The sequence below is a fragment of the Candidatus Phyllobacterium onerii genome, from assembly GCF_028331445.1.
Taxonomy (GTDB): domain Bacteria; phylum Pseudomonadota; class Alphaproteobacteria; order Rhizobiales; family Rhizobiaceae; genus Phyllobacterium; species Phyllobacterium onerii.
On the sequence record NZ_JAQMHX010000004.1, the window covers coordinates 1 to 457,810 of the forward strand.

Annotated in this window: 421 protein-coding genes, 3 tRNA genes, 3 pseudogenes and 1 riboswitch; of the genes and pseudogenes, 243 read left to right on the forward strand and 184 right to left on the reverse strand. The window is 56.8% G+C overall.

Features of this window, described 5'->3' with window-relative positions:
- Nucleotides 1-168: sugar phosphate nucleotidyltransferase (locus PHA01_RS10405; protein ID WP_271895911.1), on the reverse strand; the 168-nt coding region annotated here is incomplete at its 3' end.
- A gap of 228 nt (nt 169-396) precedes the next feature.
- Here PHA01_RS10405 and PHA01_RS10410 point away from each other — a divergent pair.
- A complete protein-coding gene (locus PHA01_RS10410) occupies nt 397-1,314 on the forward strand; it encodes a glycosyltransferase family 2 protein (protein ID WP_271895105.1) in 918 nt (305 codons plus the stop codon).
- Complete coding sequence (locus PHA01_RS10415; protein WP_271895108.1) at nt 1,307-2,116, forward strand: glycosyltransferase; 810 nt, start codon at nt 1,307-1,309, stop codon at nt 2,114-2,116. Before PHA01_RS10410 ends, PHA01_RS10415 begins: the two co-directional genes overlap by 8 nt.
- Nucleotides 2,117-2,118: 2 nt before the next feature.
- On the opposite strand, the gene PHA01_RS10420 is transcribed toward PHA01_RS10415, so the two are convergent.
- Both PHA01_RS10420 and PHA01_RS10425 read right to left on the reverse strand, forming a co-directional pair.
- Nucleotides 2,119-3,534: a phosphomannomutase gene (locus tag PHA01_RS10420; protein WP_271895111.1), complete on the reverse strand. Its 1,416-nt coding sequence runs from the start codon at nt 3,532-3,534 to the stop codon at nt 2,119-2,121.
- A 605-nt stretch (nt 3,535-4,139) separates the two neighbouring features.
- Nucleotides 4,140-5,087 (reverse strand): DUF2325 domain-containing protein, encoded by a 948-nt coding sequence (locus PHA01_RS10425; protein WP_271895114.1) that lies wholly within the window; start codon nt 5,085-5,087, stop codon nt 4,140-4,142.
- Nucleotides 5,088-5,560: 473 nt separating this feature from the next.
- On the opposite strand from PHA01_RS10425, the gene PHA01_RS10430 reads away from it, so the two are divergent.
- From PHA01_RS10430 to tsaA, 3 genes are read left to right on the forward strand one after another with little or no spacing between them, the layout of a single operon-like run.
- The gene (locus PHA01_RS10430) at nt 5,561-6,592 is read left to right on the forward strand and encodes an iron ABC transporter substrate-binding protein (protein WP_417020949.1); all 1,032 of its coding nucleotides are present in this window, start codon (nt 5,561-5,563) and stop codon (nt 6,590-6,592) included.
- A complete protein-coding gene (locus tag PHA01_RS10435; RefSeq protein WP_271895116.1) occupies nt 6,589-7,629 on the forward strand; it encodes a FecCD family ABC transporter permease in 1,041 nt (346 codons plus the stop codon). Before PHA01_RS10430 ends, PHA01_RS10435 begins: the two co-directional genes overlap by 4 nt.
- A gap of 30 nt (nt 7,630-7,659) precedes the next feature.
- On the forward strand, nt 7,660-8,184 hold the full coding sequence (gene tsaA, locus PHA01_RS10440) for a tRNA (N6-threonylcarbamoyladenosine(37)-N6)-methyltransferase TrmO (RefSeq protein WP_271895118.1): 525 nt from the start codon (nt 7,660-7,662) through the stop codon (nt 8,182-8,184).
- 11 nt (nt 8,185-8,195) lie between these two features.
- Here the strand turns inward: tsaA and PHA01_RS10445 are convergent, their stop codons facing one another.
- Nucleotides 8,196-8,402, reverse strand: a complete 207-nt coding sequence (locus tag PHA01_RS10445; protein ID WP_271895120.1) for a TOBE domain-containing protein — start codon at nt 8,400-8,402, stop codon at nt 8,196-8,198.
- Between the two features lie 151 nt (nt 8,403-8,553).
- On the opposite strand from PHA01_RS10445, the gene PHA01_RS10450 reads away from it, so the two are divergent.
- Genes PHA01_RS10450 through PHA01_RS10465 form a run of 4 tightly spaced genes read left to right on the forward strand, consistent with a single transcriptional unit; the run spans nt 8,554 to nt 12,200 of the window.
- A complete protein-coding gene (locus PHA01_RS10450; protein WP_271895122.1) occupies nt 8,554-9,618 on the forward strand; it encodes an ABC transporter substrate-binding protein in 1,065 nt (354 codons plus the stop codon).
- An 11-nt stretch (nt 9,619-9,629) separates the two neighbouring features.
- The gene (locus PHA01_RS10455; protein ID WP_417020956.1) at nt 9,630-10,658 is read left to right on the forward strand and encodes a FecCD family ABC transporter permease; all 1,029 of its coding nucleotides are present in this window, start codon (nt 9,630-9,632) and stop codon (nt 10,656-10,658) included.
- Nucleotides 10,651-11,448, forward strand: coding sequence for an ABC transporter ATP-binding protein (locus PHA01_RS10460; RefSeq protein ID WP_271895126.1), 798 nt, complete (start codon nt 10,651-10,653; stop codon nt 11,446-11,448). Before PHA01_RS10455 ends, PHA01_RS10460 begins: the two co-directional genes overlap by 8 nt.
- A 5-nt stretch (nt 11,449-11,453) precedes the next feature.
- Complete coding sequence (locus PHA01_RS10465) at nt 11,454-12,200, forward strand: molybdate ABC transporter substrate-binding protein (protein WP_271895128.1); 747 nt, start codon at nt 11,454-11,456, stop codon at nt 12,198-12,200.
- Nucleotides 12,201-12,561: 361 nt separating this feature from the next.
- Here PHA01_RS10465 and PHA01_RS10470 read toward each other — a convergent pair whose 3' ends face one another.
- Nucleotides 12,562-13,863 (reverse strand): PQQ-dependent sugar dehydrogenase, encoded by a 1,302-nt coding sequence (locus PHA01_RS10470; RefSeq protein ID WP_271895130.1) that lies wholly within the window; start codon nt 13,861-13,863, stop codon nt 12,562-12,564.
- A 481-nt stretch (nt 13,864-14,344) separates the two neighbouring features.
- Here PHA01_RS10470 and PHA01_RS10475 point away from each other — a divergent pair, with 481 nt between their 5' ends.
- The 3 genes from PHA01_RS10475 to PHA01_RS10480 are packed head-to-tail and all read left to right on the forward strand — an operon-like array spanning nt 14,345 to nt 15,571.
- Entirely contained in the window at nt 14,345-14,662 is a 318-nt protein-coding gene (locus PHA01_RS10475; RefSeq protein ID WP_271895132.1) for a hypothetical protein, read from the forward strand.
- Complete coding sequence (locus PHA01_RS29405; protein ID WP_417020957.1) at nt 14,622-14,996, forward strand: DUF3644 domain-containing protein; 375 nt, start codon at nt 14,622-14,624, stop codon at nt 14,994-14,996. Before PHA01_RS10475 ends, PHA01_RS29405 begins: the two co-directional genes overlap by 41 nt.
- Nucleotides 14,954-15,571 carry a hypothetical protein gene (locus PHA01_RS10480; RefSeq protein WP_271895135.1) on the forward strand — a complete coding sequence of 206 codons (618 nt, stop codon included), beginning with the start codon at nt 14,954-14,956 and terminating at the stop codon, nt 15,569-15,571. The genes PHA01_RS29405 and PHA01_RS10480 overlap by 43 nt, the downstream gene beginning before the upstream one ends.
- Nucleotides 15,572-16,915: 1,344 nt before the next feature.
- Here the strand turns inward: PHA01_RS10480 and PHA01_RS10485 are convergent.
- Nucleotides 16,916-16,989: transfer RNA gene (locus tag PHA01_RS10485), tRNA-Gln, on the reverse strand.
- Between the two features lie 96 nt (nt 16,990-17,085).
- Nucleotides 17,086-17,841, reverse strand: coding sequence for an NIPSNAP family protein (locus PHA01_RS10490; RefSeq protein ID WP_271895137.1), 756 nt, complete (start codon nt 17,839-17,841; stop codon nt 17,086-17,088).
- Between the two features lie 92 nt (nt 17,842-17,933).
- Here PHA01_RS10490 and PHA01_RS10495 point away from each other — a divergent pair, with 92 nt between their 5' ends.
- Together PHA01_RS10495 and PHA01_RS10500 are read left to right on the forward strand one after the other, a co-directional pair.
- Complete coding sequence (locus tag PHA01_RS10495; protein WP_271895139.1) at nt 17,934-18,542, forward strand: TetR/AcrR family transcriptional regulator; 609 nt, start codon at nt 17,934-17,936, stop codon at nt 18,540-18,542.
- Nucleotides 18,543-18,633: 91 nt separating this feature from the next.
- Complete coding sequence (locus PHA01_RS10500; protein WP_271895142.1) at nt 18,634-19,584, forward strand: DMT family transporter; 951 nt, start codon at nt 18,634-18,636, stop codon at nt 19,582-19,584.
- A 9-nt stretch (nt 19,585-19,593) separates the two neighbouring features.
- Here PHA01_RS10500 and PHA01_RS10505 read toward each other — a convergent pair whose 3' ends face one another.
- Genes PHA01_RS10505 through PHA01_RS10520 form a run of 4 tightly spaced genes read right to left on the reverse strand, consistent with a single transcriptional unit; the run spans nt 19,594 to nt 21,129 of the window.
- Nucleotides 19,594-20,067, reverse strand: coding sequence for an SRPBCC family protein (locus tag PHA01_RS10505; RefSeq protein ID WP_271895144.1), 474 nt, complete (start codon nt 20,065-20,067; stop codon nt 19,594-19,596).
- A gap of 4 nt (nt 20,068-20,071) precedes the next feature.
- On the reverse strand, nt 20,072-20,404 hold the full coding sequence (locus PHA01_RS10510; RefSeq protein WP_271895146.1) for an ArsR/SmtB family transcription factor: 333 nt from the start codon (nt 20,402-20,404) through the stop codon (nt 20,072-20,074).
- 49 nt (nt 20,405-20,453) lie between these two features.
- On the reverse strand, nt 20,454-20,648 hold the full coding sequence (locus PHA01_RS10515) for an eL24 family ribosomal protein (RefSeq protein ID WP_271895149.1): 195 nt from the start codon (nt 20,646-20,648) through the stop codon (nt 20,454-20,456).
- A 19-nt stretch (nt 20,649-20,667) separates the two neighbouring features.
- Nucleotides 20,668-21,129: an OsmC family protein gene (locus PHA01_RS10520; protein ID WP_271895151.1), complete on the reverse strand. Its 462-nt coding sequence runs from the start codon at nt 21,127-21,129 to the stop codon at nt 20,668-20,670.
- 100 nt (nt 21,130-21,229) lie between these two features.
- Here PHA01_RS10520 and PHA01_RS10525 point away from each other — a divergent pair, with 100 nt between their 5' ends.
- Nucleotides 21,230-22,012 (forward strand): SDR family oxidoreductase, encoded by a 783-nt coding sequence (locus PHA01_RS10525; protein ID WP_271895153.1) that lies wholly within the window; start codon nt 21,230-21,232, stop codon nt 22,010-22,012.
- Nucleotides 22,013-22,023: 11 nt separating this feature from the next.
- On the opposite strand, the gene PHA01_RS10530 is transcribed toward PHA01_RS10525, so the two are convergent.
- The 3 genes from PHA01_RS10530 to rutR all read right to left on the reverse strand — a co-directional run bounded on the left by PHA01_RS10530 (nt 22,024) and on the right by rutR (nt 26,148).
- Nucleotides 22,024-22,710, reverse strand: coding sequence for a response regulator (locus tag PHA01_RS10530; protein WP_224511238.1), 687 nt, complete (start codon nt 22,708-22,710; stop codon nt 22,024-22,026).
- Nucleotides 22,707-25,385: a sensor histidine kinase gene (locus tag PHA01_RS10535; protein WP_271895157.1), complete on the reverse strand. Its 2,679-nt coding sequence runs from the start codon at nt 25,383-25,385 to the stop codon at nt 22,707-22,709. Before PHA01_RS10535 ends, PHA01_RS10530 begins: the two co-directional genes overlap by 4 nt.
- A 109-nt stretch (nt 25,386-25,494) precedes the next feature.
- A complete protein-coding gene (gene rutR, locus PHA01_RS10540) occupies nt 25,495-26,148 on the reverse strand; it encodes an HTH-type transcriptional regulator RutR (protein ID WP_271895159.1) in 654 nt (217 codons plus the stop codon).
- 205 nt (nt 26,149-26,353) lie between these two features.
- On the opposite strand from rutR, the gene aptA reads away from it, so the two are divergent.
- Genes aptA through PHA01_RS10580 form a run of 8 tightly spaced genes read left to right on the forward strand, consistent with a single transcriptional unit; the run spans nt 26,354 to nt 34,756 of the window.
- Nucleotides 26,354-27,679 carry an omega-aminotransferase AptA gene (gene aptA, locus PHA01_RS10545; protein ID WP_271895162.1) on the forward strand — a complete coding sequence of 442 codons (1,326 nt, stop codon included), beginning with the start codon at nt 26,354-26,356 and terminating at the stop codon, nt 27,677-27,679.
- 11 nt (nt 27,680-27,690) lie between these two features.
- Nucleotides 27,691-28,938, forward strand: a complete 1,248-nt coding sequence (locus PHA01_RS10550) for a Zn-dependent hydrolase (RefSeq protein ID WP_271895164.1) — start codon at nt 27,691-27,693, stop codon at nt 28,936-28,938.
- A gap of 58 nt (nt 28,939-28,996) precedes the next feature.
- Nucleotides 28,997-30,451: a dihydropyrimidinase gene (gene hydA / locus PHA01_RS10555; RefSeq protein ID WP_271895166.1), complete on the forward strand. Its 1,455-nt coding sequence runs from the start codon at nt 28,997-28,999 to the stop codon at nt 30,449-30,451.
- A 4-nt stretch (nt 30,452-30,455) separates the two neighbouring features.
- Nucleotides 30,456-31,292: an ABC transporter ATP-binding protein gene (locus tag PHA01_RS10560; RefSeq protein WP_271895168.1), complete on the forward strand. Its 837-nt coding sequence runs from the start codon at nt 30,456-30,458 to the stop codon at nt 31,290-31,292.
- A 16-nt stretch (nt 31,293-31,308) separates the two neighbouring features.
- Entirely contained in the window at nt 31,309-31,770 is a 462-nt protein-coding gene (locus tag PHA01_RS10565) for a GNAT family N-acetyltransferase (protein ID WP_271895170.1), read from the forward strand.
- Nucleotides 31,767-32,642: an ABC transporter permease gene (locus tag PHA01_RS10570; protein WP_271895172.1), complete on the forward strand. Its 876-nt coding sequence runs from the start codon at nt 31,767-31,769 to the stop codon at nt 32,640-32,642. The genes PHA01_RS10565 and PHA01_RS10570 overlap by 4 nt, the downstream gene beginning before the upstream one ends.
- Nucleotides 32,639-33,739: an ABC transporter permease gene (locus PHA01_RS10575; protein ID WP_271895175.1), complete on the forward strand. Its 1,101-nt coding sequence runs from the start codon at nt 32,639-32,641 to the stop codon at nt 33,737-33,739. Before PHA01_RS10570 ends, PHA01_RS10575 begins: the two co-directional genes overlap by 4 nt.
- Nucleotides 33,740-33,766: 27 nt before the next feature.
- On the forward strand, nt 33,767-34,756 hold the full coding sequence (locus PHA01_RS10580) for an ABC transporter substrate-binding protein (RefSeq protein ID WP_271895178.1): 990 nt from the start codon (nt 33,767-33,769) through the stop codon (nt 34,754-34,756).
- A gap of 51 nt (nt 34,757-34,807) precedes the next feature.
- Here PHA01_RS10580 and ilvD read toward each other — a convergent pair whose 3' ends face one another.
- Both ilvD and PHA01_RS10590 read right to left on the reverse strand, forming a co-directional pair.
- Nucleotides 34,808-36,661 (reverse strand): dihydroxy-acid dehydratase, encoded by a 1,854-nt coding sequence (ilvD, locus tag PHA01_RS10585; RefSeq protein ID WP_271895181.1) that lies wholly within the window; start codon nt 36,659-36,661, stop codon nt 34,808-34,810.
- A 160-nt stretch (nt 36,662-36,821) separates the two neighbouring features.
- Complete coding sequence (locus PHA01_RS10590; RefSeq protein ID WP_262294655.1) at nt 36,822-37,058, reverse strand: Lrp/AsnC ligand binding domain-containing protein; 237 nt, start codon at nt 37,056-37,058, stop codon at nt 36,822-36,824.
- 339 nt (nt 37,059-37,397) lie between these two features.
- On the opposite strand from PHA01_RS10590, the gene PHA01_RS10595 reads away from it, so the two are divergent.
- Nucleotides 37,398-39,326, forward strand: a complete 1,929-nt coding sequence (locus PHA01_RS10595) for an autotransporter assembly complex protein TamA (protein ID WP_271895185.1) — start codon at nt 37,398-37,400, stop codon at nt 39,324-39,326.
- Nucleotides 39,323-43,945, forward strand: coding sequence for a translocation/assembly module TamB domain-containing protein (locus tag PHA01_RS10600; protein WP_271895187.1), 4,623 nt, complete (start codon nt 39,323-39,325; stop codon nt 43,943-43,945). The genes PHA01_RS10595 and PHA01_RS10600 overlap by 4 nt, the downstream gene beginning before the upstream one ends.
- 59 nt (nt 43,946-44,004) lie before the next feature.
- Here the strand turns inward: PHA01_RS10600 and PHA01_RS10605 are convergent, their stop codons facing one another.
- The 9 genes from PHA01_RS10605 to denD form a co-directional block, all read right to left on the reverse strand.
- Complete coding sequence (locus PHA01_RS10605) at nt 44,005-44,844, reverse strand: fumarylacetoacetate hydrolase family protein (protein WP_271895190.1); 840 nt, start codon at nt 44,842-44,844, stop codon at nt 44,005-44,007.
- 25 nt (nt 44,845-44,869) lie between these two features.
- A complete protein-coding gene (locus PHA01_RS10610; RefSeq protein ID WP_271895192.1) occupies nt 44,870-45,625 on the reverse strand; it encodes an SDR family NAD(P)-dependent oxidoreductase in 756 nt (251 codons plus the stop codon).
- Nucleotides 45,626-45,642: 17 nt separating this feature from the next.
- Nucleotides 45,643-47,445 carry an IlvD/Edd family dehydratase gene (locus PHA01_RS10615; protein WP_112529708.1) on the reverse strand — a complete coding sequence of 601 codons (1,803 nt, stop codon included), beginning with the start codon at nt 47,443-47,445 and terminating at the stop codon, nt 45,643-45,645.
- 23 nt (nt 47,446-47,468) lie between these two features.
- A complete protein-coding gene (locus PHA01_RS10620; RefSeq protein WP_271895195.1) occupies nt 47,469-48,368 on the reverse strand; it encodes a carbohydrate ABC transporter permease in 900 nt (299 codons plus the stop codon).
- A gap of 13 nt (nt 48,369-48,381) precedes the next feature.
- On the reverse strand, nt 48,382-49,233 hold the full coding sequence (locus tag PHA01_RS10625) for a carbohydrate ABC transporter permease (protein ID WP_417020958.1): 852 nt from the start codon (nt 49,231-49,233) through the stop codon (nt 48,382-48,384).
- 160 nt (nt 49,234-49,393) lie between these two features.
- On the reverse strand, nt 49,394-50,707 hold the full coding sequence (locus tag PHA01_RS10630; protein WP_271895200.1) for an ABC transporter substrate-binding protein: 1,314 nt from the start codon (nt 50,705-50,707) through the stop codon (nt 49,394-49,396).
- Nucleotides 50,708-50,833: 126 nt separating this feature from the next.
- A complete protein-coding gene (locus PHA01_RS10635; protein ID WP_271895202.1) occupies nt 50,834-51,898 on the reverse strand; it encodes an ABC transporter ATP-binding protein in 1,065 nt (354 codons plus the stop codon).
- A 61-nt stretch (nt 51,899-51,959) separates the two neighbouring features.
- Nucleotides 51,960-52,733: an SDR family oxidoreductase gene (locus tag PHA01_RS10640; RefSeq protein ID WP_271895204.1), complete on the reverse strand. Its 774-nt coding sequence runs from the start codon at nt 52,731-52,733 to the stop codon at nt 51,960-51,962.
- The gene (denD, locus tag PHA01_RS10645; RefSeq protein ID WP_271895206.1) at nt 52,730-53,719 is read right to left on the reverse strand and encodes a D-erythronate dehydrogenase; all 990 of its coding nucleotides are present in this window, start codon (nt 53,717-53,719) and stop codon (nt 52,730-52,732) included. The genes PHA01_RS10640 and denD overlap by 4 nt, the downstream gene beginning before the upstream one ends.
- 149 nt (nt 53,720-53,868) lie before the next feature.
- Here denD and PHA01_RS10650 point away from each other — a divergent pair, with 149 nt between their 5' ends.
- The 9 genes from PHA01_RS10650 (at nt 53,869) to PHA01_RS10690 (ending at nt 63,603) form a co-directional block, all read left to right on the forward strand.
- Nucleotides 53,869-54,894, forward strand: coding sequence for a LacI family DNA-binding transcriptional regulator (locus tag PHA01_RS10650; protein WP_271895208.1), 1,026 nt, complete (start codon nt 53,869-53,871; stop codon nt 54,892-54,894).
- 95 nt (nt 54,895-54,989) lie between these two features.
- Nucleotides 54,990-55,754 (forward strand): DeoR/GlpR family DNA-binding transcription regulator, encoded by a 765-nt coding sequence (locus PHA01_RS10655; protein WP_112529765.1) that lies wholly within the window; start codon nt 54,990-54,992, stop codon nt 55,752-55,754.
- 146 nt (nt 55,755-55,900) lie between these two features.
- A complete protein-coding gene (glpD, locus tag PHA01_RS10660; RefSeq protein ID WP_271895916.1) occupies nt 55,901-57,418 on the forward strand; it encodes a glycerol-3-phosphate dehydrogenase in 1,518 nt (505 codons plus the stop codon).
- Between the two features lie 52 nt (nt 57,419-57,470).
- Entirely contained in the window at nt 57,471-58,553 is a 1,083-nt protein-coding gene (locus tag PHA01_RS10665) for an ABC transporter ATP-binding protein (RefSeq protein WP_271895210.1), read from the forward strand.
- 8 nt (nt 58,554-58,561) lie between these two features.
- A complete protein-coding gene (locus tag PHA01_RS10670) occupies nt 58,562-59,629 on the forward strand; it encodes an ABC transporter ATP-binding protein (protein WP_271895212.1) in 1,068 nt (355 codons plus the stop codon).
- Nucleotides 59,630-59,631: 2 nt separating this feature from the next.
- Nucleotides 59,632-60,498: a carbohydrate ABC transporter permease gene (locus PHA01_RS10675; protein WP_271895214.1), complete on the forward strand. Its 867-nt coding sequence runs from the start codon at nt 59,632-59,634 to the stop codon at nt 60,496-60,498.
- 1 nt (nt 60,499) lies between these two features.
- Nucleotides 60,500-61,405 (forward strand): carbohydrate ABC transporter permease, encoded by a 906-nt coding sequence (locus PHA01_RS10680; protein ID WP_271895217.1) that lies wholly within the window; start codon nt 60,500-60,502, stop codon nt 61,403-61,405.
- Nucleotides 61,405-61,812: a DUF2160 domain-containing protein gene (locus PHA01_RS10685; RefSeq protein ID WP_271895220.1), complete on the forward strand. Its 408-nt coding sequence runs from the start codon at nt 61,405-61,407 to the stop codon at nt 61,810-61,812. Before PHA01_RS10680 ends, PHA01_RS10685 begins: the two co-directional genes overlap by 1 nt.
- Before the next feature lie 66 nt (nt 61,813-61,878).
- Nucleotides 61,879-63,603: an ABC transporter substrate-binding protein gene (locus tag PHA01_RS10690; protein WP_271895223.1), complete on the forward strand. Its 1,725-nt coding sequence runs from the start codon at nt 61,879-61,881 to the stop codon at nt 63,601-63,603.
- A 54-nt stretch (nt 63,604-63,657) separates the two neighbouring features.
- Here PHA01_RS10690 and PHA01_RS10695 read toward each other — a convergent pair whose 3' ends face one another.
- A complete protein-coding gene (locus PHA01_RS10695; RefSeq protein ID WP_271895226.1) occupies nt 63,658-64,824 on the reverse strand; it encodes a dihydrodipicolinate synthase family protein in 1,167 nt (388 codons plus the stop codon).
- A 174-nt stretch (nt 64,825-64,998) separates the two neighbouring features.
- Between PHA01_RS10695 and PHA01_RS10700 the strand changes: the two genes are divergently transcribed.
- The 12 genes from PHA01_RS10700 to PHA01_RS10755 all read left to right on the forward strand — a co-directional run bounded on the left by PHA01_RS10700 (nt 64,999) and on the right by PHA01_RS10755 (nt 79,291).
- Complete coding sequence (locus tag PHA01_RS10700; protein WP_271895229.1) at nt 64,999-66,036, forward strand: LacI family DNA-binding transcriptional regulator; 1,038 nt, start codon at nt 64,999-65,001, stop codon at nt 66,034-66,036.
- The gene (locus PHA01_RS10705; RefSeq protein WP_271895231.1) at nt 66,033-67,034 is read left to right on the forward strand and encodes a Gfo/Idh/MocA family protein; all 1,002 of its coding nucleotides are present in this window, start codon (nt 66,033-66,035) and stop codon (nt 67,032-67,034) included. Before PHA01_RS10700 ends, PHA01_RS10705 begins: the two co-directional genes overlap by 4 nt.
- Nucleotides 67,035-67,049: 15 nt before the next feature.
- Entirely contained in the window at nt 67,050-68,651 is a 1,602-nt protein-coding gene (locus PHA01_RS10710; RefSeq protein WP_271895232.1) for an acyl CoA:acetate/3-ketoacid CoA transferase, read from the forward strand.
- A complete protein-coding gene (locus PHA01_RS10715; RefSeq protein WP_271895233.1) occupies nt 68,644-69,423 on the forward strand; it encodes an enoyl-CoA hydratase/isomerase family protein in 780 nt (259 codons plus the stop codon). Before PHA01_RS10710 ends, PHA01_RS10715 begins: the two co-directional genes overlap by 8 nt.
- Nucleotides 69,423-70,931: an aldehyde dehydrogenase family protein gene (locus tag PHA01_RS10720; protein ID WP_271895234.1), complete on the forward strand. Its 1,509-nt coding sequence runs from the start codon at nt 69,423-69,425 to the stop codon at nt 70,929-70,931. Before PHA01_RS10715 ends, PHA01_RS10720 begins: the two co-directional genes overlap by 1 nt.
- 107 nt (nt 70,932-71,038) lie before the next feature.
- Complete coding sequence (locus PHA01_RS10725) at nt 71,039-72,286, forward strand: ABC transporter substrate-binding protein (protein WP_224515658.1); 1,248 nt, start codon at nt 71,039-71,041, stop codon at nt 72,284-72,286.
- Nucleotides 72,287-72,377: 91 nt separating this feature from the next.
- Complete coding sequence (locus tag PHA01_RS10730; RefSeq protein ID WP_271895235.1) at nt 72,378-73,256, forward strand: carbohydrate ABC transporter permease; 879 nt, start codon at nt 72,378-72,380, stop codon at nt 73,254-73,256.
- On the forward strand, nt 73,253-74,134 hold the full coding sequence (locus PHA01_RS10735; protein ID WP_271895236.1) for a carbohydrate ABC transporter permease: 882 nt from the start codon (nt 73,253-73,255) through the stop codon (nt 74,132-74,134). Before PHA01_RS10730 ends, PHA01_RS10735 begins: the two co-directional genes overlap by 4 nt.
- A gap of 4 nt (nt 74,135-74,138) precedes the next feature.
- Nucleotides 74,139-75,257: an ABC transporter ATP-binding protein gene (locus PHA01_RS10740; protein ID WP_271895237.1), complete on the forward strand. Its 1,119-nt coding sequence runs from the start codon at nt 74,139-74,141 to the stop codon at nt 75,255-75,257.
- A gap of 21 nt (nt 75,258-75,278) precedes the next feature.
- On the forward strand, nt 75,279-76,808 hold the full coding sequence (locus PHA01_RS10745) for a GMC oxidoreductase (RefSeq protein WP_271895238.1): 1,530 nt from the start codon (nt 75,279-75,281) through the stop codon (nt 76,806-76,808).
- A complete protein-coding gene (locus tag PHA01_RS10750) occupies nt 76,808-77,569 on the forward strand; it encodes a 3-ketoacyl-ACP reductase (protein WP_271895239.1) in 762 nt (253 codons plus the stop codon). Before PHA01_RS10745 ends, PHA01_RS10750 begins: the two co-directional genes overlap by 1 nt.
- A 66-nt stretch (nt 77,570-77,635) precedes the next feature.
- Nucleotides 77,636-79,291 carry a GMC family oxidoreductase gene (locus tag PHA01_RS10755; protein WP_271895240.1) on the forward strand — a complete coding sequence of 552 codons (1,656 nt, stop codon included), beginning with the start codon at nt 77,636-77,638 and terminating at the stop codon, nt 79,289-79,291.
- Between the two features lie 205 nt (nt 79,292-79,496).
- On the opposite strand, the gene PHA01_RS10760 is transcribed toward PHA01_RS10755, so the two are convergent.
- Nucleotides 79,497-79,751 (reverse strand): DUF982 domain-containing protein, encoded by a 255-nt coding sequence (locus PHA01_RS10760; RefSeq protein WP_271895241.1) that lies wholly within the window; start codon nt 79,749-79,751, stop codon nt 79,497-79,499.
- Between the two features lie 300 nt (nt 79,752-80,051).
- Between PHA01_RS10760 and PHA01_RS10765 the strand changes: the two genes are divergently transcribed.
- Nucleotides 80,052-81,041 carry a substrate-binding domain-containing protein gene (locus PHA01_RS10765; RefSeq protein WP_271895243.1) on the forward strand — a complete coding sequence of 330 codons (990 nt, stop codon included), beginning with the start codon at nt 80,052-80,054 and terminating at the stop codon, nt 81,039-81,041.
- A gap of 244 nt (nt 81,042-81,285) precedes the next feature.
- Entirely contained in the window at nt 81,286-82,254 is a 969-nt protein-coding gene (locus PHA01_RS10770; protein WP_271895245.1) for a LysR family transcriptional regulator, read from the forward strand.
- On the opposite strand, the gene PHA01_RS10775 is transcribed toward PHA01_RS10770, so the two are convergent.
- Nucleotides 82,227-83,438: an MFS transporter gene (locus PHA01_RS10775; protein WP_271895247.1), complete on the reverse strand. Its 1,212-nt coding sequence runs from the start codon at nt 83,436-83,438 to the stop codon at nt 82,227-82,229. The genes PHA01_RS10770 and PHA01_RS10775 overlap by 28 nt on opposite strands.
- 281 nt (nt 83,439-83,719) lie before the next feature.
- Nucleotides 83,720-84,322 (reverse strand): transglutaminase-like cysteine peptidase, encoded by a 603-nt coding sequence (locus PHA01_RS10780; protein ID WP_271895248.1) that lies wholly within the window; start codon nt 84,320-84,322, stop codon nt 83,720-83,722.
- Between the two features lie 711 nt (nt 84,323-85,033).
- On the opposite strand from PHA01_RS10780, the gene PHA01_RS10785 reads away from it, so the two are divergent.
- Nucleotides 85,034-85,723 (forward strand): hypothetical protein, encoded by a 690-nt coding sequence (locus PHA01_RS10785; RefSeq protein WP_271895250.1) that lies wholly within the window; start codon nt 85,034-85,036, stop codon nt 85,721-85,723.
- A gap of 418 nt (nt 85,724-86,141) precedes the next feature.
- Here PHA01_RS10785 and PHA01_RS10790 read toward each other — a convergent pair whose 3' ends face one another.
- Nucleotides 86,142-86,264 (reverse strand): hypothetical protein, encoded by a 123-nt coding sequence (locus tag PHA01_RS10790; RefSeq protein WP_271895251.1) that lies wholly within the window; start codon nt 86,262-86,264, stop codon nt 86,142-86,144.
- 238 nt (nt 86,265-86,502) lie between these two features.
- Here PHA01_RS10790 and PHA01_RS10795 point away from each other — a divergent pair, with 238 nt between their 5' ends.
- Together PHA01_RS10795 and PHA01_RS10800 are read left to right on the forward strand one after the other, a co-directional pair.
- Nucleotides 86,503-88,560, forward strand: a complete 2,058-nt coding sequence (locus PHA01_RS10795) for an ATP-dependent helicase (RefSeq protein WP_271895252.1) — start codon at nt 86,503-86,505, stop codon at nt 88,558-88,560.
- A 46-nt stretch (nt 88,561-88,606) separates the two neighbouring features.
- Nucleotides 88,607-89,038, forward strand: coding sequence for a DUF1810 domain-containing protein (locus PHA01_RS10800; RefSeq protein WP_271895254.1), 432 nt, complete (start codon nt 88,607-88,609; stop codon nt 89,036-89,038).
- 21 nt (nt 89,039-89,059) lie between these two features.
- Here the strand turns inward: PHA01_RS10800 and PHA01_RS10805 are convergent, their stop codons facing one another.
- Nucleotides 89,060-89,215: a hypothetical protein gene (locus tag PHA01_RS10805; protein WP_271895256.1), complete on the reverse strand. Its 156-nt coding sequence runs from the start codon at nt 89,213-89,215 to the stop codon at nt 89,060-89,062.
- Between the two features lie 219 nt (nt 89,216-89,434).
- Here PHA01_RS10805 and PHA01_RS10810 point away from each other — a divergent pair, with 219 nt between their 5' ends.
- The 3 genes from PHA01_RS10810 to PHA01_RS10820 are packed head-to-tail and all read left to right on the forward strand — an operon-like array spanning nt 89,435 to nt 92,536.
- Nucleotides 89,435-90,487, forward strand: coding sequence for a type III polyketide synthase (locus PHA01_RS10810; RefSeq protein WP_271895258.1), 1,053 nt, complete (start codon nt 89,435-89,437; stop codon nt 90,485-90,487).
- On the forward strand, nt 90,484-90,990 hold the full coding sequence (locus PHA01_RS10815) for an isoprenylcysteine carboxyl methyltransferase family protein (protein WP_271895259.1): 507 nt from the start codon (nt 90,484-90,486) through the stop codon (nt 90,988-90,990). Before PHA01_RS10810 ends, PHA01_RS10815 begins: the two co-directional genes overlap by 4 nt.
- Nucleotides 90,974-92,536, forward strand: coding sequence for a DHA2 family efflux MFS transporter permease subunit (locus PHA01_RS10820; RefSeq protein ID WP_271895260.1), 1,563 nt, complete (start codon nt 90,974-90,976; stop codon nt 92,534-92,536). The genes PHA01_RS10815 and PHA01_RS10820 overlap by 17 nt, the downstream gene beginning before the upstream one ends.
- A gap of 56 nt (nt 92,537-92,592) precedes the next feature.
- On the opposite strand, the gene PHA01_RS10825 is transcribed toward PHA01_RS10820, so the two are convergent.
- Genes PHA01_RS10825 through PHA01_RS10840 form a run of 4 tightly spaced genes read right to left on the reverse strand, consistent with a single transcriptional unit; the run spans nt 92,593 to nt 96,921 of the window.
- Nucleotides 92,593-93,420, reverse strand: coding sequence for an ABC transporter permease (locus PHA01_RS10825; protein WP_271895262.1), 828 nt, complete (start codon nt 93,418-93,420; stop codon nt 92,593-92,595).
- A 2-nt stretch (nt 93,421-93,422) separates the two neighbouring features.
- Nucleotides 93,423-94,697, reverse strand: coding sequence for an ABC transporter permease (locus tag PHA01_RS10830; RefSeq protein ID WP_271895265.1), 1,275 nt, complete (start codon nt 94,695-94,697; stop codon nt 93,423-93,425).
- Between the two features lie 2 nt (nt 94,698-94,699).
- A complete protein-coding gene (locus PHA01_RS10835) occupies nt 94,700-95,749 on the reverse strand; it encodes a polyamine ABC transporter substrate-binding protein (protein ID WP_271895267.1) in 1,050 nt (349 codons plus the stop codon).
- 35 nt (nt 95,750-95,784) lie between these two features.
- The gene (locus PHA01_RS10840) at nt 95,785-96,921 is read right to left on the reverse strand and encodes an ABC transporter ATP-binding protein (RefSeq protein ID WP_417020959.1); all 1,137 of its coding nucleotides are present in this window, start codon (nt 96,919-96,921) and stop codon (nt 95,785-95,787) included.
- 303 nt (nt 96,922-97,224) lie between these two features.
- Here PHA01_RS10840 and PHA01_RS10845 point away from each other — a divergent pair, with 303 nt between their 5' ends.
- From PHA01_RS10845 to PHA01_RS10860, 4 genes are all read left to right on the forward strand, one after another.
- Nucleotides 97,225-98,613 carry an aminotransferase-like domain-containing protein gene (locus PHA01_RS10845; protein WP_271895271.1) on the forward strand — a complete coding sequence of 463 codons (1,389 nt, stop codon included), beginning with the start codon at nt 97,225-97,227 and terminating at the stop codon, nt 98,611-98,613.
- A 9-nt stretch (nt 98,614-98,622) separates the two neighbouring features.
- Entirely contained in the window at nt 98,623-99,870 is a 1,248-nt protein-coding gene (locus PHA01_RS10850; protein WP_271895273.1) for an NAD(P)/FAD-dependent oxidoreductase, read from the forward strand.
- Between the two features lie 92 nt (nt 99,871-99,962).
- Nucleotides 99,963-100,796 (forward strand): alpha/beta fold hydrolase, encoded by an 834-nt coding sequence (locus PHA01_RS10855; protein WP_271895275.1) that lies wholly within the window; start codon nt 99,963-99,965, stop codon nt 100,794-100,796.
- A 265-nt stretch (nt 100,797-101,061) separates the two neighbouring features.
- Entirely contained in the window at nt 101,062-101,322 is a 261-nt protein-coding gene (locus PHA01_RS10860; RefSeq protein ID WP_271895277.1) for a hypothetical protein, read from the forward strand.
- A gap of 18 nt (nt 101,323-101,340) precedes the next feature.
- Here the strand turns inward: PHA01_RS10860 and PHA01_RS10865 are convergent, their stop codons facing one another.
- The 5 genes from PHA01_RS10865 to bcsN form a co-directional block, all read right to left on the reverse strand.
- Nucleotides 101,341-103,665, reverse strand: a complete 2,325-nt coding sequence (locus tag PHA01_RS10865) for a tetratricopeptide repeat protein (RefSeq protein ID WP_271895280.1) — start codon at nt 103,663-103,665, stop codon at nt 101,341-101,343.
- Nucleotides 103,662-104,714, reverse strand: a complete 1,053-nt coding sequence (locus PHA01_RS10870; RefSeq protein ID WP_271895282.1) for a glycosyl hydrolase family 8 — start codon at nt 104,712-104,714, stop codon at nt 103,662-103,664. Before PHA01_RS10870 ends, PHA01_RS10865 begins: the two co-directional genes overlap by 4 nt.
- Nucleotides 104,711-107,047 (reverse strand): cellulose biosynthesis cyclic di-GMP-binding regulatory protein BcsB, encoded by a 2,337-nt coding sequence (locus PHA01_RS10875; RefSeq protein WP_271895284.1) that lies wholly within the window; start codon nt 107,045-107,047, stop codon nt 104,711-104,713. The genes PHA01_RS10870 and PHA01_RS10875 overlap by 4 nt, the downstream gene beginning before the upstream one ends.
- Nucleotides 107,047-109,224: a UDP-forming cellulose synthase catalytic subunit gene (gene bcsA / locus PHA01_RS10880; protein ID WP_271895286.1), complete on the reverse strand. Its 2,178-nt coding sequence runs from the start codon at nt 109,222-109,224 to the stop codon at nt 107,047-107,049. Before bcsA ends, PHA01_RS10875 begins: the two co-directional genes overlap by 1 nt.
- A 124-nt stretch (nt 109,225-109,348) precedes the next feature.
- Nucleotides 109,349-110,338, reverse strand: coding sequence for a cellulose biosynthesis protein BcsN (gene bcsN / locus PHA01_RS10885; RefSeq protein WP_271895288.1), 990 nt, complete (start codon nt 110,336-110,338; stop codon nt 109,349-109,351).
- 445 nt (nt 110,339-110,783) lie between these two features.
- Between bcsN and PHA01_RS10890 the strand changes: the two genes are divergently transcribed.
- From PHA01_RS10890 to dhaK, 12 genes are all read left to right on the forward strand, one after another.
- Nucleotides 110,784-112,109 (forward strand): ABC transporter substrate-binding protein, encoded by a 1,326-nt coding sequence (locus PHA01_RS10890; RefSeq protein ID WP_271895290.1) that lies wholly within the window; start codon nt 110,784-110,786, stop codon nt 112,107-112,109.
- Nucleotides 112,110-112,183: 74 nt separating this feature from the next.
- Complete coding sequence (locus PHA01_RS10895) at nt 112,184-113,173, forward strand: carbohydrate ABC transporter permease (RefSeq protein WP_271895292.1); 990 nt, start codon at nt 112,184-112,186, stop codon at nt 113,171-113,173.
- Nucleotides 113,170-114,123 carry a carbohydrate ABC transporter permease gene (locus PHA01_RS10900; protein WP_271895294.1) on the forward strand — a complete coding sequence of 318 codons (954 nt, stop codon included), beginning with the start codon at nt 113,170-113,172 and terminating at the stop codon, nt 114,121-114,123. The genes PHA01_RS10895 and PHA01_RS10900 overlap by 4 nt, the downstream gene beginning before the upstream one ends.
- A complete protein-coding gene (locus PHA01_RS10905) occupies nt 114,120-114,326 on the forward strand; it encodes a hypothetical protein (RefSeq protein WP_262295009.1) in 207 nt (68 codons plus the stop codon). Before PHA01_RS10900 ends, PHA01_RS10905 begins: the two co-directional genes overlap by 4 nt.
- A gap of 3 nt (nt 114,327-114,329) precedes the next feature.
- Nucleotides 114,330-115,427, forward strand: a complete 1,098-nt coding sequence (locus tag PHA01_RS10910; protein WP_271895298.1) for an ABC transporter ATP-binding protein — start codon at nt 114,330-114,332, stop codon at nt 115,425-115,427.
- Nucleotides 115,420-116,427, forward strand: coding sequence for an ABC transporter ATP-binding protein (locus tag PHA01_RS10915; RefSeq protein WP_271895300.1), 1,008 nt, complete (start codon nt 115,420-115,422; stop codon nt 116,425-116,427). The genes PHA01_RS10910 and PHA01_RS10915 overlap by 8 nt, the downstream gene beginning before the upstream one ends.
- A gap of 65 nt (nt 116,428-116,492) precedes the next feature.
- Nucleotides 116,493-118,172: a dihydroxyacetone kinase subunit DhaK gene (locus PHA01_RS10920; protein WP_271895302.1), complete on the forward strand. Its 1,680-nt coding sequence runs from the start codon at nt 116,493-116,495 to the stop codon at nt 118,170-118,172.
- Nucleotides 118,129-118,776 carry a dihydroxyacetone kinase subunit DhaL gene (gene dhaL, locus PHA01_RS10925; protein ID WP_271895304.1) on the forward strand — a complete coding sequence of 216 codons (648 nt, stop codon included), beginning with the start codon at nt 118,129-118,131 and terminating at the stop codon, nt 118,774-118,776. The genes PHA01_RS10920 and dhaL overlap by 44 nt, the downstream gene beginning before the upstream one ends.
- Nucleotides 118,773-119,174 (forward strand): dihydroxyacetone kinase phosphoryl donor subunit DhaM, encoded by a 402-nt coding sequence (gene dhaM, locus PHA01_RS10930; RefSeq protein ID WP_271895306.1) that lies wholly within the window; start codon nt 118,773-118,775, stop codon nt 119,172-119,174. The genes dhaL and dhaM overlap by 4 nt, the downstream gene beginning before the upstream one ends.
- On the forward strand, nt 119,171-119,515 hold the full coding sequence (locus tag PHA01_RS10935; protein WP_271895308.1) for an HPr family phosphocarrier protein: 345 nt from the start codon (nt 119,171-119,173) through the stop codon (nt 119,513-119,515). The genes dhaM and PHA01_RS10935 overlap by 4 nt, the downstream gene beginning before the upstream one ends.
- Before the next feature lie 62 nt (nt 119,516-119,577).
- Complete coding sequence (locus PHA01_RS10940; protein ID WP_271895310.1) at nt 119,578-119,988, forward strand: hypothetical protein; 411 nt, start codon at nt 119,578-119,580, stop codon at nt 119,986-119,988.
- 90 nt (nt 119,989-120,078) lie between these two features.
- Complete coding sequence (dhaK, locus tag PHA01_RS10945; protein WP_271895312.1) at nt 120,079-121,083, forward strand: dihydroxyacetone kinase subunit DhaK; 1,005 nt, start codon at nt 120,079-120,081, stop codon at nt 121,081-121,083.
- Between the two features lie 179 nt (nt 121,084-121,262).
- Here the strand turns inward: dhaK and PHA01_RS10950 are convergent, their stop codons facing one another.
- The 3 genes and pseudogenes from PHA01_RS10950 to PHA01_RS10960 all read right to left on the reverse strand — a co-directional run.
- Entirely contained in the window at nt 121,263-122,132 is an 870-nt protein-coding gene (locus tag PHA01_RS10950; protein ID WP_271895314.1) for a polysaccharide deacetylase family protein, read from the reverse strand.
- A gap of 12 nt (nt 122,133-122,144) precedes the next feature.
- Nucleotides 122,145-123,541, reverse strand: a pseudogene (locus tag PHA01_RS29410) (MmgE/PrpD family protein).
- A 105-nt stretch (nt 123,542-123,646) separates the two neighbouring features.
- Nucleotides 123,647-123,844, reverse strand: a pseudogene (locus tag PHA01_RS10960) (ABC transporter substrate-binding protein); the annotation flags it as partial.
- Between the two features lie 274 nt (nt 123,845-124,118).
- On the opposite strand from PHA01_RS10960, the gene PHA01_RS10965 reads away from it, so the two are divergent.
- The 6 genes from PHA01_RS10965 to PHA01_RS10990 all read left to right on the forward strand — a co-directional run bounded on the left by PHA01_RS10965 (nt 124,119) and on the right by PHA01_RS10990 (nt 131,603).
- Nucleotides 124,119-125,900, forward strand: coding sequence for a B12-binding domain-containing radical SAM protein (locus PHA01_RS10965; protein ID WP_271895317.1), 1,782 nt, complete (start codon nt 124,119-124,121; stop codon nt 125,898-125,900).
- Between the two features lie 93 nt (nt 125,901-125,993).
- On the forward strand, nt 125,994-128,117 hold the full coding sequence (locus PHA01_RS10970) for a hypothetical protein (protein ID WP_271895319.1): 2,124 nt from the start codon (nt 125,994-125,996) through the stop codon (nt 128,115-128,117).
- Nucleotides 128,118-128,640: 523 nt separating this feature from the next.
- The gene (locus tag PHA01_RS10975) at nt 128,641-129,459 is read left to right on the forward strand and encodes a transporter substrate-binding domain-containing protein (RefSeq protein ID WP_271895321.1); all 819 of its coding nucleotides are present in this window, start codon (nt 128,641-128,643) and stop codon (nt 129,457-129,459) included.
- Nucleotides 129,460-129,518: 59 nt separating this feature from the next.
- Nucleotides 129,519-130,166 (forward strand): amino acid ABC transporter permease, encoded by a 648-nt coding sequence (locus tag PHA01_RS10980; RefSeq protein ID WP_271895324.1) that lies wholly within the window; start codon nt 129,519-129,521, stop codon nt 130,164-130,166.
- Nucleotides 130,166-130,828 (forward strand): amino acid ABC transporter permease, encoded by a 663-nt coding sequence (locus PHA01_RS10985; protein WP_271895327.1) that lies wholly within the window; start codon nt 130,166-130,168, stop codon nt 130,826-130,828. The genes PHA01_RS10980 and PHA01_RS10985 overlap by 1 nt, the downstream gene beginning before the upstream one ends.
- A 1-nt stretch (nt 130,829) precedes the next feature.
- On the forward strand, nt 130,830-131,603 hold the full coding sequence (locus PHA01_RS10990; protein WP_271895330.1) for an amino acid ABC transporter ATP-binding protein: 774 nt from the start codon (nt 130,830-130,832) through the stop codon (nt 131,601-131,603).
- A gap of 71 nt (nt 131,604-131,674) precedes the next feature.
- Here PHA01_RS10990 and PHA01_RS10995 read toward each other — a convergent pair whose 3' ends face one another.
- Nucleotides 131,675-132,292 carry a Type 1 glutamine amidotransferase-like domain-containing protein gene (locus tag PHA01_RS10995; protein ID WP_271895333.1) on the reverse strand — a complete coding sequence of 206 codons (618 nt, stop codon included), beginning with the start codon at nt 132,290-132,292 and terminating at the stop codon, nt 131,675-131,677.
- 286 nt (nt 132,293-132,578) lie between these two features.
- Here PHA01_RS10995 and PHA01_RS11000 point away from each other — a divergent pair, with 286 nt between their 5' ends.
- The 7 genes from PHA01_RS11000 to PHA01_RS11030 all read left to right on the forward strand — a co-directional run bounded on the left by PHA01_RS11000 (nt 132,579) and on the right by PHA01_RS11030 (nt 140,123).
- The gene (locus PHA01_RS11000) at nt 132,579-133,463 is read left to right on the forward strand and encodes an AraC family transcriptional regulator (protein ID WP_271895335.1); all 885 of its coding nucleotides are present in this window, start codon (nt 132,579-132,581) and stop codon (nt 133,461-133,463) included.
- 181 nt (nt 133,464-133,644) lie between these two features.
- Nucleotides 133,645-134,703 carry an ABC transporter substrate-binding protein gene (locus tag PHA01_RS11005; protein ID WP_271895337.1) on the forward strand — a complete coding sequence of 353 codons (1,059 nt, stop codon included), beginning with the start codon at nt 133,645-133,647 and terminating at the stop codon, nt 134,701-134,703.
- An 81-nt stretch (nt 134,704-134,784) separates the two neighbouring features.
- Nucleotides 134,785-135,606, forward strand: coding sequence for an ATP-binding cassette domain-containing protein (locus tag PHA01_RS11010; protein ID WP_271895339.1), 822 nt, complete (start codon nt 134,785-134,787; stop codon nt 135,604-135,606).
- On the forward strand, nt 135,603-136,862 hold the full coding sequence (locus PHA01_RS11015) for a sugar ABC transporter permease (protein WP_271895341.1): 1,260 nt from the start codon (nt 135,603-135,605) through the stop codon (nt 136,860-136,862). The genes PHA01_RS11010 and PHA01_RS11015 overlap by 4 nt, the downstream gene beginning before the upstream one ends.
- Before the next feature lie 28 nt (nt 136,863-136,890).
- A complete protein-coding gene (locus PHA01_RS11020; RefSeq protein ID WP_271895345.1) occupies nt 136,891-137,619 on the forward strand; it encodes an SDR family oxidoreductase in 729 nt (242 codons plus the stop codon).
- A gap of 2 nt (nt 137,620-137,621) precedes the next feature.
- On the forward strand, nt 137,622-139,262 hold the full coding sequence (locus PHA01_RS11025) for an FGGY-family carbohydrate kinase (protein WP_271895348.1): 1,641 nt from the start codon (nt 137,622-137,624) through the stop codon (nt 139,260-139,262).
- A gap of 75 nt (nt 139,263-139,337) precedes the next feature.
- A complete protein-coding gene (locus PHA01_RS11030; protein WP_271895351.1) occupies nt 139,338-140,123 on the forward strand; it encodes an SDR family NAD(P)-dependent oxidoreductase in 786 nt (261 codons plus the stop codon).
- Nucleotides 140,124-140,256: 133 nt separating this feature from the next.
- Here the strand turns inward: PHA01_RS11030 and PHA01_RS11035 are convergent, their stop codons facing one another.
- The gene (locus PHA01_RS11035) at nt 140,257-140,562 is read right to left on the reverse strand and encodes an I78 family peptidase inhibitor (protein WP_271895354.1); all 306 of its coding nucleotides are present in this window, start codon (nt 140,560-140,562) and stop codon (nt 140,257-140,259) included.
- A gap of 54 nt (nt 140,563-140,616) precedes the next feature.
- A tRNA-Ser gene (locus PHA01_RS11040) sits at nt 140,617-140,707 on the reverse strand.
- Between the two features lie 373 nt (nt 140,708-141,080).
- On the opposite strand from PHA01_RS11040, the gene PHA01_RS11045 reads away from it, so the two are divergent.
- From PHA01_RS11045 to PHA01_RS11055, 3 genes are all read left to right on the forward strand, one after another.
- Nucleotides 141,081-141,404, forward strand: coding sequence for a hypothetical protein (locus PHA01_RS11045; RefSeq protein WP_271895355.1), 324 nt, complete (start codon nt 141,081-141,083; stop codon nt 141,402-141,404).
- Between the two features lie 234 nt (nt 141,405-141,638).
- Nucleotides 141,639-142,634, forward strand: a complete 996-nt coding sequence (locus tag PHA01_RS11050) for a BMP family lipoprotein (RefSeq protein WP_271895357.1) — start codon at nt 141,639-141,641, stop codon at nt 142,632-142,634.
- A gap of 76 nt (nt 142,635-142,710) precedes the next feature.
- Nucleotides 142,711-143,355 (forward strand): LysE family translocator, encoded by a 645-nt coding sequence (locus PHA01_RS11055; RefSeq protein ID WP_271895359.1) that lies wholly within the window; start codon nt 142,711-142,713, stop codon nt 143,353-143,355.
- On the opposite strand, the gene PHA01_RS11060 is transcribed toward PHA01_RS11055, so the two are convergent.
- Entirely contained in the window at nt 143,356-143,568 is a 213-nt protein-coding gene (locus PHA01_RS11060) for a SlyX family protein (protein ID WP_271895363.1), read from the reverse strand.
- 120 nt (nt 143,569-143,688) lie between these two features.
- On the opposite strand from PHA01_RS11060, the gene PHA01_RS11065 reads away from it, so the two are divergent.
- Genes PHA01_RS11065 through deoA form a run of 7 tightly spaced genes read left to right on the forward strand, consistent with a single transcriptional unit; the run spans nt 143,689 to nt 150,400 of the window.
- Nucleotides 143,689-145,221, forward strand: coding sequence for an ABC transporter ATP-binding protein (locus PHA01_RS11065; RefSeq protein WP_271895365.1), 1,533 nt, complete (start codon nt 143,689-143,691; stop codon nt 145,219-145,221).
- Nucleotides 145,218-145,769, forward strand: coding sequence for a cysteine hydrolase family protein (locus PHA01_RS11070; protein WP_271895368.1), 552 nt, complete (start codon nt 145,218-145,220; stop codon nt 145,767-145,769). The genes PHA01_RS11065 and PHA01_RS11070 overlap by 4 nt, the downstream gene beginning before the upstream one ends.
- Nucleotides 145,766-146,911, forward strand: a complete 1,146-nt coding sequence (locus PHA01_RS11075; RefSeq protein WP_271895371.1) for an ABC transporter permease — start codon at nt 145,766-145,768, stop codon at nt 146,909-146,911. The genes PHA01_RS11070 and PHA01_RS11075 overlap by 4 nt, the downstream gene beginning before the upstream one ends.
- Nucleotides 146,911-147,882, forward strand: coding sequence for an ABC transporter permease (locus PHA01_RS11080; protein WP_271895373.1), 972 nt, complete (start codon nt 146,911-146,913; stop codon nt 147,880-147,882). The genes PHA01_RS11075 and PHA01_RS11080 overlap by 1 nt, the downstream gene beginning before the upstream one ends.
- Nucleotides 147,879-148,283, forward strand: coding sequence for a cytidine deaminase (locus PHA01_RS11085; protein WP_271895918.1), 405 nt, complete (start codon nt 147,879-147,881; stop codon nt 148,281-148,283). The genes PHA01_RS11080 and PHA01_RS11085 overlap by 4 nt, the downstream gene beginning before the upstream one ends.
- A complete protein-coding gene (locus PHA01_RS11090) occupies nt 148,280-149,080 on the forward strand; it encodes a purine-nucleoside phosphorylase (protein ID WP_271895375.1) in 801 nt (266 codons plus the stop codon). The genes PHA01_RS11085 and PHA01_RS11090 overlap by 4 nt, the downstream gene beginning before the upstream one ends.
- Before the next feature lie 6 nt (nt 149,081-149,086).
- Nucleotides 149,087-150,400, forward strand: a complete 1,314-nt coding sequence (gene deoA, locus PHA01_RS11095) for a thymidine phosphorylase (RefSeq protein ID WP_271895921.1) — start codon at nt 149,087-149,089, stop codon at nt 150,398-150,400.
- On the opposite strand, the gene upp is transcribed toward deoA, so the two are convergent.
- Entirely contained in the window at nt 150,401-151,027 is a 627-nt protein-coding gene (gene upp / locus PHA01_RS11100) for a uracil phosphoribosyltransferase (RefSeq protein ID WP_112525651.1), read from the reverse strand.
- A 178-nt stretch (nt 151,028-151,205) separates the two neighbouring features.
- Nucleotides 151,206-152,225 (reverse strand): adenosine deaminase, encoded by a 1,020-nt coding sequence (locus PHA01_RS11105; protein WP_271895378.1) that lies wholly within the window; start codon nt 152,223-152,225, stop codon nt 151,206-151,208.
- 115 nt (nt 152,226-152,340) lie between these two features.
- Here PHA01_RS11105 and ubiE point away from each other — a divergent pair, with 115 nt between their 5' ends.
- The 4 genes from ubiE to PHA01_RS11125 all read left to right on the forward strand — a co-directional run bounded on the left by ubiE (nt 152,341) and on the right by PHA01_RS11125 (nt 156,785).
- Nucleotides 152,341-153,117 carry a bifunctional demethylmenaquinone methyltransferase/2-methoxy-6-polyprenyl-1,4-benzoquinol methylase UbiE gene (gene ubiE / locus PHA01_RS11110; protein ID WP_271895380.1) on the forward strand — a complete coding sequence of 259 codons (777 nt, stop codon included), beginning with the start codon at nt 152,341-152,343 and terminating at the stop codon, nt 153,115-153,117.
- A 7-nt stretch (nt 153,118-153,124) separates the two neighbouring features.
- Nucleotides 153,125-154,702 (forward strand): 2-polyprenylphenol 6-hydroxylase, encoded by a 1,578-nt coding sequence (gene ubiB, locus PHA01_RS11115; RefSeq protein WP_271895382.1) that lies wholly within the window; start codon nt 153,125-153,127, stop codon nt 154,700-154,702.
- 68 nt (nt 154,703-154,770) lie between these two features.
- Nucleotides 154,771-156,237: a bifunctional phosphopantothenoylcysteine decarboxylase/phosphopantothenate--cysteine ligase CoaBC gene (coaBC, locus tag PHA01_RS11120; RefSeq protein ID WP_271895384.1), complete on the forward strand. Its 1,467-nt coding sequence runs from the start codon at nt 154,771-154,773 to the stop codon at nt 156,235-156,237.
- A gap of 23 nt (nt 156,238-156,260) precedes the next feature.
- Entirely contained in the window at nt 156,261-156,785 is a 525-nt protein-coding gene (locus PHA01_RS11125) for a GNAT family N-acetyltransferase (protein ID WP_271895386.1), read from the forward strand.
- A gap of 106 nt (nt 156,786-156,891) precedes the next feature.
- On the opposite strand, the gene PHA01_RS11130 is transcribed toward PHA01_RS11125, so the two are convergent.
- The 6 genes from PHA01_RS11130 to dut all read right to left on the reverse strand — a co-directional run bounded on the left by PHA01_RS11130 (nt 156,892) and on the right by dut (nt 160,934).
- On the reverse strand, nt 156,892-157,437 hold the full coding sequence (locus tag PHA01_RS11130) for an SRPBCC family protein (protein ID WP_271895388.1): 546 nt from the start codon (nt 157,435-157,437) through the stop codon (nt 156,892-156,894).
- Nucleotides 157,434-157,838 (reverse strand): ArsR/SmtB family transcription factor, encoded by a 405-nt coding sequence (locus PHA01_RS11135; protein ID WP_271895390.1) that lies wholly within the window; start codon nt 157,836-157,838, stop codon nt 157,434-157,436. The genes PHA01_RS11130 and PHA01_RS11135 overlap by 4 nt, the downstream gene beginning before the upstream one ends.
- Before the next feature lie 97 nt (nt 157,839-157,935).
- Nucleotides 157,936-158,940 (reverse strand): proline racemase family protein, encoded by a 1,005-nt coding sequence (locus tag PHA01_RS11140; RefSeq protein ID WP_271895392.1) that lies wholly within the window; start codon nt 158,938-158,940, stop codon nt 157,936-157,938.
- Complete coding sequence (locus tag PHA01_RS11145; RefSeq protein WP_271895394.1) at nt 158,940-159,596, reverse strand: HAD family hydrolase; 657 nt, start codon at nt 159,594-159,596, stop codon at nt 158,940-158,942. The genes PHA01_RS11140 and PHA01_RS11145 overlap by 1 nt, the downstream gene beginning before the upstream one ends.
- A gap of 4 nt (nt 159,597-159,600) precedes the next feature.
- Nucleotides 159,601-160,419, reverse strand: a complete 819-nt coding sequence (locus tag PHA01_RS11150; RefSeq protein ID WP_271895396.1) for an isocitrate lyase/PEP mutase family protein — start codon at nt 160,417-160,419, stop codon at nt 159,601-159,603.
- Between the two features lie 29 nt (nt 160,420-160,448).
- Entirely contained in the window at nt 160,449-160,934 is a 486-nt protein-coding gene (dut, locus tag PHA01_RS11155) for a dUTP diphosphatase (RefSeq protein ID WP_271895398.1), read from the reverse strand.
- A 214-nt stretch (nt 160,935-161,148) separates the two neighbouring features.
- Between dut and PHA01_RS11160 the strand changes: the two genes are divergently transcribed.
- Nucleotides 161,149-162,738 carry a peptide chain release factor 3 gene (locus PHA01_RS11160; RefSeq protein WP_224508075.1) on the forward strand — a complete coding sequence of 530 codons (1,590 nt, stop codon included), beginning with the start codon at nt 161,149-161,151 and terminating at the stop codon, nt 162,736-162,738.
- Between the two features lie 7 nt (nt 162,739-162,745).
- Here PHA01_RS11160 and PHA01_RS11165 read toward each other — a convergent pair whose 3' ends face one another.
- Nucleotides 162,746-164,440, reverse strand: a complete 1,695-nt coding sequence (locus tag PHA01_RS11165; RefSeq protein ID WP_271895923.1) for a long-chain fatty acid--CoA ligase — start codon at nt 164,438-164,440, stop codon at nt 162,746-162,748.
- A 709-nt stretch (nt 164,441-165,149) separates the two neighbouring features.
- Between PHA01_RS11165 and PHA01_RS11170 the strand changes: the two genes are divergently transcribed.
- The gene (locus PHA01_RS11170) at nt 165,150-166,784 is read left to right on the forward strand and encodes a Na+/H+ antiporter (RefSeq protein WP_271895400.1); all 1,635 of its coding nucleotides are present in this window, start codon (nt 165,150-165,152) and stop codon (nt 166,782-166,784) included.
- A 64-nt stretch (nt 166,785-166,848) separates the two neighbouring features.
- Here the strand turns inward: PHA01_RS11170 and PHA01_RS11175 are convergent, their stop codons facing one another.
- The 3 genes from PHA01_RS11175 to PHA01_RS11185 all read right to left on the reverse strand — a co-directional run bounded on the left by PHA01_RS11175 (nt 166,849) and on the right by PHA01_RS11185 (nt 170,196).
- A complete protein-coding gene (locus PHA01_RS11175) occupies nt 166,849-167,766 on the reverse strand; it encodes an MBL fold metallo-hydrolase (RefSeq protein ID WP_271895402.1) in 918 nt (305 codons plus the stop codon).
- A gap of 260 nt (nt 167,767-168,026) precedes the next feature.
- A complete protein-coding gene (locus tag PHA01_RS11180) occupies nt 168,027-169,640 on the reverse strand; it encodes a GMC family oxidoreductase (RefSeq protein ID WP_271895404.1) in 1,614 nt (537 codons plus the stop codon).
- Between the two features lie 112 nt (nt 169,641-169,752).
- On the reverse strand, nt 169,753-170,196 hold the full coding sequence (locus PHA01_RS11185) for a CoxG family protein (protein WP_271895406.1): 444 nt from the start codon (nt 170,194-170,196) through the stop codon (nt 169,753-169,755).
- A 197-nt stretch (nt 170,197-170,393) separates the two neighbouring features.
- Here PHA01_RS11185 and pgi point away from each other — a divergent pair, with 197 nt between their 5' ends.
- From pgi to PHA01_RS11210, 5 genes are all read left to right on the forward strand, one after another.
- Nucleotides 170,394-172,046 carry a glucose-6-phosphate isomerase gene (pgi, locus tag PHA01_RS11190; protein WP_271895408.1) on the forward strand — a complete coding sequence of 551 codons (1,653 nt, stop codon included), beginning with the start codon at nt 170,394-170,396 and terminating at the stop codon, nt 172,044-172,046.
- 34 nt (nt 172,047-172,080) lie between these two features.
- Nucleotides 172,081-173,133, forward strand: a complete 1,053-nt coding sequence (locus PHA01_RS11195; RefSeq protein WP_271895925.1) for a succinylglutamate desuccinylase/aspartoacylase family protein — start codon at nt 172,081-172,083, stop codon at nt 173,131-173,133.
- A complete protein-coding gene (locus tag PHA01_RS11200; RefSeq protein ID WP_271895410.1) occupies nt 173,133-173,864 on the forward strand; it encodes an HAD family hydrolase in 732 nt (243 codons plus the stop codon). Before PHA01_RS11195 ends, PHA01_RS11200 begins: the two co-directional genes overlap by 1 nt.
- A gap of 109 nt (nt 173,865-173,973) precedes the next feature.
- Nucleotides 173,974-174,963, forward strand: coding sequence for a threonine ammonia-lyase (locus PHA01_RS11205; RefSeq protein ID WP_271895412.1), 990 nt, complete (start codon nt 173,974-173,976; stop codon nt 174,961-174,963).
- Nucleotides 174,964-175,084: 121 nt separating this feature from the next.
- Nucleotides 175,085-177,082: a PhoX family protein gene (locus PHA01_RS11210; RefSeq protein WP_271895414.1), complete on the forward strand. Its 1,998-nt coding sequence runs from the start codon at nt 175,085-175,087 to the stop codon at nt 177,080-177,082.
- Nucleotides 177,083-177,444: 362 nt separating this feature from the next.
- Here the strand turns inward: PHA01_RS11210 and PHA01_RS11215 are convergent, their stop codons facing one another.
- From PHA01_RS11215 to PHA01_RS11230, 4 genes are all read right to left on the reverse strand, one after another.
- Nucleotides 177,445-177,624, reverse strand: coding sequence for a hypothetical protein (locus PHA01_RS11215; RefSeq protein WP_271895416.1), 180 nt, complete (start codon nt 177,622-177,624; stop codon nt 177,445-177,447).
- Between the two features lie 61 nt (nt 177,625-177,685).
- Entirely contained in the window at nt 177,686-178,570 is an 885-nt protein-coding gene (locus PHA01_RS11220) for a hypothetical protein (protein ID WP_271895418.1), read from the reverse strand.
- Between the two features lie 88 nt (nt 178,571-178,658).
- On the reverse strand, nt 178,659-179,798 hold the full coding sequence (locus PHA01_RS11225) for an alpha/beta hydrolase family protein (RefSeq protein WP_271895420.1): 1,140 nt from the start codon (nt 179,796-179,798) through the stop codon (nt 178,659-178,661).
- Nucleotides 179,799-179,983: 185 nt separating this feature from the next.
- Complete coding sequence (locus PHA01_RS11230) at nt 179,984-180,544, reverse strand: DUF2239 family protein (protein WP_271895927.1); 561 nt, start codon at nt 180,542-180,544, stop codon at nt 179,984-179,986.
- A gap of 144 nt (nt 180,545-180,688) precedes the next feature.
- Between PHA01_RS11230 and lepA the strand changes: the two genes are divergently transcribed.
- Both lepA and PHA01_RS11240 read left to right on the forward strand, forming a co-directional pair.
- The gene (gene lepA, locus PHA01_RS11235) at nt 180,689-182,497 is read left to right on the forward strand and encodes a translation elongation factor 4 (RefSeq protein WP_271895422.1); all 1,809 of its coding nucleotides are present in this window, start codon (nt 180,689-180,691) and stop codon (nt 182,495-182,497) included.
- 37 nt (nt 182,498-182,534) lie between these two features.
- On the forward strand, nt 182,535-182,723 hold the full coding sequence (locus tag PHA01_RS11240; RefSeq protein WP_271895424.1) for a hypothetical protein: 189 nt from the start codon (nt 182,535-182,537) through the stop codon (nt 182,721-182,723).
- 6 nt (nt 182,724-182,729) lie between these two features.
- Here the strand turns inward: PHA01_RS11240 and PHA01_RS11245 are convergent, their stop codons facing one another.
- The 3 genes from PHA01_RS11245 to PHA01_RS11255 form a co-directional block, all read right to left on the reverse strand.
- Nucleotides 182,730-182,918, reverse strand: a complete 189-nt coding sequence (locus tag PHA01_RS11245) for a hypothetical protein (protein WP_271895426.1) — start codon at nt 182,916-182,918, stop codon at nt 182,730-182,732.
- A gap of 74 nt (nt 182,919-182,992) precedes the next feature.
- Nucleotides 182,993-183,622: a phosphoribosyltransferase gene (locus tag PHA01_RS11250; RefSeq protein ID WP_271895428.1), complete on the reverse strand. Its 630-nt coding sequence runs from the start codon at nt 183,620-183,622 to the stop codon at nt 182,993-182,995.
- A gap of 4 nt (nt 183,623-183,626) precedes the next feature.
- Nucleotides 183,627-184,529, reverse strand: a complete 903-nt coding sequence (locus PHA01_RS11255) for a DNA-processing protein DprA (RefSeq protein ID WP_271895430.1) — start codon at nt 184,527-184,529, stop codon at nt 183,627-183,629.
- A gap of 285 nt (nt 184,530-184,814) precedes the next feature.
- Here PHA01_RS11255 and PHA01_RS11260 point away from each other — a divergent pair, with 285 nt between their 5' ends.
- On the forward strand, nt 184,815-184,973 hold the full coding sequence (locus PHA01_RS11260) for a YjiS-like domain-containing protein (protein WP_271895432.1): 159 nt from the start codon (nt 184,815-184,817) through the stop codon (nt 184,971-184,973).
- 175 nt (nt 184,974-185,148) lie between these two features.
- Here PHA01_RS11260 and PHA01_RS11265 read toward each other — a convergent pair whose 3' ends face one another.
- Nucleotides 185,149-185,625: a hypothetical protein gene (locus PHA01_RS11265; protein ID WP_271895434.1), complete on the reverse strand. Its 477-nt coding sequence runs from the start codon at nt 185,623-185,625 to the stop codon at nt 185,149-185,151.
- Between the two features lie 768 nt (nt 185,626-186,393).
- On the opposite strand from PHA01_RS11265, the gene PHA01_RS11270 reads away from it, so the two are divergent.
- The 11 genes from PHA01_RS11270 to PHA01_RS11320 all read left to right on the forward strand — a co-directional run bounded on the left by PHA01_RS11270 (nt 186,394) and on the right by PHA01_RS11320 (nt 197,043).
- Nucleotides 186,394-186,849 (forward strand): hypothetical protein, encoded by a 456-nt coding sequence (locus PHA01_RS11270; protein WP_271895436.1) that lies wholly within the window; start codon nt 186,394-186,396, stop codon nt 186,847-186,849.
- On the forward strand, nt 186,846-187,190 hold the full coding sequence (locus tag PHA01_RS11275; RefSeq protein WP_271895438.1) for an Rdx family protein: 345 nt from the start codon (nt 186,846-186,848) through the stop codon (nt 187,188-187,190). The genes PHA01_RS11270 and PHA01_RS11275 overlap by 4 nt, the downstream gene beginning before the upstream one ends.
- Nucleotides 187,187-188,140 carry a sugar-binding transcriptional regulator gene (locus PHA01_RS11280; protein ID WP_271895439.1) on the forward strand — a complete coding sequence of 318 codons (954 nt, stop codon included), beginning with the start codon at nt 187,187-187,189 and terminating at the stop codon, nt 188,138-188,140. The genes PHA01_RS11275 and PHA01_RS11280 overlap by 4 nt, the downstream gene beginning before the upstream one ends.
- A 111-nt stretch (nt 188,141-188,251) precedes the next feature.
- Entirely contained in the window at nt 188,252-189,562 is a 1,311-nt protein-coding gene (locus tag PHA01_RS11285; RefSeq protein ID WP_271895441.1) for an ABC transporter substrate-binding protein, read from the forward strand.
- Nucleotides 189,563-189,668: 106 nt separating this feature from the next.
- Nucleotides 189,669-190,541, forward strand: coding sequence for a carbohydrate ABC transporter permease (locus PHA01_RS11290; RefSeq protein WP_224508036.1), 873 nt, complete (start codon nt 189,669-189,671; stop codon nt 190,539-190,541).
- Between the two features lie 4 nt (nt 190,542-190,545).
- Complete coding sequence (locus tag PHA01_RS11295) at nt 190,546-191,376, forward strand: carbohydrate ABC transporter permease (protein WP_271895444.1); 831 nt, start codon at nt 190,546-190,548, stop codon at nt 191,374-191,376.
- A gap of 11 nt (nt 191,377-191,387) precedes the next feature.
- Complete coding sequence (locus PHA01_RS11300; protein ID WP_271895446.1) at nt 191,388-192,386, forward strand: ABC transporter ATP-binding protein; 999 nt, start codon at nt 191,388-191,390, stop codon at nt 192,384-192,386.
- A 78-nt stretch (nt 192,387-192,464) separates the two neighbouring features.
- A complete protein-coding gene (locus tag PHA01_RS11305) occupies nt 192,465-193,241 on the forward strand; it encodes an L-iditol 2-dehydrogenase (protein WP_271895448.1) in 777 nt (258 codons plus the stop codon).
- A gap of 57 nt (nt 193,242-193,298) precedes the next feature.
- Nucleotides 193,299-194,777, forward strand: coding sequence for a mannitol dehydrogenase family protein (locus PHA01_RS11310; RefSeq protein WP_271895450.1), 1,479 nt, complete (start codon nt 193,299-193,301; stop codon nt 194,775-194,777).
- A complete protein-coding gene (locus PHA01_RS11315; protein ID WP_271895452.1) occupies nt 194,774-195,460 on the forward strand; it encodes an HAD family hydrolase in 687 nt (228 codons plus the stop codon). Before PHA01_RS11310 ends, PHA01_RS11315 begins: the two co-directional genes overlap by 4 nt.
- Nucleotides 195,460-197,043: an FGGY-family carbohydrate kinase gene (locus PHA01_RS11320; RefSeq protein ID WP_271895454.1), complete on the forward strand. Its 1,584-nt coding sequence runs from the start codon at nt 195,460-195,462 to the stop codon at nt 197,041-197,043. Before PHA01_RS11315 ends, PHA01_RS11320 begins: the two co-directional genes overlap by 1 nt.
- A 66-nt stretch (nt 197,044-197,109) precedes the next feature.
- Here the strand turns inward: PHA01_RS11320 and polA are convergent, their stop codons facing one another.
- The gene (polA, locus tag PHA01_RS11325; protein ID WP_271895456.1) at nt 197,110-200,061 is read right to left on the reverse strand and encodes a DNA polymerase I; all 2,952 of its coding nucleotides are present in this window, start codon (nt 200,059-200,061) and stop codon (nt 197,110-197,112) included.
- A gap of 418 nt (nt 200,062-200,479) precedes the next feature.
- Here polA and PHA01_RS11330 point away from each other — a divergent pair, with 418 nt between their 5' ends.
- Nucleotides 200,480-201,880: a M20/M25/M40 family metallo-hydrolase gene (locus PHA01_RS11330; RefSeq protein ID WP_271895458.1), complete on the forward strand. Its 1,401-nt coding sequence runs from the start codon at nt 200,480-200,482 to the stop codon at nt 201,878-201,880.
- A 56-nt stretch (nt 201,881-201,936) separates the two neighbouring features.
- Entirely contained in the window at nt 201,937-202,554 is a 618-nt protein-coding gene (locus tag PHA01_RS11335) for a ribonuclease D (RefSeq protein ID WP_112525573.1), read from the forward strand.
- Here the strand turns inward: PHA01_RS11335 and PHA01_RS11340 are convergent, their stop codons facing one another.
- Complete coding sequence (locus PHA01_RS11340) at nt 202,555-203,670, reverse strand: acyltransferase family protein (protein ID WP_271895461.1); 1,116 nt, start codon at nt 203,668-203,670, stop codon at nt 202,555-202,557.
- A 557-nt stretch (nt 203,671-204,227) separates the two neighbouring features.
- On the reverse strand, nt 204,228-204,404 hold the full coding sequence (locus PHA01_RS11345) for a hypothetical protein (protein WP_271895463.1): 177 nt from the start codon (nt 204,402-204,404) through the stop codon (nt 204,228-204,230).
- A 176-nt stretch (nt 204,405-204,580) separates the two neighbouring features.
- Here PHA01_RS11345 and PHA01_RS11350 point away from each other — a divergent pair, with 176 nt between their 5' ends.
- Nucleotides 204,581-206,770 (forward strand): transglycosylase domain-containing protein, encoded by a 2,190-nt coding sequence (locus PHA01_RS11350; RefSeq protein WP_271895465.1) that lies wholly within the window; start codon nt 204,581-204,583, stop codon nt 206,768-206,770.
- Between the two features lie 199 nt (nt 206,771-206,969).
- Here the strand turns inward: PHA01_RS11350 and glpK are convergent, their stop codons facing one another.
- The gene (gene glpK / locus PHA01_RS11355; RefSeq protein WP_271895467.1) at nt 206,970-208,460 is read right to left on the reverse strand and encodes a glycerol kinase GlpK; all 1,491 of its coding nucleotides are present in this window, start codon (nt 208,458-208,460) and stop codon (nt 206,970-206,972) included.
- A gap of 341 nt (nt 208,461-208,801) precedes the next feature.
- On the opposite strand from glpK, the gene PHA01_RS11360 reads away from it, so the two are divergent.
- On the forward strand, nt 208,802-209,605 hold the full coding sequence (locus PHA01_RS11360; protein WP_183661034.1) for an SDR family NAD(P)-dependent oxidoreductase: 804 nt from the start codon (nt 208,802-208,804) through the stop codon (nt 209,603-209,605).
- 357 nt (nt 209,606-209,962) lie between these two features.
- On the opposite strand, the gene xylA is transcribed toward PHA01_RS11360, so the two are convergent.
- The 3 genes from xylA to PHA01_RS11375 are packed head-to-tail and all read right to left on the reverse strand — an operon-like array spanning nt 209,963 to nt 213,994.
- The gene (xylA, locus tag PHA01_RS11365) at nt 209,963-211,273 is read right to left on the reverse strand and encodes a xylose isomerase (RefSeq protein WP_271895470.1); all 1,311 of its coding nucleotides are present in this window, start codon (nt 211,271-211,273) and stop codon (nt 209,963-209,965) included.
- Complete coding sequence (xylB, locus tag PHA01_RS11370; protein WP_271895472.1) at nt 211,270-212,724, reverse strand: xylulokinase; 1,455 nt, start codon at nt 212,722-212,724, stop codon at nt 211,270-211,272. The genes xylA and xylB overlap by 4 nt, the downstream gene beginning before the upstream one ends.
- 22 nt (nt 212,725-212,746) lie before the next feature.
- Complete coding sequence (locus PHA01_RS11375) at nt 212,747-213,994, reverse strand: ROK family transcriptional regulator (protein WP_271895475.1); 1,248 nt, start codon at nt 213,992-213,994, stop codon at nt 212,747-212,749.
- Nucleotides 213,995-214,200: 206 nt separating this feature from the next.
- Here PHA01_RS11375 and xylF point away from each other — a divergent pair, with 206 nt between their 5' ends.
- The 3 genes from xylF to PHA01_RS11390 all read left to right on the forward strand — a co-directional run bounded on the left by xylF (nt 214,201) and on the right by PHA01_RS11390 (nt 217,429).
- Nucleotides 214,201-215,244: a D-xylose ABC transporter substrate-binding protein gene (gene xylF / locus PHA01_RS11380; protein WP_271895477.1), complete on the forward strand. Its 1,044-nt coding sequence runs from the start codon at nt 214,201-214,203 to the stop codon at nt 215,242-215,244.
- 84 nt (nt 215,245-215,328) lie between these two features.
- On the forward strand, nt 215,329-216,636 hold the full coding sequence (locus PHA01_RS11385; RefSeq protein ID WP_271895479.1) for a sugar ABC transporter permease: 1,308 nt from the start codon (nt 215,329-215,331) through the stop codon (nt 216,634-216,636).
- 13 nt (nt 216,637-216,649) lie between these two features.
- Nucleotides 216,650-217,429, forward strand: coding sequence for an ATP-binding cassette domain-containing protein (locus PHA01_RS11390; protein WP_114431504.1), 780 nt, complete (start codon nt 216,650-216,652; stop codon nt 217,427-217,429).
- 52 nt (nt 217,430-217,481) lie between these two features.
- Here PHA01_RS11390 and PHA01_RS11395 read toward each other — a convergent pair whose 3' ends face one another.
- From PHA01_RS11395 to sppA, 15 genes are all read right to left on the reverse strand, one after another.
- A complete protein-coding gene (locus PHA01_RS11395; protein ID WP_114431505.1) occupies nt 217,482-218,060 on the reverse strand; it encodes a NifU family protein in 579 nt (192 codons plus the stop codon).
- Nucleotides 218,061-218,160: 100 nt separating this feature from the next.
- Nucleotides 218,161-218,649, reverse strand: a complete 489-nt coding sequence (locus PHA01_RS11400; protein WP_209998402.1) for a universal stress protein — start codon at nt 218,647-218,649, stop codon at nt 218,161-218,163.
- 53 nt (nt 218,650-218,702) lie between these two features.
- Nucleotides 218,703-219,782, reverse strand: a complete 1,080-nt coding sequence (trpS, locus tag PHA01_RS11405) for a tryptophan--tRNA ligase (RefSeq protein WP_271895484.1) — start codon at nt 219,780-219,782, stop codon at nt 218,703-218,705.
- Nucleotides 219,783-219,890: 108 nt separating this feature from the next.
- Nucleotides 219,891-220,259: a VOC family protein gene (locus PHA01_RS11410; RefSeq protein WP_271895929.1), complete on the reverse strand. Its 369-nt coding sequence runs from the start codon at nt 220,257-220,259 to the stop codon at nt 219,891-219,893.
- 14 nt (nt 220,260-220,273) lie between these two features.
- Nucleotides 220,274-221,857 carry a murein biosynthesis integral membrane protein MurJ gene (gene murJ, locus PHA01_RS11415; protein WP_271895486.1) on the reverse strand — a complete coding sequence of 528 codons (1,584 nt, stop codon included), beginning with the start codon at nt 221,855-221,857 and terminating at the stop codon, nt 220,274-220,276.
- Between the two features lies 1 nt (nt 221,858).
- Nucleotides 221,859-224,672 (reverse strand): [protein-PII] uridylyltransferase, encoded by a 2,814-nt coding sequence (locus PHA01_RS11420; protein ID WP_271895489.1) that lies wholly within the window; start codon nt 224,670-224,672, stop codon nt 221,859-221,861.
- A gap of 92 nt (nt 224,673-224,764) precedes the next feature.
- A complete protein-coding gene (gene mutS / locus PHA01_RS11425) occupies nt 224,765-227,425 on the reverse strand; it encodes a DNA mismatch repair protein MutS (protein ID WP_271895931.1) in 2,661 nt (886 codons plus the stop codon).
- 184 nt (nt 227,426-227,609) lie between these two features.
- Entirely contained in the window at nt 227,610-228,500 is an 891-nt protein-coding gene (gene olsB, locus PHA01_RS11430) for a l-ornithine N(alpha)-acyltransferase (protein ID WP_417020960.1), read from the reverse strand.
- Nucleotides 228,501-228,608: 108 nt separating this feature from the next.
- Nucleotides 228,609-229,112 (reverse strand): signal peptidase II, encoded by a 504-nt coding sequence (gene lspA / locus PHA01_RS11435; RefSeq protein WP_271895491.1) that lies wholly within the window; start codon nt 229,110-229,112, stop codon nt 228,609-228,611.
- A gap of 12 nt (nt 229,113-229,124) precedes the next feature.
- Nucleotides 229,125-229,994 carry a TrmH family RNA methyltransferase gene (locus PHA01_RS11440; RefSeq protein WP_271895493.1) on the reverse strand — a complete coding sequence of 290 codons (870 nt, stop codon included), beginning with the start codon at nt 229,992-229,994 and terminating at the stop codon, nt 229,125-229,127.
- Nucleotides 229,994-231,097: an RsmD family RNA methyltransferase gene (locus PHA01_RS11445; protein ID WP_417020951.1), complete on the reverse strand. Its 1,104-nt coding sequence runs from the start codon at nt 231,095-231,097 to the stop codon at nt 229,994-229,996. Before PHA01_RS11445 ends, PHA01_RS11440 begins: the two co-directional genes overlap by 1 nt.
- 68 nt (nt 231,098-231,165) lie before the next feature.
- Nucleotides 231,166-232,140 carry a bifunctional Delta(1)-pyrroline-2-carboxylate/Delta(1)-piperideine-2-carboxylate reductase gene (gene lhpI / locus PHA01_RS11450; RefSeq protein WP_271895497.1) on the reverse strand — a complete coding sequence of 325 codons (975 nt, stop codon included), beginning with the start codon at nt 232,138-232,140 and terminating at the stop codon, nt 231,166-231,168.
- A 20-nt stretch (nt 232,141-232,160) separates the two neighbouring features.
- Nucleotides 232,161-232,493, reverse strand: coding sequence for a lipopolysaccharide assembly protein LapA domain-containing protein (locus PHA01_RS11455; protein WP_114431515.1), 333 nt, complete (start codon nt 232,491-232,493; stop codon nt 232,161-232,163).
- A 42-nt stretch (nt 232,494-232,535) separates the two neighbouring features.
- The gene (locus PHA01_RS11460) at nt 232,536-232,820 is read right to left on the reverse strand and encodes an integration host factor subunit beta (protein WP_106662485.1); all 285 of its coding nucleotides are present in this window, start codon (nt 232,818-232,820) and stop codon (nt 232,536-232,538) included.
- Nucleotides 232,821-232,911: 91 nt separating this feature from the next.
- Entirely contained in the window at nt 232,912-233,895 is a 984-nt protein-coding gene (gene sppA / locus PHA01_RS11465) for a signal peptide peptidase SppA (RefSeq protein WP_271895501.1), read from the reverse strand.
- Nucleotides 233,896-234,296: 401 nt separating this feature from the next.
- On the opposite strand from sppA, the gene lptC reads away from it, so the two are divergent.
- From lptC to ptsN, 6 genes and pseudogenes are all read left to right on the forward strand, one after another.
- Complete coding sequence (gene lptC / locus PHA01_RS11470; RefSeq protein ID WP_271895503.1) at nt 234,297-234,872, forward strand: LPS export ABC transporter periplasmic protein LptC; 576 nt, start codon at nt 234,297-234,299, stop codon at nt 234,870-234,872.
- A 55-nt stretch (nt 234,873-234,927) separates the two neighbouring features.
- On the forward strand, nt 234,928-235,560 hold the full coding sequence (locus tag PHA01_RS11475) for an LptA/OstA family protein (RefSeq protein ID WP_271895505.1): 633 nt from the start codon (nt 234,928-234,930) through the stop codon (nt 235,558-235,560).
- A gap of 106 nt (nt 235,561-235,666) precedes the next feature.
- Nucleotides 235,667-236,395: pseudogene (gene lptB, locus PHA01_RS11480) on the forward strand (LPS export ABC transporter ATP-binding protein); the annotation flags it as partial.
- A 168-nt stretch (nt 236,396-236,563) separates the two neighbouring features.
- Nucleotides 236,564-238,207: an RNA polymerase factor sigma-54 gene (gene rpoN / locus PHA01_RS11485; protein WP_271895508.1), complete on the forward strand. Its 1,644-nt coding sequence runs from the start codon at nt 236,564-236,566 to the stop codon at nt 238,205-238,207.
- A 215-nt stretch (nt 238,208-238,422) separates the two neighbouring features.
- Nucleotides 238,423-239,016 carry a ribosome hibernation-promoting factor, HPF/YfiA family gene (hpf, locus tag PHA01_RS11490; protein WP_112525521.1) on the forward strand — a complete coding sequence of 198 codons (594 nt, stop codon included), beginning with the start codon at nt 238,423-238,425 and terminating at the stop codon, nt 239,014-239,016.
- 80 nt (nt 239,017-239,096) lie between these two features.
- Complete coding sequence (ptsN, locus tag PHA01_RS11495) at nt 239,097-239,561, forward strand: PTS IIA-like nitrogen regulatory protein PtsN (RefSeq protein WP_112525519.1); 465 nt, start codon at nt 239,097-239,099, stop codon at nt 239,559-239,561.
- A gap of 33 nt (nt 239,562-239,594) precedes the next feature.
- On the opposite strand, the gene PHA01_RS11500 is transcribed toward ptsN, so the two are convergent.
- From PHA01_RS11500 to hutI, 19 genes are all read right to left on the reverse strand, one after another.
- Nucleotides 239,595-240,029: a transcriptional repressor gene (locus PHA01_RS11500; protein WP_112525751.1), complete on the reverse strand. Its 435-nt coding sequence runs from the start codon at nt 240,027-240,029 to the stop codon at nt 239,595-239,597.
- A 145-nt stretch (nt 240,030-240,174) separates the two neighbouring features.
- A complete protein-coding gene (locus PHA01_RS11505) occupies nt 240,175-248,766 on the reverse strand; it encodes a glycoside hydrolase family 94 protein (protein WP_271895512.1) in 8,592 nt (2,863 codons plus the stop codon).
- 331 nt (nt 248,767-249,097) lie between these two features.
- Nucleotides 249,098-250,135 carry a sulfate/molybdate ABC transporter ATP-binding protein gene (locus PHA01_RS11510; protein ID WP_271895514.1) on the reverse strand — a complete coding sequence of 346 codons (1,038 nt, stop codon included), beginning with the start codon at nt 250,133-250,135 and terminating at the stop codon, nt 249,098-249,100.
- 15 nt (nt 250,136-250,150) lie between these two features.
- Entirely contained in the window at nt 250,151-251,032 is an 882-nt protein-coding gene (cysW, locus tag PHA01_RS11515) for a sulfate ABC transporter permease subunit CysW (RefSeq protein ID WP_271895516.1), read from the reverse strand.
- Nucleotides 251,022-251,882 carry a sulfate ABC transporter permease subunit CysT gene (cysT, locus tag PHA01_RS11520; protein WP_271895518.1) on the reverse strand — a complete coding sequence of 287 codons (861 nt, stop codon included), beginning with the start codon at nt 251,880-251,882 and terminating at the stop codon, nt 251,022-251,024. The genes cysW and cysT overlap by 11 nt, the downstream gene beginning before the upstream one ends.
- A gap of 4 nt (nt 251,883-251,886) precedes the next feature.
- On the reverse strand, nt 251,887-252,915 hold the full coding sequence (locus PHA01_RS11525) for a sulfate ABC transporter substrate-binding protein (protein ID WP_271895520.1): 1,029 nt from the start codon (nt 252,913-252,915) through the stop codon (nt 251,887-251,889).
- A gap of 312 nt (nt 252,916-253,227) precedes the next feature.
- Nucleotides 253,228-253,404 carry a hypothetical protein gene (locus PHA01_RS11530; protein WP_271895522.1) on the reverse strand — a complete coding sequence of 59 codons (177 nt, stop codon included), beginning with the start codon at nt 253,402-253,404 and terminating at the stop codon, nt 253,228-253,230.
- A gap of 13 nt (nt 253,405-253,417) precedes the next feature.
- A complete protein-coding gene (locus tag PHA01_RS11535; RefSeq protein ID WP_271895524.1) occupies nt 253,418-253,924 on the reverse strand; it encodes a hypothetical protein in 507 nt (168 codons plus the stop codon).
- Complete coding sequence (locus tag PHA01_RS11540; RefSeq protein ID WP_271895526.1) at nt 253,905-254,084, reverse strand: hypothetical protein; 180 nt, start codon at nt 254,082-254,084, stop codon at nt 253,905-253,907. The genes PHA01_RS11535 and PHA01_RS11540 overlap by 20 nt, the downstream gene beginning before the upstream one ends.
- A 245-nt stretch (nt 254,085-254,329) precedes the next feature.
- On the reverse strand, nt 254,330-254,920 hold the full coding sequence (locus PHA01_RS11545; protein ID WP_271895528.1) for an SCO family protein: 591 nt from the start codon (nt 254,918-254,920) through the stop codon (nt 254,330-254,332).
- Nucleotides 254,920-255,444 (reverse strand): copper chaperone PCu(A)C, encoded by a 525-nt coding sequence (locus tag PHA01_RS11550; protein ID WP_271895530.1) that lies wholly within the window; start codon nt 255,442-255,444, stop codon nt 254,920-254,922. The genes PHA01_RS11545 and PHA01_RS11550 overlap by 1 nt, the downstream gene beginning before the upstream one ends.
- 22 nt (nt 255,445-255,466) lie before the next feature.
- Nucleotides 255,467-256,825, reverse strand: coding sequence for a PepSY-associated TM helix domain-containing protein (locus PHA01_RS11555; RefSeq protein WP_271895532.1), 1,359 nt, complete (start codon nt 256,823-256,825; stop codon nt 255,467-255,469).
- 83 nt (nt 256,826-256,908) lie between these two features.
- Complete coding sequence (locus PHA01_RS11560; protein ID WP_271895534.1) at nt 256,909-257,292, reverse strand: hypothetical protein; 384 nt, start codon at nt 257,290-257,292, stop codon at nt 256,909-256,911.
- Between the two features lie 224 nt (nt 257,293-257,516).
- Nucleotides 257,517-258,281: a histidine utilization repressor gene (gene hutC / locus PHA01_RS11565; RefSeq protein WP_417020952.1), complete on the reverse strand. Its 765-nt coding sequence runs from the start codon at nt 258,279-258,281 to the stop codon at nt 257,517-257,519.
- 9 nt (nt 258,282-258,290) lie between these two features.
- Nucleotides 258,291-258,872 carry a HutD/Ves family protein gene (locus tag PHA01_RS11570; RefSeq protein WP_271895536.1) on the reverse strand — a complete coding sequence of 194 codons (582 nt, stop codon included), beginning with the start codon at nt 258,870-258,872 and terminating at the stop codon, nt 258,291-258,293.
- Entirely contained in the window at nt 258,872-260,542 is a 1,671-nt protein-coding gene (gene hutU, locus PHA01_RS11575; RefSeq protein WP_271895538.1) for a urocanate hydratase, read from the reverse strand. The genes PHA01_RS11570 and hutU overlap by 1 nt, the downstream gene beginning before the upstream one ends.
- Before the next feature lie 271 nt (nt 260,543-260,813).
- Nucleotides 260,814-261,617, reverse strand: coding sequence for an N-formylglutamate deformylase (hutG, locus tag PHA01_RS11580; protein WP_271895540.1), 804 nt, complete (start codon nt 261,615-261,617; stop codon nt 260,814-260,816).
- A gap of 243 nt (nt 261,618-261,860) precedes the next feature.
- On the reverse strand, nt 261,861-263,420 hold the full coding sequence (gene hutH / locus PHA01_RS11585) for a histidine ammonia-lyase (protein WP_271895542.1): 1,560 nt from the start codon (nt 263,418-263,420) through the stop codon (nt 261,861-261,863).
- Nucleotides 263,421-264,614 carry an imidazolonepropionase gene (gene hutI / locus PHA01_RS11590; protein ID WP_271895544.1) on the reverse strand — a complete coding sequence of 398 codons (1,194 nt, stop codon included), beginning with the start codon at nt 264,612-264,614 and terminating at the stop codon, nt 263,421-263,423.
- An 85-nt stretch (nt 264,615-264,699) separates the two neighbouring features.
- On the opposite strand from hutI, the gene PHA01_RS11595 reads away from it, so the two are divergent.
- The 3 genes from PHA01_RS11595 (at nt 264,700) to PHA01_RS11605 (ending at nt 270,652) form a co-directional block, all read left to right on the forward strand.
- Nucleotides 264,700-266,082 carry a formimidoylglutamate deiminase gene (locus PHA01_RS11595; protein ID WP_271895546.1) on the forward strand — a complete coding sequence of 461 codons (1,383 nt, stop codon included), beginning with the start codon at nt 264,700-264,702 and terminating at the stop codon, nt 266,080-266,082.
- Between the two features lie 80 nt (nt 266,083-266,162).
- Nucleotides 266,163-267,395: an Mrp/NBP35 family ATP-binding protein gene (locus PHA01_RS11600; RefSeq protein WP_271895548.1), complete on the forward strand. Its 1,233-nt coding sequence runs from the start codon at nt 266,163-266,165 to the stop codon at nt 267,393-267,395.
- 293 nt (nt 267,396-267,688) lie between these two features.
- A complete protein-coding gene (locus PHA01_RS11605) occupies nt 267,689-270,652 on the forward strand; it encodes a GH92 family glycosyl hydrolase (RefSeq protein ID WP_271895550.1) in 2,964 nt (987 codons plus the stop codon).
- A gap of 50 nt (nt 270,653-270,702) precedes the next feature.
- Here the strand turns inward: PHA01_RS11605 and PHA01_RS11610 are convergent, their stop codons facing one another.
- Nucleotides 270,703-272,334 carry an alpha-D-glucose phosphate-specific phosphoglucomutase gene (locus tag PHA01_RS11610; protein ID WP_271895937.1) on the reverse strand — a complete coding sequence of 544 codons (1,632 nt, stop codon included), beginning with the start codon at nt 272,332-272,334 and terminating at the stop codon, nt 270,703-270,705.
- 151 nt (nt 272,335-272,485) lie between these two features.
- Between PHA01_RS11610 and PHA01_RS11615 the strand changes: the two genes are divergently transcribed.
- Both PHA01_RS11615 and PHA01_RS11620 read left to right on the forward strand, forming a co-directional pair.
- Nucleotides 272,486-272,743: a type II toxin-antitoxin system Phd/YefM family antitoxin gene (locus PHA01_RS11615; RefSeq protein ID WP_271895552.1), complete on the forward strand. Its 258-nt coding sequence runs from the start codon at nt 272,486-272,488 to the stop codon at nt 272,741-272,743.
- Nucleotides 272,743-273,156, forward strand: coding sequence for a type II toxin-antitoxin system VapC family toxin (locus PHA01_RS11620; RefSeq protein WP_271895554.1), 414 nt, complete (start codon nt 272,743-272,745; stop codon nt 273,154-273,156). Before PHA01_RS11615 ends, PHA01_RS11620 begins: the two co-directional genes overlap by 1 nt.
- A 46-nt stretch (nt 273,157-273,202) precedes the next feature.
- On the opposite strand, the gene PHA01_RS11625 is transcribed toward PHA01_RS11620, so the two are convergent.
- Nucleotides 273,203-273,820 (reverse strand): L,D-transpeptidase, encoded by a 618-nt coding sequence (locus PHA01_RS11625; protein ID WP_271895556.1) that lies wholly within the window; start codon nt 273,818-273,820, stop codon nt 273,203-273,205.
- A gap of 175 nt (nt 273,821-273,995) precedes the next feature.
- Between PHA01_RS11625 and PHA01_RS11630 the strand changes: the two genes are divergently transcribed.
- Nucleotides 273,996-274,490: an MmcB family DNA repair protein gene (locus tag PHA01_RS11630; RefSeq protein ID WP_271895558.1), complete on the forward strand. Its 495-nt coding sequence runs from the start codon at nt 273,996-273,998 to the stop codon at nt 274,488-274,490.
- Nucleotide 274,491: 1 nt separating this feature from the next.
- Here the strand turns inward: PHA01_RS11630 and PHA01_RS11635 are convergent, their stop codons facing one another.
- From PHA01_RS11635 to hrpB, 3 genes are all read right to left on the reverse strand, one after another.
- Nucleotides 274,492-275,055, reverse strand: a complete 564-nt coding sequence (locus PHA01_RS11635; RefSeq protein WP_112525471.1) for an ActR/PrrA/RegA family redox response regulator transcription factor — start codon at nt 275,053-275,055, stop codon at nt 274,492-274,494.
- 71 nt (nt 275,056-275,126) lie between these two features.
- A complete protein-coding gene (locus PHA01_RS11640; RefSeq protein WP_271895561.1) occupies nt 275,127-276,425 on the reverse strand; it encodes an ActS/PrrB/RegB family redox-sensitive histidine kinase in 1,299 nt (432 codons plus the stop codon).
- Nucleotides 276,426-276,622: 197 nt separating this feature from the next.
- Complete coding sequence (gene hrpB, locus PHA01_RS11645; RefSeq protein ID WP_271895939.1) at nt 276,623-279,124, reverse strand: ATP-dependent helicase HrpB; 2,502 nt, start codon at nt 279,122-279,124, stop codon at nt 276,623-276,625.
- A 214-nt stretch (nt 279,125-279,338) separates the two neighbouring features.
- On the opposite strand from hrpB, the gene PHA01_RS11650 reads away from it, so the two are divergent.
- The 6 genes from PHA01_RS11650 to fghA all read left to right on the forward strand — a co-directional run bounded on the left by PHA01_RS11650 (nt 279,339) and on the right by fghA (nt 284,818).
- Nucleotides 279,339-281,195, forward strand: a complete 1,857-nt coding sequence (locus tag PHA01_RS11650) for a S10 family serine carboxypeptidase-like protein (protein WP_271895563.1) — start codon at nt 279,339-279,341, stop codon at nt 281,193-281,195.
- An 11-nt stretch (nt 281,196-281,206) separates the two neighbouring features.
- A complete protein-coding gene (locus PHA01_RS11655) occupies nt 281,207-281,578 on the forward strand; it encodes a hypothetical protein (RefSeq protein WP_271895565.1) in 372 nt (123 codons plus the stop codon).
- A 154-nt stretch (nt 281,579-281,732) separates the two neighbouring features.
- Nucleotides 281,733-282,845 (forward strand): S-(hydroxymethyl)glutathione dehydrogenase/class III alcohol dehydrogenase, encoded by a 1,113-nt coding sequence (locus tag PHA01_RS11660; protein ID WP_271895567.1) that lies wholly within the window; start codon nt 281,733-281,735, stop codon nt 282,843-282,845.
- Entirely contained in the window at nt 282,845-283,315 is a 471-nt protein-coding gene (locus tag PHA01_RS11665) for a GNAT family N-acetyltransferase (protein ID WP_271895569.1), read from the forward strand. The genes PHA01_RS11660 and PHA01_RS11665 overlap by 1 nt, the downstream gene beginning before the upstream one ends.
- A 6-nt stretch (nt 283,316-283,321) precedes the next feature.
- On the forward strand, nt 283,322-283,972 hold the full coding sequence (locus PHA01_RS11670) for a DUF1345 domain-containing protein (RefSeq protein WP_271895571.1): 651 nt from the start codon (nt 283,322-283,324) through the stop codon (nt 283,970-283,972).
- 12 nt (nt 283,973-283,984) lie between these two features.
- The gene (gene fghA / locus PHA01_RS11675; RefSeq protein WP_271895573.1) at nt 283,985-284,818 is read left to right on the forward strand and encodes an S-formylglutathione hydrolase; all 834 of its coding nucleotides are present in this window, start codon (nt 283,985-283,987) and stop codon (nt 284,816-284,818) included.
- Nucleotides 284,819-284,874: 56 nt separating this feature from the next.
- On the opposite strand, the gene PHA01_RS11680 is transcribed toward fghA, so the two are convergent.
- The 6 genes from PHA01_RS11680 to PHA01_RS11705 all read right to left on the reverse strand — a co-directional run bounded on the left by PHA01_RS11680 (nt 284,875) and on the right by PHA01_RS11705 (nt 288,965).
- Nucleotides 284,875-285,318, reverse strand: a complete 444-nt coding sequence (locus PHA01_RS11680; RefSeq protein WP_271895575.1) for an SRPBCC family protein — start codon at nt 285,316-285,318, stop codon at nt 284,875-284,877.
- Nucleotides 285,315-285,638 (reverse strand): ArsR/SmtB family transcription factor, encoded by a 324-nt coding sequence (locus tag PHA01_RS11685; protein WP_271895577.1) that lies wholly within the window; start codon nt 285,636-285,638, stop codon nt 285,315-285,317. Before PHA01_RS11685 ends, PHA01_RS11680 begins: the two co-directional genes overlap by 4 nt.
- Nucleotides 285,639-285,710: 72 nt before the next feature.
- Entirely contained in the window at nt 285,711-286,472 is a 762-nt protein-coding gene (locus tag PHA01_RS11690; RefSeq protein WP_271895579.1) for an RES family NAD+ phosphorylase, read from the reverse strand.
- The gene (locus PHA01_RS11695) at nt 286,432-286,818 is read right to left on the reverse strand and encodes an MbcA/ParS/Xre antitoxin family protein (protein ID WP_271895581.1); all 387 of its coding nucleotides are present in this window, start codon (nt 286,816-286,818) and stop codon (nt 286,432-286,434) included. The genes PHA01_RS11690 and PHA01_RS11695 overlap by 41 nt, the downstream gene beginning before the upstream one ends.
- A gap of 253 nt (nt 286,819-287,071) precedes the next feature.
- Nucleotides 287,072-288,451, reverse strand: a complete 1,380-nt coding sequence (locus PHA01_RS11700) for a cytochrome P450 (protein ID WP_271895582.1) — start codon at nt 288,449-288,451, stop codon at nt 287,072-287,074.
- Between the two features lie 79 nt (nt 288,452-288,530).
- Nucleotides 288,531-288,965 (reverse strand): hypothetical protein, encoded by a 435-nt coding sequence (locus tag PHA01_RS11705; RefSeq protein WP_271895965.1) that lies wholly within the window; start codon nt 288,963-288,965, stop codon nt 288,531-288,533.
- 54 nt (nt 288,966-289,019) lie between these two features.
- Here PHA01_RS11705 and PHA01_RS11710 point away from each other — a divergent pair, with 54 nt between their 5' ends.
- The 3 genes from PHA01_RS11710 (at nt 289,020) to gyrB (ending at nt 293,768) form a co-directional block, all read left to right on the forward strand.
- Nucleotides 289,020-290,438, forward strand: a complete 1,419-nt coding sequence (locus PHA01_RS11710; protein WP_271895941.1) for a S10 family serine carboxypeptidase-like protein — start codon at nt 289,020-289,022, stop codon at nt 290,436-290,438.
- Nucleotides 290,435-290,866, forward strand: a complete 432-nt coding sequence (locus tag PHA01_RS11715) for a hypothetical protein (RefSeq protein WP_271895584.1) — start codon at nt 290,435-290,437, stop codon at nt 290,864-290,866. The genes PHA01_RS11710 and PHA01_RS11715 overlap by 4 nt, the downstream gene beginning before the upstream one ends.
- Nucleotides 290,867-291,326: 460 nt before the next feature.
- Nucleotides 291,327-293,768: a DNA topoisomerase (ATP-hydrolyzing) subunit B gene (gyrB, locus tag PHA01_RS11720; RefSeq protein WP_271895587.1), complete on the forward strand. Its 2,442-nt coding sequence runs from the start codon at nt 291,327-291,329 to the stop codon at nt 293,766-293,768.
- A gap of 20 nt (nt 293,769-293,788) precedes the next feature.
- Here the strand turns inward: gyrB and PHA01_RS11725 are convergent, their stop codons facing one another.
- On the reverse strand, nt 293,789-294,208 hold the full coding sequence (locus tag PHA01_RS11725; RefSeq protein WP_271895589.1) for a type II toxin-antitoxin system VapC family toxin: 420 nt from the start codon (nt 294,206-294,208) through the stop codon (nt 293,789-293,791).
- Nucleotides 294,205-294,444 (reverse strand): FitA-like ribbon-helix-helix domain-containing protein, encoded by a 240-nt coding sequence (locus PHA01_RS11730; RefSeq protein WP_271895591.1) that lies wholly within the window; start codon nt 294,442-294,444, stop codon nt 294,205-294,207. Before PHA01_RS11730 ends, PHA01_RS11725 begins: the two co-directional genes overlap by 4 nt.
- 295 nt (nt 294,445-294,739) lie before the next feature.
- Between PHA01_RS11730 and PHA01_RS11735 the strand changes: the two genes are divergently transcribed.
- The 11 genes from PHA01_RS11735 (at nt 294,740) to thiD (ending at nt 305,795) form a co-directional block, all read left to right on the forward strand.
- Nucleotides 294,740-295,795 carry a dipeptidase gene (locus tag PHA01_RS11735; RefSeq protein WP_271895593.1) on the forward strand — a complete coding sequence of 352 codons (1,056 nt, stop codon included), beginning with the start codon at nt 294,740-294,742 and terminating at the stop codon, nt 295,793-295,795.
- Between the two features lie 36 nt (nt 295,796-295,831).
- Nucleotides 295,832-297,442 carry an ABC transporter substrate-binding protein gene (locus PHA01_RS11740; protein ID WP_271895595.1) on the forward strand — a complete coding sequence of 537 codons (1,611 nt, stop codon included), beginning with the start codon at nt 295,832-295,834 and terminating at the stop codon, nt 297,440-297,442.
- Between the two features lie 31 nt (nt 297,443-297,473).
- A complete protein-coding gene (locus PHA01_RS11745) occupies nt 297,474-298,526 on the forward strand; it encodes an ABC transporter permease (protein WP_271895943.1) in 1,053 nt (350 codons plus the stop codon).
- Between the two features lie 132 nt (nt 298,527-298,658).
- A complete protein-coding gene (gene nikC, locus PHA01_RS11750) occupies nt 298,659-299,576 on the forward strand; it encodes a nickel transporter permease (RefSeq protein WP_271895597.1) in 918 nt (305 codons plus the stop codon).
- Nucleotides 299,573-300,406 carry an ABC transporter ATP-binding protein gene (locus PHA01_RS11755; protein WP_271895599.1) on the forward strand — a complete coding sequence of 278 codons (834 nt, stop codon included), beginning with the start codon at nt 299,573-299,575 and terminating at the stop codon, nt 300,404-300,406. The genes nikC and PHA01_RS11755 overlap by 4 nt, the downstream gene beginning before the upstream one ends.
- The gene (locus tag PHA01_RS11760; RefSeq protein ID WP_271895601.1) at nt 300,403-301,179 is read left to right on the forward strand and encodes an ABC transporter ATP-binding protein; all 777 of its coding nucleotides are present in this window, start codon (nt 300,403-300,405) and stop codon (nt 301,177-301,179) included. The genes PHA01_RS11755 and PHA01_RS11760 overlap by 4 nt, the downstream gene beginning before the upstream one ends.
- Before the next feature lie 144 nt (nt 301,180-301,323).
- Nucleotides 301,324-302,286, forward strand: coding sequence for a TadE/TadG family type IV pilus assembly protein (locus PHA01_RS11765; protein WP_271895602.1), 963 nt, complete (start codon nt 301,324-301,326; stop codon nt 302,284-302,286).
- 56 nt (nt 302,287-302,342) lie between these two features.
- Nucleotides 302,343-302,445: riboswitch (TPP riboswitch) on the forward strand.
- Nucleotides 302,446-302,563: 118 nt separating this feature from the next.
- The gene (locus PHA01_RS11770; protein WP_271895604.1) at nt 302,564-303,307 is read left to right on the forward strand and encodes an ABC transporter permease; all 744 of its coding nucleotides are present in this window, start codon (nt 302,564-302,566) and stop codon (nt 303,305-303,307) included.
- A gap of 65 nt (nt 303,308-303,372) precedes the next feature.
- On the forward strand, nt 303,373-304,299 hold the full coding sequence (locus PHA01_RS11775; protein ID WP_271895945.1) for an ABC transporter substrate-binding protein: 927 nt from the start codon (nt 303,373-303,375) through the stop codon (nt 304,297-304,299).
- 24 nt (nt 304,300-304,323) lie between these two features.
- The gene (thiE, locus tag PHA01_RS11780) at nt 304,324-304,983 is read left to right on the forward strand and encodes a thiamine phosphate synthase (protein WP_271895607.1); all 660 of its coding nucleotides are present in this window, start codon (nt 304,324-304,326) and stop codon (nt 304,981-304,983) included.
- Nucleotides 304,980-305,795, forward strand: coding sequence for a bifunctional hydroxymethylpyrimidine kinase/phosphomethylpyrimidine kinase (gene thiD, locus PHA01_RS11785; protein ID WP_271895609.1), 816 nt, complete (start codon nt 304,980-304,982; stop codon nt 305,793-305,795). The genes thiE and thiD overlap by 4 nt, the downstream gene beginning before the upstream one ends.
- Here thiD and PHA01_RS29415 read toward each other — a convergent pair.
- Entirely contained in the window at nt 305,737-306,519 is a 783-nt protein-coding gene (locus PHA01_RS29415; protein ID WP_417020953.1) for a transglycosylase SLT domain-containing protein, read from the reverse strand. The two genes, thiD and PHA01_RS29415, sit on opposite strands and share 59 nt — an antisense overlap.
- Nucleotides 306,520-306,729: 210 nt before the next feature.
- On the opposite strand from PHA01_RS29415, the gene PHA01_RS11795 reads away from it, so the two are divergent.
- The 10 genes from PHA01_RS11795 (at nt 306,730) to PHA01_RS11840 (ending at nt 314,531) form a co-directional block, all read left to right on the forward strand.
- Nucleotides 306,730-307,488, forward strand: coding sequence for a FadR/GntR family transcriptional regulator (locus PHA01_RS11795; RefSeq protein ID WP_271895611.1), 759 nt, complete (start codon nt 306,730-306,732; stop codon nt 307,486-307,488).
- Nucleotides 307,489-307,511: 23 nt separating this feature from the next.
- Entirely contained in the window at nt 307,512-308,489 is a 978-nt protein-coding gene (locus PHA01_RS11800; RefSeq protein ID WP_271895613.1) for a sialic acid TRAP transporter substrate-binding protein SiaP, read from the forward strand.
- Between the two features lie 68 nt (nt 308,490-308,557).
- Nucleotides 308,558-309,130 (forward strand): TRAP transporter small permease, encoded by a 573-nt coding sequence (locus PHA01_RS11805; RefSeq protein WP_271895615.1) that lies wholly within the window; start codon nt 308,558-308,560, stop codon nt 309,128-309,130.
- A 3-nt stretch (nt 309,131-309,133) separates the two neighbouring features.
- Nucleotides 309,134-310,540 carry a TRAP transporter large permease gene (locus PHA01_RS11810; protein ID WP_271895617.1) on the forward strand — a complete coding sequence of 469 codons (1,407 nt, stop codon included), beginning with the start codon at nt 309,134-309,136 and terminating at the stop codon, nt 310,538-310,540.
- Complete coding sequence (locus PHA01_RS11815; protein WP_271895619.1) at nt 310,537-311,583, forward strand: L-idonate 5-dehydrogenase; 1,047 nt, start codon at nt 310,537-310,539, stop codon at nt 311,581-311,583. The genes PHA01_RS11810 and PHA01_RS11815 overlap by 4 nt, the downstream gene beginning before the upstream one ends.
- A gap of 176 nt (nt 311,584-311,759) precedes the next feature.
- Nucleotides 311,760-312,620, forward strand: coding sequence for a D-alanyl-D-alanine carboxypeptidase family protein (locus PHA01_RS11820; RefSeq protein ID WP_271895621.1), 861 nt, complete (start codon nt 311,760-311,762; stop codon nt 312,618-312,620).
- A 173-nt stretch (nt 312,621-312,793) separates the two neighbouring features.
- The gene (locus tag PHA01_RS11825) at nt 312,794-313,060 is read left to right on the forward strand and encodes a hypothetical protein (protein ID WP_271895623.1); all 267 of its coding nucleotides are present in this window, start codon (nt 312,794-312,796) and stop codon (nt 313,058-313,060) included.
- Nucleotides 313,060-313,377: a hypothetical protein gene (locus PHA01_RS11830; protein ID WP_271895625.1), complete on the forward strand. Its 318-nt coding sequence runs from the start codon at nt 313,060-313,062 to the stop codon at nt 313,375-313,377. Before PHA01_RS11825 ends, PHA01_RS11830 begins: the two co-directional genes overlap by 1 nt.
- A gap of 1 nt (nt 313,378) precedes the next feature.
- Complete coding sequence (locus PHA01_RS11835; protein WP_271895627.1) at nt 313,379-313,960, forward strand: hypothetical protein; 582 nt, start codon at nt 313,379-313,381, stop codon at nt 313,958-313,960.
- A gap of 1 nt (nt 313,961) precedes the next feature.
- On the forward strand, nt 313,962-314,531 hold the full coding sequence (locus tag PHA01_RS11840) for a hypothetical protein (RefSeq protein WP_271895629.1): 570 nt from the start codon (nt 313,962-313,964) through the stop codon (nt 314,529-314,531).
- Here the strand turns inward: PHA01_RS11840 and PHA01_RS11845 are convergent.
- On the reverse strand, nt 314,521-315,783 hold the full coding sequence (locus PHA01_RS11845; protein ID WP_271895630.1) for a hypothetical protein: 1,263 nt from the start codon (nt 315,781-315,783) through the stop codon (nt 314,521-314,523). The genes PHA01_RS11840 and PHA01_RS11845 overlap by 11 nt on opposite strands.
- 75 nt (nt 315,784-315,858) lie before the next feature.
- The gene (locus PHA01_RS11850) at nt 315,859-317,043 is read right to left on the reverse strand and encodes an MFS transporter (RefSeq protein ID WP_271895632.1); all 1,185 of its coding nucleotides are present in this window, start codon (nt 317,041-317,043) and stop codon (nt 315,859-315,861) included.
- A 143-nt stretch (nt 317,044-317,186) separates the two neighbouring features.
- On the opposite strand from PHA01_RS11850, the gene PHA01_RS11855 reads away from it, so the two are divergent.
- The 3 genes from PHA01_RS11855 (at nt 317,187) to PHA01_RS11865 (ending at nt 319,777) form a co-directional block, all read left to right on the forward strand.
- Nucleotides 317,187-318,104, forward strand: coding sequence for a LysR substrate-binding domain-containing protein (locus tag PHA01_RS11855; protein ID WP_271895634.1), 918 nt, complete (start codon nt 317,187-317,189; stop codon nt 318,102-318,104).
- A gap of 84 nt (nt 318,105-318,188) precedes the next feature.
- Entirely contained in the window at nt 318,189-318,833 is a 645-nt protein-coding gene (locus PHA01_RS11860; RefSeq protein ID WP_271895636.1) for a GntR family transcriptional regulator, read from the forward strand.
- A 77-nt stretch (nt 318,834-318,910) separates the two neighbouring features.
- Nucleotides 318,911-319,777: a protein-L-isoaspartate O-methyltransferase family protein gene (locus tag PHA01_RS11865; protein ID WP_271895638.1), complete on the forward strand. Its 867-nt coding sequence runs from the start codon at nt 318,911-318,913 to the stop codon at nt 319,775-319,777.
- Nucleotides 319,778-319,834: 57 nt separating this feature from the next.
- Here PHA01_RS11865 and PHA01_RS11870 read toward each other — a convergent pair whose 3' ends face one another.
- The 7 genes from PHA01_RS11870 to PHA01_RS11900 all read right to left on the reverse strand — a co-directional run bounded on the left by PHA01_RS11870 (nt 319,835) and on the right by PHA01_RS11900 (nt 329,079).
- A complete protein-coding gene (locus PHA01_RS11870) occupies nt 319,835-322,039 on the reverse strand; it encodes a xanthine dehydrogenase family protein molybdopterin-binding subunit (RefSeq protein ID WP_271895640.1) in 2,205 nt (734 codons plus the stop codon).
- Nucleotides 322,040-322,042: 3 nt separating this feature from the next.
- Nucleotides 322,043-322,498, reverse strand: coding sequence for a (2Fe-2S)-binding protein (locus PHA01_RS11875; protein WP_271895642.1), 456 nt, complete (start codon nt 322,496-322,498; stop codon nt 322,043-322,045).
- A gap of 150 nt (nt 322,499-322,648) precedes the next feature.
- Nucleotides 322,649-324,199 (reverse strand): SpoVR family protein, encoded by a 1,551-nt coding sequence (locus PHA01_RS11880; protein WP_271895644.1) that lies wholly within the window; start codon nt 324,197-324,199, stop codon nt 322,649-322,651.
- A 13-nt stretch (nt 324,200-324,212) separates the two neighbouring features.
- Complete coding sequence (locus tag PHA01_RS11885; RefSeq protein WP_271895646.1) at nt 324,213-325,535, reverse strand: YeaH/YhbH family protein; 1,323 nt, start codon at nt 325,533-325,535, stop codon at nt 324,213-324,215.
- Nucleotides 325,536-325,559: 24 nt separating this feature from the next.
- Complete coding sequence (locus PHA01_RS11890; protein WP_271895647.1) at nt 325,560-327,509, reverse strand: PrkA family serine protein kinase; 1,950 nt, start codon at nt 327,507-327,509, stop codon at nt 325,560-325,562.
- Nucleotides 327,510-327,780: 271 nt separating this feature from the next.
- A complete protein-coding gene (locus PHA01_RS11895; protein WP_224507842.1) occupies nt 327,781-328,614 on the reverse strand; it encodes a DMT family transporter in 834 nt (277 codons plus the stop codon).
- Nucleotides 328,615-328,665: 51 nt separating this feature from the next.
- On the reverse strand, nt 328,666-329,079 hold the full coding sequence (locus tag PHA01_RS11900) for a VOC family protein (RefSeq protein ID WP_271895649.1): 414 nt from the start codon (nt 329,077-329,079) through the stop codon (nt 328,666-328,668).
- Nucleotides 329,080-329,253: 174 nt separating this feature from the next.
- Between PHA01_RS11900 and PHA01_RS11905 the strand changes: the two genes are divergently transcribed.
- Nucleotides 329,254-329,415, forward strand: a complete 162-nt coding sequence (locus tag PHA01_RS11905; protein ID WP_209998290.1) for a Thivi_2564 family membrane protein — start codon at nt 329,254-329,256, stop codon at nt 329,413-329,415.
- A gap of 38 nt (nt 329,416-329,453) precedes the next feature.
- Here the strand turns inward: PHA01_RS11905 and PHA01_RS11910 are convergent, their stop codons facing one another.
- The 4 genes from PHA01_RS11910 to PHA01_RS11925 form a co-directional block, all read right to left on the reverse strand.
- On the reverse strand, nt 329,454-330,335 hold the full coding sequence (locus PHA01_RS11910) for a LysR substrate-binding domain-containing protein (protein ID WP_271895652.1): 882 nt from the start codon (nt 330,333-330,335) through the stop codon (nt 329,454-329,456).
- A gap of 366 nt (nt 330,336-330,701) precedes the next feature.
- Complete coding sequence (locus PHA01_RS11915; RefSeq protein WP_112526856.1) at nt 330,702-330,890, reverse strand: hypothetical protein; 189 nt, start codon at nt 330,888-330,890, stop codon at nt 330,702-330,704.
- Nucleotides 330,891-330,932: 42 nt separating this feature from the next.
- The gene (locus PHA01_RS11920) at nt 330,933-331,334 is read right to left on the reverse strand and encodes a (R)-mandelonitrile lyase (protein ID WP_271895656.1); all 402 of its coding nucleotides are present in this window, start codon (nt 331,332-331,334) and stop codon (nt 330,933-330,935) included.
- Nucleotides 331,335-331,336: 2 nt separating this feature from the next.
- Nucleotides 331,337-331,705, reverse strand: a complete 369-nt coding sequence (locus PHA01_RS11925) for an ArsR/SmtB family transcription factor (protein ID WP_271895661.1) — start codon at nt 331,703-331,705, stop codon at nt 331,337-331,339.
- Between the two features lie 122 nt (nt 331,706-331,827).
- Here PHA01_RS11925 and PHA01_RS11930 point away from each other — a divergent pair, with 122 nt between their 5' ends.
- Nucleotides 331,828-333,000, forward strand: a complete 1,173-nt coding sequence (locus tag PHA01_RS11930) for an MFS transporter (RefSeq protein WP_271895664.1) — start codon at nt 331,828-331,830, stop codon at nt 332,998-333,000.
- Nucleotides 333,001-333,033: 33 nt separating this feature from the next.
- Here PHA01_RS11930 and PHA01_RS11935 read toward each other — a convergent pair whose 3' ends face one another.
- Together PHA01_RS11935 and PHA01_RS11940 are read right to left on the reverse strand one after the other, a co-directional pair.
- Complete coding sequence (locus PHA01_RS11935) at nt 333,034-333,486, reverse strand: pyridoxamine 5'-phosphate oxidase family protein (protein ID WP_271895666.1); 453 nt, start codon at nt 333,484-333,486, stop codon at nt 333,034-333,036.
- A gap of 46 nt (nt 333,487-333,532) precedes the next feature.
- Entirely contained in the window at nt 333,533-333,811 is a 279-nt protein-coding gene (locus PHA01_RS11940; RefSeq protein ID WP_271895668.1) for a hypothetical protein, read from the reverse strand.
- A 366-nt stretch (nt 333,812-334,177) separates the two neighbouring features.
- Between PHA01_RS11940 and PHA01_RS11945 the strand changes: the two genes are divergently transcribed.
- Nucleotides 334,178-334,444, forward strand: a complete 267-nt coding sequence (locus PHA01_RS11945; protein ID WP_271895948.1) for a DUF1488 family protein — start codon at nt 334,178-334,180, stop codon at nt 334,442-334,444.
- 190 nt (nt 334,445-334,634) lie between these two features.
- Here the strand turns inward: PHA01_RS11945 and PHA01_RS11950 are convergent, their stop codons facing one another.
- The gene (locus tag PHA01_RS11950; protein ID WP_271895670.1) at nt 334,635-335,666 is read right to left on the reverse strand and encodes a fatty acid desaturase; all 1,032 of its coding nucleotides are present in this window, start codon (nt 335,664-335,666) and stop codon (nt 334,635-334,637) included.
- A gap of 430 nt (nt 335,667-336,096) precedes the next feature.
- On the opposite strand from PHA01_RS11950, the gene PHA01_RS11955 reads away from it, so the two are divergent.
- Complete coding sequence (locus tag PHA01_RS11955) at nt 336,097-338,268, forward strand: CHASE2 domain-containing protein (protein ID WP_271895672.1); 2,172 nt, start codon at nt 336,097-336,099, stop codon at nt 338,266-338,268.
- Nucleotides 338,269-338,278: 10 nt separating this feature from the next.
- On the opposite strand, the gene PHA01_RS11960 is transcribed toward PHA01_RS11955, so the two are convergent.
- From PHA01_RS11960 to PHA01_RS11980, 5 genes are all read right to left on the reverse strand, one after another.
- On the reverse strand, nt 338,279-339,298 hold the full coding sequence (locus tag PHA01_RS11960) for a FecR family protein (protein ID WP_271895674.1): 1,020 nt from the start codon (nt 339,296-339,298) through the stop codon (nt 338,279-338,281).
- Nucleotides 339,299-339,529: 231 nt separating this feature from the next.
- Nucleotides 339,530-339,910, reverse strand: a complete 381-nt coding sequence (locus PHA01_RS11965; protein ID WP_271895676.1) for a DUF6632 domain-containing protein — start codon at nt 339,908-339,910, stop codon at nt 339,530-339,532.
- A gap of 224 nt (nt 339,911-340,134) precedes the next feature.
- A tRNA-Arg gene (locus tag PHA01_RS11970) sits at nt 340,135-340,211 on the reverse strand.
- 106 nt (nt 340,212-340,317) lie between these two features.
- Nucleotides 340,318-341,004 (reverse strand): GNAT family N-acetyltransferase, encoded by a 687-nt coding sequence (locus tag PHA01_RS11975; protein WP_271895678.1) that lies wholly within the window; start codon nt 341,002-341,004, stop codon nt 340,318-340,320.
- Nucleotides 341,001-341,495, reverse strand: a complete 495-nt coding sequence (locus PHA01_RS11980) for a MarR family winged helix-turn-helix transcriptional regulator (RefSeq protein WP_271895680.1) — start codon at nt 341,493-341,495, stop codon at nt 341,001-341,003. The genes PHA01_RS11975 and PHA01_RS11980 overlap by 4 nt, the downstream gene beginning before the upstream one ends.
- A gap of 332 nt (nt 341,496-341,827) precedes the next feature.
- On the opposite strand from PHA01_RS11980, the gene PHA01_RS11985 reads away from it, so the two are divergent.
- The 9 genes from PHA01_RS11985 to PHA01_RS12025 all read left to right on the forward strand — a co-directional run bounded on the left by PHA01_RS11985 (nt 341,828) and on the right by PHA01_RS12025 (nt 349,773).
- Nucleotides 341,828-342,328 carry a hypothetical protein gene (locus PHA01_RS11985; protein WP_271895682.1) on the forward strand — a complete coding sequence of 167 codons (501 nt, stop codon included), beginning with the start codon at nt 341,828-341,830 and terminating at the stop codon, nt 342,326-342,328.
- A 35-nt stretch (nt 342,329-342,363) separates the two neighbouring features.
- Nucleotides 342,364-343,221 (forward strand): tellurite resistance TerB family protein, encoded by an 858-nt coding sequence (locus PHA01_RS11990; RefSeq protein WP_271895684.1) that lies wholly within the window; start codon nt 342,364-342,366, stop codon nt 343,219-343,221.
- Nucleotides 343,222-343,363: 142 nt separating this feature from the next.
- Nucleotides 343,364-344,254 (forward strand): LysR family transcriptional regulator, encoded by an 891-nt coding sequence (locus tag PHA01_RS11995; RefSeq protein ID WP_271895686.1) that lies wholly within the window; start codon nt 343,364-343,366, stop codon nt 344,252-344,254.
- Between the two features lie 132 nt (nt 344,255-344,386).
- Nucleotides 344,387-345,190 (forward strand): carbon-nitrogen hydrolase family protein, encoded by an 804-nt coding sequence (locus PHA01_RS12000; protein ID WP_271895688.1) that lies wholly within the window; start codon nt 344,387-344,389, stop codon nt 345,188-345,190.
- Between the two features lie 11 nt (nt 345,191-345,201).
- Nucleotides 345,202-345,873 carry an RraA family protein gene (locus tag PHA01_RS12005; RefSeq protein WP_271895690.1) on the forward strand — a complete coding sequence of 224 codons (672 nt, stop codon included), beginning with the start codon at nt 345,202-345,204 and terminating at the stop codon, nt 345,871-345,873.
- A 35-nt stretch (nt 345,874-345,908) separates the two neighbouring features.
- Nucleotides 345,909-346,949: an ABC transporter substrate-binding protein gene (locus tag PHA01_RS12010; protein ID WP_271895692.1), complete on the forward strand. Its 1,041-nt coding sequence runs from the start codon at nt 345,909-345,911 to the stop codon at nt 346,947-346,949.
- Nucleotides 346,950-346,979: 30 nt separating this feature from the next.
- On the forward strand, nt 346,980-348,095 hold the full coding sequence (locus PHA01_RS12015) for an ABC transporter ATP-binding protein (RefSeq protein ID WP_271895694.1): 1,116 nt from the start codon (nt 346,980-346,982) through the stop codon (nt 348,093-348,095).
- Complete coding sequence (locus tag PHA01_RS12020) at nt 348,092-348,973, forward strand: ABC transporter permease (RefSeq protein WP_271895696.1); 882 nt, start codon at nt 348,092-348,094, stop codon at nt 348,971-348,973. The genes PHA01_RS12015 and PHA01_RS12020 overlap by 4 nt, the downstream gene beginning before the upstream one ends.
- A gap of 5 nt (nt 348,974-348,978) precedes the next feature.
- The gene (locus tag PHA01_RS12025) at nt 348,979-349,773 is read left to right on the forward strand and encodes an ABC transporter permease (RefSeq protein WP_271895698.1); all 795 of its coding nucleotides are present in this window, start codon (nt 348,979-348,981) and stop codon (nt 349,771-349,773) included.
- Nucleotides 349,774-349,781: 8 nt separating this feature from the next.
- Here PHA01_RS12025 and PHA01_RS12030 read toward each other — a convergent pair whose 3' ends face one another.
- Nucleotides 349,782-351,233, reverse strand: coding sequence for an MFS transporter (locus PHA01_RS12030; protein ID WP_271895700.1), 1,452 nt, complete (start codon nt 351,231-351,233; stop codon nt 349,782-349,784).
- Between the two features lie 139 nt (nt 351,234-351,372).
- Between PHA01_RS12030 and PHA01_RS12035 the strand changes: the two genes are divergently transcribed.
- Complete coding sequence (locus PHA01_RS12035; protein ID WP_271895702.1) at nt 351,373-352,305, forward strand: LysR family transcriptional regulator; 933 nt, start codon at nt 351,373-351,375, stop codon at nt 352,303-352,305.
- 128 nt (nt 352,306-352,433) lie between these two features.
- Nucleotides 352,434-353,111 (forward strand): superoxide dismutase, encoded by a 678-nt coding sequence (locus tag PHA01_RS12040; RefSeq protein WP_271895704.1) that lies wholly within the window; start codon nt 352,434-352,436, stop codon nt 353,109-353,111.
- 54 nt (nt 353,112-353,165) lie between these two features.
- Here the strand turns inward: PHA01_RS12040 and amaB are convergent, their stop codons facing one another.
- Nucleotides 353,166-354,677, reverse strand: a complete 1,512-nt coding sequence (amaB, locus tag PHA01_RS12045; protein ID WP_271895706.1) for an L-piperidine-6-carboxylate dehydrogenase — start codon at nt 354,675-354,677, stop codon at nt 353,166-353,168.
- Nucleotides 354,678-354,756: 79 nt separating this feature from the next.
- Entirely contained in the window at nt 354,757-356,163 is a 1,407-nt protein-coding gene (hglS, locus tag PHA01_RS12050) for a 2-oxoadipate dioxygenase/decarboxylase HglS (RefSeq protein WP_271895950.1), read from the reverse strand.
- A gap of 122 nt (nt 356,164-356,285) precedes the next feature.
- On the opposite strand from hglS, the gene PHA01_RS12055 reads away from it, so the two are divergent.
- The 3 genes from PHA01_RS12055 (at nt 356,286) to PHA01_RS12065 (ending at nt 359,966) form a co-directional block, all read left to right on the forward strand.
- Entirely contained in the window at nt 356,286-357,200 is a 915-nt protein-coding gene (locus PHA01_RS12055) for a LysR family transcriptional regulator (protein WP_271895708.1), read from the forward strand.
- 113 nt (nt 357,201-357,313) lie between these two features.
- On the forward strand, nt 357,314-358,597 hold the full coding sequence (locus PHA01_RS12060; RefSeq protein WP_271895710.1) for an NAD(P)/FAD-dependent oxidoreductase: 1,284 nt from the start codon (nt 357,314-357,316) through the stop codon (nt 358,595-358,597).
- Nucleotides 358,598-359,099: 502 nt separating this feature from the next.
- The gene (locus PHA01_RS12065; protein WP_417020954.1) at nt 359,100-359,966 is read left to right on the forward strand and encodes an endonuclease/exonuclease/phosphatase family protein; all 867 of its coding nucleotides are present in this window, start codon (nt 359,100-359,102) and stop codon (nt 359,964-359,966) included.
- Here the strand turns inward: PHA01_RS12065 and cls are convergent.
- Together cls and PHA01_RS12075 are read right to left on the reverse strand one after the other, a co-directional pair.
- Nucleotides 359,938-361,398, reverse strand: a complete 1,461-nt coding sequence (cls, locus tag PHA01_RS12070; RefSeq protein ID WP_271895714.1) for a cardiolipin synthase — start codon at nt 361,396-361,398, stop codon at nt 359,938-359,940. The two genes, PHA01_RS12065 and cls, sit on opposite strands and share 29 nt — an antisense overlap.
- 14 nt (nt 361,399-361,412) lie before the next feature.
- Entirely contained in the window at nt 361,413-362,912 is a 1,500-nt protein-coding gene (locus PHA01_RS12075) for a sensor histidine kinase (protein WP_271895716.1), read from the reverse strand.
- A 253-nt stretch (nt 362,913-363,165) separates the two neighbouring features.
- Between PHA01_RS12075 and rpmH the strand changes: the two genes are divergently transcribed.
- The 4 genes from rpmH to yihA all read left to right on the forward strand — a co-directional run bounded on the left by rpmH (nt 363,166) and on the right by yihA (nt 366,404).
- Nucleotides 363,166-363,300, forward strand: a complete 135-nt coding sequence (rpmH, locus tag PHA01_RS12080) for a 50S ribosomal protein L34 (RefSeq protein WP_040853797.1) — start codon at nt 363,166-363,168, stop codon at nt 363,298-363,300.
- Between the two features lie 47 nt (nt 363,301-363,347).
- Nucleotides 363,348-363,710 carry a ribonuclease P protein component gene (gene rnpA, locus PHA01_RS12085; protein ID WP_112526657.1) on the forward strand — a complete coding sequence of 121 codons (363 nt, stop codon included), beginning with the start codon at nt 363,348-363,350 and terminating at the stop codon, nt 363,708-363,710.
- A 33-nt stretch (nt 363,711-363,743) separates the two neighbouring features.
- A complete protein-coding gene (gene yidC, locus PHA01_RS12090) occupies nt 363,744-365,597 on the forward strand; it encodes a membrane protein insertase YidC (protein WP_271895723.1) in 1,854 nt (617 codons plus the stop codon).
- Nucleotides 365,598-365,771: 174 nt separating this feature from the next.
- Nucleotides 365,772-366,404: a ribosome biogenesis GTP-binding protein YihA/YsxC gene (gene yihA, locus PHA01_RS12095; protein ID WP_271895952.1), complete on the forward strand. Its 633-nt coding sequence runs from the start codon at nt 365,772-365,774 to the stop codon at nt 366,402-366,404.
- A gap of 78 nt (nt 366,405-366,482) precedes the next feature.
- Here yihA and PHA01_RS12100 read toward each other — a convergent pair whose 3' ends face one another.
- From PHA01_RS12100 to PHA01_RS12110, 3 genes are all read right to left on the reverse strand, one after another.
- Entirely contained in the window at nt 366,483-367,034 is a 552-nt protein-coding gene (locus tag PHA01_RS12100; protein WP_271895725.1) for a fasciclin domain-containing protein, read from the reverse strand.
- Nucleotides 367,035-367,129: 95 nt separating this feature from the next.
- Complete coding sequence (locus tag PHA01_RS12105) at nt 367,130-367,840, reverse strand: anti-sigma factor (protein ID WP_271895728.1); 711 nt, start codon at nt 367,838-367,840, stop codon at nt 367,130-367,132.
- Nucleotides 367,837-368,376 (reverse strand): sigma-70 family RNA polymerase sigma factor, encoded by a 540-nt coding sequence (locus tag PHA01_RS12110; RefSeq protein ID WP_271895731.1) that lies wholly within the window; start codon nt 368,374-368,376, stop codon nt 367,837-367,839. Before PHA01_RS12110 ends, PHA01_RS12105 begins: the two co-directional genes overlap by 4 nt.
- A 161-nt stretch (nt 368,377-368,537) precedes the next feature.
- Between PHA01_RS12110 and argB the strand changes: the two genes are divergently transcribed.
- On the forward strand, nt 368,538-369,440 hold the full coding sequence (argB, locus tag PHA01_RS12115; protein ID WP_112526645.1) for an acetylglutamate kinase: 903 nt from the start codon (nt 368,538-368,540) through the stop codon (nt 369,438-369,440).
- A gap of 14 nt (nt 369,441-369,454) precedes the next feature.
- Here argB and PHA01_RS12120 read toward each other — a convergent pair whose 3' ends face one another.
- The gene (locus PHA01_RS12120) at nt 369,455-369,937 is read right to left on the reverse strand and encodes an Lrp/AsnC family transcriptional regulator (protein ID WP_271895734.1); all 483 of its coding nucleotides are present in this window, start codon (nt 369,935-369,937) and stop codon (nt 369,455-369,457) included.
- A 117-nt stretch (nt 369,938-370,054) separates the two neighbouring features.
- On the opposite strand from PHA01_RS12120, the gene phhA reads away from it, so the two are divergent.
- Complete coding sequence (gene phhA / locus PHA01_RS12125; protein ID WP_271895736.1) at nt 370,055-370,888, forward strand: phenylalanine 4-monooxygenase; 834 nt, start codon at nt 370,055-370,057, stop codon at nt 370,886-370,888.
- Between the two features lie 34 nt (nt 370,889-370,922).
- Here phhA and PHA01_RS12130 read toward each other — a convergent pair whose 3' ends face one another.
- Nucleotides 370,923-371,678: a GGDEF domain-containing protein gene (locus PHA01_RS12130; RefSeq protein ID WP_271895739.1), complete on the reverse strand. Its 756-nt coding sequence runs from the start codon at nt 371,676-371,678 to the stop codon at nt 370,923-370,925.
- A gap of 171 nt (nt 371,679-371,849) precedes the next feature.
- Here PHA01_RS12130 and PHA01_RS12135 point away from each other — a divergent pair, with 171 nt between their 5' ends.
- Together PHA01_RS12135 and PHA01_RS12140 are read left to right on the forward strand one after the other, a co-directional pair.
- Entirely contained in the window at nt 371,850-372,575 is a 726-nt protein-coding gene (locus PHA01_RS12135; protein WP_271895742.1) for a pyrimidine 5'-nucleotidase, read from the forward strand.
- Nucleotides 372,572-373,438: a DUF817 domain-containing protein gene (locus PHA01_RS12140; RefSeq protein WP_271895744.1), complete on the forward strand. Its 867-nt coding sequence runs from the start codon at nt 372,572-372,574 to the stop codon at nt 373,436-373,438. Before PHA01_RS12135 ends, PHA01_RS12140 begins: the two co-directional genes overlap by 4 nt.
- Here the strand turns inward: PHA01_RS12140 and PHA01_RS12145 are convergent.
- Nucleotides 373,423-374,265: an LOG family protein gene (locus PHA01_RS12145; RefSeq protein WP_271895747.1), complete on the reverse strand. Its 843-nt coding sequence runs from the start codon at nt 374,263-374,265 to the stop codon at nt 373,423-373,425. The two genes, PHA01_RS12140 and PHA01_RS12145, sit on opposite strands and share 16 nt — an antisense overlap.
- A 157-nt stretch (nt 374,266-374,422) precedes the next feature.
- Between PHA01_RS12145 and dapD the strand changes: the two genes are divergently transcribed.
- Nucleotides 374,423-375,277 (forward strand): 2,3,4,5-tetrahydropyridine-2,6-dicarboxylate N-succinyltransferase, encoded by an 855-nt coding sequence (gene dapD, locus PHA01_RS12150; protein ID WP_271895749.1) that lies wholly within the window; start codon nt 374,423-374,425, stop codon nt 375,275-375,277.
- 44 nt (nt 375,278-375,321) lie between these two features.
- Here dapD and PHA01_RS12155 read toward each other — a convergent pair whose 3' ends face one another.
- Nucleotides 375,322-376,338 carry a 2-dehydropantoate 2-reductase gene (locus tag PHA01_RS12155; RefSeq protein ID WP_271895752.1) on the reverse strand — a complete coding sequence of 339 codons (1,017 nt, stop codon included), beginning with the start codon at nt 376,336-376,338 and terminating at the stop codon, nt 375,322-375,324.
- A gap of 100 nt (nt 376,339-376,438) precedes the next feature.
- Between PHA01_RS12155 and dapE the strand changes: the two genes are divergently transcribed.
- Together dapE and PHA01_RS12165 are read left to right on the forward strand one after the other, a co-directional pair.
- Nucleotides 376,439-377,626, forward strand: coding sequence for a succinyl-diaminopimelate desuccinylase (gene dapE / locus PHA01_RS12160; RefSeq protein WP_271895754.1), 1,188 nt, complete (start codon nt 376,439-376,441; stop codon nt 377,624-377,626).
- Complete coding sequence (locus PHA01_RS12165) at nt 377,623-378,249, forward strand: hypothetical protein (protein WP_271895757.1); 627 nt, start codon at nt 377,623-377,625, stop codon at nt 378,247-378,249. The genes dapE and PHA01_RS12165 overlap by 4 nt, the downstream gene beginning before the upstream one ends.
- Here PHA01_RS12165 and truA read toward each other — a convergent pair.
- From truA to def, 3 genes are all read right to left on the reverse strand, one after another.
- Nucleotides 378,201-378,986, reverse strand: coding sequence for a tRNA pseudouridine(38-40) synthase TruA (gene truA / locus PHA01_RS12170; RefSeq protein ID WP_271895759.1), 786 nt, complete (start codon nt 378,984-378,986; stop codon nt 378,201-378,203). The two genes, PHA01_RS12165 and truA, sit on opposite strands and share 49 nt — an antisense overlap.
- A gap of 282 nt (nt 378,987-379,268) precedes the next feature.
- Nucleotides 379,269-380,198 (reverse strand): methionyl-tRNA formyltransferase, encoded by a 930-nt coding sequence (fmt, locus tag PHA01_RS12175; protein WP_271895954.1) that lies wholly within the window; start codon nt 380,196-380,198, stop codon nt 379,269-379,271.
- 10 nt (nt 380,199-380,208) lie between these two features.
- Nucleotides 380,209-380,739 carry a peptide deformylase gene (def, locus tag PHA01_RS12180; RefSeq protein ID WP_271895761.1) on the reverse strand — a complete coding sequence of 177 codons (531 nt, stop codon included), beginning with the start codon at nt 380,737-380,739 and terminating at the stop codon, nt 380,209-380,211.
- A 113-nt stretch (nt 380,740-380,852) separates the two neighbouring features.
- Here def and PHA01_RS12185 point away from each other — a divergent pair, with 113 nt between their 5' ends.
- On the forward strand, nt 380,853-382,091 hold the full coding sequence (locus PHA01_RS12185) for a DNA recombination protein RmuC (RefSeq protein WP_271895763.1): 1,239 nt from the start codon (nt 380,853-380,855) through the stop codon (nt 382,089-382,091).
- Nucleotides 382,092-382,094: 3 nt separating this feature from the next.
- Here PHA01_RS12185 and PHA01_RS12190 read toward each other — a convergent pair whose 3' ends face one another.
- On the reverse strand, nt 382,095-383,057 hold the full coding sequence (locus PHA01_RS12190; protein ID WP_271895766.1) for a cation diffusion facilitator family transporter: 963 nt from the start codon (nt 383,055-383,057) through the stop codon (nt 382,095-382,097).
- Nucleotides 383,058-383,216: 159 nt separating this feature from the next.
- Here PHA01_RS12190 and PHA01_RS12195 point away from each other — a divergent pair, with 159 nt between their 5' ends.
- The 17 genes from PHA01_RS12195 to PHA01_RS12275 all read left to right on the forward strand — a co-directional run bounded on the left by PHA01_RS12195 (nt 383,217) and on the right by PHA01_RS12275 (nt 401,815).
- The gene (locus tag PHA01_RS12195; protein WP_271895769.1) at nt 383,217-385,232 is read left to right on the forward strand and encodes a hydantoinase/oxoprolinase family protein; all 2,016 of its coding nucleotides are present in this window, start codon (nt 383,217-383,219) and stop codon (nt 385,230-385,232) included.
- Nucleotides 385,233-385,336: 104 nt separating this feature from the next.
- Entirely contained in the window at nt 385,337-387,514 is a 2,178-nt protein-coding gene (locus PHA01_RS12200) for a malate synthase G (RefSeq protein WP_271895771.1), read from the forward strand.
- 9 nt (nt 387,515-387,523) lie between these two features.
- On the forward strand, nt 387,524-388,036 hold the full coding sequence (locus PHA01_RS12205; RefSeq protein WP_271895774.1) for a DUF3859 domain-containing protein: 513 nt from the start codon (nt 387,524-387,526) through the stop codon (nt 388,034-388,036).
- Nucleotides 388,037-388,134: 98 nt separating this feature from the next.
- On the forward strand, nt 388,135-388,824 hold the full coding sequence (gene tsaB / locus PHA01_RS12210) for a tRNA (adenosine(37)-N6)-threonylcarbamoyltransferase complex dimerization subunit type 1 TsaB (RefSeq protein ID WP_271895777.1): 690 nt from the start codon (nt 388,135-388,137) through the stop codon (nt 388,822-388,824).
- Entirely contained in the window at nt 388,821-389,324 is a 504-nt protein-coding gene (locus PHA01_RS12215; RefSeq protein WP_271895779.1) for a GNAT family N-acetyltransferase, read from the forward strand. Before tsaB ends, PHA01_RS12215 begins: the two co-directional genes overlap by 4 nt.
- Nucleotides 389,325-390,173, forward strand: coding sequence for a lyso-ornithine lipid O-acyltransferase (gene olsA, locus PHA01_RS12220; protein WP_271895781.1), 849 nt, complete (start codon nt 389,325-389,327; stop codon nt 390,171-390,173).
- Between the two features lie 10 nt (nt 390,174-390,183).
- On the forward strand, nt 390,184-391,623 hold the full coding sequence (gene miaB / locus PHA01_RS12225; RefSeq protein WP_417020955.1) for a tRNA (N6-isopentenyl adenosine(37)-C2)-methylthiotransferase MiaB: 1,440 nt from the start codon (nt 390,184-390,186) through the stop codon (nt 391,621-391,623).
- Nucleotides 391,624-391,652: 29 nt separating this feature from the next.
- Nucleotides 391,653-392,672: a PhoH family protein gene (locus PHA01_RS12230; RefSeq protein WP_262294371.1), complete on the forward strand. Its 1,020-nt coding sequence runs from the start codon at nt 391,653-391,655 to the stop codon at nt 392,670-392,672.
- 17 nt (nt 392,673-392,689) lie between these two features.
- A complete protein-coding gene (gene ybeY / locus PHA01_RS12235; RefSeq protein WP_271895787.1) occupies nt 392,690-393,187 on the forward strand; it encodes an rRNA maturation RNase YbeY in 498 nt (165 codons plus the stop codon).
- A 5-nt stretch (nt 393,188-393,192) separates the two neighbouring features.
- Nucleotides 393,193-394,293 (forward strand): hemolysin family protein, encoded by a 1,101-nt coding sequence (locus PHA01_RS12240; protein ID WP_271895789.1) that lies wholly within the window; start codon nt 393,193-393,195, stop codon nt 394,291-394,293.
- A gap of 64 nt (nt 394,294-394,357) precedes the next feature.
- Nucleotides 394,358-395,944 carry an apolipoprotein N-acyltransferase gene (lnt, locus tag PHA01_RS12245; protein WP_334312017.1) on the forward strand — a complete coding sequence of 529 codons (1,587 nt, stop codon included), beginning with the start codon at nt 394,358-394,360 and terminating at the stop codon, nt 395,942-395,944.
- A gap of 100 nt (nt 395,945-396,044) precedes the next feature.
- Nucleotides 396,045-396,458 (forward strand): helix-turn-helix domain-containing protein, encoded by a 414-nt coding sequence (locus PHA01_RS12250; protein WP_112526604.1) that lies wholly within the window; start codon nt 396,045-396,047, stop codon nt 396,456-396,458.
- Between the two features lie 181 nt (nt 396,459-396,639).
- Nucleotides 396,640-397,905, forward strand: a complete 1,266-nt coding sequence (metK, locus tag PHA01_RS12255; protein WP_224507753.1) for a methionine adenosyltransferase — start codon at nt 396,640-396,642, stop codon at nt 397,903-397,905.
- 17 nt (nt 397,906-397,922) lie between these two features.
- Nucleotides 397,923-398,621, forward strand: coding sequence for a tRNA (guanine(46)-N(7))-methyltransferase TrmB (gene trmB, locus PHA01_RS12260; protein ID WP_271895796.1), 699 nt, complete (start codon nt 397,923-397,925; stop codon nt 398,619-398,621).
- 237 nt (nt 398,622-398,858) lie between these two features.
- Nucleotides 398,859-399,809, forward strand: coding sequence for a Bug family tripartite tricarboxylate transporter substrate binding protein (locus PHA01_RS12265; RefSeq protein ID WP_271895799.1), 951 nt, complete (start codon nt 398,859-398,861; stop codon nt 399,807-399,809).
- Complete coding sequence (locus PHA01_RS12270) at nt 399,806-400,288, forward strand: tripartite tricarboxylate transporter TctB family protein (RefSeq protein WP_271895801.1); 483 nt, start codon at nt 399,806-399,808, stop codon at nt 400,286-400,288. The genes PHA01_RS12265 and PHA01_RS12270 overlap by 4 nt, the downstream gene beginning before the upstream one ends.
- 9 nt (nt 400,289-400,297) lie before the next feature.
- Nucleotides 400,298-401,815: a tripartite tricarboxylate transporter permease gene (locus PHA01_RS12275; RefSeq protein WP_224513198.1), complete on the forward strand. Its 1,518-nt coding sequence runs from the start codon at nt 400,298-400,300 to the stop codon at nt 401,813-401,815.
- A 28-nt stretch (nt 401,816-401,843) separates the two neighbouring features.
- On the opposite strand, the gene PHA01_RS12280 is transcribed toward PHA01_RS12275, so the two are convergent.
- Nucleotides 401,844-402,008: a hypothetical protein gene (locus PHA01_RS12280; protein ID WP_181872304.1), complete on the reverse strand. Its 165-nt coding sequence runs from the start codon at nt 402,006-402,008 to the stop codon at nt 401,844-401,846.
- 298 nt (nt 402,009-402,306) lie between these two features.
- Between PHA01_RS12280 and rimP the strand changes: the two genes are divergently transcribed.
- The 9 genes from rimP to PHA01_RS12325 all read left to right on the forward strand — a co-directional run bounded on the left by rimP (nt 402,307) and on the right by PHA01_RS12325 (nt 413,416).
- Nucleotides 402,307-402,945: a ribosome maturation factor RimP gene (rimP, locus tag PHA01_RS12285; protein WP_271895956.1), complete on the forward strand. Its 639-nt coding sequence runs from the start codon at nt 402,307-402,309 to the stop codon at nt 402,943-402,945.
- A gap of 65 nt (nt 402,946-403,010) precedes the next feature.
- A complete protein-coding gene (nusA, locus tag PHA01_RS12290; protein WP_262294362.1) occupies nt 403,011-404,612 on the forward strand; it encodes a transcription termination factor NusA in 1,602 nt (533 codons plus the stop codon).
- A 17-nt stretch (nt 404,613-404,629) separates the two neighbouring features.
- On the forward strand, nt 404,630-405,283 hold the full coding sequence (locus PHA01_RS12295) for an RNA-binding protein (protein ID WP_271895809.1): 654 nt from the start codon (nt 404,630-404,632) through the stop codon (nt 405,281-405,283).
- On the forward strand, nt 405,280-408,006 hold the full coding sequence (gene infB, locus PHA01_RS12300; protein WP_271895812.1) for a translation initiation factor IF-2: 2,727 nt from the start codon (nt 405,280-405,282) through the stop codon (nt 408,004-408,006). Before PHA01_RS12295 ends, infB begins: the two co-directional genes overlap by 4 nt.
- 97 nt (nt 408,007-408,103) lie before the next feature.
- On the forward strand, nt 408,104-408,565 hold the full coding sequence (rbfA, locus tag PHA01_RS12305) for a 30S ribosome-binding factor RbfA (RefSeq protein WP_271895815.1): 462 nt from the start codon (nt 408,104-408,106) through the stop codon (nt 408,563-408,565).
- A gap of 1 nt (nt 408,566) precedes the next feature.
- A complete protein-coding gene (gene truB / locus PHA01_RS12310) occupies nt 408,567-409,538 on the forward strand; it encodes a tRNA pseudouridine(55) synthase TruB (RefSeq protein WP_271895958.1) in 972 nt (323 codons plus the stop codon).
- A gap of 61 nt (nt 409,539-409,599) precedes the next feature.
- Nucleotides 409,600-409,959 (forward strand): 30S ribosomal protein S15, encoded by a 360-nt coding sequence (gene rpsO / locus PHA01_RS12315; protein ID WP_271895818.1) that lies wholly within the window; start codon nt 409,600-409,602, stop codon nt 409,957-409,959.
- Nucleotides 409,960-410,176: 217 nt separating this feature from the next.
- A complete protein-coding gene (gene pnp, locus PHA01_RS12320) occupies nt 410,177-412,318 on the forward strand; it encodes a polyribonucleotide nucleotidyltransferase (protein ID WP_271895820.1) in 2,142 nt (713 codons plus the stop codon).
- A gap of 81 nt (nt 412,319-412,399) precedes the next feature.
- Complete coding sequence (locus tag PHA01_RS12325; RefSeq protein WP_271895823.1) at nt 412,400-413,416, forward strand: class I SAM-dependent methyltransferase; 1,017 nt, start codon at nt 412,400-412,402, stop codon at nt 413,414-413,416.
- Nucleotides 413,417-413,565: 149 nt separating this feature from the next.
- On the opposite strand, the gene fabI is transcribed toward PHA01_RS12325, so the two are convergent.
- Genes fabI through fabA form a run of 3 tightly spaced genes read right to left on the reverse strand, consistent with a single transcriptional unit; the run spans nt 413,566 to nt 416,163 of the window.
- Nucleotides 413,566-414,381, reverse strand: coding sequence for an enoyl-ACP reductase FabI (gene fabI / locus PHA01_RS12330; RefSeq protein ID WP_271895826.1), 816 nt, complete (start codon nt 414,379-414,381; stop codon nt 413,566-413,568).
- Nucleotides 414,382-414,384: 3 nt separating this feature from the next.
- Nucleotides 414,385-415,611, reverse strand: coding sequence for a beta-ketoacyl-ACP synthase I (gene fabB / locus PHA01_RS12335; protein WP_271895831.1), 1,227 nt, complete (start codon nt 415,609-415,611; stop codon nt 414,385-414,387).
- A 36-nt stretch (nt 415,612-415,647) separates the two neighbouring features.
- Nucleotides 415,648-416,163, reverse strand: coding sequence for a 3-hydroxyacyl-[acyl-carrier-protein] dehydratase FabA (gene fabA / locus PHA01_RS12340; protein ID WP_008122449.1), 516 nt, complete (start codon nt 416,161-416,163; stop codon nt 415,648-415,650).
- Nucleotides 416,164-416,623: 460 nt separating this feature from the next.
- Between fabA and irrA the strand changes: the two genes are divergently transcribed.
- Both irrA and PHA01_RS12350 read left to right on the forward strand, forming a co-directional pair.
- Entirely contained in the window at nt 416,624-417,055 is a 432-nt protein-coding gene (gene irrA / locus PHA01_RS12345; protein WP_112526576.1) for an iron response transcriptional regulator IrrA, read from the forward strand.
- 390 nt (nt 417,056-417,445) lie between these two features.
- The gene (locus PHA01_RS12350) at nt 417,446-418,159 is read left to right on the forward strand and encodes a DNA helicase (protein ID WP_271895835.1); all 714 of its coding nucleotides are present in this window, start codon (nt 417,446-417,448) and stop codon (nt 418,157-418,159) included.
- A 234-nt stretch (nt 418,160-418,393) separates the two neighbouring features.
- Here the strand turns inward: PHA01_RS12350 and PHA01_RS12355 are convergent, their stop codons facing one another.
- The gene (locus PHA01_RS12355; protein ID WP_271895838.1) at nt 418,394-419,155 is read right to left on the reverse strand and encodes an SDR family NAD(P)-dependent oxidoreductase; all 762 of its coding nucleotides are present in this window, start codon (nt 419,153-419,155) and stop codon (nt 418,394-418,396) included.
- A 161-nt stretch (nt 419,156-419,316) separates the two neighbouring features.
- On the opposite strand from PHA01_RS12355, the gene PHA01_RS12360 reads away from it, so the two are divergent.
- Nucleotides 419,317-419,919 (forward strand): TetR/AcrR family transcriptional regulator, encoded by a 603-nt coding sequence (locus PHA01_RS12360; RefSeq protein ID WP_271895840.1) that lies wholly within the window; start codon nt 419,317-419,319, stop codon nt 419,917-419,919.
- Nucleotides 419,920-419,935: 16 nt separating this feature from the next.
- Here the strand turns inward: PHA01_RS12360 and PHA01_RS12365 are convergent, their stop codons facing one another.
- The 3 genes from PHA01_RS12365 to PHA01_RS12375 are packed head-to-tail and all read right to left on the reverse strand — an operon-like array spanning nt 419,936 to nt 422,967.
- A complete protein-coding gene (locus PHA01_RS12365; RefSeq protein WP_271895842.1) occupies nt 419,936-421,978 on the reverse strand; it encodes an acyltransferase family protein in 2,043 nt (680 codons plus the stop codon).
- Between the two features lie 18 nt (nt 421,979-421,996).
- A complete protein-coding gene (locus tag PHA01_RS12370) occupies nt 421,997-422,215 on the reverse strand; it encodes a hypothetical protein (protein WP_271895844.1) in 219 nt (72 codons plus the stop codon).
- Complete coding sequence (locus PHA01_RS12375; protein ID WP_271895847.1) at nt 422,215-422,967, reverse strand: COG4280 domain-containing protein; 753 nt, start codon at nt 422,965-422,967, stop codon at nt 422,215-422,217. Before PHA01_RS12375 ends, PHA01_RS12370 begins: the two co-directional genes overlap by 1 nt.
- Here PHA01_RS12375 and PHA01_RS12380 point away from each other — a divergent pair.
- From PHA01_RS12380 to olsC, 3 genes are all read left to right on the forward strand, one after another.
- Nucleotides 422,966-423,205, forward strand: coding sequence for a hypothetical protein (locus PHA01_RS12380; RefSeq protein WP_271895849.1), 240 nt, complete (start codon nt 422,966-422,968; stop codon nt 423,203-423,205). The two genes, PHA01_RS12375 and PHA01_RS12380, sit on opposite strands and share 2 nt — an antisense overlap.
- Before the next feature lie 94 nt (nt 423,206-423,299).
- Entirely contained in the window at nt 423,300-423,917 is a 618-nt protein-coding gene (locus PHA01_RS12385) for a hypothetical protein (RefSeq protein WP_271895852.1), read from the forward strand.
- 281 nt (nt 423,918-424,198) lie between these two features.
- On the forward strand, nt 424,199-425,035 hold the full coding sequence (gene olsC, locus PHA01_RS12390; protein ID WP_271895854.1) for an ornithine lipid ester-linked acyl 2-hydroxylase OlsC: 837 nt from the start codon (nt 424,199-424,201) through the stop codon (nt 425,033-425,035).
- 6 nt (nt 425,036-425,041) lie between these two features.
- Here the strand turns inward: olsC and PHA01_RS12395 are convergent, their stop codons facing one another.
- Complete coding sequence (locus PHA01_RS12395) at nt 425,042-426,316, reverse strand: polysaccharide biosynthesis/export family protein (RefSeq protein WP_271895857.1); 1,275 nt, start codon at nt 426,314-426,316, stop codon at nt 425,042-425,044.
- A gap of 878 nt (nt 426,317-427,194) precedes the next feature.
- On the opposite strand from PHA01_RS12395, the gene PHA01_RS12400 reads away from it, so the two are divergent.
- The 3 genes from PHA01_RS12400 to PHA01_RS12410 all read left to right on the forward strand — a co-directional run bounded on the left by PHA01_RS12400 (nt 427,195) and on the right by PHA01_RS12410 (nt 430,321).
- Nucleotides 427,195-427,473 carry an exopolysaccharide production repressor protein gene (locus tag PHA01_RS12400; protein WP_271895860.1) on the forward strand — a complete coding sequence of 93 codons (279 nt, stop codon included), beginning with the start codon at nt 427,195-427,197 and terminating at the stop codon, nt 427,471-427,473.
- Between the two features lie 297 nt (nt 427,474-427,770).
- On the forward strand, nt 427,771-428,784 hold the full coding sequence (locus PHA01_RS12405; RefSeq protein ID WP_417020961.1) for a glycosyltransferase family 2 protein: 1,014 nt from the start codon (nt 427,771-427,773) through the stop codon (nt 428,782-428,784).
- Between the two features lie 202 nt (nt 428,785-428,986).
- Nucleotides 428,987-430,321 (forward strand): polysaccharide pyruvyl transferase family protein, encoded by a 1,335-nt coding sequence (locus PHA01_RS12410; protein ID WP_271895867.1) that lies wholly within the window; start codon nt 428,987-428,989, stop codon nt 430,319-430,321.
- On the opposite strand, the gene PHA01_RS12415 is transcribed toward PHA01_RS12410, so the two are convergent.
- From PHA01_RS12415 to PHA01_RS12440, 6 genes are all read right to left on the reverse strand, one after another.
- Nucleotides 430,268-431,728 (reverse strand): lipopolysaccharide biosynthesis protein, encoded by a 1,461-nt coding sequence (locus PHA01_RS12415; protein WP_271895870.1) that lies wholly within the window; start codon nt 431,726-431,728, stop codon nt 430,268-430,270. The genes PHA01_RS12410 and PHA01_RS12415 overlap by 54 nt on opposite strands.
- A complete protein-coding gene (locus PHA01_RS12420) occupies nt 431,725-432,903 on the reverse strand; it encodes a glycosyltransferase (protein ID WP_271895872.1) in 1,179 nt (392 codons plus the stop codon). The genes PHA01_RS12415 and PHA01_RS12420 overlap by 4 nt, the downstream gene beginning before the upstream one ends.
- A gap of 189 nt (nt 432,904-433,092) precedes the next feature.
- Nucleotides 433,093-434,175, reverse strand: a complete 1,083-nt coding sequence (locus tag PHA01_RS12425; protein WP_271895874.1) for a glycosyltransferase — start codon at nt 434,173-434,175, stop codon at nt 433,093-433,095.
- 41 nt (nt 434,176-434,216) lie between these two features.
- Entirely contained in the window at nt 434,217-435,548 is a 1,332-nt protein-coding gene (locus PHA01_RS12430; RefSeq protein ID WP_271895876.1) for a UDP-glucose dehydrogenase family protein, read from the reverse strand.
- A gap of 118 nt (nt 435,549-435,666) precedes the next feature.
- On the reverse strand, nt 435,667-436,344 hold the full coding sequence (locus PHA01_RS12435; protein WP_271895878.1) for a sugar transferase: 678 nt from the start codon (nt 436,342-436,344) through the stop codon (nt 435,667-435,669).
- 461 nt (nt 436,345-436,805) lie between these two features.
- Nucleotides 436,806-438,056, reverse strand: coding sequence for an O-antigen ligase family protein (locus tag PHA01_RS12440; RefSeq protein WP_271895880.1), 1,251 nt, complete (start codon nt 438,054-438,056; stop codon nt 436,806-436,808).
- Nucleotides 438,057-438,357: 301 nt separating this feature from the next.
- Here PHA01_RS12440 and PHA01_RS12445 point away from each other — a divergent pair, with 301 nt between their 5' ends.
- The 7 genes from PHA01_RS12445 (at nt 438,358) to PHA01_RS12475 (ending at nt 446,426) form a co-directional block, all read left to right on the forward strand.
- Nucleotides 438,358-438,726: a hypothetical protein gene (locus PHA01_RS12445; protein WP_271895882.1), complete on the forward strand. Its 369-nt coding sequence runs from the start codon at nt 438,358-438,360 to the stop codon at nt 438,724-438,726.
- A 251-nt stretch (nt 438,727-438,977) separates the two neighbouring features.
- The gene (gene exoK, locus PHA01_RS12450; RefSeq protein ID WP_271895883.1) at nt 438,978-439,769 is read left to right on the forward strand and encodes an endo-1,3-1,4-beta-glycanase ExoK; all 792 of its coding nucleotides are present in this window, start codon (nt 438,978-438,980) and stop codon (nt 439,767-439,769) included.
- A 147-nt stretch (nt 439,770-439,916) separates the two neighbouring features.
- Complete coding sequence (locus PHA01_RS12455; RefSeq protein WP_271895885.1) at nt 439,917-441,092, forward strand: glycosyltransferase; 1,176 nt, start codon at nt 439,917-439,919, stop codon at nt 441,090-441,092.
- A 50-nt stretch (nt 441,093-441,142) separates the two neighbouring features.
- On the forward strand, nt 441,143-442,147 hold the full coding sequence (locus PHA01_RS12460; RefSeq protein ID WP_271895887.1) for a glycosyltransferase family 2 protein: 1,005 nt from the start codon (nt 441,143-441,145) through the stop codon (nt 442,145-442,147).
- A complete protein-coding gene (locus tag PHA01_RS12465) occupies nt 442,147-443,121 on the forward strand; it encodes a glycosyltransferase family 2 protein (protein WP_271895889.1) in 975 nt (324 codons plus the stop codon). Before PHA01_RS12460 ends, PHA01_RS12465 begins: the two co-directional genes overlap by 1 nt.
- Nucleotides 443,111-444,040 (forward strand): glycosyltransferase family 2 protein, encoded by a 930-nt coding sequence (locus tag PHA01_RS12470; RefSeq protein WP_271895891.1) that lies wholly within the window; start codon nt 443,111-443,113, stop codon nt 444,038-444,040. Before PHA01_RS12465 ends, PHA01_RS12470 begins: the two co-directional genes overlap by 11 nt.
- 52 nt (nt 444,041-444,092) lie before the next feature.
- On the forward strand, nt 444,093-446,426 hold the full coding sequence (locus PHA01_RS12475) for a polysaccharide biosynthesis tyrosine autokinase (RefSeq protein ID WP_271895892.1): 2,334 nt from the start codon (nt 444,093-444,095) through the stop codon (nt 446,424-446,426).
- Between the two features lie 5 nt (nt 446,427-446,431).
- Here PHA01_RS12475 and PHA01_RS12480 read toward each other — a convergent pair whose 3' ends face one another.
- The 4 genes from PHA01_RS12480 to PHA01_RS12495 all read right to left on the reverse strand — a co-directional run bounded on the left by PHA01_RS12480 (nt 446,432) and on the right by PHA01_RS12495 (nt 451,395).
- On the reverse strand, nt 446,432-447,208 hold the full coding sequence (locus PHA01_RS12480) for a metallophosphoesterase (protein ID WP_271895894.1): 777 nt from the start codon (nt 447,206-447,208) through the stop codon (nt 446,432-446,434).
- A gap of 272 nt (nt 447,209-447,480) precedes the next feature.
- Nucleotides 447,481-449,496: an acyltransferase family protein gene (locus PHA01_RS12485; RefSeq protein WP_271895896.1), complete on the reverse strand. Its 2,016-nt coding sequence runs from the start codon at nt 449,494-449,496 to the stop codon at nt 447,481-447,483.
- A gap of 115 nt (nt 449,497-449,611) precedes the next feature.
- Complete coding sequence (locus PHA01_RS12490) at nt 449,612-450,355, reverse strand: TylF/MycF/NovP-related O-methyltransferase (protein ID WP_271895898.1); 744 nt, start codon at nt 450,353-450,355, stop codon at nt 449,612-449,614.
- Between the two features lie 557 nt (nt 450,356-450,912).
- Nucleotides 450,913-451,395 carry an SH3 domain-containing protein gene (locus PHA01_RS12495; protein ID WP_271895960.1) on the reverse strand — a complete coding sequence of 161 codons (483 nt, stop codon included), beginning with the start codon at nt 451,393-451,395 and terminating at the stop codon, nt 450,913-450,915.
- Between the two features lie 248 nt (nt 451,396-451,643).
- Between PHA01_RS12495 and PHA01_RS12500 the strand changes: the two genes are divergently transcribed.
- Nucleotides 451,644-452,645 carry a 2-hydroxyacid dehydrogenase gene (locus PHA01_RS12500; RefSeq protein WP_271895963.1) on the forward strand — a complete coding sequence of 334 codons (1,002 nt, stop codon included), beginning with the start codon at nt 451,644-451,646 and terminating at the stop codon, nt 452,643-452,645.
- 139 nt (nt 452,646-452,784) lie between these two features.
- Here the strand turns inward: PHA01_RS12500 and PHA01_RS12505 are convergent, their stop codons facing one another.
- From PHA01_RS12505 to PHA01_RS12530, 6 genes are all read right to left on the reverse strand, one after another.
- Complete coding sequence (locus tag PHA01_RS12505) at nt 452,785-453,189, reverse strand: aconitase X swivel domain-containing protein (protein WP_271895900.1); 405 nt, start codon at nt 453,187-453,189, stop codon at nt 452,785-452,787.
- Complete coding sequence (locus PHA01_RS12510; RefSeq protein ID WP_334312018.1) at nt 453,186-454,433, reverse strand: aconitase X catalytic domain-containing protein; 1,248 nt, start codon at nt 454,431-454,433, stop codon at nt 453,186-453,188. Before PHA01_RS12510 ends, PHA01_RS12505 begins: the two co-directional genes overlap by 4 nt.
- A 12-nt stretch (nt 454,434-454,445) precedes the next feature.
- Nucleotides 454,446-455,216 (reverse strand): molybdopterin-synthase adenylyltransferase MoeB, encoded by a 771-nt coding sequence (locus PHA01_RS12515; protein ID WP_271895904.1) that lies wholly within the window; start codon nt 455,214-455,216, stop codon nt 454,446-454,448.
- Between the two features lie 228 nt (nt 455,217-455,444).
- Nucleotides 455,445-455,759 carry a quaternary ammonium compound efflux SMR transporter SugE gene (gene sugE, locus PHA01_RS12520; RefSeq protein WP_112526822.1) on the reverse strand — a complete coding sequence of 105 codons (315 nt, stop codon included), beginning with the start codon at nt 455,757-455,759 and terminating at the stop codon, nt 455,445-455,447.
- 270 nt (nt 455,760-456,029) lie between these two features.
- Nucleotides 456,030-456,890 carry a TIR domain-containing protein gene (locus tag PHA01_RS12525; RefSeq protein WP_271895907.1) on the reverse strand — a complete coding sequence of 287 codons (861 nt, stop codon included), beginning with the start codon at nt 456,888-456,890 and terminating at the stop codon, nt 456,030-456,032.
- Nucleotides 456,859-457,338 (reverse strand): hypothetical protein, encoded by a 480-nt coding sequence (locus PHA01_RS12530; RefSeq protein WP_271895909.1) that lies wholly within the window; start codon nt 457,336-457,338, stop codon nt 456,859-456,861. Before PHA01_RS12530 ends, PHA01_RS12525 begins: the two co-directional genes overlap by 32 nt.
- Nucleotides 457,339-457,810 lie beyond the last annotated feature (472 nt).

The following is a 457,810-nucleotide window of genomic DNA, read 5'->3' on the forward strand; positions in this document are numbered from 1 at the left end:
GTGCGGTGTCGAAATCACCAGAATGTCGCGTATTCCCGCCAGCATCAGAACGCTCAGCGGATAATAGATCATCGGCTTGTCGTAGATGGGAAGCATTTGCTTCGAGACGGCGATGGTCAATGGATAGAGACGTGTACCGCTTCCACCTGCGAGGATTATTCCCTTCATTAGACCTCTTCCTTACATAAGACGCGTAAGAGAACGCGGAAAATAATGTACTGGACAAACAGAACCGATTTCAGCACAAGCGCGGGATGCGGTTCGCTCATCTATGTGCAGTCATTTCGCGGCAATGCCTGGACAAGTCAACCGCACCGAGGGCTCAGTTCGGTTTGCTTCCTACAGATAACATTTTTTGCAACGCGATCGCACCAGATAGCGAATCATGGGTTTGAAATGCAAATTGAACGCCAGCCAGAAGTCAGCGGCATTATCGTCACCTACAATCCTGACCTCAAAGGTCTGAGATCGCTACTCGATGCGATTGTTCCGCAACTCGGCTCGGTGATCATCGTCGACAATGGTTCGAAAGCCGATATCGGAGCATGGGTGCGCGGGCATGATTTCCATGTCGACCTTGTGGCGCTCGGCGAAAATCTGGGCATCGCCACGGCGCAGAATGTCGGCATCGAGCATGCCCGCGCACATGGATCAGGGTTTGTGCTGCTCCTCGATCAGGATAGTCTCCCCGCGCACGACATGGTGGCGACGCTGCTGGCAGCGGCGAAAGTGCAGATTTCCAGGGGTGTGAAACTCGGCTGCGTTGGCCCACGATATGAAGACACCCGCCAGAACAACCCGCCGCCTTTTATCCGGACGAATGGCTTCCGGCTGGAGCGGCAGGCCTGCGCGACACCGGATGCTGTTGTGGATGTCGACTATCTGATCGCATCTGGCTGTCTCATCCCGATGTCAACGCTCGATGACGTTGGTGGTATGCGGGAGGAATTGTTCATCGACTATGTGGATATCGAGTGGGGTCTGCGGGCGCAGCAGAAGGGGTATCGCTCCTTCGGAGTTTGCGCGGCGCTCATGGAGCATGACCTTGGCGACGAACCAATCTTGTTTCTCGGCAGGCAAATTCCCGTTCATAGTCCGTTAAGGCATTACTACCATTTCAGAAATGCAGTTTGGCTCTACCGTCAGCCGTGGTTGCGGTTCAACTGGAAGATTGTGGACGGGTCCCGCCTCCTGCGAAAATATATATTTTACAGTCTGATGACCGTGCCCCGGCTTGAGCATGCCAAGATGATGACAATCGGTATCTTTCACGGCCTTTTTGGCAAGATGGGAAAGAGGGCCGGCAATGGCTGAACCGCAGGATTTCGAGCTCACGGTCTGTATTGTCATCTTCAAACCCGATAGACCGACCGTTCTCAGGACATTGCAAAGCTTGCGGAATGCGCTTGGTAGCCTGCCGCCATTGCAAGTGAAATTCACCATTGTCGATAATTCGCCCGAACCTTCCGACCATGCCTGGCTCGCTGCCGCGTGTGGCGATCTGCCTTGCGAAATCATTTCAGGCCAGGGCAATATAGGCTTCGGTCGAGCCAATAATCTGGTATTGGGCCATACGGGCAAATATCATCTGGTGCTCAATCCGGACGTGGAAATGGAGCCAGACGCGATCGAACAGGCACTGTCATTCATGCGTGACAACGCGGAATGTGGCCTTCTTACCCCGCAGGCTTTCAATCCCGACGGCAGCAAACAATATCTGTGCAAACGATATCCCACGCTGTTCGATCTTCTTCTGCGCGGGTTTGCGCCGAGCTGGCTCAAATCCTGGTTTCACAAACGCCTGGACCGGTATGAGATGCATGACCAGCCGGCCAATTCCATCGCATGGGATCCGCCAATTGTCAGCGGCTGCTTCATGTTTTTCAGGGGCGAAGTCTACACGAAATTGCAGGGGTTCGATCCGCGTTACTTGCTATATTTCGAAGACTTCGACGTCTCGCTACGCACAGCGGAAATCGCTCGCATCGCCTATGTTCCGACAGTCAGGATTGTCCACGAAGGTGGACGTGCGGCTGACAAAGGCCTTTGGCATATTTGGCAATTTGTGCGCTCAGCCGGGATTTTCTTCACGCAGCATACGATGAAAGTGTTCTGACCCTAGTCCGAAACCAGTGTTTCCCGCGCCCGTTTCAAGCCCCATTGCAAAAGCTCCTCGGCCCGCCCGTCCGTTGCCGCTTCCGCATAGCAGCGCAATTCGGGTGCGTTGCCGGAGGCGCGATAGTGGACTACCTCGCCGGTTGCAAACACGATGCGAACACCGTCGATCGTGTCGGTTTCCTTGATAGTCCCGAGATCTCCAAAAAATTCTTCCCGGTAGCTGCCGTCACCCAGATTTTGCAGGAAAGGTCCGCTCTGGCTCGCATCGACATGTTCGAGACGGCCGCTGCGTGTAAATCGCGCTGGCAAACTATCGAGCAGCTTCGACAGAGCAACACCTTCTTTTGCAGCCGCACCCAAGACCGCGAGGATGGGAAGCATCGCGTCGCGCGTCGGCAGGGCCTCGAGACGCCCGCCATCCGCAGTGACTTGCGAACCTAGCAGAACACCGCCATTGGCCTCAAAACCGACGACGCGCTGGTGGCCGTCCTTGCTGGCCTGTTCCATGCCCTCAATGACATATGGCGAGCCGACGCGTGTGCGGTAAACCTTTGAAAACAGGCCGCTAAGTTCGATCGCCGTATTCGAGGTCACAGGGGTGACGACGGCATCGGCACGCAGAAAGTGCGCGGTCAGAAGCCCAACACTATCCCCGCGCAAGAACGCGCCCCGCTCGTCGGCGATGAGAGGCCGGTCCGCATCGCCATCCGTGGAAACCAAGGCGTCAAGCTTGTATTTCTTGGCAGCTGCGTGGGCAAATTCAACGTCCTCCGGCCGCAGCGCTTCGGTATCGACTGGAACGAAAACCTCTGAACGGGCGAGAGCAACCGCGTCCGCGCCGTAGTCTTGCAAGATGGTCACCATCAAATCGCGCGCGACGGAGCTATGCTGATAAACGCCTATCCGCAGGCCAGCCAAGGATTTTGGCGCAAGAAGAGAAGCGCAACGCCTGATGTAGTTTTCCAGTGCATCCGATGCGACCGGCAAAGGTTCAGGTGAGGACACGAGCTCGGTCGGTTCTGCCTTGAGCGCGGAAAGAATGCCGGCCTCATCGGCCTTGTCGATCTCGCCATCAGGCCGATAGAACTTTAGCCCGTTGCGATCTGCCGGAATGTGGCTGCCTGTCACCATGATGGCGGGCACCTTCAGGCTCATCGCCCGGAAGGCCAGCGCCGGCGTCGGTACCGGGCCGCAGTTTTCGACGGCCACGCCAAATTCCTGCGCTGCGGAAATGCAGGCAGCGGCCATCTGCGGGCTGCTTGATCGCAGGTCATATCCAACTAGCACGACGGCAGGCGCGGCGTGAGCGCTTTGCATATGTTTGAGAAACGCCAACGTATAGGCGCGGCAAACCTGATCCGGCAGTTCAGTTACCAGGCCGCGAAGGCCGCTTGTTCCAAACTTCAAACTTGTCATGGGAATATCATCATCGTGGAATCCGGAACACCACTGCTGAGCGGAACGTCGCGTTGGGCTTTGTCGCTCGTGTAACGCTTTTCACCGGGCATGACAACGCGGGTGCGCAGATGTTCCGGGAGCAACAAACGCTCGATATCCGCCAGAACGGACCAAGGCGTCAAATCGTTTATGAGAATTAGTTGATTTTGCTGGCTGGGGAACCTGGATTCGAACCAGTACTAACGGAGTCAGAGTGTTTTAATTCAAGTTGTTTTGATTGTGCTTTTTACGGCTATGTCGCGCCTATGTTGCATTCGCGGCTAACAGCCGGCTTTCCCATGCATGCATGCAGCGGCTCCGAACGCAAGGGAGCCAATAGACTGCGAAGAGAAGCGTGACCCGCGTGAACGACCAGGCTACCGACGATCAGAAAAGAGCTTGACCCAAATGCCCGATTAGAGAAGCGGACATCTTGGATTTCATAACAGAACGACGGCGTTGCGCCCGCATGTTGGCCGTTGAGGTCAGTTTTGCCACCGGCTGAAAGCAGCCATTGCCGACGATCACGCTGAGGTCGCGGTTGCGCCAAAAGCGCACATTCCAATGGTGCCGTCACGGGGGCATCAAATCGAAGGGGTGTGATAATTGGCGAGTCTTTCCGCGGACACCGCGGCAATGAAACTGGCGAGGCTCGCCGTCCTCAATGGAACAAATTTCTTCTGTTCATCCTGACACAAGCGCTTCACTAACCCGGCCGCCGAATGACTTATGCAATCCACGGGGAACAGCGCAGCGCTTGTTTGGGAAACCAGCCCGGGCAGCAAGGAGATGTTGTCTTCGACACCACCATCATGGATGAAGAGTTCATATCCGTGCCGTTCAGCCAATGTCCTCAAACGGTCGAACAGCCCGCGACGTCCACCAACATAGAGCAGCGCTTGGGAGGATGCGCCGGGAGGGACCTCGGGGGTGTTCTCAACGTTGAGAACAGTGTTCACTGCTGCAAGTTCGTGCTGCAACTCGGCAACTTGACGCGACAAGCGATTCGCACGGCTTTCCGTTTGACGTTGTTTGTCTTCGCTCTCCTGCAACCTCGCCACCAAGACGTCGGAGCGGACTTTTTCTGCATCCAGTTTTTGCAAACGAGAAGTCACCGGAGATTTTTCGTCTTCGGTTCCCGGATTGCTGTTCTGGCGGGCCGCTAGCCGGATTACGGTTTGCTCCATCTCCTCAATTCTGCGAAGCAATTCGGATCGCTCTTTGGCAGCATTAAGGAGACGAGCTTCCTGTTTGGCGACTTTCGCGTCCCTTTCGTCGAGTTCACGTTGAAGCTTCTGCAACCGGGAGATGTCTAGTCGATTTGAGCGGCCGACCAGATGCGACAGCATGTGCACTTCGCCGAAGACTTCCTGAACCAGCGGCCGGTCGGTGGCTGGATGCGTAAGCACAGCCCAATACGCTCCGGGAATGTCGCCCTGTTCCAACGCAGCGAGCCACATGGTCCGAACGTCTTTCGTGGTCGACGCTTTTGAAAAGCGCTTGATCAACGCTTCGTGCCGCTTGTCGAGCACTTTGTTCAGAAGCTTTCCCGCTGTGTCGCGCCGACCAGCAGCAAGCACGCCGCGGCTATGCAATGAATGGTCGGTTGCCGTGCGGGCATCCGTTTCGCCCATCTTGAGCAGGAATTGCCGCAGCTCAGCTGCTGTCAGGCACGTGCCTATGATCGAACAATGAAGGTTCGGCGATATATCCCAGATTTTCGAACGCTGCTGGTTCCTGGAGTCGGCGCTGACTAGAGGAGCATCCATAGGACGCGGGAGTTGGATCGTCCCGAGGGGACCGCCATGGTGGTGATGAAGTCCGGCCAATGCTCGCATCGTGGTCTCGTAGCGTTATATCTTATCGAATATAACACTGCCATGCATTGGCCGTCTGTGCAAGCTCATCCGCTTACTTTCCGAGACAGCCCATCATGTGCGCCAAATCCGCCATAGCCAGCGCTATGTTCTTGCGAATATATTGATCGCAGCAATGGGAGTGAATCGTGAAAAAACTGATCTATGCGCTGGCGATGTTCGCGATCATCACAACAATGGCACAGGCACGACCCTTTACGGACTCTGCCGGACGAACGGTTGAAGTTCCAGACCGAATCGAAAGGGTGCTCACGGCAGGGCCGCCAGCCTCCGTTCTCATTTATACCCTCGCGCCGGAAAAACTGGCCGGATGGGTGCGCGAACCGAAAAAGGCAGAACTTCCATTCCTGCTTCCTGAAGTGCGCGGCTTGCCGACCTATGGCCGATTGACTGGAAAAGGCGGCACCGCCAATGTCGAGGCGGTTCTGGCGGCGAAACCCGATTTGATCATCGACGTTGGCACAATCAATGACACCTATATCTCTCTTGCCGACAAGGTTCAGCAACAGACCGGAATTCCTTACGTGCTGATTGATGGCAGCTTTGCAAAGTCAGCTGAAACCTACAAATTGCTGGGAGATCTGATCGGAGCCCGGGACCGGGCGGCCAAGCTCTCGGCCTATACACAAGTAACACTGGACCAATTGCACGAAACCCTGAGCGCTGTTCCGGAAGGGAAGCGTCCACGGGTCTATTACGGTCGCGGCCCGGAAGGACTCGAAACCGGGCTGGCTGGCTCCATCAATCTGGAAATCCTGGAGGCGGCCGGTGCGACGAACGTCGCCGCATCTGCCGGCAAAGGCGGACTGACCAATGTCTCACTCGAACAACTCCTGCAGTGGAACCCTGACAAGATCATCGCCGAGGATCCCAAGTTTGCCGAAGCAGTGAAAACCGATGCGCGCTGGAGCGGTGTCAAGGCGGTCAGAGATGGCCGTATCTTTGTACCGCCATCATTGCCGTTCGGTTGGTTCGATACGCCGCCAGGCGTGAACCGTTTGATCGGTATTCGCTGGCTTGAAGAGCTTTTTTATCCTGATGTCTACAAAACCAACCTGCGCGACGACGTACGCGAGTTCTACAAACTGTTCTATCAGGTCGATCTGTCGGATCAGCAGACCGATGATCTCCTTACCGGTGCGGTGGCTGCTCTACAATGACTGATAGGTTTGCAGAGAGGACTGCGATCGCAAGGGCATCCACATGGCTCTGGCCCTATTGCACCGCTCTTCTCGTGCTCGTAATCCTGTCGCTCATGACTGGAAAGTTTTCAATCGGTCCGGGCACCGTCCTTCATGTGCTCTTCGCAAAGATCTCCGGCGGGTCCGCCACGGTTGATCCAATTCTGACCAATGTCATCTGGAACGTACGCCTGCCGCGTGTTGCCGCCGGACTTTGTGTCGGTGCGGTGCTGGCAGCAGCGGGTGCGACATATCAGGGCCTGTTCCGCAATCCATTGGTTTCCCCGGATATCCTGGGTGTCTCCGCAGGAGCCAGCCTCGGCGCTGTCGTCGGCATTTTCCTGTCACTGCCTGTCGTTGCGATCCAGTTGTTGGGATTCGTCGGTGGATTGCTAGCCGTTGCAGCAGTCTATGCCGTGGGATCGACGATACGCAACCGCGATCCCGTCTTGGTGCTTGTCCTGTCAGGTGTCGCAATCGGTGCCTTGGTGGGATCGGGAATCTCCCTGATCAAGATCCTCGCCGATCCGTATGACCAGTTGCCGGCAATCACCTATTGGCTGCTCGGCAGCTTGACGGCGGTTAGCGGCAATGACGTGTTATCGGTCTTGCCCGCCTTCATAGTTGGCCTACTGCCATTGATACTTCTGCGCTGGCGGATCAACCTCCTGACGCTGGGCGAAGAGGAGGCACAAAGTCTGGGCGTCGATACACGCGTGCTTCGACCTGTATTGATCGCCTCGGCAACGCTGATCACTGCCGCCGCCGTGTCGATCACTGGCATCATAGGCTGGATCGGACTTGTCATTCCGCACATCGCGCGGTTGCTGGTTGGGCCGGATTTCCGCAGATTGTTACCGGCATCGATGATTCTTGGCGCGTGCTATCTTCTCATCGTCGACATGCTGGCAAGAACGATAGCGCTCATTGAGATCCCGCTCGGCATCCTGACAGCCGCCGTCGGCGCACCATTCTTCATCTGGCTTCTCGCTTCGGGGCGAAAGGGATGGCAATGAAGTTAACTTTGAAATTGAAGGAACAGGCTGATGGTCCGGGAAAATGAAATCCGTCAAAACGAAGTTGCGGTTGCCGCTCCTGAAGCTGACGACGCTGCTCTGACGTTCATCGGACGGATATCGACGCCCTGGACATCGCGCCTCACCTGCCCCCGTCAAGGACGCCATGATGGTCCAATCTGCCGGATCGAAATATTCGAGCCATGGGTTGAGGCTCTGCATGGCGTAGATGCATTCGAACGGCTGGAGATTCTGTATTGGCTGGACCAGTCCCGACGCGATCTTGTCATGCAAAGTCCCGCCAGCAATGGTGAGGTACGCGGCACATTCTCGCTTCGCTCGCCTGTGAGGCCCAATCCGATCGGCAGTTCGATTGTCGTATTTGAAAGCATAGAGGGAGCGATCCTGTCGGTCCGCGGCCTCGACTGCCTCGATGGCACGCCGCTACTCGACATCAAACCCGACAGAACTTTGTTCAAGCCGATTTCGCCACCGCAAGCCGGCGATTTCGAGACAGGTGATGGCCCGACTGCGCGCGATTGCCAGAAGGCTTGATTGAGCAATCGTCAGTCGATGGCAACCATTACGTCTGAAGCTTTGACCACGGCGTAGGCCGTGTCTCCAACCTTCAGGCCGAGTTCGTCCACGGCTTCATTGGTGATCGAGGAGGTGACGATCGATCCGCCGATATCGATGCGGACATGCGCTGTTGTTGCGCCCTTGACGACTTCGACGATTTTGCCCTTGAGGCGATTGCGTGCACTGATCTTCATGTTTGCTCTCCTTGTGTGATGCGAACGGATAAAATCAGCCCCGAAGGCTCGCGTAAAGTGCAGATTGCCGCAATGGATCCCATCTTCGTTGTATCTGCAAAAATATAATGCTACGCCTCCTCGCATCCTTCACGCACGGAACCAACGCCCTATGATTAATATTGCTCGCCAATGTTCATTGACCCATTTCGCCATTCTTCTGGCCTGCCTCATTATCGCGGCACCCGCCTGGGCTGACAGGACCGTTACGGACCAGCTCGGCAAACAGGTGAGCGTACCGGATGTGGTCAATCGGGTGGTGATCCTGCAGCATCAGACACTGAACATAGCGGTACAGCTCGACGCGATGGACAAGGTCGTCGGCGTGCTCGACGAATGGAAGAAGCAGCTCGGCGCCAACTACCTGAGGCTAGCACCACAGCTTGCTGACATGCCGATGCCGGGTGGCCTCACCAAAGTAAACATCGAGGAATTGCTGAAGCTCAAGCCGGATGTGGCGTTCGTCACCAATTATGCGCCCGCGGACATGATCAGCCAGATTGAGGCGGTTGGTGTTCCCGTCGTCGCCATATCCCTGCTCGCCGTCCCGCCCCAGGAAGCTACGAAGCTCAACCCCTCCGTCAAGGACGAACCTGCCGCCTATGATGCAGGTTTTGCTCAAGGGATCCGCATCATCGCCGATGTGCTCGACAAGAAACCACAGGGCGAAGAGCTCATCGCCTATGCTATGAAAAACCGGAAACTGGTTGCGGATCGCCTCGCCGGCCTGGATGAAGCCCAGCGTGTGTCGCTCTACATGGCCAATCCCGATCTGACGACCTATGGCCATGGCAAATATACTGGGCTGATGATGGCGAAGGCCGGCGGGCGCAATGTCGCCGACGGTATTGCCGGTTTCAAGCAGGTAACGATGGAGGACGTGCTTTCGTGGAATCCTTCCGTCATCTTCGTGCAAGAGCGCTATCCCGCCGTTGTCGATGAGATCAGGAAATCCGATTCCTGGCAGACGATCGACGCGGTAAAGAACGGCCGCGTCTATCTGATGCCGGAATACGCCAAGGCATGGGGTTATCCAATGCCGGAAGCAATGGCGCTTGGTGAATTATGGATGGCGAAGCAGCTTTATCCCGACCGCTTCAAGGACATCGACATGCAAACGGAAGCCGACGCCTATTATCGCAAATTCTACCGCACCGACTATCACGCCGCCCAGTGAGCGAGAACGCCATCCAGTCCGCAAGGCGCTCTGCCGGCATCGTGCTCGTTATCCTTGCGTGCATACTTCTGCTGGTGGCGGTGGCTTCGCTCGGCATCGGCCGTTTTGACATTCCGATCGGGCGCGTAGTCGAAATTCTGCTTGATCCGCTGATACCCGCGACGACGCCTATATCCGCAGTGGAGCAGAATGTGATCTTCACTGTTCGCCTGCCGCGTATTCTGCTGGCGATGTTTGCAGGGTCCGGTCTCGCTCTTGCGGGTGCCGCCCTTCAGGGCGTCTTCCGCAATCCGCTCGTCGGCCCCCAAATCATGGGCGTCTCGTCAGGGGCAGCATTCGGCGGCACGCTCGCCATCCTCTTGAGCCTGCCGCGTGCTGGTTTGCTTGGTACATCCTTCGTCTTCGGCCTTTTCGCCCTGATCCTGGTTTATGGCCTGAATTCCCTGGTGGCGCGCCGCAATATCCTTGCGCTTGTTCTCGCCGGCGTCGTGATTAGCGGTTTTTTCGGCGCGTTGGTTAGCTTGGTCCAGTATCTTGCCGACACTGAAGACAAGCTTCCGACCATGGTGTTCTGGCTGCTTGGCAGCTTTGCCACTGCAAATCACGAAAAAATAGTACTTATTGGCCCGCCGGTGCTGATTGCAGGCGGCTTGCTATTGGCTTTGCGCTGGCGGATCAACCTCCTGTCTGTCGGAGACGAGGACGCGAGAGCGCTCGGCGTGCAGGTGGAGCGGCTGCGCTGGCTCATACTGACGCTGGTGGCATGCATCGTTGCCGCTCAGGTTGCAGTCAGCGGTATCATAGGTTGGGTCGGATTGGTTGTGCCGCATATCGCTCGCATGCTTATCGGTCCAGATCATCGCGTCATGATGCCCGCCTCGGTTCTGATCGGTGGACTATACCTCATCATCATCGACGACGTTGCGCGAACACTCACCGGCACTGAAATCCCACTCGGTATTCTTACTGCATTGATCGGCACTCCGGTCTTTGCGATCCTATTACGCCATAGTCAGGCAGGAGGCGGGAGTCGTGGTTGAATCCGTCGTGACCATTCGCAGTGCCGGGCATAGCTATGACGGCCGGCATTGGCAGTTTCGCGACCTCGATCTCGACATGAAACGCGGCGACATACTCGCCATCCTCGGCCCCAACGGCCGTGGGAAATCAACGCTGCTGCGCGCCATGGCACACCTCCTCAAGCTGAATAGCGGCATGATCGACGTTCTGCATACAGTGGGCTTCGTACCGCAGGATTTTGCGGGTTCTTTTCCCTATTCCGTCCTCGACATCGTGTTGATGGGGCGGGCCCGGCACGTGCCGATTTTCCGTAATCCAACCAAGACTGATACGGCGATAGCAATGGATGCCCTTGTGGCTACCGGCATGGAGCGATACGCCGAGCAAAGCTTCAATGCCTTGTCCGGTGGCGAGAAACAATTGGTGCTGATCGCCAGGGCGCTTGCGGGCGAAAATGCCATACTGCTGCTGGATGAACCAGCATCGGCTCTCGATCTAAAAAACCAGGACAACATCCTTGGCCTGATGCGCGACCTTGCAAGCGCAAAGCATTTGGCGCTGGCGTTCACAACCCACCAACCCAATCATGCGCTGGCCGTGGCCGACCACGTCCTGCTCATGCTCGACGAGACACGCACGATCCTTGGTCCCGTGGACGAGGTCATGACCGATCAAAACCTGGAGGCGCTGTACGGTATTCCGGTTCGTTCGCTGAAGTTTCAGGAAGGAAACGTCGAGCGCATCGCCATTGTACCGATCTTCCGAGATCGCTCTGCGAGCGCCATTTCGACGGAAAAGACTGTGAAGTAACGCTTGTGAGCAACGACAACCCGACTCCGCCCATCATCGTTCTGGCGGCTGGAAGCCTGCGAAATGCCTTCGGCGCTATAATCGACGCATTTCGGCGCGACACGAATATTCTGGTGGAGGCAGATTATGGCCCGGCCGGTTTGTTGAGAGAACGGATCGAGCAAGGCGCTTATTTCGATCTGTTCGCTTCCGCCAATATGGATCATCCTCGCAACTTGCAGGAAAAGGGCATTGCTGGTCCAGTTATGCGATTTGCCCGCAACCGGCTTTGTATCATTGCCGAGCGTGATCTTGGAGTAACGCGAGAAAATCTTCTGGATGTCATGCTCGATCCCAGTGTGAAGCTCGGCACGTCCACCCCCCATGCAGACCCTTCGGGCGACTATGCACTCGAGTTCTTCGCAAGAGCCAACGCACTTCGCCCTGGCATTGGCGATGATCTGGCGGCCAAGGCTCTCCAGTTAGTAAGCGGACCAGACTCACCAGCAATTCCGACGGGAATATCCGCGGCCGGATGGCTGATTTCGCAAGGCAAGGCCGATTTGTTCATCAGTTACAGTTCGAATGGCATACTGGCCTCGCATGATTCCGATTTGATCGTCGTTGATTTGCCCGATGCGCTGAATCCTACGGCGGAGTATGGGTTTACGTCGAATCCTGCCGCAAGCCAGGGCGCACGTGTGTTTGGCGAGTTCCTGTTGGCCGAAATCAGCCAGATGATCCTAAAAAACCATGGATTTATTGAGAAATAGAGCCAAACCCAACACCGCTCCGGCACAGGTCTCTTGCGCCACTTGGGGCCAGACCCAGAGCCGACTTAAACGTCTGCTTTCGCAGGGCGGTTCTTGAAAGCTGCCTGACCGGAACCGGCCTCATGTTGGTCAAAGGAGAACGAAAATAAGTATTGAACAGTATGATCCTAACTCACTGGGACGTCCGGCTTGGAACGCCGGCCGAAAGGTCGTCGTCAAGAGTGCCGCTCCACGCACAGCGGGGAGGCACGTGTCAGCTCAAATGTTGCAATTCTCATATTTGCAACCGGACAACTATGGTGGGAAGCGGTCGTTCCGATAATGTACAAACATACGGGAAAGTTTCGTCGTCACCCCGCGCTCAACTGCCGGTAACGCGCCAGATGACGTCGCCCACATCGTCTGCCATCAACACGGCGCCGTCGGCGGCCAGCGCCACTCCGACCGGACGGCCATAGGAATATTTCTCGTCCGGCGACAGGAAATCGGTGAGAATGTCACGCGGCATTCCCGCAGGCTTGCCCTTCTCGAAGGCGACGAATGCCAGCTTGTAGCCCGAGAGCTTAGAGCGGTTCCACGACCCGTGCTGGCCGATGGCCATGCCCGACGGAAAGCCCGGCAGTGTGCCCTCGGGCAGCCAGCAAAGACCCAGCGAGGCCGTGTGCCCGCCCAGCGCATAATCGGGCCGCAGCGCCAAGGCCACTTTGGTGCGGTCCTGCGGCACCCGATCGTCCACCACCCGGTTCCAATAGCAATAGGGCCAACCGTAAAACCCGCCGTCGCTCACCGATGTCAGATAGTCAGGCGGCGTCTCATCGCCCAGCCCGTCGCGCTCATTGACTACTGTCCAAAGCATCCCTTCCTCGGGCTCCCAGGCCATGCCCACGGGATTGCGCAGGCCACCGGCAAAAATACGGGACTGCCCCGATTTGAGGTCATATTCGTGAATGCAGGCCCGGCTTTCTTCGGCCGCCATGCCCGCGTCACCGATATTGGTGAGCGACCCCACGGCCACGTAAAGCTTGGTACCGTCCTTGCTGGCAATCAGATTACGCGTCCAATGCCCGCCGGGCACCAGATCCATTAGCTTTCTGAACGGTTTGGAGATTCTGGTCGCGCCTGCCTCGTAGGGATAGGCCAGAAGTGCGTCGCTGGCTCCGACATAAAGCGTCTCCCCGACAAGCGCGATGCCGAAGGGCTGCCGCACATTCTCGATATAGGCGTGACTTTCCTCGGCCACCCCGTCGCCGTCGGCATCGCGCAACAGCGTCACGCGGTTGGGGCTGTCGCCGGAAGCGCGCGCCCGCTGCATCGTGGCCGACATGGCATGGTCGAACAAGGTGCGTGGATTTCCCGTTTCGCCCATCGATTCAGCCACTAGCACATCGCCATTGGGCAGCACATGTATATTGCGGGGATGCACCAGCCCCCGCGCAAAGGCATTGACCTTTAGCCCGGAGGCGGCCGTCGGCTTGTGCTCGCCCTCCCAGCCCTTGGCCGTCGGCATCTTCAACGTCGGTATCTTGCCTTGCGGTTTGGCTCCCGGAATGACCGGCGTCGTGCCATAGACGGGCGCTCGCGCGCCATCACCCGAATGACGAACGGCAGCAACGCCTTTGCTGACAAACGCAATAAATCGGGCGAATGGGGAAGACTCGGCCATGGGTCGCCTCTGGCAATGAGGGAAATAAGGGGAGGCCGGACGCTAAAGCCTTTGCGCGACCAGCACCAGAAGGGGCCGAAAAAAAAGTGAGGGAACAGACTACGAAGGCGTCGGCAAAAGAGGCCGACAGCAGACGCATCGCTTCGGCAGGAAAGGGCTCGCCGCAAATTCTTATCAAAGTCTGATTTGAGTCGCTTGCTGAACGAAAGCTATTCGCTCAATGCGCCCTGTAGCAGACGGACTGCTTGCGGTCCCGAATGGTAGCTAGACCCCGAGCTTTTTCCGGCTCTTTTCGTACTGCGGAACGGGTGGCATTTAGGTGTCGGGAAACGTGGGACAGTTTCATGGCGATCGTTATACTCTTGCGCAGTACGCGCTCGAGGTCCTTCGATCCCAATAACTTTCCCTGCCTCATTTGTGCGACTTTGGGCACTACAATTCCCGTTCTTGATCCATCACGCAGTTTTTCGGGGGGAGAACGATGGCTGGAGACAAAGGGCTGACCGCCCTTGAAAAGCGTATAGTTAAGGCGTTGCTGGCCAAAGGTGAACGCAATCAGGATATCCACGCTCTTATCAACTATGAACGGACGCCAACCGTCAATTTTGGTCGCATTACCACAGTTAAGAAGGATGCGACGATCCAGCCGGCGTCGGATGAGGAAATCGAAATTTTTCAAGAAGCGAAAGCAAAGCTTCGATCCCGTTACGGGACTGAATCTCTACTACGACGAGCGGCTGATGCGCGCCCGCGAGGCGATGATTCTTGCGGTGACCATCTTCAACAGCAGCACCTATAAATTCAAAACCGGTATGTTCGCCATTCTTACGAACATCGCTTGGACTTACCTTCTCCACGAATTCCATCACCGCAAGGACGGTTCGATCCTGAACAATGACGGAACGACCTTTGCGCTTAGCCACATGCTAAGCAGAACGGATTGCCCCCTCTCGAAGGGCATGAGGAACAATCTGAATACCATCAAGGCAATCCGGGATGAAGTTGAACACAAGCTGTTGGGTCGGAGCGACCCGCGATGGCTTTCTGTCTTTCAGGCTTGCTGCCTGAATTTCGATAAGACCATTGTTGAATGTATGGCTCCAGGCTCAGCCTTCAGAACGAAATTTCCGTAGCACTGCAATTTGGGAAGCTCCAGATCGACCATGCCGCTCAGATGCAGATGTATGACGTCCCCCAGCACATCGCTGCACTGGACGCTCTGTTGACGGCAAATCTCACCGAGGAGGAGCTGAACGATATCGAGTACCAGTTCCGGGTCGTCTACACCTTCGACAGTGCATCGAAGGGAAGTGCCCACATCCAGTTTCTCACACCAGATTCCGACGAAGGGAAAAGCGTTCACAACGTCCTTCAGAAGTACAAGATTTCAGACGAGCTGTACCCTCACAAGCCAAGCGAGGTGGCAACCTTGGTGGCCAAGAAAAGCGGCAGGCGCTTCACCGTCAGCGATCACACGGATGCATGGCGCACGTTCAAGGTGCGTCCCGCCAAAGGCGACAAGACCAACCGCACCTACTGCATCTTCCACAGGGCGTATAATAGCTACACCTACAACGACGCATGGGTGGAATTGCTGGTGTCGGAACTTACGAAAACGCAGAAGGCCGCCAAACCAGCCGACCACGCCGACCTCATTTTGACCGCGGTCGCTGCCGCGCCTGCTCCCGCCGATCCGAGCTCAACCTGAGTTCAGGGGTTTCTTGGCGCAAAGCAGACTTGCGAAAGTATCGCTGTCACAAGTTGCGACGGCGGTTGCCATATTAAAGTTCGGCCAAGGCAAGATCAGGAGATTTTATTCCATACTCAGAAAATTCCGCAACAGAACCTTTGAACATACTGCATCTCCGAGATATGATCAGAAACACATATATCTCGGTCAGAATTACTAACGTATGCGACAGAGCCATCAGGATCGGCTCGATATGTTGCTCGTCGCCATCCACATCGTTGGCATCAACGGAGAAGTCATACGGTTGTTCGGCTTGCCCGCCGATCGTATGTGCCCACCGTCTGCAATGCCCCAATAGGTTTTGTCGCATTCCACGGCTTCGGCCGGACTCATGCCCTCCCGCATATAGTTTTTGAAATGGCGGCTATACCGCCAGGCGCCGGATATGTTGTGAAAGTATCGCAGCACAACAAACACATCAATTCTGAAAATAATCCATCTCATTTGCTTCTCCTCAGGAGGAAACTCGCGTCATCCAGCTAAGGCATCCCCGGCTTATTCCTCCGATTTGGCGTTGGGAATGCTGTGAGTCTGGAAAGGTGCGAGTATTCATCGCGCGGCCGAGGATTACTATTCTACTCAAGGTCAGGAATCTGGTGAATTGGTATGATGGTGGTAGCCGTTAGTTTACATTAACCCCTATGCCGGAAATCTCCCAAGATCTTTGCCGGCGCGCAGCGAATGGCCCGAAAGCTTCGATACGTCCAGTCCGGCTGTACTAGCCATTATGTGTCGCTGCGCGTGAGTTGCATGGACTTGGTCTCCGCATTCGCGTGCGTGCGAAGCAACTAAGCGGCGGGAATGACCGAGGTTCGGGTCGTTTACGAGAAATCGGGAGAGCTCTTGCTCTTCCGGGACACCCGAGACAGAGGCTTGATCCGAGGTTCCGAGGGGCTTGAGCATTTTAATCCGGGGGCTTTATGCGAACCTTTGGTGCTTGGGTTATGACCGGTTAATCAACGCGTTGCCAATGTCATCGTAGGAACCACTGACAAGCGTCACCTTACCCCAGCGATCCAAATCCTTGAGGACGTCTGACCATATCGTCATAGAAAGGGTTAATCGTGACTGCCACCTAGACCATCATTTTATCGTAGCCCGCCAAAGCATCGTCGGTCATATTGCCTGCATCGATATAGGCCATCTCGTTTCCCATGTTGCATCCATGTCGCATGGATTTGCCGAGTGTTGCAGAAAACCATTGGAAATCAATGGGAGCCAGTTGCAACATGACGCAACATGAAAACCAGTGGGACCGTAACGGTCATTCGATTAAATATTTGATTTTGCTTTGAAAATGTTTGGCTGGGGAACCTGGATTCGAACCAGGACTAACGGAGTCAGAGTCCGTGGGTCTACCGTTAACCTATTCCCCAAAAATGCTGGCAGCATTGGCCGGTGCGGGTCGTCATATAGTTGAATTCCACCGATATGCAAACCCCTGATCTCAAGTTTTTTGGCAACGGGGATGCCTATCTCAACAATGACCTTGCGGTTGGTGACAGCCGCGCGATGATCGGCGGTGCTGTCAGATAGGTCGCAAGCTGCAGTTGCGCTGCCTGCCATGCCGGATTGTCATCGAGCAAATCCCTGAATGCCGATTGGTCAACGACTGAATCGAAACGTGAGAAAACCACGACGACATTCTCACCGAGGCGCACCGGCAAGCGTGTAAAGGTGTTGGGGCTGTGTTCCGAGGCGAAGGTTGCAATGGCGTGGTTGCCGGAGGCGCGCAAAAGGGGTGCAAGGACATCGTCGTAGAAAGCAATAAAGCCGTCAGCAGAATTTTTCAGCTTATACGTCGCAGCCTCTATGATTGCAGGCGAGGGAGCGCCTGAAACACGTCCAGATCGCTCGTGCGGAAGGGAAAAACCGGCGTCACGGCCGACGGGGCGCAACAGAAGTACATCGTCCGAGTCGATCATCGTATCGTTGGCCGCGTTGCGATGCGCGGCCCAGACAGGACCGTCATAGAAGGCGGTCAGTGCCTGATGGCGAGCTTGCATGTCGTCAAAACCGCGCAGCCAGACGAAGGCGTCGGGATCATCGATATCGCGGAACTGGCCGATGATCTTCATGTCGCATAATTCCTGACTTTCCAGAAAATGCGTATCGAAGAGCGAAATCAAATCGTCACGCCGTCCCGGATGCAACGTGTAGCGGCGCAGTTCCACGACCGGACTGTGGAGTTCACTGTCGAGTTTTTGCGCAAGTTCGGCGGTAGCCATAAGATGCTCCAAAACAAACCGGTTATCCTGTTTTAATAAAACCGGTTGTCCTGTTTTGTCAATTTGTTATTTTAAGCGTTGAAAGGCTCATCATGACGCAAGACACCATTGAACGGCCCAGACGCATCAACAATCCGCAGGCGATGCGTACACGCATCCTCGATGTTGCAGCCGATCTCTTTCAGCGAAACGGTTATAACGCGACCAGCGTCCATGATGTGGTGCGTGGCGCAGTGACGACCGGCGGCGCGTTGCATCATCATTTCGCGACGAAAAAAACCCTCGGTCTCGCCGTTATTGCTGAACGCGTAGCCAAGGAAGTGGACGAGACCGCAATCCAGCCCATCATGACCGCCACCTCCGCCGCTGCGGGCATTCGGACGGTTTTCAATGGCGTGGCCGATACACTGGAGCGCAACCGCGCGGTATCTGGTTGCCCGTTGAACAATCTGGCGCTGGAACTATCGCTGGCGGATACGGATTTTCGTGAAGCGGTTAATGCTGTATTCGACCGCTGGCGCTCGGCGCTTTCACTCAGATTGCGAGCTGACAGGCCGGATCTCGATGCGTCACGAGCTCATGATCTCGCGACACTGGTGGTCGCGAGTTATTCCGGTGCCATGGCAATGGCCAAGGCGAGCCAGAGCGCCGAGCCGCTGCGAGCATGCGCCAAACAGCTGGAAACCCTCTTGGGTTCATAAAAGTTTTTCGATTTTAGTGCTTTTCGGCTGGATTGGCTGCGGAAAATAGCCCAAAGCAATCGAAAAAACATCTGGATCCAGGAAACGGCCCATGACTACCGCCCCGGCGCCCTTTTCCAGCGCGTCCATATCCTCGGCAGCACGCAGCGGCGTCCTGCTTATGCTCCTCGGTATGTTGATGTTCTCGCTCAATGACGTCATGGGCAAATGGCTCGTATCGACCTATTCCGTCGGCCAGGTGGTTTTCATCCGCAGCATCGCAGCACTCATCGTGCTTGCGCCATTTCTTTGGTTCAACGGACCGGCAAAGATCGTGCAGGTCGAACGACCCTGGCTGCAGGTCGTTCGCGTTGTCCTTTCGACAGCCGAAGTCTTCGCCTTCTATTTCGCCGTTGTCTATCTGCCGCTCGCTGATGTCATGACCTATTGGCTGGCTGCGCCGATCTATGTGGCGGCCATCTCCCCCTTTGTGTTGAAGGAACCCGTGGGCTGGAGACGCTGGACCGCCATCATCGTCGGCTTTGTCGGCGTTGTGATTGCGCTCGAGCCCTCGTCACAGGCGCTGACCCCGCAGGCGATCATCTCCATTCTTGGCAGCATGTTCTTTGCATTCATGCTGCTGCTCGGACGTTCACTTCGCGGCACCCCGGACACGACGCTGGTCTTCTGGCAGATCGTCGGCGCCGGGCTTGCGGGCCTGGTCGCTGTCAGCTTCGAGTGGACGCCCGTGAGTTTGCGTGACCTCGTTCTGCTGGCATTGCTCGGGGTTGTCGCCATGCTCGCGCACGTACTGGTAAACCGGGCGCTGAAGGTTGCCGATGCTGCGACCGTCGCGCCGCTGCAATACACGATGCTTTTCTGGGCGATCGTCTTTGGCTGGCTGGTATTCGGAGATGTGCCGCGTGTATCGATGCTGGTCGGTTCGGGCTTCATCATCGTGTCGGGCTTGTTCATCTTCTTCCGCGAACAGCAGCTGAAGCGTCAGGGCAAGATCAAGGTGCCGGCCGAGACCGTGGTCACTGGATCGGGCGAAGCGCCTTGATATCTTGGATCACGCGTTGACGCCTGTGTTTTCCAGGGATCTGCCCAATGCCTCCAGGAGTTCTTCCATGCCTTGCCTGCGCACGGACGGGTCATCGAAGCCGTCGAGATAGGCACCTTGTTCGGTGAGAATCAGTCTCGTACCCGTCCCTTCGGGGCGCAATTCCATCGTCGCAAGTGACACCGAGATGCGTTTGTCATCGAGGTGCATGTCATAGGTGTATATGATGCGCTCATCCGGCACGATGTCCTGGTAGACGGCTACGTAGGTGTGCACCGGCCCGCCCTTTGGACCGCCGCTGCTGATCTCTCGCCCGCCAACACGGAAATCCATTTCATATTTGCCCTGGCCCCATTCATCGGGATCGCCAAACCATTTGGCCTTTGCCTGCTTGTCGCTGAGCGCAAAAAATACGCGCGCTGGAGAGGCCGAATAGCTGCGTTCGAGGACGAAGGTGTCGTGTGTCACGGATCGTTTTGTCATTGATCTATCCTTTTTCCTGATCAGCGAGAAAATCACCCAGTCTGTCGAGGCGATGTTCCCAGGTCTTGCGCCGTTCCAGCATCCATTCTTCCGCGGTTTGCAGAGCTGCCCATTCGATATGGCAGGTGCGAACGCGCCCGATCTTTTCCGAGCGGATAAGTCCGCTTGCCTCCAGCACCTGTAGATGCTGAACCACCGCAGGCAGCGACATGGCAAACGGCTTGGCGAGTTCGCTGACCGAGGCGGGTCCACGGCTCAGCCGTTCAACCATGGTGCGGCGCGAGGGATCCGCCAGCGCCTGGAACATGAGATCGAGTGGTGCTTGTTGGTTAAGCATGTGCTTAAGTATTGCGATCAAGGAAAATTGTCAATGGAATTTTTTAGTTTTAGACGCTTTCGTAACCTCGGCGCCGGAGCGCCGCCTCGAAATGATTGATCGCTTTTTCGAACTTGTCACGGCAGCCCGTGTTGCAGAATCCAACGACTGCGCCGTTGTAAAGCGTCAAGCTATCCGCCTTGATCGGATCGCCCGACCAAGGGCAGCTAGTGTTGATCGCATCGCCGATCTTGAGTTCAGACATGATACTTCCTCCTGTGAGTTCAGACAGGCTGAACGTCGATATGGGTGAGCACGGAATTGGCAATGAAACATTGCTCGTGCGCTTCGTGGTGCAGGTGTTGCTCAGTCTCCGCATCGGGCGCAGCACCCGCATAGGTTACATGCGGTTTCAGCGTAACGCGGCTGACATAGAGCCTTCCCTGATTGTTTTTTGCGAGTTCGCCTTCCGCGGCATCGCGGTACTCGTCAATGACAAATCCCTTCCTGGCGGCGCCGCTGAGAAAAAACAGCATGTGGCAGCTCGACAGTGACGCGACGAAAGCCTCTTCGGGATCGACATTCTCCGCCGTGGAATAGGGCAGGCGGACAATATGCGGCGAAGACGAAGCCGGCACCTCTGCACCGCCATCAAACAGCCAGATATGCGCCCGGCTATATTTGTTGTCGGTGAAAGCAGCGCCTTCCGGCCGCGTCCATAGAATAGTTGCACCGAATGTCGTCATGGCTTGCGGTTCCCTAATCCGATTTGTTTGAGGTCGAGCTTGTCAAAACATGCTGGAATTGTCGATAAGGGATGATACGGGAACAACCGGCGAGGACATCATGGATCTGGGTATCAAAGGCAAGCGCGCCATCGTCTGCGCAAGTTCAAAGGGACTTGGCCGCGGCGTTGCGGAAAAACTGGCCGAGGCTGGCGTCGACCTGACGCTGAATGCGCGCACCGAGGCTACATTGCGCGCCACGGCCAATGAGATTGCGGACAAGTACGGCGTCAAGGTTCAGATCGTTGCCGAGGACGTGACGACGGAAGCCGGGCGCAAAGCGCTGCTGAAGGCCGAGCCCCAACCGGATATCCTCGTCAACAATGCAGGTGGTCCGCCAGCGGGCAATTGGTCCGAATGGGGCGAAGAGGAATGGCTGAAGGCGATCAACAACAATATGCTGACGCCGATCCTTTTGATGAACGCGATCTTGCCCGGCATGATCGAGCGGAAATGGGGCCGCGTGCTCAATATCACGTCGGGCTCGGTGAAATCTCCAATCTCCTCGCTTGGGCTTTCCAACGCCGCTCGCAATGGCCTGACCGGTTTCGTTGCCGGCACTGCGCGGCAAGTGGCCAAGCATGGCGTGATCATCAACAATATTCTTCCCGGATCGCATGATACGGATCGGACAAAGGGCTTTCTGGAGCGCACGGCGCAGGCCAAGGGCATTCCTATCGAGGAGGCACGGGCCGAAGCCTATGCGGAAAATCCTGCCGGACGATATGGAACGGCCGAGGAATTTGGTGCCGCCGCGGCTTTCCTGTGCAGCCAGTATTCCGGTTTTATCGTCGGCCAGAACTTGTTGCTCGACGGTGGTGCGTACAATTCGACGCAGGGATAGAGCAACTCATTTCACTCCGCGATGAACCGATAGCCAACGCCGGCTTCGGTGCGGATGAACTGCGGGTTGTTGGCATCGTCTTCTATCTTGGCACGCAACTGGCCAACGAAGACGCGCAGATATTGCAGATCGTGCACATGTGCAGCGCCCCAGACCGAGGCGAGGAGCTGACGGTGCGTGACCACCATGCCCGCATGTAATACCAGATGCACGAGCAGTTGGTATTCTTTGCGGGTCAGATGCACTTCCTCGCCGTTGCGGCTGACAATCCGCTTGACCATGTCAACGACAAGTCCATTGGCTTCGAACCGTGAAGGAACGCTCGTGCCGGCCACTTGCTGGCGCAGCGCGGTGCGTATGCGCGCCAGCAGCTCGCCGATGCCGAAGGGCTTCTCCACATAATCATTGGCGCCGAGGTCGAGGGACGCGATCTTTTCGGCCTCGCGGTCACGGGCCGACAGAACGATGATCGGCACTTCGGAAAATGCGCGTACGGTCTCGATTACTTCCTTGCCGTCCTTGTCGGGAAGGCCAAGGTCGAGGATGATCAGATCCGGCGCACTGGTCGCAGCCAGCCGCTCGGCCTCGGCGCCGGTAGAAGCCAGGATCACCTCGTAGCCCGATGCAGTGAGGGCAGGATTTAGAAAACGCTGGATCTGCGGCTCGTCATCGACAACCAGAATACGATGCTGGTTCATGTCATCGTCTCGTCAGGATTGGCGACAGGAAGCCGGATGATGAACCGCGTTCCGCGCTTGCGAATGGCCGGGCTTTCCGCCCTGATCGTACCGCCCATGGACTCAATAAAACCGCGAGAGATGGAAAGGCCCAGCCCCGTCCCCGGCGCACGGCCGTCGCCTTTGACGCGCCGGTAGAACTTGTCGAAGATCTTGTCGAGATCCTTGGGTGGGATGCCCCTTCCCTGATCCGTGATACTGATGGCAACTTCCGGACCATCCTGCTTTGCATAGACGGCGATCGGACCATCCCCCGCATATTTCGTTGCATTGTCCAAAAGGTTGAACAGAGTCTGGCCAAGCAGAGAAGCGTCGCCGTTCACCATCGGCAAGTCCGAAGCGATGCTAGTGTCGATGGCAATGCCGGGTTTGAGCTTTTTGGTGCGCTCAATGGAAGACAAGATAATTTCGGCCGCATCGACGGGAAGATTGTTGGCCTTGAGCGTTCCAGCTTCAATCCGCGTCATATCGAACAGATTGGCCACGAAGCGGTTCAATCGCCCGGCTTCTTCCTCGATGGAAAGCAAGAGGTCGTCACGCGTATCGGCTTTGATGCGGCTCCCCAACTGCCGCAGCGTCGTAACCGCGCCGGTAATCGAGGCAAGCGGAGTTTTCAGATCATGGGAAAGCGATGAGAACAGTGCCGTGTGCAGCTTATCGCTCTCCTGCAATGCAGTCGTTTTGGCATTTTCCCGTACGAGCTGCGCGCGATCGATGGCGATAGCAGTCTGATCGAGAATCGCGGTGAGCATGCGGTCGTCGTTCTCACTCAGAGCCGCGCGATGCTGCGTGGACAGGCCCAAGACGCCCGCCACGCCATTTGAAGTGAGAATGGGCAGAAACTGCCATCCGATCTGCGGCAGCGTTGCCGTATCGGAACCCGCGCGCTCGTTCTTTTCGTAGGCCCAGCGAACTGCCGTCATATCCGTGCCATCCAGTGTCAGGTCTGGCGGCCATGCGGTCTGCAGCGAAAGCTCCCCGTCATAAGGCATCAGGATGACAATACCGGTTCCAAAGGTCGAATGTAGATGCGTGGCGGTGGAGATCAGAACATCATCGAGCCGTGCCGTGCCCGAAAGCTTACGCGAAAATTCATAGAGAGCCTGTGTATTCTTCGCTTGGTTGCGCGATCGGGCGACCTGGTCGCGCAAGCGACCGGCAAGATCCCCAATCATCAAGGCAACGCCGAGAAAGATGATCAGCGAGAACAGTTGGTGCGGTTTTGCGATGCTCAAATCATGCAGCGGTTCAAGGAAGAAAAAGTTATAGAAAACGAAGGCGAGGCCGGCCGCTATCACCGCCGAAAGCCGCCCGCAAATCATTGCCGAGAGGATAACGGCGACAAGGAACAGCATCGACAGATTTTGAGCGTGAACGATATCGCTGGCGGCGAGACCAAGCAGTGTGGTCACACCCGTCGCTGCAACGGGCAGCGCGATTGCCTTGGCAAGTTCGAGCCGGGTACGCTTGCGCATCGACGGCGGCACGTAAGGTGTGCCCTGTTCCTCGCCAGTGACGATATGCACGCCAATATCGGTGAAACGCTTGATGATCTCGTCGGGCAGCGAACGCCGGAAAGGATTGGCGAACCGCGCTGACTTCGGGCGACCCACAACGATCTGCGTGACGTTTTCGCGCCGGGCGATGCGGAAAATTTCTTCGACAAAATCCTGCGCGATCACCCGCCGCGTTTCCGCACCGAGCCGTTCCGCCAAGTCTAGAAGCTTGTCGAGGCGTTGGCTGGTCTCGCCACCAGCGTCGTTGGTCTGGGTCAGCGAGACCACCAGCCAGCGGGCATTCAATCCCGACGCAAGGCGGCTGGCCGTGCGCACTACCTTTTCGGAGAGGCTGTCGGGACCAACACAGACAAGCAGCCGTTCGCCTGTCGCCCACGGCCCTTCGATTGCGTTCTGCCGCAACAGATCAATCATCTGGTCGTCGACGCGATCCGCTGTGCGCCTGAGCGCCAGTTCGCGGAGCGCCGTCAGATTAGCGGGTTTGAAGAAACCCAATGCCGCGCGCTCGGCATTGCCGGGCAGATAGACCTTGCCCTCCTTCAGGCGTGCGATCAGTTCTGCCGGCGGCAGGTCGACAAGCAGGACATCGTCAGCCCGCTTCAGGACAATATCCGGCACGATCTCCCGAACAGTCACACCGGTAATGCTGGTGACGACATCGGACAGGCTCTCCAGATGCTGGACATTCATTGCCGTCCAGACATCGATGCCCTGCCAAAGCAGTTCCTCGATATCCTGATAGCGTTTCGGATGCCTGCTGCCGGGAACATTGGTGTGAGCGAGCTCGTCCACGATGATAATTTTAGGCTTGCGGACAATCGCAGCGTCAATATCAAATTCTTCCAGTACCTTGCCGCGATAGTTGACCTGCTTGCGCGGAATACCTTCCAGTCCATCGAGCAGTTCTGCCGTCTCGACCCGGCCGTGGGTCTCGGCGAGGCCGATGACGATGTCCGCGCCATCCTCCTTCAGGCGGCGGGCTCGAAGCAGCATCGCATAGGTCTTGCCCACACCGGGGGCAGCGCCCAGAAATACAGTCAGTTTACCGCGCGTCTCGCGAGCGGCAAGTTGCAGCAATTTATCCGGATCTGGTCGATTTTTTTGACCTTGATCGGCCATATACGCCTCAAATTTTCGTTCCGTGCGTGGAGCATGTGAACGTTTAGCCCAGCTTGACTGCAAATGCCAAGGGTGGGTGCGCCTTCATAACCGTTCTGTGCTCGTCGAGCTAATTTCGCGGCCTGATTCCGTTTAGAATAATGCTCAGTACCGCTTGTGCTGTCTGTTCCTTAAAGCCTGGGCGGCCGACCTGACTGCCCATGATCGCGCGAACCTGCACGTCGAAATCCGCATAGTGCTGCGTGGTTGCCCATATCATGAAGATGAGGTGATAGGGATCGACTGGCGCGAGTTTGCCTTCGCCCACCCAGCGACGGATCACACCGGCTTTCTCGTCAACCAGCGGTTTCAGATACTTGGTGAGAAAATCGCTGATGGCCGGTGCGCCGTGCAGAACCTCATTGGCAAACAACCGCGACGCTTCCGGATGGGTCTCGGACATGTTGATCTTCAGGGTGATGTATTTGCGCAATTGCTCGATCGGATCGCCCTCCGCATCGATCTCGGCAAGCGGGGCCAGCCATTCCGTCAATGTCTCTTCGAGCAGCGTGACATAGATGTTCTGCTTGCGCGGGAAATAATAGAGCAGGTTCGGCTTCGACATGCCGGCTCGCTCGGCGATCTGGTCGATCGTTGTGCCGCGGAAGCCATACGTCGAGAAGACGTCGAGTGCCGCGTCGAGGATGAGGCGGCGGTTGATTTCCTGAATCCGCGTCGTCTTTTCCGGCGCTTCCTTCAGTTTTTTGCTCTCCGCCCTCGCCATGCTTAGCGTCCCTTTATTATTTGTCCGGACGGGCCTTTTCGTCGCATCCTGGAACTGCTCTAAAGACTTATAAAGCGCTTGACCGTCTTCCTATGCTCTTCTAGCCTGCATTTTGACCAAGTAGTCAAGTTTTTGATTGTGCTGCAAGTTCAATCATTCGGGAACACAAAACAAGCGGTAACATCCGCTCTTCGGAGGCTTCACAATGTCTAAAGCGGCATACGGGACCAATAACCTTGACGCGTTCTGGATGCCATTTACGGCAAACCGCCAGTTCAAGGAAAATCCTCGACTTCTGGTTAGTGCCAAGGATATGCACTATAAATCCCATGACGGCCGCGAGGTGCTCGACGGCACTGCTGGCCTCTGGTGCTGCAATGCCGGTCATGGCCGGCCGAAGATTGTCGAGGCCGTGCAGAAGCAGGTCGCCGAGCTTGATTATGCTCCTGCGTTTCAGATGGGCCACCCCAAGGCATTTGAGCTCGCCGCCCGCCTCGCTGCAATGCTGCCATCGCCGCTCGATCATGTGTTCTTCACCAATTCCGGCTCGGAGTCGGTCGATACGGCGTTGAAGATTGCGCTGGCATACCATCGCGCCAAGGGCAATGGCACCAAGGTCAAGCTGATCGGCCGCGAGCGCGGTTATCATGGCGTCGGCTTCGGCGGCATTTCAGTTGGCGGCATTTCCGGCAATCGCAAAGCGTTCGGCAATGCCCTCGGCGGCATCGATCATATCCGCCACACCCACGATTTGGCGCGCAATGCCTATACGCGCGGCGAACCGGAATATGGCGCCGAGTTTGCCGATGACCTGGAAAAGGTGGTCGCGCTGCACGACGCTTCCAACATCGCGGCGGTTATTGTTGAGCCGGTAGCCGGATCGACCGGTGTCCTCATCCCGCCGAAGGGCTATTTGAAGCGCCTGCGCGAGATCTGCACCAAGCACGATATCCTGTTGATTTTCGATGAAGTCATCACCGGATTTGGCCGTCTCGGTACGCCGTTTGCGGTCGATTATTTTGGGGTCGTTCCAGATCTTGTCACCACGGCAAAAGGCATCACCAGCGGCGTCATCCCGATGGGCGCGGTATTCGCATCGAAGCAGATTTACGAAACCTTCATGACCGGCGCGGAAAACATGATCGAGCTTTTCCACGGCTATACCTATTCCGGCCATCCCGTCGCCTGTGCGGCGGCGCTGGCAACGCTCGACACATATGAAGAAGAAGGCCTTCTGACCCGCGCCTCCGAGCTGTCAAGTTACTGGGAGGATGCGCTGCATGCGCTGAAGGGCTTGCCGCATGTCATCGACATCCGAAACCTCGGACTGATCGGCGCCATCGAGCTTGAGCCGATCGAAGGTGCTCCAACGAAGCGGGCTTTCCAGGCGTTCCTCAAGGCTTATGAAAAGGGCGTGCTGATTCGCACCACTGGCGATATTATCGCGCTTTCCCCGCCGCTGATCATCAGCAAGGGGCAGATCGAGCACCTCTTCGACACGCTGGCCGACGTTTTGAAAAATCTCGATTGAGGACTCTGAACATGGCGTTGACAGGAAATCTCCGTATCAACGGCGACCGTCTTTGGGACAGCCTGATGGAGATGGCCAAGATCGGACCGGGCTTGCGCGGTGGAAATAACCGCCAGACCTTGACGGATGAAGACGGCGAAGGCCGCCGCCTGTTCCAGTCCTGGTGCGAGAAGGCAGGCCTTTCCATGGGCGTCGATACCATGGGCAGCATGTTCTTTACCCGCGAGGGGACCGATCCCGATGCGCTGCCGGTCTATGTCGGCAGTCACCTTGATACCCAGCCGACGGGCGGAAAGTATGACGGCGTGCTTGGTGTGCTTGGCGGGCTCGAACTGATCCGCACGCTCAACGATCTCAATATCAAGACCAAGCATCCGATAGTCGTCGTCAACTGGACCAATGAGGAGGGCACGCGTTTTGCTCCGGCCATGCTGGCTTCGGGTGTCTTCGCGGGTATTCATGACCAGGAGTGGGCGTACAATCGCGAAGATGCCAAGGGCAAGAAGTTCGGTGACGAGCTTGAGCGTATCGGCTGGAAGGGCGATGAAAAGGTAGGTGCGCGCAAGATGCACGCGCTGTTCGAACTGCATATCGAGCAAGGCCCGATCCTCGAAGCCGAGGGCAAGGATATCGGCGTGGTCACCCACGGGCAGGGACTGTGGTGGCTGCAGATCACACTGACTGGCAAGGAAAGCCATACGGGCTCGACGCCGATGCCGATGCGCAAGAACGCCGGGCTTGGTATGGCCCGTATCACCGAACTCGTCCACGCTGTCGCGATGGCCCATCAGCCGAGTGCCGTCGGCGCAATCGGCCATGTCGATGTCTATCCGAACTCCCGCAATGTCATTCCCGGCAGGGTGGTTTTCACGGTTGATATACGCTCTCCTGATCTTTCGACTCTGACCGCCATGAAGAAGGAGATTGAGGATAAGGCGCCGAAAATCGCCAAGGAGCTCGGTCTGGAGATACTGATCGAAGAGGCCGGTCATTTCGATCCGGTGACCTTCGATGAAGGTTGCGTGACCGCGGTACGCAATGCTGCAGAGCGGCTTGGTTACAGCCACCGCAATATCGTCTCCGGCGCGGGGCACGATGCCTGCTGGATCAACCGTGTCGCTCCGACGTCGATGGTGATGTGTCCGTGTGTAGATGGACTCAGCCACAATGAGGACGAAGATATTTCAAAGGAATGGGCTGCTGCCGGCACCGATGTCCTCTTGCATGCGGTTCTGGAGAAGGCGGAGATCCAAGCCTGACCGATAGCCCAAACAGACAGCGACATGTTCGAAAAAGACCAAAAAGGGGAACGGACACATGGCTACGAAAGTGATCAAGGGCGGTACGATCATTGCCGCCGACCGCACGTACAAAGCGGATGTGCTGATCGACGGTGAGATCATCGCTGCCATTGGAGCGGATCTTTCCGGCGACGAGATTATCGATGCGACGGGCTGCTACCTGATGCCGGGCGGCATCGATCCGCATACCCATCTCGAAATGCCCTTCATGGGAACGCACTCCACCGACGATTTCGATACAGGCACTGCAGCGGCTCTGGCGGGCGGAACAACGATGGTTGTCGATTTCGTTCTTCCGGGGTCAGATGGTTTGCTGGTCGCCTTGCAAGACTGGTTCCAGAAAGCGGGCAAGGCACGCACTGACTATTCTTTCCACATGGCCATAACCAGCTGGAACAAGCAGGTTTTCGACGAGATGCCGAAAGTGGTCGAGCGCGGCATCAACACCTTCAAGCACTTCATGGCCTACAAGGGTGCGCTGATGGTGGACGATGACGAGATGTTCGCCTCGTTCCTGCGCTGTGGCGAGATCGGTGCCATGCCGCTCGTTCATGCCGAGAATGGCGACGTCGTCGCCCACCTGCAGCAGAAGCTGCTGGCAGAAGGCAACAACGGACCGGAGGCGCACGCTTATTCGCGCCCGCCGGAAGTCGAGGGCGAGGCTGCCAACCGCGCGATCATGATCGCTGATCAAGCGGGAGTGCCGCTCTACATCGTGCATGTATCCTGCGAGCAATCGCATGAAGCCATTCGCCGCGCCCGTGCCAAGGGGATGCGCGTCTACGGCGAGCCGCTGATTCAGCATCTGGTTCTGGACGAGAACGAGTACAAACACCAAGACTGGGATTATGCCGCGCGTCGCGTCATGTCACCGCCGTTCCGGGACAAGATCAATCAGAACGGTTTATGGGCTGGCCTGGCTTCCGGCAGCCTGCAGGTCGTCGCCACGGACCACTGCGCTTTCACGACCGAGCAGAAGCGCTTCGGTGTCGGCGATTTCACCAAGATTCCCAACGGAACGGGCGGGCTCGAAGACCGCATGCCCGTGCTGTGGACGAAAGGCGTGCTTACGGGGCGGCTGACGCCGAACGAGTTTGTTGCTGCAACATCGACGAATATTGCGCAAATACTCAACATCTATCCCCGCAAGGGCGCGATCCTCCCGGGCTCGGATGCGGACATTGTCATATGGGATCCCAAAGCAAAAAAGGTCATCTCGGCAAAGACGCAGAAATCAGCCATTGATTATAATGTCTTCGAAGGCATTGAAGTTACCGGCCTCCCGCGCATGACACTTTCGCGCGGAAACATCGCCTACAAGGACGGCGAAGTACTGGCGCCGACTGGCAGCGGACGTTTCGTTGAACGAGAAGCTAACCCATCTCAAAACCGCGCACTTTCCACTTGGAAGGAATTGACGGCTCCGCGTAAAGTGGAGCGCGATCCGAAAAACATTCCGGCAGGTGTATAGACCCATGTCCGTTGTCACGCTCCGACCCAAGGCGAAGCCAATGCCACAAGCGGCCAAAAACGTGATCGACGTCAAAGATCTTTCACTGGTTTTCGAAACCAATGATGGGCCGGTCAACGCCTTGTCGAATATCAATCTCTCTGTTGATGGCGGTGAATTTGTTTCATTCATCGGCCCGTCCGGCTGCGGCAAGACCACTCTGCTGCGTGTGATCGCCGATCTGGAGCAGCCGACATCCGGCTCGATTTCCGTCAACGGCATGACGCCTTCCGAGGCACGGCAGAAGCGCGCATACGGCTATGTATTCCAGGCGGCAGCGCTTTACCCGTGGCGGACGATCGCCGGCAATATTTCCTTGCCGCTTGAGGTAATGGGCATTCCCAAGGCGGAGCGGAAGGACAGTATCGCCAGGAATCTGGAACTGGTCAATCTTTCAGGCTTTGAGAAGAAGTTTCCATGGCAATTGTCTGGCGGCATGCAGCAGCGTGCCTCCATCGCTCGCGCGCTCTCGTTTGATCCTCACCTGCTTCTGATGGACGAGCCCTTTGGAGCGCTGGATGAGATCGTCCGCGATCATCTCAACGAGGAGTTGTTGAAGCTTTGGGCGAAGACGCAGAAGACCGTGGTCTTCGTTACGCACTCCATTCCTGAGGCTGTATTCCTGTCCACGAAGATCGTTGTAATGAGCCCGCGTCCAGGACGCATTCACGAGGTTATCGACTGCAATCTCGGCTCGGAACGTACGCTCGACATTCGTGAATCGCCAGAGTTCCTCGAAATTGCCCATCGCGTTCGCGAAGGTCTGCGCCACGGCCATTCCTACGACCAGGCGCATCTATGACGCGACAGCGAGGCACATGATGATCATTCGTGCCGCCAAACTGCGCGACATGTCCGAATGCGCGGAAATCGTCAACGCGTGGATCGATGCGACGAAATGGATGCCGCGCGTTCACCCGAAGGAAGATGTCGCAGAGTTTTATCGCGATACTGTCTTCTCGAGGTTCCAGGTCTTTGTGGCCGAGAATGACAATCACGTTGCTGGAATGGTTGCGCTGGCCCCGGACAACACTGTCAGTGCGCTCTATGTACGCGCAAGCGAACGTCGTACAGGCGTCGGTAAAGCGCTCCTCGATCATGCGAAGAAAGAGGCTGGCGGTCCGGTTGAACTATGGGCATTCGTCGCAAACCGCGATGCTCAGGCCTTCTATGAGCGCGAGGGGTTCAAGGAAATACGCCGTACCGAGGGCGATAACGAGGAGAAACTCCCCGACATCCTCTATCGTTGGCAGCCGGTCGGCCCGGAGACGACGCCATGAACTTCGTCCGCAACAGCGTCCTACCAGTGGGAACAGTGCTGATTGGCATTCTCGCAGTGTGGTATGCATTCACTGTCATTCTCAATGCACCTTTCGAACGCGATCAGGCAGCGCGAGCAAACACGACGATTTCGACTGGTCAGCTGATCGAGAACACCATGGCGCAGGAACGTCCGGTCCTGCCGGCGCCGCATCAGGTGGCGGCGGAAATCCGCAAGACTGTCTTCGACATCAGCCCCACATCCAAGCGCAGCCTCGTCTACCATGGCTGGGTGACGCTTTCATCGACGCTGCTTGGCTTTGGCCTAGGAACGCTTCTCGGGATTCTTCTCGCGATTGCCATTGTCCATTCGCGCACGCTCGACAAAAGCCTGATGCCGTGGATCATCACGTCACAAACCGTGCCGATTCTCGCAATCGCGCCGATGATCATCGTTGTGCTCAACGCAGTAAACATTACCGGACTACTGCCCAAGGCGATGATCTCCACGTACCTGTCATTCTTTCCGGTTGCCGTCGGCATGGTTAAGGGCCTGCGGTCGCCCGAGATCATGTATCTCGATCTGATGCGCACCTATAATGCATCAAAAGCTCAGGTGTTCTGGAAGCTGCGCTGGCCGGCCTCGATGCCATATCTATTCACGTCGATGAAGATCGCTGTTGCCATCAGCCTCGTCGGCGCCATTGTCGGGGAATTGCCGACTGGCGCAGTGGCTGGCATTGGCGCGCGTTTGCTTGCTGGGTCCTACTACGGCCAGACTGTCCAGATCTGGGCGGCGCTGATTGTGGCGGCACTGATGGCGGCGGTTCTCGTCAGCCTGATCGGCCTGATCGCTACATTCGTCAACCGGCGCATGGGTGCGCGGGCATGAAGCGTTCGCCGCTCGCGATTGTCGCTTTCCTGCTGGCAGCAGCGTCGCTGGTGCTGCCGACGGGCGCCGACGCCCCCGGATTCTTTTTCTTTGCAACGCCTGCCTTGTTGTTCGCGGCATCCGCCTTGGCGCTTTTCGCTTCTGCTTCGAACAGCTCGCTGATCGCCCTGCTAATACTGGTTCACTTGGCGGCGATCTTTCTGATCGGCTTGCTTGGCTCCTTTGCGATGGCGGCTCCCGCGATGGGCTATTGGTGTATGGTGGTCGCCGCCTGGTTGTTGGCGTGGCTCGCCGTACAAAGGCTGGCTGCGCTCCGACCGAAATCCGTCGGTCTGCAACGAATGGTCAACCTCGCTCTGCCGGTTTTGTTCGGCGCGTGGTTGCTCATCCTCTGGGAGATCGTCGTTCGGGGCTTTGGCGTGCCGGCAATCCTGCTGCCACCGCCTTCCATGATTGCAGCGCGGATCGCCGGATCGGTGCCAACTCTCTGGGCAGACTTCCAGCAAACTTTCTTGAAGGCTGCCATCGCCGGCTATGTGATCGGTTGCGGATCCGGTTTTCTCGCGGCCATTGTCGTCGACCGCGTGCCCTTCCTGCGCAAGGGTCTGTTGCCGGTCGGCAATCTCGTGGCGGCGCTTCCCGTCGTTGGCATAGCGCCGATCATGGTCATGTGGTTCGGATCGTACTGGCAATCGAAGGCGGCTGTGGTCGTCATCATGACGTTTTTCCCGATGCTGGTGAACACCGTCGCAGGTCTTGCCGCGTCCGGTGCCATGGAGCGCGATCTCATGCGTACCTATGGTTCGAGCTACACGCAGACCTTGTTCAAGCTACGCCTGCCTGCAGCCATGCCGTTCATCTTCAATGCCCTGAAGATCAATTCGACGCTGGCGTTGATAGGTGCGATCGTCGCCGAATTCTTCGGCTCGCCTATCGTCGGCATGGGATTTCGCATCTCGGCGGAAGTTGGCCGTATGAACGTCGATATGGTCTGGGCCGAAATATTTGTTGCAGCCCTCGCGGGGTCGCTATCCTATGGGCTGATCACACTCATCGAAAGGGTCGTCACCTTCTGGCATCCTTCCTATCGAACCTAAAAAACAAGAACAGAGGAGAACTAAAGCATGAAAAACAAAATCGCATTTTCGCTGGGGCTGGCCGCCATGACTTTGATGGCCGGTTCGGCGCTTGCCGCGGACAAGCTGGTACTCCAGCTGAAATGGGTCACGCAGGGCCAGTTTGCCGGCTATTACGTGGCAAAGGACAAGGGCTTCTACGAGGAAGCCGGGCTGGATGTGGAGATCAAGCCGGGCGGCCCCGACGTTGCTCCGCCACAGGTGATTGCAGGCGGTGGCGCTGATGTTGTGGTTGACTGGATGCCTTCGGCGTTGGCGACACGCGAAAAGGGCTTGCCGCTCGTCAACATCGCGCAGCCGTTCAAACGTTCGGGCATGATGCTGACCTGCCGCAAGGAGACCGGCATCACCAAGCCGGAAGACTTCAAAGGCAAGACGCTCGGCGTGTGGTTCGGTGGCAATGAATATCCATTTCTGTCGTGGATGAACCACCTTGGCCTCAAGACCGATGGCGGACCAGACGGCGTGACGGTTCTGAAGCAGGGCTTCAATGTCGATCCGCTGATCCAAAAGCAGGCCGATTGCATTTCCACCATGACCTACAATGAATATTGGCAGGTGATCGACGCCGGGATCCCGGCGGATCAGCTTGTGACGTTCAAGTATGAGGACGAGAAGGTCGCGACGCTGGAGGATGGTCTCTACGTCCTGCAGAAGAGCCTGGACGATCCGAAAATGGTCGAAAAGCTCGCGAAGTTCGTCAAGGCTTCGATGAAAGGCTGGGACTACGCACGCGCCAATCCGGACGAAGCCGCGACCATTGTGCTCGACAATGACGCCAGTGGCGCCCAGACGGAAAAGCACCAGAAACGCATGGTCGCCGAGATCAACAAGCTGACGGAAGGTTCCGACGGCGTGCTCGATGTAGCGGCGGCGGAGCGCACGGTCGAGACATTGCTCGGCGGTGGTTCTGATCCGGTCATCACCAAAAAGCCAGAAGGTGCCTGGACGACGAAAATCACGGATGCCGCGAAGTAAGTGGTGCGGTCTTATCTCCCCCACACAGGGGGAGATTGGGAACCCGTTTGACTATTCCCAATGATCCGGGATCTGCCGGACAGCGCCACGTGCGGCACTGGTCGCCATTGCACCATATGCCCGCAGTGCAGTGGTGATCTTGCGCTTGCGCTTTTCTTCCGGCTTCCACGCGGCCGTACCCTTGGCTTCCATATGGGCACGACGATCGGCAATGACAGCATCATCCACGGCTAGATGGATCTTGCGATTGGGGATATCAATATCGATGATATCACCCTCGTGAACGAGCGCGATCAGCCCGCCTTCGGCTGCTTCCGGCGAGACGTGACCGATGGAAAGGCCCGACGATCCGCCCGAAAAGCGCCCGTCCGTCACAAGGGCACAAGCCTTGCCCAAGCCTTTCGATTTCAGATAACTGGTGGGATAGAGCATTTCCTGCATTCCCGGTCCGCCACGCGGGCCCTCGTAGCGGATCAGCACGATATCGCCGGGTTTGACGCCGCCATTCAGGATACCGAGCACAGCGCTGTCCTGGCTCTCGAATATGCGGGCGGGGCCGGAAAACTTGAGGATTGAATCGTCCACGCCTGCCGTTTTGACGATACAGCCATCCTCGGCGAGGTTGCCATAAAGCACCGCGAGCCCGCCATCCTTCGAATAGGCGTGTTCCAAGTTGCGGATGACGCCCTTTTCACGGTCGAGATCGACATCGGCGAAGCGGCGCTCCTGGCTGAAGGCGACCTGCGTTGGCACACCGCCCGGCGCGGCCATGAAGAAATCATGAACGGATTTGTTCTTGCTGCGAACGACATCCCAGCGATCGAGTGCCGCACCGAGATTGGCCGCATGCACCGAGTAAACCGATGTGTCGAGCAGTCCGGCCCGGTCGAGTTCACCCAGAATGCCCATGACACCGCCGGCGTGATGGACGTCTTCCATGTGAACATTGGCTACCGCGGGCGCTACCTTGCAAAGAACCGGAACGCGGCGCGACAGGCGGTCGATATCCGCCATGGTGAAATCGATCTCGCCTTCATGCGCGGCAGCAAGCAGATGCAGAACCGTATTCGTTGACCCGCCCATGGCGATATCCAGCGTCATGGCGTTTTCGAATGCGGCAAACGATGCGATGGAGCGTGGCAGGGCAGTCTCGTCATCTTGTTCGTAATAGCGGCGAGCGAGATCCACAACGAGGTGCCCAGCCTCGACGAAGAGACGGCGCCGATCCGCATGGGTTGCCAGTGTCGAGCCGTTGCCCGGCAATGAAAGGCCAAGCGCCTCGGTCAGGCAATTCATCGAATTTGCCGTGAACATGCCGGAGCAGGAGCCGCAGGTCGGGCAGGCGGAGCGCTCGATTGCCTTGACCTCCTCATCGGAGATGCGGTCATCGGCAGCAGCAACCATGGCATCGACCAGATCGAGCTTCTTTTCCTTGTCATCCCAGATAACCTTGCCAGCTTCCATTGGTCCGCCGGAAACGAACACGACCGGGATATTCAGGCGCAGTGCCGCCATCAGCATTCCGGGGGTTATCTTGTCGCAATTGGAGATGCAGACCATCGCGTCGGCGCAGTGGGCATTGACCATATACTCGACGCTATCGGCGATGATCTCGCGGCTGGGGAGCGAATAGAGCATGCCGTCATGACCCATCGCGATACCATCATCGACAGCGATCGTATTGAATTCCTTGGCGACGCCGCCCGCACTTTCGATCTCGCGCGCGACGAGTTGGCCCAGATCTTTCAAATGAACATGGCCTGGAACGAACTGTGTGAAAGAGTTGACCACCGCAATAATCGGCTTGCCGAAATCCTCGTCCTTCATGCCGGTCGCGCGCCAGAGCCCGCGGGCTCCTGCCATATTACGGCCATGTGTGGTTGTGCGTGAACGATAGGGCGGCATCTGCGTAATTCCTGATGAAAAATTGCTGAGGAAGTATCTTTATAGAAAAACCACTTCCATGGCAAAAGAATGGAGGTTTGTTGCCCCGCAGGGCCGTTTTATTTCCAGTGATTACATAGGGAAGGTCGTGGGCGAATAAAACGGGACGTAATGTCTCGGTTCAGAACGCTGTAAAGGTCATTGTCGTCAACGATCGAGCGATGCCGGTAATGTCGAGCACATTGTCATTGATGAATTTGCCGATATCCTGATCCTCGGGAATATAGATCTTCATCAGAAGGTCGTAGTCGCCGCTGGTCGAATAAAGCTCCGAGACGATTTCGCGTTCGAAAAGCGCAGCAGCCACCTCGTAGGTTTTGCCGGGAAAGCATTGCAGCTGCAGGAAGACGGGTTTCATAAAATTTCACTCCGGAGGTCAAGTCTAATCTCCATAGCCTAATTTGCTTGCGCGCGCAGCGCAATTGCGCGTGAGGCAAACCCACGTCTCTGGATAGCTGTCATTACAAAGGCCTAACAAAAAGTGATTGCCGTGTCCGCCTCATACACGGCCCTTTTGTGGCTGTACTGCCACAAGCCAAGCTCTGCGGAACCTCGCACAACCTAATGCGGGTTGGCCTGCCTATTCCCCCATGTTATCGTTTTCTTAAGCTCGGGAGGCGAATTTTATCGATCGCAGGTAAGGTTTTTCCGTATCCGCGGCGTATGTGTGTGTCTGAGTTGGGGATTTTACTGGTTGATGGACTTCAAGCGCCCACAGGCCAGTTTGTTTGGTGCAGCCCTTTTGGCCTGTACGGCGCTCGTTTCGCCCGCCCATGCATTCGACCTTTTTGGTATTCATCTTTGGGGTGCCAAGAAAGATGCCGATGCCGATGCGGTGATCGCTGATCCACACAAATACACCGTTGAAATATCTTCAGACGAAGACAAGGACACCAAAAAGCTGGTCGAAGGGGCTTCCAGCCTCATCGCAGACGAGGACAAGCCTGCTTCGGGGGCGGCTGGATTGCTCGCCAAGGCGCGGGGTGATTATCGCCGGATTCTCGGTGCGCTGTATGCAGAGGGCCGCTATGGCGGCACGATCAGCATCAAGGTCGATGGGCGTGAAGCCAGCGATATTCCTCCCGACGCTGATCTGGCCAACCCGGCACCCGTGGTGATTTCCGTCGATCCCGGACCGCAGTTCCTGTTCGCTACTGCCCGTGTCGAGAACATGGCCCCGCCCACACTCGACCGGAAGGACATGGTTGACCGGCCGGAAAAGCAAGGATTTGCGCCCGGCGATATCGCGAGGTCAACGGCGATCGTCAAGGCGGAACGGCTTGCCGTAGATGCGTGGCGCGAGCAGGGCCACCCGAAAGCGAAGATCGTATCGCGCAACGTGCTAGCGGATCACGACAACAACAAGGTCGACGCAACGATCGACGTCGATCCGGACCGTCGCGCGGCCTTTGGTCCCGTTAGGGTGACTGGCACCGAGCGCATGGATCCCGAGTTCGTCGCCTTCATCACTGGTCTGCAACCGGGTGTCGAGTACGACCCAGACGAAATCGAGCGGGCAAAGAAGCGCCTATCGCGCCTCGAAGTGTTCCGTTCGGCCCGCATCGAAGAAGCTGACGCGATTACTGATAACGGTTTGTTGCCGATCACGGTCGCCGTCCAGGAACAAAAGCTGCGGCGCTTCGGTCTCGGCGGATCATATTCGACGCTGGACGGTGCAGGTCTGGATGCTTATTGGCTTCACCGCAACCTGTTCGGACGTGCCGAACGCCTGCGGTTTGATGCCAAGATCGGTGGCATTGGCGCACAATCCTATAGTCCCGAGGATTATAACTACACGCTCGGCGTGACCTTCACCAAACCCGGTGTCTATACGCCCGATACGGATTTCTTTTCGTCCCTGATTGGCAGGCGGGAAGTCTTGGATGCCTATACCCAGACTTCGATCACAGCCGAAGCAGGTTTCACGCAGATTTTCTCGGATGAACTGACCGGCAAGATTAGCGCGATTGTCTCCAAGTCACGCTTCGACGATGATTTCTTCGGCAAGCGGGATTTCTTGACTGCCGGCCTCCTCGGCGGTCTTACCTATGACAGTCGCGACAGCAAGGTCGATCCTTCACGAGGCTATTTCCTTGAGGGACTGATTTCGCCATTCTATGAATTCGAGTACGGCAATTTCGCTACCAAATTCACTGCCGAAGGCCGCACCTATTACAGTTTCGATGCCGACAACCGCTTTATTCTTGCTGGACGCCTGAAACTTGGCTCCATCGTTGGCGCCGAGGTTTCTGAATTGCCGCCGGACCAGCTATTCTTTGCCGGTGGTGGTGGCTCGATCCGCGGCTATGCCTATCGCAATGTCGGCGTCAACGTGACCCGTGATGGCGAGACATTTGTCATTGGCGGTCGCTCGCTGGTCGAAAGCTCGGTCGAAGCGCGCATCCGCATGACCGATACGATCGGCGTCGTTGGCTTTGTTGATGCCGGCTATGTCGGCGAAGAGTCGTTTCCTGATTTCGCCGATCGGATGCGGCTCGGCGTTGGCGCTGGTCTGCGCTATAATACCGGCCTCGGTCCAATACGACTCGATTTCGCTGTGCCGCTCGATCGAACGAGCGACGATCCCGATTTTGCTTTCTACGTTGGCATAGGACAGGCGTTTTGACCCGGATTATCGCAGCTCTCTTTCTCCTGCTCTTTATGAGCCCTATCCTCGCGCCAGATGCGCAGGCTCAGGACTCTGCAAGCGCCGAAGCTGAGAAATCATATTTTCTGAGCTTCGTACAGAATCAGCTGTCCACGCCTAACCGGCAGATCGTCATTTCCGGTATTCAGGGTGTTCTCTCCTCCGAAGCCAGCATCGGCAGCATCACGGTTGCCGACCGCGATGGTATCTGGCTGAGGGTCACCAATGCCAGGATAGTCTGGAGCCGGCTTGCATTGCTGCGGGGCCGGCTGGATATCAATACGCTCGCTGCCGATCGTATCGATATCCTGCGCAAGCCGTTGCCGGACGAGAGCCTACCTTCTCCGGAGGCCACGGGTTTTAGCCTGCCGGAACTGCCGCTGGCGGTGATCCTGCAGCAGCTGAATATAGGGCGCATCGCTTTTGGCGATGGTGTTTTTGGTCTGAAGTCCGAAATTTCGCTTGCCGGCAATCTGACGCTCGAAAGCGGGTCGCTGGATTCGAACTTGCAAGTGCAACGCCTCGATGGACCGGGCGGCGAATTCCGAATCAAGGCTGCTTATGCCAATCAAAGTCAGCAGCTCGATCTCGACTTGACCTTGAATGAGCCGCAAAATGGCATCGTTGCCAATCTCCTCAACATCGAAGGCAAACCGCGAGTTGCTCTCGCACTGAAAGGCTCGGGCCCACTCAGCGATCTCCTGTTGCAACTGACGCTCGATGCGGCAGGCAAGCGGGTGCTCACCGGCGACACCAAACTCGACCGCCAGAGCGATGGGCTTGGTTTCAAGACCAATCTCAACGGTGAAATCGCGGCGCTGATCCCGCCGATTTTTCGGGATTTCTTCGGCAATGAAACGACACTGATTGTCAATGGCGTGATGCGCGACGCCGGCGGCGTGGGGCTGGACCGCCTGAACATCAAGAGCAATGCTCTGGTGCTCGATGCGAACGGCGAAACGACGAATGACGGCTTTCTGAAGCGCTTGAAGGTCGATGCGACAATCGCCGATCCGACCGGCAAGAAGGTAATTTTGCCTGTCAAAGGTGGGCAAACTACGGTCGACAAGGCCGTGCTGGCGGTAGGTTTTGGGACGAGCACCAACAATGATTGGTCGAGCACCGTCGAAGTGACCAACTTCACCACGGATAGCTTTGCCTCGAAATCCATCAATCTCGTCGCTAAAGGTCTCGCGGAGAACATCGACGATCCCAAGGCTCGCTCGCTCACCTATGATGTGACTGGCGAAGTCGCCGGCATCACGGCCACGCGCGCTGATATCGCCGAAGCCTTGGGGGAATTGATCCAGCTTAAGATCAACGGCGGCTGGAAAGCCGGAACGCCCGTCAATCTGAAGCAGGCATTGATTGCAGCAAACGGGTTCAGCACGGCTCTGGCCGGGACCATCGACAAGTTTGCCTACCGGGGCGACATTTTCGTCAAGGCTTCGAGCCTCGCGCCGTTTTCGGCCCTGGTGGGGCGCGATCTCGCCGGGGCGATCGACCTTAAAGCCAATGGCCTTGTCGAGGCGCTTACCGGGGGCTTCGACCTCATGCTCGATGGCCATGCCACCGGCATGACACTCGGCATCGATGCGGCAGACAAGGTGCTGGCGGGTGAAACGCGGATCACTGGCGGTGTGGCGCGCGGCGAAGCCGGGCTGAGCGCGAAGAACTTCCGGGTCGAAAATCCGCAAACGTTGGTAACGGCCAACGGAACTTTCGCGACGGGTGCCGCGAACTTCGATTTCGGCCTCGACCTCACCGATCTAGCGCTCTTGTCGGAAAAAGCAGGTGGCGAACTCAAGGTCAAAGGCAGCGCGCGCGGCCAGGACAATATCATCGCCCTCGCTTTTAATGCCGGGGTCCCTGAAGGAACGCTTTCCGGTCGCAAGCTGACGCAGGGCGATCTGACCTTCAACGGCACGCTCTACAAGGACATCGTCGATGGCAAGGTCTCGGGTCTTGCCTTCCTCGATGGTATTCGCGCCGACCTTGCAACGGAAATCGCGCTGCGCCAAGACGAAAAGCGGCTGACCAATATCTCCTTCATCGCAGGCGGCACTCGGCTGCGCGGTGATGTTGCGCAGTCGAAACAAGGCCTCTACAACGGCAACCTGACACTTGCCTCCAGCGATGTCTCGACAGCTGCAGCGCTGTTTCTTGTCGAGGCGACCGGCAAGGCCGATGCCACCATCGCCCTCTCGCATGACGACGAGAAACAGAACGTCGATATCAAGGGTCAGATCGACAATCTCAAGGCCAATGATATCATCGTCGGCAAGGCAGCGATCGCATTGGCTGCCCAGGACATTTTCAAGGTTCCCTCGGCGAACGGCAGTGTAACTGCATCGGATGTTTCGGCCTCGGGCATCGTCGTCAACAATCTTGATGCACAGGCAACTCAGGATGGCAAAACCACCAATTTCAAGCTGAACGCCGGCTTGAACAATGGCGCAAGGACGTCACTTCAGGGCGCCTTGCAGCCGACGGACAAGGGCTATCTTCTGTCGCTGGCCAACGCCGAGCTTACCCGCGGCGCGCTCGCTGCGCGGCTGGTGCAGCCCGCCGCCATCAATGTTGCCGGCAGTAATGTGTCCTTTGGCGATATCGTGCTCGACGTTGGGCAGGGCAGGGTTACAGTCGGCGGCGAAGTGGCGGAAACGCTCAACCTTGCAGTCGCGATTCAAAGATTGCCGCTCGATATCGCCAATACTATTAAACCCGACCTTGGACTTGGCGGCGAGATCAATGGCACAGCGAAGATCGGGGGCACCAAGCAAAGGCCTGACGTGAATTTTGACATGCAGGCCCGCGGCATCACCGCCGCAGCACTTAAAAAAGCCGGACTCGACGCGCTCAATCTTGATGCCAAGGGCACGTCGACCACGGACCAGCTCAATGTCGATGCGCACCTGACCGGGGCGGGCGGGCTGGATGCTTCGGCAAGGGGCTCTGTACCGCTGGCACAAGGACAACTCGGCGTTGATTTCGATCTGAAGAGCTTCCCGTTGACGGCCCTGAATGGCGTCGTCAAAAACCAGAATCTTGCTGGGGTTATCTCCGGCAGGAGCCGGGTCACCGGTACGTTGCAAAGACCCAATGCCGAGTTTGACCTGAAAGGCGCCGGACTTTCGGCCAGGCCGTTGCAGGAGGCGGGGTTGAGCCCGTTGCAGCTTGCGGCAGCCGGCCGTTTTGCCAACAATACGCTGACGCTTTCCTCGGCCAAAGTCGATGGCCCACAAGGGTTTACGGTTTCGGCAAGTGGCAATGTTCCGGTGTCCGGGTCCGGCCTCGGCATCAACGTCACGGGCAATATTCCCTTGTCGTTGGCCAACCGCTTCCTTGCGGATCGAGGCACTCAGGCCAGAGGAAACATCGACCTGACGGCTTCGATCTCCGGCAGCTTCGCGCAGCCGCAGATCAGAGGCATGTTCTCCGCGAATGGTGCCGAGGTTGTAGATCCGGAGGCCAATATCCGCTTGCAGCGCATCACCCTACTCGGCAGCATGGAGGGAACCACGGTCACCATCCGTACGTTCAATGCGAGCCTGTCGACCGGCGGCACCATCAGCGCAACCGGGACGATTTCGACCGATGCGGCCGCCAACTTTCCTGCCAACATCGATATCAAGCTGGACAGGGCGCGCTATGTGGATGGCACTCTGGTTGCGGCAACAGTGACCGGTGCACTCGCGGTCAAGGGGCCTCTCACTCGGGATCCTGTTATCTCCGGCAACATCAATATCGACCGGGCGGAAATTACCGTGCCCGAAAGCTTTGGCGGCTCTTCTGCCGTTATCGATGTCAAGCACAAGGATCCGTCAAAGGCGGTTGAGCAGACGTTGAAACGCGCCAAGGCCGACCAGCCACAGGTGGCAACGCCAACAGCACGTCCAAGCGTCGTGCGGCTCGATATAAACGTCACCGCGCCCAACAAGATTTTCATTCGCGGTCGTGGTCTCGATGCGGAAATCGGCGGTTCCGTGCGGATCACCGGTCCGGCGACGAACGTCCAGCCGGTCGGTGCATTCGATCTCATTCGCGGCCGCCTTGGAATTCTTGGCCAGCGCATCACTTTCACCGAAGGCCAGGTCACACTGGTCGGCGATCTCGATCCGGAAATCAATTTCGTTGCCAGTACGCAGGGCTCTGACATCACCGTGAACGTCATGGTGAGAGGCCGTGTGTCGGACTTGCAGATCACTTTCTCGTCACAGCCCGAATTGCCGCAGGACGAGGTCATGGCCCGGCTGATCTTCAACCGCTCCATCAGCGAATTGTCCGCATTCCAGGTTGCGCGGCTCGCTGCGGCGGCAGCAGAACTTGCCGGTGGTTCGAACTCGTCGTTGCTGAACAGTCTGCGCAAGAACACCGGGCTCGATGACCTTGATGTCGTTACTGACAGTAAGGGCAACGCCGGCGTGCGCGCCGGCCGCTATATCCGTGACAATGTCTATCTGGGCGTCGAGGCCGGCGCAGCGGGTTCCACCAAGGGCACCATCAATCTCGATATTACGCCGAACCTCAAAGCCAAGGGCTCAGTAGGAGCCGATGGCGATTCCGGCGCAGGATTGTTCTTCGAAAAGGACTACTAGCCTGTACTATCCCCCCGTCCGACCAATGGTCGGATGAGGGGGTAGCTTGCTACTGTCAATTATCCTTGCACTACGTCCTGGCGCTGCTCGCCAAGTCCCTCGATACCGAGCGTGATGACGTCGCCTTCCTTGAGGAACACATTGGGCTTTTGCCCGAGGCCGACGCCGGGAGGCGTGCCTGTCGAGATGATATCGCCGGGATGCAGGCTCATGAATTGCGAAAGGTACGACACGAGATACTTGACGCCATAGACCATCGTTGCCGATGTACCGTTCTGGTAGCGGTGGCCATTGACATCGAGCCACATTTTCAGGTTCTGGGGATCTTCGATCTCATCCTTTGTTACCAGCCATGGGCCGGTCGGGCCAAACGTGTCGGCGCTCTTACCCTTGGTCCACTGGCCTTGGCGCTCTGCCTGAAACGCACGCTCCGATACGTCATTGATCAGGCAATAGCCGGCAACATGGTCCATCGCTTCATCTTCGCTGACATACTTTGCGTGCTTGCCGATGACAACGCCGAGTTCGACTTCCCAATCGGTCTTGAGTGAACCGCGCGGGATTTCAACGTTATCGTTAGGACCAACAATCGCCGAGGTCGCCTTCATGAAGATGATAGGCTCTGGTGGCACCGTTGCCCCCGTTTCGGCGGCATGGTCGGAATAGTTGAGGCCGATGCAGATAAATTTCCCGGTGTCGGCCACGCAGGGTCCATAGCGATCTACGCTGACAACCGGCAGGCTCGCCGGATCGATGGCCGCAAGTTTCTTCAGGCCCTCGGGTGAAATCGCATCGCCTGCGATGTCTTTGACGTGGGCGGAGAGATCACGCACCTTGCCGTCCTTGTCGACAAGGCCGGGCTTTTCCTGACCAACAGGACCATAGCGCAAGAGTTTCATGGGATAACCTTTCTAGCTGGGAGAATCAGTATGTGGCACGGCCACCGGAAATATCGAAGACGGCACCGGTCGTGAACGAGCATTCCTCGCTGGCGATCCATGTGATCAGCGATGCCAGCTCTTCGACCTTGCCGAAGCGCTGCATGGGAATTTTCGAGAGCATATAGTCGATGAATTCGGGCTTTAGCTGCTCGAGGATGGGTGTATCCACCGTGGCAGGGGTAATCGCATTGACGGTGATGCCATCGCTGACGAGCTCCTTGCCGAGCGATTTTGTCAGGCCGATTACCGCCGCTTTCGATGCGCTATAGGCCGAGGCGTTGGGGTTACCTTCCTTGCCTGCGATGGAAGCGACATTGACGATCCGGCCGTACCCGTTCTTCTGCATTATAGGCACGACAAAGCGGTTGCAGAAGAAAAGCCCGTGGATGTTGATGTCGAAGACGCGCTTCCACTGATCGATCGGATAATCGGCAACTTTGGCGTTCGGGCCGGTGATTCCGGCAGAGCAGACCAGAATGTCGATCTTGCCGTGTTTCTCGGCTGTTTCCTTTGCAGCCTTCTCGACTTGATCCGGATCCGAGACGTCAAGCGTTACACCGTGCGTTGACGACGATCCAAGTGCGTCACGCGCCTCATCGATCTTGGCGGCATCGACATCCCAGAGCGAAACAGTGCCGCCCTCGGACACAATTCGCTCCGCCGTCCTGAAGCCGATGCCGGAAGCGCCACCGGTAATGACCGCGTGCCGCCCCTCATAGCGCCTGATCGAATTCACCATATTTCCTGCTCTCCAGGTCAGTGATTATCGCGGGGCAGACCTTTGGTCTGGGCGACGCGCTGATATTTCACGGCTGGCTTCAGCACCATGCCCTCATCGAGCTGGCCGACCATACTGCGCTGGATTTCCTGCCAAGGCGTCTGGCTTGCCGGATATTTGTAACCGCCTGCCGCGATCAGATCGTCCTTGCGCTTTTGCAACTCCTCGTCGTCGATCAGAATATTCGCCGTGCCCTTGTTGAGATCGATACGCAGATGATCGCCGGAGCGTACCAGCGCCAAGCCGCCATTCACTGCCGCTTCCGGTGAAGCATTGAGGATGGACGGCGAGCCGGACGTTCCCGACTGACGCCCGTCACCGAGGCAGGGCAGCGCATGGATCCCCTTCTTCAGAAGGTAAGCCGGAGGTTGCATGTTCACGACCTCCGCCGCGCCCGGATAACCGATCGGCCCGGTGCCACGCATGATCAGAATGCTGTTCTCGTTAAGAGCAAGCTTTGGATCATCAATGCGGTGGTGATAGTCCTCTGGCCCGTCGAATACTTCGGCAATGCCTTCGAACGCTTCCGGATCGTCCGGGTTGGACAGATAGCGCTCGCGGAACTCTTCGGAAATCACGCTGGTCTTCATGATGGCGCTATCGAAGAGGTTGCCCTTCAAATTGATAAACCCGGCCTTCTTTTTCAGCGGCGCATCGTAGGTCTTGATGACGTCCGTGTTGAGATTTTCGGCGTTTTCGCAGTTTGTGCCGATGCTCTGGCCATTGACGGTCAGTGCACCCGGATGTGGCAGCTTGCGGGCTTTCATCAACTCCGCAACAACGGCGGGCACGCCCCCCGCACGGTGGTAATCTTCGCCGAGATATTCGCCTGCCGGCTGTAGGTTGACCAGCAGCGGCACATCGTGGCCGATAGCCTGCCAGTCGTCATTGTCAAGTGGAATGTCGAGGTGGCGGGCGATGGCGTTCAGGTGGATTGGTGCATTTGTCGAACCGCCAATGGCCGAATTGATAACGATGGCGTTTTCGAATGCCGCGCGGGTCATGATATCCGAGGGCTTCAGATCTTCCCACACCATATCGACGATGCGCTTGCCGGTGTCATACGCGATCTGTCCGCGCTCACGGTAAGGCGCCGGTATCGCAGCGCCGCCGGGCAATTCCATGCCGAGCGCTTCAGCGAGTGAATTCATCGTGGTCGCCGTGCCCATCGTGTTGCAATAGCCAACCGAGGGAGCCGACGATGCGACGATGTCCATGAACTGGTCATAGTTGATTTCGCCCGATGTAAGTTTCTCGCGCGATTTCCAGACGATCGTGCCGGACCCGGTGCGTTCGCCGCGATGCCAGCCGTTCAGCATCGGTCCGACAGAAAGCGCGATCGCAGGGATATTGACGGTCGCCGCGCCCATCAGCATGGCCGGGGTGGTCTTGTCGCAGCCGATAGTCAGAACGACGCCGTCCAGCGGATAGCCGAACAGCACTTCAACGAGGCCTAGATAGGCAAGGTTGCGGTCAAGCGCAGCACCTGGGCGCTTGCCGGTTTCCTGGATCGGATGCACCGGAAACTCGAAAGGAATTCCGCCAGCCGCAATGATGCCATCACGCACACGCTTGGCCAGCTCGATATGATGGCGGTTACACGGCGACAGGTCGGAGCCGGTCTGCGCGATGCCGATTATCGGCTTGCCCGATTGCAGCTCGGCGCGGGTCAAGCCGTAGTTCAGGTAGCGCTCCAGATAGAGCGCCGTCATCCCCGGATTGTCAGGATTGTCAAACCACTCCTGCGAGCGAAGTTTTTTCGGGGTGTGGGAAGTCGTCATTGCAAGGAGCTCCTGGGTGTCCGCTATTCCTTGACCGCGCCGGTCATGGAAGAGACGTAATAGTCGACAAAGAATGAGTAGAGAATGACGACCGGCAGCGACCCGAAAAGTGCGCCTGCCATCAGTGAGCCCCACTCGAAAACATCACCTCGCACCAGTTCCGTCAGGACGCCAACCGGGACAGTCTTGTTTTCCGAGGATTGGATGAAGGTCAGTGCATAAATGAACTCATTCCACGACAAAGTGAAGGCAAAAATACCAGCCGAGATCAATCCCGGTACCGCCAGCGGCAATATGACCTTGACGAGGATCTGCCAACGCGACGCGCCATCCACCAGTGCGCTTTCCTCAAGCTCGAACGGGATCGAACGGAAGTAGCCCATCAGCAGCCAGGTGCAGAAGGGAATAAGGAAGGTCGGGTAGGTGAAGATCAGCGCGAGTTTCGTGTCATAGATGCCAAACTTGAAGACGATGACTGCGAGTGGAATAAACAGGATCGACGGCGGCACCAGATAGGCGAGGAAGATCAAAAGGCCGACTGGACGCGATCCGGAGAACCGCACTCGCTCGATAGCATAGGCCGCAAGAACGGAGGCCACCAGAGATAGCGCAGTGGCACACACCGCAACGACCAGTGTGTTCCATAGCCAGCCTGGGTAGGATGTCTCGAACAGCAGGTATTTGATGTGGTCGAGCGTCGGCTTCACGACCCAGAACGGACTGAAATTATTATAGTCCGTCAGCTGCGAGTTTGGTTTTACCGCCGTGATCGCCATCCAGTAGAACGGGAATATCAGCACGAAGACAAAGATGGCGAGCGGCAGGTACAGGACGACTATGCGCCGCGGCAGCCGATTGAGATAGCTCATGCCCTGCGCGTCGTCGGTGAGAATATGCGGGTTGGTCTGTTCGGTAATGCTCATGTTCGTTTCCCCCTCAATCCTGTCCACCCTGTTGCCATTTGCGGCGCTGCAGGCCGAAAAATGAGAACAGGATCGATGCAAGCAGGAACGGGATCATGGCAACGGCAATCGCCGCACCTTCGCCAAGTTGACCGCCGGGTATGCCGCGCTGGAACGAGAGTGTTGCCATCAGGTGGGTGGCGTTGACCGGCCCACCCTTGGTCAGGACGTAGATAAGCTGAAAGTCGGTGAAGGTGAACAGCACCGAGAACGTCATCACCACCGCAATGATCGGCGTCAGCATGGGCAGCGTGATGAAGCGGAAACGCTGCCACCCGGTCGCCCCATCAAGGGACGCTGCCTCGTGCAGCGATTGCGGGATGGTCTGAAGCCCGGCGAGCAGCGAAATCGCGACGAAGGGGATACCGCGCCAGACATTGGCCGCGATCACCGAAGCGCGCGCGTTGTTGGGATCGCCAAGGAAATTGATCGGGCTGTGGATCCAGCCGAGTTTCATCAATGACCAGGAAATGATCGAGAACTGCGCATCATAAATCCACCAGAATGCGAGGGCCGAAAGGACAGTCGGAACCACCCATGGCAGAAGAATAATGGCGCGGAAGAACGACTTGAACGGCAGATGTTCGTTGAGAATCAATGCCAGCCAGAGGCCGAGGCCGAATTTGAGGATCGAGGCGATGAGCGTGTAGAAAATCGTATTATACACCGCCATCCAAAAAACTGAATCGCGGGCGAGCGCCTCATAGTTTTCGAGCCCAATGAAAATACCTTCCCTGCCTATTGTCGTGTCGGTAAAGCCGAGCCAGACGCCGAGGCCGAGCGGATAAGTCAAGAAGCACAGGAGAAAGACGGCCGCCGGCAGCATGAAAAACAAGCCGACGGCGGTATTGCTCCGGGCGATATTTCCGAAGGCCAAGGGCTGCTTCGCAGTTGTCGTCATTGTCATCGGATATCTCCGGTTGCCGAATTAGCTTAGTGAGTTGGCTTCCGCTGCCTTTCGGGACAGCGGAAGCCAGTCTTGTTGCCTAGACCTTGTAGTAGCGGTTCGCCCGCTTCTCGGCCTGGGCGATGGCGTCTTCTGGCGTCATCTGGCCGGTAACGGCCGTGGCGTACATATCCACGAGCACGTAGTCGGCCATGGTTCCCGCCGAGGCTGCGCCAAGCGGGCCGGCATAGCCGTTCGGCCGAAGCGTTCCGGAAGCCTTGGCATAGGCGGCATGGATCGGATTAGCGGTCCACACCGGATTGGCGGCGAACTCCTTCAATGGCTGGCAGCAATAGGCGCTGGCACCCTCGATCCAGGCATTCATGTTATCGGCCTGATACATGAACTGCAGATAGGCTTTCGCGGCCTCCGGATATTTGGTGTGCTTGAAGATCGAAATCGTCGATGTCTGGTGCAGCTCGACCGATTGACCAACGGGCCCGATCGGCAGGTTGGTCGAGCGCATGTCGTCGGCGATCGCCTTCATCGCGGGATCCTTCACGGCCGCGTAGTAAACCGACACGCCATTGGCCGTCAGTGACACCTGACCGGCAAGGAATGCGCGATTGTTGTTGACGTCCTGCCAGCTCTCCGTACCTGGAATGAAGGTCTTGTAGAGCTCCTGCGCATATTTGACAGATGCCAGCGTCTCGGGGCTGTTGATTACCACCTTGCCGCCTTCATCCACCATCTTGCCGCCATGACTCCAGAGCAGCCAATGGGCATAGTTGTTGCCGTCGCCGACCGCCTTGCCGTGCGGGAAGCCCGCCGGGGTTCCCTTTGCCTGCATGGCCTTGCAAAGCTCGAGGAAACCAGCCGTATCTTTCGGGAATTCGCTGAAACCGGCAGCCTTCATGTGGCTATCGCGATAGACGACCGCGTTACCGATGGCACAGAGCGGCAATGCGATGAACTTGCCGTCGCGCTTGGCATAGCCTTCGAGGCCTGGATACCAGCCGCCGTGTGCCCCACCAAGATATTCGCCAAGCTCGGTCACGTCGACGAGCTTGTCCGGATATTGCTGCGGATCATCGAACCAGCTCATGACCATGTCCGGGCCGGAGCCGACATTGGCCGCAACGGCAGCCTTCGGGCGAACGTCTTCCCAGCTCTCCTTGTCGATGCGCACCTGAACGCCGGTGGCGTCGGTGAACTTCTTTGTGTTGGCGAGCCATGCGGCTTCTTCAGCCGGGACAAACGGCACCCAGCGCAGGAGGCGAAGGGTTGCGCCCTCTTCCGGTTTGTAGGCGGGCGCCGATTGCGCGAAGGCCGGCGTGAGACCGAACCGGTTCAGTCCAGCTGCTGCAACGAGCCCGGCAGATGCGCCGAGTAGGTGTCTTCTGTTGATGGTCATTGATGCTCCTCCATTTAACGACCGGATAAACTAGAAAGGCTTGTTCAAAATGCTCCCGCATTCCGGGCCTGGTTGCGGGGAATCGTATCCGGCATCTGCACCCCGACTGGCAGATGCCGTTTAGCTTTAGGCCAAGCGCTTGCCCGTCTCTGCATCGAACAGATATGTCGCCTCCGCGTGGATCGACAGGCCGACAGTTTCGCCGGGTTTCGCACTGATGCGCTGATGGAACACACCGGTAATGAGATCACCGCCAACACGCATGATCATCTGGGTTTCCGACCCGGTTGGCTCGATGACCACCACTTCGGCCGGGATACCGCCATTTGCAATTGTCATGTGTTCGGGGCGTAGACCATAGATCAGCGCGCGGCCCTTGGCGCTTTCCGGTGCCTTCACTACAGGCAGGACGATGCCCTTTTCCGTCGTAAATTTCTGCCCATCGTTCGGATCAAGCTTACCCTTGATCATGTTCATCGCCGGCGAGCCGATGAAGCTTGCCACGAAAAGATTGGCTGGCTGGTCATAAAGCTCGAGCGGTGCGCCGATCTGTTCGACCAGGCCGTCATGCATCACCACGATCTTGTCGGCCATGGTCATGGCTTCGATCTGGTCATGCGTGACATAGACGGTGGTTGTTTTCAGGCGCTGGTGCAATTCCTTGATTTCCGCGCGCATGGCGACGCGCAGCTTGGCATCGAGGTTGGATAGCGGCTCATCGAACAGGAAGACCTGCGGATCGCGCACGATGGCGCGGCCCATGGCAACGCGCTGGCGCTGACCGCCGGAGAGCTGGCGTGGAAAGCGGTCGAGCAGCGGCGAGAGTCCCAGGATCTCCGCTGCGGGCTTCACACGCTTGTCGACCTCCGACTTTGGCGCTCCCTTCAGCTTCAGGGAAAAGGCCATATTGTCGGCGACGGTCATATGCGGATAGAGCGCATAGTTCTGAAACACCATGGCAATATCACGCTCTTTCGGCGCGAGGTTGTTGACCACCTTTCCGCCGATCTTGATCTCGCCCGCAGAGATGTTCTCAAGCCCCGCCAGCATGCGCAGCAATGTGGACTTGCCGCAGCCGGAAGGCCCGACGAGAATGACGAATTCGCCGTCGGCGATCTCGATATCTACACCCTTGATAACCGGGTGTGTCCCGAATGATTTTCGTACATTGGCGAATTCAACCGATGCCATGCCTTCTCCTCCAAAATTCTGTGAGACAACGTTTTTCGAAAAATCGCTGTCGAAATATGTTTTAGCCGCGTCCGACGAGCGGCATCTTCGTCGCCATGATCGTCATCGTCAGCACATTGGCCTCCAACGGCAAGCTGGCCATATGCACTACCGCATCGCCGATATAATGCGCCGGTATGGTTGGCTCGCTGGCGGTTTCGCCATTGGCTTGTAACACGCCGGTTGCCATCTTCGATGTCATCTCGGTTGTGGCATTGCCGATATCGATCTGACCGCAGGCAATGTCGAATGGTCTGCCGTCCAGCGCTGTCGACTTGGTCAGGCCGGTAACGGCATGTTTCGTTGCCGTATAGGGCGCGGAATTCGGCCGCGGCGTCTGTGCCGAAATCGAGCCATTGTTGATGATGCGTCCACCACGTGGTGTTTGCGCTTTCATCAATTTCATTGCCTGTTGAGTACACAGGAAAACACCGGTGAGATTGGCGCCGACAATCGAATTCCAATGATCGAAGGTCAGTTCTTCCATCGGGATATTCGGAACATTGACCCCTGCATTGTTGATGAGCAGGTCGAGCCGCCCGAACCCGGATTTGATTGCTTCAAAAAGCGCCGCGACCGATTTCGGATCGCTGACATCCGCAGAAATGGCTTTTACGGTGCCGCCTGTTTCGGTCCCCAATGCCCTGGCGGCATCCTCCAGTACATCCTTGCGGCGACCGGAAATCACGACCGTATAACCTGCGCCAAGCAGCGCCGTGGTAATCGCCTTGCCCACGCCGGTGCCGCCGCCAGTAACCAGCGCGATCTTGCCTTTGCCTGAATCCTCTTTACTCATGCCGCAACGTTCCCGCCGAGTTCATCTTCGATATGTACCTTGATGATATCGTCAAAGACAGTTTCTGCTTTGAAGCCAAGCTTCGCCGCACGCGTGGTGTCGAAATCCGTCGCCCAACCGGAGACGATTTTCTGGATTGTTGCATCGGGTTGGCGGCGGATCAGCTTGACCGCCTTGTCACCGGCCACGCGGCGCAGCGCGGCGATTTCCTCGCCGACGAGCGCCGAAAGCCCGGGCATGGAAAGATTGCGGCGTGCACCGACCTTGTCGAGATCGAGCGTGGCGGCGTGGATGAAGAACCCGACGGCAGCGCGCGGACTGGCAAACCAGTGGCGTACACTCTCATCGACCGGAAGTATTGCTTCCTGGCCTACCAAGGGTTCGCGCAGAATATTGGAAAAGAAACCGGACGCCGCCTTGTTGGGCTTGCCCGGACGAATGCAGATAGTCGGCAAACGAATGCCGATCCCGTCGAAGAAACCACGGCGGCTGTAGTCCGACAGAAGCAGTTCGGAAATCGCCTTCTGCGTGCCGTAGCTTGTCAGTGGGGTTGTGAAAAACTCGTCGCCGATCTTCTCCGGAAACGGCGTTCCGAACACGGCGATCGATGAGGCAAATACCACGCGGGGCTTGTAGGGAGCATTTCGGCTTTCCAGCCGGATCGCCTCGAACAGCGCGCGCGTGCCGTCGAGATTGACTTTGTAGCCTTTCTCGAAGTCGGCTTCGGCTTCACCTGAGACGATGGCGGCGAGATGGAAGATCATGTCCGGACGGCTTGCGATCAATGATTCCGCGACGCCAGCGTCCGAGAGGTCTGCCGCCTTGGTCACGGAAATGTCAGCAAAGGATCCGGGCGCGGCCGGTTCGATGACGTCGACCAGTGTCAGCCTGTCGATGTCTCCGCCCAAAGAGCCGGGCTCTGCAGCGATCCTGTCGAGCAATTTGCGGCCAACCATTCCGGCTGCACCGATCACCAAAACATGCATACGAAGAAGTCCTCCCTGCGAGCCCCTCCCGGGCTCGTCGCACTAATATATAAGAACGTGGCGCAAAGTTATGCACACTGACTAGCATTCATCAAGCCTTTTATGGTAGCGCTGTCATAAATCTTGTCAATCGCACTGGATTGGTGCCTATGCCGCGCAAACGCAACGCTCACCGAAGTCCCGAAATGCCGACGCTTGCCGATGTTGCGCGGCTTGCGGGCGTGAGCGAAATCACGGCGTCACGCGTTGTCCGTGCACAAGGCCCGATCGCCGATGCAACCAGAGCGCGTGTGCTGACGGCCATTACCGAGCTTGGTTATATTCCGAACCGTGCTGCTGGTAGCCTTGCTTCTGCAGGATCGACTTTGATGAGCGTGCTGCTGCCATCGCTCTCCAACATCGTCTTTCCCGATGTGCTGCGCGGCATCCACACGGCGCTCACCGAAACGGCGTTTCAGCCCGTGATCGGTGTCACGGACTATGATCCGCTGATCGAAGAGCGGATTCTCGTCTCCTTTCTTGCATGGCAGCCAGCAGCGGTGATCCTCGCCGGCCTGCATCACACGCCGACCGCGCGCCGGCATCTCGAGCATGGTCGCTTCCGGGTCGCCGAGCTGATGGACATCGATGGAGAGCCTGTGGACATTGCCGTTGGCATGTCGCATCGCCAGGCTGGCTATGAAACCGGAAAACATCTCATCCAGCGCGGCTATCGCCGCTTTGGCTATGCCAGGCACAATGTAACGACAGACGATCGCGCCAGTGCCCGTTATGAAGGGCTTTGTTGGGCATTGCATGAGGCTGGCTTGTCTCTTGTTGCAGAGCATTGTTATCCCGACGCGAGTTCGACCAAGGCAGGGCGCGACGCGCTGGCGATACTTCTCGCCGCCCATCCTGGCCTGGACGTTGTCGTATTCCCGAATGACGATATGGCGATGGGCGGCATTTTTCACTGTATGCATGCGGGAATCGCAGTGAAGGAGAAGCTCGGTATATTCGGTTTCAACGGGCTGGATATCGGCCAGGCCATGCCAATGCCTCTTTCAACGATCCTGTCGAAGCGCTTTCTGATTGGAAAAACCGCGGCCGAAAAATTGCTTGAAAGCCGCGAGCGGCCCCCCGAAAAGACCATCATCAATACCGGATTCGATATCATCGAGGGCGCAACGGCATAGGGAAATGAGCCGGGTTCGTTTGTCCATAGATTGACACGAGCTTTCATTTTCGTTTTCGTATAGACTGCGGAAAAACGAAAATGAAAGCACAGGCCATGTTTCTCGCTCCCAGGCACGCCGAAATTCTGGAAATGGCCAAGGAGCACGGACGCGTTCTCGTGGACGATCTCGCCGTTCATTTCAATGTCACACCGCAAACCATTCGCAAGGATCTCAACGACCTGTGTGACCAGCGCCTGCTCAACCGTATCCACGGCGGCGCACTGTTTCCCTCCGGCGTGCAGAATTTGGAATATGAGGCGAGGCGTTTGATTGCTGCGAGCGAAAAGGAAGCGATTGGCCGCGCCGCGGCCGATCTCATCCCCGACAATGCCTCTCTATTTGTCAACATCGGCACCACCACGGAAGCGGTCGGCCAAGCCCTGCTCGATCGCAAGGGTCTGATGATAATCACAAATAATATCAATGTTGCCAATAAGTTGCGTATTTACCCGGACATTGAGGTGGTTATCGCAGGCGGTGTCGTCCGTGGGTCGGACGGTGGTATCGTCGGCGAAGCGGCGGTCGATTTTATCCGTCAGTTCAAGGTGGATTTCGCCGTCATCGGGACGTCCGCCATTGACAGCGATGGAGCGCTGCTTGATTTCGATTTCCGCGAGGTCAAGGTGGCGCAAGCAATCATGGCCAATGCACGCCATGTAATCCTCGTCTCCGATTCAACCAAATTCGAGCGCACGGCACCCGTTCGCATCGGCCATCTTTCTCAGGTCCACACCTTCATTACAGATCGTTGCGAGAGTGAAGCAATCCGCCAGATTTGCGTCGATGCGGACGTTCGGCTCATCGAAACTTCGATTTGACAATGCTCTTGTGCGGCGCAGCCATGCGCGGTATAGTTCCTTTTAGTTTCGTATTGGTTTCGTAATGCTTCCGTATATCTTTCGCAATTGCGAAGAAATGGTGCGCTGCGAAATGGGGAGCGCAGGGATTGTCTAATCTGGTCGACATGGTCTACGACATTTTTGTCATCGGCGGCGGCATCAATGGATGCGGCATTGCGCGCGATGCTGTCGGCCGTGGCTTTTCGGTCTTCCTTGCAGAGATGAGCGATCTCGCCAGCGGTACATCCTCCGGTTCGACCAAACTCATCCATGGCGGTTTGCGCTATCTGGAATATTACGAATTCCGGCTGGTGCGCGAATCGCTGATGGAGCGCGAAGTTCTATGGGCCAGCGCGCCGCATATTATCTGGCCGCTGCGTTTTGTTCTTCCGCATCATGCGGGGTTGCGTCCAGCATGGCTCTTGCGGCTCGGACTTTTTCTTTACGATCATATTGGCGGGCGCAAGAAGCTTCCGGCCACACGCACGCTGGACATGACGCGCGATCCGGCAGCCAAGCCGCTGAAGTCGCTCTATACAAAAGCCTTCGAATATTCCGACTGCTGGGTCAACGATGCGCGGCTGGTTGCGCTCAATGCCCGTGACGCGGCCGATCGTGGCGCGGTCATTCGCACACGTACGAAAGTTGTCAGTGCCCGCCGCGATGCGGATCACTGGACGCTGACGCTGCAGGACGGATTGACGGGCGCCACGGAAGAAGTCCGCTCGCGTCTTCTGGTCAATGCCGCAGGTCCATGGGTCGATGAGGTGTTGACCGGAGTCGTCGGCAGCAATAATGCGCACAACGTTCGCCTCGTGCAGGGCAGCCACATCGTTGTCAAGAAGAAGTTCGACGATCCGCGCGCCTATTTCTTCCAGAACACCGACGGGCGTATCATTTTCGCCATTCCCTACGAGCAGGATTTCACCCTCATAGGCACCACCGATCAGGACTATCACGGCAATCCGGCCGTGGTGAAAATCAGCGATGCCGAGATCGACTATCTCTGCGCTGCCGCCAGCGAATATTTTGTCGAGCCAGTGAAGCGCGACCAGGTCGTCTGGACGTATTCGGGCGTGCGCCCGCTCTACGATGACGGTGCCTCGAAGGCACAGGAAGCAACGCGCGACTATGTGTTGAAGACTGACGCGCCGGAAGGCCAGGCGCCGCTGCTCAATATATTTGGCGGCAAGATCACCACCTTCAGGCGCTTGTCCGAACATATGCTGGAAAAGATCGAAGACCAGCTTGGCAAGCGCGGCAAGCCTTGGACAGCGACCGGAACACTACCGGGCGGCGACTTTGCGGTCACCGCCTTTGATGCGGAACTGCAGAAGCTCAAAGCCGATTATGCATTTCTCGACCCACGCCATGCGCATCGCCTGTTCCGGCTCTACGGTACGAAGGCACGCATATTGCTGGGCAAAGCCGCTTCTATCGCCGATCTCGGCAGGCATTTCGGCTCTGACCTCTACGAAGCCGAGGTGCGCTATCAGATCGAACATGAATGGGCGGTGACGGCTCAGGATGTCCTCTGGCGTCGGACAAAGAAGGGTTTGCATTTGAGCGCTGATGAGGCAGCTGCGCTCGACCGATTCATGGAAAATGCAGTCGATAGACGGCGCCAGATAGCGGCGGAATAGAATTAAGTGACACGGTGCGGACAGGTCTGCACTGTCTCTGGGAGGAGTTGGAATGTTGGAACTGCGGAATGTATCCAAGGTAGTGGGCGGAAAACCCCATCTCAGCGATATATCGCTGACTTTGGAACATGCGACGCTGAATGTCCTGCTCGGGCCGACCCTGTCCGGCAAGACCAGCCTCATGCGCATCATGGCAGGACTGGATGTGCCGACCTCCGGGTCTGTCTGGTTCGACGGCAAGGACGTGACCGGCGTGCCGGTACAGAAGCGCTCGGTCGCCATGGTCTATCAGCAGTTCATCAATTACCCGGCGTTCACGGTATACGAGAACATCGCTTCGCCGATGCGCGTGGCTGGTGCCGACAAAGCGACAATCGACCGCGAAGTGCGCAAGGCAGCCGAGATGCTGAAGCTCACGCCCTTCCTCGATCGCACGCCGCTCAATCTTTCCGGCGGTCAGCAGCAGCGCACTGCGCTGGCACGCGCTATCGTGAAGAATGCCAAGCTGGTTCTGCTCGATGAACCTCTTGCCAATCTCGATTACAAGCTGCGCGAGGAACTGCGTCAGGAATTGCCGAGGATTTTCGCCGAATCCGGTACGATCTTCGTCTATGCCACGACCGAGCCACATGAAGCCCTGCTGCTTGGTGGCAACACGGCGACATTGTCCGAAGGCCGCATCACCCAGTTCGGGCCGACCATAGATGTCTTCCGCAAGCCCGATGACCTGATAACCGCGCAGACCTTTGCCGATCCGCCGCTCAACACGATTGCGCTGGCGAAGTTTGGTAAAGCATTTCAGCTCGACGGCGGGGTTGCGCTACCGGTACCGGCGCATCTCGCGGAGTTCGCCGACGGTACTTATACGATCGGTTTCCAGCCGCATCATGTGAATACGACCCGCAGGAATCCTGACGAGATCGGCCTCAAAGCCACGGTTACGGCCACCGAGATCACAGGTTCTGAAAGCTTTGTTCACCTTTCCTTCGCCGATGCGCGTTGGACGATGCTGACGCATGGCATCCATATCTATGCGCCCGATGAGGAGATCGACATCTTCATCGACCCGCGCAATCTGGTGATTTTCGACGCGAGCGGCAATTCCGTCAGCCGCCGCCAGAAGCTGGCGGCATAGGGGGAACCATGGCACGCATCGACCTCAACCATATCCGCCACGCCTACGGTCCCAACCCGAAGTCGGACAAGGACTACGCGCTGAAGGAAGTCCATCACAGCTGGGAAGACGGTGGTGCCTATGCGCTGCTTGGACCGTCCGGTTGCGGCAAGACCACGCTCTTGAACATCATATCCGGGTTGATCCATCCCTCGCACGGGCAATTGCTGTTCGACGGCGTCGACGTGACCAACCTGTCGACGCAGGAACGCAACATCGCGCAGGTGTTCCAGTTCCCGGTCATCTACGACACGATGACTGTTTACGACAATCTCGCCTTTCCCTTGCGCAATCGCGGCGTCCCGGAAGCGGAAATCGACCGCAAGGTGCGCGAGACGCTGGAGATGATCGACCTTGCCAGCTGGGCCAAGAAGAAGGCACGCGGCCTTACCGCCGACCAGAAACAGAAGATTTCGCTCGGCCGCGGTCTCGTCCGGTCCGACGTCAATGCGATCCTTTTCGACGAACCGCTAACCGTCATCGATCCGCACATGAAATGGGTGCTGCGCTCGCAATTGAAGCAGCTGCATCAGCGCTTCGGCTACACGATGGTCTATGTCACGCACGACCAGACGGAAGCGCTGACCTTCGCCCAGAAAGTCGTCGTCATGTATGACGGCGAGATCGTGCAGATCGGCACGCCGGAAGAATTGTTCGAGCGGCCGAAGCACACCTTCGTCGGGTATTTCATCGGCTCGCCCGGCATGAACGTCATGCCCGTGGAACTTTCCGGCGGGATCGCGCAGATCGGCAGCCATCAGATCGAGTTGCCTTCGCCGGTGATGCCCGCCAATGCGAAGATCATCGAACTTGGCATCCGTCCGGAATATGTGCGGCTCGGGCGCACGGGGATGCCGGTAAAAATTGCCAAGGTCGAGGATATCGGCCGGCACAAGATCGTCCGGACCCGTCTCGAAAACCAGGACATCGCCATCATTGTCGAGGAGGGCGGGGATATCCCGGCTGAACCGCACATCGCCTTCGATCCGAAGGGCATCAACATCTATGCCGATAGCTGGCGCGTGGGGGGGCAGTAGCCATGGAGAAAACCTGGAATAACAAAGCCTGGTTCATGGTCCTGCCCGTACTGCTGCTCGTGGCTTTTTCAGCCGTTGTCCCGCTGATGACCGTGGTCAATTACTCGGTGCAGGATACTTTCGGCAACAATCAGTTTTTCTGGGCCGGAACCGACTGGTTTGACGAAATCCTCCACTCCGAACGCTTTCACGCGGCGCTCGGGCGCAATCTCATCTTCTCCTTTATCATCCTTGCTATCGAGATCCCGCTGGGCATCATCATTGCGCTCAATATGCCGCGCAAGGGCTGGGGCGTTCCCGTCTGCCTGGTCCTGATGGCACTTCCGCTCCTCATCCCGTGGAACGTAGTCGGCACGATCTGGCAGGTCTTCGGCCGCACCGACATCGGTCTGCTCGGCCATACGCTGGAAAGGCTTGGCATCCACTATAATTATGTCCAGAACCCGATGCACGCATGGGTCACCGTTATCATCATGGATATCTGGCATTGGACGAGCCTCGTCGTGCTTCTTTGCTATGCCGGTCTTGTATCCATTCCCGATGCGTTCTATCAGGCGGCCAAGATCGACGGTGCCTCACGCTGGGCGGTATTCCGTTATATCCAGTTGCCGAAGATGAACCGCGTGCTTCTGATCGCCGTACTTCTGCGCTTCATGGACAGTTTCATGATCTACACCGAGCCCTTCGTCGTCACCGGCGGTGGACCGGGCAATTCGACGACGTTCCTGTCGATCGATCTCGTCAAGATGGCGGTCGGCCAGTTCGACCTGGGGCCTGCCGCGGCCATGTCGATCATCTACTTCCTGATCATTCTCTTGCTGTCATGGGTCTTCTACACCGTCATGACCAATTACGATGCGGAGCGCTGATATGAGCGTGCAGAACGACACACTTGCACGAACGAGTGGGCGGCCCGAAGCCGAACAGCGCCAGATCGACAAGGCGCTGGCCCGACGCATGCGCAAGCGCGGCGACGAATCCAGATTCTGGTGGCTGATCCCGACGCTGTACATCATCTTTTTGATGCTGCCGATCTACTGGCTTATCAATATGAGCTTCAAGACCAATCAGGAAATCCTCGGCGCTTTCTCGCTGTGGCCGCAGAACCCGACTTTGAATAATTATGCGGTCATCTTCACCGATCCATCCTGGTACAAGGGTTATATCAATTCCATCATCTATGTGGTGATGAATACGGTGATCTCGGTGCTGGTGGCGCTGCCTGCAGCCTATGCCTTCTCGCGTTACCGGTTCCTCGGCGACAAGCATTTGTTCTTTTGGCTGCTGACCAACCGTATGGCACCGCCCGCCGTATTTGCGTTGCCGTTCTTCCAGCTCTATTCGGCCTTTGGCCTGATCGACACGCATATCGCCGTCGCGCTGGCACATTGCCTGTTCAATGTCCCGCTCGCCGTGTGGATCCTCGAAGGTTTCATGTCCGGGGTCCCCAAGGAGATTGATGAAACGGCGTATATCGATGGATACTCATTCCCGCGTTTCTTCGTGAAGATATTCGTACCTCTCATCGCCAGCGGCATCGGCGTTGCTGCCTTCTTCTGCTTCATGTTCTCATGGGTGGAACTGCTGATTGCCAGAACCTTGACGACGACTGCTGCCAAGCCGATCGCTGCCATCATGACCCGCACGGTTTCGGCTTCCGGCATGGATTGGGGCGTTCTGGCTGCGGCCGGTGTGCTGACCATCATCCCGGGCGCCATCGTTATTTACTTCGTCCGCAACTACATCGCCAAGGGCTTCGCCCTGGGGAGGGTATAATGGAAACGACTAGGCGTTGGCCTGTAGTGCTGGGGGCAGTCGTCGCCGCTTTTGCAATCATGGTCGGGCTGCTCGTGGGAGCGGTCCCTTTCAAGGATGGTGCGCGTGACTGGTTCGCTCCACTGATCAAAGGTGGTTGGATGGCTTGGACCTTCCCCACGGCACTGTTTTTCTTGACTATTTTCTTTCTGATGTCGCTGATGGCCGTATGGGAATATGCCTCGCCGGGCGGTAATCCGCGTGTCGGCATCCTGCGCTTTGAAACCACGCGCGGCGACCGGTTGTTCGTGTCGCTGCTCGGCAGCGCCTTCATTCATCTCGCCTGGCTTGGACTTGTCGGTCCGAACCTCTGGTGGGCTTTGGCTTTATCCGTGGTCTACGCCATCGGCGTATTCCGCTTCGTTTAGAAATTAAGTGTAGGGCATCCCGCCCCGCACTTGACGATGCAATCGCAACTCTGGGAGGACAATACTATGCGAACGCGAATTTTAACGACAACGACAGCCTTGGCGCTGCTGTTCGGTGCAGGCAGTGCCTGGGCCGGAATGGACGAAGCCAAGGCATTCCTTGACAAGGAGATCGGCGACATGTCGACCCTCGACAGGGCGGCACAGGAAAAGGAAATGCAGTGGTTTGTCGATGCAGCGAAGCCTTTCGCCGGCATGGACATCAAGGTGGTTTCCGAAACCATCACCACGCATGATTACGAGTCCAAGACACTCGCCAAGGCATTCACCGATATCACCGGCATCAAGGTCACCCATGACCTGATCGGTGAAGGTGACGTGGTGGAAAAGCTGCAGACGCAGATGCAGTCGGGCGAAAACATCTATGATGCCTATATCAACGATAGCGATCTGATTGGTACGCATTGGCGCTATCAGCAGGCGCGCAACCTGACCGACTGGATGGCCAAAGAAGGTAAGGACGTCACCAATCCGGGCATCGACGTCGATGATTTCATCGGCAAATCGTTCACCACAGCACCGGATGGCAAGCTTTATCAATTGCCCGACCAGCAGTTCGCCAACCTCTACTGGTTCCGCTATGACTGGTTCAACGACGAGAAGAACAAGGCGGATTTCAAGGCGAAATACGGCTATGACCTCGGCGTACCGGTCAATTGGTCAGCTTACGAGGATATCGCCGAGTTCTTCACCGGCCGGGAAATCGATGGCAAGAAGGTCTTCGGCCATATGGACTATGGCAAGAAGGACCCATCGCTCGGCTGGCGCTTTACCGATGCGTGGCTTTCCATGGCCGGCAATGGCGACAAGGGTATCCCGAATGGTCTGCCAGTCGATGAATGGGGCATCAAGGTCAACGAAAAGTCACAGCCGGTTGGCTCGTGCGTCGCTCGCGGCGGTGATACCAATGGCCCGGCCTCGGTATACTCGATCCAGAAATATCTCGATTGGCTGAAGGCCTATGCTCCGCCGGAAGCTCAGGGCATGACCTTCTCCGAATCCGGGCCGATCCCTGCGCAAGGCAATGTCGCCCAGCAGATCTTCTGGTACACGGCCTTCACCGCAGACAGCGTCAAGGACGGACTACCGGTCGTCAATGCCGACGGTACGCCGAAATGGCGCATGGCCCCAAGCCCGCATGGCGTTTACTGGAAAGACGGCATGAAGCTTGGTTATCAGGATGCGGGTTCCTGGACGCTGCTGAAGTCCACTCCGGACGATCGGGCCAAGGCTGCCTGGCTCTATGCCCAGTTCGTGACTTCGAAGACTGTCGACGTGAAGAAGAGCCATGTTGGTCTTACCTTCATTCGCCAGTCCACGCTCGATCACAAGAGCTTCACCGACCGTGCGCCAAAACTCGGCGGTCTGGTCGAGTTCTATCGCTCGCCAGCACGCCTGCAATGGTCGCCGACGGGTACCAACGTTCCGGATTATCCGAAGCTGGCTCAGCTCTGGTGGCAGGCGATCGGCGATGCGTCTTCCGGTGCGAAATCCGCACAGGAAGCCATGGACTCGCTATGTTCAGAACAGGAGAAGGTTCTCGGACGCCTCGAAAAGTCAGGCGTGCAGGGTGATATCGGTCCGAAACTGGCCGAAGAACATGACCTTGCCTACTGGAATGCCGATGCCGTCAAAAACGGCCATCTGGCACCCCAGTTGAAGATCGAGAACGAAAAGGAAAAGCCCCAGACCGTCAACTACGATGAGCTGGTCAAGAGCTGGAGCAAGTAAGTTCCACGCGTTTTGGTGGGGGGAGGGGTGGCGCTTCGGCGCTGCCCCTTTTTTCTAGCAGATCCCATAAATCTGCAGAAGGCCCTTCATGCGGCTAACCGCAAGCTCCGGCTTGTCCAGGACATTGGCCTGGTCAGCAAGCCGGAAGACTTCCGCGTAGTGGACAATGCCGCGGGCGGACTGCATGCCGGCCGGCATGGTGAAGTGGCTTTGATGGCCGTTGAGCCAGGCGAGGAATACCACCCCGGCCTTGTAGTATTGAGTAGGCGCCTCGAAAATCTTGCGCGACAGCGGTATGGTCGGCTCGATGACGTCGCGGAAGGCCTGCGTTTCGCCTTTCGCAAGTTGCGCCAAGGCCTTGGACGCCGAGGGTGCAACCGCATCGAAGATGCCCAGCAGCGCATGGCTGTAGCGTTCGCCGTCGCCTTCGATCAGTTCGGCATAGTTGAAATCATCGCCGGTGAAGCAAAGCACGCCTTCCGGTAACCGCTTGCGCAGTTCGATTTCTTTGGCGTTGTCCAGCAGCGAAATCTTGATGCCTTCGACCTTCTTTTTATTATCACTAATGATCGCGAGCACCGTTTCAAGTGCCTGTTCGAAGGAGGATGAACCCCAGTATCCCGCGAGCTGCGGGTCGAACATGTCTCCAAGCCAATGCAGGACGACCCTGTTGCCGGTCTGGCGCAGGATCTCGCCATAGACCATGCGGTAGTCGTCCGCTGTACGGGCAACGCGGGCCAGCGCACGGCTCGCCATCATTACGGCACGTCCGCCCTCGACTTCGACAAACCCAATCTGCGTCTCATAGGCATCGATCACGTCGTGGAGGCTCCTGGCATCCTCCGGTGCCAGTTGATCGGTACCGGCGCCGCAGGCAAGGTCCGCTCCATCAAAAGTTCGCGCCTCGGCCAGCGATCGCCGGATCAGTTCCTGTGCACCTGTCCAATCAACGCCCATGCCGCGCTGCGCTGTATCCATGGCTTCAGCGATTTTGAAACCAAGCGACCAGAGGTGATGGCGAAACGCCATGGTTGCATCCCAATCGATTGCAGGTTTGCCCCAAGGCTGAGCGTCCCCCAGCGGGTCGGACACCACATGGGCGGCCGCATAGGCGAACCGATTGAATGTTGGAGGGCGCGAAGGCAGGGCAATCGGAACGCCGCTCAAAACGTAGTCGACGGTCGTCCCACTTCCATTCGGCAATTGGATTTTGAGGGTCATTCTGCGTTGCTCCCAGATCAAGCGGTCTCTTTTAATTTGGAACGTTCCAAAAAACAAGCGACAATTTAATGACACCAGAAATCAATAATATCCCATAGTAGCGCCTCGTAGTAATAAAAGCACTTGACGAATTTGGAACGTTCCAATTATATAAGGACCGATGGAGGATTTTCGTTGAACAAAACCCGGACCAGCATTGTGGATATTGCGCACGCCGCCGGCGTGTCGAAATCCACTGTCTCATTGGTCCTGCAGGGCAGTCCGCTCGTCAATGAAAAAACCCGCGAAAAGGTCAATGCGCTGATCGGCGATCTTGGCTATGTCTATAATCGCGGCGCTGCAAACTTGCGGCAGTCGAAATCGAAAATCATCGGCATTGTAGTCAATGATCTCACCAACAGTTTCTTCGCCGAGCTTGCTGTTGGTATGGATATGATGGTCCAGTCTGCGGGCTACGTGCAGTTCCTGGCCCATAGCGGCGAGAGTGTCGATCGCCAGCGCGAAGTCATTTCCTCTATGCGCGAGAATGGGATTGCCGGGCTGATCCTGTCACCGGCGCGTGGTACGAAAGCCAGCGATATCAAGCCGCTCGCTGATAGCGGCATTCCTGTGGTGTTGGTCGTGCGCAATGTGCCCGGCACGAAAGTCTCGACGCTTCTTTCCGACAACTATGCCGGCGCCAAGGCTGCCATCCGCCATCTGATCTCTCTGGGCCATCGCCGGATCGCTTTTATGGGCGGTTTCGTGGATACGGCGGTTTTCGGCGAGCGGCTGCGCGGTTATCGTGATGCACTGGCTGAAGCGAACATCCCTCTCAACGAAAAATTCGTCATTCATTCCGCGCCGTCCCGCGCCGGCGGTGTCGCTGCGGTCGATCGCATGATGGATTTTGCCGAGCGCCCGACCTCTGCCCTCTGCCTCAATGATGCGGTGGCCTTTGGCGTCTGCGACGGCTTGCGTTCCAATAATATCGAGCCCGGCAAGGGTTTTGGCATCATCGGTTTCGACGATGTGATCGAGGCGAAGACGGCCGTACCTGCGCTGACCACGGTCTCGGTTGATCCGCAGGGCATGGGGCAGCGCGCGGCGCAGCTGGTCCTGAAGCAGATCAATGCCGGACAAACAGATCCGGAATCCATCGTAACATCTGTGCGCCTTGTCGTGCGCCAAAGCTGCGGTGCGCCCGTAAAACAGTGGGAGGAGTTGGCATGACACGCTGGGGACTGATCGGCGCAAGCACGATTGCGCATGAGTGGGTAATCGATGCCATCCGTGCCAGTGGCGGCGAAATCGTCGCCGTGATGAGCACGAATGAGGAGCGCGGCAAGAAATATGCAGCGGAGCACAACATCCCCAGGTCGGTGACCACGCTCGACGCGCTGGTCAGCGATCCGAATGTCGATGCCGTTTATATTTCAACGACCAACGAGTTGCATAAGGATCAGGTGCTGGCCGCTGCAAAGGCCGGCAAGCACATTCTGTGCGAGAAGCCGCTGGCAACGAGCCTTGCCGACGCGCGCGCCATGGTCGAAGCCTGCCGCACCGCCAATGTCGTTTTCGCCACTAATCATCATTTGCGCAATGCGGCCAGCCATACGGCGATGCGCGATGCCATTGCCGCTGGCAGGATTGGCACGCCGCTTGCCGCCAAGGTCTTCCATGCGGTTTATCTGCCGCCGCATTTGCAGGGCTGGCGGCTTGATCGTCCAGAGGCCGGCGGCGGGGTTATTCTCGACATAACAGTGCACGACACGGACACGCTGCGTTACGTTCTTGGCGATGATCCTGTCGAAGCCACGGCGTTCTCGCAGAAGAGCGGCTTGGCCAAGGCGGGCCTCGAGGACGCGGTCATGGGCGTCATGCGTTTCAAGTCGGGATTGATCGCTCTGTTTCATGATGGGTTCACAACCAAATACTCCGAGACCGGCTTCGAGGTGCACGGCACCGAAGGTTCGCTCGTCGGCCTTAATGTGATGTCGCAAAAGCCGATCGGCACGGTCACTCTTCGCAACAAAGACGGCGAGACTGAACTGAAGCTCGATCAGAAAAATCTCTACGAAACCGGCATTGCCAAGTTCCATGCCGCCATCGCGGGCCAAGGCAAGCCGGCAGCCAGTGGCGAAGACGGCTTGTGGTCACTGGCCGCCGGCCTCGCCGTCGCTGAAGCTGCCAGGACCGGAACTGCCCAACCGATCAATCCGGGCCTCTGAGAAAACGACTACAATATGAACAAGCACATCACCCCCGAAGAGGCCGCGAACCTCATTCCCGACGAAGCGATCGTTTCGGTCTCGTCCTCGAGCGGTCTCGGCTGTCCGGATCTGATGCTGAAAGCCATCGGCGCCCGCTTCGATGCGACCGGCCATCCGCGCGATCTGACGACACTGCATCCGATTGCGGCGGGGGATATGAGCGGCATCAAGGGTATCGACCACATCGCCAAGAAGGGCTTGCTCAAGAAGATCATCGGTGGCTCCTATCCGTCCGGTCCGTCCAGCGCCGAACCTCCGCTGATCTGGCAGATGATCGGCAATGATGAGGTAGCGGCCTACAATATTCCTTCCGGCATTCTCTTTGACATGCACCGGGAAGCGGCGGCGAAGCGCCCGGGAGTTTTCACAAAGGTCGGGCTCGATACTTTTGTCGACCCGGACCGCCAGGGCTGCGCCATGAATGCCTCTGCTGCCGAAGAGCCGGTCGTTCGCAAGATCGAGTTTGGCGGCGAGGAATGGTTGTTCTTCAAGCCGATCATTCCGCAAGTCGCGATCATTCGCGCAACCACGGCTGATGAGCGCGGCAATCTCACCTACGAACATGAAGGCGCCTATCTCGGCGGCTTCGATCAGGCGCTTGCGGTACGCAACAATGGCGGCATCGTTATCGCGCAGGTGAAACGCATCACCAAGAGCGGTTCGATGAAGCCGCACGATGTGCGCGTGCCGGGCATCCTTGTTGACTACGTCGTCGTCGATCCCGACCAGAAGCAGACAACGCAAACGCTCTACGATCCGGCTATTTCCGGCGAAATTTTCCATCCGCTGGAGGATTTCGCCCTCCCGGATTTCAATATCCAGAAAGTCATTGCGCGCCGCGTCGCAACCGAGCTCGAAGCGGGCAGTGCCGTCAATCTCGGCTTTGGTATTTCCGCCAACGTACCGCGTATTCTGCTTGAGGAGGGCTTGCACGGGGTGGTCACCTGGGTGATCGAGCAAGGCCCTGTCGGCGGTATTCCGCTTTTGGATTTCGCTTTCGGCTGCGCTTCCAACGCGGAAGCCTTTGTCCCGTCGCCGCACCAGTTTACCTATTTCCAGGGCGCGGGCTTCGATGCCTCGCTGCTGTCGTTCCTCGAGATCGACAAATCCGGCTCCGTCAACGTGTCGAAGCTGAGCTTCCGACCGCATGTGACCGCTGGCGCAGGCGGGTTTGTCGATATTACCGCACGGGCGCGCAAGATCGTGTTCTCCGGCATGTTCAATGCCGGTGCGAAGGTACATGTCGAGGATGGAAAGCTGGTCATCGAGAAGGAAGGCAAGCTGAAGAAGCTGGTCACGCAAGTCGAGCACGTAACTTTCTCCGGCCGTCGCGCCGTCGAGCAAGGCCAGGACATCACCTATGTCACCGAACGTTGCGTCATGGTCCTGAGGCCTGAGGGCGTGGTCCTGACGGAAATCGCGCCGGGCGTAGACCTCCAGTCCCACATTCTCGATCAGTCGGAATTCCCACTGGTCGTTGCCCGTGATCTCAAGCTGATGGACGCGCATCTGTTCGCGCCGGAACCCTTTGGCCTGAAACTGCCGCAGAAACCGCAAAGGACGCTCCATGGCTGACCCGCGCATCGACGTAACCTTCGCAGGCCCTGTCGCCACGATCACCGTGGCGCGTCCGGAAAAGCTCAATGCCTTCGACCTCGACATGTTGAAGGAGTTGAGCGCCGCCTGCGATACAGTGGAGGCCAACGCGCAAGTGCGGGTTGCGATCCTCACCGGCGCTGGCAAGGCATTTTCGGCAGGTGGCGATATCAAGGCTTGGGCAGCGATGACGCCGAATGAGTTCGGCCACGCCTGGGTGCGTTTCGGCCATCGTGTCTTCGAACGGCTGGCGACACTCCGTGTGCCGTTGATCGCGGCTCTTAACGGCCATGCGCTTGGCGGTGGCCTCGAATTGGCTGCTGCCGCGGATATCCGTATCGCTGAAACACAGATCAAGCTTGGGCTGCCGGAGACCGGACTTGGCATGGTGCCGGGCTGGTCCGGCACGCAGCGGCTGGTCCGGCGTTTTGGCGCGCAAGTGGTTCGCCGCATGACGCTTGGCGGCGAGATTTTCAGCGCCGGCGAGGCACAGGTGTTCGGTCTCGTCGATCATGTGGTCGAAACCGGTAGCGCGGTTTCCACAGCGCAAGCCTACGCGGAACGCATCGCCAAGCGCGGCCCGGCTGCCGTGGAGGTGGCAAAACTGATGATCGCTTCAGCCAATGGCGAAGACAATGGAACGGCGGTTGAAGCCCTAGGCTCGATCCTCGTCGCAAAAACTGCGGACCTGAAAGAAGGTGTTTCGGCCTTTGCCGAAAAGCGTGAGCCCGTGTTCAAGGGAGAATGGTAATGACAGTTCTGGTGCGGCCTCAGGCACTCGATAATTTCAAGGTGCGCGAATTCCAGATGCTGATCGACGGCCGATGGACGGATGGCGCTGAAGGCGGGGTCATCGAGCGCAAGAGCCCCGGTCATGGCGTGGTCGTCTCGCGCTACCAGGCGGGAACCAAGGCCGACGCGACACGCGCAATTACTGCCGCACGCCACGCGTTCGACAATGGGCCGTGGTCGCGCATGACCGGCGCGGAGCGTTCGAACATCCTTCTCAAGGCCGCCGATCTCATCGCATCGCGCTCCGACGAACTTGCCTATCTTGACTGCATCGAATCCGGCAAACCAATCAGCCAGGCCAAGGCCGAACTCGGTGGCGCCGTCGATATCTGGCGCTACGCGGCTGCACTTGGCCGCGACTTGCATGGCGAAAGCTATAATACGCTCGGAGATGCAACACTGGGTGTCGTCCTGCGCGAGGCGATCGGTGTCGTCTCGATCATAACGCCCTGGAATTTCCCGTTCCTTATCGTAAGCCAGAAGTTACCCTTCGCGCTCGCCGCCGGGTGCACAGCCGTGGTGAAACCATCTGAGCTGACATCCGGCTCGACGCTGGTGCTCGGTGAAATCCTCATGGAAGCCGGTGTTCCAGCTGGCGTGGTCAATATTGTCGTCGGTACGGGTGCCGAAGTTGGTGCGCCGATGACCACGCATCCGGATGTCGATATGGTCTCGTTCACCGGCTCTACCCTTGTCGGCAAGCTGACCATGGCAAATGCCGCCCAGACCCTGAAAAAGGTCTCGCTTGAACTCGGCGGCAAGAACCCGCAGATCGTGTTTCCGGATGCCAATCTCGATGATTTCATCGATGCAGCGGTGTTCGGCGCCTATTTTAACGCAGGCGAATGCTGCAATGCCGGATCCCGCCTGATCGTTCACCGCGATATCGCCGATGAGGTCGTCCAGCGTGTGGCGGCGCTTTCCGCCAAGGTCAGGGTTGGCGATCCGCTCGATCCACGCACCAAGGTTGGCGCGATCATCACGCCGGAGCACCTCGCCAAGGTTGGCGCCTATGTCCGCAACGCCGCTTCCGCGGGGGCGAATGTCAGCCATGGCGGTGAAGCGCTCGATCTGGGCATGGGACAATTCATGGCACCGACGATCCTTTCGGCCGTCCAGCCGGAGATGGCCGTGGCGCGGGAAGAGGTATTCGGACCGGTGCTGTCCGTGCTAACATTCGACACGCTGGAGGACGCCGTCCGTATCGCGAATTCCATCGACTATGGATTGTCCGCTGGCGTCTGGAGCCGCGACTTCGATACCTGCATGACAATCGGCCGTCAGGTACGTGCTGGAACTATCTGGATGAACACCTTCATGGACGGTGCGTCGGAACTACCCTTCGGCGGATACAAGCAATCCGGGCTCGGCCGTGAACTCGGCAGGCACGCGGTAGAAGACTATACGGAAACCAAAACTTTGAACATGCACATGGGTAGGCGGAAAGTAGTATGGTCAGGAGATTAAATCGATTGTAATAGCCGTTCTGCCTATTGTATGAATGCCTCAGACCTAAGGGCACCTTCGGTCGGACATGTTAAATTTTATCTCTTTTTTCTCGTGGGAGGACTGTTATGAAAAAGCTGATGAATACTGTTGCCGCTGCAGCAATGCTGCTCGGTACAGCAACGATGGCCCGTGCGGCCGAAAACGTCGAGGTCCTGCATTGGTGGACTTCCGGCGGTGAAGCGACCGCACTGGAAGTGCTCAAGAAGGATCTGGAATCCAAGGGCATCACATGGTCCGACATGCCGGTTTCCGGTGGTGGCGGTACAGAAGCGATGACCGTTTTGCGTGCCCGTGTTACTGCCGGCAACCCTCCGACGGCCGTACAGATGCTCGGTTTCGACATCACCGACTGGGCGAAGCAGGGTGCTCTCGGCAACCTCGATGAAGTTGCGGCCAAGGAAAAGTGGGACGACGTGATCCCGACCGCTCTGCAGAAGTTCTCGAAGTATGACGGCCATTGGATTGCTGCGCCGGTCAACGTCCATTCGACCAACTGGATTTGGATCAACAAGGCGGCCCTCGACAAGGCCGGTGGCAAGGAGCCTGCGAACTGGGACGAGCTGATTGCTCTTCTCGACAACTTCAAGGCGCAGGGCATCATTCCAATCGCCCATGGTGGCGTGCCATGGGAAGATGCGACGATCTTCGATGCCGTCGTTCTGTCGCTCGGCAACGACTTCTACAAGTCGGCATTCATCGACCTTGATCCCGCCGCGCTTGGCAGCGACAAGATGAAGGAAGCCTTCGACCGCATGACCAAGCTGCGTACCTATGTGGATGACAACTTCTCCGGTCGCGACTGGAATCTTGCTTCCGCGATGGTCATCGAAAACAAGGCGGGTCTGCAGTTCATGGGCGACTGGGCCAAGGGCGAATTCATCAAGGCTGGCAAAGTGCCAGGCAAGGATTTCGTCTGCATGCGCTTCCCGGGCACTCAGGGTTCGGTAACGTTCAACTCCGACCAGTTCGCCATGTTCAAGGTCAGTGAAGCACAGCTCAAGCCGCAGCTCGTCATGGCATCGGCCATAGAAAGCCCGACCTTCCAGTCCGCGTTCAATGTCGTGAAGGGCTCTGCTCCTGCACGTACCGATGTACCGGACACGGCTTTTGACGATTGCGGCAAGAAGGCCATCAAGGATCTTGCCGAAGCCAACAAGGCTGGCACGCTCTTTGGATCCATGGCCCATGGTCATGCCAATCCGGCAGCAGTCAAGAACGCGATCTACGACGTTGTGACCCGTGAATTCAACGGCGATCTGACGTCGGAAGAAGCAGTCAAGGAACTCGTTGCCGCTGTTGCTGCTGCGAAATAAGTCTCGTGTTTCTGTCCGGGGCCATATCGCCCCGGACAGGTTCCCGCGATGCTTCGCGGCAATATAAGATTACACATCGAGGGGTGAGGCTATGGATACCCGCAGCCGCATACAGGACCTGATACCGAAACTGGTATTGGGACCGAGTTTTTTGATCGTCCTGATTTTCGTCTACGGCTTCATCGCCTATACCGCCATCCTGTCTTTCACCGATAGTAAGATGCTGCCATCCTACGGCTTTGTCGGGTTTGACAACTACCGCAGGCTTTGGGCCTTGCCGCATTGGTGGCGCGCGATCACCAATCTAGGTATTTTCGCCTCGCTCTACATCATCATCTGCACGGTGATTGGCCTCGGTCTCGCCATCCTGCTCGACCAGAAGATCCGTATCGAAGGGCTCCTGCGCCCGATTTATCTCTACCCGATGGCACTTTCCTTCATCGTCACCGGCGTTGCCTGGAAATGGTTCCTTGACCCCGGCATCGGTCTTGAAAATACCATGCACCAATGGGGCTGGGAGAGTTTTCACTTCAACTGGATCAAGGACTCCAAAATGGCGATCTATACGGTGGTCATTGCCGCCGTCTGGCAATCCTCCGGCTTCGTCATGGCCATGTTTCTTGCCGGTCTGCGTGGTGTCGACAATGAAATCATCAAGGCGGCGCAGATCGATGGCGCTTCGACAGGCACGATCTACCGGCGCATCATTATTCCGCTGATGCGCCCGGTCTTCCTCTCGGCCTTCGTCGTGCTCGCCCACCTTGCCATCAAGGCTTATGATCTTGTCATCGCCCTCACCGGCGGCGGACCAGGCCAAGCCACCGAATTGCCCGCGACCTTCATGTATTCCTATACCTTCACCCGCAATTCCATGGGCATCGGCGCTTCGTCGGCCATCATCATGCTGATCATGATCTTCTCGATCATCGTTCCCTATCTCTACTCAGAAATCAGAGGGGGCAACAAATGAGTGCCCAGAGCCCGGATAATGCCATCTCCAGTGGCAAGCTGACACGCGTTCTCATCTACGCGGCGCTGTTTCTGTTCGCCTTCTATTACCTGCTGCCGCTCTATGTCATGCTGGTCAACTCGCTGAAGCCGCTGGAAGAAATCCGCCAGGGCGGCATGCTTTCGCCTCCACGCGAATGGACCATCCAGCCTTGGCTAACCGCCTGGTCAACAGCACAAATCGGTGTGCAGCCCACAGGTCTCAGGCCCTATTTCATCAATTCGATCCTCATGGTCGTGCCTGCGGTCGCCATCTCCACGGTTGTCGGTGCGCTCAATGGCTACGTGCTGACCAAATGGAAGTTTCGCGGCTCCAATCTGATATTCGGCATGCTGCTGCTCGGCTGCTTCATCCCGTTCCAGATCGTGCTCATTCCCATGGCCCGCATGCTCGGGATACTCGGCATGGCTGGTACGATCCAGGGCCTGATCCTCGTCCATATCGTCTATGGCCTTGGCTTCACCACGCTCTACTTCCGCAACTATTATGAGGCGTTTCCAACCGAACTCGTCCGCGCCGCGCAGATCGACGGCGCGAGCTTCTTCCAGATATTCCGCCGCATCCTTCTGCCGTCATCGGGGCCGATCATCGTCGTGTCCGTCATCTGGCAGTTCACCAATATCTGGAACGACTTCCTGTTCGGTGCCTCCTTCTCCGGTTTCTCAAGCACGCCCATGACGGTTGCGCTCAACAATCTCGTCAATTCGTCTACCGGCGTGAAGGAATATAACGTGCATTTCGCCGGCGCCATTCTCGCAGCGCTGCCAACTCTCATCGTCTACATCGTTTCCGGACGCTATTTCGTCCGCGGCCTCATGTCCGGTGCCGTGAAGGGATAAATCAATGTCATTTCTCCAGATCAAAGACCTGCATAAATCCTACGGCAATGTGCCGATCCTCAAGGATATCAATATCGAGATAGACGAGGGCGGCTTCCTCGTGCTCGTCGGTCCTTCCGGCTGCGGCAAGTCCACGTTGCTCAACACCATCGCCGGCCTGGAACCGATCACCTCAGGCGATATCTCCATCAAGGGCAAGTCGATCAGCGGACTGCATCCCTCCAAGCGCGATATCGCGATGGTGTTTCAGTCCTATGCGCTCTATCCAAATATGACCGTTGGCGGCAACATCGCCTTCGGCATGGAAATTCGCGGCGTCCCGAAGCCGGAGCGCGAAAAGGCCATCAAGCAGGTTGCCGACATGCTGCAGATCGGCCATCTGCTCGACCGCAAGCCGAGTCAGCTTTCCGGTGGCCAGCGCCAGCGTGTCGCCATGGGCCGGGCGCTTGTTCGCAATCCGCAGGTATTCCTGTTCGACGAACCGCTCTCCAATCTCGATGCCAAGCTGCGCGTCGACATGCGCACGGAAATCAAGCGGCTGCACCAGCGCATGAAGACCACGATCGTCTATGTGACGCACGACCAGATCGAGGCGATGACGCTCGCCAGCAAGATTGCGGTGCTGAAGGACGGCGTGTTGCAACAGTTCGGCACCCCGGCGGAAATCTACAATAACCCGACCAATCTGTTCGTTGCCGATTTCATGGGCTCACCGGCCATGAACCTGCTCAAGGCCAAGATTGATGGCAGCGCTTCGGACCTGCATGTCGTGCTCGAAAGGCCAGATGCGCCACCGCTGCGCTTGCCCATCAAGAAGACCAACAGCGCTCTCGTCGGATATGCCGGCAAGGATGTCGTCTTCGGCATTCGCCCGGAAGCGCTGACTGATCCGGATGGCGCGGACCGCAATGCGGGGTCGCTGGTTGAAGGCGAATGCCTGATCGAAGTGGTCGAGCCCGCAGGTTCGGATACTTTCGCGGTGACGAAGCTTGGCGGCAAGGAAGTCGTCGCCCGCCTGCGTGCCGATGCGCAGATTGTTCCCGGGGCGAAAACACAGCTCGCCTTCAATCTGGACAAGGCCGTATTCTTCGATCCGCAATCGCAACTGCGTATCGGCGCCTGAAACGCACCTCATGAACGGTCCATGCGCATGAGCCAAGAGATACAACCGGCCACAGCCGCAGATATCGTGATCATTGGTTCAGGCATTGGCGGCGCGACAATGGCGGCAGGACTTGCCGCCTCGGGTGCGGATATTCTCATCCTCGAGGCGGGCGATCATCTGCCGGATCGGCCCGAGAATCGCGATCCTCGGGCGATCTTCCAGCGCGGCTTCTTCCGCCCGAGGGAAAACTGGTACGACGAGACCGGTAGCGCCTTCAACCCCGGCAACTACTATAATGTGGGCGGCAATTCGAAATTCTACGGGGCGGTGCTGACGCGCTATCGCTCCGAGGATTTCGAGGAGATGCAGCATCTCGAAGGCGTGTCCCCCGCCTGGCCCTTTCCTTATGAGGAACTGGAGCCCTGGTATGGCAAGGCCGAAGCCTTGTTTCAGGTTCGCGGCAAGTTGGGCGAAGACCCGACTGAACCGCTGCATTCGACACCTTATGATTTCCCCGCGGTTCCCGACGAAGCGCCGATCGCTGCCTTGCGGGAGCGGCTGAAGACGGCGGGTGTCCACCCATCCACTTTGCCGCTCGGAGTCGATATCGATGCGTGGCTGTCGCATGGCAAGACACCATGGGATGCGCATCCCAACAGTTTCAACGGCAAGTTGGATGCTGAAACCACAGCTCTGGCATCTGCGCTCAAACACAAGAATGTCAGATTGCAGACCCTTTCTAAGGTCACCCGGCTTGAAACTGCACCTGACGGCACCACCATCGCCGCGGTGCATTATGAAAAAGACGGCAAGAGCTATGTCATGAAGCCCAAGCTTGTCGTCCTTTCCGCGGGTGCCGTCCAGTCCGCCGTGCTGCTGTTGCGTTCCGCCGACGATGCCAACCCGGCTGGACTTGCCAATCGCTCCGATCAGGTCGGGCGCAATTTCATGAACCACAATCTCTCGGCTGTCATCGGCTTCGACCCACGCTTCAGGAACGATTCCGTCTACCAGAAAACCTTTGGTTTCAATGACTTCTACCTGTCCGACGGCAAGGGCGGTGCGCCGCTCGGCAATGCCCAACTGCTCGGGCGCATAAGCGGGCCGGTGCTCAAGTCCGACTTGAAGCTCGTGCCCGAATGGATACTCGACCGCTTCTGCGCCCATACGGTGGATTTCCTCGCCATGAGCGAGGATGTGCCAAAACCCGAGAGCCGCGTTGGTGTCGATGGTGACAGGATTATTCTGGAATGGATCCGCAGCAATTGGCCGGCGCATCAAAAGCTGGTTGCGCAGATCAAGTCGGTGCTGCGCTCGGCCGGTTTCCCGCTCGTTCTCTCCAAGGCCTTTGACCGCAAGACCCCATCGCATCAATGCGGCACCGTCCGCATGGGTGATGACCCGGCAAAGGCGCCGCTCGACATCTATTGCCGCGCCTATGAGCACCCCAATCTGTTTGTGGTTGACGCGGCGTTCCTGCCAACCTCCGCCGCCGTCAATCCGGCACTGACTATTGCTGCGCAGGCGTTGCGTGTGGCGGATCATATCGTGTCGAAGGAGCTTGCGTGATGAAACCTGTGGCTCTCGTCACCGGCGCGCGCCGCGGCATCGGGCTTGGCATAGCCAAAGCTCTGGCGTCGAAGGGCTTCGACCTTGCCATCACCGACATTGTCGATGACGCGGCCAGCCAATCGGCAGTCAAGGCGCTACAAAAGCTAGGCGCAAATACGGTCTTCATCCAGTCGGATATCGCTGATCTTTCAAGCCATGGCGCAACAGCCGAGACGGCCATCGCGAAGTTCGGCCACATCGATTGCCTCGTCAACAATGCCGGTATCGGCTCAAAGGTTCGCGGAGACTTCCTCGATCTTGAGCCAGCTAACTATAATGCCATTTTCGACGTTAATCTGCGCGGAACTGTGTTCTTCACACAGGCCGTATTGCGAACGATGCTGGGGAACACCTCATCGCTTCCACGCTTGATTATCAACATTACATCGGTTTCCGCCGGGATGACCTCACCGGAACGGCTCGATTACTGCATGACAAAGGCGGCGCTGGCTGCCTTCACCCAAGGTCTCGCTTTGCGCCTGGCGGACCAGGGTATCAGCGTCTTCGACGTGCGCCCCGGTATCATACGCTCTGACATGACCGCGGTTGCCGCGGCGAAATATGACAAACTTATCGCCGAAGGCCTGGTGCCGATGAAGCGCTGGGGCGAGCCGGAAGATCTCGGCCGCATCGTCGCGGCGCTCGCCAGCGGCGATTTTAACTTTGCCACAGGCTCCGTCATCAATGCCGACGGCGCCCTTTCGATAAGCAGGCTTTAAAGCAATTGCGGGAAAAGCGGGAACCGGTTTCCCGTCCGAAATTGCGTAAAAACAAAGAGTTAGACCATGACCTATGACTACATCATCACTGGCGCGGGTCCCGCGGGTTGCGTCCTCGCCAATCGCCTCAGTGAAGATCCGGCGATTTCCGTGCTGCTGCTGGAAGCTGGTGGCGGCGATTGGAATCCGCTGTTTCATATGCCCGCCGGCTTTGCCAAGATGACCAAGGGCGTCGCAAGCTGGGGCTGGGAAACCGTGCCGCAGAAGCACATGAAAAACCGTGTCCTTCGCTATACGCAGGCCAAGGTCATTGGTGGCGGGTCGAGCATCAACGCGCAGCTTTATACGCGCGGAAATGCAACTGACTACGATCTGTGGGCGAGCGAAGATGGTTGCAAAGGCTGGAGCTATCGCGATGTCCTGCCCTATTTCAAGCGCGCCGAAGACAATCAGCGTTTTGCTGACGATTACCATTCCTATGGCGGGCCGTTGGGCGTCTCCATGCCTGCAGCCACCTTGCCGATCTGCGATGCCTATATCCGCGCCGGTCAGGAGCTGGGCATACCCTACAACCATGATTTCAACGGCAAGACGCAAGGCGGGGTGGGTTTCTACCAGCTGACCCAGCGGGATCGCCGCCGGTCGTCCGCGTCGATGGCCTATCTCACGCCTATAAAAGAGCGCAAGAACCTGACGGTCCGCACCGGCGCGCAGGTATCAAGGATCATCGTCGAGGGCAAACGCGCCATTGGTGTTGAGATCATCAACAACAATGCACGCGAAATCGTCCGCGCCAACCGTGAGGTACTGGTGAGTTCCGGCGCGATAGGCTCGCCAAAGCTCCTGCTGCAATCTGGCATCGGCCCTGCCGATCATCTGAGAACCGCCGGCGTGCCCGTCGTTCATGATCTGCCGGGTGTCGGCGAGAACATGCAGGATCATCTTGATCTGTTCGTGATTTGCGAATGCACCGGCGATCATACCTATGATGGTGTGGCCAAGCTGCACAGGACCCTGTGGGCCGGACTGCAATATGTGTTGTTCCGCTCGGGGCCGGTGGCGTCCAGCCTGTTCGAGACCGGCGGCTTCTGGTACGCTGATGACAAAGCCCGCTCTCCCGATATCCAGTTTCATCTTGGCCTCGGTTCCGGCATCGAGGCAGGTGTTGAACGGTTGAAGAATGCTGGCGTCACGTTGAATTCGGCCTATCTGCATCCCCGTTCGCGCGGCACCGTTCGGCTGAAATCGGCGGATCCATCCGCGGCACCGCTGATCGATCCGAACTATTGGAGCGATTCGCATGATCGAAAGATGTCGATCGAGGGGCTGAAGCTTGCCAGGGAAATCATGCAGCAGGCGGCGCTGAAACCATTCGTCATGGCGGAGCGCCTGCCCGGACCAAAATACAATACCGACGAGGAACTGTTCGACTATGGCTGCGCTAATGCCAAGACCGACCATCATCCGGTCGGTACGTGCAAAATGGGCACCGACCCCATGGCCGTCGTCGATTTGGAGCTGAAAGTTCGGGGTCTTGAAGGCCTGCGCGTTTGCGACAGTTCGGTGATACCGCGCGTCCCGTCCTGCAATACCAACGCCCCAACGATCATGATGGGTGAAAAAGGCGCGGATATCATTCGTGAAATGACACCGCTGCCGCCGGCAATATTTTCTAACGAAATGAATGAAAAACGCCCGCGGGCACGGGCAGATATTCGCTGACGGTGAATGCGGATTGTCTCTCCCCTTGTGGGAGAGAAAGCGATTTCAGCATCTTAGCCCTTGCTAAGTGCTAGAAATCGCCAGAGAGGGGATTTGTCTCACTGAACTACCCCCTCTCTTGGATTTTCTAAGAATTTAGCAAAAAGGCTAAATCCAAGAAAATCCTATCTCCCCCACAGAGGGGGAGATAAGCGCCTATGGCACCTCAATGAAGTCGGGTATCCAGAAATACGCCAGCCTCGCGCGCGGCGCTGATAAAGGCATGGCGCGCCTTGTGTGCGGGCTTCCAACCATCAAGTGCATCAAGACAGGCTTGCAAAGCCCGGCGATAGCTCGGTCCTTTCTTGGCGGGCCAATAACTTCGCAGGCATTCTATCGCTTCCCAAACGCTGGAGACTGCTCGTTGGCCGGCGGCTCCAAGAGTGATCATAACCGGGATGGGAAAACGCTTGTCGTTCATCACTTCCTCCATAAATGTCGGATAGTTTGGCAGCAGTTTTGCGCCGCTCAGCCAACCATAGAAATGAGTCCGGTATGAGTCCGGTTCCATGACAATTGGAAGAATTATTTTTGAATGATCGATTGCGCGGAGCAGGCCGTTCAGCCCGGTCTGGATGCCAGTCATCTGTTTTTTAGATGACCCCAAACAATCTATGTATTGGATAGGTTCCGGAACTCACATTAACGTCCGGATTCGTTGATCTGGTCGAAATAACATGAGGCTTTTCTGCTCTGAACAGCAAGCAATCGGAAACCTGGAATGACTCGCAAAAAGCTTACGATAGCCACCACCGACTATGATCACTTTCGCGATTTTCGCACTGGCGCGGTGAAAGCTGAGGGACTGGACCTGAATTGGTTGACCCTCGGTCACCACGAGATTTTCGCGCGGTTCACCTTCAATCGAGAATGGGACATCAGCGAGCTTTCGTTTGCCAAGTTCATGGCGCAGATCAGCAGGCCTGACAGTGACATCATCGGCTTGCCGGTCATCTGCTCGCGCCTGTTCCGGTTCAGTTCGTTTTATGTCAACAAGAACAGCGGCATCAAGACGGTCGAAGACTTGCGCGGGAAGCGTATCGGCTCGCCGGAATGGGCACATTCCGCAGCCGTTTACATGCGCGGCTGGATGCACAATTATTGCGGTGTCAAACTGCACGACGTTCATTGGTATCAGGCCGGGGCAAACGCACCCGGGCGCATCGAGAAGGTCGATCTCGCCTTGCCGGAAGGTGTCAAGCTGACACGCGTCGGCGACAAGTCCCTTTCGGAGATGCTCGCCTCCGGCGAGATCGATTGCGCCATCATCGCCCGGCCGCCCACCTGTTTCCTCGAGGGTGATCCCAATATCGAGCGGTTGTTTCCAGATTATCTGGAGATGGAGGAGGAATACTACGCGCGTACGCGCATCTGGCCGATCATGCACATCATCGCGCTCAAGAAACACCTGCTCGACGATAACCCATGGATCGCCCGCAACCTTTACAACGCGTTCGAGGAGTCGAAGAATCGCAGTCTCGAACGTCTGCTCGATCCTGCCGTCTCGCGTTATCCATTGCCGTGGCTTGCCACCTACGCCCGCCGTATGCGCACGCTCTTCGATGGCGATACATTTCCCTTCGGTATCGAAAAAAACCGGGCAACCTTTGAACAAATGATGCTCTATACCTATCAGCAAGGTATCGCCCAACGGCACATGACTCCGGAGGAGGTTTTTCCGGCGGGCATCATGACCAAAATCGTCATCTGATTCCTGGAGCCTTTCAGGTTTTGACTGAAACGCGCCTCCCTCTCCGTCATCCTCGGGCTTGACCCGAGGATGACGGAGAGGTCGGGGATGAAGCAGAGGTGGCGAAGCGGGTATGTTTCAAACCCGAAACACTCTAGGTATGAAAGGCTCTATCCTCCGCTGTATTTCGCTTGCTGAACCTTCTTCCGCATGACCTGATCCTGCCGGCATGGTAAGACGGGCCTCGTGCAGAGGAGGAAAATCTGTGAGGGTTCGTCAGCTTGAATCGTTCGTATGCGTTTGTGAGAGCGGAAGCATCACACGGGCCGCGGCCATATTGAACATAGTCCAGCCGGCGCTTGGCTCGCAAATCAATGCGCTTGAGCAGGAGCTCGGCGTGCAATTGCTGGATCGCAGCCCAAGGGGCATCAAGACAACGCCTGCGGGCCAGTATTTTCTCGAAGAAGCCAGGGACATGCTGGGACGGTTCGCGGCGATCAGGAAGAACATAAAGACCTTCAACAATTCGGAGCCCGGGCATCTCTCGATCGGACTGACAGCCAGCCTCTCGATGCTGCTCGCAGCCCCGCTAGCGCAGGAATTCAATCGGCAGAACCTTGCCGCCAAGGTCCATATCATCGAAGATATCAGCCACAATTTGCCAGAACGGATTGCCAGAGGTGAGATTGATCTGGCGCTGGCGTTCGACGTTGCTCCTCATAATAAGGCGGTCAACTGCACTCCAGTCCTTACCGAAGCGCTTTTCTTCGTCACCGGTCCGGCAACGGAATTCAACAAGCAGGGGCCAATCGATCTCGCCGAACTTTCCAGGGCGACGTTCGTGATCTCCACCGAAAAGAGCCATATCATCCAGCTTGTCAAACAGACGATGGAGCAACTGCATTTGCCACTCGATGTCACCTATCAGATTGAATCGAAACAGGCGATCAAGGGACTGATAGCGCAAGGTACAGCTTCTGCACTTCTGCCCTATGGCGTCGTCGCGCGCGAGGTCGAGGCCGGTACGCTGATTGCGCGGAAGATTGCCAATCCACCGCTCACGCGCACACTTTTTCTATTGCAACCTTCTGGTCGCCCGATCTCCGGCCATGCGAAAGTAGCGCTGAGTATTATCGAAAAGTTCATCGCCCATCTCGCCGAGAACGTCGCTTTCGAACTTGTCGAACCAGCCGGCCAACAGCTGCTCTATCGTGGACGCGCCAGCCAACCGTAGAGCGCGCCGAAGCCAAGCATCAAGCAGGTGCCGAGAAAGACCGCGCGCATGCCGAAATGCCCGCCGACAAACCCGCCGGCAAGGGGGCCGATTACCTGCCCGGCATACTGCGAAGAGGTGGCATAGCCGAGAATAGTGCCGGAGACGCGGTCGGGAACATTGTGGCGAATCACGCTGGTGATGCAGGGCAGAAGCCCGCCGAGCGAAAGCCCCATCAGGAAGCGCAAAACGACAAGCTGCCACCCCTCGGTTACGAATGCCTGCGGGATCAACAGGAGCGCCGATACACCAAGCGCCGCAACGATGACGTTCCAATGGCCGATGCGGTCAGCGAGCTTGCCGAGGCGCGATGCCGAAAGGATGCTTCCCAGCGCTGCCGCCGACATGACGATACCGGCGACCATTGTGACATGGGTCGGATTGTCGACGAGCTGCGCCACATAGACCGTGATGATCGGTTCGATCGACATATTTGCGAGCATCAGCAGCATGCCTGCGAGCAGCATCACGATGATCGGCCGTTTATCAGGAATGGCCGCCCAGCCGCCGCCCGGTTTGCCAGTCTTCGACTTTGCCGGGCGCCATTCTTCCTTGATGAAGAAACTCGTCGCCAGAAAGGTGATGAAAATGACGCCTCCCGCCAGCCAGAAGGTCTGGCGGATGCCGATCAAGGGCGGCAGCGCGCCTCCGATCAGCGGACCGACAAGATTGCCGGCCATGATGCCTGACGCAAGGGTCCCGAGTGCCCAGCCGGTTCGCGCCTTTGGCGTCTGTGTTGCCACCAGGACGGTGGAACCCGATGCATAGCCGCCGAGCAGTCCGGTCAAAAGCCGCAGGAACACAAGTTGCCAGACATCGGTCGCCATGCCGATCAGCGACATGGCGACCGCCATGCCGAGACTGGCGCGGATCAGCATCAGTTTGCGTCCATACAGATCGGCGAGACGCCCCCAAAGCGGCGCCACGAGCGCCGCTGTGAAAAATGTTGCGCCATAGGCAATACCCGACCATTGCACGATCGCCGCATGGTCCTTCACACCAAGCTGTTCAACGTAGAGTGGCAGGAAAGGCAAGATCAACGTCATCGCGACGATCGTCGTGAAAGAGCCAAGCAGGCAGACGACGAGGTTCTGCCGCCAATAGAGCGACTCACTCGAGGAGCCGGATTCATCGATGTCAGTCATGTCGGGGATCAGTTTTCCCACCGGAAAATTTCGATGGGCCTCTCATTGCAAGAGCGAATAGGCCACCAGTTTTTCACCTGATTGCAGCAATAGCAACATCTGGCACAGGAAGGCGGCAACGCGCCGCACGACTTGTCGACCGCAAGCTTGATCCGGGGCGAAAATAAAATAAAAAAACGCGATTCTTACACGGTTTGATCCGATTCCTATGCAAGAAGGGTCGAATCCGGGATAAGAATCTCATCCTGCGATTGAACTTTAGATGCAGGCGGTTGAGGTCGTTACTTCAGACGCGCGGTAACGTCGATCGGGATTGCTTTACCTATTCTATCCCAGCCCGCCGATTTTTGCGATTGCCGCGCATAATAGCGATACGATGTGCTCGACCAGTCCCTGACCGAATTGGTGCGGTTATCGAGAATAAGGTCACCATCTGAAGTGCGAACGGTCAGCACCACATGCCCCTCATTGCTGAAGGGAAGGCGGGCAACCGTAAGTAACAGTGATGCCGCGGGCCAGCCTCGTTTCAGGAGTTCACGCTTCTTCAGGATGGCGAAATCTTCACAGTCCCCCGCTTTCGTCGGGATCGTCCAGAGATCCTCGACACCGTTGGTCTGCATGTCGCTCTGTTGCTTGATGCTCGAGTTGACGGTTGAGTTAACCGTTTGAAGTTGCTGGCGTTTATCCGCTGTCAACTGGACAACCCTGGCGCCTGAGCGGGTGTTGCAAAGGCTCGCGAAGCGCCCGCAAAAGGAGCGGAATGCCGGTGGGCCAAAGCCCTTGCCGTTGAGTTGCATTTCAGTGCCCCGCGCAAATGCCGGAGCTGAAATTGTGCTTCCAATGACCAATGCCGTCAAAACAAGCAGAGAATATTTGCGAATCATTCGACGCTCTCCCGCGAATTGCCAAACGCAGCTTGCGCGTTAACCCGTTAAAATCATGTTCTCGGCCTTGAAGTTTTACGTCGGTTATTAACATGCCGTGACGGCATTAATTTCAGGGCCTGAGGCTGGGTACGTCGTCTTTGCCGCTACTGGCGAGGATTAACACTATCCTCTGGAACGATTGGGCGGCTGATAATCCGCGATGGGATCAGGTTAAACAATACGGTATATTTTGAATCATTTCATTAATCTTTTTATAAGGCCCCTAAGCATCATTGTTAAATAGTAACCAAATAATAATTAGCTTACAGATTGGATAAGCAATAAAGCCATCAATGGCTAAGAAAAAAACGAAATGTTTTCCTAGTATGGTGAGTTGCTTACAAAGTTAACTCTAAGGGAAACGTAAAATGCCTACAATAACAAACAAAATAAACAAGGCAAAACGCGGTGGTTTACTCGCTGTAATGGCGATTTCCACTTTAGGATTAGTTTCGACGACGTTTTCGAGCGCTCCAGCATATGCGCAAGCCAAACGCGCTCTTTTTGCCAGTGCAGCTCAATGTCGAACACTTACTAACGATAACGCAGGGCTTTGCTGCTTTGCTCTCAACAGAAAACTGGTTCTTTCAAAGCAACAACTCGATATGTGTCCGCCGTTAACTACGGGGGCAATCACCACGACTTCAACTGCCGAGCGTTCGGGTGGCGATGGAACAGCGGGCCGCGGCAAGTCGGGCGGAAAATCTGGAAGCGGCAGTTCTGGTAGTGGCGGCAGCGCCGGCGCGGGTGGTTCTGGCGCAGGCGGCAATTCTGGTACAGGTGGTTCCGGCGCAGGTGGCCCTGGGACTGGTGGACCTGGCGCTGGTGGACCTGGCGCTGGCGGGCCCGGTACTGGTGGCCCTGGCACTGGCGGGCCTGGCGCTGGGGACCCTGGCACTGGCGGACCTGGCGCTGGCGACCCTGGTACTGGAGGACCCGGCGGTCATCACGGCGGGCACCATGGCGGTCATCACGGTGGCGGCGGCAATCACGGCGGTGGTGGCAATCACGGCGATGGTGGCAATCATGGCGGTGGCGGCAATCACGGTGATGGCGGCAATCACGGCGGTGGTGGCAATCATGGCGGTGGCAACAATGGCGGCGGCAACAATGGCGGCGGCAAGAATGGCGGCGGCAACAATGGCGGCGGCAACAATGGTCATGGCAACGGCGACCAGGATGCTCCCGGCAATTCCGGCGGCCACAACAACGGCGAGAACGGTGACCATTCCGGACAGGGTAATTCCGGTGGCGGGAACGGCAACCAAGGCGGAAATGGCGGTAACAACGGCGGTGGCAATAGTGGCGGCGGCAAAGGGGGTAACGGCCAACGATAGGCCAAATTATCAGAATATCTGAGGTTAAGAATTCAAAGCAGGCTTCAAATCTTCGGAGCCTGTTTTGACATGAACGAGCTCAGCTTTCCTCTTGGGATTGGATGTCACCGACTGAACAACCAACCTGCAAAAAGCACTGCGACGGTTACCACGACGAAAAGCACCACGTAGGGTCGCATCGGCGTAAGATACGGATCATACTCGGCTTTTGGTGGGTCTTGGTCGTCTGAATCCATTTCGGATCATATGCACTTTCATGGAAAAAAGGCCCGGCGGGGCTGGGGGGATGGGCACCGGGCCTGCTGGGGTCAATCAGCCACGTCAGTCTGCACGAATATGGCAGTCGCTTCAATCAATCGCGGTTTGCTACTATTTCTTAGACAGTATCCAAAAGTATTGTGCCGAAGCTCTCGCGCACTCGTTTATTAATACAAGGTATTTTAAACAAAATTCGCGACGAGTGCCGCCACTATCACGCCAGCAACAAATATGCCGATGTACCAGCCGAGGGAATTGTGAACTGCCCAGACATCTTCATCGTCTTCGTCGAAGTCATCGACCATGGTATCATCCTTTCGGTGGCCAGAGCGATGTGGCTCGATCGCAGGGTATTGGAACTCCAAAATGAGCCTTCGCTGAAATGATCAGCAATAGCAGAACGCGTTGGTACGCCGATGGTTTCATCTCGCTGAAAGCCCCCTATAACCGTGCACTCAAGCTTGACCTTCCCAACCAATTTCCGTGATGTTACGTTCACTCTCTGTTCGCGGCTGATTCGCGAGGCTGCCTGTTGGGGACCATATGAGCGCTGTCTATTTGGAAAAACTGAATGCCGAGCAGCGCATGGCGGTGGAATATGGCGTAGGACAGGTGGCTGGCCCGCTACTGGTGATTGCCGGAGCCGGTTCGGGCAAGACCAATACGCTTGCGCATCGCGTTGCACATCTGATCGTAAACGGAGCTGATCCACGCCGGATTTTGCTGATGACGTTTTCACGCCGGGCCGCCGCCGAGATGTCCCGCCGCGTCGAGCGCATATGCGGTCAGGTATTGGGTGCGAAGTCCGGTATCATGGTAGACGCTCTGGAATGGGCGGGTACATTCCATGGCATTGGCGCCCGTCTCTTGCGCGAATATGCGGATCGGATCGGCCTCAGCCCGGATTTTACCATTCATGACCGCGAGGATTCTGCCGATCTGATGAATATCGTCCGGCATGAACTGGGCTTTTCCAAAAAGGAAAGCAGATTTCCGACCAAAGGCACCTGTCTCGCTATTTATTCCCGCACCGTCAATTCGGAACAGCCGCTCGACGAAGTGCTGAAGACCTCCTTTCCCTGGTGTGCTAACTGGGATGCTCAACTGCGCCAGCTTTTCGCCGCCTATGTCGAGGCCAAGCAGAATCAGAACATTCTGGATTACGACGATTTATTGCTTTACTGGGCGCAAACTGCCAGTGTCTCAATGCTCGCCGACGATATGGGCGGCCGATTTGACCATGTTTTAGTAGATGAATACCAGGACACCAACCGCCTGCAATCCTCGATCCTCTTGGCGTTGAAGCCAAGTGGACGGGGCCTTACCGTGGTTGGAGACGACGCACAGTCGATTTACTCGTTTCGCGCCGCGACAGTTCGTAACATCCTGGACTTTCCCAAGGCGTTCAACCCGTCCGCGGATATCATAACGCTCGATAGAAACTACCGCTCTACGCAGACCATCCTTGCCGCCGCCAACGGCGTCATCGACCTGGCCTCGGAACGGTTCACCAAGAATCTCTGGACGGAACGGCAATCGGCTGAACGGCCGCAACTTGTCACCGTTCGCGATGAGACCGATCAGGCGCGTTATATTGTGGAACGTGTGTTGGAGAGCCGCGAAACCGGAACCCTTTTAAAACAGCAGGCAGTGCTTTTCCGAACATCGCATCACAGCGGGCCTCTGGAGGTGGAGTTGACACGCCGCAACATACCCTTTGTCAAATTCGGCGGGCTCAAATTCCTCGATAGCGCCCATATAAAGGATATGCTTGCCGTGTTACGTTTTGCGCAGAACCCGCGCGACCGCGTGGCGGGTTTCCGGCTGATGCAACTTTTGCCCGGTGTCGGGCCTTCGTCTGCGCAACGTGTGCTGGATCAAATGGCGGAAAGAGCGGATCCAATTGCAGCACTCGCCGACATCCCCGTGCCGCCGCGCGCCGGCGAGGACTGGGTGGGCTTCGTGGAAATGTTACAGCAGATCAGTGCAGGTAAACCGGTGTGGCCGGCCGAGATCGAGCAGGCTCGGCTCTGGTACGAACCGCATTTGGAACGCATCCACGAAGACGCGTCGATGCGGCAAGCTGATCTTTTGCAATTGCAACAGATCGCGGCGGGTTATCCATCGCGGGAGCGATTCCTCACTGAATTGACTCTTGATCCGCCGGACGCGACCAGCGACCAGTCCGGCGTGCCGCTGCTTGACGAGGATTATCTGATTCTCTCGACTATCCACTCGGCCAAGGGCCAGGAGTGGAAATCCGTTTATATGCTCAATGTTGTCGATGGCTGCATGCCTTCCGATCTCGGTGTCGGTTCCACGGCGGAACTGGAAGAGGAACGGCGATTGCTCTATGTCGCCATGACTCGCGCCAAGGACAATCTCCACCTTGTTGTGCCGCAGCGCTTCTTTACCCATGGCCAGAATGCCCAGGGTGACCGGCATGTTTATGCTTCTCGGACGCGATTCATCCCGGCGACGCTGCTGCAATACTTCGAATGCGTCTCATGGCCCCTGGCACGGTCTACCGCGGCCGGACAAACGGAGCAGCCAAAGATGCGCGTAGACATCGGAGCGCGTATGCGAGGCATGTGGCAATAGCGGGCGCGCCGAAAAGCTCGACCAGGAGGTCGCGACACATAGTGTAATGACAGAAGCAACCGAATTTAACCTGGGAAGATTTGTCCAAGCGCAGGAACCTGTCTTCGAGCAAGTGCTCGAGGAATTGAGGTCAGGACAAAAACGCAGTCATTGGATGTGGTTCGTCTTTCCACAGCTGAAGAACCTTGGCCGCTCCTCCATGGCACAGTTTTACGGCATGGCATCGCTTGAAGAAGCGCAGGCTTATCTGCGTCATCGGCTTCTGGGCAACCGGTTGGTGATCTGTACCGAAACATTGTTGACCCACATCGATACGCCTCTCAATCAAATATTGGGATCTCCAGATGATCTGAAGTTCTGTTCGTCGATGACGCTCTTTTCACTGGCATCGACTGATCCTTCGGTTTTCAAACGTGCTCTGGATCAATTCTGCGACGGTCATATGGATCAACGGTCGTTGGCGCTTCTTGGGTTTTGAGGCGACAGGTGGCCTGAATTGTCAAACAAGAAGGGTATCAGAGCCGAACACGCCTTCGATGATATTGTGCGAAGCAGAACCGCCGCCGATTGAATCGTCGAAACGGCTTCCAATGAAATGTTCTATATCAAGATAGTAATCCGGACCGATATCGGCGGGATCATGTGCCTGGGACATGTCCAACGTGTCGAAGCCTTCGCCGCCGTAGGGTTGCAGGTGCGCCTTCTTCAGTGGCCACGACCTTTTACTGCCAGTATTTATCGAGACCCGGCGGTATAATTATTCCCTGAATATTGATACCAGTTCAGGTGTTGTCGAAGAGATGTGTCCTGCAGGATCCCCGTGGCAGCACTTGTGCCACGTCGACAGCAGAGGCAATGTCACCAAGGAGTGTCGATGTCTCAATCCGTGAAACTGATATCAATTGGCACAGCAGTGCCCGCCCACATTATTCAGCAACGTGATGCCGCCGCTGCGGCACATAAGGCTTTTTCGGCCCGATTCCGAGACTTTGACCGTTTGGCGAAAGTCTTCGAGAGTTCGGGTATTCGCACGCGCTACGCTGTCCAGCCACTGGAATGGTATCTGGAACCTTTGGGGTGGCCGGAAAGAAATGCCGCCTATATCGAGGGAGCGTGCAGTTTGTTCGTCTCGGCTGCCAATACCGCCCTGGAGAAGGCAGGCATCAGGGGAAAAGATGTCGATACGGTTGTGACAGTTTCGTCGACGGGTATCGCCACTCCGAGTCTGGAAGCCCGCGTGGCCCTACAAATGGGATTTCGCGATGACATCGAACGAGTGCCCGTCTTTGGTCTGGGCTGTGCGGGCGGTGTATCCGGGTTCTCCATTGCCTCTCGACTTGCGAAGTCAAGACCTGGAACCGTCGTCCTGTTAGTCGCTGTTGAACTGTGCACACTGGCGTTCCGGTTGGATCAACTGACAAAAGCCAATATCGTTGCCAGCGCGCTTTTCGGGGACGGTGCGGCGGCATGCGTCCTGAAGGTTGCAGACGAAGGAATAGCCGACATCGAGATGTCCGGCCAGCACACCTGGCCAAACACGCTGGACATAATGGGTTGGAGCGTTGACAGACAGGGTTTCGGCGTCATTTTCGATCGCGATATTCCGCCTTTTGCCGAAGAGCGCATCGCCCCGGCTATTTCCGGAATCCTCGGACGCGCGAATCTTGAACTTGCAGATGTCGATAGATTTGCCTGTCATCCCGGCGGAGCCAAAGTCGTGACTGCACTGGAGACTGCGCTTTCCCTTGGTCAAGGGAGCTTGGACCATGAACGAGACGTGCTATCCAAATATGGAAATATGTCGGCCCCTACGGCATTGTTCGTTCTCGACCGCGTCGTCGAGCCGGGTTTGCCACCCAGGACGTTGCTAACAGCGATGGGCCCCGGCTTCAGCGTCAGTTGTGTTTCACTCAAGAGAGCCGCATGATCGCGGCTTCGATGCTTCTCGCTTTCGTCACCATCGAGCGTCTCGGCGAGCTCCCGCTCGCCAGACGCAACACCAAAGCTCTGCTGGCGAAGGGAGCATATGAAGCCGCGCCGGGTCACTACATGTTCATCGTGGCGTTGCATGCTGCCTGGCTTGTCGGGTTGTGGATTTTTGCCTGGGACAAGCCGATTGAACCGGTTTGGCTTGCCGCTTTCATATTGCTCCAAGGCTTGCGGTTCTGGGTGCTTGTGACGTTGGGTAAGCGCTGGACCACGCGCATCATCATTCTGCCGGGAAGCCCTCTCGTGAGAACAGGCCCTTACCGTTTCCTTTCGCATCCGAATTATGTCGTCGTGATCGGAGAGATCGCCGTGCTGCCCTTGTGCTTTGGGCTGGTATGGTATGCTGTCGCATTCTCCGCGCTGAATGCCTTCGTTCTGGCGGTAAGGATTCGCGAAGAGAATTCCGCGCTTTCGGAGTTGCGCCATGATGCAATGCCCTGATGCAGGCGAAGCGCGGTTGCCAAGTCTTTCGACTTGGCTGGGCTTTTTCGCAATGTGCATCGGGATGTTCATGGGCATTCTCGACGTCCAGATCGTCGCCACGTCGCTACCAACAATCCAGGGTGCTTTAGGCATCAACCCAGATCAGATGAGCTGGATTCAGACTGCCTATTTGATCGCCGAAATCGTTGCGATCCCGCTTACGGGTTTCTTGACCCGCTTGCTTAGTATGCGTTGGCTTTTTGTATCTGGCACTTTGCTGTTTACCGCTGCTTCCGTCGGATGTGCACAAAGCGATAGTTTCAATGCCCTTTTGTGCTGGCGCGTCCTGCAGGGGTTCTCGGGCGGGACCTTGATCCCGTTGGTTTTCTCTGCGGTTTTCTTGTTGTTCCCGCAGCGGCACCAAAGCATCGCCACAACCGTCGCTGGCGTCGTTGCAGTCATGGCTCCGACGGTTGGACCAATCATCGGGGGGTGGATAACGGAGACATACTCATGGCACTGGCTCTTTTTGATCAATGTCGTCCCTGGCCTGGTCGCGGCGTCATTGGCAGCTTTACTGCTTCCGCGCGCGCCAATGGAGCTCAAGTATTTCCGTTCGATTGATTTTCAATCGCTGGCAATGATGGCGATGGGTCTTGCCGCCTTGGAGATCGCATTGAAAGAAGCGCCGCAACGCGGCTGGCTAGGCCCCGTCGTTTTGTCACTTTCGGCTTTCAGTATGGTTATGCTGGCTGCCTTTACCCGGCGAACATGGACGTCGCTCACTCCGATAGTCGATCTGCATAACTTCAAGGATCGAAATTTCACCATTGGCTGCATTCTGAGTTTTGTTCTGGGCTTCGGTCTGTTCGGATCGGTGTATCTCATGCCCGTTTTCCTGGCTTTCGTCAGGGGCCACAACGCGCTGCAAATAGGCGAAATAATGCTTGTGACCGGCATTGCGCAGCTGATGATAGCGCCCTTTGCCGTCATGCTGGAACAACGGGTCGAAGCAAGACTGCTGTCAACCATAGGCTTTCTGTTGTTCGCAATTGGCCTCGGTTGCAGTGCGTTTCAAGTACCGCAAACCGATGCTTCCGCGATGTTCTGGCCACAAGTCATCCGCGGTCTGGCAATAATGTTTTGTCTGCTCCCGCCGACGCGTCTTGCCCTGGGTAGTCTCCAAGATGACAGGGTTCCGGATGCCAGTGGCTTGTTCAATCTAATGCGCAATCTCGGCGGCGCGATAGGTTTGGCGCTGATTGACACGGTCATTTATACGCGATCAACAACGCACGGCATCGCAATAGCCAACGGTTTGCTGGCGGGTGATCAGCGGACGGAAAGATTTATTGGAATGCCTGCCAACGAGGTTGTTGCGCATATGCCGGGTAAATTCGATGCGATTGCTCAGAGCATTTTCAGCCCAATGGTTGCAAGGGCGGCGATGGTGCAATCCATCAATGAGGCATGGGCCATGATAGCGTTGATAACTTTGATACCTCTGCTGATCATCATGTTTGCCTACCAGCTTCCACCGAAGGCCTCACCCGGAAACCATTGATGGCCACGCCGACGGCTCACATTTGGTGCTACGTCACGTTCACGTAGACACGGATCTCAAGCGACTGATTTTACCTTCCTGGCACCGCGTCTTGCCAGAAGATTGGCGACGACAAGGAGGAGGATGGAAAGAACCATCATCAAGGTTGCGGCGGCAGTGATCGCTGGGCTCAGCCTTTCCCGCAGGCCGATGAACATCTCGAGTGGCATCGTTCGCTGATTGGCGCTGGCAAGAAACTGGGCAACGACCACTTCATCGAACGATGTGACAAAAGCAAAAGCTGCTCCCGACAGGACGCCGGGCAGGATCAAGGGCAGCATTACCCGGTAGAATGCCACGACGGGTTTGGCGCCGGCAATCGATGCCGCTCGCATAAGGTTGCGATCAAATCCCGTCAGACTTGCACCAACCGTCACGACCACAAAGGGACTGGCGAGGGCGGTATGAGCCAGAATGATCCCCAGATAGGTGCTCGCCAAACCAACCCGTGCATAGAACAGATAAGACCCTACAGCGGTGATGACCACCGGCACGATCAAGGGAGAGATCACCAGCGGCATGATGATGCGCCGCGCCGGGAATCTGTCGCTGGATAGCGCTATCGCTGTTAGTGTCCCGAGGACTGTGGCGAGGGCGGTGGTGCCAAAGGCGATGACCAGACTGTTTCCTATTGCCGTCTGCCAGCGGTCGGTGCCGAGAACCACCTCGTACCAGCGTGTGGAAAGCCCCTCCAGCGGAAACACGAAGAAGGTTCCGCTGTTGAACGAAAGCGGCACAGGAATGAGAATCGGCACCATCAGAAAGGCGATTACGAGGGCGCCCCAGAGCCACAATAATGTAACCCGTATTCGTTCACCGATCGTGGGATAGGGAGACAACAGCATGATCACACCGGCTTCAGGCGATCGAGACCGAGCATGCGGGCAAACACCGCATAAAGTCCCATGGTGAAAACGAGGAGGATAAAACTGAGCGCAGCAGCCATTTCCCAATTCAGTTCGACATTGACGTAGTTGGCAATGAAGTTGCTGATCAGCTGGTCGCCGGCGCCGCCGATAAGAGCTGGCGTAATGTAGTAGCCGAGGCAAAGAATGAACGTCAGCAAACAGCCCGCCATAATTCCCGGCACCACCTGCGGAAGATAGACGCGCAGGAACGATGTCAGCGGCCTGCCGCCGAGGGAATAAGCTGCGCGCATCTGCGACGGCTGGATGGTGCGCATGACGCTGTAGATCGGCAGTAGCGTGAATGGTAACTGGATGTGGGTCATAGCAATGACGAGCCCGAGCCGGCTGTACATCAGGTCGAGTCTGGTGCCGGTCACGCCGAGCCAAAGGAGAACATCATTGACCAATCCGAATTTTTGCAAAAGCACAGTCCACGCTGCGGTCCGCACAAGGATCGACGTCCAGAACGGTAGTAGAACGGCAACAATGAGTATCGCCCCAAGTGTCTTTGGCACGCTGGAAATCAGGTAGGCGAGAGGAAAGCCGAGTACGAGCGTAGCAAGTGTGACCGTAGCCGCCATGAGGAAGGTACGTGCGAAAACGCGCAGGAATATAGCCTGCTCGGGAGGGACGCGTTCGATGCTTCCATCGGCATTCCAGCGAAGGTCGACCGCGCTCAAGAGATAGAATGAAGTGAGGGCATGTCTTCCTCTCACTATCGTTGCCCATGTGCCAGGGCTGGTCCAGAACGGCATCGATTTGATGACGGATACAGTGTCAGCCACTCCTTCCTTGTCGAGCGCCCGGGCAGTCTTGAGAATGTGGCTGCGGGCCCCGGGTAACCGTGCATTCAAACCTTTCGCAAATTCGGAGAGATTTCCATTTTGCTGACTGGCTTTGAGATCGGCGGCGAGTGCTTCAAGGGTTTTGTCCTCGGGGATTCCGTTGCCGCTCCAGCTCTGCATCGCAGCGCCGGTAAGTGGTAAAGCATTGGCGATCGTTGGGTCGTAAACGGCCCGCGACAGGAGAATGGCAATCGGAATGCCGAAACTGAGGAGCAACAGGGTCAGGAGGGGCATGGCAAGCGCGAACGAGCGCAGGCGTTCGCGTGCCTGGGATCTCCGGATCGCTGCCGCGACAGACCTGGTGTCGGCTGCGTTGGGAGCGGTAATGAACTGCCCCTGATCCATGTTGGTGGGCTGGACCGCGGACACGGCTATTGCGCTAGCCAGGCGTTAAAGCGCTTGACCAGATCCTCGCCATAGTCGCCCCAAAACTCGGTATCGGCGACGAGATAGGAATTCATGTGCTCTGGAGCATTCGGCAATTTGGGCAGCGCATCGGCAGCCACGAACTCAGTTGCGTCGGTACGCACCGGACCATAGGTGATATGACTAGCGAGCTTGGCGTTGTTCTCGGGCTTGCTGATATAGGCGAGATATTTATAGGCGAGCTCCGGGTTCTTCGCGCCTTTCGGAATGCTGATCATGTCATATTCGAGGATCTGACCGTCCCAGACGATTTTGAACGGCTTTGAATCCGTGTCGATCGCATTCTGGATGCGGCCGTTCCACGCCGTCGTCATGACCACTTCTTTTGAGGCAAGCAATTGCGCCGGTTGTGCGCCGGCATCCCACCAGACAATATCGCTCTTGATTGTATCCAGCTTCTTGAACGCGCGATCAACGCCTTCCGGGGTGCCAAGGACCTCGTAAACCTGATCTGCAGGCACTCCGTCGGCCATGAGCGCCCATTCGAGATTCTGCGCGGGGAATCTCCGCATTGCGCGCTTGCCGGGAAACTTCGTCGTGTCAAAGATGTCGAGCACCGACGTCGGCGCTTCCTTCAGGACATTCGGATCATAGGCGAGGATGTCGCCATAGGCATCAAGGCCGACACCGCATTTGAGAGCGGAGCCCTCGATGAATTTGGATTGGTCGGCGATTTTTGAATAATCGAGGGGCTCGAGGATGCCTGCATCACAACCCTGCAGAACCGTAGCAGTCTCGACGGTAACAAGGTCGATCGGCACATTACCCGTGTCGACCATGGCTTTGACCTTGCCTAGATCGCCAAGATATTCCTGTTCGACAATCTTGATGCCGGTTTCCTTGCTGAAAGGTTCGAACCAGGCTTTACGCTGCGCGTCCTGCCACGCACCGCCGCTGGCCATGATCGATAATTCCTCGGCAATGGCGGAATGACTGAAAAGTGCGCAGACGGCGACTGTCGCCAAGGCAACGGAATGGAAAGAATTGCGTTTCATGGGTCCCTCTCTTGTTCTTAGTTGTGGTCTTGTACCTATTGTTGCGCCGGAAATGCGCGGCATTCCGTGTGCGACCAGCCGAGCCTAATTCGTTGAGCTTCTGTCGTTATCGTTTCAGGGCCCACTTTCACGCTCAGCAGTTGACCATTGTCGAGCCGCGCAAGGAGCCGCAAATGATCACCGAGATAGATTCTTCCTTCGACAGTTGCCTCGAAATCGTTCTCCTCATCGGCAGCCGCAGCGATCCGAATGCATTCAGGGCGGATGGCGACTTGGCACGAGGTTCCTTGAGTTCCAATGTCGATGGGAGTTGCGCGGAGGAGTCCGCCACCCCTCAAGGCCACCTGGCAAACATGGCCTGAAACCTGTTCGACAATGCCTTCGAGCGTATTGTTCTCGCCGATAAAACTCGCGACGAAAGGGCTCTCCGGCTTTTTGTACAAATTGTCCGGCGTGCCGATCTGGGCGATGCCGCCGTTGTTGAATACAGCGACGCGATCCGACATGGTCAGTGCTTCGCTTTGATCGTGGGTCACGTAAACGATGGTCACTCCCAACATGGAATGAAGCTGCTTAATCTCAAGCTGCATGTGTTCGCGCAGTTTCTTGTCAAGCGCTCCAAGCGGCTCGTCCATGAGAACAAGGCTTGGCTCGAACACCAGCGCTCGAGCTAGTGCGACGCGCTGCTGCTGCCCACCCGAGAGCTGCCCAGGCCGACGGTCGCCGAACTTCCGCAGCTGGATCATATCCAGCGCCTTATGGACGCGGGCGGTTACGTCAGCTTTCGAAAATTTCCGTACAGAAAGCGGGAACCCGACGTTCTCCTCGACAGTCATGTGCGGAAACAGCGCGTAGTTTTGGAAGACCATGCCAATGTTGCGTTCATAGGGTGGTCGACGGTCGACCGATTGCCCGTCTAACATGATGCTGCCATTGGTTGGACGCTCGAAGCCCGCCAGCATATTCAGCGTGGTCGTTTTGCCGGAGCCTGAAGGCCCGAGCAATGTAAGGAATTCGCCCTTTGCCACATGCATGTTGAGCCGTGTCACAGCAAACGAACAGCCGTCGTAGGATTTCTCCACGTCAACAAATTCGACAAAGCGATCGGGTTCGGCGTGAGAGACGCCTTTCGCAGCTAACGTTTCGAATTGTCTATTCGTATGCGCGACCATCATTGGACCGGGTCACCAGCTACTATGTGCGGCGCGCGCGGTTGGAGTTGCATCCACGCTGCTTCACGCAACCAACGTTTTGGGCACATCTGCTCCTCCTTGGGGATCGTTGAACTTATATGATCATACAATCAGCCGTTGGTGGGATAATGAACCATACAATCGGTATGTCAAGTTCTAATTGTGTGGTATTTCCAACAAAAATTATGTTGATTGAAAAGTTATCCCACATGAATTCGATTGTTCGGCCATTTATCGTATGGTACAAGTCGGATGTTAACGTGCAGAATGGCTCCAATATTGATGATGCAAGATTTGCAGCTTTCCGGAGGCGAAGGCCCAGTTTACCGTCGCCTTGCGGACGCAATTGCCGACCGGATCGCGAGCGGTCTGCTCACTGCCGGCGAACGGCTGCCGCCCCAACGCGAGATCGCCCAAAGCCTTGGAATCAATGTAACAACCGTAACGCGGGCTTTCTCCACGCTTCAGGAGCGCGGGCTCATCGATGCGCGGCCAGGCAGGGGCATGCTTGTCGCGGATCAGAAGAATGACGCAGGGGCTGGCTTCGTTTCTGCTCCAAGCGAAGAGGCGGGTATCGTCGACCTTTCGATCAACCGCCCCGCTACCAATGCTTATCTCGACGTTTTCACAGCGCTTCTGCCACGACTTGCCAAGAACCGCCACTATGATTCAATTCAGGACTACCATCCTGCCGAGGGGCCGCTCTGGGCACGAACGGCAGTGGCGGATTGGCTGAAGTCAGTTGCGGGTGACGGCGATCCGGGGAGGGTTGTACTGACAATCGGTGCCCAGCATGCTCTCGACTGCGTCCTTAGTGCCGTGACCCAGAAAAGCGACGTCATTCTAGCCGATGAAGTGACATATCAGGGCATCAATGCCCTCTGTCGCTCGCACGGTCTCGACCTGCGGGGCCTCGCGATGGACAAGGGTGGGCTCAGGCCCGACGCCTTCGACGCCGCCTGCGTACAATGGCGACCGAGAGCGGTTTTCTTGGTACCCAGCCTGCATAATCCGACAACGATTACACTCTCGGAAGCACGACGCAGAGAAATTGTTGAAATAGCGCGGCGACACAATGTGCTGATCATCGAAGATGATGTCTACCGTCCGCTGCTTAACGAGTCCCCACCGTCGTTCGCTAGTCTCGAACCGGAACTAACTGTTTATATCGGCGGATTTTCCAAGTGTGTGGCACCGGGATTGAGGTTTGGCTTTGTCATTGGGCCGCGATTCATGATGGGGCAGGTGGCGGCTGCGCTCCGGATCAACTGCTGGAGCGTCAATCCGATGGCGGCGCTGATCGCAACCATTCTGCTTGAAGAGGGTACCGCGGTTGAGGTGATCGACGCCCAGAAAGCGGAGCTTTCACAACGGCAACACATTCTCACCGAAATGCTTGGAGACTTCGATCTTCAGACCGATGTGACCTCAACCCACGCTTGGTTACACTTGCCCGAACCCTGGCGCGGCGCCAGCTTTGCCCGCACGTGCCTGCAGCGAGGCGTTGGTGTTTTGCCCGGCGATGCTTTCGCAATCGGACGTGAACCCGTGCAGCACGGCGTACGCATCAATGTCGGTGCGGCTCGCTCCCGGGACGACCTCCGGCGTGCTCTGAAGACAATGCGCGAATTGTTGGAAGCGGGTCATCTGCAGATTCCGGGCTTCGTCTAGGAGAATCAAGTGAGCGAGTCAAAGAGCGTCGAAATCGCAATTGTTGGCGCTGGCGTGATCGGTCTAACGATAGCATTGCGACTGGCTTCAGAGGGGCGCGAGGTCCTCATGATCGACCCGAATGAGCCAGGCTCAGGGGCGTCGTTCGGAAATGCCGGAACATTTGCAGACTACGCTTGCGTGCCAGTGGGCAACCCGGATGTTCTCAAAAATCTGCCGCGACTATTGTTCGATGCCAACAGCCCGTTTTCGTTGCGTTGGGCTGCACTCCACCAGATTGCACCTTGGCTGGTGCGGTTTGTACGTCAATCCCTGCCTGCGGCTGCTCGCGCAAATGCTGCTGCTCTGGCAGACTTGCTGGTCGAAGCTCTGCCGGCTTGGGAAGAGATGACGGTGGAAGCCGGAGCCGAAAAACTCATGCGCAGGAACGGCTGTCTTTATGTGCAGCAAAACACGAGCAACCGCTCCCGCGGGTCGTGGGCTCATTCGATTCGGTGCGAGCTCGGGATGCGTCAGGAAACACTCAGTGCGGAGGAAGTGGCTGCGATGGAGCCGACGCTTCCGCGGTTCGAGGGCTCCGGCGTCTTTTTCCCCGACTCCATACATGTCACGGATCCGAGCGCGTTGATGCGTCGGCTGGCCGCAGCAGGAAACGCCAAAGGCGTGGGCGTTCATAGATCGCGAGTGGTTAAACTCAAAATCACTGGCGATCGGACCCATCTCAGCGGGCCCGATCTTGATCTGACAGCCGAAACCGTAGTGATCGCGGCTGGCGCTTTTTCCAGGGAACTCGCTTTGCAGGCGGGGGACAGGATTCCGCTTGAAACCGAACGGGGTTATCATCTCGAATATGCAACGGAAAGTCCGCTGCTCCAGCGTCCTGTTTGTCCAACCCATCTCGGATTTTACATGACGCCGATGGCCGGCAGGCTTCGGGTTGCCGGCACCGTGGAACTTGGCGGAACCTCAGCTGGCCCCAATCAATCGCGGTTTGAACTTCTGGACCGCGGAGTCCGGCAGTATTTCCCGGAATTGGACAAGGCTTCATCGAAGTGGCTGGGTTTCAGGCCGTCTCTGCCGGATTCGCGGCCGGTCATTGGACGGAGCCGCAATAGCGAGAATGTGGTCTATGCCTTTGGGCACGGCCATCTCGGACTCACCTTGGCCGCCATCACGAGCAGATTAGTCGCCGGTGTCATCAGCGGCAACACGGACCCGGTGACGGCACGCTTCACGCCAGAACGATTTGGTAGATGAACGATAGAAAGTATCGCCGATACGCTCCTTGAAAGATACAGTCTGCGGCAATCCGCACGACGATGTCTTCTCGAACATAAGGAGAATATTTGATGTTGTGGAAACTCGATGAAATCGTCGAAACATCTGCTGGCACCGTAGCGGCGGGTCGACTTGGTAACGGGCCCGCACTCGTACTCGCCCATGGCTGGCCGTGGTCTTCGTTCTCATGGCATCGGATAATTCCGGATCTTGCAAAGAGATACCACGTTCATTGGTACGATATGCCAGGATACGGAAGATCCGACAAAGACGCGGAGCACCGCACTTCGCTGGACGTGCAAGGACAGGTCTTTGCCGAGATGCTTGGATATTGGGACCTTAAGGAGCCGATCGTCGTTGCCCATGACATGGGCGGAGCGACGACGCTGCGAGCGCACCTGCTGCATGATTGCGACTTCGACAAGTATGTTCTCATGAACGTTGTCGCGATGCGTCCTTGGGGATCGGAGTTCTTCGCTCATGTTGGTCGCCATGTGGATGCATTTCTGGGGATACCGCAGCACATCCATCAGGCGATCGTGCGGGCTTACATCCAAGGGGCGATAGTCAATAGCGTCGATGCCGGTGATTTCGAGAAACTTGTCGAGCCGTGGCTTTCCGAAGAGGGGCGAGGAAGCTTCTATCGGCAATTCGCGCAAGCCGACGAAAAATACACCGCCGACGTCGAGCCGATGTTCAGAGATATTCGGTGTCCGGTAAAGATCATCTGGGGGGAGGACGATCCATGGATACCGTTGGAGCGAGGCAAAGCGCTTCATGCACTGATCCCGCAGGCCTCGTTTGAAACCTTGCATGGCGTCGGCCACTTACCTCAGCTTGAAGCCCCGGATCTCGTCCTGCAGCAGCTGAACGTATTTCTATCACGTGAACGCGAAGGCAGATGAAGGAGGCGCTCATGGTACCAAGTCCAATACCAGCCAGTTTCGATCCAACGACGAGGGAGTGGTTTGAAAACACCAGTGTGAAAGAGGGTTTTGCCCTCAAGGACTCTTCCCAGGAATTTAGCGAAAGCTCTTCACTCGGGCTGGGATGGCTTGGGTTAGTTGTATTTTTTCATGATCGAGCAAGCGTATATTTTGAAATGAGTTAGATTGGTACGCTTTGTTTTCCGATAACTCTGCTCAAGGAATGATGATGAACAGACCAATAATGGCACTTCTTCCTTTGGTCTTAACCATCGGTTTGCATTCTCCGTTTGCATTTGCCGAAGAGGACAGTGCATCGCAGCTTGCAACGATCAACAAGATCATAAGAGGGGAGGGAAAGCCCGGTGAAACCGCTACAACGAAGAACGGCGAAGTCATCTACACCGTTCTAGAAGGTGGCATCGTTGAAATCAGGAATCTACGCTACAATACCGTACAACGGTTCGGTACAATAAAGCCCAGCGACAACAGCAGGTCAAAATAACCGAGCATTCGGATGCCCTCAGTACTCCTTGTTCCGTATTGCCCTGATCGTTGCCATGCCGCGCAAGCCGTCCTTGCTTCCTGTAGCCGCCACAGCTTTGAACACTCGTTGTGCATCGGCCAAGCGGTTCAAGTTCATGTAGGCATAACCGCGCAAGACCATGAGGTCGTTGCGCTCCGGTGCTATGCGCGCCCGTTGGTCAAGCGCAAGCAGGGCTTCGTTGTAGCGGCCGGCGGTAAAAGAATCCGTGGCGCGGGATGCCAGCAATGCGGTGTCGAGTTCGATCTGACGTGACTGTTTCTGACGCGCTTTGGACGCCGCGACAGCAGCCTTGTCGGCAAGTCCAGCGCGTAGATAAGCGAGGCTCTGGCCGTAGGCGGCGTCGCTTTTGGCCGCTTCCGATCGGCTGAGCAAACCTCGTTCGAATGCTGCCGCTGCTTCAAGCGGACGGTTCATGTCCATCAGGCACCAACCACGTGTCAACGCACCGTCGGGCGAGAGTGTTTGCGGATCGATCGTTGTCGTGCACCCCCGGGAGGCGCGCTGGCCGGTATTGACCATCGTCTGCTGAGGGGGACGTGTACGTCGCGGTTCTGGGGCCGATCGTACTGGTTCGGTTTGATTTTGCGACTGGATAGCCCTGGTCCGCGCGATGGTCTCGGCGACCCGGTCCGCGAGCGTAGGGGCAAGAGTCGTACTGAGCGGATTGGCTTCGACAACTGAACTGTCTTGGGGAAGCGCTGTCGCCGGAGCTCCCGGGTTAGTCGTTGGTTGTGTCACCGTTTGGTTTGCCGTCGAGGTATCGGTGCCAAACCGCTCCGGTGACGGAACGAGACCGCGTTGACGCGTGTTGCGCAATTCGCCGAGCCGCGCGATCCGGTCGGACTTGCCTGCCCAGCGCCGCTGGATATCGGCGACCCCCGCCGTGTCGCCAAGCTGCTCGTGGGTTAGAACCAGACCATAGGACGATGGCTCATCGTCGGGTTTCCATAGCAACGCTGTTGAAAACCATCCGGAGGCCGTTTCGAACTGGTTGAGAAGATAGGCATACCAGCCGAGCTGTTGTGCCGCATTGGCGTCCTTGGCTTTCATGACCTCCGGAACCATACGTTGCAGTATCGCCGGAGCAATCTCGACAGGTGGGTCTTGTGCCAGAAGATTTGCAACGGCAGCCATATAAACGGCTTTCGCACCGTCTGAACTGTCGCGCCATTCATAGATGGTTGCCTCGGCTTCTGCAGGCCGGGACTGCGCGATCATCGCAAGCGCGAGGCCCTGCGAAGACGAGGCCGCATTTTCGCGGTCATGGGAAAGCCTGAACCATTTTTCCGCGGACACCGGGTCGTTGCGACGCAGGTAGTACCAACCAAGGATCAACGGATCGGAAGGCTCGACAATATCGTTTGCCAGTTTCTCGACACGGCTTACATCGGCTGGCGGTACCATCAACTTTGGGTCTGCGCCCGCATCGGCAACTGCTTTTCGTGCAAGGTCATTGCGAATGGAATCGAATTCCTTGCTGCCGTCCGTATTTGTCTTTTCTCTTGCAAGTAAGGCGTCGAGATCGGCCCGGCTCAATAGCGGCAGCGCCTTTTGAACTGTCGCCAGCCGTTCTTCGGGCTTGGTGCAATTGTCAAGAACATAACCATACGCGTCTTTCGCTCGCGCCACGCGGTCAGTCTTGGCAAATGCTTCGGCAACCCGCCAGAGCACATCGACATCGCTGCAAGTCAAAAGACTGTTGTGGGACGAACCGATGCGGATGACGGTATCATACTGCTTGAGGTCTGATGCGTTGATCAATTGCTCGCGTGATTCTGCAAGTTCCACCAGCTGCAACATATCCACCGGAGGCTTCCAGCCCGGCTCGGAGGTCTGTCGTTCCTGAATGGCTTTGCGCAGTTCCGGGAGTTTGCCAGCTGCGTAAAGCTTCCACATCGCATCGAGCGCCGTGTCTGCCTGCGGCATCACAGAAGTCGGATCGGCCGGCGGCGTCCAGCCAGGGTAAAGCGCGCGCAAACGAGCGATCTCCGCTTCGAGCCTGCGCTTGTCTCCTTGACGGGCGAAATAGCGAAGCGCCGTTTCATCCACCTTGGGCGCAGTCGCTGCATCGGGCGCTGGTGCAGCCGGCTTGGGGGCTTGCGTTTTCGGTGCCCGCCCGGACTGAGCTACGATATAGCTATCGTCGGCTTGCGCGTCTGGCGGCGGATCGCTGCTCTCAAGCATTGCCAAACGGACTGAGCCGTTCGTGGTTGCGAGAGCTGGAACATAGTCCAACTGAACCGCAACCAGTCCGGCGAAGGCGGCGATAGTGGGAAGGATTAGCAGCGTCGACTTCTTCATAGGCATTCCGGATGTTGGCCGTAGACAAAGGATAGCGACAACAAATGGAGTGTCGATGGATAATAAAGAGTTGGCCGGAAGGACGTTACGCTTTCGGGAAGCTTCTTCTTGTCGAGTACGCAATCGACCAGCGCGGGAATAATTGTGTAACCGGGATCGGTCAGGGTCTCTGTCGCAGTTCCGCTCGGAATATCGACAATCGCGACGTTTGTACCGTCAGGCGACATGCCATGACGCAGCGGTTCGAGCTGTGCGCGATCGGTGACACCGGCACGCATCATATAGAGCGGGATACGCAAGGCGTTGTAGCCGAATTCAGGCGGGAATCCCTTGGCTGGCTTGAAAACCGTTCTTGCTGAGATCCAGTCAGCAGGCAAAGAGCGTGGACCCGCGCGCGCGACATCGATCAATGACAAGCCATCCTTACCAAGCCTGTTCCAATCAGTCGCTTGGTCGAGGGCTGCAAATTTCGGGAAGGCTTCAAAAATCCAGTAGGAGAGGTTGATAACCGGACCGTCCTCGCGCTCGGTCGCGGAAAAGCCGGTCACACCGGGAAGCAGCAGGAGTTGTTTCTGCGCCTCGATCACGTTGGTTTTGCCAATGGCCCGGACCATGGTTTTCGCAGTTGCCGTAAAATCTTTGCGGTCCCACCCCGATCCCGCCAGAACAAGCGCGTAAGCGATTAGAATGTCGCCGTCGGAGGCGTTGTTGCTGTCGGTCACATGCGGCTTGCTGTTGGGGTCCCATTTCCATACGGCAAGGCCATCGTCACGCAGCAAGAACTCTGTGCGCGTGAACGACCAGATGAGGTCGAAATCTGCCTTGCTGTTGGCAAGGTACGCAAGGAGCAATCCATAGCCCTGGCCTTCACTGTGGCTGATTTTACCGTTGGCGTCGTCGATGACACGGCCGCTCGTGTCGATGAAACGCGACTTGTAGGCCCGCCAGTCATCCGGCTTTACGTGAGCCTTTGCCGATGTTTGCGCCATGGAAGTGTTGCTCCAAACAAGAGCCAGAAGAACTGCCAAGGCAAGACTGTACAGCTTCATACGCGCCTCCCCAAATTGGAAAGGAGGCCGGAGGTGGCGACGCCAAGCAAAGTCGAAAAGACGATGAGCAGCAGCGAAAACGAGAGAATGTTGCCGGAAAGCCAGTTCGCGATGATCAGGCGCATATTGGAAAAGGACAGGGGCTGCGTTGGCACGAAAGTAAATTCACCGACCGGCACTTCCTGGATCTCGTCGGTGCCGCCTTTATAGATGGAGATATGGCCGTCGAGTTTGGACCAGCGATCCTGCTGTGTCATTGCGCGAACGCTGTCCAGAAGGCTGTCGTCCGTAGGCGCGGTTACCAGGGTCCACACGCCATCACCGGCAGGATTGGCCCTCTGCGCGATCAATAGCGAAGCGGCAGGTTCCGGTGCATAGGCCTCGTCGCGTCCAGCATAAAAAGAGAATGAATTCAGCGAGATGTTGAAGGTACGGTTGAGCCAGTCATCGAACGAAGAGATCTGGCCGCGCCAGCCGCGTCCGGCGAGCCGCTCTCGCCACTGATCGAATTCGACCTGCGTGGGACCTGTATCGGCCGCCGGTTCGACGCCGCGCACGTCGCTCCAGACTGTACGGATGTTTTCGGCAATGCCGGTCTGGGTCAGCACCGTCGACTCAATCTGGGGAATTGCGCCCATAAACAGGGCGTTTGAATTGACGGTGGAGTTCGCCGTAGCGCGAGGGTCGACCTCAAGCGGCCTTCCGGCTGCGACGGACATGCGTGCGAGCAGGGTAGCCGCGGCGGAGTAACTCTTTTCGCCTCCATTGTTGATAATCACCGGCAGCGGTTTGTCCGAGCGGCCATAGGGAAAGCTCGTCCCACTCAGGCCTGCCAGATTAGGTATGGTGCCGATCCTGGCGAAGTCAGGCATCACGAATTCTGACGTGTCGAACAAGGCGAAACGCGTAGGGGAGGTTGCGCCCGTTCCTGGCGCACACACCGTGTCAGAACGCGTGTTCAGTACGGCTTCCATCGTGATCAGATTAACGCCGGGACGGAAATGCCGCATGGTGAAACCGATAGGAAAATGCCGAAGGATCTCGCCGCCTCTCGTGGTTATGGGAAGCGTCGCAGCGATATTGTCATTGACGTAGATATTGATCTGGCTCCCCGGCAGAACGTCTTCGGAGTAAGCTGCATCCAGCAGAATTGTGGCTTTGCCATATTCGTTGGCGTAAAAGTCCGATGGTACGCCGATTGCAAACTCCGTACGTAAACGCCGCCCATTGAAATTGCGTGTTGGCACACCGAGATCACGGAACTTCGCCCGGGATGCAGCCGTGAACAACGGGACATCAGGGGAGCGCCATGTCTGCGTTGACAGGAACGAGCGCGGCACACCGATTTCGCGCTTCAACGGATCGACTATGCTGGCGACAGCATTCGTTACGGTCTGCCAATCTGGCCCGCGCACACGCAGCACAGAACCTCCTGTGGCCGGATCATCGACGAAAGCGGCAAGGGGTGCTCCAGGGGTGTTCGCAAGCAAGGCTTCCGGCAAGCCTTGCAGTTCATCATCGGTGCCAACCAAGATCGTGAGGGAGCCGGGCAATTGCTCTTTCGGCATTGCCGGAGAGATCGTAACTGCCAGATTGGGCATATTGGCAAGGACTGCCAGTGCTTCAGCAAGGTGCAGCATTGGCGCTGTCGCCGCCATACGATTGATGGCGGGCACGACGAGATTAAAGGTCGTGCGACCTGCGGCATCGACGCCAATGGCCCTTATATCATCGATCTTCCTGAATCTGCGGGCACTATCTCCCGTAAATGACAAAAAGGTCTTGGACGGATCGACTTCCGTCCACAATTCATAGGTCGACTGCACGGTGCAGTCCGTACGGTGACGTAGGCTGGTGCTCATCTTGAAGACGTTGAGACCTGCCTTCAATACTCCTGCCGGGACATCGACCGTCAGCGTCTTCCGGTTTTCCGAAGATTGCACAGGTTCGTTGACGATCTGGGCATTGTTGATTGCCAACGTCAGTGTCGACCATTCCGGCGCGACAATAAGGCTGTTCTGGTAAGTCAATGACAACGTTGCTGCAGACGCCGCCTGATCCTCGGTAATGAAGACGGCCCAGGTTTTCTCGCCGGTCTCTCCACTGAAGGACAAGCTGTCTTGCGGGATGATATAGCGGACAGCCGGGGTTTCTACCTTTGGGGCGGGCAATACGGGAACAAGATCGGGCGTTGCGGGCACAGTCGGCTGTCCCGGTGGTGGGGCTGGTTCCTCCGCCGGTTTTTCAGGTGACATGTCGAACGGCGAGACCTGAGCCTGCAAGGGCAGCGTAGCAAGAACTGTCAATAGGCAGGCGGTGAACAGCCGTTTCATCACGTGCGCTCCCATCCCGCCTTGTCCCTTCCGGTGATCTGCCGAGCAAGATAGGAGAAGCCACGATAGGTCTGGAACATGGCTACGCCGAAGAACCAGATGGTTCCCTTGATCAGGCCTGGATTGCCGCGCCTGTCGAGCTGGAATTTCGTCCACTGCGAAGAGTTTGCAAAGATTAGATCTGCTATCAGCGTATGGTCCGTGGGATCATCAGGCATGAACAGGCACCCAACCGCAGTCTCACCAGCCTGTTTTCGGATGTTTCGTACCTGGATGGGAAGATCGCCCATTTCGCCAGTCGCCGATGTCTTGAAGCGAACGTCCGATGCCATATCGATGGACAGCTGATCGGTGAGATTTCCCAAAAGCTGGACGCGTATGCCATTGACGGAAACGTCGTCTATCGTTCCCGGAACCCATTTGTCGCCAAACCGGAATTCGCAACGCCTCGAAACTTTGACGCGGCGGGAGGGCCGTTTATCTCCTCGTTCGGAGACCACGCCAAGGGCACAACCAGCAAAGATCAGGTTGAGCAGGTTCCAGGCGCCAACAACCAACGTGACATCGGCCTTATACGGCTCCGTATAAATACGATAGATGGTCACGCCGACACCGATGAGCAGCACGAAAAAAATGACGAAGAAAGGTGCGGCCAGCTCCGACAGGCGGCTGCGGTCGATCCGCTCATCCTTTGCAGTCACCTTGAAAGTGGGTTTGCGCGGATTCAGCATCACCGAGATGACGGCGGGCAAAAGATGGATTGTTTGTACGTATTCGTAGAGTTCCGAAATCCACGGCCAGCGGAATGCGCCGTAGAGATAATTCTGCATCATCAGGTTCACGATCATGTAAATGAGCGTATAGGCAAGGAACTCGCCGCCGGATGCGGTGAAGATTTCGAGGCCGAAGAAAAGATAGAACAGGGGAGCAACGAGAAATATGGCGCGGGGAAAGGGGAACAGCCAGAACAGCGTCGAGGACAGATAACACAGACGTTGCGGCAAGGAGAGACCGCCATTGAAAAGCGGAAAACGGAAGCGCAGAATTTGCATCATGCCTTGTGCCCAGCGGCTTCTCTGGCCGATGAAACTCGCAAAGGTCGCAGGCTGTAGCCCTGCAATAAGCGGCTTGTCGAGATAGACGCTGTTCCAGCCGCGTGAATGCAGTGCGATCGCCGTCTCGCAATCCTCGGTGATACTGACGCCACTGAAACCGCCGGTCACGTTCAAAGCCTCACGGCGCAAGACCGCCGCTGATCCACAGAAGAACGCGGCGTTCCATTTATCAAGGCCGCGTTGGATGATGCCATAGAACATTTCATTTTCGGACGGCATCTGTTCAAATGTCCGCAGATTGCGTTCGAGCGGGTCGGGATTGAGAAAGAAATGCGGTGTCTGGACAAGGAACAGCTTCTCGTCCTCATTGAAATAGCCAACTGTTTCCAATAGGAAATCGCGCGCAGGCGCGTGGTCGGCGTCGAAGACCGCAATCAGCTCGCCAGTCGAATGTTCCAGACCGTTGTTGAGATTGCCGGCTTTCGCATGCGCATTTTTTTCACGGGTCAGGTAGTGGACATCAAGCGCTTCGCAGAGAGCTTTAAGGTCGGTGAACCGCTTCTCCGCGCTATGGGCTTCAACGATTTTTTCGGCATTGCGCTTTTGTACGGTCCCGCCATCATCAAGAATCCAGACCTTCATCCTGTCGGCAGGATAGTCCATGGCCTTTGCCGCCGCCATGGTATTGGCCAAGAGTTCGATGTCCTCGTTATAGGTCGGAATAAAGACGTCGACGCTCGGCAGTTTACCCTTGACGGTTGGCCGGCCGGGCCGGTGCGGCAGAGGCATAGCCACCACAAACAGACTAAGCGCCAGCATCATCACGCTGTACATTTCCGCCAGATACAGCAGGAAACCCGGGATGAAGTTTTCCAGCTGGTTGATCGGGGGAAGAGTACTCGTCGTGCGCCAGTAGACATAGCGCATGACGATAGCCGTCCCGAAGGCCAGCGCGATCAATCGCCAGATACCGCCTGCATTCAGTGTCTTGAGCACCATCATGATCGCCAGCACCGTTGCACCCGCGATCAGCTGCGTCTGCAGGTTCACCGGTAAAGTGACGAGCAGCAGCACGCAGATCGACATGAACATCCATGTCATGATGATGCCTAGTCTACGCATGAATCACCACTTGGATATGATGATTGGCAGTTGAGGCGTTCATATCATTTCCCGATTGTGTGAGGTTGTAATCGCTTTGTGTATGCTTCCCCCTGATGATTGTAACGCTCCAAAAGTTTCTGGTTTACTGCTGGCCGGTTGCCGGAGGCGGTGGAACGTAAATATTGCTATTCGTATTTGCTGGCCGAGTGCCCGCTCCCGGCACTACCGGAGCGGTACCGATCGGCTGGCTTGTACTCGTGCCCTGCATGCCGGGCGGAGGTGGAACGAGTGGCCCGATGGGTGCAGGCCTCACGCTCACAGGAACTGCAGGTGCAGCTTGGGTGTCGACCCTGCGCTGGATCTGCTGCCGCGGCTGCGCCCGCAGCGGCTGGGCGGGAGGCGGCATTAACGCTTCGGCGGGTGGTGCCTTCGGACCGGACGTATAGATGTCTTCACCGGATTTACCGAGATTTTCGGCAGGGCCCGGGGCGTCGCCGTACGGATTCCAGCTATAGTCGTTAAATGCTGCGTTGACGCTGTACCCGTACATGAACGCCAGCAATTGCTGCTCGCTCAGGTTTGAATCGCACAGCCGCAATCGAACCTGGATGGATCCCCGACCGGTCAACCAGCGGGTCTGGCTTTCCCCCGGGCGAATGCGCTGCCACGCGTAAACGCATGTATCGCCTGAGCGCGACCGTCCCGATGCGAAGCCAAACGGACCGTAGCGATTTTGTACATAGTTCGGCGAACGATGCATGGCTATTCCGGGAAGAGTACCGCGTAGTTCGCGCGAAATGTCCGTGACGCCTAGTTGTGAGTCACGCAATTTATCGCCTCCGGACAAATTGGCTTTGACAGGTCCAAAAAACTGTACGCGCAACACGTTCTGGCCAGGCGTACGTGCGGAGGTGGCGAGCAGGATCTCCTGCTGGACGGCATTGTTATACGGCCGCTCGATGACGCTGACGATCGACGGCCCGCCGGGGGGTGGCAGCGCAAAAGCCTGACTGGTGTCGACGGTACGGGTCGATACCAATATCTGCGGCGCACCACCGGCGGCGCAGCCCGCTAGCAAAGAAATTAAGATCAGCCCTGCCGCCTTCATGTACATCAAAAAAGCGTAGGGCATCGTACTGATTCGTTCAAAGGTTGTGGTCCAAATACCTTGGGAAAAGTCGGATTATCCGTTTTATTTCCGCGGATAACGTTGATCTTGGGATGATGGACTGCCAGCCGCACAGGCAACCCATAGGGCTCGCGCATGCTTTCCGTCGCAGTGCTGTCAACACCGTCTTTCATTTGGCGAAGCGGCTCAACAAGGAAGTCCTTATCTCATCCGCGCCCTTGCGCAGGAGGTCGACAAGCTTTGGTCGCTCTTGGGAAAGGCTACGTAAGTGCAGCCCAATCCAACGCCAAGGTGTGCGGTGCAGCAACGATTCATGCTTGAAATGTTCAGTAAAAAGGGTATTACTTAACAAAATTACTCAACACGGTGAGAGATCGTGTGAGAACAAGGGAACGAAGGATCTTTTCAAAGAGCGGCGCGGTGTCGCTTGTGTATCTGGGAGGAATGCATGAAAACCATAAAGCAGGCCCTGCTCGGGGCGACCTCGGCGTTTGTGTTGTTTGTGGCAGCGCCGAACCTTGCAAAAGCCGATGAGCTCACCCTGTGTTGGGCGGCCTGGGACCCCGCCAACGCATTGGTTGAACTCTCGAAAGATTTTACTTCTCAAAGCGGAACGACCATGAAGTTCGAATTCGTGCCTTGGCCGAATTTCGCCGACCGCATCCTCAATGAACTCAACTCCGGCGGCAAGCTCTGCGATCTTCTGATTGGCGATAGCCAGTGGCTCGGTGGTTCGGCGGAAAACGGCTACTATGTGAAGCTCAATGATTTCTTCGACAAGGAAGGGATCAAGATGAGTGATTTCGCCGATGCTGCGGTCAACGCCTATGCGACATGGCCGAAAGGCACACCGAACTATTGGGCGTTGCCGGCGATGGGCGATGCCAATGCCTGGTTCTACCGCAAGGACTGGTTTGCCCAGCCGGAAATCCAGGCTGAATTCAAAAAGAAGTACAATCGTGATCTGGCCGCTCCAACGACCTGGGATGAGCTGCTCGAGGTCGCCGAGTTCTTCAATGGGCGGGAAATCGACGGCAAGAAGGTTTACGGAGCCGCGATCTTCACCGAACGCGCGTCCGAAGGCATCACCATGGGCGCAACGTCGGCGCTTTATCCCTATGGCTTCAAGTATGAAAATACGCCGGGCAAATATGACATGGAGGGCGCGGTCAACTCGCCAGAAGCAGTCGCCGGGCTCGAGGCCTACAAGAAACTCTACAAATGCTGCACACCGCCCGGATATACCGATGCGTATATGGGCGAAAGCCTCGATGCGTTTAAATCCGGACAAGTGGCCATGGCGATGAACTGGTTCGCCTTCTTTCCGGGTCTCTACAAAGACGAGAAGGTCGGCGGCGACAAGATCGGGTTCTTCGTCAATCCGAAAGAGAAGGTTGCGGCATCGACACTCGGCGGACAGGGAATTTCCGTTGTTGCGAATACTGATAATATGGACGGCGCTCTTGCCTATATCAAATGGTTTGCCCAACCGGATGTTCAGAAAAAATGGTGGTCGCTTGGCGGATACGCCGTGCACAAGACGGTGCTGAACGACCCGACATTTACGGAGAGTCAGCCATTTGCCGCGGACTTCCTTGTGGCCATGAATCAGGTTCAGGATTTCTGGCAGGAACCGTCCTATGCTATCCTTCTGCAGGCAATGCAGAAACGCCTTCACGATTACGTCGTTGCAGACAAGGGCACGGCGAAAGAGGCGCTTGATGGGCTGGTCAAGGACTGGACAGAGGTCTTCAAAGACGACGGGAAGCTTTAAAGCTCCGGCGCTTCAGATGACCCCGTGCTGAAATGACTGCCCGGATCCGAAAACGTACCGGGCAGTTCTTTCGAATGCGACGCTTTAAAACCCAGGTGAAGTCCGTGACCCATACAAGTTCCACCATTTTGGGTGAGGCTGTTGCCCGTGCTACGCCCGTGCCCATCGCTTCCAGAATTCGCGGCCTGTCCGATCGCTCCATGGCATGGCTGTTCATTACGCCCGCCATCGCTTTGCTTCTGGCCGTCAATATTTTTCCGCTCATCTGGGCGATCTATCTATCCTTCACGAATTTTCGGGCGAACCGGCCCAATGCTGCGCTGGAAAACGTTGGCCTCAGCAATTATAGCCGGGTGTTGAATGATCCCAATATCTGGCAAGCCATGCAAACGACGGCGCATTTCGTCTTCTGGACGATCCTGCTGCAGACGCTGATTGGATTTTCCCTTGCGTATCTGATTGACCGCAAATTTCGCGGTCATGCTTTCTGGACGACGATCATCCTGGTTCCAATGATGTTGTCTCCAGCCGTCGTCGGCAATTTCTGGCGGTTTCTCTATCAACCGCAGATTGGCCTTTTCAATCACATCGTGTCTTTTCTAACGGGTATTCCGCCGTCCTCGTTCGAAATGCTGGGTTCGGTTCGGCTTTCGCCCTGGGCGATTATCATTGTCGATACGTGGATGTGGACACCTTACGTCATGCTGATCTGCCTGGCCGGATTGCGATCGATCCCCGATTATATCTACGAGGCTGCCGAGGTGGATCGCGCTTCGCTTTGGCGCCAGTTCTGGTCGATCACCCTGCCGATGGCGCTGCCTTTCATCATGCTGGCGGTACTCTTCCGTGGTATCGAAAACTTCAAGATGTTCGACATGGTGACCCTTCTCACTGGCGGTGGCCCGGGTTCGACAACAGAAGTCGCCTCCATCACGCTGAAGCGAGAGGCGTTTGAAAGCTGGCGCACCGGACGTGCATCCGCCTTCGCCATCATTCTGTTTGTCGCGGTGTTCGGTCTCGCCAACATCTATGTGAAAGCCCTCAACAAGGTGAAACAGCGATGAGTTCTATCAACACCGCCCATTCGGTCGTCGAGCCGAGCCGTACTTCCAAGCGCATCGCTGCGACCATCGTCATCGCCTATGCAGTGATCACGATGATCCCGCTCGCATGGATCGTTCTGACCAGCTTCAAATCCCCACCGGATTCAATCAGCTATCCGCCGAAAATCGTATTTCAGCCGACGCTCGAGGGTTATTGCAACCTGTTTACCACGCGCACGAGGCAAACCTCCGACTACATCGCTTCGCTCGGGGCTCCGACGAGTACCTGCGATGAGATCACCCGAAGCCGCAACATGGTCATCGCCGGGCCTTCGAACTACTGGCCGCGTTTCCAGAACTCGCTGGTGATCGCTTTCGGCTCGACGTTCCTCGCCGTCTCGCTTGGCACGCTCGCAGCCTATGGATTCTCGCGCTTCAAGGTTCCGCTCGCCGAGGACTTGCTATTCTTCATTCTCTCGACGCGCATGATGCCGCCCATCGCCGTCGCAATCCCCATTTATCTGATGTATCGGCAGCTTGGCCTGTCTGACACGGCGCTGGGCATGATCCTGCTTTACACGGCCGTAAACGTCTCGCTTGCCGTCTGGCTCCTGAAGGGTTTCATCGACGAAATTCCGCGCGAATACGAAGAGGCAGCCATGATCGACGGCTACACGCGCATGCAGGCCTTTTTCAAGGTCGTCCTGCCGCAGGCGACCACGGGCATCGCCGCAACGGCCATCTTCTGCCTCATCTTTGCCTGGAATGAATACGCCTTCGCGGTGCTCTTGACGTCGGGCGCAGCCCAGACTGCTCCGCCGTTCATTCCAACGATCATTGGTGAAGGCGGGCAGGACTGGCCGGCCGTTGCTGCGGGAACCACGATCTTCGTCGTGCCGATCCTGGTTTTCACGATCCTTCTGCGCAAGCAGCTGTTGCGCGGTATCACTTTTGGAGCCGTACGCAAATGACCGCGCAACCACCTGTCCCCTCGAAACAAAAACGGCCGTTCTTTCTCAGGCGCGGTCCTATGGAGAACATTGCGACTGGTCTGATCGGCCTCGGATTCCTGATGCTGTTCCAGCCCTTCCTTCTGATCTTTTACACATGGTCGCTGGTCACACTGCTGGCGGGTACTCTCATGTTCATCATCGTTTCAAAGTTCCCGGAGTAGACGATGGCAGAGATCAGAATAGAAAATCTGCGCAAGGAATTTGGTGCTTTCAGCGCAGTGGAAGATTCGAGCTTCGTTGTCCGGGATGGCGAATTCCTGGCCTTGCTTGGCCCGTCAGGCTGCGGCAAGACAACGACGCTGCGGATGATTGCGGGTCTTGAGCTGCCGACCAGCGGCAAGATCTTCCTTGGCGGTGAAGATGTCACGTTCAATCGAGCCCGGGAGCGGGATATTGCTTTTGTCTTCCAGCTCTTTGCGCTTTATCCGCACATGAATGTACGCAAGAACATAGCGTTTCCACTGCTTGCGCAAGGTGTTGCCAAAGCAGAAATCCGCGCGCGCGTCGAGGAGACGGCAAAGCTATTGCAGATCGACCATATTCTCGACAGGTCGGTATCGGGTCTGGCCGGGGGCGATCGTCAACGCGTGGCGCTCGGAAGGGCAATCGTCCGGCGTCCCAAATGCTTTCTGATGGATGAGCCTCTCGGCACGCTGGACGCAGAGTTTCGTGATCTGATGGTTCGGGAACTGCGGGAGTTGCATAACAGGATCCGTGCCACCACGGTCTACGTCACCCATGACCAGCTGGAGGCGATGGCAATGGCAGACAAGATCGCTGTGATGAATCACGGTATCATCGAGCAATTCGGTACGCCTCAGGAAATCTATAATCGTCCGGCTACCATGTATGTCGCTGATTTTATCGGCTCGCCGCCAATGAATTTTCTGCGGTTTACGGCCGGCTTACAAAAGGGTGCGCGATCCGTTGTCGTCGATGGCGTGGATATTTCTGTTCCGGAAGTCCATCTCGACCTTGCGGAAAGCGAACTCGCGCTTGGGGTGCGGCCCGAAGATATAAGTTTCAGCGATGTATCCCCTTTGCGCGGCGCTGTCTTTGGCAGCGAATATCACGGGACCAACCAGATCGTCGCAGTGGAGATGGGGAAGGGACTGGTCAAGGCGCGTGTACCGGCCGACCAGAATTTCCATATTGGCGAAACCGTGGGACTTGAACTCAACTACGACAGACTGTCTCTCTTCGACTGCAAGTCGGGCAGGGCGGTTCCATCGTCTCGCTATGCGGAGCATCATCATGGCTGAAGTCGTCCTGCAAGGCATCAACAAGAATTTTGGCGAAACCCGTGCCGTCGCGGATGTGGATCTGGTTGTTGCCGACGGAGAATGCGTCGTCCTGCTTGGCCCCACCGGTGCCGGCAAGACCACTACGCTGCGTCTGATTGCCGGGCTGGAGCGCCCCGACAGTGGCCGCATCATTATTGGCGGATATGACGTGGCGAAAGAAGCGCCGGCGGGCCGCGATGTCGCGTTCGTTTTTCAGCAATATTCGCTCTATCCGCATCTGTCGGTCTACGACAACCTCGCTTTTCCCCTGCGGTCGCCGGCACGCCGTCTCGGCAAGGATGAGATCGATCGCCGGGTTCGGGAAGTCGCGCGGATGGTGCGCATTGACCACAAGCTCGAAAACCGCTCGACCCGGCTCTCGGGCGGCGAAATGCAACGCGTCGCTATCGGCCGGGCGCTTGTACGCCGGCCCGCGATCTATCTCATGGACGAGCCGCTTTCCTCGCTGGACGCGAAGTTGCGCGCCGATCTTCGGCTGGAACTCAAACGCATTCAGAAAGAGCTCGGATCAACACTTCTCTACGTGACACACGATCAGATCGAAGCCATGACAATGGCCGATCGCATAGGCATTCTCACCGAGGGTCGATTGGTGCAGATCGGATCGCCGAGAGAAATTTACAGCAACCCGGCTAATATTCATGTCGCTGCGCGCCTCGGGCAGCCGCACATTAATCTTTTTCCGGCTAACCTTCTGCCGGACAGCAAGATCCCGGCAGGTACACGAACGATCGGGGCGCGGACCGAACATCTGGACATAACGCTAGGCGGCGATGTCAATGCGCACGTCGATTGGGTGGAGCACCTCGGAGACCAGAATCACCTGCATATACGGGTCGGCGACTGCAAGCTGATCACTTTGGCCAATCCGCGTCTGCCGGTAAAACCGGGAGATCCAATTGGCCTAGCGCTCAGAAATCCGCTGTATTTCGGTGCGGATGGAAACAGGGTGGTTTGAGGGATTGCCGCGATCCGAATGGTTTGTTCAACACGCGTAAAAGGCGAAAAGACTGGAAAATGCCGATGAAACACTTTTTCAACCGCAGGGAAAACATAGTTACCGAGGCGCTGGATGGTCTGTTGCTGACGAGTCGTCCCGGAATGCTAGCGCGGCTTGATAGCTATCCGGATATCAAGGTCATCCTGCGTGCGGACTGGGACAAGTCCAAGGTCGCCGTCATATCGGGTGGCGGTGCGGGTCATGAGCCTTCCCACGCCGGGTTTGTCGGAAGGGGCATGCTGACGGCCGCCGTTTCGGGCGAGATTTTTGCCTCTCCCAGTGTTGATGCCGTGCTTACGGCGATCCGTGCCGTCACAGGGCCGAAAGGTTGCCTGCTGATCGTCAAGAATTACACCGGCGACCGGCTGAATTTCGGGCTCGCCGCTGAAAGAGCGCGCTCCGAAGGGTTCAGGGTGGAGATGGTCATCGTGGCCGATGATATCGCGCTTCCGGACCTTGCCCAGCCGCGTGGAGTTGCCGGTACGCTGTTCATTCACAAGATCGCAGGTTTTCTCGCCGAACGCGGCGATAGCCTTGACGATGTGGCTGCATCTGCTGCGTCGGCGGCCAGCGAGATTGTGTCGCTGGGTGTCTCGCTGTCGACATGCTCGATCCCGGGCCAGGAGCAGGAACAACGCCTCGGTGCTGACGAGGGCGAACTCGGTCTTGGCATTCATGGCGAGCCGGGGGTCGAACGTATCGCGCTGCAGGAGTCCGGGAAGATCGTCGCCCTCATGGCGGAGCGGCTTGCGGCGTCTCTGCCGGGGACGGGCGATTATGCGTTGTTGATCAACAACCTTGGGGCTGTGCCGCCATTGGAAATGAGCCTCATTGCCCATGATGTTCTTGCGTCTTCGCTGGCGGATCGGGTGAAGCTGGTGATCGGCCCTTCGCCAATGATGACAGCGCTCAACATGAACGGCTTTTCGCTTTCGCTCATCCGACTCGACGCGGAACGTGAGACGGCGCTTGCCTCTCCCGTCGACCCTCATGCGTGGGCTCCTCCGGTTCTACGGCATGGCCTGGATATTCTTCCCGCGCCCAAGGTCCCGGTTGGAGAGGCCATCGCCGCGGCGAGCCACGATCCGTTGGCGGAGGAATTGGTGACCGCCATGTGCCAGCATCTGATCTCGCTTGAAACCGAGCTCAATCGTCTGGATGCCCGCACTGGAGACGGTGATACGGGATCGACAGTTGCTGCCGGGGCACGAGGCGTGCTTGGCAAGATCAAATCATTGCCGCTCGCTGATAACGCGGGAACATTTGCAGCGATCGGTGGGATTTTGGCAACCAGTATGGGTGGATCAAGTGGGGTTCTGCTCTCGATCTTTTTCACGGCAGCGGCCAAGGCAATGACGGAGAAGAACAATCTGCCGGCCGCGCTGCTTGAGGGCCTCGACCGCATGACTTTTTACGGCGGAGCCAGACCTGGTGACAGAACCATGGTGGACGCGCTCGATCCGGCATTGCGAGCCTTGGCGGCAAGTGGACCGTCTCACGCTGCCAGGGCGGCAGCTGCGGGTGCCAATGCCACCATGGCGATGACCAAAGCAAATGCGGGCCGTGCATCGTATGTGGGTGCAGGGCATCTCGCCGGTGTCGCTGATCCGGGAGCCATCGCTGTCGCTGCTGCTTTCGAGATCGCGGCAAAAGTGATTGATGGTAAAGTCGCGCGAGGGGAGACTTCCGTCGTTGCAGACTGATCGGGAACTTGTGCTGGGACTGATCGAAGCCTGCCACGAGGCCATCGTGATCCATGCTGATGACCTGTGCGAGCTTGATCGGGCCATCGGTGACGGGGATCACGGGACCAACATGCGGCGCGGTTGCGAGGCGGTGTATCTCGATCGAAAAAGGCTTTGCAGCCTGCCGCTGCCGCAGGCGATCGAGACAATCGGGATGACGCTTGTCATGAGCGTTGGCGGTGCTGCGGGGCCGCTGTACGGGACCTTGCTAATAGAGATTGGGCGGCGGCTTGGCGCCCGGGAAAACGAGGCGGATTTCGCCACCATCCTTGGAGAGGCGGTCGATGCGGTGGCGCGGCGCGGGCGCGCTCATGCAGGTGACAAAACGTTGCTCGACGTGCTTTACCCCGTTCAAACAGAAATGGTAAGGCAATCAGCCCTGATCAATATAGCCAAAAGGGCGGAGGTATCTGCTCAACTAACCGCTGACATGAAGGCGATGCGGGGACGTGCTTCGTTCCTTGGGGATCGTTCCATTGGCCATGTCGATCCGGGGGCATCGAGCTGTGCTCTCCTGACAACAGCCATTTGCCGCTACCTGAAGGAGTACCGTCCGGCATGAAAGGCAAGACTGCAAATGTGGGTATTGTGATCGTATCGCACTCGCCACTCGTTGCGAAAGGCACTGCCGATATGGTGCGCCAGATGGTTGGCGATAGCGTGCCGCTTTCATGGTGCGGAGGCAATCCCGAGGGCGGCCTCGGTACCAATGCAATGGGTATTCTCTCGGCCATAGAGGCAGCATGGTCCGATCATGGAGTTGCGGTGTTTGTTGATCTCGGCGGCGCGGAGACCAACAGCGAAATGGCAATCGAAATGCTGGGCGAACCACGTTCCGGGATGGTCGCCATCTGCAATGCACCTATTGTCGAGGGTGCGGTCATTGCCGCGGCGGAAGCGTCCGGTGGGGCGTCGCTTGCAAAAGTAGTCGCCACAGCCGAGGAACTTTCGCCCTCATGAGTGACAAGCAGGATGCGAGAATACAGGAGACAGATCGCGTGACGGCGCAGCGACAGACGGAAATTGAAGTTGTGCACGGGACCGGGTTGCATGCCCGCCCTTCCGTGATTTTCACCCGTCTTGCCAAATCCTTTCCCTGCACGATCGAGATAGAGGTGAACGGTAACAGCATCTGGCTGAATGGCAAAAGCATCGTAAAGGTTATGGGAGCCAAAATCAGGAAGGGTTCCGTTCTGAAAATTCGCGCTGACGGAATTGGGGCGGCAGAAGCGATTGCGGCGTTGAAGGAACTGGTCGAACACAATTTCGACGAGGGAAAAGTCGATGGTCGAAATGTTTAGACTGCAAGGCCATCCAAGGCTCAAGTTCAACGACGCTGAGCGCACGGCGGCGGCGAATTAAGATGACGCGGGAAGTCATGGAAGATCCCATTGTGGTCTACAAGACCATTCTGGCCCAGATCATCGACAATCGCCCGTCAGGAACCCGTCAACGTCTGGCCGCGGCGCTCGGTAAACACCGCAGTTTCGTCACCCAGATTACAAGTCCGGCTTATTCCACGCCATTGCCGGCGCGGCATCTGGCGACAATTTTCAGGGTTTGTCACTTTAGTCCGACCGAGCAGGAACAGTTTGTGGCGGCCTATCATGCCGCGCATCCGGGAAAATTGCCGGACTTTGGCAGTACCGAAGGATTGAGATCGCTGTCCCTGATGGTTCCGGATCTTGGTGACGATAAGAAAAATCGACTGGTGGATGAAGCAATCACAGACTTTGTCCAGAAGATCGCAACACTTTTGGGGAATTCAGACTAAAAGGTCCTGACCTTAGACCGTTATTCTCAGGATGGCTTGGTGGAGGTCAAGAGCCGTGCTTGAATAAGTCGATGCCAGTGGAGGGGCACGATGAAAAAATTCATGAACAAGGCCGAGTCGATGGTTGCCGAAAGCCTTGAGGGCTTCGTTTCGGCTCACGACCGTCTGGTTGTGTTCGGTTCCGACCGGAAGTTTGTCAGGCGGCGCCATCTTACGCCAGGAAAAGTTGCGATCATATCGGGTGGGGGAGCGGGTCATGAGCCAATGCATATCGGCTTTGTGGGCCTAGGCATGCTGGATGCCGCCTGCACCGGACATATCTTTACCTCTCCGACGCCCGACCAGATTGTCGCTGCCATCGAAGAAACAGACACAGGAGCGGGATGCCTGCTGATCGTCAAGAATTATGACGGGGACTTGATGAATTTCGAAATGGCTGCGGAGGTGGTGGCGGGGCGGCATGGGATCGAGACGGTTATTGTAAGCGACGACATTGCGGTGCCAGGCCCGCCGCGAAGCTCTGGCAGGAGGGGGGTTGCTGGTACACTCGTCGTCGAGAAGATTCTTGGAGCGGCCGCCGAGGCTAGAATGGATCTTGCCGGATTGAAGGCGCTTGGTGACCGGTTGAACACGCGGATACGTACAATGGGCGTGGCTCTCGGTGGCGTTACCGTTCCCGACACGGCACGTTCCACCTTTGTGCTGAACCCGGACGAGATGGAAGTTGGGGTCGGGATACATGGCGAACCCGGGCTTTCCCGGCAGAAACTGGCCGATGCCGACACTATTGCCAGCATGATGTGCAATACCATCCTCGCGGATATAGAGCTGCAAAACGCGGACCGTGCGCTGGTCGTGGTAAATGGCTTCGGGGGTACTCCGACGCCAGAACTTTACCTTATTTACAACATTGTCCGTCGCCTGTTCGAAGCCAAAGGCATCAGTGTCGCGAGATCATTGGTAGGAACCTACGTGACCTCGCTCGATATGGCTGGTCTTTCTGTCACGTTGTCGTTGCTTGACGAGGAGGGGTTGCATTTTTGGGATAGTCCCGTTTCGACAGCTGCATTGCAATGGAGCTCTCCGGAAATCTGAATTGCACCGGCTTTGCGACCTCTGACAGCTAGCTTTTGCACCAAGCGAAAGGTGTCCGGGTATCCATTTCGGCCAGCCGCGATACTACGCTGTTCGAAGTAGACGAGGCGGATTTTTCCTGTAAATGTTCAACGTCTCGTCGTGTGTGCCACTGCGCCATCTCTTTCCTATCCTCACTTTCAAGTATCCAGATTACTTTGCTCGAAATGACCGGCGATTTCGGCGCCAGTCGCGATCCAGACGTCGCCTTTCGCTTGAACATGCCGCAGAAAATCGCTGAGAATATGCCAACGCATTGGCCGTCCTGAGACTTGCGGATGCAGGACAAGTGTGGTTACGCCGCCCCAAGCATGAGTTGCCTCAAATTCGTCGATCCATAGCGGAAGGATCGCTTCACGCCCGAAAAGTGCGCGTGGGCTGGTCCGGCTCGACATTCCGAAGTTCCAGTCGTCGAAGGCAAAATTGACGGGGATTTCAACGATGCCTGGCTTGCCGTCCGCGAGTTGGTGACGATAGGGCAGTATGTCGTCGCGAAACGAACTTGAATAGCGAATGCCGGCCTTCGCCAGATGGGCAAGAAGCTCGGGGAAATTTTCACCTGACGGTGCCCGGTAGCCAATTGGCCTCACGCCCAGCACTTTCTCCAGTGCCTCGAATCCGGGGTCTATCTCCTCGAACGTTTCATCTAGTTTTTCGCGGTCCGGCATTTTGTGCAGAAAACCAGGATGGCCAATCTCGTGACCCGCCTTCACTATGGGCTCGCACGCAGTCCTATGCGCCAGCGCCGTCCAGCCTGGAACGAAGAATGTGGCCTTAGGGGCCAGTTCCTCCATGAGTTGCAGTATTTTAGCAATCCCGACACGGGCGTCGTAGCCACCATGCGAAGTCGTGACCATCCGGTCGACGTTCGACGGATTGTTACCAATCCAAGCAGTTTCTGCATCGACGTCAAAGCCGATGAAAAGGGCGCTTTTCGCACCGTTCGGCCATGTCATCGGCGGTGTCTTGGGCGCTGGATTGAGCGGCCGTGGAGAAAGATCGTAGATCATGCTGGAACTCCTTCAGCGGAAGGTTGGCCGATTATCTGTGTCACTTGCAAGCAGTGTCTCGAACTGGCGACAATCCTCGACATTTTCGAGTTTATCGAGCACGTTCAAGAGATTGGACACCTGATCGTCATCGAGGGTCGTGCCGGCAAGATGCCGGAATTTGTTGGCGATTGCTTCCCGCTGCATCGGTCGTTCGGAGGATCCGGTCGCGCGCGGCACCATGCGCGGGGCGCGAGTTCCGTCGGCAAACAAAAGAGTCAGGATCGGCTCGTCCAGCGGCCGCATGGCCCCGTCGATTTCGAGGTTCATCCGCTGCGTGATTGCGCCGATGCGTGGATCTGACCTACACTGGGAGGAATGGGCAACGAGACCGGCAGTGCCGAAAACGCAGCGTGCCGCAAGGGCATAGGGCAGGCTCATCTGCGTACCGGCCATGGACTTACTGGTTTTGTGACCACACATGCCCATCAGCATTTCGCTGAGTTGCAAATGCATAGACACGATATTCTCCGGTTTTTGTTGAGTTTCTTGGAGAATATCTTCCAGCGCATCGATCGCCGAATGAGCGCCGCGGCAGGAGGCATAGGGTTTCAGAACAGCACGATTGATTTTCCATTTCTCCGCAAGCGCCTCCGATAGTTTTTCCGGTTCGCCCGACGACTTGTTGAAAGAACGGAAGAAGCCGCCCCACAAATCCTCGAACACTTTCGAGGGTCCGGCAAATCCCTCACCAGCAAGCGTGGCGGCTAATAATCCCCCCTCAGCCGCACGCCCAGCGTGAATTTTTTTGGCCTGCGAGCCATCATGAATAAATCCCCACAATCCGGATGAAAAACTTGTCGCCAGCGTGATTGCATCAAGACAGCCCTGCTGCGACAAACCCTGCGGATTGGCCACGGGGCTGCTGCTGCCGCCATTGTTCCGCAGGTGCCTGTTGAATGCCAACCGAGACTGTTGTGACTATCATAGCCGCCGGCGGCTTCGAGAACTCGCCGTCCAACATCGTATCCCGCCACGACGCTCGCGATCAGGCGCTTCCCGTTGATCGCATGTTGCGACGCAGACACGGCGGCCAGAACCGCGGGCATGACGACGGCTCCGGAATGGTCACACCCGCCGGCATCGTCGAGCTCGAAGGCATGGGCGGCTACACCGTTGATTAGTGCCGCGTCGCGAGCAGATGCGAAGGCTTGCGTGCCCCACAGACGCGTCTTGCCGTTCCCGTCGGCAATCTTGCGTGCCAGGCCGAACTCCGTTGAGCGCGCACCGGCAAGGGCGGCACCAAGCGTATCCGCGATGTGGATTTTCGTCTTGGCGACGACGTCCGTTGGAATGTTTTCGAAACGAAGATCCGCAACGAGAGTCGCAAGGCGTTCGATAGGAGTTCCGTGGAGGGTGGCAATGCTCATGGAAGGAATCTTCTCAAATTTTACGCTGTCGTTCGACTGATACAGGATACACTGAGCGAGATGGTGTCCCGGCAGCATCGCCGCCGGGACACCGATGCCGAAATGTTACTTTGCAGCTTCACCGTTGATATAGATACCGTCCAACAACGTGCCCTCAAGGCCGTACTTAGCGAAGATTGTCTTGTATTCGCCCGATGCCATCAGCGCTCTTAGTGCAGAGGCGTAAGCGTCGCGCAATTCCGTGTCCTTCTTTGCAAAAGCAATACCCTGATAGACTGCCGTGAAGGGTTCGCCCACAACGGCCGTAACCAATATTTGAATGCTCCTACGGTATATGGGTCGGATAAGACAACGTCTTCCATTTTGTAATCATTTTTCCGCAGGTAAATCCAGTCTCGGTCATTATTGCGAAGGCTCCCCTCTAGACCGCAACAATTTCCACCAGTTCGAACGATTGTCTTCCACAAGACATTTATTGGAAAGTGCGATAGGATGAAATCAGTTATGCGTTATCAGCACCGACTGTTGTGATGTGCAGGGGTGCCTGCGGAACTTCCGCCAACCCCGAAAGACTGATTTGTCACATGTTTCAGAGGCTAGAAATCGACGCTTCCAGCTGATTCTAATCAAACCGTCGCACTACGACGACAACGGATATGTGATCCGTTGGTGGCGCGCTATGATTCCCTCGAATTCGCTCGCTGCTCTATACGGCATTGCCCTTGACTGCGCAGATCGTGAGGTACTCGGTGCGGATACTGCCATCGACATCACGGTCATCGACGAGACCAACACACGCGTCAATATTCCGATGCTCTTGGATCAGTTTCGGCGGAACGACAATTTTGGAATGGTCGCTCTGATTGGCGTTCAGTCCAATCAATATCCACGCGCTCTCGACATTGCCCGCCCCTTCCGCGATGCATCACTGCCCGTCGCCATGGGAGGCTTTCATGTGTCGGGTTGCTTGGCCATGCTTGATGGAAGCGCTGTCGGGCTCGACGCATGTCGCAAAATGGGCATTGCCATGTTTGCCGGCGAGGCCGAGGGCCGGCTGGAGACCGTGCTGCGCGATGCTGCGTCGGGCCAACTCCAATCGCTTTACAACTTCATGAATGACTTGCCGAGCATCGACGGTGCCCCTGTACCGTTCCTGCCCAAACGTTATATTGAGCACACACTCGGCCTCAGCGCGAGCTTCGATGCTGGACGCGGTTGTCCTTATCAATGTTCATTCTGTACAATCATCAATGTGCAGGGACGCAAATCGCGCTTTCGCTCGGCTGATGATGTCGAGAAACTGGTGCGCCTGAACTGGGCGAATGGCATCCACAAGTTCTTCATTACCGATGATAATTTTGCGCGAAACAAAGAGTGGGAAGCGATCTTCGATCGACTGATAGCTTTGAAAGAGAAGGAAGCGATCCCGCTTGGTTTGATGATCCAGGTCGATACGCTCTGCCACAGGATTGAAAACTTCATAGAGAAGGCGAAGCGCGCTGGTGTCACCCGCGTTTTCATCGGGTTGGAGAACGTCAACCCGGACAATCTCATCGCGGCAAAAAAGGCCCAGAACAAGATCACCGAATACCGCAAGATGCTGCTGGCGTGGAAGGAGCAGGGCATCATGACACTGGCTGGCTATATCCTCGGCTTTCCAGCGGACACGCCCGAAACGATCAGACGTGATATTGCGATCATTCAGGAAGAGCTCCCGATCGATGTCATTGAGTTCTTCTGCCTTACACCGCTGCCCGGATCGGAGGATCATCAGGTCCTGTGGAAGAGTGGCGTCGAGATGGACGCCGATCTCAACATTTACGATGTAGAGCATGTCTGCACCGCCCACGCCAAGATGACCAAGCGTGAATGGGAGGCCATTTATCGGGAGGCGTGGTTGCTCTACTACACACCGAAACACATGAAGACCCTGCTGCGTCGCGCGATTGCAACTGGCGTTCCAGTCGGCAGTCTTGTCAAGGTGCTCGTCACGTTCGCGACGATGGTCCCCCTTGAGCACGTGCATCCATTGCAGAGCGGTATACTGCGTTTGAAACGTCGGTCAGAACGACGGCCCGAATTGCCGCAGGAAAATCCCATGATCTTTTGGCCTCGCTTTGTTTGTGGAACGCTTGCCAAGCATGTCATCCTTGCCGCTACGATTGTCCGGCTGGTCTCGACGGGGTTCTTGATTTCGCAAAGCCCGGGCTCAAGGAAATACATGGATCGGGCATTGATGCCCGTCGGTGCTGATGATGAAGAGAAACTTGACCTCTTCACCAGAACGACAGGTGGTAGCGCGGCGGTGAAGCACGTGAAAAAGATTGCGCGGCTGACACACCCAGGTCAAGCCATCTGATGCGCACATGGATCCAAGTAGTGGGCTACCGGCTCCGGCAATAAATGCTATCATCTATTTGACACTGCAATCATCTGGCGTTGGGATCATGCCATGGGAACGGGCGCACGCGTCATCATTGCAATTGCATTATTTGCATCCATGGGTATCGGGTGGCTGGCACTTCAGGATTTAAGTTTCGAGCGTGACCGCACCCTATCGGAATGGAGATCACTGTCGGAAGCCGAAGACCTCCTGAGGCAGAAGCCCATTCCAGAAGCATGGCCGGCGGGCTTGTTCATTTCGGAGCGCGGATTGAACACCGCACTGGAAAGCCTGAAGGATGCACAAATTGCCTACGACCCCGAATTCAAGGCAGATGAGGACACCGTCGTACATCTGCGGAATGTCGCCGTCGACTTTCAACCTGGCTTTGCCTGGGCATTCCTTCGCCTTGACGCCCATTCGGATAAAAGGGATCTGACTGTAAAATTTGACGGCCAAGCCTCCCTCGTTTTCAAAGGCATAGAAGAAGAGGCAAATGGGGAAGCGCAAGCCGTCTTCGCTCTTTCTCTTTTGAGACTCGATCCCGAATTCGGATGGGGATGGTCCATTATCAAGTCGAGGAGCTATGCTAGCGACCTCATTGAAACGGGTCTCATGCCGAAGTTCACCGAAGCTTTCACCTTGAAGCTCCCGTTCAAAAACAGCTTCGCCTATGATTTGAAGCAGGATGTGACAGAGACAGTTCCAGTTCGCGATCCAAAAGATGAAAACTGGATCAAGGTTCAGATCGCCGTACCGCCAAACGAACTGGCGCAAAAAATTCACACCGCCAACGCTGTCGTCCTCGATGGCGGGATATGGCTGCTGACTGATTTCAACGAAAAACCAGTGGCAACCAGTATAGGTGAGCCCCCGCGCGAAATTCAGGATGACATCGTCAGAATGCGAAAAGATCTGGAGCGAATCCGGATACCCAAATTGAACGACGCCGATATTGCACTTTGGATAAACGGGACGGTGGCTCACCTGGTTCAAGACAAATTCAACCAGCTCCCTGCTGTAAACAGGACTGCAACCGTCAAGTCGGTGCAATTCAAGGGCCGGCTTGCCGATCAAAAATGGAACGCAGATGTTCTAGGTGGAGGCGGGGTTTTCGCCGAGCTTGCCGACCCAGGAGCGGTAGCGGCAACAATAGCGGTAAATGCAGTCGGCATATCTTGGACCAAAGGGCGACGCTTGAAGGTTTCGCTCAATGCGCAGGTCGACGCCAAGGCATCCGTAGATCTGCATGTCGACCCCTTGATAGGAAGAGGTGTCGGTACGACGGTCGACCTGCTCGGAAACACAGCTATAGCGTCCGGGTTCGATGCGGGCTTCGAAATAGGGGAGGTGGGTGGCAATACAGTCGTGATGCTAAAGCCCGACATCGGTTGCCGCGACATCAAGCTGGCGCTCAAGACAGACAGAAAAGCGGAGTTCGAGGAAGCTTGGGTATCGGTTCCGTCAGTCGGCGCAAACATTACTGTTCCGGTTGGCCTGCAGACCGCCCCGGATGTGCTGCTCTTGAGTGATTTGCCTTTTCAGAGACAGGGCCGAGGCCCGGATGGCAAACCGCTCAAGATCAAAGGCGGGGAAGACCACTTGCTGTTCACACCGGCGTGGGCCGAGGCCCAGTATGCACTCGTCCCAAAGCGGGTCGAAGGTGATGATGGAGGACTCTGGATAGCAGCCAATCTGACCGCCAAATTGCTTGGCTCCGAGTCGGCAGGTTACGATCGCGCTGCTGCAGAAAAGAAACTGGCTGCCACGGCGACCGGAGGACAGGTCAGGACCAACTGCCCGGGCGAACCTGGCTTCGCGCTGACGATCGGCGATCTCGAGTTTGGCGGCAACAAAGAGCTTGTGAAGTTCTTCCAGGAACGAGGATTGCCTTTGCCGCAGATATTAGGTGGATTGCCCGGCATTCCTGGCACGGGCCCGACGATACCATCCCCAATATCGCCCGTTCCAGGCCTCACGGTTCCGACACCATCCCCGATACCGTCCACTACCGATCCCACAATTCCGAATACACCGTCCCCGATATCGCCTATTCCCGATCCCGCGACGCCGAAAATACCGTCCCCTTTGCCGCCAACTTCCGACCCCACAATGCCGAAAATACCTTCCCCCCTACCGCCAACTCTCGGTCCGACGAGCAATCCGGTAGAAATGCTGCGCGATCTCTTTTGACTAAGACCTCGAACCAGCGGTGGGTGCAGGCCGAAACGGACTTGGAAGTTGCCTTGGTCGGATCGGTCTCCACATTAGTGGGAACTATGACTGCTTGTGGCGCGAAGCTGGCTTCACGCTGTCCAATGTTCCAGGTTGGTGCTCCAAACGTTGGATAACGTTTCATCGGAACCGCACTTATTAACGATGAGGATATGACGTCAATTTTCTTGCTTTCCCGCTTGGCTGAAACGTATGAGTAGACTCCCAAGTTCGGTCGCGTTGCCGAATCGCGGAAACAAGGACTTCTCTAGCGTTCAGGCATGGCAAGTCTTGCGTTGGCGAAGCAGAATAAGCAGGGGCGCTGCCCCTGTCGCTGTGGAGTGACCGGGCGATGAACGTGACACGCTGACGCCGCTCGAAGGTGGAAGCGGCCGATTGCGCGCAAAACACGTACGTCGGTCCGGTACTCTCTGATCTGGGATACGGTGACGCAGTGCGTGTTGGCCGTATCCATCCCGTTGGTTCAAAAGGAGCAACTGCAATGAACATTCACATGACCGTCAAAGGCACGCTTCTCGGCTTAGCCGCGTTTTGTTTTGCGAGCGCCGCCGGGGCCGACCAGCTTGCGGACATCAAGGCGGCCGGCAAGATCGTCACGGCCACCGATATGCACTACGCGCCCTTCGACATGTTGAACAACGGCACCTATGAGGGCATGACCAAGGATTTGTTCGATGAGGTTGCCAAAGAAATCGGGGCCGAGCCAGTGTATCAGGATATCCCCTGGACTGCCGAGCTGCCGGGACTTGAGGTCAAGAAGTTCGACATCGTGATCGCCCCGGTGACCATTACGCCGGAGCGGCTGGAGCGTTACGGCTTTACCTTGCCTATTGCTGATGCAACCGTCTCGCTGCTCAAGGCCGCGAACAACAGCGAACTTACCAAACCTGAAGACATCAAGGGCAAGACCGTCGGCGTCCAGCAGGGCACGGCGCAGTTCAAGCAGCTTGAGGCCTATGGCCAGAAGCTGGGCGGTGTGACGATCAAGGAATACGGCACCACGGACGAAGCTTATGCCGATCTCGCCGCCGGCCGCCTGGATGCGGTCGCAGGCTCACTTCCGAATCTCACCGCTCTCGTGAAGAGCCGCCCGGAGAGCTTTGCTCTCTTCACGCCAGCCCAGTTCGGTGAACCGAAATATTTCGCATGGGTTGTGCGCAAGGATGCTGACAGCGAAAGCTTCAACAAGGCAATCAACGCTGCGATGCTCAAGATGACCGACGACGGCCGCATCAAGGCTATCCAGGAAAAGTGGCTGGGCAGCTATACCGAATTGCCCCGCGAAGTTCCTACCAAATAAGTCGCGGGGGGGGGGGGGGGGGGGGCCCCCCCCCGCGCGCTTGGGCATAGTGAGGGTGGATGTTTTCCCTAGCGGTATTCTTTCAAAGCTTCGGGCCGTTGTTCTGGGCAGCGCGATATACACTGCTGATCTCGGTTTTGGGCATCGGATTGGGTATTGTGATTGGCACGCTGATTTGTGCCGCTCGCCTGTCGCCGTACCCGCCACTGCGCCGCTTTGCGGCCATTTGGGTCAGTTTCTTGCGCGGCGTGCCGCTGCTGGTGCAATTGCTGGTGTTCTACTATGCCTTGCCGGTTATCGGCCTGGACGTGCCAGCAATGGTCGCCGCCGTGGTGACCGTGGGCATCTGCGCCAGCGCTTATATCTCCGAAATCTGGCGCGGCGCGATCGCGGCGTTACCGAAAGGACAAGCTGAGGCTGCGGTCGCCATCGGCATGACGCCCGTCGACGTATGGACCCGGGTTATCCTCCCACAAGCCGTGACGCTATCGCTGCCGGCGTTGATCAATGAACTTATCCTGCTTGTGAAGGCGTCTTCACTGGTTTCGGTCGTCGGCATTCTCGAAATCACGCGCGCCAGCCAAGCGCAGGCCGCCACCACCTTCCGTCCGCTTGAAGTCTATATAGCGGCGGCCTGCATCTATCTGCTGATCAATCTGTGCCTGGCGGCGCTGGGACGTTATCTCGAACACAGGACGGCCGTCTGATGGAATGGAGCGTTCTGCAGCAATACGGCCCCTCGCTGCTGAAGGGCTTCGGCAATACCATCCTGTGCTGGGCGCTTGGCACGGTCTTCGGCATGGCGCTTGGCCTCGTCATCGCGCTCGTTCAACGCTATGCGCCACGCTGGGTGACATGGATCGTCCAGGCCTATATCGAAGTGATCCGCGGCACGCCCTTCCTCGTCCAGTTGTTCGTGCTCTACTATGGCGGTCCGCTCGTCGGCCTGCGCCTTGACGCGCTGCCTGCAGGCCTGCTGGGTCTGACGATCTATGGCAGTCCCTACTTCGCGGAGATATTTCGTTCGGGCTTCCGCGCCGTACCCGATGGCCAGATCGAGGCGGCCCGTGCGATCGGCATGTCCGAATCGGATATCGTGCGACGAATCCTACTGCCTCTGGGCCTGGTCTCTGCTCTGCCAGCGCTGGTAAACTTCTCGATTATCCTCACCAAGGAAACGGTCATTCTGTCGATTATAACCGTTCCCGAACTGCTGTATCAGGTGCAGCGCATGTCCGCCGAAACCTTCCGCTACGTGGAGGCAAACCTGGTGCTGGCGTTGTTCTTCTGGGGCCTGGTCGAGACGATCTCGCGCGTCGGACTCAGATTGGAAGCGCGCATCACGAAACATCTGATCGAAAGGACGTAAGATGCCTGCTGCGTCATCAGTCGAAATGCGCAAGGTCAACAAATACTACGACAAGTTTCAAGCGTTGAAAGACATTGATCTATCGATACCGCCAGGCAAGGTCACCTGTCTCATTGGCCCTTCGGGTTCGGGAAAGTCGACCCTTCTTCGCTGCATAAATTTCCTCGAAGAGTATGATTCCGGTGAAGTCCGCATTGACGGTCAGCTTATCGGCTATGATGCGCCCAACAAGAAGATGTCGGGCCGCAGGCTCCGCGAGATGCGCCGATCGATCGGCATGGTGTTCCAGCAGTTCAACCTCTGGCCGCACATGACCGCCAGGGAGAATGTGGCTGAGGGGTTGATCCGCGTGCGCCGAATATCGAAAGCCGATGCGGATCGGCGTGCCAGCGAGGCGCTGGCCAAGGTTGGACTGGCAGACAAGAGCGCAAGCCATCCATCGCGGCTTTCCGGCGGTCAGCAACAGCGCGTTGCAATTGCCCGCGCAATCGCCATGGAACCCAGGCTGATGCTTTTCGATGAGCCGACATCCGCGCTTGACCCGGAACTTGTGGGCGAGGTGCTGAGCGTCATGAGGACGTTGGCTGGAGAGGGGATGACGATGGTGGTGGTAACGCATGAAATGGGTTTCGCCGCCCATGTTGCGGATCAGGTGGGCTTCATGGAAAAAGGCGAACTGGTCAGCGTGGACAGCCCCGATCGCATCCTGCATCATCCCGAAGATCCGCGTATTCAGTCGTTCCTGCGTACCTATCACGAGCGCAACAGCTTTTAAGTCAACAAGCGTTAAGGCTTCCCAGCTGGCGCGAAGCGGTATTTTGTTTTTGTGAGAAAGGCTAGCTAGCCTCAAATCACCCTGAATGAATCGCCCACAACGTGGATGACCTGATCATCGTTGAGGCCGAGGCACATCGTCCCGTTGCCTTCAAACGCGTTGTAGGTTTTCTGAACCAAAGCCCTGAAGCTGGCATGATCCATGTGTGGCAGGATCGAGAAATTCACCAGGTTGAGACCAATATCGTTGTTTTGCTCCGCCTTTGATCGGTCGTCCAGGGCGTCCGCATAACCGATGTCCGGCGTCACGACAATCGAGCCGGCGCTTGAGCCAATATAGACCAGTCCTTCCCCAATCCGTTCGCGCACGTGATCAAAGAAGCCGCTTTTGCGCATTTGGTCGAGGAGGTAGAAGGTGTTACCTCCGCTCATGTAAACGGCACTGACCTTGCAGAGAGCGGCCTTCACCTCATCCGCCGTCTTGCCAACGAGATCATAGTCAATAACCTCAAAACCGATTTCTTCAAATGGGCGGTAGTGGCCCTCGTAATCCGGCTTCCATCCTTCGCCGTAAGCCGCAGTGGGAACGATCATGAGTTTCGTGCCCGCAAATCTGTCCGCGAGGATCGAACGGATTTTTGGAAAACCTGAGGTGAGCTCGGACGCGAGCAATAGTTCCTGCGATTTCATAGACCTTTGATGAATCGCCGGGCCGAAGATGTCAACATCGGCACTATTGCCGTGGGCGCTTCGGTGGTTGCCTTGTAATGGCAATCGGACAGTCGCCTTCCTGTTCGCATGTGCGAAACGGCGCTTCTTTCGAAGCAAAATGTCAAAAAAGTATCAATCATGTGGCGCTACCGTAGTAGCCTTCGGGCTATATGACAGCTACGTTCCAAGCGCGCTTGTGAAAATGCTTCTGGGAGGAGGCGTCCTGTTAGGACCGCAAGTTGAGAGGCGCAAGGAGGAGATTCAAGTGAATCCAGATTTGGAAGTCGTCCAGATCGGCCGCGGCGAGTCGTTCAAGGCTTGGGAGCACGGCTATCCCTTCCACACCGTGCGCTGGCACTTTCATCCGGAATACGAAATACATCACGTCGTCGCGACAACCGGGAGATATTTCGTAGGCGACTTCATCGGTGAGTTCGAACCGGACAATCTGGTTCTCACCGGCCCCAATTTGCCGCATAACTGGGTAAGCAACATTCCTGCCGGCACCTGCATACCCTTGCGGGGCAGGGTGGTGCAATTCAACGAAGCGTTCATAACGGACGCCACCAACGTCTTTCCCGAGCTGGCGGCGTGCCTGCCCATGTTGGAGCTCAGTCGGCGCGGAGCGCTGTTTTCCGCAGCGACGGCAGGTGCGGTCGGACCGATGTTGAAGGAACTTGTGGCAGCCAAAGGCTTGCGGCGCATCGAACTCTTTATCGGGGTGTTGAATGCAATGAGTTCCGCGACGGGAACGCGTTCGCTGGCAAGCTCGCGATACATGCCCGATCCGTCTGGATTCATGTCGGCTGGCGTCAACCAGGCTCTTTTGTACATCAACAGCCACCTGACCGAACCCTTCAGCGAGGGGGATCTCGCTGGCCTGACGGGACAAAGCGCCAGTGCTTTCTCGCGCAGTTTTCGCCGCCACACCGGCATGGCGCTCGTCCAGTACGTCAATCGGCTGCGCATTAATTTCGCGTGCCATCTGCTTATGAGCGAGCCCGCAATGACCATTACCGACATCTGTTTCGCGGCGGGTTTCAACAATATTTCCAACTTCAATCGCCATTTCCTGGCGCAAAAGGGGATGGCCCCTTCGCGCTTTAAAACATTATTGGCACAGAACGTTAGAGCGGTGGAGGCCGCATAAGAGGAGGAAAGGGAGGACCAAAATCGGCGAGAAGTGCGGAGCGCAGCTGCGCGCCGTCGGAATCGCTATGCCAATTTCTGGATGGCAAACGGCAAGTCATCGCCCATGGCCAGCTTCAACATGCTTTAGAATGAAAGCGGGAACGCAGAAAACCATCATCAAACGACAAGGGAGAAATTCTATGACGAGAATCGCAATTAAAATGACAGGAGCCGCAGCGCTTGTCGCCGGTCTTCTCGGAGGGACATCGGCATTTGCCCAGTCCGGCGCTACAGTGGCTTTTCTCATGCCGGACCAAGCGTCGACTAGATATGAGGAGCACGACGCTCCCGGATTCGTGGCCGAAATGAAAAAGCTATGCGCTGACTGCAAGGTACTCTACCAGAACGCCGATGCGGACGCTTCACGTCAGCAGCAGCAATTTAACTCCGTCGTCTCACAGGGCGCAAAGGTCATTGTGCTCGATCCTGTCGACTCCACGGCGGCCGCATCGCTGGTCAAGCAGGCCCAAGCGCAAGGCATCAAGGTCATTGCTTACGACCGGCCCATTCCGGACGCAAAGGCCGACTTCTACGTTTCCTTCAACAATGAAGGCATCGGCAAGGCGATCGCCGATTCACTGGTCGAGCATCTGAAGGCAAAGGGGGTGGCTGCTGCGGACGGCGGCGTGTTGCAGATCAACGGCTCCCCGACCGATGCAGCGGCAGGACTGATCAAAAAGGGTATTCATGCCGGTCTGGACAACAGCGGCTATAAAATCCTGGCTGAATACGACACGCCGGAATGGGCTCCGCCAAAGGCGCAGCAATGGACGAGCGGGCAAGTCACTCGCTTCGGAAAGAAAATCGTGGGGATTGTCGCGGCGAACGACGGAACCGGCGGTGGGGCGATCGCAGCTTTGAAGGCAGCCGGTGTGGATCCGGTACCGCCGGTGACCGGCAACGACGCGACGATTGCAGCGCTCCAGCTGATCATCTCGGGGGACCAGTACAACACGATTTCCAAGCCCAGCGAAATCGTCGCGGCTGCAGCAGCCAACGCTGCAGTGAAATTGCTGGCAGGCGAGACGCCAAAGGCTGACGTCACTTTGTACGACACCCCGTCCCAGCTGTTCATTCCCGCCGTCGTTACGGCCGAGAACCTGAAAGCGGAGATCATCGACAAGAACATCATGAAAGCTGAACAGCTTTGCGTCGATCGCTATGCCGAGGGATGCAAGAAGTTAGGCATTGGTGGATGAATTGATGAAGCGGAAGTTCCGGCCGCGGTGCGCGCGGCCGGAACTTCCCTCGTCCAGCCCTATCGGAAAGGCCTGCCGCGAATGACCGAAACCGTCGATCGAAAAACGCCTGCGGGCGAAATGGTGCTTAGCCTACGGGGCATCTCCAAGAGTTTTGGCGCTGTTTCGGCGCTCACCGACATTGATCTCGATGTCCATGCGGGCGAGGTCGTTGCCCTCGTCGGCGACAACGGAGCCGGGAAATCAACCTTGGTGAAGACGCTCGCGGGCGTGCATCAACCGACAGCTGGAACGATCACCTTCCGTGGCCAGCCCGTCACGATGACTGACCCGAGCGCCGCGCTTAACCTCGGCATCGCCACGGTGTTCCAGGACCTGGCGCTATGCGAGAACCTGGACGTCGTCGCCAACATTTTTCTGGGACGCGAGCTCAAACCGATGCAGCTTGACGAAACGGCGATGGAAGTCAGGTCCTGGACCCTGCTGAACGAACTTTCCGCGCGAATCCCGAGCGTCCGCATTCCAATCGCGTCGCTCTCCGGGGGCCAGCGCCAAACCGTTGCAATCGCCAGGTCGCTACTACTCGAACCGAAACTTATTCTCCTTGACGAGCCAACCGCTGCCCTGGGCGTAGCGCAGACCGCCGAAGTACTGAACCTGATCGAAAGAGTACGGGATCGCGGACTCGGCGTCATCATGATCAGCCACAACATGGAAGACGTCCGTGCCGTTGCCGACCGGATCGTCGTCCTGAGGCTCGGCCGCAACAATGGTGTGTTCTATCCTGATGCGACGAACCAAGAACTGGTTGGTGCAATCACCGGCGCAGTCGACAACTCTGTCACGCGAAGGGAAGAGCGGCGTCACGCCGAGCAACAGCTTTCTGAAGGGGGACAGCTATGACGGGCAACGTCAACGACAATGCGCTCCCAGCCGTTATGTTGGATCGCAGCGACGAGCGCCTGAAGCACGAAGCGGGTATTGGCGGCGCCGTCCGCGGCTTCATCGATCGCGTGCGGTCGGGCGACCTCGGTTCGCTTCCCGTCGTGGTCGGCCTGGTATTGATATGGACAGTATTTGCCAGCCTCAATCCGATATTTCTGTCGAGCAACAATCTTGTCAACCTGTTGTTCGACTGCTCGACAGTCGGCGTCATCGCACTCGGTATCGTGTGCGTGCTTATGGTAGGTGAGATCGATCTGTCCGTAGGATCGATCAGTGGCTTTGCCTCGGCCATCGTTGGCACACTATGGGTCAACCAAGGTTGGCCAGTTGCCCTGGCCATCCTGGCCGCCGTTGCCGTCGGGGGTCTCATCGGGTCGCTTTATGCGCTTTTGTACAATCGCCTGGGTATGCCAAGCTTCGTCGCGACGCTTTCCGGTTTGCTGGCGGTCCTGGGGATGCAGCTTTATATCCTCGGCTCCACCGGCTCGATCAACCTGCCGTACGGGTCGGCTATGGTCAATTTCGGGCAGATGTTGGTGATGCCCCGCCTTTTGGCCCATGTCCTCGCTGTGGTCCCCGGCGTGGTGATGCTCGCGACGGGCATTCGCACGATTTCTCGCCGCCGCGAAGCCAATCTCTCCGCGCCGTCTTTGGGAAGCATTGTCCTTCGTGCCGTTGCCACAACATTGGTGCTGGAGATCATCGTCCTCTACCTGAACCAGGATCGTGGTATTCCCTGGATGTTCGGTCTTTTCGTGGGATTGGTGATGTTGATGAATTATGCGTTGACGCGCACCCAGTGGGGCCGGTCAATGACAGCGGTAGGCGGAAACCGCGAGGCCGCTCGCCGTGCCGGCATCAACGTCCGGCGCATCTACGCCAGCGCCTTCGTGCTCTGTTCGATGTTGGCGGCACTCGGCGGCGTGCTTTCAGCGTCCCGCCTGGCGTCTGCAAGCCAGCAAGCCGGTACCGGCGACGTCAATCTCAATGCGATAGCAGCGGCTGTCATCGGTGGAACGAGCCTGTTCGGCGGACGGGGCAATGCTTACTCAGCGCTGCTCGGCATCATCGTGATCCAGTCGATCGCCAACGGCCTGACGCTTCTCGATCTGTCATCTTCCCTTCGGTACATGATCACGGGCGGTGTCCTTGCAATCGCCGTCATCGTCGACTCTTTGGCGCGCCGGTCGAGAGTTTCCCACGGTCGCGCTTGATGCAACGTTCTAACAAGTAAGGTTTGCCATGAAACAGGAACTGTCAGGAAAGGTCGCAGCCATTACCGGGGCAGCCTCTGGAATCGGCCTCGAATGTGCCAAATATCTACTGCGCGAAGGGGTCAGTGTCGCCCTCGTTGACAGGGCAGAGGACGCCTTGAACAAATTATGTTCCGACTTGGGGCCACAAGCCCATCCCGTGGTCGTCGACCTGACAAAGCCGGCCGAAGTTTCGACAATGCTTCCACGTATCCTGGAGAAGTTCGGGCGTCTCGATATCTTCCACGCCAATGCCGGCTCTTACGTGGGCGGGGAAGTTGTGGATGGAGACCCGGATGTCTGGGACCGAATGCTCAACCTCAACATCAACGCTGCATTCCGATCGGTCCAAGCCGTGCTGCCTCATATGGTTGAGCGCAAAACTGGCGATATCATCATGACCAGCTCCATCGCCGGTCTGGTTCCGGTGGTAGGGGAACCGATCTACACAGCATCAAAATATGCGGTGCAAGCATTCGTCCATACGGTTCGACGCCAGGTGGTAAAGCACGGCATCCGGGTAGGTGCGGTAGCGCCAGGCCCGGTAATAACCGCTTTGATTAGCGACTGGCCAAAGGAGAAGCTCGACGACGCGATCGCGGCGGGAGGGCTGATGGAAGCAAGCGAAGTGGCGGAGGCAGTATTGTTCATGTTGTCCAGACCGCGCAACGTTACCATCCGCGATATGGTCATTCTGCCCTTCAGTTCGGACTTGTGAAGATGGCCGCCCACTTCATCGGCGTCGACGTAGGGACGGGCAGCGCTCGCGCGGGGGTCTTTGACGAGGACGGCAATCTGCTTGCCGTGGCGAAGCGTCCGATCAACATCTGGCAAGAGGCAGGGGACGTCGTCGAGCAATCGAGTGAAGATATCTGGAGTGCAGTGTCCACAAGCGTGAGGGAGGCAGTGGCGGGTTCCGGCGTCGATACGGCGGACATTCGGGGTCTGGGATTCGACGCCACATGTTCGCTCGTCGCGGTCGCAGCCGATGGCTCCCCGGTTGCGGTTGGAAGTTCAGGCGATCCGAAGAGAAACATCGTTGTTTGGATGGACCACCGCGCCGCTGGCGAAGCAGAAGAGATCAATGCCGGCGGGCACGAAGTCCTGAGGTACGTAGGTGGTCGCATCTCACCTGAAATGGAGACGCCGAAACTTTTGTGGTTGAAGCGCAATCTTCCGAACTCTTTTGCTGCCGCCGGGCATTTTTTCGACCTCGCCGATTATCTGACATGGCGGGCAACCGGCTCGTTGACGCGCTCCACCTGCACCGTCACGTGTAAGTGGACCTATCTTGCCCACGAAAATCGCTGGGACTCGGACTATTTCAACAAGATCGGTTTGGAGGAACTGGTTGCGGAGCGTTTCGCCAGAATTGGGACCGAGATCGCGCAGCCGGGTACCCCGCTGGGTTCCGGTTTGAATGAATCGGCCGCTGCGGAGTTGGGATTGCATCCGGGGACCGCGGTCGCCGCATCTCTGATCGATGCGCATGCCGGCGGCCTCGGGACTTTGGGAGCGGCGGGAGAAGGGGTGACCTCGGACATCGGTCGCCGGCTTGCCTACGTATTCGGCACCTCGGCTTGTTCCATGGCGTCCAGTCAAAAGCCAGTTTTTGTAAATGGCGTATGGGGGCCATACTTTTCCGCCATGATCCCGGATCTATGGCTCAACGAAGGCGGACAATCGGCCGCCGGTGCTGCGATCGACCACCTCGTGGCAATGCACCCAGCGTCGGCATCGGCCGCCGAGCTTGCCGAAGCGGCCGGGACATCGCTAGTCGGTTGGCTTGAGGCAGAGGTGTCCAAAATGTGCAGCAACCCAGAGGATGTTATGGCTCTGGCACATCGGATTCACGTCGTTCCGGAATTTCTGGGAAACAGATCGCCAAACGCCGATCCGGATGCACGCGCAGTCATAGCTGGTTTAAGCCTTGATGCGGGAATACCCGACCTCGTCGCTTTGTACATCGCAGGGCTCTGCGGAATCTGCTACGGGCTCAAACAGCTTCTGGTCAAATTGGGCGAAGATGGAATTCCGATCGACCTTATCATGGCAAGCGGCGGCGCGGCGCAGAGCGACCTTGTGCGGCAGCTGTTGGCCGACGCTACAGGTGTCCAGGTGGCGGTGATTGACAACCCTGAGCCTGTTTTGCTCGGCTCGGCCATGCTGGCCGCGGTGGCTTCTGGTCATCGCGCGAACTTGGCCAATGCGATGACGACCATGTCAAGGATATCAAGGGTCTTCGAGCCCGCTCAAGGTACACTCAAGAGGGTCCACGAAACACGCTATAGCATCTTCAAAAGGCTGCAGTCGGTCGATCGGGAGATAAGGACGGAGCTTCGGATGGGATTGCAGCAGTAGAGCTGGAACTTTACTCGACGTGCCAGCTATCCTATCGCTTGGTGGGATGTGAATTTATCACTCCGGAGGAGTATCATGGCAAATCAGCTTAAACATGCCCCGGATTTTGGCCTTGCAGGAAAAGTGACTTTGGTGACTGGCGCATCTCGCGGGATAGGCAGAGCTTGCGCCCTCGCGTGCGCTGCCGCAGGCTCCGATATTGTTCTTGGACTGCGTAACGTTGCTGCGTCCAAGGAACTGATCGAGGAGATAGAAGGTATGGGACGGAAAGTCCTTCCCGTCCAGCTGGATATTTCACAACGAGATCAGATAGAGACGTCCATCGCCAAGGCGATCGAGAGCTTCGGACGGATTGATGTTCTGGTGAACAATGTCGGCGTAGCACCCGGTGATCTTGCAGAGCGTGTTGCTGAGGCAGATGTGGATGAGATTCTCCAGGTGAACATCAAGGGCACGTTCCTGATGACCCAAACCGTTGGCCGGCAGATGATCGCACAAAAGGCAGGCCGCATCATCAGCATAAGCTCCCAGGCTGGTACGGTGACGCTTCGCGGCGAGGCAATCTATTGTATGAGCAAGGCCGCCATAAATCACCTGATGCGTTGTCTCGCAGGTGAGTGGGCGCAGCACGGTATCACAGTCAACACTGTCGCGCCGACATTCGTATGGACCGACGGAACAAGGCCCGCACTGGCTGATAAAGACTTTTATAACAGAACACTCGCACATATTCCCATGGGCCGGATCGGCGAAACGAATGATGTTGTGGGTGCCGTCGTATTTCTAGCGTCCCCGGCAGCCTCCCTCATCACGGGACTAAATTTGCTGGTCGATGGCGGATGGTCCATATCATCGAAGTAACCGGCAAATGCCAATCTGGAGTTCACGAATGCTGTTGCGCGCTTTTGGCGCAAAGTCGACTTTCAAATATATAAGTTAGACGTTCTAGCAGCAGATCGGCGATTGTGGATTCTTAGGCACCAGTCGGATTCGACTAGCCGCAGACGGCTCGCACAACGATACCATGACCGTCAACTTCCATTGTCAGCCGGTTCTTCTGGAAATCTTGCGTAACCATATCTCCAGGCGATATTCGGCGTACCGTAACTGCTCCCGTGACTGACTTTGCCTCGCTTTCCATTACGCCCGACCGTCCAACGAGTGTCTGTGCAGCAATTGGATTGCAGCGATCCACAGAACCACCGCCATTGGCATTGTTGCCATTGGCGGTGCAGGCGACAAGGCTGAGAGAAAAGAAGAACAAGGCAGTCGTAGTCATAAGAAGACGTTGCTTGGACATTGGACCGCTCACCAAAAGCATTGAAATCATTACGTTTATGGGTAAAAAAGTAGCTGGCGGAGAGAGCGGGATTCGAACCCGCGTTACGCTTTTGACGTAAACACACTTTCCAGGCGTGCGCCTTCAACCACTCGGCCACCTCTCCGCAATACGGCCGGCATCTGGCCGGTCGGGTTGTTTTACTGCAGCCGGAAAAACCGGCTTCAAGAGCACCGTCAACCATCGGTCACTCAGATCTGGATAGGCACGCGACACCCGTCGATGGTTAGCCGACAGCGACCCCGTGCGGCGCGCACTATAGTCAGAACAGGCACTTGATCAACACCTATTTCAACATAATCATGCTTTGTGTGGATTTGCCGGATTTCCCGCTGAAATTGCTGGGAATTTTCTCGAATAATTCATCGTATCCCGTCAAAATGCCGGTAAAAGTGAATTCATGTGGCCTTGATCCGGCGCTACCATGTTATTCCATCAGTCAGAGACCCGGTTGTGTTACCGTATTTTTGGAGACCATTGTGATCCGATTTATGTTCAGGCTTCTCGCCTATATCGCTTTGAGCCTGGCTATCATTGCCGCTGTTCTCGATGCCGCACGTTCCGTCGGGGCATCGCAATTGACCATGACATCGCTGCAGGAAAGCTGGCAGTCTATTTCCGCCTCCTCGCTCGCCCTGGCCGAAACAAGCATCAAAACCCACATTTATCCTATCCTGTGGGACCCTTTGATGCTTTGGATACTCGAGGCGCCAACCTTCGTTATTTTCGCGCTGCTCGCATTTCTGTTCTATGCAATGGGTTATAAACGCGAGAACAGGGCCGGTCGTTTCGCCGCCCGTTGAGCATCCGATGCCGGTAGCCCGTATTTCACGTCCCCGCTAGGTGCGAGAACGATCTAACAGACTGACTTGACTGTATTTTTGGAGGATCTTTGACCAAGAGGCAAAATTCCGCGTGAATTTTGCCTCTTGGCATGCAAGATTGCTTCCGGGGCGGCTGGGAGTGACCATCCGCAACGATTTTAAGGTTCGACAGAAGTTGGACCTGCTCAACAAAATCCAGAGGGTTGGTATCAAATGAAGCGTATTGTTCTTGGTCTCCTGGCTGCCACAGCAATGTCCGTCTCGGCCTTTGCTGCGGATGACAAGCCGGCCGTCATTTACGATCTTGGCGGAAAATTCGACAAATCCTTCAACGAAGCTGCGTTCAATGGTGCCGAAAAATATACGGCCGACTCCGGCGTCAAATATCGCGAGTTCGAAATCCAGAACGAGGCGCAGCGCGAACAGGCTTTGCGCAAATTCGCATCGGATGGCAATTCCCCTATCGTTATCGCGGGTTTCTCCGCCGCTGCTGCGATCGAAAAGGTCGCTGCAGAGTTTCCTGATACCAAATTTGTCATTATCGATGCGGAAGTCGACAAGCCGAACGTGCGCTCCGTTGTGTTCAATGACAATGAGGGATCCTATCTTGTTGGCGTGATCGCGGCAAAATCGTCGAAAACCGGAACTGTCAGCTTCATCGGCGGTATGGACGTCCCGCTCATCCGCAATTTCGGTTGCGGCTATGTTGGCGGCGTCAAGGCCACCAACCCCGACGCCAAGGTTATCCAGAACATGACCGGGGATACGCCTGCGGCATGGAATGATCCGGCCAAGGGCGGCGAAATCGCCAAGTCACAGATCGATCAGGGTTCGGACGTGATCTTCGCGGCTGCGGGCGGCACGGGCATCGGCGTTCTGCAAACGGCTGCCGACGCTGACAAATTGGCAATCGGCGTCGATTCCAATCAGAACGGCCTGCATCCGGGCAAGGTTTTGACCTCGATGCTCAAGCGGGTCGATGTTGCGACCTATAACGCCTTCAAAGACGCTGCGGATGGCAAGTTCACAGCCGGCGTCAATGTCCTCGGTGTCAAGGAAGGCGGCGTCGACTATGCGGTCGACGAGAACAACGCCAAACTGATGACTGACGATGTCAAGACGGCTGTCGAAGCTGCCAAGGCGGATATCATTTCCGGCAAGGTCAAGGTTCACAGCTATTTCTCGGACAATGCCTGCCCGTACAAATAGGCTTTGCTAGTCATTGAACCGCCGGTCATATGATCGGCGGTTTTTGCTCGAAGATTGCATGAAAGGAGAATGCCCCATGACAGCAGTTGCCGTTCTTTTCAGCATCCTCGCCACGATTTTTATTGGCGCGATGAGTCCCGGTCCAAGCTTCGTGCTTGTCTCACGCGTTGCCATCGCATCGTCGCGAACGCATGGTCTCGCTTCGGCTTTGGGCATGGGTCTGGGCGGCGCCATATTTGCGGCGCTCGCCGTCCTTGGTCTCACGGCATTGTTGATGCAGTTCGAGTGGCTCTATCTTATTCTCAAGCTGCTTGGCGGAGCCTACCTGATCTACATCGGTATCCGCATCTGGCGCGGAGCGTCCGAACCACTGACGACGACCTCAGGCGCTGGCGAAACCGCGAAGGCCATATCCGTTTCCCGCGCGTTTTTCCTCGGGCTGATCACACAGCTTAGCAACCCCAAGACGTCGATCGTCTATGCCAGCATCTTTGCCGCTCTCATGCCACCTTCGCCGCCGCTATGGCTCCTGTTAGCGTTGCCGCCGATGCTGTTTTGCGTCGAAGCCGGCTGGTACGCGGTCGTTGCCTTTGCTTTTTCAGGTTCTCGCGCGCGGTCAGTCTATATCCGGCTGAAACAGTGGATCGATCGCGGCGCGGGTATGGTGATGGGAGCGTTGGGCATCAAACTTATGGTCGAAGCACTGAAGGCCAAGCCGTAGTCAGTAGTGCGGCGGTTTGGTCACGGGAACATCGGGCGCCGTCTGCTCCTCTAGAACCAGAAATCGATCCGTCAGTGCGTCGAGCTTGCGGCGCATGGCCTCGATCACTTTCCATTGCTCCGCGATCTGGCTGGAAAGCTCCTCGACGGTTTTCTCATGCTCCGTCACAAGAATTTCGAGGCGGGTCAAACGCTCCGGGTCGTCGGCTGTCATTGCTCGTCTCCATCTTCAATAGCTTGTCTATTCTTGTGTTTCTTGACTGGAAAGAAAAAAATCCCGTGTTAGGGTCGAAACCTCGAAAAGACGAAAAGCTGAACAACAGCGGATGGGGATATGGCCGAACCGGCGATCGAACTAGTTGGAATCGATAAGCGCTTTGGTGCCGTCCATGCCAACCGCGATATTCATATGCGTGTCGAAAAGGGCACGATCCATGGCATTATTGGTGAGAACGGCGCGGGCAAATCCACCCTGATGTCGATCCTCTACGGATTTTATCAAGCTGACAGTGGCGAGATACGCATCAATGGACAAGCGACCAGGATCGCAGATCCCAATGCTGCCATCGCGCTCGGCATCGGCATGGTGCATCAGCATTTCATGCTGGTTGAAAAGTTCACAGTGCTTGAAAATGTCATGCTCGGTGTCGAGGGTGCGCCGCTGCTCAAGAACGGCATCTCCAAGGCGCGCGCCGAGCTGAAGCGGCTTGAACGGGAATACCAGCTCGATGTCGACCCCGATGCGCTGATCGAGGAGCTGCCGGTAGGGCTGCAGCAGCGCGTGGAGATCCTGAAAGCGCTGTATCGTGGCGCTGAAATCCTCGTGCTTGATGAGCCGACCGGCGTTTTGACACCGCCGGAGGCAGATCACCTTTTCCGTATTCTCGAGCAGTTGAAAAGTCAGGGCAAGACGATCGTGCTCATCACGCACAAGCTGCGCGAAATCATGGCCGTGACGGACAATGTTTCGGTCATGCGACAGGGTGCGGTCGTTGCAACGCGCAAGACCGAGGAAACTACCGTCGAAGAATTGGCTGAACTGATGGTCGGCCGCCGCGTGCTTCTAAGGGTGCAAAAGGGCGAGGCTAAGCCAGGCGGTGTCAAGCTCTCTGTCGAAAACCTGACGGTGCGTGACAGTCGCGGTGTGGTGATGGTCGATGACGCATCGTTTGACGTGCGTGCAGGCGAAATTGTCGGGATTGCAGGTGTTGCCGGCAATGGCCAGTCGCAGCTCATCGAAACCATCGCCGGTATCCGCGCCGCAGTTTCGGGCCGTGTACTGCTCGATGGGCAGATCATCGATATAACCGGCGCTGCCGATCCTGGAGAACTGCGCGACCGGGGCCTCGCCCATGTGCCGGAAGACCGCCACCACATGGGGCTGGTTCTGGCCTTCGAAGAATATGAAAACTCGATCCTCGGCTATCAAGACGATCCGCTCTATTTGAACGGGCCATTTCTTGATCTGGAGGCGATAAAGGCGGATGCGCGCAAGAAGATCGAGAAATACGATATCCGACCAAGTGATCCCCGGTTGAAGACGGCCAATTTCTCCGGCGGCAACCAGCAGAAGATCGTGCTCGCGCGCGAAATGGAACGCGATCCGGGGGTTCTGATCATCGGCCAGCCGACACGCGGCGTGGATGTCGGCGCGATCGAATTCATCCACAAGCGGATCATCGAGATGCGCGACGCCGGCAAGGCCGTCCTGCTCGTTTCGGTTGAGCTCGACGAGATTCGCTCGCTGTCCGATCGTATCCTGGTGATGTTTGCCGGTCGCATCGTCGGTGAACGTGACTCCGACGCTGACGAGGGCGAGCTTGGCTTGCTGATGGCCGGTGTCGAACACAAGGAGGCCGCGGAATGACGACGCAGGCGCTTATCGTCGTCGATGTGCAAAATGCCATCGATGATCCGAAGTGGGGAAGGCGCGGCCAGCCGGACACCGAGGCCATGATCTCCAAACTACTTGCCGCCTGGCGTGAGCGGCGACTGCCAGTCATTCATATCCGCCACGATTCCACTGATCCGGCGTCGCCCTACAGACCCGGCACAGAGGGCAATGAATTCAAATCGGAGGTCGCCCCGCAAGTCGGCGAACCGGTCGTCGACAAGCGGACCAACAATGCCTTTATCGGTACGGATCTGATGGATGTTCTGGATGAACTGCAGGTTCACAGCCTTGTCGTCACGGGCGTTCTTCTGGAAAATTCGGTCGATGCGACCGTACGTATGGCAGCCAATCTCGGCTTTGAGGTGAGTATCCCTGAAGATGCTGTCGCAAGCATCGACAGGAAGGATCACCGCGGCAAGCTGTGGACGGCTGAGGACGTACACGCGCTGGCACTGTCCGTACTGGGAGGCGAGTACGCCCGTATCACCACGTCCGACGAAATTATCGAGACATTGCCATGAGCCAACCTTTTGCCAAACTGCCTGCCTGGGCGGACTACGGCCTTCTTCCGCTGATCAATCTGATCGTCGCGTTTCTGGTTGCTGGTCTCGTGGTACTTCTGGTCGGCGAAAGTCCGATCGATGCGGCTGTCTTGATGGTCAAAGGCGCATTCGGTTCGGGTGACGGTGTTGGCTACACGCTTTATTATGCGACGAACTTCATCTTCACAGGTCTTTGTGTGGCCGTCGCTTTCCATTGCGGACTGTTCAATATCGGCGGGGAGGGCCAAGCCTATATTGGCGGTCTCGGCGTTTCGCTGGTCGGGCTCTGGCTCGGCAATTTTTTGCCCTGGTGGCTGACCTTCCCTTTGGCGATACTCGCCTCGGCGCTGGTCGGAGCGTTGTGGGCGCTTATCCCCGCATGGCTTCAGGCCAAGCGCGGCTCGCACGTCGTTATCACGACGATCATGTTCAATTTCATCGCTGCAAGCATCATGGTCTACTTGTTGGTAGGGGTGCTGAAGCCTGCGGGCAGCCAGGCACCCGAGACGCGTGTCTTTGCAGAGGGCGGACAGTTGCCGGGTCTTGGCTGGCTGCTCAACCTTGTCGGGCTCTCCATGCGTTCGGCTCCCTTGAACGTCAGTTTCCTGCTGGCGCTGGTGGCGGCCTTTCTGGTCTGGGTGCTGATCTGGCGCACCAAGCTCGGCTATGAGATTCGTACTATGGGTTTTAGCCCGAAAGCGGCTCGCTATGCCGGTATCAGCGAGCTGCGGATCATCATCATCACGATGATGATTTCGGGGGCGCTGGCAGGGATGATGGCGCTCAATCCGATCATGGGCGCGCAACATCGCATGCAGCTGGATTTCGTCGCTGGTGCAGGCTTTGTCGGTATTGCCGTCGCATTGATGGGCAGGTCGCATCCGGCCGGAATCGTCCTCGCGGCGATTCTCTTCGGCATGCTCTATCAGGGCGGCGCGGAAATCGCTTTCGATATGCCCAACATATCGCGGGATATGATCGTCATTATCCAAGGCCTGGTTATCCTCTTTGCGGGCGCCCTCGAACATATGTTCCGGCCCTCGCTGCAACGAATATTCTATCGCCTTGGACGTGCAAAAAATCGAACTGCCGCAGCGGTCATTGCTGGAGGAAATCAGTGATGGATTCTTTCACAACGATCCTGCAGCTTTTCGATTCGACGATCAGGCTTTCGGCGCCTCTCCTGCTTGCCTGTCTTGCCGGACTCTATTCTGAGCGGGCCGGCATTTTCGACATTGGCCTTGAGGGCAAGATGCTGGCCGGTGCCTTTGCCGCCGGCGCAGTCGCGACCTGGTCTGGTTCTGCTTACCTTGCTTTGCTCGCGGCAGTTCTGGTATCGGTCGCGCTCGGGCTCGTGCATGGTTTCGCGTCCATCACCCACCGCGGCAATCAGATTGTCTCTGGTGTTGCGATCAATTTTATCGCCGCCGGCACGACCGTCATCCTCGGTCAGGCATGGTTCAGCCAGGGTGGGCGCACGCCGTCCTTGCCGAATGCTGCGCGCTTCAATCCGATCAATCTTCCGGGTGCAGAAGCCATGCGCGGTGTACCGGTCGTCGGCCCGCTCTACTACGAACTGATCTCCGGCCACTCTATCTTGGTTTATCTCGCGTTCTTGCTTGTGCCGTTTACGTGGTGGGTGCTCTATCGCACGCGCTTTGGCTTGCGCCTGCGTGCAGTTGGCGAAAATCCGGCAGCTGTGGATACGGCCGGCATTTCGGTGCCATGGCTGCGCTACCGCGCTGTGATCTGCTGCGGCGTGCTTTGCGGTATCGCCGGCGCCTATCTGGCGACGGCGCAAGGGGCCGGTTTCGTCAAGGACATGACTGCCGGCAAGGGCTACATCGCGCTCGCGGCGTTGATTTTCGCCAAATGGCGTCCGGTTCAGGCCATGTTCGCGTGCCTCCTGTTCGGTTTTCTCGACGCGGTGGGAATACGCATGCAGGGGCATCCGCTGCCAATTATCGGTGAGGTGCCTGTGCAATTCATGCAGGCTCTGCCCTATATATTGACCGTTGTGCTTCTTGCCGGTTTCATCGGCAAGGCGATCCCGCCAAAGGCCGGCGGTGTCGCTTATGTGAAAGAGAGATAATGAAAGACCTGTTCGATGCGGCGTTCGCTGCCATGCAGAAGACGCATTCGCCCTATTCGCAATTTCCGGTTGGAGCGGCCATTCGTACCAGCGACGGACGCATCTACTCCGGCTGCAATATCGAGGTCATCTCCTATCCTGAAGGCTGGTGTGCCGAAACGACGGCGCTGGGGCACTTCGTCATGGGTGGCGGCGGTTCGATCACGGATATCGCAGTAGTCGCAGAAAAGAAGGCGAAATGCACGCCTTGCGGAGGCTGCCGCCAGCGCTTGGCGGAATTCGCTGGGCCAGATGCCCGGCTGCACCTTTGTGACAATGAAGGCATCGTTGAAACGCTGACCATGAAGGATATTTTCCCTTACGGCTTCGAGGCGGACGTTTTGGGCAAGGGCGCCACATGATCGCGCCCGCGACCAGCGCGCTTATTCAGCGGTTTAACGGTTTGGCGCCGCGTGTTGCGCTTGTCCTCGGCTCCGGTCTCGGCTCGTTGGTCGATGCAGTGGAAAATGCGGTTCGCATTCCTTATGCCGACCTGCCCGGCTTCCCGCATAGCGGCGTTTCCGGCCACGCGGGGGAGATCGTTGCCGGGTACCTCTCGGGCAAGCCGGTTCTGATGCTGGCGGGTCGTGCTCATTATTACGAACAGGGAAATGCTTCGGTCATGCGGCCGGTTATCGCTGCGTTGGCCGATCTTGGCGTCGAGATGCTGATCCTCACAAATGCGGCCGGCTCGGTCCGCCACGATCTTGCGCCGGGTAGTCTGATGCTCATCGACGACCATATCAATTTCTCCGGCCTCAATCCCCTCATCGGAGAACCGTCCGACCAGCGTTTCGTCGGCATGACGACAGCCTATGACAGACAACTGAAAGACGCGTTTCTCCTTGCTGCTGGCGAGGTCAACGAAAAGCTGGAACAGGGCGTTTACATGTGGTTTTCAGGTCCGTCCTTCGAAACACCGGCGGAAATTCGCATGGCACGCACTATGGGCGCGGACGCGGTCGGCATGTCCACTGTTCCGGAAGTCATTCTTGCGCGATTCTTAGGACTGCGTGTTGCCGCTTGCTCGGTCGTCACGAATTATGGGGCGGGCATGACTGGCGCGGAACTTTCGCATGAGGAAACCAAGGATGTTGCGCCGAAGGGCGGCGCCCGTCTTCAAAAGATCATCCGCGTACTGATCCGGGAGATAGGCTGAGCAATGTTGTTGCCGCAAGAAATTATCCGGCGAAAGCGCGACGGTCATACGCTGGACGCTGCCGATATCACGGCTTTCATCAATGCGATGAGTTCAGGGTCGATCACCGAGGGACAGGTTGCAGCCTTCGCCATGGCCATATTTTTCAATGGCATGAAACGCGATGAAGCCGTGGCACTCACCTTGGCCATGCGCGATTCCGGCGATATTCTTGACTGGTCGGACTTGCCCGGACCCGCCGTCGACAAGCATTCGACTGGCGGCGTGGGGGACAATGTTTCGCTGATACTCGCACCCATCGTAGCCGCCTGCGGTGCTTACGTGCCGATGATCTCGGGACGTGGGCTGGGTCATACCGGCGGTACGCTCGACAAGATGGACTCGATCCCCGGCTATCGCAGCCAGCCCGACAACGCTTTGTTTCGCAAGGTCGTCCACGAGGTGGGCTGCGCAATTATCGGCCAGACCGCCAATCTCGCACCCGCCGACAAGCGGTTCTATTCGATCCGCGATGTGACGGCGACCGTCGAATCGATCCCGCTTATCACCGCTTCAATCCTGTCCAAGAAACTTTCTGCTGGCCTCAATGCGCTGGTTCTGGATGTGAAATCGGGCAATGGCGCCTTCATGACCAGAAACCGTGACGCCGTGTCGTTGGCTGAAAGCATTGTGGCGGTCGCGGCTGGAGCTGGGCTGACAACGACGGCCGTTCTCACGGATATGAACGAACCTCTGGCACTTGCCGCCGGCAATGCGGTCGAGGTCAGAAATGCTGTCGATTTCCTTACCGGAGACCGGCGTGATACGCGGCTCGAAGCGGTGACTTTGGCGCTTGCCGCAGAGATGCTGGTTTCGGCCAAGCTTGCCCCAAATCATAAAGCCGCAACCGACAAGGCAAGCGAAGCTTTAAGCAGTGGCAAGGCAGCGGAGATTTTCGGCCGGATGGTCGCAGGCCTCGGCGGGCCAACGGATTTCATCTCCCGGACGCGCCACCACCTGGCCGTTGCGCCCATCACGCGCGAAGTCAAAGCCGCGCAAGCGGGTTATGTCGCGGACGTTGATACGCGCGCTGTCGGGGTAGCTGTCGTTACACTCGGCGGTGGGCGCATTCGTCCGCAAGATCCCATCGATCATGCGGTCGGCATCACGGCGCTACAGCCAATCGGGGCAAGAATGGAAGAGGGAGAACCGATTGCCTTGGTCCACGCGCGAACCGACGCGGACGCTGCAGCAGCGGTAAGGGTAATCCAGGCCGCCTATGGATTTTCTGAGCGCAAGCCCCGCACAGTCAACCCTGTGCTTCGCCGAGTAGGTGGCTGACTACTTCGTCCCGTACATGCGGTCACCGGCATCACCGAGGCCGGGAACTATATAGCCCTTCTCGTTCAAATGACTGTCGATTGCAGCGGTGAAAACCTGCACATCCGGATGCGCATTGGTAAAGCGCTCGATGCCTTCCGGCGCCGCGAGAAGACAGAGGAAACGGATATTGCTGGCTCCGCGATCCTTCAACTTCTGGATGGCGGCGATAGCCGAGTTGGCTGTTGCAAGCATCGGGTCGACCACGATGATTAGCCGATTAACGATATCTTCGGGTGCCTTGAAATAATATTCGACCGGCAGCAGCGTTTCATGATCGCGATAAAGCCCGATATGGGCGACCCGTGCAGCGGGAACAAGGTCGAGCATACCTTCGAGCAGGCCATTGCCCGCGCGGAGAATCGAGGCGAAGACCAGTTTCTTGCCCTCGATCACCGGGGAATCCATTTCCGTCAAAGGAGTCTCGATGCGGATATTGGTCAATTGCAGGTCACGCGTCACCTCATAGCAAAGGAGCAGCGATATTTCCTTGAGCAGTCGCCGGAAGCCCGCGGTAGAGGTATCCTTGTCGCGCATTATGGTAAGCTTGTGCTGGACAAGCGGGTGGGAAACAATCGTCACGCCCATTGGAAACCCCTCTTACTAGAAATTCTGCAGACTTTGGAGCCTGTTTTGAAAGTCGCTGCGACGAGTCAGATGGAGTGGTCTTCGAGAACCGGAGTACAGCGTACATTAAGTACGTGAGCACCGGAAGCGCAGAAAACCACGTCAGATAACCGCCGCAGTAGAGTTTCAAGACGGGTTCTTAGCTGCTTGAGACTGATCCTGCAAAGACCTCAGCCGAAACGCGCACAGTTTTGTCCGGGTAGAGCCGCTCCAACAGTGCAGTTCGGGTGTCTTTATCGACAAAAGCGGCCTTCAGCGCCGTCGCGGTAACTTCCGTGAGCTTCACGTCGTCATAGCCGAAATATGTGGCTGCGATCTCATATTCCCGGGCAAGATCCGTATGGAAATAGGGCGGATCGTCGGCATTGAGCGTTATGGGGACACCGGCCTCGGCCAGCGCGGCAAAAGGATGCGATGGAAAATCCGGGTAGACGCCCAGCGAGATGTTCGAGCCGGGACAGCATTCCAGAACGACCTGCTCATCGGCGAGCCGTTGAACCAGATCGGAATTTTCGATCGCTCGAACACCATGGCCAATGCGCGCGGGCTTCAGAGCGTATAGCGCGTTAGCCACGCTTTCCCACCCAGCAAGCTCGCCCGCATGAACAGTGATGCCGAGTCCCGCACCGCGCGCAATATCGAATGCAGCCGCAAAATCGCCAGGCTGATGCATGCGCTCATCGCCTGCCATGCCGAAACCGGTGACGAGGGGATGCGGATTAGCGGCGATATAGTGTGCCGCTGCCGTGACGGCTTCCGGTCCCTTATGGCGCAGGCCTGTCGCAATCATCCGGGATTCGATACCAGTCGCAGCCTTGGCCCGCCGCATCCCCTCCGCCAGCCCGTCGATATAGGCGCGCGGGTCGAGCCCAGCGCTAATGGCGTGATCCGTCGATATGAAAAACTCGGAATAGATGGCGTCTTGCCGACTCAACGACAGAAGATAGTCTTCCGCGAGATCCGCATAATCCTCCGCAGTGCGGAAAAGCATCGAAGCCTGATCGAATGCATGCAAGAATGAGGTGAAATCGTGCCAGACGAATTTACCATCCTGGATGAATGCAGAAACGTCGGCACCATATTTGGTGGCTTTCCGTTCGACCAGACGAGGTGAGGCGGCGCCTTCGATATGGCAATGCAGTTCGGCTTTCAGAACCATCCCGGTCAACCCCCGATAAAACAAATCAACGCGGCGCTTCACCGCGCAAGAGACAATAGCCTTATGCGTTTCAATCTTCTATGGTTTGCCGCAACAGAGATGAGCAGGTAGTACGATGAGCCAGCAACGCACCGGTGCCCATGGCGGCATGGAAACGTCCTTCGGGTTTCAGGATGTCAGCGATGGGGAAAAGCAGACACGCGTCAATGACGTCTTCCATCGCGTCGCCAAACGCTATGACGTGATGAATGATTTGATGTCCGGTGGCCTGCACCGTGTCTGGAAGGATTCGATGATTGCCTGGCTCGCCCCCTCAAAAACGGCCGGCTGGAAAGTGCTTGATGTGGCTGGCGGCACCGGCGACGTTGCCTTTCGTATCGTTGAGGCGTCAAACCGCAATGCCCATGCGACAGTCCTCGATATCAATGGTTCGATGCTTGGCGTCGGCCGCGATCGCGCGGAAAAGCTGGGGCTTGCGGACAATACCGAGTTTGTAGAGGCCAATGCCGAAGAACTTCCCTTCGAGGATGCGCGTTTCGACGCTTATACGATCGCTTTCGGTATCCGCAACGTGCCGCACATCGACAGGGCGCTTGCAGAGGCTTTTCGCGTGCTTAAGCCCGGCGGACGCTTTCTCTGCCTCGAATTCTCCGAGGTCGAATTGCCGGTTCTCGACAAGATTTATGACGCGTGGTCGTTCAATGCCATTCCAAAGATCGGCAAGGCCGTGACGGGCGATGCTGACAGCTATCAATATCTGGTGGAGTCTATTCGCAAGTTTCCGCGCCAGTCCGATTTTGCGGAGATGATCCGCAAGGCCGGGTTCGAACGGGTTAGCTGGCGCAATTTCACCGGTGGTATTGCCGCGCTGCATTCCGGCTGGAAGCTGTGATCGCAGCATGAGTAGTCCTGCAGCAATATTTCGCCTGATGCGGGCCGGATGGATCATGACGCGTGAAGGCGTCATATCCGCTTTGCCAGCCGAAGGTCTGAGTGGTCTCCCCGCCTTTGGGCACCGGGTGGCCGGCCTTTTGGCCCGCCGCCGCGCCATGACGGCACAGCGCTCCGAGCGCATGTCGCGCGCCATCAACAAGCTTGGACCATCCTACGTCAAGCTCGGGCAGTTCCTCGCAACGCGGCCCGATGTGGTCGGGACCGAAGTGGCCGACGATCTGGCACTCCTGCAGGATCAGCTCGATTTTTTCCCTATGGACGCTTCGATCAAGGCTATCGAGGGTTCGCTCGGACGCTCCGTCTCCGACCTTTTTGTAAGTCTTGACGAACCAATTGCCGCCGCATCGATTGCGCAGGTGCACCCGGCCTTCGTTGCAAGCAATGGCGACATCAAGAAGGTTGCGGTCAAGGTCGTGCGCCCGGGTGTGCGCCAGCGTTTCAACAACGACCTCGAGAGCTTCTTTTTGGTGGCAAGATGGCAGGAGCGGTATGTACCTGCCACCCGCCGTCTGCGCCCGATTGAAGTTACGCGGACGCTGGCGCAGACGACCCGTATTGAGATGGATTTGCGCCTTGAGGCCGCCGCGCTCTCGGAGATCGGCGAGAACACCAAGGATGATCCGGGCTTTCGTGTTCCGACTGTCGATTGGGAGCGTACAGGACGCGATGTCCTGACCCTCGAGTGGATCGACGGCGTCAAAATGTCGGACATCGAGGGCCTGCGTGCCGCCGGGCACAACCTCATCAAGCTCGCGGAAACTCTGATTCAGTCATTCCTGCGCCATACATTGCGCGATGGCTTCTTCCACGCAGACATGCATCCCGGCAATCTGTTCGTCGACGACGAGGGCCATATTGTTGCGGTGGATTTCGGCATCACCGGCCGGCTTGGCAAGAAGGAGCGCCGTTTCCTCGCCGAAATCCTCTATGGCTTCATAACGCGCGATTATGTCCGCGTTGCAGAAGTGCATTTCGAGGCGGGTTATGTGCCGCACCGGCACGATGTCGCGAGCTTTGCGCAGGCCATTCGCGCTATCGGCGAACCGATCCATGGCCAACCGGCCGAAACCATCTCCATGGCAAAGCTGCTCACACTGCTTTTCGAGGTCACGGAACTCTTCGACATGGAAACGCGGCCTGAACTTGTCATGCTGCAGAAGACCATGGTCGTGGTCGAAGGGGTATCGCGCACGCTGGATCCGCATTTCAACATGTGGAAGGCTTCGGAACCGGTGGTCGGGAGCTGGATTCGCCGCAATCTCGGGCCGCAAGGCATTCTCGTCGATGCGCGTGAAGGAGCTCAGGCAGTCCTGCATCTGGCCCGCCAGGTGCCCGAATTGGTCGGGCGCGCTGACAGGCTGTCGAAGGAACTCGACAGGATGGCCGAACATGGTTTGCGGTTTGATGATCAGACGGCACAAGCTATTGGCAAGGCAGAGGCTCGACATACGCGCTCGGGGCGTATCGCGCTCTGGGTGATTGCAATTTGTCTTGTCATCATCACGTACGAGCTTCTCAGGTAGGCATATATCGGCTAATATGATTGCAATGATTGCATTTTAGCGATCTTTATCCAAATGGGCGCAATCAAATGGCCAGTATCACCATCCGCAATCTCGACGGTGCCATCAAAGAAAAGCTGCGTCTGCGTGCCGCGGCGCATGGCCGCTCGATGGAAGAAGAAGTGCGGCTTGTCCTTGGGGAACTGGGCGACCCTTTACCCTCCCCCTCGTGGGGAGGGACGGAGCGAAGCGACGGGGAGGGGTCTTTCTTAACGTTGCATAAGGACCCCTCCCTGCTGCTGCGCAGCCTCCCTCCCCACGAGGGGGAGGGTAAAGGGAGCGCACTATCCGGCCGCCGCATCCTGCTGATCATCGGTGCGGGAATCGCAGCCTATAAATGCCTCGATCTTATCCGGCGTCTGCGCGAGCGCGGTGCACAGGTGCGTCCGGTACTGACCAAGGCGGCAGAAGAATTCGTGACACCATTGGCAGTGGGTGCGCTCGCAGCTGACAAGGTTTTCACGGAACTCTTCTCGCGCGAAGACGAGCATGATGTCGGCCATATCCGCCTGTCCCGTGAGGCCGATCTGATCGTCGTCGCGCCGGCAACAGCTGACCTGATGGCAAAGATGGCGACTGGCCTTGCTAATGATTTGGCCTCGGCAATCCTCCTGGCGACCGATAAACGCGTGCTGATAGCGCCGGCGATGAACCCGAGAATGTGGGGCCACCCGGCAACGAAGCGCAATCGCGCGATGCTTGAAAAGGACGGCATTCGTTTTGTCGGCCCCAACAAGGGCGAAATGGCGGAGAGTGGTGAGAGCGGCGATGGCCGCATGGCGGAACCGCTTGAGATTGTCGGTGCTATTGAAAAGCTGCTGGATCGCAGTCCGAAACCACTGACGGGTAAAACCATTGTCATGACCTCGGGGCCGACCCACGAGCCCATCGATCCGGTTCGCTATATAGCCAATCGCTCATCCGGAAAGCAGGGGCACGCCATTGCCGCGGCCCTTGCCAGGCTCGGCGCAACCGTACGGCTGGTCTCTGGACCCGTCACGATCCCGGATCCGGAAGATGTTGCGGTGATCCACGTCTCAACGGCACGTGAAATGCGCGATGCCGTGGAGCAGCTATTGCCTGCCGATGCCGCCATCATGGTCGCTGCCGTTGCTGATTGGCGCACCGCGAACGAAGCGGGCGAGAAGATCAAGAAGAAGCCGGGTGAAAAAGCTCCAGTACTGCAGATGATCGAAAATCCGGACATTCTCGCCGGGGTGGGACACAGCAAATCGCGTCCGCGTCTGGTCATCGGCTTCGCTGCCGAAACACAGGACCTGCTTGCCAACGCTCAGCGGAAGCTCGACAAGAAGGGGGCGGATTGGATCGTTGCCAATGATGTCAGCCACGCGACCGGCGTCATGGGCGGCGACCGAAACGCCGTGCGGATCGTCACCCGTTCAGGCGTCGAGGAATGGCCGGATATGAGCAAGGAAAAGGTCGCGGAGCGCCTGGCGGCTAAAATAGCAGCTGCATTGCAGACGGTGGAAGTTTAAGTATGGATCAGGAGACCAGAATCGTGATTCCAGCACTTGAAACCGAACGCCTCGTCTTGCGCCCTCACAGGCGCGATGATTTTGAGGCACTCCATGCAATGTGGGCGCATCCTTCGGTGTATAAATACATCTCGGGCAAGCCCTCCACGCGGGAGCAATCCTGGGCGAGACTCCTGCGTTATGCCGGCATGTGGCAGCTTATTGGCTACGGTTTCTGGGCGATGCAAGAGAAGGCCAGCGGACGTTTCGTCGGGGAGCTTGGCTTTGGCGATTTCGAACGCGATATGGAACCGCGCATTGGCGATACGCCGGAGATGGGCTGGGTTCTCGCGCCGGAAATCCACGGCAAAGGCTTCGGAAGTGAAGCTCTCGCCAAGGTGGTCGCCTGGGGCGATGCTTTCTTCAAGCACGATCGGGCGGTCTGTATTATATCTCCGGAAAACGCCGCATCGCAGCGGATCGCTGAAAAGAATGGTTTCCGCAAGATTGCCGAAACGACCTATACGGGGGAGCCGGTCTGGATGTTCGAGAGGCGATTTCGACCGTAGTTAGAGCAAATTCCCTCCGGCAGAACGATTCAATATGGTCGGAATTTGCTCGAAGGCCGGCGGACGATGCCGGCCAACAATATTATGTAGGCGATATCTTACGCAATCAGCCTGCGATGATCTGCTTGTATTCCTTCTCAAGCCTGGTGAACTTGTCCCAGAATCCGCTGGTCTGTTCACCGCTGAGATGATCGATGAGGACACCCAGATGTGTGTGCCAGCCGCTGGCAACGCTCACCATGGAGTCGTTGCTGCCAAGTCGTGTGTGTGTGACTCTGAGCAATGTATCCGATCCCGAGGCCGTAAGTTCGAATGTTACTTCGGAAGGTTCTCCTGTGGATTCCGGCCAGGTAAAGCTGAGGAATGAAGGCGGCTCATAACGAGTGACCTTGCCTTTGTTCGTGTGCCCCTCATATTTCTGGTAGTCGGCCGGGGTGGGCTCGTCCGACAACTGCGAGTGGTAAAAGGTCAGTTCGACATCGCCGCCGACATGATTGGCCATGGGCCCCTCGGCCAGCCATTTCTTACGCTTGTCCGATTCAGTGAGATAGGCCCAGACCCGTTCGACCGGGCCGGGAAGGATGCGTTCGATGCGAATCGTACGAGGTGCTGTCACAACACCGAGACGATCATTTCCGACATGCTCGTTCATTTCTTGCTCCTTGACGTATTATCAGATTTGGCAGGGCTCGACGGCGACTGTTCGCTTGATCGAGCCAACGCGCGATCTTCCTCGCGCAGGATTTCCTCGAGATCGTCGAGACGCGTTGTCCAGAACCGCTCATAGGTACGTAGCCATTCTTGCGCCTCCGCAAGGCGAGCCGCCTCAAGCTGGCAATAATGTGTGCGGCCTTGGACATGGCGGCGCACCAATCCGGCTCCTTCCAGCACCTTGATATGTTTCGACGCACCAGCCAGCGACATGTTGAAAGGTGTCGCGAGCTCGCTGACGGTGCGTTCGCCCTCGGTCAGCCGATGCAGAATGGCTCTCCGTGTTGGATCGGAGAGAGCATGGAAAACGGCGTCGAGGTGAGGTGTCTGAAATTCAACCATATGGTTTAATATCATTGCAATATTCAATAGTCAACCATTTGGTTGAATATATTTTCAAGCAAGTGTTTTGGACATGTGAAAACGGAGCGAATTTGCTCTAGAGAACCAGAAACCCTTGGCCCAAGGGATCGTCGTCCTCGACGATAAACTCAGCCTTGCCGCTATAATAAGCGTGGCCGGAAACGCGGGCGGTAATGGCGTCGAATTCGCCCGCCTTGGTCGTTGAGGCAACGAAGCCCGCAAAGCGTGAGCCTACAATGCTTTCGAATATCCGCGCATTCCCTTCGCGAATTTGTCCTTTGGAGAACATCGCAGCGAGCCGCGCAGTCACGCCCGAACCCGTCGGGGAGCGGTCAAGCTGCGCGTCGGCAAAGATGCAGACATTCTTCGTCGGGCCTTCATTCCAGTCGTCCGCCCCATCTGTCAGGATCGATCCGTAGAGGAACGCCAGATCCTTATGGTCTGGATGGTCGAGCGACACCGCCTCCTTTACGGCCTCGGTCAGGACAGTTGCAGCGTCAATGAAATTCCTCGCCGGATCACGGCCGAATTCGAGTCCAAACTGATGACAGTCCGCCAAGGCATAGAAGGCCCCGCCATAGGCCACATCGAAATTGATTTTGCCGAATCCCGGCAGCTCGATCGTCTGGTCGCCAGCATAAAGAAAGGCAGGCACGCTCTCGAATGAGACACCGCCGGATTTGCCATCGCGTATTTCGACCGATGCCACGACCATGCCGCAAGGGCATTCGATGTGGACTGTCGTCACGGGCTCCACCTTCGCCACAATCCCGTAATCGACAGCGTAGCGGCCGAGCGCCATGATGGCGTGGCCGCACATGGTGGAGTAGCCTTCATTGTGCATGAACAGCACTGCAAGGTCGGCACCGGGCAGGTTTGGCTCGACCAGAACTGCGCCATACATATCAAAATGGCCGCGTGGCTCGAATATCAGTATCTTGCGGAGGTGATCCAGCCTGTCACGCACATAGGCGCGCTTTTCGAGGATAGTGCCCTTTGGCAGTTTGGGATAGCCGCCGGTAACAATACGCAAGGGTTCACCGCCGGTGTGCATGTCGATAGCAGTCAAAGGCTCGGCCATCAGGCGACTCCCAGCAGCGCGGGTAATTGGCGCATATCATCGAAGAGAATGCCACCGGCAGCAGCCAGACCCTCGTGGTCTGCATGAGCATCGCCGCAGTAGGAAAACACGCGCATGCCGGCGGCTGTGCCCGCCTTCGTTCCGGCAACGCTGTCCTCGATGACGACAGACCGGGATGGCTCGTAACCCATTTCCTTGGCCGCATGCAGGAACAGGTCTGGGAACGGCTTGCCGCGGGCCACCATCGAGGCGCTGTAGAGCACATCCTGAAAATGCTCGATCAGACCGGTCTTGCCCAGTGTGATGTGCATCTTCTCGACATTGGCCGATGAAGCAACGCAGTAGGGAAGTTCGGCCTTCTTGACCGCGGCGATGACCTCTTCAATATGCGGGATGGCCTCGACGCCGTTTTCGAAGATGACCGGTATCGCCTGATACCAGCGGTCGACGAAATCGTCGCCGAGCGAATAACCTTCGGCCTCGATCTTTTCTTTCACTGCACGCATGGGCATGCCGCAGAAATCTTTGCGTACAGCCTCGAAAGTGGTTGCGTAGCCGGAAGCGTCGAGCATTTTGACGAGATGTTGATTGCCGAGTGTCTCCGTATCGACCAGAACTCCGTCACAGTCGAAAATCACCAGCTCGGGTTTTGTCATTATTTCAGATGTCCTTGTCTGCGCCCTGCGAAAAGAGTTGCTGCAATTCGCCGAAGGGCATCGCCTGTTGACTGAATTCAAAAGTCCCTTTGTCCAATAGCTCGCGGGCTGCATCCCGGACCGCCGCAAAGGCGAAGGTCGTCAGGTATGGACCTAGCGATATTCGCTTGACGCCCGCCTCCGCAAGCTGCGCAACCGTGAAGGTGGGGCCGGCCATCACGTTGACCGGCTTGGAAACCGAAGAGCAGACTTGCCGGACAAGATTGATATCGCGGATACCCGGCGCATAGAGAACGTCGGCACCAGCTGCTTCGAATGCTTGCAGCCGCTTGATCGTGTCCTCGATATCGGGTCTGCCATGCAGAAAGTTTTCAGCGCGGGCGGTAAAGACAAAATCTCCCTTCAACGCCTTGGCCGCTTCGCTCGCTGCAGCGACACGCTCGACTGCAAGCGAGAAATCATAGATGGGTTTATGGTCGTCCCCGGAATAGTCTTCGATCGAACAGCCGGCGAGCCCTGCGGCTTGGGCCGCGAAAATCGTTTCGCCCGCGCTGTCTGGACTGTCACCCTTGCCCTTCTCGAGATCGGCATTCATCGGAAGGCCCGTGGCAGAAATGAGATCCTTGCAATGCTGGATCATCATGTCAAACGGCACACCGCCATCCGGAAGACCGCGTGAAAACGCAAAACCTGCGCTGCTTGTCGCAAGTGCCTTGAACCCGAGCGATGCCAGGAGCATCGTTGTGCCGGGATCCCATGGGTTGGGCATGAGAAAAGTCCCGGGGGCTTCATGCAGCTGACGAAAAACCCTGCCCTTGTCCATGACGACCTCCAGTGCGGACGTCCTTTATGCTAGGACGTACCTGTTGAACCGAACCCTCCGGCGCCTCGAACTGTCTCGCTGGCATGCTGCCGTTCTTCGACATCAAGCTGTACGACCGGAGCGAGGATGACCTGTGCAATACGCATGCCGCGTGTCACATAGAAATCGTCATCGCCGAGATTGATCAACAATACTTTTACCTCACCACGATAGTCGGAATCAATCGTTCCGGGGGTGTTGAGACAGGTAATTCCGTTTTTCAGTGCGAGGCCCGAACGCGGCCGGATCTGCGCCTCGAAACCTTGTGGTATTTCAAAGATCAAGCCGCTGGGCACGAGTGCTCTCCGGCCGGGCAAAAGCAGCAATGGCCGATCTTCCGGCACGGCGGCTCGAAGGTCCATGCCGGCCGAGCCTGACGTTTCATAGGAGGGTAATTCGATATCCAGCCCATGCGGCAACCGGATGATACCGAGAGCGGGATTCTTGTGACGAACGGAATCGGATATTTTGGACATGAAAAGACCTTTTTCACCAGACGGCGGCCACGGTCAACTCACAAGATATGAAGGGTGCGTTGTTTGCACATAATACGTGCCGACCAGCCCGAAAAGTACGGCTGACAAAAGCCCCTGTGACGATCACGCACAGCGCCTAGCAATCAACCATCGACTGCGAAGCCTGCGGCTGATAGAAGGCGCGCAACCTTTCCTTCACCGAGTTTGAGCTTCCATGTCTTCTGCCGACCATCCCGTTTCAAAGCGCCGTACCTTCGCGATCATCGCACACCCTGACGCCGGTAAAACCACACTGACCGAAAAGCTGCTGCTGTTCGGCGGAGCAATCCAGCTCGCGGGTGAGGTCAAGGCCAAGAAGGACCGTATCCAGACACGCTCCGACTGGATGAATATCGAGCGTGATCGCGGTATTTCGGTGGTCACTTCGGTCATGACGTTCGAGTACAGGGATTGCATCTTCAATCTGCTTGATACGCCTGGTCACGAGGACTTCGCCGACGACACCTATCGCACGCTGACTGCCGTGGATAGCGCGGTAATGGTCATCGATGCCGCCAAGGGCATCGAAGCGCGTACGCTCAAGCTCTTCGAAGTCTGCCGGATGCGCGATATTCCGATCGTTACCTTCATCAACAAGATGGACCGTGAAAGTCGCGACCCTTACGAAATTCTTGACGAGATCGAGCAGAAGCTTGCGCTGGACACCGCGCCTATCACCTGGCCCATTGGCCGCGCCAAGAGCTTTGCCGGAACCTATAATTTGCAGAACAACACGGTGCGCCGGCGCGACGAGGAAGAGGTGCCGACACCCGTCAACGGGCCTGAATCCTCCGCTGCATCAGGTCTTTTGCCGGAAAATGAACGTCAGGCCTGGATCGACGAGGTGACGCTGGCGCGGGACGCCTGCAATCCGTTCGATCTGCAAGCTTTCCAGGAGGGTCATCTTACTCCTGTGTATTTCGGTTCGGCGCTGCGCAATTACGGCGTGCGTGATCTGATCGAAGCCTTCTGCGATTATGGCCCGAGCCCGCGTGCGCAGGATGCGGATACGCGCAAGGTCGAGGCAACGGAAGACAAGATGACGGGCTTCGTCTTCAAGATTCAAGCGAACATGGATCCCAACCATCGCGACCGCATCGCCTTCCTGCGCGTCTGCTCGGGCAAGCTGTCACGCGGCATGAAAGCCAAGCTGGTGCGCACAGGCAAACCGATGAGCCTGTCTGCGCCGCAGTTCTTTTTCGCGCGCAGCCGCCAGATCGCCGATGAGGCCTGGGCCGGCGATGTGGTGGGCATTCCCAATCACGGAACGCTGCGTATCGGCGATACCTTGACGGAAGGCGAGGACCTTCTGTTCCGCGGCGTGCCCAACTTCGCGCCGGAAATCCTCCGCCGCGTGCGCCTCGATGATGCGATGAAAGCGAAGAAGCTGCGCGAGGCACTGCAGCAGATGGCGGAGGAGGGCGTGGTCCAGCTCTTCCTGCCGGATGACGGCTCGCCCGCTATCGTCGGCGTTGTTGGCGCGCTGCAGATCGACGTTCTGACCGAGCGGTTGAAGGTCGAGTATACGCTCCCCGTTGGCTTCGAACCTGCCCGCTTTACTGTCGCGCGCTGGATTTCCGCGGACGATCCGGCAGAGTTGCAGCGATTCATCAATTCACATCGTGCCGATATCGCACATGATCTCGACAATGATCCGGTGTTTCTCGCCCAGAATACGTTTTCGCTGTCTTACGAAGCGGAACGCTGGAAGGCGATCCGCTTCGCCGCGATCAAGGATTATCAGGTTCGCGACAAGGCGGCGTAGCTCCCGATCAATCCCGTAGTTCGCGCCGCAATATCTTGCCGACATTGCTCTTCGGCAACTCATCGCGAAACTCCACGATGCGCGGGCGTTTGTAATTGGTCAACCGTTCGGCACAGAAGGCTTTTACGACCTCCTCGGTCAGCGCCGGATCCTTGCGGACGATAAAGAGTTTGACGATTTCTCCCGAATGCTCGTTCGGCACGCCGATGGCGGCCGCTTCGCGTATGCCCGCATGTTCCATCGCCACTTCCTCAATCTCGTTCGGATAGACATTGAAACCCGAAACCAGGATCATGTCCTTCTTGCGGTCGACAATCTTGGTGTATCCACGCTCATCCATGTAGCCCATATCGCCGGAACGGAAAAAGCCGTCGGAGGTCATCGCCTTTTCGGTTTCGTCCGGACGATTCCAGTAGCCTGCCATGACCTGCGGACCGCGGATGCAGATCTCGCCGACTTCCATCAACGGAAGCTCCTTACCGTCATCGTCGCGGATGGAGAAATCCGTCGAGGGAAGCGGCAGTCCAATCGTGCCGGAGAATTCGATTGCATCGAGTCGGTTTGCCGAAGCCACCGGGGAAGTCTCCGACAGGCCATAGCCTTCTGTGATCAGGCAGCCCGTTACTTCCTTCCAGCGCTCGGCTACCGGCTTCTGCACCGCCATGCCACCGCCAAGCGATAGGATCATTTCCTTGAAGTCGAGCTTGCGGAATTCTTCATTGTTGAGAAGGCCGTTGAACAGCGTGTTTAGCCCGGGGAAAATGTGGAACTTGTGCTTCTGCAGTTCTTTGACAAAGCCGGGTATGTCGCGGGGATTTGGAATGAGCACATTCAGCGCACCTTGATCGATGCCCATCATCGCATTCACCGTCAAAGCGAAAATGTGATAGAGTGGCAGCGCGCAAATGTAGACGATGTCCTTCGGGCGCCCTTTCACGCGAAACCCGACATCGCACCACAGGCGCATTTGTGCGACGTTGGAAACGATGTTGCTATGTGTAAGGATTGCGCCTTTGGAGATGCCTGTCGTGCCGCCGGTATATTGCAGGAAGGCAACGTCGGCCCCGGTTACTTCAACGGGTTTCAGCTTCTGAGCTGCACCTTGAGCGAGTGCTGTCTTGAATGGCGTATGGCCCGGCAAAGACCACGCAGGCACCATCTTCTTGACGCGCCGCACGACGAGATTCACTAGGTGGCCCTTCAGGCCCAGCATATCGCCCATCGCCGCTACGATCACGTGCTGAACAGGCGTTTTGGTGACAACTTTTGCCAGCGTTGAGGCAAAGTTTTCCAGAATAATAATTGCCTTGGCGCCGCTGTCCTTCAACTGGTGTTCGAGCTCGCGCGGCGTATAAAGCGGATTGATATTGACCACCGTCAGGCCCGCTCGAAGGATGGCAGCGATCATGACCGGGTATTGCAAGATATTGGGCATCATGACGGCGACGCGATCGCCCTTGACCAGTCCGCGCGATTGTAGCCATGCGGCCATGGCGCGTGAATGACGATTGAGATCGGCATAGGTCATGCTCTTGCCCATGCAGCTGAAGGCGGGTTGGTCGGCATATTGCTTGTAAGCCCTCGCAAGCAAATCGCCGACCGACTCATATTGCGAGGCAGAGATCTCCGCTGGAACACCTTCCGGATAGGATTTCACCCACAGGCGCGGCGTAGGCTTGGCGCTTGCCGCCTTGACCGTCACTGCCTTTGCCTTTGCCGCCGGTTTGGCTTTGGCAGGCCTTGCCTTCGCAACCGGCTTTGCAGCGGTTTCCGCAACAACCGATTTTGTTGGGACAGCTGCTGGCTTGGACGCGCCGGCATTTCTCGTTTTCGCTGGGACTTTTACTGGAGTGTCGGTAATTGCATTGACAGTCACTGCCTTTGCCTTTGCCGCCGATTTGGCCTTGGCAGGCGTTGCCTTTGCCGCGACTTCAGCGAGCGCACCGGCTTTTGCTTGGGCAGGCGCCTTTGAAGCGCTTGCTGGTTTTGGTCTCGCAGGCGCTTTTACCGAATTGTCTGTTGCGGCCTTCCTGACATTACCGGTTTGCTTTTTCAAAGTTGCCGCGGCGGTTTTCACCACTTTATCAATTGGCGCTTTTGCCGCCGCGTTTTTGGTTGATTTTGCCGGTGTTGTCTTTTTCGCCACATTAACCTCCCAGTTGATTTCCTTGAAGCCTGCGCGCAGTTCTCCAAACCCGCATGCATGCTACTTAACAACGCTATCTATTGCGAGAGGCAGGTTGCTTGCAAGTATTTACATTGACGTAAACGTAAAATCATTCTGCCTGATCCTTCGACGAAATCGTGCAATTCATCTCTTCGGCACTATCTGGGCACAAAGTCGCCAAGGTTCGGCTCGACAAAGCACCCGCACTTCCTCCATCCTGTTCCCGATCAAAACTGGATTCTCCGTGGAAACAATAACCATTGTCCTGCTGATGCTCCTGGCCGTGGTGGTCAGCGATTCCATCATTCGGGTGCTTCCCCTTCCAGTGCCGCTGCCGCTGGTGCAGATCGGCCTCGGAGCGGCGATCGCCTCGGTGACGAATATTCGCGTCCAGCTTGATCCGGACATCTTCTTCCTGCTGTTTCTGCCGCCTCTGCTGTTCCTTGATGGCTGGCGCATTCCCAAGGAAGGTCTCTTCCGCGACAAGGGCATCATTCTCGAAATGGCGCTCGGGCTGGTTATTTTTACTGTTGTCGGCGTGGGCTTTTTCGTCCATTGGATGATCCCGTCCGTGCCGTTGCCAGTCGCCTTTGCGCTTGCCGCAATCCTTTCGCCGACCGATCCGATCGCCGTTTCCGCCATTGCGGCACGCGTGCCAATCCCCTCGCGCATGATGCACATTCTCGAAGGCGAATCGCTGCTGAACGATGCGTCCGGCCTTGTCTGCATGCGCTTTGCAGTTGCCGCCATGCTTACCGGCGCGTTTTCGCTGCAGGCGGCATTCCTGACATTCCTCTGGCTTGCCTTTGCGGGAATTGTAATCGGTGTTGGTGTGACCCTCGGCGTCACAAGGGGCAAGGCATTCCTGACCCGGCATCTTGGTGAAGAAAGCGGCTCGCAAATCCTTATCAGCCTGCTCATCCCCTTCGGTGCTTATCTTCTGGCAGAACATGTACATGCCTCCGGCATTCTTGCAGCCGTCGCCGCCGGCATCACCATGAGCTACGCCGAGAACACCGGCCAGTCTCTGGCCCTGACAAGGGTAAGACGCGCGGCCGTCTGGGACACGGCACAGTTTGCTGCCAACGGCGCCATTTTCGTACTTCTGGGTGAGCAGCTTCCGGGCATATTTTCGGGTGCGGTCGATAACGTCCATCACGTGGGGAGGGCGAGTTACTGGTGGTTGCCGGTCTACGTGGTGATTATTTATGCGTCGCTGGTCGCGCTTCGCTTTGCATGGGTCTGGGTCTCGTGGCGCTTTGCCTTTCGACGGTCTTCCAAAAGTGGACAGCCCGGCGTGAGGCCGAGTTGGCAGCTTGTCGCCGCCATGTCCTTTGCCGGGGTTCGTGGTGCCATCACCCTGGCCGGTATCCTGACGTTACCGTTTTTCCTCAATGATGGAAGCCTGTTTCCCGCCCGTGATCTTGTAATATTCCTGGCGGCCGGCGTCATTATCCTGTCCCTCATTATGGCAAGCATTTGTCTTCCGCGCTTGCTTAAGAACATCGACCTGCCGATAGAAGATTCCCACCAGCGGGAGGAGGACTACGCCCGAATTGCCGCGGCGGAGGCCGCGATCATGGCTATCGAAAAGGCCCAACACGAACTCGCATCCGGTCGCGCCGACGCCGATGCTTTCACCGATGTGGCCACACAGATCATGGAGCTCTATCGCACGCGCATCGACGGGCGCATGCACCTTGGTGAGGAACGCGAACAGGCGGCACGAAGCGAGGAAATCGGAAAACAGCTGCACATTACCGCGCTGAAGGCAGAGCGGCAGGAAATCTACCGTCTGGTGCGGGCGCGGCGGCTGGAAAGCACCGTCGCCAGCAAAATGGTGCGCGATATCGATCTGCTCGAAGCAAGATATAGCTGACTAGGGCACGGACTGACTAACGCTACAAGTACGCGCCCTAGTGCGGCTCCTAACCCAACAAGGGTCAGTAGTCCCAGAATATCGGTACCCAACGAAAGGTATCGCCGTCGGTCGCTACATGGCCGATGGATGGGAACGGCAGGTGAGTGGCCACCAGCAGCTCGCCGCTCGTCGACAGCTCCTTCAAAAGACGGACGCGGACGCGCGCCGCTTCCTCGGGGTCATGTTCGAAGCCGTTGAACCAGTCGGGGTGCTCGAACCCGACCGCAAACACGGCGTCTCCGGCGAACATCAGCCGGTCGCCGCCCGACGCGAGGCGCACCACACTGTGCCCCGGGGTGTGACCGCCGGTGCGGGTGACGACAACCCCCGGCGCAACCTCATACTCCTCCTCAAACGTCTGCAGATTACTGCGGTACTCCTCCGCGAACCGCTTGGCGGCGGCCCGAAGCGCGTCCGGGAACCCCTCCGGCATGGAGACGTGGGAGAAATCTGGGTGCGTCCAGAACTTGACCTCGGCGGCTGCAACGTGGATCCGCAAGTCCTTACGCAGTTGGTCCTTCACCCCGTCGACGAGCAGCATGCCGATGTGGTCCATGTGCATGTGGGTAAGCACCACGTCGGTCACGGAGCCAAGATCGATGCCGGCGGCCTTCAGTCGATGGGCCAGTTGCCCGGCCCGCGGCAAATTCAAGTTCGGGTCGTCTCCCAGGCCGGCGTCGATGAGGATGGTCTTGCCGCCGCTTCGAACCACGACCACGTTCAGCCCCCAGTCGAGCTTATCCGTCGGCAGGAAATTGTAGTTGAGCCAAGCCGCCCGGTCGGCAGCATCGGCGTTGTGGCCCAACATCTTGCCTGGCAACGGTAGTACCCCGTCGCTGATCACCATGACGTCGATCTCGCCGATCTTCAACGCGTAGCGCGACGGAACCAACTCGTCTGGGGCCGATTTAGCGGGATGCGAAGTGTGTTGTAGGTTCATGTTTGCCTCCTGTGTTTGCTGACCGCCGCCTTACACACGGCATCGACGAAGCTACGTTGAGGCGTGTTCGCGGTAAATTGGGGTCGAGGGGTAGGGCGAGCCATACCACGGTATAGGTCCTGCCATTCAAGTTGCGGGGCGTCGAATAACCTGGGTGGATGCCGGCGGCAGCACCGCGGCAACAGTTTCAAATGGTTGCCGCTGGAACCGTATGTCGGCGGCATCGGAAGCGTTTTCGACTTCGAGCGTGCTATGCCGTGCTAGTCACTGTCTTCCAGAACAAGTTCTGCTCCCTTGGCACCTACCATCATGGCAGCGGCGTTGGTATTGCCGGAAATGATATTGGGAAATACCGAGCAGTCGATGATGCGTAGTCCCTCTACACCGTGAACCCGCAAACGCGGATCGACCACCGATTGCGCTGCATCCGGGCCCATGCGGCAGGTTGAAACGGGATGGTAGACCGTGCCACTGCGCCGCCGGAAATCCGTGATCAATTCATCATCGCGCTGGCAGGCTGGACCCGGCAGCAACTCCTCCACGATCAGCTTGGACATTGTCGGCGTTGCGGCGATCTTGCGCAGGAATTTCACCGCGTCGAGCATCTCGGCCACGTCATGGTCAGTGGAAAACGCGTTCGGCACGATGCGTGGCTGCTCCAGCGGGTTGCTTGAGCGAATGTGGATCGAACCGGTGCTCGTCGGTCGACAGTTCGAGAGGCCGATGGAAAAGCCTGGCCATGGGTCGGGCGTCAGGATCGGCCGTTCGCCGTTCTTGGGTACCAGCGTTGAAAAAGCCTGGAAATAGAGCTGCATATTGGCGCGCTTGCGTGATGGATCGCTACGAAAAAAGCCGCCGCCCTGGTTCATGCTGATTGACAGGGGTCCGCTCCGCAGCAGCAAGTATTCCATGCCCGCAAGCGCCTTTCCCCACCATGGCCGCAATACCTGGTTGAGCGACGGAACATTGGCCCGATAGGTGTAGTTGATGCCGAGATGGTCTGCCAGGTTTTCGCCCACCTGGGCGTTGTCATGCACCACAGCAATGCCAAGATCGCGCAGACGCATGGCATCGCCGATGCCTGACAGCTCAAGGAGCTGCGGTGTATTGATCGTGCCGCCGCAGAGGATGACCTCGCGGCCAGCCATTACAGTTTCGCTCTCGCCGTTCCGGACGAATTCGACACCAGAGGCGCGTTTTCCTTCGAAAAGAATGCGGGTCACCATTGCCTGCGTGATGACGGTGACGTTGGGCCGCTTCATCGCAGGTCGCAGGAAAGCCCGAGCGGCGGACATCCGCCTTCCGCCCTTCGTCGTCAATTGAAAAGGCCCGACGCCTTCCTGGCGCGCGCCATTGAAATCAGGGTTATAGGCAAGTCCGGCTTCCTGCGCCGCCTTGATCAGCTGATGGGCAAGCGGATGAAACAGCTTTGAGCAGTCACAGACATGCAGCGGCCCGCCCTTGCCAAGGCTCTGTGCTGGCCCGTCATGATCCTCAAGCGAGCGGAATACAGGAAGAACATCGGCGTAGCCCCAGCCCGGATTGCCCCTGTCGCGCCACTCGTCAAAGTCTTCGGGTGCGCCGCGAACATAGACCATGGCATTGATCGAACTCGATCCGCCGAGCACCTTGCCGCGCGGCCAGTAGTCGGCCTTGTCATCAAGGCCGGGATCAGGTTCCGCGCGATACATCCAGTTGACGGATTTGTCGTAAAACGTCTTGCCATAGCCGAGCGGCATGGTCACGAAGAAGCGCCGGTCCGAGCCGCCGGCTTCCAGCACCAGCACGGAATGTCGTCCACTTGCTGAAAGACGCTCCGCGACGACCGATCCAGCCGATCCTGATCCGACAATGACAAAATCAAAGGAGCGCATGCATGCCATTCCAAATGCGTTATTGCATGCGTTCAGGATATCCGGCTTCGACTCCTTAAACCCAAACGGCTTTCCGCCATGGCTTATGGAAATTGCGACAGATGGTCCTTTCCTAGGTCCCGCTCACCGCTGCGTTGAAGTTCTCGAAAAACTGCGTGGCGAGTTTCTTGGAGGTCGAGGCAATCAACCGGCTGCCGAGTTGAGCGATCTTGCCACCGACATCCGCATTGACCACGTAGGCCAGCACAGTTTCGGCGCCCTCGTCCGTCAAGGTGACATCGGCTCCGCCCTTGGCAAATCCGGCAACGCCGCCCTTGCCTTCACCGGAGATCGTATAGGAGGAGGGCGGATTGAGGTTCGTCAGCTCCACTCTGCCGCTGAAGCGGGCTTTCACGGGTCCCATCTTTACGCCGACGGTGGCTTCGAGCTCCGTATCCGAGATTTTCTCGAGGCTTTCGCATCCGGGTATGCACGCCTTCAATATTTCCGGATCGTTCAAGGCTTTCCAGACAGTGTCGCGCGATGCGGCAATGCGTTCTTCTCCGGTCAAGTCCATGCTCAGTCCTCCCTTTTGAAACAAATTAGAATACTATTCAGGCAAATAGAAGCGTTCGAAGCGCCGCAGTTCCGCCAGCATTTTCGGCACAGACTTACCGTATTATGGAAAGACCGAGATTCTTCCTCCGGTTGATTGAACTAAAACCATTCCAGTGGCAGTTTGCCCACCATCAAGCGTGATTTCAGGAGACAGACATGGCGTCAGGACAAGCGAACGACCTCAAGCGGCAGGTGTTGGCATTGAAAGCACATTGGAAAAAGGGTGCGCCCAAGGACATGCGTGCGACCTTCGCCGATGACCCCAAGCGCTTCTCCCGCTATTCGCTTCAGCTCGACGATCTGCTTCTCGACTGGTCGAAATGCCTCGTAGACGACGAAGCGTTGTCGCTGCTCGGGGATCTGGCCAAGGTCGCCAAGGTTGAAGAACGTCGCGACGCGATGTTTGCCGGCAAACCAATCAACAATACGGAAGGTCGCGCAGTCCTGCACATAGCCCTGCGCAACCGCTCGGGCAAGCCGATCAAGGTCGATGGCGAAGATGTCATGCCCGGCGTCAAGGAGGTGCTAGATCGCATGGCCGCCTTCGCCAACGGTCTGCGTTCCGGCGAAATCAAGGGCGCGAAGAACAAGCCGATCACTGACATCGTCAATATAGGCATCGGCGGTTCCGATCTTGGCCCGGCCATGGCCACGCTGGCCATGTCGCCCTACCATGATGGCCCCAAAGCGCATTTCGTCTCCAATATCGATGGCGCGCATATCGCCGATACGCTTGCCGGTCTCGATCCGGCCACAACCCTGATCATCATCGCCTCGAAAACCTTTACCACCATCGAAACCATGACCAACGCCAAGGCGGCGCGCAAATGGATCGCCGATGCACTGGGCGAAAAGGCCGTCGGCAAGCACTTCGCCGCTGTTTCCACTGCGCTCGACAAGGTTGACGCCTTTGGTATTCCCGCAGACCGCATTTTCGGTTTCTGGGATTGGGTTGGCGGCCGCTATTCCATCTGGTCGGCGATCGGTCTTCCGCTGATGATCGCCATTGGACCGGAAAATTTCGGCCGCTTTCTCGATGGCGCCCATGCTATGGACGAGCATTTCCGTAAAACCCCGCTGAAGAAAAACCTGCCGATGATGCTGGGTCTGATCGGCTACTGGCACCGCGCCATTTCGGGCTATACCAGCCGCGCCGTGATCCCTTACGACCAGCGGCTGGCTCGGTTGCCTGCTTATTTGCAGCAGCTCGACATGGAATCGAACGGGAAAGGCGTTACCATCGATGGCAAGCCGGTTACCGGACCGACCGGACCCGTCGTCTGGGGCGAGCCCGGCACCAACGGCCAGCATGCGTTCTTTCAACTCCTGCATCAGGGTACAGACACAATTCCTGTGGAGTTCATCGTTGCGGCCAAAGGTCATGAGCCGCAGCTCGACAACCAGCACGAAATGCTGCTCGCAAATTGCCTCGCCCAATCGGAAGCGTTGATGCGCGGCCGCACACTCGACGAAGCCAAGGCGCAGCTCGCGGCAAAGAACCTTCCCAAATCCGAAGTGAACCGCATTGCGCCGCACAGGGTTTTCACCGGCAACCGCCCATCGATCACCATTATCCATGACATTCTCGACCCCTATACGCTTGGACGCCTCATTGCCCTTTACGAGCACCGCGTGTTCGTCGAGGCACAGCTTTACGGGATCAATGCTTTCGATCAGTGGGGTGTCGAGCTTGGCAAGGAACTGGCGACGGAACTTCTGCCGGTAGTCTCCGGGGAGGTGAAGCCGAAGGATAAGGACGCTTCCACGCAAGGTCTTGTCGCGCACCTGCGCAAGCGTCGCGAGAAATAGAGCTAAAGTCACACGAAATAATCGGAAAAGAATGATGAAGACGGAAAAGATCACGCTGGCCGGCGATGTGCCGGGCAACAGCATTGAACTGCGCGTCCTGCGCTTTGAAGGCAAGGACAACGAAGGCGTGAGCGCTTATTTGCAATCGTCGCTGCATGGTTCGGAACTGCCGGGCCAGGCGGCATTGCATTTCCTCATTCCAATGCTCGAGAGGGCTGAGAAGGAAGGCCGCATCGCCGGCAATATCACCGTCGTTCCGCAGGCCAATCCGATCGGCTCGGCGCAATGGCAGGCGCATCAGCATCTTGGCCGTTTCGACTATTTTTCCGGCGTTAATTTCAACCGTTCCTTCCCGCTGCTCGCATCGTTCGATACCACTGGGCTCCCCGCCATCGATGCCCCGAAATCGCTGGCGGAGCGGTTGAAGGCGCAGCTCCTGCGTCTGGCGTTGCCGCACGAAATCGTGCTCGACCTGCACTGCGACGACGAGAGCGAGAACTACCTTTATATCCACCAGGCTTTCTTGCCGGAAATGTACGATCTCGCTTCCGCGCTCGGTTCGACCGCCATCCTCTCATGGGATAGCACGGCCGATGCTGCCTTCGAAGAGGCGTGCGCGCATCCGGCGTTGCATCTGTCCGAGCAAGAACGAAAGGCCCGCGCGGTTACCACCGTCGAGTTTCGCGGCCTGAACGATGTCGATATCGAAACCGGCAAACATGATGCCGAGGGTCTTTACAGGTTTCTGGTCCATCGCGGCGTGATCATCGACGACAGCGTCAAGCTGAAGGTCGATTTCAATGGCCCGGTGACGCCACTCGAAAATGTCGAGATGATCCGTGCGCCGCAGGGCGGGATGGTTCTCTTCCACGTCGATATCGGCGCTGAGGTCGAAGCCGGCGCCAACCTGGTGACGGTCGTGACTGTCCCCGGTGATCCGAGCGGCGATATCACGCTGACCGCACCGCAGGCGGGGCGGATTCTCACCCGCCGTAGCCACCGTTATACCCGTCGCGGCGATGATCTGTTGAAACTTCTCGGCGGCAAGCGTTCGGAAAACGCCCGGCCGGGCTCGCTGGAAGCCTGATGCCGACGGCCGGCTCCTCCCAGATCCGCGGCATCCTCTTCGACAAGGATGGCACTCTCGTCGATTTCAATCGCACCTGGTTCGGAATCACCATGGAATTGGCGCACAAGGCAGCCGATGGTAATGAGGCACGGGCGCGGGCACTGGTCGAAGCCGGCGGTTACGACTGGGAAATGCAGAAGTTTCGCGGCGGCTCGGTCATCGCCGCGGGAACTGTCAATGACATTGTCGATCTGTGGCATCCCGAATTGACGCTTGAGGAAAAGCGTGAGCGCATCATGGCCTATGACGCCTATGCTGTAGAGGAGGGCTCGCGCCGTGCAGTGGGCATCGAAGGCTTGCACGTGACGCTGGAAGCGCTGGTGGCGCAAGGGTTTGTCCTCGGCATCGCGACCAATGACTCGGAAGCCGGTGCACGCGCAACGGCGGAAGCGCTCGGTCTGGCCGCATTGTTCAATGTGATTATCGGTTATGATTCCGTGGCGCGCGCCAAGCCCCATGCGGACCAGCTACATTTGTTCGCGGCCAAGACGGGCCTTGAGCCAAATTCTATCGCCATGGTCGGCGACAATGCCCACGATCTGGAAATGGCCCATGCAGCAGGCGCCGGCCTTGCCATCGGCGTCCTGTCCGGCAACAGCACACTGGATGACCTTGCGCATCTCAGCGATGCCATCCTGGGTTCCATCGCCGAATTGCCGCAGTTTCTGGAAAAGCGTGCTCAATCTTGATCTAGAGCACCGCACCCTCCGATTGCTATGATGACAATGATTTGAGTGCCTGCTGCGGATCGCGGTGCTATCAATCTTTCGCATTTGTAAGACCTAAAGTGAGGACAGCATGGACAGTCAGGGTTTGGCGATTGATATAGGTGACGTCGAGGCCGCCGCCGCGAGGCTCAAAGGCCAGATCGTGTCGACGCGGCTTGTAGAATCCGAAGCCCTGAACGCGAAGTACAAGGCGCGCATCCTGTTCAAGCCGGAATGTCTGCAACGCACGGGCTCGTTCAAATTTCGCGGCGCTTACAACCGTATCAGCCAGTTCACCGACGACGAACACAAGCGCGGCATTATCGCTTATTCTTCGGGCAATCACGCCCAAGGCGTTGCCAGCTCAGCCAAGCTTTTTGGCATTCATGCCACCATCATAATGCCGCTTGATGCCCCGCAGACAAAGGTTGCAAACACGCGTTCCTATGGTGCGGAAGTCGTGTTTTACGACCGCTATAATCAAACGCGCGATGAGGTCGCTGCACCCTATATCGAAGAGCGCGGCATGATCCTGGTGCCGCCCTATGACGATCCATCCATCATGGCCGGGCAGGGAACGATCGGCCTTGAGCTTGTGGCCGATGCCAATGAGCGTGGACTAACCTTCGATCACTTGTTCGTACCGACCGGCGGTGGTGGTCTTATCAGCGGCATTTCCGTGGCAGTGAAGGCTGGGTCTCCTGGAACGCGCATCTGGGGCGTCGAGCCGGAAAACTTCGATGATCTGCGCCGTTCGCTCATCGCCGGTGAACCCGTCGCCAATGAACCCGGGCATCGCTCGATCTGCGATGCGATCCTGACGCCGCAGCCGGGCAATCTCACCTTCCCGGTCAACAAGCGCAATCTTGCCGGCGCCATCGCAGTCACCGATGACGCCGTGAAGGCCGCAATGCGCGATGCAGCGAACTACCTGAAATTGATCGTCGAACCCGGCGGCTGCGTTGGGCTTGCGGCATTGGCAAGCGGCGCAGTCGACATCGAGGGCAAGACGGTTGCTGTCGTGCTATCCGGCGGCAATGTCGATCTCGACCTCTATGGCGAATTCATCGCGGCGGCTTAGACCTTGGTCTCAGAGGTACTAATAGCGCGCGTCTGTCATCATATTGTTACTCTGGCGTCATAGCGGGGAGGTACGTTTAAGAGACGTTGAGGACCCAGCCAGATAGCCAGAGGTAAGCGCCATGAACGACCAGTCTCCGACATTCCGCACCAGCCAGCTCGAGGAAAATACCGGTCCGGGCCACAACCCGACCGACAATGCCACCATGGGTGAACTCATTGCAGCTCGCTTCTCGCGGCGGGGTTTTCTCAAGGGCTCTCTCGCCGTATCGGCCATTGCCGCAACCGTTAGCCCCATGGCACTGATGATGGCGGACGATGCGCGCGCCGAGAGCAAATCGGCTTTCACTTTCGAGGAAGTCGAGGTCGGCATCGATGAGACGCACCATGTCGCCGCCGGTTACGACGCGGATGTCCTTCTGCGTTGGGGTGATGGCATTTTTGCCGATTCGCCCGAGTTCGATCCGCTGAACCAGACTCCGGAATCTCAGGCGAAGCAGTTCGGCTACAATAATGATTATGTCGGCTATATTCCGATCGACGGCTCTTCCGAGCACGGCCTGCTCGTCGTCAATCACGAATACACCAATGAACATCTGATGTTCCCGGGTATTGTCAAAGTCGTCAAGGATGACAAAGGCGACGCAAAGATAGAGATTGCGCCGGCTGACCAGAAGCGTGTCGATATCGAAATGGCCGCCCATGGCGGCACCGTCGTCGAAATCAAAAAGACCGATGGCAAGTGGCAGGTCGTCAAGGACGGCAAGCTCAACCGGCGCATCACCGCCAATACGGAAATGCAATTGTCCGGCCCGGTTGCCGGGCATGATCGCGTCAAGACCGTTGCCGATGCTTCCGGCAAAAAAGTTCTCGGCATGATCAATAATTGCTCAGGCGGTGTTACCCCTTGGGGCACCTATGTTTCTGGCGAAGAAAATATCCATGGCTATTTCACCGGCAAACTGCCGGAAGACAGCAAGGAAGCCGCCAATTACAAGCGCAATGGCATTCCCGAAACCGCCTATGATTGGGGTAAGTTTCACGATCGCTTCGACCTGTCGAAAGACCCCAATGAAGCCAATCGTTTTGGCTATGTGGTCGAGATCGATGTGAACGATCCCAATTCGATCCCGAAGAAGCGGACGGCGCTCGGCCGCTTCAAGCATGAGGGCGCCGATTCCATCGTCGCCAAGGATGGCCGCGTCGTCTTCTATCTCGGCGACGATTCGCGCTTCGAGTATGTCTACAAATTCGTCACCACCGGCAAATTCAACCCGGATGACCGCGCTGCCAATATGGATCTTCTCGATGATGGCACGCTTTACGTTGCCAAATTCGATGTCGACGGCTCTGTCAACTGGCTGCCCGTCGTCTTTGGCCAAGGCCCGCTGACGGAAGCCAATGGCTTTGCCAGCCAGGCCGACGTTTTGATCGAAACCCGCCGTGCGGGCGATCTGCTCGGCGCGACCAAGATGGATCGCCCGGAGGACATTGGCCCCAACGGGGTCAATGGCAAAGTCTATGTCATGCTGACCAACAACACCAAGCGCAAGGACGATCAGGTCGACGCTGTCAACCCGCGCGCCAAAAACGCGTTCGGCCATATAGTGGAGATTGCCGAGGAAGACGGCAATTTCGCCGCCACCAAGGGCAAGTGGGAAATCTTGCTGAAATGCGGTGACCCTTCTGTCGCCGATGTCGGTGCATCCTTCTCTACCGATACCACCAAGAATGGCTGGTTCGGCATGCCGGACAATTGCGCGGTCGATGCGGATGGCCGCTTGTGGATATCCACCGACGGCAATTCGCCCAAGGAAACCGGCCGCACCGACGGCCTTTGGGCTGTCGATACCGAAGGCGGTGCTCGCGGCACGTCGAAACTGTTCTTCCGTGTGCCGGTCGGCGCCGAAATGTGCGGCCCGCTTATGCTGCCGGATATGGCCACCTTCATGGTTGCAGTCCAGCATCCGGGCGACGGTGGCGACGATTGGAAGCCCTTCGGCCGTCCATCCTATTACGAGGATCTCTCCACCCGCTGGCCAGACTTCAAGGACCACATGCCGGTGCGCCCCTCGGTCCTCGCCATCACAAAAAAGGGCGGCGGCAAAATCGGCGTTTGATTGTGGTTGGGTGTTCTCGGAGAACCGTCATCTCTCATCCACAGCTGGGCGAGGCATTCCACCACAGCCGTCATCCTTGGGCTTGACCCGAGGACCCATTCGCAGGGCGAAATGGTATGTAGGGATATTTGCGTACGTTGGAAGGAAACGCGGGTCCTCGGGTCAAGCCCGAGGATGACGGCGCTAATGTAATGACACGGTCCTTAGGGCCTCCGCTTCAGGAGACGTCGGGTGGGGGCGAAGTCAAATGTGAGATAGAAAAAGAGTCGGCTTGCGGGAATTGCCCAAGTCAACGCTTGTTCCTTGCACTTCAAATAGGTTCACGCCACGCCGCCCGAGGGTGAGCAGCGTGGCGCGATACTTCAATGATTCACGACTAGTTGCTTGTCTTCAGGCTTGCCGGAACCGGACTTGCCTGGCCCATTGCCGCCAAGGGCAATACCGCCGCCTAGCCCACCGAGTTTGCCAGCCTGCTCCAATGCAATCTCCGCCAGCCGCTCACCACGTCCGAAGTTCTGCAGCTCGATATCGGTGAGGGCCACCTTGCCGCTCTCCTTGGGGAAAGCGAGCTTTAGTTCTTTGAGGTGATCAAGATCAATTTCCTCAAATAGCAACCATGTTCAAGAGGATTTTCACCTCGCCGTTGGCGTAGGGCGCATCAGTCGGGTCGTCTAGCATCGGCAAGTCTTCTTCTTTGGGTGTTGTTCCACCCTTCTTTCGCCTCGGTGCATTGTAAAGAGCATCGCTGAAATTGCTTGCATCCACCGTATGCGACTTGCCGGCCGTGTCGGTAAGTGTAACCTCCACCTCCTGACCCATCGGGCGCACCACTGCGATGCGGAAGGTCAGGGAGTCAAAGCCCTTAGCGGAAATGCCGGTGATATCCTCGACGATCGATACTTCCCGCTTCGGCGCATTCGTAGCCGGCTTCGACCAAACTAGTTTCACGTGATCGGCGATAGACGCCAAACCCGTGTAGCTGCCATATCCAAAATCAGGTAGAGATTTCGGATCGCATCTGAGTAGGGGCAATGAACCCCAATCGTCGGTCACATCGGCCGGCATCCCGCAGCGAACTTCATCATCGAAACCAGAGAAGGTGATCGCGCGTTTGAGTGCGTTGAGCTTGAGGCTGTTGGACTGGTCAAAACGCTGGACCAACGTCAGGCTCGCGCCACCCTTCTGCACAGTCAAGACAATCCGTTCGTCGCAAGGCCCGATCCCCAACGGGCAGGCCGCTTTAGGCAACGCGCCCACCCCATTCCAATAAGCCGCAAATTGCGTCTCTCCACCGACATGATAGCGCATGAAGGAATTGATGATGAAAAGGCCGGTGCGCCTTTGATCCTCTGCGCTCAGACGGATACTATCCTTTTGGTCTCTGTTCCGGTTGCAATATTTGGGTCCAGGCCAAGTGTCCCCCCATTGTTGAAAATCGTCCTCTGTCCAGTCCGTGTTGTAATCATTATGGTTCGCGCCATTCACCATAGTCTGATACCGGGGTGCCACATCATCTTCCGGGCCAAAGCGGTTGTGATCATAGGCCCGCGCACCCTCCAGATCGGATAAGTCGCCATCACAAGATGGGAGCAGGTTTTGCGAGAGGAACGTGATTAAGCTCCGCGTTGCCGCCGAAATCCGTCGGAGCCAGCATGAACGCGCCCTTGAAATCGTAGGGGGGCGTTACTCCAGCGTCCTTTCCGCTACCGGCGGCATAAAAGATGTTGTATTCGACCCGGGCCGCCTCGAACGCCGATTTACCCGCCTCCCCCTCCATTGCTGCCGCAGCTTTGAGTTTGGGATACGAGTCGAGGTCGCTGCGTGTATTCTTTAGAGCGGCCCTCATATCTGCTTCCGTCGTGCCATGCCGGTTCGTGTTGAACAGGATAGTAGTGGCAATCGCTTGGCCGCCGCGCGAATGTCCCATGATGCCGATGCGGGAAAAATCGAGCTTGCCCATCAGGGCATTAAGTTTACCTTTGTTCCCACCCAAGTCGATTTGCCCGAAGCCATCAAGCTGGCGCAAGCGATCAAGCGTCCCCAAAACCAATTGCGCTCGAGATTGACCCGACCTGTTATCCAAATTCTGGTAATTGATGGCGTTGGCGTCAATGGAAGCAACGACATACCCGTGTTCGGCGAGTTGTTTGGCCAGATAGTCATAGCCAAGATAGCTTGGAGACTGCCCATGTTGCCCGTGCAAGAAGATGATGACCGGAAAGCGTTCGGTCTTTGCCGACGCGTTGCGAGCTTTTTCCGGGTAGCGCAGCAGACCTTTCACGGGGGTTACAAGGACTTTCCCATCGGTGAAACCCACCGAGTCCGGGCTGTTCATCGTGACGAGATTGCCCAGATTATAATCTAATGGGGGGGATGAATCGTAGGTTTGGTCATCTGCCGTATCCGGCGCCGCCCTTCCTATGAAGCGGGTCGCTTTTTGATTGGCTGCGGTATCGAGCAAACCTTCGATGGGGCTGGACTCACCGCGTGTCTTTACCGGCGGCGCTGGATCGGTATTGGGTACCTCTTTCACATCGCCAACCACCGGCTCATTTGGGACCTTGGTATCATCGACCGGTGATGGTTTGTTTTCTGAGAACGTTGATTCCGAGCTCGTTTTTGTATCACTGCCGTCATTGTTACAGCCTATCAAAAGCGCAAGCAGCGCACTGAACAGGCACGCGCGGGTCACATCCCGCGTCTTCCATTTCTTCATTGGAAACTCCTGACCTGGCAGATGCCCGCCGCAGCGCTCGTTCTGCCTTGAAAACACACAAAAATATCGATGTCAGGGCCGCTTGAAATGGATGCGGCCCCGCCTGCTAACAGAACTTGAAATGCAACAAGCGCGCCAGATTCTGGCGTATAAGGCGAAGGTATGAGGCTTGCCGGGCGCTCGGGTCAGTCCTCCCAGCCGAACGCCGGCTCGCTCAGCATGCGCACATGGTCGCGCACGTCCTGCGGCCAGGCTTCGGTCAAATCCGTGAACCGCTGCATATTGCCAGCATAGAGCGCACGCGCTGCCTCTTCGTAGTGCGGCTCGTTGCCGGCCATCACCATCATGAAACTGTCGGCGGCACCTTGCGCCTGCCGCTTCCTTTCGCGCCCGCCATTCGCGTTACGTGCCGCGTCGACCAGCTTGCGTAACGTAACGGAAGCGCCGCCCGGCTGGCTGTTCAGCCAGTCCCACTGCCGCGGCAGCAGCGTTACCTCACGTGCCGTAACGCCGAGCTTCGGCCGGCCCGGTTTGCGCGGCTCGCTCTGGTTCAGCCGCGCGGCGATCTCCGCATCGCTGCCGCGCAGGTCGAATTCCACCTGCTTCCCCGTGGCATCGTCGAAGACGAGGATCGCCTCGCCGGTATCGCCAGCACGCTTCAGCGCCAGCGCCACCTCAACCCGCGTTCCACTCGCGATCTTCCGCATGCCCTGAAAGGCCGTGCATGTCTGTTCTGTCGTTTCCATGATCCTGCTCACCTGTTGGATGGCAGGATTTTACCCGGGTAAAATACACTCGTCAATATACCCGGGTAAAATTATTCTCCGCTATTCTGTCACCACTCGCACGCTACCCTTCCAAATCCGCCCGAAATGCTCTATGTGGCGCGCATGAGCACTCCAGTAGATCACATTCGTAATTTCTCCATCGTCGCCCATATCGACCATGGCAAATCCACCCTTGCCGACCGGCTGATCCAATCGACCGGCGGGCTGGAGCTGCGCGACATGAAGGAGCAGGTGCTCGACTCGATGGATATCGAGCGCGAGCGCGGCATCACCATCAAGGCGCAGACAGTCCGGCTGAACTACAAGGCCAACAATGGCGAGACCTATGTCCTCAACCTGATCGACACGCCCGGTCACGTCGATTTCGCCTATGAGGTGTCGCGGTCGCTGTCCGCCTGCGAAGGTTCGCTGCTCGTCGTCGATGCCTCGCAGGGCGTCGAGGCGCAGACCCTCGCCAATGTCTATCAGGCCATCGACAACAACCACGAAATCGTCGTTGTCTTGAACAAGGTCGATCTCCCTGCCGCCGAGCCGGAGCGTATCCGCGAGCAGGTCGAGGAGGTCATCGGCATCGATGCGAGCCAGGCCGTGCTGATCTCCGCCAAGACCGGCCTCGGCATTCCGGATGTGCTGGAAGCCATCGTCAACCAGCTGCCGCCGCCGCGCGAGGGTGACCGCACCAAGCCGCTGAAGGCCATGCTCGTCGATAGCTGGTACGATGCCTATCTCGGCGTCATCGTTCTCGTGCGCATCATCGATGGCGTCCTGAAAAAGGGTCAGACCATCCGCATGATGGGCACCGGCGCCAAATATCCGGTCGAGCGCACCGGCGTGTTCACGCCGAAGATGCTCGCCGTCGATGAGCTTGGCCCCGGCGAGTTCGGCTTCATCACCGCTTCGATCAAGGAAGTCGCCGACACCCGCGTCGGCGATACCATCACCGAGGACAAGCGCCCGACTGCGTCGATCCTGCCGGGCTTCAAGCCGGCGCAGCCTGTCGTCTTCTGCGGCCTGTTCCCCGTCGATGCGGCGGATTTCGAGGATCTGCGCGCCGCCATGGGCCGCCTGCGCCTCAACGATGCCTCGTTCTCGTTCGAGATGGAAAGCTCTGCTGCGCTCGGCTTCGGCTTCCGCTGCGGCTTCCTCGGGCTGCTGCACCTCGAGATCATCCAGGAGCGGCTGGAGCGCGAGTTCAACCTCGATCTCATCGCCACCGCGCCGAGCGTCGTCTATAAGCTCAACATGACCGACGGCACCCAGCGCGAATTGCACAATCCTGCAGACATGCCGGAGGTGATGAAGATCGCCTCCATCGAGGAACCGTGGATCCGCGCGACGATCCTCACCCCCGATGATTATCTCGGCTCGATCCTCAAGCTCTGCCAGGACCGCCGCGGCATCCAGATCGATCTCAACTATGTCGGCAAGCGCGCCATGGTCACCTATGACCTGCCGCTCAACGAGGTGGTGTTCGATTTCTACGACCGGCTGAAATCGATCAGCCAGGGCTATGCCTCCTTCGATTATCATCTGTCGGATTATCGCGAGGGCAATCTCGTCAAGATGTCGGTGCTGGTGAATGGCGAGCCGGTGGACGCCTTGTCGATGATGGTGCACCGCGCCGCCGCCGAAAAGCGCGGCCGCGACCTTTGCGAAAAGCTCAAGGACCTGATCCCCAAGCACATGTTCAAGATCCCGATCCAGGCGGCCATCGGCGGCACGGTGATCGCGCGCGAAACCATCTCGGCGCTGCGCAAGGACGTAACGGCCAAGTGCTATGGCGGCGACGTCTCGCGCAAGCGCAAGCTTCTGGAAAAGCAGAAGGAAGGCAAGAAGCGCATGCGGCAGTTCGGCAAGGTCGAAATCCCGCAGGAAGCGTTCATCCAGGCGCTGAAGATGGGCGATAGTTGAGGGCTTTGGTCCTCAAGTCCCCGTACTGATGAGCTTTATGCGCCCAGCCACTCTCTCGCTTCTCGCTTTGATCCTGTGCAGCGCGGCGCTTGCCGGCTGCACCACAACCGCGCCGCGCACCCCGCCCGCCGCCGCTCCCGTCGCGCAGGGCGACGACCAGCCCGAACCGCCGACGCCCGGCATCAAGCCGTTGACGGTCGAGCAGGAGGAGCAGTTCGGCGGGTAGAGCTAACTAGGAATTATCGGTATCTCTACCGTCAGGTTCTTTTGCGACCCCTTTGAATGGGCCGTCACTAGATTTTCTCTCCATGAATTGGCCATTTCGTTCGTTACGTTTTTGCCAATCGCCGTTATTTTGTTGAAACTGAGTGCGTCCTGTTACGGCACCCTTGCGATAGTCGTTGCCAGTGTTTTTTGCCATCTGATATATTCCTAAATTGAGAACATAGGAAGAACATACTCCGATTCGCGGGCATTGCAAAATGCTGGCTTCCTTTATTCAAATACGTCGAGCATATCAAACAAGATTGGTGGGTCATCGTGGATATTTCGTGCAAGGAATACGCCGCGGATAGTGGCATTAACGGCGTGCGCTTTCAGCAGATCTTTCGCAGCCTTGAACGACGCGCCTCTCACCATCACATCATCGAAAATTATGATTTGTCCGGCCTCGCTTGAGATCGTCGATACATCAAAGGTCCATTCGGAAACTAATGTCTCGCTGTCCGGACGTTCGTGACTATCGTGGGCTGCAACACGTAGGCTCTTTTGTCTGAAAGGACTAGCGATTGTCACGCCACCCTTATAGGCATACTCGATAATCTGAACTAGACGATCATCAAACTCGGGGTCACCTATTGGGCAGCTTCCCGGAATGGGCACCCAAATTGCTTTTTGCGCTTCATCCACTGGCAATGCGCCAGCGAGCATCCTACCCCAATATTCTATTGCTCGACGCTTGTATTTAAAACGAGCTGGGCTTGAATATTGTATACTCGGCTTCATTTTAAGGCTTATTATCTTGTCGTTGGTTTCGCTGTGACTGAAACCCTTTCGCGCTGTGTACTCTCCTAAAAAATAGCACTCGTCATCGCTTGTAATGAAGCGATGATCATGAAGATGCATTTCATCAATCTTTGTAAGTCGAACTGACATTGGCGAAAATATCTTCGATCCGAGATACGCGAATTGCACCAAGTTGTTCGAATTTACGAGGCCAAGTGATATCCGGCCGCTGGAAGCAACTATCCAATATTAGCAACGTTCGGCCTTGTTCCAAAGCCGCTCGTGCTTGGGTCAATGTTCCTGATGTTTCGCCTGCCTCGATTATAATAGTAGCGTCCGTTAACGCGCTCATAGTGACGTTACGTTCCGGAAAAAATGTCCGTGTCTTTGTTATTGGCATATTTTCATAGGATACAACAGGAACTTGGGAGATCAACAAATGTTCTCTAGCAATTCGCCGTTGCAATTCTCGATGCTCTTTTGGGTAAGACATCGAAATGGGTGTTCCAATAACTGCTATTGTGGGAAAGCGCTGTTCTATCGCTGTTTCGTGGACAATTGAATCAATGCCTCTGGCCAAGCCAGATACAGGTATAATTTTATTACCAATAAGAGCCTGTACTACTTTTCGGGTGTTAGCTATGCCCTCATTTGAAGGCTGTCGTGTCCCGACAACCGCAATTGACGGCTGCTCAGACAATGCCCACAACCCCTGATAGTACAACAGCTCGATCGGATGTTTTGCAACCCGTATTTTATTTGGATATTCCCCCGCGCCGTGAATTCTCACTCCGTAGGGCAAAGATGAGTGTTTTCGAATCTTATCATGTGCGACGCTCGCCATCTCCAACGCTGTACCGTTCGAAACAAAATCCGAAGGTAACGAACTAGGGCGGCTAAGAAATTTTTCAGCTATCGTTTTGAAAGATGCACCCTGCTCTAACCACAATGCCTCATACGCGCCCATTTCTAACCAAGGAGAAATAGGGCTTTTCGAGTTGAAGTCGAACTGTAGGGCTGCATTCATATTTCTTTGTAACCAGATAGCCAGGCGTGTACGAGCATAAAGGAGTCAAGAGACAAAATAGAACAAAACAAGAACATGCACAATTGTTTTTTTATCACATTGTTTTCAATCTGTTATCCTCCTTGCGGGATGTGGATTAAGGCGGAATCATTTTGCCACGGATTACTCATCGTTCCGCGATTGAGAGACTGCCCCGCATACCACCCATGCGCATATTGCACTGCACAATATCCGCACCTGCGCCTATCCTGTGGTTGTTGAACCAGACCCACCAGGAAACAGGCCATGAGCTTTCTGATTGATTTCGCCACCCGCCGCCGCAATGACAGCGCCTATCGCGACGCGCTTGCCGTGCTGCAGGGCATGAGCGCGCGGGATCGCGCCGACATCGGCATCAAGCAGGGTGATTTCGCCCGCATTGCGCGCGAGATGTCGCGCCGCTGAATTTTGCGTGGTTCGACAGGCTCACCATGAGGGACGTGGGTTGATTGCATGGAGTGAGGTTCTGCAATGCTGGTGACTATCGATGCAGCCCGCCACTTCCCTCATGGTGAGCCTGTCGAACCACGCATAGCGCCACTGCAATGTGATTGCCCACAGCACCTCTGGGTCAAGTAAGCTACGCCCTCGTAAACTCCATTACCCAGTTGGTTTCCCAGCTCTCGCCGCCATCCTTGGAAAACGCCTGCGCCCACAGTGGTGCTTCGGGCGAGGGGGTCCACAGGAAGCGCACGCGCACAGGCACGCCGTCATCCGTATCCTCGCCGTAGAAAATGCCCTTGCCATTGTCGAAATGGCCAATGACCGGCGGAAACAGCACATTCGAGCGGCTGTCGGCCCAGTGTAGCGCCCATGATCCGTCGCGCGGATTGAACAGGCGCAGCGTCATCCCGGTAAAGCCCTGCGAGGGCATATGCATCTCTTCGAAATTCCCCGTGCCTTCGAGGATCTTGCGCACGCTCGACGTGGCGGGGAAGATCTCCCAGTCGTCGGAGCCGGCAAAACGTTCCTTCAGGCGCAGATTGCGGATGTTCCAGTCCCCGATGAAAAAATCAAAATCCGCCGCGCTGCCAAGGGTGTCGATCGCTCCGTCCATGATGCCGTCCTCCCGTTATTTCATCCCGTTTCGTGGATAAATATAGCGCAGGGCTACTGACAACCTACTGTCAGGAGGATGTCAGTAAGTGCGGGATTTTTTGGCGCAAGAAGCGCGGCTATCTCCCCCCTCTGTGGGGGAGAAAGCGATTTCGGCATCTTAGCTCTTGCTAAGTGCCAGAAATCGCAAGAGAGGGGATATGCTTCACTAAACTACCCCCTCACTTGGATTTTCTAAGGATTTAGCAAAGAGGCCAAATCCAAGAAAATCCTTTCTCTCCCGCAAGGGGAGAGATAATCGGCATCGGCTGTGGGTGCCGAACTTGTCGGACCACGCGCAGTGCCTTTGCACGAAAATAATCGTGGCCATTTATCCACGCCCTCCAAACCTGACTTATTCTATCCCCGTCCTCTTCACGGGAACTGCTTCCGGAGCCGTTCGAAGTGGGGAGAGGATCGGCGCCTCCGATGGCGGGTAACGGACCCGCTGTCCGGGGAAGTTCTGTCCAAGGGTTCCCCTGCCGGTACTACGACTGGCGTGTGCTGGACGAGCACTTCGAAAGGGGCTTTCGGCAGCGGGTGAAGCAATTCACTCAAAGTCGAGGCCTCCCAAGCGGAACGGACGGGATCAAAAGACGCCGGACGGGCGGTCTTCGGACCGCATTTTATTCTACAAAGACGCGCTTCGACGACCGCCCGTCTTCCCAACCATTCAATGGCCAGACTCGGGATGAGGGCGTGGCAAGGAACAACCGCAAGGAGGCGAAGCATGGGCAAGCAGAAACAGACTTCGACAGACAACATGATTCCATTCGTCGAGTTCATGCCGGATCCATTGGCGCCGGTGCCCCTGGAACGAGCGCCCCGCTGGCCCCAGCAGACCGATGAGCAATATGCTGCGCAATGGGAGATGACCAAGCGGGCACATCGGCGATGGGTGGTTGCGCTGTCGGCTTTTCAGGCAATGGCAACGATCTATGGCTACCACAAGACCTGCAAGAACCCGCAATGCCGGCGCAAGCACCGCTGCACCGGAATAAGGCTGGAGGAGGACGACGATTATCCAGTTCCACTGTTCCCGCTCTGCGGTACCATCGAGATGGCCGAACGGGCTCGCAGTGGGATCGTCGCGATGTCCCGCATCGTTGCCACGAACCATCGTGCAATGGTTGCCCCAGACGGCAGCTTACATCCGGGTGCGGAAATGCTAGAAGACGAAACATGACAACAAAACCGCGCATCACCATCACCTATTGCACCCAATGCAGCTGGATGCTGCGCGCCGCCTGGATGGGGCAGGAACTGCTGTCCACCTTCGGCGCCGATCTTGGCGAGGTGGCGCTCATCCCCGGCACCGGCGGCATCTTCGAGATCCATGTCAACGGCGATCTGATCTGGGAACGCAAGCGCGATGGCGGCTTTCCCGAGGCGAAGGTCTTGAAGCAAAAAGTGCGCGATATCGTCTGGCCCGAACGCGATCTCGGCCACTCGGACGGGCATAAGGCCACCGGGGTCCCCGCCAGCAACGAGCAAGGCGAGGCGCTTAAGGGCGGGGCAGACAAGTGAGTAAGCCGGAGGTTACCACGACCAGGCTCGATGATGCGGCACGCGCCGGCTGGCTCTATTATGTCGCCGGCAACACGCAGGATGAGATTGCCGCCAAGCTTGGCATTTCGCGCCAGTCGGCGCAGCGCATGGTATCGCTCGCCGTGTCGGAAGGGCTGGTCAAGGTCCGGCTCGACCATCCGATTGCCCGTTGCCTCGATCTCGCCGAGCAGTTGAAGCAGCGCTTCGGCCTGAAGATGGCGGAAGTGGTGCCGACCGATCCGGGCTCTACGTCGACGACGCTCGGCGTTGCCGATGCGGCGGCGGCCGAGATGACGCGCTGGCTGAAATCGGAAACGCCGATCGTTCTCGGCATCGGCACGGGCCGTACGCTGAAGGCGGCAATCGAGCTTTTGTCGCCGATCGAATGTCCGCAGCACAAGGTGGTGTCGCTGACCGGCAATATCGCCCCGGATGGTTCGGCGGCTTTCTACAACGTCATTTTCAATATTGCCGACAAGATCAAGGCACGCTCCTTCCCGATGCCGCTGCCTGTCATCGCCTCTTCGCCGGAGGAGCGCGAATTGCTGCACAGCCAGGCGATGATCCGCCCGGTGCTGGAATTGTCGGCGCAGGCGACTGTCGCCTTTGTCGGCATAGGGGACCTGTCGGAGGATGCGCCGTTGTTCATCGATGGCTTCATTTCGCGCGAGGAACTCCTGGCGCTCAGGCAGGCGGGCGGGGTCTGCGAAATCGTCGGGCGCGCCTTCGACCGCAACGGCGTGCCGCTCAAGGGCCTGACCAATGATCGCGTCGCCAGCGCGCAGATTCCTTCGCGCGACACCGCCATGGTCATCGCAATCGCCAAGGGGCCGAAAAAGCTGCCAGGTATAGCGGCGGCGCTGAAAGGCAGCCTTATCAATGGCTTGATAACCGACGAGGCTACGGCGGAGACCTTGCTCGCGGGCTGACTTTCTCCATTTGCTGCAGCGCAACGACGAATTGCTCTTGACTTGTTTTGCCGTTGTGTGAGTATTTGCCCATACCACAAGCAATTGCTCATAACATTCGGGAGGAATGAGATGTTATCAAGAACGCTTCTGCTCGGCGCGGCGTCGGTACTCGCCATGTCGAGTTTCGCGCATGCGGAAACGCTGACCATCGCCACGGTCAACAATGGCGACATGGTCCGCATGCAGAAACTCACCGACGATTTCGCCAAGAAAAATCCGGACATCAAACTTGAGTGGGTGACGCTGGAGGAAAACGTATTGCGTCAGCGCGTCACCACCGACATCGCCACCAAGGGCGGTCAGTACGACGTCATGACCATCGGCACCTACGAAGTGCCAATCTGGGCCAAGCAGGGCTGGCTCCTGCCGCTCGACGGCCTTGGCGCCGACTATGACAAGGCCGACCTTTTGCCGGCTATCGATGCCGCCGTCTCCGTTGACGGCAAGCTCTACGCCTCGCCGTTCTATGGCGAAAGCGCAATGGTGATGTACCGCACGGACCTCGCCGAAAAGGCCGGTGTCAAGATTTCGGAAAAGCCGACCTGGGACGAGATCGCCGATGCGGCGAAGAAGATGACGGACAAGTCGACCGAGACCTACGGCATATGCCTGCGCGGCAAGGCCGGCTGGGGCGAGAACATGGCGCTCCTGACCGCGATGTCGAATTCGTTTGGCGGGCGCTGGTTCGATGAAAAGTGGCAGCCGCAGTTCGACCAGCCTGAATGGAAGAAGGCGCTGACCTTCTACGTCGACCTGATGAAGGAAGCCGGACCTCCCGGAGCCTCGTCCAATGGCTTCAATGAAAACCTCGCGCTCTTCCAGACCGGCAAATGCGGCATCTGGATCGATGCGACCGTGGCTGCGTCCTTCGTGACCAACCCGAAGGACTCAAAGGTTGCCGACAAGGTGGGCTATGCGCTGTTCCCGACGGGCGGCGTCGAAAACCATGGCAACTGGCTGTGGGCATGGAACCTCGGTATTCCGGCAGGCACGAAGAAGGCGGAGGCTGCGCAGAAGTTCGTCTCCTGGGCAACCGACAAGGCCTATACGGAACTCGTCGCAAGCAAGGAAGGCTGGGCCAATGTTCCTCCTGGCACACGCAAGTCGCTTTATGCCAACCCTGAATACGAGAAGGCCGCTCCCTTCGCCAAGATCACGCTCGATGCGATGAACGCGGCCAATACCACCAAGCCGACTGTCAAGCCGGTGCCTTATACGGGTGGCCAGTTTGTCGCCATTCCTGAGTTCCAGGGTATCGGCACAGCCGTGGGTCAGCAGTTTTCGGCGGCGCTTGCCGGCTCGATGAAGGTCGATCAGGCTTTGCAGAGTGCGCAAGCGCTCACGACTCGCGAGATGACCAAGGGCGGCTACATCAAGTAGAATCCTCTTAGGCATCCGGACGGTTTCCTGACGCGAATGTCAGGATCCGCCCGGGCCTCCTTCTGCATTCTCGCTTTTTGATGATTGCTGTATTGGAACCCTGACCATGGCTACGCTTCAGACACGTGCAACCGCCCGTCTCATGATGTCGCCCGCCGTCATCCTTCTATTTTTGTGGATGATCGTGCCGCTTGTCATGACGCTGTATTTTTCGTTCCTGCGCTACAATTTGCTAATGCCGGGAACCGAGGAATTTATCGGCTTTCTCAATTATCAGTACTTTCTCACCGATCCGGCTTTCTTCACTGCGCTCGGCAACACGCTCATGCTGGTCGGCGGTACCCTGCTGATCACGGTTATTGGCGGTATCTTGCTGGCGATCGTGCTGGATCAGCCATTCTGGGGTCAGGGCATCGTTCGGCTTCTGGTCATCGCGCCGTTCTTCGTCATGCCGACTGTTTCGGCGCTCGTCTGGAAGAATATGCTGATGCATCCGGTCAACGGCCTGTTCGCGTGGATCGCCCGCTCGTTCGGGTTCCAGCCCATCGACTGGTTTGCCCAGCTGCCGCTGTTTTCCATTATCCTCATCGTCGCGTGGCAATGGCTGCCATTCGCCACACTGATCCTGCTGACCGCTTTGCAATCGCTTGACGGCGAACAGATCGAAGCTGCGGAGATGGACGGTGCAGGGGCGCTCTCGCGGTTCTACTATCTGGTCCTGCCGCATATGTCCCGCGCCATTACTGTCGTCATCCTCATCCAGACCATCTTCCTGCTCAGCGTGTTTGCGGAAATTCTGGTGACGACCAATGGCGGTCCGGGCCTTCAGACGACAAACATCACCTATCTGATTTACGCACAGGCGCTTCTGCAGTTCGACGTGGGCGGCGCTTCGGCAGGCGGTATCGTCGCGGTGATCTTGGCCAATATCGTCGCTTTCTTCCTCATTCGCCTCATCGGCAAGAACCTGGAGAGGTAGAATCATGGCCCGCTCAGTCACAACACAGCGGAAGCTGACATTCACCATCCTCGGTTGGGCAATCGGTCTGCTGATCTTCTTTCCGATCCTGTGGACATTTCTGACCAGCTTCAAGACAGAAGGAACCGCGGTGGCAACACCGCCGCAGTTCCTGTTCTTCGACTGGACCCTGGAGAACTACCACGAGGTGCAAAACCGCTCCGACTATATGAAACACGTCACGAATTCGGTGGTGATTTCTGTCGGCTCGACACTCATAGGTCTGGCTCTCGCCATTCCCGCGGCATGGGCGATGGCGTTCTCACCAACCAAGCGCACCAAGGATGTGCTGATGTGGATGCTGTCCACGAAGATGATGCCGCCGGTCGGGGTTCTGGTTCCGCTCTACCTGATCTTCCGCGATTGGGGGCTTCTGGACACGCGTCTTGGTCTTGTGGCAGTCCTGACAATGATCAACCTGCCGATCATCGTGTGGATGCTCTACACGTACTTCAAGGAAATCCCGGGTGAAATCCTCGAGGCAGCGCGCATGGATGGCGCATCGCTGATGAAGGAGATCGTCTATGTGCTGACGCCGATGGCCGTACCGGGGATCGCGTCGACCATGCTGCTCAATATCATTCTTGCATGGAACGAGGCGTTCTGGACGTTGAACCTGACAGCCGCAAATGCTGCGCCGCTCACCGCCTTCATTGCGTCCTATTCCAGTCCCGAGGGCCTGTTCTGGGCCAAATTGTCGGCTGCATCCACCATGGCGATTGCGCCGATCCTGATCATGGGATGGTTTTCGCAAAAGCAGCTGGTACGGGGTCTGACCTTCGGCGCTGTGAAATAAGGGGAAGTATTATGGGAAGCATTACACTCGAAAAAGTATCGAAATCATTTGGAACCACAGCGGTGATTCCGGAAATCGACCTTGAAATCGTTGATGGTGAATTCGTTGTCTTCGTCGGTCCTTCGGGCTGCGGCAAGTCCACACTCTTGCGGATGATCGCGGGTCTTGAAGATTTGAGCGGTGGCCGCATCATCATCGATGGCAAGAATATGTCGAGCGAGGCGCCTGCCAAACGCGGCCTCTCCATGGTATTCCAGTCCTATGCGCTTTATCCGCATATGAGCGTCTATGGTAACATCGCATTTCCCCTGAAGATGGACGGCCAGGACAAGGCTGCCATCGACAAAAAGGTCAAGGACGCGGCGCATATCCTCAATCTCACCAACTATCTCGATCGCCGGCCCGGACAACTATCCGGCGGTCAGCGCCAGCGTGTCGCAATCGGTCGTGCAATTGTGCGCCAACCCAAGGCGTTTCTCTTCGACGAGCCGCTATCCAATCTTGATGCTGCACTTCGCGGCAACATGCGGCTGGAGATAAGCGATCTGCATCACCAGCTGAAAACGACGATGATCTACGTCACCCACGATCAGGTGGAGGCGATGACGATGGCCGACAAGATCGTCGTCCTGAATGCCGGACGTATCGAACAGGTCGGATCACCACTGGAACTCTACAAGACCCCCAAAAATGTCTTCGTTGCCGGGTTCATCGGCTCTCCGCGCATGAACTTGATCGAGGGACAGGAAGCGGCCAAGCACAACGCGGTCACACTCGGCGTGCGGCCGGAACATGTGCGTATCTCGAAGACCGAGGGCGCCTGGAAGGGCACTGTGGGAGTGACGGAACACCTCGGCTCCGACACCTTCATCCACGTACAGGTTGACGGCCTCGGCAAGATCACCGTGCGGACCGACGGCGATTTCAGCACCGATTTCGGCCAGCAGGTGTTTCTCACGCCCGAACCGGCGCGGCTGCATCGCTTTGATGCGAACGGCCAGGCAATCTGAACAATTCGAGGAAAAGTGGGAACCGGTTTTCCGTCCGGAAATTGCGAAAAATAAAACAGAGATAATGAGTGCAATGAAATGAACAGACTGGCAGGCAAGACGGCATTTATCACGGGCTCGGCGCGGGGCATCGGGCGTTCGTTCGCCGAGGCCTATATACGCGAAGGCGCGGCGCATGTAGTCATCGCCGACATCAATCTGGAACGTGCGCAGGAGACTGCCAGGGAACTTGGCAGCCAGGCGCATGCGGTCCGCCTTGATGTTACAGACCAGACCTCGATTGATGCCTCCGTGAAGGAAACCGTCGACAAGTTTGGCGGAATCGACGTGCTGATCAACAATGCCGCTTTGTTCGATCTGGCACCGATCGTGGAAATCAGCCGTGAAAGTTACAACAAGCTGTTCGCCGTCAATTTCTCCGGCACGCTGTTCACCTTGCAAGCTGTCGCCAAGGCGATGATTGCACGCGGCAAGGGCGGCAAGATCATCAATATGGCCAGTCAGGCGGGGCGTCGCGGCGAGCCACTGGTCGCGATTTACTGCGCCACCAAGGCTGCGGTGATCAGCCTTACCCAGTCCGCCGGCCTGAACCTCATAGAACACGGCATCAATGTGAACGCCATCGCGCCGGGTGTGGTCGACGGCGAGCACTGGGAAGGCGTGGACGCCCTCTTTGCCAAGTATGAAAACAGGCCGCGCGGCGAGAAGAAACGCCTCGTCGGTGAAGCAGTGCCCTATGGCCGCATGGGCACCGCCGAAGATCTGACCGGCATGGCGATTTTCCTCGCAAGCAGTGAGAGCGATTACATTGTCGCGCAGACCTACAATGTCGATGGCGGCAATTGGATGAGCTGATGTTTCCGCAGCGCTGAACGGTGCATGCAACCTATAAGAATAGAAGGGTTAGGCCCGATGACTGTAAAACTCTCGAAAGCCGCGCTGCAGAACCTGCCGGAGAATGTCGGCGTTCCTGGCTATAGCCAGTCCGACCTGAAGGCCGGGATCATTCACTTCGGCATCGGCAATTTCCACCGTGCACATCAGGCCGTCTATCTCGACGCGTTGTTCAACGCCGGGACAGATCATGAATGGGGTCTTGTCGGTGCGGGTGTGCTTGCCTCCGACGAGGTCATGCGGCAGAAGCTCAAGGAGCAGGATTGGCTGACCACGGTCGTCGAACAAGACAGCGGACACCGGGTCGCGCATGTCACGTCGTCGATGATCGATTATCTGCAGCCCGGCGATAGTTCAAATACCATCACACGACTTGCTGATCCCGAAATCCGTATCGTTTCGATGACCATCACCGAGGGTGGTTATTTCATCGATCCGGCTTCAGGCGTGTTCAATCCGCAGCATCCGGCAATCGTGGCCGATGCAGCCGACATCACAAATCCGAAAACCGTCTTTGGCCTTATCCTCGCTGGCCTCATTCGCCGCCGCAACGAAGGCACCGCGCCGTTCACCGTCATGTCCTGCGATAATATTCCAGGCAATGGCCATGTAACCAGCGATGCCGTCAGCGGCTTGGCCGCGCTAGTCGATGCGAATCTGGCCGAATGGATCAGGCAAAACGTTGCGTTCCCCAACAGCATGGTCGATCGCATCACACCTGCGACAACCGATCGCGAGCGCAACCTCCTGGCGACGGATTTCGGCATAGATGATAATTGGCCGGTTTTCTGCGAGCCATTCAAGCAATGGGTGCTGGAGGACCATTTCCCCACCGGGCGACCGGCGCTTGAAAAAGTTGGCGTTACCTTCGTCAGGGACGTCGCACCGTATGAGCTGATGAAAATCCGCATCCTCAATGGTGGTCATGCGGCGATTGCCTATCCCGCAGCTTTGATGGATATTCATTTTGTCCACGAGGCCATGGAAGAACCATTGATTCGCGAATTTTTGACCAAACTTGAGCGGGAGGAGATTGTTCCGGTCCTGCCGCCCGTACCCGACATGCCGTTCGAGGACTATTTCGACCTCATCGTGCGGCGTTTCTCCAATCCGAAGATCGGCGACACGATCCAGCGCCTCTGCCAGGATGGCTCCAATCGCCAGCCGAAGTTTATTCTGCCGACGACGGCAGACCGGCTGAAAGCCGGCAAGAGCGTAACCGGCCTCTCGCTGGTTTCGGCGCTTTGGTGCCGCTTCTGCGCAGGGACGACCGATACAGGCAAGCCGACGAACTATCTTGATGCCAGCGCTGAACGCTTGAAAGTTGAAGCCTTGAAGGCCAAGGATGATCCGAAAGCATTCCTCGCGATGACCGATATTTTCGGAGAGGTCGGCACATCGCCGATTTTCGCCGAATCGTTCTCGCGAATCCTCCGGACGCTCTGGGACAAGGGCGCGCGCGAGACCCTCAGGCTCTACCTGGATGACAAGCTTTGACGACAGCGAAACCAGATCTGGTGATATTCGACTGCGACGGCGTTCTCGTCGACAGTGAACCGATTTCCATATCTGTCCTGCTCGAGATGATTGCCAAGAACGGCACTGTCATGTCGGAGGATGACGCCTACGACCGTTTTCTCGGGCGCAGCATGACGACGATCAGCAAGGTCCTGCACGAAGAATATGGTTTCGCCGCAAGCGAGGCGGATCTCGATGAGATGCGGGCCAATCTCTTCGCTCGCTTCGAACTCGATCTGAAGGCAATACCGGGTATCGCAGAGACTCTGCGCAAACTTGATGTGCCGCGCTGCGTGGCCTCATCGAGCCAGCCCGATCGCATTCGCCTGTCGTTGAAATTGACAGGATTGCTCGATCTTCTGGATCCGCATATTTTCAGTGCCACGATGGTAAAACACGGCAAGCCGGCACCGGATCTTTTCCTGCTGGCTGCGAAAACGATGAAGGTCGAGCCGAAGGACTGCCTCGTGATTGAGGATAGCCCGGCCGGGATCGAAGCGGCCAAGAGTGCCGGCATGCGCGTCTTTGCTTTCACCGGCGGTACGCATTCGCGCGGCGGACGGCTCGAGGCTGCACTTGCGTCCCGTAATCCAGACCGTATATTCAGCGACATGTTGGAGTTGCCGGGCTTGCTCACGCAGGCCACACCGAAAGTTCGTTGATGCCGGAATATCTCTGTGCTGTAGATGTCGGGACAGGTAGCGCGCGTGCGGGCATTCTCGATGCCAGTGGAAAACTCCTTGGTCGCGTCGAACATCCAATCCTGATGAACCAGCCGCTTGCCGGTCATGCGGAGCATGATTCGGAAGACATATGGAAATCCGTCTGTATCGCCGTACAGGGCGCCGTTGCCGCGTCCAAGGTCGATCCCTCCCATGTCGTTGGCATAAGCTTTGATGCCACCTGTTCCCTCGTCGTTCGAGATGAAGAGGGCAGTCAACTGACCGTCTCGACGTCCGGCGAGAAACGCTGGGATACAATCGTGTGGCTCGATCACCGCGCGCTGGATGAGGCGGATGAATGCACGGCGACCGGTCACAAAGTGCTGAGCTATCTCGGCGGCGTCATGTCGCCGGAAATGCAGACGCCGAAGCTGATGTGGCTGAAGCGCCATCTGCCGGAGACATGGAACAAAGCCGGCTATTTCTTCGACCTTGCCGATTATCTGAGCTGGAAAGCATCAGGTTCGCTGGCCCGTTCGCAATGCACCCTGACTTGCAAATGGACTTATCTTGCGCATGAGCTGGAGGGCTGGCAGCCGGATTATCTTGAAACCATCGGCCTGGAGGATCTGGTTGAGCGCGGCAATCTGCCCGAGCGTGCCAGTCCCATGGGGGCAGATGTCGGACGGTTGACGCCCGAAGCCGCCAAGGCGCTCGGGCTGACCACTTCCTGCCACGTCGGAGCCGGGTTGATCGATGCCTATGCCGGCGCGCTTGGCGTACTCGGCGGCTTTGCCGGTGATCTGTCACAGATCGATCGCCACCTCGCGCTGATCGCGGGTACGTCGAGTTGCCTTATGGCGCTATCGCAAGAGCCGATCTCGTTCAGCGGCGGCTGGGGGCCGTATTATGGCGTCGCTCTGCCGGATTGCTGGCTCAGCGAAGGCGGACAGTCCGTGACCGGAGCGTTGCTGGACCACGTCACCCGCTGGCATGGCGCTGTCGGTGATCCGAACGCTGCCGTGCACAAGAAGATCACCGAACGGATCATGGAACTGCGCGAAAGCGAAGGGCCGGATCTCGCCAGCCGCCTGCATGTTCTTCCGGATTTCCACGGCAATCGCTCGCCGCTCGCTGATCCGCACGCGGTGGGTGTGATCAGCGGTCTGACACTGGACGCATCGTTCGACAGCCTCTGTCGGCTCTACTGGCGCACTTGCGTCGGAATTGCGCTGGGTGTCCGGCACATTCTCGATGCGCTCAATGACAAGGGCTATGCCATTGATACTATGCATGTGACCGGGGGCCATACCAAAAGCCCGTTGCTGATGGAGCTTTATGCGGACGCCACCGGCTGCACGGTGATCACATCGGCAGCCGAAGATGCCGTACTCCTCGGCACGGCCATGGTGGCTGCGACGGCGGCCGGCCTCTATCCCGATTTGCCTTCCGCCTGCATTGCCATGAAACAGGGTGGCCGGCCGCGCCAACCGGACCCGACCGCGCGCGCCCGTCTCGACAGGGACTACCGTATTTTCCTTGAGATGCATGCCCAGCGCAAAGTGCTGGATTCGCTGCAGTAACGAAAATTGTGGAAGCAGTGTGCCGGCCTGACCCTCCCCACAAAGGGGAGGGTTTGGCGGCTGATCCTAATGCGCTTCATCCCAGTTATGAGCCGCGCGCGCATCGACGTGCAGCGGCACCGACAGCGACACCGCAGGCATGGCGGCATTTTCCATGACATGGCGAATGACTGGAATAGTCGCCTCGACTTCTTCTTCGGCAGTCTCAAAAATCAATTCGTCATGCACCTGCAGGAGCATACGCGCCGAGAGCTTGGCTTCATTCAACGCGGGTTCCATGCGCACCATCGCCCGGCGAATGATATCGGCTGCTGAGCCCTGGATCGGCGCATTGATCGCGGCACGTTCATTGAATGCCCTGTGTGTCGGGTTGGACGAACGTATCTCCGGATAGTGTGCACGACGGCCGAAGATCGTTTCGACATAGCCATGCTGGCGGGCGAAGGCTTTCGTCGCTTCCATGTAATCCTTGATGCCGGGGAAACGATCGAAATAGGTGCGGATATATTGGCCGGCTTCCTCGCGCGGAATGGACAGCTGATTGGCGAGACCGAATGCCGAAATGCCATAGATGATGCCGAAGTTGATCGCCTTGGCGCGGCGCCGAACCTCCGAAGGCATATCCTTCACCGGCACGCCGAACATTTCGGAGGCAGTCATGGCGTGAATGTCGATGCCATCGGCAAAAGCCTGCGTCAATTGCGGAATTTCGGCGACATGCGCCAGCACCCGCAGTTCGATCTGGCTGTAATCGGCGGAAATCAACTTGTTGCCCGGCTCGGCAATAAAGGCGGTGCGGATCTTGCGGCCCTCGCTCGTGCGCACCGGAATGTTCTGTAAATTCGGTTCAGACGACGAGAGGCGTCCTGTAGAGGTCGCCGCCATGGCGTAGGAGGTATGCACGCGCTTGGTCTGGGGGTTGATATAGCCGGGCAGCGCGTCCGTATAGGTCGATTTGAGCTTAGTCAGCTGGCGCCAGTCGACAATCTTGCGTGGCAGCTCGTGACCCTCCGCAGCAAGATCTTCAAGGAGTTGGGCCGATGTGGACCATTGCCCGGTCTTCGTCTTGGAACCACCGGGCAAGCCCATCTTGCCAAACAGGATATCGCCCATCTGCTTCGGCGAGCCGATATTGATCTTCTCGCCGGCGAGCCGGTAGATGTCCTCCTCGATCGCTGCGGCGGATTGGGCGAGATCACCCGACAGGCGCGAAAGGATCTGTCGATCGACGGAAATGCCGCGCTCTTCCATGCGTGCAAGCACGGGAATAAGCGGCCGCTCCAGCCGCTCGTACACCGACACCAGCCCGTCGGCGACGAGACGAGGCTTTAGCAGACGCCAGAGCTGCAGGGTGACGTCGGCATCTTCCGCCGCATATTCTGTTGCCCGCTCGATAGAAACCTTGTCGAAGGTGACCGATGACTTGCCCGAGCCGATCAACTCCTTGTGGGCGAGCGGCTTGTGACCCAACCAGCGATCGCAAAGGCTGTCCATGCTGTGACTGCCTTCACCGGCATCAAGCACATAGGAGATAAGCATCGTATCGTCGAGTGGATGAAGATCGATCCCGTAGCGGTGCATGACCAGCCACTCATATTTCATGCTGTGCGCTATCTTGAGGACCGACGCGTCTTCGAGAAGCGGCTTCAACATGCGAAATACTTCGCGCTCGGGTATCTGGTGCTCGACCAGCCCGCCGCCAAGAAGATCGCCGTCGCCGGAAACGTGATTGATCGGGATATAGGCAGCACGTCCCGGCCGCGTCGCCAGCGACAGTCCAACGACTTCGGTTTGCATAGGGTCTGCAGACGTGGTTTCCGTGTCGAAGGCGATGACACCTGATGCCATCGCTTCGTCAATCCAGACCTGCAGCGTAGCAACATCCCGAATGGTGGCATAGGAACTGCGGTCGATCTTGGCTGCAAGAGCCTGGTCGGTACGGGCCTTCACCAGGCCGGCGGGTGTTCCCTCAACATTGCCAAAAGCTGGCTTGGCGCTACTCGTTGCTGATGCAGCCGGTTTTGGCGGGCTGGGGAGATCGCCTTCGGACGCGACATCAAGGTCGGGTCCGTGCGCCTCTGCAACAGCCTGGATGAGTACGTTCGCCGGTTCGATCTCGCTGGCTTCGACGCCCGTTGCCTCTGCCGCACGGCGCGTCAGCGCATTGAACTCCATCGCCTTGAGAAAGGCGACGAGCTTGGGGCCGTTTTGCGGCTCCAGGCTGAAATCCTCGATGCCGACATCGACCGGGGTATCTGTCTTCAAAGTTACCAGCTGGCGGGAGATGCGAGCCTGTTCCGCATACTGGATAATGTTCTCGCGCCGCTTTTGCTGTTTGATCTCGCCGGCCCGTGCAAGCAGCGTATCGAGATCGCCGAATTCCTCCAACAACTGTGCCGCCGTTTTCGGCCCGATGCCGGGAATGCCCGGCACGTTGTCGGTTGAATCGCCGGTCATCGCCTGCAGGTCGATCATCTTCTCAGGCGGCACACCCCATTTCTCGATCACGTCGGGGATGCGGATCTGCTTGTCCTTCATGCTGTCGTACATCGTCACCATCGGCGTGACGAGCTGCATCAGATCCTTGTCTGAAGAGATGATGGTGACCTCCGCGCCGGCCGCTTCGGCCTGGCGGGCGTAGGTGGCGATCAGATCGTCCGCCTCATAGCCGTCCTTTTCGATGCAAGGCAGGTTGAAAGCCTTGGTTGCCTGGCGAATCAGGCCGAACTGCGGGATGAGATCTTCCGGTGGTGCCGAGCGGTTTGCTTTGTACTCCGGATAGATTTCCTTGCGGAATGTATGCGACGAATAGTCGAAGATCACGGCAAAGTGTGTGGGCGTATCGCGGACGGACGTGTCGCGCGCTTCCCGCAGCAGCTTCCACAGCATGTTACAGAAACCCGACACAGCGCCGACCGGCAAACCGTCGGATTTGCGAGTCAGAGGAGGTAATGCGTGATAGGCTCTGAAGATATAACCGGAACCGTCGACGAGGAAGAGATGATCACCTTTTTTCATGGCGCCTACGATTAAATGATGATCGGGGAAAAGGGAATGCGGTGTCTTTCGGTTTCGCGGAAACTACCCTTGGAAACATAATCATCCTGACATTTGCGCATCACACCTTTGTTACAAATATGTAATCTCTTGTGCCCTTGAATTGCCACGGTTTGCCCCCCAAATCCATACTTGTCGACGTTAGATCGATGTCCGGTTTATAAGGCTCGTCCCCCGCCTAACGCCGGACTTGCGGCCAGCCTCATCCCCCTCTCCAGGGTTGACCGCAAAGTGAGTGTAGTGATCTGGTCGCCTGTGGTCCCCCCGCCACGGCGGCCATTTCTTTTGGGCGATGGGACGCAGCAATTTTATGTGCCGCCGCGTCCAAAATGCGCTAAGAAGAACTCCCTTCACCAATTCCAGCCTTTCAGGAAATAGCATGTCAGCTCTCGAACCTGTGTTGAATACGCTCGATAATAATTTGGATAAAAGCCTGGAGCGGCTTTTCGATCTCCTGAAAATCAAGTCCATCTCGACCGATCCCGCCTTTAAATCCGAGTGCCGCAAGGCTGCCGAATGGCTGGTTGCCGATCTGAAATCGATAGGCTTTGAAGCCAGCGTCCGCGACACGCCGGGCCATCCCATGGTCGTTGGCCATCATGAAGGCCCAGGCGCCGATGCGCCGCATGTCTTGTTCTATGGCCACTACGATGTGCAGCCGGTGGATCCACTCAATCTGTGGGATCACGATCCTTTCGAACCGGCGATCAAGGATGTCGGTAATGGCCGCAAGATCCTGACGGGTCGCGGCACATCCGATGACAAGGGTCAGCTGATGACGTTCGTCGAAGCTTGCCGCGCCTATAAGGAAGTGCACGGCAAGTTGCCGGTCAAGATCTCCATTCTTTTTGAGGGCGAAGAGGAATCAGGCTCGCCATCGCTGAAGCCGTTTCTCGACGCTCACCGGGATGAACTGAAGGCGGATTTTGCTCTCGTCTGCGATACGGGCATGTGGGACGGAGATACCCCGGCGATCTCGGTTGGTCTGCGTGGTCTTGTCGGCGAAGAAGTCGTCATCAAGGCTGCTGATCGCGATCTCCATTCCGGCATGTTCGGCGGCGCTGCCGCCAACCCGATCCGTATCCTGGCCAAGATCCTAGCCGATATTCACGACGAGGATGGCGGGGTGACCATTCCTGGCTTCTATGACGGCGTTGAGGAAACGCCGACGCAGATCCTGCAGATGTGGAAAGGGCTCGATGCCACGCCGGAGAATTTCCTGGGGCCAGTCGGCCTTTCGATACCGTCCGGAGAAAAGGGTCGTTCGCTTCTCGAACTGATCTGGGCGCGCCCGACAGCCGAATTTAACGGCATCACCGGCGGCTATACGGGGCAGGGTTTCAAGACGGTGATCGCGGCTGAAGCCTCTGCCAAAGTGTCGTTTCGGCTTGTGCACAAGCAGGATCCGGCGAAAATCCGCGAAGCTTTCCGTGCCTTCGTCCGCGAACGCGTTCCTGCCGATTGCTCGGTCGAGTTCCATGAACACGGTGCATCGCCCGCAATCCAGCTTTCCTACGAATCGCCGCTGCTTAGCAAGGCGAAGAATGCTTTGAGCGACGAGTGGCCAAAGCCTGCCGTGTTGATCGCCATGGGCGGATCGATTCCGATCGTCGGGGATTTCCAGCGTATGCTCGGCATGGAATCGCTGCTTGTCGGCTTCGGGCTGGAAGATGACCGCATCCACTCTCCGAATGAAAAATACGAGCTGACCTCGTTCCACAAGGGTCAGCGCTCCTGGGCGCGCATTCTCGACGCTTTGGCAATTCCAGGAAAAGTGTGAAGCGGTTTTACCAATCGGAAGTGCGTACGCAAAAATAGAAGTGACAGGAAACGACAATGACCATCCGCTTTCACCGCAATGATCTGCCCGACCTCAAGCATTATCAGGTCGACGCTGTCGCAATCGACACCGAAACGCTCGGGCTCAATCCGCATCGCGACCGGCTCTGTGTCGTGCAGATATCACCGGGCAATGGTTCGGCGGATGTGATCCAGATCGACAAGGGTCAGACGGCAGCGCCGAATCTCGTCAAATTGCTTGGCGATGACGCCATCACCAAGATTTTCCACTTCGGACGGTTTGATCTGGCGGTACTTTTCCACGCTTTTGGGGTCATGCCGAAGCCGGTGTTCTGCACGAAGATTGCCTCGCGTCTGGTGCGCACTTACACGGACCGCCATGGTCTGAAGGATCTCTGCAGCGAGCTTTTGGAAGTCAATCTCTCCAAGCAGCAGCAATCATCGGATTGGGGAGCCCCCGATCTGTCGCAGGCGCAGCTTGAATACGCCGCTTCAGATGTCCTTTATCTGCACCGTTTGCGCACGATCCTGCAGCAACGGCTCATTCGCGACGGGCGTTCGGAGGAAGCAGCAGCTTGCTTCGAGTTCCTGCCAACTCGCTCCAGGCTCGATTTGATGGGATGGGACGAGCAGGATATCTTCGCCCACAGCTAATTATTCAGCTGAGGCCAGCGCCCCCCGTGGAGACGGGGCGCGATCGATATGGGCCCATTGCGGCCGCTTGAACAGAAACCGGCCATAGCCATTCCACTGGATCAGCCAATAGAGAACGACCGGACCGATCACGCCGCAGATGACGGTCAGAAGCGAGATCGTGCCGATATCGGTGATAATGCCGGTCTTCAGGAGAACGGTACGGGCCAGCGCCATCGGCAGAAAGAAGGCGAGATAGACGACGATCGAATGCGCTCCAAGCCAGCGCAGCGGCTTCACGATGGCTTCCCACGACTGCGCCACATGGGCAATCAGCGCGGAAACGGACACGATCGCCAGCGCTCCGGCACCTCCGGCAGCGAGTGAGATCAGCGGCACGTTAGCCCATCCGCCAAGCCCGCCCGACGTATAGGCCTCCGCGGGTATCCATGCGGCGAAGGCCTCGGACGCGGGCGTGAACACCAGAAAACCATTGATCAATGCCCATCCGGCGATGATGAGGAGGGCCGTAACGGGCCGCTGCCGCAGCCATTCGGCCAGGCGGAATATCGCCGGTGCAAATGCATAGCCAGCGAAGAAATAAACGAAACGGCTGCAGAATTCATCGATCACCAGCCAGCCTGTATGGATCGGCAATGTTTCGAGCACGGCAGCGATCAGCAGGATCAGCCAGACATTGACGCCTTTGACGAGGCGCGTAACGACAAAGAAAACCGGCAGGAGATAGATGAACCACAGCGTGCCGAACGGCTGGATGAAAGCCAGCAGATAGGCGGATAACGCTCCCCCTGTGCCGCTCTCCGCCACAATGCCTGGCGCCTTGAACAGGAACTGGATGGTCAGCCAAAGCACGTAGAAATAGGCGAAGTGCACGATTTTGCGATCGGTATAGCGCAGCCACGAGCGGTCGATCACAAGGCTGAGAAACAAACCGGAGATCATGAAGAAGTCGGGCATGCGGAAAGGTTGGGCAAAAGCAACGACAGGATGCATCCAGCCGCGCGCACCGGCTTCGTTCTCGACGCCGAGCACCGAATGCATCATCACGACAAAGATGATGCAGATACCCTTGGCGATATCGACCCAATCGACGCGTGCTTTTTCACCCGTGCTCATAACTTTGTGCCCCAGAACCCATTCCCCTTTGATACGCGAAAATTGAGAAGGGAAAGTAAAATTCGGGTGATAACGCGTCGAAATCGAAGAAACAAAAAAGCCGGGCAGAAGCCCGGCGAATTGTGAACGCTAAAGCGTCCAGAGGGGAACACGCAACGAGTGAAAAATGGGAGGAGAACCACTCGTTACGCAAGGATTAAAGTAGAACCACCCGGGCAAGTTTTCAAGGGCCGCAAAATAATATTTTACGCGCGCGATGATTTTAGGTCGTGAACCCATAAATCTGGCCGAAATGGTAGAAGGCCATTTGTTCGGATACAACGAGCAAAGGCGATGGCAATGTTTATCCATTGTCGAGCCTTTGCGTCAAAGTAGCCGGGCAAATGGACCCTATCCTCCGGACGCCGAAACGGCTGCAAGCTGCAGTGTCGAACCGTTTGGCCGGGGGAAAGACCCCGCCCTTCCCAGTTCTCCTCGCATCTTCTTGCCGTTTCAGGCGCCATTTCGATCAGATTTATGAGTTTACGACCTACCTGAAACCCGCGATATTATTGTGTTTATTGGCTGGGAACGGAGAATTCCTGCAGGTCCTTGCAGACGCCGTGTCCGCGCAGCTGACAGCCGCCGAGGCGATACTGCGCTTCCGCGTCAGGGTTTGGATTGAGCCTCTGGAACGCGCCACCGCCACAACCGCTCAAAATCACCACCAAACCTGCAAAAACGACAAAACGCATAATGTACTCCGTGAGATTGCTCGGTCGACCCTAGCGCCGGTTGGCCGGTTTCTCAATCGCGATAGTCCTCGATCCAAATCGCGGATCGGGTCTTAACCGCACCTTAAATCGCCGCATTTACCCTGCAACGGGGCGCTTGCAATTATTCGGGCTCATCGGGGCGGGACTTCTCATCAATGGCATCACGCGACAAGGGCAGACAGCGCATTGAGCCCGGGTTCGGTACGGACCGCCGCTCGGGCGATGATTTGCGCGCAGATCCGGAGGACAGGCCTGTGGCAAAACGCAAGACGGCACGCAAACCGGCCAAATCGCAACGTGGCAGATCGCGCCGCGCCCGCAGCAGCGGCGGTTTTCTTGGTGCGCTGCGCCGTCTGGTCTATTGGTCGTTCGTTCTGTGCATCTGGGGCGGGATAGCCTTGGCGGGCACTGTCATTTACTTCGCCGCAAAAATGCCGCAGACGACCACATGGGCCATTCCCGATCGTCCGCCCAACGTCAAGATCGTTTCGGTCGAGGGTGACCTGATCGCCAATCGAGGCGCCTCGGGCGGCGAGGCGATCAGCCTGCATGACATGTCGCCCTATCTGCCGGAAGCTGTCGTCGCCATCGAGGATCGCCGGTTCTATGCGCATTTTGGCGTTGATCCGATCGGCTTCACGCGTGCGATGGTTGCCAATGTCATGTCCGGGCGGCTTGTTCAGGGCGGCTCGACCATTACCCAGCAGCTGGCCAAGAACCTTTTCCTGACGCCGGACCGCACCATCGAACGCAAGGTGCAGGAAGTCATGCTCGCCCTCTGGCTCGAGCAAAAATATACCAAGGATCAGATTCTAGAAATGTATCTGAACCGGGTCTATCTCGGTTCCGGTTCCTATGGCGTTGCCGCAGCCTCCCGACGTTATTTCAACAAATCGGCCAAGGAAGTGACCCTGCCGGAAGCCGCATTGATTGCCGGGCTGTTGAAGGCACCATCGCGCCTGTCGCCTGCGCGTGATCCGAAAGCCGCGCGTGAACGGTCGCAGCTCGTGCTCGCGGCCATGCGCGAACAGGGCATGATCGGCGACAAGGAACTCAACTTCGCCATGAAACAGCCGGCAACCCGCGCCGCCTCCTATTGGAGCGGTTCGGAGCAATATGTCGCCGATCGTGTCATGGAAGACTTGCCGGATCTGATCGGCGATGTGCGTAGCGATGTGATCGTCGACACCACTGTCGATCTCGGGCTGCAAAAGCTCGGCGAGGCGTCGATCCGCGATCTGATCAGCAAGAATGGTGAGAAACTCAATGTCTCGCAGGGCGCGCTGGTTTCGGTGGATGGCACCGGCGCGGTGAGGGCGCTGGTCGGCGGCTACGATTATGCCAACAGCCAGTTCGATCGTGCGAGCGAGGCCAAGCGTCAGCCGGGCTCTGCATTCAAGCCGTTTGTCTATCTATCCGCGCTTGAGCAAGGGTTCACACCTGAATCCGTTCGCAACGACGCGCCAATCCGTATCGGCAACTGGACGCCGGGTAATTTCAACGGCAAATATTTCGGCAAGGTCACCTTGGCTGAAGCATTGGCGCGCTCGCTGAATTCGGTTTCGGCGCAGCTCGTGATGGAAGTCGGCGCGACGACAGTCGTGTCGACAGCCCATCGCCTCGGCATCGAGTCGAACCTCACGGCAAACGCTTCACTGGCACTTGGAACATCGGAAGTCACGCTTCTCGAACTGACCGACTCTTTCGTGCCATTTGCCAATGGCGGCTACAGGGCGCCGCCCTATATCATCCGCCGCGTGACGACCAATGAAGGCAAGGTTCTCTACCAGCACAAAAACACCGCTACAGACCGTGTCATCGATCCGCGCAATGTCGGCATGATGAATGCCATGCTGCGCCAGACAGTCGATACGGGTACGGCGACGAAAGCCAAATTCGGCTGGCCGGCAGCGGGCAAGACCGGGACCAGCCAGAACTTCCGCGATGCCTGGTTCATCGGCTACACATCGAACCTGACGACCGGCGTCTGGTTCGGCAATGATGATGGCAAGCCGACGAAGAAGATCACCGGCGGCTCGCTGCCAGCCATCGCATGGAAAGACTTCATGGTTGCTGCACACAAGGGCGTGCCGGTGGCGCAGTTGCCGGGTGATTATCAGCTGCATCAGCAAGTCAATGACGGCAACGATATCTTGCCCTCTTCGGGGGTTGATCCGACCGTACCAGCAGCCGAGGGCGTGCCTTCCGCGCAACTCGATCCCGTCGGTCCGGTTCCTCCTGCGGATCTCGGTGATCAAACCGGATCAACCCGCCCTGTGCCTCCCGGAGAGGTTGGCCACAAGGGCCGCAAGACGACGCTGTTCGATCTGATCATGGGCAATTGAGCATCGTTCTTATCTCCCCCCCTGTGGGGGAGAAAGCGATTTCAGCATCTTAGCCTCTTTGCTAAGTGCTAGAAATCGCAAGAGAGGGGATTTTATATATTGCGCTCCAAATCCCCTCACTTGGATTTTCTAAGGATTTAGCGAAGGGGCTAAATCCGAGAAAATCCTTTCTCTCCCACAAGGGGAGAAATAACTCCCGCTAACTCGTCAAAGTCCGCTTCACCGCGACCCGCCATCCTGCAATCTTGGCCTTTCGCGTCTTGTCGTCCATCTTCGGCACAAACCGAGTGTCGCGTTCCCAGGTCTTGGCGAAATCGCGCTTGCCCGGCCAGATGCCCGCCTTCGAGCCCGCCAGCCATGCGGCTCCGAGTGCCGTCGTTTCGAGAATCGTCGGCCGATCCACCGGCGCATCGAGAATGTCTGCGAGACGTTGCATCGTCCAGTCGGAAGCGACCATGCCGCCATCGACACGCAGAACGGTCTTGGTTCCGGACGACTTCCAGTCCTTGCGCATCGCATCGAGCAGATCTCGCGTCTGATAGGCAACCGATTCCAGAGCGGCGCGGGCAAATTCGGCCGGACCGGTGTTGCGGGTAAGGCCGTAGATGGCGCCGCGCGCCTCGGCATCCCAATGCGGCGCGCCAAGGCCGACGAAGGCCGGAACAAGATAGACGTTCTGGCTCGGATCGGCCTGGTCGGCGAGTTTGCCGGTTTCAGGCGCCGAGCCGATGATCTTCAACCCGTCCCGCAGCCATTGCACGGCGGCGCCGGCAATAAAGATCGAGCCTTCCAGGGCATAGGTCGTCTTGCCATTGAGACGGTAGGCAATTGTCGTCAGCAGCCGGTTCTTCGACAGCACCATGTCGCTGCCTGTGTTGAGAACGGCAAAACATCCGGTTCCATAGGTGGATTTGAACATGCCCGGCTCGAAACAGGCTTGCCCGATAGTCGCCGCGTGTTGGTCGCCCGCAACACCGAGAATGGGAATGGAAGCGCCAAAAATGTCAGCTTCGGCGGCGCCGTAATTTGCCGCGCAGTCCTTTACCTCCGGCAGCATGGCGCGAGGAATGCGGAGGATGTCGAGGAGTTCATCGTCCCATTCATTCGTCGCTATGTTGAAGATCAACGTTCGCGAAGCATTTGTAGCGTCGGTCGCATGCACCTTGCCGCCGGTCAACCGCCAAATGAGGAAACTGTCGACCGTGCCGAAGAGTAGTTCGCCGTTTGCAGCGCGTTTGCGTGCGCCGGGGACCTTGTCGAGTATCCAAGAGAGCTTGGTGCCGGAAAAATACGGATCGAGCAGCAGGCCTGTCTTCTTCGTGAACGTCTTTTCCAGGCCCTGCTTTTTCAGCTTCTGGCAGAGCGGCGCCGTTCGCCTGTCTTGCCAGACGATGGCATTGTGAATTGGTTTGCCGGTCTCCTTGTCCCAGACGATGACCGTCTCGCGCTGATTGGTTATGCCGATAGCCGCAACGTCGCCGGCCTCTATCTTGGCGTTCTCGATCGCCACTTCGCACGTTTTGAGTACCGATCGCCAGATTTCTTCCGGATCATGCTCCACCCAGCCAGATTGCGGATAGATCTGCGTGAATTCCTGCTGGCTCTTGCCCACAACCTTGCGGTTCTTGTCGAAAACAATAGCGCGGCTCGACGTCGTTCCCTGGTCGATGGCCAGAATATATCCGTTCATGCTTCCCCCCTAGAGCAAATTTTGCCTGAATAGAGCCAGTTCTGTTTCTCGGATGGCGAGACAATCCACACGGAAGGTGGCGAGGCCGATGTCTTTCCATCGTCCGACGCCGCCTGACAAAGTGGTTGGCCGCCAGCCGGAAACCCGAAGGGCCGGGTGAATTCGGGGCCAAATCCATCGGGCTTTAGCATCGTCCGATGGAAAGGCATCGGCCTCGCCAAACCCCTTGACCTTGTCCACGAATTCCCTCCGGCAGAACGACTCTATTTGGACAAAACTTGCTCTAGTTTGCGCGCCACGATATTGGCTTCGCCCGGGCGGATCAATCGTTGCGACATGATATGCCTCGAATTTTGCAGTGCGATAAGCTATTGCTGGTGCAACGGAGTATTCCCATGACCAATGAAGAACCACGCAAGGTACTTGTCCTGACGGGCGCGAGCCGCGGTATCGGCCACGCCACTGTCAAACGCTTCTCGCGCGCCGGTTGGCGCGTCATCACCTGTTCCCGCCAAAGCTTCGACGATAATTGCCCTTGGCCGGCTGGTCCAGACGATCACATAAAAGTCGATCTCGCAGACCCCGCCGATGTCGACCATGCGGTGTCCGAAATCAGGCAGAGGCTCGCGGTGGAGGGCGGCAAGCTCAATGCGCTGGTCAACAATGCCGGTATTTCACCGAAGAACAGTTCGGGGGCCCGTCTCGATTCCATCGAGACCCCCATGCAGACATGGATGAGCGTATTCCAGGTGAACTTCTTCGCGCCCATCATGCTGGCGCGTGGCCTGTTTGCCGAACTTGAGGCGGCGCAGGGATCTGTGGTGAACGTGACATCGATTGCCGGCAGCCGCGTCCATCCTTTTGCAGGAACCGCCTATGCTACGTCCAAGGCGGCGCTGGCGTCTCTTACACGCGAAATGGCGTCGGACTTCGGGCCGCATGGCATTCGCGTCAATGCAATTGCACCGGGCGAAATCGACACGGCGATTTTGTCTCCCGGCACCGACAAAATGATTGAGCATCTGCCACTACGGCGGCTCGGAAAGACGGCTGAGGTGGCCGAAACGATTTACTTCCTTTGCACCGAATCGTCATCCTATGTGACGGGTTCCGAGATCCATATCAACGGCGGCCAGCACGTTTAGAGCGCGGAGGCTTACCCTCCCCCTTGTGGGGAGGGACGGAGCGGAGCGACGGGGAGGGGTCTTTCTTAGCGTCGCAAAATACCCCTCCCTGCTGCTGCGCAGCCTCCCTCCCCACAAGGGGAGGGTTATTGGGCGGTGGCATCTGACAACGCGTTACTGCGAGTCAATTGTGTCCTGACCTCACAAAAAAGCCACGGTATCGCCACGAAATTCGGGATAAGTTTTGGCGAATTTGGCGCAAGAATAGCTCGTTTTCACTCAAAAACGGAGTGAACGCGCACAAAGATTCGCCGGCTCTATTCCAAGGCTCTAAGGAATAAGTTCTCAGCTGAGAACTTATTCCTTTCATGAGTAGCGTCAAACGTAGCGATTAACGACGTTTTCCAGATATTCCTGGCGTCCGGAGCGCGGCTGCGGCTGCAGGTTTCTGTCATTGACTTGCTTTGCGATCTCTTCAAGCGAGACCTTTCCAGAGAGCAGGGCCTGCGCCTCTGGTTTCGACCAGCCAGCATAGCGATCATCGACAAACCCGGTCAAAACCTTGTCCTCGACCATCTTCGCCGCTGCCTTGAGGCCTCGCGCGCAAGTGTCCATGCCGCCGATATGCGCGATCAGCAAATCCTGCGGATCAAGCGACTGGCGGCGCAACTTGGCGTCGAAATTCGTGCCGCCGGACGTAAAGCCGCCGGCCTTGAGAATCTCGTAGTAGGCGACCGCAACTTCTGGCACGTTGTTCGGGAACTGATCCGTATCCCAGCCCGACTGGTAATCATTGCGGTTCATGTCTATCGAACCGAAGATGCCAAGCGCCGCTGCAGTGGCGATTTCATGCTCGAACGAATGCCCGGCGAGAATGGCGTGGCCCTGTTCCAGATTGACCTTGACCTCTTTCTCAAGGCCGAAGCGCTTGAGGAAACCATAGACCGTCGCGGCATCGTAGTCATACTGATGCTTGGTTGGCTCCTGTGGCTTCGGTTCGATCAGGATCGCGCCCTTGAAACCGATCTTGTGCTTGTAGTCGACAACGAGGCTCAAAAACCGGCCCATCTGGTCGAGTTCGCGCTTCATATCGGTGTTGAGCAGCGTTTCGTAGCCTTCGCGTCCGCCCCAAAGAACGTAGTTCTCGCCCTTCAGCTTTTGCGTCACATCGATACAGGTTTTCACCGTCGCGGCGGCATAGGCAAAGACATCCGGGTCAGGATTGGTCGCGGCGCCCGACATGTAGCGGCGGTTGGAAAAGAGGTTGGCAGTGCCCCACAGAAGCTTGGTCCCGGTCTTTTCCATTTTCGCTGCAAAATAATCAGCGATTTCATGCAGGCGTTTGTCGCTTTCCGCGATGCTGTCGCCTTCTGGGCGCACGTCGGCATCGTGGAAACAGAAGTAGGGTGCGCCGAGGATCGAGAACATTTCGAACGCCACGTCGGCCTTGAGCTTGGCTCCATCCATCGTATCGTTGAACCAGGGACGCTCGAAGGTCTGTCCGCCGAACGGATCGCCGCCCGGCCAGACAAACGAATGCCAATAGGCAACGGCAAATCGCAAATGGTCCTCAAGCCGCTTACCAAGAACGATTTCGTCGGGGTTGTAAAAGCGATAGGCGAGCGGATTGGTGCTGTCCGGCCCTTCGTACTTGACTGGTTTTACGTCGCCGAAAAATCCGCTGCTCATGATTGAACTCCTTTTAATGCTGGGTAGAGATTGTGGTAGCGATTGTACGCCGCGTCGAAATTGCCGGTGAGCCTGGCTTCCGGTTCGATCGTGTAGTCGGTTGCTGGCGCGGCGCAAATCGCCCGTGGATCGGCTTTTTCAGCAGCGATCAATCCGAGGCGCGCTGCACCAAAAGCCGCACCGAAATCGCCGTCCGCTGGTACATCGACGGGGATATTCAGCGCAGTTGCGATGGCTTTAAGCCAATAGGTCGAACGCGATCCGCCGCCGACCGCAGTGACACGATCGAGTTTGGTGCCCGCCGCCGCAAGTGCGTTGAGGCAATCGCGAAATGCGAAAGCTACGCCTTCCAAGACCGCTTGTGTCAGGACTTTGCGGTCGCTGCCATGCTCGAGCCCTTGAAACGAACCCCGAATTGCCGAATCGTTGAGCGGCGTACGTTCACCGGAAAGATACGGCAGGAAAGTCACGCCCGACGGTGCGCGTAGTTCATCGCCCAGTTCTCCGGTAAGTTCGGCAGGTTTGCGCGATGTAATGCCAGCGTACCAATTCAGTGCATCGGTTGCCGACAGGATAACACCCATTTGATGCCAGGTATCGGGCAAAGCATGGCAGAATGTGTGAACCGCGCTCTCGGGATTTGGCAGATAGGAGCCATTGGCAGCAAAGAGCACGCCGGATGTTCCGAGCGAGACGAAGGCATGGCCTTCGCCGACCGTCCCCATGCCGCAGGCCGAAGCGGCATTGTCGCCCGCTCCGCCCGCAACAACAACGCTGCTACCCATGCCCCACCGTGAAGCGATATCCGCCTTGAGGCTGCCGGTGACTTCGGTCCCTTCGACCAGCGAAGGCATGTGGCTGACATCGAGACCGGTTGCGGCGAGAAGCTCCGGTGACCACGCGCGCTTGCCGACATCGAGCCATGACGTCCCCGCAGCATCCGACATTTCCGACACGTGTTCCCCGGTGAGCCACAACCGCAAATAATCTTTTGGCAACAGCACGCGGCGCAGCTTGGCAAACGTCTCCGGCTCGTTGTTCCTGACCCAAACGACCTTCGGTGCGGTAAAACCTGGAAAAACAATGTTGCCGCTCAGCGCCCTAAACTGCGGATTGCTGTCGAGTACGGCAGCCTCCTTGTGGCTGCGGGTATCGTTCCACAGGATGCAGGGACGAAGTACCTGATCATTGCTGTCGAGTAGCGTCGCGCCATGCATCTGGCCGGATAGGCCGATGCCTTTGACTGCAGCAAGCTCTTTGGCATGCGTGGTTTTGAGCGCCTGAATTGCGTCTTCGGTGGCCTTGATCCAATGCGATGGATCCTGCTCCGACCAGCCGGAATGTGGTCGTGAAATATCGAGCGTCCCGGTTCCGGAGCCGATGACCGATTGGTCTTCGTCGATCAACAGCGCCTTGACGCCGGACGTGCCCAAATCGAGGCCAAGATACATGGATTCTCCTCCTGAATTCTGTTCAAATCGCCCGCTTAAGAGGCGTATCACCTGCATCGCCGGGGGCAAAAACCTGTGTATCGAGGTGAAGCAAGGAAGTCATCATGCAGCCTTGCAGGATGAGCGGATGTTCATCCGGATAGCAACGTATACTCAACTCCTGCGCTGCTCCCCAGCCGGAGGTACCGGAAACGATATCACGCAAGTCAGCTTCGATGAGGTCGAAAACAGCTGCGCCTGATCCAACCAATGCGATCGGAATGGGGTCGATCAGGGAATACAGGCTCCGCAAACCGGAACCTATTGCCTGACCTGCCTTGCGGAAAGCAGCACGTTCTTCGCCGTCGCGGGTGCGTGCCCGGTTGGCAATCTCATTATAGGTTGCAGCATCCACATCCTGTGCCGGCTGGTCTTTCTCGTCCTGACCGGATGTCCTCCTCAAAATGGCATAGTCACTGGCATAGGCTTCGATACAGCCATGACGTCCGCAACGGCAAAGTGCACCATTTGGTACATGCAACATGTGACCGAACTCCGCGGCGGAGGAGTGGGCACCGAGAAAAGGCTTGCCTTTAAGATAGAGGCCCATGCCGATCCCGTGGGAGAGGAGGATTGCCGCAAAGTCCTCGGCATAATAATCCGGGTCGATCCAGCGCAGCGCCTCTGCGATCATATTGCAATCATTGGCGACAGCGACTGCAACACCATACCGCTTGGAGAGGGCATCTCCAAAAGAGATATTGCTATCCGGAGTGATCGGCGACCATAGCATGGTTGCTCTTGCCGCGTCGGTCACGCCCTGCACGCCCATCGAAATATGCATGAGCCGGCCTGCGTTGGGCGGCCGGCTTTCGAGCAGATTGTCAAGCATCAAACATATGGAATGGATCAGATCATCCGACTTTGCATCGAGTGTTGAAACGCGGTGGAATTCCTCGGCGATCATCTGACCTTTGTAATCGAACAGAACGGCATGGACGAGATTGAGCGCGAGTTCAACGGTTGCAACCGTCGCTACAGCCGGGTTCAGCGTGAGTGCTACCTGAGGGCGTCCACGCCGATTGGCGATGATATCGCCGTCGCGGCTCTCGGCAATAATTCCCTCCGAAATAAGCGCGGTCGTGATGGCTGAGACGGTAGACGGACTGAGGCCGGTCTGCGCTACAATGTCTGTGCGAGAAAGCAGTCCGTGACGCCGCAACGTAGCGAGCACAAGCCGTCGGTTCTGCCGCCTGACGTCGTCAGGACGCGCAATCTCATCTAGGAACAAACGATTTCCTCCCAAAAACCTGATTCCAGTGCACCACAATACCCCATGCGGCGCGGTGTGCCATGCTACGAAAATCTAAGTTGACACGTAAATGCTTTTAAGTCACTATTTTTTTCGAGCCTCGAATTAAAGAGGTTTAGATGCTGGCCGGAGGTCGAGTGCCTGCATCCATTCAGTCAACGTGCTAATGCACCGGGAGGGTTACCATGAAGAAATATGCAACCGCATTGGCGGGGGCTGCTGTCCTTGCTGTATCATTTGCCGGCCCCGTTCTGGCGAAGGACAAGATCGTCGGTGTATCGTGGTCGAATTTCCAGGAAGAGCGCTGGAAGACGGACGAAGCTGCGATCAAGAAAGCGCTCGAAGCCAACGGCGACAAGTACATCTCGGCAGATGCGCAGTCCTCTGCTTCCAAGCAGTTGACCGATGTTGAAAGCCTGATTTCGCAAGGCGCCAATGCCCTCATCATTTTGGCGCAGGATTCGAGCGCCATCGGACCTGCTGTCGAGAAGGCCGTTGCTGAAGGCATTCCGGTTGTAGGCTATGACCGCCTGATCGAAAACAAGGATGCGTTCTACATCACATTCGACAACAAGGAAGTCGGCCGCATGCAGGCGCGTGGCGTATTTGCTGTCAAGCCTGAAGGCAACTACGTGTTCATCAAGGGCAGCTCCGCCGATCCGAACGCAGATTTCCTTTTCTCCGGCGCCCAGGAAGTGCTGAAAGAGGCCATCGACTCCGGCAAGATCAAGAACGTCGGTGAAGCCTATACGGATGGCTGGCTTCCCGCCAACGCCCAGAAGAATATGGAACAATTCCTGACTGCAAATGACAACAAGGTCGATGCCGTCGTTGCTGCGAACGATGGAACAGCCGGCGGTGCTATCGCAGCGCTGCAGGCTCAGGGCCTTGCCGGCACTGTTCCTGTTTCCGGTCAGGATGCCGATTTCGCAGCACTTAACCGCGTAGCACTCGGCACGCAGACCGTGACGATCTGGAAGGATTCCCGCGAACTTGGCAAGCAAGCCGCAGGTATCGCCTCGGCCCTAGCAGATGGCAAGAAAATGGAAGAAATCCCGAACGTTCAGAAGTTTGCTGGCGGCGTTAATAAAGTTGAGGTCAACGCTGTCTTCCTCACTCCGGTTCCGGTCACCAAGGATAATCTCGATGTCGTCATCGATGCTGGCTGGGTGAAGAAGGACGTGGTCTGTCAGGGTGTCAAGGCAGGTTCAGTAGCAGCCTGCAAGTAACATCGTTAAATCTGTTAAAATCGAACGCCGCTGGTCCACTGGATCGGCGGCGTTTTAAGAAGACAATAAAACTGGGAGAGTACAATGAGTGATCCGGCCATCAGCCTCGATCGGGCCCGTTCGTCGGAGCTCGGCATTGTCGCCAGATTCTTCAAGGCGACTGAGCTTGACACCCGACTTCTCGGTATGATCGGAGCGCTGGTCATTATCTGGCTTGCCTTCCAGTTTCTCTCGGGCGGTCAGTTTCTGACGCCACGCAACCTTTGGAACCTGTCTGTTCAGACATCGTCGGTTGCTGTCATGGCGACCGGGATGGTGCTGATCATCGTTACCCGTAACATCGATTTGTCGGTTGGCTCGATTCTCGGCTTTGTCGGTATGATCATGGGTGTGACGCAGGCCGAGTTCCTGCCAAGGCTTATTGGTTTCGAGCATCCGGCGACATGGATCATTGCGCTTGGTGTTGGCGTCATCACCGGCGCGCTCATCGGTGGATTTCAGGGCTTTATCATTGCATTCCTGGGCGTGCCTGCTTTCATCGTTACGCTTGGTGGTCTTCTCGTATGGCGTGGCGCTGCCTGGTGGGTTACCTCGGGCCGCACGGTTGCGCCAATGGACTCGACGTTCCGTCTTATGGGCGGAGGCCCCGAGGGTTCAATCGGTGCATTCTGGAGCTGGGTCGTTGGCGTCGTCGCCTGTGTCGCCATCGTCGGGATGATCATTAACAGTAGGCGCCAGCGTAAACGTTTCAACTTTCCCCGTCGTCCTATATGGGCTGAAGCCTTCATGGCTGCCGTGGGGTGCGTTCTTGTGCTCGGCGCAGTCGCCATTGCCAACGCATACTACTGGCCGATCGGCATCGTCCGTAAATATGCCGAAGCCAACAACATCACAATTCCCGATGGCGGGCTGTTCATCTCACACGGCATTGCAATTCCGGTGCTGATCGCCGTTGCCGCCGGTCTCATCATGACGTTCCTGTCGACGCGCACCCGATTCGGCCGTTATGTCTTCGCCATGGGTGGCAATCCGGAAGCGGCAGACCTTGCCGGTATCAATACGCGCTGGGTGACGATGAAGATTTTCATCATTATGGGGGTTCTCTGCGCCATTGCGGGTGCCATTTCCACCGCTCGCCTCAATGCGGCAACCAATGCACAAGGCACCCTCGATGAGCTCCTGACCATCGCCGCAGCTGTTATTGGCGGAACGTCCTTGGCTGGCGGTGTCGGCACCATTGCCGGTGCCATGATCGGAGCGGTGCTGATGCAATCACTAAGCTCAGGCATGGTTCTGCTCGGTCTCGATACGCCACTGCAGAATATCGTTGTCGGTCTGGTTCTTGTCGTGGCCGTCTGGCTGGACACGATCTATCGCCGCCGTACAGCTTGAGGGAGGAACAATCATGACAAACACACAAACGCCTCTCATCGATATGGAAGACATCTCGATTGCCTTTGGTGGCATCCGTGCAGTGGATGGAGCTTCGATCGATCTCTTTCCGGGTGAAGTTGTTGCGCTACTCGGTCACAACGGTGCCGGAAAATCGACCCTGATCAAGATACTGTCGGGCGCCTACAAGCGCGACAATGGTACGATCAAGGTCAACGGGGAAGAAGCGGCAATCAACAATCCGCGTGATGCCAAGGCCTATGGTATCGAGACGATCTATCAAACCCTGGCACTGGCGGACAATGTGGACACCGCCGCCAATCTCTATCTCGGCCGTGAATTGATGACGCCTTGGGGCACTCTCGATGACGTCGCGATGGAGCACAGCGCCCGCGAAGTCATGGGTAGACTCAATCCACGATTCCAGCGTTTCAAGGACCCGGTCAAGGCACTTTCTGGTGGTCAGCGGCAATCCGTGGCAATCGCACGCGCGATCTTGTTCAACGCCCGGATACTGATCATGGACGAGCCGACTGCGGCGCTGGGACCGCAGGAAACCGCACAGGTCGGCGAACTGATCAAGCAATTGAAGAGTGAAGGCATCGGTATCTTTCTCATCAGCCATGATATCCATGACGTCTTCCACCTCGCCGATCGGGTGGCGGTAATGAAAAACGGTCAGGTGGTTGGCACCGCCAAGGTTGGCGATGTCAACGAGGACGAAGTGCTCGGCATGATCATCCTCGGCAAATGCCCGCCCGGTGCGATACCGGGACCTGGCGCGGTGAACTAGACCAATAAAAAAGGCCGCTCAAAGCGGCCTTTTCAATCATCAAACTGAAAATTCAGATCGACTCGACTTGCTGAACTTCCGGAACGAAATGCTTCAACAGGTTCTGAATGCCGTGCTTCAGCGTCGCGGTGGACGATGGGCAGCCCGAGCAAGCGCCCTTCATGTGCAGGAACACGGTACCGTTTTCATAACCGCGGAATGTGATATCGCCGCCATCCTGGGCTACGGCCGGGCGGACACGCGTTTCAAGCAACTCCTTGATCGTATCGACGATCTCCGTATCGGCGCTGTCGAAGAATTCACCATCGGTTTCCCGCTGGGCGGTGTCAGCGATTTGGCTGACATTGGCCATGACCGGTGCGCCGGACATGAAATGCTCCATGATCGCGCCTAGAATGGCAGGCTTCAGGTGTTGCCATTCCGGGCCTTCGCTCTTGGTGACGGTGACAAAATCATAGCCGAAAAATACGCCGGTGACGCCCGGGACGCCAAAAATTTTGCCAGCAAGCTGTGAAGATTCGCCAGCACTTGCTGCGTCGCGGAAATCGGCGGTTCCTTCTTCAAGCACCACCTTTCCAGGCAGGAACTTCAAGGTCGCTGGATTGGGCGTTGCTTCGGTCTGGATGAACATGACGGATCTCGCGTATCTAGTTTAGAACTATTCAAATAGGCATATAGGCCTTTAAACCATTCTCTTCAAGTCAGGATTATATCACGTTTGGTCGACGTAATCAGGTAATCGCGTCGATATCCTCATCCGATAGATTATAGGGTACGACCGTGACCGGAATGGAAAAGGATTCTCGCCCTGCCAGCGATTGAACGAGCGGGCCAGGCCCGTCCTTGCCGGAGCCAGCCGCCAGGACGAGGATGGCGATATCCTGATCTTCTTCGATAAGCTTCCGAATCTCTTCGGATGTAATGCCTTCGCGAACAGCAAGTTCCGACTCGATCCCTATCGTTTCCCGGACGCTGGCGGCAAACTTGCTGAGCGTCGAATTGGCCCGCTCCTGGGCTTCCGCGCGCATGATCTGTTCAACACCAAGAAACTGCTGAAAGTCTGCTGAATCGATAACGAACAGCAGCAAGAGCACGCCGCCGGTCGTCTTGGCCCGGCGCGAGGCATAGGCAACGGCCCGCTCACATTCTGGTGTTTCGTCAATGACGGCCAGAAATTTGCGGCGGTGGCCGGCTTCGCGGCTAAGACGTCTTGATACCATGTGCGCAACCTGCCCTAAGCATTGATCGTTCGCAAGGCTTTCCCTGGCGCGGTCTAGTTCTGCAGAAATCCGACAATATCACGGACATTGCGCATCGTCTTCTCTGCAAGAACGCTCGCGCGCTCACCACCGTCTTTGAGGACGGCATCGACAAAGCCGGGGTCGGCAGAAATTCGCCGCATTTCCGCAGCGATCGGCGCCAGCTTTTCCACCGCGAGGTCAGCAAGGGCGGGCTTGAAGGTTGAGAATTGCTGTCCGCCGAAATCGCGGATCACAGTGGCCTTGTCGCTATTGACCAACGCGGCATAGATACCGACGAGATTGTCAGCTTCCGGCCGATCCTTCAATCCTTCAAGCTCCGATGGCAAGGGTTCCGAATCGGTCTTGGCCTTACGGATCTTTTTCGAGATCGTATCCACATCGTCGGTCAGGTTGATGCGCGAGAGATCCGACGGATCGGACTTTGACATCTTCTTGGTACCATCGCGCAAGCTCATGACACGTGCTGCGGGCCCGCCGATGACCGGTTCGGTCAACGGAAAGAAACTGGCAATCGTTTCATCCCCCGATTGCGTTTCAACACCAAGCCCAAGTTCAGCGATCCGGTCCGAAAAATCTGTGTTGAACTTCTGGGCGATGTCGCGCGTCAGCTCTAGATGCTGCTTCTGATCTTCACCAACAGGTACGTGGGTGGCACGGTAGACAAGGATGTCCGCCGCCATCAGATTCGGGTATGCGAACAGGCCAACGGACGCATTTTCACGGTCCTTACCTGCCTTGTCCTTGAACTGGGTCATGCGGTTGAGCCAACCCATCCGGGCAACGCAGTTGAAAACCCATGCCAGCTCGGCATGCTGGTGCACGCGGCTCTGGTTGAAAACGATGTTCTTTTTTGCATCGATGCCAGATGCGAGGAAGGCTGCGGTGACTTCACGCGTATTGCGCATGAGTTCAGCCGGGCCGCCCCAGACGGAGATGGGAGGGGTGATCGCGTGCTGGTCCACGACACAGTACATGCATTTGCTGCTTTCCTGCAAAGCAACCCAGCGACGGATCGCGCCGAGATAGTTGCCAAGATGCAGGTTGCCGGTAGGCTGGACACCGGAAAAGACGAGCGGTTCAAACGTGCTCATAAAATCGTCCTTGATCGTTCGGGGATCGGGCTTGCAGGCTCCGAAAGCAATGAAACCGAGCTTTTGGCAGAGGGAGACGCTCTATTCAAGCCCAATCGATACCAACCTTCATTTGAATTCCAGCAGATCCCATTTATTACCATAGAGGTCTTCGAACACTGCGACGCTGCCATAGGGCTCATGGCGAGGCTCTTCAAGAAAATGGACGCCCGCCTCCACCATCTTCGCGTGGTCAACGGGGAAATCGTCCGTGTGCAGAAACAATGCAACGCGGCCGCCGGTTTGATTGCCAATGCTGGCTTTCTGCGTGTCGTCATCCGCTTTTGCCAGCAATAGCCGGGCGCCATCACTCTCGGGCGCGACGACAACCCAACGTTTTGTTTCGGAGAGCGCCGTATCGTTGACAAGCGAAAAGCCGAGCACCTTCGTGTACCAGGCAATCGCCTCGTCATAATCGCGCACGACAAGTGTGACCATGCCGATGAACCGGCTCACGACACGTCCTCAGGCGCTTTTGTTCCCCGTTTCACATTCCGGCGGATCATGCCGAAGCTAGCGCCACCTGTCCCGAAAGCGAGCGCAAAGTAGAGGATCATCGACAACCCGACCAGCGACACGACTGCGATGGCTTGCGTATGCAGAGGCGCATGTGGTTCTAGCGCCGGGCCCATCCAGCGAATTGCATAGTACAGCGCAACGCCCATGAGACCGGCGGAAACAATCAGCCGTGGGATGCGGGTAAGCAAAGGAATGTCGCGCCCCCAATGTCCGCGCCAGACGAGGGTAACGAAAAGTAGGATTGCGTTCGTCCAGCCGGCGACGATCTCGGCCGTTGCGATGCCGGTCTCTGCCATGATCGGGAATAGCGTCAGCGCGAGACTGACGTTCACGATGACGGCGATGGCAGCAAAGATCATCGGTGTGCGGGTATCTTCGCGGGCGAAAAACCCCGGCAAGAAGGCTTTGATCAGGACGAATGCCGGGAGGCCGAGCCCGTAGATCGCCAGGATATTGCCGACCGTGTGCGTCGATGCGGTGGAGAAATTGCCGCGTTCGTACAGCATCCGAACGATCGGTTCGGACATTACCAACAGCGCCGCAGCAGCAGGAAGCGTAAGAAACAGTGTGAACTCGACCGAACGGTTCTGCAGGCTACCGGCTTCCTTAAGATTTCCAGAGCGCAGCGCACGTGCCAACTCCGGCAGGAGTACCGTCGCGACCGCTATGCCGACGACACCGAGCGGCAATTGATAGATGCGATCAGCATAGGCCAGAGACGAGATGGCGCCCGATTTTGCCGAAGCAATGTTCGTGTTGATCAACAGGTTGATTTGGGTGATGCCGCCAGTTACGGCGGCAGGGAAGGCGAGTATCAGCAGGCGTTTAACGTTGGCGGTTATATGGGGCAACCGGAATCCGATGGAAATGCCGGCATTGCGCACGGCAAACCAGACAATGGCCAGTTGAACCACGCCGGAGACCATGACACCCCAGGACAGTGCATAGCCCACGGCCCTGCCGTCTTGGCCCTTCCACCAGGCATAGCCGAGCACGCCGATGAGAATGACATTCAGGAAAACTGGAGCGATCGCCGCGGCGAAATAGCGATGCAGGGAATTCAGCATCCCGCTCATCATGGCGGCGAGCGACATGCAGGCGAGGTAGGGGAACATGATGATCGCCATCGATACGGTGTTGTCGAACTTCATCGGGTCAGCCACGAAGCCCGGAGCTATGACGAAGCGCACGATCAGTGGCATTGACAGTTCCATCAGGATCGTCAGGCCGAGAAGCACGGTGAAGAGGACACCGAATACCTCTTCGGAAAAACGGCGCGCTCCATCAAGCCCGTTGGCTTCGATTTCCTTGGCGAACAAGGGCACGAAAGCAGAGTTGAACGCGCCTTCCGCGAAGAGTCGCCGGAACGTGTTTGGGAAACGGAAGGCAGCATTGAAAGCATCGGCGACAGGACCCGTGCCCAAAGCAGAGGCCATCAGCATTTCGCGTGTGAAACCGAAGACGCGGCTCATCAACGTGCCAGACGCAACCGTCGCAAATTTCTTGACCAAACTCATTCTATTCAGCCGTCATGAGGATGTTTTGCCGTTGCGGCTGGGCGGTCGTGATGTCTCCTTCGCCAAAGAGAGCAAGCAGCTTCTTGCGGATACGATTCTGGCGTGTCGTATTGGTGATCTGGTGACCGACAAGATCAGTGACATAGAACACGTCGATGACCTTTTCACCGAAGGTCGTCACGTGTGCAGAGGCAATATCGAGTGAGAGATCAGAGATAGTACCGGTTATCTCAGATAGAACACCGGGACGGTCGAGGCCTTCCACTTCGATGACCGTGAATTTGTTGGACAGCGTATTGTTTATCTCGACACGCGGCGTGATGCGGAAGGCTTTGACCGCGCGCTTCGGTTTAGTGCGACTTGCCAGCATCTCGGGCAGGTAGGATTTCCCGGAAAGCACGTCTTCGATCAGCCGTCCGACGCGCATGGCCCGCCGCCGTTCATCATCGTCGGTCGGGAATTCGCGGCTAATAAGGATCGTATCAAGTGCGCGCCCGTCGCTCGTCGTGAAGATCTGCGCATCGACGATGTTGGCGCCGGCCCCGGCGCAGGCACCTGCGATGATTGAAAGCAAACGCGGATGGTCGGGGGACAGCACGGTGATCTCGGTTACACCCTCGAAATCATGGGTTTTTACCATGGTGGCGAGTGCTTTGCCGCTGGCATCGGTCTCGCGCACGAAATTGGCATGTCGAATCTGATCTTCGAGGCTGACAGTCAGCAAGTAGTTTTGATAATGCAATGCAAGATATGACTGGCGCTCGATCTGCGGCCAGGATGACAGCGCATTGTCCAGTTGGGTGCGGGCGTGATCGGTGCGGTCCTTGCGGGAGACTTCCGAAAATCCGCCAGTCAGCATCAATTCCGTTTCATAGAAGAGATTGCGCAGAAGCTGGCCTTTCCAGCCATTCCAGACCCCGGGTCCGACTGCTTTGATATCGCAGATGGTCAGGACCAACAGCAGTTTCATCCGGTCGAGGGTTTGGACAATCTCAGCAAAATCTTCGATCGTCTTTCGGTCGTTCAGATCGCGCGACTGTGCCACTCTACTCATCGTCAAATGCTGTTCGACGAGCCAGGCAACGGTTTCAGTGTCGGCCTGTGACAGGCCCAGGCGCGGGCAAATCCGCCGGGCGATCCGCGCACCGGCAATGGAGTGGTCTTCCGGCCTTCCCTTGGCAATGTCGTGAAGAAGCAGCGCCACATAGAGGACCTGCCGGTCTTTTTTCAAACCGGGCATGATCTGGTTGGCAAGAGGGTGTTCCTGTCCAAGATCGCCGTGATCGATTTCCGACATGACTAAGATGCAACGCAACAGATGTTCATCGACAGTATAGTGATGATACATGTTGAACTGCATCATCGCGACGACCTTGCCGAAATCCGGAATGAATTTGCCAAGTACGCCGGATTCATTCATTCGCCGCAGGATAAGCTCGGGGTTGCGCTCCGAGGTCAGCACTTCCAGAAAAAGCCTGTTCGCCTCAGGATTTTCCCGCAGATCAGCTTTGATCAATGACAGCGAACGCGACACCAATTGCATAGCGTCGGGGTGGAACTCGAGGCCATGCAGATCCGCCAGCCGAAACAGGCGGATTATATTGACTGGGTCTTTCCGGAAGACGTCGTCATTGGCAATGGTGATGCGGTGGTTGTCGACGACGAAATCGCTTGTGCCGGGGAGCTTTCGCTTGCGGCGCGAAAACGTGAGGAAAATCCGGTTGAAACCGGGAACGTGCTTGGCTTGCTCTTCTTCCAGAGCGGCGCAGATGATGCGTGTAAGATCACCGACCTCCTTAGCGATAAGGAAGTAGTGTTTCATGAACCGCTCGACGTCTCGCAGACCGGGATGGGCGGTGTAGCCGAGCCGCCGGGCGATCTCGCCCTGGATATCGAACGAAAGGCGTTCCTCGGCCTTGCCCGTCAAGAAATGCATATGGCAGCGTACAGCCCATAGCAGATCCTCCGCCTTACGAAAGATCTTGTGTTCCGCACGAGAAAGAACCCCCAGGTCGACCAATTCATCACTTGTCTTCACCCGGTAATAATATTTTGCAATCCAGAACAGTGTATGCAGATCGCGCTGGCCGCCCTTACCCTCTTTGACGTTCGGCTCCACCAGATACCGCGTCTCGCCCGCCTTGCGGTGACGCGCGTCACGTTCGGCAAGCTTGGCCTCGATGAAAGCGGGCCCGGTACCCTTGACCACCCCGTCATCAAAGCGTTGCACCAGTTTGGCGAAAAGGTCTTCATTCCCGCACAGGTAACGGGCTTCCAGGATGCTGGTGCGGATCGTCATATCACCCAGGGACTGGCGGATGGACTCATCCAGATTACGGGTCGCGTGGCCGACCTTGAGACCGGCGTCCCACAGCATGTACAGAATATACTCGACGACTTGCTCGCCCCAAGGTGTCTGTTTGTAAGGTAGCAAGAATAACAGATCGATATCGGAACCGGGTGCTAGTCCCCCGCGACCATAACCGCCAACCGCCACGACCGTCATCCGTTCCGCAGTAGATGGGTTCACAGCGGGATATACGTGGGTAATTGCGAAGTCATAGAGCGCAGAAATAATCTGGTCCATCAGATAAGAAAGCCGGATGGAACAGTGCGTTCCGCTAGCATCCTTCATCAGCATGTCTTCGGCCGACTTGCGACCCGCGATCAGCGTCTGTTTCACAAGCTGCAACACGTCGTTACGCTCGACGGTGGCAGTGCCCAGTTTGTTCGTTGACGTGACCAACTCTTCAAATTGGCGATGAAGCTTGGCCGGGTTGACGATCTGTTCCAGTCTCAGGTCTGAAGCGCTCATGAATACGTCTTTATGGATAATGGCCGCACGCTATAGCGCGAATTTGCGTCAAACGAAACGATTACATTTGACGCGTTTGTTGTGGAGACCAGTCAAGATGTCGTGTTCGCGACGAGGCCCTTCAACCGATAGAGCGCCTCCAGCGCTTCACGCGGTGTCATCTCATCCGGATTGATGGTGGACATAGCTGCGAGCAGACCACTATCCTTACCTTGAACAAGCTTGGGTGCTTGGCGCTTCACTTCAACGGAAAACAGCGGCAAGTCGTCGATCAGCTTGTCGGCCTTGCCAGAGGTCTCTCCTGCTTCGAGCTGGTGCAGAACATCGCGGGCGCGATTGACGACGGCTTCCGGCAGACCAGCCAAACGAGCCACTTGCACGCCATATGATCGGTCAGCTGCGCCCTTGGCGACCTCATGCAAGAACACGACATCGCCGTCCCATTCCTTCACGCGCATGGTAACGTTGCTGAGCCGTTCAAGTTTTTCTGAAAGTGCGGTCATTTCGTGGAAGTGCGTTGCAAAAATCGCCCGACATTGGTTCTTTTCGTGCAAGTATTCGACCGCGGCCCATGCAATCGAAAGGCCGTCGAAGGTCGCGGTACCGCGGCCGATTTCATCGAGGATGACGAGCGAATGATCGCTGGCCTGGTTGAGAATAGCAGCGGTCTCGACCATTTCCACCATGAAAGTAGAACGCCCGCGCGCAAGATCATCCGAGGCACCAACGCGCGAGAACAAACGATCCACAATGCCGATATGAGCAGAGCCGGCCGGAACGAACGAACCCATCTGCGCGAGAATCGCAATCAATGCGTTCTGACGCAGAAAGGTCGATTTACCGCCCATATTCGGGCCGGTCAGCAGCCAGATTGCTCCCTTGCCGGCTCCCTCTGGAGAAAGATTGCAATCATTGGCAACAAAGGGAGCGGCCGCTTGCCGACGTAGCGATTGCTCGACGACCGGGTGTCGTCCGGCCACAATCTCGAATGCAAGGCTGTCATCGACCTGCGGTCGGCAGTAGCCTTGTTCTTCGGAGAGCGCCGCCAGCGATATGGAGACGTCAAGCGCCGCCAGCGCCGCAGCACCTGCACGAATGGTGTCGGCGTTGGCCACGGTCTCATTGGTCAAGACGTCGAAAACGCCAAGCTCGATCGAAAGCGCGCGTTCGGCGGCATTTGCTATCTTGGTTTCAAGCTCCGCCAGTTCCGTCGTCGTGAACCGCATCGCATTGGCAATGGTCTGACGATGAATGAATTTGCTCTTGGCTTCATCCGTATCGGTCATGACCGAGGCATTGTTGGCGGTTACTTCGATGAAATATCCAAGCACATTATTGTGCTTGATCTTCAGCGATCTGACGCCAGTCGTTTCCATGTAGTCGGCTTGCAGGCCAGCGATGATGCGGCGCGAATGATCCCGCAGTGCCCGCATTTCGTCTAGCTCGGCATGATATGCCGGCCGGACGAACCCGCCGTCGCGTTTGAGAAGCGGCAGCTCATCGGCAAGCGCCCGGTCAAGGTGTTCGGCGAATTCCAGCGGCAATTGGCGAAGACATTCTCTCACTCGCGTGAGTTCTGTCGGCAGTTCTTTACGCTCCAGCAATTGTGCGATATCGCCGGCTGTTTCAAGACCGCGGGCGAGTGCACCCAGATCGCGTGGACCGCCGCGACCGACTGCAAGCCGCGACAGGGCGCGGGGCATATCGGGCACGGCTTTCAGCGCTTCGCGCGCCAAATCTGCCAGCGGTTGGCGAAGGAGGAAAAACGAGATCGAATCCAATCGTTCCGCGATCGCCGCCGGATCAGTCAGAGGTGAGGTCAACCGTTCCGCCAGGAGCCGCGCCCCGCTACCTGTCACCGTTCTGTCGATCGCCCGCAGCAGACTTCCTTCGCGCTTGCCGGAAAGCGTGCGCAGAAGTTCAAGATTGGCACGGGTTGCTGGGTCGATAAAAAGCGAAGAACCTTCCGACTCCCGCTCGGGCCGCATCAGTGGCGGCCGCTCGGCAATCTGTGTCTTTTCGACATAGGCGATAGCACCGGAAATGGCTGAAAGCTCGGCACGCGAGAATTGACCAAACCCATCCAGCGAGCTGACGTCAAAATAGCGCTGGATACGGCTTTCTGCCGTAGCGCTGTCAAATAGACTGGGTGGCTGCGGGCTAACCGCCCGGCCGATGACATCGAACACCGGCCGCAGATCCAGATCATGAAATACCGGATCTGCGACAATCAATTCGCGTGGATCAACACGCAAAATGTCCGCGAGCAACCGGCCCGGATCGGTTTCGCTGACGCGGAATGTACCGGTTGATATGTCAATCCAGGCAAGCGCAAAATGACCTTTATCCGAGCCCTTTACGCGGCCGAGCGTCATCAAATAATTGGCTTCGGATGGGTCGAGCAGTTTTTCTTCGGTAATCGTGCCGGGAGTCACCAATCGAACGACATCACGTTTGACGACGGACTTTGCCCCACGTTTCCTGGCCTCCGCAGGATCTTCGATCTGTTCGCATACCGCGACGCGAAAGCCACGCGCGATCAGCTTCTGCAGATAATCGTCGGCGGCGTGGACCGGTACGCCGCACATGGGAATATCGTCACCCAGATGCTTTCCGCGTTTCGTCAATGTGATTCCGAGTGCGCGAGATGCCTCGACCGCGTCATCGAAAAACAATTCATAGAAATCGCCCATACGATAGAACAAGAGACTATCGGGGTTCGTCGCCTTGATTTCGATATACTGCTCCATCATCGGCGTGGGACGCGCCAATATGTCAACGTCATAAGGGGGCTGTTCGATGATGGCTGCCAGTTCGGCCAAGACGCTCTCCTGATTTCGATCAGGAGCAATCTATTCGCTAACGGGACATTTACACACCTCTTCCGAGTTCAACCATGGCTTTTCTCCACAGATGATCGGTCCAAGTCGAAGGTCTCTAGACGAAGCGCTTCGCTTCAGCAGCGTAATGGCTGACATAGCGTTCCGAAATACGGCTGACTGGCAGAATAATGAAGACATCGGTTGTACCAAAGTCATGGTCGACCACGGCGCCGTCGCCAATCATCGCGCCAAGCCTTAAATAGCCCTTGATCAACGGCGGCATGGCGAAGAGAGCCACTTTTGGATTGATCGCTTCATTCGGAACGAGATCCATCGCATGGTAAAGTGCGGGCAATGCGCGAACGTCCCAGTCGGGTGTGGCACGGCAATTATGTTGCAGGAAGGAAAGCGGCAGTGCGTGCGCAGCAGGAACCGCTCCCTGGAAGGATGCGCAGCCAAACATCACACCAATGGAGTGATGGCGGCAATAGGTCCAGATACCTTGCCAGAGCAATTCGACCGTCCGTTTTGACCGGTATTCCGGGAGGACACAGGAACGGCCGAGCTCAAGAAAACGCAATTCCGGCTTGGCGGTAACAAGCCGTTCGATCGAAAATTCGCTGGCTGAATAGAATCCGCCGGTTTCGAAAGCTTTTTCCGAGCGCAACAGCCGATAGGTGCCTACAATCTGCTTGTGTTTTGGGCCGGCTATGGAGGTGTCATAGACAAGGAGGTGATCGCAAAAGGGATCGAAACGATCTGCATCACGCTGCTCCATCGTGGCAGAGCCCTTGGCGCCCAACTCGTCAAAAAAAACCTTGAAACGCAATTGTTGTGACGAAGCGATTTCATCTTCCGTTTGCGCGAGGCAAACCTCCATCGTGCCGATGCGGCCAAGCACCGACGCAAGGTGTGGCGCCGTAAACGGCGAGGGAGTTGAATCAACGTGCGACATCACGCGTTGATCTTTAGTGATTGAAGCCGGTTCAAGCAAGGCGATGGTCATATCGATTTGGCTCATCCAGGAGATTTATCGGTATTCGTTCGTTCGTTGAATACAACAATTGGATGACGGCTACATGACGTGACGATGGGCTAATTACCCAGTTTCGCTTCAATTTTTGCCGGTTCGCCCGCGGTCCGTCCGCCGATCGCGCAACCAGACAAAAATTTCCTCGATTACAACCAATGCTGCGCCAACCGATATGTAGGCGTCAGCGAGATTGAAGACGGCAAACGACCATGACGGCAGGTGGAAAAGAAAATAATCTATGACATACCCATGCAGGATGCGGTCGATGAGATTGCCGATCGCACCACCAATGATAAGGGCAAAACCAAACCGTGAAATCCAGCGCGTGGACGCCGTGCTCCACCACAGATAACTGACAAAACAAATGACGATGATCGTCAGGCCTATCAGCGCTGTATCTCCGAACCCGCTTAACATCGAAAAGGCGATCCCATCATTGTGCACGCGAAACAACGCTAAAAAAGGCAAGAGATCGATTTGCTGCTGGTAGTCCATGCCAGTCTCGATGAGATACTTGACGATCTGATCACTGACCGTGGCGAAGGCGATGATGGCCAGAAGACTGTAGAATGCTTTGCTTTTCATAAATCCATTTTCTCAAACGTCAGGGGCAAGTTTCAATGCGTCCCGCCGGATCTCGAACAACATGACGCCGGTCGCAATGGCGAGATTGAGCGAATCGGCACGGCCCTCCTGCGGAATACGCGCGAGCTTGTCGCACGATGAAGCCAATTGATCCGGCAAGCCTTGTTGCTCGTTCCCCATCAACAAAACGACCGGTTTATTGGCATAGGGGATCGTTCGATAATCGACGGCACCTTTCAGGTGCGTTCCGACAACTAGCCCAGAGAAACCTTTTCGCCAGGAAAGAAACTCGGCTTCAGTCGCACGTATGACAGGCATTGCAAAAACCGAGCCCATCGTGGCTCGGATCGTTTCCAGCGAGAACGGATCAGTGGTATCCCCAATGAGAATGATGCCTTTTGCGCCCGCTGCGTCCGCGGTTCGAATAATCGTGCCGAGATTGCCGGGATCGCGCACGCGGTCGAGTGCCACATAAACCTCATTGCCTTGCGGTTTGATCGCTAGCAAGGATTGCACCTTCTGTTCGAAAACACCGACGACCATTTGCGGGTTATCGCGACGCGTTATGGCCGCAATGACTTTTTCGCTGACCTCAAGAACATCACCACCCTTGGCGATCGTGCGCGCGGCAACTGGCTCGACCAGCGAATTGCCCTTGCCTGCCTTTGAGTAAACGAGGGTCTTGATGGTCCAACCCAGGTCAAGAGCATCGATGACGAGTTTCAGTCCTTCGGCGAGGAAAACACCCTGCTGGTCGCGGAATTTTTTGATCGCCAGCGCACGCAAATCCTTGACGATCGGATTGGTCAGGCTGGTGACCTCCTTGACCCTGCCAGGGCGAACCAGTCCATTGCCGCGCTGGTGATCATCCTGTTTGGTCATCAAGCGCTCCAGCGGCTGAAAAGAGAGGTGGAAAGGGCACGATCGGATGAACGTTCCCGCAGAATAAGTTCACCTGACTCGACCTTTCCTCCAAGCCCGGTGAACGCATCGCGCATTAACTCGTGGATCGCAAAAAACGAAGCGCGGATTGAATAGGCGGTCAGAACGACCGCAAGTGGATTTGGCGTGAGGATCGAGCGACAAAGATCGACCATGTCCGGCAGATTGTCGAACAGCTGCCACACCTCGCCATTGGGTCCGCGTCCATAGGCGGGCGGGTCGAGAAGAATGATGTCGTAGCCACTGCCGCGCCGCTCTTCGCGTGCGACGAATTTCATTGCGTCTTCGCATATCCAGCGAATGGGTTTGCTGGAGAGCCCTGCCATCTCCTGATTTTCCCGCGCCCAGACAATAGCCTTCTTCGAAGCATCAACATGGGTTACCTCGGCTCCGGCTCGAGCCGCGACAAGGGACGCGACTCCCGTATAACCGAAGAGATTAAGCACTTTGATCGGGCGTTTGGCGTTTCGGATCAGCTGGTCCATGTGTGACCAATGCGTGCCTTGTTCAGGAAAAACGCCGACGTGCCGGAACGACGTGAAGCGTCCGAAAAACGAGATGCCGTCAAAGGCAAGCGGCCACGTTTCACCAAGCGGAACTTTTGGAAAATGCCAACGTCCGACGCCCTCCTCATCCGTATTGCCGGTGAATAGCGCATCGGCCTTGTCCCACTCCGGTCGGTCCCAGGCAGGTAACCAGATCGCCTGACCTTCTGGGCGGACGATGCGATAGGGACCGTACTGTTCAAGCTTTAGACCATTGCCGCTGTCAAGCAGTGCATAATCGTCGGAAGGCGAGGTTTCCAGGATGAGGCCGGTTCGTTCCAGAGGGCGTACGCCGGTACGGCGAGTCAAAACGCGCTTTGGAGCCGCTTCCGAACGAGGCGAGGACTTTTGCTGAGGATCGATATCGATGGCGCGGGGGGCTTTGGCAAATTGCGGCCGCGGCTTCGTTGCGGTTTGCCGATGCGCTGCTCCTTTCGGAGCGCTCGCTTTCGGACCGAGCCCTTTTGCCTTCTTGATTTTTCCGCCAGACGATTTCAAGCCGTGCACCCTCGCAGTTGATTGGATGTTTCCTATGTCAAGAGGAAGGAAGGCGAAAGCAAAAACGCTCACGCGGAAGCCGAGATCGCCCTTTCATAGATCAAAATGCCCGCCGCAAGGTCTTCCAGAGCGGCGCCAACCGATTTAAACAGCGTGATTTCGCTCGGGGATTGGCGCCCCTTGATCGTGCCGCGCGTCAGGTCAAAAAGATCACCGATAACATGGCTTTCGGTGACGACGCCCGCCTTGATCGGTTGCACGATATCACCACCCTCTTTCAGCGCGCCGTCCTTGGTATCAACAAAAACGCGCGCCCGTTTGACGCATTCGTCATCGCTTTCGCGCATGGAAGGCGTGAATGCTCCGATCAGATCCACATGGGCGCCGGGTTTCAAATGTTTGCCAAGGATCAATGGTTCAGTCGAAAGCGTCCCTGCAGTTATGATATCGGCTTCCGCGATTGCCTCATGCTGGTCGTTCACAGCCTTGGCGTTGAAGCCATCCGCAACGAGCTCGGCAGCTACTTTCTCGGCTCCAGCGAAGTTGCGGTTCCAGATGGAAATTTTCGTGATGGGACGGATGGCACTGTGCGCGCGAGCGAGAAATCCCGAAAGCGCACCGGCTCCGAGCACGACGAGATTGGACGCATCTTCACGAGCCAGATACCGAGCTGCGAGCGCCGATGCGCCTGCAGTGCGCCACAGGGTAAGCCGCTGTCCGTCAATGAGCGCCTGTGGTTCGCCGGTCTTGCCGTCAAGCAAAAGATACACACCCATGACAGCTGGTTTCGAAATGGTACCATTGTCCGGGGATACGGTAACGATCTTCACGCCCATATAGCCTTTTGAGGAATCCCCCAAGGCATTGAAGTCGGACCAGGCCGGCATCAGCAGCAGCGTAGAAGCGGCGCCGTCCGGGCGATCGACGGTGTGATGATGGCGCACAGGCTGAATCACTCCCTGACGGAAAGCCTGTTCGAGTGCGTCGATCATATCCGGCCATTTCAATAGCCCGTCGACCTCGGCCGGGGAGATCAGTTTCATTTCATATCCTTGACGGTTGTTTAATGGAGTGAAGGAAGATTTGGCGTAGACTGTGTCTCGGCCGACGCTTTGCGGGCTTCCTTGCGCAGTAGCTCCGCTTCGAGCTTGCGCTGACGAGCGAGTTTTCGATGTTTCCCCTGATTATACCAAGTTGCCAAGCTCCCGAGGATCAAACCGAGAATCAGGGAGGCAAACAACCAGACGAAAAGCGGCGCAGAGTAGGAGAGGGCAGGATTGCCTGGGTTAAAAGGATCGATTGTGAACGATATCGCCTCGCGATTTGCTACTGACAGGGCAATCAGGATGACGGCAAGCGGTACCAGAATGAGGACAATGACGATGCGATTGATCATATTTCTCTCCTGCAACGCTTCTGATGCTTGAGGGACGCGCCCCTAGCCGTTGCCATTCAGCCTGTCGCGCAATTCTTTGCCGGTTTTGAAGAAGGGAACCCACTTTTCCTCAACGTCGACGCTTTCGCCGGTGCGCGGGTTACGTCCGCTGCGCGCCGGGCGGTTCTTGACGGAAAATGCGCCGAAGCCACGCAGCTCGACCCGATTGCCCTCGGCCAGTGCATCGGTGATCTCGTCAAAGATGGCGCCGACGATGTTTTCCACATCACGCTGAAACAAATGCGGATTGCGGTTGGCAATGATCTGCACGAGCTCTGATTTGATCACAGCGAAATCCCTTCCGGTTCAAGATCAGGAGGACAAGGTCAAAAAGCACTAACCTGATTACTATGTCACTGATCTTATGAGTTTAATATCCTTATTGCGCGCCGACAGGCTTGCCGTCAACGTGCCAAACAGAAACGAGTCCGTCAAGGAACATGCGATCACCTGTCAATTCGCGCAGCACCCCCGCACTTTCTTCCGGAATACCGAGATATCGGGTCAGCATTTTCAGGGCCGATTGCGAAAAAAACATACCGAGTGAGGACTTCTCGACGGGTTTCCATTCGACGACTGGAAGTTTGGCATCGATACCCTTTGTTTTGAGCCAGGCGATCGCCTTGTCTTCGCCGCCAAGTTCGTCGATCAGTTTGTTGGCAACCGCCTGGCGACCTGTAAAGACAGATCCGTCCGCTAGGGCCAGCGCTTGTTCGTGCGTGAATTTACGCCGTTCCTGGACCAGACCGACAAACCAGTCATAGGAATCAATGATCATGCGATGAATCATCGCCTTTGCTTCGTCGCTCGCCGGATTGAAAAAATTGGGTTCTGCCTTGAGCGGGCTGGATTTGATCGTTTCGACTTTCACGCCTATCTTGGTCAAGAGCTCCGAAATATCAGGATATTGGAAAAGCACGCCAATGGAGCCGATGATCGAAGACTGGCGAGCCACGATGTGATCGCTCGCACTCGCAATCATGTACCCGGCCGAGGCAGCCAGCGTTCCAACTTGGGCAACGACAGGCTTCTTCAGGGCAAGCTTGCGCACAGCCTCATAGATTGCTTCACCGCCGGCCGTTGTTCCCCCTGGTGAATCGACGGAGAGGATCACGCCCTTGACCGCGTCGGAATCCTCCACGTCCTTCAGACGCTTAAGCAGTTCATCATTTTCAAAAATCGTGCCCTCAACGCGAACCTTGGCGATATGCGGCGCTGATTTACCGGAAAACCTTTCGGAACCATTGAAAAAATAAAGTGAAATCAATGCAAGGGCGATGAGCAGGAGTGTGAATGCACGCCAAAATGTCAATTTCCTGCGAAGCCGTCGTCTATCGAGAATTGCGTCAGCAGTGTTTGCCATCGTCCTATCCATTCGCTCTCAAACCAGGGTCAGTTATTCTTTGCGGTATCATTTCGTCGAAGTCCAGACTTGCTGCGGGCGCTTGCTCGGCAGTTTGGACCTTGTATCTCGTCAAACGACGGCATACTTGTTGCACCGAGTGCAACTTGTGCGACAGGTACTTGTCCATTTCATCGAAAAATAACCATATTGGCGTTCAACTAGCCATTATATTGTAATCGGTAAACACAACCAGACCTATGTCCATCGAAAGAAACGATACACATGCGGGGCGCGATGCCACCGCCGACGCCGACCATCATGCTGAGGTCGCCCGGCAATTCGCTGGCTCTGACAAAGACTCGATGGTGTTTCGTGCTGCGGAACGCCACTCTCGGCGCGTCCGGTTTTTGAAGTTTGCCTTGCCTGCGGTCGCGTTGATCGGTGCTGCTGTTTTTTCCTGGTTCACTTTCTTTTCCACATCGAGTGTGCCGAGCAATATTTCGCTTGATAATGCCGGGATGGAAAACGGTAAACTTGTCATGACCAACCCGAAACTTGACGGATTTACGAAGGACAAGCTTCCGTACAAAATGAGCGCCGTAAAGGCATTGCAGGACGTAGGCAACAGCAATGTTATCTCTCTGGAGGGGATTAGTGCGGAACTTCCGATTGGCAAGGAGCTGCGTGCGCAGGTCACTGCGAAATCGGGTGTATACGACAATGCGAACCGGCAGTTGAAGCTCGACAGCGCCATAAGCTTGACAACATCCGATGGCATCACTGCCCTGCTGCAATCGGCTAATATAGATATAGCTGGCAACACCATGTCGACCGATGATCCAGTCAGCGTAAAAAATAGCAAGTCGAGTATAACCGCGGACAGTATGCAAATTACCGAAAGCGGCAAGGTAATGACTTTTGAAAAGCGCGTAAGGCTTGTCATTCTGCCTACAAAGCTGCAAGAAGGTGACAAGGAAATCAAATCGTCGGAGTAATGTCTGGGGATTGTTGCTGATTTCGAGGGAAATCCCGGATTTAGGAGAGAAGACGATGTCGTGCGGGGCAAAACTGATCAGCATTTCGACCATTGCGTTGGGCCTGTTGGCATCGTCCGTGATGATGGCTCCCGTCCTCGCCCAGGATGCCGCAACAGCAACAACCGGAATCAAATTGTCGGGCGACCAGCCGATCCAGATCGATGCGGACAAGCTTGTTGTTCATGACAATGAGGGCACTGCCACCTTCACAGGCAATGTGACCGTTGTACAAGGTGCGACGCTTCTGAAAGCGGGTTCCATGATTGTTTATTACGTCAAGGGTCCCAAGAAAGACGCGACCGGCAAAGACACAACTGGCGCTGCTGCCACTGCGGACGCGCCAAAAACCACGGGAGTGACTGGTGCCGGGGCCCAGGATATCGATCATCTTGAGGTCAATGACAAGGTCTACGTCAAATCCGAAGATCAGGTCGCTACCGGTGATCACGGGACCTTCGATATGAAAACCGAAGTGCTGGTTTTGACTGGCAACAAGGTTGTTCTTTCCCAAGGCGACAATGTTGCCGTCGGCTGCAAGCTGACAGCGCAGCTTAAAACGGGCGAGGCCCAGCTTGAAAGCTGCAAGAGTGGTCAGACAGGTCGTGTCTCTATCGTTGTGGCTCCCAAGAACGCGCCGAAGAACTGAGCCTATAGTGTCCTTGTTTTCGCGTCGCTCTTCCAGCAAGCTTTCCGCTCGGCCTGACTCTACCATCTCTCAGGAAATGCGTCCTGCTGACCCTGCGGCCGTCGACCGTATGAAAGGCACGCTTGTCGCACGTGGCATCACCAAGAGCTACAATGGCCGCCAGGTCGTCAACGGTGTTTCCTTTGGGGTGCGCGCCGGCGAAGCCGTTGGTATCCTGGGCCCCAATGGCGCCGGCAAGACGACATGTTTCTACATGGTGACTGGTCTGGTCCCGGTCGACAAGGGCACGATAGAAATCGATGGTTTCGACGTAACGACGATGCCGATGTATCGCCGTTCTCGGCTGGGTATAGGCTACTTGCCGCAGGAAGCCTCGATTTTCCGCGGTCTGTCGGTTGAAAACAATATCAAGGCCGTCCTTGAGGTTGTCGAGAAAGATCGGAGTGCTCGTGCTCAAGAGCTCGACTCATTGCTTGAGGAGTTTCACATCGCTCACCTGCGCAAGGCGCCCGCGCTTTCCCTGTCAGGTGGCGAACGCCGACGGCTGGAAATCGCCCGCGCCCTGGCGTCTCGCCCTAATTTCATGCTTCTGGACGAACCCTTTGCAGGTGTGGATCCGATTGCAGTTGCTGATATTCAACAACTGGTGCGTCATCTGACCGGTCGGGGCATTGGTGTGCTGATCACCGACCATAATGTCCGTGAGACCCTGAAGCTGATCGACAGGGCCTATATCATCCATGCAGGACAGGTGCTTACTCACGGTCGGCCGGATGAAATTATTGCCAATCAGGACGTTCGACGACTTTACCTTGGGGATCAGTTCAAGCTTTGATTTTCCCATTTTCGGGGTTTCATTCGCCAGAAATGCCATTTCCTCTACGTCTTTAGATTGAAAATCGCCGCGCCCACACGTTTTTCCCTTGCTTGTGATTGACAAGCAAGGATTGGGCCAGTTCTGTACAGCTGCAAAGGAAATCGTACGGGAGTACCCGCGCCCACCATGGCTCTGTCGGCAAAGCTCGATCTCAGGCAATCCCAGGCATTGGTAATGACGCCGCTGCTGATGCAGTCGATTCGACTGCTGCAGCTGACGCATATCGAGCTCGAACAATTCATAGAGCAGGAGATTGAAAAGAACCCCTTGCTCGAGCGCGATGATACAACGGGCGAGCATTTTTCGCTTGATGAGCGCGGCTTCAGCACCGATCGGATTTCCGGTGATGAACGCGAATTCGGCAGAGGAGCGGTGAGCACCGATGCCGAAGCTGATAACCCTTTGGATGGGCAAGCCGATCATTGGCTGATGAGCGGTGAATCGACGAGTTCTGGTTCGATGTCGGATACGTTTGATAGTTCTCTCGAGAACATCTTTCCCGACGATCCGGGGACACATGATTTTATTGCCGGCGACCTTGCTTCGCAGTGGAAGTCGTCTTCGGGTGATGGCTATGTTTCAACCGGCGGCGAGGGATATAATCTTGAACAGGTGACACCAACCCCGCGGACCCTTCGGGACCATGTCGCCGAGCAGATTATTTTCGGCTTTGCATCGGCGGGCGACCGCCTTGTCGCCGCTGAGCTTGCCGATCATCTCGATGAGACAGGTTACTTGCGCGCTGACGTAGAAGAAATCGCCGCAAGGTTTGGTGTCGATGCCAGTCACATCGAGAAACTGATTGCAGTCTTGCAGGGGTTCGAGCCCACAGGGCTGTTCGCGCGTGACCTTGCGGAGTGCCTGTCACTCCAGTTGCGCGCGAAAAACCGCTTGGGCTCGAGCATGAAAACCTTGCTGCAAAACCTCGATTTATTAGCCAAACGGGATTTCCACAGTCTCAAGAGGCTTTGTCATGTAGGTGACGCGGATATTCTGGCCATGCTGCAGGAAATCCAGCACCTTGATCCAAAACCTGGGACAGCCTTTTCTTCTGGCGTAGCGGATAGCATCGTGCCCGACGTGCAGGTGGACATCGCGTCTGATGGAAGTTGGCGAATCGAGCTTAATCCCGATGCCCTGCCGCGAGTGCTCATCAACAACAGCTACTATGCGACAATAGCGAAAACGAAAACCTCTCCCGCCGAGAAGACGTTTCTGAGCGAATGTTTGCAAAGTGCCAATTGGCTAACGAGGAGCCTTGATCAGCGGGCACAAACAATTCTCAAGGTCGCCACTGAGATTGTTCGCCAACAGGAACAATTTCTTCGTCACGGCGTTGCCTATCTGAAGCCGCTCAACTTGCGCAATGTGGCTGACGCGATCGGTATGCACGAGTCTACGGTCAGCCGGGTCACAGCGAACAAGTACATGTTGACGAAGCGGGGGGTGTTCGAATTGCGGTATTTTTTCAATGCGGCGATCGCGGCAACGGAAGGTGGAGAGCAGCATTCATCGCAGTCGGTACGCCATCAGATCAAGCAGCTAATCGACGTGGAAACACCCGACGACATTTTATCGGACGATACAATTGTGGATTTGTTGAAGGAGCAAGGGATCGAGATTGCACGGCGTACCGTCGCAAAATACCGGGAGGGGATGAATATTGCTTCCTCTGTGCAAAGGCGGCGAGAAAAAAAAGCTCAGGCATCGGCGGGCAAGGACGATGGAAAGTCTGGATTCATCCGCCACGTGGGTGTAGAATTTTGTTGAGTGGGTAATTGAACCGGACCGAAGAAGTCTGGTGAGGGAGACAAGCGCCGGTAATTTGCGACAATTGAAGTGAAAGCGCACCTTTGAATGAAGAATCAGCAATTGAAAACGCGATGAAACGCTCGCACGGGTTGTACGGGATGTCTTTGCTCGCCTCCCCACAACAGTGTAGATTGGTTAGGGCAATGAAAAAATCGCAATGAAGGTGAGGTATCATGAGTCTGCGTGTATCTGGGAAACATATGGACATTGGTGACGCTTTCCGCATTCGTATTGAAGAGCGGATAGGGGAGATGGTCTCCAAATACTTCGATGGCGGATATACCGGTCATGTCACGGTGGAAAAGCAGGGATCTCGATTTATTGCCGACTGTCTTGTCCGCCTCGATACCGGTACAGTGCTGCAGGCGGCGGGCGAAGCGCAGGATCCATTACTTGCATTTGACGCTGCGGGTGAACGCGTCGACAAGCGTCTCCGGCGCTACAAAAGACGCCTGAAGTCGCATCAGGCTCCAGGTTCAAATGGAGTTTTCGATGATGTTTCTTACACGGTGATGGCGCCCGTGCCGGATGATGATGAGGATATTCCGGAAGATTACGCACCAACCATAGTTGCGGAGACATCGATGGCGCTCAGAAGCATGAGTGTGGCTTCTGCGGTTGTGGAACTCGATTTGAAGGATAGTCCCGTCGTTGTTTTCCGAAACGCTGGCAGTACGCAGGTAAATATTGTATATCGCCGCGCCGATGGAAATATTGGCTGGATCGATCCATCGACAGTGGCGGGTGAAAACGTTGCTCCGACGTGAAGAAGCGGATTCATAGCGAGTTTTGAACTACCGCCCGCGTACAGTCAGTATGCGGGTGGTAATTGGAAGGAAGAGAGATAATGGATCTGGGTGATCTCATTCAGCCCGACGCTGTCCTGCCCGCATTGAAAGTCAATTCCAAGAAGCAACTCTTGCAGATCATGTCGGAAAAGGCGGCCGCCTTGACCGGCCTGAGCGAGCGAGAAGTATTCGACACGATCATACAGCGTGAACGCTTGGGCTCAACTGGTATTGGCGACGGCATTGCCATTCCCCATGGGAAGATCAATAGCGTGAAGCGAATTGCCGGTGTTTTCGCTCAGCTCGAAACGCCCGTCGCTTTCGAAGCACTGGACGACCAGCCGGTCGATATCGTGTTTCTGCTCTTGGCGCCGGAGAATGCCGGGGCTGATCATCTTAAAGCACTATCCCGCATTGCGCGCATGCTGCGTGATCCCGAGCGCATCGCAAAACTGCGCACCGCCCACGATGCGGGCTTGATCTACGAGCTGCTGACATCGCAGCCAGCGTCTAACGCCGCCTGAGGTTTGGCTCATAAAGCCGCCTTTTAAGCGGCTTTATGAGGAGTGGCGGGTCTTGCGCCCGTAGAGTTCCAGTCGGTGATGGACGATATCATAGCCGAGCGACTTGGCGATCTCTTCCTGTAGTTTTTCAATCTTGTCTGACTTGAATTCCACTACCGCACCGGTATCGATATCGATCAGATGATCATGGTGCTCGCCGTGGGCCTGTTCGAAACGCGATGGTCCGCCATTGAAAGCATGGCGATGGATGGCACCCATCTCTTCCAGCAGATTCATGGTCCTATAGACAGTTGAAAGAGAAATGCTGTCGTCAATCTCTATGGCACGATGGAAAATCTTCATCGCATCAGGGTGATCTTCGGTAGATGTCAGAATGTCGATGATAATCCGCCGAGGCCTGGTGATACGCACACCAGCCTTGCGCAGTTCCTTTTCATAATCTGGCTTCTGATTCAGGGCATGTTTCATAACGCCGACTATGCGCCAGATCGACGTCAGTTGCAAAGATTCTCAACTGGTAATCCGACTGGAAATGAGCCCTCCAGCCTGAAACAACACCTGCCGCCCGTGAAATGTCACAGGCGGCAGGTGTGTGACAACGCGAAAGCTGGCGTTATGACGCGAGCACTTCGATTATGACTTTATGCTCACCCGTGGTTTCCAATGGAATGCCATTTTCTGCTTTGGTGAGTTTCTTACCGTTGACAGTGATCTTACCGGCGCCCTTTGACGCCGATTTGACTTCTATCGAATAGCGGGCTTCACCATTGCGCAGAACGAAATTGAAGCCGCTCCATTCCGATGGAAGCGCAGGATCGACGAACAGCCTGTCATTTCGGCGACTGATGCCGAGGATACCTTCTGTTGCCACACGGTAGAGCCAGCCGGCGGATCCGGTATACCAAGTCCAGCCGCCGCGTCCGCGCATGGGGTCTACCGAATAAACGTCTGCAGCCACTACGTAAGGTTCCACACGATAAAACTCGGCCTTGTCCATTGTCAGCGAATGGTTGATGGGGTTTAGCTTCTTGAACCAGCGGTACGCTTCATCCGCGTCGCCGAGCTTCGCCATGGCAAGAACTGCCCAGGTTGCGGCATGCGTATATTGCCCGCCATTTTCGCGGACGCCGACAGGATAACTCTTGATATAGCCTGGATCATGCCGCGTTTTGTTGAATGGTGGGGTGAACAGCTTGATGATATCGACTTCATCGTCGACGAGATGCGTTGCGACCGAGTGCATCGCCCGCTTGCTGCGTTCTGGATCGCCATAGCCGGATATGACACTCCAGGATTGCGCGATTGAGTCTATCTTGCACTCATCGCTCTTTTTCGAGCCAAGAGGAGCACCATCGTCAAAGTAGCCGCGACGATACCATTCGCCATCCCAACCGTCCTTCTCGAGAGCGGCTTTCAGACTTTCAATATGGGCCTCCCATCGCTGAATGCGTTCCTTGTCCTTGAAATGCCTTGCGATCGGCAAGACATCGCGCAAAGTGCTGATCAGGAACCAGCCAAGCCATATGCTTTCGCCCTTGCCGTCTTCACCGACACGGTTCATGCCGTCGTTCCAATCACCCGTCAGCATCAGCGGCAGGCCGTGGGAGCCTGTGCGGGCAACGGCAAGGTCAAGTGCACGGGCTGCATGCTCATAAACGCTGACTTTCTCGTCGGAGATCGTCGGTTGGTAAAAGGCGTCATGCTCACCGTTCTCGAGTGCCCGGCCTTCGATGAATGCGACCTGCTCATCCAGTATACTCATGTCGCCGGTCACCGAGGTATAGTGGGCAATGGCATAGCCGAGCCAGACCACATCGTCGGAGATCTTCGTGCGAACGCCTGCGCCAGTCGTTGGCAACCACCAGTGTTGAACGTCGCCCTCCTTGAATTGGCGGGCCGAGACGTTGAGAATTTGGTGACGTGCGAGCGATGGATCCAGGATCAACATGGATAGTGTATCTTGCAGCTGGTCGCGGAAGCCAAAGGCGCCGCTCGCCTGGTAGAAAGCCGAACGTGCCCAGATACGACAGGCGAGGCTCTGATAAGGCAGCCAGCGGTTCACCATGAGGTTGAACGCATCGTCCGGAGTATCTACCTGCAATCCATCGAGGAAGTCTGTCCAGATAGCTCTCGAAGACGAGAGAGTGTCTTTGAACGGCCGCTTGCTATGACCTGCAAGAATCTCGCGGGCCTCCTCGCGGCTGCCGGCGTCGCCCATATAGAAGACCAGCTCCTGCGTTTCACCGGCGGCGACTTTGATATCGACTGCTAGTGCAGCACAGGGATCGCCGCCAGCTTCGACCAGGTTTGACAGCCTCTTTGCCTGAAGCACCGCATCTGGGCGATCAACAGAACCGAGCGCTCCGAAGAACTCAGCACGGTCAGCTGTATAGGACTGCGGCTTTACACTGGCAGCATAGAACGCCACACGTTCACGCCGGTCCGTGCCATATGGATTACGGGCAAACAGAACGCCCGTTTCAGCGTCGCACGACGGCACGATGAACGGTGCGGTCTTTGCGCGGGCGTTGCCCAGCACCCATTCAACAAAGCCGTAAACACGAAGTTGCTTGGCAGTACCGCCATTATTCGTAATCTTGAGGCTCGATAGGCGAACGGGTCGGTCAGGATCGATCGTATGTGTAAGTTCAAGTCCTATATTGCCGTGGCGTGAAATAAAGGTCGAATAACCTTGTCCATGCCGGGTCTCATATTGGACAGAGGGGTCACGGAGCACCGATGCCGTCGGTGAGAAAGCGATGTTCTTATCCGTATCCACCACATAAATCGCCTCACCGGACCGGTTGATGACCGGATCATTCGACCACTGTGTCAGCTGATAGTCGCGGCTGTTGCCGGACCAGGTGAAACCTGCGCCTTCGGCTGATACGTGAAAGCCAAAATTCGGGTTGGAAATCACATTGATCCAGGGCTGTGGGGTACTGCCCAATCCACCAAGACGAACGACATATTCGCCGTTTTTCATGTCGAAGCCGCCAAACCCGTTCCAGAATGAAAGGTCGTCTGCCGAAATCTTGGGACGGCGCTTGTTCATGAGTTGTGTCGGTGCCGGCGCGATCCCCCTCAAATCGCTATTTTCAATGTCACCGGTTATTATCGATTTACCCCTCGTTTCCGTGACGGGGACCAGGTCAGCACTCAGACCTTCCATGCGTTTCAGTTGCTCGGAAAGCGAACCATTCTGCGCGTGCATGACAATACGGGCTGCGGCTAGAAGCGTGTTGTAACTGGCGTCGCTCATCTGATCCTTGCGGACTGCGAAGATGTGGACACGCGGTCCAAGCTGAGCGCCGCGGGCACGGCTATTTTCGCAGATCGCCTCCAAGCCGCGCTGGAAATCCTGTGCGTAGGAGAATGAACGCTCGTTGATGACCACAACATCGACAACAAGACCCTTCGCACGCCAATACTCGTGCGCTTTCAAGAGGTTCCTCAGCGTTTCCATATCGGCTTCATCATCAATGCGCAGCGCAAGGATCGGGAAGTCACCGGAGATAGACATGGGCCAGAGCTCGGATTGGCTGCCGAGCCCGCTTGCGATGTTTTCGGACGGCATGCGCAGTGCCTTGTCGGGATAGATCAGGCTGGTTGCGACGCGCTGGAATTCAGCTGCCTCGTCCGGATTGATGCCGATGTGGTGGAGGCGAACCTGCGAACTCGTCCACGACAGCGAAAATTCACGGGTAAAGCAATCCGGGTGGCGGAAGCGGGAGACCACCTCTTCAAGCTCTTGACGATTTGGGCGTACGAGAGTCCAGAATACCAGTGTTACTTTCTTGTGCGCGGGGACGCGGACACGACAACGCAGCGAAGCAATGGGATCGAGCACAAAACCATGACTGCCGCTGAGGGTCGCGCCTTCGTCGAAAGCAGCCGGATTCCGCAAAGAGCGTCCGCGTCCGATAAAGTTGCGCCGGTCGGTTTCAGCCTGAATTTCACGCATCGCACCGGAACTGTCGCTTACGACGTGGGCCACATGGATATCCGGATCGTCATTACCCCGCTTGCGGCGCGTGGCATAGATCGCATCGCCACGCTTGTCGATCTCGGTCTCCACGAACATCTTGGCAAACGCCGGGTGAGCAGTATCGGTATCTTCGTTCGTCAATACCAGTTCGGCGTAAGACGTGACTTCAATGATGCGATCTTTGGTGCCGGTGTTGGTGATGACGATACGGCGGCCTTCGCCGTCGGAATCCGAGGCAACGATGGTCTCTACGGTGGTATGGAGCGTGCCAATCTCCTTGACGAATTCCGCCTTGTAATCGGCAAAGATGGTGGTGCTCTTCTCGCCCGCAACGCGCACAGGATCGCCTGTCGCTGACCACCATTCGCCATTTTCGAGATCCCGCAAGAACAGGAACGTACCATAGCCACTTTCGAGTGGATCGGGTTGGAAACGCGTAATGGCAAGGCCATTCCAGCGGCTGTACCCGCCGCCATTGGCAGTCACCATGACCGAATAATGTCCATTCGACATTATTTGCGTTGCGTTTGGCGCGCTCAATGGATTCTGGATGAAGCGGATAGAAGCCGTTTCTTCCGAGCTCTCCACCGCCTTGCGCATAGGGTTCTCTGCTTTGGCTTGCAGAACCGGTATTTCGCGTGGAGCTTTCTCCTGCAGAAGCAGCTCGGCTGCTTCGATCACAGGATCCGCGTGGAAACGCTCACGCATTCGACCCTCGAACACAACATTGTTGACGGCAACAATCGACATGCCATGATGGTGAGCCATGTAATTGCGGACCACGGCATATTCTTCATCTTCGCGGACGCGTGACTTGGTAAAGTCCACGGCGTCGTAAAAACCATACTGTCCCAGTGCGCCCATGGCGCGCAAACGCTGCAGATTCTTGACAGCGGCTGCCGGTTGATACTGGCTGGCCATGATGCTGGCATACGGCGCTACAACGTAATTCTTCGAAAGGCCGCGCTTGAGGCCGAGTGTCGGAACGCCGAAATTGGTATACTGGTAGTTCATCTCCGGGTCGCGAGCGTTATAAGCCGCTTCAGAAATGCCCCAGGGCAACCCCTTGGACTCGCCATATTCGATCTGCCGTTGCACGATCAACTTGTTGGTTTGATCCAACATGCTCCCGAGCGGTTCGATCATGACCAGGGGCGGCATAAGGTATTCGAACATCGACCCGGACCAGGAGACCAGCGCACCGCGCCAGCCAACCGGCACCAGCAAACGGCCGAGCTTGAACCAGTGATCAACAGGTATATCGCCTTTGGCAATGGCGAAGAGGCTGGCCAAACGCGCTTCGGAGGCGAGAAGGTCATAACAACTTGCATCGAGCTCGTTGGTTTCCACACGGAAGCCAATGGATAGTAGGCGTCGTTCCTTGCGCTCCAGGAAGGTGAAATCGGTATCGAAAGCGAGTTGCCGCGCTCGTGTGGCGAGGGTACCCAAGCGTTCGCGCAGAACGTCTGTGCTCTCGTGACTGCCGATTGCATCGTCAGTATGTCCTTGACACGTCTTGACGAGCAGGAGCGCCCACTCATTGGCGGTGGCGCTGATCGGGCTTTCGAGTTCGCCATGCAATTCTTCGGTCAGGCGCTGGATATCGCCCGCGAAGAGAGCAAGGTTGATTGTGCGCAGCGATGCGGTTTCAGGCTCCTCCTTGATCGTCGTGATTGCCCGGCGGAAATTGGAAACGCGTTCTTCAAGGCGACGGCGCAAGGGCCTCAAAACACGGCGATCATCGGGAATGTCACTGATGGCTTCTTCAAGAATATCGCTGACGTCGAGAACACCGTCGAGATCGCTCTGTAGATAAACTGAGGGTGCCTCAGCCCATTTCTCCAGCGCCGAAGACAAAGCGACGAGATGGCCTGCCAAATTACCGCTATCCACTGCCGAAACGTAAAGTGGAAGTAGTGGGCGAAGAGTTGTCGTTTCGTACCAGTTGTAGAGGTGGCCACGGTATTTCTCCATCTTCTCGAGGGTTTCGAGGGTCTGGTCGATACGCGTCAGTGTCTCATTGAAACTGATCCAGCCGAAGTCCCGGGCTGCGACGGTCGAGAGCAAATACATGCCAATATTGGTAGGCGACGTCCGCGTCGCAATAACTGGATGCGGATCCTCCTGGAAATTGTCCGGTGGAATGAAGTTCTGCTCTTTGGTGACGAATGTATCGTAGTAGTGCCAGGTACGGCGGGCGAAACGCCGCAGTTCACCTTTGTCGGATGAGCGCACGTTCAAATCATCGAGCGGTTTGGCTGAGCGGCTGACAAGCCATGCAATCACTGGCGATAGCAGCCAGATCAATGCGAAAGGAACGGCGAGGAACCAAGCCCGGCTTTGAACTGCCAAGGGAAGGCCAATGGCAATCAGCGCGACAATTATTGCTGGCCACATGAGTTGCAGGTAATAGCTCAGCGTATCGGGTGAACTCGTCTTTGCTTGTGCTGCAGCGCGCCACTCAAGCAGATGTTTGCGTGAAATGAACAGACGATAAAGCGTGCGGACGATCGCATCGAGCATCAAGCAGGCCATATTGGCAATGAAGGTGATACGCAGGGCAATGTCTGCCGCCCCGGCAAAAATATCCGTGAGAATCGCCTGGAAGTGCCCCTTGAGCGACAGGTTCATGTCTGTCGGCACCAGGTTTGTAAATAGTATCATCGTCGGCACGATGAACATGCTGAAAATCATGAAGCACTGCCACAGCGTGGCAAGTCCCGGTGGCAGCAATGTCCAACCTGCAATGGAAGCCAGGATCCAGAAGATCGGCGTAAGCGAACGGCGAAGATTATCGACCATCTTCCAGCGCGTGACCGCGGTGACGCCAGGTCGTGTGCTGAAAAGATAAGGCAGGAGCTGCCAGTCGCCACGCGTCCAGCGATGATGGCGCGAGATATCGACATTGTAGCCCGTGGGGTAATCCTCGACCACTTCGACATCACTTACGAGCGCGCTACGCGCATAGCCGCCTTCGAGCAGGTCATGGCTCAGAACTGCGTTCTCGCCGATCTTTCCGTCGAGTGCAGCTTCAAAGAAATCGATGTCATAAAGACCCTTGCCGGTGAACGTGCCTTCTCCCAGCACGTCCTGATAGACGTCGGAAACTGCGAAAACGTAAGGATCGATGCCGCGATTGACCGAGAAGACGCGCTGCAGGAACGAGGCATCATCGCCGGTTGTCAGCGAGGGGGTGACGCGAGGCTGCAAGATGGCATAGCCACTGACCACACGGCCTGCTTTGGCGCTGTAGATGGGCCGATTGAGCGGGTGAATAAGCTTGCCGGCCAGGCGATTGACCGAGTCCGGCGTCAGGCGCGTGTCCGAGTCGAGCGTCATCACAAACTTGATGTCGGTCGGGACTTCCTCGTTCGACGGGAAATACGTCGTATCCTTGTCGCCGCGCAACAGCATATTGAGCTCGTGCAATTTGCCGCGCTTGCGCTCCCAGCCCATCCAGCGGTTCTCCTGCGCATTGAACAGACGCTTGCGATGCAACAAGAAGAAGCGGGGATTGTTTTGCGTATAGTGCTCGTTGAGCGCGGTGATTTTCTCACGCGCATAGTCGAAAATGTCGAGATCATCGTCGGTCTGTTCGAATTTGCTGTCGGCCCAGTCCGTCAAAAGGGCGAAATAGACCTCGCCACGCGGATTAGTGAGATAGTGCACTTCGAGATTGCGAATATGCTCATCGACGGAGTCACGCGAGGTAATCAGCGTCGGCACGGCAACGAGGGTTTTTGCCTCTGGAGGCAGGCCATTCTTGTACTCGAAGCCGATTAGCCGCGTCGGCGGCATAAACATCGGTATGATCCAGTTGACGAAGCCGTTGGCTGTTTCCATCGTGGGGAACACTGCCAGCAAAGTGAACAGCCAGGTCATGCCGTCAGACAGTCCGGCACGGCGCAGGAAATAATTGATCAGTAGGAGGATGGCGATTGAGAAGAACGAAGCCGGCGCCCACAAGCCGGCGAGACCCAATCTCCGGTAGAAACGTACCCAGCGAATAAGCACGGTTGGCTTGTAGCCACATGTCTCTTCAAGTTCCGGACGGCCTTCTCCGGCAAGATAATAGCCGACATCGCGTTTGCGCTGCTCGGTAACACCGCCTGCGCCAGCGGTCTCTTCAGCACTTTTATGTGCGAGCTCGAGAGCCGATTGTGTGATGTCGTGTTCGCTCTTGCCTGAGCGGCGGGCAATCTTTTCGATAGCAACGCGGTAGGCATTGCGAGAATGAAAGTCGAGCGCATCGAAATTGGAGTTGTCGCGCAGAACGGCATCGACACCGCTGACTGTCTCAAACCAGGTAATCCAGTCAACGTCATCGATCGCCTTCAGGCTGCGAATGAGATTGCCCATGCTCACGCCACCCGTCGATTGGCGGGTATGTTCCTGAATGATGGCATCCTCGGAATCGCTGCCATTCTTTTCGAGCTCGTCTTCGAGCCACGCGACCGCGGCTCCAGAATGAGCGGTGCCGCCACGCAAACGGTAGAGCAGGTGGGTGGCAAAAGTGCTGTCCTTGGCCGCTGGCGCATACTGCGCCAGAAGCTGCGGGAGGGTATCTTTCTCAGCGTTCAGCGTGATTTCGTCGGCAACGCTATTGGCATAGGCGCGCATGCGGCGGGCACGCTCGACGCGCAGCGAAAGACGCCGGGCATTTTCGATTAGAATGAAGCGAACGGCGGATGGAAGGGCCCACAATTCGCCGATATGCAGAGGTTCCACGGTCTGGAAGCCTTCAACGATGGCGCTCAGGCTATTCAGCGAAAACTGGCTGTCCGTATGCGCGACGTAAAGCCAGGCGAGCGCCATTACCCGTGGGATGTTGGGCTGACTCGCAAGTGGCGGCAACTGTCTGAAGAATTTCTTGGGCAGGTCGCGCTCGACCTGCTGTATGTTCTGGTCGACCAGGTAATAATTGTCCAAAAGCCACTGAGCCGCTGGTGTTATCGTTTCGCCGTTGCGTGCTGCTGCATCGGAAGAACGGTAGGAATGCAGGATCAGCCTGGCGTTTTCGACTGTTCGCTGCTCGAAAACCATCGGCTCGTAGTCGGGCAATCGGACGTCTTCGCCCTTCGCTACCCGGGTCCCAAGGTCCCTCAAATCGTCGATTGATTTATAATGAGCCCGTATAGGGTTAGGTTGGACAGCAAAAATCTGACCAACAGTCTTCTTCTGGGATGCAAACGCTTGAAAAAAGCTCAATACGGGCATTGTTTTCATTTCAGTTTGGAAGAAAGAATCTTCGGGATTGCAGCACTAAGGCGATCAGGGGCCGATCGTCCCACGTTCAGTTTAGGGTCTAATCAGGTCATGGCAATTAAGCTATCACCACTTTTATCGTTAGCGATCAGTTTTGATGAAAATGAGTCAGATTTCTATTAGCCTTTGTACGCAATTTTGAAGCTTCTGCACAGGGGGAAAGCCGCTGTAGCGGCGGGTCGCAGCCGAACAACCCAACGCTTCGCGACAACAGTGCAGCCACTAACTGTAACAAAAAAGACCGGGATTTGGCCATCCCGGTCTTTCACTCAGTTGGGTCGCATCAGCTCTTCGGGAACACGCGCCAATGTTTGGGGCGAAAAGCGATGCGGCTTGTTTCCGTTGCCGGATGGTCCGCTGGAATTTCGATCTCCACATGATCGGTTACCCCAGCTATTCGCAGCTCAATGCGCCGCGTAGCACCGACACGGCGGCTTGCAACGACTGTACCGGCGATTCCGCCGTTGGAGTCCTCGATAAGGTCGACATCGTGGGGTCGGAAATATAGCCGTGCTTCACCGTCAGGTCGATCGCTGGAGATGCCCAGCGCTTGGCCATCGAGCCATAATTCGCCGTTCTTGACGTGAACTTCGATGGAACTCGACTCACCGATGAAGCTGTAGACAAACGGTGAATTCGGGCGGTCATAGACCTCATCGGGGGTACCGATCTGTTCTATCCTGCCTTGGCTCATGACCACAACGCGGTCCGCCAATTCCAGCGCCTCGTCCTGATCGTGCGTTACGAAAACAGTCGTGTGCTTGGTCTTGTCGTGGATCTCACGCAACCAGCGGCGAAGTTCCTTGCGGACCTTCGCGTCGAGCGCGCCAAAGGGTTCGTCCAGCAACAACACTCGTGGTTCGATAGCCATGGCACGGGCGAGCGCGACGCGTTGACGCTGGCCGCCCGAGAGCTGCGCAGGATAGCGTTTCTCAAGGCCGGAAAGCTGCACGAAATCCAGAAGTTCCGACGAGCGTCGACGGATTTCGTCCTTGCTGGGCCGACTTGAACCCGGACGTACCTTCAGGCCGAAGCCGACGTTGTCAATCACTGTCATATGGCGGAATAGAGCATAATGTTGAAAGACGAAACCGACGTTCCTCTCCTGCACGGACTTCAGCGAAGCATCCTCGTCGCCAAAGAAAACCTTGCCCTCGGTGGGAGTTTCAAGCCCTGCGATCAGGCGCAACAGGGTAGTCTTGCCAGATCCGGACGGACCGAGCAGCGCAATGAGTTCGCCAGAATTGATATCAAGTGAAACGTCGTGCAGCGCTGGAAACCGATCGAATTCCTTGCGTACACCACTTACGCGAACATCCATAAATTCTATTCCCCTTTAGTGTCCGCCAACTGCACGTAACTCCGCGCCGTATCTCAGCTCCAGAAGAGTCTTGAGAACGAGTGTTACCAGCGCAAGAAGCGCCAGGAGCGAAGCCACTGCGAAAGCAGCGACAAAATTATATTCATTGTAAAGAATTTCGACATGCAGCGGCATCGTGTTGGTGAGGCCCCTGATATGTCCTGAAACGACAGACACTGCGCCAAATTCTCCCATGGCCCGGGCGTTGCATAAAAGTACGCCGTAGAGCAAGCCCCATTTGATATTTGGAAGCGTCACATGCCAGAACGTCTGCCAGCCATTGGCCCCGAGCGATAACGCGGCTTCTTCATCGGTCGTACCTTGCTCCTGCATCAGCGGAATCAATTCCCTCGCGACAAATGGAAAGGTGACGAACATGGTCGCCAGCACGATTCCTGGCACGGCAAAGAGGATCTCGATGCCATGGGATTTCAGCCAAGGACCCAATGCGGATTGCGAACTGAACAACAGCACATATACGAGGCCGGAAATAACCGGCGATACCGAGAACGGGAGATCGATCAATGTGGTCAGAAAAGCCTTGCCCTTGAATTCGAACTTGGCGATCGCCCACGCTGCAACAACGCCGAAAACAACGTTGAGCGGTACTGCGATGGACGCTACCAGCAGTGTCAGACGAATGGCTGCCTGAGCATCAGGTTCGGAAAATGCAGCGAAATATTCGGCCGGGCCCTTGCGAAACGCTTCGACAAAAACCGACACGAGCGGAAGCACAAGAAACAGCGCAAGAAAAACCAGGGCAATCCCGGTCAGAACAAAGCGTGCCGTGCGCCGCTCGGTGGTGGCGTGCCGCGCCGTGGCTGTTGGGTCTATGACTTGAACGGGTTCAAGCGCCATAACCATACCTCCTCCGGCTCCAGGCCTGAATGAGATTGATGACGAAAAGCATGAAAAATGAGATCAACAGCATGATCGTCGCAATCGCGGTCGCACCCGCATAATCAAATTCCTCCAGTCGGATCACGATCAAAAGCGGTGCAATTTCTGAGACATAAGGAAGGTTCCCGGCGATAAAGATCACAGAACCGTACTCACCTACCGCCCTCGCAAATGCCAGCGCGAATCCGGTCAGGATGGCCGGCTGCAAGCCCGGCAAGAGCACCCGCGTAATTGTCTGGAAGCGATTGGCGCCGAGTGTCGCTGCAGCTTCTTCGACCTCCTTGCGGATTTCTTCCATCACTGGCTGAACGGTCCGAACAACAAAGGGCAGCCCGATAAAGATCAGGGCGATGGTTATGCCGATCGGCGTGAAAGCAACCTTGATCCCGATCAGATCGAGCCAATGACCTATCCAGCCATTTCTGGAATAAAGCGCCGTCAGCGCAATGCCGGCAACTGCCGTCGGCAATGCAAACGGCAGATCGACTATGGCATCGACAATTCGACGGCCTGGAAACCGGTAGCGCACCAGAACCCACGCAACGATGACACCGAAGATGACGTTGATCACAGCAGCAATAAGGGATGTCCCAAAGCTGATTTTCAGCGCATTTACGGTCCGTGGATCAGTCGCTACGTGCCAAAATCCGGGAAAACCCAATGAAGCCGAGCGCAAGACAAGGCCAGTTAGAGGAATGAGAACAATGAGTGCGAGGTAGGCAAGAGTGAAGCCGAGCGTCATTCCAAATCCTGGAATAACGCTCGGCTGCTTAAACCGCCAACCCGCGTTCGCAAGGTTGGATGTCATGCTGTTACTGTTTCGGCTTGTAAATCTGGTCAAACGTTCCGCCATCTCCGAAGTGATAGGGTTGTGCCTTTGCCCACCCACCGAAGATTGGATCATCGATCGTAACCAGTTTCAACTCCGGTAATTTTTTGATGAGCTCTGGCGGTACCAGTTCAGGCTCGGAGGGACGATAGAAGTGCTTGGCTGCGATCGTCTGGCCTTCCTTGGAATAAAGATATCCAAGATAGGCTTCGGCTGCCTTGCGTGTGCCTTTTGCATCGACATTCGCATCCACCACGGCAACCGATGGTTGGGCGAGAATCGAGCTGGGTGGAACGACGATATCGAATTTGTCATCGCCGAATTCCGCTGATGCGAGGTAGGCCTCATTTTCCCAGGCAAGCAATACGTCACCGAGTTCGCGCTGGGCGAATGTATTGGTCGCGCCGCGTGCACCGGAATCGAGTACGGGAACGTGCTGGAACAAATTTCCAATATATTCCTTGATCTTGGCTTCATCGCCGCCGTACTGCGCGTTGGCCCAAGCCCAGGCCGCAAGGTAGTTCCAGCGGGCGCCACCGGACGTTTTAGGATTAGGCGTGATCACCTCGACGCCATCTTTAACGAGATCTCCCCAATCCTTGATGCCCTTCGGATTGCCCTTGCGCACGAGAAAAACAATGGTCGACGTGTAGGGCGCAGAGTTGTGCGGAAATTTCTTGATCCAGTCGGGATTGATTTTCTTGGCCTTGACGATGGCATTCACATCGCTTTCAAGCGCCAGCGTCACGACATCAGCGTCCAGCCCATCAATGACGGAACGCGCCTGCGCACCTGAGCCGCCGTGAGATGCCTGGATGGTCACTGTCTCGCCCGTGTCGGCTTTCCACTTGGCGGCGAACGCCGCATTGAAATCCTTGTAAAGCTCGCGTGTCGGGTCGTAAGACACGTTCAAAAGGGTGGTGTCCGCGTTGGCAGCAGACATCGGCTGAATGGCGACTGTTGCTGCAAGCAACACAGCCGCCAGTGCTAGGGAAAATCGGGAATGTTTCATGCCTGCCTCCGTATGATTAGAACTGAAGCGTAGCAGAGCGTCTCCAAATAGGGGCGTTAGAAAGAATTCCTTTTACAGTGAAAAATTAGAATATTCTACCAGATCGGCATAGTCTACTGAAACAGTCGTCTATAATGAGTGAGCATAGGATTCTCTCAAACTTAAGTAGCACGGCCGTTTGTGGCCGATTGAGTAGGTCGCTGGGTCTTTTCTGGAAAATGCGACCATGCTGGAATAATTGTCCCGCCCCGAAAAGACACGACCGAGCCGCGTCTTTTCGGCCGCTCGAGCTGCGTAGACTCGCTCGAATGTCTATTTGCCCAATAGCATTTTCACCGGCGTCGCGTCAGCAAGCCGCGTATAGTTGGCGGGATTGTTGTGGGCATCTTTGAAGGTGCGCGTCTTGATCGGCATGACGAAGATTGCCGCTGTCAACAAAGCGGTGGCTGCTATGGAAAGGCGGCGTTCCATACGTGAAGTAATGATCATGCGCTTTCTCTCCTCAGTGAAAGTTCGCCCGCAACGGGCGGGAAATAATGTCCTCGATTGCGGATTTCGGGATCGGCAAGAGCATCTGATCCATCTCGGCCAGCGTTTCGGCAAAACCGATCGCTGCGTTCTCCACTTCCTCATGGCGCGAGGGACATGCCATGGCATTGAGGCAGGTTCGTGCCGCAACCATGTCGCAATTTTGTATCCCCGCGATAAGCCCCAAAGTCATGCATTCCTCCCGGCAGACATGGTGCGAGCCAAATGGAAAAGTCTTGAGCGGGCATAATGCGCAGTGGCGCAGCGTCCGGATGAAGAACGACAGTTCGGATAGGGCGCGGTTGCCGTTGCGCGTGCCGAGAAGCTCGCAATAGAGCCCAAAAGCCATTTCCCACGCGATGACGGAGCCCGTTTCGAAACCTGCCGTCCAACGCCGGTAGCCTTCGAGCACGAGCTTTTCCGGTGTGCGATCGAAATAGCAACCTGCATTGTTGCCGGCTTCAGATATGCGTGGATACATCGCCGCTCCCTTCCTGTTCGTTATTGCGGATCAGGGCGAAGGGACCATTGCGGTAACCGCGGATGACCGGCTGCCTTAGGCTACGGCCAAAGACAGGAGACAGTTGCTGATGGTTCAGCAGGGAAACCACGCGCAGGCGTGGCAGAAAAAGACCTATCATAGGGTCCTCCAATCGAAAGGGTTCAAGGCCCAGACATCAAAGGGATGTGCTTTTGCACTTTCCGCATAAAGGCTTCTGATAATCGCAATGTCAAACACTAAATCTTTAAAACCCATAAAAATATCAATAGGTTAGAATAATTCTAGTAAATTATGAGTTTTTTAGTATACAAATGTTCGGATTAGCCCGCGAAGAGCATAGTTCTCTTCCGGACCGGGGGCCGGAAGAGATGACAGATGCATGTTTTATCCGGCGATCAGCAGCCGAAGCTTTTTCAACGCAATGTCAGGGCTTTCCTTGTAGTCGATCGTGCTTTTTAACCGCCCGTCGCGATCAAGCAGCATCACCGACGCGGTATGGTCCATGGTGTAGTCGCCGTTTTCAGTTGGCACCTTCTTTGCATAAATCTTCCAGCCCTTGAGGAGCTTCTCGACTTCCTGCGGATTGCCAGTGATGCCGGTGATCCGGTCGGTGAAGGCCGATGTATAACCCTTCATGACGTCCGGAGTGTCGCGCTCCGGATCGACGGAAATGAAGAAGACGCGCAGGTCTTTGCCCTCATCGCCAAGTGTCTTCAGCCATCCGGCCATTTCGAAGAGGGTTGTCGGACATACCTCGGGGCAATGGGTGAAACCAAAGAACAGTGCTGTTGGATGGCCCGTGAAGGCCGCGTCCGTGATCGGAGCGTTGTTCTGGTCGACAAGATTGAACGGAACGCCGAGCTGCACAGCCTGCGCATTGCCGCCATTTCGCGCGTTGATGTAAGTGAAAACCAAGAAGCCGCACAATACAGCGATCAGCGCCCATAATGCATAGCGCAAGAGACGGAAATTCATCAATTGTGCTCCATGCTTGTTGCGCCCGCAGGCCCGACCATGAACTGGACGTCGACCTTGCCGGCTTTGGCAAAATCAAGCGTAACAGGCACCATATCACCCTCTTTCAGGGGTGCTGAAAGGTTGATCAACATCAAATGTGCGCCGCCGGGAGAGAGTTCGGCGCTGCCGCCAGCCGGAATCTCAAGTCCGTCCTTCAGCTTGCGCATTTGCATGACGTTGCCATCCATCTTCATTTCATGCACCTCGACCCGGGCAGCAACAGGGCTCGAACCACCGAGGAGCTGGTCTGGCGCGTTCGATTGATTTTCAATCTTGATATAGCCGCCGCCGACTTTCGCCCCGGGGAGGGTGGCGCGGGTAAAGGCGCCGCTCAAGGTCAGATCCCCAGCTTTTACGGGGTCCATCGAGTTGTCTTCGCTCATGGTGGCACCCTGCATCATCTTGGAATGATCGTGCGCCTGAGCAGACGAGATTGCCGCAAATACCAGCGCGACGGCGGCAATTCTGGAAAAAGATTTCATGAGGCGTCTCCTATCCATATTTTTATGAGAATACACGTTGCAAAGGCGAAGGGATGCGCGTGATCAACTGGTCGAGGATCAGCATGCCGAGAATTGCGAACCCGGTCAGCGGAAAGGCGATGCCGAATACCAGTATAACCAAGGTAAATACTGCAAAGACACTTTTCTGCTGCGGCATCGGTGGCACGCCGAGCCGTCCTGAAGGACGCCGCTTCCACCACATCACCACCGCAGAGACCGAGGCGAGGATGATCGCAAGGCATGTCGCTAGCATGGCGAGTTGGTTGGCGAGGCCCCAATATTGGCCCTGGTGCACGCCGATCCCAAATTCAATTGCCTTGGCTCCAGCTCCATAATCGGAAAACTTCAAATCCACCAATGGGTTAGCGCTATACTGGTCGAAGTGGATTGTCCGCTGTTTTGCGATATCGTCGGGGAAAACGGCTGCGGTATAAACCCCCTTCTTGCTGGCAGGCAGGGAAATTTCAAAGCCCGGTGTCATGCCCGCTGCCGCCGCGGAGGCAACAATCCGGTCAAGGCCGACGGGCGTCCCGCCTGGCGTCGACACGGGTACCGGTGCGTTCTCGACAGTCCATCCGGAATTGCCAAGTACTCGTTTTGTCTGAAGTTTTGAAACCGGCACGTTGTCCCAGAGCTGAACGGGATAGCCAAGTCCATAGCCGGCCAACGTCGTGTTCAGCTTGTCACCCCAATAGCCCGACCACGGCATACCAGATATCGCAAGGAAGAAGATCAATGCGCCGGCACCTGCGCCGGTGACCGCATGCAGATCCCGCCAGAACACGCGTCTATCCGGAGTCCCGCGCACAGTGATGACACCGCCGGTCTGCTTGCGCGGCCACCATAGATAAAAGCCTGTAGTTACAAGGACTAACGCAAGTCCGCCTACAGCTTCCACAATGCGGTTGAAGGCAAGGCCAAAATATTCAAGGCTGTGGATCTTCTTGACCACCCAGCTGAATTCTTCCTCTTCGCCGACCCTGCCAAGGACCGCGCCGCTGTAGGGATCGACGAAGACCAGAACGTTCCCGCCGGGAGTGCCGACGGTGACTTTTGCCGACTGAGTTGGAGTGCCAGGCGATTGATATCGCAGCACTTTTGATCCCGGCACAGCCGCTTTCGCGTTGTCGGTCAGGAGCGAAGGGGCGAGCGATTCGCTGCGCGGCTGAACCACGTTGCGGTAGGCGAAGACGGTATTGTCGATTTCGTCCTTGAACAAATAGAGGCTGCCGGTAACGGCGAGATTGAGCATGAAAGGGATGACCAGAAGGCCGGCGAAAAAGTGCCAGCGCCAGATGGCGCGGTAGAGTGAAAGGCTGAGATAATAAGGCTTCCCGGAAGCCATGCTTGAGACGGTCATATGTGTTCCTGTCGTCTGACAGCAAGGGTGACGGCACCGCCGGAGCGGGCCGCCGCGACGCGCCATCGAGGGCGCATTTTATGTCAGACGAGGGGAGGAGCTTGCGGCGGAGCCGACGGCGGAAAGAGGCTGCGCGCGATCCGGACCGCCTCTCGCTTCATCGTAAGTGATTGAACCGGCTCGTTTTTCAAGCCGGACGCCATGGGCGGAACCGGCAGAACGACGGATGCCGAGAGGCGGCAGGCCTCGCAGCCATTGCCGTGCCAGGCGCTCTTGTGTGAACCTTGATCCACCTTGTTGTCGAGGCAGAGAACGGGTACTGAGCCGTCCGGCAAAGTATAGGCGGCAAGGTCGATATCACTGGCTGGAGAGGCTGAAATGGGCTGGTGCGCGAAGGCAACGAATACGAGCGCCAATGCGCAAAGCATGCGCACCACCAATCGCCCGTCGTTCCGAATATTGCGCATTACCGCCTCATTTTCACTTCGCAGTCTAAATACAGGAGCCAGACCTGAAAATCCATGCGGCAAAGAGGAATGCAACTGAGCACACCCAAATTTCCCGCGATGGTGGAAAATCTTGCGCCAGATTCGATGATTCTTGCACCAGTTTAGGCAACTCTTGCATGAGTTTTGCCTATTCTTGCGCAAAGAATGTTTCGGTTCCGATCAGCATGATTCCAAATTCAGATTTACGCAGAATCGCGGCGCGGCATGTCACCCTTGGGACTGAAATGGGCGACCAGCCGGTAGGTTTCACCCGGGTAAAACATCCGAACGGCGGTGATCGGCCGTTTGCCCCGCCATGTCGATCGTTCGACCTGCAAACAGGCCGAGCCTTCCGGCACCTCGAGACGAGAGGCAAGCACGGAATCTGCGTTGAACGCGCTGATCCGGTTTTCGGCTTCCGACCAGGGCACATGACCGCGCAGCCAAGTTCCCGGAGGTTCGTCGGCAAAGGAGATATTGGCGGCTTCCGGCACGCTGACAAGATCGATCAGTCGGTCCTCGAAAGCATGGACGCGCCGGCCGGCAAAGTGACGGCAGTAAATCGCCAGAACCTGACGCGGCGTTTGCACATTGAGGCGTTCCATATCGTCCCGTGTCGAGCGGCGCTGCTGCCGTGAGATCACCTCAAGTCTGTAGACCTGCCCGATGGCCTCGACCTCGGCACGCACGTCGGGAATTTCGATGACGGCCGATTGGGATAGCGGCTGCGAAACGAAGCTTCCCGCCTTGCGGCGGCGCTCGATGAGCCCGGAAGCGGCAAGCGCCGACAGAGCCTTGTTCACCGTCATCCGCGCACAACCGTAGGTTTCCATTAATTCGCGTTCCATCGGAATGCGAAAACCGGGCGCCCATTCGCCGAGCAGGATCCGCTGTTCGATGTCATGGCGGATACGGGCGGAGAGTTGGCCCTTCGGCGTATCGGTGATGGGTTTTTCCAATTGATCCAAAGCGACCTCTTATTCGGCCGATAGAGTTTGCGACAGGCGAACGATGATGGCCTCTCCCGATCCGCCAATGGAAATCTCTGGCGTATCTGCGGAAGCATCGATCAACGCAGCATCATGCGCGTCAAGCACTGACGACTCACCAAGAGTGATCTGGCCACTGCGGCAGAAGATGATGCAGGCATCCGCAGTGACGGGCAGAAGCTGTGTCCCATCGATGGACAGATTGTCGACGCTGTGAGTCCAGCGCCCGCGCCGTGTCATGGCATTGAAATCTGTGATGGGTCCAGCGATCAATTTTGCGGATGCAGTCGCGTCTCCCGGGAATGGATAAGGCTTACTCGCAGGGGTCAGTCGAACGAGTGGTGTGCCCTCGACGGCAAGGTGCAGTCCTTCGCCGCTAACCACGGCCAGCGTGCGGTCGATGCCCTCAAACCGCGAAAATGGTCCATCGGAAGCAACAGTCGCCATGCTGATGCGCCAGTCGAAATCGGCGACAGATGCGAGTGGAGGAGCGACGGCAATCTCGGTGGTGACGCCGCCGCCATTCTTCCACGGCATTTGCCGGTGATCGCTGGCCCGGAGTATTTGCATCAGCCGAGGATGCCCGGCAGGTTGAGGCCCTTTTCCTTCGCGCATTCTATGGCGATCTCGTAGCCCGCATCGGCGTGGCGCATGACGCCGGTTGCCGGATCGTTCCAGAGAACGCGCTTGATGCGTTCTGCCGCATCGTCAGTTCCGTCACAGCAAATGACCATGCCGGAATGCTGGGAAAAGCCCATGCCGACACCGCCGCCATGATGCAGGGAGACCCAGGTTGCACCGGAGGCGGTGTTGAGCAGTGCATTCAAAAGCGGCCAGTCGGAGACCGCATCGGAGCCATCTTTCATGGCTTCCGTTTCGCGGTTCGGCGAGGCGACCGAACCTGAATCGAGATGATCGCGGCCGATGACGATCGGTGCTTTCAGTTCGCCGCTGCGCACCATCTCGTTGAAAGCGAGTCCGAGCCGGTCGCGGTCGCCGAGACCGACCCAGCATATGCGCGCCGGCAGACCCTGAAACGCGATGCGTTCCCGCGCCATGTCGAGCCAGTTGTGCAGATGCGTGTTGCCGGGCGTCAGTTCCTTCACCTTGGCGTCGGTCTTGTAAATGTCTTCCGGATCGCCCGACAACGCCGCCCAGCGAAACGGCCCGATGCCCCGGCAGAACAGAGGACGGATATAGGCGGGGACGAAGCCGGGGAAGGCAAAGGCGTTTTCCAGTCCTTCATCCTTGGCGACCTGACGTATGTTGTTGCCATAGTCGAGTGTCGGGATACCTCGTTCCCAGAAGGCGATCATGGCTTCGACATGTTCGCGCATCGAAGCACGCGCGGCTTTCTCGACGGCTTTAGGATCGGTCTCGCGCTTCTGGCGCCATTCGGCCATGGTCCAGCCTTTCGGCAGATAGCCGTTGACCGGATCATGGGCCGAGGTCTGATCGGTGACGATGTCCGGGCGCACATTGCGCCGGACGAGCTCGGGCAGGATATCGGCGGCATTGCCGAGCAGACCGACCGATTTGGCTTCGCCCGCCTTGGTCCAGCGCTCGATCATTTCCAGCGCTTCATCGAGTGTTTCGGCCTTGGCGTCCACGTACCGGGTGCGCAGGCGGAAATCGATCGAGTCCGGATTGCACTCGACGGCGAGACAGCAGGCCCCGGCCATGACGGCAGCCAGCGGCTGTGCCCCGCCCATGCCGCCAAGTCCGCCGGTCAATATCCATTTGCCCTTCAGATTGCCGCCATAATGCTGGCGCCCAGCTTCGACGAAGGTTTCATAGGTGCCCTGAACGATGCCTTGCGTTCCAATATAGATCCACGAGCCGGCGGTCATCTGGCCATACATGGCAAGACCTTTCTTATCGAGCTCGTTGAAATGATCCCAGGTTGCCCAATGCGGGACGAGATTGGAATTGGCGATCAGCACCCGCGGCGCGTTGGCATGGGTCTTGAACACACCGACCGGTTTGCCTGACTGGACGAGCAGCGTTTCATCCTCGTTCAGGGTTTTGAGGGTGGAAACGATCTTGTCGAAATCGTCCCATGTGCGGGCGGCACGGCCGATGCCGCCATAGACCACGAGCTCGTTGGGATTTTCCGCAACATCGGGATCAAGATTGTTCATCAGCATGCGCAGCGGCGCTTCGGTCATCCAGGATTTGGTGTTCAGCTTGTCGCCGCGCGGAGCGCGCACTTCACGGATATTAGAGCGGTTTGTAATCATATTGAATCATCCTGCCGGAGGGAATTTGGTTCAAGGTCGAGGGGTTTGGCGAGGCCGATGTGGTTGCAGCGGACGACGCCGAAGCCCGATGGATTTGGGCCAAATTCACCCGGCCCTTCGGGTTTCCGGCTGGCGGCCAACCACTTTGTCAGGCGGCGTCGGACGATGGAAGGGCATCGACCTCGCCACCTTCCGCGTGGATTGTCTCGCCGTCCGAGAAACAGGATTGATACAATATGGTCACAAACCGCTCTATGCCGCGGATTGTTCATTATTTGCTCCCCAGCTTGATCGCGGTCTGTCGGATGATTTCGAGAATGTCTTTGAGGTGCTTGCGCAGCCGTTCGGCTTTGGCCTCGTCATAGGCGAAAGGCGGCGCTTCCTTCGTCAGATGCGAGGACTGCGTCAGTTCCATCTGGATGGCGTGGATGCCGAGCTTTGGCTGGCCATAATGCCGCGTCGTCCAGCCACCCTTGAACCGGCCGTTGATGACGGCGTCATAACCCCGCGCCGCGAATGCGATCCGGCCGACTGCCGAGGCGATTTCCGGAGAACAGCTGTTGCCCTCATTGGTGCCGATGTTGAAATCCGGAAGCTTGCCCTGGAAGAGAAACGGGATGTGCGAACGTATGGAGTGGCAGTCGTATAGAACGACAAGGCCGTGCGCTTCGTGCACGCGCTCGATCTCCTTGGCCAGTGCGACATGGTAAGGGCTGTGGAACTGTTTCAGCCGGTATTCTATGTCCGCGGCCGTTGGCTTCTCGCCATCGCGCCAGATCGGCTTGCCGTCGAAATCAGTATCGGGAATGAGACCGGTGGTATTCTGTCCCGGATAAAGACTGACGCCTGAGGGATCACGATTGGCATCGATGACGTAGCGATGAAAGGTGGCGCGGACAGTCGTGACCTCTGGAAGCAAGCCATCGTAGAGCTTGTCGATGTGCCAGTCCGTATCGGTGAGCATCTGGCCGGTTTCATTGAGCCGGGCGCGAATGTCGTCCGGCACATCGGTTCCCGTGTGCGGAAAGCCCAGAATTATCGGGGATGATCCCTGTTTGACGTCGACGGGATTCATAATTGTGTATCCAGGAACTTGTCGATAGCGGAGTTTGTGGTGTTGGGCAGTTTGCCGATTTGGAGAAAACGTTGCGGTCCTTGCCCTCCCCCTTGTGGGGAGGGTGGCTGCGAAGCAGCCGGGAGGGGACTTGCTTCATTTAGAAAAACCCCTCCCCGTCGCTTCGCTCCGTCCCTCCCCACAAGGGGGAGGGCAAGGACGGCAACGTTTGCGTCAGATAAAGTAAAAGAGGATGCGGGAATGTTATGCATTACCGACACCCTTCACACTCAGAACTGGCAGAATATCGGGAGAAATTGCGGCGTTGAGCGCGCCCGAAGCAACGAGAACGGAAACGGATTTCAAGTCCGGCGCCATGTAGCGGTCCTCGTCGAGCGTTGGCACTGCGACCCGAATAACGCCATGCGCACGCGTGAGTTCCGGGCTGGTCTGCAGGGGTTCGCGCAGGTCGATCCCCTGTGCGGCGGTCAGCGCCTCGATGCCGATGATCGAGAACAGATTGTCCGTCATCTGCAACAGGCGGCGCGCGCCATGGCAGGCCATCGACACGTGATCTTCCTGATTGGCCGAGGTCGGCGTTGAATCCACCGACGCCGGGTGTGACATCTGTTTGTTTTCCGACATCAGCGCCGCCGACGTGACCTCGGCAATCATCAGGCCGGAGTTGAGGCCGGGCTTTCTGGCAAGGAACGCCGGCAGGCCGTAGCTCAAGGCCGGATCGACCAGGAGGGCAATGCGGCGCTGGGCGATCGCGCCGATTTCACAAATGGCGAGTGCGATCTGGTCGGCAGCGAAGGCCACCGGCCCCGCATGGAAGTTGCCGCCCGAGACGACGGAGCCATCGCTGAGCACCAGCGGATTGTCGGTAACGGCGTTGGCCTCGATTTCGAGCGTACGCGCCGCCATACGCAACAGGTCTAGGCAGGCGCCGTCCACCTGCGGCTGGCAGCGGATGCAATAGGGATCCTGCACACGTTCGTCACCCTCGATATGGCTCTCGCGAATGGGCGAGTTTTCAAGCAGTCGCCGAAGCGCCGTGCCGGTATCGATCTGGCCGCGATGACCGCGTAAGGCATGAATATCCGGATGGAATGGCGCTGACGAGCCCATTGCGGCGTCCGTGGAGAGCGCGCCGGTGATCAGCGCCGATTGACCGGCGCGGTGGGCGCGAAACAACCCCGCAAGCGCGAGAGCCGTCGATACCTGCGTGCCGTTGATAAGCGCGAGACCTTCCTTGGCCGCCAGTACGACGGGCTTGAGCCCCGCTTCGGCAAGGCCCTCGGCCGCCGGCATCTGTCTAGCCTCGAACGTGACGTCGCCTTCACCGATCATCGCCGCGGCCATGTGAGCGAGGGGCGCAAGATCACCGGAAGCGCCGACGGAGCCCTTCTCGGGAATGACCGGGATCACGCCTTTTTCCAGCATGGCTTCTATAAGGCTGATGAGTTCCGGGCGCACGCCGGAAGCGCCGCGACCGAGCGAGATCAGCTTCAGCGACATGATCAGGCGTACGATGTTTTCCGGCAGCGCGTTCCCGACCCCGCAACAATGCGAAAGGATAAGATTGCGCTGCAGCGTTCCGACATCCGCAGCATCAATCCGGATCGAGGCAAGTTTGCCGAACCCGGTATTGATGCCATAGACCGGCGCATTCCCGGCGGCGATTTCGGCAATTCGTTTCGCTGCCGATTCGATCCCCGCGTGGAAGGACACATCGAGCTTTGCCGGCGTGCCATGCCAGTAGATGGTTTCGAGATTGGCAAGCGGCACTGCGCCGGGGTGCAAGATTATCGTCATCGTCAATTATGCTTTCAAAACGAGCTGGTGGAGTGGGTTGAAGCCGATGCGATAGCAAAGTTCCGCTGGTTGCTCTGCGTTCCAGATGGCGATCTCGGCGCGCTTGCCCGGCGCAATGGTGCCCATTTCGTCAGCGAGGCCCAGGGCGCGCGCGGCTTCACGCGTGGCGCCGGCGAGCGCTTCTTCGACGGTCAGCCGGAAAAACGTGCATGCCATATTCATGGTCAGGAGCAGGGAAGTGAGCGGCGATGTGCCGGGATTGCAATCGGTGGCGACGGCGATGTGGACACCGGCATCGCGCAGGATCTGGACAGGCGGCGCGCGCTCTTCGCGCAAGGCATAGAACGCACCCGGCAGGAGCACCGCGACTGTTCCGGCAGCCGCCATGGCCCGGGCGCCTTCCTCATCGAGATATTCGAGATGGTCGGCGGACAAGGCGCCATACGACGCCGCGAGCTTGGCCCCGCCCAGGTTGGAGAGCTGTTCGGCGTGGAGTTTGATCGGCAAGCCAAGTGATTTCGCCTTGTCGAAGACGCGGGCGATCTGGGCGGGCGAGAACGCGATACCCTCGCAGAACCCATCCACCGCATCGACGAGACCTTCCGCATGCGCTGCATCGAGACCGGGGAGGACGACTTCGGAGATATAGTCATCAGGCCGGCCCTTATACTCCGGCGGTGTCGCATGGGCAGCGAGGTAGCTTGTGAGGATGCGCACCGGGCGCATGGTGGCGAGGCGGCGCGCGACGCGCAGCATCTTCAGCTCGGCGTCGATATTCAGCCCATAGCCGGATTTTATCTCGACGGTGGAGACGCCTTCGGCGAGCAAGGTATCGAGCCGCGGCAGGCTCTGCGCCAGGAGCACCTCTTCGTTCAGGGCATTGGTCGATTTGACCGAGGAGATAATGCCGCCGCCGGCGCGCGCGATGTCCTCATAGGTCGCGCCTTCGAGCCGCATCTCGAACTCGCGGGCGCGATTGCCGCCAAAGACCAGATGCGTGTGGCAATCGATGAGGGCAGGGGTGGCCAGCCTACCGCCAAAATCCTGGCGCTCGACATCATTCCAGTCCGCAGGGATGGACTGTCCAACCCAGGCGATCCGCTCGCCGTCGATGCCGATCGCGCCGTTTTCAACGAGGCCATACGGCGCGCCGGTATCTTCCAGCGTGGCGATCCTCAATCCGGACAGAATTTTCCTCATCGGCTGCGACCTGCTCCCGTTTTTGGTCTTGCCCGCAAGGTTAATATGTATATACATAACGTGTCAATCCGGCGGGAGGAAAGAAATGACTGAGGCTAGAAAATCGGTGTTCGCCCGGACAGCGCTCACGCCAAATGGCTGGGAGAACAATGTTCTGATCGAGATCGACAGTGCGGGACGCATTGGTTCGGTTGTGGCCGGGAACGAAAGCGCATCGAATGCTTACGCTGTAGATGTCCTGCTGCCGGCGCAGGCAAACCTCCACAGCCACACATTCCAGCGGGCGATGGCCGGGCTTTCCGAAGCACGCAGCCCTGCGGGGCGCGACAGCTTCTGGACATGGCGCGAGATCATGTACCGGTTCCTCGACATTCTGGACCCTGAGGATGTCGAGGCGATCGCCGCCTTCGCCTTCGTCGAGATGCTGGAGTCCGGCTATTCCAGCGTTGCGGAATTTCACTATGTACATCACCAGCCGGGCGGACAGCCCTACGCGAACCTCGGCGAATTGTCGGAACGCATCGCCGCTGCGGCGAGCGCCACCGGCATCGGCCTGACGCTGTTGCCGGTCGCCTATATGCAGGGCGGCGTCGACGGACGGGCGCTGGCGGGCGGGCAATTGCGCTTCGGCAACGATTTCGACCGTTACGTGCGACTGGCGGGGCAGGCGCAGGAAGCGGCCAAAGCTGTCAGCACCGATGCCGGCTTCGGCGTCGCACCGCATTCGATCCGCGCCGTCAACGAACGCGATCTGAAGGCGCTGGAGCAGCATTTTCGCGACATGCCGTTCCACATCCATATTGCCGAGCAGATCCCGGAAATCGAAGAAGTGCAGGCGGCTTACGGCCAGCGCTCGATGACGTGGCTGCTCGACCACCTGCCGGTCGGTAAGCGCTGGTGCCTGATCCACTCGACCCATATGACATCGCAAGAAACGCGCCGGGTTGCGCAAAGCGATGCGGTTGTCGGACTGTGTCCGATCACCGAAGCCAATCTCGGCGATGGCATCTTCGACGGGGTGAATTATCTCGGCGCGGGCGGGCGCTTCGGCACGGGATCGGACTCCAACATCCGAATTTCACCCTCGGAGGAACTGCGCCAGCTCGAATACAGCCAGCGTCTGCGCGATGTCTCCCGTGTTACGCTGTCAGTCGACGGCAAATCCTGCGGCCGCACGCTTTACGACACCGGGCTGGTCGGGGGCGCGCAGGCTCTCGGCCGCGACGCGGGCAGTCTTGCTCCCGGCAAATGGGCCGACATGATCGCGCTCGATGCTCAAAACCCCGCGCTGTTGGGGCTGAACGGCGACCGGCTGCTCGACGCTTGGATATTCGCGGGCGACCGCCACGCGGTTAGCGATGTCTGGTCAGCCGGACGGCATGTGGTGCATGAGGGCCGCCACCGCGACCGGGATGAAATATTCGCCGCCTACAAAGCGCGCCTGGCGCCGATCCTCTCCAAGCTCTGACTTGCGCGGATAATGACCATTGGCGATTCGCTCCAACTCCACTATTTGAGTTGGAGGGAATGACAGGGATGGATTTGAGAATGGCAGGCGTGACGCAGGAGCAGGTGCTCGAGCAATTGAAGACGGTGACTGGCCCGGACTTCAACAGCAATATTGTCGAGCTCGGTCTGGTTTCGGATATTTTCATCGCAGACAACAAGGTGTTCTTCTCGATCACCGTGCCGGCCGCGCGAGCGCAGGAACTCGAACCTTTGCGCGCCGCCGCCGAGCGTGTCGTCAAGGCGATGCCGGGGGTGAACGGCGCTATCGTCGCGCTGACCGCCGAGAAAAAAGGCGGGCCGACAAGCGATGATGCCCCGCCCCGCCCAACACCCCCAGCGCGCCCGGCGCAACGTCCGGCGCCGGCGGGGGCGGTTCCGCCACCACGGGTCGTGGCCCAGAGTGGCGCGGCAGGCCAGGGTGCACCCGCGCAAGCGGCGCATGGACACAGTCACGGCGCCCCGGTCAAATCCGGCGTGCCCGGTGTCGGCGCGATCATCGCCGTCGCCTCGGGCAAGGGCGGCGTCGGCAAGTCGACGACGGCCGTCAATCTCGCGCTGGGGCTCAAGGCCAATGGCCACAGCGTCGGCATTCTGGACGCGGATATTTACGGGCCCTCCATGCCGCGGCTGCTTGGTCTGCATGGCAGGCCGGAGGTTGTCTCCGGCCGCGTGCTCAAGCCCATGGAAGGCTACGGCCTCAAAGTCATGTCGATCGGCTTCCTCGTCGATGAGGAAACGCCGATGATCTGGCGCGGGCCGATGGTCATGTCGGCGCTGACTCAGATGCTGCGCGAGGTGCAGTGGGGCGATCTCGACGTGCTTGTCGTCGATATGCCGCCCGGCACCGGCGATGCGCAATTGACCATGGCCCAGCAGGTGCCGCTGGCCGGCGCGGTCATCGTCTCGACACCGCAGGACCTCGCGCTGATCGATGCGCGCAAGGGTTTGAACATGTTCAAGAAGGTGGATGTGCCGCTGCTCGGCATCGTCGAGAACATGAGCTATTTCATCGCCCCGGACACCGGCACACGCTACGACATCTTCGGCCATGGCGGTGCACGTAAGGAGGCGGAACGCCTCGGCGTGCCCTTCCTCGGCGAGGTGCCGCTGGTGATGGAAATCCGCGAGACGTCCGATGCCGGAACGCCTATAGTTGTCAGCAATCCCGACGGTCCGCAGGCACAAGCCTATCGCGAGATCGCCGCACAAGTCTGGGACCAGCTGGCGGCGACGAAAGGCGGACGCGCCGCCCCGGCGATTGTGTTTGAGTAGAGCAATTCCGCACGGAGAACGGCTTCACATTTTTCCCGGAATTGCTGTAAAACCCGCCACTTCTCGTGGCGGGTTTTGTTTTTACGGACCCCTGATTGGTTCATTCTCTTAGACTTAAGGCGAATTGACTCCTGTCGCCGAGGCGAATTAATCACAGAATCTTATTTAATCGGCTTAAGCCGCCCTGGGAGGAGCGCGGTTTGAAGCGTGGTTGGCTGCAACCACTCTCGCGCCCCTGACGCGGTGATTTTTCAGTTCAAGAACATTTTCAAAAAATCCATTTGGAGGAAATAATGATATTGCGACGTATATTCATCGCTGGGCTTCTCGGCTGCACCATGCTCGCCGGTTGCGACGGCGACGATAAGAGCCCGCCAGCCGATACCACATCGCAAGGCACCTTCGACCAGCTCAAACAGGAGAATGCGCAGCTCAAGGGCACCGTGGACGGTCTGCTGGAACGCTTCAAGGCGTTGGAGCAAAGCCTGGGCGGCACGCAAGGCGACGTGGCGGAACTGAAGAAACTATTTGCGGCGCTGAGCGGCGGCTTTACCGAACTTGTGGCCCGGGTGACGGCGACGGAAGCCGATATCGCCACGCTGAAGGGCCTGAATGCGCAGCTCGCCGATTTGGAGAAGAAGGTCAAGGCGCTGGAAACAACCAGCCTGACGGGGGCTGAGAAGGCAAGTGTCCAGACCATCACAGAAAGCCTTGCAACCTTGCGGAACGATATCGACCAGGAACTCAAGAAGAAGCTGGTTGCGACCGATCTGAAGAGTTTGGAGGATAAAGTTGCGACGCTGGAATCCGGCAAAGTGGACAAGGGCGCACTGGAGACGTTGGCGCTGGAGATCGAGAAGAAGTTGGCCGCACTCGACGATACCGCCAGGCTTGGCTCAAGCGCGACGGGCGATTTCAAAAAGCGCATCGAGGCGCTGGAGGGGGAAATCGACAAGCTCAAGAATCCGCCGCGTGTCGATATCGCGCTGACGCAGTTTGTCGATCCTTTTATCGGAACGGGGCCCGGTGCGCCACATGATACCGGCGGCAATGGCATGGGTGCCTTCACCTTCCCTGCTGCAGGCAGGCCGTTCGGCATGGTCAATTGGGGACCGGATACGAACACGCCGGGAGGCTATTCCGTCAAAGGTTATCACTACGAGATGAACCGCATTACCGGCTTTCCGCTCACCCACTTGAGCGGCGTTGGCTGCGATGCGGGCAGCGCTATTCCGTTTTTGCCGATGTCCGCTGCGAGCGAAACGCAGCCAGCCCTCGATCACAAACAGGAAGCCGCTCAGCCCGGCTACTACTACATCAAGTTCCCCGGCAGCGATATCGAAACCGAACTGACGGCAACGACACGCTCGGGGCTCGGCAAGTTCACCTATCCGGCGGGCAGGAGCGCGCTGCTGCGCATCGACGCCGCTTCCAGCACCGGCTCCGGCACGCTTGCTGTCGATGTAGCGTCGAAGAGCGTTTCCGGCTCTACGAGTGACGGGGGCTTCTGCGGTGCCGGCGGCCGGTTCAACGTGTACTTCCACGCAGTGTTCGATCAGGCTTTCACGCCCTCGACTTCCTCCGGAAATGCCACGACGCTCACCTTCACTGCTGCTGCCGGCGCGCCGACCGTCATGCGTGTGAAGGTTGGCCTCTCATATGTCAGCACGGCGAATGCCAAGGAAAACCTGGAGAAGGAAAGCGGAAATGCAACTTTCGAGCAGGTGCGGGAGCAAGCAAGTGCCGATTGGAACAAGCGGCTGAACGCCATCCAGGTCAGCGGCGGCAGCGCCGACGACACCAAGAAGTTTTACACGGCGCTCTACCATTCGCTGCAGACGCCCTCGACCTTCAGCGATGTCAACGGCGAGTATATCAGGTTCGGCGATGAGAAGACGGAGAAGGTTGAAAAGGATCGCGTCCACTATTCGAGCTTTTCGAGCTGGGATACGTATCGTTCGCTGGTCCCGCTGCAATCGCTGCTTTATCCGCATGAACTCAGCGACATGATGCAAACTCTGGTCAACGACGCAAAACAGTGCGGCGGCACCTTCCCGATGTGGGTTCACGGCAATTCCTCGAGCCCGATCATGCCGGGGGATGGCGTCTCGATCATCGTGGCGCAGGCTCATGCCTATGGCGCTCGCAACTTCGATACTGCGGCTGCGAGCAAGATCATGCGCGATACCGCCTTCGGACGGACAACGGAATGCGATGGGCGTACGACCCTTCCCGGGCTCGGCGACTACATGAAGCTGGGCTACATCCCCTACAACAGCAATGAGCAGGGCGATACCTCGTCCAATATGGAATATACGAGCACCGACTTTGCCATTTCACAGTTCGTCACGGCGCTTGGCACGAAGGACGATCAGGTGGTCGTTGGCGGCCCTACGGATGAGGCAGTGACGTTACGCAAGCGTTCCGGCAACTGGAGTAATCTATTCAATCCTGACTGGAAAAATGTAAAGGATCAACCGCACCCCCTCATTCAGCCGCGCGGTAAGGATAGGAAATGGCCGGCTGGCTTTGTGCGCGATAATACGGGGTATGGCGGCAGCTACAAAGAGCAGTACCGCGAGGGAAATGCCGAACAATATACCTGGATGGCGCCGCATGATATTCGTGGACTTATCAATGCCGTTGGCGGCGACAAGGCAGCACTGTCGCGGCTCGATACATTCATGAAGTATGTGAACGCCTACGAAATTGGTTCGACGGCGGAGCCCGGCTATATGTGGATCGGCAATGAGCCCAACTTTGCGTCGCCATTCCTGTATAACTGGACAAGCCAGCCCTATAAATCGCAGGCCGTGGTCCAGCGCATAAGGACCAGCCAGTTCACCACTAAGGTGGATGGGATTCCGGGCAATGACGATCTCGGCGCTGAATCCGGCTGGCTGGTGTGGAGCATGCTTGGGCTCTATCCGGAAATTCCGGCCGTACCGGGCCTCACATTGACTAGCCCGCTTTTTGAAAAAGCGGTGGTCTGGCAGGGAGACAACAAGCTGATGACCATCAATGCGCAGAACCCCGGCAAGACCTATATTCAGGACGTCAAGCTCAATGGCGAGGCTTATGGCAGCACCTGGCTGCCATTTGATCCAGCCAAGAGCGGTGCGAAGCTCGACTTCACACTCGGCGACAAGCCGAGCTGCTGGGGATCGAAGCCGACGGCGAATATCGCGCCATCCTTTGGTCCCGACGGCAAAGATACGCCGCTATTGGTGCCAGTCGAAGCATGTGCTTTGCAATAGATATAAAAAGGGCCGTCTTGACGGCCCTTTTTCTAATTGTCAGCGATCAATCACGTAATAACACTCGGCTCGTCACGCCCCGTATGACCCTTGATATCGGCAAGGTCGTGTGCGGCGCGGATGAGATCGGCGAGCGCGCCTTGCGTTTCGAGATCGTGGCGCTTCGGATCGGGTTCGTAGCGTTCGATATAGACGCGAATGGTTGCGCCTGAGGTGCCGGTGCCCGACAAGCGGAAGACGACGCGCGAGCCGCCTTCGAACAGGATGCGGATGCCCTGGTTCTTGCTGACCGATTTGTCGACCGGATCGTGATAGGCGAAGTCATCCGCATGCGTGATCTTGAGGCCCTGGACCGAAGTGCCGGGTAGCGTTGGCAGCTTGGCGCGCAGATCGTCCATCAGCTTGTTGGCGCCAGCCGTATCGACGCCTTCATAATCGTGGCGCGAATAATAATTGCGCCCGTAAGTCGCCCAATGCTCGTGCGCGATGTCCTGGACACTCACCTTGCGCACGGCAAGGATATTGAGCCAAAGCAGCACCGCCCAGAGGCCGTCCTTCTCTCGCACATGGTTGGAGCCGGTGCCGGAGCTTTCCTCGCCGCAGATCGTCGCCATATCCGCATCGAGCAGATTGCCGAAGAATTTCCACCCCGTTGGCGTTTCATACATGCCGATCTTCAGCTTTTCCGCGACGCGGTCAGCCGCGCCGCTGGTGGGCATGGAACGGGCGATGCCCTTGAGGCCGGCCTTGTAGCCGGGCGCGAGATGCGCATTGGCCGCAAGCATGGCCAGCGAATCGGAAGGGGTGATGAAGATGCCTTTGCCGATGATGAGGTTGCGGTCGCCATCGCCATCGGAGGCGGCGCCGAAATCAGGACCGTCCGGCGACATCAGCAGGTCGTATAGGTCCTTGGCATAAACGAGATTGGGATCGGGATGATGCCCGCCGAAATCCTCCAAGGGCACGAAATTGATGCAGGTGCCGTCCGGGGCGCCGAGGCGATGCTCGAGGATTTCCTTGCCATAGGGCCCCGTGACCGCATGCATCGAGTCGAAGCGCAGGGTAAAGCCCGACTTGATCAAGGCGCGGATCGCGTCGAAGTCGAAGAGCTGTTCCATCAGTTCGGCATAATCCGCGACGGGGTCGATGATTTCGATATCCATTTCGCCGATCTTCTGCGTGCCGATCGTATCGATATCGATATCAGGCGCATCGGCGATCACATATTGCGTGATCGTCTTGGAACGGGCGAAGATCGCTTCGGTGATCTTTTCGGGAGCAGGTCCCCCATTGCCGATATTGTACTTGATACCGAAATCCTCGGTAGGACCGCCTGGGTTGTGGCTGGCCGAAAGGACGAGCCCACCGAACGCCTTGTATTTGCGAATGACATTCGAGGCCGCCGGCGTCGACAATATGCCGCCCTTGCCGACGAGAACGCGCCCGAAGCCATTGGCGGCAGCCATCTTGACCGCGATCTGAACCACTTCGCGATTATAGTAGCGGCCGTCGCCGCCGATCACCAATGCCTCGCCCTTGAAGCCTTCAAGCGAATCGAACACCGACTGGATGAAGTTCTCGACGTAGTTTTCCTGCTGAAACTCCGGCACTTTCTTGCGCAGGCCCGATGTTCCGGGCTTCTGGTCGTCAAATGGCTTGGTGGCAACGGTCTTGAACATGATGGGCTTCCAGTCTCACTTAAGCGTCTGCGACAATCTATGGGCCGGTCGTGTATCAGGTCAACACGACAGAATTTCGAAGGCACGATGAAATTCCAAAGGTTGAATGCCATGGCGGAATGTAGTAACATATCTACAACCAAAAGGAGGTTTTATGGGCATTACCACCATCTCCAGTAGAGAGTTCAATCAGCACGCTAGCGAGGCTAAAAAGGCAGCGAATGACGGACCTGTTTTCATTACGGATCGGGGCCGACCTGCGCACGTTCTCTTGAGCATCGAAGAGTACAGAAAGCTGACAGGAACAGGCAAAAGTCTTGCGGATGCCTTGGCCCAGCAAGGTGATGACGGAGATTTCGATTACGAGTTTCCAAGGCTGGAAATACATTTCAAGCCTGTTGATTTTTCTTGATGTTCATTCTGGACACCAATTTTCTCTCAGAGATGCGCCGGGCAAACAAGGCGGATCCAAAAGTCTTGGCTTGGGCGGCTGCGAATAATTTTAACGATTTTTTTCTGTCCTCGATCACCGTCTTCGAGCTCGAATTAGGTACTCTGCTGATGGAGCGCAGAGATGCAAAGCAAGGCCTGGTTTTACGCGCTTGGCTGAACGGTTGGGTTCTCGTTGAATTCAGAGAACGAATTCTTGCGGTAGATAGTGCTGTTGCACAATGTTGCGCGCATTTGCATGTTCCAAATCCCCAAGCGGAACGGGATTCATTTATTGCGGCAACAGCAATCGTTCACGGTATGACTCTCGTCACCCGCAATGTGGCCGACTTTCAATCCACCGGAGTTTCCATCTTCAACCCCTGGAATGAATAAAGGCCGCTCGAAAGCGGCCTTTCCGACGTGTTGCTGAGCCAGCAAATTATCTGACGATGACCTTGGCGCCGACTTCTGCGCGGTTGTAAAGGTCCATGATGTCCTGGTTCATCAGGCGAATGCAACCGGAAGACATGGCCTTGCCGATCGACCACCATTCCGGCGTGCCATGCAGGCGGTAGCCGGTGTCGCCACCCTTGTTGAACAGGTAAAGCGCGCGGGCGCCGAGCGGGTTGGTGATGCCGGGGTCCATGCCGTCGCGGAATTCCGCAAGCTTGGGCTGGCGCTGGATCATCTCGCGCGGCGGTGTCCATGTCGGCCATTCGCGCTTCATTGCGACGCGCGCGGTACCATGCCATTCGAAACCCTGCTTGCCGACGCCGATGCCGTAGCGCATCGCCTTGCCGCCGCCGAGCACATAATAGAGATATTTCGTACCCGTATCGACGATGATCGTCCCCGGAGCTTCGCTGCCATCATAGTTGACTTCCTGGCGCAGATACTGCGGCGGGATCTTGGAGCGGGGAACAGCGGGAATCACGTAGCCGGCGTCGACGACGGAATTGTAGGAGGCTGTGGAATAGCTGAAGCCGATCGTGGAACAGCCGGTCAGAGCAGTTGTAGCCATCAGCCCAACTGCGACGACGATAGTCTTTAATGGCATGGTCACCCCAATATTAAGACGGATCTATGTGCGTTTTCTTGTGTTGCCTCTCTAGCGCCATTATTGTTAATGGCTGATTAACCGTAAAGCGAAGTTTTTCGTTAACCTCTCAATCTTCAACCGGGCGGTGTAGTTTTTTTGCCATGGTTGCAAATTTGCCGATATTCTGCGGATCATGCCTCTAGTCAGCCTGGGTCAGACAAGCCCGCTCATCGATGGGCGGCAATCGGAAAATGCCATGCTGGTGCGCCGCGGCGTGCAGCGGCTTTTCCTTGAACTCGGACTTGCAGTGATGCCGGAATTGCCTTTGGCGTCCGGTCGGCGCGCCGACCTTGTGGCATTGACGCGCAGCGGAGAAATCTGGATCGTCGAGATCAAATCCTCGATCGAGGACTGGAAGGTGGATCGTAAATGGCCGATCTATCGGGCGCATTGCGACCGGTTGTTCTTCGCTACGCATCCCGGTGTTCCATCAGACATTTTCCCCGAAGATTGCGGGTTCATTCTTTCGGACGGCTACGGCGCCGAAATCATCCGCGATGCACCCGAGCACAAGCTTGCAAGCGCAACCCGCAAGGCGATGACGCTGCGGTTTGCCCGCGTGAGTGCAGCGCGCATGACGCTGGCGGAACTGTCAGGGATAGACTTGCCTGAAACGGATGTAGAATAGGCTAACGCGGAGCGCGTTTGGCCAAAATCCGCTGCAACGTACGGCGGTGCATGTTCAGCCTGCGGGCAGTTTCGGAAACATTGCGATCGCACATCTCGTAGACGCGCTGGATATGTTCCCAGCGAACCCTGTCGGCCGACATCGGATTTTCCGGCGGAGCGACCTTTTCCCCCGAACGCCGCGTCAATGCCGCAAAGACTTCATCGGCATCGGCTGGCTTCGACAGGTAGTCGATGGCGCCGAGTTTGACCGCATTGACCGCGGTCGCGATGTTGCCGTAGCCGGTAAGGATGACTGCACGCGTGTCTTCGCGCCGGGCGCGGATAGCCTCGATAATGTCGAGGCCGTTGCCATCGCCGAGCCGCATATCGACCACCGCATAGGCTGGGGCGTGGGTCTTGACGCTGGCAAGTCCGGCCTCGACCGAATCGGCAATGGCGACGGTAAACCCTCGCGTTTCCATGGCGCGTGCAAGACGCTGCAAAAAGGGCTTGTCATCATCGACAAGAAGAAGTGTCGGATCGCCGCCTATGGCTGCAATATCGTCCTGATCCGTGTTTTCCATCAGGGTTTCCTGCTCTTTTTTTACTATTATTCGTTGTTAATGGTTCGCAATGAACAAAAAGTCAAAGATTATCAATCGGCAGCGAGTTGATTGCGCGGCCAACTAACGATGACCTCCGCACCCTGGCCCGGATCGTTGCGATTGCGGAAGGTAATCGTCGCGCCCGAACGCTCCAAAAGCGTCTTGGCGATGAAAAGGCCGAGCCCGAGCCCGCCGCCATGTTCATTGATTTCGCGGTCGCGGCCGGTGGTATAGGGCTCGCCGATGCGGTCGAGAATTTCAGCGGCAAAACCCTGGCCATCGTCGCTGACGATGATCTCCACGGTCCTGTCGGTCCAGCCCCAGCTAACCTCGACTGTCGCCCTGGCAAAATCAATCGCGTTCTCGACCAGATTGCCCAGCCCGTAGATGATGCCGGGATTACGCCGGATGATAGGTTCGACACCGTCGCCTCTCAGCTTCTTCACCACGATGTTGATGCCAAAATTGCGGTTGGGCTCGATGACTTCCTCGATGAGCGAGGAGATCTTCAACCGCGACATGTGTTCTTCACTGGTCGAGGACAGGCTGGTCAACCGCTTCAGAATCTCCCGGCAACGGTCGGTCTGCGAACGCAGAAGCTCGATATCCTCGGCAAAACGGTCGTCCTGTTTGAGGCTCCGCTCCATTTCCTTGGCGACGAGGGCGATCGTTGCAAGCGGGGTGCCGAGCTCATGCGCTGCGGCAGCGGCAAGCCCATCCAGCGCGGAGAGATGTTGCTCGCGCTGCAGGATCAGTTCTGTCGCGGTCAGCGCATCGGCGAGGAGGCGCGCCTCTTCCGCGACACGGTAGGCATAGACGGCAGTAAAGGCGAGGGCGGAGACCACCGAACACCAGACGCCGGCAATGAGCACGAAGGGAAGTTGCATGCTCTGGCCTTCATACCAGGGCAGCGGCAGATAGACATTGGCAAGCACCGTGGCGCAGATGGTGACGAGAAGGCCGAGCGCGATCGTAGCGTAGGCCGGCAGCGAGGTGGCCGAAATGATCACCGGGACGATCATCAGCACCGCGAAGGGGTTTTGCAATCCGCCGGTCATATAAAGGAGACCCGCCACCTGCAGAATATCGAACGCTAGGACAGTGACCGCCGCGCGCGGCTCGAGCCGGTGGTTGATCGGATAGCGGAATGACATCAGGAGGTTCAGCCACGCCGAACAGGCGATCATCGCGAAACAGATGCTGACGGGGAAGGGGAATTTGAGGTAGAGCGCGACGAAAAGCACCGCGATGCTCTGGCCGGCAACGGCAAGCCAGCGCAGGCGAATGAGCGTCGTCAGCCGTAGCCGCCGCGACAGATATGATGAGCGTATGCCGAAATCCTGAACCATGCGGGAGCTTTAGAACAAACGGAGTGCAAAGGGAATTGTGGAGTTTTTGGGGAGGCAGCAGCGTTGCCGCCTTACCCTCCCCCTTGTGGGGAGGGGGCGGAGCGAAGCGACGGGGAGGGGTTCTTTTCTAAAAACGAGCGAACGCCCCTCCCTGCTGCTGCGCAGCCTCCCTCCCCACAAGGGGGGCTGCGGCCCACTCAAGTCCCCCGAGGTTTTGCCCTGGCGGTTGGCGATGCATTTGCCGGATCCTCCGGCCAGACGTGTCTTGGATAGCGGCCGCGCATGTCGCTGCGCACATCCGCCCACGAGCCTTTCCAGAAGCCGGGAAGATCGCGTGTGATCTGAATCGGGCGGTGTGCGGGCGACAGGAGTTCGAGCAGGAGTGGGATGGTGCCACCGGCAATGGCGGGATGCATGCCGAGACCGAAGAGCTCCTGCACGCGCACGCTCAGCACCGGTTCCCCTTCATCATAGCGGATCGGGATATTCGAGCCGGTCGGCACTTCGAAATGGGTTGGCGCAAGCGTGTCGATCTTCCGCTGGAGATCATAGGGAACAGCGGAGCGCAGCCCCTCGATAAGCACGTGGGCGGGGATCTGGCTCAAGTGTGCAGAGCCTTTGAGGAAGGGCAACAGCCAGTCATCCAGCGCCGCGATGAGAGCATCGTCATCCATGGCTGGCCAAGGCGCCCCGAGCCCCTGATGCAGCCAGGCGAGCCGGCGGCGCAGGATCGTCGCTTCCTTCGACCATGGCAGAATGCCCGGACCATGCGCGCGGACGGCGGCGATGACGCCAAGATCAGCCTCCTCGCCTGTCGGTGCAGGCAACGTCTTTTCGGACAATGCAATAGCGCCGATACGGGTGGCATCGCGTGCCTGCAGGGCATTCCGCGTGGGATCGTAGGTCACCTGCCGCCCGCTGACGATGCGATTGGCCAAGGCATCGCGGATTTCGGCTTCGGTCACCTCGGCAGCAGCGAGAATGCGCGCACGCCCCGCACGTCCGGCGAGATCGGCAACGACGAGCCATGGCGACTTCGCCAGCGAAGTGGCGGGATCGACCTCGCCGCCGCGCCCGTTTGCGAGGGTGAACTGGCCATTGCCGCGCGCCTTGGCAATGCGGTCGGGATAGGCGCCGATGAGCAGACGGCCGACACTGTCGGGTTCCGCGGCATTGCTGTTTCCCGCTAACCGCTTTGCCAGTCCGCGCGCCCGCGTTGCACGATCCCCGCGTTCGCGCTGGAAGCGTGAAAGACGCACATCGAGATCGATATCGTTGCCGCCGAGGCCGCGTTCGGTAAGGAGTACGGCAAGTTCCGCCGCTCGGTATGCCTGCCCCCGTACGCGCGCGGTCAATACCATATGGGCAAGGCGGGCAGGCAGGGCCAACTTTCGCATCGCGTTGCCCATGGGCGTGACGCGATTGCTCTCCAGCGCTCCGAGATTTTCCAAAAGCGCCCTGGCTTCCTTGATTGCAGGAGCCGGCGGCGTATCGAGAAACGCCAGACTTGTCGGGTCGGCAACACCCCAGGCGGCACAATCGAGCACGAGGCCGGTCAAATCCGCTTCGAGGATTTCCGGCGGGGCGAAGGCTTCCAGCGCCGCCGTCTGTTCGGCTCGCCAGAGGCGCAGCGCGATGCCGGGCTCGGTTCGCCCGGCGCGGCCCGCCCGCTGGTCGACGGCAGCGCGGGACGCACGCACCGTTTCCAGACGGGTCAACCCGGTGGCGGGTTCGAATTTCGGGAGACGCGCCAAGCCGCTATCGATGACAACGCGCACGCCATCGATGGTGATCGAGGTTTCGGCTATGGAGGTGGCAAGCACCACCTTGCGTTTGCCGGGAGGTGCCGGCTTGATCGCCGCGTCCTGATCGCGGCCTTCGAGCGCACCATAAAGCGGCACGATCATCACATCTGCGGCAACGCGGCCTTGCAGCGCCTCAGTGGTGCGTTCGATCTCGCGCTGGCCCGGCAGGAAGGCGAGGATGCTGCCGGTCTCGTCGGCAAGCGTATCGCGAATGGCCTTGGCCATGGCATCCTCGATCCTCTCATCGGGATTGCGGGCTCGGTAGCGGATATCGATGGGAAAGGAGCGGCCCTTGCTTTCCAGCACCGGCGCGTCAAGTTCTTTGTCTTGACGCAATCCCGGACGGAAAACCGCTTCACACTTTTCCTGGGATTGCTTGAGCAGACGTGCGACCCGGGCGCCATCGAGCGTTGCCGACATGACAAGAAACTTCAAGTCAGGTCGCAAGGCCGCCTGGACATCGAGCGCCAATGCAAGGCCGAAATCCGCGTCCAGACTGCGCTCATGGAACTCATCGAATAGGACAGCGGCGACGTCTTTCAGGTCGGGATCGTCGAGGATCATCCGGGCGAAAACGCCCTCGGTGACAACGAGGACGCGCGTTTTCGCCGAGACCTTGTTTTCAAGCCGCATGCGATAGCCGACGGTCTCGCCGACCTGCTCGCCGAGGAGGCTTGCCATGCGGCTGGCAGCGGCGCGTGCGGCAAGCCGGCGCGGTTCGAGCAGGATGATCGTACGGTCCTTGCGCCACGATGCACCGAGCAAGTGCAGCGGAACGAGGGTGGTCTTGCCCGCGCCCGGTGGAGCGACCAGCACGGCGGCATTGCCGCTCGCCAACGCATCATCGAGCGACGGCAGGATCTCGGCGACGGGAAGGGCAGGCAGGTCGATCAAGGCGTGTATCCGCAAATGACAATCGCGGCGTTTTGACAAGGTTTGGGTCTCCAAGTCCAGCGGCATTTATAACCAGGAGCAACGCTGAACGGCAGAAGTAGTGATTTGCTGAATTAGTATGCAAAATTTTGATCAGATTAAACTTTAGGCGAATTGCTTAACCGGGGCAATTCGAGAATGATTGTTCTGTTTTCCAATCAGGATTTTTTCATCCATGAATTTTCGCTTTTTGCTGCTTTTCGCGCTCGGCCTTAGCGCCTGCAATGACCCCGGTTCTTCCTCTCAGCAGACAAGTGAAGGCACCTTCGTACCACCTGTCGCTGTCGTCGACACAGGCGGCACAAAAATTATCGAGCCAGAGCCTACCGCGCAGCAAATAGCCCGAATGAAGGCAGCCAACTTGCAGGCGCAGGGTAAAATCAAGGAGGCGGCACTGGTCCTGAAAGAAGCGGGATTGATCAGTGAGGCCGCCGGGGTGTTCAAAAGCGCTGGCCTCGACGAGGAAGCCTACCAGCTCTACGCGCCGGAAGACTTCAAACTGGAAGACACAACGAAATATGATGACTCGCCGGATGCACAGCTCGCTGCTGCCGTCGATGAGAAACCATCGGTCATGCGCCACAAGATGACGCTGAACGGCAAGACCTTCTGGTACACCGCATCGGCCGGTCATTTGACCGCCTTTGCCAAGAACCCGGAAAAGCAGGAGCCGCAGGCGTCGGTCTTCTATACGGCCTATACGCGCGACGATCTGCCGAGAGAGAGCCGTCCGGTCACTTTTTTCTTCAATGGCGGGCCGGGCGCTTCGTCGATCTATCTGCATCTGGCGTCGTATGCGCCGCAACGCGCCTTTCTCAATGGCCCCGAGGTCAAGCCCGAATGGAAGGACAATCCGCCGGATTCCTTTCCGATGATCGACGACAAGGAGTCGCTCATCGACAAATCCGACCTCGTCTTTGTTGATATCACCCCGGGCACAGGCTATTCGCAGGCGATCGCGCCGAAGAAAAACCAAGACTTTTGGGGCGTCACCGTCGACGTGGAACTATCGCGGCAGTTCATCACGCGCTACGTCAATTTCAATCACCGCCAAGTCTCGCCCAAATATCTTTACGGCGAATCCTATGCCGGCGGCATTCGCGTGCCAAAGTTGGCGCGAGCGCTGCTGGAGGCAGGCAAGGGCGATTACGAAAAAAGCGATTCTGTGTCGAAAGCCACGGTGCTAACCGGTGTCGTCTTTCATTCGCCCGCATTTGATTATGCCGCCGAAGACGCCGTACTCCCCACAACAGCGATGACGGCGGATTACCTGAAAAAGACCACGGCGCGGGGTGATCTCAGCCTGGATGAATATGCGCAGGTACTGCGTGATTCAATGATGAAGCAACATTCGGATGGAATTGACCTTTCGAAGTATCTCGGGCCCGACCCGTTGATTGAAGATGCCATTCACAATGCCTATGACTACAGAATGTATCTCAAGGTAAATTGGGTTTCGGCATCCTTTTGGGGGGCGCCTGTAAAGCTTCCGACAGAGCCTTGGTATAAATTCGATTTCTTTGAAGAGCGCGCTCTGAATAACATAATTACTGCATATCTCCCCGCCCACGTAAACTATAAATCGGCGTCAGCTTATACAAGCGCATCCTGGTCCGATTGGTTTCACTCGGCCAGCGGCGCGTTTGAAAGCTGGGATTTCGACAATAGCGCGAACGGTCTGCCGGATATAGTTGAAATCTTGAAGTATGATCCTTCTCTAAAGCTTCTCACCGTACATGGTTACTACGATACGGTAACGCCTTTCCGCCGCTCCGAACTCGATCTCGAGGGCGTTGTTTTCGACAAAGACAAGAACCTGACCCTGCTTGACCGCATTCCGGTGAAGAACTTTGCGGGCGGGCACATGATCTACTATTCGGAAGAGGCGCGCGCGCCGCTGAAAAAGACGCTCGACGAGTTTTATGACGCGCCGCCCCATGGCAACGGGCCGACAATTGTCAAAGCCCGCGATCTTGTCGCTACCATACCGGCGCAGCGTGCCGCCCCTGTCCCTGCCATTGCCCTGCACTAGGAGAGCGATCCATGACCATTTCACGCACAATCATCATCGCGCTTCTCTTCACCGTAACGGCCGGGTCAGGCCATGCCGGCGACCGCATGTGGCACCCGAAACCAGGAGCCAAAACGCAAAAGCAAGATGCGGCATCGATCCATAAGCTGCTTGACAAGGAACTGCGGGCCAAATTCGAGGCGGCAGCGAAGTCCAATCACCTTCTGACAGCGCAAGCAGCCAACGATGCGGGTTGGGGCTTCGTCGCCGATCAATTTGCCCAGATCGACGTTGATCATGACGGCTATGCCAGTTTCGATGAGGTGCAGACCTTCTTCGATGGCCGCTCGCCCCTGCCTGCCGCCAGAGCAAGGGCTGCGGCGAAGGTGCAGGTCGTGGAGTAAGAAACGGCCACTTTGGCAAAAGGCGCGCCATGAGAGGCACGCCATTCCCGATAAGAAATGTCGTTCATTCGATTGACGACCCTTGGTGCGATCCTGATAGTGCAACCAGCAAATCACTACGTTGCATTGATCGAGACGCATTGGGAGAGACTTTATGAAATCGCGCGCCGCCGTTGCCTGGGAAGCCAAGAAACCGCTGACCATCGAAACCATCGAGATCGGCGGACCGAAGCCTGGCGAAGTTTTGGTGGAGGTCATGGCGACCGGTGTCTGCCATACCGACGCCTACACGCTTTCCGGCCTTGATTCCGAAGGCAAGTTTCCCGCTATTCTCGGCCATGAAGGCGCAGGCATCGTGCGCGAGATCGGCGCGGGCGTCACTTCGCTCAAGGTCGGCGACCATGTCATTCCGCTCTACACGCCGGAATGCCGTCAGTGCAAGACGTGCCTGTCGCAGCGCTCGAACCTCTGCACCTCGATCCGCGCCACGCAAGGCCAGGGCGTCATGCCCGACGGCACCAGCCGGTTCTCCTGCGATGGCGGCGAGGTGTTCCATTATATGGGCTGCTCGACCTTCTCGAACTTCACCGTGCTGCCGGAAATCGCGCTGGCGAAAGTGCGTGAGGACGCGCCTTTCGACAAGATCTGCTATATCGGCTGCGGCGTCACCACCGGCATCGGCGCTGTCATCTATACGGGCAAGGTCTGGCCGGGTGCCAATGTCGTGGTCTTCGGCCTCGGCGGGATTGGCCTCAACGTCATCCAGGGTGCCCGCATGGTCGGCGCCGACAAGATCATCGGTGTCGACCTCAATCCCGGCAAGGTGGCGATGGCAAAGAAGTTCGGCATGACCGATTTCATCAATCCCAACGACGTCGGCAACGACAAGGTCGTGCAGGCGATCCAGGACCTGACGGATGGCGGCGCGGATTTCTCCTTCGACGCGACCGGCAACACCAACGTCATGCGCCAGGCGCTGGAATGCTGTCATCGCGGCTGGGGTACCAGCATCGTCATCGGCGTTGCGGAAGCCGGCAAGGAAATCTCGACGCGCCCATTCCAGCTCGTCACCGGGCGCAACTGGCGCGGCACGGCCTTTGGCGGTGCGCGCGGCCGCACGGATGTGCCGAAAATCGTCGACTGGTACATGGAAGGCAAGATCGACATCGACTCGCTCATCACCCACACCATGCCGCTCGACGAGATCAACACCGCCTTCGACCTCATGCATGAGGGCAAGTCGATTCGCAGCGTTGTGACATTTTGATGGATGAGAACCTCAAGGTTGTCTTGAGCGGGCTGGACGAGCTTAGCCCGCGCGACCTTTATGACATGCTGAAATTGCGGGTGGATGTGTTCGTGGTCGAGCAGAAATGCCCCTATCCCGAGCTGGATGGCAAGGATGGGGATGCGCTCCACCTGCGGCTGCTTTCCGGAGGCGACCTCGTCGGAAGCGCGCGAATCAGGAAGCCGGCGAAAACCGATCCGGCGGCGCGGATAGGCCGGGTTGTCGTTTCACCCGAACATCGTGGCAAGAAGCTTGGCGACAGGCTCATGGTCGAGGCCATCGCGCAGTGCGAGCGGCTTTATCCCGAAAGCCCGATCAAACTATCGGCGCAAAGCCAGTTGCTGCGGTTTTATGGATCCTTCGGTTTCGTGCCGATCTCGGAGGAATATCTCGAAGACGGGATTCCCCATGTCGACATGCAGCGCCCCGCCGCGCTGACCACGGAGTGAGACGCGATGTGGAAGCGGCATAATCCATTCTATCTTGCCGCCTTCGTCGGGATTATCACTCTCGCTCTGGCGCTGTACTTTGCGCCACGCAATGCCTATGTCGTCGCGGCCAATGTCTTCTTCGTGATTTATCTGGTTCTTTCCATCATCAAGGTCCGGAAATTGACACCGGAATACCTGCACCAAAACGCCGCCAAATCCGATGAACCCGTGTGGATCATTTTTGCGGTGACCTTCGGCACGGTCGTCGTCGCCGTCAGTTCGCTTTTCGTGCTGATCAATTCCGGCGAGGATCCGCACCCGTTCGATCTCTCGCTGGCTCTCGCCGCAGTGCCGCTTGGCTGGTTCACCGTACACATGATGGCGGCCATCCACTATGCCCATCTCTACTGGCAGCCGGACGAGACGGCGGAGGGTGCCAAGCAGACGCCCCGCAAACATGTCGGCGGCCTCGATTTCCCGGGCGACAAGGAGCCCGGCGGCTATGATTTTCTCTATTTCTCATACGTTATTGGCATGACGGCCCAGACATCGGATACTGCGATCACCAGTACAGATATGCGCAAGATTAATCTGCTACATGCCATTGTCTCATACGTCTTCAACACGGTGCTTGTTGCGGCCGCTGTCAACGTCATCGTTTCGCTGGGTCAATAATCAGGGGAATTTATGGAAACGCTATCGATCGCCAAAAGCTTTGAGGGTATTCAGGGCGTCTATCGCCATCGCAGCGACGCCTGCCAGTGCGACATGACGTTCGCGGTTTTCCTGCCTCCACGGGCAAAGGAGCATCCGGTGCCGCTGCTCTGGTACCTGTCGGGCCTGACCTGCACTCATCAGAACGTCATGGACAAGGGCGAATATCGCCGCGTTGCCGCCGAGCTTGGAATTGCCATCATCTGCCCGGATACCAGCCCGCGCGGCGAGAATGTCCCCGATGAAAAGGACAATTGGCAGTTCGGCAGCGGTGCGGGTTTCTATCTGGATGCCACTCAGGAACCTTGGTCGACGAATTATCGTATGGCGAGCTATATCGCTTATGAACTTCCCGAACTGGTTGCCGCGCAGTTTCCAGTCGACGTGACGCGCCAGAGCATTTTTGGCCACTCCATGGGCGGTCATGGTGCCATTACCCTGGCTTTAAAAAATCCGGAACGCTTCAGGTCGGTGTCCGCCTTTGCGCCTATTGCACGGCCGATGGTTGCGGGCTGGTCGCGTCCCGCCTTCGAGAAATATCTCGGCAACGATGAAACGGCATGGCGGGCCTATGACAGCGTGGCGCTGATCGAGGACGGCTATCGTGTGCCCGAGCTCCTGGTAGACCAAGGAAAGGCCGATGGTTTTCTTGATGACGGCCTGCGGCCCTGGCTGTTGGAAGAGGCCTGTGCCAAAGTCGGCATCCCGCTGACGCTCAACATGCGCGACGGCTATGATCACTCATATTTCTTTATCTCGACTTTCATGGCCGATCATATCGCCTGGCACGCTGACAGGCTGTCTTAAACGTCTGCGACCATCTCAGCAATGTGAGATGGTCGCAGCTTCTGCGCTGTTGGATATCAGGCGAGTTTATCAACCACGTGCTCAAGCTGTCCGATGAATTTCTGCCAGCCATATTGCGCACCCCGATAATTGGCTTCGTCGTTTTGACCGAAGCCGGATTGCTCCATGCGCAGGAAGGTGCCGTCTTTCACGGGGGTGAGCGTGAAGGTGACGATGGTCTTGACGCCGTTTTCGGCTTCATCGCCTGAGGCGCTCCAGCTATAGGAGAGGCGCTGCTGCGGTTCTACCACCAGAACTTCGCAATCGGTGACGCCGTTCCAGTTCGGCATTGGCGGGGCGCGGAAGTTAAATCTGTGACCGACGACGGGCTCAAAGTCGTTGCTCATGAGCCAATCAGCGATGAGCGGGCCTTGGGTGAGTGCACGCCAGACCTTTTCCGGCGCGTGCGGCATTTCCCGTTCGACGATAAGGGAACGTGTAGCTGTAGCATGTTGTGTCATTGGTCCATCCTGTTTAGCAAATCTTCGAGACGATCGAACCGCTCACGCCAGAATGCGCCGTAGAGGCCCATCCAGTCGATCAGCGGCGCAAGACCTTGTGGTTCTGCGCTATAGTGGGTTTGGCGCCCGTCGGGCCTATCCCGCACCAGGCCGGCAAGCTTGAGCACGCCGAGATGCTTGGATACGGCGGGCTGCGAGATGCCGGAATACTCCGTCAATCCCCGCACGTTTTGTTCGCCGTGCCGCATCAGCTGTTCGAAAATCGCGCGGCGTGTCGGATCGGCTAGAGTGCGGAAAATACTGTCGGCTGTTGTGTCCATAATTGATAACCCGTGAGCTATGAATTAATCCATAGCTCTACAGTTATGAATCTGTCAAGCCAAAAAATGAAATTATGATCTGGACTTTTCCGCCAGTCGCGGGTCGTTGGCAAAAATCTCCCGGCTCAACCCAAGCCTGACTTCTGGATGATCGCAGATGGCGTTGACGCCGTAGCTGGAGAAATGCAGCCGCCATGTTGTCATGCGAACGGGGTTCGGCATGGCAAAGCAGCCGCACGAAAGCAGCGCAAGATTGATCCCGCCAAGTGGATCGCGCACGGATTGATAGCGTATAAGGCCGATACCCGCCTCATGTGCTTTGTCGGCAAGATCAAGGCAAGCGGAATAATCGGTCAAATGCATCCACTGTGACGCTTGCTCGATGAAGGGTACTGCAGTCAGATCGATCGCGCTGGTGGTGGCGTAACGTGCTTCGAATGCGGTGAACTCCAGCGCATTGCGCGGCCAAGGTGTGGCGGGACTTTCGGCAAAGAACAGCAGGCGGTAGAAGGCGGTTTCCGCCACAGCGGTTTCAACGTTCTCGCTGGCATAGAAAACCCCGGGCGAATAACCTTCGCGCCGAAAGCGCGAATTGCCGGGATAGCGGCCATAGCGAAACGGCGTCGCCAACAGGTAATCGAGATGTACGCACGCTGGCGGAAGCGGTGGCTTGGTGGCTTCAAGCTCGTCTTCAAGCACGGCCTGCTCGTCGAGCGTGTCGACCAGCTTCATGGTGGAAACGCGGTGCTGCGCTTCAACCAGACGCCAGCATGCGCCGTGCAGAGATCGCGACTCAGATAGGAGCGCGGCGGGCGTCCAGATAGGCGAGGACATGGGCGAGACCGTCAATGGTTTTGATCCGGTTGAGCGGCTTGCCGCCGAGCATGGTATTGTCAGTTCGCATCCACTGCCGCGCTACGCCATCGTCGCCGCCGACAATCGCGTCGAGCGAACGGTAGAGGCGGATGAACAGGAGCGCGAGTTCATAGCTCTTGCCGGTGAGCGGGCCGGCAACTCCTTCGTTGCGCTTGAGCCGGGAAATGCTGGGTTCGGACAGACCGACGACGGTTGACAGCTCTCTAGCGGTCAGACCGAGCAATTCAGCGGAACGCAGCAGCGCCTTGGACACAACGGCAGTCTTGCTTGGAGTGTCGATAATAGGTTGCGCGGTGGTTCGCATGGGATGTCCTTTCACTGGAAATAAATATATATTAAATTTCTGGTGAAATCAAGAGATGGCGGCGGCGGTTATCTCTTCCCTCTGCGGGACAGAAAGGATTTTCCTGGATTTAGTTTCTTTGCTAAATCCTTGGAAAATCCAAGTGAGGGGGTAGTTCAATGAAGCAAATCCTCGCTCTTGCGATTTCTAGCACTTAGCAAGGGCTAAGATGCTGAAATCACTTTCTCCCCCACAACGGGAAGATAATCGGCATCTACCGTCTCGCTGTCACACTCATCGGCAATCCGCCGTCCGGCTGTGTCGTCAGCTTCTGCACGGGCCATGGCTTTATATCCTCTGCGATATCGAAGCGATAGCGATGCAGCAGGGTCGCCAAAGCGATGATCGCCTCCTGCAGGGCAAAGCTGGCGCCGATGCAGACACGTGGCCCGGCACCGAATGGCAGATATTGGAACCGATCGATCTTGTCGCGATTTTCCGGATGAAAGCGCGAGGGCATGAAAGCTTCGGGGTTTTCCCAGTAGAGCCGGTGCCGGTGCACGGTCCAGGGCATGACAAGGACGGCGGCACCCTTTGGAAGCTTCAAATCCTTGTACTGATCGTCCTCGATAGGTTCGCGATTGATCGACGGCGCGGGTGGGTAAAGCCGCATGGCCTCCTCGAATGCCGAGCGGGTGAAGGGCAGGGCGTCCAGCCATCGATGCGGCGGCGGGACCTCACGCTGACCCATGAAGGCATCGATCTCCTGCTCGATCAGATCGCGTTCCCATGGCGCCTTTGCCAATAGATACAGTGTCCACCCGAGTGCCCGCGCGGTGGTTTCGTGGCCCGCGCCAATGAAGGTGATGATATTGTCTTCGATCTCGGCGCGCGAAAGCCCCCGCGGACCTTCGGCTTTCAGCAGGAGGGTTAGGAAATCATTCGGGACCTTGTCACCTTCCTTTTCCATGCGGGCCTTGCGCATCTCCATCGTGTTGGCGACGATCTGGCGGAAGAAGGCGAGAGCGCGGCGACCCCTTATCTGGGTGAAGCGCGGCAGCCAAGCTGGTGCTCCGAGAAGATCGAGAGGATCGACCCGGCCCATGGTTTCGAACAGGCGGTCGACCTCATGGGAAAACTGGTCCGGATCACCGGCGATTTCTCCGGAAAACAACGTGTCCGCAAGAATGTCATAGGTCAGCATGGTCATGTCGCGCGATACATCGGTCGTGCCGGTAAGACCGTCGTAGCGGTCGGCGAAAACATCGGTTGTCCGCTTCATGCTTTCCGCGAAACCATCGATGTGTCGCGGCGTGAAAACCGGCGCCATCGCCTTGCGCGAACGCCGCCAGACATCGCCTTCCGCCGTCAGCAATCCATCGCGCAGGATGGGGCGAAGGATGCGCTGGCGTACCGCCGCCATCTTGTAATTCTTCGCATTGTCGACGAGCACATGACGGATCAGCCCCGGATCATTGGCGATGATCGTGTGGGCGAAGGACCAGTCGATGGAAACCCAGGGTTCATTATAAGAAGGCTCCCCCCACAGCTCCAGCGGATTGCGGTAAATGGTGCGAATAAGCTGCAATGTGCCGACCGGACCGGTACGCGGTACTGGCGCCGGCGGGACAAAAGCGGTCGGTATCGTATCCATTCATCACCTCCGCCATGGATGTGGGGACAAGCGGGGAAAATGTCCACCAATTGACCGGAATTGGCGGCTCCTTACCCTACTAATTGCTGCCTTGACGCAAAGAGCCGAATGCGTTCAGGTTCAGCCTGATTACGTCCGACAGTCTATTTTGCGCATCATTTTTTGAAGAACATACCAGAAACATATTCAAATCGATATTGTGAGGTTTTTCACTATGCTTTTTCGCCTGTGCTGGCTTTTTCTGGCGGTCTTTCTGGCGTCGTGCAGCGGGGGCTCGGATTCTGAGGAAGAGGATGTCAGTGGATCCGCCATCAGCACGTTTGAAATTCCGGATCTTTCGCAGGCTAAGCAAGAACCAGACATTCCCGCTATCCACCCGGAATTCTTGAGTGATCCTGACTATGGGCCAGAGGGCAAGTTTTACGAGAACGAATTCAGTGAAAGGCCAACCAGCAAAATAAATGGGATTTATCTGAAAGGCAGCCTGATACGATTCGCAGTAACGGCCGGACATCTAAAGGCCGAAAGTTCCCGCAACGCTTCGGCGAGCAGTCTTGGGAAGGCGGCAATTTTCTACACGGCCTATACGCGGCAAGACCTGCCAAAGACCACACGTCCGTTAACCTTCATTTTCAACGGGGGCCCGGGTGGCGCTTCGGCAGTGATGGACGTTGGTTTCCTTGGACCGATGCGGTTCGACTGGGATGCGCCAACGTTTGCGTTGGCCGATAACCCCAACACGTTGCTCGACAAGACGGACCTCGTCTTTGTTGACCCGGTTGGCACGGGCTATTCCAAAGCCATCTTTCCAAATAAAAATGGTGATTTTTGGGGAGTCGATGATGACGCAAGCATACTCGCCGATTTCATAATCCAATATATAAACGCCAATCAACGCCAGGAATCGCCAAAATATCTCTATGGTGTTTCGTATGGCGGCATTCGCGTTCCAATTATCGGGCGGATGCTGATTGAAAGCGGGACAACCAAATATACCGAGAAGAAGGATTCGAAGAACGTTCTTGCCGGCTTGATTCTGAATTCGCCGGTTCTCGATTATGAAGCAGATTGTCTGTCGAATGATGCACCATGCGGCGGTAATCTTCGGACCTATGCCGCGGTTGCTGCTGACTGGGAGAAATCCCTTGAACGCAGCGGCAAGCCGATCGAGGCAATTCCGGACGATTTAGGCGCATTTGTCCGGGATTATAACAAATACTATTATTCGTCTTTCAGTGGCGTCGATAATAGAAAGGTAAAAGACCGGACAAAATGGGAAGCTTTTCTCAAGCAGCCAGAGGCTCCGCCCTTTCTGGACCGGTTGTATCGACTGACCGGCATAGGTAAGATCTACGCGCCTGGCGACAGTAAAGCCAACAATCCCTGGATAGAAGAACCGAACATGAACAGCTTCGAATTCAGCTGGTTCTTCGATTCAGGCGAAGACAGGATGTTGTTGCTCGCCGATGGGCGGATGACCATCAAACTTTCCGATACCGATCCGGCATATGACCGCAGAAACGTTTTCGATCCTCTTGCCCAACGATATCAAAGGGAATTTATAGGCTATAGTTCCAATTTAGGTTACATGGGAAGTAATGGCGAAGTCATCGACAGTTGGGATTTCGGGTCGCATCATCCCAATGATCCCATCAAGCCCGACAGGGAAGTATCAAGTATTCCGGACCTCTCCGAGAGTCTTCGCCTCAACTCCGATTTAAAGGTTTTGGTTCAGCACGGATATTACGACCTCAACACACCTTTCTACCAGTCGGAGCTTGTTCTTGCCGCGTTGCCGGCAGCAATGAAAGTCCCCGTCAAACTGTACGAAGCCGGTCATGGTATTGGTCCTGAAGATGGCCCTGAAGACAAACTCGCTCTCTATGTCCGAGTGCTGAGTGATCTTGATACATTCTACGATCAGCCGCAGCCGGGTAACGTGTTGACCGCCATGCGTTCTCCTCGTCCTGAAAGGGTGCAGCCATGAAGGTTCGTTTTGTCATCGGAATGGCGGTGGTATTTGCCATGCAATGGCAGGTAACGTCATCGAACGCTGCCGAAACCATGGCGCACTTCAAGCCTGACAGACAGATACAGGGACGATTGTTGCGGAGCACTGTGCCGCCGTCAAATCGATTGAACCAAGGTGGAGTTCCCCTGTCCCGTGAAGCGGTGAATGCTGCAGTCGACGCCAGGATCAAGGCCCTTTTCGATCATGCGGCTGATCCTGCAACGCGACTCGTCACCATTGGGTCGGCAGAAAAGGCAGGCGCGGGTTATTTCACCGGTCACTTCGATAAGATCGACGATAATCGTGACGGCAGCCTCACTTTTGGCGAGGTGAAAGGGTTCCTCGATGCGCAATCGCCCGTTGCAAAGCCGGCCGCCGAGGGCAGCGTGCAGATCATCGAATGATTTGAGTCCGTGCAGAAATTGTCAATTTCCGGCGCGCCCCGATGGGAACCATCGGGCGGTAGGGGATGCTGTTTGCTGCAAATGAGGCAGCCTGTCGGGGAACGCCCAATCCGCTGTCATGCGATATGGCTTGCAGGCATGTTGCGCCGCAAGGGGCAAATTCCCGCCATCATCCGTGGATATCAAGCCCTCCAGAATTGGAAAAACCTGCATTAATCACTATATCTAACGCGGTAATGGGGCCATGATTCGCCCAAGCTATGCTATAAGGATGGGCGCGCCAGTTTAGAGCCCGTTTGGAAAGTCTGCTGCGGCGGACATCTGACGCGATTTTCTGCGCTTCCGGTGCTCACGTACTTAATGTACGCTGTGCTCCGGTTCTCGAAAACCACGCCATATGCCTCGCCGTAGCGACTTCCAAAGCGGGCTCTCAGGCTGTCCAGGAAAGATTGAATTTTATATGAGTGATACACCCGAGATGACAGTCGAATCCTCACCGGAATATGGTGCGGAGTCCATCAAAGTCCTCAAGGGGTTGGATGCTGTACGCAAACGCCCTGGAATGTATATCGGTGATACGGATGACGGATCCGGCCTTCACCACATGGTCTACGAAGTCGTCGACAATGCCATCGACGAAGCGCTTGCGGGCCACGCGACGCGCGTCACTGTCACATTGAATCCGGATGGTTCCTGCACGGTGACCGACAACGGTCGCGGCATCCCGACGGATATGCACTCCGAAGGTGTTTCCGCAGCGGAAGTCATCATGACGCAGCTGCATGCGGGCGGTAAGTTCGATCAGAACTCCTACAAGGTTTCCGGTGGTCTGCATGGCGTTGGCGTTTCCGTCGTCAATGCGCTCTCTGTCTGGCTGAGATTGAAGATTCGCCGCCAGGGCAAAATCTACGAGATGAGCTTCACCCATGGCGTCGCCGATGCGCCATTGCGGGAGACGGGCGATTCCGATGGGTTGACCGGAACGGAAGTTTCGTTTCTGCCATCGACCGACACATTCACCATGGTGGAGTTCGATTTCAAGACACTCGAACACCGGCTGCGCGAACTCGCTTTCCTGAATTCGGGTGTGCGTATCCTGCTCTCCGATCGCCGCCATGCCGATCCTGTCGATCTTGAACTTTTCTATGAGGGTGGACTGACCGCCTACGTCAAGTATCTTGACCGCAGCAAGAAAGAGCTGGTCACCGAGCCAATCTATATTCGCGGCGAGCGTGATGACACGGTGGTTGAAGTCGCCATGTGGTGGAATGACAGCTACCACGAGAATGTTCTCTGCTTCACCAACAATATTCCGCAGCGCGATGGCGGCACACACCTCGCCGGTTTCCGTGGCGCGCTGACACGCCAGATGACCGGCTATGCGGAAAACACCGGCCAGGCCAAGAAGGCCAAGGTGACGCTCACCGGCGATGATTGCCGTGAGGGTTTGACCGCAGTTCTTTCCGTCAAGGTTCCAGACCCGAAGTTTTCCTCGCAGACCAAGGACAAGCTTGTTTCGTCCGAAGTGCGCGCAGTGGTTGAGAGCCTCGTCAACGAGGCGCTGTCGACTTGGCTCGAAGAACATCCGGCTGAGGGCAAGGTGCTCGTCGAAAAGGTTATCCAGGCGGCCTCCGCTCGCGAAGCCGCTCGCAAAGCGCGCGACATCACCCGCAAGAATTCGCTGAGCATCAGCTCGCTGCCGGGCAAGCTTGCCGATTGCCAGGAAAAAGATCCGGCCAAGTCGGAAATCTTCATCGTCGAGGGTGACAGCGCCGGGGGTTCCGCCAAGGGTGGGCGTTCGCGCCAGAACCAGGCGATCCTGCCGCTGCGTGGCAAGATTCTCAATGTCGAACGCGTCAAGCTTGACCGCATGTTGTCATCCGACCAGATCGGCACGCTGATTCTGGCACTCGGCACCAGCATCGGCAAGGACGAGTTCAATCCGGACAAGCTGCGCTACCACAAGATCATCATCATGACCGATGCTGACGTGGATGGCGCGCATATTCGCACATTGCTCTTGACGTTCTTCTTCCGCCAGATGCCTGAGCTGATCGAGCGCGGCCATATCTATATTGCGCAGCCGCCGCTCTATAAGGTTTCGCGCGGGAAATCCTCCCAGTACATCAAGAACGAAGTCGCCTATGAGGAATTTCTGATCGATTCCGGGCTGGAAGAAGCCGCGCTGGAGCTCGACTCCGGTGAGGTTCGCACCGGTCCCGACCTGCGCTCCGTCATCACCGACGCATTGGCTGTTCGTCATCTGCTGCAGGGTTTGAACACCCGTTATGATCGCGCGGTCGTTGAACAGGCGACGATTGCCGGTGCTCTCAACCCGGAAGCCATTTCTGACACGGCGAGAGCCCAGGCGCTGGTGACCGAGGTCGCCGGACGCCTTGATCTGATCGCAGAGGAAACCGAAAAGGGCTGGAGCGGCCGTCTGGCGGCGCCGGATGATGGTGTCGACGGCTATGTCTTCGAGCGTTCGCTGCGCGGCGTCAAGGAAACGGTCACACTCGATATGGCGCTGATCGGTTCCGCCGATGCACGCCAGCTCGACCGCTATTCGGCGCGTCTGCATGATATCTATTCCAAGCCGCCGGTTCTACGCCGCAAGGACAAATCGGATTCCGTTGCAGGACCGATTGCCCTGCTGGAAGCCGTTTTTGCCGCCGGGCGCAAGGGTCTATCGTTGCAGCGCTACAAGGGTCTCGGCGAGATGAACGCCGACCAGCTCTGGGAAACGACGCTGGATCCCAATGCGCGCTCACTGCTGCAGGTGAAGGTGAATGATGCGACGGATGCCGACAGCCTGTTCTCAAGGCTGATGGGCGACGATGTCGAGCCCCGGCGTGAATTCATCCAGGATAATGCGCTGAGCGTGGCCAATCTCGACGTTTAGGTATCATCGCGATTGCGCAGTTATTCCTCAAGCCAAGGGTTTATGACTGCAACACCAGCGGCGGCAAATGGGCGGGTGTCGCGTGTAGCGACGGCAAATCCATTGGCCGTAGCTATCGCGGCAATTTGGCCGTCCGCAACTGCGATGGTGCCTGAAACGCGCGCGCGACTGACAAGAGGCGCGTAGGCTTTAGCAGCAGCTTGGTCGAACGTCAGTATGCGCGACCCAAAAAGATAGCTCATGAGGTCGGAGAGTGCGTTGTCCAGACCTTCTTTACGCTTGCCGCCCGGCAAAATCGCTATCCCCAATAGTAACTCGGCCATACTTGTGGTCGTGAGGTAAAGCGTTTCTGCCGCCTGCCTGTCGAGCCAAGCCAAGACAGCAGGACTGGCGTCGGATTTCATCGGTTCTGAAACGACATTTGTGTCGAGTATGATCATTCAAACTTTGCCGGTTCGGCGGGTGTTTGATCACGTCGTACGTCGAGGTCGAGACCGCCAAATCGACGGCCAAATGCGGCAAGCTCCGAACCAACCTTAACGCGGTCCTTCGGACGGATTGCCTCCTCAAGTATCTCGCGGATTTCAGCCTCGGTACTGCGACCATGCTGAGCTGCACGTAGCTTCAGCGCGCGGTGAGTTTCCTCTGGCAGATTTCTAACAGTGACAGCCGGCATATTGTTCAACCTCCTGAGGTTCGTGATATCATATGGTGGAGTTTGATATCAATAGCCAATCGAGAGATAGTTCACATCGCAGGCGCGACAGCCACGATCCGCAGGTTACGCCAGACAGCCACTCGTCAGCGGTTTGCAACCCAGGGGCTTTTTATACTTTTGTACAACAACTCTCTTGCCTGTTCGCGGGCATCATGATCTTTTGTCGAAAAAGGCGGCGGGCACCGAGAGGTCGACAAAAGATTACCCGGCGAACATGCGGTCTTTTTTCAAGTCAATCTGATCGGGAATTGAAATGCAGCCTGTCTTCGATGGTCACAACGATGTGCTTTACCGGTTGTGGAAACATTCGAGAGACGGAGCGGATCCGGTTCAGGAGTTCATCGAAGGCACCACCTCCGGGCACATCGACAAGATCAGGGCGCTCAAGGGCGGGTTGATCGGCGGGCTCTGCGCCATCTATGTTCCATCCGGTGATCTTGCCTTCAAGGCACCAGACGCCAATGGCCATTATTCGACACCGCTCGCCGCACCACTGGAGCGTTCTCCCTCCCTCGACATCGCGCTGGAAATGGCTTCGATAGCGCTGAAGCTCCAGCGTTCCGGCGGTTGGAAATTATGCCGCAGCACGGCCGAGATTACCGAGTGCATGCAAAACGATATGTTCGCTGCGGTGCTCCATATGGAGGGCTGCGAGGCGATTGACGGTGATCTTGCCGCGCTCGATGTATTCTACGCCGCCGGCTTGCGTTCGCTCGGTCCAGTGTGGAGCCGCAACAATATCTTCGCCCACGGTGTGCCCTTCGCCTATCCGATGAGCCCGGATACGGGCCCTGGACTTACCGCGATCGGCGAAGAACTGGTCAAGGCCTGCAATCGGCTCGGCATCCTCGTCGATCTCGCGCATATCACCGAAAAGGGTTTCTGGGATGTGGCGCGGATCAGCGATCAGCCTCTTGTCGCCAGTCATTCCAATGTTCACGCGCTGACGCCTGTCGCGCGCAATCTGACAGACAAGCAGCTTGACGCCATACGAGAAAGCCGGGGGCTCGTCGGGCTGAATTATGCAGTGGCCATGCTGCGCCCCGACGCGCGTGAGAATGCCGATACGCCCCTGACCGACATGGTCCGCCACATCGACTACATGGTCAACCGCATGGGTATCGATTGCGTAGCGCTTGGTTCTGATTTCGACGGTGCTAAAATCCCCGGCGAGATTGCCGATGCGAGCGGCAATCAAAATCTTGTCGCGGCGTTGCGGGACGCCGGATATGCCGGAGATGACCTGGCAAAAATCTGCCGCGAAAACTGGCTGCGGGTATTACGCTCGGCTTGGCACGAAGAAAACTAAAAAAGTCAAATTGCTCATAAACAGGGAACCAGAACAATGTTGATGAAACAGATAAACCCGAAATTCCGGCTTCTGCTTGGCAGCGCGGCGCTGTCCACTATGTTGCTTTCCGGTCTACCGGCATGGGCCGAGACGCCGGCCGACACACTGGTCGAAGCCTTCGCCATCGATGATGTGATAACGCTCGATCCCGCTGAAGCATTCGAACTCACCACCGGTGAAATCAACGGCAATACTTACGACAAGCTCGTTCGGCTCGATATCAACGATCCTTCGAAGGTCGTTGCCGATGTCGCCGAAAGCTGGACGGTTTCCGATGATGGCCTGACCTATACTTTCAAACTGAAGCCGGGCCTGAAATTTGCGTCGGGTAATCCGGTCACGGCCGATGATGTCGCCTGGTCGTTCGAGCGCGCCGTCAAGCTCGACAAGAGCCCGGCGTTCATCCTGACCCAGTTTGGCCTGAAGCCGGACAATGTAACCGAAAAGGCCAAGGCAACCGATCCTTCGACCTTCGTGTTCACGGTCGATCAGCCTTACGCGCCGAGCTTCGTCCTGAACTGCCTGACTGCGACAGTCGCCTCGGTTGTCGACAAGAAGCTCACTTCCGAGCATGTCGTCAATGATGATTTTGGCTGGGCATGGCTGAAGACCGCCTATGCGGGTTCCGGTCCGATGAAAATCCGCGACTGGCGCGCCAACGAAATCATCGTGCTGGAACGCAATGACAACTACTGGGGCACCAAGGCGCCTCTCATGCGTGTCATCTATCGTCACGTCAAGGAAAGCGCAGCGCAGCGCCTGCTGCTTGAGAAGGGCGATATCGACATTGCCCGCAATCTCGAGCCCAACGATCTGGAGCAGGTGGTCAAGAACAGCGACATTGCGACCACCAACGCGCCCAAAGGCACCGTCTACTACATCAGCCTTAATCAAAAGAACGCAGATCTTGCCAAGCCAGGCGTAAGCGAGGCGCTGAAATACCTCGTCGATTATGACGCTATCGGCGAAAAGCTGATCAAGGGCATTGGTGAAATCCACCAGACATTTCTGCCGAAGGGCGTCCTCGGCGAACTCGACGAGAACCCTTACAAGCTCGATGTCGCCAAAGCCAAGGAATTGCTCGAAAAGGCAGGCCTGAAGGATGGTTTCACCGTTACCATGGACGTACGCAACAATCAGCCGGTGACGGGCATTGCCGAATCCGTACAGCAGACATTCGCTCAGGGCGGCGTCAAGATGGAGATCATCCCGGGTGATGGTAAGCAAACACTGACCAAGTACCGTGCTCGTACCCATGACATGTATATCGGTCAGTGGGGCGTGGACTATTGGGATCCGAACTCCAATGCGGACACCTTCACCAACAACCCCAACAATTCCGACGAAGGCACAAATAAGACATTGGCGTGGCGCAACGCCTGGGATGTGCCGGACCTGACCAAGGAAACCAAGGCTGCCCTGCTTGAGCGAGATGGTGCCAAACGAGCACAGATGTATCAGGACCTGCAGAAAAAAGTTCTCGCAACCAGCCCCTTCATCATGATTTTCCAGCAGATCGAGGTTGCGGGCTATCGTTCGAACCTCAAGGGCTTCAAGCTCGGACCGTCATTCGACACGAACTACGTTTTCAATATCTCGAAGTGATCCGGGGTTCGCACCGTTGACCAATCCCGACATGCAACTGGAGTCCAGGCGCTCAGGCGCCTGGGCTACCAACTTCGCTTGGGCCGCCGGCAGGTTCATCCTGATCGGCATCATCACGTTCCTGGGGCTGATCGCCGTCACGTTCTTTATCGGACGCGTCATTCCGATCGATCCGGCTCTTGCCATAGTTGGCGACAGGGCGCCTGCCCACGTGGTCGAACGGGTACGCGAAGAACTCGGTCTTAATCTGCCACTCTACGAGCAGTTTTTCATCTACGTTAAGGGCGTGCTGGAGGGTAATTTCGGCAATTCGGTTCTGACCACCAATCCTGTGATGCAGGACATAAGACGCGTCTTCCCCGCCACGATGGAGCTTGCGACATTCGGCACGCTCATCGGCGCGGTTTTCGGGGTGCCGTTGGGCGTTCTCGCGGCGGTCAAACGCGGCAGCATCATCGATCAGATCGTTCGCGTCATCGGTCTCATCGGCTATTCGGTCCCGATCTTCTGGCTCGGAATGATCGGTCTTGTCGTATTCTACGCCAAGCTCGGCTGGACTTCGGGTCCGGGCCGTATCGACGTCGTCTATGAATACACCTTCACGCCTATCACCGGCTTCTACCTGCTCGATGCCGTTCTGCAGCAGAACTGGGAAGCGTTTCGCAACATTTTCAGCTTTATAATCCTGCCCGCCTCGCTGCTCGGCTATTTCTCGCTGGCCTACATCAGCCGCATGACGCGATCATTCATGCTCAATGAGCTGGAACAGGAATATATCGTCGCTGCGCGAGCCAAGGGCCTTTCCGAAACACGCATCATCTGGGGCCATGCCCTGCGCAATGCCGCGGTGCCGCTGGTCACCGTGATCGCGCTGTCTTATGCCGGATTGCTCGAGGGCTCGGTGCTGACCGAGACAGTTTTCTCATGGCCGGGGCTGGGGCTCTACATCACCAATTCGCTGCAGAACGCCGACATGAATGCAGTGCTGGGCGGTACGATCATCATTGGCACTGTCTTCGTCGCCATCAACCTTTTGTCCGATCTTTTGTATCGGGCGCTTGACCCACGGACGCGCGCACGATGAAAAATTTGCCAGAGCGGGCTGCAAACGTCAATTTTCTGTGCTCCGGTGCTCATGTACCCAAAAGTACACTGCGCTCCGGTGCTCAAAAATCGACGGTTTCGCCGCCCTCTGCCCAATTTTGTGGGTTTTGAGATGATAACACGCCCCCTTTCCCGCCGTGAATGGCTGATGAGCGACCGGCCGCAATCGCGCATGCAGGCTCGGCTCGGCAGGGCCTATCTGGTCTGGAGCCGCTTTGCCAGCAACAAGCTTGCAGTCGTTGGTCTCGGCATCATCATTGCGCTGCTGCTTGTCGCCGCCTTCGCAAATGTGCTTGCGCCACATTCGCCGGTGGTCGGCGATTTGCGCAATGCGCGCCTGTTGCCGCCGGGCGGCGAATATCTGCTTGGCACCGATGACCAGGGCCGCGATATTCTTTCGCGGTTGATCTATGGCTCGCGGCTCACGCTTTATGTGGTCATCCTCGTTGCCATCATTGCAGCGCCTATCGGGCTTCTGGTTGGAACTATTGCGGGTTATGCTGGGGGCTGGACCGATTCAATTCTGATGCGCATCACCGATATCTTCCTGGCGTTTCCCAAGCTTATTCTTGCCTTGGCCTTCGTCGCCGCCCTCGGGCCTGGCATCGAGAACGCGGTCATCGCCATCGCGATCACCTCCTGGCCGCCCTATGCGCGTATCGCCCGCGCTGAAACGCTGACCGTGCGCAATTCCGACTACATCGCCGCGGTGCGGCTGATGGGTGCGTCGCCAATTCGGATCGTGCTGCGTCACATCATGCCGCTGTGTCTCTCATCGCTGATCGTGCGTGTAACGCTGGACATGGCGGGAATCATCCTGACTGCCGCCGGGCTTGGCTTTCTTGGCCTCGGTGCACAGCCGCCATTGCCGGAATGGGGCGCCATGATCGCTTCAGGACGACGCTTCATTATGGATCAGTGGTGGGTTGCGGCAGCGCCGGGCTTTGCCATCCTGATTGTCAGCCTCGGCTTCAATCTTTTAGGCGATGGCCTGCGCGACGCGCTTGATCCGCGGGGCAGCAATCAATGAGCAACATGCTGACTGTAGAGGACCTTCGCGTGCAGTTTCCGACGCGTAACGGCACCGTCGATGCGGTGCGCGGCGTTTCCTTCACGCTTGGCCGCGAGCGCCTGGGCATCGTCGGCGAGTCCGGTTCAGGCAAGTCGCAGACCGGCCGCGCCATCATGGGGTTGACGCCGCCGCATGCAAAGATCACTGCCCGGAAGCTCAACTTCGACGGCATCGACTTGCTGGAGGCTTCGGTGAAGCAGCGGCGGAGCCTTCGCGGCAACCGCATTGCCATGATCCTGCAGGATCCGAAATATTCGCTCAATCCTGTCATGAGTATCGGCCGGCAGATCGTCGAAACACTCAGGACGCATGAGAAGGTCAGCAAAGCCGAGGCACGCAAACGGGCGCTCGACATGCTTGCCGCCGTGCAGATCCGTGACGCAGAGCGGGTCTACGATTTACATCCGCATGAGGTTTCGGGCGGCATGGGGCAGCGCGCCATGATTGCCATGATGCTGATCACCGGCCCTGAACTGCTGATCGCCGACGAGCCAACCTCGGCGCTGGATGTGACCGTGCAACTCGACGTGCTGCGTATTCTCGACAATCTGGTGCGGGATCGCGGCATGGGCCTGATCTTCATTTCTCACGATCTGCGGCTGGTTTCATCGTTCTGCGACCGCGTCATCGTCATGTATGCGGGGCGGATCGTCGAGGAGATTGCCGCAACCGATTTGCACAATGCCAAGCATCCCTACACACAAGGCTTGCTCAATTGCATGCCGCAGATCGGCGCCGACCGGCATCCGCTGCCGGTGCTTGACCGCAAGCCGGAGTGGGCCGCATGACATCAACCCGGTCCAACGCATTGGTCATTGAAAAGCTTGAAGTGAAATTCGACCGCTTTCTCGCCCTGCGCGGTGTCAGCTTCGACGTGGCGCCGGGCGAATCCTTTGGTCTCGTCGGTGAATCCGGCTCGGGAAAATCCACATTGCTGCGTGCTGTCGCAGGTCTCGCTCCGGTCAGCGCCGGAACGATTACCGTCAACGGCACGACGCTGGGTTCGTCCCGCACCAAGGCATTCTACCGTGAAGTACAGATGGTATTTCAGGACCCTTATGGCTCGCTGCATCCGCGCCAGACAGTGGATCGATTGCTCCTGGAACCGCTGGTGATCCATGGATTCGGTGATATCGAAAAGCGTATCCTTCGCGCACTCGACGAAGTGGGATTGGGGTCGAGTTTCCGCTTCCGCTATTCGCACCAGCTGTCGGGCGGTCAACGTCAGCGCGTCGCTATTGCCAGGGCGCTGATCCTCGAACCATCGATCCTGCTCCTTGATGAGCCCACATCGGCGCTCGATGCCTCGGTTCAGGCGGAGGTGTTGAACCTGCTCGAGCAGATCAGGCGCGACCGGAAACTGACTTTCCTCATGGTGAGCCATGATCTTGCCGTGGTTACCCATATGTGCGACCGGCTGATGGTCATGCAGAATGGTGCCGAAGTGGAGCGGTTGACGGCATCGGAGCTTGCCAAACGCAAGGTCACGCAGGAATACACGCGCAATCTTCTCATCGCGAGCCAAGGATTCGTCCGGCCGGATATCCAGCCTGAGCACTAACAATCTTCATCGGATTTTTACCATTCCAACAATGATTTTACACAAATCGTGCTGACCGAGCATGATCGTGAAAATATGAATGAATTTACTAAGCACGAATTTACGCGGGAGATTCAAAGGTCCAGGTAACGACGGAGTGGGCCAATGAAAAAAATTCGAAATTTCCTAAAAGACCGCAGCGGGGCAACAGCAATAACCTTCGGATTGCTGCTCATACCCATCATGGGGATGACCGGGCTGGCTGTGGATTACAGCCTGGCGAGCAATGAGCGGTCCAAATTACAGAACGCCGCTGACTCGGCCGCGTTGGCCGGCGCGTCGGTTTTCACCGGGTCGAATTCTGCGGCGGCAGAAGCGCGTGCAAAAGCCTACCTCAAGGCTAATCTCGGTGCGGAAGCGGACAAGGTTACCATCAAATTCACTGCGGCCGATCAAAAGGTCAACGTTGCAATCAGCGGCGGGACAAACACAGTGTTCATGCATCTGCTAAAACAGGACAAGGTTGCGATCGGTGTGAATGCAACGGCTTTGGCGCCATTGAAACCTACAACGGCGAAATTCATTCCAGGTGATATGTACGGTTGGTACTTCAAGAAGGTTTCCATTGTGGTCGTGAAGAATGGCGTGGAAACCGTGATGGGAACCATAACCTACACAAGTGCCTACAGAAGTGGTCCTAACAGCGCGAATGGTCGTGGTACGGGTGTCAAAACCCAGGTCCCGCCGGACAATACGACCATTAATCTCGGCGATTACGACAAGTTGTATCTCAAGATGGAAGTCAAAAACGATGGCTGCGACATTGGATACAAGTACACCGCCGATCCCGCGGACCCCAACCATACTCTTTGCGTACCGAGCGCTTCCTCTAGCAGTTATAACCTGACGTTGCGCACTGACGATCCAAATACGGTCGACTACCTGTTCGTTGAGGGCGTGCAGCTAAAGAAGGGTTCCACGCCTCCACTGGACTCCCTGTTCAACTGCGGTGGCCGGCAAGATCATGCCTGGGAAGACGGCGGTGGCTTTGCACAGCAGGACTTTTTCTACCAGGTAGAGGCCGCTTGTAAATCCGTCGATGGCGAGAACGTCCGTCTGACAAACTAGACCGATAGCAACCACAGCGGCGCAATTGACTTTGTCCTTGCGCCGCTCCATCATGACTTTATTCCGAGGGGGGCACTGTACAGTGCTGAGATAGCGTCGAGCTGGACCCTTGAACCTGATCCGGGTTATGCCGGCGTAGGAACGGGAATTGAGCCTTCTTCGCACACCTCAAGTCTTGTCTTCGCGCATATCCGGATCTCCGATCATGATGGAGTCCAGACCGTGCCCGTTTCCTTGAAATTTCTCCGGCAAAAACGGTAGTGGCGTGAACAGCGCCATGCGCCTGGTTTTACAGATAGCGGCAGCTTTGCTGGCGGTGGTCCTGTGCTGGCAAGCGATCGTCTGGGTGATGGCGCCGCCGCGTTTCATCTTGCCAGGACCATTGACGGTTATCTCTACGCTGGTCGACGAGCAGCACTATCTGCTGGCCAACGCCGCCATCACGCTGGTGGAGATCATCCTTGGGCTGATGTTTGGGGCGCTGGCAGGCATCCTGACTGCGCTTCTCGTCTGCGCTGTGCCGGGTTTCCGACAGATCGTCTGGCCGATGATGCTCGTGCTACAGGCGTTGCCGGTTTTCGCGATCGCGCCGCTGCTGGTGCTGTGGTTTGGTTTCGGTCTTGCCTCCAAGGTCGTCATGGCAAGCCTCATCATCTTCTTTCCGGTGGCCTCGGCCTTCGCCGACGGTCTGCAGCGCACCAATCAGGATCTGCTCGACGCGGCGGCACTGACACAGGCATCGCCTCTCGCGACACTGTTCCTCGTGCGCGTGCCGAGCGCCTTGCCGGCACTGGGTTCCGGCTTGCGCGTCGCGGCAGTTTTCGCACCCATCGGCGCCGTCATCGGCGAGTGGGTTGGCTCTTCGCGTGGCCTCGGTTTCGTCATGCTTCAGGCCAATGCGCGCATGCAGACGGATACGCTCTTTGCTGCCCTCATCATCCTCGCCACGCTGACTATTGTCCTGCGCTTCCTTGTGGATGCGCTGGCAAAACGGCTGACGCCATGGGCGCGGGAGGCATGACAATTTTCCCTCATTTGATCGCATGTAAAGGATCTTCGATGTTTCGCATTCATCCCCTGATTTTCATGGTCGGCCTCGCCGTTTCTGCCCTCGGCATTTCCAGTCCGGTCATGGCAGCCGACAAGCTGACTGTTCTTCTTGAATGGTTCGTCAATCCCGACCATGCGCCACTTGTCATCGCCCGGGAGAAGGGCTACTTCGCGGAGGCCGATCTCGATGTCGAGCTCATCCCGCCAGCTGATCCGGCAGCGCCGCCACGCCTTGTTGCGGCGAAGCAGGCGGACATCGCCATCCACTATCAGCCCACGCTTTTTCTCGATCATGATGAAGGCCTGCCGCTGGTACGCTTCGGCACGCTTGTTGAAACGCCGCTCAATACGGTGATGACACTGGCGGCCGGGCAAATCAAAAGCTTGAAGGATTTGAAGGGCAAGAAGATTGGCTTTTCCGTCGCGGGCTTCGAAGATGCGATGCTGGGTGCCATGCTGAAAGCGGAAGGCCTTTCAACCAAGGATGTCGAGTTGATCAATGTCAACTTTGCCCTCTCCACCTCGCTGATTTCCGGGCAGGTGGATGCGACGGTCGGTGCCTATCGCAATTTCGAGCTGACGCAGATGGCGCAGGAAGGGCACAAGGGGCTCGCCTTCTTCCCGGAAGAACATGGCGTGCCCCCCTATGACGAGCTCATTTTCGTTACCTATCCGGATTTGCTGAAGGACGACCGGCTCAAGCGCTTTCTCGGCGCGGTGGAGAAGGGAGCGATCTACCTGACCAACCATCCGGACGAATCCTGGCAGCTCTTCGTCAAGGCCTATCCGGATCTGGATAATCCACTGAACAAGCAGGCCTGGATCGACACGCTGCCGCGATTTGCCAAGCGGCCCGCTGCGCTCGATCGCGGCCGCTACGAACGGTTCGGTGTCTTCATGCACGACGCAGGATTGATCAAGAGCATCCCCAAGGTCGACGACATCGCCGTGGAATTAAACTGAACATTTCAACTAAAGAGAGAACACATGCCAAAAGTAGATTACCGGCTGAATGCCATTGTCGATGTCGATGCTATCGGCGGCGACAGGGACCTAGGCCAGCTTGCGCTTAGCGCCGCACGGGGTGGCGCTACGATCATCCAGTATCGTGACAAGAACTCGCCAACGCGCCTTATGGTCGAACGGGCCAGAACGATCCATGCCGCACTGAAGGGGACGGGGGTGCCACTGGTGGTCAATGACCGTATCGACGTGGCGCTCGCCGCCGGCGTCGAAGGGGTGCATGTCGGCCGCGAGGACATGCTCGTGGCGGATGCGCGCCGTCTGCTCGGACCGGACGCGATCCTCGGCCTGACGGTCAAGAATGAAGCAGATGCTCAGGCGGCTATCGAGGCCGATATCGACTACGCATGTATCGGCGGCCTGTTCGAAACACCGGCAAAGCAAAATCTGGAGCCTATCGGCTTTGAAGGGTTCAGCCGTCTGGCACCAATCATCCGCAAGGTGAAACCCGACCTGCCGATCGGCGCGATCGCAGGTATCGATCTTGCGCGTACGCCGCCTGCGATTGCGGCCGGAGCCGACGGCGTGGCTGCGATTTCGGCGATTTTCCGGCAGGACGATCCGCAAGGCGCGACCGCTGCGTTGCTGGCGGCGGTCGATGCAGCGTTGAAGGAACGGGCATGACTGCGATTGCCCAAACAGCCATTGCATTGACCATTGCCGGTTCCGACAGCGGGGGAGGCGCAGGCATCCAGGCGGATTTGAAGACATTCTCGGCACTTGGCGTTTATGGCACCAGTGTTTTGACGGCGATCACCGCGCAGAACACACGCGGAGTGACCGCTATCGAGAATCTCTCGCCTGGCATCGTCCGCGCACAGATCGATGCTGTCCTGTCCGATATCGACGCGCACGCGATCAAGATCGGCATGGTCGGCGTGGTCGAAACGATCGAGGCAATCGCCGACGCGCTGGAGCACTGGAACCGGAGGGTGGTACTGGACCCGGTAATGGTCGCTACGTCCGGTGACCGCTTGTTGCAGCCAGAGGCTATTGAAGCATTGCGGCAGCTTCTTCTGCCGCGCGCCCTGGTACTGACACCCAATCTGCCGGAAGCAGCATTGCTGACAGGTGAGACTATAGCAGAGGATGAAGCCGGGATGGCCCGGCAGGCAGAGAAACTGCTGGCGCTCGGAGCGGCGGCTGTGCTGGTCAAGGGCGGTCACGCGAAATCCGAGATGAGCACGGACCTGTTGTTCGACGGTGTCATGATGCAGCGCTTTTCAAGCCCGCGCATCATGACGAACAATGACCATGGCACTGGCTGCACTCTGGCCGCCGCAATAACCGCCGGATTGGCCAAAGGCCTTGATCTAGGTGAGGCTGTAACTGATGCGAAAGACTATCTGACGGCGGCGATTGCCGCGGCCGGAATACTTAAAGTGGGGCAGGGACGCGGGCCTGTGCACCACTTCCACCGCTGGTGGCCGGCATGACGGTGTCGATCATTTCGGGCCGCTCGAACGGCAAGGGGACCATCGCGGGAAGAACGACTTGATCGCTCGCGTAAGCGAGTTGCGCGGCGGCCGGAGCTGCCGGCGGGAACGGCTGGGTTGCCGTCCCAGCTGTCACGGTCACCGCGGTATTGCCGGCAACCGGAGCAGGTTCAGAAGCGGCTGCGGTTTCGACCGGCGACGCCGGCTCCAATACGCCCAGCATGCCCTTGCGCTTGGCCTGGAAATAGTAGCCGCGTGAGTAAAGTCGCACAGCCTGATCCGGATTGTAATCGGCGACCTTGTAGGCCCCGGCCAGATATCTCACGCCATATTTGAGATTGGTCTCGGCATCGAGCAAATCCTTGGCGCTGCCGTCATGCCCCATACCGCGCGCGGTCGCGGGCAGCATCTGCATCAGGCCCCAATATGGTCCGTTGCGGGCCGCCGGATTGAACCGACTCTCACGCTGCACGACGCGGCGTACCAGCGATTCCGGAACAGCATAGGCGACGGAATATTTCGAGATCAGACCATCGACGGACGACCTATCGGAAGATTTGGGTTGCGGCTTGGTATCTACAGCGTTGGCAAGCCGCGGCGATGGTTCGGGAAGCGGAATTGACGTCGCACTGGGCAATTTCGGATCGGCTGTCGTGCAAGCGCCGAGTACCAGAGCAAGGCTCAGGCAGGCAAAGGCGCGCGGCAATCGAATATCAGGCAGCATTTGTCACCGGTCGGACGAGGCAGATGTTGAGCTGTCATAGCTTGTTCGCAGGGGCGTGGGGCAATCACTTTCCATTGCAGATTGTTACAGTAAGAGTTCCCGTTTAAGCGACTGTCTTGACTCCAGCATATATACCAATGTATCAGTTGCATATTGGTAAGGCCAGTTTACCAGTCGAGTGCGGAAGGGAGAGCCGTGCGGGGAGGACCAATGTTTGCAGCGATCCAGCCGCGCCGCTTGTACCGGCAGGTGGCAGACCAGGTACGCACGCTGATCGAAAGCGGCGAGTTTGCCGTCGGCGAGCGGCTGCCCGGGGAGCGCGAACTTGCGGAAAAACTTGGCGTATCCCGCCCGACCATCCGCGAAGCGTTGATTGCGCTTGAAGTTGAAGGGCTTGTTCATATCCGCATGGGTTCCGGCATTTATGTCACGCGCCAGCAGCGCGAGAAGCCTGCGCCTGTACAAGCCGAAGCCGAAGATCTGGAAGGACCATTCGAACTGCTGCGCGCCCGTGCGTTGATCGAATGTGCGATCGCGGAAGAGGCGGCCAAAGCAACTACACCCGCCCATATCGATGCGCTGGATGACGTGCTGACGAAGATGGCGAGCACCTTCAACGATCCACGCACATCGATTGCGCTCGACCGGACTTTTCACACGACGATCGCCGGCATTATCGAAAACGCGGCGCTCAATCGGTTTGTCGGCGAGCTCTTCGACCAGAGGATGACGCCTTATTTCGAGAAGCTGGCGAGCTATTTCGAAAGTCCCGCTTCCTGGCGCGAGGCATTCGAGGAACACCGGGCCATCCGCGACGCCATCGCTTCGGGCGACCCGGCGCGCGCCAAATTGGCGATGCAGCATCATCTGCTGCAATCGCAAGTGAGATTTTCCAAGAGCTTCGATGAAGAACTGGAAAGTGAAAAGGGCCATCCCGCGGGAGGCCGGAGCAGAAGTACCAAGATCTGAATTCAATCTGGGAGGACTACGATATGAAGATCAAACTGATGACAATTCTGGGGGCGGTTGCCGCTCTCGCGCTATCGGCCGTGGTGGCGCAAGCGCAAACGACGCTCAAATGGGCGCATGTGTACGAAACGTCGGAGCCGTTCCATACGGAGTCCGTCTGGGCGGCGGAAGAGATCGCCAAGCGGACCAATGGACGTTACAAGATCGACGTATTCCCGGCTTCACAGCTGGGCAAGGAAGCCGACATCAATCAGGGGCTTAAGCTTGGCACGGTCGATATCATCATTTCCGGATCGAGCTTTGCCGCCCGGGACTACAAGCCGATCGGCGTCACCTATTTTCCCTACATCTTCCGCGGGCCGGAACATCTGATTGCCTATACGAAGAGTGATGTGTTCAAGCGTCTTGCTGCCGGTTACGAGGCGAAGAGCGGCAACCACATTGCAGCCGTCAGCTATTATGGCACAAGGCAAACCACATCCAACAAACCCATCACCAAGTGCTCGGATATGGAAGGTCTGAAGATCCGCGTGCCTGACGTGCCCGCCTATCTCGCCATGCCGCGTGCCTGCGGCGCCAACACGACGCCAATCGCTTTCGCGGAAGTCTATCTCGCGCTGCAGAACGGCACGGTCGAGGCGCAGGAAAATCCGCTGACGACGATCGAAGCAAAGAAGTTCTTCGAAGTTCAGAAGAACATCATCCTTACCGGTCACATCGTCGATCATCTGAACACGGTGATCTCGAAGCAGCTTTGGACCAGCCTTTCCGATGAAGACAAGAAGATCTTCGGTGATGTGATGCAGGAAGCTGCCGAACGCACAACGAAGATCATATCGGAGAAGGAAAAACAGCTCGTCGCGACATTCAAGGAAAAGGGTATCAACGTGACGGAAGTCGACAAGGCCGATTTCGAAAAGAACGTGGTGGAAAAGGTCAAATTCGAGGATTTCGGCTACGAGAAATCCGATTGGGAAGCCATTCGCGCGATCAAGGAATGATCCATCGGGCCGGGCGGTGATGCTATCGCCCGGCCGCATCCCATGCTGACGCCAACCGGAGACGGAACATGTCAAATGAAATTCATACCCCGGTAACTGCCGAAGAGCTTGCTCATTCCTTCGAAGATGCTGGCCCGGTGGCTGATCTGTCGGATTATGCCATTGAAGATTGGCTGACACTGATCGTCTTCTGGCTCATGACGGGATGCGTATTCCTTCAGTTCTTTACGCGATACGTCATGAACGACAGCTATGCGTGGACCGAAGAAATCGCCATCAACTGTCTGATCGGTGTCGTGTTTCTCGGCTCTGTGATGTGCGTCCGCGTCTCGCGGCATATTCAGGTGGATGTGCTCTACCATTACTTGCCGGCGGGTGTCGCTCGCGCGCTGTCAAACTTTGTCGATATCGTGCGCATCGGCTTCTTCGCCTATGCGGTCTGGTTAATGTGGCGATACGTCGACATCGTTGCGGAAGAACGCATGGTCACAGTCGATCTTCCACGCAACATCGTTTTTTACAGCGTGTTCGTCGCATTCATATTGATGCTGCTCCGCGCCGTTCAGGTTTTCATCCGCAATGTTCGCCGGGGCTATTCTGTCCTGGAGCGTCCCGAAGAATTCCAGAAGATTGAGGACTGATCAATGTTATTGCTTGTTGGAACTTTCCTTATTCTTATGCTTGTCGGCGTGCCGGTCGCCATTTCCATGGCCGTTGCCTCAGTGCTTTATCTCGTCTTCTTCGGCGTCGCCCCGGACATCATCGTGGCGCAGCGCATGATCGCCGGTGTTGAAAGCTTCCCGCTTCTCGCCGTGCCGTTCTTCATCCTCGCCGGCAATCTCATGAATTCTGCAGGTGTCACCGGGCGTATCTATTCGTTCGCCGTCGCGCTCGTCGGCTGGATGAAGGGTGGTCTAGCGCAGGTCAATATCATCGGGTCTGTCATTTTCTCCGGCATGTCTGGAACTGCTCTCGCCGACGCCGCAGGCATCGGCACCATCGAGATCAAGGCGATGAAGGATCACGGTTATCCCGTCGAGGCGGCTGTCGGCGTTACCGCGGCTTCCGCAACGCTTGGACCGATCTTCCCGCCGTCATTGCCTTTCGTGATCTACGGGATGATGGCCAACGTCTCCATCGGCGCTCTGTTCATGGCGGGCATCCTGCCGGGCATCGTCATGACCGTGCTGATGATGGTTACCGTTGCCATCTTCGCCTATGTGAAGCGCTGGGGCTCCGATGCGCCTTTCGAGATAAAGCAGCTCCTGGAAGCTTCCCTGGAGATCGTGGTTGTCGCCTGCGTTCCTGTGGTTATCTATCTGTTGATGCTCACCGGCCTTTCCATCAACGCGTCGGTCGGTATCGCGCTGGTGCTACTCCTCGCCGCTGACTGGTATTTCGATTTCTCCGCCGTCATGGCGCTGATGACGCCGGTGATCCTCATCGGTGGCATGACCATGGGCTGGTTCACTCCGACAGAGGCAGCCGTCGCGGCTGTCTTGTGGTCGCTGTTCCTCGGCCTTGTGCGTTACAGAACGATGACCTTGAAGAGCCTTGCCAAGGCGAGTTTCGATACGATCGAAACAACCGCTTCGGTATTGTTCATCGTAACGGCGGCCTCGGTCTTCGCATGGCTTTTGACCGTCAGCCAGGCAGCCCAGCTCCTGTCGACGGCTATCCTGTCGATCACCGAGAATAAATGGGTGTTTCTGATCCTGGTAAACTTGCTGATGCTGTTCGTCGGCTGCTTCCTCGATACGATTGCGGCCATCACCATCCTCGTGCCGATCCTGTTGCCGCTCGTACTCAAATTCGGCATCGATCCGGTGCATTTCGGCTTGATCATGACGCTGAACCTGATGATTGGCCTGCTGCATCCGCCGCTAGGCATGGTATTGTTCGTCTTGTCGCGTGTTGCGAAGCTCTCGGTCGAGCGCACCACAATGGCAATCTTGCCCTGGCTCGTTCCACTGTTCATCGCACTGATTGCGATCACATTCATTCCGGCCATCACCCTCTGGCTGCCAACACAACTGGGTCTGATCAAATGAGTACCACGGGCATTGCTGCAACTCTCTTCGGCGCCGAAGATCTTCGTGTCGTCGATATCGAACTCGGAGACCTCGCACCGAACATGGTGCGGGTCCGCTTCGGGGCTGCCGGCATATGCGGCTCCGACATGCATTATTTCCGCCATGCGAGAACAGGCGATTTCGTCGTTACCTCGCCGCTTATACTTGGCCACGAGGTGGCGGGTGAGGTCGTCGAGATCGGGAGCAACGTGACCGGACTGGCGGTTGGTGAGCGGGTTGCGGTCAATCCGTCGCGCTGGTGCGAACACTGTGCCTATTGCCATGAAGGTCGGGCAAACCTTTGCGAGAACATCTACTTCATGGGCTCGGCTTCGAAAACGCCGCACATGCAGGGAGGGTTTGCCAGCCTGTTCGATGCGACCGCATCGCAATGCGTCAAGGTGCCAGCGGACTTGCCTTATCAGGCAGCGGCGCTCGCCGAACCACTGGCGGTCTGCCTGCACGCGGTACGCCGCGCCGGCCACGTCAAAGGAACTTCAACCATCATTTTCGGTTCGGGCCCGATCGGCCTCTTGACCATGCTGGCACTGAAACATGCGGGTGCAGGCTCGGTTGCCATGGTCGACGTTGCCGCCGCACCCTTGAAATTCGCACAAGAGCTCGGCGCTGACCAGACGATAGACCTGTCGCAAGGCGAGGAACAGCTGGCGGCGTTTGCAGCCGCCACGCCCTACGATATCGCCTTCGAAATTTCGGGAACGGCGGCGGGACTGGCCTCGGCCATTCGCACGGTCAGGCGGGGCGGAACGGTGGTTCAGGTCGGTAATCTTTCCGGTGGGTCTATCCCCGTACCTGCCAATGCGGTGATGTCTAAGGAGCTCGATCTGATCGGGACATTCCGTTTTGGCGAGGAGTTTTTCGAAGCGGTCGAGTTGATCGTAGAGGGCAAGATCGATGTGCTCCGGCTGGTGACTAGCGAGTTCAAACTCGCCGACGCGCCTGAGGCGTTTCGTGTGGCTTTGGACCGCTCGCGCAGCGTCAAGGTGGTGCTCACAGCGTAGCACGCGACAATTTGGTGTGGGAGACTACGCTTGGCGCACGGGGTCAAATCGGCTAACAAGCGCGCTTAGAGCCTTTCATGAAAGGCTCTAAGCCGAATTGTTAACCTCTCCTGCGCTAGACATCTGCTCTTTCGCATAAGCATTATGTTCGGAATATAAACGTGCTGCGAGTTCATATGTCGTTCTATTCATTTTCGAAAGTCGTGGTGTTGATAGGGGTGATTCTTGGCACGGCCAGCGGTTGTACGACTGCTGCAACGCTGAGTACCGTCACCCCGACGACGGTTGCACCGGTTTCGGAAAAATCCGCCTCAATCGTGGTCGATGGCAGCACGGGCGCGGTTCTTTATCAGGCAAGCGCCGATCTACCGCGGGTGCCTGCCTCGCTGACCAAGATGATGACGCTCTACCTTACTTTCGAGGCACTGAAATCCGGCCGGATCACCAAGACGACTCTCCTGCCGGTCTCCGCTCACGCTGCATCGCAGGCGCCAAGCAAACTCGGTTTGAAGCCGGGCCAGACGATCGACGTCGATACCGCAATCAAGGCGATCGTCGTCAAATCCGCCAATGATGTCGCCGTGGTTCTAGCCGAATATCTCGGCGGCACGGAAGACCAGTTCGCAGCCCAGATGACGGCGAAAGCACGTCAACTCGGCATGCGGGGCACCAACTTCCACAACGCTTCCGGTCTGCCCGACCCGCAGCAGATCACGACGGCGCGTGACATGGCGCTGCTTGGTATGTCACTGCGCAGGCACTACCCTGGGCAATACTATTATTTCGTCACCCAGGATTTCGTCTACAATGGCAAATTGATCCGCGGGCATAACCGGGTTCTGGCGCAATTGAACGGCGCAGATGGCATCAAGACCGGTTATGTGCGGGCTTCCGGCTTCAACATCGTCACGTCGATCAGCGACAATGGCCGGCAACTTGTAGCAGTCGTCATGGGCGGCGAGACAGCACGAAGCCGCGACGCACAGGTTGTAAGTCTGGTCAACGCCTACCTACCACAGGTTGCCTCACGGTTCTGAGGGACATGATGCGATTTTCCGCGACCGCGTAGGTTCACGGACTTGCAGCAACTTCCACAAGTTATCGCGCGTTAAAATCCAAGACTTGAAATTTACCCCGCAAACATTGCATGGTGCGTGATGACAGCGACTCATTATTGATCCTAAAGATCGAGAGGAGAACGATCGGGCCGATGCGATCCCGTTTCCTGAACCTGCGCAGCAAAGCAATCGCCTGGTTGACGGCGGGTATCGGCTCATTTGCAGCACTGGCCACTGCATTTGCGCTCGGGGCATTCGAGGCAGCGGACAAGCAAGAGCTCCCGCAAATCACCGCCGGCCAGTCGATCGATGCGGGCAAATGGCTGATCAAACCCTTGAAAGCTTGGGTGACCGACCAGAAAATCTTCAGTGTGACCCGAAGGAAGGGCAGAAGGCCGTCGTTTTCGCAGTCGAATTGATGAACCGCACGACCCAGTCCGACAGCGGCTATGCCAATACATTTCATCTGCTCGGGAAATTGCAAGCAATCACCGAGCAGCCGCTTGCCTATCTCGATCGAGATGGGTCGTCGTTGCCCGATCTGCAACCCGAAATGCCCGAAAAGATTACTTATGTCTGGGTGGTACCATCCGATGCTGTCCCGACCGGCACGATTGAACTTGGCATCGAGGCATGGAAGTTCAAGCTGCGCAACAATCTGACTGGCACTCCGGGCTGGTGGAGCAAGGCTCCGGCAGGCACCGTAAGTCTGCCACTTTCTCAGAGTGAGGGCTAAAATGCGCCGGCTCGCCAATATTCTCGTCTTGATCGTTGCCGTCGGCGTGCTTTACGGCATGCACCAGACCAAGCCACGCTTCGGTGAGCTGACGGCTCCTATTCCCGTCTATGGCGAGATGCACGATAAGGTTCACACCCGCGAGTTCGATGTAACGCTCGATCAGGTCATTTTCGCGCGCCAACTGGACTTCACCCAGTATGGCGAGAAGAAAACGCTGACGACTTCGGGTCTTTGGGTAATTGTCACCGCAAACCTTGCGGCGACGACAAACAGTACGAGTGTTGCCGCGGCAACCTGGCTCGGGCCGACAGGTCTGAAGTTCACAACGTCCGGCCGGATCGGCTGGGCGCCGGGAATGCCGCCGCACCTGCTTGCTCCGGGATTGCCCAAGAAGGTTCGATTCATCTTTGAGACAATGCCCGACCAGGTGAACGGGGCAACGCTGGTTCTCTCGGGCAAGGTAGAGCCGGCATTGGATTCCGAGGCGCGCATTTCAATCGATGACATCAAGACGTTCAATGACGGGCAGCCTCTGGTCGTCGACAGTTACGACCCGTTGCGTCCGCTGACAGGGACATGAAATGTCGGTCTTGATCGAGGACAAGCAAAACGCTTTGGAGCGGAGATGGCGCAAGCGCAGCCTGTGGGCCTTGCTATTCCTCGTTCCGATTTCACTGTTATCTGTCTCGTACAGAGACATCAATGAACTCGTCCGGTATCGCGATATGCTGCCGGTTGATGTCGCTGCAGGAGAGACCAAACACTATGGCGGCAGCGACTGGCAGTTTCAGGGATTGCGCAAGGTGGAAGGCATAAGACCCGGCCGGCTTCCCGCGGGTTCAGCGCCAATCATCGCGCGTTTTGTAGTCGAGATCGGTGATCCCGACCTTCAAAATCTCTGGCTTATGTGTGCTATCAAGCTGACCGATCCTACGGGACGCACCTGGTACCCCTCCAGCGTGCCGGGAATACCTTCGCCGCAACCGGGCATCGAGACCTGCAGTTCCACAGTATTTTCCGGCGCGCAAAAGGGGGAGCGGAGAGTGATCGAGGAGAACTATCTCGTTCCAGCGGATGTCGCAGACGAACTTGTCGCGACTTTAGGGATGCACAGCGAGCGCCCGTTCTATCTCAGATTTGCTAAGCCGTAGTTTTCCGGGTCATCGAAAACGCAGTTTCTAGGACTGCAGCAAGGAAGCAAATGCGCAGGGGCTCTACGAGAATTCCGGTCGATGAATCCTGTAGCGGACTGCCAAACAGGAAGCTTATTCCATTCGCCAGGACCTCCCACACGGCAATGGAGTGCGGGCCTATCAGGTGTGCCGTACCGAGCCAGAGCCAAGCCGCCGCCCATTCGATAAAGCGATAGCCGAGGATCAAGGTGATGATCAGCAGCAGCCCGGAATTCAGCGTGAGCCTCACACCATTGGCAATGGGCAAATATCTTGAGCGATAACCGCTGATGAAATGCTCGATGAAGTCGCGCAGGAATTTCGGAATGGCCTGATACCGCTCGCCAAAGCGTTCGACGCGATGGTGGATGCGCATGAGTTCTTTTTGGTCGCGGACGTCATAGCCGTAGACAAGTGCGACCATGACCAGCCAGATCACCGGCAGGAGTGCGTGGAAGAACAGGTTGACCGCTACCGCACTGAAGTTCTCCGGAACCTGCTCGACCGGTACCAGGGCCGCGGCAAAGGCCGATGAAACCGGCTGGGCGAGTGCCGCGAAGAATTGTTCGAACCACGACCACAGCCGGCCTTCGACCAGCGCCTGCAACCAGTCATCCTTCCAGCGGCTGATGATATAAAGACCGATGAATATCCAGTTGGTCTCGCAAACGACCATGATAATGTCCCAGACCGAGCGCTTGGTGCGTTCCTTCATGGCCTTTGCGAAACTGCGCACGATCCACGAAATGGCAACCGACAGAAGGATCCATTTCGAATCGAGAACATCGAGCACGCTGCCGCCACCACCTTCGAATGGCCGCAACTCAAGTGCGAGGCGCGAATATTGGCGCACCGTGTCGCCAAGAAAACCCCAGGCTGCGTAGTAGGCAAAGAACGGAAGCAATGCGACGGCAATGATCGTGGTGAGGCGAGACAGGCCGAATTCGCGTCTGTCCGCGTGTTCATCCGCCTGGGTTTGTGCGGCGTTGACGGAGGGCAAACCCGGCCGCACGATCTGGATCATGGAAACCGTCGTGACGAGTTGGGTAAGCGCAACGAGGGTCAACAGTCCAAGACCGGCATAGTGGTTGATATAGGCGGCTTTGACCGCTACCCACATCAACAGATCCGATACGGTGAGCCCTAGCAGGACAACAGCAATGAGCTGTGGCCAGAAGCGCAACCAGAGCCTGAATGTCAGCTTGATGGGCAATGCCACTTCGGCCAGCATGGAAAACCTTTCGCGAATCTCATGCCGACCTTAGCAAATTATCCTGTCCTGTCACCCCGCCCCACCATTTTCCCTTTAGCAGATGGCGAGAGCTTCGGTCGTCGCACGGCGGTCGAGCATCTGGCTCCAGAGGGTCAGACCGAGCGCTCCGACCACCAGAAGCGAACCGACCCAGGGTGTTGCGCCGAGACCGAGGGGCGAGGCGACGATCAGACCACCGAGGAATGCACCTCCGGCAATGCCGAGATTGAAGGCGGCGATGTTCAGTGCCGAAGCGACGTCTACCGTTTCAGGTGTGTGAATCTTGGCAAGCTGCACGACATAGAGCTGGAGGCCGGGGACGTTGGAGAAGGAGAGCGCACCGAGTGCGGCAAGCGTCACCAATGACCATATGGGCGAGACGGCCGTGAAAGTGAAAATCGCCAGCACTGCCGCTTGCAGCGTGAACATGACCGCAAGGGCACCGACCGGATTACCATCGGCGACGCGTCCGCCAACCATGTTGCCCACCGCAATCGAAAGACCGTAGAGGACGAGTATCAGGCTGACGGTCGAGCCGGCATAGCCTGTGATTTCCTGCAGAACTGGCGCTAGGAACGTGAACATGACGAAGGTGCCACCATAGCCGAGCGCAGTCATGGCAAAGGCGAGAAGCAGGCGGCCACTGGCGAGAACACGAACCTGATCGATGAGCCGCGCAGGTTCTGCTTTGGCGATCTTTGACGGTAAAAGGAATGCGATGGCGAGCAAGGCAATGACACCAAGTCCGGACACGGCCCAGAATGTTGCGCGCCAGCCGAGCTGCTGGCCTATGAAGGTGCCGAGCGGTACGCCGGTAACGATGGCGACGGTCAAGCCCAGGAACATCATGGCGATGGCGGACGCGCGGCGGTTTGGCGCCACGAGATCGGCGGCGATTGTGGCACCGACAGAGAAGAATACGCCATGGGCAAAAGCGCTTATCACGCGGGCGACGAGCAATAGTTCATAGCTCGGCGAAAGCGCGGCGGCGGTATTGCCGATGATGAAAAGCCCCATCAGACCGAGCAGCAGAGGCTTGCGCTCGATACGGCCGGTAAGGGCGGTCAGAATGGGTGCGCCGAAGGTCACGCCGAGCGCGTAAACGCTGACGATAAGACCGGCGAGCGGCAGCGTAATATTGAGATCGGCGGCGACTGTGGGCAAAAGGCCAACGATGACGAATTCAGTCGTTCCGATGGCATAGGCGCTGATAGTCAACGCCAGAAGAGCGAGAGGCATTGTCTTGTCCTTTGAATGGGGGCTGCTTGGGAGTCAGCCAGAGATTGACGAAAGCCGAGGGGAATATGGCGCATCGTCATTACCTTGATAATCGCTTCATACTGCTCAATACTTGTGAAACGAATTCATAGGTCGTAGCGAACATGGACAATCGAGCCGGAGAAATGGAAGTTTTCGTTCAGGCGGTCGACCTCAACAGCTTTTCTGCTGCGGGGCGACGCCTAGGCCTTACGCCATCAGCCGTCAGCAAAATCATCAGCCGTATCGAAGAGAGGCTTGGGACCCGTCTGCTCGTGCGCTCGACGCGTACGCTCAGGCTAACGCCGGAGGGTGAAATCTATCATCAGCGGGCGCTGCGCATTGTCGCGGAGATTGACGAGGCTGAACGGGCTGTAGCCTCGGGTGCATCGGCGGCGCCACGCGGATTGTTGCGCGTGAACTCTTCCGTGCCAGTCGGAATGATGTGCATTCTGCCGCTCGTTCCCAAATTCCTGCGACGCTACCCGGAGGTGGAACTCGACGTTTCGCTTAGCGACGGCGTGGTCGATCTGATCGAGGAGCGTGCCGACGTCGCCATCCGCGTTGGACCCATGCGCAGTTCGAGCCTGAAGGCGCGCAAGCTTTTCGAGAGCCGGGTGGTGGTCATCGCTTCACCAGCCTATCTCGCCGAGCACGGCACCCCGATGCATCCCCGTGACCTTGAGCGCCACAACTGTCTCAACTTCAACTTTCGGCGGATACTGAATGAGTGGCCGTTTCGCGATCCCAAAACCGGGGAGATCGATACGATCGCGGTCGCCGGCAATTTCCTCTCGAACAATGGATCGACCGCGCAGCAGATGTGCGTGGCCGGGCTTGGAATTGCCAGACTGGGCCTCTTTCATGTCAGAGTCGACATCGAGGCCGGGCGGCTGGTCGCGTTGCTTGAGGACTACAACCCGGGTGACATTGAACTCATCCATGCGGTGTTCGTCGGTCATGAATACCTTGCGGCGCGCGTGCGGAGCTTCGTCGATTTCTTGACCGAGAATTTAGCAACGCATACGGGATCGCGTGAATGACTTTCCCTTGACGTTATATTCAATGAAATATAACGAATAAGCAGAAGCCCGATGATCGGGCGAATGTGGAATCGAGGAAGGGCTATGGCGTTATTGGGCCTACATATGCCGCGCGAAACAACATCCTTGCGCCAGCAAGTCACAGACACCTTGCGTGAATCGATCCTGTCGGGATCCCTGCGCCCGGGTCAGAAACTGATCGAGCGCCTGCTTTGCGAGGAATTGCTTGTGAGCCGCACAATATTGCGTGAAGCATTGCAGCATCTGCAAGCCGAGGGCGTGATCGTCAGTACGCCGCGACGGGGTCTCTCGGTGGCCAAACCCAACGCGGAGGAGGCCAACCAGATGCTTCGCGTCAGGCAGGCGTTGACGCCGTTGGTGGGCGAGGAGTTCGCCCGCAATGCGAGCAACGCGCAGGTGGCGCGCCTGCGTGCGCATGTCGATCGCATGGACGACCAAAACGCCATGACCGCAGAGAATAAATTCTATTCCATATTGCTCGAAGGGTGCGGCAACAGTGTTGCAAGCGCGATGCTAACGCTTCTCAACAATCGAATTATCATTATCCAGCATCTCGTGCCGAGCGTCATTAGCCAGAATAGGGATATGGTCGACGAGCTCCGTGCTATTGTCTCCGCCATAGAAGCGCGAGACCCCGAGCTGACAAGCCGGCTATGCGCTGCACATGAGACGAGCTCGACAAGCATGCACCACGAGCTGGCCAACTAGCTGTGATCATTGAAGTTGAACCTTCCGGCATGACATGACTACAATAGCAATGTCGTAGTCCAACCGGAATGTAATGGATGACCGATCCTGACGAACTGAAGATCGTTCGCCGCTCATTCACCAAGCAGATATTGGCGAGCGTTGGCGTTGAGGATCACCATATCGAAAATGCCTTTGCGGAAGTGCCGCGCGAGGATTTTCTCGGACCCGGCCCGTGGCCGATGCGCCGTTTCGGTGTTGGCTATGTCGATACGCCAAACGCTGACCCAGTTTACCTCTATACGGACGATCTGGTCGGGATATCGCCGGAGCGGCACATCAACAATGGCGAACCGTCATTGCATGCGCATCTACTATGGTGCGCGCATCCAGTTGCAGGCGAACATATTGTGCATGTCGGCGCTGGGGTCGGCTATTACACGGCGATCATGGCGCATCTGGCGGGGCCGTCCGGGCACGTTACGGGGATTGAGTTGGAGACTGACCTCGCGGCACGCGCCAAGTCCAATCTTTCCGCCTACCCAAATGTCAAAGTGATTGAAGGTGACGGTACGAAAGTCGAGTTCGAACCGGCGGACATAATCTATGTCAACGCGGGTGCAACGCGCCCCGCCGATATTTGGCTGGACCGGCTCAAAGATGGCGGGCGCCTGGTTCTGCCCATGACCACCGACGATGGATATTCCAGCCAAAGCCGGCGCAGCAGGCCGCGCGGTGCCGTGTTCGTTATCACGCGTGAAGGCGAAAATTTTGCGGCGCGCTGGGTGTCGGGTGTCGCGATTTATCCGTGTGCCGGCCTGCGGGACGAAAAATCGGAGGATGCACTCGCAAAGGCCTTTGCGAGTGGCGGCTGGGACCGCGTCACGCGCCTCCACCGTAGCGACAACATCGCTGATGATCGCTGCTGGCTCAAGGGTGCCGGCTGGGCATTGGCCTATGACTGAGAACCATCTTGTCCAATGCATCGGGAGGACTACCCCCGATGCATTTGTGCAGTTGTTTTAGCTGGATGATTTCAGCATTTCCGGATCGACAGGAAGTGTGCGGACACGCTTGCCGGTGGCGGCAAATATCGCATTCGTCACGGCCGCGCTGACAATGGAGGTCGGCACTTCACCAATGCCACCCGGAGCCTCTGCGCTCTTGACAAGATGGGTCTCGATCACCGGCACTTCATCGATCCGCATGGGAAGGTAATTGTCGAAATTACTCTGCTCCACGCGGCCGTCTTTTATGGTGATCGCACCGTGCAAGACAGCAGTCAGGCCGAAGATAGAGCCGCCCTGGATCTGCGCTTCGATCGTATCGGGGTTGACCGACAGACCACAATCGAGCCCGCAGACGATGCGATTGACCTTGACGGCCCCGTCAGGACCAACCGTCACCTCGGCTACTTGCGCGACATAGGAGCCGAAGATGAAGGCTACCGAAACGCCGCGACCCTGACCATCGGGCAAGGGCGTGTCCCACCCGGATTTCTCCGCAGCCAAGGTCAAAACGCCGAGCGCACGCGGATTGTTTGCGAGCAGCGCCTTGCGGTAGGCAACCGGATCCTGTTTGGCAGCATGGGCGAGTTCATCCATGAAACTCTCGACCACGAACACATTGTGGGTTGGACCAACGCCGCGCCAGAATGCGGTGGGCACACCGGGAGGCTCGACCTGGACATAGTCCACATGGATATTCGGCAAGGCATAGGGCGGTTCGGCTGCCGCCTCGACGGCGTCGGGGTCAAGCCCGTTGACGAATAGTTGCGGGACATAGCGCGCGAATATCGAGGAACCGGCGATACGATGGGTCCATGCGACCGGCTTGCCATCAGCGTCCAGTCCGGCCGACATCCGATCGTAATAATAGGGCCGGTACATGTCGTGCTGGATGTCTTCCTCGCGGCTCCAGACGACCTTGACCGGGCCATCGACCTGTTTTGCTATCTTGACGGCCAATACTGTGCCGTCCGGTTCGAGACGCCGGCCGAAACCTCCACCCAAGAGGTGGTTGTGGATCCGGATTGCTTCCTTGGGAAATCCGGTAACACCGGCAACGAACATCTGCGTTAACGTCGGCACCTGCGTACCCACCCAGATATCGCAGCTGTCCTTCTGCATATGCACCGTGCAATTCATCGGTTCCATGGTCGCATGTGCGAGGAACGGCACCTGGTAAATCGCATCTATGCGCTGGGCCGCCGATCCAAGTGCCTTTTCAGCGTCGCCTTCATTGCGTGCGACCGCGCCGGGCTGCTTCGACTTTTCTTCGAGCTCCATGATGATGTCCGCAGTGTTTACCGTGGCGTGCGGGCCGTCATCCCATTCGATGGCAGCGGCTTCCAGCCCTTTCTTGGCCGCACCCAGATGATCTGCGACCACCGCTACAGCCTCATCGATCTTGACGACCTGATGCACGCCCTTCACGGCGAGGGCTGCCTTTTCATCGACCGTCTTCACCTTGCCGCCGAACACCGGCGAAATCGAAATCGCTGCAACTTTCATTCCCGGCAATTTGGTATCGATGCCATAGATGGCGCGGCCGTCGACCTTCATCGGCGTGTCGACTCGCTTGGCAGGTGTGCCGATCAGGGTGAAGTCTTTTGGTTCCTTCAGCTTGACGCTGTCAGCCGCCGGTACGGGCAGCTTCGATGCAGCATCCGCCAGTTCACCATAGCTTAGGTGCTTCGAGCCGGACGCATCCGTGACCACCCCGTGTGCGGCTTTGCAGGTGCCGGGCTCTACACCCCATTGCTTGGCCGCAGCAGCGATCAAGAGTGTGCGGCCGACAGCGCCAGCCTGACGCAATGGCGTCCAGAACGCTCGTACCGATGATGAAAGGCCGGTTGACTGAATATGCAAGATCGAATTTGCATAGAGCGCATCGTTCGGCGGTGCATGCTGCACCTGGACCTGATCAAGGTCGACTTCCAGCTCCTCGGCCAACAGCATGGCGAGGGAGGTATATGTACCCTGGCCCATTTCGACCATTGGCATGACCAGTGTGACCGTGCCCTTGGGGTCTATACGAATGAAGCCGTTCGGCGCGAAGGGTGCCTTTACTTCATCCTCGGTCACTTGCGCTGCGTTTGCTGCAAAGACCGACGTCGTCGTACCGCCGAGCAGGGCAAAGCCGAGAAGCAGTCCGCCTCCTTTCAGGAAAGTGCGGCGCGACGTGCTGGATCCGGAAGTCGGTTCGTTGAGATTGAGAGTGTCCATGGCTCAGGCCTCCGCTGCTTGCTTGATGGCGGCGCGGATGCGCTGATAGGTGCCGCAGCGACAGACATTGCCGGACATGGCGCTGTTTATGTCTTCATCGGTGGGCTTTGGTGTTTCCGCCAACAGGGCGGCAGCCGACATCAGCTGGCCGGATTGACAGTAGCCGCATTGAACGACCTCGAGGTCTAGCCAGGCTTTTTGCAATGCCGCGCCTTGCGGCGTCTCTCCGATCGCTTCGATTGTTGTAATGGCGCTATCGCCGATGCTGTCGACGGTAGTAATGCAGGAGCGTGTTGCTACGCCGTCGATATGGACAGTGCACGCACCACAGAGGGCCGCGCCGCAGCCGAACTTTGTGCCGGTCATGCCGAGCACGTCGCGTATTACCCAAAGCAGCGGTGTGTCGTCATCGACGTCCACGCTATGAGCGGTTCCGTTAATCTTGAGATTATAGGCCATGGCTTCCTCGAGGGTGGCTGGGGCAGGGGGAAAGGTGGAGTTGACACGAGCTAAAAAGTCAGGGGAGAGCATCTGCGCTCTCGTCAAATCCTCAGCGAAGATACGCCGGATGTAGCGCCGTGTCCACGGGTTGCAGAATAGGTGCTGACGCTATCCCGCGAGCTTACTGGAAGAGGTTTCGTAAAGGGTCTTGTCCGAGCCTGCTTCGACCCCGACAAGGCTGACATCATAACCCCAAAGACGGCGGACGTGCCGCAAAGTCGCGCTGCGCGCGTGCTCGTCGAGAACAATGCTATCCCGCACCGTGTGTTGCAGGTGGAGATGCCGGTTGCCGCGGAAATCCACATCGACGACCTGGATGTTGGGCTGGTTCACGCCAATATCGTAGCTCCGCGCCAAGGTGCTGCGGATACTCTCATAACCGCGCTCATTGTGGATGGACGCAACCCTGTAGTGATTTTCCTTGGTCTCGTCCTCAAGAGCAAACAATCGAAACTTGCGGATGAGCGCCGGGCTCAGATATTGCAGGATAAACGATTCGTCGCGGTGATTGGCCCAGGCGTCGAGCAATGTTCCACGCCAGTCGCCATTGCCGGCAAATTCTGGAAACCAGTCGCGATCCTCTGCGGTAGGCTTGGTGCAGATACGTTCGATATCCTGCATCATCGCAAAACCGAGCGCATAAGGGTTGAGACCGGAAAAGCGTGGATCATCGAACCCTGGCTGAAACACGACGTTGGAATGGCTGTGCAGCATCTCCAGGAGATTGCCTTCGCTGAGCTGCCCCTTGTCGAACATCATATTCATGATCGTGTAGTGAACGAACGTGGCACAGCCCTCGTTCATCACCTTTGTCTGGCGCTGCGGGTAAAAATATTGTGCGACGACACGAACAATGCGCAGGATCTCCCGCTGCCATGGTTCGAGGATGATGCTGTTCTTCTCGATGAAATAGAGAAGGTTTTCCTCCGGAAGGTTGAGTGTCTTCTTGCGCTCGGATAGGTCCCGTTCTGTTTCGGTAGGATCCTCGTCGGCCTTGCGCTGCGGCAGGGTGCGCCATAGGTCGCTGAAGGCGCGCTCCTCATATTCCAGCCGGTCGCGGACCCGCTCCCGCTCTTTCAGGGGGGAATTACGCGGAGGCCGGTTATAGCGGAACACCGCCTGTTCCATGAGTGCATGAGCGGCATCGATAATAGGCTCTACCGCAGCGAGGCCGTACCTTTCCTCGCAGCGTGCGATATAGCCTTTGGCAAACTCCATATAGTTCAAAATGGCGTCGGCATCCGTCCACTGTTTGAACAGATAGTTGTTCTTGAAGAAATGATTGTGGCCGAAGGCGGCGTGTGAGGTCACCAATGTCTGCATCGACATGGTGTTTTCTTCCATCAGATAAGTGATGCAGGGATTGGAATTGATGACCAATTCGTACGCAAGTCCACGATGCCCCTTGCGATAGTGATGCTCTTCATAAACGAAATGTTTGCCGAATGACCAGTGCCGATAGATCAGCGGCATGCCATTGGAGGAATAGGCATCAAGCATTTGCTCGGACGAAATGATCTCCAGCTGGTTGGGATAGACATCAAGACCAAGCTCATCGATAGCGATTTCCTTGATCGCGTCATAAGTGCGGTACAGGGTGTTGAAATTCCATTCGGAACTCTGAAACAGAAGATTCGAGGTGTCTGCGCGCTTGTTCATTCGCCGTTGCCCCTCAACCGCTTTTCGCTGTTTTTGGTTGCTTGGCAAAAAGCTGGTGGAACACCGGATATATGTCCCCGGGCTTGGCTATTCGCGTCATCTGGAAATTGCGCCAGTTTTTTCCAATAAGGCGATAGGAGCGCCAAAGCGAGGTGCCATTGTCCGTCGATCTGAAAATCGCGCTTTCCCGTTCATCCAGAATCTCGACATAGGCATAATATTGGCAAAGCTTCATCAGCTCGTTATTCAGAAGATTGACGCAATTTTCGGAATCGCCCGTCAGATTGTCTCCATCTGAGGCCTGGGCCGCGTAAATGTTCCAGTCCCTGCTTGGATAACGTTCCTCGATGATACGCCGCATTTCCTCCAACGCTGTCGATACGACTGTGCCGCCGCTTTGTGTACTGTGGAAGAATGTCTCCTCATCCACTTCGTGAGCCTGATGGGTATGGCGGATGAAGACGATATCGATGCGCTCGTACCGCCGCTTGAGAAACAGATGCAGCAGGACGAAAAATCGCTTGGCGAGGTCCTTTTCGCGCTCGCCCATGGAACCGGAAACATCCATCAGGCAGAACATGACCGCATTGGAGTTAGGCACGGGCATGGGCTCGAAGCGGTTGAAGCGAATATCGACGGGATCGATGTAAGCCACCAGTTTGCGCCGCCTTTGCAGAACCTCAAGGTCCCGGCGCAATCCGGCTAGGCGTTCGCTTGATACCGCACTTGGTTTAGCCTCCGCCTCCAGTACCGCTATCTCATCGGCGATAGCATCCAGATCGGCTTGCTTCGGTCTCCTCAGGGCAATGCGCCGGCCGAAACTGTTGCGCATGGACCGCCCGACGTTGATATTGGTCGGAGCTCCGGCAGTCGTAAAGCCAGCGCGGCGAGGCTTGAAAGCAATGGCTTCCTTCAGGCTCGACTTGACCATGTCCGGAAGTTCCAGATCCTCGAAAAACAGATCGAGAACCTCCTCACGCGACAGCACAAAACGGAAATCGTCTTCGAGTTCGAGATCGGCTGCGCCGCCTTTGCCGGCACCCGCGCCACCACCCGCACCCGGCTTTGGCAAGCGATCGCCCAGCACAAATTCCCGATTGCCTGGCAAGACATATTCGCGGCGGCCGGTGCCGCGGTCGGGCGAGAAGCTGGGTTCACTGGTGCCACTCACCGGCAGAGAAATTGCGTGCCCGGCATCGACATCCGTTATCTTTTCAGTCGATATCTTCTCATTGATGACCCGCTTCAACTCCACACGCGCGCGCCTCAGAAAGCGCTGGCGATTACTCAGGCTTTTGTCTTTCGGGTTCAGGCGACGATCAATGAAGTTCGGCATTCACGCACCTTTCTTCGGCGGTCGTCAGCCGGCCTTGTTTACCCGCATATACCAATCGACCAAGCGGCGAACCTGCCGCTCCGTATAACCGCGTTCGACCATGCGCTGGACGAATTCCGTATGCTGCTTCTCGGTGGCGCCGTCCTTCTTAGAGCCGAAGCTGATAACAGGCAGCAGATCCTCCACCTGACCGAACATGCGTTTCTCGATGACTTCGCGCAACTTTTCGTAGCTTGTCCACGACGGGTTGCGGCCATTGTTCTTGGCCTTGGCACGCAGGGTGAACTTCACCACTTCATTGCGGAAATCCTTCGGATTGGCGATGCCCGCAGGCTTTTCGATTTGCGATAATTCGCTGTCGAGTATGCCCCGGTTGAGTATTTGCCCCGTATCTGGATCCTTGTAGTCCTGATCCTCGATCCACGCGTCGGCATAGGCGATGTAGCGGTCAAACAGGTTTTGGCCGTATTCACTGTAGGATTCCAGATAAGCTTTCTGGATTTCGTGGCCGATGAATTCGGCATAGCGCGAGGCGAGTTCCGTCTTGATGAAATCGAGATAATTCGCCTCGAGCTCTTGAGGAAACTGTTCACGTTTGATTGCCTGCTCCAGCACATACATGAGATGCACTGGATCGGCCGCCACCTGCTTGGTATCGTAGTTGAAGGTCTCGGAGAGCACCTTGAAGGCAAATCGCGTGCTGATGCCATTCATGCCTTCATCGACACCGGCCGCATCGCGATATTCCTGCACGGATTTCGCTTTCGGATCGGACTCTCTCAGGTTCTCGCCGTCGTAAACGCGCATCTTGGTATAGAGCGGCGAGTTCTCATGCTCCGCCATACGGGTGGAGACCGTAAACCGACTAAGGATCTCCAGCACTTCGGGTGCGCATGGGTTATTCAAGAGCTCGCTCTCACGCAGCAGCTTTTCGTAGATCTGCTTTTCCTCGGTGACCCGCAAGCAATAGGGAACCTTGACCACCGACATGCGATCAAGGAATGCTTCGTTGTTCTTGTTGTTCTTGAATTGCAGCCATTCGGATTCGTTCGAGTGTGCCAGAATGATGCCCTGGAACGGGAAAGCACCGAAGTTCTCGGTCCCGTTGTAATTACCCTCTTGCGTCGCCGTCAGCAAAGGATGCAGGACCTTGATCGGCGCTTTGAACATTTCGACGAATTCAAGCATGCCCTGCGTCGTCCGGTTCAAGCCGCCACTGAAGGAATAGGCGTCAGGATCGGCCTGGCTGAAATTTTCGAGCTGGCGAATATCGACCTTGCCGACCAGCGAAGAGACATCCTGATTGTTGTCGTCGCCGGGCTCCGTCTTGGCAATGCCGATCTGGCGCAGTCGCGACGGCATAATCTTGACGACGCTGAATTTGGAGATATCGCCGGCAAACTCGTCAAGCCGCTTTGTGGCCCATGGTGAGATCAGACCGTTGAGACGACGACGGGCAATTCCATATTTGTCTTCGAGCAAACCGGACATTCGTTCCGGGTGGAAAAGGCCCAGCGGAGATTCGAAGATGGGGCTGATCTGGTTCCCGGCCTTCAGCGTGTAGATGGGCCGGTGTTCCATGAGTTGCTTGAGCCGCTCGGCCAACGAAGACTTGCCGCCACCAACGGGGCCGAGCAGATAGAGTATCTGCTTGCGCTCCTCGAGACCCTGGGCAGCATAGCGGAAATAACCGACGATCCGTTCGATCGTATCTTCCATGCCGTAGAAGTCGGCAAAGGCTGGATAGATCTTGATGGTGCGGTTGAGAAAGATCCGGCCGAGACGTTCGTCATCGCTGGTATCGACCAGGGTCGGCTCGCCAATAGCGTCCACCATTCGTTCGGAAGCGGTGGCAAACATCTTTGGATCATTGCGGCAAGCGAGGAGATATTCCTGCAGGCTCATCTCTTCCTGCTTCTCGCTGCTGTAGATCTCAGAGAAGAGGCTAAATACGTCAGAAGCTTGCGTAGTCATGTTTACCTCCAGCCACGTGCAAATTCAGTGGAATCTGAGCTGAAGGGGCCGCCCCTCGCTCAGAGGATTGCATGCCGAATGGACACAGTGTCGGATGAGTCGCTGCACTGCGCAAGACACTGATTGCTATAATATTGTATATATCAATCAAGATATTGAGATGTGTCCGCCGTCGAACGATTACCATCCCGCATATTTATGTCCTTCCTATGGCTATGTAGGAAGTCCTATTGCCTATAGTAACGGGTAAGATGAAAGAATTTGCGGGAAATTACGCCCCTATTGGCGCAGGGGTGCGATTCTTGAGATTAAGGAGATTGCCCGAAAGGATAAGCGCCGCACCAAGAGCGGTGAAAACATCGATCCGTTCGGAATAGATCAGCCAGCCGAGCACAGCCGTCAGCGGCACGCGCAGGAAGTCCATGGGAATGACTACGGTCGCATCGGCGTACTGCAAGGCCTTCGCCATGCAAAAATGCGAAAACGTGCCGGTGAAAGCAATGATCACCACCCAAGGCATGATATGAAATGAAGGCCAGTGCCAGACATAGATGGCGGGCAGAAGGCCTATCGCCGACTGGATGATCAACATCCAGAAAATGATCTTCACGACGCTGTCCGTTCGGGTCAAAGATTTGACCATCGTGAACGATATGCCAAAGGTGAGGGCGGCGCCGAGCACGATGAGCTGCCCTACCTCCACCGTGCCTATGCCAGGCCGGACGATGATGATGACGCCGATGATACCAAGGGCAATCGTCAGGATCCGCCAGATGTTCAATCGCTCGCCGAGAAAAGCCACAGCCATTACCGCTGTCCAGGCCGGCGTTGTGAATTCGATGGCGATGACCTGTGCGAGCGGGATCATCGACAGGGCCTGCAACCAGGCAAACTGCCCAGCATAATGTGCTGTGTTTCGTCCGAGGTGCTGCCAGATACGCGCGGTCTTCATAGCCCTGAAACCGCCTGATGAGCGTATCAAGGGATAGAGCATCGCAAGTCCGATGACCGAGCGCATTTCCATGATCTGGAAAACGTTGAGCTCCCTCGAGGCTTCGCGGCCGGAAATCGCCATGAGCAGGATGGCGGTAAGCGAACCGGTCATCCAGAACGCTGCTTTCAAGTTGGACTGCTGTACTTCCACGATGAACGGGCGTTACTTCGCGTAGACGCTGGCGAAATCGGCAAAACCCTTGACCTCGATCGGATTGCCTGAGGGGTCACGGAAGAACATCGTCCACTGCTCGCCGGGCTCACCCTTGAATCGCACAACCGGCGGCATGACGAAGTCGACGTCCGCCTGTTTTAGCCTGTCGGCCAGGGCATTCCAGTCATCCAACGGCAGGACAACACCGAGATGCGGCATTGGCACCATGTGATCGCCGACCTTGCCGGTATTTGTTGTTTCGAAAGGCTTACCCAGATGCAGTGAAATCTGATGGCCGAAGAAGTCAAAATCCACCCAAGTGTCGGTACTGCGGCCTTCCTGGCAGCCAAGGATGCCTCCGTAAAAGCGCCTCGCATCGTCGAGATCGGTGACGTGATAGGCAAGGTGAAACAATGAGCGCATTGGAGATATCCTGGTGGGCGGGAGTACGCTGGAACCTAGCAGCAGATATCCAAGCAGACAATGAAAGGTTGCAGGAAATGCAAGGTTTCAACTTCTGCTCTGGGGAACCAAATAACCCAACTGTGAGTTGTATCAGGCTACTTTCGCTTTGATCCCGAAAACAGGAAGTTTGAAATGTCCATATTGATCAGTCTTTTGATCACCGTTCTGGTGATCTTTCTTGTTCTTTACCTCGTCCAGATGCTGCCCCTGGATGCGCGGGCAAAACAGATCGCCCAAGTCATTGTGGTGGTGATCGGTATTATCTCATTGTTGCGCTATCTCGCCGTTTTTTAAGCATTTCAGCGGGCGGGATATTTTGTTCCGCCCGCATTCTATTGCTCCCCCAACTGCTCCAACAACCAATCACGAAACGCCCGAATCTTCGGCACATTCCGCCGGGATTCCGGATAAACCAGCCAATAGAAATGATCGTCATTGCCGACAATATCGAATGGCTGGATAAGCTGGCCTTGTTTCAACTCCGTCTCATAAAAGACGGGTGTGAGAATGCCAACACCTTGGCCCGCGATCACAGCTTTTCCCTCCAGGTGCTGATCACCGAAGCGGCTGAGTGGATTGCCGCGTAGATCGGGTTCTGCCACGCCAGCTGCTGCAAACCATATTTTCCACCATGGATCGCTCGGATCGACAATCGGCAACTTCAGAAGGTCCGCCGGTGTTTTTACGCCACCAATAGTTCCCGCAAGCGTAGGGCTGAGCATGGGCGCAAAGTCGGCGCCAAAAATCTTGTGCGAAACCATGCCGGGCCAACGCCCCCCGCCAGAGCGTATGCCGACGTCGGCGTCCTGGCGGGCAAAGTCAATTATCTCGCGCGTTGCCTGCAACCGCACCGCGAGAGATGGGTGCGCCAACTGGAACGAACCCAGCCGTGGCACGAGCCAGTTGGCTGCAAATGTCGGAATGGTGGTGATCGTAAGAATACCATCGGCGTTTTCACGAGTGGCGGCAATTGCCGCACGCATCATGTCAAACGCCTCGCTGATTACCGGCGCGAGACGCGCTCCGACTTCCGTCAGAATAACCTGACGCGGACGGCGCAGGAAAAGCGCTGCCCCGATTCTCTCTTCCAGGAGCTTGATCTGGTAGCTCACTGCTGCCTGCGTCATTCCGAGTTCTTCTGCGGCATTGGTAAAACTGCCGTGACGCGCGGCAGCTTCAAAGACGCGAATGGCGGCTAGGGGAGGCAGATTCATCAATAGTCTCGCATAAGCTGTCCTTATGCATGCTACTCGGCGTTTTGTTGGAAAACAAGCGCAGAAGGGCGCATCTACAACGGGGACGCAACACGTCACAACATTTGGAGTCGAAGTTATGAACCCCGTGGCATCCACATCGCGCTTATCAAGCCACTCTTCATGGTGGAGTCGAATCGCAAATCCATGGAAGCCCGACAACGACGAAAGTCAGCCTGCCAATATCGATACCGAGGATTTTTCCGATCACTTGCTCAGGGATATCGGTATGCTCGATGGCCGGACTATAAGGGGCGAACGAACAGACCACGACGATTTGAATGATTTGCTCAGCGACCATCCCAAGCGCTTTTTATAGTGCGATGTTCAAGAGTCGAAGTCGGTTTCCAAGCGTTTTTCAAGCGCAACAAGGTCATCCGGCAGTGGCATGCCCATGGCCTTCAACTCGTTGAGGTGTTCGCGCAGTGTCTCGTGAATTTCATGAGCATCCGTTGGCCGTCGCACCATCTCTTCGACCAGAAGCGCGATCCGGGCCTTGATGTCTTCGAACGCCATGGTGGTTCCTTTCACATGCACTGCAAATAGTACATTACCAGATTAATCATGGCCGGAATATTGCGTATCGGAGACCTTTTCCATCCATTCGACGGTTTTACCGTCTAGGGCTTCCTGCATTGCGATATGCACCATGAAATTTTCGGGACCAGCGCCGTGCCAGTGTTTTTCACCAGGCGGAATCCATACCGTATCGCCGACCTTGATCTTTTGTATCGGCCCACCCCAAACCTGCGCTAAACCCGATCCTGACGTTACGTGCAGTGTCTGGCCAAGAGGATGCGTATGCCATGCGGTCCTGGCACCAGGTTCAAAGCGTACAACAGCTGCTTGCAGTCGCGCTGGTGCGCCAGCATCGATAATCGGCTCTACCCAGACGGTGCCGGAGAACCAGTCGGATGAGGCGCGGCGCGTCGGGACCGATCCGGATGGTTTGATGTCCATTTCTATTCTCCTGCAAATTGAGCCGCTTCCGGCATGCCAAGGCTGTTGTACGGCAGTGTTGCTGCAGTAGAAGCGATCACCGTATCGAGGAAACCAGGAAACCGGCTTTCCAGATCGCCGCGTCGAAGTGTCAGTAGCCGTTTTGTACCTTCGGGCCGAACGTGGATGATACCGGCCTCACGCAACTTGGCTACGTGATAGCTGATTGCTGTCTTTGAGCCAAACTGCAGAAACTGGCCGCAAGTCATGGCCCGTTCGCCGTTACGGGCGAGAATGGCGATGATCGCAAGGCGCGTTTCATCACCAAGTGCAGTCAAGACGGCAGGCAGCGCGATGTACTCAGCTGGCGGATGTGGGAGATACTCAGTCATGGGAGTTTTAATAGCAATTGTCAGGAGAGATTTCAATGTTCAATAGTTGTTGAACTTTATTCTTGACACCCGGAGAGAGTAGGTTCATTAGTTCAATGATCATTGAACATTAAGGTGCTCCCATGGATATTCGTCTCGTCGGATTGGCGCTTGGCACATTTGCAATCGGCATTGAGGGATTCGTTGTCGCCAGCCTCCTGCCGCAGATCGCCGGAGACACAGATGTTACCTTGGTGCAGGCCGGCTACCTCGTCGTGACCTATGCCTTGGCTTATGCAATCGGCGCCCCGATCGCTGCTGCACTCACAGGTGCATTCGAAAGGCGTAACGTCCTGACAGGCAGCGCTCTCATATTTGTGGCAGGCGCAATTCTTGCCGCCGTTTCACCGACATATCTCCTCCTTATGGCCGCACGTGTGTTGATCGCGGTGATGGCGGGGCTCTATGCAGCCACGGCTCAGGCGACGGCAGTCGCCATTTCTGAACCACATCACCGTGCGCGTGCCATCGCTGCAATTGTCGGTGGCACGACGCTGGCAGTTGCCTTTGGCGCACCGCTTGGCGCCTTCATCAGCGACTTGGCAGGGTGGCGCGGCACCTATTTCTTCATCGCTTCGATAGGAGCGTTGGCTACCCTGATCGTCTGGTTCCTTGTGCCGCGCGGGCTCTATGCAGATCGATTGACCCTGGCGCAACGCCTTGGCGTTATTCGTCATCCCGGGTTAGCGCCGGCGCTCTTGACTATGCTGCTTTACATGACCGGCGCATTTGCGGTTTACACGTATGTAGCGGCTATCGCCGTCGAAGGCGTCGGACTCAGCCATTCAATGATGCCAGTCGTATTGCTGACGTTCGGGATTGGTGCTGCTCTTGGAAATATCCTCGGGGGACAGCTTTCGGATCGTCTCGGAGCCAAGAAAACTGTCATTACGGCATCTGTGCTCAACGCCATCGTGCTGATGGCCGTGAGCTGGATCATGCAATTGCCTGACAATATTGCCGGTCCGGCTCTCATCGCAATCATGGTGGTCTGGGGCGTCATCGCCTGGATGTTCCCGCCAGCGCAGGCGAGCCGGGTTCTGGCCATTGCACCAGAAAGCGCGCCATTGGCTTTGTCGCTCAACTACTCGGCGCTTTATCTCGGCGTCGCACTCGGTTCGATGATCGGCGGGCTCGTCATTGCCAATGTCGGCCTCGAATATCTCGGCTGGATCGGCGGTATATTCCCGCTCATGGGTCTGGTTGTCATGCGGCTGGCAGGGTCGCCAAACAAGCAGCAACTGTCCGTCGCCTGACTGAACATAACCGGCATTATTGGTTACACGGGTCTATTCGCTTTTGACGGCCTTGTGCCCGGTGGTCTGAAGTATCGAAATACGGAAGTAAACCGGTTCCAGGGTTCGTTCATGGTCTCGAATGACGGTCTTCACAAAAGCAGGCTGCCACCATTCGGCGCTCTTGTTCAAAAGCGCATGGGCCGTGTTTCTGCCGTCGATATGATCGGGTTCCTTCGTAAGTTCCTCGAACTTGCCAGTCACAATGACACTCTGCCAATTGTTCGTCGCGGATATCTCATCGAATTCAACGCAGACATGCGGATTTGCGCGCATGAAGTCGACTTTCTGCCCAGCGGTCGTGAATGAATAGAGAAACACGGCATGATAGGCGAAAGTCAGCGGCACGATGTAAGGTCGATCGTCCTTTGCACACGCCAACCTGCCGATCGTTGCTCTTTCGAGCAATTCCCGGATTTCCTGCTGTGTCATCTCTTTAATAATCATCGGCCCACCGTTTCAACAACGAGAATTTCAGCATCGGGACCAGCCGTCAAGATTCTTCTTTCCGATCGAAACTGCTGCGCTCCTTGGTACTCCACATGTCAGCAGCCTCAAGATTATCCTCAGTCGCAATTCGTTCGTGTTTCTCATCGTTATCGCGGACGCGGTATTGCAAGGAACCACCCGCCGCGGGTAAGGTTGCCATAATCTCGAACGTCGCGGCCGATTTCACCTTGTTGCCGCCCCAGCCCTTCATACGGACTTTCTGGCCGACCGCAAAGCGGTGGCTTGGTATATCGGGTGTCTTGTAGCGTCGATGCATGTTCATCGAGAATTCTCCTGGTAGATGATTTGCTTTGGTTGACGATGTGCAGTTCGGCGGGACAGTCCACCGGTTCCAGTTTGTCGCATACGGAACTTTAGGTCTGGGAGGAACTGATGGACCGAAATATTCGACATCCCGAGGAGCCAAACTGGCTCAATTCGATCCGGACAGAGTAATACAGATTGCACTCCAATTGCGTCGTCAATGAGTGCCAAAGAAAAAATTAAATATTATATATAGATAACCATTCAATCAGTATTTATGTTAGAGTGATAGTCTGCCAAAAGGCCCCATAAGTCAAATTTAATCGCAATATAAGCGGGCGACTAGTCAGAATAATATTAGAAATAGTAGTGATCGGTATCGATGATGGCATTAAGTTTTCCTAATCGCAGTCGCAGTTACGATGCGGCGGGCCAACGCGTGCGCTTCATCGGCTACGACGGACTTTTCCAGGTACCGTTCTTTGTTGATATTGACGTTTTTGCCAAAGTATCACCGACGCCGGAATCGGCCGAAGACGATTATCTCGCGGCATTCGACGCGGCGCGTGCGTCGATCCAGAGCGCGGCAACAAAGGCCTATTCCCACGGACGCAAAACCATGTACGTTCTGACCGTAACGGACTTTCGTTAGTAGGTCCAAGCTTTGAAAGGAAAGTGTGGACCGGATGGGACAGGCGCTCGTCTGCCATTTCGTTGGCCAGGATTGGAAACCGGAAAAACGTTCCTGTCCGCCTTGCCATCACGTCCGGTTGACACGGTCATCACACTTTCCAGGAAGTCAACGGCCCGGCTGGAAGATGGTTCCGAGCTTTTCGCTTGCTTCAAGCCAGCTTTTTGGCCTCGCGAAACGAGATAAGCTTGCGACGATTTTCATCCCAAAGGACGAGGTCAACGCAGCGAAGACTTTCCATGATGGTGATGCGGCCGACATTGCCGAGCTCCGGATAGTCTTTCAGCACTTCCGGAAGCCGGTAACAGGGAACCCTCGAGGACAAATGATGCACGTGATGAATACCGATATTGCCCGTCATCCAGCGCAGCACGGCCGGCAACACGTAATGCGAAGAACCATGCAGCGCGGCCTCTGCAAATTGCCACTCGGGACCGGACGACCAATGCGTTTCTTCGAACTGATGTTGCACGTAGAACAGCCAGATGCCGGCAGCGCCGGCCAGGGTGACGATCGGCAGATGGATCAGGAGAAACGGACCGACGCCAACCAGCCACATAAGAGATATCGCCAGAACCGCTATTCCGAGATTGGTTGCCATCGTCGAAACCCACGGCTCCAAGCCGGAACGCATCATGCCGAAGGGTAGTCGCTGTTTGAAGATGAAAAGCCAAACGGGTCCGATACCGAACATCACAGCTGGATGGCGATAAAGCCTGTACCCAAGCCGGCCCCAACGCGACAGGGCGCGATATTCCGCAACGGTCAGCGTCGTAATGTCACCATCGCCGCGCTCGTCGAGATTGCCGGCCGAAGCGTGATGCAAAGCGTGCGTACGACGCCAGTAATCATAAGGGGTCAGCGTCAGAACGCCGATCACTCTGCCGGTCCAGTCATCCGTGTGACGATGGGCAAAAAAAGAGCCATGCCCGCAATCGTGCTGGATCATGAACAGCCGAAGCAGGAAGCCGGCAGCGGGGACAATCAATACCAGACCCCACCAGTATCCATAATGCACGGCCGCCCAGGTCAGTGCCCAGAAAAAAGCGAACGGAATGACAGTAACAGCGAGTTCGAAGGCGCTGCGTCCTCTGTGCGGTTTACGGTAGCTGGAAAGAATCTTGAGCCAAGGACGGTCGCCCGAGCCAATTGCAGGTAAAGTTTTAGCGAAAGTGGTTTTCATCGGCTATCATACCCTTGGCGTGCCAGCGCGCGCAAGATGTTTCGACAAGAAACATTTGGTGAATTCACAGCCTGTGATTTCTGTTTGGTTGTATGTACGACACCAACCGTGCGACGTCGTTTTCGGGTTCATGGCTGGCTAGAGGCGAGGCCCGACGAAAGACCTTTTTAACTGGGGGTCAAGCGCCGAACCTCTGTACCCAGGGGAGGGCAGGATGAAGCGTGACTCTCGGCAACCCCTTCGTCAAATTACATTCGGGTGCGCCACTCTTTGCAATTTGATGGCAAATGATGTCCCGATTGCATAGAAGCCAAGAAAAATGCAGCATACCATTTCTGGCGCGGCGGCAGGCCATCAGACCGGACTTACTCCTCCGGGTTAGAACTCCTTGTCGTCAGGCTTTCGGTAGAAGGGGTCTGATACGGCATCCATGACGCGCGCGCAGCAAGTTGGCGTACTTATCGGCTTAGCGATCGTAGCGGCGCTCACGATCCTGCGGGCAAGTGACCCGCCACTGCTGAAGCAGGCCCGCGACCTCACATTCGACGAATATCAGCGCATCGCGCCACGAACGTTCGAAAACCTGCCCGTCAAGGTCGTCGATATAGATGAAGCCTCGCTGCGGGAGTTCGGTCAGTGGCCATGGCCGCGGGACCGGCTTGCCACCCTAGTCGACAGGCTCACTGAAATGGGGGCATCGGCAATCGCGTTTGATGTTCTTTTCGCTGAACCGGACCGCCTATCGCCGCGTACTGTCGTGCGAGACGTTGCCGGAATCGATCCCTCGCTGCTTGGTCAACTGCCTGACAATGATGAAATTTTTGCTCAAGCGATTGCCGGGAAACCTGTCGTCCTGGGCTTTGGCTTGTCCAACGAAGGGAATTATCGCCCACAGGTGAAGGCCGGCTTTGCCTTTACAGGTGAAAATCCTACCGGCGCGCCTCCACGCATCAAGGCCGCAACACCGTTGCGGCCGGAATTTGAAACGAATGCCGCCGGCATCGGGCACATCAGCCTCAATCCCCGTGACCCATCGGCGGTCGTTCGCGCGGTTCCGCTTTTCCTGAGCGATGGCGAACAGCTTTATCCCAACCTCGCGCTTGAAGCGCTACGCGTAGCCCAGGGCGCTTCCACCTATGTGCTGGCAGGGGCGACAAACGTGCCTAACACCATAACCATGGTCAAAATCGGGGAATTCGAAGTTCCCGTGACTGCCGAGGGTGAACTATGGCTCTATATCACCCCCGATACCGCCGAGAGATATATTTCGGCCAGGCAGGTGCTGGCGCCTGGAGGCGCCGCTCCCGAGATAAAGAACGCTATCGACGGCAGCATCGTCTTTATCGGGACATCCGCTGCCGGGCTTCAGGACATCCGTACCACTGCCCTTGGACAGAACGTGCCTGGCGTTTCGCTGCACGCGCAAACCGTCGAGCAGATATTGTCGGGACGGTTTCTCTCGCGTCCGGATTGGGCAAATGGGCTCGAAATCCTGTCGATCGCAGCGATGGGAAGTCTGCTCGTGATATTGACGACTTTCGTTAGTCCGGCCGTCGCCTTGGTTTGCGGGCTACTGATCACGGTTATGGCGCTTGTCGCGTCGTGGCTCGCTTTTTTCTACGCGGGCCTTTTATTTGATCCGCTGGCGCCCATCGTCAGCGGGTCGATAACCCATTTTGCGGCGACGTCGTTCCGCTTTCTGGTAATCGATCGGGAACGCCGAGCGGTCAGACGCGCATTCGGTCACTATCTTTCGCCTTCGCTGCTGTATCGTATCGAGCACACGCAGAATGCATTGCGCCTTGGAGGAGACGACCGGGAACTGACGGTTATGTTTGTCGACGTCCGCAACTTTACCGAAATCAGCGAGCGCCTGACTCCGGCAGAAGTCGTATTGTTCCTTAATACGCTTCTTGATGCGCTCAGCCGTCACGTGATCGCCAATGAAGGAACTCTCGACAAGTTTATCGGCGACTCGATAATGGCCTTCTGGAACGCGCCTGTGGATGTGGCCAACCATGCCAACAAAGCGGTCCATGCCGCATTGGCCATGCGTGAGACACTCGCGCGCCTCAATCAGGATAATGCGTTTGGCTTTGGAGACGAACAGAAGGTCGGAATAGGTATTGGTATCCATACGGGACTTGCATGTGTCGGAAACATGGGTGCGGAGACACGCTTCAATTATTCCGCCATCGGTGATGCGGTCAACATTGCTGCGCGCATCGAATCCTCGTGCAAGGAGGTCAGCTTCGACATTCTTGTGTCAGACAGCACAGCCGAAATGCTGCCGGGCTATGCTTTGCTTGAAGCAGGCGCCCTCGCCTTGAAAGGGAAAAGTATGCGGACCAGGCTTTTCGCGGTGGTCGGTGATGAAAAGCTCGGCGTTACTGCCGAATTTGTGCAACTGCAGGCGATCCACGCCCAACTCATCGAAGCCTTACGGTTGCGGTCTTCAAGCAGTCGTAAATTCTTGCGGATCGTAAAATTGCAGGCGGTGGAACTCACAAGCGGTCTGCCAGAATTCTATCGCCGTATATCGCGCCGATCCGATCACTTCATCGATCAGCCGGCAGGGAAGGACCGGTCCCCCGACACGTGATCGGATCTGGTTATCTGTTGTGCCTTGGTCCATTATCATCCCGGTTGTCGCGGCCTCTATCGTGATCGTGGCGATCTCTACCGCGCCGATCATCATCATGCCTGTCATGGTGATGACGATCTTTATCATGGTGTCTATCGTGATGATGCGGCTTATCTGGTTTGTCCGGCTTGGATGGTGGATCCGTCCTCGGCGTGGCCGGCGGTGCGGGCGGATCTGGGGGGGCTGCAGCAGGCGGATCAGATGCCCGAAGACTTTGAGGAGCAGGCGGATCAGGAGCTCGCGGACTTTGCGGGGCGGGACTGGGTGCTCTGGCTGGAGGAAGCGAGCCATTATCCGCAGGCTCCGCTGCTGCCATCGAAAGGCCGCACCCTGTGCCAGTTATTCCCAATCCTCCCGAGAGCTTTTGATTGCCCGACAGGAAGGGCAGTGCCTTCGTACTGCCCAACGTCTTGAATATGTTCCGATCGACGCGGCGAGTATCGGTTATTTGGCCATTGGGCTTGGCAACGACACAATCGCAACGGCGCTTCATTTCTTTGCAGCCGCCCGCGCCGCAAAATCGCGCCGAACCATTCAACAGGACAACTGCTGTGGTTCCGTCTGGGCCCACATAGAAGTCGAATGCGGTTCCACGTACGCCGATCGTTCCGGCAGGGGTCAAGATATTGTAGGCCGACGACTTTGAGTTTCCACTGACCCAGCGAAACGTTCCCTTGGCAGCTTTGATCGTCAGATTTTTGACCGAGCTGGTGTCATCATAGACGAACTTGTCGATCGTAACCGATGAGCCCCAGCCCACCGCCAGCTTGGTACCATCACGGAACAGGAATTGACCAAGACCCGACTGAGAGGTCTTGATCTTTTCGTCCCGATGGACTGGCGTATCCACCGCGATAGGGCCGCCTCCACCAGTTACTTCCGTTTTGATAAGGACAGCCTCACCGACAGGCTCCGCCGCCATCGTCGGCAGCGGGCTTGAAAGCATCATACTGAGCGCCGCTACGGCGGCAGCACGCGAGTACGGCATTGGACCCCCATCTGAAGCGGAACATAGTACATGCGATAGGGACAAGTGTCCCTTCATCCTTATTGGTTAGAGAGATTCTGGATCAGGACTGCCGTGATCTTGCATTGGAGAAGGGTCGGCAGGGGGTAGATCAGCGAGCGTCGACTGTTCAACCGGGATTGGCGCAGTAACGTCAGACTCCGCAATTCGCGGTCAGATGTAGACGGGCATGCTAGATTGGCGCTTCGGCCTCTAGCCGTCGTTCGCTGCGCCGTAGGTCAACCCGCCGAGCACCGCCGCCACGAGTAGCAAGGCTGGCACGTCGCCCAGCATATGGCCCATATGCGCTCCCGGGCTGTAGGACTGGACCGCCATGATCAGCGCGTGCACGATACTCGACCAGATCGTGAACTCGATTAGCGACCGATGTGCCAAGGGATCGCGCGACGCACGGATCAGAAATAACCCAAGCGTTGCGTATATGCCCACGATCATCATGAAATAGTGCGAAGCGGTCGGCGGGCCATCATGCCAAGCCCAACCCGACGGCCAGATAATCGCGAGTGGATAGACCAGACAGAATACGACACCGAAGGCAAACAAAGCGATCTGTAAAAATTTTAGCCGGGACATGTGCGCGCTACTTTCTCAAGGAACCGAACGGCATTCTTCGTCAGAAGCATATTTAAACCAGCCACCCATGAAACGGATTGCTCAGGAGTCAGCGCCACCCGGCAGAATTATTCGCGATCTATAAAGTGGACCAAAGCGGTCCGATTTTGCCTGCTTACCTATAGGGGCCGCGTTTTTCGATCGGCGATTACGTAAGTATATCCATCGGAAATCATTATGTATTTTGGCGCACCCGACAGGATTCGAACCTGTGACCTCTGCCTTCGGAGGGCAGCACTCTATCCAGCTGAGCTACGGGTGCTGATACAAGGCTTGGCCTTACATGCGCGAAGCGTTTCTAACCGATGCGAGCCAAGGCTTCAATGGAGAATTTCAGTTGTGTGCTGGGAAATGGAGGGCATTCGTCGTTACGCTTGATCAGGACGCTTGATGACGGCGAAGTTCATCTCGGAGCGCGCGCGAAAACCCATCGCCTCGTAAAGCGAGATGGCGGGCGTGTTCGTGGCATAGACATGGAGGTAGGCAATCTCATTGCTTGCCGAAATCTCGCCAGCGACGAAGCGAAAGAGCATCGTGCCGAGACCGCGACCCTGAAAATCGGGATGGACACAAAGGCCGCTGAGTTCGGCAAAGCCGGGCTGACGCATCCGCTGACCAGCCATGGCGACAAGGCTGCCGTCGATCTTGACACCCCAGAAGTTGCCGAGGCTTTGGGCGTGAAGTGTGAAGGGTCCGGGTTTGGTCAGCATGGCCAAGGCGAGCATGTCGGCTGAATCGGCTTCTGTCAGCAGTTCGATCCTGCTGTCGCTGATCCGCTCGAAGGCCTGTTCGGCGATCATCTGCACGAGCTTGGCTTCGGAGACAACCGTCAGGCCTTTTGGAACTGTGATGGCATCGGATTCGACGAGCGCCATGACCTCATGGGCAGTGACCAAATTCTCCAGGGCCTCCAGGCTTTCGGCCCTATTGTCGGCTGCGGCGGCAAAGGGGACGATGGAGGGTGGATACCGGCGGGCGCGCTCACTGCCTTGGGCCAATGCCGAATGGGTGGTTCTAAGGGCACTCCAGGCCGGGCGGTCGAGAACGTGGCTCACGATTTCTGCTCCTTGTCGAATTTGCCGCGATTGGCAAGTGGCGCATCTGCAAGCCGGCTCTCGATTGCCGTCAGTTGTTCCAGGATTGGGCCAGGAAGATCGTCACAAAGTTCGCTTACTGCCCGTTCTATGCGCGGCCAGATCAATCGTTTCGAATAATCGACAAGTTCACGTCCCTTCTGCGTCAGCGATACCAGCTTTCGACGCTGATCCTCAATTGAAGTCTGCATGTCGACATATCCCAGTTCCTGAAGCTGCGAGATGATGCGGGTGGCACCCGGTTGTGTGATACCGACAGCTTGGGCAAGTTGCCCTGTGGTCAGCGGGCCGGCACGGTCGATCGCCGCAAGGAAGGGATATTGAGCTGACTGGATGGGGACGCCGAACTCTTCCATGATACGCTGCGTATCAGCCTGAAGGCGTTCGCCGATACGGCGGAAGCGGCTGCCGAGGCAGAGGAAGCCCAACGATTTGACGATATCTTCAACCAAGATGGTTCCTCGCGACAAGTTATATAATACGTTATATAACACGTTATGAAACTGAAAGCAAGAGCGTTGGCAGAATGCGCCAGTGCGGGCCAAGGCTTCAATGGCAAATTTTGTTTGTGCGCAAGGAAGGTGTGGGAATTCCCGAGGGCAGGGCCCAAGCTTCCAATCTTGTCATGCACCTGACGTGTGGGAAGTATAATGTCCCGAACTGATGCAGCCTTGGGCCAAAAGGCGAACTTTGCGTTGATTCCCACCTCGCACGGCGTAATGATGTCTCACAGGTGCTTGGCTGGGCCATCAAAGGCCTCATTGACAGAAAAGGGAAACTTCCCATGGCGACCAAGACAGATTTCACCGCAGAGGAATGGAGCGAAGTGCTTGGCAGCGTCATGATGGCGGGGATCGCAATCACATTCGCCGATCCAAGCGGCCTCATCGGCATGACCCAGGAGGGACTGGCCAGTGGCAGCGCACTGCTCGCAGCCAAGACCGATCCGAATTCTAATGCCTTGATCAAGTCGGTGGTATCCGACTTCGAGACGTCCGAGGGACGCACGACAGCGCGCGGCCTGATCAAAAGCAAGCTTGCTGGCAAGCAGGCGGCCGAGATGAAAGGCGCTATCCTGGAAACGCTCGGCCAAGCCGTCGCACTCGTTGACGCGAAAGCTCCAGATGACGCTGCCGGGTTCAAGGCTTGGCTTTATAGCATCAGTGAACGCGTGGCGAATGCAGCCAGCGAAGGTGGTTTCTTGGGTTTTGGCGGCGTTCGGGTGAGCGACGCGGAAAAAGCCACTCTGGACGAGATTTCGAAGGCGCTTAAGCTCACCGCTTGAACGGCCAGATCAACATTTACGAGAGGAACGTTTCAATGGCCAGCAACCAGTCAGTGCTAGAGCAGATGCTTCAAGCTGCGCTGCAGGGAGGTGGACTGCGCGCGGGCCAAGGAACGAGTAGGCCTAGCCAGCCGGCGCCGGGCGGGTCGGGCAATCTTAGCGATATTTTGGGAAGCCTGCTGGGCGGTAGCCCAGCAGCGGGTGGGGGCGGAGCAGCCGTGGGCCGATCGGTTCCTAGTGGCAACGGTGGGCTTGGCGACATTCTGGGCAGTCTCCTTGGGGGTGCAGCAGCCGGCAACGGCGCGAGCAGTGGCGGCGTTCCAACGAGATCGCCCCAGCCCCAGGCCCAAATGCCACAAAAGGCAGGAACGAACGATCTCGCCCGCTATGGCGGCATGGCGGTGATCGGCGTACTCGCCTACCAGGTGTTCAAGCGATATCAACAAGCTGGACAGTCGGAAGCAAAATCGTCCGGAATAGATACGGCTGCAGTGGCGCCGCCGGCCGACAATGGTTTTCATCCAGCGCAGGCGCCTGGTGGGGCCGATGCCCTCTCAGGTGTGTTTGTCAAGGCAATGGTGGCCGCGACACAAGCCGACGGCGCCATCGACGAAGATGAACAGCGTAACTTGGCCGGGCGCCTTGATCAGCTCGGTATCAGTTCCGCCGACCGCCGCGGCTTGGCCGAACAGCTGACGACGCCTGTGGATCTTCGAGAGATCCTAAACGCCGCGACTTCGCCGGAGGTGGCGCTCCAGATTTACATGGCTTCAGTTCTGGCGATAGCGGTCGATACACCCGCTGAGAGAAATTATCTCGACGGGCTCGCGCGTGCTCTTAAGATCGATCCGAGGCTAAAGGCACAGGTCGAACAAACTCTGGGCCGCGCCTGACGCGCCGATGGAGCTGCGGTCCATAGCAGGCCTCACGTGATCAACCAGGCATGGCGCCCTGCATCGTGCCAGTTCGACATAGTTCGGCCATTGGCATCACGCTCCGTTTGCGTGAAGATGGCCGCAGAAAGAGTCGAACACCATGAACCTGCGCTTCGTCGAAACATTCCTCTGGATCGTCCGCCTCGGCAGTTTTAGTGCCGCTGCGGAGAAACTGAATACAACTCAGGCTTCGATCTCCAACCGCATTGCCACACTCGAACGCGAACTTGGCGTTCAGCTGTTTGATCGCGACATGCGCACTGTAAAACTGACACCCGTTGGCCAGCAGGCGGTGCCCAGAGCCGAAGAAATTGTGAAAGCTGTCGGAGAATTTCGCGAGGCGATTGCCGACCCCACCAGCCTGAAAGGTTCAGTCAGCATAGGCACGATCGACTCCATCGTCCACTCGTTTCTGCCACGCCTCGTAGAGCGTGTCCAAGAGCGCTATCCGGGGATCGCCATCGACCTCAACGTCGACACCAGCCTCAATATGGCGCGGGAAATCATTGAACGAAAAATTGACCTGGCGTTGATCATGGGACCGGCGCTTGATCATGGATTGGTCAATATCGATCTCGGCACCTATCGTTGCGTCTGGGTCGCGAGCCCCAAATACGGCTTGGCAGGCAAGAAACTCACACTCGCCGACCTTGCCAGCTACCCCTTGCTGGCCTTCTCAAAAGGCAGTGTTCCGCATCATGGGCTGTTGCAGCAGTTTCGCGAAGCCGGGCTTGAAGCACCGGCGATCTCGAACTCCAATTCGCTTGCCACCATTATGCGTCTCGCCAAAGATGGCCTTGGCGTTGCGCCTTTGCCGCGCGTCATTCTCGGCGAATATGTCGATGCAGGTGCACTGGAGATTCTTGACGTTACGCCAGCGTTTCATCCGCTGACATTTCATGCGGTCTATGCCGATCACCCGGACAGTCTTCTTCCGTCCATCATTGCCCAGATGGCAGCTGAAGTATCACTCTGCATGGCCGACGCGTAAGAGCATTCTGACGGAACGCGACAGCGGGCCACGTATGCATAAGAAAAATCTATAGGATTGCTCAATTATTTCGAGTTTGTCTCACCACGATATTTTTCGCACGATCCCTTCACCGAAAATGGAGGTATGAGCGTGAAAGTCAGTCTAGTACAAATGAACTCGCAAGACAGCAAGGCCGCAAATCTGGACACGGCGGCACGTCTGATCAACGAAGCCGTTGAGAATGACGCACCAGACCTCATCGTATTACCCGAATACTATGCCTTCCTTGGCGAAGGCCGGGACAACATCTACGCCAATGGCGAGACGTTTCCGGATGGCGACGGCTACCGGCTGATGTCAGGACTGGCGGAAAAACACAGCGTCACAATTCACGCTGGCAGCATTGTCGAACAGGATGGCAACAAATATTACAACACGACGATTGTCTTTGGCCCTGACGGTAAGGAACTAGCGAAATACCGCAAGATTCACCTGTTCGATGTGGATACGCCAGGCGGCACGGTCTACCGCGAGTCAGATACGATCAGTCGCGGCGAGGACGTTGTAACTTACCAAGTTGGTGACACAAAGGTCGGTTGCGCCATCTGCTATGACGTCCGCTTCCCCGAACTGTTCCGCAAGCTGCGTGACGAGGGAGCCGAAGTCATCGTCCTTCCCGCTGCCTTCACCCTGATGACCGGCAAGGATCATTGGGAAGTGCTTGCCCGCGCCCGCGCCATCGAAACGCAGACCTATTTCCTTGCGGTTGGGCAGACGCTCTCCCATGCCGAGGGGCGAAAATGGTGCTGGGGGCATTCCATGGTCATCGACCCATGGGGCCACATCGTGGCGCAATGCTCCGATGGTGTCGGAACCACCAGCTCCAAACTGGACCTTGGCTACGTCACAAAAGTGCGCGGCGATGTTCCCGTTGCCCGCCACCACGTGCTTTGAGAGGTCAGACCATGTTTGAAGTCAATGAAATGCCACGTCAGATCGATGCTGATTTGATCAAGCTCATGGAACAGGTCGAGACTGCCACGATTGGACACTTCCTGCATTCGGGTTTCGTCGATCGGGAAATTCGCGCTGTTCTGCCGGAAAAACGTGTAGCCGGAACGGCTGTCACCATCCGGATTCCGCATGCCGATTCGACCATCCTGCATTACCTGACCAAGATTGTCCGTCCTGGCGATTTCGTCGCAATCGAACGGTGTGGCGATAATCGTCACGCCTGCTGGGGCGGTGTTGTGACACATGCCATGAAGCTGGCCGGCGTTGTCGGCGCGGTAATCGATGGTCCGGCCACGGATTTCTCCGAAATACGCAAGGTGGAAATGCCCATGTGGTGTCGTGGACCGTCACCGATAACGACCAAAATTCTGGGCCTGGAAGGCGCGATTAACGTCCCGGTTACGGTCGGTGGTCAAGTTATCAAGCCAGGCGATGCAATCATCGCGGATGAAAGTGGTGTCGTGGTCCTGGCACCATCCCAGGCACGGGCTGCCGCGGAGAAAGCGCTCGGCATGCAGGAAAACGAAATCATATTGCTCGAACGCTTGCGCAAAGGCGAATTTCTTCCCGACATTTCGGGAGCTACGAAAATCGTGGAGGGCCAGAAGCGCCAGGTCGCCTGATCCATAACAGTCAACTCATAAAAACAGGGAACGAGATGATGTTTGCAAGACTTTCAATTGCTGTTTCAGCACTCATAATCGCTGCGATCAGTAGCGCTTCGGCGGAGACTGTAACGCTGACGGCCTATAGCGGTATCTTTCAAGAACACTATACGAAGGCCGTCATCGAGCCGTTCATGAAAAAATATCCCGATATCACCGTGCAGTTCTATGGCATGCCGAACTCGGCGCAGATGCTCGGGACCCTGCGTGCGCAGAAGAGCAGCCCACAAATAGACGTGGCGATACTTGATGTGAGTGTAGCGAAGGCGGGCACGGATGAGGGTCTGTTCGACAAGGTCGATGAAAGTGTGTCTGCAAACGTCAAGGATCTTTACCCGAACGCTCACGCCGAAGGTGTTGCAGGCGTCGGCGTTACCTTCGATAATCTGGTGATCATCTATAACACTGATCAGGTGAAGGCAGCGCCGACGTCCTGGGACGCCCTTTGGGACAAGCAGTATGAAGGAAAGGTGATCATACAGGCTGCCCCGGATATTCAAGGAACAACATTTACGATCATTTCGAACAAGCTTGCCGGCGGCGGGGATTACAAGACCGACGTCTCGGCGGGCATCGCCAAGATTGGCGAACTCGCGCCGGGCGTACAGACCTGGGATCCGAAGCCAGATGTCTATGCTCCAATCGCCAACGGACAGGCGGCTTTGGGTATCGGCTGGAATGCGCGCGCTCAAATTTACTCCGAGACCTCTGGTGGAAAACTGGGCGTTGCCCTGCCGGAAGAGGGGAGCGGGTTCCAGATCAATACGATCAATCTCGTGAAGAACGCTCCGGCGGGCGATGCTGCGAAGAAATTCATCGATTACGCGCTCAGCCCTGAAGCCCAAGCGGCATTCACCAGCGAAATGTTCTACGCTCCCACAAATTCCAAAACTGTCATTGCACAAGATGCTTTGAAGCGCACCGCCGCCGACGATATGGATAAGATGATCGATATTGACTGGCTGGCAGTCGCGAAAGTCCGTGACGGCATCACCGAGCAATGGCGTCGTCGCATCATTCCGCTCAGCCGCTAAAGTTCAAGCCGTGAAAATTTGGAGGCTACCATGATGCATCAGACCATCAAACGCGATGGCGTTGAAACGATTGGCAACCCACACCTCAGCCTGGAAGGTATCAATAAGAAATACGGTCTTGTCGAAGTCATCTCAAATCTGAATCTCGAGGTCCGGAAGGGCGAACTCATTGCCCTGCTGGGTCCTTCTGGATGCGGCAAGACCACCACTCTTCGCATGATTGCCGGACTGATCGCTCCCTCAGCTGGAAAGATTGCCGTCGGGGGACGCGATGTAACTCATATCGCGCCGCATGGCAGGGACATGGGCCTGGTCTTTCAAAGTTATGCGCTGTTTCCGCATATGACCGTAGCGAAGAATGTCGCGTTCGGTCTGGAAATGCGCGGCCTGTCGCGGGCCGATATTGCCAACAAGGTGGCCAAGGCGCTCGCCATGGTCCAGCTCGGACATCTTGCCGAGCGAAAACCACGGGAACTTTCCGGCGGCCAGCAGCAGCGTGTGGCGTTGGCTCGCGCTCTCGTCATTGAACCGTCGATACTTCTGCTCGATGAACCGCTCTCGAATCTCGACGCAAAACTGCGCGATGAAATGCGGACGCAAATACGGGACATACAGCAGGAGCTGGGCATTACGACAGTTTTTGTGACACATGATCAGGTAGAAGCCTTGAGCATGTGTGATCGCATCGTGGTCATGAAAGGCGGACTGATTGAACAAGTTGGCACGCCGCATGAGATCTACGAGCGGCCAACGACACCTTTCGTCGCTTCCTTTGTCGGTCGCACGAACCGGGTCAAGGGCAAGCGCACGGGAGACGGCTGCATACGAATTGGTTCATCGATGATCCGGTCGGCCAGACCGGCGGTCCAAGACGATGTTATGGTGATGGTGCGCCCGCACCGCATTCATGTCGATTGGAGCGCAGCGTCAACGGAACGGCAAGGTGAAACGCAAAACCGGATGGCTGCGGTACTCTCGCGGATCACTTTCGTTGGCGATGTCATCCAGTACCATTTTGACGTGGGCGGTACCGAATTCATCGTTGAAGAGTCGACCAAAAAGTCTCAAGCCAGCCGTCGCCAGGGGGACGAAGCTGTCCTCTCCTGGAGCGTCGAGGACACACTCGTCTTCGGAGCGGATCAATGACGACAGCAACCTTCGATATGCCTGTCGGCGCACAGAAACCCTCCAGCACTGCCGGTATCGCTGTTGCCCTGCTGTTGCCAATCGCCCTGGTCAACGCCATCGGATTTATTCTTCCGGTTTTCAATCTGGCACGAATGTCCTTCAATGAAGCCTTGCCTGGCGGCGGTATTGCAGAGGCTTTCACGGCTGCCAACTGGACGGGCTTGCTTCAGGATAGTTTTTATATCGAACTGATCCTGAATTCGATCATGGTCAGTTTAGGAATTACCTTCGCAACCCTGTTGGCGAGCTATCCGATAGCGCTATATCTTCATCGCGCGTCTGGTGCGTGGCGAACGTTCTTGACGGTGCTCGTCATTTCACCGCTCCTGACCTCAGCCGTCGTGCGGACCTATGGCTGGATCGCCCTCCTTGCCGAACAGGGACCAGTTGCCAATGTGATTGCGGCAATGGGCTTTCAGCCGCCGCGTATGATGTTCAACACCACCGGCGTCGTCATTGGACTGACCGAGATCTTGATGCCCTATATGATCTTGTCGTTGATGGCCGGATTCGGGCGGCTCGACCCCAAGGTAGAGGAGGCGGCTCGAACGCTCGGCGCGACACCTTTCAGGACGTTCTGGCGTGTTATCCTGCCCCTGACGTTGCCTGGTATCGCCCTTGGCTGCCTTCTTTGCTTTGTTCTCGCCATCTCCTCCTTCATTACGCTGAAGCTGATGGGCGGCGGACGGGTGTTCTTGCTGGCGACGGAGATCTACGATCAGGCAATCGTGACATTGAACTGGCCGCTGGCCGCGACGCTGTCAATGCTCGTGCTCATCATTTTCGGAGCTGCATTGGCTGTCTATTCGCGCGTGCTGCGCATGATCGAAGGGTAACGGTAATGGAAGACAATCCCACCTCCTGGTTTATGCGTATCACCGTAACCATCCTGTTCCTGTTTCTTCTGGCACCGGTCTTGCTCGTGTTTCCGATCTCCTTCAGTGGCGACCAGATCCTCGCCTTTCCGCCGAGCTCGTGGTCGCTGCGGTGGTATGAGGCCCTGCTCGGAAACAACGTCATGATGTCGGCGTTTCTGACAAGTCTCGGGCTTGCAAGCGTTGTTACTGTCCTGTCGTTGATTATCGCAATTCCCGCGTCCTATGCGATTGTCCGGTTGAAGGTCACCGGGTCGGAATTCCTGTTCAATCTTTTCACCGCCCCCTTGCTGTTGCCGACAATCGTTTTGGGGCTGGCCATCCTGATCATTTTTGCGTCGATGGGTCTCCTGGCAACGTTCACAGGCCTCGTGATCGGCCATCTGGTGATCACGCTTCCCTATGCGTTGCGGGTGCTCTCCGTGTCGCTCGGCAATCTCAACCTCGCTTGCGAAGAGGCGGCTTCGTCGCTCGGAGCCAAACCCCTGGCCGTTTTCGGAAAGGTTACCCTGCCTATGATGGCGCCGGGTATCGTTGCGGCTACGGCGCTCTGTTTCCTCGTTTCATTTGATGAAGTGGTCATCACGCTGTTCCTGACGGGACCCAGAATGACCACGCTGCCCGTTGAGCTGTTCCATCACGTCGAGAGCCAGGCTGACCCGTTGGTTGCAAGCGTTTCAGTTCTTCTGATCCTGATGACGCTGGCAGTGGTCATGATCGTGGATCGGACAATGGGTCTGACGAAGGCCTTCGTGAAGTAGTGGATTTCTCAGCGAGTCTTTGCGGTGCGAATGGGTGTTGCGTGAGCATGGCGTCCAATGGCGATGGCAAGCGCGACCGCAATCAAAACTGCCGCCACGACAAATGTTATGCGCATACCGGTAGCAATGGCCTCGGGTCGCGCCGTCTCTATGTCCACCGTTGCTGACGCGAACGTGAACAAAGCACCCATGACGGATGCGCCGGTGATGAGCCCGAGGTTGCGCGACAGGCTCAGCAGCCCTGAAACGACCCCCCGCTGGTCCGAGGGGACATCCATCATGACGACCGTGTTGTTGGCGGCCTGGAACAATGCATAGCCGGGGGTCAAGACGGCTATGGCAGCAATATAGCCCGCAATGCCGAACATCGCCGGAAGCACGGCTAGTGCTAGTGAACCGGCCGCCATTTCGATTAGTCCAATCATGACCATGATTGGCGCGCCCAAACGGTCGACCAAATGACCAGCCGGGACGCCGCTCAATGCGGACATGATTGGTCCGATCGCCATAACGATTCCAAGAAGAGCCTCGTTGAGCCCGAGTGCACGGGAGAGGTAGAACGGCCCGACCACCAGCGTCGCCATCATCACAGTCGAGACGAGCGCGCTCATGGTCAGGCTGCCACTCAGCACCGGATCGCGGAACATAGCCAACCGGATCAGAGGTGACGCTGCACGCGCCTCGGTGAGAACGAACAGGCCGGTTCCACAGCCGGCGGCCAGCAGCAGAGCTATATTGAGCAGACCGAAGCCACCGCGCCCGATCGTCATGGAGAGCGCATACGCGGCGAGCGTCAGAGCAAGCAACAGTGTACCCATAATATCGAAACCGGCTCGATCAGCCTTCGGTCGTGGGTAATCACCGGGCAGATAGCGATAGGCGAGAAGAAAAGCCAGGATACCCAGCGGCGCATTGACGAGGAAGATTGCCTGCCAACCTAGCCCGGCTATCAGAACGCCGCCGAGCGATGGACCGAGAGCAGTGCCAATCGCCGACATCGTTCCGAGCAACCCCATCGCGCTGCCTGTTTTTGTCTTTGGAACGATCGCGCTGATGAATGCCACGGTAAGAGCCATCATGATGGCCGCGCCGAGGCCCTGCGCTGCCCGTGCGGTAACCAACAGCCAGAGCGTGGAGGTGACACCGCACAGGATCGAGGCAAGCGTGAAAAGGAAGATTCCGGCCAGTAGCAGTCGTCGATGACCTATAGCGTCGCCTAGCCGTCCGACGCTGACGATCAAAGTAGTGATGGCGAGAAGATAAGCGAGGATGATCCACTGCACTTCCTGGAAGGAGGCATTGAACGCTTGAGCCAATGTCGGCAGGCCAACATTGGCGATGCTGATGCCGAGCGAGGACAGCAACATGGACAGCGAAAGGCCGGCAAGCGCCAACGGGGTCGAAGCTGTCCGTTCTGCATGTACTGCCTCGTTTTGAGTTGCGATGATTGGCTTCAACATGAACTCCGCTTTCTGCTGTCTCCTGAAACGGAGCTCTCAGATACGTAGTCTTATGCCAGGCATGGCGGAAGACGCAGCATTTGCATTTTGTTCGTGCGTTTGACGCTATATCACAATTGAACTGTGCTAGGATCAATGCATGTCGCATCCCGATCTCAATTTGCTTGTCACCCTTGATGTGCTGCTCGCTGAAGGAAGCGTGGCTCGCGCCGCCGAAAGGCTACGGCTGAGCCCGTCCGCGATGAGCCGCGCATTGGCACGGTTGCGGGAAACGACCGGCGACCCACTGCTCGTCCGGGCCGGACGCAGCCTTGTTCCCACACCCCGGGCCCTAGAGCTTCGGGAACGCGTCGCTCTGCTTGTGCAGGATGCAGAAGCCGTTCTGCGTCCTCAGGAAATGCTCGACCTGAAGCGGCTTGTACGAACATTCACGATCAGAAACAGGGATGGCTTTGTCGAGAATTTCGGACCACGTCTCATTGCGCGGGTAAGCGAAGAAGCACCAGGCATACGGTTGCGCTTCGTGCAGAAGACCAGCAAAGATAGTCTATCCCTTCGGGACGGAACGGTTGATCTGGAAACCGGCGTTGTGGGCAAGACAACGGGTCCTGAAGTGCGCGCACAGGCTCTGTTCCGTGATCGTTTCGTTGGTGTCGTTCGGATGGGACATCCGTTGTGCGGCGTCACGATCACGCCTGCCCAATATGCGGCCGGTCGGCACATCCTCATCTCTCGTCGCGGGCTCGACAGTGGACCGATCGATGATGCCCTCGAGCCGTTAAGGCTGAAACGAGAGATCGTGACGGTCGTCGCCGGCTTTTCGGAGGCCCTGGCTCTGGCGGGTGCCTCGAACCTGATCGCCAGCGTTCCCGAACGCTATACGGGAAACCTGCGCGCCGGAATGCATAGTTTTCCCATTCCGATAGCCATGCCGGAGGTCACAATTTCATTGCTCTGGCATCCGCGGCTGGACGCCGACCCCGCGCATCGTTGGTTGCGCGGGGTCGTGCGGGATGTTTGTGCGGAGTCCATCGACTGTGGAAGGGCGCCCCGACCATCACAGGTCGTATGAGGCGCCGAAAAATCGATCATGGAGAGGTTGCTTTGGCGCTTCGCCATCACAAACATGTTAAAGCAGTTGCGACGCCATTTATGAGATATCTATTGGCTTGCGTCCGTAGACGACCGAAGGAGATTAATATGCAGATGAACCGACGTCATGTATTGGCGCTCTCCGGAGCCGCTGCTGCGACAACGCTCTTTGCCCCGGCCATCAAGGCTCGCGCAGCCGCGCCCTTCAAACAGCCCGAACTACCTTACGCGGAAGATGCGCTGGCGCCGGTGATTTCAGCGAGAACAGTTGGCCTCCACTATGGAAAGCACCATGCTGGTTACTTCAAGAAGCTCAATACCTTGGTTGAAAAGACACCCTATGCGGATCTCTCACTCGAAGAGGTGGTCGTGCGTGCCAAAAAGGATGGAGATACCGCGATCTTCAACAACGCCGCACAGGCATGGAACCACAATCTCTATTGGCAACAGTTCAAAGGCGGACCTGCGGCACCCAAAGGTGAAATCCTGCAAGCCATCGAGGGCAGTTTTGGCGGCTTTGACGAACTGAAGAAGAAGATGACCGCCGAGGGCGACAACGTGTTCGGCACAGGATGGATATGGCTAACCAAGGATGGGGAAAAGCTCTCAATCGTTGGCATGCAGGATGCCGGTGATCCGCTCGCGAAGGGCAAGAAAGCGTTGCTCGGTATCGATGTCTGGGAGCACGCTTATCTAGATTACGAGAACCGCCGCCCGGAACACGTTGCGGCAGTTCTTGGCAAGCTTGTTAACTGGGAATTTGTCGGCGAACAATTTCAGGCATGATATTCTGCGCAAAACGCCGTCCCCCGTTTCCGGGGAACGGCGTTTAAAATCTGATTAGTCGATATCGAACGATACGCCCTGTGCCAAGGGAAGGGCTGACGAATAGTTCACCGTGTTCGTGGCACGGCGCATATAGGCCTTCCATGCGTCCGATCCGGATTCGCGCCCGCCACCTGTTTCCTTCTCGCCGCCAAAGGCCCCGCCGATTTCAGCGCCGGACGTGCCGATGTTGACGTTTGCGATACCGCAGTCTGACCCATCAGCGCTGAGGAAACGTTCGGCTTCCTGTAAATTGAGCGTGAAAATCGAGGATGAAAGCCCCGCTCCGACTGCGTTGTGATCGGCGATCGCTTTGTCGAAGTCGCTGTATTTCATGACGTAGAGGATAGGAGCGAAGGTTTCTTCGGTTACCGGCCCATCCTGTCTCGGCATTTCGACAAGAGCGGGACGGACATAATAGGCATTGGCGTACCCGGTATCGATGCGCGCGCCGCCCGTTACCTTGCCCCCATGATCGATTGCTTGCCTCAGCGCCTTTTGCATATTGTCATAGGCAGCCTTGTCGATGAGCGGACCGACCAACGCCGATGTATCGAGTGGACTGCCGACGGAAACGCTTTCATAGGCTTTCTTCAGGCGGGGCACGAGCGTTTCATAGACGCTTTCATGTACGAAAAGACGGCGAAGGCTGGTGCAACGCTGACCGGCGGTGCCCATTGCACCGAAGGCAATAGCACGCAGTGCCATGTCCAGATCGGCCGAGGGGCAGACGATGCCGGCATTGTTGCCACCAAGCTCGAGGATCGAGCGAGCGAAACGCTTGGCGAGACGCGGCCCGACCTCGCGGCCCATGCGGGTAGATCCCGTCGCCGATACGAGCGCAACCTTCGGATGATCGACGAGGGTCTCGCCAACGGTGCGGTCGCCCATCAGCACCTGGGTAAGGCCGGCGGGAACATCACCAAAACGCTTGGCGGCGCGCTCAAAGATGGCTTGGCATGCGAGCGCGGTTAGAGGTGTTTTTTCCGATGGCTTCCACACAACAGCATTACCGCAGACGAGTGCGAGCGCCGTGTTCCACGACCAGACGGCAACCGGGAAATTGAAAGCGGAGATAACCCCAACGACGCCAAGCGGATGCCAGGTTTCCATCATGCGGTGTCCGGGACGTTCGGTTGCGATGGTCAGGCCATAGAGCTGGCGCGACAAGCCGACAGCAAAATCGCAAATGTCGATCATTTCCTGGACTTCGCCGAGGCCTTCCGACGGGATCTTGCCAGCTTCGATCGAAACAAGGCGGCCGAGTTCACTCTTCAGCGCCCGCAACTCCTCGCCGAACAGACGCACGAGTTCGCCGCGCCTTGGGGCCGGCACCAGACGCCATTCGCGGAACGCTGCATCAGCCCGTTCGATGGTCTTTGCCGTATCGTCCGCCGAATGAACCACGATATCGGCGATTTTCTCACCGCTGACGGGACTGGAGGAGGGCATCCTTCCGCCGGTATAAGCGGATTCAGCTACGCCGAGCTTGGAAAGGAGTGTTTTCACTTCTTGAGCAATGGTCATCTTGCTTTTCCTTTGTCTGTTGCCTGCCCGTTTGGGGGAGCTTTTATCAGGCCGTTCTAATTTTTGATACTGCCGCTGCTCAGCCTGCGAGCGCGATGGGTTTGAAGTGTCTCAGGCACGCATCCACAGATGCTTTTTCAAGGTTTTCATAATGCGTGAATTCATCGAGAACCGGTACGCCAAGCTGCTCCTCGAATTCCCGCTGACTAGGGCTTGCTGCGAATTTCAGGTTCGCATCGTCGCCGAGATTGGATTGGAAAATTCCGGCGGCGCTCACGGGCAGAAAATCCTCATAGACGATCGGGTCGAACTGGACGGCGCCCATCGCGACGAGCGTTTCGATGTTGGCGGCTTCGCGAGGCGACAGCGTGTTTTGTGGAAAGCACTCGACGACAGAATAGCGGAAATAACCGAGTCCATTGATGCGGATAGTATTCCAATCATCCGGGAAGGCTTTGAACGCACCAGCCAACGCAGCAACGTAGGCTTCGGCATTCGAGCCATCGGCGGCAGGGCGAACTACTTCACGCGATTTGGCCAGGAGTTGATCGTAGAGCGCGCGACCTTGAAGGGTCAGTGCAACGCCACGTTGCTCGATTTCGCCGAAGCGGGCCGTATGCGAGCCGGCTTCCCATTGCCCTTGAGCGTTGCGAAACGAGACGTTTTCCTCAAGCGCCTTGAAAGAGGTCTGGCGCAGAAGAATGGGACAGGCCCGGGTCGGAGGGCCTTCGATGACTGCCTTTGGCGAAATACCGTGTGCAAGCATCAGGTCCTGAACGGCATCGATATCCAGTGTGCGCGGCGTCAGATGATTGATGTGCGGCCCCTTGAAAGACACGACATCGGCGATCAGCCGGTGTGCATCGTGCAGGCGGTCATAGAGCTCACCGCTAACGCTGGCATGGTCGTGCCAACGGAAGGCTTCGAGGATTTCCTGTACGAAAAGCGCCGCATCGTCAGCGTTGAGGCCACCTTCAGTCTCGGCTTTCTCAATGAGAGAAATCGCCTCTTCGGTAAAGATCTGCCGTGCTTCGAGGATCTTCCGGGCTTCGTCGCGAAGCTCTGGATCCACAACGAGATCGAGCCGCAGCAATGAGGTAAAAACCCGAAACGGATTGATCTTCAACGACGCATCGCTTGACGGCCGGAAGGCGGTGGAATGGACGGGAACGCCGGCCTCACTCAGATCGTAATAACCGACCGGATACATGCCCATGATGGCGAAGACCCGGCGCAGCATGGCGAGTTCTGCTGGCGTGCCGACACGGATAGCACCGTGCCGCTCTTCCGAAATACGGTCAAGCGTGTCGGTTTTTTCCAGGCGATGCCTCAGTTCCGGCGATCCGGCAAGCGTTTGTGCATTCACTTTCGCGACGAGCGACAGAAGTGTTCCATAGGCGGGCACTTCCGTCCGGTACATGGATGACATGGCTGAAGAGAAAGATGCGCGGATAGCATCTGTCGGGACAAAACTCGTTGATTTCACAATGATGGTTCCGTTGCAGTGGTGCGACAGCAATTTCATCGCCGTCATGCTTAGACTGTATTATAGATAAGATAATGGCCCGCGGATTGCGATGATTGAAACTGGGTTGATGCGAGATAAGAATGAAGTTAAGCCGCAGATTGATCCCGGACATCGATATTCTGCAGACATTCGAGTGTGCGGCTCGGCATGGCAGTTTTACCCAAGCGGCGAGAGAGCTCAATCTGACGCAAAGTGCTGTCAGCCGGCAGATGAGCGAACTCGAAGGCCAGATCGGCGTACTGTTGTTCGAGCGCATTCGTCAGCGTGTTGTTCTTTCCAATGCCGGGCAGAAGTTTCTTCCGGAAGTACGACGCCTGCTTGGCCTGACTGAAGAGACGATGCTGCGTGCCATGGCCGCGTCACAATCAGCATCATCGCTGAACATTGCCACGCTGCCTACCTTCGGCAGCCGCTGGCTGATGCCAAGGCTCCCCGATTTCTTGCGCCGCCACCCCGAAATGGCGCTGAGCGTCGCATCGCGGTCGGAACCCTTCGATTTCGAGGAGGAGCCGTTCGATCTGGCCATCCACTATGGCCAGCCGGTCTGGGCGCATGCCACATGCACTTATCTCTGTAGTGAACTGATTGTACCCGTGGGGAGCCCGAAGCTTTGCGCGGCCAATCCCGTAAAAACACCAGCCGAACTGGCAAGCTCAGCGCCATTGTTGCATCTCTCGACACGGCCCAAGGCTTGGGCCTCCTGGTTCGAAACAGTACAGGCGGAGATTGCCACCCCATACAAGGGGCACCGATTTGAACATTTTTCCATGGTTATAGAGGCAGCGCTCGCCGGTCTGGGCTTCGCATTGCTCCCACGTTATTTGATTGAGCAAGAGGTCGCATCAGGGCGCTTGCTGGTGCTGTTCGAGCAGCCGCTCCAGACCGAAAACAGCTACTATCTTGTGGTGCCCGACCACAAGAAGGAGAACGCTCTGGCACAAAGCTTCTTCACCTGGATTGCCGATCAGGTTACCGAACGACCGACGCGACCCTAATCATTCGATAACCGCATCATGTCTTCAAGAAATTTCATTTCCGTTGGCAAGATCACACCCTATAACGACATGATTATAAGCCGGTTTTCTCCGGCCGACCTGGCGGTGATCCCATGCTGAATGATGAACGTTCCCACGGCCTGTGGGAAAAGACCGCGCCACCCGCGCCGAAGACGGAACGGCTGGATGGGGATATCTCCGTCGATGTGGCGGTGGTCGGTGCAGGCTTCACCGGGCTTTCTGCGGCTTTGCATCTGGCCGAAGCAGGAACGAAGGTGGCGGTCGTCGATGCCGTTGAGATAGGGTTCGGCGGTTCAGGCAGGAATGTCGGCCTCGTGAACGCGGGTATGTGGGTGATGCCGAATGATCTGCCTGGGGTGTTGGGAGCAGTTCATGGCGAGCGCCTACTGGAGCTGCTAGGAAACGCGCCGCAATCGGTTTTCAATCTTGTCGATAAATACAACATTGACTGCGAACTCGAGCGCAAAGGCACACTGCATTGTGCGGTTGGCCAGGACGGGCTGAAGCAGTTGGAGCAACGCGCCGAACAGTGGCTCGCCCGTGGCGCTGCGGTTCGACTGTTGGATGCAAAAGAAACCGCCGCCAAGGTGGGCTCGAATGCATACATGGCTTCATTGCTGGATAACCGGGCCGGCACAATACAGCCGCTGGGCTATGTTCGAGGGCTCGCCAAGGCTGCTCTCAGTGGTGGCGCCGCTGTTTACACTGGAACGCCAATAATGGCGACGGAGCGTTCGGGTAAGCGTTGGATTGTGCGGTCGGCTTCTGGCACGATTTCTGCTGACTGGGTCGTTGTCGCGACTAACGCCTACACGACATCGCCCTGGCCGGAATTGCGGGCGGAACTTCTGCATCTTCCCTATTTCAATTTCGCCACAGCGCCGCTGCCGGAAGAAGTGCGGAAGACCGTCCTTCCCGACAAGCAAGGCGGCTGGGATACGAAAGAGATATTGAGCTCCTTCCGCATGGATCGGGTGGGGCGACTGATATTCGGCAGCGTCGGTTCATTGCGCGGCACCGGTATGGCCGTGCACAAGGCGTGGGCCGCGAGATCCATCCGCAAGCTTTTTCCGCAGATCAAGGATGTGAAATTCGAAGCTGGCTGGTATGGCAAGATCGGCATGACCGATGATAGCCTGCCGCGCTTCCACACGCTCGCTCCGAACATCATCAGTTTCAGCGGTTACAATGGTCGCGGCATAGCGCCGGGCACAGTATTTGGCCGTCTTCTCGCCGAGCAAATAGTCGGCAAAATCACGGAAGCGGATTTACCGCTACCGGTAACCCCGCCAAAGGAACAGGGTTTTCGAGCAATGCGTGAAGGATACTATGAAGCCGGTGCGCAGCTGGCGCATCTGGTCGGGAACAGATTTTAAGCGAACACGTCTATCGCCGGTTGTGCCGTTCGTTCAACAGCACGATCAGCCAGCCTCCGGCAGCGAGCGCAAGCGGCAGAATAACAAAGGCAAAGAGTTGAATGCCGTTCATCACCGTAGTCCTCTTAGAGTCCTGCGTGCAGCTAAATGTAACGCTACCGCAGCAAAAAGCCAAATGACAGTCCCAACAAGGAAGATCAAAGACGGCACAACTGTTCCAGAAACAGTGTAGATGGCCGCTGCCCCGGGAGCCAAAACACCGACTGTAACACACGATGTCGATGCTCGGTCGATTGAGTTTGCAAGCAGTTTAGTACGCTCGTTGTGTATGAGTTTCATGCGAGATCGCTCATAAACTAAATGGACTCATCCCCAAGAGATTATGGTTATCGATGACAATCGACCACCCCGACGATAGACTAAGAGCGTCGGTGAGGGAGCAATCACGTTAACCCCGTCTACTCATTCGCTTGCCATTCTTGGCATCCCGACATATCTCTAGGTGATGGACAGCAAGAAGCCGATGCGGCACACCAGACCCAGCGTCTCCGCCAGCATTTTCGCCGCGGTCAGGAACCGTAACAAACGTCCGGCTGGCATTACCCGAGTCGTGCGCAACGATCTGCTGATTGCGTCCTACAATGTCCACAAATGTGTCGGGATCGATAAGAAATTCGACCCAGATCGTGTTGCGCACGTAATCGGCGAAATTGGGGCTGACGTTATCGCCATCCAGGAGGCCGACAAGCGCTTTGGCGAAAGGACGGGCCTGCTCGATCTTGCCCGTCTCCATCGCGAGAACAGCCTCGTTCCAGTTCCGGTAACTTCGCTTTACCCAAAAGGCCATGGCTGGCATGGCAATCTGCTGCTGTTCCGCGAGGGCGTCGTTCGCCGTGTTCAGCAGCTTGTGCTACCCGGCCTTGAGCCACGCGGTGCACTGGTAGTCGATATCGATCTGGAAGCAGGCCCACTTCGCATCATTGCCGCACATCTGGGCCTCCTTAGACACTCGCGACAACAACAATCGGAAGCAATTTTGAATGCCGTGAAGGCAGATCCATCGCGTCCAACTTTGCTATTGGGCGACTTGAACGAATGGCGCGTGGGCAAAGGTTCGTCATTGCACTTTCTTCGCCCGGTCTTCGACCCGGCAAAAAATGCGGTGCCAAGCTTTCCGTCGCGGTTCCCTGTCTTGGCCCTGGACCGGGTTCTTGGCCACCCCCACAGCCTTGTTACAACGATCGAGGTTCACGACACACCCTTGGCCCGTGTTGCATCCGATCATCTGCCAATCAAGGCCTATGTCGATCTGAAATCGGCGTTGTCAGTAACGGAAGAAATCAAAGATAGGGCGAGCCTAGCCAGATAATTCGTTCAACCAGGCGTACCCAGAACGATCTGGCGCGCAGGTTTTGAAGCAGAACCGGTTTCGCTGAGGCCATTGCGTTCTCCACAAGGGCTTCCACTTCGGACGCGAATGCTGCATCCATCACCTCGAGATCGACTTCGAAATTCAACCGTAACGACCGCGGATCAAGATTTGACGATCCGACATAGGCCCACTGCCCATCGACCACCAAGAGCTTGGAATGGTTGAAGTTTCCGCGGGCGCGCCAGATTCGGCAGTGACCCTTGAGGATCTGGTCGAACTGTGCCGTCATGGCGCGGTCCACCAGCTTGAGATTGTTGATTGAGGGCACGACGATGTCCACCTCGACCCCTCGACGCGCAGCCGTTACCAGCGCGCTGATCAATTCGCGGTCCGGCAGAAAATAGGGTGACATGATGCGAATGCGTGATTGCGCAACGGAAAATGCGCCCATCAGCATCCGGTGATTGGCTTCGACACTGCGATCTGGTCCCGACGGTACGGCGCGAATGAACACGGGGTCTCCCGGCTGCTTTTCCGGCGCGGCAAGGTGCCAGGGCTCACCCGTCAGCATCTCATGCGTCGTAAATCGCCAATCCTCTGAAGCAATGTGAAACAGATCCGTCACAATAGGCCCGGTCAATCGGAAATGCGTGTCCCGCGCATTGTCTTCGCCCACCACTTCCGCAGAAAAGCCAGCGCGGATATTCATACCGCCTGTAAAGGCTACACGCCCGTCGATAATCATAATTTTGCGGTGAGTGCGAAGGTTGGCATAGGGCAAGCGCAATCCCATGATGATATTGCCGTTGAAGACATCGACCTTGACGCCGTGTTTGGCGAGGTAGCCGACAATGCTTGGAATAGAATATCTCGCCCCGACCGCGTCGATGAGGATTCTCACTTCGACCCCGCGTCTGACGGCGGCAATCAGAGCGGTCGCTATGCGAAGGCCAAGCTTGTCTCGGTCGAAGATGTAGGTCTCAACCAGAATGCTGCGCTGAGCTTCATTAATCTCGGTCAGCATGGCGTGGTAGGCTTCATCGCCGCTTTGCAGGATATCGATGTCATTTGCAGTAGTGAGCCGACATCGACTGACGCGGTCTCCGAGCGTCTTCATGGCCGTAAAACGCTTTTCGAAATGTGCGAGAATCTGTTTGTCGGTAGCGTCGAAACGCATGAAGACGTCTTGGCCAATTTCATGCAGGAATTTGCGCTGCGATGAGATGGACGACCGTCTGATCCTGTTAATCCCCGCAACGGCATAGATGAGTGCACCGATGACCGGAGAAAGGATGATCACGCCGACCCAGCCGATGGCGGCGCGAACCTCTTCCTTAGTCATGGTCGCATGAACGGCGGCCGGGACGCCCAGAACGATCGACAGCACAAAGAAGATGTGTGGTAGGTGGGTATAGAGGTAATCAGCCATTGCGGCGTTTCATGTCAGGACGCTGAGTCCCGGCGGGAACGCCATTCGGCCAAGGATACCGGTTGATCCGGAATTCGAATCTCAAAACTTGTTCCCGCTCCATCGCCGCCCCTTAGCTCAATCGTTCCCCCATGAGCTCGGACAAGCTCATGCACAATAGCAAGACCAAGGCCGGTGCCCCCCGATCGCGCCGACCCTTTGAAAGCGGTGAAGAGATTCTCGCGCGCCTTGGGAGGCAGACCCGGCCCAGTATCGTCAATGCCGATGATAGAGGTTGTGCCGATCTGCCCGGCGGTGATTGTCAATCGCTTGACCACGGACGGATCACTTCGGGTGTCGCTGGCCATAGCTTGAACCGAGTTGCGGCACAGATTGGAAATGACACGGAAGAATTGGTCCGGATCGACATCGATTTCAAAGTCGGCCGGCACCAGGTTCTTGAATTCGATCTCGGATTTTGTGTCGAGGTTAAGCATCTCCTCGACGTCGCTGATGATCGTGCGCAACTTGACCCGCCGTCTCTGTGGCGGTGCTTCCTGTGTGCCGCCATAGGCGAGCACGGTCTGCGAATAATTGATCGCGCGATCGATGGTCCGCACCAGCTTGGGCACGAAACGCTGGATCGCCGGATCGCTGGTGTTTGCGAGGTGATCGGATATGAGCTGGGCCGAGGCCAGGATATTGCGCATGTCGTGGTTGATCTTGGAAACCGCCAAGCCTAGGTCGGCGAGATGTTTCTGTTCCGACAGCGTACGTTGCAACTGGTGCTGCATATCTGCGAGCTCCCGCTGGGCGATGCCGAGTTCGTCTTCGCGAGCTTCCGGCTTGATAATACGCTGCGGATCGTCAGGTGCCTGGGCAAAGGCCAGCATGTTGTCACTCATGCGCTGGATCGGTCGGATCAGCAAGCGGCTGATCGTCAGGAAAACCAGGCCAGCGGTAATGAGCGAAATAAACAACGAGATCAGTGCGACATTCCCGGCATAGCGCAACATCGCATTCCGCAGCGGGGCGTCGGAGGTAAGGAGTTCGATAATCTTGCCGGTATCTCCGACCGGACCATAAACGCGGATAATTCGATGCCCGCCGTTGATTAGAGTATCGAATGCATCGCGGATCATCGTAATCGGATCGGTGACAGTGATATCTATGTGCTTGTCCACTTTGGAAGGCATCTCCGATACCGCGAGAAGCCGGGAAGCTCCTTTTTCGCGCAGAACGATCGCTTTCGTTCCTGTCGCAAGAAGGACGTCATTCTGCACCGATTGCGGTACATTCTCACTATCGCTCGCAGCGAGCACGACGCTCGCCGCAGCAACGGTGTTGAGCCGGTCGGAAAGCCAGCGAACACGCATATCTGCAATAATAGGTACGAAAATCATCACTTCTGCGAGAAGGCCGAACAAGAGGGTGAGGCGTAGCAACTTGCCGGAAAGACGTTTCAGAACGGGCAAACGCCGACCGGCATGCAGAGGCACACTCGTGTTTTCTGGCTTTTGCTGAGTTGCCGTCATATACGCTCCATCGGCATTCGATGTAGGTCAAATGCTTGCCCAGCACAATAAATCAGTTGCGTGGATTTGCCTATTTTTGAATCGCGTCAATCAATTGACTTATCAGCATCGTGCCTCTATAAGCCGCGCACGTCCGGGCTGACCGCCCCCACGACGAATATCGACGGCATATTCGCATATGCTAACGGCGGTCCTGATATGCTCCTGTCAAGAACAGACCACAAGAAGGGCCGCACACCGCGGTATTTAACAAATGAAGCGTACTTATCAGCCATCCAAGCTTGTCCGCGCACGTCGCCATGGGTTCCGTGCCCGTATGGCAACGGCAGGCGGCCGCAAGGTTATTGCAGCGCGTCGCGCTCGCGGTCGCAAGCGGTTGTCGGCATAAGGCATTCCGCGCAGACTTGTGCGGTTGGCCAGAGTTGGCACTATAGAATGAATGAGCAAAAACCACTCCGCCTTCGCAAGAGAGCGGAGTTTTTGGCTGTCCGAAACGGAGAAAAGCGCCGCGGCGTCTACTTTCTTGTCGAAGTCAAAGAGCGAGAGGACCAGGTTGGACCCCCGCGCGTAGGTTTCACGGTCACCAAAAAGAACGGGAATGCTGTTATCCGCAATCGCATCAAGCGGCGTCTCAGAGAGGCGGTGCGCGTCAATGTTGCTGATGACATGCAAGCTGGAACCGACTATGTGATCGTTGCTCGCCGCGATGCGCTGAACGCGCCGTTCGCTGACTTGACGCGGGAACTCTCCAAACGGGTTTCCAGGAAAATATTGACCCGGCGTTCGACAAAGCCTTGACAGGTACCCGCGAACCCGACCCAAGGACTGACAATGGAAACCAACCGTAATTTCTTCATCACCATTGCCTTGTCCATTGTGATCCTGACGCTTTGGCAGGTGTTCTATATGAACCCCAAGATCGAAGCGCAGCGCGAACAGGCCCAGATCGAGGCTACGCGGCAAGGACAAACGCGTGTTGACGGACAGGCGAGCACGCCGGCCGGCACTGCCACCAACGGCAATGCAGCAAATAATCTCCCGTCTTCGTCCCCAGCTACTCCCACTGCAAATGTCCCAGGCCAGTCGCAAGATGCTGCGCAGGCCGGTAGTCTCACGCGCGCCGCCGCGCTCGGCCAGACACAGCGTATCAAGATCGACACACCCAGCCTTGGCGGCTCGATCAGCCTGACCGGAGCGCGGCTCGATGATTTGCAGCTGAAGCATTATCACGAGACTGTCGACGATAATTCGCCAAACATCGAGTTGCTAAGCCCTGCGCAGATGGCCGATGGCCAGTTTGTTGAGGTCGGGTTCGCGGGAAATGATCTGACCGGTACCGTCCCAGGCCCGACGACCGTTTGGACCCGCGAGGGCAACAACGATTTGACGGCGTCCACACCTGTTACGCTGTCCTATACCAATGAGAAGGGTCTGGTCTTCAAACGGACGATCAGTGTCGACGAGAACTACATGTTCACAGTCAAGGACGCTGTGACCAACACGACCTCAGCACCTGTTTCGCTGGCCTCTTACGGACGTGTGACGCGCTTTTCGAAGCCTCTGCATCCAAGCACCTACGTGCTGCATGAGGGCCCGATTGGCGTGGTCAACGACAAACTGATCGAATACAAGTTTGCCGCAATTGAAAAAGAGCGCGAAGTTGCGCCGGATCGTTCGACCACCGGCGGATGGGTTGGAATTACCGACAAGTACTGGGCCGCTGCGCTCGTTCCAGCACAGGCAACGCCGTTCAAGATTCGCTTTTCATATTTCGATGATGGACGCCCGCGCTATCAAAGCGACTATCTGTCTGATCCGACGACAATTCAGCCGGGTCAGTCTGCGTCGACCGACAATCTCATATTCGCAGGCGCGAAAGAGGTCGGCAGAATCAACGCCTACATGAACGATCTGCATATTCCACTCTTCAAGAATCTGATCGATTGGGGCTGGTTCTATTTTATTACCGAGCCGATGTTCTATCTTATCGACTGGCTTTACAAAGCTATTGGAAACTTCGGTGTGGCCATCCTGGTCGTGACCGTGATCTTGAAGGGTTTGTTCTTCCCGCTTGCCAACAAGTCTTATGCCTCTATGGCGAGGATGAAGCTGGTACAGCCGAAGATGACCGAAATCCGCGAGAAGTATGCGGATGACAAGGTCAAGCAGCAGCAAGCCATGATGGAATTGTACAAGACGGAGAAGATCAATCCGATTGCCGGCTGTTGGCCTGTCTTGATTCAGATTCCGGTTTTCTTTGCGCTCTACAAGGTCCTCTATGTCACCATAGAAATGCGTCACGCGCCGTTCTTTGGCTGGATCCAGGATCTGGCTGCTCCAGATCCGACATCTTTGTTCAATCTCTTCGGCCTTATCCCATGGGCAGTCCCTGCTTTCCTGATGATCGGCGTCTGGCCTTTGATCATGGGCGTCACGATGTTCCTGCAGATGCGCATGAACCCGACACCGCCGGATCCGACCCAGCAAATGATCTTTAACTGGATGCCGCTAATCTTCACGTTCATGTTGTCAAGCTTCCCCGCAGGGTTGGTTATCTACTGGGCGTGGAACAACACGCTTTCGATCACGCAACAGGCGATCATCATGAAGCGCCAGGGGGTCAAGGTCGAATTGTGGGACAATCTCACAGGGCTTTTCCGCAAGAAGCCGAAACCCGCCGAATAGCAACGAACCGCTAAACTATTCAGAAGGCCCCCGGCTTGATCGGGGGCTTTTCTTTTGCGCGGTTGACAAGCCTCCCATAAACATTGATTGCAAGCATGGCCGTCTGCGGCGAATGGATGGAAGAAATTGAGCGAAACGCAGCAAAACATCAACAGGCTCATCGAGAAGGGCAGAATGCTCTTCGCACAGGGCTGGATTTTTATCCGCGGCGTTCCTGCGATGAAATTCCTGCCGCCGGAGGGCCCGCTCGAAATCGCGTTCGCCGGGCGTTCCAACGTCGGCAAATCGTCTTTGATCAACGCGATTATCGGCCAGAAGGGGTTGGCCCGAACATCGAATACACCTGGACGGACACAGGAGCTCAACTATTTCGTTCCAGATGGCCATTCAGGCGAAGACGGCGATCTTCCTCCCCTCGCGGTCGTGGATATGCCGGGGTATGGATTCGCTGAAGCGCCCAAAGAACAGGTCGATGCCTGGACACGGCTGGTTTTCGATTATTTGCGCGGACGTACGACGCTCAAGCGTGTCTACCTCCTGATCGATGCCCGCCACGGCGTGAAGAAGAATGACGCCGAGGTATTGGACCTGCTCGATCGAGCCGCTGTATCTTACCAGATCGTCTTGACCAAGATCGACAAGATCAAACCCGCCGGCGTTCCGCGTTTGATCGAAGAGACATTACAGGCCATCAAAAAGCGCGCCGCGGCCTATCCGGAAATCCTGGCGACATCGTCTGAAAAGGGCGCAGGGCTCGATGAACTCCGGGCGGCAATTGCCCAGCTTCTCGAGGAACAGCGTAAATAAAAAAAGCCCCACGCGATCCGGCGGATCGGCGGGGCAAAAGCCTGGCGCACTCTGCGCAAATGAACCAGGCGTCTCTGACTACATTTTTGGCAGGAGAACCTTGTCGATCACATGGATGACGCCGTTCGATTGCTTGACATTTGCGATGGTAACGGTAGCCACCGTTCCATTTTCATCGGTCAGAGTAAGCTTCTTGCCCTTGTACTTGGCGGTCCAAACGCATCCACCGACCGTCTTTACTGGATGAGCGCCGTCGTCATCGTCGATCATCTTCATGATGGCCTTCGATGAAGCGTCGGCAGCAACGACGTGACAGGTGAGGATCTTCGCCAACTTGTCCTTATTTTCAGGCTTCAGCAGCGTCTCGACGGTGCCTTTCGGAAGCTCGGCAAATGCTTCATTTGTGGGGGCGAATACCGTAAAAGGTCCCTTACCCTCAAGTGTTTCGACAAGGCCGGCCGCTTTGACTGCAGCCACCAGTGTTGTGTGATCCTTGGAGTTCACGGCATTTTCAATGATATTCTTGTTCTCGTACATGGCCGCACCGCCGACCGTCGGGTTCTTGGCGTACGCAGTTCCGGCAACCAACATGGCCGAAAGTGCGATCAGGCCCAATGATTTCTTCAACATAATTCATCTCCATTGTTTGTTTCCCCTCAGGTGAGGACAGATGGAGATACGGGAGGTTGGAGGCTTAAGTTTCAGAAGGCGTTAAAATTAACGCTCTAAATTTTACGCACGATACCCGCAGCGACAATTGGGCCGGTAGGCGCACCGCCTGGTGCACCTCCGACGGGCTCTACAGTCAGCGCCAGTGTCGTGCCGTCACGCAGCTTGGCGAGTAGTGGCGACGATAGGTTGAATTCTGTCACTTGCGGCGAAACCATCAGGCCGAGGGAGACGGGCGCTTCATTGCCGGCGATCAGCCAAAGTTCAAGCGAGCGGTCCTTCGGCATGTCGCCGCTGACGACGGTTACTTTCAGTTTTTTGGTCTGGTCATCAAAAATCGCCAGCGTGTGGACGCTGCTGCCTTGTGTCTCCATCGATGCGACCAGTTGCTCGCTGATCCGGGCAGGGCGCTCGATCAAATCACGGCCAATTCCGATCACAGCAAAAGCAAGTGCGGCGAAGGCCAGGCCGCGCCAAAAGGCAATATTGTTCCAGAATGACGAGCTGGAGGCTACTTCGATGGCAAAGAGGCGTTGATCGATCCGGCTCTTCAGCTGTTGCGGAGCTTGCGCCGCATCGTATTCATCGTTGAGAGGGTCGAATTGAGTCTGCCAGCGTGCAACCAGTTCCGCAAACGGCTTGTCCGTTTCTATACGGCGCGCAACCTCCCGGCGCTCCTGTTCGGGGAGCACACCCAACACATATTCGGCGGCGATGAAATCATCGCCCTCCGGTATCATGTTGTCATCGGGTTCAGTCGGGCTCATCCCTCTAGGCATTCCTTCAGTTTTATCAGGCTGCGGCGCAGCCAGGTTCTCATTGTATTCAACGGCACATTATGGCGGCTGGCCAATGCCTCGTAACTGTCGCCATTCAGGTAGGCGCCACGGACGGCCGCTGCTCTGTCTGCCTCCAGCTGGCCGAGGCAATCATAGATCCGTTGCGCTTCCCCACTGGCGACGGCAGCCTGTTCGGGATTGGGTGACGGCTCGGACACCTCTGCAGCCTGATCCAATTCAACAGCTGCAGGCTTGCGGGACCGCAATACGTCGATGCAGTGATTGCGGGCGATCGCCACCAGCCATGAAATAGGACTGGTATCCGCGACGGCGAATCGGCCCGCCTTGTTCCAAATCTTGACGTAGATGTCCTGTAGCGCGTCTTCTGCTTCCGTTCGATTACCCAAGACACGCAGGCATACACCAAAAAGTTTCGCGCTTGTGGCGGCATACAGCACATCGAAGGCCGCGCGGTCCCGTAGCGAAACTCGCGAGATCAGCTCCGATATGCCTTCAGGCGTCATACAGATGGCGTTTCCAACTCTTATCGCTCAATTTAAATCTGCCGAGGGGTTGCGCTGTCAATGGCAGATGAAAAAAACGTCTGCCAATGGCCTAAATCATGTTTGCCCGAAACCGTCTTTAGCGTTAAGAACCCCCGTCCTTCCCAAGCTGGAGCTTGCGCATGTCCTCCACATCCGACGCCGACCACACTGCTGAAATCCAGGCAAGTCTGCTTTCCGCTGCTCTGCCCTATATGCAGCGTTATGAAAACAAGACTGTCGTCGTAAAATATGGTGGCCATGCCATGGGTGACGCGGCTCTCGGCAAGGCGTTTGCCCGCGACATAGCGCTTCTCAAGCAGTCCGGTATAAATCCCATCGTTGTCCACGGCGGCGGACCGCAGATCGCATCCATGCTGGCACGCATGGGCATCGAGTCCAAGTTCGAGGGGGGACTGCGCGTAACCGACGCGAAGACGCTCGAAATCGTCGAAATGGTGCTCGCTGGCTCGATCAACAAGGAAATCGTTGCTTTGATCAATGCCGAGGGCGAATGGGCAATCGGCCTGTGCGGCAAGGATGGCAATATGGTCTTTGCCGAAAAGGCGAAAAAGACCATCATCGATCCCGATTCCAACATCGAGAAGATCGTCGACCTCGGATTTGTCGGCGAGCCGGTAGAAGTCGACCGCACGCTGCTCGACCTTCTCGCTCGTTCCGAGATGATACCCGTCATTGCGCCTGTAGCGCCCGGGCGTGATGGCCACACTTACAATATCAATGCGGATACGTTTGCTGGCGCTATCGCCGGCGCACTTGCCGCCTCTCGCCTTTTGTTTCTGACGGACGTTCCCGGTGTTCTCGACAAGGACAAGCAGCTTATCAAGGAACTTTCCGTCGCGCAGGCACGTGCTCTGATCAAGGACGGCACCATATCCGGCGGTATGATCCCGAAGGTCGAAACCTGTATCGATGCGATCAATCGCGGTGTTGAGGGCGTGGTCATCCTTAATGGCAAGACTCCTCATTCGGTTCTGCTCGAACTTTTCACAGAACGCGGTGCGGGAACGCTACTCGTTCCCTAGGTTCCTGGCCCTGATCACTTCTTGAGATGATCGAGCGGGATTTTCCCGGGCCCTTTGATATTCTGCAGCACCAGTTGGGTATGCACATCTCGGACGCCCTTCAATCGCATCAGCCGGTGCATGACGAAAGCGTTGAGATCGTCCACGGTGGGCACCATGACGTGCAGGAGAAAATCATGTTCTCCGGTCATGGTCCAGCAAGACGAAACCTCGTCCATGCGCTGAATTTCCGCGATAAAGCGCTCGGGAGAATCGTCGCTATGGGTGTTGAGACGCACCTGTATGAAGACTTCCACCATCAGTCCGATGGATCGTCTGTCGATGGTGGCTGCAAAGCCTTTGATAACCCCGCTTTCCTGCAACTGCTCGAACCGTCGGGCGCAGGGCGTGGCGGACAGGCCGATCAATTGGGCGAGGTCGGTTATCGCAACGCGCCCATTGCTTTGCAGAATCTGCAGCATCTTGATTTCGAAGTCGCTGAATTGAGGTGAAGTCACTCAAAATTCTCCCTATGATTTGTTAATTAACTCATAATGATGCTTAACGCAGCTGATTAAGTCAAATCCTCTCATTTCCCCATCGTATCCTCCTGGAAACCAATCAAGGAGGAAACGATGACTATCAGCGTTGAGGCTTATGCGCGGGAGTGTGCCGAACAGGGACTTCGCGGTAACTACGCGGTCTGCCAGGCGGATTTCACCGTTGAACAGAAATATGACTATTCCGATGAAGACCAAGAGGTCTGGCGCGCCCTGTGCGATCGCCAGACGAAATTGACGGAGAAGTTGGCGCACCACAGCTATCTCGACGGCGTGGATGCCCTAGGACTTCTCGACCGAATACCGGATTTCCACGAGGTAAGTGAGCGGCTCCATAAACTGACCGGTTGGGAAATCGTCGCCGTTCCGGGCCTTATCCCGAATGAGCCGTTTTTCGACCATCTTGCCAACCGGCGCTTTCCGGTGACGAACTGGCTGCGCAGTAAGAAGGAACTCGACTATATCGTTGAGCCGGACATGTTTCATGATTTCTTCGGTCACGTTCCTATTCTCAGCCAACCGGTATTTGCGGATTTCATGCAGCTCTACGGCGTAAAGGGTGGAGCAGCATCACGCATGGGCGGGGAACAACTGGCAGGCCGGCTTTACTGGTACACTGCCGAGTTTGGTCTTATGCGTGAGGGGCGCGCATCACTCAAAGCGTTTGGTGCCGGTCTTATGTCGTCGTTCAGTGAACTGCAATTCGCTGTAACGAGCCCGGACGCCCATCACGTACCATTCGATCTGGAAACGGTGATGCATACGGCATATGAAATCGACAAGTTCCAACGGGCATATTTCGTGTTGCCATCCTTCGCCGCGCTGAGAGATGCGTTTGAGAAAGCCGACATGGAAAAACTGGTTGCGCGCTGGAAAGATGTTGATCCATTGGATCCGGCGATGGTCTAAGACGGCCAAAAACAAGCCGCTAAAGATGGTCATCTCAGGCCGCATTCTTCATGTTGGACTCGATGATCACGCAATTGCGGCCATTGCGTTTAGCCTCGTACAACCTGCGATCGGCGACCTGAAAATGATCGGCGATCGCTCCACTTGCCAGCCCAACAATACCCCCAATACTGACGCTCAGCGAGACGCGTTCGTTTTCCGGAGTACGGAACTCAATGCGGTTCACTGCCACCCGAATGTTTTCGGCAATCGATTTTACGTTGTCCTCATCATCCATTGCGAGAAAGACAGCGAACTCCTCGCCTCCGATGCGTCCGATACTGTCCTCTTTTCCAAGACAGCCAGCGATACTCTGTGCGATTGCCATCAACGCGCCATCGCCATTGTAATGGCCATGAACATCATTGATTTTTTTGAAATGATCCGCGTCTATGATCAGGAGAGAACTCGCCTTTCGCGTACGGACATCTTCGATATGGTTGAAGAACGCTTCGCGATTGAGGAGGCCCGTCATACTATCGCGTGATGACTTCTCCAACAGTTTCGCATTGGTTGCCTCAAGTTCCCGCATGACGTGATTGAGTCTTTCGAGGGTCAGCCGGAGTTTTTCCGACTGGCGAAAGACGATGAAGGAAACGGCTGGCGAAATCACCAGCGGGCAAATGGTCGCGATCATATAGCCCCTTGCGTCATGCATGTCGTTGGCCGTCATGATGGCTCCGGTAATCAGCAGGGAGCACATAACGGAAACGACCACAACCATTGCACATTTAAGGAGAATTCTGGACATCGGACCTCGGAGACAGCTCTTAACCAATACGAGGAACAAATGAAGCGGTTGTTAGCGAAAAATTTAAAAACGGTCGTAGTTCAGACTCTTTTCGTCTATTGATTCGGGAGCGAAACAGAATTTTCTGCATTTGCTTTTGCCTATCAGAAAACGGCGGAACCTTAATCGCGTATGACAAATCAACCAGAATCCTTGAACTTTGCCCATGTGACCGATTGGGTCTTTGATCTCGACAATACCCTGTATCCACATCATTCAAATCTGTTTTCCCAGATCGATGTGAAAATGACGGACTATGTTGCTGATCTTCTGAAGCTGTCCCGGACCGATGCGCGGCAGATGCAGAAGCAATTTTACAAGGATTACGGCACGACGCTCAAAGGATTGATGGACCGTTACGAGATCGATCCGGACGACTTTCTACAGAAAGTCCACGACATCGATTATTCCTGGCTGGTGCCGGACCCTTCATTGGCCACCGCCATCCGGCAACTGCCCGGCCGCAAGTTCATTTTCACCAACGGCAATCGCGGACACGCCGAGCGCGCTGCGCGTCAGCTTGGCGTTCTTGATGAGTTCGATGACATCTTCGATATTGTGGCGGCGGAATTGCTGCCGAAGCCTGCTCGAGAGACTTATGACCGCTTTTTAGCGCTGCACAAGATCGACGCGGCAAGCAGCGTGATGTTCGAAGATCTGGCGCGCAACCTTGTCGTGCCGAAAGCCTTGGGGATGACGACGGTTCTGATCGTTCCAAACAATTTCGAACCGACATTCTCGGAAATCTGGGAGCGCGATCCAGGTCATACCGATCACGTCGACTACGTTACGGACAACCTGGCCTCGTTCCTCAGCGCTATCCTGCCCGGTCAGACGGCGCTGAATGTGCCTGCTTGAAGCGGGTTACCTCCGTTGAAGCGATAATTGATGATGCGGCACATCGTGTGCTTGAACGATTGCCACAGTCCGGTTTTTGTGGCGCTCTTGTCGAGTTTATCGTTTTCGGGATCAAACAGGCTTGGGCCTGTCTCTTCGGTGGTGCGCTGCTTGCCGCAATCATGCTGACACGGTTTTTCTGGCCCGACGGCAGCTGGCTAGCGCGCTACGACTTTCTCTTTTTTGTAGCCCTCACGATTCAACTATGCATGTTGGTATTCAGGCTGGAGACCTGGGAAGAGGCCAAGGTCATTTTCATTTTCCATGTGGTCGGAACAATCATGGAGATATTCAAGACCCATGTGGGCTCATGGATTTATCCGGAAGCCAATATTTTCCGAATCGGCGGGGTGCCGCTGTTTTCAGGTTTCATGTATGCAGCCGTCGGTTCATACATGGCGCGTATCAATCGGATATTCGATATCAGGCTTGAACGCTACCCGTCATTCTCGCTGACTTTTCTGCTCGCCATTGCCATTTATGCGAACTTCTTTGCGCATCATTTCATACCGGACATCCGGCTTGTCCTTTTTGCTGCGACAATCGCCCTGTTCTGGCGCACCACGATGCATTATCGCGTCTTCCGCTTTCGCCACAAAATGCCCTTGCTCATAGCTTTCTTTTTTGTTGCGTTGTTCATCTGGGCTGCCGAAAACATCGGTACCTGGTCAAGAGCGTGGATTTATCCGGCGCAGGCACATGGATGGGCGCCGGTGTCTTTTGCAAAGCTGGGATCCTGGTACCTGCTGATGATAATTTCCGTCGTACTGGTAACCTGGGTTTCTCCGCCACGTGACAATGACGAGAATCAGGAAAGTTCGTAGAAGGTCTTGATCACGTCCCAAGCCTCTTCGGCAGTATCGACGAATGTAATCAGCTCGCGATCGGACGGCGAAATGACGCCCTGCTCCGCCAGGAAATCGAAGTTGATAGCCTTTTCCCAAAATGGCTTGCCAAACAGGAGAAAAGGAATGCGCTCCATACGTCCGGTCTGAATGAGGGTAAGGGCTTCGAAAGTCTCGTCCATCGTCCCGAAGCCACCGGGAAAGATCGCCATAGCCTTGGCACGCATGAGGAAATGCATCTTGCGGATGGCAAAATAGTGGAAGTTGAAGCAAAGCTCCGGCGTCACATAGGCGTTAGGAGCCTGTTCGTGTGGCAGCACGATATTGAGGCCGATCGTTGGCGCACCGACGTCCGCTGCGCCACGATTGCCGGCCTCCATCACCCCGGGACCGCCTCCGGTAACGACAACGAATTCGCGATTGTAGGTCGTTGAGGAATAGGTCGAGCAAAGCTGCGCGAACTTGCGCGCCTCGGCGTAGTAGTGGGAATTGGCTTCGAGGTTCTTCTTCTGGATTTCGTTTTTTGCAGCCCAGGCAGCACCGCCCGGTTCCGGAATACGTGCGCCGCCGAAAAGCACGACGGTTGACCGAATACCGCGCTCGGCCAGCGCCATCTCCGGTTTAAGTAGCTCGAGTTGTAGCCGCACTGCACGAAGTTCACGCTTCGTCATGAAATCTGGATCGGCAAAGGCCAGCCGATAGGTAGGTGATTGGGTTTGCGGCGTTTCCGGTGCGCTCTCTACGCGGCGCACGGCTTCGGAAGAATGCGAGAATGGCGTCCAGCTGTGTTTTTCATCAGTGTTCAATTGTTTTTCTCCTTCTGCGGACACTTATGGCGCTTAGAGACATAAAAATCGATTCGTCATCCAACAATGTGGCGCAGCGAATTGACGCTCTCGCAGACTTAACATAGTAGCCCTTGTCATTAGCCATAGCCCGCCCGTTTAATGGAGTGATCTGAAAATGTCCAAGCCCGATCTGACCGGTCTCGAAAAGACGATCGACAAGGCCTTCGAAGAACGCGATGCAATCAGCACCGAAACGCGTGGCGAAATACGGGAAGCAGTCGAGACCTCTCTTTTGCTGCTCGATAGTGGAGAAGTTCGTGTTGCGGAGAAGCAGTCGAACGGCGACTGGAAAGTCAATCAATGGCTGAAAAGGGCGGTCCTGCTTTCTTTCCGGCTTAACCCGATGGGCATTATCGAGGGCGGTCCAGGTGGTGCGACCTGGTGGGACAAGGTGCCGTCGAAGTTTGACGGCTGGGGCGCCACCGAATTTGCCAAATCAGGTATTCGCACCGTTCCCGGGTCGATTGTCCGCCGCTCCGCCTATATCGCTCCGGGCGTGATCCTGATGCCGTCCTTCGTCAATCTCGGCGCTTACGTCGATGAGGGGACCATGGTCGACACCTGGGCGGGCGTTGGTTCCTGCGCACAGATCGGCAAGCACGTGCACCTGTCAGGTGGCGTCGGCATTGGCGGTGTTCTCGAACCCATGCAGGCAGGACCTACGATCATTGAAGACAATTGCTTTATCGGAGCACGTTCCGAGGTGGTCGAGGGCTGCATCGTTCGTGAAGGTTCAGTTCTTGGTATGGGCGTATTTATCGGCAAATCGACCAAGATTGTCGATCGCGCTACCGGTGAGATTTTCTATGGCGAAGTCCCTCCCTACTCGGTGGTCGTAGCCGGTTCAATGCCCGGCAAGAACGTCCCGGGCGAGAACTGGGGTCCCAGCCTTTATTGCGCCGTGATCGTCAAGCGCGTCGATGAAAAGACGCGTTCGAAGACCTCCATCAACGAGCTGCTGCGTGATTGATCCAAATCGGGAGAGGGGCTATTAGAGCCCGCTCTTCTGAATGGTCACCCGCGAATGTCTTCGACGGAATGACTTTGCAATGGTTTTCCCTCAGCCTGTTTCACACAGGCAGAGACCTTGCGGGTGAGCGGGACTGCGATGTTTTTCTCGCGGGCCAACCGGACGATCACCCCCTGCAGATAGTCGATCTCGGTGGCGCGGCCTCGCGACAGATCTTCCCACATGGATGAGCGCGCGTGCGGGTTGATCGCGAGCATTCGCGCCGCGACGATGCGAAACAGAAAATTCGGCAATCGGAGTATCCAGGGAAGCACTGAGGGTGATGCCCCTTGCACTTTTGCCGGCGTGATACCGTGCGCTCTCACAACTTTGAGACCTTCGCTCATCTGGTCCGCTATCAGAAGCCGCCAATTTCGGTCGGCCAACTGTTCAACGAGAGGCAGGTTTGAAAGGGCATTGAGAGCATTGTTGAGATTTATCAGCAGTTTGCCCCAAAGAATACCTTGCATATCCGGGTGGGCTTGGACGGAGAGCCCTGGATCGGAAAGAACCTCTGCCAAGCCACCCAGGGTATCGTCGATGAGAATGGTCCCTGGCATTGTCCGCCTCACATTAAGCGGGCTGACGCTGGGTTCAGACTGAACGATATTGAACGGAACCATTCCGGAGATAACAGTCGCTTCCGGCGGCAGATGTTGGCGGAGAGTTTCAGCGTTTCCGACGCCATTTTGCAGGCTGACCACAATAATATCGGATGGCGCACTTTCCCTTATCGACTTGGCCATCTCTTCGGTAGCGCCGCTCTTGACGGTGACGAGAATAATGTCGGCTTGCCGGAAGGCGATCTCAGAATCACTAGTCAGGGAAAATTGCCCGGGCTCTACCAGTTTTTCCGATCCATCCGGGTCGATGATTCTCAGGCCTTCCTGCTGGAGTCTTTCAATCATCCGAGGCCGAACCAACAAGGTCACTGCCTTGCCTGCCACAGCGAGACGCCCGCCCACGTAGCATCCGATCGACCCGGCGCCGGCTATGACGATCCGGCTATCAATTCCGATCATGGTGCTGGTCCTTGGTTGAGTCGCTGGTGTTATTAAATCAGACGGAGGAACCCCCATCCAGTGCGTGACAGGATCGTGCTTTTCCATTATCGCTTTGACCATGAAATCCTCAATCGACCCCGTCCAGAACCTTGCTGAACTCATTACATGTCCGTCGATAACGCCTGCGGAAGAGGGGGCATTGACGGTGCTTGAAGCCATGTTGACACCGTTGGGTTTTTCCGTGGAACGACCAACTTTCCGTGAGGACGATACACCGGACGTCGAAAATCTATATGCGCGGCGCTCCGGCAACGGACCTCACCTGATGTTCGCGGGCCACACGGATGTCGTACCCGTTGGCGACGAAGCAGCCTGGACTTACCCGCCATTCTCGGCATCGATCCACAATGACGAAATGTATGGACGCGGCGCCGTCGATATGAAGGGTGGCATTGCCTGTTTTGTCGCTGCTGTAGGGCGCCATCTGGAGAAGCGCGGGGGACTCAACGGTTCGATATCCTTTGTGATTACCGGCGATGAAGAGGGACCCTCCATCAACGGGACAAGGAAGCTGTTGGAGTGGGCCAAGGCGAAAGGCGAGAGCTGGGATGCTGCAGTTGTTGGCGAACCGACCAATCCCGAAAAACTGGGCGACATGATGAAAATCGGGCGTCGTGGCTCGTTGTCGGGCACGATCGTCGTTAGTGGCGTGCAAGGCCACGTTGCCTATCCGCATCTGGCGGACAACCCCATCCGAGGGCTGGTGACACTGGTTGAAAGCCTGCTTTATCCAGCTTTCGACACTGGAACGAAAGACTTCCAGGCCACCAATCTCGAAATCACAACGATTGACGTCGGCAATCCTGCGGTAAATGTGATCCCGGCAAAGGCCACCGCAACGTTCAATATTCGTTTCAACGACACCTGGACCGATGAGACGCTGATGGCCGAGATCCACAACCGTCTCGATAAGGCTTCTGGCCGTCGCAAGCTGCGCCCCAACAAAAAGGCGCCAGTGAACTACGAGCTGACCTGGCGTGACCGTGTAAGTCATGTTTTTCTGACACACGATGAAAAGCTGATCGGAACCTTGACCTCGGCGGTCGAAGCGACAACAGGAAAACGCCCGCAACTGTCAACTTCCGGAGGCACCTCGGATGCTCGTTTCATCAAGGATTATTGCCCCGTCGTCGAATTCGGACTTGTCGGCAAGACTATGCATATGGTTGACGAACGGGTGGCGATTGCCGATCTTGAAACACTGACGCAAATCTACGAACGGTTCATCGCGGATTTTTTTGCATGACTACAAGTGAAATGCCGGATTTTGACGAGATTCAGCAATATCTGTGGGGCGCGTGGCGGATGATGAATGGTCATGCCGACGGGCTTGACCAACTCGATTTCTCCGAAGATGGCTTCTGGCAGTCATTCCATGCGATTACGATTTCCTTGCCGCCGCTCATCCTCGGCTGGATTATCTTCGCTAACGACATGATATCACTGCAGCCGGAAACGGGTAACCGCTTTTCCATCATGGGCCGGGTGGCGTTCGTCGATCTTGCATCGTGGGTGGTACCGCTGGTGGTTCTCGCCCTCAGTGCCAAGCGGCTTGGTCTTAACAAGCGTTTCAGTCCCTATGTCGTAGCAAGCAATTGGGGGACCGCGATCGGAGCCTGGCTCATGGTCCCAGCGACGCTGGCACGGCTACTGCTGCCCGGTTGGCCCGCTTTGGCCACAGGTTTTGGCCTTGTCCTCTATGGAGGCGTAATGTACCTGACCTACCGTTTGACGCATGTCGCGCTGAAGAAATCCCATGCCTATACGGCCACGTTTTTCGTGGTCATGATTGTCGGCTCGCTGTTCCTGATGATCCTGCTTCAGAACGTGTTGGGGATTTCTCTGCCCGAACCGGTAATGATGGGATAGTCGACGCCGACAAGATAAAGACCGTACGGCGGTGCAACTGGCCCGCAGGCTTGGCGATCGCGGGCGACAAGCGCAGCGGTGACATCATCTGCATTCCATCTCCCGCATCCGACCTCATTGAGTGTTCCGACGAAAGAGCGGATCTGGTTGTGCAGGAATGATCGCGCGGATGCCCTGATCTCGACGATTTCACCGCTGCGCTTCACACTCAAATGCTCAAGTGTCTTCACCGGGCTCTTTGATTGGCATTGGGTTGCGCGAAACGTGGTGAAATCATGCGTGCCGATGAGCCGTTGTGCGGCGTCATGCATGGCCATTTCGTCAAGCGGTTTCTTTACCCACCACGCGCGATGCGCCTCAAGCGGAGCGGGTGGCCTGCGATTGACGATGCGGTAAAGATAATGCCGGCCCGTCGCTGAAAACCGCGCATCGAAATTGTGCCCGACGAGTTCGACATTGATGATGCCGACGGTTTCCCCTGCGATGACGAGATGGGCGTTCAACGCTTCGCGCACCTTGGAACTGGCCCAGTCTTTCGTCAGATCAACATGCGCGATCTGTGCGGTTGCATGCACACCGGAGTCCGTACGCCCAGCGGCACCAAGTGCAACCGTTTCGCCGCAGAATTTGAAGATCGCCTGTTCGATGGCAGCCTGAGCCGTATGACCGTTCTCCTGCCGCTGCCAGCCGGCATACGGCGTGCCGTCATATTCAATGGTGAGCTTGTAACGAGGCACTTAGGGTCAGGACCTATTAATGTGATCGAAATGGCGCCTGAAACGGCAAGAAGATGCGAGGAGAAGCGTGATGGGTGGGGTCTTTCGCCCGGCCGAACGGTTCGACACTGCAGCTTGTAGCCGTTTCGGCGTCCGAAGGATATGGTCCATCTTTCCGGCAACATCGTCGCAAAGGACTTGAAAATGGATAAGCATTTCCATCGCCTTTGCTCCTTGTATCCGAAAAGATGGCCTCATACCATTTCCATCAGATTAACAGGTCCTGACCCTAGGTCTTGCCGTTCATGGCAGGCGCGTTCCCTGTGCGATCTTGGCGCCTCGTTGGAACTCGAGGCCATCCATGACTTTGCCGCCCGCACGCTGCAAAGAGCGAAGGCGAATAGCGCCTTCGCCGCAAGCAATCCGCAGATCGTCGCCAAGGACCGTTCCAGGATCACCTACCCCGGTTGCCAGGATCGAACGCAGCAGTTTTACCCGTTCGAGTTCCTCGCCGATTTCCATCTCGCACCATGCACCCGGAAACGGTGCAAGGCCTCGGATGCGGTTATGGACATCAATGGCAGCTTGCGTCCAGTCGATGCGCGTTTCCGCCTTGGTGATCTTGGAGGCATAGGTGACGCCGTCTTCGGACTGCGGCGTGAGCGTAAGACTGTCGCGCTCCAGTGCCGCCATGGCGCGGACCATCAGATCGGCGCCAGCCATGCTAAGCTGGTCGTGCAATTCGCCGGCAGTCATATCAGCCGTGATCTTCACCTTTTCCGCCATGGCGACAGGGCCAGTGTCGAGGCCCTCGTCCATTTTCATGATCATGATCCCGGTCTCATCATCACCAGCCATGATTGCGCGTTGAATGGGCGCCGCTCCGCGCCAACGCGGCAGCAGCGAAGCGTGTCCATTGTAGCAACCAAGCCGCGTGCCCTCGAGAATTGCGGCAGGCAGGATAAGCCCGTACGCGACGACCACAGCAACATCGGCCTCAAGGTCCCGAAACGCCTGCTGCTCTTCCTCGGACCTCAAGCTTTTTGGAGTCCGTACTTCGATGCCGAACTGTTCGGCATTTCGCTGCACCGGCGAGGGCGTCAGCTCCAGCCCACGCCGTCCTGCAGGGCGCGGCGGCTGACTGTACACCGCGACGATCTCGTGACCCTGGCCGATCAGGGCGTTGAGGATGGGCACAGAAAACTCCGGTGTTCCCATGAAGACAATTCGCAGGCTCATCGGCTCACACCGCCAACCGGCTCGGCGGGCGGTCTTTGGCAAGTTTCTTGAATTTCTTCACGACCATCTCACGCTTCAATCGCGAAATATGGTCGATGAACAGAACACCGTTCAGATGGTCGATCTCGTGCTGCAGGCAAGTGGCGAGGAGCCCTTCCGCGGCAACCTCTTGCTGCTTGCCGTCGATATCGACGTAAGAAACGCGCACCTCGGCCGGCCGCTCGACTTCTGCGTAGTAGTCCGGAATGGAAAGGCACCCTTCCTCATAGACATTACGCTCTTCACTCGAAGACAATATTTGAGGGTTAATGAATATCTGAGGTGCCTTGGGCTCGTCTTCCTTGGCAAGGTCGATAACCAGCATACGCAGCGGCTCACCGACTTGAATGGCCGCGAGCCCAATACCGGGCGCGTCATACATGGTGTCGAGCATATCGGTCGAAAACTTGCGCAAATCGGCGTCGAAACGCTCCACAGGCTTTGACACCTGGCGCAGCAATGGATCGGGAAGAATGACAAGTGGTTTTATAGACATGAGCATCACCTAATATCTCGGCTTTCAACCGTCAATCCGGCGTGAAAGTCGTTTATAAAAATGTTCTCGTTTTGATCTCACATTTGCCATCCGAATCGGTTAGTCTGCACATCATGGAAACGTCAATTTCTCTGGATCAGACTTTGTTTCAACTTGGCTCGAGCTCTGTATCGCTTGGTACCGCCTTGCTGATAGCGGGTGTCGCTACGGCGCTTATAGTATTCTTCGCTGTCATTGCAGTGCTGCGCTCGACCCGGATGCGGATGGTCGCCGAGATCCAGGCAGAAGACCGGGCTCGGGATGCGGAAGCTCGCATGGGCGAAATTCTGAAAAGCCAGTCGGAGATGCAAGGCCGCATGCAGACAATGGCTGAGCTGTTCGGGTCAAGGCAGGCCGAACTCAATCAATCGATCCGCGAACGGCTCGATGGCATGACGAGCCGAATCGGCCAGACAATGACGGAACAGACGCAGTCCACACACGAAAATCTGACGAAATTGCAGGAACGGCTGGCAGTCATCGATACTGCGCAGAACAACATCCAGGCGCTCGCCGGTCAAGTGGTGCAGCTGCAGGCGATCCTCGCCAACAAGCAGACGCGCGGCGCCTTTGGCCAGGCACGGATGGAAGCGATCATTGCTGATGGCCTGCCCCAAGGCGCATATGAGTTCCAGGCAACGCTCTCCAACGGCAGCAGGCCGGATTGCGTGGTGCGCATGCCGAATGGCGCGCCCAATCTCGTTATCGACGCAAAGTTTCCACTGGAAGCATGGAATGCCATCCGCGAATCGGAAACACCAGATACCAAGAAGATTGCAGTCGCTCAGTTCCGCCGGGACGTCGAGATTCACATTCGGGACGTGGCGGAGAAATATCTGATCAACGGCGAGACCCAGGATACGGCGTTTCTCTTTGTGCCGTCCGAATCGATTTTTGCGGAAATTCATGAGAATTTTGAGGCCGTAATCCAAAAGGCGCATCGTTCGCGCATTGTGATTGTCTCGCCGTCGCTGTTGATGCTGTCTATTCAGGTGATCCAGGCCGTTCTCAAGGACGTCCGTATGCGCGAGCAGGCCCATCTCATTCAGGGCGAAGTCATTAGGCTGATGGAGGACGTGGTGCGGCTTGATGACCGGGTGCGCCGCTTGCAGACGCATTTCGGTCAGGCCAACAAGGATATCGACGACATTTTGGTCTCTTCCAGCAAGGTAACCAAGCGCGGTCAAAAAATTGAAGCTCTGGAGTTTGCCGAAGCGCCCGTTGGCGACCCTCTTAAAGATGCCGAAACGACGCGTTCCGCTGCCTCGGCAACAGGTCAATTGCGCTTGCGGGTGGTTGACGGCGACGACTGAGACCTAAGCCGCCTCGATCTTCTGACGCCGTGCTTTCCAGGTACCGGTCGTCTGGGGTTTGACGAATAGCGTGACAATATCCGGATTGGCCTTTTTCATGGCGGCTTCGAGCCGTTCCACGCAGGCTTCGATTTCGGGTGCCTGGACGCGATCCTCAAACTCGACGCTGAGGCCGGCCACGATTTGTTTGGGGCCCATGTGCACAGTCAAAACACCATTGGCCCTCTGAACGTCCGGATCGCCGTTGGCGATGTCGAGTATTTGCTGTTCGACTTCGGGCAACGCCGATTCGCCCATAAGGAGGCCTTTGCTTTCGCGCGCCAGGAAAATAGCTGTCGCGGCCAGGACAAACGAAATGCCAATCGATGCAACGCCATCGAGTTCCGGTATAGCGAAGATTTGTGCAGTGGAGATGCCGATGAAGGCTATGACTAGCCCCAGCAATGCCGCTGTATCCTCAAACAGTACGGTGAAAACGCTCGGATCCTTGCTCTGCTGTACGGCTCGGACATAGCCAAGGTCGCCTTTCGCCGCGCGAAATTCCTTCAGGGCGACTGACCACGATGCTCCCTCGAAAACCGTTGCAAAGCCCAGCACAACGTAGTTCACAATCGGATTGGCGACAGGTTCAGGGTCCAGGATATGAATGATCCCTTCGTAAAAAGACACGCCGGCACCGACCGCAAAGACGAGCAGGGCCACGATAAAACTCCAGAAATAAAGTTCGCGTCCATGGCCCAGCGGATGCGTCTTGTCTGCGGGCCTAGCAGCGCGGCGAAGTCCATAGAGCAACAGCCCGCCATTGCCGGTGTCCACCAGCGAATGCACACCTTCAGAAAGCATTGCCGAACTACCGGTGAAAAAAGCTGCGATAAACTTGGTTGCAGCAATGAGCAGATTGCCAAGGATCGCAGCGTAGATCACTTTCTTCGATCCAGCGTGCGTCGTTGCTGATTGTGATGACATCGCGATTCCCCTGACCTTGCGAAACGCCAAATGGTTTGATTGGTTCCGGATCCGATCATGACGACGTGTCTTAGTAAGTTGCGGCAGAGAATGGTCGGAATGGCGCTAGCTCTTCGACCATTCATGCGATAACCCTGCCTCAAAATAGTGCAGGGCATCATGAGTGAATCCACAGCTGAAAATGCTATCTTCCTCGGGTTGGATACCGGCGGTACCTATACCGACGCCGTGCTTTGGTCCGAGCAACGCGGCGTCATTGCCAAAGCCAAGTCTTTAACAACCCGGCATGATTTGAGCGTGGGCATTTCCGGCGCCGTAAAGCGCATCATGGCTGAGACATCGGTCGCTCCCGCCGATATACGGCTTGTTTCCATGTCGACAACGCTGGCCACCAATGCCCTTGTAGAGGGGCAAGGCGGCCGTATTGCCCTCGTCATGGTTGGATTCTCCAAAGTTGATCTGGACAAGGCCGATCTTGGCACGGCCCTCGGATCGGATCCCGTCATCTTCATCCCCGGTGGACATGACGTCTATGGCCGGGCACAGCCATTCGATACTAGTGCCTTGAGTGAAGCCCTGCCACAATTGATGCGGGAGGTAACCGGTTTTGCCGTTTGCGCTTATTTTGCCGTGCGCAACTCTGAACATGAAGTCGCAGTTCGAGATCTCGTGCGAAGAGAAACCGGTTTGCCAGTTACCTGCAGCCATGAACTTTCGGCCAAATTGAACGGCCCCCGGCGTGCTTTGACCACTGTTCTCAATGCCCGGCTCATCGCCATGATTGATCGGCTAGTGGCGGCGACGGAAGGTTTTCTCGATGGGAGCGGCATCCACGCCCCGCTCATGGTCGTGCGCGGCGACGGCGCTCTTGTCTCTGCCACCTTCGCCCGGCATCGGCCAATTGAGACCATTCTTTCAGGACCAGCAGCCAGTCTTGTCGGTGCACGGTACATGACGGGCCTCGATAATGCGATCGTCTCCGACATTGGCGGCACGACGACCGACGTCGCGGTTCTCGACAAGGGTCGGCCACGGCTCGACCCCAACGGCGCCACCGTTGGTGGCTTCCGTACGATGGTTGAGGCGGTCGCCATGCATACTTTTGGTCTTGGGGGAGATTCGGAAGTATCCCTTGATGATAATGCCATGGTTCCAGGCATCAAGCTTGGCCCGAGACGGCTCGTGCCCTTGTCGCTGCTTGCCGCCAATCATGGCTCATTTGTCATCGACCATTTGATGCGCCAAGCAAAGGCAGCCACTGCCGGCCGGTTGGATGGGCGTTTTGCGCTTCTTACCGGTGTTCCGGTGCAAATGGCATCCGGTTTGAGCAAAAATGAAGCCGAACTATATGGACGCATCACATCCGAACCGCAGCCGCTGGACAGGCTTTTGAATTCCATATCACAGGCAACCACTGTCAACCGTCTTGTGGCGCGGGGTTTAGTTCATCTGTCGGGTTTCACGCCGTCAGATGCTTGCCACGTTCTTGGGCTGCAGAATAATTGGAATGCAGAGGCCGCACGCTACGGCGCCATACTCTATGCACGGCGTAAGGATGGCGCCGGGCGTCCACTGTGCGATACGCCCGAGGAAGTCTCCCACCGTACCTATTATGCCTTGATCCGGCGCTCGTCCGAAGTGGTCCTCGAGACGGTTTTCGCCGAGGATGGACTTGAAGGACCGGAAACAGTGGCGAGCCCATTGGTTCAGCGGGCCCTTTTGGGCGAGAGCGGGATTGCCGGAGCAAAGCTCGATATAGACCGGCCATTGATTGGGCTGGGCGCGTCTGCACCGGTCTACTATCCGGCCGTGGGTGACATGCTTGGCACAGAATGCATAATCCCTGGAGATACGGACGTCGCCAACGCTCTGGGCGCTGTCGTTGGCCAGGTTCGTGTTTCGGTTGAGGCCCATATCAGCCAGCCCGCCGAGGGCATCTTCCGCGTCATGGCCGGGGAGGTCGTCAAGGATTTTCAGATTGAGGAAGAATCGATCGCCTTTGCCGAAACGACGCTGGAGCATCAAGTCGGGCAGTTGGCATTGGAAGCTGGAACCGACGAGGCGCAGATCAGCATCGCTCGCGACATCAACGCCGCCACAGTCGAGGATCAGCGCAAGTTCATCGAAGCGGTAGTGATAGCGACGGCTTCCGGCAGGCCGCGCATTGCGCATTGAAGCATTCTCTCCAACTAAGCTCGAATTCTGGCGCTATTGAAGAATTGACTGACAATGCTTCTGCGTGTTCAAGGGTAGGCCTAAGAAAATTTAAGGAATGAACTATGGTTGAACGCATCGAAATCAATGGCTTGAAGGTGGCAAAGGAACTCCACGACTTCGTGGCCAACGAAGCTATCCCGGGTACCGGTATCGATGCGGCGCAATTCTGGTCTGGCTTTGCACAGATTGTCGACGATTTGGCTCCGAAGAACCGCAGACTTCTGCAAAAACGCGACGCACTTCAGCAGAAACTGGACGATTTTTATAAGAGCAAGCGCGACAGTGGCTACAGCCAAGAAGAATACGAAACTTTTGTGAGGGGGATCGGCTACCTTCTGCCAGAAGGCGCAGCCTTCGCCGTTTCAACCAGTAATGTCGACCCTGAAATTGCTGTTGTCGCTGGTCCGCAGCTTGTCGTTCCCGTCATGAATGCTCGTTATGCGCTCAACGCCGCCAATGCGCGCTGGGGTTCGCTCTATGATGCATTGTATGGCACGGATGCGATTTCTGACGAGGATGGCGCCGAACGAGGCAAAGCGTTCAATCCGGTGCGAGGATCGAAGGTGATTGCCTGGGCTAAAACGTTTCTCGACGACAGTGCGCCGCTCAATGGTGCGCATTGGGCCGATGTTTCCAGTCTGAGTATCGAAAATCACGAGCTTATTCTGAAGGCCAATGGCAAGCTTGCTGCGTTAAAAGATGAAGGACAGTTTGCCGGTTATCGAGGCGACGCGACGGCGCCGACCGGCATTCTTCTCGTAAAGAATGGCCTGCATGTCGAGATCGTCATCAATGCCGATCATCCGATTGGCAAAACAGATTCCGCACATATCGCCGATGTTTTACTGGAATCGGCTCTGACTACGATTCAGGATTGCGAGGATTCCGTTGCGGCTGTCGATGCGGAAGACAAGGTTGTCGTCTACCGCAACTGGCTCGGCCTGATGAATGGCGATCTCGAAGATACTTTCGAGAAGGGCGGCAAGACGGTTACGCGCAAACTCAATGCAGATCGGGAGTACGCTGGCAAGGACGGCAAGTCTCTGACCGTACCTGGACGCTCGCTCATGCTTGTGCGCAACGTCGGCCATCTGATGACTAATCCTGCTATTCTCGACAGCGAGGGTAATGAGGTTCCCGAAGGTATCATGGATGCGGCGATTACCGCATTGGCTGCGCTCCACGACATAGGACCAGGCGGTCGCCATATGAATTCCCGCGCCGGATCCATGTATGTGGTCAAACCAAAAATGCACGGTCCGGAAGAGGTAGCATTCGCTTCCGAACTGTTTGGAAGGGTCGAAGCACTGCTGGGTATGCAGCCGAACACCATGAAGATGGGAATCATGGATGAGGAACGACGCACCACGGTCAATTTGAAGGAATCCATACGTGCTGCGAAGGAACGCGTCGTCTTCATCAACACTGGCTTCCTCGACCGTACAGGCGATGAAATTCACACATCGATGGAAGCCGGTCCCATGATCCGCAAGGGCGACATGAAACAGGCCGCCTGGATTGGTGCCTATGAGGACTGGAACGTCGATGTCGGTCTTGAGTGCGGACTTTCAGGTCATGCGCAGATCGGCAAGGGCATGTGGGCCATGCCGGACCTGATGGCAGCGATGCTTGAGCAGAAGATCGCGCACCCGAAAGCCGGTGCCAATACCGCATGGGTACCATCACCGACAGCGGCAACACTGCATGCCACCCACTACCACAGGGTCAATGTCGCCGAGGTCCAGGCCAGTTTGAAAAAGCGCGGGCGAGCCAAGCTCAGCGATATTCTATCCGTACCCGTCGTATCCCGGCCCAACTGGACGCCGGAGGATATCCAGCGCGAACTCGACAATAACGCTCAAGGAATTCTCGGTTATGTCGTGCGTTGGGTCGACCAAGGCGTCGGCTGTTCCAAGGTACCAGACATCAACAATGTGGGCTTGATGGAAGACCGCGCAACGCTTCGTATCTCCGCCCAGCATATCGCCAATTGGCTGCATCACGGTATAGCAAGCGAGGCGCAAGTGCTTGAGACGCTGAAGCGCATGGCAGCCGTCGTCGACAAGCAGAACGCGGGCGACCCACTTTATCACCCGATGGCCGCCGACTTCGACAGTTCAATTGCTTTTCAAGCGGCCTGCGACCTCGTTTTCAAAGGCCGCGAACAGCCAAATGGCTATACGGAGCCGGTTTTGCATCGCCGTAGGCTCGAGCTGAAGGCAAAGCAGACTGCCATCTAGGTCAAGAACATGGTTCACTACGTCAGATATCTTGTGTTCCTCACCGCCGTGATGGTGTGGAACACTGGTCTGGCAGAAGAACGACTAACGTCAGCGGTAGAGATTGTCGACTGGGGGCTGACGAGCCCGAAAGAAGTCGGATCCGAAGTTTCACCCGATACACCGACGGGTGTGAACCGGCTGGTCGAAGGTCCAGTCGATGTCACGCGAACCGCGAAAATCCGAGCATGCATCGGCACAAGTTTTGGTATTCTCTACAGAACATCAGATATCGGTGAGGCTGTCCTTCCCATCACGGTCGTGGTTTTCCATCCGATGATCAAAACAGAGGACGGCCGATCGATGCTGAAAAGCAGCTGGCCTGACAGTGCGACGTCCCTGCGGCGCTATGCTGGCTGGGTTTTCGAAAAGGACTTCGAACTCGTTTCCGGTGAGTGGACGATCTCATTGCGTGACCTGTCCGGTCGGGAACTGGTAGCAAAAAGTTTCGATGTGACTGCCGAAAGCTGCCCGATTTCATAGAGGGGAGATGGACTGGGATTGGACGGACGTGAGTTCTATATCCGAACCGTCACACCCGCCTACTTGTGTGCTGGGTGATTCTTGTTTAGGCGAGGCGCATGAAACTGCTTGCGCTCGATACCGCTGCCAATCTTTGCTCCGTCGCCGTTCTCGACGTTGAAAGCGGGACTATACTGGCGGCGTCTAGCGAAGATATCGGCAAAGGGCATGCGGAGCGGTTGATGGGCGCGATCGAGCAGGTGGCCGCTAATGCCCAAATTTCCATCACGGATATTGGCAAGATTGCTGTCAGCATTGGACCTGGCTCATTCACCGGCGTCCGCGTCGGCGTCTCCACGGCGCGGGGCTTCGCACTTGCGCTGAAATGTCCGGCAGTTGGGATCAGCACTCTTCAGGCACTCGCTTATGATGCTGCCAAGGCATTTTCGCAAAGGCCGATCCTTTCGATCATCGACGCACGGCGTGACGAGCTTTATGTCCAATTTTTTGGTGAGGATGGATCGGCGGCATCGGAACCGACGGTGACGACATTGCCCTTGATTGTGAAACAATTGGAAGAACGAGGAGGCGAACCCGTGCTCGCGGGTTCGGGTGCAATTCTAATCGAAAAAGAGCTGGGTCGTCCTCTCGACATTGCCCTAACCACGGCGACAGGAAGCATAGAAGCCTTCGCGCGGCTTGGCGCATTGCGGAGGGACGACGGCGAAGGGCCAAGGCCGCTTTATCTGCGTGGTCTTGATGTCAAGCAACAGCAGGGTTTTGTTCTGAAAAGGAAGATCGTCGAATGATCGGCTTTCCATTCGACACCATGCGATCGCAATCCTTTGTGATTGAGCCGGTTCTTCCAGAGGATGCGCCACATCTGGCCAAGATTCATGAGAGGACATCTCGGCAACCGTGGAGCGACGAGGAATTTCATGCCCTTATCGTCGATGACAAGGTTTTCGGGTTTATTGCTCGAGAAGAGGGCAACCGCAAAGCACAGCCAGGCGGGTTCGTTTTGGCACGTCGCGTGTTGGACGAAGCGGAAATACTCACTATCGCTGTCTCACCCCAGTCGCAACGCAAGGGTCTTGGCCACGCTCTGATGGATGCAGCGCTCCGTTATCTTCACAATGCGCGCGCAACTATGCTGTTTCTCGAGGTCGATGAGCTCAACATACCGGCACTTGCACTTTATCGCAGGCTTAGTTTCAAGCAGGTTGGAAAGCGGCCGGGCTACTATGAAACGGCGGCAGGACGCTCGGCAGCCTTGACGATGCGCCGCGATTTGAAAAAGAGCCGTTGAATGATAGCGTGGTTGCGTTTTCTGGTGACGGCGACGGCGTTTGTGCTCGTTATAATCCTCCTGGTGCCCCTGCAGTTCCTGTTTGTGAAAACCAGCTGGTGGCCACGCACCACCACGCCAATTTTGTTTCATCGGATCGTGCGCCGTCTCCTTGGTTTTCGAGTGCATGTCCATGGCGATATGGCAAAGGGACGGCCCCTTCTGTTGACGGCAAATCATTCCTCGTGGACGGATATCGTCATCCTCGGCTCGTTGCACGAGATGGCTTTTATCGCCAAGGCGGAAGTGGCGAACTGGCCGCTGTTTGGCATGTTGGCCAAGCTGCAGCGGACGGTGTTCATCGAGCGGGAAAAGCGCGGCAAGACCCATCATCAAGCCAGTGAAATCGCAACCCGGCTTGCTGGGGGCGACGCCATGGTGTTGTTTGCCGAGGGAACAACCTCCGACGGCAACCGCGTCCTTCCGTTCAAGACATCACTTTTTGGCGCCGCGCAGGTGGCAATCCGCGATGCGGGCGCAGAAACCGTGACGGTACAGCCGGTGGCGATTGCCTATACACGAGTTCATGGCATACCGATGGGACGGTCACATAGACCGCTTGTTGCCTGGCCGGGTGATGTACCCCTCGGCCCAAGTTTGATTGGTCTTCTCAAAGATGGCGCTATCGACGTCGATGTCTGGTTTGGCGAACCAGTCGTCATCGACAGGAAAAGTGACCGCAAGGCTTTAGCACGGACGATGGAAGAGCGTGTCCGCGCAATGGTGCGATCTTCGGTGATGGGGCGTGATTTTGTCAATCCGGACGCCGAAAGCGACTCAGCTATTCTCAACGACGCCAAAAAGCTTTAGAAGCCTGCAAATGGACGATATGAACATCAAAACTGAGCCGGGCGAAGCTTCCGGCACCGCTCCGCATTCGCCGGCGCTCGCGAATACGCGCAAGGTCTATGTGAAGACCTATGGCTGCCAGATGAATGTCTATGACAGCCAGCGGATGACAGACAGCCTCGCGGCCGAAGGCTATAGCCCGACCGATACCGCTGATGATGCTGATCTCGTGCTGATCAACACCTGCCATATTCGCGAAAAGGCTTCCGAAAAACTCTATTCTGCTCTCGGCCGTCTGCGCAAGATGAAGGATGCGCGGGCAAAAGAGGGGCGCGAACTGACTGTTGGTGTTGCCGGTTGTGTTGCGCAGGCAGAAGGTGATGAGATCACGCGCCGCGCGCCGGTGGTGGATCTCGTCGTCGGTCCGCAGACATATCATCGGCTGCCCCAGGCGTTGGCCCGCGTTCGCCAGGGTGAGCGCGTCGTCGAAACCGAATATGCGATAGAAGACAAGTTCGAGCATCTACCTGCACCTGCAAAAGAGCAGACAAGAAGCCGTGGCGTAACGGCGTTTTTGACGGTGCAGGAAGGCTGCGACAAATTCTGCACCTTCTGTGTGGTACCTTACACACGGGGTTCGGAAGTTTCTCGTCCCGTCGCGCAAATTCTGAAAGAGGCTGAAAAGCTTGCCGATGCGGGCGTGCGTGAGTTGACCTTGCTCGGTCAAAACGTCAATGCCTGGCACGGCGAGGGTCCAGATGGACGCGAATGGGGCTTGGGCAAACTGCTGTACCGTTTGGGCGAGGTCCCTGGAATCGTAAGGCTCCGTTACGTCACCAGTCATCCGCGCGATATGGACGATACGTTGATCAACGCGCACCGCGATCTTGATATGCTGATGCCTTACCTGCATTTGCCCGTTCAGTCCGGCTCCGACCGCATCCTGAAAGCCATGAACCGCAAGCACACAAGTGCCGACTATTTGCGTTTGATCGAGCGCATTCGCGCTGCCCGTTCCGATATCGCCCTGTCCGGTGACTTCATCGTGGGATTTCCGGGCGAGACGGAAGAAGATTTCGAGGCGACGATGCAGATTGTACGTGATGCGACCTATGCTGCGGCCTATTCGTTCAAATACTCGCCGCGTCCCGGCACGCCCGGTGCTGATATGACCGGCCATATCGATGAAGCGGTGAAGGATGAGAGACTCCAGCGCCTGCAGGCCTTGCTCAGTGAACAGCAGTATGCGTTCCAGCGCAGCCTTGTTGGAAAGAGCATGGATGTGCTGATAGAAAAGCCGGGCAGAGTACCTGGCCAGATGGTCGGAAGATCTCCCTGGTTACAACCTGTAATTATCGATGTACACGGGGCAAGAATCGGCGACATTATCAATGTACGAATCATCGACACCGGTACCAACAGTTTGATTGGCATTCGGGAGATGAACTCGGCGAGCAATGGGATTATATAAAAGGCTGAACACTTATTCAGGAGAGCCGTTTGAACGCCACCGAAAAACTGAAACCCGCTCCCTCAGGAGCTTCAGATCTGGCGCATATCGTACTGACATTTGATAATAACCGGCTGGCGAGTGCGCTGTTCGGCCAGTTCGATGAAAATCTCGCCCGCATCGAGCAGAAGCTCGGTGTCGATGTTCGCTCAAAAGGTAATCAGCTTGCCATTCGGGGTGAGCCTGGCGCAACGGAACAGGCACGCAGGACGCTCGATCAGCTCTACGAGCTTCTGCAGAAAGGCCATGACATCTCCGCGTCCGATGTCGATGGCGCATTGCGCATGGCAATCGCCGCCGATGACCAGTTGACGCTCCCGACGATGGAAAACAAAAGCAAGATGGCTGCAGCCCAGATATCCACCCGCAAAAAGACGATCTTCGCTCGCACGCCGACTCAGGATGCCTATATGCGGGCGCTCGATCGCTCGGAAATGGTATTCGGTGTCGGGCCTGCAGGTACTGGCAAGACTTATCTTGCCGTCGCGCACGCAGCCATGCTGCTGGAGCGCGGGCTTGTCGATCGGATCATTCTGTCGCGTCCCGCCGTGGAGGCCGGCGAACGACTCGGCTTCCTGCCGGGCGACATGAAGGAAAAGGTCGATCCTTATCTGCGACCGCTCTATGATGCGCTCTATGACATGATGCCTGCCGACAAGGTGGAGCGGGCGATTGCGGCTGGCGTCATTGAGATAGCGCCGCTGGCCTTCATGCGCGGCCGTACACTCGCCCATTCGGCAATCATTCTCGACGAGGCGCAGAACACGACCGCCATGCAGATGAAGATGTTTCTGACGCGTTTGGGTGAAAACGGCCGAATGATTATCACCGGTGATCCGAGCCAGATTGATTTACCTCCGGGCCAGAAATCCGGATTGGTGGAGGCGCTGAGAATTCTTGACGGCGTCAGCGGGATCGTCACCGTGCGGTTTACCGATGTAGATGTTGTACGGCATCCGCTTGTTGCTGCAATTGTCCGTGCCTATGACAAGGAAGGCGCCAAGCCCTGACACTTGGCGATACTGTCTTGATCGATATCGACATACTGGTTGAAACGGACGACTGGGGCGATGAATCCGTGTTGCGCCATCTGGCGACCAATGCCATTGCCGCTGCGTGGCAAACGCTTGAGCGAGGGGAACAACCGGCAAGCGAACTCAGTCTGGTCTTTACCGATGATGCCACGATCAAGGAACTCAACTATGACTGGCGTGACAAGGACAAGCCCACCAATGTCCTGTCGTTTCCAGCTTTTGCGCTAAAGCCTGGTCAGAAGCCTGGGCCAATGCTCGGCGATATTGTCATCGCGCATGAAACAGTGGCGCGCGAAGCTGTGGATGAAGGCAAGCCTTTCGATCACCACGTCAGCCATCTCATCGTTCATGGATTTCTGCATTTGCTCGGCTATGATCATCTTAGCGAGACGCAAGCGGAGGAGATGGAAGGACTTGAACGCAAAGCCCTTGAACGTCTTGCCATCCCTGACCCATATGCGCTATCCGTCATTGACGATCAATTCGATTGAGGACCATGTCTGACACGTCACACCAGAACGATTCTGCCGCCGCTCCCGCAAAGGGAATGTCGGGGCAGGAGAGTGATGCCGAAGGGCAGAGTAGTACCAGAGCGCAAGGTCCAGAAAAGCGCTCGCTTCTTTCCACCATATTTCCATTTCTGCGCGCTCGCCCCGGTACGTCTCTCAGGGAAGATCTGGACGCGGCCCTGGCCGAAAGCCAACATGGAGACACGGCGTTTTCGCCCGAAGAGCGCGCCATGCTACACAACATCCTGCGCCTGCGGGAGTTGCGGGTCGAGGATGTCATGATCCCGCGCTCCGATATTGAGGCCGTAGAGATTTCCACGACACTTGGCGACCTTCTCAAGGTTTTTGAGGAGTCTGGCCATTCGCGTATGCCGGTATTCGCGGAAACACTCGACGACCCTCGCGGCATGGTCCACATACGGGATGTGGTCAATCACATCACCAATATTTCACGCGTTAAAACCCCGCGCAGGAGCGTTGCGCGCGCACCGAAAACGCCCGTTGCAGCAAAGTTCAACCTCTCCAATGTCGATCTCACCAAGACGATCGCCGATTTAAGCCTCATGCGGCCGGTTCTTTTCGTGCCGCCATCGATGCTTGCCAACGATCTGATGGGCCGAATGCAGGCACAACGCATCCAGATTGCTCTTGTCATTGATGAGTATGGCGGAACCGACGGTCTGGTTTCACTGGAAGACATCGTCGAGATGGTGGTCGGTAATATTGAAGACGAGCATGACGACGATGAAGTGATGCTCGTTGAAGACCCGGAAGGCGTTTTCATTGCCGATGCTCGCGCCGATCTCGATGAGGTTTCTGAAAAGATCGGAGCTGGATTCGTCGTTGGTGAACACGGTGAGGATGTCGATACCGTGGGGGGACTGATCTTCTCGATCCTTGGCCGTATCCCGGTACGGGGCGAGATGGTGCAGGCGGTCCCTGGGTATGAGTTTCACGTGTTGGAAGCTGACCCCCGACGCATTCGCAAGGTACGTATTGTGCCTCTACGCCACGCGGCGGAACGCCGCCCAACCCGCCCTGTCAAGCAAGAAGATCCTGCGGATCAGCCGTCGGATGATGGCCAATGATCATTTTCCTCGTGTCGCGCCTGTGAATGTTACAATATCCCGAGCCGAAAAAGAGACGGGCGTAGTGAAGCGGTTGGCGGGAAAAATCATTCTTCTGTCGGGCTGGAGGCGGGTTGCGCTGGCGTTCCTTATGGGCGCGCTCGCAAGCTTTGCGCTTCCGCCCTATGATTTCTTTGCCGTTTGTTTCATATCGTTCCCGGTTCTTGTCTGGCTTATTGATGGGGCCGTCGACAATGCTGGCGCCGGGCCGATCCGCCGTCTCTTACCTGCCGCGATGGTGGGCTGGTGGTTCGGCTTTGGCTATTTCGTATTCGGGCTTTGGTGGATCGGCAATGCTTTGCTTGTCGACGCTGCCAATTTTGCCTGGGCCATACCTTTCGCCATTCTCGGACTTCCCGCTTTCCTCGCCATCTTTTATGCCCTTGCGGCAGCGCTCGCACGGCTCTTGTGGAGCGATGGTCTTGGCCGAATATTCGCGCTGTCCTTTGGCTTCGGCATCGCAGAATGGCTGCGATCGTTCGTTCTGACGGGCTTTCCCTGGAACGCCATAGGCTATGCGGCTATGCCGGTCCCGGTTCTGATGCAATCATCGGTCATCGTCGGGCTGCTCGCGATGAATGTGCTGGCCGTGATCGTTTTTTCAATGCCTGCGCTGCTGGCAGGTCGGCATGGTCTGAGAACTGGCACTATTCTCGCCCTTGTCCTGATATCTGCCCACGTCGGATTCGGCGTCTATCGTCTCAGCCATGCAAAGGTCGAGGCCAAGGGGCTGCAAGTACGTGTGGTCCAACCATCGATCGCGCAGGATCTCAAATGGGATGCCGACGCACGGCGGGGCATAATGGATAAATACCTCGCCATGACCGGCGAAGTACCCAAGGGCGGTAAGCCCAAGCCGCAGCTCATCGTTTGGCCGGAAACAGCAGTTCCTTATATTTTGACGAAAACGCCGGAAGCACTGAAGAGCATTGCCGACATTCTAACGGATGATCAGGTTTTGTTAGCTGGCGCCATTCGGATGGAAGAGCCCGGCGGCAGTGATGCGCCGCTTTACTACAATTCAATATATTCAATCGACGCCGAGGGAGAAATTACGGGAGCGGCCGACAAGGTCCATCTCGTTCCTTTTGGAGAATATGTGCCGCTGGAGAATATTCTGCGCAGGTTTGGCATCAGCGAAGTTATCGAGCTTCCTGGCGGCTTCACAGCAGCGGCGACGCGTCGTTCGCTTACCGTGAGGGACAATTTCACCGCGTTGCCCCTCATATGTTACGAAGCGATTTTTCCAGCCGAAATGTCTTATGAAGGTCCGCGTGCCGACGCCATTGTCAACGTCACGAACGATGCTTGGTATGGAGACACTCCCGGTCCTTACCAGCATTTCCGGCAGGCTCAATTGCGCGCTGTGGAGCAGGGTCTGCCTCTTGTAAGGGCTGCCAACAACGGGCTCTCCGGTGTTGTAGATCCGTATGGCCGAATCATTGATGCATTGGCGCTCGACGCTGTTGGCGTGATCGATGTCGCACTTCCAACGAAAGTGGAACTACCAATTCGTGCAGGTGCGCGCCATTTTCAATTCTGGATTGTAATTGGCATTGTTCTGGTTGTAACGCTGGCTTATTTTTTTCGCTATAGGGCGAGGGTTGGTTGACATTTCAGACGTGGACCTATCGAATAAAGCCATATTTGGCCCGTTGATGCATTGATGATAAAATTCGTTTTAAGCTTCATTTCATACGAATGAGATTTTTATGACTGATACTAATAAGAAGAGACCGAATCCAGTAGATGTACACGTGGGTGCACGCATTAGGTTGCGACGCAACATGATTGGATTGAGCCAAGAAAAACTTGGTGAAAGCCTTGGAATAACATTTCAGCAAATTCAGAAGTACGAAAAGGGAATGAACCGGGTCGGCGCCAGTCGCTTGCAGGCTATTGGCAATATTCTCAATGTACCGGTCACATTTTTCTTCGACGACATGCCCGGACAATCCGACAAGCCCAAGGGGTTCGAGGAGGAGAGCGAGACCACCTATGTCGTCGGCTTCCTCAATAGTTCCGAGGGGATTCAGCTTGCCCGTGCATTTGCGAAAATCGGCGATGCCAAGATAAGGCGGAAAATTCTTGATCTTGTCCGTACGTTGGGTCACGAAGAGGAATAATCGGCTGAAATGCGTGTTCGGACACTAAAGCGCATTTCGACGTTTTAGAAAAAAATTCTCAAACTGCCATTTGTTTAAAAACGAAAGCAATTGACTGATCCTCTCGACCTTGGCAAAGACTACGCTGCCCAATTCAGACTTTGCTGATTGAGCATTCGTTCGCTTTCAAGAGGGGTTCCCCGTGACACGCAGTTCTTATCTTTTTACCAGTGAGTCCGTATCTGAAGGTCATCCAGACAAAGTCTGTGACCGCATTTCCGATGAAATCGTAGACATGATCTACAAAGAGGCAAAGAAAACGGGCGTTGACCCGTGGACTGTGCGCATTGCTTGCGAAACGCTGGCAACCACCAACCGCGTCGTGATCGCCGGCGAAGTGCGTGTGCCTGACACATTGCTGAAGAAAGACAAGGACGGCGTCGTGTTGAAAGACGCCAAGGGACATCCGGTAATCAATCCCTCGCGCTTCCGCGCCGCTGCCCGCCGCGCCATTCGCGACATCGGTTATGAGCAGGACGGTTTCAACTGGAAGACGGCAAAGATCGAAGTGCTCCTGCATCCACAATCAGCTGATATAGCGCAGGGCGTTGACAATGCTGCCGACCGCCAGGGTGAAGAAGGTGCTGGCGATCAAGGCATCATGTTCGGCTATGCCTGCCGTGAAACACCAGACCTGATGCCAGCTCCGATCTATTATTCCCACAAAATTCTGGAACTTCTGGCTAGTGCTCGCCACAAGGGCGAAGGCGAGGCTGGTAAGCTCGGACCGGATGCCAAGAGCCAGGTTACTGTGCGATATGTGGACGGCGTTGCAGCCGAAGCTACGCAGATCGTGCTTTCGACGCAGCATATGGATGCGAGCTGGGATTCCAAGAAGGTTCGCAAGGTCGTGGAGCCGTATATCCGCGAAGCGATGGGCGATCTGAAGATCGCGGACGATTGTGTCTGGTACATCAATCCTACCGGCAAGTTCGTTATCGGCGGGCCTGATGGGGATGCCGGTCTGACGGGCCGCAAGATCATCGTCGACACGTATGGTGGCGCCGCGCCCCATGGCGGTGGTGCATTCTCAGGCAAGGATACGACCAAGGTCGATCGTTCCGCCGCTTATGCCGCCCGCTATCTTGCGAAGAACGTCGTTGCTGCCGGGTTTGCCGATCGCTGCACGATCCAGCTCTCCTATGCAATTGGCGTTGCCCAGCCGCTGTCGGTATATGTTGATCTGCATGGAACCGGCAGCGTGAATGAGGATCAAGTGGAAGCCGCGCTTCGCAAGGTCATGGATCTCTCACCAAGCGGCATCCGCAAGCATCTCGACCTCAACAAGCCGATCTATGCCAAGACGTCCGCCTATGGCCATTTCGGTCGCAAGCCCGGCCGCGACGGCTCCTTCTCCTGGGAGAAGACCGATCTGGCCAAGCAGTTGAAGTCCGCTCTGGCCGCTTGAGCGGCCATTGCAATCCTATGACGGAGACACGGCGCGAGCGTTCAACGGAGGCATTCTTCGGTAGAAGAAGCGGTAAAGCGTTGCGTCCTTTGCAGCGCTCCATCCGCGATGAACTCTTGCCGCTGCTCAAACTCGATATTGGTGCGCCGGCACCCGACGACCTCCGCAGTTTGTTTTCTGCGGAGGTCGAAACGGTTCGGATGGAAATTGGCTTTGGCGGCGGCGAACACCTCTTGCACGAGGCGCGGCGTTGTCCGATATCCGGTTTCATCGGCGTGGAGCCGTTCGTCAACAGCATGGCGAAACTCGTCGTCGATCTCCATGATGACCCGATACTGAACATTCGGCTCTATGATGATGATGCAACACAGGTCCTCGACTGGTTGCCGGACAACTCTCTGGATGGCATTGATCTGTTCTATCCCGATCCATGGCCGAAGAAGAAGCACTGGAAACGCCGCTTCGTGAGCCAGAAGAATCTCGACCGTTTTGCCCGCGTACTGAAGTCCGGGAGTCGTTTCCGGTTTGCTTCCGACATCGACACCTATGTGAACTGGACACTGCAACATTGCCAAGCGCACGGACAATTTGAGTGGCAGGCGAAGACTTCGGCCGACTGGCATACACCCTACGAAGCGTGGCCGGGCACTCGTTACGAACAAAAAGCCCATCGTGAAGGCCGTATCGGTGCTTACCTGACCTTTTTGCGTCTGTAATACCAATCTACAATGCGATCGTGTTTAGTTCTTCATTTCGCGTGACAGCTTCCTGACAGTTTCCTAGTATCATTTTAAGGATGAGGAGACCGCTGGGAGGCTGTCCGTATATTAAAGTTATAGAACCAGGGACTTTGGCATCTGCCATCCGGTTCAATGCGCTTTGGCATCTTCCCGTTTTCTTCAGTATCTATCAAAAACAGACGGCCGATGGCCGTCATGGGAGGGATTTCCAGAATGCGTAGAATCTTGCTTGCCTGTGTTGCCGCCGGGGCGATGGTCCTGTCCAGCCAGGCCTTCGCCGCCGATTATAAGATCATGGCTCCAGCAGCACCAGGTGGCGGTTGGGATCAGACTGCTCGCACGATCCAGAGTTCACTGCAGGATGAAAAAATTTCCGGCAGCGTGCAGGTCGTGAACGTGCCCGGTGCGGGCGGTACCATTGGCCTTGCTCAGTTCGCCAACTCGGCAAAGGGTGATCCTTCGCAGCTCATGGTTGGCGGCTACGTCATGGTGGGCGCCATTTTGACGAACGCATCCCCTGTAACGCTCGATCAGGTTACTCCGATCGCTCGCCTGACAGGTGAGTTCGAGGCTGTGGTTGTTCCGGCTGCGTCGCCGATCAAGACGATGGCTGAACTGGTTGAAAAGCTGAAGGCTGATCCAGGAGCGGTTTCCTGGGCCGGTGGCTCGGCCGGCGGCACTGATCAGATCACAGCTGGTCTGATTGCAAAGGCTGTTGGCGTCGATCCAACAAAGATCAATTACGTTGCCTTCTCCGGTGGTGGTGAAGCTTTGGCTGCACTCCTTGGCGGACAGGTTACGGTCGGCATTTCCGGTTACGGCGAATTCGAATCGCAGATCAAATCCGGCGCTCTGCGCATCATTGGCATTTCCAGCGATGCAAAGGTTGAAGGCATCGATGCGCCGACCTTCAAGGAGGGCGGGGTGGATGTCGCTATCCAGAATTGGCGTATGATCGCGGCCCCTCCCGGTATCACACCGGAACAGGAAGCTGCGATCAGTGCAGACGTTGAAAAACTGGCAAAGTCGAAAACCTGGCAGGAACAGCTAAAAGCCAAGGGCTGGGCCGACACGTACCTTGCCGGTGACGAGTTCAAAGCTCAGCTGAAAAAGGATACCGACGCAACAGCAGCTATCCTGAAAGATATTGGCCTCGTGAAATGACACAAGAGACACCGAGTTCCGAAGCGCGCCGCCCCGATCGGGCGGCGCTGGCAATTGCCGCTGGTATCGCAGTTGTTGCTGCGATAATTGCCTATAGTACGGCCACCGCCGTTGGCGGCAGCGCGACACGCATCGGTCCCGCGGTTTTCCCTTATACGATTGCCGGCGGTCTTTTTATTCTTGCGATCTGGACCGCGTTTGAGGCAATGCGCGGTGATTTCCCTAAACGTGAGGAACAGCAGATCCAGCCTGTTGTCTGGATCGTGGGTGGTCTCATCGCCCAGATGGTGCTTTTGCATATAACGGGCTTTGCCATTGCGACCGGACTGCTTTTCGCCGCTACTGCGCGCGGCTTCGGCAAGGGACCGCTCTGGATGACAATTCCAGTCGGTATTGTTTTGTCATTTGTAATCTGGGTCATTTTTGCCAAGGGACTGCAGTTGTCCCTTCCGGCTGGACCGCTCGAACGTCTCATTTAAGGACCGGCTATGGATAGTTTTACCCTACTGGCACATGGTTTTGCCGTCGCATTCCAGCCGTTCAATCTGCTTTATGCGCTCATTGGCGTAACATTGGGTACGGCCGTTGGCGTTCTGCCCGGCATTGGACCAGCTCTTACGGTCGCGTTGTTGCTGCCGGTTACTTACAAGCTCGATCCTGCAGGTTCGCTGATTATGTTTGCCGGTATCTACTATGGCGGCATGTATGGCGGGTCAACCACGTCGATTCTTTTGAACACGCCAGGGGAGAGCGCATCGATCGTCACTGCGCTCGAAGGCAACAAGATGGCCCGTGCAGGGCGAGGTGGTCCCGCCTTGGCGACAGCCGCGATCGGTTCCTTCGTGGCGGGGTTAATCGCGACCATGGCGCTGGCGCTGATTGCTCCGACCATTGTCAAATTTGCGCTTTCCTTTGGCGAGGCCGAATATTTTGCCCTGATGATGCTGGCTTTCATGACGGTTTCGGCAGCTTTTGGCGATTCCACCTTGCGTGGATTGACTGCGCTGTTCATTGGCCTCGCGCTTGGTTTGATAGGAGCCGACGGTCTGTCGGGACAAGTGCGCCTGGGCTTCGGCATCCCTGATCTGACCGATGGCGTCGAGATTACAACGCTTGCCGTTGCCTTGTTTGCGATTGGTGAAACATTGAGTGTCGCTGCATCGAAAAGCACCGGCGAAGGAAAAATCGAGCCCGTCAAAGGGTCAGTCTGGATGAACAGGGAAGACTGGTCACGCTCCTGGAAACCCTGGCTTCGCGGAACATTTATCGGTTTCCCGATCGGAGCGATGCCAGCGGGCGGTGCCGAAATCGGTACGTTTCTGTCTTATTCGGTAGAGAAGCAACTTTCGAAAAAGCCTGAAGAATTCGGCCACGGTGCCATTGAAGGTGTCGCCGGTCCCGAGGCCGCCAACAATGCATCGGCCGCAGGCACACTTGTTCCCCTGCTGACGCTTGGTCTTCCGACAAGCGCGACGGCCGCAATCATGCTGGCGGGATTCCAGCAGTTCGGTTTGCAGCCCGGTCCGCTGTTGTTCGCAACCAATCCGCAGCTGGTCTGGGGTTTGATCGCCAGCCTGCTCGTGGCCAATTTCATGTTGCTGGTCCTGAATTTGCCGCTGGTCGGATTATGGGTCCGGTTGCTATCCATCCCAAGGCATTGGCTTTATGCCGGTATCCTGGTCTTTGCGACACTCGGAACCATTGGCGCCAATCCCTCGACATTCGAGCTAGGCATGTTGCTGCTATTTGGCCTGCTCGGCTATTTTCTGCGGCTTTTTGGCTATCCGATTGCACCGGTGGTCGTGGGACTGATTCTAGGACCCATGGCGGAGATCCATTTCCGCCGCGCACTGCAGATCAGTCAGGGTGATTTCACCGTCTTTGTCGGGTCGCCCATATCGGTGATACTGCTGTTGCTTGCAGTATGCGCAGTTGTCGTCCCGCTTATCCTGCGGGCGCGAGGCAAGGGTAAAGTCCTGGCCGCCCTCGCGGCGAACGAGGATTGAGAAGGTCTGCTAATCCGTCTACCGGAGATTAGCGCCGGTAGATGGATTTGAACTGTACTGGATCGATGCCGAGCGCACGAAGGTCAGACGCGACGGGCTGGTGGCCAAGTCGAGTAGCTTCGGCGACAGCAACCGCACTTCCGAACGCGCGGAAGAAGTTGCCGATCTTCGAAAGCTGTTGAGTTTTGGACATTTTTTTATCCTTTTATCTATATTGCACTGCAGCATAGATAGGATGAACGAGCTGATATATTTAGGTCCAACAATGCAGGGCAGCCATGCGAAAACGCATGACGAGATTGGCGTCTGTAAACAACTCAGCAGAAAATCACCTCTGCGCTTGAAACTCGCGCACCATTTCGGTATATAAGCGTCATATTCTTGGTCGATAGAACAGGAGTGGGTCCAGACCGGTCCCGCTCTTTTTTGTTTCTTAAGGCCGAAACAGGGAAAATCTTTGCGTGACAGACGACGCTGATACGAAACAGGAAATGGCCCCGGTAGAGGGTACGGACGAGCGGATCATTACTGAAACGGGTATTGATTCCCGCGTTGCCGGTATCATTGAACCGGTGCTGCAGTCGATCGGCTTTCGGTTGGTACGCGCCCGGCTTTCCGGTCTCAATGGCTTGACGCTGCAGATCATGGCCGAGCGCCACGATGGCACGATGACCGTGGAAGATTGTGAACTCGTCAGTCGAACATTGTCACCGGTGCTCGATGTCGAGGATCCAATCGACCGGAACTATCATCTCGAAGTGTCCTCACCTGGTATTGACCGGCCGTTGGTGCGCAAATCAGATTTTACCAAATGGATCGGCCATATCGCCAAGATAGATACGTCAGCCGTTCACGAAGGACGCAAAAAGTTTCGCGGCCGCATAGCCGAGGTTTCCGCCGAAGGTGTCACGGTCGAGAGCGACCAGGCAAGCTATGGCGACAAACCAGTCGTGGAGGTCCCGTTCGAACTGATTTCGGATGCACGGCTTGTCCTGACGGACGACCTCATTCGTGATGCGCTGCGCCGCGACAAGGATCTGCGCGAAGGCCGGATCCCGGAAGATAGTGCTGGCCAGGCAGACGAGGCGGAAGCTTCGACGGCTGGGCAGGAACAGACAAAACAGGATTGATATTTCATACGCCCGCAGAAGCAATGCGGCGATGAACCCCAAAGGGGAACTTCAAGGAGAAGAACATGGCAGTCAGTGCAAACAGGCTAGAACTTCTGCAGATCGCCGATGCGGTGGCGCGCGAGAAGTCGATTGACCGCGAGATCGTGATTGCGGCGATGGCCGATGCCATTCAGAAAGCCGCGCGCTCGCGTTATGGCCAGGAAACCAATATCCGGGCCGATATCAACGCCAAGACCGGTGAGATCAAGCTTCAGCGCCTGCTTGAGGTGGTCGACGATGTCGAAGATCCGGTCACCCAGATCAGCATGGAAGCTGCGCGGGATCGCAATCCAGATGCACAGCCCGGCGATTTCCTTGCCGACCAGCTGCCGCCAATGGATTTTGGCCGTATCGCTGCGCAATCCGCCAAGCAGGTCATCGTGCAGAAAGTGCGCGAAGCCGAGCGTGACCGCCAGTACGATGAATACAAGGATCGCGTTGGCGAGATCATCAACGGCAGTGTCAAGCGCGTTGAATATGGCAACGTGATCGTCGACCTCGGGCGCGGCGAAGCCATTGTCCGGCGCGACGAGCTGATCCCCCGCGAAACGTTCCGTTATGGCGATCGTGTCCGCGCTTATGTTTACGATGTGCGCCGCGAACAGCGAGGCCCGCAGATTTTCCTGAGCCGCACGCATCCGCAGTTCATGGCAAAGCTCTTCACCATGGAAGTGCCGGAAATTTATGATGGCATCATCGAGATCAAGTCGGTAGCCCGCGATCCAGGCTCACGCGCCAAGATCGCCGTCATCTCCCGTGATTCCTCGATCGACCCGGTCGGCGCCTGCGTTGGTATGCGCGGCTCGCGCGTTCAGGCGGTTGTTGGTGAGCTTCAGGGCGAAAAGATCGACATTATTCCATGGTCACCTGAGCCCGCTTCATTCATTGTCAATGCGCTGCAGCCGGCAGAAGTTTCCAAAGTTGTTCTCGATGAAGACGCCGAACGTATTGAAGTTGTGGTCCCGGATGACCAACTATCACTTGCAATCGGTCGTCGTGGACAAAATGTTCGCCTCGCTTCGCAGTTGACCGGTTGGGACATCGATATTCTTACGGAGCAGGAAGAATCCGAGCGCCGCCAGAAGGAATTCGTCGAACGCTCGAACCTCTTCATGGAAGCGCTTGATGTCGACGAGATGGTCGGCCAGGTCCTTGCCTCCGAAGGTTTTGCCAGTGTCGAGGAAATCGCGTATGTCGATGCCGACGACATTTCCTCCATCGATGGCTTCGATGAGGATACGGCAACTGAAATTCAGCAGCGTGCCCAGGAATATCTTGGCCGCATTGAAGAAGAACGCGATGCGCGCCGTAAGGAACTGGGTGTTGCGGACGAGCTTCGTGACCTACCGGGCATGACCAACGCCATTCTCGTTGCTGTCGGTGAAGATGGCGTCAAGACGGTAGAGGACTTCGCTGGCTACGCGGTCGACGAACTGACCGGCTGGCGTGAACGCAAGGATGGTGAGACAATCAACTATCCGGGCATTTTGTCGTCGTTCGAAGTCAGCCGTGCTGACGCGGAACAGATGGTTCTTGCCGCACGCCTGAAAGCCGGATGGATCACGGAAGACGATCTTGCTGCTGCTGAAGCTGAACCAACGGCTGAAGAAGAGGTCGCTGGCTGATTTCGAGCGATCCAGACGTGGAACCGGAAATGAACGACAGAACGTGCATTGTCACGCGGACAAGCGGTTCTGTCGATGACATGATCCGGTTTGTCGCTGGTCCTGATGGCACGGTTGTGGCCGATCTGAAGCGCAATCTTCCCGGCCGAGGCTGTTGGGTGAAAGCCCAACGGCACTACATTGATGAAGCGGTCAAGCGAAAACTTTTTCCGCGCGGATTGAAAAGCGGCGTCACGGCTCCCGATAATTTGGGGCAGACAGTGGACCAGATGCTTACAAAATCGGCGTTGGGCAGTTTTGGGTTGGCGCGAAAGGCCGGGGTTGTGGTAACAGGGGCCGCAAAAGTGGATATTGCGATCCGCAACGGCACCGCTGCACTCGTGCTTCATGCCTTTGAAGCCGCGGAAGATGGTGTCCGCAAACTTGACCAGGCCCGCCGTTCGGTTGTTTATGCGGGCGGACCTGAAATACCCGCCCTTTCATTGTTCGAAAGCAGTGAAATGGATTTGGCATTGGGCGGGGTAAATGTGATACATGCTGCCGTACTCAAGGGGAAGGCAGCTGCCGGGTTGATAAAACGAGCCTGGCTTCTACAGCATTTTCGCGATGGCCCCACGGATGTGGCCGACGCTAAAGCGGCGACTGTCGCGAAGGAAACGGAAACGGAATGAGCGATACAAAATCGACAGACGACAAGACGCTAGGCGTCAATAAGAAGACCCTGACCCTGAAGCGGCCTGGCGTTGAACAGAGCACCGTGCGTCAGAACTTCAGCCATGGGCGTACGAAGTCTGTTGTCGTTGAAACAAAGAAGCGCAAGTTCAGCCTCCCGGATCAGAAACCGGAGGTTGCGCCTCCTGTTGCGGCGACTCCAGTGCCAACGCCGGCTGCTGCGCCCGCGCGCCCCGCGCCCCAGCCGGCCGCACCGCAGCCAAGTGCTGCTGCTGCACCGGCGCCGCGTCCGGCGGCTCCAGCAGCATCGGCACCAGCGCCCCAGACGAGTGCGCGTCCCGCTGCGCCAGCCCAGCAGCGCCCCGCCCAACAGCCGTATCGTCCTTCTGGTCAGCGCCCGAATGATCGTTCCGGTATGGTGCTCAATACGCTGTCCACAGCCGAACTCGAAGCGCGCCGGAAGGCGCTTGAAGGTTCCAAGGCCCGTGATGCCGAAGATCGCGCCAAGGCAGCGATCGAAGCCGCCCGCCGTGCTGAAGACGACGCACTGCGTGCTCAGGAACGTGAAGCATCTGCCCGCCGTCAGGCTGAGGAAGAAGAGCGCCTGCGCAAAGAGGCCGAGGCCAAGCAGCGTGCGGAAGAAGAATCCCGCAAGCGCCAGCCTGCCGAATTGAAGACAGCCGACGACGCAACATTGAAAGCAGCGGCGCGCAAGCCGAATGCTGCTGAAGAAGACGACGATCGTCGTGGTCCTGCTGGTGCCCGCCGTGGCACCAGTGCTGCTCCGGCCAAGCCGGAAGTCCGGGCACCAAAGGTGGTCAAGGGCGAAGATGAACGCCGTCGCGGCAAGCTGACATTGGGCACTGCGCTCAATGATGAAAGTCGCAGCCGTTCGCTTTCCGCCATGCGCCGCCGTCAGGAGAAATTCAAGCGCGGCATGCAGCAGGAGACCCGTGAGAAGATCGCTCGTGAAGTTATCCTGCCGGAGACGATTACGATCCAGGAACTCGCACAGCGTATGGCCGAGCGTTCCGTCGACGTCATCAAATTCCTGATGAAGGAAGGCCAGATGATGAAGCCAGGCGATCTGATCGACGCCGATACGGCTCAGTTGATTGCCGAAGAATTTGGCCACACGGTCCGCCGCGTTGCTGAATCCGACGTCGAAGAAGGTATCTTCAATGTGCAGGACGACACGGCATCTTTCGTGTCGCGTCCGCCGGTTGTCACCATCATGGGTCACGTCGATCACGGCAAGACCTCGCTGCTCGATGCGATCCGCAAGGCCAACGTCGTTTCCGGCGAAGCGGGCGGTATTACCCAGCACATTGGTGCCTATCAGGTTGAACAGAACGGCCAGAAGATCACGTTTATCGATACGCCGGGCCACGCGGCCTTTACGGCCATGCGTGCCCGCGGTGCGCAGGCAACCGATATCGCCATTCTGGTCGTTGCTGCCGATGATAGCGTCATGCCGCAGACGATCGAATCGATCAACCATGCCAAGGCTGCAGGTGTTCCGATCATCGTAGCGATCAACAAGATCGACAAGCCGTCTGCCGATCCGCAGAAGGTCCGCAATGGTCTTTTGCAGCACGAAGTCTTCGTGGAATCGATGGGCGGTGAAACACTGGACGTCGAGGTTTCGGCCAAAACAGGTGCTGGCCTCGACAAGCTTCTGGAAACGATCCTGCTTCAGGCGGAAGTTCTCGACCTCAAGGCCGATCCTACGCGGACAGCTGAAGGTGTCGTGATCGAAGCCAAGCTTGATCGCGGTCGCGGTTCGGTTGCCACCGTTCTGGTTCAGAAGGGCACTCTCAGGCCGGGCGATATCATCGTCGCAGGCAGCGAGTGGGGTCGTGTTCGAGCATTGGTCAATGACCGCGGTGAAAATCTCAAGGATGCCGGACCTGCAATGCCGGTCGAGGTTCTTGGTCTAGGCGGACCGCCGCAGGCCGGTGATCGTTTTGCTGTCGTTGAAAGCGAAGCCAAGGCGCGTGAAATTTCAGAATACCGTACACGTCTTGCCCGTGAAAAGGCAGTGGCACGTCAGGCTGGTTCGCGCGGTTCGCTCGAACAGATGATGAGTCAGTTGCAGGTAACCGGGCTGAAGGAATTTCCGCTTCTCATCAAGGGCGACGTACAAGGCTCGATCGAAGCCATTGCCGGTGCCCTGGATAAGCTTGGAACCGACGAAGTGCGTGCGCGCATCATCCACTCGGGTGCTGGCGGCATCACCGAGAGCGATATCGCCCTCGCAGAGGCCTCCAACGCGGCGATCATTGGCTTCAACGTGCGTGCCAACAAGCAGGCCCGTGACTTGGCTGAGCGTGAAGGCATCGAAATCCGCTACTACAACATCATTTACGACCTCGTTGATGATGTGAAGGCAGCGATGTCGGGTCTCCTGTCACCAGAACGTCGTGAAACCTTCATCGGTAATGCGGAAATTCTCGAGGTCTTCAACATCACCAAGGTCGGCAAGGTCGCTGGCTGCCGTGTCACGGAAGGCAAGGTCGAACGTGGTGCCGGCGTCCGCCTTATCCGCGATAACGTCGTCATCCATGAAGGCAAGCTCAAGACGCTCAAGCGCTTCAAGGACGAAGTTACCGAAGTCCCGGCCGGCCAGGAATGCGGTATGGCGTTCGAGAATTACGACGATATGCGCGCAGGCGATACGATCGAAGCTTTCCGCGTCGAACACGTGACCCGCACGCTCTAAGGAGCAGCGATCAAATCGCTAAGGATGGGATCGCCGGAATGAAAAGCCGGCGATCCATTGTTTATTGGGATGCGAATTTTTTGGGATACAGCAATTAATGGCTCGCTTTGCTACAGGAACAGGCCCTTCTCAACGTCAGTTGCGCGTCAGTGAGCAAGTGCGCCACGCGGTTTCGCAAGTGCTTGCGCGTGGCGATGTTCGTGATGACACCCTGGAAAACGCGGTGATTGCCATTTCCGAAGTGCGCATGTCGCCAGATCTGAAAATCGCGACCTGCTTTGTGTCGCCCGTAGGTGCCATTGACAGTGATGGCGTCATCAGCGCCCTTAACAAAAATGCCAAGTTCATTCGCGGCCGCGCCGCGGCTCATCTCAAGCAGATGAAATATATGCCGGAATTCCGGTTCCGCATTGACACCAGCTTTGACAACTACGCCAAGATTGACGCTCTCTTGCGCAAGCCGGAAGTCACCCGCGACCTCGTCGACGATGAGGATGACGACGGTGGTGATCCTAATCCGGGCGACGTGCCAGGCCATGACGGCGACGGTAACGACTGAGATGACACGGCAGCGCAAGAAAAAGGGCCGTCCGGTTTCCGGCTGGCTGATCTTCGACAAGCCGAAGGGCATGGGATCCACCGAGGCCGTCTCCAAGATCAAATGGTTGTTCAAGGCCGAGAAAGCTGGACATGCGGGCACGCTGGACCCTCTGGCATCCGGCATGCTGCCGATCGCTTTGGGTGAGGCGACAAAGACGGTTCCCTATGTCATGGACGGAACAAAGATCTATCGCTTTGAAGTGACCTGGGGGGCTGAACGCTCCACGGATGATCTCGAGGGCGAGGTGACTGTGACCTCGGACTTGCGTCCGGACGAAGCCGCAATCAAAGCGCTGTTACCGAAATATGTCGGTGTCATCCAACAGACGCCGCCCAAATTCTCTGCCATCAAAATCGCCGGCGAACGAGCCTACGATCTCGCCCGTGGTGGCGAAGAGGTCGAGATACCCTCCCGCGAAGTGGAAATTGGCAGACTGGAATTGATCGAACAGGGCGATGCCTCGACGGCGATCTTCGAAGTTGAATGCGGGAAGGGCACGTACGTGCGCTCTCTCGCACGCGACATGGGCCGCGATCTTGGTTGCTATGGCCACATTTCCGACCTGCGCCGCATTGAGGTTGCACCGTTCGACGAGTCCGATTTCGTCACACTCGCGGAGTTGGAAGCTGCCCACCCTGCTGTTCCTGCTGAGGAAGAAGGGGAGGATCGCTCCTATGAGCGGCTGGCCGAGCGCTTCTCGGTAATGGATACGTTCCTCATCGATACGGGCGCAGCGTTGGAAAGCCTGCCCCAGGTAGCCGTCTCCGATGATCAGGCGCATCGCATTCGCATGGGAAATCCTGTGGTCCTGCGTGGGCGCGATGCACCTGTCGAAGCTGACGAAGCCTGCGTGACTGCCAAGGGCAAGCTGCTGGCGATCGGTTTTATTGAGAAAGGCCAGTTCCAGCCAAAGCGCGTATTCACGGCCTGAAATGGCCAGAATCATTTGCGGCTGGTAATTTGTCACATTTTCGACTATACGGCCCGCAGCGATGGCTTTGCGCGTCGCTTTAACCGGCCCCCGCTGGACGACATCCCGGCCGTGGGCATCCTGTTTTCCTCTTCAAATGAAAGGATATACGATGTCGATAACCGCTGAACGCAAGCAGGCAGTGATCACTGAATATGCAACGAAGCCAGGCGATACCGGTTCTCCGGAAGTCCAGGTTGCCGTTCTGACAGAGCGCATTGTCAATTTGACCGAACATTTCAAGGACCACAAGAAGGATAACCATTCCCGCCGTGGTCTGCTCAAGCTTGTCTCGACGCGCCGCAGCCTTCTTGATTATCTCAAGAAAGTTGATCAGGGCCGTTATCAGACGCTGATCGAAAAGCTCGGCCTGCGCCGCTAATAACGGATTAAACCGGCGGATACGCATTGCGTTCCGCCGGTTTCTTTCATTCCGGTGAGGAATGAATTCTACCATGAGACAGGTCATGGGGCAGGATTGCTGGCAACTCGAAAGTGCGAGTTGCAAATTGTCTTGCCCGTGATTGGTCTAAATCGAAACGGGAGATCGATGCTGCTATCCAAAGGGAAGCGCGTCTTTCTCCACTGAAGGACAAGATATGTTTAATCAACACAAAGTTGAAATCGAATGGGGCGGACGTCCGCTCATTCTCGAAACCGGCAAGATCGCCCGTCAGGCTGACGGTGCCGTTCTCGCCACCTACGGCGAAACCGTCGTACTCGCGACAGTCGTTTCCGCCAAGGCCCCGAAGGCTGGTCAGGACTTCTTCCCGCTGACCGTCAACTATCAGGAAAAGACCTACGCAGCCGGCAAGATCCCCGGTGGCTATTTCAAGCGTGAAGGCCGTCCAAGCGAAAACGAAACATTGGTTTCGCGTTTGATCGACCGCCCGATCCGCCCACTCTTTGCTGATGGCTACAAGAACGACACACAGGTTGTTCTGACCGTTATCCAGCACGATCTCGAAAACAACCCGGACATCGTCTCGATGATCGGCGCCTCCGCTGCCCTGACACTTTCCGGCGTGCCTTTCATGGGCCCGATTGGCGGCGCACGTGTCGGCTATATCGGTGGCGAATACAGGCTGAACCCAACCGTTGACGAAATGCCGGAATCGAGCCTCGATCTCGTCGTTGCCGGTACGGGCGACGCGGTTCTCATGGTTGAATCGGAAGCCAAGGAATTGGCTGAAGATGTCATGCTCGGCGCCGTGATGTTCGGCCATCGCGCTTTCCAGCCGGTTATCGATGCGATCATCAAGCTCGCTGAAGTTGCCGCAAAAGAGCCGCGCGATTTCCAGACAGACGACCTTTCGGCCGCAGAAGCAGCCGTTCTGAAGGTTGTTGAGGCTGATCTCCGTGATGCTTACAAGATCACCGACAAGCAGGATCGCTACAACGCGGTCGATGCGGCGAAAGCTAAGGTCAAAGCGCATTTCTTCCCGGAAGGCGTTGAAGAACCAGAGTTTTCTGCCGAGGAAATCGCAACGGTGTTCAAATCGGTTCAGGCGAAGATCGTTCGCTGGAACATTCTCGATACCGGCAGCCGTATCGACGGCCGCGATCTTTCGACAGTTCGCCCGATCGTTTCGGAAGTTGGTCTTCTGCCACGCACACACGGCTCGGCTTTGTTCACCCGCGGTGAAACGCAGGCTATCGTCGTTGCGACGCTGGGCACCGGCGAAGACGAGCAGTATGTCGACTCGCTGACCGGCATGTACAAAGAAACCTTCATGCTTCACTACAATTTCCCGCCCTATTCGGTCGGTGAAACAGGTCGCATGGGTTCGCCAGGGCGTCGCGAGATCGGCCATGGCAAGCTCGCCTGGCGCGCTATCCACCCGGTTCTGCCTGCCAAGGAACAGTTCCCCTACACGCTCCGCACGGTCTCCGAGATCACCGAATCCAATGGCTCGTCCTCGATGGCAACGGTTTGCGGTACATCGCTCGCCCTTATGGATGCTGGTGTTCCGCTGCTCCGTCCGGTCGCCGGTATCGCCATGGGCCTGATTCTCGAAGGCGAGAAGTTCGCTGTTCTCTCCGATATCCTCGGCGACGAAGATCATCTCGGCGACATGGATTTCAAGGTAGCCGGCTCGGAAAATGGTATCACCGCGCTGCAGATGGATATCAAGATCGACGGCATCACCGAAGAGATCATGAAGGTTGCTTTGGCGCAGGCCAAGGATGGGCGTTTGCACATCCTCGGCGAAATGGCGAAGGCCATCACCGAAGGCCGTTCGGAACTCGGCGAATTTGCACCGCGCATTGAAGTCATGAACATTCCGACCGACAAGATCCGTGACGTTATCGGTTCCGGCGGCAAGGTCATTCGCGAGATCGTCGAAAAGACTGGCGCGAAGATCAACATCGAAGACGATGGTACAGTGAAGATTGCCTCGTCCTCGGCCAAGGAAATCGAAGCTGCACGCAAGTGGATCCACTCGATCGTTGCAGAGCCGGAAGTAGGCGAGATCTATGAAGGCACAGTTGTAAAGACTGCTGACTTCGGTGCGTTCGTAAACTTCTTTGGCCCACGCGACGGTCTGGTTCACATCTCGCAGCTTGCTTCGGATCGTGTTGCCAAGACTTCAGACGTGGTCAAGGAAGGCCAGAAGGTCTGGGTCAAGCTCATGGGCTTCGACGAACGCGGCAAGGTTCGCCTGTCGATGAAAGTCGTTGACCAGGAAACTGGCAAGGAAGTCGTTCAGGAAAAGAAGGCTCAGGAAGACGCTGAGTAATCTTCCGAATAGGCTATAATGAAAGCGCGCCCTTGTGGCGCGCTTTTTTCTTGTCACAACATATCTATAGATGGATTATTTATGGCCAACGGCGCCCTGCAGACGCTCTTCCTGCCTTTTGACGACGAGATACTGGCTGTGCCAGACAAAGGCTCCGCATGGCTTTTTCTCGGTGCTGAAGTAGATCGCGATGTAGGTGATGAGTGGAAGACAAGCCTGACCTGTCTTCAACCATTCAAACCGGACTATTTGGCATTGCAGAAGGCAGGCTTTAGCGCTGTGCCAAGGTTACTTGGCAATGAGCAGTTTGATGGCGCGTTGATCTTGTTAGGCAAGCACAAGGGACGCAATGAGAACTGGTTGGCGCAGGCACTGAAGCGCGTCAAACCCGGAGGCCAAATCGTGGTTTCAGGCGACAAGAAGCTCGGCGTCGACAGCTTCCGCAAGACGGTGGAAAGCATCGTTCCGGTCGCCGACAGGCTATCCAAACATCATGCCGTCGCCTTCTGGTTCATGCGGCCGGAAATGCTAAATAGTGAGGAAATTGAGAGGCTTACGGGCGAGTCGACAAAGCTTGAAGATCGCTTCACGACAGCGCCCGGCATGTTCTCGCATGCCGCCATCGACAAGGGTTCGGCCATGCTGGTCAAGCACTTCGCCGGCCGCATCAGCGGGCACGTGGCGGACTTCGGTGCGGGTTGGGGCTACCTTGCCAGCGAGGTTTTGAACCACGCGGACAAGCTTAAATCGCTCGCTCTTTACGAAGCCGATTTCGAGGCGCTGGAAGCCGCCAAAATGAATATATCAGGGGGTGAAATCCCAGTGAGTTTCCATTGGCATGACGTGAATAGTGAAGCGATTACAGAGATTTACGATACGATCGTCATGAATCCGCCGTTCCATGCAGGGCGCAGTGCGGACCCTACGATGGGGCAGGGTTTCATTGCAGCGGCTGCCAAACGGATGAAGCCAGGTGGCAAGCTGTTGCTCGTTGCCAACCGGCAGATGCCCTATGAGGCGGGCCTGAAATCACTGTTCAAATCGGTGCTGCCGCTTGAGGACAATGCCGGTTACAAGATCATCGAAGCTAAGAAGTAATTTCTACCTGTCACAACTAAAATGCCACCCGCGGTGGTAAAAACCATGTCAGATTTGGCATTTGTTGCATCAGTTTCGCAGGAACTTGCGTCATATTTGCAAAAACTTGCGGAAAGTTTGTCCCGGTTCCGGGTAGGGCCGTACCAGAATCACTCCTTGCCGTCGTCGGACTTTTTCAGCTCTTCCAGAGTTGGCATCGATACGATGTTGTAGCCGGAATCCACGTAGTGGATTTCACCGGTGACGCCGCTCGAAAGGTCCGACAGGAGGTAGAGGGCAGACCGGCCGACGTCTTCTATGCCGACCGTGCGACGTAGGGGGGCATTGCGCTTCTGGTAGGAGAACATGGCGCGCGCGTCGCCGATGCCGGCACCCGCCAATGTGCGTACAGGACCCGCAGAAATTGCATTGACGCGAATTCCTTCCGGACCGTAGTCGGCGGCGAGATAGCGGACCATAGCCTCGAGCGCGGCCTTGGCCACGCCCATCACATTGTAGTTGGGCATGACCCGGGTGGAGCCGCCATAGGTCAGTGTCAGGATAGAACCGCCTTCCTTCATCAGCTTCGCCGCACGCTGGGCGACCTCGGTGAAGGAGTAGGCGGAGATGACCATGGTTCTCGAGAAATTGTCCCGCGTCGTCACATCGGCATAGCGGCCCTTGAGCTGCGACTTGTCAGAGAAGCCGATGGCATGGACGACGAAATCGATCGCGCCCCATTCCTTTTCCAGCGTCTCGAAAACCGCATCGACCGTCGCGATATCCTCGACATCGCAAGGCAGCAACAGTTTCGAACCAAGCTGTTCTGCCAAGGGCGCAACACGCTTGCCGAAGGCTTCGCCCTGGTAGGTGAATGCGAGTTCGGCGCCATTCTCTGCCAATTCCTTGGCGATCCCCCAGGCAATGGAATGGCTGTTCGCGACGCCCATGATGAGCCCGCGTTTGCCCTTCATTAAATCTGCCATATTTTACCCCTCGTAGCGCTGGTAAACCAGCGAAGCATTCGTGCCGCCAAATCCGAAGGAATTGGTCAGGACAGTGTTCAATTTGATGTTGTCTATCCGTCGGCGCGTAATGGGCATATCTTCGAATGCCGGGTCGAGTTCTTCGATATTGGCACTTTCCGCAATGAAATCGTGATTCATCATCAAAAGTGAATAGATGGACTCGTGCACGCCTGTCGCACCCTGCGAATGGCCTGTCAGTGATTTGGTCGCCGAAATAGGCGGGCACTGGTTGCCCGAACCGAAGACTTCGCGGATGGCCTCGATTTCCTTGAGATCGCCGACGGGCGTCGAGGTGGCGTGCGGGTTGATGTAGTCGACCGGACCCTTGACGTTGGCGATCGCCATGCGCATGCAGCGCGCCGCACCTTCGCCGCTCGGTGCGACCATATCGGCACCATCCGAGGTCACGCCGTAACCGACAAGTTCGCCATAAATCTTTGCGCCACGCGCCTTGGCATGTTCAAGCTCTTCGAGAACGAGGACGCCCGCGCCACCCGAAATGACAAAGCCATCGCGGTTCTTGTCATAGGCGCGTGAGGCCACAGATGGCCGGTCGTTGAATTTGGAGGACATGGCGCCCATCCCGTCGAAAAGCACGGACAAGGTCCAGTCGAGATCCTCACATCCGCCGGCGAACATCATGTCCTGTTTGCCGTACTGGATCATCTCATAGGCGTTGCCGACGCAATGGTTGGATGTCGCGCAAGCAGAGGAGATCGAATAGTTGACGCCCTTGATCTTGAACCATGTGGCGAGCGTTGCCGAGGCGGTCGAAGACATGGCTTTCGGCACGGCAAACGGGCCAACCTTCTTGCTGGAGCCGGATTCGATGGTCTTTTCGGCAGCCTCGACGATCGTGCGGGTGGAGGAGCCGCCCGAACCCATGATGATGCCGGTACGCTCATTGGAAATGAGATCCGTATCGAGCCCGGCGTCAGCGATGGCCTGATCCATGGCGACATGGTTCCAGGCCGTGCCGCCACCGTGGAAGCGCATCGCGCGGCGGTCTACCAGCGTTGACGGATCGAGTGTGGGTGCACCATGGACCTGGCTGCGGAAGCCGTGCTTCGCATATTCCTCAGCAAAGACGATGCCCGATTTCGCTGCACGCAGCGATTCCAGCACCTCCTCTACATTGTTGCCGATAGAGGACACGATACCCATGCCCGTCACAACCACTCGCCGCATCGCGATCTCCTTAAAGGTAATACGTTGCCAAATTTGTCAGGCAGCGCTTTCCTTGAATAGGCCAACCCGCAGGTCAGTTGCTTTATAGATAGTCTCGCCATCGACCTTTAACCAGCCATCGGCAATTCCAAGCACCAGACGGCCGCGCATGACGCGTTTGAAGTCGATGCCATATTCGACAAGTTTGTTTTTCGGCGTGACCATGCCGGTGAACTTGACCTCGCCGGTGGAGAGGGCGCGGCCCTTGCCGGGTTCACCGAGCCAGCCGAGATAAAAGCCGGTCAATTGCCACATGGCATCGAGGCCGAGGCAGCCGGGCATTACAGGATCGCCAATGAAATGACAGGGGAAGAACCAAAGGTCAGGCTTGATATCGAATTCAGCGCGGATATAGCCCTTGCCATTCTCGCCGCCTGTTTCAGAAATCTCGGTGATACGGTCGAACATCAGCATGGGCGGTGCTGGCAACTGGGCATTGCCCTGACCGAACATCTCTCCGCGGGCACAGGCAAGGAGCTCTTCATACCCGTAGCTTGATTTCTGTTCTGGCATTCTTTCTCCCATCGGTAACGTCAAGGCTTGCGCCTGGATATGTTCCGGCGCGAGCGGAACCTATCATAGAGTATTTCCGCCTGAAAACGCTGCATAGAGCAAACCACGCTCAAATGGAACCCTCGCTTTTGGGCGTGTCGATATTCAGGCCATGGCGGCCTGCAAATGGCATTTTTTGCGCTTACCTAGGCTCATGTACTCTATGTACATTGCGCTCCGGGTTTCGAAAACGACCATTTTCGGCTCACCCTGACCTGAATCTCGACACTCCCAGCCCAGACCAATGCGAATTTCGTATGACGGAATATTTCAAAGGCTCCAGCTTTTTTCCTTAGACAAATGGTGTAAATGCCGCCTATTGATCGATTTCGCAAGACAGCATATATCAATCACGTAACACGACGGACAATGTGTCTGTGGTGGGACTTCTGATATGAGTTAACGGAGTGGCAGACGGGCCATGCATATTTCTTATGAAATTGACGCTGATGTATCCTTGCAGGAGCGCTTGCGCTTTGCAGGACTACGGCCGACCCGTCAGCGTATCGCGCTCGCCAGCCTGATCTTTGCCAAGGGTGACAGGCACCTTTCCGCCGAGGAACTGCACGAAGAGGCGCTTGGTGCCAATGTGCCGGTTTCGCTGGCGACGGTGTACAATACACTGCATCAATTTACCCAGGCCGGAATGCTCCGCATCCTCGCCGTCGAGGGCGCAAAGACCTATTTTGACACGAACGTTTCCGACCATCATCACTTTTTCGTTGAAGGCGAAAATGAGGTGATCGATATCCCCAGTGGTTCGACCATGGTTGGCAATTTGCCTCCGGTTCCGGAAGGCATGGAAATCGTCAACGTCGACATCATCATCCGCCTGCGCAAGAAGCGCGGCTGATCTAGACGGAAAATTCGCCAACGCGGGCTGCAAATGGCGCTTTCCTGCGCTCCGGTGCTTACGTACCCAACGTACGCTGCGCTTCGGTGCTCGAAAATCACCATTTTCGCCACGCCCTGACGGATTTTCGGTCATGCTCTTATAGGCACGAGCGGCAACGCATTGGCTGTTGTGCCATGAGGCTCATTGTCCGAGTCGCGAGGCACAAAGCTGTCATTTGTGCTTGTCGCGAATCATGATGCCCGCTAACCTTTGCCGCATAGGCTTGGCCCACGCCTCCTCCCTCCTTTCGGGAAGTATCGCACATACGGGGTGACATCATCATCGAACCATCTGTTCGAGCGACGCATAAGGAGGGGTTGCGTTTCCGGCTCGCAACGGAGGTCCTTGATGAAGCTTTCTGCCCCTATCTTCCAATTGAAACGCCGTGCCAAGCTACTGGTCCGGAAAAATAATGTTCCTTTGCACGAAGCGCTGGACCAAATTGCGCGCGAGGAGGGGTTTGCGAGGTGGAGCCTGCTTTCATCCCGGCTCGCAGCGGGATCATTGTCGAAAACCGTATTATCCCGGCTCAATGACGGCGATCTGCTGCTTGTGGCCGGTCGCCCCGGACATGGCAAGACCACGCTTGGACTTCAGCTTTTGCTCGACGCCGCCCGAGACGGCAGAAAGGCGATATTCTTCACGCTGGAATTTACCGAGCAACAGGCACGGAAACACATCCGCTCGTTGGATGAAGGTTATCAGGATCTTGGCGACGCTCTGGAAATCGTGACGTCGAGTGAAATCAGCGCGGACTACATTATTCGCCACTTGTCAGCCTCGGACCGAGGAACAGTTGCCGTTATCGACTATCTTCAAATACTCGACCAGCAACGAAGCAACCCAGCACTCTCCGACCAAATTCTCGCTCTTAAGGATTTCGCCAGAAAGACCGGCGTCGTACTGGGGTTCATCTCGCAGATCGATCGGTCGTTTGATCCATCAATCAGGCCTCTGCCGGATATTCGGGACATTCGCCTACCCAATCTTGTCAATTTAGGGCTCTTCACGAAGGCCTGCTTCCTGCACAATGGCGAGGCCCAGCTTCAGGACATAACTTAGAACCGGTTTTGAAACTCTACTGCGGCGGTCATCTGACGCGGTTTTCTGCGCTTCCGGTGCTCACGTACTTGATGTACGCTGCGCTCCGGTTCTCGAAAACCACGCCATCTGACTCGCCGCAGCGACTTTCCAAACAGACTCTTGGCCTGCTCGACTACCGCTATCCCATCTCGACCGGATCAACAGGCTGACCCAGTCGAGTGCGAAAGTGGAATGGGTTATTGCTTTCGACGCTCAGATTCCGAGACCACCGCCGACGTCGATTACACCGCCGGTCATGTAGCTGGCGTCTGGTCCGGCGAGGAAGGTGACGAGCGCGGCAACTTCCTCGAGCTTTGCGATGCGGCGGATGGGGTGAAGGTCGAGGAACGCGTCGGGAGCATCAACGTCGCCCATAACTTGTCTCATCATATCGGTCGGCATGGCACCGGGCTGGACAACGTTGACGGTGATGTTGCGTCCGCCCAAATCGCGGGCAATGCCCTTCGCATAGCCGTTGATGGCAGCCTTGGTTCCCACATAGTCCGCGAGGCCGGGGAACAGGGAGCGGGTGCCGCTCACAGAGCCGATGAAGATAATCCGCCCGCCATCGGGGAGCGCCGGCGCTGCCGCGCGCGTGGTCGCCACCGCGCCCATGACGTTGGTCTGCCACAGACGGTCGAGATTGACCGTGTCGAGTTCGGGATCGTCGACAGTCTTGCCCTGTACGACGATTGCCGCATTGTTGACGAGGATATCGAGCTTGCCGAATTCAGCAATCACCGAGTCGATCAAAGGCTTGGCGGAAGTAAGGTCGGCCTGGTCGCTCTTGATCGCAATCGCGCGGACGCCCTTCGCCTTGAGCTTCTCCACGACGGCTTCGGCTTTCTCGGCTGACGCGACGTAGCTTATCGCGACGTCAGCCCCCTGATCGGCAAACGCTTCCGCGATGGTGGCGCCGAGCCCGCGCGATCCGCCCGTAACGAGCACGGTCTTGCCCTTCAATGTATTCGACATGAGAGTCCCTTTCTGTGGACGATCAGGGCGCCGCCTGATCCTGGTGAACGAACGTAGCCCGTTTCCATAACGAGCATTACGATAACGCTTGGTATGAAATTTGACAGATGCCGTCAAGTGTTTTAAATAACGATCATTATGAAAAAGACCGGGTTGCGCTGATGGGACGCCATCGCGAATTTGATGTGGAGAAGGTGCTCGACGCGGCGCTGTGCGTTTTCTGGCGCAAGGGCTACGAGGGCGCATCCTATTCTGACCTGACAGAGGCTGCCGGCGTTGAGAGGCCCGCCCTCTATTCTGCATTCGGCAACAAGGAAGCTCTCTTCCGCCGAGCGCTGGATCGCTATTATGAGCGATACCTGGATTTCATCCCGAAGTCGCTTGAGCTCCCGACAGCGCGGGCAGTTGCTGCGCATATCCTTTACAGTGCAGCCGAACTCCATACACGTCATTCCCACCATACGGGGTGTCTCGGGATAAACGGGGTTTTGGCAGGATCGGATGAAGCGGAGCCAGTGCGGCAGGCGCTGATCGAAGCTCGCGCCGGCGGTGAGGCGCAGCTTCGTGAACGCCTCGAACGGGCAAAGGCCGAAGGCGACTTACCGGAGACGGCCAAACCTGAGGCCCTTGCGGCATTCGTGATGGCTGTCTCTCACGGCATGGCGGTGCAGGCCAAAGCCGGCTTCAGCCGCGACATGCTGGAGGCTGTTGCCGAGCAAGCGCTTTCCGCTTGGCCTGCCGGTAGTTCCACGACTTCTGGCTAAATAGACAAAATTTTCCCTAGTCGATGTCGATTCCCAACGCACCAGCCAGTGTCTTGAACACGGGCGTATAGAGGTAGCTCAAACTCCGGGCCGTCGTGGCGGTGATATGGTCTGAATCCCTGTACAGGGGCAGGCCGTTTCGCATGCTGTCACAGCGGCCATTGTCGCAGATACCCTGAAGCGCATCGACGGTTATGGCCCCGTATTTCGCGGCGTATTCGCTGAGCATGTCGCGGGAGGCAGCTTGCCGCTCTGTAGTGTAGGCCCATGACGGTGCGATATCGGTAGACGTGCCTCTCGTTGCCGCTTTGGCCAGGGCTTCCGGCATGTAGTGCCCCATTTCCGGGACATCCATCACAAGCACCACTTGCGTGCCATGTCGTTTGAGGTCGGCGAGGGTCTGGTCCAGAGCGGTAGCAATGGGCGCCGATTCGTCGTCAAGCTGCGGGCGGATCTTGGGATCGAAATAAAGTCCCTGATTAGGCAACTCCGAGCGGAGGACGTACTTGGGCCAATAGGCAATCATGAAGACCAACGGTATGCGCTTGCTGATGATAAGGTCCCGCACAGCCGCATTGTAGTCAACGCAGCGCAGCGTGTCTTTTTCGTCTTTCAGTTCCACATCCGGAAGCGGCGGACACGAAGCCCGTGCGGCCAAAATACCGCTGGCACCGGCCTTCGTCGCCGCAAGGTCAATGGCGGGCGCCATTGAACCGGAGTGCGAGTCGCCCCAAACGAGGAAATTCACATTGTCCGCTCCGGGGATTCCCAGTTGGCAAAGGTTGCCTGATTGGACGTCGGAAAGGGAAGGACCCTTTCCACTGGTGTCCTGCATGCATTCGGGACTGGAAAACCGGCTTTCGTCATAGGTGGCATTGTAGATTTTCTGGGCAACCGGAGTAAGGCGGCCGGGAAGCCCGACTTCGGTGATGACATAATTGCCGAAAGCCACGACCGCTATGATAACCGCCGTCGCAGCGGCGAAGACGGGTTTGCGGGGAACCGGGCCGGCATGCCCGCGGAACGGCCGCTCGATGAATTGCCAGGAAAAAACAGCCACCATAATCGAAATCGCCACGAGCAGACCGTTTTGGATAAAGGTGAGCTCGTGACCATTCAGGTAGCGCGTGAAGACGATAATCGGCCAGTGCCAGAGATAGAGCGAATAGGAAATCAGACCGATGAACACAAGCGGCGAGGACGTGAGAAACAGTCCCGCCGGACCGCGCGCGGCTCGCCCCTGAATGATGAGAGCGGCACCAATGCAGGGGACGAGTGCGGCAAGGCCGGGAAACGAAGTGCTGTCATTATAGAAGAAGACCGCAAAGCCTATCAGGATGAGTCCGACGGCAGCCAGGATTTCGCCGATAAATGGCTGTTTCGGCCGGGGTACGACACCCAGTGCTAGCAAGGCGCCGAGAAGCAGCTCCCAGGCGCGGTAGGGCGACAGGTAAAACGCCTCGACAGGCCTATGCTCGACGGCCCAGACGCTCGCGGCGAGCGACCCGACAAACAGCAGAATGAGCGCCGGCTTGATCCATTCCCGGCTGATCCTGCTCAAAAGAAGGAGCAACAGCGGAAAGACGATATAGAACTGTTCTTCGATGGCGAGCGACCATGTGTGCAACAACGGCTTCAGCTGGGCGCTGATATCGAAATATCCGCTCTCTCTGTTGAGCTGGATGTTGGAAACAAAAAGAGCAGCCGCCTTCACACTGCGGGCAAAATACTCGAATTCGACTGGCATGAAAAATATCCATGCCATCGCTGCCGATGCTGCGATCATTGCGAACAGCGCCGGAAAGATGCGGCGAATGCGGCTTTCGTAAAACCGCCAAAGGCTGAAATCGCCCTGGTCGATTCCTCCGATGATCCGCAGGGCCATCAGATAGCCGGAAATGACGAAGAAAACGTCGACGCCGACGAACCCGCCCTGGAAGCCCGACATGCCCGTGTGATAAAATACGACCGGCAAAATCGCGATGGCCCGGAGGCCATCGATGTCGCGGCGATAAGCCAGGCCGTCGCGCGCCTGCCCGGACGTCATTAAGCTGACCAATTCCAGTTTACTCCAGCATTATCCGTGGGATTTTTTCCGCGCGGCACGGTACGTGCTCTCTGCGAGGATGAGGATGCAGCCCGCCAATAACAGGATACCACCGGCGAATCCAGGCAATCCGGCATATTCCACAGCGGCCGCAATGACGCCGATCAAGGCAATCGACCAGAGTGCCAGAGCGCCGTCATCGATGAACATGCCGATCAGTTCTCGTATGGTGATGCGTATGATGTTCATCAGGCGACTGCCTTTGCGTTGGAGCTGCGATAGTCGCGCAGCATCCGCACGGCGACAAACGAGAAGATTGCAAGGACGGCAAGGATTCCGATCAGCGACAGATCGGCGCCCGGCCAATCGGCGCCAAGTCCTTCACCGACCCAGAAGATGCCGAATGCCGTAAGTAGAAGTCCGACGACGAATTTCAAGGTGTTTTCAGGCACCTGCGACAACGGCTTGTGCACGACGAAACCGATTATCAGCACCAGGAGGCAGGCTATAGCCGCGCCAAGGGCGGCATAACCGAGCATGCCGCGTCCAGCGCCAACCGCGATGACGATGAAAACCACCTCGATACCCTCGAGCAGTACCGCCTTGAACGCAGCGGTTCCGGCGATCCAGTCCGCACGTCGTTCGGCGTCCTGACGCTTGAGCTGATCGGTCTCCCTGGCGAAGGCTTCTGCCTCGTCGTGAAGAGCAATGATGCCTGAAGCGCGAAGGATGGCTTTGCGCAGCCAGCGCATTCCAAACAGGATCAGCAGGGTTCCGATGACAAATTGCAGAAGCTCGATCGGGATCAGCCCGAGCAGCGGTCCAAGAATGACAACCAGAGCGGCTAGCACGATGAGCGCCAGCCCCGTGCCAATGAAGGCTGGCTTCCAGCTGCGGGAAACCCCGACGGCGAGGATAATGGTGAAGGCTTCGACGACTTCGACGAAGGAGCCGAGGAAAGCTGCCGTCATAGTCGATACTATGGTCGTGATGTTGGACATGGAAGGATTTCCGTTCACGCAGAATGGGACAAAAGATTACTCGATAAAAGGTCAAGATTCAGGCGGCCAGAAGGATGAAGCGTTCGGATGGAAAAGAAAACGTGACACGGATGTCGTTGATCTTTCGCTTAGCATGGATTTGTTTTGCTTCGGTGAGGAAGTGCAACCTGTCACGACCATCAAACGTTTTGTTACCCGGTTATGTTTTGGGATCAGTTTTTTGTTGCTCTTTGCGTGAAGGTGCATTCTGGTTGCAGATGATGGAAAATCGTAAAATAGTCGGCGATAAACACTTCTGAAGTTCTTTCTCACTTGCGACCAGGATAGCGCCCTTGAACACACGGATTGATCCGCAGCTTAAAATTATCCTGATCGGAGGCTCGTCCAATGTCGGGAAATCAAGGGTGGCAGGCGCATTGGCGAGCAAAATTGGCTGGCGCTGTATTTCAACGGACAGCCTTGCCAGGCACCCCGGCAGGCCTTGGCGACAGTCGAACAAGAAAGTCCCCAACCACGTGGCCGAGCACTATCTTAGTTTAAAGGCCAATGAACTGCTGGAATCCGTCATTCTGCATCACCGCAAGATGTCGCCACTCGTTGCGGAACTTGTCCGGGCAACGGTGCATGATGAAGGCATGGAGAAATTAGTGCTCGAGGGATCGGCACTTTGGCCTTTCATCACGAGTGGACACCGCATGAAGGAAGTTGGAACTGTCTGGCTGACAGCCAGCTCCGACACCTTGCGCACACGGATCTATGAAGCAAGCGGTTTCCACAATGCCAGCGAACAGAACCGTGGAATGATCTCAAGATTTCTCGAACGCACGCTGCTATTCGATCGAAAGACCGCCGAACTCGTTAGCGAGCACGGCTGCAAGGTCCTCGATGTTGACGAATACAAAACGACAGAGGACCTGATTGGCGGCATAATGGCTAGCCTCAGAGCCTGAACCAAAATCCGCCATGGAGGGCTGCAAATGGGCGTTTTTATGCGCTCCGATGCTCACGTACCAAATGTACGCTGCGCTTCGGTGCTCGAAAACCACCATTTTCGCTGCCCCCTGACGAATTTTCATTTGGGCTCTCATGGCATCTCCGACGCGCTAGACCAAAAATTGGTGAATGATCTGGCGCACCGGTCTATCGTCGCCTAAATAGATTCCTGTCATCGGAACCGAACGTACCTGCATAGCGTCCCGTTCCGCAAAGCCAGCAACGCATTGGAATGATTATGACCGAAGGAACGTTGAAGGAACCAAGTCTTCAAGACTCTGAGGCTGAAGAAGTCGAGCAGGAATTCGGGACAGCCGGAATTGCGCCAATGGCTCGCCCAAGCAGGACCACACGCTTTTTCATGGGCATCGTCTCCTGGGCAGAGAAGCTCAACCTCAAACACGCCAGGTTTGGCAACCCTCCAGTCTATGACAATGCGGTCTTTCCCTGGACAAGCGAGATAGAAAAGGCTTGGCCGGACATTCGCATTGAACTCGACCGCGTTCTTCTGCGTCAGAGCGAACTGCCTGCATTTCAGGATATTTCGACGGACGTCAAAACAATCTCGACGGACAGTCAATGGAAAACCTTTTTCCTCGTCGGATTCGGCGTGAAGTCAAAACAGAACATTCAAGCCTGTCCCAAGACGTGGACGGCGGTACAGAAGATCCCCAACCTGAAGACAGCCATGTTTTCGATCTTCGAACCCGGCAAACATCTGCCTGCCCATCGGGGGCCTTACAACGGCGTATTGCGGCTCCATCTCGGTTTGATCGTGCCGGAGCCGGGCGACAAGCTCGCCATCCGGGTCAAAGACAGGATATGTCATTGGCAAGAGGGCAAAGCCCTGATCTTCGACGATGCCTACGAACACGAAGCCTGGAATCATACGGACAAGACGCGCGTCGTCCTGTTCGTCGATTTCGTGAAGCCGCTAAAATTTCCCGCCAGTTTCATCAATTGGGCGCTTATGAACCTGGCGATCTTCACGCCATTTATCCGTGAAGGCCTCGACAACCACAAGGAATGGGAAAAACGTTTTTACGCTGAAGCCGAGACCTTGCGAAATCAGTGATGCGCGTCACGAATGCTCGGTGTCGATTTTGACCTTGACCACATCGCCGGGCAGCAGGATGGTCCCTTCTTCAGCGGTCGTCTCTTCGGTTTTTCCGTTGGAGTTGCGGACAATGCTGTATTGCATGACAACAGGATCTGAGCCGTTGCCCGCGGCAGCCGGCGCGTTGACCAGCGCTTCGGTCATCAAGTTTTTGTTCATCTGAAGCTTCAGATTGCTTTCATCGAGCGCGGCCTGCGTTGCCTGCATCTCGGTTGCCAATTCCGACTTGCGCTCATTATCAAGGTCGGTCTCGTTCTGGGTCGATTTACTGATTTCCTGCTTGGCACGCAACGACGCGGTATCAAGATCCAGAAGCTTGCCTTCCATGTCCGCAACCGACGTTTGCAACCCGAGGAGGCGCGAGTTCACGACAAGGCCCTGATCCGCCAGTCCGCCGATGCTGGTAAGTTCCTTTCGGGTCAGATCCAGCTGCCGGTTCTGCACGCCCATTTTCTTTTCGAGCGAACTGATTTCGTTCGTATAGAGCGTTTTGAGGTCGTTCAGCCCATTGATTTGGAGATCAAGGGAATTCTTCCTCGTGCGCATGATTGCCGTTTCATCGTCGACCAGTCTCTTGGTGTTCGATTTCTCGATCAAATCGTCCGGAACCTTGATTTCCTGCACATTGGCCAATTCTGCTTGCAGTCTTGCGAGTTTGACCACCGCCCGGTCATGCGCGGCTACGATGACATCATAGTCCCCGCGCGCATTGAAGTAATCCCGCTCGAAGCGCTGCCCGGTCGTTCGCGGCATACCGCCAGCAAGGCTAACAGCCTTGAGAACCGTCATTTCAGGCTCGAATGCATATCTTCCTGGCGTCTGCACGTCGCCTGAAACGAAAATCGGCCGAAACTCGGATATCTCTACGGAAGCCTCCGGAAGATCGCTAAGGCCGAGTTTCTGCCGGAGGTTCTCGGAGATCTCCTTGGCAATTTCGGATGTGGTCTTGCCGCCGGCGGCTATTTCACCCGCGAAGGGAAGAGACAAGGTGCCTGAGGGTCCAACCCTGTAATCACCCGTGATCGTGGGCCACTCGCGAAAGGTGCCTTCTGCGGTCTGCCATTCGATCACGCGTATGGTGACCTTGTCCATCGGGCCCAACGCGTAATCCGCAGCATGGGCACCCGGCGCAAACAGCATCATGAGAAGCAGCATGCAGCCATAAAAGAACCAGCGCGTTGCAGCGGTGAAACCGCGTGGCATGCCTGAGCACGCACTTGACGGGGAAATCGGGGTCATTTCCAACAATTACTCCTGTAAATCAATCGGGATCGGTGAGGCTATTTCCGCCCTAATCTTGGCAAAGCCACCCGGCCCAAGCCTCATAAGCAGGATCGCGTGACATATATGAGGCGGGAATGATCATGCGAACGATCACAATGTCCTTCCGAAAAGGCCAATTTCAACGGAATGCTTGTCGAAAACAAGGCATTCGTCGAAGGTAATACCGCTGCCCTCGTATATCCGCCCCAGTCAGCCTGGAACGGACGCGAATGATTGTTCGGAAGATAACATAAAAATTGTGCGTTGCAACACAACGTCGTTTGCAGCATGCGAGTTGAATGGCATATTGGCTGTATATTCTGGTCGCGATCGCCGAAATGACCTCGTATTTTGCCGGAATGTTATGTAATTTGAGATCGCAATTCCACGCGTTCGCGCCATAAACATAATTAAATATGCTTATATAGTTGAGTGATTGTAATTAGTTTTGTCTCCTTCTAGACAATTGGATGGGTTGTATAGCCCCGAGATATTGTGTAATTTTTTTATTTGCGCTGCAACATAGCGTGAAAATGTGTCGTGTTTCGTTATTTTGAGTGAAGACAGGACGTGCTTCAGCCGTCCGCTTGCGTTGTATGCTGTATTCGCGGGTCGCAATACCTCGCCAGCTCCAAAAGCGCAGAAAAATTGTGGTTACAAAGTAAGAAAACTGTTATATTCCGGCTTAAAATTAGCCGAGGTGCTTTCATCTAAACTCAAGGGGTTTGGTATAGACAAATTGGCAGCCAAAAAAACATTCATGTACGCGCATTAGCGTCTGTGGGGGGAGATAAAATGATAAGAAACTATACGCCAGCTTTTCTCCGCATAAAGAATGGGAGGAGCTGAGCATTATGAGATTTCCAAATTTTTTAATCGGAATGCTCGGCGTCCTTATCGCATTTGCGATCACGACCTATGTTCTCACGCAATCCCTGTGGGCAACGATAGTCCAGACGCTAATTTGCGCAGTCGTCATCCAGGTAGGATATTTCGCCGTTGTGCTCTTCCTTGTCGCACGTGAGAAACCACGGACGTCCGAGTGGAAGCAGTCCGGGACTAGTGAGCCAACCGGCATTGTCGCCAACAAGCAGCCGCCGTTTAAATCAATTACACCCACAGAAACGCACTAGGTCTGTTTATATTCACGCCATGGCGGCCTTCAAACGGCGTTTTTCTGCGCTCCGGTACTCGAAAACCACCGTTTTCGCCTCGCCCTGACATGAATCTCAACAGACCCTTAAGCGATCCGGAGCAACTTCCGGGCGTCAGAACCTTGCTCTAGACGTCTGCCTCTTGCGGGAGGCCGAAATAATTGTATCCTTGCTGCATCGGTCTGGTGCTGGCAATACGCCCACAGACCATACGTGGTGCGCGCTAACACGCCTTCGTGCATCCAGTAGAGACCCGCACAGTCGAGGGCAGGGGCAATTACAGATAATCCGGACAATAGTGTGTGTGTGATCATCGCTGCGAAGAACGCAGCCGATACCATCGCGGCCGCCATATCCTCCGCCTTGGCGGATATATACGTGGCAGAAGTGATCGTCGTCGACGATGGATCGACCGATGGTACTTCGGAAGCCGCCGGAGGAGCCGATGACGCGAGCGGGCGGCTGCGTATCATTCGTTTCGACGCGAACAGGGGGCCATCTTACGCACGTAATCACGCCATCTCCTGTTCGTCGGCGGCCCTGATCAGTATTCTCGATGCCGACGATTTCTTTATCCCGGGGCGCTTTTCCCATTTGTTGTCAACCAGGGACTGGGATATGGCCGCCGACAACATCGTCTTTGTCGATCAACGTTGGGTCAGCCACTTCAACACACTCGCCATTGACACGTTTCCTCCGGAAACCTGGTTTCTCGACCTGCCGACATTCGTCGACCGCAATATATCGAGGCGCAGCAAGCAGCGCGGCGAGCTCGGCTTCCTGAAGCCTGTCATCCGTCGCGAGTTTCTGGATCGCCACAGCCTGCGCTACAATGAAAAGCTGCGGCTCGGCGAGGATTACGATCTCTATACGAGAGCGTTGGCCCTGGGTGCGCGGTTTCAGATCATCAACAATTGTGGATATGGAGCCGTCGTGCGTGCGGATTCGCTGAGCGGGCGGCACAGGACGGACGACCTGAAACAACTCGCCGATGCCGACAGGGCACTTCTGGATAGCGGCATGCTGTCGGGAGGGGGGCTGGAAGCCGTCCGCGAGCATGAGCGCCATATTCGCTCCAAATTCCATCACAGGCAGTTTCTGGACGTCAAGTCGCAGAAGGGGCTCGCTGCGGCAGCTGTCTATGGTCTGCGCAATCCGTCTGCGGTTTTTCCAATCGCAAGGGGCATCCTGACCGACAAGTTCGATGGAGCCGTCAAAAACAGATCGACTGCCCCCCAGATCAAACCAGAGCTGCGCTATCTGTTTCCGGCAACTGCCAAAACGCAGTGAGCCTGACGCGGATATCAGTTCGAATTTATTGTGCGTTGCACAAAAAGACACAATGGACTAGTCTGTTTCAAGAATAGATCAGGGGTCAATATGAGCGGATTTGCTCAGTTGGGTTCGACAACTGAGCGCGCAACGGATGCAGTCATGATTGACTTGCAGCCAACGAACCCCATGCCGCCAATCAGATACCAGGGTTAGTTTTATGAAAATCATTGTCGAGAACACGGTCTGCCTGAATACTGGCGACGCCGCCATTCTTCTAGCGATCAGGCACATCCTGAGAAACGTTTGGGGCGAGGATTTGCGTTTTCAGGTCTTTGACAGCCAGCCGGAAGTGGCGGCACGGCTTTACCCTTCGAAAGAATATCCGGATCTCGAATTTCACAAACTCCTGTCAGAGTCCGTCTTCAAGTACAGCTACGATCAAAACGTCCTGAAGAACGCCGTCAAGCCGCTCTACAATCGAATTGTCATCGAGGCGCTGCGCCGCTTCGGCAGGGGCGGGTCCATCGACAAGATGTTGTTTAGCGACAGCGACCGGCGCTCGCTTGAGATCTACCGGGACGCTGACCTCGTCATCACGACGGGCGGAACCTATCTGGTCGAGAACTACAACCTCGAACGGCGTCTCAATCAATTCCGTATCGACGCGATAGTCGGTAAGGATCCCGTGTTCTTCACGCAGTCACTGGGGCCCTTCAACAAGGACTATAATCGCCAGGAACTGAAACCCGTCTTTGACCGGAGCCCGCTCATTCTTCTTCGCGATTCCCGGTCAAAGGACCATATTGTCGATCTCGTCGAAGACCCCGACAAATGTCACGTGGTGGCGGATGCGGTGTTCGCGCTCGCCGACACGGACCGGATCGCAGGAATTCTGGCTGCGGACCAGACACCGAAAACCGGTCGCGTCGCTATATCCGTCCGGCACTGGAACTACGTCAAGGGCGGCGGGGACGGCATGCGCCGCTACCTTGATTCCATCCGCAACATCGTCACCACCCTGGTGCGCGATCAGGGCAAAGAGGTGACCTTCCTGTCGACTTGCCAGGGCGTGCCGGAATATGCCCACGACGACTCCAAGGCGGCCAAGGCGATCGTTGCCGAGCTCGATCCCGAGATTGCCCGCCATGTCAGCGTGGACGCGTCATTTCATACACCAGAGCAACTGATGGCGCTTGTAAAAGGGTTCGATTTCGTCGTCGCCACGCGCATGCACATGATGATCATGTCGCTGTGCGTCGGCACCCCGGTGTTGCCGATCGCCTACGAGTTCAAGACCAAGGAAGTCGCCAAGCGCATCGGCGTGTCCGACGTTCTGCTCGACATTGACACGGTGACCGTGGAAGAAGCCGGTCAAAAACTCGATACGTTCATCCAAAATCTGGAACATTATCGCAGAACGAGCCTCAAGGCTGTTCTTGACGAGCACGCATCGGCAATGTCCGCGACTGAGCTTCTGAAGCCGCTTCTTGCCGCGCCTTCAGCGAATGTTGCTCGCGACCTTGGACCAGATGGCCGACAGAGCGCTGCGTGACTGGGGCAGCAAAAGCATCAGAACGAACGCGAACCCATAGTTCAGCAAAACAGCCAGGGTAACCGCCAAAAAATCCGAGCGGGCGATCAGCGACAGGGGCAGCAGCCAGTAGGCGAGCCAGGCGAGCAGGGCCGAAACGATGAAGAGGCCTTGCACCAGAAGCACATCCATCGCCGTCACCGGGCCGACGCGGTGCACAAGCACTGCGAGAACGGGAACGCGCAGGATATAGCCGCTGATGGCATAGGCCGCGGCGACGCCGACGGCACCCCAATGCAAGCCCACGATAAAAGCAACCACAGTCGTGATCGAAGAGTAGATGCCCCAGCGGAACATGGTCTTCGTTCTGTCTTGGCAGATGAAGATCCAGCCTGTGGTGCTCGAAATGGGCTGAATGAGGCCGGCGATGCCGAGCCAGGCGAAAATCGGTGCGACGGGCAGCCATCTGTCGCCGAAAAGAATGCCGACCACCTGTTCCGAGGTAAGGGTCAACGCCGCGATAGCGGGTACCGTGACCGCCGCGAGTACCCAGTTGGTCTGCATGTAGATATCGCGAAAGCGCTTTTTATCGTCCTGTATTCGGCTGAGAAGCGGGATCATCAGGCGTGTCAGCGGCTGATTGATGTTCTGCAAAGGGAACAGCAGAAGCTTGTAAGCGCGGTCGTAATAACCGAGCTCGATTGCGCCTGAAAATTTGCCGATCAGAATATTGTCGAGATTGCGGGAGAAGAAGTTGACGAGGTTGAAGCCTGTAAGGTTGGCGCCGAAGGACATGATGTCCCGATCGATCTTCAAAACCGGCTTGTCCGGTCTAAACCGCGCCACACGCCAGGCTGCAAGCAATCCAACCGCCGCCGATGCTGCAGGGCCAAGCACCAGCGACCAATAGCCCATGCCGGCATAGGCCGCCACGGCCGCTGTTGCAAAGCCTGCAATGGCGGTGACGACATCGTTGATCGCAAGCTGACCGAACTGAAGATGGCGATTCATCAGGCTGAGCGGCATGGCCGCCAGACTTCCGAGGAAAAGCGGCAGGCCGGCGCCGATTGTGATCCCGACCATGCGCGCATCACCGTAATAGGAAGCGACGACGGGGGAGAGCGCGACGACGACGACAGTGCTCGCTAGGCCCGCAAATGCACTCATCCAGAAGACCTGATTGAGCTGCCGCTGACTGATCTCCTTGCGCTGAACGACCGCTTGCTGAAGCCCGAGATTCTGAAAGAGCGCGACGAAGGCCACGATCGGACTGACAGAGGCGACAAGCCCGAAATCTTCCGGAATGAGCAGGCGCGCCAGGACGATGACGGAGAGGAATTGGACAACGATTTTGATGCCTTGGGCGATGACCGTCAAAAGGCCGCCGCGAAGGGCAACGCGTCCAAACTGAAGCGGTTCGGCACTCACGCGCTTAACTTCGCTTCGGCCAGACGCGTGATCATCTGCGCGAACTGATCATTCAAAACATCGGCGTTGAAATCGGCCTCGATTTTTTTCCTTGCAGCCAATGCGATGCGCTCGCATTCGGCCGGGTGTTGGGCGATCCACAGGAGTTTTGCCGCGAGCGCATCAATGTCCTTCTCCGGGACGAGAAATCCTGTCGTCTGGTCCTCTATGAGTTCGGGAATCCCCGAATGATATGTGCTGAGCACCGTAAGCCCGGCAGACATTGCCTCCATGAGGGAGACCGGAATGCCTTCCACATCTCCATCCTGTGCCGTGACGCTCGGCAGCAGGAACAGATGGGCTTCCCGCAAGCGCTGCTTGACCTCGCTGTGCGGGCGCGGTCCGAGAAATGTCACCCTGTGCGCAATATTCAGATCCTTGGCGAGCTGCTTCAGCTCGTCGAGCAATTCGCCGCCGCCTATGATGGTATAGGCCCAATCGAGGTCCGGGTTTGAAATCGAAAGCTGACCCAGCGCGCGCAGGGCAAACTCGATGCCCTTCTTTTCGGTCAGGCGGCAAACCGAAATGACATTCAAGGTGCCTTGATCCCAAGTACGCCACGCATATTCGATCTCGTTGATCCGTACACCCATATGATGCACGACGACGTTTGCTTCCGGCGCCCCGGCGTCGACAAGGGCCTTTTGGAAATAATCGTTGACTGTCAGCTGCCGAGTACCCTGGTCGAACAGGACAGTATATTGCCAGAGGGAGTTGTCGAGGAGCGGCCGGCCAACATCGCGGCCATGGAATATCGTGACCAGGGAAGCGCCGAGCTTCTTCCGCTTGAGCACGCGTGCCACGCGCAAACCATTGTTGCCGAAATGGGCGATTATGACATCGAAATTGTGGAGCTTTCGCGAAAAGACAATGTCGAATGCCGTCGAAACCTTATCCCAGAGGGTTGTTGGCAGTTTTCGAAGGATCGGGCGCAACGGCGCCAGAGCACCCCACCAGCAAACCGTATTTTCAGTCAGCGCCTGCCAATGCTTTGTTCGAGCACTGCCCTGCTTCAGGAGGTTCTCGTTACAGATAACGCCGACCTCGATACCGCGCTCAAGAAATCCATTTACCTGATCCAAAATGAACGTCTCGGACAATGACGGGAACTTGTCGACAACAAAACCAACTCTCATTACCGAGCATTCTTTCAATAAATCTAAAAACATGGGCAGAGCTTTGAGTCCGTCTTGAAACTCTACTGCGGCGGTCATCTGACGCGATTTTCTGTGCTTCCGGTGCTCACGTACTAATGTACGCTGCGCTCCGGTTCTCGAAAACCACGCCATTTGACACTCCGCAGCGACTTTCCAAACTGACTCATATCACGCCACCTGTTTGATATTTTTCTGGCTGGCGGCTTGATCGAGAACGCTGAGAAAGGTCGAAAACTGGCTCTTCGGATCCATCTGCGGCCGCTCGGAAAATTTCCTTGCAGCGGACGAGAGCCGGTCATATTCGCCCTTGTCAGTCCAGAGCGTGCGGATCGCGCCGACCCAATCTTCCAGCGGCGCGTTGTAATCCAGGACAAGGCCGCCTTCGCCAATCGCTTCCGGCAGTCCGCCACGGCGTGACCCCACGACAGGAATGCCGCTGCAATGCGCTTCTGACGCGACGCGGCCCCATGCCTCCTCCCATTTGCTGGGGGCGAGCAGGATCTTGGTGCGCCCATAGACCGTTTTCATGTCGCTGGTGCGGTTTTCGAGTTTGACGTTCTTCAGAGGAGCGATCGTCTTTTCGATGCTGGCCCGGTGATCATCGGCAAGCTTCCAGCTTTCGACAAAGAGAAACGGGATGTCGGGACACTGGCCGGCGATCTGGACGGCCAGTTCAAAACCCTTTTCGTTGTAGGGATTGATGAACGTCACATATTCGCCAGTCGTCGGCGTTCCGTACAGGACAGGGTCGATCGTCGGCGGGATGATGGTCGAATCGATCCCGAATTTTTCCTTGTAGGTCCTCGCGGTGAACTCGGAATTCGCGATGTAGAGTGCAGAATCCAGTTCCCGCAGATCACCGGCAAGTTCGTGGAATTCCACGTTTCTGAGGTAAATGACCAAGGGTATCCCTTCAGCTTGCAGGGCTTTCCCTATCGGAACCGATTTGTGGCATTGCACGACAGCAACGTCAGGCTTGAGCCTTTTGACCGCGAAGCCCGCTGCTTCCCAGGGAAACCAGGCTCTGACCACGGGATAGCCCGGAAAACTGTCGACTGCCGCCCGCTGACCCATGATCTTCATCTTGGCGCGTGCCTTCAGTCCGAACATCCCCTGGCCGAACAAGGCAGCCAGAACCGAGGCTTCGTGCCCCTGATTGCGCAATTGCTCGACCAGATGATGCGTACTCGATTGAACGCCACCACTGAACTGGGGATAGTAGCCGTTGCCGCCCGCAAAAAGTACTTTCATCGCGTGGCTCCTTGTATCCTGTTTTCCACCAGCCCGGCGGCCTAGGCGGCCTGCCTGCCGATGCTGTAATATTCCAGGCCATGACGGGCGATGACCTTGGGATCATAAATATTCCGGCCATCGAAGACGACTGGCGTCGTAAGGGCGTCCTTCATGAGATCGAAGGATGGCGCCCGGAAGCTCTTCCATTCGGTTACGATCAGCAGGGCGTCGGCACCGCGCAACGCTGCTTCCTTGGTTCCGCAAAGTAGCAGGTCATCGCGTTGGCCGTAAATGCTCTGGCATTCCTGCATCGCCTCCGGATCAAAGGCCTGCACGCTGGCTCCCGCCTGCCACAGGGCCTCCATCAGCGTGCGCGAAGGCGCTTCACGCATGTCGTCGGTGTTGGGTTTGAAAGCCAGGCCCCAAAGCGCAAAGACCTTGCCCTTCAGATTGCCCTTGAAATAGCGGTGGACTTTTTCGAACAGGATGGACTTCTGTGCATTGTTCCGCTCATCCACCGCCTTCAGCATCTTGGCATCGAAACTGATGCCTTCTGCTGTCTGGATCATGGCGCGGACGTCCTTCGGAAAGCACGACCCGCCATAGCCTATTCCCGGATAGATGAAGTCGTAGCCAATGCGTGGATCGCTGCCGATACCCTTGCGGACCTCCTCGATATCGGCACCGAGTCGCTCTGCCAGACCCGACATTTCATTCATGAAGCTGATCTTGGTCGCGAGGATGCAATTGGCTGCATATTTCGTGAATTCGGCGCTGCGCACATCCATGACAATCATTTTATCATGATTGCGGCTGAAGGGAGCGTAAAGCTCCCGCATCACCTTTTCCGTGTTGTCGCTGCTGGTTCCAATGATGATGCGGTCAGGCTTCATGCAATCCACCACCGCCGAACCTTCCTTGAGGAATTCCGGATTTGAGACGACATCGAAGTCCAGTTCTTCGCGCCCTCTCGCCTTGAGCACTTCCGCGATTTTCAGCCTTATCTTGTCGCAGGTTCCTACCGGCACCGTCGATTTGCTGACAACGATCTTTGGCGTCTCCATTTCGCGTCCGATCGCCTCTGCCACGGCCAGCACATATTTGAGGTCGGCGGATCCGTCTTCGGTGGGCGGCGTACCGACCGCACTCATCAGGATCTGGCCATGTTTGACTGCAGCTGCGACGTCCGTCGTGAACGTGATGCGGCCCGCTGCGTGATTCTCTCTGACGAGACTCTCGAGGCCTGGCTCGTAAATCGGGATCAACCCCTGATTCAACCGTTCTACCTTGTCAGCGTCGATATCGACGCACAAAACATTGTGCCCCACCTCAGCCAATACGGCGGCCTGTACGAGACCGACATAGCCGATTCCAAAAACTGTTAAATTCATTGGATTTGTTCCTGTGCAAAGACATCGGATCGGATCCGGATCCGGTAATACCAATCATTAAAATCGCGGGCCATAAGGAATGCCCGCAACCAAGTTTCTGTAACTGTCATTGAGCTGTTCAGTAGCTGCCTCTGGCCATGCAAACGGCAGGCACAGTCTTGATGATGATATGCAAGTCGAGTTTCAACGACCAGTTCTCGACATAGTGCCGATCGAACTCCACGCGGCTGTCGTAAGAAACGTCATTGCGCCCGCTTACCTGCCAAAGCCCTGTGAGGCCAGGGCGTGATTTGAGGTAGAACACTGCGGCGTTGCCGTAATTCTCAAGCTCGTCGTGCACGACTGGACGGGGTCCGACAATGCTCATGTGGCCTTGGAGAATGTTGATGATCTGTGGCAGTTCATCAAGGCTCAGCTTTCTCAATACAGCTCCGACGCGAGTGACACGCGGATCATCCTTGAGCTTGCGAGTGGCTTCCCATTCGGCCCTCGCATCCGGATTGGCTGCAAAATAGCTGGCCAGCACGCCATCGCCATCCGGAACCATCGTCCGGAATTTGAGGCAGTGGAAAATGCTGCCCCCCCGCCCAATCCGGCGGTGGCCATAAAATACCGACCCGCCATCGGACAACCTCACAAGAAGTCCAATAAGCAGGAACAGGGGACTAAGGGCAATGAGGCCTGCCAAGGCCCCAGCAATATCGAATCCACGCTTCAGGAATCCGCCCAAAGCAGGGTCGAAATCCGTATCAACGTGGGAATAGCTCAAATCGGTCGATTTGACTGAATCGCTCATGGCACAACTCCGGGGGTCGGGTGATCTAATGGCTGATGCGACGGTATCAAACGGTACATCCAAGGCTATAGCCAAAGTTGCAACAAGAATATGGTGCAACGCAACACAAAAAATTAACACGCGTGAAACACTAAGTGATGGCTAGAAATTGCCCATAAGTTGCCCAATTTTTGACCTCTTCGACTATATTATACGCCTGTTAACTTGCAGACGTTTTGCCGACTATTATTCGCTATTTGCACTGTACTATGGCGGATTTGGCCATGTTTGCGCTTTAAGGCATGGTTCAGCACAAAATAGGCGTCTGATATAGGTCATGACGCGAATGCGGTAACTTTTTCGGGGCCGCAAACAGTGCGTTTTGCTGCACTGCACCAATCTCCACAATGCATAAAGAAGTGGCGGAGGAACGGGTTCCGCCCGTTCCATATCGCGCCTTTTTTCGATCGATCACGATATTGTTATGTCTGTAATTGCGTTGGTTGCATCATTTTGAACGGCGTGCGCTGAGGGATGGCGAGCAATCCTGCCGAATAATACAGGAGGAACGAACCGATCGTGTAAGGCTGTATGAAGTCGATCTCGAAGAACGAACGGATCAATAGCAGCAGTGCTATGCCGAACATCAGGTGTCCCTGCGGCGTATATCCTTCCGTCAACAGACGCCGCAGAAAACCGATCACCACACCCCCGAGGAGCAGGCTGATCAGAACAACGCCGACGTAGCCAAGTTCGACAAGCACTTCGATATAGGTATTGTGGAAATGAAATCCGGTACGTGCCGGGATGTAGAACTCGGCCCACAATCGCTCGGCCTCGGAGAAGCCTTGTACCCAGTAGGCCTGATAGCCAATGCCCATAAGCGGGGCCTCGCGAGAAGCTCTGAACCCTTCTTGCCAAAGATAGGTACGTCCGGTGAGAGTGGAATTCTTGCCGAAAGCGCCGAGTACCAGATCAATGGCGCCGGCATTGATAGCCACGGCAACGAGCACCAACGCTACGGCAACACCGACCAGAAAAAACGACCGGCGGTGCTTCGGCGAAAATTTCAATACAACGCCGACGATCAAGGTTGCGGTGAATATCGCAAGCGTTGCGATGACCGAGGTGGCCGAACTGGAGGCCACCAGGCAATAGGCAGACAGGAGGCCGCACACGACTGCGATGCATCGCCATGTTTTGCTGGTTTGCAACACGAAGAAACTGGCGAAGGCGAAATAGACACCGAGGGACGCAAAGAAGCCAAGCTGGTTCTTGGACGCGAACGCGCCGACGAAACTATAGGAACCGTCCAGCGCATCGTATTGGTATTGGCCAAAGCCAAGCGAATAAAGCAGGACCAGCGCGACACCCATGCTTACCCCGCTGGCAAAGGTTCGCGCGTCTATGATGCGGGATGCGATCAAGGCGCAGATTATCGTCGTCAAATATTGAATGCCGGCGCGCAGGGTGACTGGGGGCGCGGCCGACCATGAAAACGACATGCATGCGAAGAGGACGAAGGGCAATACCCAATAGAAACGTGCGTAGTTACCAATGACTTTTCGGTAGTCGACCAAAATCAGAGGCAACCACAGCCCGTAGAAAACAAGGATGGATAGAAAACCAAAGTTTGTCGAATAGGCAAAAACGAAGACCGATAAGCCTACGGCGAGCGTTCCGTACCAGAAATTCTTGCCTGGCTCGACGAGCAGGGATTTTGCAATTCTCATCGTGACGTCCGTATGGGAGCATTGTGTTTTTCTCTTGGACGGATTTCCATTTTTTGGTCGTCCAGAGAATGATTTGAGCTCTATCGCTTCCTTAAATTCGATACGGGAAACTGGCACTATCGGCGGAATTTGTAAAATTCAAAAAAACCGCAGCTGTTTTCTAAAAGCGTCAGATGCAGGGGTTTTCGTTATCTGGCTTGACAGGATCGAAACCGGAAACAACCATTACGTAACAAGTTTTGTCTACGACTCTGGTACGTTGTCGAGGGCGCCTTTGCGTTCCGGGGAAATGGGGTGAAAGATGGCACTATTCCGCTTCCGGACAAGAAATCCCGAGAGAGATCGTCTGTCGGATGCTACACGTTTCCTGAGTATCAAGCGGGCAATACGGGATGTCGTTGTCGAGACTGAACGTGAGCGCGACGGCTTTCGCCGCCGCTATGACGACGCTTCGGTCAATGCCGCATTTTCCTTCGAAAACATGGAAAACGAAGGCGAAACAGAAAAGGTGTCTGCGCAGGTGGATAATCTGACGCAGGCACTGACAAGGTTTTCCCAGCGCATCGATTTCCTGGAAAAACAGATGGCGTTCATGCAAGAAATGGACGAGGCCATAACGACGTTTGAGAATGCGAATGGCCTTGGCCGAGCGGAACCGGAGTCTGATTGAAGTCTCGCTTCCGATAGGGCGAATGCGTCCTTAAAAAGGCAAAGATTTCTGTGCCGAGATTGGCAACACTCGGTTAACTCATTGAATTTGAACTAGAAAGACATTGCTTTTTTCAGTTTTTTACGCGGTTGACAGCCGCCACGGCGCGTTGTGAAATGATGCAGTGCAGCAAAGATAATATGCACTCTTAGGATTATGTCCAACTTCGGCTTCTTGCTGATGCGCCTTTTCCCATAAAGAAAGGAAGATCGATGGTCGCCCCGATTTCATCCCGGATAGCACTCGCCAGCATGGCGCTTGGCCTTTGCTTGACACCCGTTCTCGCATTTGCCCAGGAGAAGCAGCCAGGAAAATCTTTCGTCGAAAACTTTGCCAGCCTGGACAAGAAGCGTTGGTACGTTTCGGATGGCTGGTCGAATGGCGCTCACCAGAATTGCACGTGGTCCAAGGGGCAGGTGGGTCTCAAGGACAACACCTTGACCCTCGGCTTTGCGCCTCAAAAAACCAAGGACCGCGACTATGTGTGCGGCGAGATCCAGACCAATGAGCGCTTCAGCTACGGTACCTATGAAGCACGCATCAAGGCCGCCGCGGGCTCAGGGCTCAACACCAGCTTTTTCGCCTATATCGGGCCCCAACAAAAGCAACCATGGGACGAAATCGACTTCGAGTTTCTTGGAAAGGACCCCTCCAGGGTTCAGTTGAATACCTATGTCGCCGGAAAGGGCGGACACGAGAAACTGGTCGGGGTGCCTGGTGGCGCAGACAGCAAGTATAATGACTATGCCTTCGTTTGGGAAAAGGATCGCCTGCGCTACTATGTGAATGGTCAATTGGTGCACACCGTCACCGATCCTTCGGCTCTGCCCACCCACCCGCAGAAGATATTCTTGAGCCTTTGGGCCAGCGACAAGATGAAGTCCTGGCTTGGAGCATTCAGTATGCCCAGCGCACCCGTTTCAGCCGAGTTTGGCCGCGTTGCGTTTACTGCACTGGGTGAGGCTTGCCAGTTCCCTGAATCAGTTGCGTGCTCGCTGGATTAATTTTTTCGATGGCAACATATCTACGCCCAATTCATTACGATAATGCCGCAGGGCTCATTATGGAACTTGCTGCAGTGAAGCAAAAATGTTGCACTGCAGTAAAAGCCATACTAAGTTCCCTATGCAGATCAATTGTGGGATGACCTCATGCTGCATGTCCTGTACCTCGTGCATGATCTGTCCGACCCTGCGGTCCGGCGCCGCGTGATCATGATGCAAGCCGGCGGCGCGACCGTCTCTGTTGCCGGTTTCACACGAAGCCGCGAACCGATTAGCGTGATTGCGTCAGTCGTTCCGATCGATCTAGGCAGAACGAGTGACGGCAAGTTTACCCAACGCGTCGCCGCTGTTGCACGCGCCGCGTTGACGCTCGGCTCGATGCTCAAGGGTGTTGCCCGACCGGACCTGATCATCGGACGCAACCTGGAAATGCTGGCGCTCGCCAATCGGGCGAAGGCTTTCTTTTCCGGTGACGTGCCAATTGTCTACGAATGCCTTGATATTCATCGGCTGCTTTTGCGCCGGGATATGGCAGGTAAGGCGCTGCGCTTCGTGGAACGAACGCTCAGCAACAATGCACAGCTTCTGGTCACGTCTTCGCCCGCATTCGTCAGGCAATATTTCGCACCCTTTGGCCAGATCAACTTGCCGGTCGAAGTGGTGGAGAACAAGGTTCTGGAACTCGGGCCTCAGGAAACGGAGGCCATAGACCGCGCGGGCAAGTCCAAGGACGAGCCTTGGAAGATTGGTTGGTTTGGTGCCTTGCGCTGCCGAACTTCGCTGGAGCTCCTGTCAGCGTTCTCGCGCAAGATGGAGGGCCGCGTTGAAATCGTTCTGAGGGGTCGCCCCGCCTATTCGGAGTTCGATGATTTCGACCGCTTTGTCGCCGATGAACCCTTCATGCAATTCCACGGCGCCTATGCAAATCCGGAAGATCTGCAGAAGATCTATGACGAGGTGCATTTTTCATGGGCTATCGATTTCTACGAGGCCGGACAAAATTCCAACTGGCTTCTGCCGAACCGGCTTTATGAAGGATGTCGCTATGGCTCTGTGCCTATAGCGATGCAAGGCACCGAAACATCGCTGTTTTTGCAAGAACGCGGCATCGGTTTCTCATTGGGTGAACCGACGGTCGAGGCTCTTGCAGCCCTGTTCGATGAAATGGATACCGATCGTTACGAACGCGCCTGTGAAAAAATCAAAGCACAGGAACGTTCGACCTGGGTGTTCGACCAGAGCGATTGCCGCGCACTGGTGGAACGTCTTGGGCGACTCACGCGTGCAAACGAGCAGGGCGCCGTACTTCCGGTCGCAGCTTGACCAGCCAGAATGCCGGATCGGCAAAAATGAAAACAGGAGAAGTGACACCAATGCCAAGTGCTACAAAAACGGATTTTGTCGGCCGTTGCATTGTTGTTGTGCCTTGCCTCAACGAGGCCGAGCACATTCGCGCGCTTCTTGAAAAACTGGGCGCCGAAGCTCGGCGTTTCGACTTGAAGATTATCGTTGCGGATGGCGGCAGCAGCGACGGAACGCAGCAGATCGTTGCGGAAATAATGCAGAACGATTCACGTGTCATTCTCCTGCACAATGAGAAACGCATCCAGAGCGCCGCAATCAATCTGGCGGTGGCGACCTATGGCGACGGCCACGACTATCTCATCCGCATTGACGCGCATGGAAAATACCCGGACGATTATTGCGAAAAACTACTCAATGAAGCGGCAGCTACGGGAGCCGATTCCGTCGTGGTCGGCATGGCGACCGAGGGGTTCGGGACCTTTCAAAAGGCGACAGCCCTCGCCCAAAATTCCAAACTCGGTAATGGCGGCGCGCGGCATCGCCATGGCGCGAAAGGCCACTGGACCGATCACGGCCATCATGCCCTGATGCGTATTTCGATGTTCCGCGAGGTTGGCGGTTACGACGAGGGCTTCACCCACAACGAGGACGCCGAGCTTGATTGCCGGCTGAAGGCTGCCGGTGCACGCATATGGATGACGGACAAGACCTTCATGGTCTACTATCCGCGGTCATCGGCATCGGCGCTGTTCAAGCAGTATCTCGGCTATGGGAGAGGCAGGGCAAAGAACCTCCTGAAACATCGGATGATTCCGAAGGTTCGTCAGGCGCTTCCCCTTATGGTCCTTCCCGTCGTAGCTGGCGTTTTTCTCGCTGCCCTCAACTGGTGGGCAGCGGTACCGGCTGTACTATGGATGACAATCTGCCTGGGCTATGGCGTGTGGCTGGCCGTCGGCGAACGTAATCCTTACGGTCCGTTGGCATCCGTATCAGCGATGATCATGCATCTCGCCTGGTCCACGGGTTTCTGGCTGCAACTGTTCGATTCGCGCAGACGGGGGGATACGCCCTGATGACCGGCTCGAGCAATCAATCCGGTGCAGGCGAGACCTGGATCGACATTTGTGTCTGTACATATCGTCGTGAGGAGCTGAGAGCCACCCTGCTATCGCTGGGCCAAATGACGTTGCCGGAAAAATGCCGCATACGCGTTGTCGTCGCCGACAATGATTTCGAGCCCAGCGCCAAAGACCGGGTTGCCAATGTTGCACCGGAACTTCCGTTTGAAGTGCGTTACATCCATAGCCCGGCAGCAAACATATCATTGGCTCGCAATGCCTGCCTCGACGCCAGCACCGGCGACTATGTCGCCTTCATCGACGACGACGAAACGGCGTCGGAGGGTTGGATACAAGATCTGCTGACCACGGCACGCGATACGAATGCCGATGCCGTGCTCGGACCCGTACAAGCATCGTACGCGAGCGATGCGCCACGCTGGATGAGCAAAGGTGATTTCCATTCAACGTTTCCGGTATGGGTACGCGGGGAAATTCTCACCGGCTATACATGCAACGTCCTGTTGCGCCGCTCCTCGACATTCATCGGGAACCGGCGTTTCAGTTTGGCGCTGGGACGAACCGGCGGTGAAGACACACAATATTTCACGGAAATTCACGAAGCGGGCGGCAGGATTTCATATGCCCCTCAAGCCTGGGTTTTCGAACCGGTGCCACAGGGCCGGGCCAAATTTTTGTGGCTTTGCAAGCGGCGCTTCCGGGTCGGTCAGACGCATGGGCGGATGCTCAGGAGTGGATCAACCGGCATGAAACGCGCCGCGCAGATAGTGCTTGCGGGTGCAAAGGCGGCTTTTTGCGTGTCTATGGCACTCGTGACGGCCTTTTCTGCTACCCGGCGCAACCGATGGTTCCTGCGCGGCATTATGCATGTGGGTGTCGTCAGCGGCCTGATAGGCATCCGCGAGATCGAGCAATATGGAGAGGTAGCGATGGTGCCAGCGAGGAGAGATAAATCCCGTGCAGCCTGATGTCACCTTCATTATCGCCGCCTATAACGCCGCGGACACGATCCAGCGCGCAATAGAAAGCGCGCTCGCACAGCATGGAGTGAGCGTGGAAGTCATAGTCGTCGATGACAGGTCGGCCGACAACACCGCCGCTATCGCCGGTTCGTTGGCGGATGAGCGGGTTCACGTCGTCACGCTGGAAAGCAATGGCGGTCCGGGTTGCGCTCGCAACGCCGCCCTTGCCCTCGCGAAGGGCCGCTGGATCGCGGTGCTCGACTCCGACGACACGGTGTTTCCTGACCGCATCGCGGCGATGATAACGCGCGCGGAGAATACAGGGGCGAACTCCGCTGTGGACAATATCGAAGTGATAAAGGACGGCGAGACAAAGGGCGAGACGATGTTTCCCGTCCATTATCTTGCGAAAGTCCCCGAGATTTCACTGGCGGATTTCATAGCTTCGAACCTCGTTTTCGTGACGACCTTCAATTTCGGCTACATGAAGCCGATTTTTGAGCGCCGGTTCGTCGAGACGCATGGTCTGCGTTACGAAGAGAACCTGCGCATCGGCGAAGACTATATCTTCCTCGCCTCCATTCTGGCGAAGGGCGGAAAATGCGTCGTGGAGCCATCAGTCGGATATGCCTATCGTGTGCGTCCCGGCTCTATTTCGCGCGTCCTCGAAACGCATCATATCATCGCCATGTTAGAGGCGGACAAGACATTCCTGGCAAAATTCGAACTCGGTGCTGAGGCTAAGGCTGCCCAGGCGCGACGGACGCGCAGCCTGGAGGAAGCCAAATCCTTCCTCTCTCTCGTCGGTCATATTAAACGCAGATCGATCAGCGGGATTATCGAGGTGGTATTGAAGGACCCTGCGGCGCTTCGCCATCTCTCTATGCCTATTGGAATACGTCTCAGGCGCTTGATCCCGTCCTAAAGGCAGGCAGGCCCAGTCAATTTTTTATACGAACGCAACAATCGGCGGTAACATGCATCAAGGCAATCAACTCTTTAATGTTCGGCTGGCGGGAAGCCCGGAAGGGCAAGCCCACTCCGATAATTTCATTGACCTCGAGCACTTGATGACTATCGCCCGGCGGCAGGCAAAAACAGTCGCCATAACCGCTGCCGTGGGTCTGTCACTCGGCCTCATTTACATCATCGCCGCCAAACCAGGATATACGGCAGCGACCAGCATTTTGCTCGACGACAATCTTGGCAAATTCGCTGATGAACCTTCGCCTGCACCTGCCAATATGCAGACAGACACAACAATTCTCAGCCAGATCGCGATTCTGAAGTCGGCTGAGCTTGCGGAAAAGGTGGTGAGAAAGGAGAAGCTTGACGAGAACGATGGGTTTATGAACCCGCCGCGCTCCATTTTCGCAACCGCCATTTCCACAATGCGGTCCATCGTCGGGCTATTCGGGAGCAGCAAACCGGCCAATACGGATGGCCTGTCCGCTGCGGACCTCAAAGTTGAATATGCGGCATCGCTCCTGCAGTCCAACGTGGATGTCCAAAGGCAAGGACGCAGCTTTGTCATCGATCTCACCTATACGTCAGACGACGCGGAACTCGCCGGAAGAATTGCGAAGGCCTATGCAGACGTCTATCTCTCGGATCAGCTGGACGCTAACTTCGATGCGACGCAAAGGGCGACCGTCTGGCTTCAGGGCCGCTTGAATGAACTGAAGGAAAGTTCGCAGGCAGCAGCCCTCGAGACCGAGCGCTTCCGGGCCGCCAATGGTCTGACAGCGGCGAAGGGAGCGCTGGTTTCCGAGCAGCAACTCTCTGATATCAATAGCCAGCTGATCTTGGCCCAGGCGGACACCGCACGGGCGCGAGCCCTCTACAATCAATATAAGTCGATATTGGCCTCGGGTCCCGAGGGCGCTGTCAACAATGCGGCTGTTGTATCGGACCAGAGCGGCACCTCGGTAATAGGAACCCTGAGGGCGCGCTATCTGACGATCACCAAGCGCGAGCAGGAAATCGTCAGCCGTTTCGGCCAGGATCATCCGCAAGCCGTCAGTCTTCGCACCGAGCAGCAGGACGTCTCCCGGCAGATTTTCCAGGAACTCCAGCAAATAACCGAAAGCTACCGCAATCAATATGAGGCTGCGCAGTCGCGCGAGACATCCCTGCGGGAAGGTTTGGACAATGCCACCGGAAAAACGTCCGTGGCAAACGAAGCGCTGGTCCATTTGAGGGATCTGGAACAGAATGCCCAGGCGCTGACCAATCTCTATCAAACCTATCTCGGCCGCTATCAGGAAGCGTCACAGCAGCAGTCCTTCCCGATCGCCAAGGCGCGCGTGATCTCGGTTGCATCGACGCCGACGGATCCATCGAGCCCGAAAAAGAAGCTCGCCCTCGCAGCCTCCCTGTTGCTCGGCCTTTTTGCCGGCGCTGGCATTGGCGCATGGCGTGAATACCGTGAGCGCTTTTTCCGGGTTGGCGAAGATGTCCGCTCGCTCCTCGGCGTCAAGTTCCTTGGCTTTGTGCCAAAACTCGAGGGTATAACAGAGGCCAAGAGAGCGCCTGTGGCATTGGAGGGACAAGCCGCCCCGCCTGCCGCCCGTACCAATATAATCCGCTTGGCTGTCGATAACCCGTCTTCGCAATTTGCCGAAACATTGCGGAACGTCAAAATCGCTGCGGACGTTGTGCTGCAGGGCAAGGAAAGCAAGGTCATCGGTGTCGTCTCCGTTTTGCCGCACGAAGGCAAAACCACGATTGCCGCAAATTTTGCGGGATTGCTGGCCGCAAAGGGGGCCAAGACGCTGCTCATCGATGGCGATCTACGCAATCCAGGGCTTTCCCGCGCCCTGTCGCTTTCAACCCAACGAGGCCTCGTGAAGGCGGTCATGGATGGTCAGCCTTGGCAGAATTCCGTCAAGGTCGAGAACAAGACCAAGCTGGCCATCATTCCAACAGTGCTTCATCGGAATCTGCGTCACACCAGCGAGATCCTTTCAAGTCCAGGCATGAAGAAACTGCTGGATGAAGCGCGCACTGTGTTCGACTATATTGTCATCGACCTTCCGCCTCTTGGTCCGGTCGTCGATGCCAAGGCCTTCGCGCCAATGGCCGATGGTTTCGTCATGGTGGCAGAGTGGGGTGTCACGCCTCGCGCACTCGTCAAGTCCGTGCTACAGGCGGAGGCGGAAATCGCGCCGAAGATTCTCGGACTGGTCCTCAACAAGGTCGATATGAAGCGGCTTGCAAAGTACAGCTCTTACGGAAGCACTGAGCATTTCATGGAGCGATACTCAAGCTACTATCTCGATACGCCACGAATGCCCCCAACCAAAACATAGAGCCCTTACGTCGTGAACACGCGGCCCTTCTTCTGCCAGAGCCGCAACGCACTCAGTTTGCCTGTGGAGAAGGCCCCGGTATCGAGATTGAACCGCCTGCCTTCCTGGCGCGGGGTTTCTATCGGCGTGTGGCCGTGAACGACCCATTGCCGAAGCAGATGGGCGTTTTCAAAGAATTCACTGCGGATGGAAACAAGGTCGTCGTCCTTTTGATCTTTAACCGAAAGGGAAGGCCTTATACCGGCATGTGCGAACAGGAAGCTTCCGGCGTTGATCATGATTGGCAAGGATCTCAGAAACTGTTTATGCCGGTGGGGAATTGAAGCGCGGATGGTGTCATCGAGCATTTGGGGCGTACGGTGGATCATTCTCAGACGCTCCACGTCAATGCCGTAGGAAAGCAATGTCGAGTTGGCTCCCATGTGCCACCACCCCGATAGAGAGAGCCGCTTTTCCAGATAATCGAGCATGGCGATATCGTGATTGCCGGTCAGGCATATGCGCTGGAAATCGGCATGCGGCTTGTGGAGCAGGTGCTCGATAACCTGGGCGGAGGCAGGCCCGCGATCGACATAGTCTCCCAGCATGATGATGAGCTTTTTGCCGGGCAACCCAGCCGCGTCTTCAGTGATCATGCTTTCCAGTTCAAGCAGCTGATCATAGCAACCGTGCACATCGCCGATCGTGTAAACGGCCGTCTCCGAGATATCGATCGAAAGACGGCGCCTTGCGACCCGCGGAACGGGCCTGTCGGACCTCAACAGCCGAAGAAGTGTCTTCAATACTGGTTCCCCGCTCATTAGGTCCTGACCCTTAGCCAGCTATTACGATACGTATAAGCGAGTGTGGTGTCCAAGCTGGATGTGTCATCGTAGTCGTTCGAAAATATGACGCTGAAAACAATGGCTTATAACGAATAAACGCGTTCAAATGCAATCTCTCCGGGCAAGCGGCACGAGATGTATCATTCGTAGGGTTAATTGGCTATTTTGGGGCGGGCGGTAGAGCTGCGGGCGCCCGCGGAAATCATGGCGCCCACAACAAGCTGTTCCGTTTAAAGGTTTTTCTCACTGGCAGGCTGAGATTTCACAGCACCTGCTATCGCCGGTTTCAAGATTGCGCGTTCGAGTGGCCCCGCCAGGGATTCGGCGTAGGCGGTGGCAATATGGTGACGATCCCGGAACATCAACTTTCCATCGATCGTGGCATGGCACAGCGTGTCGCTGCAGAAAAATGATGTCATATCGACATATGATGCATTCTGGATGCTGCTCACGATGCCTTTTTCAATTTTTGCATCACCCTCATTGAGCGCCGCAGCGCGCGGCGTATCGCAGATCGACGGGTCTCTGCCTTGCCAGAGTGCGCGCGCCACACATTTGTCCAAATACGCTTTGTGCGTTGGGACATCGCGCAGGAAAACGACCTTGATGCCTGCGTCGACAAGCGGCTGTATCGTTGACTTTATCCCGTCAGCCCATTGTCGCCTGCGCGGCGAGAGTTCGGACGAGTCACTGATCTCCTCATTGAGATGACTTATCGAAAGCTGCGAGATGATAACGAGCTGGGGTCTCATTGCGATCATTTCCTTGATCGCCAAATCTCTCCACTCATCGCACTCGGTGTAATCGCGTTTGAGTTTGATGGACCATGTGGTGACCCGCGTCGCCCGGCACGACGATTTGAGGTACGTAACGAGGCGGATATCGTCTTTCTTGGCGATGTCGATGAGAGGCGTCGACCAGTGATCGGCATGGGAGTCACCGAAAAGCACGATCGTTTGACTGGAAGATTGCGACCCGAATATGCAAGGCTTCGGCTTGACCGTCTCGAGATCGAGCACGCAGCTTTCATCCGTTGCGCGCACCGTGGACGGGCGTTCCGCTGTCTCGGCAATCATGCGCTGCTGCGACGTGATATTGTGCTTTGCGAGTGTGGCGCTTGCATAGCCAACCGTCACGCCCGTCATCGTCAGCAGTGCGGCGAAGGCGAGGGAACGGCGCGTGCTGGCCATAAGCCATGCATTCCTGCGTATCGGATTTTCAACGAAATGATAGCTGAAAATCGACAATGCAAGGGTCAGCAGCATGAGCAGGATACGCTGCACGCTGGTCAGATCAGGTACCAGCATCGCCGCGTAGACAATGACCGGCCAATGCCAAAGGTAGAGTGAATACGACAGCTTTCCCACCCACTGAGCGGGCTTGACCGCGAGCAGGGCCTTTGGGCCGTAGGCGCTTTGATGCACGCCGCCAAGCAGCACCATTACAGTTCCCAGGGCAGGTACCAGTGCAATAAAGCCAGGAAAGGCATCCTGCTCGGATACGCGCAAATAGGCTGCGATGATCAAGGCAAGGCCAATCCAGCCCATCGCCGGCGAATAGGGAAACCGCTTGGCCCAATTGTTCAACAACGCCATGGAGGCAAGGCCTCCGATCGCAAATTCCCAAGCTCGAAGAGGTGAAAAATAGAACGCCCAAGGCTGTGAAACGACCGTCAGCCATGCACAAAGCGCAAACGAAATAGCGGCGACGGCTGCCATCAGCAGAAACACACCATGTTTACCCGGACGTATCCGGGTGAACAGCAGGAGAAGCGCGGGCCAGGCGAGATAGAACTGTTCCTCGACTGAGAGCGACCAGAAATGAATGAACGGATTATTCGTGGCGTCGACAGCGAAATAGTCGAGAGACCAACGGATAAGCCAAAGGTTGATTATATACGTCGAAGCGAACAGTGCTCCCTTGGAATAAAGCTGCTGCTCGGACGGCGCGAGGATAAAATATCCAGCGACAAGGGTAACGAGAATGACGAACAGCGAGGCCGGAAGCAGTCGACGTGCCCGCCGCGCATAGAACGTCCAAAGATTGACCGTGCCGTGCTTGGCGATTTCCTGCTGAAGATGTTGGGTAATAAGATAGCCGGATATGACGAAAAAGATATCGACGCCGACAAAACCTCCAGGCAGTCCAGAATACCCGAAGTGGAAGGCGATCACTCCGGAAACTGCGAGGGCACGTAGCCCTTCAATGTCCGGGCGAAACGATTTTGATGCGGTGACGGCGCTCATGGGCTTGTCGAAACTCCCAATTTGGGGAAATCTTCTACCGGGCAGCATAGGTTAATTTTGACGCGTTGCAACAATTTTGGTGCGGCGCAATATTCTGTCCGGCTGAATTGGATGGTCAGGCGATGGTGCCCGTCCGGCGAAGGATGACGTTTTCTCCGTCATCAAAAGCGAAATCCCCACGCTGGCGCAGGAATTCATCCGTTGCGGTCCGGCAGCCACCGTAGTCGTGGTAGTCATCGATCAAAATGACGCCGTTCTGGCTCAACCGGTCCGCTACCTTGTTCAGGCAATACATGACCGGATCGTACCAGTCGCAATCGATATGGGCGAAGGCCATTCGTTCCATTTTGGCGTTCGGCATTGTGTTTTCGAACAGCCCCTTGTGCAAATCGACGTTAGAGCTGTCGACATCGAGGCCATACTTGGCAAAAGACCGGCAGACATCGTCATAGAGATTGTCGCGATATCCGTAATATTCGTCGCCGCCGAGCCCCGAGGACTTTCCGCTCGCGATCTTCTCGTAGCGGTCCTTCGATTTCACGTCGTCCTTTTCCGAGATGGGAGGAGGGATCATGCCGAAAACGTCGAAGCCATGGAAGCTCCGCCCTTGGCTCGTGGCCGTCGTGGCGAGAACGATCGCGCTTCCGCCAAGGGCAACGCCGAACTCTGCCACATCGCCGGGCACCCGCCGCTTCTGGATCTCGCTCAACGCGCCTTCAAGGCGCCTCAGCTTCCGTGATGACAGGTATGTAAGTCGGTCCCGCCGGACCGATCGCGCCGTGTTGCTCAAAAGGGATTCGTCAATCACACGGCGGGCACGCCCGACAATAGCATGCATTCTAGAGCGGCTTGTGATCATATTGAAACATCCTGCCGGAGGGAATTTGGTTCAAGGTCGAGGGGGTTGGCGAGGCCGATGCTTTTCCATCGGACGAAGCCGAAGCCCGATGGATTTGGAGCAAATTCACCCGGCCCACTGATCGAACCGCGTTTCTGCGAAACGCGGATAATTCGATCAGCGGGGTTAACAGCTTGTTGGTTTGCAAGCGCAAACCAACGGCTGGGTTTCCGGCTGGCGGCCAACCACTTTGTCAGGCGGCGTCGGACGATGGAAGGGCATCGACCTCGCCACCTTCCGCGTGGATTGTCTCGCCATCCGAGAAACAGGATTGGTCCAATATGGTCACAAACCGCTCTAGCCATTACGTTCTCCTTCGGGGTGTGTGCCCAGTGCTCGAATCGTCTGCTCGCTTATGCGCCGCCGCATCACTAGCAATCGGTTGTGGTGATTGCATGACGACGGGTTAAAGGGCTGCTAGCGAAAGAGTCGGGCCGAAATTTGACCCTCGGTCCGCAAAGGAGAACTGTGAGGCGAAATGAAGCTAATGGCGACGTTTTGCCACCACTTCCCGCAGACTAGTCGTCGAACTTCTCGTCCGGATAGGCGCCCCAGATGTCCGACTGACGCATCCAGCCGCTGGCGCCACTGAATACGACACGGCAAAAATTGCCATTGCAAGTCTTGAGGCTCCCGAGAACGCCGGGCTGCACCTTGGCGACAACGCTCGCCTTATCGTCGGCACTGCGATAAACGTTCAGCATCGCGCCATCCTTGTCGCGCTGCCAAGGCGCGGTCATTGCCGTGCGCTTGCCAGACAGCAGCGACTGATAGACCCAGCCCTCCGTGCCCTCCGAATCCCGGATGCGTCGCCAATTGTCATATTCCTGCACGATCTCGACCGGGAGGCCGGATTTGAGAAACAGCCAGGTCACGGCGTAATCGCGGCCGGGCCCGACGCGCAAATTGACGCGCCCCGGCTTCAGGCTGACGAAACGCGGCAGCGGCAAGCCGCTCGGGCCTATCTGCGCCGCAGCGGCGGCTCGCGCCAGCGTCGGCATGCCCAGCGGAATTGCCAAAACGATCGCAGCCGCAAAAGCAAAAAGGCGAAAATTTCGAATATTCAACAAGTCAGTCCTTCATCGTCCCGGGTTTGCAACCGCCAAATTGCGGCCGAATGGAGAACGATCCCTATTTTTCTTTGTCTTCTGTACGCCGCCTTGATAGACAGGTGCAGAACGCCACGAGCAATTGCAGTTTGCAATGACTTGGTTAAAGAGGTCTCAATGCGTCGCGAATTGGGAGGGGAATATTGGTGAGCAAAAAGCCTCTGGTCGTCATCACCCGCAAATTGCCGGATTCCGTCGAGACGCGCATGCGCGAACTCTTCGAGGCACGGCTTAACGTCGATGACCGGCGGTTGACGAAGGCGGAACTGATCGAGGCTGTCAGCCACGCCAACGTTCTTGTGCCGACCATTACCGACCATATCACCGAAGAAATTATTAGCGCGGCCGGTCCCAATCTCAAGCTGATCGCCAATTTCGGCAATGGCACCGACAATATCGACGTCGTGGCCGCCGCCAAACGCGGCATAACTGTTACCAACACACCCAATGTCCTGACCGAGGACACGGCGGACATGACCATGGCCTTGATGCTGGCGGTTCCGCGGCGCCTCGTCGAGGGGGCCTCGATCCTGCTCGACGATGGCAAATGGGAAGGTTGGGGACCGACGTGGATGCTTGGCCGCCGCATCTGGGGCAAGCGTCTCGGCATTGTCGGCATGGGCCGGATCGGCACCGCCGTGGCCCGACGCGCCAAAGCGTTTGGCCTGTCGATCCATTATCACAATCGCAAGCCGGTGAGCCCGAAGACCGAAGAGGAGTTGGAGGCGACCTATTGGGAAAGTCTCGATCAGATGCTGGCTCGCATGGACATCATTTCGGTCAACTGTCCCTCGACACCCGCGACGTTCCATCTGCTTTCTGCCCGGCGACTTGCGCTGTTGCAGCCGACGGCATTTGTGGTCAATACAGCGCGCGGTCAGATCATCGACGAGCATGCGCTGGTTGAGTTGCTGGAACATGGCAAGCTTTCGGGGGCGGCGCTGGACGTGTTCGAGCACGAGCCGGCTGTCAACTCCAAGTTGCGCAAGCTTGCCAGGCAAGGCAAGGTCGTGATCCTGCCGCATATGGGTTCGGCAACCCTCGAGGGCCGCATCGACATGGGCGAGAAGGTGATCATCAACATCCGCACGTTCATCGATGGGCATCGCCCGCCCGACCGGGTCCTGCCCCGAGACCGGTGACAATCCACCCTGACGGCCATCTGATGCGGTTTTCTGCGCTTCCGGTGCTCACGGACGAACAAGTCCGCTGCGCTCCGGTTCTCGAAAAACCACACCAGTTGGACTCGTCAGGCTGAATTCTCAAACGGTCTCGCAACGCCTAGCTCGGTGTAATTGAACCGTCACTGCCAATTGCCAGCTTTGTATCCACGAACTCTCCAAATTTAGCGCGATCCAGCCGTAATGCCATTGGCGTTACGTGGCCCATCTCCTGCGCAACGATGAGGCCCAGCAACAGGATCGCGTCGGGTTCATGCAGCACGAGCGCGGCGGGTGCGAGACCTGCGCTGACCAGTTCCAGCAGCACGGCGGCAGCCGAGGACGAGCCGATGGTGCCGGGCAGGCACAGCACCTTGCCGCTGATCGAAACGCCATGCTGCGGATGGCGCACATCCGCAATCAGCCCGGTCTTCGGATTGACGCCGCCCCAGAAGCTGATCGGGGCGGTGAGCACAAGGGCAGGCGCTTCGGTCGGTTGACCCGCGACGAGGATTTCCGCCTTCATGCCGCGGCCTCAAATATCGGGCGGCCGAGAACGGCGCTTTCCACGCATTCGGCCATGGAACCATAGATGACGCCATAGCCGGTATTGCCCGGTGCATAATGCGCGAACTTGCCGGAATTGGTCATCAGCACAGCGCCTGCTATATCCGGCAGGATGGGCGTGACCACGACGCAGGTGTCCGCGACGATGACGACGCCTGCGGCTTCCAGCGCCTCGCGGCGGCCATTTTTCTCCAGCGCGGCAAGCGTATGACGGCCGGTGCAGGCATAAAGCGTAAGCTTGAGCTTACGCTTTCCGATCAACGCTTCCAGCCGGTCGAACTCCGCGATTGAGAGATGCGGGCTGCCAATGGCGACGGCGTCGATACGGTCCATGTCATGCGCGGTGGAGAGGCGGCGGCGCGAATCCGCGATCATCTCCGCTGTCACCTTGATCACAGCTTGCGGTGGCTGGTGATGCAGGGCGGTTGCAAGGACCGGCGCTTCCGGGGTGACGCCCGCGACATGGAACAGGCCCACGGCGCCTGCCGAAGCGGAAGCCGCCCCGAATGCCTTCAGTGCATCCTCGCCGGGGTGGGCGGCAATGCCCGCAACGACGCCGACCGCATCGCCGATCTCGCGGCCGTAAAGACTGCCGAGGATCGGCCACGCGACCTCCGAGCCGAGAAATGCCGGATCGAGACCAGACACATCGAAAACCACCGTAGCGCGGCGGTTTTCCGGCCGGTGCAGGCCGTAATAGGGGGCAAAGCCGGATATGGCGCAGGCGATATCGAGAAAATCGCCATAGCGGTTGGTGTGCGCGCCGAGCACGGAATTGCAGAACACCACGGCATTACTCTCGCCCCAGGCAACGTCACTGCCGAGCGCCGGACGGTGCCCGGCCTGATAGGGCGCGCAGGTCCAGCTTGGCTCGCAGCCGAGGGTGCGATAGGCATCCATCATACGCCGTGCCATGCCGCGCTCACGGGTTGGCAGGCGGTTGTTCGAGCAGCCGGTGAGATCGAGCGAGCCGACATTCAGCGTCGCGCGCACCGCAACCTTGCCGCCGCCGAGGGCCAGCTTTTCCGCAAACAGCGTGCCGCTATCGCCGTGATAGAGTGCGCCGTCGATATGGGCCGAGGCGATCGGGATGAGGGATGGCGCACCCATCAGCCGCGCGGTGGCGGCGACGATGCGCATGGCCATCGCGGCACCTTCCCCGCGCACGCCATTGGCAATCGCCTGCTGTTCGGCGGAAAGCACGAGCGCCACCGCTCAGGCCTTGCGCGCTTTATACTTGATGGTTTCGAAGCGCGAGGTCAGCGCATCATAAAGCAGCAGCTTCCCGATGAGCGGTTCGCCAATACCGGTAATGAGCTTGATCACCTCGGTCGCCTGCAGGGTGCCGATGACGCCGGGGAGGACGCCGAGCACACCGGCTTCGGCGCAGGCGGGCAGAAGCCCGGGCGGCGGCGGATTGGGGAAGAGATCGCGGTAGGACGGGTTCGGCTCGCCCGCCGCATTCACCGCATATGGCATCAGCGTCGTCACCGAGCCGTCGAAGCGCCCGAGCGCCGCCGAAACCAGCGGCCGCTTTTGTTCAAGGCAAGTGTCCGCCAGCATATAGCGCGTATCGAAATTATCCGAGCCATCGACGACGATGTGATAGCGGCTGACGAGATCCGCCACATTGTCCGGCGCGATGCGCAGCTCATGCGCCTCGACCGTCACATGCGGGTTGATCGCGGCAATGGCGCGCGCCGCGCTCTCCACCTTGGGTGCGCCGACAAGCTCGGTGGAATGGATGATCTGCCGCTGCAAATTCGACAGCGACACGCGGTCGTCATCGACAATGCCGAGCGTGCCGACGCCCGAAGCCGCCAGATATTGCAGCACAGGCGCACCGAGCCCGCCGGCACCGACGACAAGCACGCGGGCGCGCTTCAGCTTTTGCTGGCCGGGCCCGCCCACCTCGCCAAGGATGATATGGCGGGCATAGCGCTCGATTTCGGAAGAGGTGAGGGGCGTGATCTGCTGTTCGGTCATGACGCTGTTTTATCTCTCCCCTTGTGGGAGAGAAAGGATTTTCTTGGATTTGGCCTCTTTGGTAAATCCTTAGAAAATCCAAGTGAGGGGGTAGTATAGTTATTGCAAATCCCCTCTCTGGCGATTTCTAGCACTTAGCTAAGGAAGCTAAGATGCGGAAATCGCTACCGGGGCGAGCCACGGGTCTCGCCCGCCTTCGGCCCCCCACAAGGGGGGAGATAGGTGGTGCTAGGCAAGAAATTTCAGTCCGCCGATACCGGCAACGATCAGCCCGATGCAGACGAGGCGCACAACCGTCGCCGGTTCGCCGAAGATATACATGCCGAGCAGCGCCGTGCCGACCGTGCCGATGCCGGTCCATACCGCATAGGCGCTGCCGACGGGCAGATCGCGCAACGCAAGGCCAAGCAGAACGACGCTGATGACCATGCTGCCGGCGGTAAGAACAGACGGGGTGAGTTTGGTAAAACCATCGGAATATTTGAGCCCGATGGCCCAGCCGATTTCGAAGAGACCGGCGAGAATGAGAATAATCCAGGCCATGACGACCATCCTTTAATGTTCGATCGGGCCGTCCCGGATTTGTCTGGAAACGCTTGGGAAGCGTGGAGGCCGTCCTCCACTGATTTATGTAAGGATCAGGGGAGGAATTGGCAAGGAGGCGAGGGGCTGAGTAATTTTGAGGGTTAGGTGGGAGGGGATTGAAGGGGGGAGCTGGAGAGTTGAAGGAAATTGCTATGCGAACCGTCGGACGCTGTTAGTCAGGTGATTGCGCGCTACCAACTAGCCGGCATTAGCCCCAACTACGCCTATTTATCTGCCGACCTGACGCGCTGCAAAATCGAACCAGGCTGAAATATTCGATTTACCGTTTTGCAGTACATAATCGTAGCTCAACGCCCCTTGTGAAAGCGGTGCTACGTAGCCAACCGCAGCAGAGCACAAGTATCTTGGTAAACTGACGGCATGTGTATAATCTTGGTAGCGCCACCACCCGCCATCTCGCCATTCGAATAGGCGATAGGTGCCATCCTCCATTGTTCCGAGGGCCATACCGGACAGTGGATCAGGACCTTGTGGATGGGGAGCACGGTCCTTGTGATGGTTAAGGCCGTTGACTTGTATGGTCAACAGACCCTTATTGTCTACGATGGCGCGGGCGATCTCGTATCGAACCCATGGTCGCGACCAAGTATGGGTTCCTGCTAATACGCAGATAACAGAGGAGTCTTGTACGCCTTCGCGAATGAGCTGTTTAAGCGACTCCCGGTTGGTACGTTGGCTGCTTTCCCAGAGGCTCCAGTCGTAAAACGACTGCGGAACCGCCAAAACCTTCGCCTTAAATTGCTCAGTGTGGCGGACGTTGTTGACCCGCATCACGTCGTCGTAGTGGAAAGAGAAAAACACATTTCGACGCGTTAGTTTGGTGGGCGGAAATGCGGCGGGTTGGATCAAAGAACCCAAACTCAACAATCCGCCCGCATTGCCTGACGGAATGCCGTTGAGCATACTGCCAAGTAAACTCAGATTATTAAGTGTAGATGGTGAACGTGGAGCCAATAGTTCTGCAAGGCTCGCGCTATGGGAAGATTTGGGGTAATTGGTCAGTGCTTCAATAAGAGCTCGATTATAACGTACAGCGTCATTGGACTTGTCTAGAAATAGGCCGCCCATCTACATTTGCTCCATTTTTGTCACTCGCTCCTCCCCAAGCAAATGATGCGATCAGCAATAATATCATAATAACAGCTGCATATGGAAACAGAACCGATTGGGTAAACGCTATTTTCAGTGGAGACGCAACCGCGGTTCGATAAGAGCGCCAGTCCATAAGAAATGCCTCAACAGGTTGGTCTGTTCTGACCAAATCATAGAGGTGACGGTAAGCACGTTCGATATGCAAATAACGAGCATTCAACCACCAGAAGATCACGATCGGAAATGTTCCGACAACTGCTAGCCAAGGCGTTATACCTCCGGCAGTTTGGCCAAGTGCGATAATGGCGGCTGCAACGGCAATCGCCAACGTCTTCAAATTTTGCGCGTCAGAAGCCATCCGGCCTATCACGCCTTGGATCATTTGCAGATGGGCTATTTTCTGATCGAGCGCATTGTTCGCCATAGCTAAGACAACACAAGATAGAGCGTCATGGCGGCATTTTTCGCGGCGCAGATGTTTTTGGCGCAGAAAGCCGGAATATCCGTGGGGTCATTCACAGCATTATTTCCTTTACGCGAGCGGCGCCTAGAATCACTTTAATGAGCAAGTATATCCAAAATCGGCTCCTTTTTGCAGTGGCTGAGAGCACTCCGCGTAGTGGAGCACTCATCGTCGCCCCCATCGGCGACGAAGCTTAGACCGTGGGTTCGACATGAGGGACGTGGTGCGCTCCCTGAAGTGCCACAACCACTCCGTCATCAACTCTGTTGAAGATAGCAATCTCTGATCCTTGCATTGAGAGTTACGATAATCTTACGCATGACGGCCGCGAGGACGAGGATTGGCTTTTTGCCGGCAGCGACGAGGCGTTTGTAGAAGGAAGCAAACTCTCCCCGTCCTCGCGCTGCCTGCATTGCGGGCATGAACAGGATTG

Excerpts from the sequence above, each read along its gene's own strand:
- PHA01_RS12325 (WP_271895823.1), top strand. The coding sequence starts at position 412,400 with ATGGCCAACGGCGCCCTGCAGACGCTCTTCCTGCCTTTTGACGACGAG.
- PHA01_RS11855 (WP_271895634.1), top strand. The coding sequence starts at position 317,187 with ATGGACAATCGAGCCGGAGAAATGGAAGTTTTCGTTCAGGCGGTCGAC.
- PHA01_RS11130 (WP_271895388.1), bottom strand. The coding sequence starts at position 157,437 with ATGAACGAGCATGTCGGAAATGATCGTCTCGGTGTTGTGACAGCACCT.
- PHA01_RS11760 (WP_271895601.1), top strand. The coding sequence starts at position 300,403 with ATGACATCAACCCGGTCCAACGCATTGGTCATTGAAAAGCTTGAAGTG.
- PHA01_RS12490 (WP_271895898.1), bottom strand. The coding sequence starts at position 450,355 with ATGATCACAAGCCGCTCTAGAATGCATGCTATTGTCGGGCGTGCCCGC.
- PHA01_RS10595 (WP_271895185.1), top strand. The coding sequence starts at position 37,398 with ATGGACTTCAAGCGCCCACAGGCCAGTTTGTTTGGTGCAGCCCTTTTG.
- tsaB (WP_271895777.1), top strand. The coding sequence starts at position 388,135 with ATGAAACTGCTTGCGCTCGATACCGCTGCCAATCTTTGCTCCGTCGCC.
- PHA01_RS10510 (WP_271895146.1), bottom strand. The coding sequence starts at position 20,404 with ATGCTTAACCAACAAGCACCACTCGATCTCATGTTCCAGGCGCTGGCG.
- PHA01_RS11935 (WP_271895666.1), bottom strand. The coding sequence starts at position 333,486 with ATGATTATTAAAGAGATGACACAGCAGGAAATCCGGGAATTGCTCGAA.
- PHA01_RS11075 (WP_271895371.1), top strand. The coding sequence starts at position 145,766 with ATGAGCCAACCTTTTGCCAAACTGCCTGCCTGGGCGGACTACGGCCTT.
- fghA (WP_271895573.1), top strand. The coding sequence starts at position 283,985 with ATGGAAACGCTATCGATCGCCAAAAGCTTTGAGGGTATTCAGGGCGTC.
- PHA01_RS11990 (WP_271895684.1), top strand. The coding sequence starts at position 342,364 with ATGGCCAGCAACCAGTCAGTGCTAGAGCAGATGCTTCAAGCTGCGCTG.
- PHA01_RS11195 (WP_271895925.1), top strand. The coding sequence starts at position 172,081 with ATGAAGACGGAAAAGATCACGCTGGCCGGCGATGTGCCGGGCAACAGC.
- PHA01_RS10730 (WP_271895235.1), top strand. The coding sequence starts at position 72,378 with ATGGATACCCGCAGCCGCATACAGGACCTGATACCGAAACTGGTATTG.
- PHA01_RS11620 (WP_271895554.1), top strand. The coding sequence starts at position 272,743 with ATGTTCATTCTGGACACCAATTTTCTCTCAGAGATGCGCCGGGCAAAC.
- PHA01_RS12370 (WP_271895844.1), bottom strand. The coding sequence starts at position 422,215 with ATGAACATCATACGCATCACCATACGAGAACTGATCGGCATGTTCATC.
- PHA01_RS12355 (WP_271895838.1), bottom strand. The coding sequence starts at position 419,155 with ATGTCGAATACATTGAAGGGCAAGACCGTGCTCGTTACGGGCGGATCG.
- PHA01_RS12200 (WP_271895771.1), top strand. The coding sequence starts at position 385,337 with ATGGTTGAACGCATCGAAATCAATGGCTTGAAGGTGGCAAAGGAACTC.
- PHA01_RS12525 (WP_271895907.1), bottom strand. The coding sequence starts at position 456,890 with ATGGGCGGCCTATTTCTAGACAAGTCCAATGACGCTGTACGTTATAAT.
- bcsA (WP_271895286.1), bottom strand. The coding sequence starts at position 109,224 with ATGCGTAGACTAGGCATCATCATGACATGGATGTTCATGTCGATCTGC.
- PHA01_RS10610 (WP_271895192.1), bottom strand. The coding sequence starts at position 45,625 with ATGGTGAATTCGATCAGGCGCTATGAGGGGCGGCACGCGGTCATTACC.
- PHA01_RS12380 (WP_271895849.1), top strand. The coding sequence starts at position 422,966 with ATGGAAGGATTTCCGTTCACGCAGAATGGGACAAAAGATTACTCGATA.
- PHA01_RS10985 (WP_271895327.1), top strand. The coding sequence starts at position 130,166 with ATGGAATGGAGCGTTCTGCAGCAATACGGCCCCTCGCTGCTGAAGGGC.
- PHA01_RS10495 (WP_271895139.1), top strand. The coding sequence starts at position 17,934 with ATGACGCAAGACACCATTGAACGGCCCAGACGCATCAACAATCCGCAG.
- PHA01_RS10685 (WP_271895220.1), top strand. The coding sequence starts at position 61,405 with ATGGAAACGACTAGGCGTTGGCCTGTAGTGCTGGGGGCAGTCGTCGCC.
- PHA01_RS11770 (WP_271895604.1), top strand. The coding sequence starts at position 302,564 with ATGCGCCTGGTTTTACAGATAGCGGCAGCTTTGCTGGCGGTGGTCCTG.
- PHA01_RS11070 (WP_271895368.1), top strand. The coding sequence starts at position 145,218 with ATGACGACGCAGGCGCTTATCGTCGTCGATGTGCAAAATGCCATCGAT.
- PHA01_RS12055 (WP_271895708.1), top strand. The coding sequence starts at position 356,286 with ATGAAGTTAAGCCGCAGATTGATCCCGGACATCGATATTCTGCAGACA.
- PHA01_RS12280 (WP_181872304.1), bottom strand. The coding sequence starts at position 402,008 with ATGTCCAAAACTCAACAGCTTTCGAAGATCGGCAACTTCTTCCGCGCG.
- fabB (WP_271895831.1), bottom strand. The coding sequence starts at position 415,611 with ATGCGGCGAGTGGTTGTGACGGGCATGGGTATCGTGTCCTCTATCGGC.
- PHA01_RS10605 (WP_271895190.1), bottom strand. The coding sequence starts at position 44,844 with ATGAAACTCTTGCGCTATGGTCCTGTTGGTCAGGAAAAGCCCGGCCTT.
- rnpA (WP_112526657.1), top strand. The coding sequence starts at position 363,348 with ATGAATGAGCAAAAACCACTCCGCCTTCGCAAGAGAGCGGAGTTTTTG.
- PHA01_RS12475 (WP_271895892.1), top strand. The coding sequence starts at position 444,093 with ATGCATCAAGGCAATCAACTCTTTAATGTTCGGCTGGCGGGAAGCCCG.
- PHA01_RS10620 (WP_271895195.1), bottom strand. The coding sequence starts at position 48,368 with ATGAGCATTACCGAACAGACCAACCCGCATATTCTCACCGACGACGCG.
- PHA01_RS10675 (WP_271895214.1), top strand. The coding sequence starts at position 59,632 with ATGGAGAAAACCTGGAATAACAAAGCCTGGTTCATGGTCCTGCCCGTA.
- PHA01_RS10870 (WP_271895282.1), bottom strand. The coding sequence starts at position 104,714 with ATGAAGCTGTACAGTCTTGCCTTGGCAGTTCTTCTGGCTCTTGTTTGG.
- PHA01_RS12410 (WP_271895867.1), top strand. The coding sequence starts at position 428,987 with ATGAAAATCATTGTCGAGAACACGGTCTGCCTGAATACTGGCGACGCC.
- PHA01_RS12440 (WP_271895880.1), bottom strand. The coding sequence starts at position 438,056 with ATGAGAATTGCAAAATCCCTGCTCGTCGAGCCAGGCAAGAATTTCTGG.
- PHA01_RS10710 (WP_271895232.1), top strand. The coding sequence starts at position 67,050 with ATGAACAAGCACATCACCCCCGAAGAGGCCGCGAACCTCATTCCCGAC.
- PHA01_RS11705 (WP_271895965.1), bottom strand. The coding sequence starts at position 288,965 with ATGTCCGGCCGTTACTGCGAATCGTATCAGGCTGCCTTTCAGATAAAT.
- PHA01_RS12035 (WP_271895702.1), top strand. The coding sequence starts at position 351,373 with ATGTCGCATCCCGATCTCAATTTGCTTGTCACCCTTGATGTGCTGCTC.
- PHA01_RS10535 (WP_271895157.1), bottom strand. The coding sequence starts at position 25,385 with ATGGCCGATCAAGGTCAAAAAAATCGACCAGATCCGGATAAATTGCTG.
- PHA01_RS11695 (WP_271895581.1), bottom strand. The coding sequence starts at position 286,818 with ATGCGAACCACCGCGCAACCTATTATCGACACTCCAAGCAAGACTGCC.
- PHA01_RS11985 (WP_271895682.1), top strand. The coding sequence starts at position 341,828 with ATGGCGACCAAGACAGATTTCACCGCAGAGGAATGGAGCGAAGTGCTT.
- PHA01_RS10690 (WP_271895223.1), top strand. The coding sequence starts at position 61,879 with ATGCGAACGCGAATTTTAACGACAACGACAGCCTTGGCGCTGCTGTTC.
- PHA01_RS11240 (WP_271895424.1), top strand. The coding sequence starts at position 182,535 with ATGCGCCCAGCCACTCTCTCGCTTCTCGCTTTGATCCTGTGCAGCGCG.
- PHA01_RS11540 (WP_271895526.1), bottom strand. The coding sequence starts at position 254,084 with ATGATAGGTCTTTTTCTGCCACGCCTGCGCGTGGTTTCCCTGCTGAAC.
- PHA01_RS11225 (WP_271895420.1), bottom strand. The coding sequence starts at position 179,798 with ATGAAGAAATGGAAGACGCGGGATGTGACCCGCGCGTGCCTGTTCAGT.
- PHA01_RS12015 (WP_271895694.1), top strand. The coding sequence starts at position 346,980 with ATGATGCATCAGACCATCAAACGCGATGGCGTTGAAACGATTGGCAAC.
- PHA01_RS11005 (WP_271895337.1), top strand. The coding sequence starts at position 133,645 with ATGACGAGAATCGCAATTAAAATGACAGGAGCCGCAGCGCTTGTCGCC.
- def (WP_271895761.1), bottom strand. The coding sequence starts at position 380,739 with ATGTCTATAAAACCACTTGTCATTCTTCCCGATCCATTGCTGCGCCAG.
- PHA01_RS10775 (WP_271895247.1), bottom strand. The coding sequence starts at position 83,438 with ATGACTGACATCGATGAATCCGGCTCCTCGAGTGAGTCGCTCTATTGG.
- cysT (WP_271895518.1), bottom strand. The coding sequence starts at position 251,882 with ATGACATCCAACCTTGCGAACGCGGGTTGGCGGTTTAAGCAGCCGAGC.
- PHA01_RS10865 (WP_271895280.1), bottom strand. The coding sequence starts at position 103,665 with ATGAAGAAGTCGACGCTGCTAATCCTTCCCACTATCGCCGCCTTCGCC.
- PHA01_RS10820 (WP_271895260.1), top strand. The coding sequence starts at position 90,974 with ATGATGCAATGCCCTGATGCAGGCGAAGCGCGGTTGCCAAGTCTTTCG.
- PHA01_RS12495 (WP_271895960.1), bottom strand. The coding sequence starts at position 451,395 with ATGCCGACGCTGGCGCGAGCCGCCGCTGCGGCGCAGATAGGCCCGAGC.
- PHA01_RS11390 (WP_114431504.1), top strand. The coding sequence starts at position 216,650 with ATGACAAACACACAAACGCCTCTCATCGATATGGAAGACATCTCGATT.
- PHA01_RS10550 (WP_271895164.1), top strand. The coding sequence starts at position 27,691 with ATGGCGTTGACAGGAAATCTCCGTATCAACGGCGACCGTCTTTGGGAC.
- PHA01_RS12430 (WP_271895876.1), bottom strand. The coding sequence starts at position 435,548 with ATGAATTTAACAGTTTTTGGAATCGGCTATGTCGGTCTCGTACAGGCC.
- PHA01_RS10750 (WP_271895239.1), top strand. The coding sequence starts at position 76,808 with ATGAAACCTGTGGCTCTCGTCACCGGCGCGCGCCGCGGCATCGGGCTT.
- PHA01_RS10755 (WP_271895240.1), top strand. The coding sequence starts at position 77,636 with ATGACCTATGACTACATCATCACTGGCGCGGGTCCCGCGGGTTGCGTC.
- PHA01_RS11030 (WP_271895351.1), top strand. The coding sequence starts at position 139,338 with ATGGCAAATCAGCTTAAACATGCCCCGGATTTTGGCCTTGCAGGAAAA.
- PHA01_RS12350 (WP_271895835.1), top strand. The coding sequence starts at position 417,446 with ATGAAGCTTTCTGCCCCTATCTTCCAATTGAAACGCCGTGCCAAGCTA.
- PHA01_RS11360 (WP_183661034.1), top strand. The coding sequence starts at position 208,802 with ATGCCTCGAATTTTGCAGTGCGATAAGCTATTGCTGGTGCAACGGAGT.
- rimP (WP_271895956.1), top strand. The coding sequence starts at position 402,307 with ATGGCCCCGGTAGAGGGTACGGACGAGCGGATCATTACTGAAACGGGT.
- PHA01_RS11655 (WP_271895565.1), top strand. The coding sequence starts at position 281,207 with ATGACCATTTCACGCACAATCATCATCGCGCTTCTCTTCACCGTAACG.
- PHA01_RS11245 (WP_271895426.1), bottom strand. The coding sequence starts at position 182,918 with ATGGCAAAAAACACTGGCAACGACTATCGCAAGGGTGCCGTAACAGGA.
- ubiB (WP_271895382.1), top strand. The coding sequence starts at position 153,125 with ATGAGTAGTCCTGCAGCAATATTTCGCCTGATGCGGGCCGGATGGATC.
- olsA (WP_271895781.1), top strand. The coding sequence starts at position 389,325 with ATGATAGCGTGGTTGCGTTTTCTGGTGACGGCGACGGCGTTTGTGCTC.
- PHA01_RS10665 (WP_271895210.1), top strand. The coding sequence starts at position 57,471 with ATGTTGGAACTGCGGAATGTATCCAAGGTAGTGGGCGGAAAACCCCAT.
- PHA01_RS10845 (WP_271895271.1), top strand. The coding sequence starts at position 97,225 with ATGATGCAAGATTTGCAGCTTTCCGGAGGCGAAGGCCCAGTTTACCGT.
- PHA01_RS11410 (WP_271895929.1), bottom strand. The coding sequence starts at position 220,259 with ATGGTCACACTTGTCGTGCGCGATTATGACGAGGCGATTGCCTGGTAC.
- PHA01_RS11795 (WP_271895611.1), top strand. The coding sequence starts at position 306,730 with ATGTTTGCAGCGATCCAGCCGCGCCGCTTGTACCGGCAGGTGGCAGAC.
- PHA01_RS11335 (WP_112525573.1), top strand. The coding sequence starts at position 201,937 with ATGACCATCCGCTTTCACCGCAATGATCTGCCCGACCTCAAGCATTAT.
- PHA01_RS12250 (WP_112526604.1), top strand. The coding sequence starts at position 396,045 with ATGACTGATACTAATAAGAAGAGACCGAATCCAGTAGATGTACACGTG.
- PHA01_RS11350 (WP_271895465.1), top strand. The coding sequence starts at position 204,581 with ATGGCATCACGCGACAAGGGCAGACAGCGCATTGAGCCCGGGTTCGGT.
- PHA01_RS10680 (WP_271895217.1), top strand. The coding sequence starts at position 60,500 with ATGAGCGTGCAGAACGACACACTTGCACGAACGAGTGGGCGGCCCGAA.
- PHA01_RS10475 (WP_271895132.1), top strand. The coding sequence starts at position 14,345 with ATGGCTGGAGACAAAGGGCTGACCGCCCTTGAAAAGCGTATAGTTAAG.
- PHA01_RS11805 (WP_271895615.1), top strand. The coding sequence starts at position 308,558 with ATGTCAAATGAAATTCATACCCCGGTAACTGCCGAAGAGCTTGCTCAT.
- PHA01_RS11715 (WP_271895584.1), top strand. The coding sequence starts at position 290,435 with ATGAAGGTTCGTTTTGTCATCGGAATGGCGGTGGTATTTGCCATGCAA.
- PHA01_RS12395 (WP_271895857.1), bottom strand. The coding sequence starts at position 426,316 with ATGACCCCGATTTCCCCGTCAAGTGCGTGCTCAGGCATGCCACGCGGT.
- PHA01_RS11545 (WP_271895528.1), bottom strand. The coding sequence starts at position 254,920 with ATGAATTTCCGTCTCTTGCGCTATGCATTATGGGCGCTGATCGCTGTA.
- PHA01_RS11725 (WP_271895589.1), bottom strand. The coding sequence starts at position 294,208 with ATGATCATACTCGACACAAATGTCGTTTCAGAACCGATGAAATCCGAC.
- PHA01_RS11745 (WP_271895943.1), top strand. The coding sequence starts at position 297,474 with ATGCAACTGGAGTCCAGGCGCTCAGGCGCCTGGGCTACCAACTTCGCT.
- thiD (WP_271895609.1), top strand. The coding sequence starts at position 304,980 with ATGACTGCGATTGCCCAAACAGCCATTGCATTGACCATTGCCGGTTCC.
- cls (WP_271895714.1), bottom strand. The coding sequence starts at position 361,398 with ATGGCTGATTACCTCTATACCCACCTACCACACATCTTCTTTGTGCTG.
- PHA01_RS11640 (WP_271895561.1), bottom strand. The coding sequence starts at position 276,425 with ATGGTTCAGGATTTCGGCATACGCTCATCATATCTGTCGCGGCGGCTA.
- PHA01_RS11090 (WP_271895375.1), top strand. The coding sequence starts at position 148,280 with ATGATCGCGCCCGCGACCAGCGCGCTTATTCAGCGGTTTAACGGTTTG.
- PHA01_RS11055 (WP_271895359.1), top strand. The coding sequence starts at position 142,711 with ATGACAGCAGTTGCCGTTCTTTTCAGCATCCTCGCCACGATTTTTATT.
- PHA01_RS11920 (WP_271895656.1), bottom strand. The coding sequence starts at position 331,334 with ATGGACATCAAACCATCCGGATCGGTCCCGACGCGCCGCGCCTCATCC.
- PHA01_RS10640 (WP_271895204.1), bottom strand. The coding sequence starts at position 52,733 with ATGAGTAAAGAGGATTCAGGCAAAGGCAAGATCGCGCTGGTTACTGGC.
- olsB (WP_417020960.1), bottom strand. The coding sequence starts at position 228,500 with ATGACCATCGCCTTGCTTGAACCGGCTTCAATCACTAAAGATCAACGC.
- PHA01_RS11300 (WP_271895446.1), top strand. The coding sequence starts at position 191,388 with ATGGGAAGCATTACACTCGAAAAAGTATCGAAATCATTTGGAACCACA.
- PHA01_RS10480 (WP_271895135.1), top strand. The coding sequence starts at position 14,954 with ATGTATGGCTCCAGGCTCAGCCTTCAGAACGAAATTTCCGTAGCACTG.
- PHA01_RS10515 (WP_271895149.1), bottom strand. The coding sequence starts at position 20,648 with ATGTCTGAACTCAAGATCGGCGATGCGATCAACACTAGCTGCCCTTGG.
- PHA01_RS11900 (WP_271895649.1), bottom strand. The coding sequence starts at position 329,079 with ATGCGCTCATTGTTTCACCTTGCCTATCACGTCACCGATCTCGACGAT.
- PHA01_RS10910 (WP_271895298.1), top strand. The coding sequence starts at position 114,330 with ATGGCAGAGATCAGAATAGAAAATCTGCGCAAGGAATTTGGTGCTTTC.
- lspA (WP_271895491.1), bottom strand. The coding sequence starts at position 229,112 with ATGAAAAGCAAAGCATTCTACAGTCTTCTGGCCATCATCGCCTTCGCC.
- PHA01_RS11625 (WP_271895556.1), bottom strand. The coding sequence starts at position 273,820 with ATGCCATTAAAGACTATCGTCGTCGCAGTTGGGCTGATGGCTACAACT.
- PHA01_RS10450 (WP_271895122.1), top strand. The coding sequence starts at position 8,554 with ATGATTAATATTGCTCGCCAATGTTCATTGACCCATTTCGCCATTCTT.
- PHA01_RS11635 (WP_112525471.1), bottom strand. The coding sequence starts at position 275,055 with ATGGAAAACACGGATCAGGACGATATTGCAGCCATAGGCGGCGATCCG.
- PHA01_RS11840 (WP_271895629.1), top strand. The coding sequence starts at position 313,962 with ATGTCGGTCTTGATCGAGGACAAGCAAAACGCTTTGGAGCGGAGATGG.
- PHA01_RS10795 (WP_271895252.1), top strand. The coding sequence starts at position 86,503 with ATGAGCGCTGTCTATTTGGAAAAACTGAATGCCGAGCAGCGCATGGCG.
- PHA01_RS11275 (WP_271895438.1), top strand. The coding sequence starts at position 186,846 with ATGACAACAAAACCGCGCATCACCATCACCTATTGCACCCAATGCAGC.
- PHA01_RS11455 (WP_114431515.1), bottom strand. The coding sequence starts at position 232,493 with ATGATCAATCGCATCGTCATTGTCCTCATTCTGGTACCGCTTGCCGTC.
- PHA01_RS11420 (WP_271895489.1), bottom strand. The coding sequence starts at position 224,672 with ATGAGCGCTTCAGACCTGAGACTGGAACAGATCGTCAACCCGGCCAAG.
- PHA01_RS11285 (WP_271895441.1), top strand. The coding sequence starts at position 188,252 with ATGTTATCAAGAACGCTTCTGCTCGGCGCGGCGTCGGTACTCGCCATG.
- PHA01_RS11135 (WP_271895390.1), bottom strand. The coding sequence starts at position 157,838 with ATGGTTGAATTTCAGACACCTCACCTCGACGCCGTTTTCCATGCTCTC.
- PHA01_RS12165 (WP_271895757.1), top strand. The coding sequence starts at position 377,623 with ATGACTACAAGTGAAATGCCGGATTTTGACGAGATTCAGCAATATCTG.
- PHA01_RS11830 (WP_271895625.1), top strand. The coding sequence starts at position 313,060 with ATGAACCGCACGACCCAGTCCGACAGCGGCTATGCCAATACATTTCAT.
- PHA01_RS11950 (WP_271895670.1), bottom strand. The coding sequence starts at position 335,666 with ATGAAAACCACTTTCGCTAAAACTTTACCTGCAATTGGCTCGGGCGAC.
- PHA01_RS11570 (WP_271895536.1), bottom strand. The coding sequence starts at position 258,872 with ATGCAAATACTCCGGGCCAGCGATCACCGGCAAATGCCGTGGAAGAAT.
- PHA01_RS11250 (WP_271895428.1), bottom strand. The coding sequence starts at position 183,622 with ATGCATCTTCATGATCATCGCTTCATTACAAGCGATGACGAGTGCTAT.
- PHA01_RS10725 (WP_224515658.1), top strand. The coding sequence starts at position 71,039 with ATGAAAAAGCTGATGAATACTGTTGCCGCTGCAGCAATGCTGCTCGGT.
- PHA01_RS10410 (WP_271895105.1), top strand. The coding sequence starts at position 397 with ATGCAAATTGAACGCCAGCCAGAAGTCAGCGGCATTATCGTCACCTAC.
- PHA01_RS11820 (WP_271895621.1), top strand. The coding sequence starts at position 311,760 with ATGTCGTTCTATTCATTTTCGAAAGTCGTGGTGTTGATAGGGGTGATT.
- ilvD (WP_271895181.1), bottom strand. The coding sequence starts at position 36,661 with ATGCCGCCCTATCGTTCACGCACAACCACACATGGCCGTAATATGGCA.
- PHA01_RS11290 (WP_224508036.1), top strand. The coding sequence starts at position 189,669 with ATGGCTACGCTTCAGACACGTGCAACCGCCCGTCTCATGATGTCGCCC.
- PHA01_RS11930 (WP_271895664.1), top strand. The coding sequence starts at position 331,828 with ATGGATATTCGTCTCGTCGGATTGGCGCTTGGCACATTTGCAATCGGC.
- PHA01_RS11305 (WP_271895448.1), top strand. The coding sequence starts at position 192,465 with ATGAACAGACTGGCAGGCAAGACGGCATTTATCACGGGCTCGGCGCGG.
- PHA01_RS10445 (WP_271895120.1), bottom strand. The coding sequence starts at position 8,402 with ATGAAGATCAGTGCACGCAATCGCCTCAAGGGCAAAATCGTCGAAGTC.
- PHA01_RS10815 (WP_271895259.1), top strand. The coding sequence starts at position 90,484 with ATGATCGCGGCTTCGATGCTTCTCGCTTTCGTCACCATCGAGCGTCTC.
- dhaL (WP_271895304.1), top strand. The coding sequence starts at position 118,129 with ATGGTAAAGTCGCGCGAGGGGAGACTTCCGTCGTTGCAGACTGATCGG.
- PHA01_RS10935 (WP_271895308.1), top strand. The coding sequence starts at position 119,171 with ATGAGTGACAAGCAGGATGCGAGAATACAGGAGACAGATCGCGTGACG.
- sugE (WP_112526822.1), bottom strand. The coding sequence starts at position 455,759 with ATGGCCTGGATTATTCTCATTCTCGCCGGTCTCTTCGAAATCGGCTGG.
- PHA01_RS12025 (WP_271895698.1), top strand. The coding sequence starts at position 348,979 with ATGGAAGACAATCCCACCTCCTGGTTTATGCGTATCACCGTAACCATC.
- PHA01_RS10650 (WP_271895208.1), top strand. The coding sequence starts at position 53,869 with ATGCCGCGCAAACGCAACGCTCACCGAAGTCCCGAAATGCCGACGCTT.
- PHA01_RS10790 (WP_271895251.1), bottom strand. The coding sequence starts at position 86,264 with ATGGTCGATGACTTCGACGAAGACGATGAAGATGTCTGGGCAGTTCAC.
- PHA01_RS12445 (WP_271895882.1), top strand. The coding sequence starts at position 438,358 with ATGGCACTATTCCGCTTCCGGACAAGAAATCCCGAGAGAGATCGTCTG.
- PHA01_RS12100 (WP_271895725.1), bottom strand. The coding sequence starts at position 367,034 with ATGTTGAAGAAATCATTGGGCCTGATCGCACTTTCGGCCATGTTGGTT.
- PHA01_RS11870 (WP_271895640.1), bottom strand. The coding sequence starts at position 322,039 with ATGGACACTCTCAATCTCAACGAACCGACTTCCGGATCCAGCACGTCG.
- denD (WP_271895206.1), bottom strand. The coding sequence starts at position 53,719 with ATGCATGTTTTGGTGATCGGTGCAGCCGGAATGGTTGGCCGCAAATTG.
- PHA01_RS12265 (WP_271895799.1), top strand. The coding sequence starts at position 398,859 with ATGCGTAGAATCTTGCTTGCCTGTGTTGCCGCCGGGGCGATGGTCCTG.
- miaB (WP_417020955.1), top strand. The coding sequence starts at position 390,184 with ATGGACGATATGAACATCAAAACTGAGCCGGGCGAAGCTTCCGGCACC.
- PHA01_RS10580 (WP_271895178.1), top strand. The coding sequence starts at position 33,767 with ATGAAAAACAAAATCGCATTTTCGCTGGGGCTGGCCGCCATGACTTTG.
- PHA01_RS11510 (WP_271895514.1), bottom strand. The coding sequence starts at position 250,135 with ATGGATGTTCGCGTAAGTGGTGTACGCAAGGAATTCGATCGGTTTCCA.
- PHA01_RS10625 (WP_417020958.1), bottom strand. The coding sequence starts at position 49,233 with ATGCTGCCGGCGGCCGTCTTTCTCCTGTGCTTCTTGACTTATCCGCTC.
- PHA01_RS11210 (WP_271895414.1), top strand. The coding sequence starts at position 175,085 with ATGAACGACCAGTCTCCGACATTCCGCACCAGCCAGCTCGAGGAAAAT.
- PHA01_RS12435 (WP_271895878.1), bottom strand. The coding sequence starts at position 436,344 with ATGAGCGATTCAGTCAAATCGACCGATTTGAGCTATTCCCACGTTGAT.
- PHA01_RS11555 (WP_271895532.1), bottom strand. The coding sequence starts at position 256,825 with ATGACCGTCTCAAGCATGGCTTCCGGGAAGCCTTATTATCTCAGCCTT.
- PHA01_RS11140 (WP_271895392.1), bottom strand. The coding sequence starts at position 158,940 with ATGGCCGAGCCTTTGACTGCTATCGACATGCACACCGGCGGTGAACCC.
- cysW (WP_271895516.1), bottom strand. The coding sequence starts at position 251,032 with ATGGCGCTTGAACCCGTTCAAGTCATAGACCCAACAGCCACGGCGCGG.
- PHA01_RS10630 (WP_271895200.1), bottom strand. The coding sequence starts at position 50,707 with ATGACCATCAACAGAAGACACCTACTCGGCGCATCTGCCGGGCTCGTT.
- glpD (WP_271895916.1), top strand. The coding sequence starts at position 55,901 with ATGGTCTACGACATTTTTGTCATCGGCGGCGGCATCAATGGATGCGGC.
- PHA01_RS11875 (WP_271895642.1), bottom strand. The coding sequence starts at position 322,498 with ATGGCCTATAATCTCAAGATTAACGGAACCGCTCATAGCGTGGACGTC.
- PHA01_RS10760 (WP_271895241.1), bottom strand. The coding sequence starts at position 79,751 with ATGAACGACAAGCGTTTTCCCATCCCGGTTATGATCACTCTTGGAGCC.
- fabI (WP_271895826.1), bottom strand. The coding sequence starts at position 414,381 with ATGGCAGATTTAATGAAGGGCAAACGCGGGCTCATCATGGGCGTCGCG.
- pnp (WP_271895820.1), top strand. The coding sequence starts at position 410,177 with ATGTTTAATCAACACAAAGTTGAAATCGAATGGGGCGGACGTCCGCTC.
- PHA01_RS11885 (WP_271895646.1), bottom strand. The coding sequence starts at position 325,535 with ATGCCGAACTTCATTGATCGTCGCCTGAACCCGAAAGACAAAAGCCTG.
- PHA01_RS11550 (WP_271895530.1), bottom strand. The coding sequence starts at position 255,444 with ATGAAATCTTTTTCCAGAATTGCCGCCGTCGCGCTGGTATTTGCGGCA.
- PHA01_RS10805 (WP_271895256.1), bottom strand. The coding sequence starts at position 89,215 with ATGTCCCAGGCACATGATCCCGCCGATATCGGTCCGGATTACTATCTT.
- PHA01_RS12030 (WP_271895700.1), bottom strand. The coding sequence starts at position 351,233 with ATGTTGAAGCCAATCATCGCAACTCAAAACGAGGCAGTACATGCAGAA.
- PHA01_RS11890 (WP_271895647.1), bottom strand. The coding sequence starts at position 327,509 with ATGACTACGCAAGCTTCTGACGTATTTAGCCTCTTCTCTGAGATCTAC.
- PHA01_RS12005 (WP_271895690.1), top strand. The coding sequence starts at position 345,202 with ATGTTTGAAGTCAATGAAATGCCACGTCAGATCGATGCTGATTTGATC.
- tsaA (WP_271895118.1), top strand. The coding sequence starts at position 7,660 with ATGGTCCGGGAAAATGAAATCCGTCAAAACGAAGTTGCGGTTGCCGCT.
- PHA01_RS11475 (WP_271895505.1), top strand. The coding sequence starts at position 234,928 with ATGTCGTGCGGGGCAAAACTGATCAGCATTTCGACCATTGCGTTGGGC.
- infB (WP_271895812.1), top strand. The coding sequence starts at position 405,280 with ATGAGCGATACAAAATCGACAGACGACAAGACGCTAGGCGTCAATAAG.
- PHA01_RS11340 (WP_271895461.1), bottom strand. The coding sequence starts at position 203,670 with ATGAGCACGGGTGAAAAAGCACGCGTCGATTGGGTCGATATCGCCAAG.
- PHA01_RS12460 (WP_271895887.1), top strand. The coding sequence starts at position 441,143 with ATGCCAAGTGCTACAAAAACGGATTTTGTCGGCCGTTGCATTGTTGTT.
- PHA01_RS12425 (WP_271895874.1), bottom strand. The coding sequence starts at position 434,175 with ATGAAAGTACTTTTTGCGGGCGGCAACGGCTACTATCCCCAGTTCAGT.
- yihA (WP_271895952.1), top strand. The coding sequence starts at position 365,772 with ATGCTCTTCGCACAGGGCTGGATTTTTATCCGCGGCGTTCCTGCGATG.
- PHA01_RS10915 (WP_271895300.1), top strand. The coding sequence starts at position 115,420 with ATGGCTGAAGTCGTCCTGCAAGGCATCAACAAGAATTTTGGCGAAACC.
- PHA01_RS10890 (WP_271895290.1), top strand. The coding sequence starts at position 110,784 with ATGAAAACCATAAAGCAGGCCCTGCTCGGGGCGACCTCGGCGTTTGTG.
- PHA01_RS11295 (WP_271895444.1), top strand. The coding sequence starts at position 190,546 with ATGGCCCGCTCAGTCACAACACAGCGGAAGCTGACATTCACCATCCTC.
- PHA01_RS10575 (WP_271895175.1), top strand. The coding sequence starts at position 32,639 with ATGAAGCGTTCGCCGCTCGCGATTGTCGCTTTCCTGCTGGCAGCAGCG.
- coaBC (WP_271895384.1), top strand. The coding sequence starts at position 154,771 with ATGGCCAGTATCACCATCCGCAATCTCGACGGTGCCATCAAAGAAAAG.
- yidC (WP_271895723.1), top strand. The coding sequence starts at position 363,744 with ATGGAAACCAACCGTAATTTCTTCATCACCATTGCCTTGTCCATTGTG.
- PHA01_RS10740 (WP_271895237.1), top strand. The coding sequence starts at position 74,139 with ATGTCATTTCTCCAGATCAAAGACCTGCATAAATCCTACGGCAATGTG.
- PHA01_RS11680 (WP_271895575.1), bottom strand. The coding sequence starts at position 285,318 with ATGACACAACATGCTACAGCTACACGTTCCCTTATCGTCGAACGGGAA.
- PHA01_RS10895 (WP_271895292.1), top strand. The coding sequence starts at position 112,184 with ATGCGACGCTTTAAAACCCAGGTGAAGTCCGTGACCCATACAAGTTCC.
- pgi (WP_271895408.1), top strand. The coding sequence starts at position 170,394 with ATGGCGTCAGGACAAGCGAACGACCTCAAGCGGCAGGTGTTGGCATTG.
- PHA01_RS12455 (WP_271895885.1), top strand. The coding sequence starts at position 439,917 with ATGCTGCATGTCCTGTACCTCGTGCATGATCTGTCCGACCCTGCGGTC.
- PHA01_RS10875 (WP_271895284.1), bottom strand. The coding sequence starts at position 107,047 with ATGAAACGGCTGTTCACCGCCTGCCTATTGACAGTTCTTGCTACGCTG.
- hydA (WP_271895166.1), top strand. The coding sequence starts at position 28,997 with ATGGCTACGAAAGTGATCAAGGGCGGTACGATCATTGCCGCCGACCGC.
- PHA01_RS11440 (WP_271895493.1), bottom strand. The coding sequence starts at position 229,994 with ATGACCAAACAGGATGATCACCAGCGCGGCAATGGACTGGTTCGCCCT.
- PHA01_RS11345 (WP_271895463.1), bottom strand. The coding sequence starts at position 204,404 with ATGCGTTTTGTCGTTTTTGCAGGTTTGGTGGTGATTTTGAGCGGTTGT.
- PHA01_RS10570 (WP_271895172.1), top strand. The coding sequence starts at position 31,767 with ATGAACTTCGTCCGCAACAGCGTCCTACCAGTGGGAACAGTGCTGATT.
- PHA01_RS11320 (WP_271895454.1), top strand. The coding sequence starts at position 195,460 with ATGCCGGAATATCTCTGTGCTGTAGATGTCGGGACAGGTAGCGCGCGT.
- PHA01_RS10785 (WP_271895250.1), top strand. The coding sequence starts at position 85,034 with ATGGAACAGCGGGCCGCGGCAAGTCGGGCGGAAAATCTGGAAGCGGCA.
- PHA01_RS12400 (WP_271895860.1), top strand. The coding sequence starts at position 427,195 with ATGAGATTTCCAAATTTTTTAATCGGAATGCTCGGCGTCCTTATCGCA.
- upp (WP_112525651.1), bottom strand. The coding sequence starts at position 151,027 with ATGGGCGTGACGATTGTTTCCCACCCGCTTGTCCAGCACAAGCTTACC.
- PHA01_RS12190 (WP_271895766.1), bottom strand. The coding sequence starts at position 383,057 with ATGTCATCACAATCAGCAACGACGCACGCTGGATCGAAGAAAGTGATC.
- PHA01_RS10980 (WP_271895324.1), top strand. The coding sequence starts at position 129,519 with ATGTTTTCCCTAGCGGTATTCTTTCAAAGCTTCGGGCCGTTGTTCTGG.
- PHA01_RS10470 (WP_271895130.1), bottom strand. The coding sequence starts at position 13,863 with ATGGCCGAGTCTTCCCCATTCGCCCGATTTATTGCGTTTGTCAGCAAA.
- murJ (WP_271895486.1), bottom strand. The coding sequence starts at position 221,857 with ATGAGTTTGGTCAAGAAATTTGCGACGGTTGCGTCTGGCACGTTGATG.
- PHA01_RS10990 (WP_271895330.1), top strand. The coding sequence starts at position 130,830 with ATGCCTGCTGCGTCATCAGTCGAAATGCGCAAGGTCAACAAATACTAC.
- PHA01_RS10855 (WP_271895275.1), top strand. The coding sequence starts at position 99,963 with ATGTTGTGGAAACTCGATGAAATCGTCGAAACATCTGCTGGCACCGTA.
- phhA (WP_271895736.1), top strand. The coding sequence starts at position 370,055 with ATGACTATCAGCGTTGAGGCTTATGCGCGGGAGTGTGCCGAACAGGGA.
- PHA01_RS10615 (WP_112529708.1), bottom strand. The coding sequence starts at position 47,445 with ATGACGACTTCCCACACCCCGAAAAAACTTCGCTCGCAGGAGTGGTTT.
- gyrB (WP_271895587.1), top strand. The coding sequence starts at position 291,327 with ATGAGTGATACACCCGAGATGACAGTCGAATCCTCACCGGAATATGGT.
- rpmH (WP_040853797.1), top strand. The coding sequence starts at position 363,166 with ATGAAGCGTACTTATCAGCCATCCAAGCTTGTCCGCGCACGTCGCCAT.
- PHA01_RS10635 (WP_271895202.1), bottom strand. The coding sequence starts at position 51,898 with ATGGCATCGGTTGAATTCGCCAATGTACGAAAATCATTCGGGACACAC.
- PHA01_RS11955 (WP_271895672.1), top strand. The coding sequence starts at position 336,097 with ATGACGCGCGCGCAGCAAGTTGGCGTACTTATCGGCTTAGCGATCGTA.
- irrA (WP_112526576.1), top strand. The coding sequence starts at position 416,624 with ATGCATATTTCTTATGAAATTGACGCTGATGTATCCTTGCAGGAGCGC.
- PHA01_RS29415 (WP_417020953.1), bottom strand. The coding sequence starts at position 306,519 with ATGCTGCCTGATATTCGATTGCCGCGCGCCTTTGCCTGCCTGAGCCTT.
- dhaK (WP_271895312.1), top strand. The coding sequence starts at position 120,079 with ATGAAAAAATTCATGAACAAGGCCGAGTCGATGGTTGCCGAAAGCCTT.
- dhaM (WP_271895306.1), top strand. The coding sequence starts at position 118,773 with ATGAAAGGCAAGACTGCAAATGTGGGTATTGTGATCGTATCGCACTCG.
- lhpI (WP_271895497.1), bottom strand. The coding sequence starts at position 232,140 with ATGAAACTGATCTCCCCGGCCGAGGTCGACGGGCTATTGAAATGGCCG.
- PHA01_RS12195 (WP_271895769.1), top strand. The coding sequence starts at position 383,217 with ATGAGTGAATCCACAGCTGAAAATGCTATCTTCCTCGGGTTGGATACC.
- hutU (WP_271895538.1), bottom strand. The coding sequence starts at position 260,542 with ATGATTACAAACCGCTCTAATATCCGTGAAGTGCGCGCTCCGCGCGGC.
- PHA01_RS11895 (WP_224507842.1), bottom strand. The coding sequence starts at position 328,614 with ATGACCGGTTCGCTTACCGCCATCCTGCTCATGGCGATTTCCGGCCGC.
- PHA01_RS10800 (WP_271895254.1), top strand. The coding sequence starts at position 88,607 with ATGACAGAAGCAACCGAATTTAACCTGGGAAGATTTGTCCAAGCGCAG.
- PHA01_RS10765 (WP_271895243.1), top strand. The coding sequence starts at position 80,052 with ATGACTCGCAAAAAGCTTACGATAGCCACCACCGACTATGATCACTTT.
- PHA01_RS12020 (WP_271895696.1), top strand. The coding sequence starts at position 348,092 with ATGACGACAGCAACCTTCGATATGCCTGTCGGCGCACAGAAACCCTCC.
- PHA01_RS11020 (WP_271895345.1), top strand. The coding sequence starts at position 136,891 with ATGAAACAGGAACTGTCAGGAAAGGTCGCAGCCATTACCGGGGCAGCC.
- PHA01_RS12060 (WP_271895710.1), top strand. The coding sequence starts at position 357,314 with ATGCTGAATGATGAACGTTCCCACGGCCTGTGGGAAAAGACCGCGCCA.
- glpK (WP_271895467.1), bottom strand. The coding sequence starts at position 208,460 with ATGAACGGATATATTCTGGCCATCGACCAGGGAACGACGTCGAGCCGC.
- PHA01_RS10900 (WP_271895294.1), top strand. The coding sequence starts at position 113,170 with ATGAGTTCTATCAACACCGCCCATTCGGTCGTCGAGCCGAGCCGTACT.
- PHA01_RS12270 (WP_271895801.1), top strand. The coding sequence starts at position 399,806 with ATGACACAAGAGACACCGAGTTCCGAAGCGCGCCGCCCCGATCGGGCG.
- PHA01_RS11615 (WP_271895552.1), top strand. The coding sequence starts at position 272,486 with ATGGGCATTACCACCATCTCCAGTAGAGAGTTCAATCAGCACGCTAGC.
- PHA01_RS11860 (WP_271895636.1), top strand. The coding sequence starts at position 318,189 with ATGGCGTTATTGGGCCTACATATGCCGCGCGAAACAACATCCTTGCGC.
- PHA01_RS12465 (WP_271895889.1), top strand. The coding sequence starts at position 442,147 with ATGACCGGCTCGAGCAATCAATCCGGTGCAGGCGAGACCTGGATCGAC.
- PHA01_RS11650 (WP_271895563.1), top strand. The coding sequence starts at position 279,339 with ATGAATTTTCGCTTTTTGCTGCTTTTCGCGCTCGGCCTTAGCGCCTGC.
- PHA01_RS11670 (WP_271895571.1), top strand. The coding sequence starts at position 283,322 with ATGTGGAAGCGGCATAATCCATTCTATCTTGCCGCCTTCGTCGGGATT.
- PHA01_RS11050 (WP_271895357.1), top strand. The coding sequence starts at position 141,639 with ATGAAGCGTATTGTTCTTGGTCTCCTGGCTGCCACAGCAATGTCCGTC.
- PHA01_RS11535 (WP_271895524.1), bottom strand. The coding sequence starts at position 253,924 with ATGTATCCACGCATATCTGAAGCCGGCAACAATGCAGGTTGCTATTTC.
- PHA01_RS12215 (WP_271895779.1), top strand. The coding sequence starts at position 388,821 with ATGATCGGCTTTCCATTCGACACCATGCGATCGCAATCCTTTGTGATT.
- PHA01_RS10735 (WP_271895236.1), top strand. The coding sequence starts at position 73,253 with ATGAGTGCCCAGAGCCCGGATAATGCCATCTCCAGTGGCAAGCTGACA.
- dapE (WP_271895754.1), top strand. The coding sequence starts at position 376,439 with ATGAAATCCTCAATCGACCCCGTCCAGAACCTTGCTGAACTCATTACA.
- PHA01_RS10720 (WP_271895234.1), top strand. The coding sequence starts at position 69,423 with ATGACAGTTCTGGTGCGGCCTCAGGCACTCGATAATTTCAAGGTGCGC.
- PHA01_RS12010 (WP_271895692.1), top strand. The coding sequence starts at position 345,909 with ATGATGTTTGCAAGACTTTCAATTGCTGTTTCAGCACTCATAATCGCT.
- PHA01_RS11910 (WP_271895652.1), bottom strand. The coding sequence starts at position 330,335 with ATGAATCTGCCTCCCCTAGCCGCCATTCGCGTCTTTGAAGCTGCCGCG.
- PHA01_RS11700 (WP_271895582.1), bottom strand. The coding sequence starts at position 288,451 with ATGGATACGATACCGACCGCTTTTGTCCCGCCGGCGCCAGTACCGCGT.
- PHA01_RS10715 (WP_271895233.1), top strand. The coding sequence starts at position 68,644 with ATGGCTGACCCGCGCATCGACGTAACCTTCGCAGGCCCTGTCGCCACG.
- PHA01_RS29405 (WP_417020957.1), top strand. The coding sequence starts at position 14,622 with ATGATTCTTGCGGTGACCATCTTCAACAGCAGCACCTATAAATTCAAA.
- dut (WP_271895398.1), bottom strand. The coding sequence starts at position 160,934 with ATGTCCAAAATATCCGATTCCGTTCGTCACAAGAATCCCGCTCTCGGT.
- PHA01_RS11880 (WP_271895644.1), bottom strand. The coding sequence starts at position 324,199 with ATGAACAAGCGCGCAGACACCTCGAATCTTCTGTTTCAGAGTTCCGAA.
- hutI (WP_271895544.1), bottom strand. The coding sequence starts at position 264,614 with ATGAGGAAAATTCTGTCCGGATTGAGGATCGCCACGCTGGAAGATACC.
- PHA01_RS11200 (WP_271895410.1), top strand. The coding sequence starts at position 173,133 with ATGCCGACGGCCGGCTCCTCCCAGATCCGCGGCATCCTCTTCGACAAG.
- PHA01_RS11065 (WP_271895365.1), top strand. The coding sequence starts at position 143,689 with ATGGCCGAACCGGCGATCGAACTAGTTGGAATCGATAAGCGCTTTGGT.
- PHA01_RS11665 (WP_271895569.1), top strand. The coding sequence starts at position 282,845 with ATGGATGAGAACCTCAAGGTTGTCTTGAGCGGGCTGGACGAGCTTAGC.
- PHA01_RS11525 (WP_271895520.1), bottom strand. The coding sequence starts at position 252,915 with ATGAAACATTCCCGATTTTCCCTAGCACTGGCGGCTGTGTTGCTTGCA.
- rbfA (WP_271895815.1), top strand. The coding sequence starts at position 408,104 with ATGGCTCGCTTTGCTACAGGAACAGGCCCTTCTCAACGTCAGTTGCGC.
- fabA (WP_008122449.1), bottom strand. The coding sequence starts at position 416,163 with ATGCCAGAACAGAAATCAAGCTACGGGTATGAAGAGCTCCTTGCCTGT.
- PHA01_RS10970 (WP_271895319.1), top strand. The coding sequence starts at position 125,994 with ATGGGAACGGGCGCACGCGTCATCATTGCAATTGCATTATTTGCATCC.
- PHA01_RS12185 (WP_271895763.1), top strand. The coding sequence starts at position 380,853 with ATGGAAACGTCAATTTCTCTGGATCAGACTTTGTTTCAACTTGGCTCG.
- PHA01_RS11150 (WP_271895396.1), bottom strand. The coding sequence starts at position 160,419 with ATGGACAAGGGCAGGGTTTTTCGTCAGCTGCATGAAGCCCCCGGGACT.
- truB (WP_271895958.1), top strand. The coding sequence starts at position 408,567 with ATGACACGGCAGCGCAAGAAAAAGGGCCGTCCGGTTTCCGGCTGGCTG.
- PHA01_RS11145 (WP_271895394.1), bottom strand. The coding sequence starts at position 159,596 with ATGACAAAACCCGAGCTGGTGATTTTCGACTGTGACGGAGTTCTGGTC.
- hpf (WP_112525521.1), top strand. The coding sequence starts at position 238,423 with ATGAGTCTGCGTGTATCTGGGAAACATATGGACATTGGTGACGCTTTC.
- olsC (WP_271895854.1), top strand. The coding sequence starts at position 424,199 with ATGACCGAAGGAACGTTGAAGGAACCAAGTCTTCAAGACTCTGAGGCT.
- PHA01_RS10560 (WP_271895168.1), top strand. The coding sequence starts at position 30,456 with ATGTCCGTTGTCACGCTCCGACCCAAGGCGAAGCCAATGCCACAAGCG.
- PHA01_RS10940 (WP_271895310.1), top strand. The coding sequence starts at position 119,578 with ATGACGCGGGAAGTCATGGAAGATCCCATTGTGGTCTACAAGACCATT.
- PHA01_RS12205 (WP_271895774.1), top strand. The coding sequence starts at position 387,524 with ATGGTTCACTACGTCAGATATCTTGTGTTCCTCACCGCCGTGATGGTG.
- PHA01_RS11025 (WP_271895348.1), top strand. The coding sequence starts at position 137,622 with ATGGCCGCCCACTTCATCGGCGTCGACGTAGGGACGGGCAGCGCTCGC.
- PHA01_RS11740 (WP_271895595.1), top strand. The coding sequence starts at position 295,832 with ATGTTGATGAAACAGATAAACCCGAAATTCCGGCTTCTGCTTGGCAGC.
- PHA01_RS11730 (WP_271895591.1), bottom strand. The coding sequence starts at position 294,444 with ATGCCGGCTGTCACTGTTAGAAATCTGCCAGAGGAAACTCACCGCGCG.
- PHA01_RS11825 (WP_271895623.1), top strand. The coding sequence starts at position 312,794 with ATGCGATCCCGTTTCCTGAACCTGCGCAGCAAAGCAATCGCCTGGTTG.
- PHA01_RS11500 (WP_112525751.1), bottom strand. The coding sequence starts at position 240,029 with ATGAAACATGCCCTGAATCAGAAGCCAGATTATGAAAAGGAACTGCGC.
- PHA01_RS10825 (WP_271895262.1), bottom strand. The coding sequence starts at position 93,420 with ATGCTGTTGTCTCCCTATCCCACGATCGGTGAACGAATACGGGTTACA.
- PHA01_RS12515 (WP_271895904.1), bottom strand. The coding sequence starts at position 455,216 with ATGACCGAACAGCAGATCACGCCCCTCACCTCTTCCGAAATCGAGCGC.
- PHA01_RS11270 (WP_271895436.1), top strand. The coding sequence starts at position 186,394 with ATGGGCAAGCAGAAACAGACTTCGACAGACAACATGATTCCATTCGTC.
- PHA01_RS10745 (WP_271895238.1), top strand. The coding sequence starts at position 75,279 with ATGCGCATGAGCCAAGAGATACAACCGGCCACAGCCGCAGATATCGTG.
- aptA (WP_271895162.1), top strand. The coding sequence starts at position 26,354 with ATGTCTAAAGCGGCATACGGGACCAATAACCTTGACGCGTTCTGGATG.
- rpoN (WP_271895508.1), top strand. The coding sequence starts at position 236,564 with ATGGCTCTGTCGGCAAAGCTCGATCTCAGGCAATCCCAGGCATTGGTA.
- PHA01_RS11735 (WP_271895593.1), top strand. The coding sequence starts at position 294,740 with ATGCAGCCTGTCTTCGATGGTCACAACGATGTGCTTTACCGGTTGTGG.
- PHA01_RS11765 (WP_271895602.1), top strand. The coding sequence starts at position 301,324 with ATGAAAAAAATTCGAAATTTCCTAAAAGACCGCAGCGGGGCAACAGCA.
- PHA01_RS11015 (WP_271895341.1), top strand. The coding sequence starts at position 135,603 with ATGACGGGCAACGTCAACGACAATGCGCTCCCAGCCGTTATGTTGGAT.
- PHA01_RS12360 (WP_271895840.1), top strand. The coding sequence starts at position 419,317 with ATGGGACGCCATCGCGAATTTGATGTGGAGAAGGTGCTCGACGCGGCG.
- PHA01_RS11505 (WP_271895512.1), bottom strand. The coding sequence starts at position 248,766 with ATGCCCGTATTGAGCTTTTTTCAAGCGTTTGCATCCCAGAAGAAGACT.
- PHA01_RS10505 (WP_271895144.1), bottom strand. The coding sequence starts at position 20,067 with ATGACAAAACGATCCGTGACACACGACACCTTCGTCCTCGAACGCAGC.
- exoK (WP_271895883.1), top strand. The coding sequence starts at position 438,978 with ATGGTCGCCCCGATTTCATCCCGGATAGCACTCGCCAGCATGGCGCTT.
- PHA01_RS11940 (WP_271895668.1), bottom strand. The coding sequence starts at position 333,811 with ATGAACATGCATCGACGCTACAAGACACCCGATATACCAAGCCACCGC.
- lepA (WP_271895422.1), top strand. The coding sequence starts at position 180,689 with ATGAGCACTCCAGTAGATCACATTCGTAATTTCTCCATCGTCGCCCAT.
- PHA01_RS10435 (WP_271895116.1), top strand. The coding sequence starts at position 6,589 with ATGACTGATAGGTTTGCAGAGAGGACTGCGATCGCAAGGGCATCCACA.
- PHA01_RS10860 (WP_271895277.1), top strand. The coding sequence starts at position 101,062 with ATGGCACTTCTTCCTTTGGTCTTAACCATCGGTTTGCATTCTCCGTTT.
- PHA01_RS11690 (WP_271895579.1), bottom strand. The coding sequence starts at position 286,472 with ATGTCCTCGCCTATCTGGACGCCCGCCGCGCTCCTATCTGAGTCGCGA.
- PHA01_RS11865 (WP_271895638.1), top strand. The coding sequence starts at position 318,911 with ATGACCGATCCTGACGAACTGAAGATCGTTCGCCGCTCATTCACCAAG.
- PHA01_RS11775 (WP_271895945.1), top strand. The coding sequence starts at position 303,373 with ATGGTCGGCCTCGCCGTTTCTGCCCTCGGCATTTCCAGTCCGGTCATG.
- PHA01_RS11265 (WP_271895434.1), bottom strand. The coding sequence starts at position 185,625 with ATGGACGGAGCGATCGACACCCTTGGCAGCGCGGCGGATTTTGATTTT.
- trpS (WP_271895484.1), bottom strand. The coding sequence starts at position 219,782 with ATGAGCACGTTTGAACCGCTCGTCTTTTCCGGTGTCCAGCCTACCGGC.
- PHA01_RS12505 (WP_271895900.1), bottom strand. The coding sequence starts at position 453,189 with ATGAAGGCGGAAATCCTCGTCGCGGGTCAACCGACCGAAGCGCCTGCC.
- PHA01_RS12105 (WP_271895728.1), bottom strand. The coding sequence starts at position 367,840 with ATGAGCCCGACTGAACCCGATGACAACATGATACCGGAGGGCGATGAT.
- PHA01_RS11330 (WP_271895458.1), top strand. The coding sequence starts at position 200,480 with ATGTCAGCTCTCGAACCTGTGTTGAATACGCTCGATAATAATTTGGAT.
- PHA01_RS11220 (WP_271895418.1), bottom strand. The coding sequence starts at position 178,570 with ATGGTGAATGGCGCGAACCATAATGATTACAACACGGACTGGACAGAG.
- bcsN (WP_271895288.1), bottom strand. The coding sequence starts at position 110,338 with ATGCCCTACGCTTTTTTGATGTACATGAAGGCGGCAGGGCTGATCTTA.
- argB (WP_112526645.1), top strand. The coding sequence starts at position 368,538 with ATGTCCTCCACATCCGACGCCGACCACACTGCTGAAATCCAGGCAAGT.
- PHA01_RS10420 (WP_271895111.1), bottom strand. The coding sequence starts at position 3,534 with ATGACAAGTTTGAAGTTTGGAACAAGCGGCCTTCGCGGCCTGGTAACT.
- PHA01_RS11255 (WP_271895430.1), bottom strand. The coding sequence starts at position 184,529 with ATGAATGCAGCCCTACAGTTCGACTTCAACTCGAAAAGCCCTATTTCT.
- PHA01_RS10995 (WP_271895333.1), bottom strand. The coding sequence starts at position 132,292 with ATGAAATCGCAGGAACTATTGCTCGCGTCCGAGCTCACCTCAGGTTTT.
- PHA01_RS11945 (WP_271895948.1), top strand. The coding sequence starts at position 334,178 with ATGGCATTAAGTTTTCCTAATCGCAGTCGCAGTTACGATGCGGCGGGC.
- PHA01_RS12135 (WP_271895742.1), top strand. The coding sequence starts at position 371,850 with ATGACAAATCAACCAGAATCCTTGAACTTTGCCCATGTGACCGATTGG.
- PHA01_RS10810 (WP_271895258.1), top strand. The coding sequence starts at position 89,435 with ATGTCTCAATCCGTGAAACTGATATCAATTGGCACAGCAGTGCCCGCC.
- PHA01_RS10920 (WP_271895302.1), top strand. The coding sequence starts at position 116,493 with ATGAAACACTTTTTCAACCGCAGGGAAAACATAGTTACCGAGGCGCTG.
- PHA01_RS12485 (WP_271895896.1), bottom strand. The coding sequence starts at position 449,496 with ATGAGCGCCGTCACCGCATCAAAATCGTTTCGCCCGGACATTGAAGGG.
- xylB (WP_271895472.1), bottom strand. The coding sequence starts at position 212,724 with ATGTATCTTGGCCTCGATTTGGGCACGTCCGGCGTCAAGGCGCTGTTG.
- mutS (WP_271895931.1), bottom strand. The coding sequence starts at position 227,425 with ATGATGGAGCAGTATATCGAAATCAAGGCGACGAACCCCGATAGTCTC.
- PHA01_RS10500 (WP_271895142.1), top strand. The coding sequence starts at position 18,634 with ATGACTACCGCCCCGGCGCCCTTTTCCAGCGCGTCCATATCCTCGGCA.
- PHA01_RS10530 (WP_224511238.1), bottom strand. The coding sequence starts at position 22,710 with ATGAACCAGCATCGTATTCTGGTTGTCGATGACGAGCCGCAGATCCAG.
- ptsN (WP_112525519.1), top strand. The coding sequence starts at position 239,097 with ATGGATCTGGGTGATCTCATTCAGCCCGACGCTGTCCTGCCCGCATTG.
- PHA01_RS11810 (WP_271895617.1), top strand. The coding sequence starts at position 309,134 with ATGTTATTGCTTGTTGGAACTTTCCTTATTCTTATGCTTGTCGGCGTG.
- PHA01_RS11965 (WP_271895676.1), bottom strand. The coding sequence starts at position 339,910 with ATGTCCCGGCTAAAATTTTTACAGATCGCTTTGTTTGCCTTCGGTGTC.
- PHA01_RS11310 (WP_271895450.1), top strand. The coding sequence starts at position 193,299 with ATGACTGTAAAACTCTCGAAAGCCGCGCTGCAGAACCTGCCGGAGAAT.
- PHA01_RS11400 (WP_209998402.1), bottom strand. The coding sequence starts at position 218,649 with ATGGTATCAAGACGTCTTAGCCGCGAAGCCGGCCACCGCCGCAAATTT.
- PHA01_RS11660 (WP_271895567.1), top strand. The coding sequence starts at position 281,733 with ATGAAATCGCGCGCCGCCGTTGCCTGGGAAGCCAAGAAACCGCTGACC.
- PHA01_RS12040 (WP_271895704.1), top strand. The coding sequence starts at position 352,434 with ATGCAGATGAACCGACGTCATGTATTGGCGCTCTCCGGAGCCGCTGCT.
- PHA01_RS11845 (WP_271895630.1), bottom strand. The coding sequence starts at position 315,783 with ATGCTGGCCGAAGTGGCATTGCCCATCAAGCTGACATTCAGGCTCTGG.
- polA (WP_271895456.1), bottom strand. The coding sequence starts at position 200,061 with ATGAAAAAAGGTGATCATCTCTTCCTCGTCGACGGTTCCGGTTATATC.
- PHA01_RS10950 (WP_271895314.1), bottom strand. The coding sequence starts at position 122,132 with ATGATCTACGATCTTTCTCCACGGCCGCTCAATCCAGCGCCCAAGACA.
- PHA01_RS10905 (WP_262295009.1), top strand. The coding sequence starts at position 114,120 with ATGACCGCGCAACCACCTGTCCCCTCGAAACAAAAACGGCCGTTCTTT.
- PHA01_RS11035 (WP_271895354.1), bottom strand. The coding sequence starts at position 140,562 with ATGTCCAAGCAACGTCTTCTTATGACTACGACTGCCTTGTTCTTCTTT.
- PHA01_RS12155 (WP_271895752.1), bottom strand. The coding sequence starts at position 376,338 with ATGATCGGAATTGATAGCCGGATCGTCATAGCCGGCGCCGGGTCGATC.
- hutG (WP_271895540.1), bottom strand. The coding sequence starts at position 261,617 with ATGAATCCCGTCGACGTCAAACAGGGATCATCCCCGATAATTCTGGGC.
- PHA01_RS11560 (WP_271895534.1), bottom strand. The coding sequence starts at position 257,292 with ATGCGCAATATTCGGAACGACGGGCGATTGGTGGTGCGCATGCTTTGC.
- PHA01_RS10975 (WP_271895321.1), top strand. The coding sequence starts at position 128,641 with ATGAACATTCACATGACCGTCAAAGGCACGCTTCTCGGCTTAGCCGCG.
- PHA01_RS12075 (WP_271895716.1), bottom strand. The coding sequence starts at position 362,912 with ATGACGGCAACTCAGCAAAAGCCAGAAAACACGAGTGTGCCTCTGCAT.
- PHA01_RS11385 (WP_271895479.1), top strand. The coding sequence starts at position 215,329 with ATGAGTGATCCGGCCATCAGCCTCGATCGGGCCCGTTCGTCGGAGCTC.
- PHA01_RS11800 (WP_271895613.1), top strand. The coding sequence starts at position 307,512 with ATGAAGATCAAACTGATGACAATTCTGGGGGCGGTTGCCGCTCTCGCG.
- PHA01_RS11395 (WP_114431505.1), bottom strand. The coding sequence starts at position 218,060 with ATGTTCATCCAGACCGAAGCAACGCCCAATCCAGCGACCTTGAAGTTC.
- PHA01_RS11605 (WP_271895550.1), top strand. The coding sequence starts at position 267,689 with ATGATATTGCGACGTATATTCATCGCTGGGCTTCTCGGCTGCACCATG.
- PHA01_RS11080 (WP_271895373.1), top strand. The coding sequence starts at position 146,911 with ATGGATTCTTTCACAACGATCCTGCAGCTTTTCGATTCGACGATCAGG.
- nusA (WP_262294362.1), top strand. The coding sequence starts at position 403,011 with ATGGCAGTCAGTGCAAACAGGCTAGAACTTCTGCAGATCGCCGATGCG.
- PHA01_RS11175 (WP_271895402.1), bottom strand. The coding sequence starts at position 167,766 with ATGAACCTACAACACACTTCGCATCCCGCTAAATCGGCCCCAGACGAG.
- trmB (WP_271895796.1), top strand. The coding sequence starts at position 397,923 with ATGACGGAGACACGGCGCGAGCGTTCAACGGAGGCATTCTTCGGTAGA.
- PHA01_RS11160 (WP_224508075.1), top strand. The coding sequence starts at position 161,149 with ATGTCTTCTGCCGACCATCCCGTTTCAAAGCGCCGTACCTTCGCGATC.
- PHA01_RS11105 (WP_271895378.1), bottom strand. The coding sequence starts at position 152,225 with ATGGTTCTGAAAGCCGAACTGCATTGCCATATCGAAGGCGCCGCCTCA.
- xylF (WP_271895477.1), top strand. The coding sequence starts at position 214,201 with ATGAAGAAATATGCAACCGCATTGGCGGGGGCTGCTGTCCTTGCTGTA.
- thiE (WP_271895607.1), top strand. The coding sequence starts at position 304,324 with ATGCCAAAAGTAGATTACCGGCTGAATGCCATTGTCGATGTCGATGCT.
- rutR (WP_271895159.1), bottom strand. The coding sequence starts at position 26,148 with ATGGCGAGGGCGGAGAGCAAAAAACTGAAGGAAGCGCCGGAAAAGACG.
- PHA01_RS11180 (WP_271895404.1), bottom strand. The coding sequence starts at position 169,640 with ATGCGCTCCTTTGATTTTGTCATTGTCGGATCAGGATCGGCTGGATCG.
- rpsO (WP_271895818.1), top strand. The coding sequence starts at position 409,600 with ATGGCTTTGCGCGTCGCTTTAACCGGCCCCCGCTGGACGACATCCCGG.
- PHA01_RS11995 (WP_271895686.1), top strand. The coding sequence starts at position 343,364 with ATGAACCTGCGCTTCGTCGAAACATTCCTCTGGATCGTCCGCCTCGGC.
- xylA (WP_271895470.1), bottom strand. The coding sequence starts at position 211,273 with ATGAGCAGCGGATTTTTCGGCGACGTAAAACCAGTCAAGTACGAAGGG.
- PHA01_RS11010 (WP_271895339.1), top strand. The coding sequence starts at position 134,785 with ATGACCGAAACCGTCGATCGAAAAACGCCTGCGGGCGAAATGGTGCTT.
- PHA01_RS10840 (WP_417020959.1), bottom strand. The coding sequence starts at position 96,921 with ATGGTCGCGCATACGAATAGACAATTCGAAACGTTAGCTGCGAAAGGC.
- PHA01_RS10705 (WP_271895231.1), top strand. The coding sequence starts at position 66,033 with ATGACACGCTGGGGACTGATCGGCGCAAGCACGATTGCGCATGAGTGG.
- PHA01_RS11205 (WP_271895412.1), top strand. The coding sequence starts at position 173,974 with ATGGACAGTCAGGGTTTGGCGATTGATATAGGTGACGTCGAGGCCGCC.
- amaB (WP_271895706.1), bottom strand. The coding sequence starts at position 354,677 with ATGACCATTGCTCAAGAAGTGAAAACACTCCTTTCCAAGCTCGGCGTA.
- dapD (WP_271895749.1), top strand. The coding sequence starts at position 374,423 with ATGTCCAAGCCCGATCTGACCGGTCTCGAAAAGACGATCGACAAGGCC.
- PHA01_RS10835 (WP_271895267.1), bottom strand. The coding sequence starts at position 95,749 with ATGAAACGCAATTCTTTCCATTCCGTTGCCTTGGCGACAGTCGCCGTC.
- PHA01_RS10670 (WP_271895212.1), top strand. The coding sequence starts at position 58,562 with ATGGCACGCATCGACCTCAACCATATCCGCCACGCCTACGGTCCCAAC.
- PHA01_RS11600 (WP_271895548.1), top strand. The coding sequence starts at position 266,163 with ATGGCAGGCGTGACGCAGGAGCAGGTGCTCGAGCAATTGAAGACGGTG.
- PHA01_RS10695 (WP_271895226.1), bottom strand. The coding sequence starts at position 64,824 with ATGACCCTCAAAATCCAATTGCCGAATGGAAGTGGGACGACCGTCGAC.
- PHA01_RS10590 (WP_262294655.1), bottom strand. The coding sequence starts at position 37,058 with ATGAAACCCGTCTTCCTGCAGCTGCAATGCTTTCCCGGCAAAACCTAC.
- PHA01_RS11850 (WP_271895632.1), bottom strand. The coding sequence starts at position 317,043 with ATGCCTCTCGCTCTTCTGGCGTTGACTATCAGCGCCTATGCCATCGGA.
- PHA01_RS12530 (WP_271895909.1), bottom strand. The coding sequence starts at position 457,338 with ATGGCGAACAATGCGCTCGATCAGAAAATAGCCCATCTGCAAATGATC.
- PHA01_RS11755 (WP_271895599.1), top strand. The coding sequence starts at position 299,573 with ATGAGCAACATGCTGACTGTAGAGGACCTTCGCGTGCAGTTTCCGACG.
- PHA01_RS11925 (WP_271895661.1), bottom strand. The coding sequence starts at position 331,705 with ATGACTGAGTATCTCCCACATCCGCCAGCTGAGTACATCGCGCTGCCT.
- ubiE (WP_271895380.1), top strand. The coding sequence starts at position 152,341 with ATGAGCCAGCAACGCACCGGTGCCCATGGCGGCATGGAAACGTCCTTC.
- PHA01_RS11685 (WP_271895577.1), bottom strand. The coding sequence starts at position 285,638 with ATGGACACAACAGCCGACAGTATTTTCCGCACTCTAGCCGATCCGACA.
- PHA01_RS10525 (WP_271895153.1), top strand. The coding sequence starts at position 21,230 with ATGGATCTGGGTATCAAAGGCAAGCGCGCCATCGTCTGCGCAAGTTCA.
- PHA01_RS11185 (WP_271895406.1), bottom strand. The coding sequence starts at position 170,196 with ATGGACTTGACCGGAGAAGAACGCATTGCCGCATCGCGCGACACTGTC.
- PHA01_RS11815 (WP_271895619.1), top strand. The coding sequence starts at position 310,537 with ATGAGTACCACGGGCATTGCTGCAACTCTCTTCGGCGCCGAAGATCTT.
- PHA01_RS11915 (WP_112526856.1), bottom strand. The coding sequence starts at position 330,890 with ATGGCGTTCGAAGACATCAAGGCCCGGATCGCGCTTCTGGTCGAAGAG.
- sppA (WP_271895501.1), bottom strand. The coding sequence starts at position 233,895 with ATGGCAAACACTGCTGACGCAATTCTCGATAGACGACGGCTTCGCAGG.
- nikC (WP_271895597.1), top strand. The coding sequence starts at position 298,659 with ATGATAACACGCCCCCTTTCCCGCCGTGAATGGCTGATGAGCGACCGG.
- PHA01_RS11630 (WP_271895558.1), top strand. The coding sequence starts at position 273,996 with ATGCCTCTAGTCAGCCTGGGTCAGACAAGCCCGCTCATCGATGGGCGG.
- PHA01_RS10415 (WP_271895108.1), top strand. The coding sequence starts at position 1,307 with ATGGCTGAACCGCAGGATTTCGAGCTCACGGTCTGTATTGTCATCTTC.
- PHA01_RS10520 (WP_271895151.1), bottom strand. The coding sequence starts at position 21,129 with ATGACGACATTCGGTGCAACTATTCTATGGACGCGGCCGGAAGGCGCT.
- PHA01_RS11060 (WP_271895363.1), bottom strand. The coding sequence starts at position 143,568 with ATGACAGCCGACGACCCGGAGCGTTTGACCCGCCTCGAAATTCTTGTG.
- PHA01_RS10780 (WP_271895248.1), bottom strand. The coding sequence starts at position 84,322 with ATGATTCGCAAATATTCTCTGCTTGTTTTGACGGCATTGGTCATTGGA.
- PHA01_RS12375 (WP_271895847.1), bottom strand. The coding sequence starts at position 422,967 with ATGTCCAACATCACGACCATAGTATCGACTATGACGGCAGCTTTCCTC.
- PHA01_RS12420 (WP_271895872.1), bottom strand. The coding sequence starts at position 432,903 with ATGAGAGTTGGTTTTGTTGTCGACAAGTTCCCGTCATTGTCCGAGACG.
- PHA01_RS12275 (WP_224513198.1), top strand. The coding sequence starts at position 400,298 with ATGGATAGTTTTACCCTACTGGCACATGGTTTTGCCGTCGCATTCCAG.
- PHA01_RS10490 (WP_271895137.1), bottom strand. The coding sequence starts at position 17,841 with ATGGCTACCGCCGAACTTGCGCAAAAACTCGACAGTGAACTCCACAGT.
- PHA01_RS10565 (WP_271895170.1), top strand. The coding sequence starts at position 31,309 with ATGATGATCATTCGTGCCGCCAAACTGCGCGACATGTCCGAATGCGCG.
- PHA01_RS12110 (WP_271895731.1), bottom strand. The coding sequence starts at position 368,376 with ATGACGCCTGAAGGCATATCGGAGCTGATCTCGCGAGTTTCGCTACGG.
- PHA01_RS11905 (WP_209998290.1), top strand. The coding sequence starts at position 329,254 with ATGTCCATATTGATCAGTCTTTTGATCACCGTTCTGGTGATCTTTCTT.
- PHA01_RS11230 (WP_271895927.1), bottom strand. The coding sequence starts at position 180,544 with ATGGAAACGACAGAACAGACATGCACGGCCTTTCAGGGCATGCGGAAG.
- PHA01_RS11835 (WP_271895627.1), top strand. The coding sequence starts at position 313,379 with ATGCGCCGGCTCGCCAATATTCTCGTCTTGATCGTTGCCGTCGGCGTG.
- PHA01_RS11960 (WP_271895674.1), bottom strand. The coding sequence starts at position 339,298 with ATGCCGTACTCGCGTGCTGCCGCCGTAGCGGCGCTCAGTATGATGCTT.
- PHA01_RS10655 (WP_112529765.1), top strand. The coding sequence starts at position 54,990 with ATGTTTCTCGCTCCCAGGCACGCCGAAATTCTGGAAATGGCCAAGGAG.
- PHA01_RS12130 (WP_271895739.1), bottom strand. The coding sequence starts at position 371,678 with ATGTCCAGAATTCTCCTTAAATGTGCAATGGTTGTGGTCGTTTCCGTT.
- PHA01_RS11595 (WP_271895546.1), top strand. The coding sequence starts at position 264,700 with ATGACTGAGGCTAGAAAATCGGTGTTCGCCCGGACAGCGCTCACGCCA.
- PHA01_RS11530 (WP_271895522.1), bottom strand. The coding sequence starts at position 253,404 with ATGATCATTACTTCACGTATGGAACGCCGCCTTTCCATAGCAGCCACC.
- PHA01_RS11260 (WP_271895432.1), top strand. The coding sequence starts at position 184,815 with ATGAGCTTTCTGATTGATTTCGCCACCCGCCGCCGCAATGACAGCGCC.
- PHA01_RS12240 (WP_271895789.1), top strand. The coding sequence starts at position 393,193 with ATGTCTGACACGTCACACCAGAACGATTCTGCCGCCGCTCCCGCAAAG.